At 71.9% G+C, this 453,103-nt stretch carries 424 protein-coding genes, 5 tRNA genes, 5 pseudogenes and 2 riboswitches (1 of these 436 only partly in view); of the genes and pseudogenes, 257 read left to right on the top strand and 177 right to left on the bottom strand.

The features are described from left to right. Positions 1-220 carry the 3' portion of a winged helix-turn-helix domain-containing protein gene (locus S1361_RS18690; protein ID WP_208032972.1) on the top strand. It extends 689 nt beyond the left edge of the window, so the window shows 220 of its 909 coding nt (coding positions 690-909); its start codon lies beyond the left edge, outside the window; the stop codon is at positions 218-220. On the opposite strand, the gene S1361_RS18685 is transcribed toward S1361_RS18690, so the two are convergent. Then, positions 215-403, bottom strand: coding sequence for a hypothetical protein (locus S1361_RS18685; protein WP_208032971.1), 189 nt, complete (start codon positions 401-403; stop codon positions 215-217). The two genes, S1361_RS18690 and S1361_RS18685, sit on opposite strands and share 6 nt — an antisense overlap. Before the next feature lie 151 nt (positions 404-554). Between S1361_RS18685 and S1361_RS18680 the strand changes: the two genes are divergently transcribed. From S1361_RS18680 to S1361_RS18660, 5 genes are all read left to right on the top strand, one after another. Next, positions 555-1,424, top strand: coding sequence for a GntR family transcriptional regulator (locus S1361_RS18680; protein ID WP_425088034.1), 870 nt, complete (start codon positions 555-557; stop codon positions 1,422-1,424). Beyond that, the gene (locus tag S1361_RS18675) at positions 1,424-2,161 is read left to right on the top strand and encodes an HAD family hydrolase (protein ID WP_243769218.1); all 738 of its coding nucleotides are present in this window, start codon (positions 1,424-1,426) and stop codon (positions 2,159-2,161) included. The genes S1361_RS18680 and S1361_RS18675 overlap by 1 nt, the downstream gene beginning before the upstream one ends. Before the next feature lie 192 nt (positions 2,162-2,353). Beyond that, complete coding sequence (locus S1361_RS18670; protein WP_208032969.1) at positions 2,354-4,591, top strand: aminoglycoside phosphotransferase family protein; 2,238 nt, start codon at positions 2,354-2,356, stop codon at positions 4,589-4,591. 9 nt (positions 4,592-4,600) lie between these two features. Further along, on the top strand, positions 4,601-5,221 hold the full coding sequence (locus tag S1361_RS18665; protein ID WP_208032968.1) for a TetR family transcriptional regulator: 621 nt from the start codon (positions 4,601-4,603) through the stop codon (positions 5,219-5,221). 51 nt (positions 5,222-5,272) lie between these two features. Next, positions 5,273-7,303, top strand: a complete 2,031-nt coding sequence (locus S1361_RS18660; RefSeq protein ID WP_208032967.1) for a HelD family protein — start codon at positions 5,273-5,275, stop codon at positions 7,301-7,303. 78 nt (positions 7,304-7,381) lie between these two features. On the opposite strand, the gene S1361_RS18655 is transcribed toward S1361_RS18660, so the two are convergent. Further along, positions 7,382-9,748 (bottom strand): ATP-binding cassette domain-containing protein, encoded by a 2,367-nt coding sequence (locus S1361_RS18655; RefSeq protein WP_208032966.1) that lies wholly within the window; start codon positions 9,746-9,748, stop codon positions 7,382-7,384. A gap of 148 nt (positions 9,749-9,896) precedes the next feature. On the opposite strand from S1361_RS18655, the gene S1361_RS18650 reads away from it, so the two are divergent. From S1361_RS18650 to S1361_RS18640, 3 genes are all read left to right on the top strand, one after another. Then, positions 9,897-10,367 carry a helix-turn-helix domain-containing protein gene (locus S1361_RS18650; protein ID WP_208032965.1) on the top strand — a complete coding sequence of 157 codons (471 nt, stop codon included), beginning with the start codon at positions 9,897-9,899 and terminating at the stop codon, positions 10,365-10,367. Positions 10,368-10,447: 80 nt separating this feature from the next. Beyond that, complete coding sequence (locus S1361_RS18645; protein WP_208032964.1) at positions 10,448-11,047, top strand: hypothetical protein; 600 nt, start codon at positions 10,448-10,450, stop codon at positions 11,045-11,047. Between the two features lie 108 nt (positions 11,048-11,155). Beyond that, positions 11,156-11,500 carry a DUF2516 family protein gene (locus tag S1361_RS18640; RefSeq protein WP_208036667.1) on the top strand — a complete coding sequence of 115 codons (345 nt, stop codon included), beginning with the start codon at positions 11,156-11,158 and terminating at the stop codon, positions 11,498-11,500. 225 nt (positions 11,501-11,725) lie between these two features. Here the strand turns inward: S1361_RS18640 and S1361_RS18635 are convergent, their stop codons facing one another. The 3 genes from S1361_RS18635 to S1361_RS18625 form a co-directional block, all read right to left on the bottom strand. Next, positions 11,726-13,027 (bottom strand): PP2C family protein-serine/threonine phosphatase, encoded by a 1,302-nt coding sequence (locus S1361_RS18635; RefSeq protein ID WP_208032963.1) that lies wholly within the window; start codon positions 13,025-13,027, stop codon positions 11,726-11,728. 303 nt (positions 13,028-13,330) lie between these two features. Next, positions 13,331-14,434 carry a C40 family peptidase gene (locus S1361_RS18630; RefSeq protein WP_208032962.1) on the bottom strand — a complete coding sequence of 368 codons (1,104 nt, stop codon included), beginning with the start codon at positions 14,432-14,434 and terminating at the stop codon, positions 13,331-13,333. Between the two features lie 233 nt (positions 14,435-14,667). Beyond that, a complete protein-coding gene (locus S1361_RS18625; RefSeq protein WP_425086835.1) occupies positions 14,668-15,513 on the bottom strand; it encodes a class I SAM-dependent methyltransferase in 846 nt (281 codons plus the stop codon). Positions 15,514-15,704: 191 nt separating this feature from the next. Between S1361_RS18625 and mshA the strand changes: the two genes are divergently transcribed. Together mshA and S1361_RS18615 are read left to right on the top strand one after the other, a co-directional pair. Continuing rightward, on the top strand, positions 15,705-17,042 hold the full coding sequence (gene mshA, locus S1361_RS18620; RefSeq protein WP_208032961.1) for a D-inositol-3-phosphate glycosyltransferase: 1,338 nt from the start codon (positions 15,705-15,707) through the stop codon (positions 17,040-17,042). Next, complete coding sequence (locus S1361_RS18615) at positions 17,035-17,535, top strand: type III secretion system chaperone family protein (RefSeq protein ID WP_208032960.1); 501 nt, start codon at positions 17,035-17,037, stop codon at positions 17,533-17,535. The genes mshA and S1361_RS18615 overlap by 8 nt, the downstream gene beginning before the upstream one ends. Positions 17,536-17,554: 19 nt before the next feature. Here S1361_RS18615 and S1361_RS18610 read toward each other — a convergent pair whose 3' ends face one another. Next, entirely contained in the window at positions 17,555-18,097 is a 543-nt protein-coding gene (locus tag S1361_RS18610) for a hypothetical protein (RefSeq protein WP_243769217.1), read from the bottom strand. A 58-nt stretch (positions 18,098-18,155) separates the two neighbouring features. Further along, positions 18,156-18,959, bottom strand: a complete 804-nt coding sequence (locus S1361_RS18605) for a helix-turn-helix transcriptional regulator (RefSeq protein ID WP_208032959.1) — start codon at positions 18,957-18,959, stop codon at positions 18,156-18,158. A gap of 49 nt (positions 18,960-19,008) precedes the next feature. Here S1361_RS18605 and S1361_RS18600 point away from each other — a divergent pair, with 49 nt between their 5' ends. Continuing rightward, entirely contained in the window at positions 19,009-19,476 is a 468-nt protein-coding gene (locus S1361_RS18600; protein ID WP_243769216.1) for a DUF2000 domain-containing protein, read from the top strand. A gap of 38 nt (positions 19,477-19,514) precedes the next feature. Here the strand turns inward: S1361_RS18600 and S1361_RS18595 are convergent, their stop codons facing one another. Further along, a complete protein-coding gene (locus S1361_RS18595) occupies positions 19,515-19,988 on the bottom strand; it encodes a carboxymuconolactone decarboxylase family protein (protein ID WP_208032957.1) in 474 nt (157 codons plus the stop codon). Between the two features lie 234 nt (positions 19,989-20,222). On the opposite strand from S1361_RS18595, the gene S1361_RS18590 reads away from it, so the two are divergent. From S1361_RS18590 to S1361_RS18560, 7 genes are all read left to right on the top strand, one after another. Further along, positions 20,223-20,597, top strand: coding sequence for a hypothetical protein (locus S1361_RS18590; protein ID WP_208032956.1), 375 nt, complete (start codon positions 20,223-20,225; stop codon positions 20,595-20,597). 134 nt (positions 20,598-20,731) lie between these two features. Further along, positions 20,732-21,514 (top strand): maleylpyruvate isomerase family mycothiol-dependent enzyme, encoded by a 783-nt coding sequence (locus S1361_RS18585; protein ID WP_208032955.1) that lies wholly within the window; start codon positions 20,732-20,734, stop codon positions 21,512-21,514. A 318-nt stretch (positions 21,515-21,832) separates the two neighbouring features. Further along, on the top strand, positions 21,833-22,702 hold the full coding sequence (locus S1361_RS18580; protein WP_208032954.1) for an alpha/beta hydrolase: 870 nt from the start codon (positions 21,833-21,835) through the stop codon (positions 22,700-22,702). Positions 22,703-23,025: 323 nt separating this feature from the next. Next, positions 23,026-23,412, top strand: coding sequence for a hypothetical protein (locus S1361_RS18575; RefSeq protein ID WP_243769215.1), 387 nt, complete (start codon positions 23,026-23,028; stop codon positions 23,410-23,412). 351 nt (positions 23,413-23,763) lie between these two features. Further along, complete coding sequence (locus tag S1361_RS18570) at positions 23,764-24,090, top strand: hypothetical protein (protein ID WP_243769214.1); 327 nt, start codon at positions 23,764-23,766, stop codon at positions 24,088-24,090. 160 nt (positions 24,091-24,250) lie between these two features. Continuing rightward, positions 24,251-25,144 carry a hypothetical protein gene (locus S1361_RS18565; protein ID WP_208032951.1) on the top strand — a complete coding sequence of 298 codons (894 nt, stop codon included), beginning with the start codon at positions 24,251-24,253 and terminating at the stop codon, positions 25,142-25,144. A gap of 165 nt (positions 25,145-25,309) precedes the next feature. Then, positions 25,310-25,606: a ribosomal protein L7/L12 gene (locus S1361_RS18560; protein WP_208032950.1), complete on the top strand. Its 297-nt coding sequence runs from the start codon at positions 25,310-25,312 to the stop codon at positions 25,604-25,606. Positions 25,607-26,212: 606 nt separating this feature from the next. Here the strand turns inward: S1361_RS18560 and S1361_RS18555 are convergent. Then, a complete protein-coding gene (locus S1361_RS18555; RefSeq protein ID WP_208032949.1) occupies positions 26,213-26,866 on the bottom strand; it encodes a hypothetical protein in 654 nt (217 codons plus the stop codon). Positions 26,867-27,525: 659 nt separating this feature from the next. Between S1361_RS18555 and S1361_RS18550 the strand changes: the two genes are divergently transcribed. Both S1361_RS18550 and S1361_RS18545 read left to right on the top strand, forming a co-directional pair. Next, positions 27,526-29,940 (top strand): hypothetical protein, encoded by a 2,415-nt coding sequence (locus S1361_RS18550; protein WP_208032948.1) that lies wholly within the window; start codon positions 27,526-27,528, stop codon positions 29,938-29,940. Positions 29,941-30,433: 493 nt separating this feature from the next. Beyond that, positions 30,434-32,248 (top strand): IS481 family transposase, encoded by a 1,815-nt coding sequence (locus tag S1361_RS18545; RefSeq protein WP_425088032.1) that lies wholly within the window; start codon positions 30,434-30,436, stop codon positions 32,246-32,248. Positions 32,249-32,288: 40 nt separating this feature from the next. Here the strand turns inward: S1361_RS18545 and S1361_RS18540 are convergent, their stop codons facing one another. The 3 genes from S1361_RS18540 to S1361_RS18530 form a co-directional block, all read right to left on the bottom strand. Beyond that, on the bottom strand, positions 32,289-32,681 hold the full coding sequence (locus tag S1361_RS18540) for a hypothetical protein (RefSeq protein ID WP_208036664.1): 393 nt from the start codon (positions 32,679-32,681) through the stop codon (positions 32,289-32,291). Between the two features lie 59 nt (positions 32,682-32,740). Beyond that, positions 32,741-32,947 (bottom strand): hypothetical protein, encoded by a 207-nt coding sequence (locus S1361_RS18535; protein WP_208032946.1) that lies wholly within the window; start codon positions 32,945-32,947, stop codon positions 32,741-32,743. A gap of 163 nt (positions 32,948-33,110) precedes the next feature. Then, positions 33,111-34,295 (bottom strand): helix-turn-helix domain-containing protein, encoded by a 1,185-nt coding sequence (locus S1361_RS18530; protein ID WP_208032945.1) that lies wholly within the window; start codon positions 34,293-34,295, stop codon positions 33,111-33,113. Between the two features lie 115 nt (positions 34,296-34,410). On the opposite strand from S1361_RS18530, the gene S1361_RS18525 reads away from it, so the two are divergent. Beyond that, positions 34,411-34,962, top strand: coding sequence for a flavoprotein (locus S1361_RS18525; protein WP_208032944.1), 552 nt, complete (start codon positions 34,411-34,413; stop codon positions 34,960-34,962). Positions 34,963-35,097: 135 nt separating this feature from the next. Here S1361_RS18525 and S1361_RS18520 read toward each other — a convergent pair whose 3' ends face one another. Further along, a complete protein-coding gene (locus S1361_RS18520; protein WP_208032943.1) occupies positions 35,098-35,859 on the bottom strand; it encodes a phosphoglyceromutase in 762 nt (253 codons plus the stop codon). A 190-nt stretch (positions 35,860-36,049) separates the two neighbouring features. Between S1361_RS18520 and S1361_RS18515 the strand changes: the two genes are divergently transcribed. From S1361_RS18515 to S1361_RS18505, 3 genes are all read left to right on the top strand, one after another. Continuing rightward, positions 36,050-37,744 (top strand): stealth family protein, encoded by a 1,695-nt coding sequence (locus tag S1361_RS18515; RefSeq protein WP_208032942.1) that lies wholly within the window; start codon positions 36,050-36,052, stop codon positions 37,742-37,744. Between the two features lie 12 nt (positions 37,745-37,756). Continuing rightward, positions 37,757-39,823: a stealth family protein gene (locus S1361_RS39245; RefSeq protein WP_243769213.1), complete on the top strand. Its 2,067-nt coding sequence runs from the start codon at positions 37,757-37,759 to the stop codon at positions 39,821-39,823. Positions 39,824-39,900: 77 nt separating this feature from the next. Further along, positions 39,901-41,163 carry an MDR family MFS transporter gene (locus tag S1361_RS18505; protein ID WP_208032941.1) on the top strand — a complete coding sequence of 421 codons (1,263 nt, stop codon included), beginning with the start codon at positions 39,901-39,903 and terminating at the stop codon, positions 41,161-41,163. A 22-nt stretch (positions 41,164-41,185) separates the two neighbouring features. On the opposite strand, the gene S1361_RS18500 is transcribed toward S1361_RS18505, so the two are convergent. After that, a complete protein-coding gene (locus S1361_RS18500) occupies positions 41,186-41,395 on the bottom strand; it encodes a hypothetical protein (RefSeq protein WP_208032940.1) in 210 nt (69 codons plus the stop codon). Positions 41,396-41,537: 142 nt separating this feature from the next. On the opposite strand from S1361_RS18500, the gene S1361_RS18495 reads away from it, so the two are divergent. Further along, positions 41,538-42,347, top strand: coding sequence for a GAF and ANTAR domain-containing protein (locus S1361_RS18495; protein WP_208032939.1), 810 nt, complete (start codon positions 41,538-41,540; stop codon positions 42,345-42,347). A 163-nt stretch (positions 42,348-42,510) separates the two neighbouring features. On the opposite strand, the gene S1361_RS18490 is transcribed toward S1361_RS18495, so the two are convergent. The 3 genes from S1361_RS18490 to phoU form a co-directional block, all read right to left on the bottom strand. Next, the gene (locus S1361_RS18490) at positions 42,511-42,759 is read right to left on the bottom strand and encodes an SCO4226 family nickel-binding protein (RefSeq protein ID WP_208032938.1); all 249 of its coding nucleotides are present in this window, start codon (positions 42,757-42,759) and stop codon (positions 42,511-42,513) included. Positions 42,760-42,891: 132 nt separating this feature from the next. Then, entirely contained in the window at positions 42,892-43,047 is a 156-nt protein-coding gene (locus S1361_RS18485) for a hypothetical protein (protein ID WP_208032937.1), read from the bottom strand. Between the two features lie 131 nt (positions 43,048-43,178). Then, positions 43,179-43,868: a phosphate signaling complex protein PhoU gene (gene phoU, locus S1361_RS18480; protein ID WP_208032936.1), complete on the bottom strand. Its 690-nt coding sequence runs from the start codon at positions 43,866-43,868 to the stop codon at positions 43,179-43,181. 180 nt (positions 43,869-44,048) lie between these two features. Between phoU and phoR the strand changes: the two genes are divergently transcribed. The 4 genes and pseudogenes from phoR to S1361_RS18460 all read left to right on the top strand — a co-directional run. Further along, complete coding sequence (phoR, locus tag S1361_RS18475; protein ID WP_208032935.1) at positions 44,049-45,296, top strand: two-component system sensor histidine kinase PhoR; 1,248 nt, start codon at positions 44,049-44,051, stop codon at positions 45,294-45,296. Between the two features lie 5 nt (positions 45,297-45,301). Next, the gene (gene phoP / locus S1361_RS18470) at positions 45,302-45,973 is read left to right on the top strand and encodes a two-component system response regulator PhoP (protein ID WP_466437636.1); all 672 of its coding nucleotides are present in this window, start codon (positions 45,302-45,304) and stop codon (positions 45,971-45,973) included. 86 nt (positions 45,974-46,059) lie between these two features. Next, positions 46,060-46,167, top strand: a pseudogene (locus S1361_RS18465) (winged helix-turn-helix domain-containing protein); the annotation flags it as partial. An 86-nt stretch (positions 46,168-46,253) separates the two neighbouring features. Then, a pseudogene (locus S1361_RS18460) lies at positions 46,254-46,361 on the top strand (winged helix-turn-helix domain-containing protein); the annotation flags it as partial. Positions 46,362-46,632: 271 nt separating this feature from the next. On the opposite strand, the gene S1361_RS18450 reads toward S1361_RS18460, so the two are convergent. Then, complete coding sequence (locus S1361_RS18450) at positions 46,633-47,310, bottom strand: copper chaperone PCu(A)C domain-containing protein (protein ID WP_208032933.1); 678 nt, start codon at positions 47,308-47,310, stop codon at positions 46,633-46,635. 624 nt (positions 47,311-47,934) lie between these two features. On the opposite strand from S1361_RS18450, the gene S1361_RS18445 reads away from it, so the two are divergent. From S1361_RS18445 to S1361_RS18415, 7 genes are all read left to right on the top strand, one after another. Beyond that, positions 47,935-48,417 carry a CarD family transcriptional regulator gene (locus tag S1361_RS18445; protein ID WP_003953493.1) on the top strand — a complete coding sequence of 161 codons (483 nt, stop codon included), beginning with the start codon at positions 47,935-47,937 and terminating at the stop codon, positions 48,415-48,417. A gap of 278 nt (positions 48,418-48,695) precedes the next feature. Beyond that, entirely contained in the window at positions 48,696-49,448 is a 753-nt protein-coding gene (gene ispD / locus S1361_RS18440; protein WP_208032932.1) for a 2-C-methyl-D-erythritol 4-phosphate cytidylyltransferase, read from the top strand. Beyond that, the gene (gene ispF, locus S1361_RS18435; RefSeq protein WP_208032931.1) at positions 49,438-49,935 is read left to right on the top strand and encodes a 2-C-methyl-D-erythritol 2,4-cyclodiphosphate synthase; all 498 of its coding nucleotides are present in this window, start codon (positions 49,438-49,440) and stop codon (positions 49,933-49,935) included. The genes ispD and ispF overlap by 11 nt, the downstream gene beginning before the upstream one ends. A gap of 57 nt (positions 49,936-49,992) precedes the next feature. Then, a complete protein-coding gene (locus S1361_RS18430) occupies positions 49,993-50,397 on the top strand; it encodes a PPOX class F420-dependent oxidoreductase (protein WP_208032930.1) in 405 nt (134 codons plus the stop codon). A 206-nt stretch (positions 50,398-50,603) separates the two neighbouring features. Further along, a complete protein-coding gene (gene cysS, locus S1361_RS18425; protein WP_208032929.1) occupies positions 50,604-52,007 on the top strand; it encodes a cysteine--tRNA ligase in 1,404 nt (467 codons plus the stop codon). Between the two features lie 98 nt (positions 52,008-52,105). Further along, on the top strand, positions 52,106-53,047 hold the full coding sequence (gene rlmB, locus S1361_RS18420) for a 23S rRNA (guanosine(2251)-2'-O)-methyltransferase RlmB (protein WP_208032928.1): 942 nt from the start codon (positions 52,106-52,108) through the stop codon (positions 53,045-53,047). A 148-nt stretch (positions 53,048-53,195) separates the two neighbouring features. Continuing rightward, the gene (locus S1361_RS18415) at positions 53,196-54,860 is read left to right on the top strand and encodes a DoxX family protein (protein ID WP_208032927.1); all 1,665 of its coding nucleotides are present in this window, start codon (positions 53,196-53,198) and stop codon (positions 54,858-54,860) included. A 119-nt stretch (positions 54,861-54,979) separates the two neighbouring features. On the opposite strand, the gene S1361_RS18410 is transcribed toward S1361_RS18415, so the two are convergent. From S1361_RS18410 to S1361_RS18400, 3 genes are all read right to left on the bottom strand, one after another. Continuing rightward, positions 54,980-55,711, bottom strand: a complete 732-nt coding sequence (locus tag S1361_RS18410) for a nucleotidyltransferase family protein (protein WP_208032926.1) — start codon at positions 55,709-55,711, stop codon at positions 54,980-54,982. 84 nt (positions 55,712-55,795) lie between these two features. Beyond that, complete coding sequence (locus tag S1361_RS18405) at positions 55,796-56,257, bottom strand: hypothetical protein (RefSeq protein WP_208032925.1); 462 nt, start codon at positions 56,255-56,257, stop codon at positions 55,796-55,798. Between the two features lie 181 nt (positions 56,258-56,438). Further along, complete coding sequence (locus S1361_RS18400) at positions 56,439-57,575, bottom strand: ABC transporter ATP-binding protein (RefSeq protein ID WP_208032924.1); 1,137 nt, start codon at positions 57,573-57,575, stop codon at positions 56,439-56,441. Positions 57,576-57,781: 206 nt separating this feature from the next. Here S1361_RS18400 and S1361_RS18395 point away from each other — a divergent pair. From S1361_RS18395 to S1361_RS18380, 4 genes are all read left to right on the top strand, one after another. After that, positions 57,782-57,855: transfer RNA gene (locus S1361_RS18395), tRNA-Thr, on the top strand. A gap of 436 nt (positions 57,856-58,291) precedes the next feature. Next, on the top strand, positions 58,292-58,945 hold the full coding sequence (locus tag S1361_RS18390) for a rhomboid-like protein (protein WP_208032923.1): 654 nt from the start codon (positions 58,292-58,294) through the stop codon (positions 58,943-58,945). 10 nt (positions 58,946-58,955) lie between these two features. Beyond that, the gene (locus S1361_RS18385) at positions 58,956-60,362 is read left to right on the top strand and encodes an NAD(P)/FAD-dependent oxidoreductase (protein WP_208032922.1); all 1,407 of its coding nucleotides are present in this window, start codon (positions 58,956-58,958) and stop codon (positions 60,360-60,362) included. Positions 60,363-60,394: 32 nt separating this feature from the next. Continuing rightward, positions 60,395-60,874: a GNAT family N-acetyltransferase gene (locus S1361_RS18380; protein ID WP_208032921.1), complete on the top strand. Its 480-nt coding sequence runs from the start codon at positions 60,395-60,397 to the stop codon at positions 60,872-60,874. A 253-nt stretch (positions 60,875-61,127) separates the two neighbouring features. Here S1361_RS18380 and S1361_RS18375 read toward each other — a convergent pair whose 3' ends face one another. Both S1361_RS18375 and S1361_RS18370 read right to left on the bottom strand, forming a co-directional pair. Continuing rightward, on the bottom strand, positions 61,128-62,099 hold the full coding sequence (locus S1361_RS18375) for a zinc-binding dehydrogenase (protein ID WP_208032920.1): 972 nt from the start codon (positions 62,097-62,099) through the stop codon (positions 61,128-61,130). 44 nt (positions 62,100-62,143) lie between these two features. Beyond that, positions 62,144-63,316, bottom strand: a complete 1,173-nt coding sequence (locus S1361_RS18370) for an FAD-dependent oxidoreductase (protein ID WP_208032919.1) — start codon at positions 63,314-63,316, stop codon at positions 62,144-62,146. Positions 63,317-63,439: 123 nt separating this feature from the next. On the opposite strand from S1361_RS18370, the gene S1361_RS18365 reads away from it, so the two are divergent. Next, positions 63,440-64,120, top strand: coding sequence for a pentapeptide repeat-containing protein (locus tag S1361_RS18365; protein ID WP_243769212.1), 681 nt, complete (start codon positions 63,440-63,442; stop codon positions 64,118-64,120). A gap of 359 nt (positions 64,121-64,479) precedes the next feature. Beyond that, on the top strand, positions 64,480-66,036 hold the full coding sequence (locus S1361_RS18360) for a M4 family metallopeptidase (RefSeq protein WP_208036661.1): 1,557 nt from the start codon (positions 64,480-64,482) through the stop codon (positions 66,034-66,036). A 40-nt stretch (positions 66,037-66,076) separates the two neighbouring features. On the opposite strand, the gene S1361_RS18355 is transcribed toward S1361_RS18360, so the two are convergent. Next, complete coding sequence (locus S1361_RS18355) at positions 66,077-67,471, bottom strand: M1 family metallopeptidase (RefSeq protein ID WP_208032918.1); 1,395 nt, start codon at positions 67,469-67,471, stop codon at positions 66,077-66,079. Between the two features lie 71 nt (positions 67,472-67,542). On the opposite strand from S1361_RS18355, the gene S1361_RS18350 reads away from it, so the two are divergent. Next, a complete protein-coding gene (locus S1361_RS18350) occupies positions 67,543-68,043 on the top strand; it encodes a hypothetical protein (RefSeq protein WP_208032917.1) in 501 nt (166 codons plus the stop codon). A gap of 49 nt (positions 68,044-68,092) precedes the next feature. Here the strand turns inward: S1361_RS18350 and S1361_RS18345 are convergent, their stop codons facing one another. Then, entirely contained in the window at positions 68,093-68,668 is a 576-nt protein-coding gene (locus tag S1361_RS18345) for a TerD family protein (protein WP_208032916.1), read from the bottom strand. Between the two features lie 166 nt (positions 68,669-68,834). On the opposite strand from S1361_RS18345, the gene arfB reads away from it, so the two are divergent. Next, positions 68,835-69,272, top strand: coding sequence for an alternative ribosome rescue aminoacyl-tRNA hydrolase ArfB (arfB, locus tag S1361_RS18340; protein WP_208032915.1), 438 nt, complete (start codon positions 68,835-68,837; stop codon positions 69,270-69,272). Positions 69,273-69,361: 89 nt separating this feature from the next. Beyond that, a complete protein-coding gene (locus S1361_RS18335) occupies positions 69,362-70,312 on the top strand; it encodes a sigma-70 family RNA polymerase sigma factor (protein ID WP_208032914.1) in 951 nt (316 codons plus the stop codon). On the opposite strand, the gene S1361_RS18330 is transcribed toward S1361_RS18335, so the two are convergent. Further along, entirely contained in the window at positions 70,239-70,811 is a 573-nt protein-coding gene (locus S1361_RS18330; protein ID WP_208032913.1) for a flavin reductase family protein, read from the bottom strand. The two genes, S1361_RS18335 and S1361_RS18330, sit on opposite strands and share 74 nt — an antisense overlap. A 301-nt stretch (positions 70,812-71,112) precedes the next feature. Between S1361_RS18330 and cdgB the strand changes: the two genes are divergently transcribed. Both cdgB and S1361_RS18320 read left to right on the top strand, forming a co-directional pair. Beyond that, positions 71,113-72,768 (top strand): diguanylate cyclase CdgB, encoded by a 1,656-nt coding sequence (gene cdgB / locus S1361_RS18325; protein ID WP_208032912.1) that lies wholly within the window; start codon positions 71,113-71,115, stop codon positions 72,766-72,768. Between the two features lie 117 nt (positions 72,769-72,885). Beyond that, entirely contained in the window at positions 72,886-73,839 is a 954-nt protein-coding gene (locus S1361_RS18320) for a CBM35 domain-containing protein (RefSeq protein WP_208032911.1), read from the top strand. Positions 73,840-73,852: 13 nt separating this feature from the next. Here S1361_RS18320 and S1361_RS18315 read toward each other — a convergent pair whose 3' ends face one another. The 3 genes from S1361_RS18315 to S1361_RS18305 form a co-directional block, all read right to left on the bottom strand. Then, complete coding sequence (locus S1361_RS18315; protein ID WP_208032910.1) at positions 73,853-74,770, bottom strand: 1-phosphofructokinase family hexose kinase; 918 nt, start codon at positions 74,768-74,770, stop codon at positions 73,853-73,855. 122 nt (positions 74,771-74,892) lie between these two features. Next, a complete protein-coding gene (gene nagA, locus S1361_RS18310; RefSeq protein ID WP_208036660.1) occupies positions 74,893-76,020 on the bottom strand; it encodes an N-acetylglucosamine-6-phosphate deacetylase in 1,128 nt (375 codons plus the stop codon). 110 nt (positions 76,021-76,130) lie between these two features. Beyond that, positions 76,131-77,075, bottom strand: coding sequence for an ROK family protein (locus S1361_RS18305; protein WP_208036659.1), 945 nt, complete (start codon positions 77,073-77,075; stop codon positions 76,131-76,133). A gap of 160 nt (positions 77,076-77,235) precedes the next feature. Here S1361_RS18305 and S1361_RS18300 point away from each other — a divergent pair, with 160 nt between their 5' ends. The 3 genes from S1361_RS18300 to otsB are packed head-to-tail and all read left to right on the top strand — an operon-like array spanning position 77,236 to position 79,610. Next, positions 77,236-78,462, top strand: a complete 1,227-nt coding sequence (locus S1361_RS18300; RefSeq protein ID WP_481906723.1) for an extracellular solute-binding protein — start codon at positions 77,236-77,238, stop codon at positions 78,460-78,462. Positions 78,463-78,497: 35 nt separating this feature from the next. Then, positions 78,498-78,722 carry a DUF3263 domain-containing protein gene (locus S1361_RS18295; protein WP_208032908.1) on the top strand — a complete coding sequence of 75 codons (225 nt, stop codon included), beginning with the start codon at positions 78,498-78,500 and terminating at the stop codon, positions 78,720-78,722. A gap of 54 nt (positions 78,723-78,776) precedes the next feature. Continuing rightward, positions 78,777-79,610 carry a trehalose-phosphatase gene (gene otsB, locus S1361_RS18290; protein WP_208032907.1) on the top strand — a complete coding sequence of 278 codons (834 nt, stop codon included), beginning with the start codon at positions 78,777-78,779 and terminating at the stop codon, positions 79,608-79,610. Here otsB and S1361_RS18285 read toward each other — a convergent pair. Then, on the bottom strand, positions 79,598-81,037 hold the full coding sequence (locus tag S1361_RS18285; protein ID WP_208032906.1) for an alpha,alpha-trehalose-phosphate synthase (UDP-forming): 1,440 nt from the start codon (positions 81,035-81,037) through the stop codon (positions 79,598-79,600). The two genes, otsB and S1361_RS18285, sit on opposite strands and share 13 nt — an antisense overlap. A gap of 83 nt (positions 81,038-81,120) precedes the next feature. Next, a complete protein-coding gene (locus S1361_RS18280) occupies positions 81,121-82,065 on the bottom strand; it encodes a glucosyl-3-phosphoglycerate synthase (protein WP_208032905.1) in 945 nt (314 codons plus the stop codon). Positions 82,066-82,220: 155 nt separating this feature from the next. Then, positions 82,221-82,363: riboswitch (SAM riboswitch) on the top strand. A gap of 17 nt (positions 82,364-82,380) precedes the next feature. Between S1361_RS18280 and thrC the strand changes: the two genes are divergently transcribed. The 4 genes from thrC (at position 82,381) to groL (ending at position 86,504) form a co-directional block, all read left to right on the top strand. Further along, the gene (gene thrC, locus S1361_RS18275; protein WP_208032904.1) at positions 82,381-83,664 is read left to right on the top strand and encodes a threonine synthase; all 1,284 of its coding nucleotides are present in this window, start codon (positions 82,381-82,383) and stop codon (positions 83,662-83,664) included. Then, on the top strand, positions 83,661-83,936 hold the full coding sequence (locus S1361_RS18270) for a ubiquitin-like small modifier protein 1 (protein ID WP_208032903.1): 276 nt from the start codon (positions 83,661-83,663) through the stop codon (positions 83,934-83,936). The genes thrC and S1361_RS18270 overlap by 4 nt, the downstream gene beginning before the upstream one ends. A gap of 442 nt (positions 83,937-84,378) precedes the next feature. Continuing rightward, positions 84,379-84,582 (top strand): cold-shock protein, encoded by a 204-nt coding sequence (locus S1361_RS18265; RefSeq protein WP_004986573.1) that lies wholly within the window; start codon positions 84,379-84,381, stop codon positions 84,580-84,582. A gap of 299 nt (positions 84,583-84,881) precedes the next feature. Next, positions 84,882-86,504, top strand: coding sequence for a chaperonin GroEL (gene groL / locus S1361_RS18260; protein ID WP_014673417.1), 1,623 nt, complete (start codon positions 84,882-84,884; stop codon positions 86,502-86,504). Positions 86,505-86,595: 91 nt separating this feature from the next. On the opposite strand, the gene S1361_RS18255 is transcribed toward groL, so the two are convergent. Both S1361_RS18255 and S1361_RS18250 read right to left on the bottom strand, forming a co-directional pair. Beyond that, a complete protein-coding gene (locus S1361_RS18255) occupies positions 86,596-87,246 on the bottom strand; it encodes a hypothetical protein (protein WP_208032902.1) in 651 nt (216 codons plus the stop codon). Beyond that, on the bottom strand, positions 87,236-87,751 hold the full coding sequence (locus S1361_RS18250) for a SigE family RNA polymerase sigma factor (RefSeq protein WP_208032901.1): 516 nt from the start codon (positions 87,749-87,751) through the stop codon (positions 87,236-87,238). The genes S1361_RS18255 and S1361_RS18250 overlap by 11 nt, the downstream gene beginning before the upstream one ends. Positions 87,752-87,919: 168 nt before the next feature. Between S1361_RS18250 and S1361_RS18245 the strand changes: the two genes are divergently transcribed. The 3 genes from S1361_RS18245 to S1361_RS18235 all read left to right on the top strand — a co-directional run bounded on the left by S1361_RS18245 (position 87,920) and on the right by S1361_RS18235 (position 91,942). Continuing rightward, positions 87,920-88,984: a sigma factor-like helix-turn-helix DNA-binding protein gene (locus tag S1361_RS18245; protein WP_208032900.1), complete on the top strand. Its 1,065-nt coding sequence runs from the start codon at positions 87,920-87,922 to the stop codon at positions 88,982-88,984. After that, on the top strand, positions 88,981-90,678 hold the full coding sequence (locus S1361_RS18240; RefSeq protein WP_208032899.1) for a transglycosylase domain-containing protein: 1,698 nt from the start codon (positions 88,981-88,983) through the stop codon (positions 90,676-90,678). The genes S1361_RS18245 and S1361_RS18240 overlap by 4 nt, the downstream gene beginning before the upstream one ends. Before the next feature lie 139 nt (positions 90,679-90,817). Beyond that, positions 90,818-91,942 (top strand): NADH:flavin oxidoreductase, encoded by a 1,125-nt coding sequence (locus S1361_RS18235; RefSeq protein ID WP_208032898.1) that lies wholly within the window; start codon positions 90,818-90,820, stop codon positions 91,940-91,942. A 13-nt stretch (positions 91,943-91,955) separates the two neighbouring features. Here S1361_RS18235 and S1361_RS18230 read toward each other — a convergent pair whose 3' ends face one another. After that, on the bottom strand, positions 91,956-92,528 hold the full coding sequence (locus tag S1361_RS18230) for a hypothetical protein (RefSeq protein ID WP_208032897.1): 573 nt from the start codon (positions 92,526-92,528) through the stop codon (positions 91,956-91,958). Positions 92,529-92,612: 84 nt separating this feature from the next. Here S1361_RS18230 and S1361_RS18225 point away from each other — a divergent pair, with 84 nt between their 5' ends. Then, positions 92,613-93,281, top strand: coding sequence for a class I SAM-dependent methyltransferase (locus tag S1361_RS18225; protein WP_208032896.1), 669 nt, complete (start codon positions 92,613-92,615; stop codon positions 93,279-93,281). A 13-nt stretch (positions 93,282-93,294) separates the two neighbouring features. Here S1361_RS18225 and murQ read toward each other — a convergent pair whose 3' ends face one another. Together murQ and S1361_RS18215 are read right to left on the bottom strand one after the other, a co-directional pair. Beyond that, positions 93,295-94,218, bottom strand: coding sequence for an N-acetylmuramic acid 6-phosphate etherase (gene murQ, locus S1361_RS18220; protein WP_208032895.1), 924 nt, complete (start codon positions 94,216-94,218; stop codon positions 93,295-93,297). Between the two features lie 44 nt (positions 94,219-94,262). Next, positions 94,263-95,168 (bottom strand): MurR/RpiR family transcriptional regulator, encoded by a 906-nt coding sequence (locus S1361_RS18215; protein ID WP_208032894.1) that lies wholly within the window; start codon positions 95,166-95,168, stop codon positions 94,263-94,265. A 56-nt stretch (positions 95,169-95,224) separates the two neighbouring features. Between S1361_RS18215 and S1361_RS18210 the strand changes: the two genes are divergently transcribed. Together S1361_RS18210 and S1361_RS18205 are read left to right on the top strand one after the other, a co-directional pair. Further along, entirely contained in the window at positions 95,225-95,608 is a 384-nt protein-coding gene (locus S1361_RS18210; RefSeq protein WP_208032893.1) for a hypothetical protein, read from the top strand. 7 nt (positions 95,609-95,615) lie between these two features. Beyond that, the gene (locus tag S1361_RS18205) at positions 95,616-95,891 is read left to right on the top strand and encodes a DUF4031 domain-containing protein (RefSeq protein ID WP_208032892.1); all 276 of its coding nucleotides are present in this window, start codon (positions 95,616-95,618) and stop codon (positions 95,889-95,891) included. Here the strand turns inward: S1361_RS18205 and S1361_RS18200 are convergent. Together S1361_RS18200 and S1361_RS18195 are read right to left on the bottom strand one after the other, a co-directional pair. After that, on the bottom strand, positions 95,876-96,973 hold the full coding sequence (locus S1361_RS18200) for a GNAT family N-acetyltransferase (protein ID WP_208032891.1): 1,098 nt from the start codon (positions 96,971-96,973) through the stop codon (positions 95,876-95,878). The two genes, S1361_RS18205 and S1361_RS18200, sit on opposite strands and share 16 nt — an antisense overlap. A 26-nt stretch (positions 96,974-96,999) precedes the next feature. Then, positions 97,000-97,644 (bottom strand): HD domain-containing protein, encoded by a 645-nt coding sequence (locus S1361_RS18195; RefSeq protein ID WP_208032890.1) that lies wholly within the window; start codon positions 97,642-97,644, stop codon positions 97,000-97,002. A 52-nt stretch (positions 97,645-97,696) separates the two neighbouring features. On the opposite strand from S1361_RS18195, the gene S1361_RS18190 reads away from it, so the two are divergent. Continuing rightward, the gene (locus tag S1361_RS18190; protein WP_208032889.1) at positions 97,697-98,365 is read left to right on the top strand and encodes a maleylpyruvate isomerase family mycothiol-dependent enzyme; all 669 of its coding nucleotides are present in this window, start codon (positions 97,697-97,699) and stop codon (positions 98,363-98,365) included. Between the two features lie 108 nt (positions 98,366-98,473). Beyond that, entirely contained in the window at positions 98,474-99,172 is a 699-nt protein-coding gene (locus S1361_RS18185) for a copper homeostasis protein CutC (RefSeq protein ID WP_208032888.1), read from the top strand. 4 nt (positions 99,173-99,176) lie between these two features. On the opposite strand, the gene S1361_RS18180 is transcribed toward S1361_RS18185, so the two are convergent. After that, positions 99,177-101,231, bottom strand: coding sequence for a HelD family protein (locus S1361_RS18180; RefSeq protein ID WP_208032887.1), 2,055 nt, complete (start codon positions 101,229-101,231; stop codon positions 99,177-99,179). A 165-nt stretch (positions 101,232-101,396) separates the two neighbouring features. Between S1361_RS18180 and S1361_RS18175 the strand changes: the two genes are divergently transcribed. From S1361_RS18175 to S1361_RS18165, 3 genes are read left to right on the top strand one after another with little or no spacing between them, the layout of a single operon-like run. Further along, positions 101,397-101,579, top strand: a complete 183-nt coding sequence (locus S1361_RS18175) for a hypothetical protein (protein ID WP_208032886.1) — start codon at positions 101,397-101,399, stop codon at positions 101,577-101,579. Positions 101,580-101,597: 18 nt separating this feature from the next. Then, positions 101,598-102,785 (top strand): glycosyltransferase 87 family protein, encoded by a 1,188-nt coding sequence (locus tag S1361_RS18170; protein ID WP_425086777.1) that lies wholly within the window; start codon positions 101,598-101,600, stop codon positions 102,783-102,785. Next, positions 102,749-103,078, top strand: a complete 330-nt coding sequence (locus S1361_RS18165) for an SH3 domain-containing protein (RefSeq protein ID WP_208032885.1) — start codon at positions 102,749-102,751, stop codon at positions 103,076-103,078. The genes S1361_RS18170 and S1361_RS18165 overlap by 37 nt, the downstream gene beginning before the upstream one ends. Here S1361_RS18165 and S1361_RS18160 read toward each other — a convergent pair. Beyond that, positions 103,075-105,084, bottom strand: a complete 2,010-nt coding sequence (locus S1361_RS18160) for a CASTOR/POLLUX-related putative ion channel (protein ID WP_208032884.1) — start codon at positions 105,082-105,084, stop codon at positions 103,075-103,077. The two genes, S1361_RS18165 and S1361_RS18160, sit on opposite strands and share 4 nt — an antisense overlap. Positions 105,085-105,314: 230 nt before the next feature. Between S1361_RS18160 and S1361_RS18155 the strand changes: the two genes are divergently transcribed. Beyond that, the gene (locus S1361_RS18155) at positions 105,315-107,342 is read left to right on the top strand and encodes a flavin monoamine oxidase family protein (RefSeq protein ID WP_208032883.1); all 2,028 of its coding nucleotides are present in this window, start codon (positions 105,315-105,317) and stop codon (positions 107,340-107,342) included. Between the two features lie 87 nt (positions 107,343-107,429). Here S1361_RS18155 and S1361_RS18150 read toward each other — a convergent pair whose 3' ends face one another. After that, on the bottom strand, positions 107,430-109,073 hold the full coding sequence (locus S1361_RS18150; protein ID WP_208032882.1) for a DNA repair helicase XPB: 1,644 nt from the start codon (positions 109,071-109,073) through the stop codon (positions 107,430-107,432). 175 nt (positions 109,074-109,248) lie between these two features. Here S1361_RS18150 and S1361_RS18145 point away from each other — a divergent pair, with 175 nt between their 5' ends. Beyond that, positions 109,249-109,788 (top strand): hypothetical protein, encoded by a 540-nt coding sequence (locus S1361_RS18145; RefSeq protein ID WP_208032881.1) that lies wholly within the window; start codon positions 109,249-109,251, stop codon positions 109,786-109,788. Positions 109,789-109,809: 21 nt separating this feature from the next. Here S1361_RS18145 and S1361_RS18140 read toward each other — a convergent pair whose 3' ends face one another. Beyond that, positions 109,810-112,407, bottom strand: a complete 2,598-nt coding sequence (locus tag S1361_RS18140; protein ID WP_208032880.1) for a helicase-associated domain-containing protein — start codon at positions 112,405-112,407, stop codon at positions 109,810-109,812. 98 nt (positions 112,408-112,505) lie between these two features. Between S1361_RS18140 and S1361_RS18135 the strand changes: the two genes are divergently transcribed. Together S1361_RS18135 and S1361_RS18130 are read left to right on the top strand one after the other, a co-directional pair. Beyond that, entirely contained in the window at positions 112,506-113,489 is a 984-nt protein-coding gene (locus tag S1361_RS18135; protein ID WP_208032879.1) for a hypothetical protein, read from the top strand. 278 nt (positions 113,490-113,767) lie between these two features. Next, on the top strand, positions 113,768-114,412 hold the full coding sequence (locus tag S1361_RS18130) for an HAD family hydrolase (protein ID WP_208032878.1): 645 nt from the start codon (positions 113,768-113,770) through the stop codon (positions 114,410-114,412). On the opposite strand, the gene S1361_RS18125 is transcribed toward S1361_RS18130, so the two are convergent. Then, positions 114,376-114,639, bottom strand: coding sequence for a hypothetical protein (locus tag S1361_RS18125; protein ID WP_208032877.1), 264 nt, complete (start codon positions 114,637-114,639; stop codon positions 114,376-114,378). The genes S1361_RS18130 and S1361_RS18125 overlap by 37 nt on opposite strands. A 174-nt stretch (positions 114,640-114,813) precedes the next feature. On the opposite strand from S1361_RS18125, the gene S1361_RS39875 reads away from it, so the two are divergent. Further along, complete coding sequence (locus S1361_RS39875; protein ID WP_189985524.1) at positions 114,814-115,197, top strand: cold-shock protein; 384 nt, start codon at positions 114,814-114,816, stop codon at positions 115,195-115,197. 33 nt (positions 115,198-115,230) lie between these two features. On the opposite strand, the gene S1361_RS18115 is transcribed toward S1361_RS39875, so the two are convergent. From S1361_RS18115 to S1361_RS18100, 4 genes are all read right to left on the bottom strand, one after another. After that, positions 115,231-116,088, bottom strand: coding sequence for a 1,4-dihydroxy-6-naphtoate synthase (locus S1361_RS18115; protein WP_208032876.1), 858 nt, complete (start codon positions 116,086-116,088; stop codon positions 115,231-115,233). Next, a complete protein-coding gene (locus S1361_RS18110; RefSeq protein ID WP_208032875.1) occupies positions 116,078-116,839 on the bottom strand; it encodes a futalosine hydrolase in 762 nt (253 codons plus the stop codon). Before S1361_RS18110 ends, S1361_RS18115 begins: the two co-directional genes overlap by 11 nt. Then, complete coding sequence (locus S1361_RS18105; protein ID WP_208032874.1) at positions 116,812-117,288, bottom strand: DUF2771 domain-containing protein; 477 nt, start codon at positions 117,286-117,288, stop codon at positions 116,812-116,814. Before S1361_RS18105 ends, S1361_RS18110 begins: the two co-directional genes overlap by 28 nt. Before the next feature lie 89 nt (positions 117,289-117,377). Continuing rightward, a complete protein-coding gene (locus tag S1361_RS18100; RefSeq protein ID WP_243769211.1) occupies positions 117,378-118,778 on the bottom strand; it encodes an MFS transporter in 1,401 nt (466 codons plus the stop codon). A 266-nt stretch (positions 118,779-119,044) separates the two neighbouring features. Between S1361_RS18100 and S1361_RS18095 the strand changes: the two genes are divergently transcribed. Next, complete coding sequence (locus S1361_RS18095) at positions 119,045-119,971, top strand: DUF3027 domain-containing protein (protein ID WP_208032873.1); 927 nt, start codon at positions 119,045-119,047, stop codon at positions 119,969-119,971. Positions 119,972-120,093: 122 nt separating this feature from the next. Here S1361_RS18095 and S1361_RS18090 read toward each other — a convergent pair. Beyond that, positions 120,094-120,387 (bottom strand): annotated as a pseudogene (locus S1361_RS18090) (ATP-binding protein); the annotation flags it as partial. A 113-nt stretch (positions 120,388-120,500) separates the two neighbouring features. Between S1361_RS18090 and S1361_RS18085 the strand changes: the two are divergent. Next, positions 120,501-121,346, top strand: coding sequence for a helix-turn-helix domain-containing protein (locus S1361_RS18085; RefSeq protein WP_208032872.1), 846 nt, complete (start codon positions 120,501-120,503; stop codon positions 121,344-121,346). Continuing rightward, positions 121,343-121,537, top strand: coding sequence for a DUF397 domain-containing protein (locus S1361_RS18080; protein WP_208032871.1), 195 nt, complete (start codon positions 121,343-121,345; stop codon positions 121,535-121,537). Before S1361_RS18085 ends, S1361_RS18080 begins: the two co-directional genes overlap by 4 nt. A 1-nt stretch (position 121,538) precedes the next feature. On the opposite strand, the gene S1361_RS18075 is transcribed toward S1361_RS18080, so the two are convergent. Further along, positions 121,539-123,164: an alkaline phosphatase D family protein gene (locus S1361_RS18075; RefSeq protein ID WP_208032870.1), complete on the bottom strand. Its 1,626-nt coding sequence runs from the start codon at positions 123,162-123,164 to the stop codon at positions 121,539-121,541. Positions 123,165-123,355: 191 nt separating this feature from the next. Here S1361_RS18075 and ppk2 point away from each other — a divergent pair, with 191 nt between their 5' ends. Beyond that, positions 123,356-124,321 carry a polyphosphate kinase 2 gene (ppk2, locus tag S1361_RS18070; protein ID WP_208036656.1) on the top strand — a complete coding sequence of 322 codons (966 nt, stop codon included), beginning with the start codon at positions 123,356-123,358 and terminating at the stop codon, positions 124,319-124,321. A gap of 15 nt (positions 124,322-124,336) precedes the next feature. Continuing rightward, positions 124,337-125,299 carry a YihY/virulence factor BrkB family protein gene (locus S1361_RS18065; RefSeq protein ID WP_208032869.1) on the top strand — a complete coding sequence of 321 codons (963 nt, stop codon included), beginning with the start codon at positions 124,337-124,339 and terminating at the stop codon, positions 125,297-125,299. A gap of 22 nt (positions 125,300-125,321) precedes the next feature. On the opposite strand, the gene S1361_RS18060 is transcribed toward S1361_RS18065, so the two are convergent. After that, positions 125,322-125,813 (bottom strand): hemerythrin domain-containing protein, encoded by a 492-nt coding sequence (locus tag S1361_RS18060; protein WP_208032868.1) that lies wholly within the window; start codon positions 125,811-125,813, stop codon positions 125,322-125,324. 149 nt (positions 125,814-125,962) lie between these two features. Between S1361_RS18060 and S1361_RS18055 the strand changes: the two genes are divergently transcribed. The 3 genes from S1361_RS18055 to S1361_RS18045 all read left to right on the top strand — a co-directional run bounded on the left by S1361_RS18055 (position 125,963) and on the right by S1361_RS18045 (position 131,044). Then, complete coding sequence (locus tag S1361_RS18055) at positions 125,963-129,121, top strand: sacsin N-terminal ATP-binding-like domain-containing protein (RefSeq protein WP_208032867.1); 3,159 nt, start codon at positions 125,963-125,965, stop codon at positions 129,119-129,121. A 112-nt stretch (positions 129,122-129,233) separates the two neighbouring features. Then, the gene (locus S1361_RS18050; protein ID WP_208032866.1) at positions 129,234-130,016 is read left to right on the top strand and encodes a calcium-binding protein; all 783 of its coding nucleotides are present in this window, start codon (positions 129,234-129,236) and stop codon (positions 130,014-130,016) included. Positions 130,017-130,213: 197 nt separating this feature from the next. Further along, positions 130,214-131,044, top strand: coding sequence for a hypothetical protein (locus S1361_RS18045; protein WP_208032865.1), 831 nt, complete (start codon positions 130,214-130,216; stop codon positions 131,042-131,044). A gap of 3 nt (positions 131,045-131,047) precedes the next feature. Here the strand turns inward: S1361_RS18045 and S1361_RS18040 are convergent, their stop codons facing one another. Both S1361_RS18040 and S1361_RS18035 read right to left on the bottom strand, forming a co-directional pair. Next, the gene (locus S1361_RS18040; protein ID WP_208032864.1) at positions 131,048-133,444 is read right to left on the bottom strand and encodes an HAD-IC family P-type ATPase; all 2,397 of its coding nucleotides are present in this window, start codon (positions 133,442-133,444) and stop codon (positions 131,048-131,050) included. A gap of 138 nt (positions 133,445-133,582) precedes the next feature. Beyond that, complete coding sequence (locus tag S1361_RS18035) at positions 133,583-133,849, bottom strand: DUF2530 domain-containing protein (RefSeq protein WP_208032863.1); 267 nt, start codon at positions 133,847-133,849, stop codon at positions 133,583-133,585. 150 nt (positions 133,850-133,999) lie between these two features. On the opposite strand from S1361_RS18035, the gene S1361_RS18030 reads away from it, so the two are divergent. Further along, the gene (locus S1361_RS18030) at positions 134,000-135,451 is read left to right on the top strand and encodes an NCS2 family permease (RefSeq protein ID WP_208032862.1); all 1,452 of its coding nucleotides are present in this window, start codon (positions 134,000-134,002) and stop codon (positions 135,449-135,451) included. Between the two features lie 16 nt (positions 135,452-135,467). Here S1361_RS18030 and S1361_RS18025 read toward each other — a convergent pair whose 3' ends face one another. After that, positions 135,468-135,650 carry a ribbon-helix-helix protein, CopG family gene (locus S1361_RS18025; RefSeq protein WP_189985510.1) on the bottom strand — a complete coding sequence of 61 codons (183 nt, stop codon included), beginning with the start codon at positions 135,648-135,650 and terminating at the stop codon, positions 135,468-135,470. Positions 135,651-135,805: 155 nt separating this feature from the next. On the opposite strand from S1361_RS18025, the gene S1361_RS18020 reads away from it, so the two are divergent. Together S1361_RS18020 and S1361_RS18015 are read left to right on the top strand one after the other, a co-directional pair. Further along, positions 135,806-136,243: a MarR family winged helix-turn-helix transcriptional regulator gene (locus S1361_RS18020; protein ID WP_201833268.1), complete on the top strand. Its 438-nt coding sequence runs from the start codon at positions 135,806-135,808 to the stop codon at positions 136,241-136,243. A 27-nt stretch (positions 136,244-136,270) separates the two neighbouring features. Continuing rightward, the gene (locus tag S1361_RS18015) at positions 136,271-137,617 is read left to right on the top strand and encodes an MFS transporter (protein WP_425086769.1); all 1,347 of its coding nucleotides are present in this window, start codon (positions 136,271-136,273) and stop codon (positions 137,615-137,617) included. Positions 137,618-137,647: 30 nt separating this feature from the next. On the opposite strand, the gene S1361_RS18010 is transcribed toward S1361_RS18015, so the two are convergent. Then, a complete protein-coding gene (locus S1361_RS18010; RefSeq protein WP_208032860.1) occupies positions 137,648-138,172 on the bottom strand; it encodes a GNAT family N-acetyltransferase in 525 nt (174 codons plus the stop codon). Positions 138,173-138,211: 39 nt separating this feature from the next. Between S1361_RS18010 and thpR the strand changes: the two genes are divergently transcribed. Next, the gene (gene thpR, locus S1361_RS18005; RefSeq protein ID WP_208032859.1) at positions 138,212-138,784 is read left to right on the top strand and encodes an RNA 2',3'-cyclic phosphodiesterase; all 573 of its coding nucleotides are present in this window, start codon (positions 138,212-138,214) and stop codon (positions 138,782-138,784) included. A 239-nt stretch (positions 138,785-139,023) separates the two neighbouring features. Here the strand turns inward: thpR and S1361_RS18000 are convergent, their stop codons facing one another. The 3 genes from S1361_RS18000 to S1361_RS17990 all read right to left on the bottom strand — a co-directional run bounded on the left by S1361_RS18000 (position 139,024) and on the right by S1361_RS17990 (position 141,435). Continuing rightward, entirely contained in the window at positions 139,024-140,019 is a 996-nt protein-coding gene (locus S1361_RS18000) for an aldo/keto reductase (RefSeq protein ID WP_208032858.1), read from the bottom strand. A gap of 60 nt (positions 140,020-140,079) precedes the next feature. Beyond that, positions 140,080-140,664 carry a Uma2 family endonuclease gene (locus S1361_RS17995; RefSeq protein WP_208032857.1) on the bottom strand — a complete coding sequence of 195 codons (585 nt, stop codon included), beginning with the start codon at positions 140,662-140,664 and terminating at the stop codon, positions 140,080-140,082. 87 nt (positions 140,665-140,751) lie between these two features. Then, positions 140,752-141,435, bottom strand: a complete 684-nt coding sequence (locus tag S1361_RS17990; RefSeq protein WP_208032856.1) for a GDSL-type esterase/lipase family protein — start codon at positions 141,433-141,435, stop codon at positions 140,752-140,754. Positions 141,436-141,614: 179 nt separating this feature from the next. On the opposite strand from S1361_RS17990, the gene S1361_RS17985 reads away from it, so the two are divergent. Beyond that, positions 141,615-142,595 (top strand): WD40 repeat domain-containing protein, encoded by a 981-nt coding sequence (locus S1361_RS17985; RefSeq protein WP_208032855.1) that lies wholly within the window; start codon positions 141,615-141,617, stop codon positions 142,593-142,595. Positions 142,596-142,784: 189 nt separating this feature from the next. Further along, positions 142,785-144,353, top strand: coding sequence for an alpha/beta fold hydrolase (locus S1361_RS17980; protein WP_208032854.1), 1,569 nt, complete (start codon positions 142,785-142,787; stop codon positions 144,351-144,353). A 52-nt stretch (positions 144,354-144,405) separates the two neighbouring features. Here S1361_RS17980 and S1361_RS17975 read toward each other — a convergent pair whose 3' ends face one another. Together S1361_RS17975 and S1361_RS17970 are read right to left on the bottom strand one after the other, a co-directional pair. Then, a complete protein-coding gene (locus tag S1361_RS17975) occupies positions 144,406-144,876 on the bottom strand; it encodes a hypothetical protein (RefSeq protein WP_208032853.1) in 471 nt (156 codons plus the stop codon). 80 nt (positions 144,877-144,956) lie between these two features. Continuing rightward, complete coding sequence (locus S1361_RS17970) at positions 144,957-145,190, bottom strand: DUF397 domain-containing protein (RefSeq protein WP_208032852.1); 234 nt, start codon at positions 145,188-145,190, stop codon at positions 144,957-144,959. Positions 145,191-145,385: 195 nt separating this feature from the next. Here S1361_RS17970 and S1361_RS17965 point away from each other — a divergent pair, with 195 nt between their 5' ends. Together S1361_RS17965 and S1361_RS17960 are read left to right on the top strand one after the other, a co-directional pair. Further along, complete coding sequence (locus S1361_RS17965; RefSeq protein WP_208032851.1) at positions 145,386-146,138, top strand: DUF6879 family protein; 753 nt, start codon at positions 145,386-145,388, stop codon at positions 146,136-146,138. A gap of 18 nt (positions 146,139-146,156) precedes the next feature. Next, positions 146,157-147,005: a helix-turn-helix domain-containing protein gene (locus tag S1361_RS17960; protein ID WP_208032850.1), complete on the top strand. Its 849-nt coding sequence runs from the start codon at positions 146,157-146,159 to the stop codon at positions 147,003-147,005. Here S1361_RS17960 and S1361_RS17955 read toward each other — a convergent pair. Both S1361_RS17955 and S1361_RS17950 read right to left on the bottom strand, forming a co-directional pair. Beyond that, complete coding sequence (locus tag S1361_RS17955) at positions 146,995-147,186, bottom strand: hypothetical protein (protein WP_208032849.1); 192 nt, start codon at positions 147,184-147,186, stop codon at positions 146,995-146,997. The two genes, S1361_RS17960 and S1361_RS17955, sit on opposite strands and share 11 nt — an antisense overlap. After that, positions 147,167-147,589 carry an ATP-binding protein gene (locus tag S1361_RS17950; protein ID WP_208032848.1) on the bottom strand — a complete coding sequence of 141 codons (423 nt, stop codon included), beginning with the start codon at positions 147,587-147,589 and terminating at the stop codon, positions 147,167-147,169. Before S1361_RS17950 ends, S1361_RS17955 begins: the two co-directional genes overlap by 20 nt. 139 nt (positions 147,590-147,728) lie before the next feature. Here S1361_RS17950 and S1361_RS17945 point away from each other — a divergent pair, with 139 nt between their 5' ends. Next, entirely contained in the window at positions 147,729-148,598 is an 870-nt protein-coding gene (locus S1361_RS17945; RefSeq protein WP_208032847.1) for a helix-turn-helix domain-containing protein, read from the top strand. Continuing rightward, positions 148,595-148,774: a DUF397 domain-containing protein gene (locus tag S1361_RS17940; protein WP_208032846.1), complete on the top strand. Its 180-nt coding sequence runs from the start codon at positions 148,595-148,597 to the stop codon at positions 148,772-148,774. The genes S1361_RS17945 and S1361_RS17940 overlap by 4 nt, the downstream gene beginning before the upstream one ends. Positions 148,775-149,170: 396 nt before the next feature. On the opposite strand, the gene serC is transcribed toward S1361_RS17940, so the two are convergent. Further along, entirely contained in the window at positions 149,171-150,289 is a 1,119-nt protein-coding gene (serC, locus tag S1361_RS17935; protein WP_208032845.1) for a phosphoserine transaminase, read from the bottom strand. Between the two features lie 156 nt (positions 150,290-150,445). On the opposite strand from serC, the gene S1361_RS17930 reads away from it, so the two are divergent. From S1361_RS17930 to S1361_RS17875, 12 genes and pseudogenes are all read left to right on the top strand, one after another. Continuing rightward, positions 150,446-153,697 carry an FAD-binding and (Fe-S)-binding domain-containing protein gene (locus S1361_RS17930; RefSeq protein ID WP_208032844.1) on the top strand — a complete coding sequence of 1,084 codons (3,252 nt, stop codon included), beginning with the start codon at positions 150,446-150,448 and terminating at the stop codon, positions 153,695-153,697. Beyond that, a pseudogene (locus S1361_RS17925) lies at positions 153,687-154,334 on the top strand (ATP-binding cassette domain-containing protein); the annotation flags it as partial. The gene S1361_RS17930 and the pseudogene S1361_RS17925, both read left to right, overlap by 11 nt. Before the next feature lie 113 nt (positions 154,335-154,447). After that, complete coding sequence (locus S1361_RS17920) at positions 154,448-155,389, top strand: EamA family transporter (RefSeq protein WP_208032843.1); 942 nt, start codon at positions 154,448-154,450, stop codon at positions 155,387-155,389. Positions 155,390-155,558: 169 nt separating this feature from the next. Continuing rightward, positions 155,559-156,353: a TIGR03084 family metal-binding protein gene (locus S1361_RS17915; protein WP_208032842.1), complete on the top strand. Its 795-nt coding sequence runs from the start codon at positions 155,559-155,561 to the stop codon at positions 156,351-156,353. After that, complete coding sequence (locus S1361_RS17910) at positions 156,350-158,026, top strand: acyclic terpene utilization AtuA family protein (RefSeq protein WP_208032841.1); 1,677 nt, start codon at positions 156,350-156,352, stop codon at positions 158,024-158,026. Before S1361_RS17915 ends, S1361_RS17910 begins: the two co-directional genes overlap by 4 nt. Next, positions 158,023-159,621, top strand: coding sequence for an acyl-CoA carboxylase subunit beta (locus S1361_RS17905; RefSeq protein WP_208032840.1), 1,599 nt, complete (start codon positions 158,023-158,025; stop codon positions 159,619-159,621). Before S1361_RS17910 ends, S1361_RS17905 begins: the two co-directional genes overlap by 4 nt. A gap of 8 nt (positions 159,622-159,629) precedes the next feature. Then, positions 159,630-161,471, top strand: coding sequence for an acetyl/propionyl/methylcrotonyl-CoA carboxylase subunit alpha (locus S1361_RS17900; protein WP_208032839.1), 1,842 nt, complete (start codon positions 159,630-159,632; stop codon positions 161,469-161,471). Positions 161,472-161,527: 56 nt separating this feature from the next. Further along, positions 161,528-162,718, top strand: coding sequence for an acyl-CoA dehydrogenase family protein (locus S1361_RS17895; RefSeq protein ID WP_208032838.1), 1,191 nt, complete (start codon positions 161,528-161,530; stop codon positions 162,716-162,718). A gap of 22 nt (positions 162,719-162,740) precedes the next feature. After that, positions 162,741-164,309, top strand: a complete 1,569-nt coding sequence (locus S1361_RS17890) for a 4-coumarate--CoA ligase family protein (RefSeq protein ID WP_208032837.1) — start codon at positions 162,741-162,743, stop codon at positions 164,307-164,309. Beyond that, positions 164,306-165,052, top strand: a complete 747-nt coding sequence (locus S1361_RS17885; protein ID WP_208032836.1) for an enoyl-CoA hydratase family protein — start codon at positions 164,306-164,308, stop codon at positions 165,050-165,052. Before S1361_RS17890 ends, S1361_RS17885 begins: the two co-directional genes overlap by 4 nt. Beyond that, positions 165,040-165,645, top strand: a complete 606-nt coding sequence (locus tag S1361_RS17880; protein ID WP_208032835.1) for a TetR/AcrR family transcriptional regulator — start codon at positions 165,040-165,042, stop codon at positions 165,643-165,645. Before S1361_RS17885 ends, S1361_RS17880 begins: the two co-directional genes overlap by 13 nt. A gap of 217 nt (positions 165,646-165,862) precedes the next feature. After that, positions 165,863-166,888: an isopenicillin N synthase family dioxygenase gene (locus S1361_RS17875; protein ID WP_208032834.1), complete on the top strand. Its 1,026-nt coding sequence runs from the start codon at positions 165,863-165,865 to the stop codon at positions 166,886-166,888. Positions 166,889-166,951: 63 nt separating this feature from the next. Here the strand turns inward: S1361_RS17875 and S1361_RS17870 are convergent, their stop codons facing one another. Then, positions 166,952-168,052: a citrate synthase 2 gene (locus S1361_RS17870; RefSeq protein WP_208032833.1), complete on the bottom strand. Its 1,101-nt coding sequence runs from the start codon at positions 168,050-168,052 to the stop codon at positions 166,952-166,954. Between the two features lie 176 nt (positions 168,053-168,228). Here S1361_RS17870 and pdxH point away from each other — a divergent pair, with 176 nt between their 5' ends. Both pdxH and S1361_RS17860 read left to right on the top strand, forming a co-directional pair. After that, positions 168,229-168,915, top strand: a complete 687-nt coding sequence (pdxH, locus tag S1361_RS17865; protein ID WP_208032832.1) for a pyridoxamine 5'-phosphate oxidase — start codon at positions 168,229-168,231, stop codon at positions 168,913-168,915. Between the two features lie 380 nt (positions 168,916-169,295). Continuing rightward, the gene (locus tag S1361_RS17860) at positions 169,296-170,708 is read left to right on the top strand and encodes a PAS domain-containing protein (RefSeq protein WP_208032831.1); all 1,413 of its coding nucleotides are present in this window, start codon (positions 169,296-169,298) and stop codon (positions 170,706-170,708) included. Between the two features lie 21 nt (positions 170,709-170,729). On the opposite strand, the gene S1361_RS17855 is transcribed toward S1361_RS17860, so the two are convergent. Then, entirely contained in the window at positions 170,730-171,485 is a 756-nt protein-coding gene (locus S1361_RS17855; RefSeq protein WP_208032830.1) for an SIS domain-containing protein, read from the bottom strand. 483 nt (positions 171,486-171,968) lie between these two features. On the opposite strand from S1361_RS17855, the gene S1361_RS17850 reads away from it, so the two are divergent. Beyond that, a complete protein-coding gene (locus S1361_RS17850) occupies positions 171,969-172,661 on the top strand; it encodes an iron-dependent transcriptional repressor DtxR (RefSeq protein ID WP_208032829.1) in 693 nt (230 codons plus the stop codon). Positions 172,662-172,935: 274 nt separating this feature from the next. Beyond that, on the top strand, positions 172,936-173,820 hold the full coding sequence (locus tag S1361_RS17845; RefSeq protein ID WP_208032828.1) for an alpha/beta fold hydrolase: 885 nt from the start codon (positions 172,936-172,938) through the stop codon (positions 173,818-173,820). Positions 173,821-173,986: 166 nt separating this feature from the next. On the opposite strand, the gene S1361_RS17840 is transcribed toward S1361_RS17845, so the two are convergent. After that, on the bottom strand, positions 173,987-174,652 hold the full coding sequence (locus tag S1361_RS17840) for a bifunctional DNA primase/polymerase (RefSeq protein WP_208032827.1): 666 nt from the start codon (positions 174,650-174,652) through the stop codon (positions 173,987-173,989). A gap of 295 nt (positions 174,653-174,947) precedes the next feature. On the opposite strand from S1361_RS17840, the gene S1361_RS17835 reads away from it, so the two are divergent. Then, positions 174,948-176,333 (top strand): NsdA family TPR-like regulatory protein, encoded by a 1,386-nt coding sequence (locus S1361_RS17835; protein WP_208032826.1) that lies wholly within the window; start codon positions 174,948-174,950, stop codon positions 176,331-176,333. Between the two features lie 200 nt (positions 176,334-176,533). After that, on the top strand, positions 176,534-178,186 hold the full coding sequence (locus tag S1361_RS17830; protein ID WP_208032825.1) for a hypothetical protein: 1,653 nt from the start codon (positions 176,534-176,536) through the stop codon (positions 178,184-178,186). A gap of 36 nt (positions 178,187-178,222) precedes the next feature. Here S1361_RS17830 and S1361_RS17825 read toward each other — a convergent pair whose 3' ends face one another. Further along, positions 178,223-179,548, bottom strand: a complete 1,326-nt coding sequence (locus S1361_RS17825) for an ABC transporter substrate-binding protein (RefSeq protein WP_208032824.1) — start codon at positions 179,546-179,548, stop codon at positions 178,223-178,225. A gap of 117 nt (positions 179,549-179,665) precedes the next feature. Between S1361_RS17825 and S1361_RS17820 the strand changes: the two genes are divergently transcribed. Then, entirely contained in the window at positions 179,666-180,166 is a 501-nt protein-coding gene (locus S1361_RS17820; protein ID WP_208032823.1) for an SCO4402 family protein, read from the top strand. A gap of 46 nt (positions 180,167-180,212) precedes the next feature. Beyond that, positions 180,213-181,094, top strand: a complete 882-nt coding sequence (gene purU, locus S1361_RS17815; RefSeq protein ID WP_208032822.1) for a formyltetrahydrofolate deformylase — start codon at positions 180,213-180,215, stop codon at positions 181,092-181,094. A gap of 98 nt (positions 181,095-181,192) precedes the next feature. Here purU and S1361_RS17810 read toward each other — a convergent pair whose 3' ends face one another. Beyond that, a complete protein-coding gene (locus S1361_RS17810; protein WP_243769210.1) occupies positions 181,193-182,674 on the bottom strand; it encodes a zf-HC2 domain-containing protein in 1,482 nt (493 codons plus the stop codon). After that, positions 182,671-183,228: a sigma-70 family RNA polymerase sigma factor gene (locus S1361_RS17805; protein WP_208032821.1), complete on the bottom strand. Its 558-nt coding sequence runs from the start codon at positions 183,226-183,228 to the stop codon at positions 182,671-182,673. The genes S1361_RS17810 and S1361_RS17805 overlap by 4 nt, the downstream gene beginning before the upstream one ends. A 341-nt stretch (positions 183,229-183,569) precedes the next feature. Here S1361_RS17805 and S1361_RS17800 point away from each other — a divergent pair, with 341 nt between their 5' ends. From S1361_RS17800 to S1361_RS17790, 3 genes are all read left to right on the top strand, one after another. Next, positions 183,570-183,944 (top strand): STAS domain-containing protein, encoded by a 375-nt coding sequence (locus tag S1361_RS17800; RefSeq protein ID WP_208032820.1) that lies wholly within the window; start codon positions 183,570-183,572, stop codon positions 183,942-183,944. A 148-nt stretch (positions 183,945-184,092) separates the two neighbouring features. Continuing rightward, a complete protein-coding gene (locus S1361_RS17795; protein ID WP_208032819.1) occupies positions 184,093-184,605 on the top strand; it encodes an EF-hand domain-containing protein in 513 nt (170 codons plus the stop codon). Positions 184,606-184,689: 84 nt separating this feature from the next. Further along, positions 184,690-185,019 carry an effector-associated constant component EACC1 gene (locus tag S1361_RS17790; RefSeq protein WP_208032818.1) on the top strand — a complete coding sequence of 110 codons (330 nt, stop codon included), beginning with the start codon at positions 184,690-184,692 and terminating at the stop codon, positions 185,017-185,019. Between the two features lie 168 nt (positions 185,020-185,187). Here the strand turns inward: S1361_RS17790 and S1361_RS17785 are convergent, their stop codons facing one another. Continuing rightward, the gene (locus tag S1361_RS17785) at positions 185,188-186,777 is read right to left on the bottom strand and encodes a class I adenylate-forming enzyme family protein (protein WP_425086756.1); all 1,590 of its coding nucleotides are present in this window, start codon (positions 186,775-186,777) and stop codon (positions 185,188-185,190) included. A gap of 46 nt (positions 186,778-186,823) precedes the next feature. Here S1361_RS17785 and S1361_RS17780 point away from each other — a divergent pair, with 46 nt between their 5' ends. From S1361_RS17780 to S1361_RS17765, 4 genes are all read left to right on the top strand, one after another. Beyond that, a complete protein-coding gene (locus S1361_RS17780; RefSeq protein WP_208032817.1) occupies positions 186,824-188,020 on the top strand; it encodes an amidohydrolase family protein in 1,197 nt (398 codons plus the stop codon). After that, positions 188,020-189,153, top strand: coding sequence for an acyl-CoA dehydrogenase family protein (locus S1361_RS17775; RefSeq protein WP_208032816.1), 1,134 nt, complete (start codon positions 188,020-188,022; stop codon positions 189,151-189,153). The genes S1361_RS17780 and S1361_RS17775 overlap by 1 nt, the downstream gene beginning before the upstream one ends. A gap of 3 nt (positions 189,154-189,156) precedes the next feature. After that, positions 189,157-190,023, top strand: a complete 867-nt coding sequence (locus tag S1361_RS17770) for an acyl-CoA dehydrogenase family protein (RefSeq protein WP_208032815.1) — start codon at positions 189,157-189,159, stop codon at positions 190,021-190,023. Between the two features lie 556 nt (positions 190,024-190,579). Further along, entirely contained in the window at positions 190,580-191,053 is a 474-nt protein-coding gene (locus S1361_RS17765) for an ATP-binding protein (protein ID WP_208036653.1), read from the top strand. Positions 191,054-191,326: 273 nt separating this feature from the next. On the opposite strand, the gene S1361_RS17760 is transcribed toward S1361_RS17765, so the two are convergent. Next, positions 191,327-192,253, bottom strand: a complete 927-nt coding sequence (locus S1361_RS17760) for a cyclase family protein (RefSeq protein WP_208032814.1) — start codon at positions 192,251-192,253, stop codon at positions 191,327-191,329. Between the two features lie 102 nt (positions 192,254-192,355). On the opposite strand from S1361_RS17760, the gene S1361_RS17755 reads away from it, so the two are divergent. From S1361_RS17755 to S1361_RS17745, 3 genes are all read left to right on the top strand, one after another. Beyond that, positions 192,356-193,267 (top strand): SDR family NAD(P)-dependent oxidoreductase, encoded by a 912-nt coding sequence (locus S1361_RS17755; RefSeq protein ID WP_208032813.1) that lies wholly within the window; start codon positions 192,356-192,358, stop codon positions 193,265-193,267. A gap of 115 nt (positions 193,268-193,382) precedes the next feature. Beyond that, the gene (locus tag S1361_RS17750; RefSeq protein ID WP_208032812.1) at positions 193,383-194,531 is read left to right on the top strand and encodes an acyl-CoA dehydrogenase family protein; all 1,149 of its coding nucleotides are present in this window, start codon (positions 193,383-193,385) and stop codon (positions 194,529-194,531) included. Next, the gene (locus S1361_RS17745; protein ID WP_208032811.1) at positions 194,531-195,580 is read left to right on the top strand and encodes a Zn-dependent alcohol dehydrogenase; all 1,050 of its coding nucleotides are present in this window, start codon (positions 194,531-194,533) and stop codon (positions 195,578-195,580) included. The genes S1361_RS17750 and S1361_RS17745 overlap by 1 nt, the downstream gene beginning before the upstream one ends. A gap of 146 nt (positions 195,581-195,726) precedes the next feature. On the opposite strand, the gene S1361_RS17740 is transcribed toward S1361_RS17745, so the two are convergent. Next, positions 195,727-196,749 carry a GlxA family transcriptional regulator gene (locus S1361_RS17740; protein WP_208032810.1) on the bottom strand — a complete coding sequence of 341 codons (1,023 nt, stop codon included), beginning with the start codon at positions 196,747-196,749 and terminating at the stop codon, positions 195,727-195,729. Positions 196,750-196,820: 71 nt separating this feature from the next. Here S1361_RS17740 and S1361_RS17735 point away from each other — a divergent pair, with 71 nt between their 5' ends. Further along, positions 196,821-198,128, top strand: coding sequence for an MFS transporter (locus tag S1361_RS17735; protein ID WP_208032809.1), 1,308 nt, complete (start codon positions 196,821-196,823; stop codon positions 198,126-198,128). Between the two features lie 41 nt (positions 198,129-198,169). Here the strand turns inward: S1361_RS17735 and S1361_RS17730 are convergent, their stop codons facing one another. The 4 genes from S1361_RS17730 to S1361_RS17715 all read right to left on the bottom strand — a co-directional run bounded on the left by S1361_RS17730 (position 198,170) and on the right by S1361_RS17715 (position 203,111). Next, positions 198,170-198,763, bottom strand: coding sequence for a flavin reductase family protein (locus S1361_RS17730; RefSeq protein ID WP_208036652.1), 594 nt, complete (start codon positions 198,761-198,763; stop codon positions 198,170-198,172). Positions 198,764-198,813: 50 nt separating this feature from the next. Continuing rightward, positions 198,814-199,602 carry an enoyl-CoA hydratase/isomerase family protein gene (locus tag S1361_RS17725; RefSeq protein ID WP_208032808.1) on the bottom strand — a complete coding sequence of 263 codons (789 nt, stop codon included), beginning with the start codon at positions 199,600-199,602 and terminating at the stop codon, positions 198,814-198,816. After that, positions 199,599-201,818 carry an acetate--CoA ligase family protein gene (locus S1361_RS17720; RefSeq protein ID WP_208036651.1) on the bottom strand — a complete coding sequence of 740 codons (2,220 nt, stop codon included), beginning with the start codon at positions 201,816-201,818 and terminating at the stop codon, positions 199,599-199,601. The genes S1361_RS17725 and S1361_RS17720 overlap by 4 nt, the downstream gene beginning before the upstream one ends. 105 nt (positions 201,819-201,923) lie before the next feature. Then, positions 201,924-203,111, bottom strand: a complete 1,188-nt coding sequence (locus tag S1361_RS17715; protein WP_208032807.1) for a flavin-containing monooxygenase — start codon at positions 203,109-203,111, stop codon at positions 201,924-201,926. 186 nt (positions 203,112-203,297) lie between these two features. Here S1361_RS17715 and S1361_RS17710 point away from each other — a divergent pair, with 186 nt between their 5' ends. Next, positions 203,298-203,747, top strand: a complete 450-nt coding sequence (locus tag S1361_RS17710; RefSeq protein ID WP_208032806.1) for a DoxX family membrane protein — start codon at positions 203,298-203,300, stop codon at positions 203,745-203,747. Then, a complete protein-coding gene (locus S1361_RS17705) occupies positions 203,747-204,187 on the top strand; it encodes a Zn-ribbon domain-containing OB-fold protein (RefSeq protein ID WP_208032805.1) in 441 nt (146 codons plus the stop codon). The genes S1361_RS17710 and S1361_RS17705 overlap by 1 nt, the downstream gene beginning before the upstream one ends. Before the next feature lie 477 nt (positions 204,188-204,664). Here the strand turns inward: S1361_RS17705 and S1361_RS17700 are convergent, their stop codons facing one another. Together S1361_RS17700 and S1361_RS17695 are read right to left on the bottom strand one after the other, a co-directional pair. Continuing rightward, positions 204,665-205,333 carry a pyridoxine/pyridoxamine 5'-phosphate oxidase gene (locus S1361_RS17700; protein ID WP_208032804.1) on the bottom strand — a complete coding sequence of 223 codons (669 nt, stop codon included), beginning with the start codon at positions 205,331-205,333 and terminating at the stop codon, positions 204,665-204,667. 28 nt (positions 205,334-205,361) lie between these two features. Further along, positions 205,362-206,534, bottom strand: coding sequence for a thiolase C-terminal domain-containing protein (locus S1361_RS17695; RefSeq protein WP_208032803.1), 1,173 nt, complete (start codon positions 206,532-206,534; stop codon positions 205,362-205,364). Positions 206,535-206,608: 74 nt separating this feature from the next. Between S1361_RS17695 and S1361_RS17690 the strand changes: the two genes are divergently transcribed. The 3 genes from S1361_RS17690 to S1361_RS17680 all read left to right on the top strand — a co-directional run bounded on the left by S1361_RS17690 (position 206,609) and on the right by S1361_RS17680 (position 209,957). Further along, entirely contained in the window at positions 206,609-207,793 is a 1,185-nt protein-coding gene (locus S1361_RS17690; protein ID WP_208032802.1) for an acyl-CoA dehydrogenase family protein, read from the top strand. 41 nt (positions 207,794-207,834) lie between these two features. After that, on the top strand, positions 207,835-208,311 hold the full coding sequence (locus tag S1361_RS17685; protein WP_208036650.1) for a nitroreductase/quinone reductase family protein: 477 nt from the start codon (positions 207,835-207,837) through the stop codon (positions 208,309-208,311). 353 nt (positions 208,312-208,664) lie between these two features. After that, positions 208,665-209,957, top strand: a complete 1,293-nt coding sequence (locus tag S1361_RS17680) for a hypothetical protein (RefSeq protein ID WP_208032801.1) — start codon at positions 208,665-208,667, stop codon at positions 209,955-209,957. 342 nt (positions 209,958-210,299) lie between these two features. Here the strand turns inward: S1361_RS17680 and S1361_RS17675 are convergent. The 3 genes and pseudogenes from S1361_RS17675 to S1361_RS17665 all read right to left on the bottom strand — a co-directional run. Beyond that, positions 210,300-210,581, bottom strand: a pseudogene (locus S1361_RS17675) (MMPL family transporter); the annotation flags it as partial. A 48-nt stretch (positions 210,582-210,629) separates the two neighbouring features. Then, positions 210,630-211,013 carry a VOC family protein gene (locus tag S1361_RS17670; protein ID WP_208032800.1) on the bottom strand — a complete coding sequence of 128 codons (384 nt, stop codon included), beginning with the start codon at positions 211,011-211,013 and terminating at the stop codon, positions 210,630-210,632. A 104-nt stretch (positions 211,014-211,117) separates the two neighbouring features. Then, positions 211,118-211,735: a LysE family translocator gene (locus tag S1361_RS17665; RefSeq protein WP_208032799.1), complete on the bottom strand. Its 618-nt coding sequence runs from the start codon at positions 211,733-211,735 to the stop codon at positions 211,118-211,120. An 82-nt stretch (positions 211,736-211,817) separates the two neighbouring features. On the opposite strand from S1361_RS17665, the gene S1361_RS17660 reads away from it, so the two are divergent. Further along, a complete protein-coding gene (locus tag S1361_RS17660; RefSeq protein ID WP_030341781.1) occupies positions 211,818-212,270 on the top strand; it encodes an Lrp/AsnC family transcriptional regulator in 453 nt (150 codons plus the stop codon). Between the two features lie 86 nt (positions 212,271-212,356). On the opposite strand, the gene S1361_RS17655 is transcribed toward S1361_RS17660, so the two are convergent. Beyond that, entirely contained in the window at positions 212,357-212,992 is a 636-nt protein-coding gene (locus S1361_RS17655) for a TetR family transcriptional regulator (protein WP_208036649.1), read from the bottom strand. Positions 212,993-213,126: 134 nt separating this feature from the next. Here S1361_RS17655 and kbpA point away from each other — a divergent pair, with 134 nt between their 5' ends. The 3 genes from kbpA (at position 213,127) to S1361_RS17640 (ending at position 217,138) form a co-directional block, all read left to right on the top strand. Further along, positions 213,127-213,861 carry an AfsK-binding protein KbpA gene (kbpA, locus tag S1361_RS17650; RefSeq protein WP_208032798.1) on the top strand — a complete coding sequence of 245 codons (735 nt, stop codon included), beginning with the start codon at positions 213,127-213,129 and terminating at the stop codon, positions 213,859-213,861. Positions 213,862-214,040: 179 nt separating this feature from the next. Beyond that, on the top strand, positions 214,041-216,401 hold the full coding sequence (afsK, locus tag S1361_RS17645; protein WP_208032797.1) for a protein serine/threonine kinase AfsK: 2,361 nt from the start codon (positions 214,041-214,043) through the stop codon (positions 216,399-216,401). A 131-nt stretch (positions 216,402-216,532) separates the two neighbouring features. Further along, complete coding sequence (locus tag S1361_RS17640) at positions 216,533-217,138, top strand: hypothetical protein (protein ID WP_208032796.1); 606 nt, start codon at positions 216,533-216,535, stop codon at positions 217,136-217,138. Here the strand turns inward: S1361_RS17640 and S1361_RS17635 are convergent. From S1361_RS17635 to S1361_RS17625, 3 genes are read right to left on the bottom strand one after another with little or no spacing between them, the layout of a single operon-like run. After that, complete coding sequence (locus S1361_RS17635) at positions 217,135-217,920, bottom strand: enoyl-CoA hydratase/isomerase family protein (RefSeq protein ID WP_208032795.1); 786 nt, start codon at positions 217,918-217,920, stop codon at positions 217,135-217,137. The genes S1361_RS17640 and S1361_RS17635 overlap by 4 nt on opposite strands. Next, positions 217,905-218,312 carry a Zn-ribbon domain-containing OB-fold protein gene (locus S1361_RS17630; protein WP_208032794.1) on the bottom strand — a complete coding sequence of 136 codons (408 nt, stop codon included), beginning with the start codon at positions 218,310-218,312 and terminating at the stop codon, positions 217,905-217,907. Before S1361_RS17630 ends, S1361_RS17635 begins: the two co-directional genes overlap by 16 nt. Positions 218,313-218,317: 5 nt before the next feature. Continuing rightward, positions 218,318-219,472, bottom strand: coding sequence for a lipid-transfer protein (locus S1361_RS17625; protein ID WP_208032793.1), 1,155 nt, complete (start codon positions 219,470-219,472; stop codon positions 218,318-218,320). 83 nt (positions 219,473-219,555) lie between these two features. Here S1361_RS17625 and S1361_RS17620 point away from each other — a divergent pair, with 83 nt between their 5' ends. Next, entirely contained in the window at positions 219,556-221,178 is a 1,623-nt protein-coding gene (locus S1361_RS17620) for a FadD3 family acyl-CoA ligase (protein ID WP_208032792.1), read from the top strand. A gap of 119 nt (positions 221,179-221,297) precedes the next feature. On the opposite strand, the gene S1361_RS17615 is transcribed toward S1361_RS17620, so the two are convergent. Together S1361_RS17615 and afsR are read right to left on the bottom strand one after the other, a co-directional pair. After that, positions 221,298-221,483: a sigma-like protein gene (locus S1361_RS17615; protein ID WP_208032791.1), complete on the bottom strand. Its 186-nt coding sequence runs from the start codon at positions 221,481-221,483 to the stop codon at positions 221,298-221,300. 202 nt (positions 221,484-221,685) lie between these two features. Further along, entirely contained in the window at positions 221,686-224,643 is a 2,958-nt protein-coding gene (afsR, locus tag S1361_RS17610) for an SARP-family global regulator AfsR (protein ID WP_208032790.1), read from the bottom strand. A 190-nt stretch (positions 224,644-224,833) separates the two neighbouring features. On the opposite strand from afsR, the gene S1361_RS17605 reads away from it, so the two are divergent. From S1361_RS17605 to S1361_RS17580, 6 genes are all read left to right on the top strand, one after another. Continuing rightward, positions 224,834-226,060 carry an amidohydrolase family protein gene (locus S1361_RS17605; RefSeq protein ID WP_208032789.1) on the top strand — a complete coding sequence of 409 codons (1,227 nt, stop codon included), beginning with the start codon at positions 224,834-224,836 and terminating at the stop codon, positions 226,058-226,060. Between the two features lie 5 nt (positions 226,061-226,065). Then, entirely contained in the window at positions 226,066-226,983 is a 918-nt protein-coding gene (locus S1361_RS17600; RefSeq protein WP_425088028.1) for a TIGR03619 family F420-dependent LLM class oxidoreductase, read from the top strand. 9 nt (positions 226,984-226,992) lie between these two features. After that, entirely contained in the window at positions 226,993-227,763 is a 771-nt protein-coding gene (locus tag S1361_RS17595) for an SDR family NAD(P)-dependent oxidoreductase (RefSeq protein WP_208032787.1), read from the top strand. A gap of 101 nt (positions 227,764-227,864) precedes the next feature. Further along, the gene (locus S1361_RS17590; protein ID WP_208032786.1) at positions 227,865-228,983 is read left to right on the top strand and encodes an LLM class flavin-dependent oxidoreductase; all 1,119 of its coding nucleotides are present in this window, start codon (positions 227,865-227,867) and stop codon (positions 228,981-228,983) included. Positions 228,984-228,996: 13 nt separating this feature from the next. After that, positions 228,997-230,727, top strand: a complete 1,731-nt coding sequence (locus S1361_RS17585) for an N-acyl-D-amino-acid deacylase family protein (RefSeq protein WP_208032785.1) — start codon at positions 228,997-228,999, stop codon at positions 230,725-230,727. Continuing rightward, positions 230,724-232,175 (top strand): aldehyde dehydrogenase family protein, encoded by a 1,452-nt coding sequence (locus tag S1361_RS17580; RefSeq protein ID WP_208032784.1) that lies wholly within the window; start codon positions 230,724-230,726, stop codon positions 232,173-232,175. The genes S1361_RS17585 and S1361_RS17580 overlap by 4 nt, the downstream gene beginning before the upstream one ends. Positions 232,176-232,179: 4 nt before the next feature. On the opposite strand, the gene S1361_RS17575 is transcribed toward S1361_RS17580, so the two are convergent. The 3 genes from S1361_RS17575 to S1361_RS17565 all read right to left on the bottom strand — a co-directional run bounded on the left by S1361_RS17575 (position 232,180) and on the right by S1361_RS17565 (position 234,592). Beyond that, on the bottom strand, positions 232,180-232,575 hold the full coding sequence (locus S1361_RS17575; RefSeq protein WP_208032783.1) for a nitroreductase/quinone reductase family protein: 396 nt from the start codon (positions 232,573-232,575) through the stop codon (positions 232,180-232,182). A gap of 95 nt (positions 232,576-232,670) precedes the next feature. Continuing rightward, positions 232,671-233,978, bottom strand: coding sequence for a carotenoid oxygenase family protein (locus tag S1361_RS17570; protein ID WP_208032782.1), 1,308 nt, complete (start codon positions 233,976-233,978; stop codon positions 232,671-232,673). Beyond that, positions 233,975-234,592: a hypothetical protein gene (locus tag S1361_RS17565; protein WP_243769208.1), complete on the bottom strand. Its 618-nt coding sequence runs from the start codon at positions 234,590-234,592 to the stop codon at positions 233,975-233,977. Before S1361_RS17565 ends, S1361_RS17570 begins: the two co-directional genes overlap by 4 nt. 57 nt (positions 234,593-234,649) lie before the next feature. On the opposite strand from S1361_RS17565, the gene S1361_RS17560 reads away from it, so the two are divergent. Continuing rightward, entirely contained in the window at positions 234,650-235,162 is a 513-nt protein-coding gene (locus tag S1361_RS17560; protein ID WP_208032781.1) for a PadR family transcriptional regulator, read from the top strand. Here the strand turns inward: S1361_RS17560 and S1361_RS17555 are convergent. Further along, entirely contained in the window at positions 235,155-236,546 is a 1,392-nt protein-coding gene (locus S1361_RS17555) for a CehA/McbA family metallohydrolase (RefSeq protein WP_243769207.1), read from the bottom strand. The two genes, S1361_RS17560 and S1361_RS17555, sit on opposite strands and share 8 nt — an antisense overlap. 106 nt (positions 236,547-236,652) lie before the next feature. On the opposite strand from S1361_RS17555, the gene S1361_RS17550 reads away from it, so the two are divergent. The 3 genes from S1361_RS17550 (at position 236,653) to S1361_RS17540 (ending at position 240,787) form a co-directional block, all read left to right on the top strand. Next, entirely contained in the window at positions 236,653-237,546 is an 894-nt protein-coding gene (locus S1361_RS17550; protein ID WP_208032779.1) for an LLM class F420-dependent oxidoreductase, read from the top strand. Continuing rightward, the gene (locus S1361_RS17545) at positions 237,543-240,128 is read left to right on the top strand and encodes a bifunctional FO biosynthesis protein CofGH (protein WP_208032778.1); all 2,586 of its coding nucleotides are present in this window, start codon (positions 237,543-237,545) and stop codon (positions 240,126-240,128) included. The genes S1361_RS17550 and S1361_RS17545 overlap by 4 nt, the downstream gene beginning before the upstream one ends. Positions 240,129-240,223: 95 nt before the next feature. Next, complete coding sequence (locus tag S1361_RS17540) at positions 240,224-240,787, top strand: hypothetical protein (protein WP_425086743.1); 564 nt, start codon at positions 240,224-240,226, stop codon at positions 240,785-240,787. 154 nt (positions 240,788-240,941) lie between these two features. Here the strand turns inward: S1361_RS17540 and S1361_RS17535 are convergent, their stop codons facing one another. Further along, complete coding sequence (locus S1361_RS17535) at positions 240,942-241,457, bottom strand: DUF2165 domain-containing protein (protein WP_208032776.1); 516 nt, start codon at positions 241,455-241,457, stop codon at positions 240,942-240,944. Between the two features lie 139 nt (positions 241,458-241,596). Here S1361_RS17535 and S1361_RS17530 point away from each other — a divergent pair, with 139 nt between their 5' ends. Next, positions 241,597-242,712, top strand: coding sequence for an ADP-ribosylglycohydrolase family protein (locus tag S1361_RS17530; RefSeq protein ID WP_208032775.1), 1,116 nt, complete (start codon positions 241,597-241,599; stop codon positions 242,710-242,712). A gap of 2 nt (positions 242,713-242,714) precedes the next feature. Here S1361_RS17530 and S1361_RS17525 read toward each other — a convergent pair whose 3' ends face one another. From S1361_RS17525 to S1361_RS17515, 3 genes are all read right to left on the bottom strand, one after another. Then, entirely contained in the window at positions 242,715-243,323 is a 609-nt protein-coding gene (locus tag S1361_RS17525) for a hypothetical protein (protein ID WP_208032774.1), read from the bottom strand. Positions 243,324-243,344: 21 nt separating this feature from the next. Then, positions 243,345-244,916 carry a sodium:solute symporter family protein gene (locus S1361_RS17520; protein ID WP_208032773.1) on the bottom strand — a complete coding sequence of 524 codons (1,572 nt, stop codon included), beginning with the start codon at positions 244,914-244,916 and terminating at the stop codon, positions 243,345-243,347. 128 nt (positions 244,917-245,044) lie between these two features. Next, positions 245,045-245,833, bottom strand: a complete 789-nt coding sequence (locus tag S1361_RS17515) for an SDR family oxidoreductase (RefSeq protein WP_208032772.1) — start codon at positions 245,831-245,833, stop codon at positions 245,045-245,047. A 73-nt stretch (positions 245,834-245,906) separates the two neighbouring features. Between S1361_RS17515 and S1361_RS17510 the strand changes: the two genes are divergently transcribed. After that, the gene (locus S1361_RS17510) at positions 245,907-246,746 is read left to right on the top strand and encodes a hypothetical protein (RefSeq protein ID WP_208032771.1); all 840 of its coding nucleotides are present in this window, start codon (positions 245,907-245,909) and stop codon (positions 246,744-246,746) included. 10 nt (positions 246,747-246,756) lie between these two features. On the opposite strand, the gene S1361_RS17505 is transcribed toward S1361_RS17510, so the two are convergent. After that, a complete protein-coding gene (locus tag S1361_RS17505) occupies positions 246,757-248,592 on the bottom strand; it encodes an MFS transporter (RefSeq protein ID WP_208032770.1) in 1,836 nt (611 codons plus the stop codon). Positions 248,593-248,792: 200 nt separating this feature from the next. After that, positions 248,793-251,180, bottom strand: coding sequence for a D-alanyl-D-alanine carboxypeptidase family protein (locus S1361_RS17500; protein ID WP_425086741.1), 2,388 nt, complete (start codon positions 251,178-251,180; stop codon positions 248,793-248,795). Positions 251,181-251,696: 516 nt separating this feature from the next. On the opposite strand from S1361_RS17500, the gene S1361_RS17495 reads away from it, so the two are divergent. The 3 genes from S1361_RS17495 (at position 251,697) to S1361_RS17485 (ending at position 253,914) form a co-directional block, all read left to right on the top strand. Beyond that, positions 251,697-252,452, top strand: a complete 756-nt coding sequence (locus S1361_RS17495) for a GOLPH3/VPS74 family protein (RefSeq protein WP_208032768.1) — start codon at positions 251,697-251,699, stop codon at positions 252,450-252,452. A 223-nt stretch (positions 252,453-252,675) separates the two neighbouring features. After that, the gene (locus tag S1361_RS17490) at positions 252,676-253,533 is read left to right on the top strand and encodes a helix-turn-helix domain-containing protein (protein WP_208032767.1); all 858 of its coding nucleotides are present in this window, start codon (positions 252,676-252,678) and stop codon (positions 253,531-253,533) included. 189 nt (positions 253,534-253,722) lie between these two features. Then, a complete protein-coding gene (locus S1361_RS17485) occupies positions 253,723-253,914 on the top strand; it encodes a DUF397 domain-containing protein (RefSeq protein ID WP_208032766.1) in 192 nt (63 codons plus the stop codon). A gap of 132 nt (positions 253,915-254,046) precedes the next feature. Here the strand turns inward: S1361_RS17485 and S1361_RS17480 are convergent, their stop codons facing one another. Both S1361_RS17480 and S1361_RS17475 read right to left on the bottom strand, forming a co-directional pair. Beyond that, positions 254,047-254,547 carry a glutathione peroxidase gene (locus S1361_RS17480; protein WP_208032765.1) on the bottom strand — a complete coding sequence of 167 codons (501 nt, stop codon included), beginning with the start codon at positions 254,545-254,547 and terminating at the stop codon, positions 254,047-254,049. Further along, the gene (locus S1361_RS17475; protein ID WP_208032764.1) at positions 254,534-255,544 is read right to left on the bottom strand and encodes a helix-turn-helix domain-containing protein; all 1,011 of its coding nucleotides are present in this window, start codon (positions 255,542-255,544) and stop codon (positions 254,534-254,536) included. Before S1361_RS17475 ends, S1361_RS17480 begins: the two co-directional genes overlap by 14 nt. Before the next feature lie 488 nt (positions 255,545-256,032). On the opposite strand from S1361_RS17475, the gene S1361_RS17470 reads away from it, so the two are divergent. Beyond that, entirely contained in the window at positions 256,033-257,235 is a 1,203-nt protein-coding gene (locus tag S1361_RS17470) for an MFS transporter (RefSeq protein ID WP_208032763.1), read from the top strand. On the opposite strand, the gene S1361_RS17465 is transcribed toward S1361_RS17470, so the two are convergent. Beyond that, positions 257,168-258,007 carry a slipin family protein gene (locus tag S1361_RS17465; RefSeq protein WP_243769205.1) on the bottom strand — a complete coding sequence of 280 codons (840 nt, stop codon included), beginning with the start codon at positions 258,005-258,007 and terminating at the stop codon, positions 257,168-257,170. The two genes, S1361_RS17470 and S1361_RS17465, sit on opposite strands and share 68 nt — an antisense overlap. Positions 258,008-258,283: 276 nt before the next feature. On the opposite strand from S1361_RS17465, the gene S1361_RS17460 reads away from it, so the two are divergent. The 5 genes from S1361_RS17460 to S1361_RS17440 all read left to right on the top strand — a co-directional run bounded on the left by S1361_RS17460 (position 258,284) and on the right by S1361_RS17440 (position 261,930). After that, the gene (locus tag S1361_RS17460; protein WP_243769204.1) at positions 258,284-258,883 is read left to right on the top strand and encodes a DUF4352 domain-containing protein; all 600 of its coding nucleotides are present in this window, start codon (positions 258,284-258,286) and stop codon (positions 258,881-258,883) included. Positions 258,884-259,152: 269 nt separating this feature from the next. Then, complete coding sequence (locus S1361_RS17455) at positions 259,153-259,767, top strand: DUF1326 domain-containing protein (protein ID WP_208032761.1); 615 nt, start codon at positions 259,153-259,155, stop codon at positions 259,765-259,767. Continuing rightward, complete coding sequence (locus S1361_RS17450) at positions 259,764-260,522, top strand: DUF2182 domain-containing protein (RefSeq protein ID WP_208032760.1); 759 nt, start codon at positions 259,764-259,766, stop codon at positions 260,520-260,522. Before S1361_RS17455 ends, S1361_RS17450 begins: the two co-directional genes overlap by 4 nt. Before the next feature lie 155 nt (positions 260,523-260,677). Beyond that, positions 260,678-261,226: a SigE family RNA polymerase sigma factor gene (locus S1361_RS17445; RefSeq protein WP_208032759.1), complete on the top strand. Its 549-nt coding sequence runs from the start codon at positions 260,678-260,680 to the stop codon at positions 261,224-261,226. Beyond that, positions 261,223-261,930, top strand: a complete 708-nt coding sequence (locus S1361_RS17440) for a SecDF P1 head subdomain-containing protein (RefSeq protein ID WP_208032758.1) — start codon at positions 261,223-261,225, stop codon at positions 261,928-261,930. Before S1361_RS17445 ends, S1361_RS17440 begins: the two co-directional genes overlap by 4 nt. A 19-nt stretch (positions 261,931-261,949) precedes the next feature. Here the strand turns inward: S1361_RS17440 and S1361_RS17435 are convergent, their stop codons facing one another. Continuing rightward, positions 261,950-262,450 (bottom strand): hypothetical protein, encoded by a 501-nt coding sequence (locus S1361_RS17435; protein WP_208032757.1) that lies wholly within the window; start codon positions 262,448-262,450, stop codon positions 261,950-261,952. Between the two features lie 156 nt (positions 262,451-262,606). Between S1361_RS17435 and S1361_RS17430 the strand changes: the two genes are divergently transcribed. The 7 genes from S1361_RS17430 (at position 262,607) to S1361_RS17400 (ending at position 267,000) form a co-directional block, all read left to right on the top strand. After that, positions 262,607-263,095 carry an ATP-binding protein gene (locus S1361_RS17430; protein ID WP_208032756.1) on the top strand — a complete coding sequence of 163 codons (489 nt, stop codon included), beginning with the start codon at positions 262,607-262,609 and terminating at the stop codon, positions 263,093-263,095. A gap of 3 nt (positions 263,096-263,098) precedes the next feature. After that, the gene (locus S1361_RS17425; RefSeq protein WP_208032755.1) at positions 263,099-263,272 is read left to right on the top strand and encodes a CsbD family protein; all 174 of its coding nucleotides are present in this window, start codon (positions 263,099-263,101) and stop codon (positions 263,270-263,272) included. Between the two features lie 635 nt (positions 263,273-263,907). Further along, positions 263,908-264,234, top strand: a complete 327-nt coding sequence (locus S1361_RS17420; RefSeq protein WP_208032754.1) for a hypothetical protein — start codon at positions 263,908-263,910, stop codon at positions 264,232-264,234. A 106-nt stretch (positions 264,235-264,340) separates the two neighbouring features. Next, positions 264,341-265,327 carry a hypothetical protein gene (locus S1361_RS17415; protein ID WP_243769203.1) on the top strand — a complete coding sequence of 329 codons (987 nt, stop codon included), beginning with the start codon at positions 264,341-264,343 and terminating at the stop codon, positions 265,325-265,327. Next, positions 265,320-265,751 (top strand): hypothetical protein, encoded by a 432-nt coding sequence (locus S1361_RS17410; RefSeq protein WP_243769202.1) that lies wholly within the window; start codon positions 265,320-265,322, stop codon positions 265,749-265,751. The genes S1361_RS17415 and S1361_RS17410 overlap by 8 nt, the downstream gene beginning before the upstream one ends. Before the next feature lie 320 nt (positions 265,752-266,071). Further along, positions 266,072-266,386, top strand: coding sequence for a hypothetical protein (locus tag S1361_RS17405; RefSeq protein WP_243769201.1), 315 nt, complete (start codon positions 266,072-266,074; stop codon positions 266,384-266,386). 167 nt (positions 266,387-266,553) lie between these two features. After that, on the top strand, positions 266,554-267,000 hold the full coding sequence (locus tag S1361_RS17400) for a hypothetical protein (RefSeq protein ID WP_208032753.1): 447 nt from the start codon (positions 266,554-266,556) through the stop codon (positions 266,998-267,000). A gap of 677 nt (positions 267,001-267,677) precedes the next feature. Here S1361_RS17400 and S1361_RS17395 read toward each other — a convergent pair. The 5 genes from S1361_RS17395 to S1361_RS17375 all read right to left on the bottom strand — a co-directional run bounded on the left by S1361_RS17395 (position 267,678) and on the right by S1361_RS17375 (position 271,823). Beyond that, a complete protein-coding gene (locus tag S1361_RS17395; protein WP_208032752.1) occupies positions 267,678-269,282 on the bottom strand; it encodes a hypothetical protein in 1,605 nt (534 codons plus the stop codon). A 294-nt stretch (positions 269,283-269,576) separates the two neighbouring features. After that, positions 269,577-270,101 (bottom strand): hypothetical protein, encoded by a 525-nt coding sequence (locus tag S1361_RS17390; protein WP_208032751.1) that lies wholly within the window; start codon positions 270,099-270,101, stop codon positions 269,577-269,579. Between the two features lie 506 nt (positions 270,102-270,607). After that, positions 270,608-270,994, bottom strand: coding sequence for a hypothetical protein (locus tag S1361_RS17385; RefSeq protein WP_208032750.1), 387 nt, complete (start codon positions 270,992-270,994; stop codon positions 270,608-270,610). Continuing rightward, a complete protein-coding gene (locus tag S1361_RS17380; RefSeq protein WP_208032749.1) occupies positions 270,991-271,407 on the bottom strand; it encodes a hypothetical protein in 417 nt (138 codons plus the stop codon). Before S1361_RS17380 ends, S1361_RS17385 begins: the two co-directional genes overlap by 4 nt. After that, positions 271,407-271,823 (bottom strand): hypothetical protein, encoded by a 417-nt coding sequence (locus S1361_RS17375; RefSeq protein ID WP_243769200.1) that lies wholly within the window; start codon positions 271,821-271,823, stop codon positions 271,407-271,409. Before S1361_RS17375 ends, S1361_RS17380 begins: the two co-directional genes overlap by 1 nt. A gap of 116 nt (positions 271,824-271,939) precedes the next feature. On the opposite strand from S1361_RS17375, the gene S1361_RS17370 reads away from it, so the two are divergent. After that, entirely contained in the window at positions 271,940-272,983 is a 1,044-nt protein-coding gene (locus S1361_RS17370) for a helix-turn-helix domain-containing protein (RefSeq protein ID WP_208032748.1), read from the top strand. A gap of 14 nt (positions 272,984-272,997) precedes the next feature. After that, positions 272,998-273,669, top strand: coding sequence for a YdcF family protein (locus S1361_RS17365; RefSeq protein WP_208032747.1), 672 nt, complete (start codon positions 272,998-273,000; stop codon positions 273,667-273,669). A 510-nt stretch (positions 273,670-274,179) separates the two neighbouring features. Here the strand turns inward: S1361_RS17365 and S1361_RS17360 are convergent. The 6 genes from S1361_RS17360 to S1361_RS17335 all read right to left on the bottom strand — a co-directional run bounded on the left by S1361_RS17360 (position 274,180) and on the right by S1361_RS17335 (position 278,449). After that, positions 274,180-275,358, bottom strand: a complete 1,179-nt coding sequence (locus S1361_RS17360) for a tetratricopeptide repeat protein (protein ID WP_208032746.1) — start codon at positions 275,356-275,358, stop codon at positions 274,180-274,182. A 186-nt stretch (positions 275,359-275,544) separates the two neighbouring features. Then, entirely contained in the window at positions 275,545-276,465 is a 921-nt protein-coding gene (locus tag S1361_RS40325) for an AAA family ATPase (RefSeq protein ID WP_208032745.1), read from the bottom strand. Between the two features lie 37 nt (positions 276,466-276,502). Further along, positions 276,503-276,892, bottom strand: a complete 390-nt coding sequence (locus tag S1361_RS17350) for a hypothetical protein (protein WP_208032744.1) — start codon at positions 276,890-276,892, stop codon at positions 276,503-276,505. 300 nt (positions 276,893-277,192) lie between these two features. Continuing rightward, a complete protein-coding gene (locus tag S1361_RS17345; protein ID WP_208032743.1) occupies positions 277,193-277,573 on the bottom strand; it encodes a hypothetical protein in 381 nt (126 codons plus the stop codon). Further along, positions 277,567-277,995 (bottom strand): ATP-binding protein, encoded by a 429-nt coding sequence (locus S1361_RS17340; protein ID WP_208032742.1) that lies wholly within the window; start codon positions 277,993-277,995, stop codon positions 277,567-277,569. Before S1361_RS17340 ends, S1361_RS17345 begins: the two co-directional genes overlap by 7 nt. 46 nt (positions 277,996-278,041) lie before the next feature. Further along, entirely contained in the window at positions 278,042-278,449 is a 408-nt protein-coding gene (locus S1361_RS17335) for an NUDIX hydrolase (protein WP_208036644.1), read from the bottom strand. 109 nt (positions 278,450-278,558) lie between these two features. Here S1361_RS17335 and S1361_RS17330 point away from each other — a divergent pair, with 109 nt between their 5' ends. After that, positions 278,559-279,347, top strand: coding sequence for a GntR family transcriptional regulator (locus tag S1361_RS17330; protein ID WP_208032741.1), 789 nt, complete (start codon positions 278,559-278,561; stop codon positions 279,345-279,347). A gap of 22 nt (positions 279,348-279,369) precedes the next feature. Here the strand turns inward: S1361_RS17330 and S1361_RS17325 are convergent, their stop codons facing one another. Further along, positions 279,370-279,735, bottom strand: coding sequence for a hypothetical protein (locus S1361_RS17325; protein WP_243769199.1), 366 nt, complete (start codon positions 279,733-279,735; stop codon positions 279,370-279,372). 178 nt (positions 279,736-279,913) lie between these two features. Between S1361_RS17325 and S1361_RS17320 the strand changes: the two genes are divergently transcribed. The 9 genes from S1361_RS17320 (at position 279,914) to S1361_RS17280 (ending at position 285,790) form a co-directional block, all read left to right on the top strand. Continuing rightward, positions 279,914-280,270, top strand: coding sequence for an SCO3933 family regulatory protein (locus tag S1361_RS17320; RefSeq protein WP_030790247.1), 357 nt, complete (start codon positions 279,914-279,916; stop codon positions 280,268-280,270). Then, a complete protein-coding gene (locus tag S1361_RS17315; protein ID WP_208032740.1) occupies positions 280,270-281,646 on the top strand; it encodes an FtsK/SpoIIIE domain-containing protein in 1,377 nt (458 codons plus the stop codon). The genes S1361_RS17320 and S1361_RS17315 overlap by 1 nt, the downstream gene beginning before the upstream one ends. Before the next feature lie 34 nt (positions 281,647-281,680). Then, positions 281,681-282,301, top strand: coding sequence for a DUF2637 domain-containing protein (locus tag S1361_RS17310; RefSeq protein WP_208032739.1), 621 nt, complete (start codon positions 281,681-281,683; stop codon positions 282,299-282,301). Positions 282,302-282,312: 11 nt separating this feature from the next. After that, positions 282,313-282,504, top strand: a complete 192-nt coding sequence (locus S1361_RS17305) for a mobile element transfer protein (protein ID WP_103809705.1) — start codon at positions 282,313-282,315, stop codon at positions 282,502-282,504. Between the two features lie 16 nt (positions 282,505-282,520). Further along, complete coding sequence (locus tag S1361_RS17300; RefSeq protein ID WP_184965503.1) at positions 282,521-282,715, top strand: hypothetical protein; 195 nt, start codon at positions 282,521-282,523, stop codon at positions 282,713-282,715. 25 nt (positions 282,716-282,740) lie between these two features. Beyond that, positions 282,741-282,986: a SpdD protein gene (locus S1361_RS17295; RefSeq protein WP_189294835.1), complete on the top strand. Its 246-nt coding sequence runs from the start codon at positions 282,741-282,743 to the stop codon at positions 282,984-282,986. 140 nt (positions 282,987-283,126) lie between these two features. Continuing rightward, positions 283,127-284,428, top strand: a complete 1,302-nt coding sequence (locus tag S1361_RS17290) for a replication initiator (protein ID WP_208036642.1) — start codon at positions 283,127-283,129, stop codon at positions 284,426-284,428. After that, a complete protein-coding gene (locus tag S1361_RS17285; RefSeq protein WP_208032738.1) occupies positions 284,421-284,633 on the top strand; it encodes an excisionase family DNA-binding protein in 213 nt (70 codons plus the stop codon). Before S1361_RS17290 ends, S1361_RS17285 begins: the two co-directional genes overlap by 8 nt. Beyond that, positions 284,633-285,790 (top strand): tyrosine-type recombinase/integrase, encoded by a 1,158-nt coding sequence (locus tag S1361_RS17280; protein ID WP_208032737.1) that lies wholly within the window; start codon positions 284,633-284,635, stop codon positions 285,788-285,790. The genes S1361_RS17285 and S1361_RS17280 overlap by 1 nt, the downstream gene beginning before the upstream one ends. A gap of 81 nt (positions 285,791-285,871) precedes the next feature. On the opposite strand, the gene S1361_RS17275 is transcribed toward S1361_RS17280, so the two are convergent. Continuing rightward, positions 285,872-285,944 (bottom strand) — tRNA-Arg (locus S1361_RS17275). A 172-nt stretch (positions 285,945-286,116) separates the two neighbouring features. Then, a complete protein-coding gene (locus S1361_RS17270; RefSeq protein WP_208032736.1) occupies positions 286,117-287,397 on the bottom strand; it encodes a M6 family metalloprotease domain-containing protein in 1,281 nt (426 codons plus the stop codon). A gap of 354 nt (positions 287,398-287,751) precedes the next feature. On the opposite strand from S1361_RS17270, the gene S1361_RS17265 reads away from it, so the two are divergent. Both S1361_RS17265 and S1361_RS17260 read left to right on the top strand, forming a co-directional pair. Next, positions 287,752-288,390 (top strand): TetR/AcrR family transcriptional regulator, encoded by a 639-nt coding sequence (locus S1361_RS17265; protein ID WP_208036641.1) that lies wholly within the window; start codon positions 287,752-287,754, stop codon positions 288,388-288,390. Positions 288,391-288,571: 181 nt separating this feature from the next. Beyond that, positions 288,572-290,110: an MFS transporter gene (locus tag S1361_RS17260; protein ID WP_208032735.1), complete on the top strand. Its 1,539-nt coding sequence runs from the start codon at positions 288,572-288,574 to the stop codon at positions 290,108-290,110. Positions 290,111-290,141: 31 nt separating this feature from the next. Here S1361_RS17260 and S1361_RS17255 read toward each other — a convergent pair whose 3' ends face one another. After that, positions 290,142-290,654, bottom strand: a complete 513-nt coding sequence (locus S1361_RS17255) for a MarR family winged helix-turn-helix transcriptional regulator (RefSeq protein WP_208032734.1) — start codon at positions 290,652-290,654, stop codon at positions 290,142-290,144. Between the two features lie 129 nt (positions 290,655-290,783). Between S1361_RS17255 and S1361_RS17250 the strand changes: the two genes are divergently transcribed. Then, positions 290,784-291,575: a dioxygenase family protein gene (locus S1361_RS17250; RefSeq protein ID WP_208032733.1), complete on the top strand. Its 792-nt coding sequence runs from the start codon at positions 290,784-290,786 to the stop codon at positions 291,573-291,575. A gap of 73 nt (positions 291,576-291,648) precedes the next feature. Here S1361_RS17250 and S1361_RS17245 read toward each other — a convergent pair whose 3' ends face one another. Next, a complete protein-coding gene (locus S1361_RS17245; protein ID WP_208032732.1) occupies positions 291,649-292,182 on the bottom strand; it encodes a GNAT family N-acetyltransferase in 534 nt (177 codons plus the stop codon). A gap of 214 nt (positions 292,183-292,396) precedes the next feature. On the opposite strand from S1361_RS17245, the gene S1361_RS17240 reads away from it, so the two are divergent. Next, the gene (locus tag S1361_RS17240; RefSeq protein ID WP_208032731.1) at positions 292,397-293,395 is read left to right on the top strand and encodes a sigma-70 family RNA polymerase sigma factor; all 999 of its coding nucleotides are present in this window, start codon (positions 292,397-292,399) and stop codon (positions 293,393-293,395) included. A gap of 551 nt (positions 293,396-293,946) precedes the next feature. Continuing rightward, entirely contained in the window at positions 293,947-294,573 is a 627-nt protein-coding gene (locus S1361_RS17235) for a TetR/AcrR family transcriptional regulator (protein WP_208036640.1), read from the top strand. 83 nt (positions 294,574-294,656) lie between these two features. On the opposite strand, the gene S1361_RS17230 is transcribed toward S1361_RS17235, so the two are convergent. Continuing rightward, positions 294,657-295,757 (bottom strand): helix-turn-helix transcriptional regulator, encoded by a 1,101-nt coding sequence (locus S1361_RS17230; RefSeq protein ID WP_243769198.1) that lies wholly within the window; start codon positions 295,755-295,757, stop codon positions 294,657-294,659. A 62-nt stretch (positions 295,758-295,819) separates the two neighbouring features. Between S1361_RS17230 and S1361_RS17225 the strand changes: the two genes are divergently transcribed. From S1361_RS17225 to S1361_RS17205, 5 genes are all read left to right on the top strand, one after another. Then, the gene (locus S1361_RS17225) at positions 295,820-297,325 is read left to right on the top strand and encodes an MFS transporter (protein ID WP_208032730.1); all 1,506 of its coding nucleotides are present in this window, start codon (positions 295,820-295,822) and stop codon (positions 297,323-297,325) included. 209 nt (positions 297,326-297,534) lie between these two features. Further along, on the top strand, positions 297,535-298,296 hold the full coding sequence (locus S1361_RS17220) for a DeoR/GlpR family DNA-binding transcription regulator (protein ID WP_208032729.1): 762 nt from the start codon (positions 297,535-297,537) through the stop codon (positions 298,294-298,296). Further along, on the top strand, positions 298,293-299,240 hold the full coding sequence (gene pfkB, locus S1361_RS17215) for a 1-phosphofructokinase (RefSeq protein ID WP_208032728.1): 948 nt from the start codon (positions 298,293-298,295) through the stop codon (positions 299,238-299,240). The genes S1361_RS17220 and pfkB overlap by 4 nt, the downstream gene beginning before the upstream one ends. Then, complete coding sequence (locus S1361_RS17210; RefSeq protein ID WP_208032727.1) at positions 299,237-299,527, top strand: hypothetical protein; 291 nt, start codon at positions 299,237-299,239, stop codon at positions 299,525-299,527. Before pfkB ends, S1361_RS17210 begins: the two co-directional genes overlap by 4 nt. Further along, on the top strand, positions 299,524-301,701 hold the full coding sequence (locus S1361_RS17205; protein ID WP_208032726.1) for a PTS fructose transporter subunit IIABC: 2,178 nt from the start codon (positions 299,524-299,526) through the stop codon (positions 301,699-301,701). The genes S1361_RS17210 and S1361_RS17205 overlap by 4 nt, the downstream gene beginning before the upstream one ends. Before the next feature lie 226 nt (positions 301,702-301,927). Here S1361_RS17205 and S1361_RS17200 read toward each other — a convergent pair whose 3' ends face one another. The 4 genes from S1361_RS17200 to S1361_RS17185 form a co-directional block, all read right to left on the bottom strand. Beyond that, complete coding sequence (locus S1361_RS17200; protein ID WP_208032725.1) at positions 301,928-302,674, bottom strand: DUF6227 family protein; 747 nt, start codon at positions 302,672-302,674, stop codon at positions 301,928-301,930. 157 nt (positions 302,675-302,831) lie between these two features. Beyond that, positions 302,832-304,049 (bottom strand): L,D-transpeptidase, encoded by a 1,218-nt coding sequence (locus tag S1361_RS17195; RefSeq protein ID WP_208032724.1) that lies wholly within the window; start codon positions 304,047-304,049, stop codon positions 302,832-302,834. A 142-nt stretch (positions 304,050-304,191) separates the two neighbouring features. Continuing rightward, positions 304,192-305,214 (bottom strand): P1 family peptidase, encoded by a 1,023-nt coding sequence (locus S1361_RS17190; protein WP_208032723.1) that lies wholly within the window; start codon positions 305,212-305,214, stop codon positions 304,192-304,194. Between the two features lie 41 nt (positions 305,215-305,255). Continuing rightward, a complete protein-coding gene (locus S1361_RS17185) occupies positions 305,256-306,494 on the bottom strand; it encodes a low temperature requirement protein A (protein WP_208032722.1) in 1,239 nt (412 codons plus the stop codon). Positions 306,495-306,616: 122 nt separating this feature from the next. On the opposite strand from S1361_RS17185, the gene S1361_RS17180 reads away from it, so the two are divergent. Beyond that, positions 306,617-306,793 carry a hypothetical protein gene (locus S1361_RS17180; RefSeq protein ID WP_208032721.1) on the top strand — a complete coding sequence of 59 codons (177 nt, stop codon included), beginning with the start codon at positions 306,617-306,619 and terminating at the stop codon, positions 306,791-306,793. A gap of 103 nt (positions 306,794-306,896) precedes the next feature. Here the strand turns inward: S1361_RS17180 and mscL are convergent, their stop codons facing one another. The 7 genes from mscL to S1361_RS17150 all read right to left on the bottom strand — a co-directional run bounded on the left by mscL (position 306,897) and on the right by S1361_RS17150 (position 312,862). Continuing rightward, complete coding sequence (gene mscL / locus S1361_RS17175) at positions 306,897-307,373, bottom strand: large conductance mechanosensitive channel protein MscL (protein ID WP_208032720.1); 477 nt, start codon at positions 307,371-307,373, stop codon at positions 306,897-306,899. A gap of 138 nt (positions 307,374-307,511) precedes the next feature. Continuing rightward, positions 307,512-307,994 carry a hypothetical protein gene (locus S1361_RS17170; protein ID WP_243769197.1) on the bottom strand — a complete coding sequence of 161 codons (483 nt, stop codon included), beginning with the start codon at positions 307,992-307,994 and terminating at the stop codon, positions 307,512-307,514. A 1-nt stretch (position 307,995) separates the two neighbouring features. Next, on the bottom strand, positions 307,996-308,178 hold the full coding sequence (locus S1361_RS39225) for a hypothetical protein (RefSeq protein WP_243769196.1): 183 nt from the start codon (positions 308,176-308,178) through the stop codon (positions 307,996-307,998). A gap of 274 nt (positions 308,179-308,452) precedes the next feature. Continuing rightward, positions 308,453-309,286: an S-methyl-5'-thioadenosine phosphorylase gene (locus tag S1361_RS17165; protein ID WP_208032718.1), complete on the bottom strand. Its 834-nt coding sequence runs from the start codon at positions 309,284-309,286 to the stop codon at positions 308,453-308,455. A gap of 99 nt (positions 309,287-309,385) precedes the next feature. Beyond that, complete coding sequence (locus S1361_RS17160) at positions 309,386-309,691, bottom strand: FmdB family zinc ribbon protein (RefSeq protein ID WP_208032717.1); 306 nt, start codon at positions 309,689-309,691, stop codon at positions 309,386-309,388. Positions 309,692-309,758: 67 nt separating this feature from the next. Then, on the bottom strand, positions 309,759-311,057 hold the full coding sequence (locus S1361_RS17155) for an MFS transporter (RefSeq protein WP_208032716.1): 1,299 nt from the start codon (positions 311,055-311,057) through the stop codon (positions 309,759-309,761). A 278-nt stretch (positions 311,058-311,335) separates the two neighbouring features. Beyond that, entirely contained in the window at positions 311,336-312,862 is a 1,527-nt protein-coding gene (locus tag S1361_RS17150) for a potassium/proton antiporter (RefSeq protein WP_208036639.1), read from the bottom strand. 205 nt (positions 312,863-313,067) lie between these two features. Here S1361_RS17150 and S1361_RS17145 point away from each other — a divergent pair, with 205 nt between their 5' ends. Continuing rightward, entirely contained in the window at positions 313,068-315,926 is a 2,859-nt protein-coding gene (locus S1361_RS17145) for a penicillin acylase family protein (RefSeq protein WP_208032715.1), read from the top strand. 79 nt (positions 315,927-316,005) lie between these two features. On the opposite strand, the gene S1361_RS17140 is transcribed toward S1361_RS17145, so the two are convergent. Further along, a complete protein-coding gene (locus tag S1361_RS17140; RefSeq protein ID WP_208032714.1) occupies positions 316,006-316,587 on the bottom strand; it encodes a 5-formyltetrahydrofolate cyclo-ligase in 582 nt (193 codons plus the stop codon). Positions 316,588-316,721: 134 nt separating this feature from the next. Between S1361_RS17140 and galU the strand changes: the two genes are divergently transcribed. From galU to S1361_RS17100, 8 genes are all read left to right on the top strand, one after another. Next, entirely contained in the window at positions 316,722-317,633 is a 912-nt protein-coding gene (gene galU / locus S1361_RS17135; RefSeq protein ID WP_208032713.1) for a UTP--glucose-1-phosphate uridylyltransferase GalU, read from the top strand. After that, positions 317,630-318,952: a molybdotransferase-like divisome protein Glp gene (gene glp, locus S1361_RS17130; protein ID WP_208032712.1), complete on the top strand. Its 1,323-nt coding sequence runs from the start codon at positions 317,630-317,632 to the stop codon at positions 318,950-318,952. Before galU ends, glp begins: the two co-directional genes overlap by 4 nt. Before the next feature lie 84 nt (positions 318,953-319,036). Next, entirely contained in the window at positions 319,037-319,549 is a 513-nt protein-coding gene (moaC, locus tag S1361_RS17125) for a cyclic pyranopterin monophosphate synthase MoaC (protein ID WP_208032711.1), read from the top strand. Next, on the top strand, positions 319,546-320,085 hold the full coding sequence (locus S1361_RS17120) for a MogA/MoaB family molybdenum cofactor biosynthesis protein (RefSeq protein WP_208032710.1): 540 nt from the start codon (positions 319,546-319,548) through the stop codon (positions 320,083-320,085). Before moaC ends, S1361_RS17120 begins: the two co-directional genes overlap by 4 nt. 20 nt (positions 320,086-320,105) lie before the next feature. Then, a complete protein-coding gene (locus tag S1361_RS17115; protein WP_208032709.1) occupies positions 320,106-320,720 on the top strand; it encodes a GNAT family N-acetyltransferase in 615 nt (204 codons plus the stop codon). Between the two features lie 177 nt (positions 320,721-320,897). Further along, on the top strand, positions 320,898-322,079 hold the full coding sequence (sepX, locus tag S1361_RS17110) for a divisome protein SepX/GlpR (protein WP_208032708.1): 1,182 nt from the start codon (positions 320,898-320,900) through the stop codon (positions 322,077-322,079). A 93-nt stretch (positions 322,080-322,172) separates the two neighbouring features. Next, positions 322,173-322,246 (top strand) — tRNA-Ala (locus S1361_RS17105). Positions 322,247-322,327: 81 nt separating this feature from the next. After that, positions 322,328-323,233, top strand: coding sequence for a LysR family transcriptional regulator (locus S1361_RS17100; RefSeq protein ID WP_208032707.1), 906 nt, complete (start codon positions 322,328-322,330; stop codon positions 323,231-323,233). Here S1361_RS17100 and S1361_RS17095 read toward each other — a convergent pair. Both S1361_RS17095 and S1361_RS17090 read right to left on the bottom strand, forming a co-directional pair. Then, positions 323,119-324,171, bottom strand: a complete 1,053-nt coding sequence (locus tag S1361_RS17095) for a DMT family transporter (RefSeq protein WP_243769195.1) — start codon at positions 324,169-324,171, stop codon at positions 323,119-323,121. The two genes, S1361_RS17100 and S1361_RS17095, sit on opposite strands and share 115 nt — an antisense overlap. A gap of 147 nt (positions 324,172-324,318) precedes the next feature. Next, on the bottom strand, positions 324,319-324,795 hold the full coding sequence (locus S1361_RS17090) for a GNAT family N-acetyltransferase (protein ID WP_208032706.1): 477 nt from the start codon (positions 324,793-324,795) through the stop codon (positions 324,319-324,321). Positions 324,796-324,874: 79 nt separating this feature from the next. On the opposite strand from S1361_RS17090, the gene S1361_RS17085 reads away from it, so the two are divergent. After that, complete coding sequence (locus tag S1361_RS17085) at positions 324,875-325,678, top strand: exodeoxyribonuclease III (RefSeq protein WP_208032705.1); 804 nt, start codon at positions 324,875-324,877, stop codon at positions 325,676-325,678. Between the two features lie 16 nt (positions 325,679-325,694). On the opposite strand, the gene S1361_RS17080 is transcribed toward S1361_RS17085, so the two are convergent. Beyond that, a complete protein-coding gene (locus S1361_RS17080; RefSeq protein WP_208036637.1) occupies positions 325,695-326,315 on the bottom strand; it encodes a MerR family transcriptional regulator in 621 nt (206 codons plus the stop codon). A 177-nt stretch (positions 326,316-326,492) separates the two neighbouring features. On the opposite strand from S1361_RS17080, the gene S1361_RS17075 reads away from it, so the two are divergent. From S1361_RS17075 to S1361_RS17060, 4 genes are all read left to right on the top strand, one after another. Then, positions 326,493-328,001, top strand: coding sequence for a flavin-containing monooxygenase (locus tag S1361_RS17075; protein WP_208032704.1), 1,509 nt, complete (start codon positions 326,493-326,495; stop codon positions 327,999-328,001). Continuing rightward, positions 327,998-329,023: an alpha/beta fold hydrolase gene (locus S1361_RS17070; protein WP_208032703.1), complete on the top strand. Its 1,026-nt coding sequence runs from the start codon at positions 327,998-328,000 to the stop codon at positions 329,021-329,023. The genes S1361_RS17075 and S1361_RS17070 overlap by 4 nt, the downstream gene beginning before the upstream one ends. Then, positions 329,020-329,904 carry an SDR family oxidoreductase gene (locus S1361_RS17065; protein WP_208032702.1) on the top strand — a complete coding sequence of 295 codons (885 nt, stop codon included), beginning with the start codon at positions 329,020-329,022 and terminating at the stop codon, positions 329,902-329,904. Before S1361_RS17070 ends, S1361_RS17065 begins: the two co-directional genes overlap by 4 nt. 88 nt (positions 329,905-329,992) lie before the next feature. Further along, the gene (locus S1361_RS17060) at positions 329,993-330,211 is read left to right on the top strand and encodes a hypothetical protein (RefSeq protein ID WP_208032701.1); all 219 of its coding nucleotides are present in this window, start codon (positions 329,993-329,995) and stop codon (positions 330,209-330,211) included. Between the two features lie 155 nt (positions 330,212-330,366). On the opposite strand, the gene S1361_RS17055 is transcribed toward S1361_RS17060, so the two are convergent. Continuing rightward, a complete protein-coding gene (locus tag S1361_RS17055; protein WP_208032700.1) occupies positions 330,367-333,663 on the bottom strand; it encodes a S41 family peptidase in 3,297 nt (1,098 codons plus the stop codon). Positions 333,664-333,829: 166 nt separating this feature from the next. Here S1361_RS17055 and S1361_RS17050 point away from each other — a divergent pair, with 166 nt between their 5' ends. The 5 genes from S1361_RS17050 to S1361_RS17030 all read left to right on the top strand — a co-directional run bounded on the left by S1361_RS17050 (position 333,830) and on the right by S1361_RS17030 (position 338,582). Further along, entirely contained in the window at positions 333,830-334,432 is a 603-nt protein-coding gene (locus S1361_RS17050) for a TetR/AcrR family transcriptional regulator (RefSeq protein ID WP_208032699.1), read from the top strand. Between the two features lie 105 nt (positions 334,433-334,537). After that, the gene (locus S1361_RS17045) at positions 334,538-336,757 is read left to right on the top strand and encodes an MMPL family transporter (RefSeq protein ID WP_208032698.1); all 2,220 of its coding nucleotides are present in this window, start codon (positions 334,538-334,540) and stop codon (positions 336,755-336,757) included. A 147-nt stretch (positions 336,758-336,904) separates the two neighbouring features. Continuing rightward, positions 336,905-337,390, top strand: a complete 486-nt coding sequence (locus tag S1361_RS17040) for a YbaK/EbsC family protein (RefSeq protein WP_208032697.1) — start codon at positions 336,905-336,907, stop codon at positions 337,388-337,390. Then, a complete protein-coding gene (locus tag S1361_RS17035) occupies positions 337,387-338,232 on the top strand; it encodes a DMT family transporter (protein ID WP_208032696.1) in 846 nt (281 codons plus the stop codon). Before S1361_RS17040 ends, S1361_RS17035 begins: the two co-directional genes overlap by 4 nt. 74 nt (positions 338,233-338,306) lie before the next feature. After that, the gene (locus S1361_RS17030) at positions 338,307-338,582 is read left to right on the top strand and encodes a DUF1876 domain-containing protein (RefSeq protein WP_208032695.1); all 276 of its coding nucleotides are present in this window, start codon (positions 338,307-338,309) and stop codon (positions 338,580-338,582) included. Positions 338,583-338,612: 30 nt separating this feature from the next. On the opposite strand, the gene S1361_RS17025 is transcribed toward S1361_RS17030, so the two are convergent. From S1361_RS17025 to S1361_RS17000, 6 genes are all read right to left on the bottom strand, one after another. Further along, a complete protein-coding gene (locus S1361_RS17025; protein ID WP_208032694.1) occupies positions 338,613-339,773 on the bottom strand; it encodes a serine hydrolase domain-containing protein in 1,161 nt (386 codons plus the stop codon). Positions 339,774-339,845: 72 nt separating this feature from the next. Beyond that, on the bottom strand, positions 339,846-340,292 hold the full coding sequence (locus S1361_RS17020; protein ID WP_208032693.1) for an organic hydroperoxide resistance protein: 447 nt from the start codon (positions 340,290-340,292) through the stop codon (positions 339,846-339,848). A 106-nt stretch (positions 340,293-340,398) separates the two neighbouring features. Beyond that, entirely contained in the window at positions 340,399-340,863 is a 465-nt protein-coding gene (locus S1361_RS17015; RefSeq protein WP_208032692.1) for a MarR family winged helix-turn-helix transcriptional regulator, read from the bottom strand. Beyond that, complete coding sequence (locus S1361_RS17010; protein ID WP_208032691.1) at positions 340,860-341,618, bottom strand: energy-coupling factor ABC transporter ATP-binding protein; 759 nt, start codon at positions 341,616-341,618, stop codon at positions 340,860-340,862. The genes S1361_RS17015 and S1361_RS17010 overlap by 4 nt, the downstream gene beginning before the upstream one ends. Continuing rightward, on the bottom strand, positions 341,606-342,367 hold the full coding sequence (cbiQ, locus tag S1361_RS17005; RefSeq protein ID WP_208032690.1) for a cobalt ECF transporter T component CbiQ: 762 nt from the start codon (positions 342,365-342,367) through the stop codon (positions 341,606-341,608). Before cbiQ ends, S1361_RS17010 begins: the two co-directional genes overlap by 13 nt. A 1-nt stretch (position 342,368) precedes the next feature. After that, positions 342,369-343,412, bottom strand: a complete 1,044-nt coding sequence (locus tag S1361_RS17000; protein ID WP_208032689.1) for an energy-coupling factor ABC transporter permease — start codon at positions 343,410-343,412, stop codon at positions 342,369-342,371. Between the two features lie 149 nt (positions 343,413-343,561). On the opposite strand from S1361_RS17000, the gene S1361_RS16995 reads away from it, so the two are divergent. Further along, the gene (locus S1361_RS16995; protein WP_208032688.1) at positions 343,562-343,900 is read left to right on the top strand and encodes an SsgA family sporulation/cell division regulator; all 339 of its coding nucleotides are present in this window, start codon (positions 343,562-343,564) and stop codon (positions 343,898-343,900) included. On the opposite strand, the gene S1361_RS16990 is transcribed toward S1361_RS16995, so the two are convergent. The 3 genes from S1361_RS16990 to S1361_RS16980 all read right to left on the bottom strand — a co-directional run bounded on the left by S1361_RS16990 (position 343,901) and on the right by S1361_RS16980 (position 349,227). Beyond that, a complete protein-coding gene (locus tag S1361_RS16990) occupies positions 343,901-345,565 on the bottom strand; it encodes a penicillin-binding transpeptidase domain-containing protein (protein WP_208032687.1) in 1,665 nt (554 codons plus the stop codon). Between the two features lie 99 nt (positions 345,566-345,664). Continuing rightward, positions 345,665-347,299: a penicillin-binding transpeptidase domain-containing protein gene (locus S1361_RS16985; RefSeq protein ID WP_208032686.1), complete on the bottom strand. Its 1,635-nt coding sequence runs from the start codon at positions 347,297-347,299 to the stop codon at positions 345,665-345,667. 170 nt (positions 347,300-347,469) lie between these two features. Beyond that, the gene (locus S1361_RS16980) at positions 347,470-349,227 is read right to left on the bottom strand and encodes a dolichyl-phosphate-mannose--protein mannosyltransferase (RefSeq protein WP_208032685.1); all 1,758 of its coding nucleotides are present in this window, start codon (positions 349,225-349,227) and stop codon (positions 347,470-347,472) included. A 126-nt stretch (positions 349,228-349,353) separates the two neighbouring features. On the opposite strand from S1361_RS16980, the gene rsmI reads away from it, so the two are divergent. The 6 genes from rsmI (at position 349,354) to S1361_RS16950 (ending at position 355,334) form a co-directional block, all read left to right on the top strand. Further along, positions 349,354-350,205, top strand: coding sequence for a 16S rRNA (cytidine(1402)-2'-O)-methyltransferase (rsmI, locus tag S1361_RS16975; protein WP_208032684.1), 852 nt, complete (start codon positions 349,354-349,356; stop codon positions 350,203-350,205). Between the two features lie 257 nt (positions 350,206-350,462). Beyond that, complete coding sequence (locus tag S1361_RS16970) at positions 350,463-350,867, top strand: hypothetical protein (protein WP_208032683.1); 405 nt, start codon at positions 350,463-350,465, stop codon at positions 350,865-350,867. A gap of 47 nt (positions 350,868-350,914) precedes the next feature. Then, positions 350,915-351,814 (top strand): TatD family hydrolase, encoded by a 900-nt coding sequence (locus S1361_RS16965; protein WP_208032682.1) that lies wholly within the window; start codon positions 350,915-350,917, stop codon positions 351,812-351,814. Between the two features lie 128 nt (positions 351,815-351,942). Beyond that, on the top strand, positions 351,943-353,349 hold the full coding sequence (locus S1361_RS16960) for a resuscitation-promoting factor (protein ID WP_208032681.1): 1,407 nt from the start codon (positions 351,943-351,945) through the stop codon (positions 353,347-353,349). 204 nt (positions 353,350-353,553) lie between these two features. Further along, entirely contained in the window at positions 353,554-354,444 is an 891-nt protein-coding gene (rsmA, locus tag S1361_RS16955; RefSeq protein WP_208032680.1) for a 16S rRNA (adenine(1518)-N(6)/adenine(1519)-N(6))-dimethyltransferase RsmA, read from the top strand. Next, complete coding sequence (locus S1361_RS16950) at positions 354,441-355,334, top strand: 4-(cytidine 5'-diphospho)-2-C-methyl-D-erythritol kinase (RefSeq protein WP_208032679.1); 894 nt, start codon at positions 354,441-354,443, stop codon at positions 355,332-355,334. Before rsmA ends, S1361_RS16950 begins: the two co-directional genes overlap by 4 nt. A 6-nt stretch (positions 355,335-355,340) precedes the next feature. On the opposite strand, the gene S1361_RS16945 is transcribed toward S1361_RS16950, so the two are convergent. After that, positions 355,341-355,958 carry a Uma2 family endonuclease gene (locus tag S1361_RS16945; protein WP_243769194.1) on the bottom strand — a complete coding sequence of 206 codons (618 nt, stop codon included), beginning with the start codon at positions 355,956-355,958 and terminating at the stop codon, positions 355,341-355,343. Between the two features lie 183 nt (positions 355,959-356,141). Here S1361_RS16945 and S1361_RS16940 point away from each other — a divergent pair, with 183 nt between their 5' ends. The 4 genes from S1361_RS16940 to S1361_RS16925 all read left to right on the top strand — a co-directional run bounded on the left by S1361_RS16940 (position 356,142) and on the right by S1361_RS16925 (position 362,786). After that, the gene (locus S1361_RS16940; protein ID WP_208032677.1) at positions 356,142-357,947 is read left to right on the top strand and encodes an ABC-F family ATP-binding cassette domain-containing protein; all 1,806 of its coding nucleotides are present in this window, start codon (positions 356,142-356,144) and stop codon (positions 357,945-357,947) included. A 245-nt stretch (positions 357,948-358,192) separates the two neighbouring features. Further along, positions 358,193-360,094, top strand: a complete 1,902-nt coding sequence (locus tag S1361_RS16935; RefSeq protein ID WP_208032676.1) for an outer membrane protein assembly factor BamB family protein — start codon at positions 358,193-358,195, stop codon at positions 360,092-360,094. Between the two features lie 73 nt (positions 360,095-360,167). Continuing rightward, positions 360,168-361,943 carry an outer membrane protein assembly factor BamB family protein gene (locus S1361_RS16930; protein WP_208032675.1) on the top strand — a complete coding sequence of 592 codons (1,776 nt, stop codon included), beginning with the start codon at positions 360,168-360,170 and terminating at the stop codon, positions 361,941-361,943. Positions 361,944-362,102: 159 nt separating this feature from the next. Continuing rightward, complete coding sequence (locus S1361_RS16925; protein ID WP_208032674.1) at positions 362,103-362,786, top strand: helix-turn-helix transcriptional regulator; 684 nt, start codon at positions 362,103-362,105, stop codon at positions 362,784-362,786. A gap of 155 nt (positions 362,787-362,941) precedes the next feature. Here the strand turns inward: S1361_RS16925 and S1361_RS16920 are convergent, their stop codons facing one another. Then, a complete protein-coding gene (locus tag S1361_RS16920; protein WP_208032673.1) occupies positions 362,942-363,283 on the bottom strand; it encodes a hypothetical protein in 342 nt (113 codons plus the stop codon). Between the two features lie 21 nt (positions 363,284-363,304). Next, on the bottom strand, positions 363,305-364,996 hold the full coding sequence (locus tag S1361_RS16915; RefSeq protein WP_208032672.1) for a sodium:solute symporter family protein: 1,692 nt from the start codon (positions 364,994-364,996) through the stop codon (positions 363,305-363,307). A gap of 194 nt (positions 364,997-365,190) precedes the next feature. Between S1361_RS16915 and galT the strand changes: the two genes are divergently transcribed. The 4 genes from galT (at position 365,191) to S1361_RS16895 (ending at position 369,125) form a co-directional block, all read left to right on the top strand. Then, positions 365,191-366,276, top strand: coding sequence for a galactose-1-phosphate uridylyltransferase (galT, locus tag S1361_RS16910; protein ID WP_208032671.1), 1,086 nt, complete (start codon positions 365,191-365,193; stop codon positions 366,274-366,276). Further along, complete coding sequence (galE, locus tag S1361_RS16905; RefSeq protein WP_208032670.1) at positions 366,273-367,235, top strand: UDP-glucose 4-epimerase GalE; 963 nt, start codon at positions 366,273-366,275, stop codon at positions 367,233-367,235. Before galT ends, galE begins: the two co-directional genes overlap by 4 nt. Further along, positions 367,235-368,398 (top strand): galactokinase, encoded by a 1,164-nt coding sequence (gene galK / locus S1361_RS16900; protein WP_208032669.1) that lies wholly within the window; start codon positions 367,235-367,237, stop codon positions 368,396-368,398. The genes galE and galK overlap by 1 nt, the downstream gene beginning before the upstream one ends. A gap of 220 nt (positions 368,399-368,618) precedes the next feature. After that, positions 368,619-369,125 carry a hypothetical protein gene (locus S1361_RS16895; RefSeq protein WP_208032668.1) on the top strand — a complete coding sequence of 169 codons (507 nt, stop codon included), beginning with the start codon at positions 368,619-368,621 and terminating at the stop codon, positions 369,123-369,125. Here S1361_RS16895 and S1361_RS16890 read toward each other — a convergent pair. Beyond that, complete coding sequence (locus tag S1361_RS16890; RefSeq protein WP_208036636.1) at positions 369,091-369,546, bottom strand: GNAT family N-acetyltransferase; 456 nt, start codon at positions 369,544-369,546, stop codon at positions 369,091-369,093. The two genes, S1361_RS16895 and S1361_RS16890, sit on opposite strands and share 35 nt — an antisense overlap. Before the next feature lie 310 nt (positions 369,547-369,856). On the opposite strand from S1361_RS16890, the gene S1361_RS16885 reads away from it, so the two are divergent. Continuing rightward, a complete protein-coding gene (locus tag S1361_RS16885; RefSeq protein ID WP_208032667.1) occupies positions 369,857-370,624 on the top strand; it encodes a LuxR C-terminal-related transcriptional regulator in 768 nt (255 codons plus the stop codon). Here S1361_RS16885 and tamR read toward each other — a convergent pair. Next, positions 370,583-371,080: a MarR family transcriptional regulator TamR gene (tamR, locus tag S1361_RS16880; RefSeq protein ID WP_208032666.1), complete on the bottom strand. Its 498-nt coding sequence runs from the start codon at positions 371,078-371,080 to the stop codon at positions 370,583-370,585. The genes S1361_RS16885 and tamR overlap by 42 nt on opposite strands. A gap of 88 nt (positions 371,081-371,168) precedes the next feature. Here tamR and S1361_RS16875 point away from each other — a divergent pair, with 88 nt between their 5' ends. Both S1361_RS16875 and S1361_RS16870 read left to right on the top strand, forming a co-directional pair. Further along, on the top strand, positions 371,169-371,981 hold the full coding sequence (locus tag S1361_RS16875; RefSeq protein WP_208032665.1) for a trans-aconitate 2-methyltransferase: 813 nt from the start codon (positions 371,169-371,171) through the stop codon (positions 371,979-371,981). Between the two features lie 2 nt (positions 371,982-371,983). Further along, positions 371,984-372,346: a VOC family protein gene (locus tag S1361_RS16870; protein ID WP_208032664.1), complete on the top strand. Its 363-nt coding sequence runs from the start codon at positions 371,984-371,986 to the stop codon at positions 372,344-372,346. Positions 372,347-372,351: 5 nt separating this feature from the next. On the opposite strand, the gene S1361_RS16865 is transcribed toward S1361_RS16870, so the two are convergent. Both S1361_RS16865 and S1361_RS16860 read right to left on the bottom strand, forming a co-directional pair. Further along, positions 372,352-373,029 (bottom strand): TetR/AcrR family transcriptional regulator, encoded by a 678-nt coding sequence (locus S1361_RS16865; protein ID WP_208032663.1) that lies wholly within the window; start codon positions 373,027-373,029, stop codon positions 372,352-372,354. Next, positions 373,026-374,033: an acyl-CoA desaturase gene (locus S1361_RS16860; RefSeq protein ID WP_208032662.1), complete on the bottom strand. Its 1,008-nt coding sequence runs from the start codon at positions 374,031-374,033 to the stop codon at positions 373,026-373,028. The genes S1361_RS16865 and S1361_RS16860 overlap by 4 nt, the downstream gene beginning before the upstream one ends. Positions 374,034-374,336: 303 nt before the next feature. On the opposite strand from S1361_RS16860, the gene ppc reads away from it, so the two are divergent. Next, positions 374,337-377,069 (top strand): phosphoenolpyruvate carboxylase, encoded by a 2,733-nt coding sequence (gene ppc, locus S1361_RS16855; protein ID WP_208032661.1) that lies wholly within the window; start codon positions 374,337-374,339, stop codon positions 377,067-377,069. A gap of 60 nt (positions 377,070-377,129) precedes the next feature. Here ppc and S1361_RS16850 read toward each other — a convergent pair whose 3' ends face one another. The 7 genes from S1361_RS16850 to S1361_RS16820 all read right to left on the bottom strand — a co-directional run bounded on the left by S1361_RS16850 (position 377,130) and on the right by S1361_RS16820 (position 382,850). Next, entirely contained in the window at positions 377,130-377,636 is a 507-nt protein-coding gene (locus S1361_RS16850) for a hypothetical protein (RefSeq protein WP_208032660.1), read from the bottom strand. Positions 377,637-377,724: 88 nt separating this feature from the next. After that, entirely contained in the window at positions 377,725-378,327 is a 603-nt protein-coding gene (gene pth / locus S1361_RS16845) for an aminoacyl-tRNA hydrolase (protein WP_208032659.1), read from the bottom strand. 75 nt (positions 378,328-378,402) lie between these two features. Continuing rightward, positions 378,403-378,996 carry a 50S ribosomal protein L25/general stress protein Ctc gene (locus S1361_RS16840; RefSeq protein WP_208032658.1) on the bottom strand — a complete coding sequence of 198 codons (594 nt, stop codon included), beginning with the start codon at positions 378,994-378,996 and terminating at the stop codon, positions 378,403-378,405. Between the two features lie 197 nt (positions 378,997-379,193). Continuing rightward, positions 379,194-380,174, bottom strand: coding sequence for a ribose-phosphate diphosphokinase (locus S1361_RS16835; protein WP_208032657.1), 981 nt, complete (start codon positions 380,172-380,174; stop codon positions 379,194-379,196). 153 nt (positions 380,175-380,327) lie between these two features. Beyond that, positions 380,328-381,776: a bifunctional UDP-N-acetylglucosamine diphosphorylase/glucosamine-1-phosphate N-acetyltransferase GlmU gene (gene glmU, locus S1361_RS16830; RefSeq protein ID WP_208032656.1), complete on the bottom strand. Its 1,449-nt coding sequence runs from the start codon at positions 381,774-381,776 to the stop codon at positions 380,328-380,330. Between the two features lie 115 nt (positions 381,777-381,891). Beyond that, positions 381,892-381,963, bottom strand: a tRNA-Gln gene (locus tag S1361_RS16825). Positions 381,964-381,992: 29 nt separating this feature from the next. Next, the gene (locus S1361_RS16820) at positions 381,993-382,850 is read right to left on the bottom strand and encodes a helix-turn-helix domain-containing protein (protein ID WP_208032655.1); all 858 of its coding nucleotides are present in this window, start codon (positions 382,848-382,850) and stop codon (positions 381,993-381,995) included. A gap of 166 nt (positions 382,851-383,016) precedes the next feature. On the opposite strand from S1361_RS16820, the gene S1361_RS16815 reads away from it, so the two are divergent. Together S1361_RS16815 and S1361_RS16810 are read left to right on the top strand one after the other, a co-directional pair. Then, entirely contained in the window at positions 383,017-384,330 is a 1,314-nt protein-coding gene (locus tag S1361_RS16815; RefSeq protein WP_208032654.1) for a sensor histidine kinase, read from the top strand. Between the two features lie 77 nt (positions 384,331-384,407). Continuing rightward, a complete protein-coding gene (locus S1361_RS16810; protein ID WP_208032653.1) occupies positions 384,408-385,241 on the top strand; it encodes a TIGR04222 domain-containing membrane protein in 834 nt (277 codons plus the stop codon). A 9-nt stretch (positions 385,242-385,250) separates the two neighbouring features. On the opposite strand, the gene S1361_RS16805 is transcribed toward S1361_RS16810, so the two are convergent. Together S1361_RS16805 and S1361_RS16800 are read right to left on the bottom strand one after the other, a co-directional pair. After that, entirely contained in the window at positions 385,251-385,745 is a 495-nt protein-coding gene (locus S1361_RS16805) for an SUKH-3 domain-containing protein (RefSeq protein ID WP_208032652.1), read from the bottom strand. A 46-nt stretch (positions 385,746-385,791) separates the two neighbouring features. Next, a complete protein-coding gene (locus S1361_RS16800; protein ID WP_208032651.1) occupies positions 385,792-386,307 on the bottom strand; it encodes a YwqJ-related putative deaminase in 516 nt (171 codons plus the stop codon). Between the two features lie 264 nt (positions 386,308-386,571). Between S1361_RS16800 and S1361_RS16795 the strand changes: the two genes are divergently transcribed. The 3 genes from S1361_RS16795 (at position 386,572) to S1361_RS16785 (ending at position 391,691) form a co-directional block, all read left to right on the top strand. Further along, positions 386,572-387,612, top strand: coding sequence for an SMI1/KNR4 family protein (locus S1361_RS16795; RefSeq protein WP_208032650.1), 1,041 nt, complete (start codon positions 386,572-386,574; stop codon positions 387,610-387,612). 10 nt (positions 387,613-387,622) lie between these two features. Next, entirely contained in the window at positions 387,623-390,610 is a 2,988-nt protein-coding gene (locus tag S1361_RS16790) for an SUKH-4 family immunity protein (protein WP_208032649.1), read from the top strand. Positions 390,611-390,803: 193 nt separating this feature from the next. Then, positions 390,804-391,691: a coiled-coil domain-containing protein gene (locus S1361_RS16785; protein WP_243769193.1), complete on the top strand. Its 888-nt coding sequence runs from the start codon at positions 390,804-390,806 to the stop codon at positions 391,689-391,691. Between the two features lie 27 nt (positions 391,692-391,718). On the opposite strand, the gene S1361_RS16780 is transcribed toward S1361_RS16785, so the two are convergent. The 3 genes from S1361_RS16780 to S1361_RS16770 all read right to left on the bottom strand — a co-directional run bounded on the left by S1361_RS16780 (position 391,719) and on the right by S1361_RS16770 (position 395,478). After that, entirely contained in the window at positions 391,719-393,353 is a 1,635-nt protein-coding gene (locus S1361_RS16780) for a sodium/solute symporter (protein WP_208032648.1), read from the bottom strand. Further along, on the bottom strand, positions 393,350-393,793 hold the full coding sequence (locus tag S1361_RS16775; protein WP_208032647.1) for a DUF485 domain-containing protein: 444 nt from the start codon (positions 393,791-393,793) through the stop codon (positions 393,350-393,352). The genes S1361_RS16780 and S1361_RS16775 overlap by 4 nt, the downstream gene beginning before the upstream one ends. Before the next feature lie 188 nt (positions 393,794-393,981). Further along, entirely contained in the window at positions 393,982-395,478 is a 1,497-nt protein-coding gene (locus tag S1361_RS16770) for an MFS transporter (protein WP_208032646.1), read from the bottom strand. Between the two features lie 445 nt (positions 395,479-395,923). On the opposite strand from S1361_RS16770, the gene S1361_RS16765 reads away from it, so the two are divergent. The 5 genes from S1361_RS16765 (at position 395,924) to S1361_RS16745 (ending at position 405,342) form a co-directional block, all read left to right on the top strand. Then, positions 395,924-396,742 (top strand): ABC transporter ATP-binding protein, encoded by an 819-nt coding sequence (locus S1361_RS16765; protein ID WP_208032645.1) that lies wholly within the window; start codon positions 395,924-395,926, stop codon positions 396,740-396,742. Next, positions 396,739-399,324: an ABC transporter permease gene (locus tag S1361_RS16760; protein WP_208032644.1), complete on the top strand. Its 2,586-nt coding sequence runs from the start codon at positions 396,739-396,741 to the stop codon at positions 399,322-399,324. The genes S1361_RS16765 and S1361_RS16760 overlap by 4 nt, the downstream gene beginning before the upstream one ends. Before the next feature lie 713 nt (positions 399,325-400,037). Beyond that, positions 400,038-403,568: a transcription-repair coupling factor gene (mfd, locus tag S1361_RS16755; RefSeq protein WP_208032643.1), complete on the top strand. Its 3,531-nt coding sequence runs from the start codon at positions 400,038-400,040 to the stop codon at positions 403,566-403,568. Between the two features lie 251 nt (positions 403,569-403,819). Continuing rightward, positions 403,820-404,536: an HNH endonuclease family protein gene (locus tag S1361_RS16750; RefSeq protein ID WP_208032642.1), complete on the top strand. Its 717-nt coding sequence runs from the start codon at positions 403,820-403,822 to the stop codon at positions 404,534-404,536. Between the two features lie 62 nt (positions 404,537-404,598). Continuing rightward, positions 404,599-405,342, top strand: a complete 744-nt coding sequence (locus S1361_RS16745) for a GNAT family N-acetyltransferase (protein ID WP_208032641.1) — start codon at positions 404,599-404,601, stop codon at positions 405,340-405,342. A 67-nt stretch (positions 405,343-405,409) separates the two neighbouring features. Here S1361_RS16745 and S1361_RS16740 read toward each other — a convergent pair whose 3' ends face one another. Beyond that, complete coding sequence (locus S1361_RS16740) at positions 405,410-406,126, bottom strand: hypothetical protein (RefSeq protein ID WP_208032640.1); 717 nt, start codon at positions 406,124-406,126, stop codon at positions 405,410-405,412. A gap of 432 nt (positions 406,127-406,558) precedes the next feature. Between S1361_RS16740 and S1361_RS16735 the strand changes: the two genes are divergently transcribed. The 7 genes from S1361_RS16735 to S1361_RS16705 all read left to right on the top strand — a co-directional run bounded on the left by S1361_RS16735 (position 406,559) and on the right by S1361_RS16705 (position 414,733). Beyond that, the gene (locus S1361_RS16735; protein WP_208032639.1) at positions 406,559-408,880 is read left to right on the top strand and encodes an N-6 DNA methylase; all 2,322 of its coding nucleotides are present in this window, start codon (positions 406,559-406,561) and stop codon (positions 408,878-408,880) included. Positions 408,881-409,080: 200 nt separating this feature from the next. Next, on the top strand, positions 409,081-409,725 hold the full coding sequence (locus tag S1361_RS16730) for a hypothetical protein (protein ID WP_208032638.1): 645 nt from the start codon (positions 409,081-409,083) through the stop codon (positions 409,723-409,725). A gap of 17 nt (positions 409,726-409,742) precedes the next feature. After that, positions 409,743-411,257 carry a serine/threonine-protein kinase gene (locus tag S1361_RS16725; RefSeq protein ID WP_208036634.1) on the top strand — a complete coding sequence of 505 codons (1,515 nt, stop codon included), beginning with the start codon at positions 409,743-409,745 and terminating at the stop codon, positions 411,255-411,257. 170 nt (positions 411,258-411,427) lie between these two features. Continuing rightward, complete coding sequence (locus tag S1361_RS16720) at positions 411,428-412,078, top strand: SurA N-terminal domain-containing protein (protein ID WP_208032637.1); 651 nt, start codon at positions 411,428-411,430, stop codon at positions 412,076-412,078. A gap of 148 nt (positions 412,079-412,226) precedes the next feature. Beyond that, positions 412,227-413,255 carry a nucleoside triphosphate pyrophosphohydrolase gene (locus S1361_RS16715; protein ID WP_208036633.1) on the top strand — a complete coding sequence of 343 codons (1,029 nt, stop codon included), beginning with the start codon at positions 412,227-412,229 and terminating at the stop codon, positions 413,253-413,255. Between the two features lie 33 nt (positions 413,256-413,288). After that, the gene (locus tag S1361_RS16710; protein WP_208032636.1) at positions 413,289-413,450 is read left to right on the top strand and encodes a hypothetical protein; all 162 of its coding nucleotides are present in this window, start codon (positions 413,289-413,291) and stop codon (positions 413,448-413,450) included. Then, the gene (locus S1361_RS16705; RefSeq protein ID WP_208032635.1) at positions 413,447-414,733 is read left to right on the top strand and encodes a cytochrome P450 family protein; all 1,287 of its coding nucleotides are present in this window, start codon (positions 413,447-413,449) and stop codon (positions 414,731-414,733) included. The genes S1361_RS16710 and S1361_RS16705 overlap by 4 nt, the downstream gene beginning before the upstream one ends. Here S1361_RS16705 and S1361_RS16700 read toward each other — a convergent pair. Then, complete coding sequence (locus tag S1361_RS16700; protein WP_208032634.1) at positions 414,727-415,410, bottom strand: DUF899 family protein; 684 nt, start codon at positions 415,408-415,410, stop codon at positions 414,727-414,729. The genes S1361_RS16705 and S1361_RS16700 overlap by 7 nt on opposite strands. 288 nt (positions 415,411-415,698) lie before the next feature. Here S1361_RS16700 and S1361_RS16695 point away from each other — a divergent pair, with 288 nt between their 5' ends. The 8 genes from S1361_RS16695 to S1361_RS16660 all read left to right on the top strand — a co-directional run bounded on the left by S1361_RS16695 (position 415,699) and on the right by S1361_RS16660 (position 425,210). After that, entirely contained in the window at positions 415,699-416,781 is a 1,083-nt protein-coding gene (locus tag S1361_RS16695) for a LysM peptidoglycan-binding domain-containing protein (protein WP_208032633.1), read from the top strand. Between the two features lie 183 nt (positions 416,782-416,964). Beyond that, positions 416,965-417,140, top strand: a riboswitch (cyclic di-AMP (ydaO/yuaA leader). Between the two features lie 4 nt (positions 417,141-417,144). Further along, a complete protein-coding gene (locus S1361_RS16690; protein WP_208032632.1) occupies positions 417,145-417,843 on the top strand; it encodes a LysM peptidoglycan-binding domain-containing protein in 699 nt (232 codons plus the stop codon). A gap of 328 nt (positions 417,844-418,171) precedes the next feature. Further along, positions 418,172-419,458, top strand: a complete 1,287-nt coding sequence (gene eno / locus S1361_RS16685) for a phosphopyruvate hydratase (RefSeq protein WP_208032631.1) — start codon at positions 418,172-418,174, stop codon at positions 419,456-419,458. Positions 419,459-419,563: 105 nt separating this feature from the next. Further along, positions 419,564-420,040, top strand: a complete 477-nt coding sequence (locus S1361_RS16680) for an FtsB family cell division protein (protein WP_208032630.1) — start codon at positions 419,564-419,566, stop codon at positions 420,038-420,040. Positions 420,041-420,086: 46 nt separating this feature from the next. Continuing rightward, positions 420,087-420,680 (top strand): DUF501 domain-containing protein, encoded by a 594-nt coding sequence (locus S1361_RS16675; protein WP_243769192.1) that lies wholly within the window; start codon positions 420,087-420,089, stop codon positions 420,678-420,680. Then, on the top strand, positions 420,677-421,618 hold the full coding sequence (locus S1361_RS16670) for a Ppx/GppA phosphatase family protein (RefSeq protein ID WP_208032629.1): 942 nt from the start codon (positions 420,677-420,679) through the stop codon (positions 421,616-421,618). Before S1361_RS16675 ends, S1361_RS16670 begins: the two co-directional genes overlap by 4 nt. Positions 421,619-422,064: 446 nt before the next feature. Beyond that, positions 422,065-423,447 (top strand): NAD(P)/FAD-dependent oxidoreductase, encoded by a 1,383-nt coding sequence (locus S1361_RS16665; RefSeq protein WP_208032628.1) that lies wholly within the window; start codon positions 422,065-422,067, stop codon positions 423,445-423,447. 461 nt (positions 423,448-423,908) lie between these two features. Then, positions 423,909-425,210 (top strand): SAM-dependent methyltransferase, encoded by a 1,302-nt coding sequence (locus S1361_RS16660; protein ID WP_208032627.1) that lies wholly within the window; start codon positions 423,909-423,911, stop codon positions 425,208-425,210. A 64-nt stretch (positions 425,211-425,274) separates the two neighbouring features. Here the strand turns inward: S1361_RS16660 and S1361_RS16655 are convergent, their stop codons facing one another. Together S1361_RS16655 and S1361_RS16650 are read right to left on the bottom strand one after the other, a co-directional pair. After that, entirely contained in the window at positions 425,275-427,803 is a 2,529-nt protein-coding gene (locus tag S1361_RS16655; RefSeq protein ID WP_208032626.1) for an ABC transporter permease, read from the bottom strand. Continuing rightward, the gene (locus tag S1361_RS16650) at positions 427,803-428,573 is read right to left on the bottom strand and encodes an ABC transporter ATP-binding protein (RefSeq protein WP_208032625.1); all 771 of its coding nucleotides are present in this window, start codon (positions 428,571-428,573) and stop codon (positions 427,803-427,805) included. The genes S1361_RS16655 and S1361_RS16650 overlap by 1 nt, the downstream gene beginning before the upstream one ends. Positions 428,574-428,976: 403 nt before the next feature. On the opposite strand from S1361_RS16650, the gene S1361_RS16645 reads away from it, so the two are divergent. The 3 genes from S1361_RS16645 (at position 428,977) to S1361_RS16635 (ending at position 430,512) form a co-directional block, all read left to right on the top strand. Beyond that, positions 428,977-429,060, top strand: a tRNA-Leu gene (locus S1361_RS16645). A gap of 84 nt (positions 429,061-429,144) precedes the next feature. After that, the gene (locus tag S1361_RS40060) at positions 429,145-429,615 is read left to right on the top strand and encodes a MazG-like family protein (RefSeq protein WP_341829325.1); all 471 of its coding nucleotides are present in this window, start codon (positions 429,145-429,147) and stop codon (positions 429,613-429,615) included. Between the two features lie 36 nt (positions 429,616-429,651). Further along, positions 429,652-430,512 (top strand): Bax inhibitor-1/YccA family protein, encoded by an 861-nt coding sequence (locus S1361_RS16635; protein WP_208032624.1) that lies wholly within the window; start codon positions 429,652-429,654, stop codon positions 430,510-430,512. 56 nt (positions 430,513-430,568) lie between these two features. Here the strand turns inward: S1361_RS16635 and S1361_RS16630 are convergent, their stop codons facing one another. Continuing rightward, complete coding sequence (locus S1361_RS16630; RefSeq protein ID WP_208032623.1) at positions 430,569-430,799, bottom strand: DUF4287 domain-containing protein; 231 nt, start codon at positions 430,797-430,799, stop codon at positions 430,569-430,571. 99 nt (positions 430,800-430,898) lie between these two features. On the opposite strand from S1361_RS16630, the gene S1361_RS16625 reads away from it, so the two are divergent. Further along, entirely contained in the window at positions 430,899-431,210 is a 312-nt protein-coding gene (locus S1361_RS16625; protein ID WP_208032622.1) for a hypothetical protein, read from the top strand. Positions 431,211-431,274: 64 nt separating this feature from the next. On the opposite strand, the gene S1361_RS16620 is transcribed toward S1361_RS16625, so the two are convergent. From S1361_RS16620 to S1361_RS16610, 3 genes are all read right to left on the bottom strand, one after another. Continuing rightward, a complete protein-coding gene (locus tag S1361_RS16620; protein WP_208032621.1) occupies positions 431,275-432,066 on the bottom strand; it encodes a hypothetical protein in 792 nt (263 codons plus the stop codon). Positions 432,067-432,349: 283 nt separating this feature from the next. Further along, positions 432,350-433,567, bottom strand: coding sequence for an acetyl-CoA C-acetyltransferase (locus S1361_RS16615; protein WP_208032620.1), 1,218 nt, complete (start codon positions 433,565-433,567; stop codon positions 432,350-432,352). 132 nt (positions 433,568-433,699) lie between these two features. Continuing rightward, positions 433,700-434,719, bottom strand: a complete 1,020-nt coding sequence (locus S1361_RS16610) for an SGNH/GDSL hydrolase family protein (protein WP_208032619.1) — start codon at positions 434,717-434,719, stop codon at positions 433,700-433,702. Positions 434,720-434,878: 159 nt separating this feature from the next. Here S1361_RS16610 and S1361_RS16605 point away from each other — a divergent pair, with 159 nt between their 5' ends. Next, positions 434,879-436,270, top strand: a complete 1,392-nt coding sequence (locus S1361_RS16605; protein ID WP_208032618.1) for a cystathionine beta-synthase — start codon at positions 434,879-434,881, stop codon at positions 436,268-436,270. 372 nt (positions 436,271-436,642) lie between these two features. On the opposite strand, the gene S1361_RS16600 is transcribed toward S1361_RS16605, so the two are convergent. Continuing rightward, complete coding sequence (locus S1361_RS16600) at positions 436,643-437,491, bottom strand: helix-turn-helix domain-containing protein (RefSeq protein WP_208032617.1); 849 nt, start codon at positions 437,489-437,491, stop codon at positions 436,643-436,645. Between the two features lie 149 nt (positions 437,492-437,640). Here S1361_RS16600 and S1361_RS16595 point away from each other — a divergent pair, with 149 nt between their 5' ends. From S1361_RS16595 to S1361_RS16585, 3 genes are all read left to right on the top strand, one after another. Then, positions 437,641-438,402, top strand: coding sequence for an SDR family oxidoreductase (locus tag S1361_RS16595; RefSeq protein WP_208032616.1), 762 nt, complete (start codon positions 437,641-437,643; stop codon positions 438,400-438,402). A 177-nt stretch (positions 438,403-438,579) separates the two neighbouring features. Continuing rightward, complete coding sequence (locus S1361_RS16590) at positions 438,580-439,422, top strand: MurR/RpiR family transcriptional regulator (protein ID WP_208032615.1); 843 nt, start codon at positions 438,580-438,582, stop codon at positions 439,420-439,422. Positions 439,423-439,516: 94 nt separating this feature from the next. Further along, positions 439,517-440,101 carry a hypothetical protein gene (locus tag S1361_RS16585; protein ID WP_208032614.1) on the top strand — a complete coding sequence of 195 codons (585 nt, stop codon included), beginning with the start codon at positions 439,517-439,519 and terminating at the stop codon, positions 440,099-440,101. Positions 440,102-440,108: 7 nt separating this feature from the next. Here the strand turns inward: S1361_RS16585 and S1361_RS16580 are convergent, their stop codons facing one another. From S1361_RS16580 to S1361_RS16560, 5 genes are all read right to left on the bottom strand, one after another. After that, positions 440,109-440,483: a roadblock/LC7 domain-containing protein gene (locus S1361_RS16580; protein ID WP_208032613.1), complete on the bottom strand. Its 375-nt coding sequence runs from the start codon at positions 440,481-440,483 to the stop codon at positions 440,109-440,111. 11 nt (positions 440,484-440,494) lie between these two features. Continuing rightward, on the bottom strand, positions 440,495-440,998 hold the full coding sequence (locus tag S1361_RS16575) for a roadblock/LC7 domain-containing protein (RefSeq protein WP_208032612.1): 504 nt from the start codon (positions 440,996-440,998) through the stop codon (positions 440,495-440,497). A gap of 31 nt (positions 440,999-441,029) precedes the next feature. Further along, positions 441,030-441,839 carry a transcriptional regulator gene (locus S1361_RS16570; RefSeq protein ID WP_208032611.1) on the bottom strand — a complete coding sequence of 270 codons (810 nt, stop codon included), beginning with the start codon at positions 441,837-441,839 and terminating at the stop codon, positions 441,030-441,032. Then, complete coding sequence (locus tag S1361_RS16565) at positions 441,836-442,219, bottom strand: hypothetical protein (RefSeq protein ID WP_208032610.1); 384 nt, start codon at positions 442,217-442,219, stop codon at positions 441,836-441,838. The genes S1361_RS16570 and S1361_RS16565 overlap by 4 nt, the downstream gene beginning before the upstream one ends. A gap of 178 nt (positions 442,220-442,397) precedes the next feature. Continuing rightward, a complete protein-coding gene (locus S1361_RS16560) occupies positions 442,398-443,768 on the bottom strand; it encodes a type III PLP-dependent enzyme domain-containing protein (RefSeq protein WP_208032609.1) in 1,371 nt (456 codons plus the stop codon). A gap of 139 nt (positions 443,769-443,907) precedes the next feature. On the opposite strand from S1361_RS16560, the gene hutU reads away from it, so the two are divergent. The 4 genes from hutU (at position 443,908) to hutI (ending at position 449,529) form a co-directional block, all read left to right on the top strand. After that, positions 443,908-445,572: a urocanate hydratase gene (hutU, locus tag S1361_RS16555; protein WP_208032608.1), complete on the top strand. Its 1,665-nt coding sequence runs from the start codon at positions 443,908-443,910 to the stop codon at positions 445,570-445,572. Positions 445,573-445,796: 224 nt separating this feature from the next. After that, the gene (locus tag S1361_RS16550; protein ID WP_208036631.1) at positions 445,797-446,999 is read left to right on the top strand and encodes an allantoate amidohydrolase; all 1,203 of its coding nucleotides are present in this window, start codon (positions 445,797-445,799) and stop codon (positions 446,997-446,999) included. Beyond that, positions 446,996-448,333: a formimidoylglutamate deiminase gene (locus S1361_RS16545; RefSeq protein ID WP_208032607.1), complete on the top strand. Its 1,338-nt coding sequence runs from the start codon at positions 446,996-446,998 to the stop codon at positions 448,331-448,333. Before S1361_RS16550 ends, S1361_RS16545 begins: the two co-directional genes overlap by 4 nt. A gap of 20 nt (positions 448,334-448,353) precedes the next feature. Beyond that, on the top strand, positions 448,354-449,529 hold the full coding sequence (gene hutI, locus S1361_RS16540; RefSeq protein WP_208032606.1) for an imidazolonepropionase: 1,176 nt from the start codon (positions 448,354-448,356) through the stop codon (positions 449,527-449,529). A gap of 84 nt (positions 449,530-449,613) precedes the next feature. On the opposite strand, the gene S1361_RS16535 is transcribed toward hutI, so the two are convergent. Next, a complete protein-coding gene (locus tag S1361_RS16535; protein WP_208032605.1) occupies positions 449,614-451,167 on the bottom strand; it encodes an RICIN domain-containing protein in 1,554 nt (517 codons plus the stop codon). A gap of 215 nt (positions 451,168-451,382) precedes the next feature. Then, positions 451,383-452,279: an RNA polymerase sigma factor SigF gene (locus tag S1361_RS16530; protein WP_208032604.1), complete on the bottom strand. Its 897-nt coding sequence runs from the start codon at positions 452,277-452,279 to the stop codon at positions 451,383-451,385. A 248-nt stretch (positions 452,280-452,527) separates the two neighbouring features. On the opposite strand from S1361_RS16530, the gene S1361_RS16525 reads away from it, so the two are divergent. Beyond that, positions 452,528-452,905: an STAS domain-containing protein gene (locus S1361_RS16525; RefSeq protein WP_030341416.1), complete on the top strand. Its 378-nt coding sequence runs from the start codon at positions 452,528-452,530 to the stop codon at positions 452,903-452,905. The last annotated feature ends 198 nt before the right edge of the window (positions 452,906-453,103 follow it).

Below are 453,103 nucleotides of genomic sequence, written 5' to 3'. Positions count from 1 at the left end.
CGGCTCCGAGGCGCTGTTCGCGTACTACACGCTGGGCCGCCGGGAGCGGGAGATCGGACACGAGCACGTGGAGCTGTACGACGCCGACGGCACCCGGTCGATGCTGTTCGCCTTCGAGGGGCGGGCCGGGCAGCGGGACGCGGCGTTCGTGGAACAGTCGCGCCTGTGGTTCGACGCGCTGTGGGAGACGATCAGTTCGGACCTGGTGCTGACGCTATAGCGCGGGGCCGGCCAGGAGCAGCGCCAGCAGGACCGCGCCGGCGGAGCTGACGGCCGGGCTCTTGGCCTTGATGCCCACGGTCAGCAGGAGCAGCCCGAGGATGCCGGCTGCTCCGAACCTCCACTCGACCAACTGCTCGAAGCCGACGACGAGGAGGGCGGAGAGGAGCGCGAGGACAGGCATGGACGTTCCCCCTTTCGGTCTGCCAACTTGACCAAGTTGGCAACCAACTCTGCTTAAGTTGTCCCCACTTGGCCAACATCGACAAACAACTTCTCGACAACTCCCCGTAGATGGATCACGGTTGTAGCGTTTGGTCGTGACCCAGGAGAACATGGCAGAGCCCATGGCAGTGAACGGCAGCAGAAGGCTCACGCCCCAGCAGATCGCCGACACCCTGCGCCAACGCATCCGCAGCGGTGTCCTCCGTGTCGGTGACCGGCTGCCCACCCAGGCGGAGCTGGCCGAGGAGTTCGGTGTGGAGCGGGGCACCGTACGCCAGGCCCTGCGGATGTTGCAGGAGGACGGTCTGCTCAGCAACGTCAGCAAGGGCAGCCCGCCCCGGGTCGCCGAGCCCGCCCCCGCGCGCGAGGAGCCGCAGCCGACCATGGTCGCCCTCGCCCCCCGGCTGACCCAGGCCTTCTCCGAACCGCACGTGCGCATCGACGCCGTCTGCCTGACCGCGCAGAGCCTGATCCCGGCCCTCGGTGAGCCGCTGCGCCTGATCCACGACGGCCGGCTGCGGCCCGAGCGGATCGACGTCCGCATACTGCTGCCGTCCCGGGACATCAATCTCGCCTTCCCGGTCTCGGTCGACGCCGGCAGCGACGACGACGCCGTCCACCAGCGCTGGCTGGCGATGCGCAACGCCCAGGGGCAGGTGCTCCAGTACAACCTCCAGGCGCTGCGCGGCACCCACGACATCGACGTCCATGTCACCTTCCGGGCCCTGCCGTTCACCCCGCCGGCGAAGCTGTACCTGCTCAACGGCGCGGAGGCGCTGTACGCGTACTACATGATCACCCGCCGCGCGGAGCCCACCGAGAGCGGAACCCTGGAGATGTACGACACCCTCGGCTCGGAATCCCTGCTCTTCTCCTTCGAGAAGCGGGCCGGACAGCGGGACGCGGCGTTCGTGGAGCAGTCGCAGATGTGGTTCGACGCCCTCTGGGAAACCATCACGACGGACCTGACACTCTCCTAGTGACTTCTGATGCGACTTCTGATGCGGGCGAGAACGACAAGCTTCGGGAACTGATCACATCGGCCCGGTTCGTGCTGTGGGACTTCGACGGACCGATCTGCCGGCTGTTCGCCCGCCACCGGGCCGAACGGGTGGCCGCCGACCTGGTGGACTGGCTGGAGCGGCAGGGCCTGCGCGGGCTGCTGACCGAGTCCGAACGCAAGACGCTGGACCCGCAGGTCGTCCTGCGCGCCGTGGGCCGCCGCCGGCCGGGCAGCGACCTCGTCGCCGGCCTGGAGGAACGGCTCACCCAGGCGGAGCTGCGGGCCGCCGCCTCCGCGCTGCCCACCGCCTATGCCGACCCGCTCATCCGCACCTGGACCGCCGTCGGCGCCCGGCTGGCCGTCACCACCAACAACTCGCCCCGAGCCGCCCGCAGCTACCTCGAATCCCGCGGCATCGCCGGCTGTTTCGCCCCTCACCTGTACGGCCGTACCGAGCAGCTGCACCACCTCAAGCCCGACCCGCACTGCCTCAACCGGGCCCTGAACGCGATGGGCGCCGCGCCCGGCGCCGCCCTGATGATCGGCGACTCCCTCACGGACCTGGCGGCCGCCCGCGAGGCCGGGGTGCCGTTCCTGGGCTTCGCGCGGGGCGAGGACAGGGAGAAACACCTGCGCGCGGCGGGCGCCGTACACGTCGTACGGTCCCTGGAGCCGTTGCTGCGGCTGCTCCGGAGGCGGCCTCCGGTCGGCTAGCATTCCGCTCGTCCGAGTCATCGCTCGGACGCACGCGCATCCCTGTGACGCGTGCATATCCCCGTGCGCAGGGAGCGGCGACGAGCCGTCCCCGGGCGCCCGCCCGGCACAGACGAGTGGCGGACCACCCGCGCGGCTGCTCGACTGGCCTCCCGTCCCGTTCTTCCCGCGCGATCGACCCCGGAGCGGCCAGTGGGCGCACCGCCTGTTCCCCGTGCCGCCCGGACGGACGCCGTCGTCCGGGAGTTCGTGGCCCGTGCCGTCGTCGCGGGCCGGGCGAGCGGCGGTTTCCACCACCGCAACCACGTCGTGCCGCTCACCGAACCGCTGGCCGGGCTGCTGGGCCGGGAGCCGGGCACCCTGGTGACCGTGCGGGTGCCGCGCCCGGACGCGGTGCCGGTGGTGATCCGGACCTGGTCCAGCGAGCCGGAGATCCTGCGGTCGGTGCGCAGGGTGCTCCCGCAGGTCCCGGAGTGCCTGGCCGAGGGCCCGGGGTACGCCGTCCACAGCTATGTGGACGGCGCCGTCCTGGCCGACGTCTGCGGCCCCGGCAAACCGGTCGACGGGCCCCTGCTGAAGGACCTGGCGGAGCTGCTCGCCGCCATCGCCCAGGTGCGCGGCGGCGCCCTGCCGCCCCTGCCCGCCCACCGGCCCCGCAACCACACCGACTCCCAGGGCTTCCTGCGCACCCTGGCCCACCTCGCCGACCAGCAGATCCGGCGGCCCAACCGGCACCGCTACGGCGGCCTGTTCACCGCCCTCGGCGTGCCCGAGGACGCCCTCGCGCGGTTCGCCGACCGGGTCCCGGCGATGACCCGGCGGCCGTACGGGCTGCTCCACGGCGACCTGCACCGCGGCAACCTGGTCCTGCCGGCCGCCGGTACCGCGCCGCTGCACTGCGTGGACTGGGAACTCGCCGGGTACGGCGACCCCTTGCACGACCTGGCCGTCCACCTGGTGCGCATGCGCTACCCCGAGCACCAGCGGCGGGAGGTCGTGGACGCCTGGGCCGAGGCCGTCCAGCGGGTGCGCCCCGCCGCCACCGCCGGCCTGCACCGGGACCTGCGGCACTACGTCGCCTTCGAGCACGCCCAGTCCCTGTACGCCGACGTGGTCCGGGCCGCGCGCTCGCTGGAGGAGTCCTTCGGCCGGGAGCGCCTGGAGCAGGCCACGGCCGCCGTCCGGGACGCCCTGCGCGCCGCCGCCGGGCCGCTGCGGCTGGGCCGGGTGCCCGAGCCGGACGAGATCGAGCGGATCCTGTTCCGGCGCGGGGCGTCGGGCAGCCCGCGCAAGCGGGTCGTCTGCTGGAGACCGGACCAACGCGTCCCCGAGCACCCCGACTTCCCCCGCTCCGCGGTCGCCGACGCGCTGTTCCTGGAGGGCGCCGCACCGGCCGGCCGGGTGTTCAAGGGCGCCGCGCACCTGAACACGGTGATCCGGGTGCCCGGCACCCCGTTTCCGGTCGTCGTCCGCCGCGAGGCGACCGTCGTCCTGCGGCGCGAGACCGGCTTCCTGAGCGAGCACGCCGTCCTGCGGGCGATCGAGCGGTCGGGGGCGCCGGTGGCCGCGCCCCGGGTGCTCGCGCTGGGGGAGAGCCATGCGACCGACCCCGGCCTGGGCTACCGCGGGGACCGCTTCGCCGTCCACACCTACGAGGGCGCCGCCGACCTCGGCCGCCGTCCCGAGCACCCGGTCGACGGGCTGCGGCCGCACGAGGCCGACTGCCTGGTCGACCAGCTGGCCGCGCTGACCCTGGTCGACCACGCCCCGCTCGACCCGATCGCCCCGCCCGGCTTCCACGACCGGCTGAGCGACCAGCTGGTGGCGCTGGTCGCCGGCCTGCCGAAGGAGTCCCAGCGGCTGGCCCGCTTCTTCGGCCTGCCCGACGCGCCCCGGTTGCGCGAGATCCTCGCCCGGCACCGGGTCGCCCCCCGCGACCCCGCCCTGCTGCACGGCGACCTCAACCCGTGGAACCTGGTGCGCCGCGACGACGGCCCGCCGCTCACCCTGATCGACTGGGAGATGGCGCTGGTCGGCGACCCGCTGTACGACCTGGTCCGGCACATGCACCTCACCCCGACCCGCCCGGAGATCCGGGACCGCATGTTCCGCCGCTGGGAGGCCCGGCTGGAGCCGCGCTTCACCCAGGGCTGGCAGCGGGACTGGCGGGTGTACCGCTGGATGGAGCTGGTCCGCTCGGCCTACGTCGACCTCGACCGCCTGGTCACCGGGGCCGCCCTGGACGCGCCCAACGTGCGGCGCGCGGTGGAGTCGTACGCCATGACCCTGGCCGCCGCCACCGCCTCGCTGGGCCTGTCCGCGCGGTGGTACGGCGGCCCGCACCCGGGCCGCGCCCCGGTGGCGTGGCCGTCCGCGCCGGGCAGCCGCCCGGCGCGGGGGACGGCGGGGGGAACGGGCGGGGCTGCGTAGGCTCGCCCCATGGGTGAGATGGGTCTGCGCGAGCGCAAGAAGCAGCGGATGTACCAGGACGTGTCGGACATCGCCGTACGGCTGTTCCTGGAGCGGGGCTTCGACGCGGTCTCCGTGGCGGAGGTCGCCGCGGCGGCCGGGATCTCCAAGCCGACCCTCTTCCGGTACTTCCCGGCCAAGGAGGACCTGGTCCTGCACCGGATCGCGGACCACGAGACGGAGGCCGCGCGGGTGGTGGCCGGAGCGGCCGACCCGGTGGACGCGCTGCGCCGGAACTTCCTCGCCGGCCTGGACCGGCGCGACCCGGTCACCGGCCTGAACGACCACCCCGAGGTGCTGGCCTTCCACCGGCTGCTCTACGGCACCCCGGCCCTGGTGGCGCGGGCGTACGCCCATGTCGAGCGGTCCGAGGCGGCGCTCGCCGAGGCGCTCGGCGGGGGGCTGGACGCGCGGCTGGCCGCCGGGCAGATCATCGCCGTGCAGCGCATCCTCGCCCAGGAGAACTGGCGGCGGATCGCGGCGGGCGAGTCCGTGGAGGCCGTGGCGCCGGACGCGGTACGGGCGGCCGAGCGGGCGTTCCGGCAGCTGGCGGAGGCGCTGCCGCACGCGAGGAGCCGGACCATCGGTTGAGACTTGGTTAAAAATGTAACTCGGTAACGATTTCGCGGGTACGCTGGCGTCATGACGCCTCTCGATTCCGCACTCCAGGCCACCCTGCACACCGAGCGCGCCTACCACGACACCTGCCGTACGGCCCTCACCGCCATGGTCGAGGGCGCCGCCGAACAGGTCGTCATCGGCGAGGACGTCTCCGCATCCGGAGCCGACGCCGAAGTCCTCGGCCACAGGCTGCGCAGCCAGGCCAAGGCCATGCGCGAACTCCCGCCGGGGCCGCTGTTCTTCGGCAGGCTCGACTTCGCCGACGGCGACCCCGGGCACGGTGGCCAGAGCTACCACGTCGGCCGGGTGCGGATCACCGAGGACCCGGCCGCCCCGCCGCTCGTCGTCGACTGGCGGGCCCCCGTCTCCCGCGCCTTCTACCAGGCGAGCGCCCGCGACCCGCAGGGCGTGGCGGTCCGGCGCCGGTTCGGCTGGGCGCCCGGCAGCCGGGGCGACTCCGCCGACCTCACCGGCCTGGAGGACGAGCACCTGGCCCGCGGCGAGTCCCGGACCAGCGACATCGTGGCCCGCGAGATCGAGCGGCCCCGCGTCGGCCCCATGCGGGACATCGCCGCCACCATCCAGCCCGAGCAGGACGACCTCGTCCGGGCCGGCCTCGCCGACTCCGTGTGCGTGCAGGGCGCCCCCGGCACCGGCAAGACCGCCGTGGGCCTGCACCGGGCCGCCTACCTGCTCTACACCCACCCCAAGCGGCTCCAGCGCTCCGGCCTGCTGATCCTCGGCCCGAACCGCACCTTCCTCTCCTACATCGCCGAGGTGCTGCCCTCCCTCGGCGAGACCGGCGTCCGGCAGTCGACCCTGCTGGACGAGATCGCCCGCCACCGGCCCACCGGGACCGATCCGGTGCGGACCGCGGTGGTCAAGCACGACCCGCGCATGGCCGAGGTGCTGCGCCGGGCGCTGTACGCGCGCGTGACCGCCGACGGCGTGACCGACCTCGCCGTACCCGACGGCTCCTACCGCTGGCGGGTGCCCGCCGACGAACTCGCCGAGATCGTCGCGGAGGTACGCGCCGAGGAGCCGCCGTACGCCGTCGGACGGGAGCGCGTGCGCACCCGGGTGGTACGGCGGCTGCGGGACCGCGCCGAGCGGCGCTCCGGGGTGCTGCCCGCCTCCTGGGTGCGCCGCATCGAGCGCTGCCGGCCGTTGACCGAGCAGCTCGACGCGGTGTGGCCGAAGGTCCGGCCCGAGGAGGTCCTCGCCGAACTCCTCACCGACGGCGAGGCGCTGGCCCGCTCCGCCGACGGCCTGCTGGACCCCGACGAGCAGGCGGCGCTGCTGTGGCCGCGCCCGCCGCGCTCGTACAAGTCGGCCCGCTGGTCGCCCGCCGACCTGGTCCTGCTGGACGAACTCGCCGGACTCGTCGAACACCCCGAGGGCTACGGCCACCTCGTCGTGGACGAGGCGCAGGACCTCTCCCCGATGGAGTGCCGGGCCATCGCCCGCCGGGCCGCGTTCGGCTCGCTGACCGTCCTCGGCGACCTCGCCCAGGGCACCACCCCGTGGGCCGCCCGCGACTGGTCCGTGCAACTGCGCCACCTCGGCCGGCCGGACGCGGCCGTGGTGCCGCTGACCACCGGGTTCCGGGTGCCGGCGGCCGTCCTGGAGCTCGCCAACCGGCTGCTCGCCCGCCTCGACGTCGCCGTCCCCGCCGCCACCTCCCTGCGCACCGACGGCGAGCTGACCCTGCGGCCCACCGACGACCTGCTCGGCACCACCGTGACCGCCGTCCGCGACGCCCTCGCCCGGGAAGGCTCCGTCGGCGTGGTCACGGCCGACGCGGACACCGACCGGGTACGGGCGGCGCTCGGCGACGCCGGCCTCGACCCGGCCGGCCCCGACGCGCTCGGCGCCCGGCTGACCCTGGTCCCCGCGAGCGTGGTCAAGGGCCTGGAGTACGACCACGTCATCGCCGTGGAACCGGCCGCCGTGGCCGAGGCGGAGCCGCGCGGCGCGCACCGCCTGTACGTGGTGCTGACCCGCGCGGTCTCCCGCCTCGACGTGGTGCACGAACGACCGCTGCCGTTCTGACGGACCCGAGGGGAGGCGCCCCCGAAGGGCGCGGGGAACTGCGCGCCCGGCCGCAACGCACCCGCACCCGGGAGGGGCTCAGCCCCCGACGTACTCCGCGAGGTGTTCACCGGTGATCGTCGACCGCCCCGCGACCAGCTCGGCCGGTGTGCCCTCGAAGACCACGCGGCCGCCGTCGTGGCCGGCGCCGGGGCCGAGGTCGATGATCCAGTCGGCGTGCGCCATGACCGCCTGGTGGTGCTCGACGACGATCACCGACTTGCCGGCGTCGACCAGCCGGTCGAGCAGGCCCAGCAGCTGCTCGACGTCGGCGAGGTGGAGACCGGTGGTCGGCTCGTCCAGGACGTAGACCCCGCCCTTGTCGGCCATGTGCGTGGCCAGCTTCAGCCGCTGCCGCTCACCGCCGGACAGCGTGGTGAGCGGCTGGCCCAGGGTGAGGTACCCGAGCCCCACGTCGGCCATGTTCCGCAGGATCCGGTGGGCGGCCGGCGTACGGGCCTCCCCGTCGCCGAAGAACTCCTCGGCCTCCGTCACCGGCATCGCCAGCACCTCGCTGATGTCCCGGCCGCCCAGCCGGTACTCCAGCACCGAGGAGTCGAACCGCTTGCCCTCGCAGTCCTCACAGGTGGTGGCGACGCCGGCCATCATCGCCAGGTCCGTGTAGATGACCCCGGCGCCGTTGCAGGTGGGGCAGGCGCCCTCGGAGTTGGCGCTGAACAGCGCCGGCTTCACGCCGTTGGCCTTGGCGAACGCCTTGCGGATCGGGTCGAGCAGCCCGGTGTACGTCGCCGGGTTGCTGCGCCGCGAGCCGCGGATCGGCGCCTGGTCGACGGAGACCACGCCCTCGCCGGCCGGGATCGACCCGTGCACCAGCGAGCTCTTGCCGGAGCCGGCGACCCCGGTGACGACCACCAGCACACCGAGCGGGATGTCGACGTCGACGCCCTGGAGGTTGTGCGCCCGCGCGTCGCGGATCTTCAGCGCCCCGGTGGGCCTGCGGACCGTCGCCTTCAGCGCCGCCCGGTCGTCCAGGTGCCGCCCGGTGAGCGTGCCGCCGGCCCGCAGCCCCTCGACGGTGCCCTCGAAGCACACCGTGCCGCCCGCCGTACCGGCGCCCGGGCCGAGGTCCACCACGTGGTCGGCGATCGCGATGACCTCCGGCTTGTGCTCCACGACGAGCACCGTGTTGCCCTTGTCCCGCAGCCGCAGCAGCAGGCCGTTCATCCGCTGGATGTCGTGCGGGTGCAGGCCCGCGGTCGGCTCGTCGAAGACGTACGTGACGTCGGTGAGCGACGAACCGAGGTGGCGGATCATCTTGACGCGCTGCGCCTCACCGCCCGACAGCGTGCCCGCGGGCCGGTCCAGCGACAGATAGCCGAGACCGATCTCCACGAACGAGTCGAGGCTCTGCTGCAGCGAGGCGAGCAGCGGCGCCACCGACGGCTCGTCCAGGGTGCGCACCCATGCGGCCAGGTCCCTGATCTCCATCCGGCAGGCGTCCGCGATGGAGACGTCCCTGATCTTCGAGGTGCGGGCGTGCTCGGCGAGCCGGGTGCCGTCGCAGTCGGGGCAGGTGGCGAAGGTGACCGCACGCTCCACGAACGCCCGGACGTGCGGCTGCATCGCCTCCTTGTCCTTGGACAGGATCGACTTCTGGATGCGCGGGATCAGACCCTCGTAGGTCATGTTGATGCCCGCGATCTTCATCCGGGTCGGTTCGCGGTGCAGGAGGTCGTGCAGTTCCCTCTTCGTGAACTCGCGGATCGGCTTGTCCGGGTCGAAGAAGCCGGACTCCGCGTACAGCCGGGAGTTCCAGCCGCCGCCGGTGTAGCCGGGGACGGTGAAGGCGCCCTCGTTGATCGACTTGCTGTCGTCGTAGAGCTGGGTCAGGTCGAGGTCGGAGACCGAGCCGCGGCCCTCGCAGCGCGGGCACATGCCGCCGACCTTGTTGAAGGTGACCTTCTCCGCCTTCTTGGCGCCGCGCTCCACCTTGATCGCGCCGGACGCCGAGACCGAGGGCACGTTGAAGGCGAACGCCCCGGGCGGGCCGACGTAGGGCGTGCCGAGCCGGCTGAACAGGATGCGCAGCATCGCGTTGGCGTCGGTGGCGGTGCCGACCGTGGAGCGCGGGTCGGCGCCCATCCGCTGCTGGTCGACGCTGATCACGGTGGTCAGACCGTCGAGGACGTCCACCTCGGGCCGCGACAGGTTCGGCATGAAGCCCTGGACGAACGCGCTGTACGTCTCGTTGATCAGCCGCTGCGACTCGGCGGCGATGGTGTCGAACACCAGCGAGCTCTTGCCCGAGCCGGAGACCCCGGTGAACACCGTGAGCCGGCGCTTGGGTATCTCGACGCTGACGTCCTTGAGGTTGTTCTCACGTGCGCCGTGCACACGGATCAGGTCGTGACTGTCGGCGGCGTGCTGTGCGGTGGCGTCGTCCATGCCGGTCACCGTAGCGGCGCTCCCGGCGTGGGCGCTTCTCCATTCCTGACACTTCCTGCACGCTCTTCGCGACGCTTCCCGAACCGGCGACACACTCTTGCAAGCAGGATGCTTGCAATTGTTAGCGCGAGTGGGGCATGGTGGAGGCATGGCATCGCTGAACGTCGGCAATCTCGGTGACTACCTGCGCGAACAGCGGCGGAACGCCCAGCTGTCGCTGCGGCAGCTCGCCGACGCCGCCGGGGTGTCCAACCCGTACCTGAGCCAGATCGAGCGCGGGCTGCGCAAGCCCAGCGCGGAGGTGCTCCAGCAGGTCGCCAAGGCCCTGCGCATCTCCGCCGAGACGCTGTACGTCCGCGCAGGCATCCTCGACGCCGAGCGGGACCGGGACGACGTGGAGACCCGGGCGGTCATCCTCGCCGACCCGTCCCTCAACGAGCGGCAGAAGCAGGTGCTGCTCCAGATCTACGACTCCTTCCGCAAGGAGAACGGATTCCGGGGCACTGAGGACGGGGACGGGACCGCGCACCAGGGGCCCGGCTACGGCGGCCCTACGGCCGGCGCCGGCGATGCCGCAGGAAGTGACACGGACGACGGTCCGCGGCGGACGGCCGGATAAGCCGGACCAGGGCTCCGGACGCCCGCCGCGGACCACACCAACCCAGCCGAACGCGAATCCGATCCGGGAGGACCCTCACCATGGCCATCACCGACGACCTGCGCAAGACCTTCAGCGACCCGACTCCGCTCTACTTCGCCGCGGGCACCGCCAACCTGGCGCTTCAGCAGGCCAAGAAGGTGCCGGCCCTGGTCGAGCAGCTGCGCGCCGAGGCGCCGGCCCGTATCGAAGCCGTACGCCAGACCGACCCGAAGGCCGTGCAGGAGAAGGCCACCGCCCGCGCCAAGGAGGCGCAGGAGACCCTCCAGGCCAAGGTCAACGAGTTCATCGGCACCCTCGACGTCGACCTGAAGAAGCTCGGTGAGACCGCCCAGGACCTCGCCCTGCGCGGTGTCGGCGTCGCCGCCGAGTACGCCGTCAAGGCCCGCGAGACCTACGAGCGGGTCGCCGAGCACGGCGAGCAGGCCGTGAAGACCTGGCGCGGCGAGGCCGCCGAGGAGATCGAGGAACTGGCGATCGTCGTCGAGGGCAAGCCGGAGGCGGTCCAGGTCAAGGACGACGAGCCGAAGCCGGCCGCGGCCGCGGACGAGTCCGCCGCGGACAGGAAGCCCGCGGCGAAGAAGGCGCCGGCCCCGCGCAAGACCACCACTGCCAAGAAGACGGTCCCGCCGGCCAAGTGACCAGGGCGGGCGATACGGGTCCGGGCCGGGCACCTTTGGGGTGTCCGGCCCGTTCTATGGGTACGGTGGCGGCGTAGCAGGACGGGCTATCAACGGGCGGTGGACGGCATGCTGATGTTGGGCTTCGCGGGATTCATGGGCATCCTGAAGATCATTCTGATGGCCCTGGCCGCGTTCGGGCTGTTCGACGCCGCGTTCCGGCGCGAGGACGCCTTCCGCGCGGCCGACAAGCAGAACAAGGTCTTCTGGCTGATCATCCTCGGCATCGCGCTCGTGGTCAGCTACCTGTTCTCGATCCTGTCGATCCTCCCCATCGCCGGCGCGGTCGCGAGCATCGTCTACATCGTCGACGTCCGCCCCGCCCTCCAGCAGGTGGGCGGCGGCCGCGGCTGGGGCCGCCGCCGGGGAAGCAGCAGCGACGGTCCCTACGGCCCGTACAACGGGGGCCGCTAGCGGCATCCCGCCGTGGGGCCGCCTGGCGGTCGCCGGGTGCGTGCGCGGGGGCTCGTTCGCGCAGTTCCCCGTGCCCCTCAGGCCGGCGCACCGCAGCCGGCCCCAAGGGGCGCGGGGCCGTGCTCGGCATGCGGCTCCGCCGCGTGGGCGCGACCAGCCAGGACCTGCCCGCACCCGGCGACGGCGCGTAGACCTCACGGCGGGATCCCGCCCACCGCGGTCCCGCTACCGCGTGCGATCCAGCAGCACCACCGCGACGTCGTCGGTCAGCTCACCCCCGTTGAGGTCCCGCACCTCGCTCACCGCGGCCCGCAGCAGCTCCTCCCCGCGCAGGCCTTCCGAGAGCTGCCGGCGGATCATCTCCAGCATGCCGTCCTGACCGAGCCGCTCCCCGCCCTCACCGACGCGGCCCTCGATCAGGCCGTCGGTGTAGAGCATCAGGCTCCACTCGCGACCCAGCTCCACCTGCATCCGCGGCCAGCGGGCGCCGGGCAGCAGACCGAGCGCGGGGCCGTTGTTGTCGTAGGGCAGCAGCCGCGCCGGGCGGCCCGGGCGGGCGAGCAGCGGGGCCGGGTGGCCGGCCAGGCACAGGCCCGCCCGGCGGCCGTCGGGGGCGATGTCCACCGTGCACAGCGTCGCGAAGATCTCCTCGTCGGCGCGCTCGTGCTCCAGCACCTGCTGCAGGGTGTTCAGCAGCTCGTCCCCGCACAGCCCGGCCAGGGTCAGCGCCCGCCAGGCGATGCGCAGCTCCACGCCGAGCGCGGCCTCGTCCGGGCCGTGCCCGCAGACGTCACCGATCATGGCGTGCACGGTGCCGTCCGGGGTGCGCACGGCGTCGTAGAAGTCGCCGCCGAGCAGCGCCCGGGAGCGGCCCGGGCGGTAGCGGGCGGCGAAGCGCAGCGAGGAGCCCTCCAGCAGCGGGGTCGGCAGCAGGCCGCGCTCCAGGCGGCGGTTCTCCTGCGCGCGCAGCCTGCCCTCGGCGAGCCGCCGCTCGGCCGTGTCGGACCGCTTGCGCTCCACCGCGTACCGGATGGCGCGGCTGAGCAGCCGGCCGTCCAGCTCGTCCCGGAAGAGGTAGTCCTGGGCGCCCACGCGCACGGCCTCGGCGCCGCGCTCGGCGTCGCCGGAGGCGGTCAGCGCGAGCACGGCGTGCCGGGGCGCGAGCTGGAGGACGTGCTTGAGCACGGCCAGCTCGTCGTCGGTGTCGCTGCCGCCCGGCGCCGGGAGTGCCAGGTCGAGCAGGATGCAGTGGACGTCGTCGGTGAGCAGCCGCTCGGCCTCGGTGAGGTTGCGGGCGGTGCGCACGCGGATCGGCTTGCCGGCCGGGTCCAGCAGGTCGGGCACGATCGGCGAGCCGGCCGGATCGTCCTCGATCAGCAGCAGGGTGAGAGTGGCGCCGGCGCCGTTCACGGGCGTGGCGTCGCGGTGGGCCTCTTCCTTGAGGGGGCCGCCGACTGCGCGGGCGGCCTGCGCCTGACCACTCTCCACGGCCGGGATCGCTCTCTGCCGCGGTACGGGTACGGGCATTGTCCTGGGTTCCTTCCCTCCCCCCGAGGGCACGGCGGTGTCGAGGGGTCTCGACCCACCGACCGGGACCATAGCGGCTGGGACCGCCCCGATGGAATGGTGTGAGCCGCGTCGCTCCGGCTCCCGCCGCTGTCATATGCCGCGTTTTGTACCGCAGTTGGACACGGCGGCGGGCCGGAGGGGATGACGAAGCTCACGTCCTGCGGGAGTTTGGGCGGGCGTTGGCCGTGCGGTGGGTCACATGACGCACGTCACCGGGTCCACGGTGCGTATCCCATCAGGCACGCGGCACGGTCGTCACCCTCAGGCGTCCGGTCGTACGACGCCCAGGATCGGCATCGAACCGGCGCCCGTGATCGTCACCGTCCGCCCGGGGCGCGGGGCGTGGATGATCGCGCCGTCGCCGATGTACATCCCGACATGGCTGGCGTCGGAGAAGTAGATGACGAGGTCGCCGGGGCGCATGTCCTTCACGTCGACGCGCTTCAGCTGCCTCCACTGCTCCTGCGAGGTGCGCGGCACCGGGTGCCCGGCCGTCGCCCAGGCCTGGGAGGTCAGGCCCGAGCAGTCGAAGGAGTCCGGACCCTCGGCGCCCCACACGTACGGCTTGCCGAGCTGTTCGGTGGCGTACCGGACGGCCTTCTCGCCCTGCGCGGAGGCCTTGCCGTGGACGTCCTTGAGGACGCCGGTGTCCAGCCAGGCGGTCTGCGCCTTGTCCGCGGCCTCCTGCTCCAGCTGGGCGAGCCGCTCCTTCTCCTTCTTCTCCAGCCGGGACTGGAGTTCCTCGGCCGCGTCGATCTGCTTCTCGACCCTCTTCTTGGCGGCGGCCTTGGCCTTGCGGTTGGCTTCCAGCTTCTGCCACCGGTCGGAGGCGTCGTCGGCGTACTGCTGCAACTCCCGCTGGGTGCGGGCCTTCTCCTCCATCAGCTTCTTCGCCGCCTGCTGGCCCTGGAGCACCCGGCCCGCGTCGTCGAGGAACCGGCCCGGGTCGTCGCTCAGCAGGAACTGGGCGGTGGAGGACAGGCCGCCGGTGCGGTACTGGTCGCGGGCCGCGGCACCCGCCTGGTCCTTGAGCTTCTCCAGCTTCTGCCGGCCCTCGACGATCTTCTTCGCCAGCGCCACGATCTCGGCGGACTGCTTCTTCGCCTTCTCCTCGGCCGCGTTGTAGGCGTCGGTGGCCACGGCCGCGTCGTGGTAGAGCCGGTCCAGCTTCTGCCGGACCTCCTCAAGGCCCTTGTCCGGCGCCGGAGTCGGCGTCGGTGCGGGAGTCGCCGGCGGTGTGGGGGCCGCCTTCTGCGTGGGGGCGGGCGCGACGGAGGCGAACGCCGTGCCGGGCGCCGCGAGGACGGTCACCGCGCAGACCACGGTCAGGGCGGCCGTGAGCAGGCCGCGCTTGCCCGAACGCATACTTCCCCCAAACTGATTTACCGTCAGTAACTTACGGTCGCCTGAGGGATCGTGCCACGGCCGCGCGCAAAGCGACAGAGGCCGTCGGAAACCGGATTTCCCCCGCTCACCGCCGGATACGACGATCTCCTCGCCGGTGTGACGAACGACGCACGGGGATCGTTCCGTCTCCGGCGGCACGAACGGGTGATGTCCCGATGGGTGATGTCCCGATGGGTGATGCCCGGGCGGGGTCAGTTCGGGCTCTGTCCGCCTCGGGGTGCCAACGCGCCCCAGTCCACCGTCACTTCGCCCTGCCGCCAGCGGGCCGGGGAATCCGCCACCGGCCAGTCGGCCGTCAGGTCCCGTACCGCGCGCATCCAGCGCTGCCGGGCGCCGTAGGCCGCGTACGGCGCGGCGGCGGCCCAGGCGCGGTCGAAGTCGCGGAGGAAGGCGTGTACCGGCTCACCCGGGACGTTGCGGTGGATCAGCGCCTTCGGCAGGCGTTCGGCGAGGTCGGAGGGGCGGTCCAGGGAGCCGAGACGGGTGGCGAAGGTGACCGTGCGCGGGCCCTCGGGGCCGAGCGCCACCCACACGTGCCGCCGCCCGATCTCGTCGCAGGTCCCCTCCACCAGCAGCCCGCCCGGCGCGAGCCGCCCGCACAGCTGCCGCCACACCGCGGCGACCTCGTCCTCGTCGTACTGGCGCAGGACGTTCGCCGCGCGGATCAGCAGCGGCCGCTCGGGGATGGGCACCTCGAAGCCGCCGTGCCGGAAGACCAGGCCCTCGCGGGCGTACGGCCGGGCCGCGGCGACCCGGGCGGGTTCGATCTCGATGCCCACCACACGCGCGCGGGGCGCTGCCGCGCGGAGCCGGGTCAGCAGTTCCACGGCGGTCCAGGGCGCGGCGCCGTAGCCCAGGTCGACGGCCACCGGATCGCTCGCGCGCCGCAGCGCCGCGCCGTGCACGGCCGCGATCCAGCGGTCCATGCGGCGCAGCCGGTTGGGGTTGGTCGTCCCGCGCGTCACCGTCCCCACGACGGCGGTCCCCTTGCTCGAACGAAGCCGAGAGTGGGGGAGGGAGGTGGTGCGGGCTGCCATGCGTACGAGGGTAAGCGCCCCGCGGGCCACCCCGCCGACGCCCTCGGTATTCGAACCGTTGATCGATCAAGGGTAATGATTGGGCAAAGCCGGTTCCACGGGAAATGCCCGGGCACCCGGTCGCTGTTGGACCCCCTTGGAGGGCGAGGTGGGCCCTCGGCAGGCATGCCCGCAGCAAGGAGGAACGCCACGTGAGCCAGTACGTCAGCAGGCTCGGGCGACGCTCCCCGTCGGCCGGCGCGCGGCTCAGGCTGCACCGCAGGCCCCGCCGGGTGGCCATGCTCTCCGTGCACACCTCCCCGCTCCACCAGCCCGGCACCGGCGACGCCGGCGGCATGAACGTCTACATCGTGGAGCTGGCCCAGCGGCTGGCCGCGATCAACATCGAGGTCGAGATCTTCACCCGGGCCACGGCCGGCGGCCTTCCCCCCTCGGTCGAGCTGGCCCCCGGCGTCCTCGTCCGGCACGTCGACGCGGGCCCCTACGAGGGCCTGGCCAAGGAGGACCTCCCCGCCCAGCTGTGCGCCTTCACGCACGGCGTCATGCAGGCGTGGGCCGGCCACCGCCCCGGCCACTACGACCTCGTCCACTCGCACTACTGGCTCTCCGGCCACGTCGGCTGGCTCGCCGCCCAGCGCTGGGGCGTGCCCCTGGTGCACGCCATGCACACCATGGCCAAGGTCAAGAACGCCAACCTGGCCGACGGCGACACCCCCGAGCCCGCCGCCCGCGTCATCGGCGAGACCCAGATAGTGGCCGCCGCCGACCGGCTCATCGCCAACACCGCCGAGGAGGCCGACGAGCTGGTACGGCACTACGCGGCCGACCCCGCCAAGGTCGCCGTGGTCCACCCCGGCGTCAACCTCGACCGCTTCCGCACCGCCGACGGCCGGGCCGCCGCCCGGGCCCGCCTCGGCCTCCCGCAGGACGCCCTGATCCCGCTCTTCGCGGGCCGCATACAGCCCCTGAAGGCGCCGGACGTCCTGCTGCGCGCCGTGGCGGTCCTGCTGGACGAGCGCCCCGACCTGCGCTCCCGCATCCTCGTCCCGGTCGTCGGCGGCCCCAGCGGCAGCGGGCTCACCAAGCCGGAGGGCCTGCAGAAGCTCGCGGCCCGGCTGGGCATCGCCGACGTCGTACGGTTCCGCCCGCCGGTCGGCCAGGAGCAGCTGGCGGACTGGTTCCGGGCCGCGTCCGTGCTGGTCATGCCGTCGTACAGCGAGTCCTTCGGCCTGGTCGCGGTCGAGGCGCAGGCGGCCGGCACCCCGGTCCTCGCGGCCTCCGTCGGCGGTCTGCCGGTGGCCGTGCGCGACGGTGAGACCGGCTTCCTCGTCGAGGGCCACGATCCGGCCGACTACGCGCGCGTGCTGCGCCGTTTCGCCGACCAGCCGGACCTCGCCCCGCGCATGGGCGAGGCCGCGGCCCGGCACGCCCGGTCGTTCGGCTGGGACACGGCCGCCGCCGCCACCGCCGACGTCTACACGGCCGCGACCCAGTCCCACCGCCGTCGCGTACGCTCCCACCATGGGTGACGTGGAGAAGGCCGGGCAGGTCCTGGAGGGCGTCTTCAAGGACGCGGAACTGGAGTGGGAGAACCCCGAGCCCGGGAACTACGTGGTCAGGCTCCCCGGCAGCAAGAAGCTGTCCACCACGGTGTCCTTCCTCGTCGGCCGCCACTCGCTGTCGCTGAACGCCTTCGTCATCCGCCACCCCGACGAGAACGAGACCGGCGTCCACCGCTGGCTGCTGGAGCGCAACCTCAAGCTGTACGGCGTGAGTTACGCCGTCGACCGCCACGGCGACGTCTACGTCACCTCCCGGCTGCCCCTCGCCTCCGTCACCCCGGAGGAGGTCGACCGCCTCCTGGGCCAGGTCCTGGAAGCGGCCGACGGCGCTTTCAACACTCTGCTGGAGCTGGGCTTCGCCTCCTCCATCCGCAAGGAGTACGCCTGGCGGGTCTCGCGCGGCGAGTCCACGCGGAACCTGGAGGCGTTCAGGCACCTGATCGACCGCCCGGCGGACTGACGCCCGGCCGAGCGGTGGTTCAGGACGGGTCCGGCTCCGGCCTTCCGCTGCCGCGGTGGTCCAGTTGGTCGGCGAACGCCCGCAGTGCGTCGGCCAGTTCCTTCTTGGTCGGCAGCTTGTCGACCTTCTTGTCGAGTTCCGAGATGCGCCGGTTGAGCTCCTGCAGGTCCACCGGTGGGGAGGACGGGGGCGTGGTCGGGCTCGGCTGGCCGTCGTCGCCGCCGGCCGTGCTGCCGCCGTCCGCGGCACCGGCGACGCTGCCGTCGGAGGTGCTGCCGGCGGTGCTGCCGCCGTCGGTGGTGCCACCGTCGGAGAGCCCGCCGGTGCTGCCCGAGCCGGCGACGTCGCCGCCGGACGAGTCCCCGGTTGGCTCGGTGCTGGTCACGCCCCGCCCGGGGCGGGAGCCGTCCGAGGGAGCCGCCAGGGCCACGCCGACGCCGAGGGCGACGACGACCGCCGCACCCACGACCGCGACCGACAGGCGCCGGAGCGGCAGGGAAGAGGTCTTGCTGGATGCATCGCGCGGAGTCTGGGGTTCCTGTGCCTTCTCTGTGTCATCCATGGGGTGAGGTTAACCAGGTGTGATCACCGGACGGGGGTCTTCCGCAGAGAGACCTGCCCTACGAGGCCCGGCGCGTACCGCCCCGATAGCGCCCCGGCGTCACCCCGACCAACTTCTTGAAGTGCCGGGTGAGATGAGCCTGGTCGTAGAACCCGGCCGCCGGGGCCGCTTCGCCCGGCGGGAGCCCGTCGAGCAGCAGCCGCCGGGCCCGCCCGACCCGCCGGGACATCAGGTACTGGTGCGGGGCGATGCCGTACGCGCCGCTGAACGCCCGGACGAGATGCGCCGGGTGGGCGTGCAGCAGCCGGCCCGCCTCCTCCAGCGAGATCCCCTCGACGACCCGCGCGTCCAGCAACTCCCGTAGCTCACCGGCGAGTACGGGATCCACGAGCCGTCGCTGCCGGGGCCGCCGGCGCAGGTGGTCCCGCAGCCGCTCCGCGACGAGGGTCAGCCTGCTCTCCGCCTCCAGTTCGTCGCCGGGCCGGGCGAGGGCGGAGTGCAACTGCCCGACGCGCCGCCGGAGTACGGGGTCCCGCAGATCGGGGGAGTCCACGGCCGGCCCGATGAACTCCTCCCCGAGCCGGCTGCCGTCCAGGTAGACCACCCGCTTCCGGAAGCCCCCCGGCGTGGCCGGCGACCCGTTGTGCGGCACGTGCGGCGGCAGCAGCGACACGGTGTCGTGCGGGGTGCCGTGCTCGTGCCGGTCGAGGTCGTACCGTACGGCCCCATCGTCCACGATCAGCAGCGTCCAGGCGTCGTGGACGTGCATCGGATAGGCGTACTCGGTGAAGCGGGCGTGGAAGACCTCGGTGACGCCCGGGACCCGGGGACGCCACGCGGTGACTTCCTGCCCGGCGGCCATGCAAGGAACGTACAAGACGCGGCCGTGCTCCAGCGGAGAGTCTCACTCCATGAACACGAACGCCGAACCGACCACCGAGCCGAGCGCCGGCCCGGGTGCCGCCCCCGCCCGCTTCGACACGAAGATCGCCGTCCTGCTGCGCGAGGACCTGGAGCCCTGGCAGCGGCTGAACGTGACCGCGTTCCTGGTCAGCGGCCTGGGCACCACGGCCCCCGAGGTGATCGGCGCCCCGTACGAGGACGCGGACGGAGTGCCGTACCTGCCCATGTTCCGCCAGCCGGTACTGGTCTTCGAGGGCACGAAGGAGACCCTGAGGGCGGCCCACGGCAGGGCACTGGCCCGCGTCCTGCCGCGCGCGGTGTTCACGGCGGACCTGTTCGCCACGGGTCACGACCGCGACAACCGCGCGGCCGTCCGCGCCGTCCCGACGGCCGGCCTGGACCTGGTGGGCCTGGCGGTGTACGGCCCCCGGAACGGCGTGGACAAGGTGCTGAAGGGGGCGCGGATGCACCCGTGACGGTGGACCGGTGACCCGGTGGGTTGGACCGGTGAGCCTCAGCCGAACATGCCGGGCACGTAGTCGCCGGCGGGCTGCTGGACGATGACGTTCGCGCGGTTGTACGCGTTGATCAGCGCGATGAGGGCGACCAGGGCGGCGAGCTGGTCCTCGTCGTAGTGCTTGGCGGCGTTCGCCCAGACCTCGTCCGGCACCCCGCCGGCCGCGTCGGCGATCCGGGTCCCCTGCTCCGTCAGCTCCAGCGCGGCCCGCTCGGCGTCACTGAACACGGTGGCCTCCCGCCAGGCGGCGACCAGGTTCAGCCGGGTCTGCGTCTCCCCGTGGTGCAGGGCGTCCTTGGTGTGCATGTCGGTGCAGAACCCGCACCCGTTGATCTGACTGGCCCGGAGCTTCACCAGCTCCTGCGTGGCCGCGGGCAGCGTGGACTCCGCGAGCACCTTCCCGGCCGCGTTGAAGTGCTTGAACAGCTTGCCGGCGAAGGGGTTGGTGTGAAGGTTGAGCCGAGCGTCCATGGTGGGCTCCTGGGTGGTTGTGGCTGCTTACACCTCACTGACGGACGGGCCGCCGAGGATGTGACACGGACAGATGTGACCTGGCTCACCCCTCTTCCTGCATTGGCACCACCCCCGTCACCGGGTCGTGGGACAGCCCCACCGCCCGCCAGGACGGACCGCGGCCCCCGTGTGACGATCACATCAGGCAACAGGACGACTCCCGTTCGTCACCCGCGCCGCCAGGAGGATCCTTTGACGCACCGCACCTCGTACCGCCTGCTCGGCGCTGCCGCGGCGCTGGCCGCAGGCGCCACCGCCCTGCTCGGCACCGGCGCCGGCACCGCCGCAGCGTCCGAAAGAGCCCACTGCGAACGCGCCGAACGCCCGATATGGAGCGAGGGACCCAGCCGCAACGTCACCGCGCGCGGCTGCGACATCCCGGACCAGGACCACCGCTGGTACGTCATCGACATCGACACCCTCGTACAGCCACGCCACAAGAACGACTACCTGGGCGAGGACCTCGACGGCACCAGCACCCTGCACGACAAGACCATCAGATGCCTGGGCTACACGCGGGACGACCACACGGTGAACTGGTTCGGCTGCGTACCCGACCTGACCTGACGGCTCCGGGACCGGCACCCTTCCGTCCCGGTGCCGGCCGGTCCGCAGCCGTGGGCGGACCGCCGAGGGCGCTTGGTGCCGCCGCCCGGGAAAACCGCTGTCCGGGCGGCGGCGCCCGCTGATAGACATCCGGCGTGGAAAAGACTCCGGAGCTCCCCGTTCTCCTGCGGCTGATCGACGAACGGTCGACCGCCTTCCGTGCCGCGGTCGCCTCCGCGTCCAGCCTCGACGAGCAGGTGCCGACCTGCCCCGAGTGGACGCTGTTCGATCTGGTGCGGCACCTGGGCGGGGGACAGCGCTACTGGGCCGCCACCGTCGCCGCGGGGCCCGCCGGCACTCGCCTGCCGAAAACGCCTCCGGAAACGCCCCGGGAGCGCGAGGCCCTGCTGGCCTGGTCGGCCGAGTCGGCCAAGCGCCTGCTGAGCGCGCTGCGGGAGGCCGGCCCGGACCGCGGTTGCTGGACGTGGTGGGGGCCGTCGGAGTCCCCGCAGACCTCCGGCGCCGTCGCCCGGCACCAGGTCCATGAGGCCGCGGTGCACACCTACGACGCCCAGACCACCCTGGGCGCCCCGCAGCCGCTGCCGGACGAGGTGGCACTCGACGGTGTCGAGGAGTTCCTGTCCACCAGCTGCGCGTGGAAGGGCTTCTGGCCGCACAAGCCCGCCGCCGTCGACTTCCACGCCACCGAGGGCCGCTCGTGGCGCCTCACGCTCACCGCCGACGGCGCCCGCAGCACCCGTCTCACCCCGTCCGCCCCCGCTGCCGTGGACGACCCGGACGCGGCCACCGCCTCCGCGCGCGCCACGGCCCGCGACCTGGTCCTCGCCCTGCACGGCCGCATCCCGCTGGACTCCCTCACCCTCACCGGCGACCGAGCCCTCTTCGACCGGCTCCAGGCCTGGGATCCGGAGGGCTAGCACGGCCGGAGGGCCCATGTCGGGTCGGACGGCCGAGCCGAGGCGGCGGTGACGTGCACAAGCGGAACGGCTCGTACGAGTAGTGCGATGATCTCTCACTGACTACTGTGAACCCTCCGACGGCGGACGGCTGTTCACTGATTCGCCCTCGCCGACCGGCGTTTGACCGCCGCCGCTCGTCCCGCACGAGGACGCCTCCATGGCGGGACGGCGCGTCGCGGGACGACAACTCGTGCCCCGGCCGTGAGGTGTTCGCGGTGCCGGAACGAGCGGTGCGCGTGCCGCCAAGGCCGCAGAGGCCAGAAAGTGAGCAGACAGATGCAACCGACGTTCGTACTGGTTCACGGAGCTTTCGCGAACTCCTTCTGCTTCGCGCCGCTCCAGGCCGAACTCGGCCTCCTCGGACACCGCTCCGTCGCCGTCGACCTTCCGGGGCACGGATTCGCCGCGACGTACCCGCGGGCCTACCAGGCGCCGCAGGACCTCGAGGCGCTCGCCACCACGCCCGGGGCGATCAAGGGAGTAACCCTCGCCGACAACGCCGCGCACCTCATCGGGATACTGGAACGGGCCAAGCGGAACGGGCCCGTCATCCTCGTCTCGCACAGCCGCGGCGGCGTGACGGCCACCGCCGCGGCCAACCGGCGGCCCGACCTGATCGACCGCATCGTCTACGTCTCCGCCTGGTGCCCCGTCGACCTCGACGTCAGCGCCTACTACGCCGAACCCGAGATGGCCACGGTCGACACCACGGGGCTGGCCTCGGCCATGGTCGGTAACCCGGCCGAACTCGGGCTGCTGCGCGCCAACTTCCGCACCGCCGCGCCCGCCGTCCTCGCGGCTTTCAAGGCGGCCTTCCTCGCCGACGGTACGGACGAGGAGTTCATGGTCTTCCTCAACACGCTCCAGCCCGACGAGAACCTCGACGCCGGCACGTCCGAAGACCGGGCGCAGGCCGGCACCTGGGGGCGGATCCCCAAGACGTACGTCCGGCTGACCGAGGACACCAGCGTGCCGCTCGCCATGCAGGACCGGATGATCCGCGAGGGAAACGCGCTGACACCGCAGAACCCCTACGACGTCCGCACCCTCACCAGCAGCCACCTGAAGTGGCTGGTCGCCCCGGCCCCGGCGGCCCGACTCCTGAGCGAACTCGCCACCCTCCCCCTCCCACCCGCCGGATCCTGACCGGAGCCACACGCTCCCGCTTCCTGCCGGCGCGCGCCCAGTTCCCCGTGGACCAACCTGCCGGCCTCGCCGTATGGCTTCCTCAGGGGGACGTGCCACCTACCCCGAAGCCGCTCAGTACGGCACTGTGTCTCCGACCGTCTGCGTCACTCATAGGGGGATCGGCCTTGTGGGAGCAGTTGCCTGCCTTGGTCGGCGTTGTCGTAGGAGCCGTCGGCTCCTACGTGGCGGCCAGCCTCACGGAACGGAACCGGTGGCGACGGGCCAGAACCGAACGCTGGGATCAGAAGAGGCTGGACACCTACACATCCTATGCAAACGCCTTGAAGCATCAGATCAACATTGCGCAGCGCTTAGGGGCAGCAAGGGGATTCCAGCACGCTGTGGACCCGCTGGATCCGGAACAGGGCCTCACCCAGCTCGCCGAGGCCGAGGCGCGGCGTGCAGCCGAGTGGGAATCCGTCCTGCTCGTCGGGGATGCCGAGACCATAGGGGCGGCTCGCAAGTGGCACGAGGCCGTGTGGAACGTCGAACTCTATGCTCGAGGCCTGAAGGACGACCTTGCCGGTTGGGAGAGAGCGGTTCGGCAGATGAGCCGAGCACGTGACGACTTCTACGCTCTCGCACGCCGTGACCTGGGCATCTCGGGGCCTCCCCCACCGTCCGGCAACTGGCCCCGCGTCTGGCAGCAGCAGGACGAGACGGGCTGAGAGTGATCTGCGGTGACGTCGACCAGGTGGTTGGGTTTTGTCCCGAACCAGCCGGGACGGGGTAACCAACCCGGACGAATATCCGTGGCACCTGGTCCTCGGTGCGGTCGAGGGGATCGTCGCCGGACGGTAGCCAATGGAGCTCCCTGACTGCGAGAAACCCATAGGCAAGGAGCCTGATCGAAGCGAGTCGGCCCTGGGTCTTGCCGGGATCTTGGTGACCTGCGTTTTCGCTGCTCAGAAATGGTGGGCTCGTGCGCGGTGGTCGTCATCGGTCGTCTTTGGTTGCCGAGCGACCGCCTCTGCAGATCAGCGACGCCCAAGCCGGGCCCCTGCAGGAAGATGAGCCGTGTGAGCAGAACGAGTGAGCATGGAGCCACCATCGCGTGTCTGTGGCAGGAACATCTGGACGCGCCCTTCCCCGCCAGACTGCGTGGAGCGGAGCCGGGCGGCATCGACATCGTGCTGCTCGACGCGACCGTCGCCGGATGCGTGTCCGCCCGGCAGAACAAGGGTGGGTGCCTCGACGCGGAGCGAAACCGGATCCTGCGCGATTGCGTCGCAGACCTGGACCAGGTCCTGGCCTCGACGACCGAAGCGGAAGAACTTCGGTACTTCCGACGCCTGCGGCGGCTGGCCGCCCTCGCATCGGACTCCGGTCCTCGATCTACCAACTGAAACGACGTCTTGGAGGGGCCTGAGCGGGAGATCGCGTGGCTCCATTCCAGGCGATCAAGGATGGAACACCCCAAACAGCTGCTAACTTCTGGGTGTCGACTGGCCACAGTCAGGCACGGCAACGCGGCTGGGCGACGGGCGAGTCCGATAGGGGGATCCGATGCCTGCGGCGGCGACGTTGTACGCGGATGCATTAGAACTGCTCGGGCAATTGGGGCTCGTGCTGCTTGGCCTCGTCGGGGCTTTCGTGCTGTTCCTCCTTCTCCTCCACTTCCTGTCGGGCGAGCGGACCAGCCGTAGGGTGCGTGCCCAACAGAGAGCGCGCGACGAGGCCTGGAAGAGGCGGGACGAGGAGGCGCAGCGTAAGCGGGTCGAACGCGAGCTGCAGTGTGCCCGCGAGTTGCGCGCCGACCCCAAGTGGCCAGATGCAGTCCTGGACCACTACCTGAGGTGGCTCCACGGTTCACCGACGGACGAGTGGACTGTCCGGGCGTTCCAGGGGCTGCAGCTCAGAGAGGCGGAGGTAGGGGAAGCGCGCGAGAGGGCGCGCCGCGAAGGCCTGGCGGTGCACGATGGACGCCGTTGGCGGCTCACCAGCCGCGGACGCCGCATCTTCGAAGAGTACGCGGGAGACAGGAAGCGCATGAACGAGGCAGAGAAGAAGCGGAACCAGCCGAGCATCAGGATCGACGCGCGTGGAGCCGGCACGGTCGCGCACACGATCGAGGGTGGGGTTCACGGAACCACCGTGAACAATGCGGCGCCGAGCAGTCCGACGGCGAAAGAATTGGACTTGCCTGCTGTGCTGCAACTGATGGAACAGTTGCGCGCGGCTCTCTCCGAAGCCGACGGCCTGTCGGATCTGACTCGACGGCGGGCCGCAGGCGATCTCGGTGAAGTGGACCGTGAATTGAGGGCTCCCGAGGACGAGCGGGATCCGAGCCGCGTCCGCGGAGCCCTTGAGCGTCTTCGTACCTCGTTTGTCGGCGTAGACGGGCTCGTGCAGGTGGTGAATCAGCTCTCGGATCATCTCCGTGTCTGGTTCCATTCCTGAGAGCGCCCCTCTTGAACAGATGCGCAGGCGTGGGCCGTCCGACCCCGGCCTGACTCCGCGGGTGTACGCACACCTCATGCCGTCCAGCCAGGAGCGCACCCGAAAAGCCGTGGCTGCCGTCTTCCAGGGCGCATACGCTCCCGTTCGCTGAGGCGGGAGGGCGAGATGTCCGACGAGGAGTCCACCGGGTACGACACGCTGCTCTGCGACGACCCGTCCCACGAGGTGGTGCTCCTCGACTGCGGGCCCCGCGAGACGGATGTGATCCTGGCAGTGCGCAAGGTGACCGGGCAGAGCTTGTGGCACAGCCGGGTCCTGGCGCGCCGAGCGCCCGTCACCCTCGTCGGGGGTCTGTCTGCGTACAGGGCCCAGTCCGCTGTCGCCGTGCTCCTGAGCGCCGGCGCCAGAGCGGAGTGGAGACAGGAGCCGGAGCCCGGAGAGCGCACGGCGCCATCGCCCTGACGGCCCAGAGGCAGCGAAAAGCCCCCTGCCCATGGAGAAACCGCAGGCAAGGGGCTTGATCAAACAGGGCTACTTCTTCTTGCCCTGGGTCTTGTCGGGGATCTTGGTGAGCTGGGTTTTCCCTGCTCAGGAGCGGTGGGCTCGTGCGCCTGGTGGTCGTCGTTGGTCGTCATTGGCTGCTGTTGAGCGCCCTCGGACGGCCCAGAGACGGCCCAGCTTCAGCGCGCTCGGCTGACGGCCAGCACCCTCGATGCGCTCAGTCTGAACCTCAGCCGACGACAGCCAGCCACGACGATGGGTCAGCCGCCCGTGCAGGCACGCGTGTGCCTCGCTGTGCCCCCGCCGGCCTTAGCCACGCTGTCGACCGTCGAACAGCACAAGCCGCTACTACGGAAGCGGATACGTGACACCTTGCGTGATGACCTCTTCGTCCCGAAGCAACTTGGATAAGCGGTTGACCTTGGGTCGGTGTGCCTCTCACCTGCCGTGACGGTCCACGGACGTCCGCGGTTGTCCGCCGCTGTGCGTCGGCGTTGTCACGCAGTTAGACACGCAGACGAGTCCGGTGCTAGCGGGCGTTGGGCCTACGTTGGCCGCTCGCTGACCTCACACTTTTTGGCGCTTGAGAACACTTGCGGCTAGGTCGTCGACAGACCGACGGAGCTCTCGATCCGACAGTGAATCCTTGGGGCCGAACCGCTCAACGTAGAGCGTTGCTCCATCACCTACATCAACGGTGAGCTGAGCTTTCCAGGCATCGCCGTACAGGACTTGGCGGGCAGCGGCACGCCCCTCGATCAGCAACGGCTCTGCCTTCTCTGGGAGTACGTCTGTACCATCCACCGTCTGCTGCAAGGACTCTGTGGTGGGGTAGAAGGCGACCACGAACCCGGCTGGTTCAGCCGCGTCGTCCTGTGTCATCAGCAGATAGCAGGAGGCGCCACCCTTCTCCTCAGCCATCGGAGATGCCTCTCTAATACTGAGCTGCTGTTGCATCGCACCGCTCACGAGTTTGCAGACGGTCTTCTTGCTGACCCCGGCCATGATCGGAGCGTCTCCAGGCGCCGAGGCGCTTGTAGACCCAGATGAGTGCGCAATGGCGTAGCCGAGGCCGGCGCCGACAGCAAGAGAGAGCACTGCGGTGAGGACCAGCATGCTCTTTGCAGGGTCACGACGGCGCTTCGTGAGAGCCGAAGCCGCTTCCTTGGGGGAGCCCACGACTGAGCCACTGTCGGGAGTTGAGGTGTCCTCGCTGGCCATGGCGAGATCATCACACCGGCGCCTTGGCCGCTGTGGTGATGATGCTTGATCGTTACGAGACGAGCGGCGAGCCATCAGCTTGGGAAGCTGAGAGCATTTGGAAGGCTTCGGGGTGCTGAGCTGGGCTGATGCCCACGACGAGGTCTCATCGGCCGCAGCCACTTCCACCGTGGTTCCCCGCTGTTCCCCGCTCTATCTGGTGCGCTTTTGGTGCGTCGGTCCTGTCCTGGCCTGGTGCCGTCGACTCGCCGACTCCGCCGTACAGATCGGCACGGAGACGCTCCTTGGCCGCTCAAGGCGCGGGCCGTAACCGGGCATGTGGGCGAGTGGAAGCCATACGGTCGCTGATGAAGGACCCGTCTGAACGGCACGTACCTGAATGAGACGGTAACTGAGACGACCCGGAGCGGGACTTTCTGCACGTCGGGGTTCAGTGATCGACATGGTCGTGCCCCGCCGGTCCCTCGATAGTGGTGCCAGCTCATCGCACGCTGGCCCCGATCCGTGTCTCCAGGCCTAGCTGTGCACGATCTTGTCCTCCTTGCTCAGGCCACAGCACCGGCGAAGAAGAGCTGATCATTTTTCGTGCGAAGAGGGTGCGAAGCACTCATGACTGGCTACCATGACGCATCTAGGCTTTGAGCACAGGGGGACGAGGCATGTCTGCGTCAAAGTATGAAATCGGATTCGACGTAATCTCAGACTTGGCGGCCTCTGATGACGGCTCTAGGGGGCGTAACGAGGCGACCACGCGCATGCATCTTATTGATCGCATTGTTTTTGACGCTTTGCAATGGCCCAAGGATCAATGTACGCCCGAAGAAAGCCATGGCGGCTTGTATGCCGACTATGTTCTCGGCCTGCCTAAGCGACAGGTGATTTGGGAGGCTAAGAAGGAAGGCGTCTATTTCGAACTGCCAGTAGAAGCCAAAACGAGAGAAGTATCACTCCCTTCTCTAGCGCGGAATAATGGAAACCTCGACGCCGCCCTCAAGCAAGTGGGCGGGTACTGCACTAGTCGAGGAATTCCGGTAGCCGTAGCCAGTAATGGGCACCAACTAGTTGCTTTTATCGGAAGTCGCATCGACGGCGTTCCGCCGACTCAAGGGCGCGCAATCATTTTTCGCAGCCTCGCCGAAATGAGGGACGACTTCCAGACGCTCTGGAACTGCCTATCTTATCCCGCGATCGAGCGTAGGCATCTTGAGAGTCGTGTCACTAAGGAGGCATTGGCACCACCTCCGGAGAAACTATCCAGCCGACTTTTGCGTTATCCGGGAGTCAAAAGGAGGAATGAACTCGAACACGAACTCAGGACTCTTGGTGAGATTTTTCTGCAGGATCTTGTAAAAGACGAAGATTTCAAAGATGAGTTCATCGAAAAATGCTACTGCAGCAGTGGCGCTCTCTCTCAGTACGCACTAATCAGCAAGGAGATTCTTAAAAACCGCTACGCCGCGTCCGGCCAGGGAATGAAAAAGACTGTCACCTCGGCGAGTGACAAAAAGGGGGTTTCGAAGGATCTTCTCAATGCGGTGCTGGCAAAGAGTGTAACGAAGAGACCCGTAATTCTCCTCGGGGATGTCGGTGTCGGCAAAACCAGCTTTATTAAGAATCTGGTATCGGTCGAGGCGAGTGAAGAGCTAAAGCGGGGAATCGTTCTCTACGTGGACTTCGGCAGAGAGCCAGCCTTGCGCACCGACCTGCAAAACTACGTACTGGATTCTTTCGAGCGTCAGCTTCGCGAAGATCATCAGGTAAATCTCGCAAGCGATACTTTTGTTCGCGGTATTTACCATGGAGACTTGCTCGCTCTGCGAGACGGCATTTACGGGTTCCTGCGCGAGGAGGACCCAGTGGCCTATCGTCTCAAGGAGGTGGAACTCCTCGCAGCGAAGATCGAAAATAAGAGCGGACATCTCAAAAAGGCTATCGAGCACCTTACTTCTGGCGAGCGTAGAACCGTCGTCATCTTCTTGGATAATATTGATCAGAGGCAAGATGACTTCCAGGAAGAAGTGTTCCTAATCGCTCAGAGCATGGCCGAGACTTGGCCAGTCACTTGCTTCGTTACTTTGCGGCCTTCCACCTACAACAAGAGCCGGAGACAGGGCTCTCTTAGCGCGTATCAGAACCGCGTTTTCACCATCTCGCCCCCACGCATCGACTTGGTGGTGCAAAAGCGACTTGAGTTCGCGCTAGAGCAGTTGCGCGACGGAGGGCTAACTCTGTCAGGGGAGGGCGTATCCGTCGAAAGTCACATGCTGCGCGAATACATTGAGGTAATCGTCGACTCGATCGATCGCAATTCCTCTCTTGCGGAGTGCATCGATAACGTTAGTGCGGGCAACGTCCGAGATGCTCTCGACTTGCTGACGATTTTTGTTGGTAGTGGCCATGTGGATACTGGAAAAATCCTCGAAATCAAGATCAGAACTGGTAAGTACTATATTCCACTGCATGAGTTCCTTCGTGCGGTGATCTATGGCGACAATGAGCACTATTCTCCGGATAATTCTTTCGTTGCGAACATGTTCGACGTAATCTCGTTGAATAGCTCAGAACATTTCCTCATGCCTCACATGATTGATTACTGCTTGAGGTCATCTCAAAGCCCTAAATCTGAGGCGGGCTATGTTTTGCAGAATGATGTTTTCTCTTATCTGCAGTCGCTGGGATACCGGGACTTGCAGATCAGTTCTGCCTTTGCTCGCGCAGAAAGATCGAAACTCTGTGACTTCGCGATGACGGACGAGGAGGCGCCAACTCGGCTCCGAATTACGCAGAGGGGCGCCTATATTCTGAGGAAGCTGGTCACGGAATTCGTCTATGTTGATGCCGTAGTGGTTGATACACCTATCCTCGATGAGGGATTCAGGGAGATCATCACTGATGTCTGGTACATCGAAGATAGACTAGACAGGGCGGCTCACTTTGTAGGCTATTTGGATACCAGTTGGGAAGAGGCACCTCGCCCTGAAGGCGGTTTCGATTGGCCTTCTGTCTCCTCTGCGTTGAGTCGCAGTATTGAGGAAGTACGCAGAAGAATCGATGCCAGGAGGCGGGAAGACTAGAACGGCAAGGTCGGCGTAGCGGCTTTGGGGTGGCGCTGCTTTGGCGCGAGTGATCATGGCCCCGTAAGCTTCCGGCGCGTCGGGCAGTCTGTGGACCTGCCCGGTAAAGCACGACGTTGGGGCCATGATCTGCGAGGCTCGCGCCAAAGTGGCTCCGTAAAGCCGTGGAGCCGACCGCCCCAGCCACGACGTACCTCTTCTCTGGCATCAGGCTGCTGATTGCCATGAGCGCGGCACGGGCGCCGGCCGGGCTGGAGCGCGGCGGAGACAGGAGCGCAGGCCCGGCCGGGGGCCGGGCCGCGCGCGGTGAGCGGAGCGAGCCGCCTTGAACCGGTAGAGAAAGTTGTAACTCAGTTTGTCCGGCGGGGCTTGTCCGGTCCCGGTAGATGCTTGACACTTCGATCCCAGCTGATGCTTGACGGTGGCCGTGATCGGTCTTTCTGTGCACGTCGTTGCGGCGTGTGTGGGGAGGCCGGGATTGGCGCTGGTGGAGTTGTCGGTTGTCGAACAGAGATACCGGGCTGTCCTGGCGGTGCTGGCGGGCGCGACGGTGACCGAGGTCGCCGCGTCGCTGGGGGTGTCCCGGCAGACGGTCAGCGGCTGGAAGTCGAGGTATGAGGCTTCGGGTCTGGCGGGTCTGGCTGACCGGTCGCATAGGCCGGCGTCGTGTCCGCATCAGGCTTCTGCCGAGGTCGAGGCGGCGGTGTGTGAGCTGCGGCGCAAGCACCCGAAGTGGGGTCCGCGGCGGATCGCTCATGTGCTGGAGCGGTCCGGGACAGTCACGCCGGTGCCGTCGCGGATGACCGTGTATCGGATCCTGGTCCGTCACGGGCTGGTGGAGCCGGGGGTGCGGCGCCGGAAGCGGTCGGATTACAAGCGCTGGCAGCGGGACCGGCCGATGCAGCTGTGGCAGATGGACATCGTCGGCGGCGTGATGCTGGTCAACCCGGTCACCGGCGAGCTGACCGAGGCGAAGGTCGTGACCGGGGTGGACGACCATTCCCGGTACTGCGTGATCGCGTCGGTGGTCGAGAGGGCGACCGGACGGGCGGTCTGCTCAGCGTTCGTCCGGGCCTTGCAGGCGTTCGGGGTGCCGGAGGAGGTGCTGACCGACAACGGCAAGCAGTTCACCGACCGGTTCGGGCAGGGCGGTGAGGTGCTGTTCGACCGGATCTGCCGGGAGAACGGGATCGCGCACCGCCTCACTCAGCCGGCATCCCCGACCACGACGGGCAAGGTCGAGCGGTTCCATCAGACACTGCGGCGTGAGCTCCTCGACGACTGCGGCGCTTTCGAGAACATCGAGCAGGCTCAGGCGGCACTGGATGCGTGGGTGGAGGAATACAACTCCGACCGGCCGCATCAGGCGCTGGACATGCAGTCCCCGGGAGACCGGTTCACCCCGGTTGCGGAACAGGAACGGGAGGTCCTGGGCCTGAAGATCCCCGGAGTGCTCGCGCTGGTGCCGCAGCAGCGGACATCCCCAGCAGACCCGGATCTGGAGCTGGCTGGGGCTGAAGCCTCCGAGGTTCCTGCCGCCCTGCCTGAGGTGCCGGCAGCGGTGCAGGTGAACGAGGGTGGACCGGTGGAGTTCGAGCGGGTGGTGCCTGCGAGCGGGAATCTGCAGGTCGCGGGCAAGCAGTTCTGGCTGGGTCCGACCCGCTCAGGGCTGACGGTGACCTTCTGGGCCGACACCTCGGTGATCCATCTGCTGATCGCGGGGGCGCGGATCAAGACCGTGCGGTCGCATCTGTCGGTGGCGGATCTGGGACGGCTGGCGGCCCGGGGCGGGCGTCCGGCGGGGCCGGTCCCGCTGCCGGGCGGTGACGGGGCGGCGTTCGAGGTGGACCGGGTGGTGAACAACAGCGGTCTGGTCGCTCTGGGCGGGCACCAGGTGCTGGCGGCGGAGATCCTCGGCGGCCGCCAGGTGGGCATCCGCGTCGACGGCGAGACGCTGTCGTTCTTCGACCTGTCCTCGCGACAGCTGCTGCGGGTGCGGCCCAACCCGCTGACCAGCGAGGAAGTCCGCAGGCTGCGGGGCCTGCGTCCGGCCGGACCGCCGCCACGGCCCGGCGTCGAGCCGGTGCGGGTGCAGCGGCGGGTCAGCGCGGTCGGCACGGTCATGGTCTGCCGGCAGGTCGTCTCCCTCGGCCGCCCCTATGCAGGGCAGACCGTGACCGTCCACGTGTCCGACGCGACGATCAGCGTTGAGCTGGATGGCCAGGTCCGGGTGATCCGCCGCACGACCGACGTCCCGATCCGTAACGTGAAAGCGAACAAGCCCCACGGGGCTCCCTACGTTGTCTAGGCCCACCGTCAAGCATCACCCGGGACAGAAACGTCAGGCATCAGCTGGGATCCGACACTGTCCGGCGGAGCTTGAAGTCGTACGCGCACGTCGGAAGTTCAAGCACCTGACGGTGGGCGAGTGGCAGGAAGAGCACTGGTCGGATCGTCCAGGTGATGCGGGTCTTGGCGTGTGTCACGGACACCGTGCACGGCTCGGAGCGCAACAGGGCTCGTCGGGTCTCGATGCGGCCCTCGTACAGCCACTCCCACGCCTCGTCCGAGGCGTCCGCGTCCAGCGCCGGGGAGACCGTGCGGAGCGCGACCGCTACCCAACGGTCCGCCTGGGGTGCCGAGTAGGCGTCGAACGATGCCAGCAGTGCCGGCCCCCGCTGCTCGGTCAGGTGCTCGGTCCAGCACTCGCACCAGTAGCCGTACCGCGCCGTGTTCGTCAGCGTTGGCGGTCGTTGCGTGTCGTCAGGAAGAGCCAGGGCGTCGTTCTGCACAGTCCGAGTCACCGGGCAGCCGTCCTTCCGGCCCGGCAGTTCGGGCACTCGCAGGACGGGAAGGCGCTTGTGAACGGTGGTGGCCCTTCGAGGGGTGGGACGCTCACCGTGCCGCACTCCTGGGTCACGGCGCCGTAGCGGTTCACCCGGTACACCCTGATGGTCATCTTGGCGGTCGGCGGGTCGTCCTGGGGCGGGCATGTAGCGTTCGTCATGTCGACGCTCCTTCGCAGCGTTGGCCGGCCCCGGGGTCGTTCGCGCGGCCGCCGGGGCGCATCTCGCCTCGTCGCCATCGCGTGGCGGTGACGATGCGTGAGTACAGGGTGACAAGCTGCTGAAGGAGGAACGCTCGCAGTTTTGTGAGCGTTGTGAGCGGGGCTAGAGGCCGACCCAGGCTGCCATGTGGTTGAGCGTCTCCGGTGTGCGGCGGGACTGGCGCACCAGACCGGTGACCGTTTCCCGGGCGGCCGGGTGGTAGCGGGTCTGTTCGGGGGCCAGGTGGCGAGCTTCTACGAGGGACTTCAGCGCGGCGTCGGTGTGCCCGGTCTCTATCTCGGCACGGGCCCGTTCGATCAGGAAGTGGGCGCGGCGTGAAGTAGGGAGCCGGGGAGGCAGTTTGAGGTGCCGAGCCTGCTTCAAGGCATCGTCGTACTGGCACATCTCCACGGCGGCGGACATCTTGTGCAGGGCGACGTTGGCCGGGCCGAAGCTGAGCCAGTGCACATCGGAGGCGTCACCGATGCGCTGTGCGATCCGGTGGGCCTCGCCTATGTGCTGTGCGACGGACGACTGTTGCTCGGCGCGGGCGGCGATGACAGCACCGCCGAGGTGCAATTGTCCGGCGACGGCAAGCGCTTCTCGTGAAGGATCGTTCTGTGCGATTACCTGATGCCCGGTGGCGATGAGGCGCTGTCCGATCCGATACTCGCCCTCGCGGAAGTAGACCAGGGCCCGCATGTACTGCCGTACGGCGGCCAGACACGGGTCGGATGCACGGTGTGCCGCCCAGTCCATGCGGTCCAGAGCGACTGTGGACAGATCGTAGTAGCCGAGCTTCACGCTGATGTCGTGCGCCGTGCGGTAAGCGGAGGACAGCGCCTGCCACAGTTCCGTGGAGGGGGTCGACCATGCCGTGTGGGTCAGCTCGGCGATGAGCCCGGGAAGGGCACGGGCCGCACCACGCAAGTGAGTCGCCCGAACCTCGGCGCAGAGGCGGTCAGCGCCGGCGATGAGCTGTGGCGCCGGCCGGGGGATCAGATCAGGGTTGGGGCCAAGGTCGTACAAGTCCAGGGATTCGCGGATGGGCCGGACCAGTTCAGCGAGGCGGTCGCGCTGCAGTTCGGTCACGTACGGCTGCCCGGTCAGGACCGTCACATCGATGCTGAGGGCTTTCGCGCAGGCGGCGACGAAGGCGGCGGTGGCGGGGCGGGCTCCGCACTCGACCTGGTTCAGATAGCTGTAGGAGTAGGGGAGCCGTTCGGCGAACTGTCGTTGGGTGAGTCTGGCCAGCCTGCGTTGTTCCTTGATGCGTGCGCCCGTGTGGTCATCGTCCCGAGTCGGCATGCCGGTCTCCGTTCTGAGCACCCGCTGGAAATGTACCGGGGGAGGCGTACGCGTACAGGGTTTCCGTTTCTCATCGCCCGTGGGTGCCGGTGCTTGCGTGTGATCGGATAGATGCATGACGACAACGCGTCCCGTCCTCTACCTGTTCGGCTCCGCTGCCCCGCCGGTGTTCGATATGGCGGAGGTCGTCGCGGAGGCCCAGGGCCGGGGGTTCGAGGTGTGTCTCGGGCTGACTCCGACCGCGGCACGCTGGCTGGAACCGCAGAAGACCAAGTTGGAGCGGCTCACCGGGCACCCCGTGCGCAGCGCGTACAAGCTGCCGGGGGAGCCGGACGTGTGGCCGACGGCGGACGTGATCGCGGTGGCTCCCGCGACCTTCAACACCGTCAACGCGTGGGCCCTCGGCATCACGCGTGACTTCGTGGTCGGTGTCGTCGCCGAAGGCATCGGCAAGGGCATCCCCATGGTGGCGATGCCGTGCGTGAACGCCGCCTACGTGCGGCATCGGCAGTTCGAGCGGAGCGTCGCGGAACTGCGCGAGATGGGCGTGCGCGTTCTGTACGGCGATGGTGGTTTTGTCCCGAACCAGCCAGGGCAGGGCAAGCCGAGCGAGTATCCGTGGCACCTGGTTCTCGGTGCAGTGGAAGAGATCGTCCCGGGACGGTAGCCAAGGTGAGCCGGAACCGTCACGCGTGGCGGCCCGGTCGAGCGGTTGCTGATCCAGACCCGGAGACGGCCCACAGGCAGCGAAAAGCCCCCTGCCCACGGAGAAACCGCAGGCAAGGGGCTTGATCAAACAGGCTTACTTCTTCTTGCCCTGGTTCTTGACCGCCTCGATCGCGGCCGCCGCCGCCTCCGGGTCGAGGTACTTGCCGCCGGGGGTGAGCGGCTTGAAGTCGGCGTCCAGCTCGTAGTAGAGGGGGATGCCGGTCGGGATGTTCAGGCCCGCGATGTCGGCGTCGGAGATGCCGTCCAGGTGCTTGACCAAGGCGCGCAGGCTGTTGCCGTGGGCGGCGATCAGGACCGTGCGGCCGGTCAGCAGGTCCGGGACGATCGCGTCGTACCAGTACGGGAGCATGCGGATGACGACGTCCTTCAGGCACTCCGTGCGCGGGCGCAGCTCCGGCGGGATGGAGGCGTAGCGGGCGTCGTTCGCCTGGGAGAACTCGGAGTCGTCCGACAGCGGCGGGGGCGGGGTGTCGTACGAGCGGCGCCAGAGCATGAACTGCTCCTCGCCGAACTCGGCCAGCGTCGCCGCCTTGTCCTTGCCCTGGAGGGCGCCGTAGTGCCGCTCGTTCAGGCGCCACGAGCGGTGGACGGGGATCCAGTGGCGGTCCGCGGCCTCCAGGGCCAGCTGGGCCGTGCGGATCGCGCGCTTTTGGAGGGACGTGTGGACCACGTCGGGCAGGAGATCGGCGTCCTTCAGGAGCTCGCCACCGCGGACTGCCTCCTTCTCGCCCTTCTCGTTGAGGTTGACGTCCACCCAGCCGGTGAACAGGTTCTTCGCGTTCCACTCGCTCTCGCCGTGGCGGAGGAGGATCAGCTTGTACGGTGCGTCGGCCATGGCCTTGAGCCTACCTAAGGGATTCCGGGGCGGGACGCGCGCGGGCGTCACAGCACGGCCGCCCACGGGCCGGCTTCAGGGGCACCCCGCGCTCGCTACGTTTGGGTTAATTCTCGTACAACCATTCGCCACGATCGTGTGTCTGTTTATCGCCAGGAAGGTTGAGGGGTCAGGAAGAGGAGCACAGAACGTGACCGTGCGTTCCTTTGCGCGGCGGATGCGACCGCGAGTCGAGCGGAAGGCCGCCGAGCGGGTGTGGCAGCTCCGTACCATGCGACGGCGCCGCAAGGCCGCGGTGACGGACCCGGTGCTGCGCCCGGTCGCGGTGCGCGGCCAGCAGTTCTACGGCCGGGTCGTGGACCGGTTCACCGCCGCCGAGGCGGCCGCCTCGAACCTGGACCTGGTGGTCGGCGCGCTGGAGCAGGAGGGGATCTCCTACTTCCTGGTGTCGTCCCGGAGCCGTTACACGGTCGGCGTGAACGCCGTGGACCGGGAGCGGCTGCTCACCGCGCTGGAGGCGCGGCACGCGGGCACGGCCGTGTTCATCGGCCGGCCGCTGCCCGGCGGCCAGCTCAAGCACCCCGCCCTGTTCCTGGACGGCGTCCTGCCCGCCGCCCTGCGCACCGCCCCCGTGCTGCGCGTCGGCGAGAACCACCTCGGCCCCGCCGGCCAGCTGCTCGCCGGGCCGGAGCTGGCCTGTGACGTGGAGTTCTGGGAGGACGGCGGGGCGCTGCTCGCCTCCGCCGACGGGCCCCGGCGGCTGGCCAAGGTGCAGCCGCAGGCGTCCGAGGACATCTTCGCCGAGTCGCTCGTCACGCCCCGTAACAACGGGGTCACGGACGTGCTGCCGGTGAGCGAGCAGAAGCCGGTCACCGTGCGGGTCGGCGAGCGCGAGCTGCCCAGCTTCGCCCCCCTGACGCTGCCCACCGTGAACCACGTGACCTTCCCGGTCGACGTCGTCTACACCTGGGTGGACGGCGAGGAGCCGGCCATGCGGGCCAAGCGGGCCCGGTACCAGGAGCACGGCATGGCCGAGATCCTGGACAAGGAGACCAACGCCTCCCGCTACACCAGCCACGACGAGCTGAAGTACTCGCTGCGCTCGCTCGCGATGTACGCCGACTTCGTCCGGCACATCTACATCGTGACCGACGGCCAGAAGCCGCACTGGCTCGACGACACCGCCCCGGGGATCACGGTCGTCGACCACCGGGACATCTTCCCGGCGGACGCGCTGCCCGTCTTCAACTCGCACGCGATCGAGACCCGGCTGCACCACATCCCGGGCCTGTCCGAGCACTACCTGTACTTCAACGACGACGTCTTCGTCGGCCGCCGGGTCACCCCGGAGCACTTCTTCTTCGGCAGCGGTCTGATGAAGATCCCGGTGTCGCCGCTGAAGATCGGCGTCGGCAAGCCGCACGCCGAGGAGACCGCCACCAACTCCGCCAGCAAGAACGTACGGCGGCTGCTGCTGGAGAAGTTCGGGCGGATGACCACGAACAACTTCATGCACACCCCGCTGCCGCAGCAGCGCGGCACCCTGCTGGCGCTGGAGGAGCTGTTCCCGGAGGACATCCGGCGCACCACCGCGTCCCGGTTCCGCTCGCCGCAGGACATCGCCATGACCGCGCCGCTGCTCTACCAGTACGCGCTGATGACCGGCCAGGGCGTGCCCGGCAAGTTCAGCTTCCGGTACGTGAACATCAGCCGGCCGGACGCCGAGCGCCGCCTGACCGACCTGCGCCGCAACCGCCGCTTCGACTTCTTCTGCCTGAACGACGTCGACGTGCCGCCGGAGGAGCGCGAGCAGGTCAGCGTGCGGATGCACGAGTTCCTGGAGAACTACTTCCCCTTCCCGAGCCCCTTCGAGAAGCAGAGCTGACGGGCCGCGGCCATGGCCATCGACATCCGTCACCGTCTCGCGGCGCCGGCGCCGGGACTGCGGGCCGTCCGGGACCTCCTGGTGCGCCTGCGGCTGTGGCTGGCGGCCCGCCTCTGGGCGCTGCGCGCCGCCCCGGCCCGCCGCCGGCTGCGCGCCGCCGTCCCGGGGCTGCGCCGGGTCGCCTGCGGACCGGCGCGGCTGTACGGGCGTACGGTCGCCGGGTACACCGCGGCGGAGGCCGCCGCCGCGGACCTGGAGCAGGTGTGCGCCCTGCTGGAGTCGGCGGGCGTGCCGTACTTCCTCGTCCCGGCCGAGCAGGGGCCCGGGGTGCCGCGGCCGGTGGTCGGGGTGGCGGAGTCGTACCGTGCCGCGGTCCTCGCCCGGGCCGGGGAGCACTTCGCGCGCAGCGCCGCGTACGTCGGTGCGGTGGGGCCGGACGGTGCGGTGACGAGCGCGGTGCTGTGGGCCGACGGCCGGCTGCCGCGGGCGCTGCGCGCGGCCCCGGTGCTGCGGGCCGGGGTGGTGCGGCTGGGGCCCGGCGGGCAGGTGCTCGGCGGGCTGGAGGCGGGCTGCGACATCGAGTTCTGGCGGTACGGGCGGGAGCTGGGCGCGGACCCGGCGCACCTGACGGTGCCGGGGACCCGGTTGCAGGACGACTTCGGCCCGGCGCTGGTCGCTCCGCGCCGCAACGCCGTGTCCGAGGTACTGCCGGCGGAGGCCTGGCAGCCGGCCGCGGTCGCGGGGCAGCCGGCCGCCATCGTGGGGCAGCACCCGGGTACGGCGCCGGGCCCGTCCTCGGTCGCGATGCCGGGCCCGTCTCCGGTCGCGATGCCGGAGCAGCGTACGGCGACGGGGGCGGGGCGGCTGCCGGCCGTGGCCGGAGGACAGGGATCCGCGCCGGCCGGAGGACAGGGATCCGCGCCGGTCGGGGGGCAGGGACCGGCGCCGGCCGGGGCTGGTGGGGCACGGCGGGTCGTGCCGACGTTCGCGGCCTTCGCCGAGCCGGGGATCGACCAGGTCTGCTTCCCCGTCGACGCCGTGTACACCTGGGTCGACGGTGACGACCCGGTGATGGCCGTGAAGCGCCGGGCCCACCAGGCGCTCTCGGACAACGTCATCGCCCCGCGCGAGACCGGCGCCTCCCGCTACACCAGCCACGACGAGCTGAAGTACGCGCTGCGGTCGCTGGAGATGTACGCCGGTTTCATCCGGAACGTCTATCTCGTGACCGACTCGCAGACACCGTCCTGGCTGGACCCGGACGCGGCGGGCCTGACCGTGGTCGACCACCGGGACATCCTCCCGGCGGACGCGCTGCCCGTCTTCAACTCGCACGCGATCGAGAGCCGGCTGCACCACATCCCGGGCCTGTCCGAGCACTACCTCTACTTCAACGACGACGTCTTCATCAACCGCCCGGTGCGGGCCGAGCACTTCTTCCACGGCAACGGCATCGCCCGCATCCCGCTGTCCCCGCTCAAGCTCGGGGTCGGCGCCCCGCACCCGCTGGAGCCGGCGCCGAACTCGGCCGGGAAGAACGCCCGCGAGGTGATCCGGCGCTTCCACGGCAGGTACGTCACGCACAAGTCGCTGCACACCCCGCACCCGCAGCTGATGTCGGTCATGCGGGAGATGGAGGGCCTCGGCATCGAGGAGCTGGAGCGGACGTCGTACTCGCGTTTCCGGTCCACCACCGACGTGGCCCCGGCGTCCACGCTGCACCACCACTGGGCGATCGCGACGGGCCGGGGGGTGCCGGCCGACTACAGCTTCCGGTACGTCCAGCTGGGCACGCCCGACATGCGGCGCCGTCTGGCGCGCCTCGCGGCCGGTGAGGACGTGGACTTCTTCTGCCTCAACGACGTGGACACCGCCCCGGCGGACCGGGCGGCGGCGCAGGCGGCCATCCGTGCCTTCCTCGAACGGAAGTATCCGTTCCCGAGCCGCTTCGAGCGGGCGGCCCGGACCCCGTCGTACCCGGCCGCGGGACGGGGGGCGCCCGCGCGGCGCCGCCCGTCGCGCCGCGCGTCCGCCCGTGGCCCGATGGACGCACGCGGCCCGATGGACGCCGTCCGCTAATTGGGTGGCGCCGCCGAGACCCCCGTTTGTAACTTGTGCTCTTGGCCTGAGCCGCTTACAGACGTGGGGGATCCTCGATGTCACCAGCCCGTGTGAGACGTGCCGTCCACGAATCCGTCTCCGGATTGCCCCGCGCGTTCTGGTGGCTGTGGACCAGCACCCTCGTCAACCGGCTGGGCGCGTTCGTGGCCACGTTCATGGCCCTCTACCTGACCCTCGACCGCGGGTACTCGGCCTCGTACGCCGGCCTCGTCGCCTCCCTGCACGGGCTCGGCGGGGTCGTCTCCTCGCTGGGCGGAGGGGTGATGGCCGACCGGCTCGGCAGGCGGCCCACGCTCCTCATCGCGCAGACCGCCACGGCCGCCTCCGTCGCGCTGCTCGGCTTCACGACCGACCCGGTCGCCATCGCCGGCGTCGCCTTCCTCGTCGGCATGGCCTCCAACGCCTCCCGGCCGGCCGTGCAGGCGATGATGGCCGACATCGTCCGCCCCGAGGACCGGGTACGGGCCTTCTCCCTCAACTACTGGGCGATCAACCTCGGCTTCGCGGTCTCCTCGATGGCCGCCGGGTTCATCGCCGAGGTCAGCTACCGCGCCGGCTTCCTGATCGAGGCCGGGATGACCCTGGCCTGCGCGGTCGTCGTCTTCGCCAAGCTGCCCGAGTCGCGGCCCGCGCCCGCGGCCAGGCAGTCGCAGGCACAGGTCGGCCTCGGCACGGTGCTGCGGGACGGGCGGTACATGGCCGTCGTCGGGCTGTCCTTCCTCGTCGCCCTGGTCTTCCAGCAGGGCTCGGTCGGGCTCCCGGTCGCCATGGGGCGGGCCGGGTTCTCGCCCGCCGACTACGGCCTGGCCATCGCCGTCAACGGCGTCCTGATCGTCGCCCTGCAGATCCCCGTCACCCGGTTCGTCGAGCACCGCGACCCGCGCACCCTGCTGGTCGCCTCCTCGCTCCTCGCGGGATACGGCTTCGGGCTCACCGCCTTCGCCGGCTCGGTCGGCGTCTTCATGCTCACCGTGTGCGTGTGGACGCTCGCCGAGATCGTCAGCGCCCCGACCCAGACCGGCCTGGTCGTCCGCCTCTCCCCGCTCCACGGCCGCGGCCGCTACCAGGGCATGTACACCCTCTCCTGGTCCGTCGCCGCCCTGGTCGCCCCGCTGATGTCGGGCGCGGTCATCGACCGCCTCGGCGCGGGCTGGCTGTGGGGCATGTGCGCGGGCGTCGGGACGGCGGCTGCGCTCGGCTACGGCGTCCTCATGCGCCGCCTGCCCCCGGAGCAGGCGGCGCCGGGCAGGGCGGAGACGGAGCCGGAGCAGGGCAGCACGGCGGTCCGGACGGCGTAGGCGGCCGGCGTCCGCGCGGTCGTCAGGAGTGGAAGCCCGCCCAGTACTCGGCACGGCCGCACACGAAGTCGTCCGGCCGTTCCTCCCGCAGCACCTCGTACCTGGCGCCGTAGGCCCTCAGGGCGTCGTGGACCGAGCAGCCGAGGTGCTCACGGAGGGCGATGATGCCGAGGACGATCTTCCGGTTCAGGATCTGGTCGTCGGCGACGTCGACTGCGGAGCCATCGGTCATGGTGGTGAGGAAAGGCGATCAGGGAGGTCTTCCGCAAGGCGTTTTCGCCGCCCACCGGTTACTTCCCGTGTCCTGGGAACCCGACATCAGGACATAAGTGGATTATTCGGTGGATAACTGTGCTGCGGCGGGGGTGATGAGCATGCCGCCCGAGAAGTACGGACCGTCGGCCGGCGGCGGCGGGCCGCCCGAGGCCGAGGTACGGCTGAGGGTCCGCGAGACGCTGGACGCCGCCGCCCGGCGTGCCGACGACCCGCAGGCGGTGCCCGGCGCGCTGTGCGCGGCGTGCGTGCGGCTGCTGCCGGTCACCGGTTCCTCGGTGTCGATCTCCGGCGGCACCGGCATCCGCGTGACCTGGTGTGCCAGCGACCGGGTCGCCGCGCGGCTGGCGGAGTTGCAGTACACCCTGGGCGACGGCCCCTGCCAGGACGCCCTCGACCGGGGCGCCCCGATCCTCGCGGCCGACCTCACCCGGGGCCCCGACGCCCGCCGCTGGCCGATCTTCGCGCACGAGGCGGTGGCGCTCGGCGCCCGCGCGGTGTTCTCCCTGCCGCTCGGCGTCACCGGCGCGGCCATCGGCACGCTCGACCTCTACAGCGAGCAGGTGGGCGGGCTCGCGGCGCCCGATCTGAGGGTCGCGCTGTGGGTGCGGGACGCGGTCACCTTCGCGCTGACGAACCTCCGGATCAGCGGTTGCGGCGGCCGCGACGAGGACACGGAGGAGGTGGTGGCGACCTGGGTGGCGGCCTCCGAGGCCGGCCACACCGAGGTCTACCAGGCGGTGGGCATGGTCATGGTGCAGCTGGACGTCGACCCCGCCCAGGCCCTGGACCGGCTGCGCGCCCGCGCGTACGCCGACGGCCGCACGGTCAGCCAGGTGGCCCGGGAGGTACTGGCCCGCCGGCTGAGCTTCCGCCCGGAGGCGTACGGCGGCGACCCCGCGTGGCCCTAGGACCCCCGCCGTCCGGCCCGTACGAAATGGCCGTAGGGACGCGAGAGCCTGCCGGCGCGCCCCCGCCCGCAGACGGCGCCCGCGGATCACGCCGCAGACCCGTCGGCGGACCTCCCCGCAGACCCCGTCGGCGGACCTCGCCTTCAGCCCCCGCCCCTCGCCCTCAGGCCTCCAGCGGTACCGCATGCACCTCGTCCGCGCGGTGGCCGGCGCGTTCGTGGACGCGCTGGACCGCGTCGGCCGAGGGGGCCTCGGAGAGGCAGTAGACGGTGCCGGACTCCGGGTCCGCCCAGGCGTGCTCGAAGTGCACGGACTCGTCCTTCTCGATGGCGAGGTCGGCCTGGTGCGCCTCCAGCAGCTGGTCGGCCGTGATGCCCTGCATGCCGCGGTGTATGTCCATGAACTTGGCCATGGTCCGACACCTCCTGTTCTCGCCGGTTCTTGCCCCCCACCCGCTCACGTCCATGCTGCGCCCGGCGGGCCGCAGGGGCATCCGGTACGGCGAAGGGCCGGTGTGAACGCGTTCACACCGGCCCGGTGTCGTTCAGCCGCACTGGCACGGGTTGCCCGACTGGCACCCGCAGCCGCATCCGGAGCCGCAGCCGCACGCGCCGAACAACGGAAGGCTCCTGATCTCGGCGGGCTGCTCGGTCTCGCGCTCCTGCGTGGGGTCGGGCGTGGTGCTGGGGGATTCGGCCATGGGTCCCTCCTAGACCTTGGGCAGGTATGCCCTCATCCATTCCATGCCCGTTCCGCCGGGCGCATCAACGGCGCACGGAGGCGTTCGCGCACCGCACCCGGCGACGCCCCGGCCCTCCCCTCCAGGAGGGGTTACGCGCCCTCGACGCCCGTCACCGGCTGGATGTCCTGCTGGAGATCGTCCGCGTGCTCGCCGGTGACCAGGTAGACGACGCGCTTGGCGACGGCCACGGCGTGGTCGGCGTACCGCTCGTAGTAGCGGCCCAGCAGGGTGACGTCCACGGCCGTCTCGATGCCGTGCTTCCAGCGGTCGTCGATCAGGTGCTGGAAGAGGGTGCGGTGCAGCAGGTCCATCTCGTCGTCGTCCTGCTCCAGCTGGAGCGCGAGGTCGACGTCCTTGGTGATGATGACCTCGGCGGCCTTCGCCATCAGGCGCTGCGCGAGCTGGCCCATCTCGAGGATCGTGGCGTGCAGGTCGTTCGGAACGGCCCGCTCCGGGAAGCGCAGCCGCGCCAGCTTCGCCACGTGCTGGGCGAGGTCGCCGGAGCGCTCCAGGTCGGCGGACATGCGCAGCGACGTCACGACGATCCGCAGATCCGTCGCCACCGGCTGCTGCCGGGCCAGCAGCGCTATCGCCCGGGCCTCCAGGTCGTGCTGGAGCTGGTCCACCTTCTGGTCGGCCTCGATGACGCTCTCGGCCAGCTTCAGGTCGGCGTCCAGCATGGCGGTCGTGGCGCGCCCGATCGCCGAGCCGACCAGCCGGGCCATCTCCACCAGACCGTCGCCGATCGAGTCCAGTTCCTCGTGGTACGCGTCCCGCATCAGGGTTCCCTCTCATTGGCGTGCTTGGTCCCCACGCTCCCACGTTCTGCCCCGCACGCGTCTGTTTCCGCCACCCCAAATGAACCAATACTGGCTCCAAGGTGAACTCTGGGCGACGAGTGTCCGAGGTCGGTCCTCCGCGGCTGTGGTCATGTCGTGGCCCATGCCTAACCTGGAGACATGGACGTGAACGCGGCGGTCGCCGCAGCGGCAGCGATCGCCGGGGCGCTCACCGGTGTCATCGCCGTCCTGGCGTTCCGCTGGAGCGAACGCGACCAGAAGCGACCGACCAGGACTTCCTTGCACACTGATCCCGTACTCCCGCCCGGCGTGGACACCGTGCTGTCGGTGCTGCGCTCCTCCGCCGTCGTCCTCGACGAGGCCGACGCCGTGGTCAAGGCCAGCTCCGCCGCCTACGCCCTCGGGCTGGTCCGCGGCGGCAAGCTGGCCGTCGAGCCCATGCTCCAGATGGCTCGGGACACCAGACGGGACGGGGAGATACGGCAGGTCGAGCTGGATCTGCCCCGGCGCGGCACCGGGCGCGGCGAGGCGCTCGCCGTCTCCGCGCGCGTGGCCCCGCTCGGCTCCCGCCTGGTCCTGCTGCTGGTCGAGGACCTGACGGAGGCCCGCCGTATCGAGGCGGTACGACGCGACTTCGTGGCGAACGTCAGCCATGAGCTGAAGACGCCCGTCGGCGCGCTCTCCCTCCTGTCCGAGGCCGTCATGGACGCCTCCGACGACCCCGAGGCCGTACAGCGCTTCGCGGGCCGCATGCAGATCGAGGCGACCCGGCTGACCAACCTGGTGCAGGAGCTGATCGACCTCTCGCGGGTGCAGAACGACGACCCGCTGGAGGACGCCGAGCCGGTCCGGGTGGACGAGCTGGTCGCCGAGGCCGTCGACCGCTGCCGGCACCAGGCGGGCACCAAGCAGATCACCATCGCCGCCGGAGGCACGGCCGACCTGCACGTCTGGGGCAACCGGGGGCAGCTGGCCGCCGCCCTCGGCAACCTGGTCGAGAACGCCGTGAACTACTCCCCGGCCCGCACCCGCGTCGGCGTGGCCGCCCGCCGGGTGTCCGCGCCGGGCGGTGACATGATCGAGCTGGCCGTGACCGACCAGGGCATCGGCATCTCGGACAAGGACAAGGAGCGCATCTTCGAGCGCTTCTACCGCGTCGACCCGGCCCGGTCGCGGGCCACCGGCGGCACCGGTCTGGGTCTCGCCATCGTCAAGCACGTGGTCGCCTCGCACGGCGGGGAGGTCACGGTCTGGAGCGCCGAAGGCCAGGGCTCCACCTTCACCCTCAGGCTGCCGGAGGCGGGCGCGGCCCGCGACCGCGCACAGCAGCACCCGGACCTCGAAGACGAGGCCGGCACCGACTCATCCCCGTACGAACCGCTTCCCGCCCCGGAGGTCCTTCCGTGACCCGAGTGCTCGTCGTCGAGGACGAGGAGTCCTTCTCCGACGCCCTGTCGTACATGCTCCGCAAGGAGGGCTTCGAGGTCGCCGTCGCGGCCACCGGCCCCGACGGCCTGGACGAGTTCGAGCGCAACGGCGCCGACCTGGTCCTGCTCGACCTGATGCTGCCGGGTCTGCCCGGCACCGAGGTCTGCCGCCAGCTGCGCGGCCGCTCCAACGTCCCCGTGATCATGGTGACCGCCAAGGACAGCGAGATCGACAAGGTCGTCGGCCTGGAGATAGGAGCCGACGACTACGTCACCAAGCCGTTCTCCTCCCGTGAGCTGGTCGCCCGCATCCGCGCGGTGCTGCGCCGGCGCGGCGAGCCGGAGGAGGTCACCCCGGCCGCGCTGGAGGCGGGCCCGGTCCGCATGGACGTCGACCGGCACGTGGTCACCGTCGCCGGCTCCAAGGTCGACCTCCCGCTGAAGGAGTTCGACCTGCTGGAGATGCTGCTGCGCAACGCGGGCCGGGTGCTCACCCGCATGCAGCTCATCGACCGCGTCTGGGGCGCCGACTACGTGGGCGACACCAAGACCCTCGACGTCCACGTCAAGCGCCTGCGCGCCAAGATCGAGCCGGACCCGGGCGCGCCGCGCTACCTGGTGACGGTCCGGGGGCTGGGCTACAAGTTCGAGCCGTAGACCGGGTACGCCTCGGCTGCCGGGCGGAGTCCGGCGCTGCATCCCGAAGCCAGCGGACCGGTGCGAGGGGTTGCGTGGGGGAGGGCTCCGTCGACGTCCACGTCGAGCGCCTGCGCGCCGAGATCGAGCCGGACCCGGGCGCGCCGCGCTACCTGGTGACGGTCCGGGGGCTGGGCTACAAGTTCGAGCCGTAGACCGGGTACGCCTCGGCTGCCGGGCGGAGTCCGGCGCTGCATCCCGAAGCCCGCGGACCGGTGCGAGGGGTTGCGTGGGGGAGGGCTCCGTCGACGTCCACGTCGAGCGCCTGCGCGCCGAGATCGAGCCGGACCCGGGCGCGCCGCGCTACCTGGTGACGGTCCGGGGACTGGGCTACAAGTTCGAGCCGTAGACCGGGTACGCCTCGGCTGCCGGGCGGAGTCCGGCGCTGCATCCCGAAGCCCGCGGACCGGTGCGAGGGGTTGCGTGGGGGAGAGCTCCGTCGACGTCCACGTCGAGCGCCTGCGCGCCAAGATCGAGCCGGACCCGGGCGCGCCGCGCTCCCTGGTGACGGTCCGGGGCTGGGCTACGAGTTCGAGCCGTGGGCCGTACCGCCCCGACACGACCGAGGGCGGCACCCCGTGCGGGGTGCCGCCCTCCAGGCGTACGGCTCGCGTCGCCGGTCAGTGGCCGGCGGCCGACTGGGAGGCCGAGTCGCTCGGGGTGACGGCCGACTCGGAGGCGGTGGCCGAGGGGCTCGCCCCGTGGCCCTTGTGCGGCTTGCCGCTGCCGGAGGCGCTGCCCGAGGGGGTGGCGCCCGGGGCGCCGCTGCCGGCGGAGGCCGAGGGGATCTCGGTCGGGCCCCACTTGTCGAAGTAGCTCGTGGCCGGGACCACGAAGGCGCTCAGGCTCACCTTGCCGGTCTTGCTGAAGGTGAAGGTGATCTTCTGCGCGTTGCCGTCCTGGACGGCCTCGCGGCCGCTGGGCAGGGTCGCGGAGGCGTTGTCCTTGCCGCCCAGGATGAGCGAGCCGCCCGCCGGAACGGTCAGGCTCTGGCCCTTGGCCGGCTTCAGCTCGGCGGACGTCCCGTTGCCCTCCACGGTGACCGACTGGAGCGTCTGGTCGCTGCGGCCGGAGTTGAACAGGGTCGCGGAGATCACCGCCGGACCGGTCGCGTGCAGGTCGGGCTGGGTGATGACCAGGGCGTTCTGGATCTTGATGTCGCCCACGCTGGTCGCCGCGTTGTCCGGCTTGATCTGCAGGGTCTGCGAGTCGTTTCCGGCGCCGCAGGCGGCGAGCGAGGCGATCGAGAAGACGATGGCGGAGGCGGCGAGGGCGCCGCGTCGAAGGCTGCTGCTCACGGCGGCGGCAACTCCTTGAACGCGCGGGCGGCTCCCCTAATAAAGCCGCCCTAAGTGTCTGTCAGCGGCCTTAGGCTACCGAGCCGTTCCCGGGCGCTCGCACCCGACCCTCCCCGAGCCCCGGGCTTCCCTCCAGGTGGGGGTACCCGGCGGGGCCCGAGTGACTCCGCGGTGACATTGCGGAACCGCTCGTCCGTCATTCACATAACGCGACCGTGACGCCTCTCAACACGCCTCCGGCGCGCCTCGCGAAATTTCTGTGGAGGAATGCGCGACCTTCCCGATATTGATCACGGAGCACCCGTCCGGGGACGGTTGATCAATTTTGGAATCGGCTCACATCCGCCTGCGGCCACCGAACGGAGTAGCGGAAGTCGTACGCTTGAGATCGGACATATCGGGATGTTCCGCCCCTTGGAACCACCTCCCGGGGTGTGTAACGTACGCGTTTCACCCTGCCCGGAGAGCCCCTCCGACCTGCGAATACCCGCTTCCGAGGACTCCCCGCAGCACGTTCCGGTTGCTGTTGTCAAGCCCCGAGATATGCCCTGACCTGCGAAAACGCCATTCAGAAGACGCCGTATCCGTGTTACCCTGGATAGCCACGGAAGGGGTACCTGTCACATGACGTTCAAGGTTGGCGACACCGTGGTCTATCCCCATCACGGGGCCGCGCTGATCGAGGCCATCGAAACTCGTCAGATCAAAGGCGTGGACAAGACCTACTTGGTGCTGAAGGTCGCCCAGGGTGACCTCACGGTGCGTGTGCCAGCGGACAATGCGGAGTTCGTCGGCGTGCGTGATGTGGTCGGGCAGGACGGGCTCGACCGGGTCTTCGAGGTGCTGCGCGCGCCGTACGCCGAGGAGCCCACGAACTGGTCCCGTCGCTACAAGGCAAACCTGGAGAAGCTCGCCTCCGGCGATGTCATCAAGGTCGCGGAGGTCGTGCGTGACCTGTGGCGTCGCGAGCGCGAGCGCGGACTGTCCGCCGGTGAGAAGCGCATGCTCGCCAAGGCCCGCCAGATCCTGGTGAGCGAGCTGGCTCTCGCGGAGAACACGAACGAGGACAAGGCCGAGGCCCTGCTCGACGAGGTGCTCGCCTCCTGACGCGCAGCGGCAGCGAACCTTCGCTTCCGGCACGCTCAGCACAGTGAAATGCCGCGGTGCCCGATGACACTGATCCTGTCGCCGGGCGCTGCGGCATGTTCGTCCCCGCAGCGGGTGCTCTTCGGGGAAGCCTGCGGAAAGCCCCCCGATACTTGAGATGCCGGGCCCGGGCGGCTGGCTCGACCAGAGTCACGGAAAGGGTCCGGTCAGGGCGTCGCGCCCGGCACTCCTCCAGGCCATACCCACGTAGGTCGAGCACACAAACCTGACAGGATCCGATGTCTGACGAATCACGTCCTACGCCCGCGCAGACCCCCGTCGCCGCCGTGATTCCCGCCGCCGGCCGGGGCGTGCGGCTCGGTCCGGGCGCCCCCAAGGCGCTCCGCGCGCTGAACGGCACCCCCATGCTGATCCATGCGATCCGGGCCCTCGCCGCGTCCCGCCATGTCTCGCTGGTGATCGTCGTGGCACCGCCGGAGGGCGCCGCGGAGGTCAAGTCCCTCCTCGACGCGCACGCGCTGCCCGAGCGGACCGACTTCCTGGTCGTCCCCGGCGGGGAGTCCCGCCAGGAGTCGGTCCGGCTCGGCCTGGAGGCGCTGCCGCCGCGGTACGGGATCGTGCTGGTGCACGACGCGGCCCGGCCGCTCGTCCCGGTCGACACGGTCGACGCGGTCATCGAGGCCGTACGCGACGGCGCCCCCGCCGTGGTGCCCGCGCTGCCGCTGGCCGACACGGTCAAGGAGGTCGAGCCCGCGGCCGTGGCCGGCGACCCCGAGCCGGTCGTCGCCACCCCGGAGCGCTCCCGGCTGCGTGCGGTGCAGACCCCGCAGGGCTTCGACCGGGAGACCCTGGTCCGCGCCCACGAGAGCGTCACCGAGAACGTCACCGACGACGCGGGCATGGTGGAGCAGCTGGGGGTGCCGGTCGTGGCCGTCCCCGGTCACGAGGAGGCCTTCAAGGTCACCCGCCCCCTGGACCTGGTCCTCGCCGAGGCGGTGCTGGCGCGCAGGAGGCTCAACGATGGCTTCTGAGGCGGGCTTCGTGCTGCCGCAGGTCGGGATCGGCACCGACATCCACGCCTTCGAGGAGGGCCGCGAGCTGTGGTGCGCGGGCCTGAGGTGGGAGGGCGAGGGGCCCGGCCTGGCCGGCCACTCGGACGCCGACGTGGTCGCGCACGCCGCCTGCAACGCCCTCTTCTCCGCCGCCGGGCTCGGTGACCTCGGGCAGCACTTCGGCACCGGCCGGCCCGAGTGGTCCGGCGCGTCCGGGGTCACCCTGCTGACGGAGGCCGCGCGGATCGTCCGCGCGGCGGGCTTCACCATCGGCAACGTCGCCGTCCAGGTGATCGGCCCCCGCCCGAAGATCGGCAAGCGGCGGGACGAGGCCCAGAAGATCCTCTCCGAGGCGGCCGGCGCCCCCGTCTCCGTCTCCGGCGCCACGACGGACGGCCTCGGCTTCCCGGGCCGCGAGGAGGGGCTGATGGCGGTGGCGACGGCACTCGTGGTGCGGGTGAGCTGAGGGCGTGCGAGGGTACCCACACGACCAGCAGTGATCCCTGGACTCCGGAGGGTGCCCATGTCCGCCGTTCTGTCCGACCGCCTGAAGTCCGTGCTCGACGGCAAGGTGTTCATCGTCGTCGGCACCGTCCAGCCCGACGGCAGCCCGCAGCTGTCCCCGGTCTGGGTGATGCGCGACGGCGACGACCTCCTCTTCTCCACCACGGTCGACCGCCGCAAGTACCTCAACCTGGACCGCGACCCCCGGGTGACGGTCGCCGTCCTCAACCCCGACGAGCCGTACGAGTACGCCGAGATCCGCGGCACCGCCGAACTGACGACGGACGGCGGCCCGGAACTCATCGACCGACTCAGCCGCAAGTACACCGGCAAGGACTACGCGGACTTCAACCCCGCCGCGGCCCAGGACGCCCAGCGGGTGGTGGTCCGGATCCGGCCGCGGAAGGTCGTCGGGAGGTTGTGAGGGCCGGCGCGCGTCCCTGAGGGGCGTTTCCGGTGGTGGGGTTGGTCGGCGGTGCCGTTGCCTGTGCGGGTGTGGAGGCGGGCCGCGCCGGCAGGGACTGCGCTGCCCGCGGGCGGAGCCCGCTGGCGGGGCCGCGCTCGTCGGTGCGTGGCGGCTTCCCGGTGGGAAGGGGCATGGCACTGCCCGGCGCCCACTACTCTGGAGTCGTGACGATTCGCCTGTACGACACCAGCGCCCGGCAGATCCGTGACTTCACCCCGCTCGAGCCGGGCTGCGTCTCGATCTACCTGTGTGGCGCCACCGTGCAGGCGGCACCCCACATCGGGCACATCCGGTCGGGCCTGAACTTCGACATCATGCGCCGCTGGTTCGAGTACCGCGGCTACCGGGTGACGTTCATCCGCAACGTCACCGACATCGACGACAAGATCATCGCCAAGAGCCGCGAGCAGAACCGCCCGTGGTGGTCGATCGGGTACGACAACGAGCGCGCGTTCAACGAGGGCTACACCGCCCTCGGCTGCCTCCCGCCGACCTACGAGCCCCGCGCCACCGGCCACATCACCGAGATGGTCGAGATGATGCAGGCCCTCATCGAGCGCGGGCACGCCTACGAGGCCGACGGGAACGTCTACTTCGACGTACGGTCCTTCCCGCGCTACCTCGAACTGTCCCGGCAGGAGCTGGACAACCTGCTCCAGCCGTCCGGCGAGGGCGAGACCGGCAAGCGGGACCCGCGCGACTTCGCCATGTGGAAGGCCGCCAAGCCGGGCGAGCCGACCTGGCCGACCCCGTGGGGACCGGGTCGCCCCGGCTGGCACCTGGAGTGCTCGGCCATGGCGCACAAGTACCTGGGCAGCGCCTTCGACATCCACGGCGGCGGACTCGACCTGATCTTCCCGCACCACGAGAACGAGATCGCCCAGGCCAAGGCCTACGGCGACGACTTCGCCCGCTACTGGGTGCACAACGCGTGGGTCACCATGGCCGGCGACAAGATGTCCAAGTCGCTCGGCAACAGCGTGCTGGTCAGCGAGATGGTCAAGCAGTGGCGCCCGGTCGTCCTGCGCTACTACCTGGGCACCCCGCACTACCGCTCGATGATCGAGTACAGCGAGGAGTCCCTGCGCGAGGCCGAGTCCGCGTTCGCGCGGATCGAGGGCTTCGTCCAGCGGGTCACCGAGCTGGCCGGGAAGACCGTCGAGCCGGCCGCCGAGGTCCCGCCCGCCTTCGCCGAGGCGATGGACGACGACCTGGGCGTCCCGCAGGCCCTCGCCGTCGTGCACACCACCGTCCGGCAGGGCAACAGCGCGCTGGCCGCCGACGACAAGGACGCCGCCGTCGCCCGGCTCGCCGAGGTACGGGCCATGCTCGGCGTCCTCGGCCTCGACCCGCTCGACCCGCACTGGGCCGGCGAGTCCGGCGACCGGGGCGAGGACCTGAACGGCGTGGTCGACAGCCTCGTACGCCTCGTCCTCGACCAGCGCGAGTCCGCCCGCGCCCGCAAGGACTGGGCCACCGCCGACGCCATCCGCGACCAGCTCAACCAGTCCGGGCTCGTCATCGAGGACGGCCCGCAGGGCCCGCGCTGGACGCTCGGCGCCCGCTGACCGCTTTTCGATCCGGTGATCGATTGTGCCGCCCGGCCTCCCGGGCGGCACACTGCATAGACGTACGTATCCGCACGCTTCACGAAGACAGGTAGGTCATGGCCGCGAACAACCGTCGCATGTCCGGCAAGAAGGGCGCGCAGGTCGGCAGTGGCGGCCAGCGGCGCAGGGGGCTGGAGGGCCGGGGGCCGACCCCGCCGGCCGAGATGCGCAAGGGCCACAAGAAGAACCGCATCGCCAACGCGAAGGCGAAGCAGGCCGTGCGCCGCCCCGTGGCCCGGGGCCGCGGCGGCAAGTCCGCCTCCGAGCTGGTCGTCGGCCGCAACCCGGTCGTCGAGGCGCTCCGCGAGGGTGTGCCCGCCTCGACGCTCTACGTCCAGCAGTTCATCGACAACGACGAGCGTGTCCGCGAGGCCCTCCAGCTCGCCGCCGAGCGCGGTGGGATCAACCTCATGGAGGCCCCGCGCCCCGAGCTGGACCGCATGACCAACGGCCTGAACCACCAGGGCCTGGTCCTCCAGGTCCCGCCGTACGAGTACGCGCACCCGGAGGACCTCCTCGACGCCGCCGCCGACGAGGGTGCGGACCCGCTGCTCGTCGCCCTGGACGGGGTCACCGACCCGCGCAACCTCGGCGCCGTCGTCCGCTCCGTCTCCGCGTTCGGCGGCCACGGCGTGGTCGTGCCCGAGCGCCGCTCGGCGGGCATGACCGCCGGCGCCTGGAAGACCTCCGCCGGTACGGCCGCGCGTACGCCGGTCGCCCGCGCCACCAACCTCACCCGCGCCCTGGAGGCCTACAAGAAGGCCGGCCTCACGGTGGTCGGCCTGGCGGCGGACGGCGAGGTCGAGCTGGGTGACCTGGAGGCGCTGGAGGGGCCGGTCGCCATCGTCGTCGGCAGCGAGGGCAAGGGCCTGTCCCGCCTGGTCGGCGAGACCTGCGACTACCGGGTGCGCATCCCGATGCCGGGCGGCGCGGAGTCGCTCAACGCCGGTGTGGCCGCGGGCATCGTGCTGTACGAGGCCGCGCGCCGGCGCGGCTGACCGAGGCCCCGGACGGGCTGAACAACCGTCCGGAACTTCACCCGTGCGGGGTAATTCGCGCGTCCATATGGCGTTGAAGGCGGCTTTGACGGGGTCCGGACACATCCGCCCGGTCAAAGCAGTGTCCTAACGCCACGTCATCGGTTAGATGAGTGTGGACACCAGAACACCCCGCACACCCACGGGGGACCGCTCGTCGGGATACGACGACGCTCCCGCGCTGAGCATGGTGAAGGTGCCGAGCGATCCGGCGCAGGTCATCGTCAATCACGCCAGCTTCCGCGTGCAGCTGGGCGCGGCGGCCAAGCGCACCCAATCCCCGCGGATCGCCCGGCACCTGAACGCCGGCCAGGACACCGCCCGGATGCCCGCCGTGGGCACGGAGGGCCGGCCCGGCGCCACCGCCCGCCGCCGCCCCGTCGTGTGGAGCGGCAGGTCCGCCCCCGACGACACCGGCGCCCACCGGCTCCTCCAGGCCGTGAGGGGCAGCAGCGTCCGCCACGCCGACGAGCCCGAGGCCGGCGCCACCCAGGTCATCCCACGCGCCCAGACCGGGTACGCCGACACCTACGACGCGCTCGACCAGACCGTCGAGACCCCCGTCGTCGGCCACCAGCGCACCGCCCCCGACGCCGACGGCACCCGGCTCCTGCCCCACATGCGCACGGTCACCGGCGCCTACGACGACGGGCCCTACTCCTACCCCGACGCCGACCACGAGCCGTACGACAGCTACGCCGAACCGGCCGGCCCCGGCCCCGACGGCCCGCGCACCGCCCGGCGCCAGGGCGACGACCCGGCCCGGCACGCGTACTACCCCGGCCGCCGGCTCAACCGCGGTGTCGTCCTCCTCCCGCTGCGCATCTTCCTCGGCTTCATCTCGGTCTACGCCGGCATGGGCAAGCTGTGCGACCCCGTCTACTTCGACGGCGGCAAGCGCGGCTCCATGGTCAAGTGGCTCAACACCCTGCACCCCTGGGACGTGGCCGAGCCGCTGCGCCAGTTCGCGCTGCACCACCCGGTCGGCTCCGGCCTGGTCATCGCCTTCCTCCAGGTCGTCGTCGGCGTCCTGACCATCCTGGGCTGCTGGCAGCGCGTCACCGCGGTCGTCGGCGCCCTGCTCTCCGCCGCACTGATCGTCACCGTCAGCTGGAAGACCGTCCCGGTCTACGACGCCCCGGACATCATCTACCTCGCCGCCTGGTCCCCGCTGATCATCGCCGGCGCCCCGGTCTACTCCGTGGACGGCCGCCTCGCGGCAAGCGCCTGGCGCCGGCTCGGCCCCCGTGCCGACATCTGGGAGCTGCGCGCCTTCGTCCTGCGCCGTGGCGCGCTGGTCACGGCCGTCACGGTCGGTGTGACCCTGCTGATCGGCGCCCTGCTGGGCGGCGCGGTCCGCGACTCCAGCCGCGTGGTCGTCCCCGGCCCCGGCGAGGCACCCCGCAACCAACTCCCCGGTTCCCCGCTGCCGCAGGAGCCCGGCGAGCGGCACAGGGAGACCCCGGCGGCCTCCAGTTCCCCGACGGGCAGCGCCACGGCCGGCGCGAGCCCCTCCGGGGCGGCGACGACCCCGGGCGCCGACCCCAGCACGGCCGGCTCCACCACCACGACGCCCACCCAGACCCAGGGCACCACGGGTCAGGTCCCGCCCCGCCGGACCTCCCCGACGGGCGGCGCCCCGAGCACGACGGCCGGCCCGACGAGCACCGGCGGCAGCAGCACCGGCGGCTCGGCCACCGGCGGCGGCACGTCCTCGGGCGGCGGGAGCACGGCCACCGGCCAGCCGGGCCTGGTGGGCGGCCTGCTGGGCTGAGCGAGCGCGACGACGGCAGAGGGCCCCGTACCGAGCAAGGTACGGGGCCCTTTCCATGTGGTGACCAACGTGGTGACCAACGCCCCAGGGCGCGGTGACCAGCGCCCGGAGAGCGGTGACTAACGCCCCAGAGCCGCCAGTTCCCTGGCCGCCTCCGTCAAGTCCTTCGCGGTGTCGATGGCCCGCCAGTAAGCGCCCTGCGGAATGGGAAAGCCGGCCAGCTTCTTCTCCCGGGCCAGCCGGGGAAACGTGGTCCGCTCGTGGTCCCCCCGCTCCGGCAGCAGAGAAGCGAACTCCGGGGAGAACACGTACACACCGGCATTGATCTCGAACGTCGACGGCGGCGCCTCGATGAAGTCGGTGATGTGCCCGAACCCGTCGGTCTTCACGGCGCCCCACGGGATGCGGGGCCGGGCCAGCGCCAGCGTGGCCACCGCGTCCCGCTCGGTGTGGAAGTCGGCCATGTCCCGCAGCGAGAAACGCGTCCAGATGTCCCCGTTGGTGGCGTACCAGGGCCGGTCGGGGTGCGGCAGGCGCGCCGCGGCGTACCGCAGACCGCCGCCGCGGCCGAGGGGCTCGGTCTCCACGACGGTGGTGACGGAGACGGGCAGGTCGGCCGAGTCCAGCCACTTCTGCAGGACGTCGGCGAGGTGGCCGCAGGAGACCACCACGTCCGTCACGCCTTCCTCGGCGAGCCAGGTGAGCTGGTGGCCGATGATCGGAGTGCCCGTACCGGGGATCTCGACCATCGGCTTGGGCCGGTCGTCGGTGTACGGACGCAGCCGTGAGCCCTGGCCACCGGCCAGGACCACGGCTTGAGTGGGACGCGACGCGGCGTTCGGATGGGTCATGACCGCACTGTACGTGGCGCCCCACGGCGGTGCGGAGACGGCAACGCGCTCCTTGGGGAGCCGTTACCGGGTTCTCACCGAGGCTCAGCTGTGTGCGGTCAGGACGCCCGAGGCGAAGGCCGTGTCGCACACCGGGCGGGCGTACGACTGGGCGCGCGAGGCGCCGTAGATGCGCACCGCGGCCTGGCCGAGGGCGCGGGCGATGGAGGAGCAGTGCCGGGCCAGTGAGGGGTGGCCGTTGACGGCCTGCTGGAGGTGGGTGAGGACCACCCCCGGGTTCTCGTTCTGCAGCTCGGCCATCAGCTGGTCGCGGAGCACGTCCTGCGGGGCGCGGGTGACCTGCTTGGCGGAGATCTCCGCGGCCGAGACGTCGGAGGCGGCCAGCACCGAGCTGGAGGGGCTGCCCGTCCAGTTGACCCGGGTGACCGCGAGGGTCCCGGAGAGCACCAGGACGACGGGCAGGACGAGGGCGAGAGTGCGGCCGATCCGGCGGGCAGGGCCGCCCCGGTGGCCGCTTCGCGTCTGTGGGGTGGTGGAGTGCTTCACACCTGTGAGGGTAGCGCCCTGTAATGACGCGAAGACATTCAGTCACCCTTATGGGGGATGAGAACGCGCCGCTTTCTGGGTAAGGGGTTGACGTCCGCGGCCCGGAATGATCGCTGTACGGGCCTCATGGGAAGGGCCCCGCACGCCGAGCGCGCGGGGCCCTTCCCGATGCCGTGGGCCGTCAGTCGGACAGCCGCTCGCCCGTGGAGGTCGAGAAGACGTGGGTCTCGCCCGGCCGCGGAACGACGTGCAGGGTGGAGCCCTTCTCGGGCACCTGACGGCCGTTGACCCGGACCACCAGGTCCTTCACCTCGCCGCCGACCTCGGCGGTGCCGTAGACGTAGCCGTCGGCACCCAGCTCCTCGACGACGTTCACGGAGACGGCGAGACCGGCCGGCGCGTCCGCGGCGTCCTTCGACAGGGAGGCGGCGACGGAGCCGCCCAGCTCGACGATGTCGAAGTGCTCGGGGCGGACACCGACGGTCACCGTACGGTCACCCTTGTCGGCGGCGGTCTTCAGAGCCTCCCGGTTGACGGGGACGACGCTGTTGCCGAACTTCACGCCGCCGTCGGTGATCGGCACCTCGACCAGGTTCATGGCGGGGGAGCCGATGAAGCCGGCGACGAAGAGGTTCGCGGGCTTGTCGTACATGTTCCGCGGCGAGTCGACCTGCTGGAGGATGCCGTCCTTGAGCACGGCCACCCGGTCGCCCATCGTCATGGCCTCGACCTGGTCGTGGGTGACGTAGACGGTGGTGATGCCGAGCCGGCGCTGCAGCGACGCGATCTGCGTACGGGTCGAGACGCGGAGCTTGGCGTCCAGGTTGGACAGCGGCTCGTCCATGAGGAAGACCTGCGGCTCGCGCACGATCGCGCGGCCCATGGCGACACGCTGGCGCTGACCGCCGGAGAGCGCCTTCGGCTTGCGGTCCAGGTACTCGGTGAGGTCGAGGATCTTCGCGGCCTCCTCGACCTTCTGCCGGATCTCCGCCTTGTTGACGCCGGCGATCTTGAGCGCGAAGCCCATGTTGTCGGCGACCGTCATGTGCGGGTAGAGGGCGTAGTTCTGGAACACCATGGCGATGTCCCGGTCCTTGGGCGGCAGGTGTGTGACGTCGCGGTCACCGATGCGGATGGCGCCGCCGTTGACGTCCTCCAGGCCCGCGAGCATCCGCAGCGAGGTGGACTTTCCGCAACCCGACGGTCCGACCAGGACGAGGAACTCGCCGTCCTCGATCGCGATGTCGAGCGCGTCGACGGCGGGCTTGGTGGAACCCGGGTAGATCCGGGTCGCCTTGTCGAACGTGACTGTGGCCATGGTGATGGGCCCCCTTCTACCGGCAGGAACGTGCCGGACGATCCGTTGTAGGAAGGTGGTTGGTGTAGTCCACCAGGGTGAACTGGGTCAGGACGGTACCTGGCCTCCACCGGCTCTGTCAGCACTTCGACCCCGGTGAACTTCGCGGAAATTTTCGACGGGGCGCCCCCCAGACCTGGGTACACTGCACGGGCACCCAGGTGCACGCCTCCTTAGCTCAGCTGGTCAGAGCGCCGCTCTTGTAAAGCGAAGGTCGTCGGTTCGAATCCGACAGGGGGCTCTGGTTCTGAGCAGTACGAACGCCCCGGACGGATGATCCGTCCGGGGCGTTCGGCATCCACGGGTGACAGCAACCGGGGCGGTCACGCACGGTCGACACGTCGCCCGAGCAGGCGGTCCCTGTGGCCGATGCCCTCGCGCTGTGTGTCCGACGTCACGTACGGGACACGGGGTGCGACAGCCGCGTGACGACAGCGCGGCCGGCCGAGCCGGAACCCGGCGGAGCCGGCCGACAGGTTGCGCGTGCGGCCGGCTCGACCAGGACCACGTGGGGCGGCATGACGACACCTCCTGATCGCTCCAGGAGCATGGTGCCGGTGGCCGCTCGTGGCCCAGGGGCCGCCCCGCCGGTGCCGCTGTACGTCTCCCGTGCCTCGGCCGGCGTACCGGGGATGTCGATCACGTGTCGGGCGATACCGGCGTGCGTGAATCGGCTCATGCGAATCATCCGGGGCCCGAGTGGCGTGTGGGCGTATGTCCGCAGTGCTCCCGGCACGTACGTGTGGCTGGGGATCCTGTTCGTGACGACCGTCGCGCTGCACCACATGTCGCCGGAGTTCGAGGAGCACTTCCTGCGGCGGCGGTCCACGAACATCCACGAGCTGTCCCGCAACCCGGTGCGGGTGCTGGTGGCCAGCGCGATGTGGATCGAGAGCGGGAACTGGGTGCCGTACGCCTTCCTGTACACGGTGTTCCACGCGCCGGCCGAGCGCTGGCTGGGTACGGCCCGCTGGCTGGCGGTGTGCGCGCTGGCGCACGTGCTGGCCTCGCTGATCAGCGAGGGGGTGCTGCTGGAAGCGATCCGCCGGGGCATGGCCCCGCACGCGGCCGTGAACACCCTGGACATCGGGGTGAGTTACGCGCTGGCCGGGGTGATGGCGGTGCTCGTCCACCGGATCGCGGCGCCCTGGCGGTACGCGTACCTGCTCGCGGTGCTGGCCGTGTTCGGGCTGCCGCTGGCCGCCGGGCCGGCCTTCACCGACTTCGGTCACGCCGTCGCGGTGCTGATCGGTCTCGCCTGTTATCCGCTGGTCAGGGGCCGGGGAAAAGCATGGGATCCGAAGGAGACACCGGCCGGGCTCAGGGGTTAACGTCCCGGCCATGAGCAGCTCGGCGAGCAGTGTCGTGAACGGTGGCATCTCCTTCTGGTACGCGGACGACGGTCTTCCGGCGGTGCGGGAGCCGCTGCCCGGGGACGCGTCCGCCGACGTCGTGATCGTGGGCGGCGGCTACACCGGCCTGTGGACGGCGTACTACCTGAAGAAGGCCGTCCCCTTCCTGCGCATCACCGTCCTGGAGCAGAAGTTCTGCGGGTACGGCGCCTCGGGCCGCAACGGCGGCTGGCTGTACAACGGGATCGCGGGCCGGGACCGTTACGCGAAGCTGCACGGTCACGAGGCCGCCGTACGCCTCCAGCGGGCGATGAACGACACCGTGGCGGAGGTGGTCCAGGTCGCCGAGGCGGAGGGCATCGACGCCGACGTGCACCGGGGCGGCGTCCTGGAGGTGGCCACCACGCCGGCGCAGCTGGCCCGGCTGAAGGCGTTCCACGCGCACGAGTTGTCGTACGGCGAGAAGGACCGGGAGCTGTACGGCGCCCGGGAGACCGCCGGGCGGATCCGGATCGCGGACGCGGTCGGCTCCACCTGGACCCCGCACGGGGCCCGGTTGCACCCGGTGAAGCTGGTCAAGGGGCTCGCGGCGGCCGTGGAGGCGCTCGGGGTCACGATCCACGAGTCGACGCCGGTGACGGAGATCCGCCCCAAGCACGCGGTCACCCCCTACGGCACCGTGCGCGCGCCCTACGTGCTGCGCTGCACCGAGGGCTTCACCGCCTCCCTCAAGGGGCAGAAGCGGATCTGGCTGCCGATGAACTCCTCGATGATCGCGACCGAGCCGCTGACCGAGGAGCAGTGGGCGGCGATCGGCTGGTCGGGCCGGGAGACCCTCGGTGACATGGCGCACGCCTACATGTACGCGCAGCGCACGGCGGACGGCCGGATCGCGCTGGGCGGGCGCGGGGTGCCGTACCGCTTCGGTTCGCGCACCGACAACGACGGCCGGACGCAGGCGGCGACCGTCGAGGCCCTGCGGGAGATCCTGACCCGCTTCTTCCCGTCCCTGGCCGGGGTACGGATCGAGCACGCCTGGTCGGGGGTGCTCGGTGTGCCCCGGGACTGGTGTGCCACGGTGACGCTCGACCGCTCCACGGGCCTCGGCTGGGCCGGCGGCTACGTCGGCTCCGGGGTGGCCACCGCCAACCTGGCCGCACGCACCCTGCGGGACCTGGTCCAGCGGGACTCCGGCCAGGGCGGCCGGACGGAGCTGACGGACCTGCCGTGGGTGAACCACAAGGTCCGCAAGTGGGAGCCGGAACCTTTCCGCTGGCTGGGCGTCCAGGGCATGTACGCCACCTACCGCGCCGCCGACCAGCGCGAACGCCTCCGCCCGGGCACGGAGTCCTCGCGGCTGGCGAAGGTGGCGGACCGGGTGGCGGGACGGCACTGAGACCCGGGCCGCACGGCGGTTACCGTCGCGGCATGATTCGTACCGCGACTCCTGCCGACGTCCCTGTCATCCACACCCTGATCCGTGAGCTGGCCGAGTACGAGAAGGCAGCCGAGGAGGCCCGGGCGAGCGAGGAGCAGCTGCGGGAGGCGCTGTTCGGGGAACGGCCGGCCGCGTTCGCGCACCTGGCGGTGGACGAGGAGAGCGGGGAGCCGGTCGGGTTCGCGCTGTGGTTCCTCAACTTCTCCACCTGGCGCGGGGTGCACGGCATCTACCTGGAGGACCTGTACGTCCGGCCCGGGGCGCGCGGCGGCGGACACGGGCGGGCGCTGGTGGCCGAGCTGGCACGGATCTGTGCGGAGCGCGGGTACGGGCGGCTGGAGTGGTCGGTGCTGAACTGGAACGAGCCGGCGATCGGCTTCTACGAGGCGCTGGGCGCCCGGCCGCAGGACGAGTGGACGGTGTACCGGCTCACGGACGAGGCGCTGACCGCGCTGGGCTCGGCCGGCTGATCCGACGGCCGACTCCGACGACCGACTCCGACGACCGACCCCGACGGCCGGGGGCCGCTGGCGGTGGTCCGGCCGCCGCAGGCCGTCCGTGGCCGGTCGCGCGGTTCCCCGCGCCCCTCGGGTGGACGAGCCGCAGGGTGCCCGGGCGCGGGGCGGTATCCGTGCGCGGTCCGGCCGCTTGGGCGTGAGCACCACCACGGGCCCGCACACGACGGACAGCCGCGCCGCCCCGGCACGCGCCGGCCGCCGTCCGTCAGGGTTCCAGCACGACCTTGCCGATCGTGTCCCGCCCCTCCAGAGCCCGGTGCGCGGCGGCGGCCTCCGCGAGCGGGAAGCGGGTGACGGCCGGGCGCAGGCGGCCCTGGGCGGCCTCGGCGAGCGAGCGCAGTTCCAGTGCGCGCAGGCCGCCGGCCCGTTCCAGCATCGCCGGGCCGAGAACGGACTCCGAGACGCCCTCGACGTGGTAGCCCTCGCCCTGCCCGGTGCCCTCCGCCGACCAGCCGAACACCAGGTGCCGGCCGCCGGGTCCGAGCAGGGCGACGGCCTCCCGGGCGACCCGGCCGCCCACGCCGTCGTAGACGAGGGAGGCGGGACGGCCGCCCAGGTGGGCGCGGACCTCGGCGGGCCAGTCGGGGTCGGTGTAGTCGACGGCGAGGCCGGCGCCGTTCGCGCGTACCCGGGCGGTCTTCTCCGGGCCGCCCGCGAGCCCGATCACGGTCGCCCCGGCGTTCCCGGCGTGCTGCACGAGCAGGGTGCCGATGCCGCCGGCCGCGGCCGGTACGACCACCACGTCGTCCGGTCCCGGCTCGGCGAACTGCGCGATGCCGAGCGCCGTACGGCCCGTGCCGATCATGGCGACGGCGGCGGCGAAGTCAAGGTTCTCCGGGATGTCGTGCACGCGCTCGACCGCGGTGACGGCGCGTTCGGCGTACCCGCCGGGCGCGAAGCCCAGGTGGGCCACCACGCGCCGGCCGAGCCACAGCTCGTCCACGCCGTCGCCGAGCGCGTCGACGACCCCCGCGACCTCCCGGCCGGGCACGGTCGGCAGACGGGGCGGCTCGGGCAACGGGCCCTGGTGGCCCTCCCGCAGGGCCGCGTCGAGCAGGTGCACGCCGGCCGCGGCGACGGCGATCCGCACCTGGCCGGGGCCCGGCACGGGGTCGGGGACCTCCTCGTAGGTCAGGTTCTCGGCCGGACCGAAGGCGTACAGGCGGACGGCGTGCATGGGATCCCCCAGGGTGAGGCTCGGTGTGAGTCCACCCTCGGACCTCAAGCGCGCTTGAGGTCAAGGGCGGGCCGGCCGAGGATCAGGGACACCGCCGTCACCGCGCTGTTGAAGGACACCTCCGCGAGCACGCCCGGGGCCGCCACCTGGTCGCCCGCGAGGTACACCCCGTCGCCGCGGTCCACGGCGGGCCGGTCCCGCCAGCTGCGGCCCGGCAGGTCCACGGCCCCCGTACGGCCGTCCGCCACGGCCTCGCGCCGCCAGGTCACCCGCTCCCGCCATCCCCGCAGCCCCAGGTCGAGCAGTTGCTCGGCGCGGGCCACGCCGTCGGCCCGGGTCTGGCCGGGGCCGATCGGGAACTGCCCCTGGAGCAGCTGCTCCCCGGCCGGCGCGAGGGACGGGTCCTGTGCGGTGAAGCGCTCGATCCAGCCCGGCGCGTCCAGGTCGGAGACGGCGAACACGTCCCCGCGCCGGGTGCGTACGGCGAGGTCTAGGAGGACGGTACGGCCGCTCGGCCACTCCAGCGAGTCGTCGCGGAGCAGCCGCCGGGCGGCGGGCAGGCCGGTGGCGACCACCACCGGGGTGTCCTGCGGCAGCTCGTCCACCCGGGCCCCGGTCTCGATCCGCACACCCATGTTCCAGGCCCGCGCGGCCATCCGGTCGACGACCCCTCCCCAGCCGCCGCGCGGATAGTGGGCCTCCGGCGGCAGCTTGGCGGCCCGGCGCAGCCGCTCCTGCACGAAGGCGGCGGACAGGCCGCCCGGATCGTGGTGGAACAGCGCCACCGCGGCGTAGTGGGCCGCCGCGCGGGCGCCCTCCTCGCCGGCGATCCCGGTGGCCCAGCCGAGGAAGTCGGTGTCGACGGGGGCCGGGCCGATGCGGCGCCGCAGCAGCTTGAGCATGGCGAAGGGCGGGGTGCGGTGCAGCACCCCGTGGTGGCGCAGCCGCAGCCGGGCGGCCTCCAGGGGCGGCAGCGGAGCGAGCGGGCCGATCAGGTACCGCTGCCGGAGCCAGGTCCAGTGCGGGCCGCCGGCGTAGAGCGCGTGCGGGCCCTCGTTGGTCCGGTACGGCCCCTGCGCCGTCCGGGCCCGGCCGCCCAGGGTGCCGTGGGCCTCGTACACGGTGACCCGGGCGCCGGCCTCGGCGGCGGTGATCGCGGCGGTGAGTCCGGCGAAGCCGCCGCCGATGACGGTGATGTGGTGCGCGGGCTTGTGCATGGTTCTCCCTGAGGTCGGTGCCCCTGCTCGGGAGTACGACGGCCGGCGCCCCGCCGGATGTGACATCCCGGGTGTTTCCCCAGCTCGGACCGGGTTGTCAGTGGCGGGGTGCAGCATGGGGGCATGGTGAGGCGAGCGGCGGGTGCGGGTGCGGCAGGGGTGAGGGGAGCGCGGCGGCCGGAGGTGCGGCTGCCGGCCCTGGAGCCCTGGACCGAGGGGGAGTTGGAGCCGGACGGCGACTACGACGGGCTGGAGTTCCGGGAGTGCGACCTGGCCGGGCAGGACGGCGCGGGTGCCCGGTTCATGGACTGCGCGCTGACAGGCTGCGCGGTGGACGAGACGGCGCTGGGCCGGGCCCGGGTGCTGGACTCGGTGCTGACCGGGCTGCGCGGGGTCGGGACGCGGTGGGCCGAGGCCACGTTCCGGGACGTCGAGCTGGTGGACGCGCGCCTGGGCGGCACGCAGTTGCACGGCTCCGTGCTGGAGAGAGTCGTGATCCGCGGCGGCAAGATCGACTACCTGAACCTGCGCGAGGCCCGCCTCAAGGACGTCGTCTTCGAGTCCTGCGTCCTGGTCGAGCCGGACTTCGCGGGCGCGCGCCTGGAGCGGGTGGAGTTCATCGACTGTGCCCTGAAGGGGGCCGACTTCGGCGGCGCCACCCTGAAGGACGTGGACCTGCGAGGCGCGGTCCCGCTGGAGATCACCCGCGGCCTGGACCGCCTGTCCGGCGCGGTGATCAGCCCGGGCCAACTGCTGGACCTGGCCCCGGTGCTGGCGGCGGCGATGGGGATCCGGGTGGTGTGACGCACCCGCGGCCGCCGGGTTGGCGGGAGGTGAGCCGGGTGTGACGTTCCACGCCCCAAGTGCGCTGTGACAGAAGGAGGTTGGGTCCGGATCCCGCGTCCGTATAACGGATTCCGCGGCACGGCATTCGGATACGAACACGTAAAGTCTTGACGGCGCCCTGTCAAACAGACGGGTTCCGGTGTCACTCTCTCCTCGCCCGCCGCAAGTCTGTGCATCCCCTGTGGCCCCTCTGTGTCTCCACCCCACGAGACCAGACAGAAGGAGATCGAGTGAGACAGCAGCCCCACGTCACCGGCGCCTCCCGTACTCCCCGTAAGACCGCCGTGCGCGCCGCCGCCCTGGTCGGCTCCGCGGCGATGGTCGTCCTCGCGCTGCAGAACGGCGCCGCCACCGCCGCGCCCGCGCCGCACCCCTCCGGCGCCAAGGCCGTCGCGCTCAGCGCCCCGGCCCGCGCCGCCGCGCTGAAGTCGGCCCAGCGGAACGCCGGCGCGGCGGCCCGTGAACTCGGGCTCGGCGCCAGGGAGAAGCTGGTCGTCCGGGACGTGATCAAGGACGCGGACGGCACCGTCCACACCCGCTACGAGCGCACCTACGCCGGTCTGCCGGTGCTCGGCGGCGACCTGGTCGTGCACGCGGCGAAGAACGGATCGCTGAAGGGCGTCAGCAAGGCGACCACGGCCCGGATATCCGTGCCGAGCACGACGGCCACCGTCTCCCCGGCCGGCGCCGAGAAGGCCGCGCTCAGGGCCGCGGGCACCGCCAAGGCCACCGCGACCACCGCCCGCAAGGTCGTGTGGGCCGCGGCCGGCAAGCCGGTCCTCGCCTACGAGTCCGTCGTCAAGGGCAGCCGGCACGACGGCACCCCGAGCGAACTGCACGTCATCACCGACGCGCGCACCGGCAAGCGGCTCCACTCCTTCGAGGCCGTCGACACCGGCACGGGCACCAGCCGGTACAGCGGCACCGTCCCGCTCGGCACCACCGCCGCCTCCGGGGGCTACGACCTGACCGACGGCGGCCGCGGCGGCCACAAGACCTACGACCTGAACGGCGGGACCACCGGCACCGGCACCCTGTTCCACGACGCCGACGACCTCTGGGGCGACGGCACCGTGACCAACCGCCAGACAGCCGCCGTCGACGCCGCCTACGGCGCCGCCGTCACCTGGGACTTCTACAAGGCCGCGTTCAACCGCAACGGCATCGCGGGAGACGGCAAGGCCGCCTACTCCCGCGTCCACTACGGCAACGCCTACGTCAACGCCTTCTGGAACGACAGCTGCTTCTGCATGACGTACGGCGACGGCGCGAACAACGCCGACCCGCTGACCTCCCTCGACGTCGCCGGCCACGAGATGAGCCACGGGCTGACCGCGGCCACCGCCGGCCTGAAGTACAGCCGCGAGTCGGGCGGCCTGAACGAGGCCACCTCCGACATCTTCGGCACCTCGGTGGAGTTCTTCGCGAACAACTCCGCCGACGCCGGCGACTACCTCATCGGCGAGAAGATCGACATCAACGGCGACGGCACGCCGCTGCGCTACATGGACAAGCCCAGCAGGGACGGCGGCTCCGCCGACTACTGGTCGCGCACCGTCGGCCGCCTGGACGTGCACTACTCGTCCGGTGTCGCCAACCACTTCTTCTACCTGCTGTCCGAGGGCAGCGGCGCGAAGACCGTCAACGGGGTCTCCTACAACTCCCCGACCTACGACGGCTCCACGGTCACCGGCATCGGCCGGGACAAGGCGGCCCAGATCTGGTACAAGGCGCTGACCACGTACTTCACCTCGTCCACCGACTACGCGGGCGCCCGCACCGGCACCCTCCAGGCGGCGGCCGACCTGTACGGCTCGGGCAGCGCGGAGTACAGGGCGGTGGCGGCGGCCTGGACGGCCGTGAACGTCAAGTAGCCGCGCGCCCACGGCGCTACGCCGGCCGGGCCGCCCGTCCTCACGGGTGGTCCGGCCGGCCGTCCCCGTACAGCCAGTCCTTCCAGATCCGGCCGAAGTCCTGGTCGGGGGCCTTCTTCTCGACGTACGCGGTGAAGTCGGCGGTGCTCACGGTGCCGTGGCGGTGGGCGGCGGCCCAGCCCTGGATGATGTCGTAGAAGGTGTCGTCGCCGGCCTTCTGCCGGATCTTGTGCAGGAGCATCGCCCCCCGCTCGTAGACGGGGCTGTCGGAGATGTGCGCGGCGCCGGAGGGCTTCGCGGGCGGGAAGGCCCAGACGGCCTCGCCGCCCTCCTCGTACAGCTCGGTGAACCTCTCCTCGGCGCTCTTGCCGCCGTGGTCCTCCTGGTACAGCCACTCCGCGTAGGTCGCGAATCCCTCGTTGAGCCACATGTCACGCCAGCTCGCGGGGGTGACCGAGTCGCCATACCACTGGTGGGCCAGCTCGTGCACGAGGATCGGGACGGTCAGCTGGTCGGCGGGGAAGACGGGCCGGGTCTGGGTCTCCAGCGCGTAGCCGGCGTCGCCCGACCGGTCGACGATCGCGCCGGCCGAGGAGAAGGGGTACGGCCCGAAGTTGTACTCCTCCCAGTCGAGGATGTCCGGGATCTTCGCGAGGACCTTCCGGCTCGCCGCGGCCCGGCTCGGGTCGACGGCGGTGACGACGGGCAGGCCGTGCGGACCGGTGGTGCGCGCGATGTCGTAGTGCCCGATGGCGACGGTGGCCACATAGCTCGCCATGGGCTGGGCGGTGTGCCAGTGGTAGGCGGTACGGCCGCCCTTCGCGCGCTGGTCCGTCAACTCGCCGTTGGAGACGGCCTGGAGGCCCTTCGGGACGGTGACCGTGATGTCGTAGGACGCCTTGTCGGAGGGGTGGTGGTTGCCGGGGAACCAGGCCATGGAGCCGACCGGCTCGCCGAGCGCGAGGGCACCGTCGGCGGTGCGCAGCCAGCCCTCCTCGGAGCCGTCGGGGTCGGTGAGGGTGCGGGGGGTGCCCGAGTAGCGGACGGTCGTGCGGAACGTCTCGCCCTGGCCGAGGTCGTCGTGCGGGCGGACGGTGAGTTCCTGGCCGGTGCGGCTCCAGCGGGCGTCCTTGCCCTCGACGGTGACCGAGTCGACGTGCAGCCCGGCGAGGTCCAGGTCGAAGGCGGACAGGTCCCGGGTGGCCCGGGCGGTGACGACCGCCGTTCCGGTGAGGCGGCGGGTGGCCGGGGTGTAGTCCAGGGTCAGGTCGTAGTGCCCGACGTCGTAGCCGCCGTTGCCGGCCTTCGGGAAGTACGGGTCGCGCAGGCCGGAGCCGCCCGGGTTACCCCGCACCCCGCCGTCGCACGCGGTGCCCGTCAGCGCGAGGGCGAGCAGGGCGGCGAGGGCCGGGACAAGGCGTACGGATCTGGACATGTCAGTGATCTTAGGCGGGCGGGACGCACCGCAGACAGGGGTCGCCGGACCGGCGTGACACCATCTCCCCCGTGCTCGACATCGGCTACGCCCTCTCCAACCGGTTCCCGGACCCCCCGCAGACCGACTACCGCCGCGCGGACGTCCACGCGCTGCGCCACGACCTGTTCTGCGGTGACGTCTATCTCGCGGACACCGAGGCCGACCGGGAGCTGTCCACAGCCTGGGGATGGGTGCCGGTGCTCGACTTCGCGTGGGCGCTGTGCGACATCGTGGAACGGCTGGACCGGGATCCGATGGGCTCCCGCGCCGCCCGGCCGCAGCGCGCCGAGCTGGACTTCACCGAGTCCACCGACCGGATGCTCTTCGAGCGCCGCTTCGGCTGGGTCGACATCACCGCCGACTGGGTGCCGGCCGAGGAGTCCCCGCTGTCCTTCCCCCACACCGAGCTGCGCCGCGAGGCCCGGGACTTCCTGCACGACCTGCTCGCGGACCTCACCGACCTGCACGAGGACCTGGCGGAGAACCCGGCGGTCTGGACCCTCCAGGCCCGCTTCCCGCGGGTGCCGTGAAGAGGACCCCCGGGTTGGAACCGGGGGTCCTCGCGCACGACTTCGCTCGTCAGACGTTCACGCCGAAGTCCTGGGCGATACCGACCAGGCCCGAGGCGTAGCCCTGGCCCACCGCGCGGAACTTCCACTCCGCGCCGTTGCGGTACAGCTCGCCGAAGATCATGGCCGTCTCGGTGGCCGCGTCCTCGGACAGGTCGTAGCGCGCGATCTCGGCGCCGCCGGCCTGGTTGACGATGCGGATGTAGGCGTTGCGGACCTGGCCGAAGTTCTGGCCGCGGTTCTCGGCGTCGTAGATGGACACCGGGAAGACGACCTTGTCGATGTCGGCCGGCAGGGCGGCCAGGTTGACGTTGATCGCCTCGTCGTCGCCGGCGCCCTCGCCCGTGCGGTTGTCGCCCGTGTGGACGATCGTGTTGTCCGGGGTCTGCTTGTTGTTGAAGAAGACGAAGTGGGCGTCCGAGTAGACCCTGCCCTGGCCGTTCACCGCGATGGCGGAGGCGTCGAGGTCGAAGTCCGTGCCGGTGGTGGTGCGGACGTCCCAGCCGAGGCCCACGGTGACGGCGGTCAGGCCCGGAGCCTCCTTGGTGAGCGAGACGTTGCCACCCTTGGACAGGCTTACAGCCATGTTGGGAGTCCCTTCCTTAGATACCCGTGCATATCCGTGCACTCTGTGCCGACGAAGCTACCGTCACCCGGGACAACGTCGACGGGGGTCCCCGCGGTTCCGGATCCCTTTACCTTTTTTACCGAACCGGAAATCCAGGTGACGTGCGCCCGGCCGGGCCGGGAACATGGAGGGCATGTCCGGGCCCTACTTCATCCGTGGCTCCGTCTCGCTTCCCGAGGCCGAGCTGATGTGGCGTTTCTCCAGGTCGTCCGGGCCCGGCGGACAGCACGTCAACACCAGCGACTCGCAGGTCGAGCTGCGCTTCGACCTCGCCCGCACCGAGGCACTGCCCCCGGTGTGGAAGGAGCGGGCGCTGCTGCGGCTGGCCGGCCGCCTCGTCGACGGGGTGGTGTCCGTACGGGCCTCGGAGCACCGCTCCCAGTGGCGCAACCGCGAGGCCGCCGCCGTACGCCTCGCCGCGCTCCTCGCGGAGGCCACCGCGCCGCCGCCGAAGCCCCGCAAGCCGACCCGCATACCGCGCGGCATCAACGAACGCCGGCTGCGGGAGAAGAAGCAGCGCGCGGAGACGAAGCGCGGCCGCTCGGGGCGCGACTGGGGTTAGGGGGCCGGCGCCCTGTCACATCCGCCTCTGCCCGGTCGTCAAAGGGGTGCAGGAGCATCGCGGACGACGACCGGGAGGCCGGGACCACCATGACCGACAACGACTTTCTCGCCGAGCGGTTCGAGACCTGCCGGGGGCATCTGCGGGCCGTCGCCTACCGGATGCTCGGTTCCGCCGCCGAGGCCGAGGACGCCGTCCAGGAGGCGTGGTTCCGGCTGAGCCGGTCCGACACGCGGGAGGTGGGGAACCTCGGCGGCTGGCTGACCACCGTCGTCGGCCGGGTCTGCCTCGACATGCTGCGCTCCCGCCGCACCCGTGGCGAGGAGCCCCTGGACGGCTGGCGGCCCGCGCCGTCCGCGGAACCGGATCCCGCCCAGGACGCCCTGCTCGCCGACTCGGTCGGGCTGGCCCTCCTCGTCGTCCTGGACACGCTCTCGCCGGCCGAGCGGCCGGCCTTCGTGCTGCACGACCTGTTCGGGGTGCCCTTCGAGGAGGTCGGCGGCATCCTCGGGCGCAACGCGGCCGCGGCGCGGCAGCTCGCCGGCCGGGCCCGGCGCCGGGTGCGGGGCGTGGAGGCGCCGGAGGCCGATCTGGCCCGGCAGCGGGAGGTGGTCGACGCCTTCCTGGCGGCCGCGCGGAACGGCGACTTCGACGGGCTGCTCGCGGTGCTGGACCCGGACGTGGTGGCCCGCACGGAGGCCGGTGTGAACAGCGGTGCGGCCCGGGTGGCCGCCGGGGCGGCGAGCTTCGCCCACCTGGCCCGGGTGGCGCGTGCGGTCCTGGTCGACGGCGCGACCGGCCTCGCGGTCTTCGCCGGCGGCCGCCCGGAGCGGGTCCTGGCCTTCACCTTCGTCGCCGACCGCATCACCGGGATCGACATCGTCGCCGACCCGGCCCGCCTGGCGGAGCTGACGGTCGAGGAGGTCCAGGACCGCCCTGCCGGCGTGGTGGGGGGGGGGGTACAGCTCAGCCCAGCTGCCGGTACCGGCCGCGGAAGTACAGCAGTGGGCCCCCCTCGGCGCTGGGCACGTGCGCGGTGAGGACGCGGCCGATGACCAGGGTGTGGTCGCCTGCGGTCACCCGCTGCTCGGTCCGGCACTCCAGGGTGGCCAGCGCACCGCCGACGAGCGGGGCGCCGGTGACCTCGCCGCGGACGTAGGGGATGTCCTCGAAGAGCAGCCGGTCGCTGATGCGGCCCTTCATGGCGAAGCGGCCCGCGATGTGCCGCTGGCTCTCGGCGAGGACCGACACCGCCCACAGCGGCTGCTCGTCGAGCAGGTCGTCCATGCGGGCGCCCGTGCGCAGGCTGACCAGGACCAGCGGCGGGTCCAGGGAGACCGACATGAAGGCGGTGGCGGTCATGCCGACGTCCTCCACGCCCGGCGCCTCGGGGTCGTCCGGGTCCAGCGGCGGCTCCTGCGCGGTGACCAGGACCACGCCCGCGGCCAGCCGGGACATCGCGGCCCGGAACTCGTCGTTGCTCACCCCCTCAGCATGCCCGGAAGGCAGGGGGGTGGTGGGGGAGGGAGTCTTCAGCACGCCGGAAACGCTAGTCTTCGCCGCGCGCGGGCCGCATCGGCCCTTCGCCCGAGCCGGGTCCTAGGACCAGCGGCGCACGCGTGCCGCCGCGGGGGCGCGGTATGTGTGCACGTCCGCACGCCTTGTGTTCAATAAGCGCATAGGCAAAACGCAGAAACTCTACTCAATTGTTCACGTTCTCCTGTGACTTGAGTCACAAGGGGCAGGAATTGTTGACCCTGTGTACCGAGTGGGCAGCGCGCTGTGATTCAGTGGCGGGACAACCCTTCATTCGCTGCGAGGTCTCGGGGGGAGGGCGAGCATGGAGACCGAGTCGGAGCCGTACGTCCGCCTTGCGTCCTTGCGACAGCTGCACCAGGTCATGGCCGACATGAACACGGCGCGCAGCCTGGCGGACACACTGCAGACGGTCGCCGACGGCGCCGTGGACGCCCTCGGTTACGAGATGGCGGCCGTCAACCTGGTCCGCCAGGACGGCGATCTCGTGGTCGCCGCCTTCTCCGGGAACGCCGCCGCGGAGGCACTGATCACCGGCCGGGTCGGCTCCCGCGAGTCCTGGGACCGCCGGCTGGCCATGGGCGAACGCTGGGGCGACCTCGTCTTCATACCGCACACCGAGGGCTGGGTCCTCGACGACGACGACGTACCCCAGTGGTACACCGACGGGCCGGCCCCCCGCTTCGAGGACGAGTGGCACCCCTCCGACCGGCTCTTCGCGCCCATGTACACGCCCGGCGTGCAGGGCGGCAACTGCGGGGAACTGCTCGGCGTCATATCCGTCGACCGGCCGCGCAACGGCCGCCGCCCCGGCGCCTGGGGCCGCGAGGCCCTCCAGATGTACGCCTTCCAGGCCGCCATCGCGATCAGCAACGCCCGCCTGCGCGCCAACATGCAGCGCGCCCTCGTCCGGCTGGAACGCGAGCAGCAGGCGCTGCGCGCCAGCGAGGAATCCTTCCGGCAGGCCTTCGAGTACGCCCCCTCCGGCATGGCCATCGCCGAGATGGGCGGCGACCAGCACGGCCGCATCCTGCGCACCAACGACGCCCTGTGCCGGCTGCTCGGCCGCCCGGCCTCCGCGATGCGCCGCTACTCCTTCGCCGACCTCGTCCACCCCGAGGACGTCGGCACCCTGCTGCGCACCTCCGCGGAGGGCGGACGCGCGGAGCTGCGGCTCGGCCGCCGCGACGGCACGTACGTCTGGGTGTCGCTGCGCAACAGCGTCGTCGCGGACGCCGCCGACGGCCCCCGCTTCCTGCTCACCCACGTCGAGGACATAGAGGAGCGCAAGCGGCGCGAGCTCCAGCTCGCCCACCGCGCCTCCCACGACTCGCTGACCGGGCTGCCCAACTCCGCCGAGCTGCGCTCGCGCCTGTCGGCCCGGCTCTGTCAGCGCCCCGCGCACGCCGACGCCCTCGACTCCCTGGACGCGGCCTACGGCCACCCCGCCTTCGGCGTCCCCGCCGGCCACGGCTTCGACTTCGCGCCAGGCACGGACGGCTTCGAGGGGTACGACCACCATGTGCACACCGTCGCCCCCGAGGAGGGCCGCGACGACGGCACCAAGGGCCTCGCGGTGCTCTTCTGCGACCTCGACGGCTTCAAGTCGATCAACGACCGGTTCGGGCACAACGCGGGCGACGCGGTCCTCATCGAGGTCGCCCGGCGGCTGAGCAACGGCGTCCGGGACGGCGACACGGTCGCCCGGCTCGGCGGCGACGAGTTCGTGATCCTCGCCGACGGCCTCGGCCGGGCCGACGCCCAGGACCTCGCCGTACGGCTGCGCAACGAGATCATCCAGCCGATCCGCGCCGAGGGCCGGGCGGTCCGGGTGGGCGCGAGCTTCGGCATCGGCTGGGCACACTGCGGCATGACGGCGGACGAGGTGCTGAAATCCGCTGACGAGCGGATGTACGTAGAGAAACGATCTCGTCCCAAACAGCATCGCCGTGCCGGATGAACCGCAGGTCAGCGAGGTGAAGCGGTCCGGGCCCCCCGTTTGGGCCAGGGAGAGCGGGTAGGCTCGCCATTCCAACCCGTACCGCATCCGCCCGCACCTGTTGAGGAGTACCAAGGGATGACGCCCGGCGACAACGGCGCGAGCACGCCCGAGGACGACGACCCGTTCGGCTACCTGTACGCAGACGGCCAGGCCCGGGGAGCCCAGCCGCCGTCCGGCGGTTACGGCTACCCGAACTCGGTCAGCAGAGTGCGTACGGTCGGTGAGCGCTCCTACGGCGCACAGCAGGCGCCGTACGGCCAGCCGCCGCAGGCCACCTACGGGCAGGGCGTCCCCCAGCAGGGTGCCCCCGGCCAGCCGAACGCCCACTACCAGGCCCCCGAGACGCTGCCCGGCGGCGCCCCGGCCGGCCGCCGGACCGCGGCCCCCGCGCCCGGCCGCCGCGGCCCCAACACCAAGGGCCTGCTGATCGGCGCGATCGCGGTGGTCGCCGCGGTCGTCATCGGCATCGGCATCGCGATGATCAACGGCAACACGGACGACGACAAGTCCGGCAACCAGGCCGGCCCCGCCCCGACCCGGTCCCACAGCAGCAGCCCGAGCCCGTCGGGCAGCGGCTCGCCGACGCCGGGGGAGCTGCCGAAGACGGACGCGAACGCCCTCCAGCTGACCGGCGGAGCGACCAAGGCGACGGACGTACCGGGCGCGCAGGCGGCCGGCGGTGTCTACGTGACGGGCTTCAACCAGACCGGATCCTCGATCACCTGGACCGTCAACGGCATCCCCGAGGCCGGTAAATACAGCGTCTACATCGGGTACAGCGTTCCCGGCAAGGACGCCACCGCCACCCTCACGGTCAACGGCACGGCTTCCGACAGGCCCGTCGGACTGAAGAACTGGGCGAAGGGCCCGGAGGGCGACTACGAGAAGGGCTGGACGAAGACGTACAACTGGATCCAGCTCGACAAGGGAACGAACACCATCAAGCTCTCGTGCGAGCAGGGCAATCAGTGCGACGCTCTCATCGACCAGCTGTGGCTGGTCAAGGGCTGGGTCAACTCCAGCGGCTGAGCCGCCGCGGCTCTCATGCCGCTGCCACCGACACCCGCGTCAGGAGTTTCTCGTAGGCCGCGAGGTCGAAGTCGCCCGCTGTCGGGGACCGTACGGTGGCCGCCGACAGGGCGACCGCGCGGGCGAGGCGGTCCGGCCAGGGCAGTTGGTCCAGCAGGCCGGACAGCAGGCCGGCCACGGCCGAGTCACCGGCGCCGGTGGGGTTGCCGAGTTCGGGGGCCGGCGGGGCCGCGTGCCAGCGGCCCTCGGGGGTGACGGCGAGCAGGCCGTTCGCGCCGAGTGAGGCGACGACCGCGTGGGCGCCGCGCCGGCGGGCGTCCTGGGTGGCGCGCAACGGCTCGTGCGAGCCGGTGAGTTCGGCCAGTTCGTCGGCGTTCGGCTTGATGAGGTCCGGGCGGGCGGCGACCCCGCGGCGCAGCGGCTCACCGCTCGTGTCCAGCAGTACCGGGACACCGGCGGACCGGGCCGTGCGGACCAGGTTGGCGTACGCCCCCACCGGCACCCCCGGCGGCAGGCTGCCGCACAGTGCCACCGCCGAGGCACCGCCGAGCAGTTCCTCGTACCGGTCGAGGAAGGCGCCCCACTCGCCGGGCGTGATGTGCGGGCCCGGCTCGTTCAGCTGGGTGGTGTCACCGGTCAGCTCGTCCACGACCGCGATGGTGCGCCGGGTCGCCGCGGATATCGGCACCAGCGCGTCCACCGGCCCGGGCACGCCCGCGAGCGCCTTACGCAGCACCGCACCGGTCGGTCCGCCCGCGAACCCGGTGACCGTCACCTCGTGCCCGAGGGCGGCCAGCACCCGGGCCACGTTCACGCCCTTGCCGCCGGGCCGCTCGGCGACCTCGGAGACGCGGTGCGAGGTGTGCGGGCGCAGTGACCGTACGCGATAGGTGATGTCGAGAGCGGTGTTCAGCGTGACCGTGAGGATCACCCGGGCCGACCTCCCTCGAAGTCAATGCGCCTGTCTCGGTTTCCGGGGTCCCGATCATGCCAAAGAGACGGCGGCCGGCCCAGTGCGCGGGTCGGCCACCGTCCTGTCGACAGCGGTACGGATCAGGGCAGTTGGGGCACTACCACCCATTCACCCTGTCGCATCACGCCCTTCAGCTCGAAGTCCGCGTCCAGCAGGACCAGGTCGGCGTCCTTGCCGGGCTCCAGGGAGCCGATGCGGTCGGAGAGGCCGAGCAGGCGGGCCGGGTTGGCCGACAGGGCGGTCACGGTGTCCTCCACCGACAGCTTGTCGACGGTCACCGCCCGCCGGAACGCGCGGTCCAGGGTGAGCGTGGAGCCCGCGATCGAACCGCCCTCGACCAGCCGGGCCACGCCCTCGCTGACCTCGACCTCCAGCGGGCCGAGCATGTAGCGGCCGTCGCCGGTGCCGGCCGCGTCCATCGCGTCGGTGATGAACGCCACCCGGTCCGCGCCGGCGTGACGGAACGCCAGTTCCAGCGCGGCGGGGTGCAGGTGGACACCGTCGTTGATCAGCTCGACGGTGACCCGCTCGTCCTCCAGCAGGGCGGCGACCGGGCCGGGTGCGCGGTGGTTCAGGGCGGGCATGGCGTTGAAGAGGTGTGTGGCGACCGTGGCGCCCGCGTCGATCGCCTCGATCGTCTGCTCGTAGCCGGCGTCCGTGTGCCCGATCGCCGCGATGACGCCGTGCTCGGCGAGCAGCCGTACGGAGTCGATGCCGCCCGGCAGCTCGGTCGCGAGGGTGACCATCTTCGCCCTGCCGCGCGCCGCGTCGATCAGCTTGCGGACCTCGGCCGGGTCCGGGTCGCGCAACAGCCCCTCGGAGTGCGCGCCCTTGCGGCACGGGGAGATGAATGGCCCCTCGAAGTGGATGCCGGCGATCTCCCCCTGCTCGGCCAGCTCGCTCAGCAGGCCGGCCTGACGGACCAGCAGGTCCATCTCGTCGGTGACGGTGGAGGCGACGAGGGTGGTGGTGCCGTGGGCGCGGTGCGTGCGGACGGCGGTGAGGACGTCCTCGGCGCTGCCGGAGAAGGAGGCCCCGCCTCCGCCGTGGTTGTGGAGGTCGACGAAGCCGGGGACCAGCCAGTGGCCGGTGACGTCGATCACCTGGGCGCCGGCCGGAGGGGTGCCGGTGATGCGCGTGCCCTCGATCGCGAGCCGGCCGTTCTTCACCGTTCCGGTGGGGAGCACCACGTTCGCGCCGGTGAGCAGGTGCGGGCCGGTGGGGGTTGGCCGCGACCCGCGGCCGAGCCGCGTCTCGCCACCGCCCCGCGCCCCTGACGGCGCGCTGCCCGGGGCCGGAGTTTCCCGCTCGGTTGCCATCAGGTGCTTACCTCCGGAGTCGTTGAAGTGGCTGTCAGCAGGTCTTGGGCGAGCAGCCCCGCACCCAGGCAACCGGCCGTGTCGCCCAGCGCCGCCGGGACGATCGTGGGCAGTTTCTGGAAGGTGACCCGCCGCCGGACGGCGTCCCGCAGGGGTCGGAACAACACTTCCCCCGCCTCGGCCAGCCCGCCACCGATGATCAGCGTGCGGGGGTCCAGCAGGGTGAGGGCGGTGACCAGTCCGTCGGCGAGCGCGTCCACCGCCTCGTGCCAGACCCGGACGGCGTTCGGGTCGCCGGACACGACGGCCTCGGCGCAGTCCGCCGCGTCCGCCCCGGGGTCGCCGCAGGCCGCGGCCCAGGCCTCGCTGACGGCGGACGCGGAGGCGTACCGCTCCAGGCAACCGCGCTGCCCGCAGGGACAGGGTGTCCCGCCGGGCCGTACGACGACGTGGCCGATCTCGCCCGCGAAGCCGTGCGCGCCGGCCTCCACCCGCCCGTCGATGCCGATGGCGCCGGCGATCCCGGTGCCCAGCGGCACGAACAGGAACCGGTCCGCGCCCCGGCCCGCGCCGCGCCGGCCCTCGGCGAGGCCACCGGTGCGGACGTCGTGGCCGAGGGCGACGGGCACCCCGAGCCGCTCGGCGAGCAGGGCGCGCAGGGGGACGTCCCGCCAGCCCAGGTTGGCCGCGTAGACGGCGGTGCCGGCCTGCTCGTCGACGATGCCGGGGACCGCGATGCCGGCCGCCCCGGCCGCCTCGCCGAGGTGCGCGACGCCGTGGGCGTGCAGCTCGGCGGCGAAGTCGAGGATGCCCGCGAGCACGGCTTCGGGACCGCGCTCGCGGCCGGTGGCGCGGCGGGCGCGGTGCAGCAGTGCGCCGTCGTCGCCGACGAGGGCGGCCTTCATCCCGGTACCGCCCACGTCGAGGGCGATGACATGTCTCACCACGTGGCCTAGTGTGACTCCCCCACCCGGGAGAGGTCTAGTCCACTCACGTGGTGTAGACCTTATGTGTCCATATGTTGAACGGTGAGACAGCAGGGTTGGGGCTTTGAGGGTGCGTCGGCTTACGGCAGGAACGATCGCGGTGGTGTCCGCACTGGGCATGACGGCGGTTCTCGGCGGCTGCGGGAGTACGGGCTCCTCCGACGTCACCCTCAGACTCGTCGCCGCCGACTACGGCGACTCCGCCGCCAACAGCTCCAAGAAGTACTGGGACGCCCTGGCCGAGGAGTACGAGAAGCAGCACTCCGGGGTGAAGATCGAGGTCAGCGTCTACTCCTGGAACGACGTCGACCGCAAGGTCAAGGAGATGGTCGACGCCGGCCACGCCCCCGACCTGGCCCAGATCGGCGCCTACGCCGACTACGCCGCAGCGGACAAGCTCTACCCGGCCTCGGACCTGCTCTCCATCCGCACCCAGGCCGACTTCCTCTCCCCGCTCGCCGACGCCGGCGAGTGGAAGCACACGCAGTACGGCATCCCGTTCGCCGCGTCCACGCGCGTGCTCTTCTACAACAAGACCCTGTTCGCCAAGGCCAACCTCACGCCGCCCACCACCTGGGCCGAGCTGGCCGCCGACGCCAAGGCGCTCAAGGCGCAGGGCGTGAAGTACCCGTACGCGCTGCCGCTCGGGCCCGAGGAGGCCCAGGCCGAGACCATGCAGTGGCTGCTGAGCGGCGGCAACGGCTACACCGACGACGTCGGTACCTACACCATCGACTCCTCCGCGAACGTCGAGACGTTCACCTGGCTCAAGGACGAGCTGGTCGGCAAGGACCTGACCGGCCCGGTCGCGCCCGGCAAGCTCAACCGCGCGGACGCGTTCGCCGCGTTCGCCGACGGCCAGGTCGGCATGCTCAACGGCCACCCCACGCTGATCCAGCAGGCCGGGAAGAAGGGCGTGAAGTTCGGCATGGTGCCGATGCCGGGCCGCACCGGCAAGGCCAGGGCGTCCATGGGCGTCGCCGACTGGATGATGGCCTTCAAGCAGAACGGGCAAGCCGACCGGATCGGCGACTTCCTCGACTTCGTCTACAGCGAGAAGAACGTCCTGGACTTCTCCCGGAGGTACGGGCTGCTGCCGGTCACCGGGTCCGCCTCCAACGCCATGGCGGCGTCGGCCGCGCCCACCGACAAGGCCCTGCAGCCCTTCCTGGAGCAGCTGCCCACCTCCGAGCTGTACCCCGTCGGCAAGACCTCCTGGGCGGCGGTCAGCGCGGCCGTGAAGCAGAACATCGGCCAGGCCGTCGCCCCCGGCGGCAGCCCCGCCGCCGTCCTGACCCGCCTGCAGTCCACGGCCACCGCGGCCGACAGCAGCACCGCGAACTGAGCCCGGTGTCGGTGCCCGCCGCTACGGTGGCGGGCATGGAACTGGGCACCCGAGAGAAAGCCATCCTCGCCCTGGAGCGCCGCGCCTTCCCCGGCCCCGGCGCCAAGGAGCGAGCGATACGCGAGGAACTCGACCTCTCCCCGGTCCGCTACTACCAGCTCCTCAACGCCCTGCTGGACGACGAGCGGGCCCTGGCCCACGACCCGGTGACGGTCAACCGCCTGCGCCGGGTACGGGAGGCGCGCCGAGCGGAGCGCTGAACCGGTGGGGGTCACCCAGGCGTGAGGGCGGCCGGGGCCGGATACTGTCCCGGTATGGACCCTCTGCCCACCCCGCAGACCCAGCCCGGCCGGGACGGTCTCGCCGCCCTGCTGGCGCAGCCCCGCACCGCGCTGATCGGCCTGGACTTCGACGGCACGCTGGCCCCGATCGTCGCCGACCCCGAGCAGGCCCGCGCCCACCCCGACGCCGTACCCGCACTGGCCGCGCTCGCCCCGAAGGTGGCCTCCGTCGCCGTGGTCACCGGCCGCCCGCCCGAGGTCGCGGTCCGCTACGGCGGCTTCGCCGGCGTCCCCGGCCTGGAGCACCTCACCGTCCTCGGCCACTACGGCGCCGAACGCTGGGACGCGGCCACCGGCACGGTCACCGCCCCGCCCCCGCACCCCGGCGTGGCCGCCGTCCGCACCGAGCTGCCCCGCCTGCTGGAGCGCGCCGGCGCCGGCGAGGGCACGTGGATCGAGGAGAAGGGCCGGGCCCTCGCGGTGCACACCCGGCGCGCCGCCGACCCGCAGGCCACGTTCGAGTCCCTGCGCGGCCCCCTCGCCGACCTCGCCGGCCGGCACGGCCTGATCGTCGAACCCGGCCGTCTGGTCCTGGAACTGCGTCCCCCGGGCATGGACAAGGGCGTGGCCCTGCTGGACCACGCCCGCGCCATCGGCGCCGGATGCGTCGTCTACGCCGGCGACGACCTCGGCGACCTCCCCGCCTTCGCCGCCGTCGAGAAACTCCGCACCGACGGCACCCCCGGCCTGCTGGTCTGCAGCGGCAGCACCGAGGTCACCGAGCTGGCGGAACGCGCCGACCTGGTGGTGAACGGCCCGGAGGGGGTCGTCGGCCTCCTCCGGGCGCTCGCCGCTCAGCTCGGCTGATCGGTCAGCGCGTCCAGCTGGTCCAGGAACCACCGGGCCGGCGGCAGCGCGGTCGCGGCGGCGGCCAGCCGCTTCGAGCGTTCCGCCCGCTCCGCCTCCGGCAGGCTCAGCGCCTCGTGCAGGGCCCGGGCCGTGCCCGCGATGTCGTACGGGTTCACCACGAACGCGTCCTCGCCCAGCTCCTCGTACGCCCCGGCCTCCCGCGACAGCACCAGCGCGCAGCCCTGGTCGGAGACGACCGGGACCTCCTTGGCGACGAGGTTCATGCCGTCCCGGATGGGGTTCACGAGGGCCACGTCGGCCAGCCGGTACGCCGCCAGGGAGCGCGCGAAGTCGTCCTTCACGTGCAGCACGACCGGGGTCCACTGCGCCGTGCCGTACCGCTCGTTGATCTCCTCCGCGGCCTGCTGCACCTCGGCGGTGTACTCGCGGTACACCGCGAGGTCCTGCCGGGACGGGTAGGCGAACGCGAGGTGGACGACCTTCTCCCGCCACTCGGGGTGGTCCGCCAGCAGCTGCTCGTACGCCAGCAGCCCGCGCACGATGTTCTTGGACAGCTCGGTCCGGTCCACCCGGACGATCGTCTTCCGGCCCTCTCCGATCTCCGCCCGCAGCGCCGCCATCCGCTCGTCCACGTCCGGCTCGTGCGCCCGCTTGCGCAGGAAGTCCGCGTCCGCGCCCAGCCCGTGCACCCCGATCCGGGTGCCGGACGGGATACCGGGCCCGAGCACCGCGTGACAGCAGTCGGTGAACGCGTCCGCCCACCGCCGGGTGAGGAACGCCGCCCGGTCCGCGCCCAGGATGCCGCCGAGCAGCTCGGCGGCGATGTCGTCGGGCAGCAGCCGGAAGTAGTCCGGCGGCGCCCAGGGGGTGTGCGAGAAGTGACCGATGCGCAGGTCGGGACGGAGCTGGCGGAGCATGCGGGGGGCGAGGGCCAGGTGGTAGTCCTGGATCAGCACCGCCGCGCCCTCGGCCGCCTCCTCGGCCAGCGCCTCGGCGAACGCCCGGTTGTAGGCCTCGTACGACCCCCACTGCCGCCGGAACTCGGCGTCGAAGACCGGCTCCAGCGGGGTCTGGTACAGCATGTGGTGGACGAACCACAGCACCGAGTTGGCGATGCCGTTGTACGCCTCGGCGTGCACGCTCGCGTCGATGTCGAGCATCCGCACCCGCTGCCCGCCGGTCTCCTCGGCCGGCAGCAGGCCGCCGTCCGCGCGTCGCACCGCCGCCCGGTCGCCGTCGCCGAGCGCGGCGCACACCCAGACCGAGCCCGCGTCCGAGCCGATGGCGGACAGTCCCGACACCAGCCCGCCGCCGCCCCGTCTGGCGTGCAGCGAGCCGTCCTCGCCCACCTGGTAGGAGACCGGGCCGCGGTTCGACGCGACCAGCACCCGGGCCTTTTCAGCAGCAGCACGCGTGGAAGCCATACGCCTCAACCTAGCCCGGCCCGGAAACACTCAAACGTACGTTCCGCCCGGCGAGGGCGGGGCAGGCGGCCGTATACGGCGCTTCACGCCACCTTCCGTTCGGCGTACTCCGCGATCTCCACCATGGGCGGCCGTTCCTCGGTGTCCACCGAGTAGGTACGCGGCTCGAACCCGTCCTCGCCCCGCTCGAACTGGGTGAGCGCGGGCCGGACGAGATGCCCGCGCGCGAGCCGCAGCTGAGCCGTGCGGTAGATCGCCGCCGCCATCCGGCCCAGGGCCTGCCCGTCCTGGTGCCGGTGCTTGCGCACGCCCAGGTCGACCTGGGCCAGCGCGTCCAGGCCGACCAGGTGCAGCGCGTCGACCAGCATGCCCAGCTCCACGCCGTAGCCCACGGGGAACGGCAGCTGTTCCAGCAGGGAGCGGCGGGCCGCGTACTCGCCGCCCAGCGGCTGCACGAACCCGGCCAGCTGCGGCCAGTGCATGTTCAGCAGCGGGCGGGCCATGAGTTCGGTGACCCGGCCGCCCTGCCCGGCCGTGCCGCCGAGCGGACGGTCGTACATGCCCTTGACCAGGTCGACGTCCGGTTCGGTGAGCAGCGGGCCGACGGTCCCGGTGACGAAGTCGGAGGAGAACTCCTTCAGATCCGCGTCGACGAAGCAGACGATGTCGCCGCTGGTCACCAGCAGCGAGCGCCACAGCACCTCGCCCTTGCCGGGGACGGCGGGTATGCGCGGCAGGATGTCGTCGCGGTGGACGACCCGGGCGCCCGCGCGCGCGGCGACCTCGGAGGTGCGGTCGGTGGAGCCGGAGTCGACGACCACGATCTCGTCGACGAGCGGGACCTGGTCCACGAGGTCGTGCCGGATCACCGCGACGATCTCGCCGACCGTCTCCTCCTCGTTGAGAGCGGGCAGGACGACGCTGATCGTCCGGCCCGTGCGCTGTTTGGCGGCCAGGACCTGGTGCAGCGGTCGGTCGGCCACGGACCAGGAGCGGGTGCTCAGCCAGCGCTCGACTTCTTCCAGCACGGTCGGCGGCTCCTCACTGTCACGACCACACGTCACCGTGTGATCCATCTCGCGGTTCGGACGACTATCTCAACTGTCCTGGCCTTCGGTTACAGTCTTGAACAACGCCGATGACCATCGCATGTCGGGGGTCACGAGCGTCCACAACCGAATACCGCTCATCCAGAGGGGCAGAGGGACACGGCCCGATGAAGCCCCGGCAACCCTCCAGCCGGCTCTCGTCTTCGCAGCGAGGCTCCCGGCTAGGGAAGGTGCCAAATCCGTCTCACGGCGAGATGCGTCGTGAGGAAGATGAGGAGAAAGGGCCTCGCCTCCATGGCTGTGCAGACAGTTGCAACCTCCAGCGAAACCACCGTCGACCTCGGCCCCGCCGCCGCCCTGAGCTGTCGCGAGTGCGGTCACCGCGTCCCGCTCGGTCCGGTCTTCGCCTGTGAGGAGTGCTTCGGCCCGCTCGAGATCGCCTACGACTTCTCCGCCTACGACACCGAGGAACTGCGCCGGCGCATCGAGGCCGGCCCCGCGAACATCTGGCGGTACGCGCCGCTGCTGCCCGTCCCGGCGGACGTCGCCGGCAAGCCCAACCTCAACCCCGGCTGGACCGAGCTCGTCAAGGCCGACAACCTGGCGCGCGAACTGGGCGTGACCGGCGGTCTGTACGTGAAGGACGACTCCGGGAACCCGACCCACTCCTTCAAGGACCGGGTCGTCGCCCAGGCCCTGGAGGCCGCCCGCGCCTTCGGCTTCACCACGCTCTCCTGCTCCTCCACCGGCAACCTGGCCGGCGCCGTCGGCGCAGCCGCCGCCCGGGCCGGCTTCCGCTCCTGCGTGTTCATCCCGCACGACCTGGAGCAGGGCAAGGTCGTCATGGCCGCGGTCTACGGCGGCGAGCTCGTCGGCATCGAGGGCAACTACGACGACGTGAACCGCTTCTGCTCGGAGCTGATCGGCGACCCGGCCGGCGAGGGCTGGGGCTTCGTCAACGTCAACCTGCGGCCCTACTACGCGGAGGGCTCCAAGACCCTGGCGTACGAGATCTGCGAGCAGCTCGGCTGGCGGCTGCCCGACCAGATCGTGGTCCCGATCGCCTCCGGCTCCCAGCTCACGAAGATCGACAAGGGCCTGCAGGAGCTGATCAGGCTGGGGCTGGTCGAGGACCGGCCCTACAAGATCTTCGGCGCCCAGGCCGAGGGCTGCTCCCCGGTCTCCACCGCCTTCAAGGCCGGCCACGACGTGGTCCGTCCGCAGAAGCCGGACACCATCGCCAAGTCCCTGGCCATCGGCAACCCGGCCGACGGGCCGTACGTCCTGGACGTCGCGCGCCGCACCGGCGGTGCCGTGGAGGACGTGACGGACGAGCAGATCGTGGACGCGATCAAGCTGCTGGCGCGGACCGAGGGCATCTTCGCGGAGACGGCGGGCGGCGTGACCGTCGGCGTCACCCGCAAGCTGCTGGAGGCGGGGGTGCTGGACCCGGCGAAGACCACGGTCGTCCTCAACACCGGCGACGGCCTGAAGACCCTGGACGCGGTGGCCGGGACCGGCGTCACCGCCACCATCCGCCCGACCCTGGACTCCTTCCGAGAGGCTGGCCTCGCATGAGCGTGACCGTTCGCATCCCCACCATCCTGCGCACCTACACCGGTGGGCAGGCCGAGGTCGCCGCCGAGGGGGCGACGCTCGGCGAGGTCATCGCCGACCTGGAGAAGAACCACACCGGGATCGCGGCCCGGGTGCTGGACGACCAGGGGAAGCTGCGCCGGTTCGTCAACGTGTACGTCAACGACGACGACGTCCGGTTCGAGCAGGGCCTGGACACGGCGACCCCCGACGGTGCCGGTGTGTCCATCATCCCGGCGGTGGCCGGAGGCTGACCGGCCCGCCGGCCGGCTCTCCATTACCTTCGGTAACATCGGTTACCGATTGTTCATCGGATTGCCCCCTCCGTAAGAGAAACGGAGGGGGCAATTCTGCGTGATTGAGCGCGGTAGAGTTGGGGAACACGGTCTCGGCCCCCAGGTCGGCGGCCCTGTAATCATGCCGAGTGGCCCGACAAGAAGTAGCCAAAGTGTGCGGGTTCTCTGCGGCTTTTGTGGGGCCCGACTTGCCCTGAATCCAGGTGAATTCTCACCACTTTCCGGACCTCCCGCGTCCAGAATTCTCGTCCGATTGACCTGTTGCAGACGGCAGTTGGACAGATACATTCAGCCGCGGTCGACGCGTTCCGGCGCACGCCCCCGGCCAATGGGGGGTGAGGTCTGACCCGGGTCCGCGAAGTGTGGATCTGTGCAAGGGCCAGTAATAGGGGAGTTAGGCATGGCTCAGGGCACCGTCAAGTGGTTCAACGCGGAGAAGGGGTACGGCTTCATCGCGGTCGACGGTGGTGCGGACGTCTTCGTCCACTACAGCGCGATTCAGATGGACGGCTACCGCACCCTGGAAGAGGGCCAGCGGGTCGAGTTCGAGATCTCGCAGGGCCAGAAGGGCCCGCAGGCCGACATGGTTCGCGTCACCGCCTGAACGTTTCTTGTCCGAAGGGCCCGCACCTCGCAGAGGGTGCGGGCCCTTCGCCGTCCCCGGGTTCCACTGTTCGCGGGCGGCTGACGCGGGGCCCGTACCCGTGCAGGCGCTTGCACTCGACCATGCCGAGTGCTAATCATTGGCGTTAGCACTCTGAAGGTGAGAGTGACAGTGAAGGACCGGGTCGGTGAGGCCCGCGGGCCGGGTGGGGCAAGGAACCACGAGGCCGGCGAGCCGTCCGTCGCGGGCGCGGGCGCGGTCCGAAGGAATCACCCCCAGTCCTGGAGGGACCACTTCACATGGCCAAGATCATCGCGTTCGACGAGGAGGCGCGGCGCGGCCTCGAGCGCGGCATGAACCAGCTCGCGGACGCCGTGAAGGTGACGCTCGGCCCCAAGGGCCGCAACGTCGTCCTCGAGAAGAAGTGGGGCGCCCCCACGATCACCAACGATGGTGTCTCCATCGCCAAGGAGATCGAGCTCGAGGACCCGTACGAGAAGATCGGCGCCGAGCTGGTCAAGGAAGTCGCCAAGAAGACGGACGACGTCGCCGGTGACGGTACGACCACCGCGACCGTGCTCGCCCAGGCCCTGGTCAAGGAAGGCCTGCGCAACGTCGCCGCCGGTGCCAACCCGATGGCCCTGAAGCGCGGTATCGAGAAGGCCGTCGAGGCCGTCTCCGCCGCCCTGCTGGAGCAGGCGAAGGACGTCGAGACCAAGGAGCAGATCGCCTCCACCGCGTCCATCTCCGCCGCCGACACCCAGATCGGCGAGCTGATCGCCGAGGCGATGGACAAGGTCGGCAAGGAAGGCGTCATCACCGTCGAGGAGAGCAACACCTTCGGCCTGGAGCTCGAGCTCACCGAGGGCATGCGCTTCGACAAGGGCTACATCTCCGCCTACTTCGCGACCGACATGGAGCGCATGGAGGCGGTGCTGGAGGACCCGTACATCCTCATCGCCAACTCCAAGATCTCCTCGGTCAAGGACCTGCTCCCGCTCCTGGAGAAGGTCATGCAGTCGGGCAAGCCGCTGCTGATCATCGCCGAGGACGTCGAGGGCGAGGCCCTGTCGACCCTGGTCGTCAACAAGATCCGCGGCACCTTCAAGTCCGTCGCCGTCAAGGCCCCGGGCTTCGGCGACCGCCGCAAGGCCATGCTCGGCGACATCGCCATCCTCACCGGCGGCGAGGTCATCTCCGAGGAGGTCGGCCTCAAGCTGGAGAACGCGACCCTGGACCTCCTGGGCCGCGCCCGCAAGGTCGTCATCACCAAGGACGAGACCACCATCGTCGACGGTGCCGGCTCCTCCGAGCAGGTCAACGGCCGCGTCAACCAGATCCGCGCCGAGATCGAGAACAGCGACTCCGACTACGACCGCGAGAAGCTCCAGGAGCGCCTGGCGAAGCTCGCGGGCGGCGTGGCCGTCATCAAGGCCGGTGCCGCCACCGAGGTGGAGCTCAAGGAGCGCAAGCACCGCATCGAGGACGCCGTCCGCAACGCGAAGGCGGCCGTCGAGGAGGGCATCGTCGCCGGTGGTGGCGTGGCCCTGCTGCAGGCCTCCCAGGTCTTCGAGAAGCTGGAGCTGGAGGGTGACGAGGCGACCGGCGCCAACGCCGTGCGCATCGCGCTCGAGGCCCCGCTGAAGCAGATCGCCGTCAACGCCGGCCTCGAGGGCGGTGTCGTGGTGGAGAAGGTGCGCAACCTGACCCCGGGCCACGGCCTGAACGCCGCGACCGGCGAGTACGTCGACCTGGTCGCCGAGGGCATCATCGACCCGGCGAAGGTGACCCGTTCTGCCCTGCAGAACGCCGCCTCCATCGCCGCGCTGTTCCTCACCACCGAGGCCGTCATCGCCGACAAGCCGGAGAAGGCCGCCGCGCCGGCCGGCGGCGGCATGCCGGGCGGTGACATGGACTTCTGATCGACCTGACGGTTGATCGCCTGTCCTTCGGACCGAGGGCGGCACTCCCAGCTGGTGGCTGGGGGTGCCGCCCTCGGGCGTTTGCCGAAGGCTAGGTCCTCGGCGTGACCGCCACCGACAGCGTGTCGCCCGGCCTCAGCCTGTTGTAGAGCCATACGGCGTTCTTCGTGTCGAGGCCGATCCAGGCGCCGCGGGGGCCGCAGGCGAGTGAGCCGACGTAGAGGCTGGACCTGTCGGTGCCACGCAGCTCGACCACGTACGGTTCGGCCACCTTGCAGGCGGACTTGGTGAGTCCGTAGGCCGTGTCCCGTGTGAGGTCGAGTTTCGCGGCGACGGTCAGCAGGCCGGCGGAGGGGCGGGTCGGGTAGCCCGAGGTGATGCGCATGACCCGGCCGTCGACGGTCAGGACCCGCCTCTCGACGTCCACCGTGCCGGTGACCGGGGACGTGAGAGGGGTGGGGGTGGGCGTGGGCGTGGGGGACGCCGGGAGCCGGGGAGCGGTGGCCGCCGGGGCCTGGCGGTGGGCCGGAGTGCCGTCGCCCGGATTCAGCGCCAGTGCGAAGGCCGCCAGGGCGAGGGCCGCGGCGCCCGCGCCGAGGACGAGGGCCGTGCGACGGCGGCGGTTCCGGCGGACGGCGCGGCGGCGGATCCCGGGAGCGCCGAGGGCCGGCGGTCTCTCGTTCGCCGTCGCCAACTCGCGGAGTGCGGTGGTCAGGTCGTCCGGGACGAGGTCATCCGACACGGCCGCCCTCCTTCCGTACCGGCTCATCGGCCTCGTCCGTGCCCAGCTGCCTCGCCAGTGCCGCCCGGCCCCGGGACAGCCGGGCCTTGACCGTACCCACGGGCGCGCCGGTCTCGGAGGCTACCTGCTCGACACTCAAGTCGCACAGATGGTGCAGGACGATCGCCAACCGCTGCGCCTGGGGCAATTGGCGCAACGCTGCCACCAGGGCGGTGTGTTCGGGGCCGGGGCCGGGAGTCGACTCGGGCGGCGTGTGCCGTCGCATCAGTTCCAGCCAGCGCCTGGCGCGCCGCCAGCGGCTGACCGCCAGCCGTACGGCGACCGTGCGGATCCAGGCCTCGGGGGCGCTGTCGGCCAGGAAGGACTTCCGCCGGTCCCAGGCGCGCACGAACGCCTCCTGCACCACGTCCTGGGCCTCGCCGTGGTCTCCGGTGAAGGCGTAGAGCTGCCCGGTCAGGCGGGGGAAGGCCGCCGCGTAGAAAGCGTCGAACTCGTCCTCGGTCATGCCCTCCGCCGGAGTCTTGCCGCGTCTTGCTGAGTCTTACCGGGTCTCTCTGCTTTCTTTCTGTGTCTTGCGTTTCCCGTGCAACCCGCCTGTCCCGCCCGTGCGTACAGGTCCCGTGGGCCGCAGGCGCGGCGTACATCGAAACACACGTGACCGAAGGAGAAGACGATGCGGACGGGTGCCCGGATCCATGACGACTTCGCTGCCTGCGCGCGCGCCTGCTGGCCCCGGCTCCTCGTCACCGCGCGGTTGCTCACCGAGGACCTGCCCGAGGCGGAGGAACTGGCACGGAGGACGCTGGTACGGGTGTACGCGCGCTGGCGCCGCGTTCCGCGCAACGACGTCGACTTCCACGTACGGCGTCACCTCGTGCGGAGCCGGCTGCGGCGGCCGTGGCCGCTCGTGGGCCGTGCCGCCCGGCAGCGGGCCGTGCTGGTGCTGCGGTACGGCGAGGGGCTGCCGGACGCGCAGATCGGTCAGCTGCTCGGCATCTCCAAGGGCGCGGTGCGCCACGTCGCCAGGCGTGGGACGAAGGCGGCCGGGGGTGACGAACAGCGGTTGCGCGAGGCCTACGCCGCCGTGGCCGGTGACGTGGTTCCCGGCCCGCTCCCGCTGGACGCGGTGATCGCACGGGGGCGGGCGAGGCGGCGGCGCCGGGCCGCGGTGACCGCCGGTGCCTGCGCGGTGGTGCTGGTGGCCGGGGGCTCCCTCGCCGTCGGCCGGGTCGCCGGGAGCGGCCACGGTGAGTCGTCCGGTACGGCGGGCAGTCGGGTGGTGGGTTCCGTGCGGATCGTGGCGCCCGGGGAGCGGGTGCAGGCGGCGCCCGGCGTGGAGATGTGGCTGACCGCGGACGGCAGTCACTGGTCAACGCCGCAACAGGCCGATCGGTTCCGCGGGTTGGACGCCTACTCGCGCCACGAGCCGGGGGTGTCCCTGCAGGCGGAGCCGGTCGAGGGCAGGTACTTCCTGTCCGGCCTGTACTACGGCGTCACCGGGGACCCGGGACGCGTCGAGCTGAGCACCGGTCACCGTCAGGTCGCCGCCAAGGTACTCACCCTGGCGGGCAGCCCCGGCTGGGGGGTCTGGTACGCGACCACGTCGCTGTCCGCACAGGACACCAAGGCGCTCATCGTCGAGGGCATGGAGAAGACCCGGGGCGGTGAGGGCGTCAGGGTGTACGACGCCGCCGGCGCCGTCGTGGCACGGCTGCGGAGCGGGGGGTGGTCGGCATGACCCCGGAGCTCAAGGAGGAACCCAGGGAGAGGCCCGAGGAGAAGCCCAGGGAGGAACCGCGGAAGGCGCCCGAGAAGGCGCGCGCACGCGCGAGGTCGCGGCGCGTCCCGTTCCGCGTCCGTCTGCGCCGCAACCGGGGCCGTATCGCGCGTCACCTGCTGGGCGCCTTCCTTCTCCTGCTCGCCCTGCTGTGCGGGGCGGTCGTCGTCGCGTACAAGCTCACCGTCATTCCCGAGCCGCATCCGGACACGGTCGTCCAGAGCACCGTCTTCCTCGACGAGAAGGGCGCCTACCTGGGCCGCCGCGGTCCGGTCGACCGTCAGGAAGTGCCGCTGTCGCAGGTCCCGCGGTATGTGCAGAACGCGGTGATCGCCGCAGAGAACCGTTCCTTCCGGACCGACTCCGGCGTCTCCCCGAAGGCCCTCGTCCGTGCCGTCGCGGCGGCGCTGACCGGCGGCGAACGGCAGGGCGGCTCCACCATCACCCAGCAGTACGTCAAGAACGCGCTGCTCAGCCCCGAGCAGACCCTGTCACGCAAGGCGCGCGAGGCGCTGATCGCGGTCAAGCTGGACCGCACGCGCTCCAAGGACGAGATCCTGGAGGGCTACCTCAACACCGTGTACTTCGGCCGGGGCGCCGCCGGCATCCAGTCGGCCGCGCGCAACTACTTCGACGTCGACACCAGGAACCTCACGGTCTCCCAGGGTGCGGCCCTGGCCGCCATCATCAACCTCCCCTCCTACTACGAGAAGGCCGGCTCGGACCCGAAGGTCACGGCGACACTCCAGAAGCGCTGGGAGTGGGTGCTGGACGCCATGGCGTCGAGCGGGGACATCACGGCGAAGCAGCGCTCCGGGGCCCGCTTCCCGGCGTTCCGGTTCTATCCGCCGGGGGCGACCGACGGGCAGCGGCAGTACCTGATCGACGTCGCGGCGAAAGAGGCCGCCGACCGGCTCGGCATCAGCGAGGACCAACTGGCGCGCGGCGGCTACACCGTGCGCACCACCTTCGACCTCCCCCTGCAGGTCTCCACGGCGGAACTGGTCAAGGGGCGGACGGCAGGCAAGGGGGTACGGCTGCACACCGCCGTCGTGGGCATGGAGCCCGGCGACGGTGCGGTGCGGGTGCTGTACGGGGGGTCGGACTACGCCCGGCAACCCTTCAACGACGCGGTGAGCGGGGCGGTGGAGGCGGGTACGGTGATGACGCCGCTGGAGAGGATGCCGTTCGGGGCGCCGCTGACCGGGTTTGCGAAGACGGCCGCGCCCACTCCGCTGAGGCTCACGTCGGCGTACGCGGCGGTCGCGGCCGACGGCATGTACGCCGCGCCGTACACCGTCGCCCGCATCACCCGCGACGGCCGCACCGTCTACTCCGCGCATCCCGACCGCCACCGGGTCCTGCCCGGGCAGGCGGCCCGCGCGGCGGCCACGCCGGTACAGGCCGGTGCCGGGGCCACCCCGGTCGCAGGCCCTCCGGCGAGCCTGTTCACGGCGGGAGCGGGCGGCGGCATCACCCGTCGCACGGTGTGGACCGTCGCCTACGACGCCCGGCTCACCCTGACCGTCACCCTCTTCGCCGACAAGCCGGGCAGGAAGAAGGACACGACGGTGCCTGCGCAGCTGCCGACGGATCCCTCACCGACAGGGTTCACGGAACAGACGGCGACCCAGCTCTGGGGCCGCTTGAGGTGATCGGAGTGTGAGCGGCGCCACGCAATGGATTCCCGTGGGGCGGAATGTGGGGCAGCGCATAGGTGATTACTTAAGAAGCTGCAACAATGCGTGCTCACATACCGACCGGTTTAATCCGCCATCCACGAGGAGCCCCCACGTGACCGCCACGACGCCCGCCTCCCGAGCGGCCCAGATCCTGTCCCGCCCGATCGCGCTCAACGGTCTCACCGTTCCCAACCGGATCGTGATGGCGCCGATGACCCGCATGTTCTCCCCGGGCGGCGTCCCCGGCGAGGACGTCCGCTCGTACTACGCCCGCCGCGCCGCCGCCGGCGTCGGCCTCATCGTCACCGAGGGCACCTACGTCGGCCACGCGTCGGCCGGTCAGAGCGACCGCGTCCCGCGGTTCCACGGCGAGGAGCAGCTGGCGGGCTGGGCGAAGGTCGCCGAGGACGTGCACGCGGCCGGCGGCCGGATCGTCCCGCAGCTGTGGCACATCGGCATGGTCCGCAAGCAGGGTGACGCCCCCTACCCGGACGCTCCCGCCGTCGGCCCCTCCGGCCTGGAGACCGCCGGTGCCGAGCCCACCGGCAAGGCCATGACCCAGCAGGACGTGGACGACGTCATCGCCGCGTTCGCCGAGGCCGCTGCCGCCGCCGAGCGCATCGGCTTCGACGGCGTGGAGATCCACGGCGCGCACGGCTACCTGCTCGACCAGTTCCTGTGGTCCGGCACCAACCGTCGTACGGACGCCTACGGCGGCGACCTGGTGGCCCGCACCCAGTTCTCCGCCGAGATCGTGGCCGCCGTGCGCGCGGCGGTCTCGCCCGAGTTCCCGGTCATCTTCCGCTACTCGCAGTGGAAGCAGCAGGACTACACCGCCCGGCTCGCCGAGACCCCCGAGGAGCTGGAGGCCCTGCTCACCCCGCTCGCCGCGGCCGGTGTCGACGTCTTCCACGCCTCCACGCGCCGCTACTGGCTGCCCGAGTTCGACGGCTCCGACCTGAACCTGGCCGGCTGGACGAAGAAGCTCACCGGCAAGCCGGTCATCACCGTCGGTTCGGTCGGCCTCGACGGCGACTTCGTCAACGCGTTCAAGGGCGAGGGCTCCCCGGTCAAGAACATCGACAACCTCCTGGACCGCCTGGAGTCCGACGAGTTCGACCTGGTGGCCGTCGGCCGCGCGCTGCTCCAGGACCCGGAGTGGGCGGCCAAGGTGCTCGGCGACCGCTTCGACGAGCTGAAGCCGTACGACGCGGCGGCCGTGAAGACCCTGAGCTGACCGGCGCTCGGGCTCAGAGGTTGCCCAGGGGCTCGATGTCGACCCGTACCGGCGTCCCCCACACCCGCAGCACCTCGTAGTCGGTGAACTCGTGCACGAGCCGGTAGGCCATCGCGGGCCGCGACCCGCGCCGCTGGGCCGCGAGATAGGCCTCCGCCTCGTGCCGGTCCCGCCTCGGTGTGCCGCAGAGCTGCCACTCCTGCCCGTTCCACAGCTCGGGCAGCCACCGCTGCTGCGGCTGCGGCCGGTCGTCGCGCACGCCGTACCGGGACGGGGCGGTGCGGACCGGCTCGCCCGGCCGGGGCCTGCTGCCCTGGAACTCCGACCGGCGCGCGGCCCGGCGCCGGGTCTCGCACAGCAGGCACAGGTCGGGCGCGCTCTCGTCCACCGGGCCCTGCGGGTGCTCGGGGCACCGGGTGGCGGGCGCGCCCGTGGTGACGGTGTCGTCCAGCAGGTCGAGGGCGCGCCGCAGATCGTCCTTGATCTCGTGCAGCCGGGCGTCCGGCGTGTCGGCGGTCAGGGCCTCCCCGTGCTCCCCGAGCAGCCGAAGAGCCCGTCCTAGGGCGGTGAGCTGGGCGTGATTCATATCGGTGGGTGCCTCCTCGCCTCCATGGTGCCCCGGTCCGGAGACCGATGACGGCTCGGGGAGGACCGTGGTGGAGTGGGGGCCATGACGACGACCCCTGCGGCGCGCCTCGCCGACGCCCTGGGCCGCTTCAACGCCGCCCACCCCTGGGACCACAACGCCCACTACCATCCGTGGCTGGCACGGCAGTTGCCCCGCCGCTTCGGTGCCGCGCTGGACGTGGGGTGCGGCAGCGGTGACCTGGTACGGCTGCTCGCCCGGCGGGCCCGGGAGGTGCACGGGGTGGACGCCGACGCCGGAATCCTCGCCCGGGCACGGGGGCTGACGCCCGCCTCCGCTCCCGTCACCTACACCGTCGCCGACGCCTCCCGCGCGCTCCCCGCCGGTCCCTACGACGTCATCACCTGCGTCGCCGTGCTCCACCACCTCCCTCTCGCCGAGACCCTCACGCGGCTCCGGGACCGGCTCGCGCCCGGCGGGGCGCTGGTCGTCGTCGGCTGCGCGCGGGCGTCGGGCCTGCCGGACCACGCGCTCGGGCTGGTGTCCGTCCCGCTCAACCTGCTGGTGGGGTGGGTGAAGAACCGAGGCCGCCCGGCCTCGCGGCGGCCCACGTCCATGACGGCCCTCACCCGGGAACCACGGGAGACCTACGCCGAGATCTCCCGCACGGCCCGCCGGCTCCTGCCCGGCGCCCGGCTGCGGCGCCGGCTGTTCTGGCGGTACACGCTGGTGTGGCGGGCGCCCGCGGCCTGAGGCCGGTGCGGGGTCAGCCGGGCGCGTGAGTCAGGGCGGCCCGCAGGTGGCCGCCCGACTCCTCCAGGAGGCGGGCGGCCGTCGGGCCGTCGACGCCGGCGAGCAGGACGAGGATCGCGGGTTTCACCTCGCCGCCGGTCTCGGTGAGGGCCTTCTCGATCTCGGCGTCGTCCGCGCCCGTGGCCAGGGAGACGATCCGGTGCGAGCGGGCGCGCAGCTTGTCGTTGGAGGCGCGCACGTCGACCATCAGGTTCCCGTACGTCTTGCCGAGCCGGATCATCGTGATCGTCGACAGCATGTTCAGCACCAGCTTCTGGGCCGTGCCCGCCTTCAGCCGGGTGGAGCCGGCGATCAGCTCGGGGCCCACGACGACCTCGATGCCGTGCTCGGCGGCGGCGGCCAGCGGGCTGTGCTCGTTGCAGGCCAGGCCGACGGTCAGCGCGCCGAGCGACCGGGCGTGCTCGACGGCCCCGACCGCGTAGGGCGTGCGACCGGACGCGGAGACGCCGACCACGCTGTCGTCCGGGGTGAGCTTGAGCGCGTCCAGGTCCCGGCGGGCCAGCTCCGCGGAGTCCTCGGCGCCTTCCACGGAGGTGACCATGGCCGCGGGACCGCCCGCGATCAGCCCGACGACCTGGTCGGGGTCGGTGTTGAAGGTGGGCGGGCACTCGGAGGCGTCCAGGACGCCCAGCCGGCCGGCGGTGCCCGCGCCGGCGTAGACGAGCCGTCCGCCGCGGCTCATGCGCTGGGCCACGGCGTCGACGGCGGCGGCGATCCGCGGCAACTGCCGTGCCACGGCGCCGGGCACGCCCGCGTCCTCGCCGTTCATCAGCCGGGCGATGTCGAGGGTGGGCAACCGGTCGATCTCGGCCAGCTCGGGCCGGAAGGCCTCGGTGGTCAGGGAGGCCAGCTGACTGCGCAGGTCATGAGAGGTCATGGGGGGTGGCTCTCTCCAGTACGGGGACGTGCTTTCCCTACGGTCTATCGCGAAGCGCTCCGGTGCCGGTGGGCCAACGCCTCGTACGACGCGGCGAGCGCCGGAGCCGCGGTCTCGTACGTCCGCTGCGCCACCCCCACGAACAGACAGTCCACCACCAGCAGTTGGCTGGTCCGGGAGGACATCGCGGCGGGCCGCAGCTCGCTCTCGCGCGAGGTGGACGTGGTCAGCACCAGGTCGGCGTACTGGGTGACCGCGGAGTCGGGCCGTCCGGTGACGGCCACCGTCGTCGCCCCGTGCTCGAAGGCGACCCGGAGCGGCTCGATGACGTCCCCCGTGGACCCGGAGTGCGTGATCGCGATCGCCACGTCACCCGAACGGAGCTGCACCGCGTTGGTCACCGCGAGGTGCGGGTCGCTGTGCGCGTGGGCTATGAGTCCTATGCGCAGGAGTTTCTGGGTGAGGTCCTGGGCGACGAGCCCGGAGGCTCCTATGCCGTACACATCGGTGCGGCGGGCGCTCGCGAGCGCGGTGACGGCCGCGTCGAGCTGGGCGGTGTCGAGTCCGGCGGCGGTGTCGGCGAGGGTCTGCTGTTCCTCGTAGGCCAGCTTGGCGACGACGTCGGCGATGGGGTCGTCCACCGCGATGTCCGTGGTGATCGCGGGCGCGCGGCCGGACTGCTGCTGGGCGGCCAGTCCGGCGAGGGCGAGCCGCAGGTCGCGGTAGCCCGGGTAGCCGAGCAGCCGGGCGGTGCGCACGACCGTCGCCTCGCTGGTGCCGGTGAGTTCGGCGAGGCCGGTGACCGTGAGGGCGGCGCAGCCGGCCGGGTCGCCGGCGACGGCCTCGGCGACGCGCTGCATGGACCGGGTCATGGTCGGGGCGAGCGTGCGCACCTTGGCGGCGAGGGAGCCGACCGGGCTGCCGAAACTTTCCTTCACGTCCTGGGTCACGCATGAAAGATATTTTCGGTTCGGTGTCGCGGTCAAGAGTGCGCACAATGGGGTGCATGGACCCCATCAGCCCCCTGGAGCAGGCGTTGCACGCGGCCCGCGCCCTGGTACTCGCGGATCTGGTCGCCGGCCAGGTCGCGGAGGCGGACGTCGTCTCCCTGGTGGAGGAGTCCGTCGCCCAGCGGCGCTGGTGGGTCGAGCAGTGGCCGGACGGCCTGGCCTTCGTCGCCGGGCTGGTCGCCCAGGACGTGCAGGACGCGCTCCTGGAGCGGTACGGCCGCTGGCCGCTGTGCCCGGTGTGCGGCTCCGGCGACCCGCACGCGCTGGACGTGGAACCGGAACTGGGTCCCGACCCGCACTGGGTGTGCCACAAGGCCGGCGTGAAGGTCGCCTCGGTGGGCTCACTGGGCTCGGCCACCGGCGGGATGACGTCCTCGTGAGGCGCCGGTGACCGTCTACATCGACCCGCCCACCTGGCCCGGCCACGGGCGCCTGTGGTCGCACCTGGTGAGCGATGTGTCGTACGACGAACTCCACCTGTTCGCCGCCGGGTTGGGCGTCCCCCGGCGGGCCTTCGACGGTGACCACTACGACATCCCGTCCCACCGCTACGCGGACGCCGTGGCGGCGGGCGCGGTGGAGGTCGGCAGCCGCGAGGTGGTGCGGCTGCTGAGGTCCGCCGGTCTGCGCCGGCCCAAGGGTCTGGTTCAGCGGCGCAGGTAGAGCAGGAGCCCGGCGTCCATGTCGTGGTCGGTCCGGGCGGTGCGTTCCTCCTCGACCGTCGCCCGGGTGAAGCCGGCCCGTTCCACCACGCGCTGGGAGGGCACGTTGTCCGGTTCGATCGTGGCGATGACCGTGTCGACGTCGTCGCGGGCCAGGGCCCACCCGGACAGGGTGCGCAGCGCCTCGGTCGCGTAGCCGTGACCGCGGGCGCCGGCGACGAGGTCGTAGCCGATCTCCACCCGGCGCTCCTCGTCCGGGGCGCCGTGGAAGCCGATGCCGCCGACCGCCCGGCCGTCCTCGGGCCGTACGAGGGCGAAGACGCCGAACTCGGGGCGGTGCACGCCGGCTTCGTACGCCTTCACCAGGAGCGTGCAGGCCTCCCTGGTGCCCTCGTACGGGCCGCCGTCGAGCCAGTCGAAGCCGCCCGTGCCGCCCAGGCGCAGATCGTCGGCCTGGGCCGGCCGGATTCCGGTGAGGGTGACGGGTCCGGCGGGGATGACGAGGTTGTTGTACCAGTTCCAGTCGGTGACCGGGGCGCGGCCGGGCAGCTCGCCGCGGCCGGTCGCCCACAGCAGGGTCGGCCAGGGTGCGGGGCCGGGCTGGACGTGGGGGAAGAGCCAGGCCAGGGCGGATTCGGCGAGGTCGGCAGGGGGTTCGTAGGGCAGGCCGAGGCCGCGGGTGATGTCGTGGGTGTGCAGCATCGCCTCGGTGACGCACATCGCGGCGAAGCCCTCGCGGTCGGCGCTGCCGAACGGGTAGGGGTGGAAGGCGCGCACGCCCGGGGGTGCGGTGCGGACCGCGGCGGCCAGCAGGGCGCCGGCCGCCTCGATCACCTGCAGCAGTCCGGCGTTGTCGGTGTCCTCGGGGAGGGTGAGGTTCAGCGGGATGCGGTGCCGGGCGCCGGTGGCGAGCTGGCCGGCGTACTTGGTGAGGGCTTGTGCGATGTGCAACGCGGTCGTGCGGCAGCTCCAGTCCAGGCCGGCCGCGTCGACTGCCTCCCAGTCCCGGTCCAGCGCCGCGCGCAGTGCCGCTGTGCAGCTGGTGACAGCCGCCTCCACCTGGTCCCCGCTCATGGTCCGCATGCGCGCACAGTACGGGGGCGAGGATCTCAGGTCGACAGCATTTCCAGCTCGGCCGCGAGGTTGTAGCGCGCGGTGGCCTCCCAGTGCTCCCGGCCGTACGGGGTGCGGAACAGGCGGGGCAGGTCCAGCAGTTGGCGCAGGACCGCCGAACGGCCCTGGCGGAACGCCTCGTTCGGCACGAAGTGGTACTCCTCGCGGACCTCGGCGGTGTAGGCGGCGTACGCCGACGGCGGCGCGGCCAGGATCGCGAGGTCGGCGTCGCACAGCACCTGGCCGTCGCGGTCGTCGTCGGCCGGGTCGTGGGTGACCGTGAGTCGGACCAGCCGGGCCACCTCGGCCGTCTTCGCGTCCGGCACACCGGCCTCCGGCAGGGCGCGCTCGGCCAGCCGCGCGGACCGCTCCTCGTTCTCGGACCGCTCCGGGTGGTAGACGGCGTCGTGGAACCAGGCGGCCAGCCGGACCACGTCCGCGTCGGCCGCGTACTCCGCCAGGGCGTCGACGTGGTCGAGTACGGCGGTGAGGTGCGTCGGCGTGTGGTACCGGCGCTGCGGCTCCTGCCAGCGGGCGAGCAGGTTGTCGGCGTAGGGGCCGGGGTCGGGGCCGCCGCCCGGGGCGCGGGCTGCTTCCAGGGCGCGGGCGAAGCGGAGGCGCAGGGCGTCGAGGTCGGCCATGCCCCCCATTCTCCCGTGACGCCGGCCCGGCGGCGCACCTAGCGTGGCCCCCATGACTGACACTGTGGATGTGCGTGACCCCGAACTGCCCGGGCGGCTGCTGGTCATGGAGCGGGACGTCCTCGTGCCGCTGCTGCGGTCCCGGCCGGACGCCGACTTCGCGCTGCCGACGGCCGCGTGTCCGGGGTGGACGGTGCGCGACGTGCTGGCGCACTGTTCCGCCGCGCTGATGCGGGTGGTGGAGAACCGGTTCGAGAAGGGGGTGTTCTCGCCGGAGTCCAACGAGCGGGACATCGCCGAGCGGGCCGACTGGACGAACGCGCGGGTGGTGGACGAGCTGGAGCGCGGGATGACCGAGGCCGGCCCGGTGATCGCCCGCTGGGACGGGCGGCTGGACATGCTCGCCCTGGGGGAGTGGGTGCACGCCGGGGACGTGCGCGAGGTCCTCGGTGAGCCGGGGGCGTACGCGGGCGCCGGGCTGCCGGCCGCGCTGACGCTGCTGGCGCGGGTCACCCGGGAGAACGAACACGTGCCGCTGCACGCCGACCTCGACGACGTGGACGAGCCGCTGCGGTTCGGCGCACGGGGCGCGGACGGTCCGCCGGCCCGCTACATCGGCGACGCCGCCACGCTGGTCCGGCTGTACGCGGGGCGGCCGGTGGCGGGGTCGGCCTACGAGCTGGTGGGGGTGCGGGAGGCGGAGCTGAACATCTTCGGCTGAGGGGGGCGCCGTGGCGCTCCGGTACCGGCGTACTCTTGAATTGGACTAGACCTGTCGGGTCGTAGTCCTGTCCTGTGTTCGCCTGTAGACGCCGATGAATGGGGTGCCATGAGCAAGCGTGCAGTCCTGGAGGTGATCGCCCTCGACGTCGAGGACGCGGTCGCCGCCCAGGCCGGAGGCGCGGACCGGCTGGAGCTGGTCACCGAGATGGCGGCCGACGGGCTCACCCCCGCGCCCGCCACCGTCGCCGCGATCCGCGCCGCCGTCGACATCGACCTGCGCGTGATGCTCCGCCTCGCGAACGGCTTCGCGGCCGGTGACGTGGACCGGCTGGTCGGGGTGGCCGGCGAGCTGCGGCAGGCCGGCGCCGACCAGTTCGTGCTCGGGTTCCTGGGCGCGGACGGCGGTGCCGACCTGGCCGCGGTGGAGCGGGTCGTCGACGCGCTCGCCGGCTGCCGGTGGACCTTCCACCGGGCGATCGACCGGTCCGCCGACCGTGACGCCCTGCGCCGACAGCTGGCCGACCTGCCCGGCCTGGACACCTACCTCACCGCCGGCTCCGCCGCGGGCGTGGACGACGGCCTGCCCACCCTGCTCGCCGAGGCGGCCCACGACGGCGAGCCCGGGTACGAGCAGCAGATCATGGTCGGCGGCGGACTCCGCCTCGACCACGTGCCCCGGCTCCGGGCCGCCGGCATCGAGGCCTTCCACATCGGCGGCGCGGCCCGCCCCGCCGGCTGGCAGGGCCCGGTCTCCCCGGCGCGGGTCGCCGAGTGGCGCTCGGTGCTGGACGGCGCCGCCTGCTGAGGGGCTACCCGGCGAGCTGCGGCGGCAGTGGCGCGCTGTGGGTCACGATCAGGCCCGACACCGCTCGGGTCAGGGCCACGTACAGGCGGCGCAGGCCCGTGCGTTCGTCGGGTTCGCCGTCCACCACCGCCTGCGGCTCGTCGAGGACCACGTAGTCGTACTCCAGGCCCTTGGCGAGGGAGGCCGGGACCAGGGTCAGCCGGGTCTCCCGGGTCGTCTCCTCGCCGGGGGCCAGGCAGGGGATCCCGGCCGCCGTGAGGGCCTCGGCGAGGGCGGGCACGCGGGCGTCGGCGGCGATCAGGCCGGTCGAGCCCTCGTTGCGCAGCAGCTCCGCGCACGCGGCGACGACGTCGGCCGCCTCCGTGGCCGTACGGACCTCGAAGAAGCCGGGGTTCTCCCGGACCGAGGCGACCGGGGTGAGGCCGGGGGCGATGTGCGGCAGCAGCCGGGAGGCGTACGCGATGACGTCGGTGGGGACGCGGAATCCGGCCGTCAGCTCCTCGACGACCCCCTCCCGCTTGCCGAGGTGGGCCAGCGCCTCCTCCCAGCTCCGGGTCGCCCACGGGGTCGTGCCCTGCGCCAGGTCGCCCAGGACGGTCGCGCTGCCGGTGGTGCAGCGGCGGCCGACGGCCCGGTACTGCATGGGGGAGAGGTCCTGTGCCTCGTCCAGCACGACGTGGCCGAGCGAGTGCGTGCGCTGGATCAGGTCGGCCGCCTCGTCGATCAGCACGGCGTCCGCCGCGGACCACTTGGCCGACTTCACACTGCGCACCGGCTTGGCCCACAGGACCGTCTTCTGCTCGTCCTCGTCCAGGAGCCCGTCCGCGTGCGCGGCGAGGAACTCCGCGTCGGTCAGCAGCCGCAGCACCAGCTTCGCCGGGTCCACGGCCGGCCACACCGCCTTCACCGCCGCCTTCACCGCGCCGTTGCGGGCCACCGCGTCCTGCACCCGGTCGTCCGGCGCCTCCCCGGCCCGCTCCATCTGCACCAGCACCGCGTGCGCGATGCGCTGCGGCAGGGCCTCGCGGGCGGCGCCGTAGCGGATGTCCCGGGCCAGCAACTCCCGGACGATCTCCTCCAGTTCGTACGCCGGCACCCGCCAGCGCCGGGAGCCGCGCACGACCACGACCGGCTCGCCGGGCATGGTCACGTGGGAGTACAGGGCCCGCCTGAGGACCTCGGCCATCCGGGCGTCGCCCTTGACGATCGCGGCGGCGGCCTCGTCCGTACCGCGCACCTCGACCCGCGCGACGAGGTCGTCCACGGTGGCCTGCTGCACGCTCAGCTCGCCGAGCGCGGGCAGCACCTGCTCGATGTAGTGCAGGAAGGACCGGTTCGGCCCGATGACGAGGGTGCCGGTGCGGGCCAGCCGCTCCCGGTGGGCGTAGAGGAGGTAGGCGACCCGGTGCAGGCCGACGGCGGTCTTCCCGGTGCCCGGGCCGCCCTGCACGCAGACCGTGCCGCCGAGCCCGCTGCGGACGATCTCGTCCTGCTCGGGCTGGATGGTGGCGACGATGTCCCGCATCGGGCCGACGCGCGGCCGCTCGATCTCCTGCTGGAGCAGCCTGCTCGTGGTGGCCGCCTCCGCCGGGTCGGACAGGCGCTCGTCCTCGTACGCCGTGAGGTCGCCGCCGGTGTAGCCGAAGCGGCGGCGCAGCGCGACGTCCATCGGGTCCTTCCTGGACGCCCGGTAGAACGGCTGCGACACCGGCGCACGCCAGTCGATGACCATGGGGTCGCCGTCCGCGTCGTGCACGTGCCGCCGCCCGATGTAGAACCGCTCCCCTTCGGCGCCCTCGGCCTGCTGCGCGCCCGGCGCGTGCAGGTAGTCGAGCCGGCCGAAGAACAGCGGGGTGTCGCTCAGGTCGGCCAGCGCCTTGATGCGCTCGTCGATCTGGCGGGCGAGCACCGCGGCGTTGACCCAGTTCGCGGTGACGTCCCCGATGTCCAGGGCTTCCACGTCCTCGCGCATGGCGCGCAGGGCGGCCCGGGAGGCGGCGAGGTGGGAGCGCTCTCGGCCGAGTGGATCGTCGAGCGGGGCGTGGGCGGGCGTGGACAAGGGGGTGCCTCCGGTGGGCCTGCTGCGTGGGCGACGACGATGCCGTCCGGTTTCCGGCCGGGCGGCGGCACTCCTGGAGGAGGCGGGCAAGGGCGGAGATTTTAGGCGGGGCCCGCGGCACCGGTCCAATGGATTTCCACCCCCGCGCGGTTCCACCATGGAGACATGAGCGCAGCAGCCATCACCCCGGCGCCGATGCGGCCACCCTGCGGCGCCACCGCCGTCGAGGGCACCCATCACCACCGCCTGGGCAGTGCCCTGCGGGCCGTGAAGGTGTTCGCGGAGGCGGCCTTCCGCGTCCTCATCCTCGGCGAGTACGGCGAGGAAGCGGGCATACGCCGTAAGTAGCGACATAGGGTCATACGTGTGTGCAAACGGACGGTGACGCCCTGCCTGCCTGCCCTGCTCCTGCTCGCCCTCTCCCTCGCCTCGTTCGCCGCGTTGTGCGCCCTGCGCGGCGCACCCATGGCCGACCTCCTCGTCTACCGGGCCGAGGGCGCGGCCGTCGTCCGCGGCACCGACCTGTACGGCTTCACCGTCACCGAGTGGCGGCTCCCGGCGACCTACCCGCCCTTCGCGGCGGTCCTGTTCGTCCCGGCCGCCTGGCTCCCGGTCCCGGCCCTGAAGGCGGCCGTGCTGGCGGGCAACGTCCTCCTGCTCGCCACCCTCGTCGCCCTCTCCGCCCGCCTGGCGTCCCGCCCGCTGCCGCCGGCCCCGCTCTGCACGGCCACCGCCCTCGCCCTCTGGCTCGAACCGGTCTTCCAGACGCTGCTGTACGGCCAGATCAACCTGGCCGTCACCTGCCTGACCCTATGGGACCTGACCCGGCCCCCGGGCGCCCGCGCCAAGGGCCTCGCCCTCGGGATCGCGGCCGGCATCAAGCTCACCCCGGCCGTGTTCGTGGTCTACCTGCTGCTGCGGGGCCGCAACCGGGAGGCGGTGACGGCCGTGGCGGCCGGTGCGGGGACGGCCGTGCTCGGTGCCGTCCTGCTCCCGTCCGCGAGCGCCGACTTCTGGACCCGGCGGCTGTGGGAGACCGGCCGGGTGGGCAAGGCGTGGATCGTGGACAACCAGTCCCTGCGGGGGCTGGTCTCCCGGCTCCTGGGCGACCCCGCACCGGGCCCGGCCTGGGCGCTGCCGGCGGCGGCGGTCGCGGTGGCGGGCCTGGCACTGGCGGCCCGCGCCCGGCGGGACAGCCACGGCGTCCTGCTGACCGCGTTCACCGCCCTGCTGGTCTGCCCGATCAGCTGGACCCACCACTGGGTGTGGTGCGTGCCGCTGCTCGCCGTGCTGCTGGCGGAGGGGTGCACCCGTACGGCCGCGCTGGTGGCCCTGGTCTTCACCGCCCGCACGATGTGGCTGGTGCCCCACGAGGGCGCCCTGGACCTGGAACTGCCCTGGTGGCAACAGCCGTTGGCGGGCGCCTACCCCCTCCTGGTGCTCGGGCTGCTCAGCTCGTATGACAGCATGATCATCCGTTGTCCAGCACTTCCGAACGAGCAAACGGGGACCTTGACATGGCTTTCTCGAAGCTTCCGCTCCGCAAGGCGGTGAGCGGTCTGACCGCCGCCACCGCCCTCGCCCTCGGCGCCACCCTCATGGCCGCTCCCGGCGCCTCGGCCGTCGGCTCCTCCGCCTGCACCAAGAACATCAAGGACCGGACCCTGCAGGTGGTCCAGTGGGACCACGCCGACATGTACACCAGCCCCAGCTTCAGGTCCAAGGTGAAGAAGTCCGTCTTCGCGGGCAGCAGCGTGCGCGTCTACTGCACCGCGAAGGGCGGCGACTGGTACTACGGCAAGTCCGGCAGGACCACCGGCTGGATGGAGTACCACGCGTTCTTCTAGGCCGGACCCCGGCCGCCGGGCCGGCCCCGTTCGCCGGGCCGGCCCCCGCGGTCACCGGCGCGCGGCTCGTCCCGCGCACCGCGGCTCCGCGGGACGCTGCCGCCCACCCGGCCGTCGCCGTCGCCGGCGATGACGACGACCTCGTCACCGGCGGCCCAGCGCCTGCGGTCGGTCTTGGGCGGGTTGACGCGCAGCCCGTAGCCGGGGGCACGGCCGGCCTCGGCGTGGCTGCGGTACCCGATGGCGCACTCGCCCCGGTCGCGTGCCGCGGCGACGACCGTGGCGAAGGACGCCTCGTGGCCGGTCCGTACGTAGTCGGCGGCCGACCGCAGATGGATCTGGGTGCCGCCGGCCGAGAACAGCTCGTCGAACACCGCCGCCAAGTGCCGGTTCTGGGAGATCTGCGCCATCAGCAGCCCGACGAGCTTGCCGCTGATGATCACGTCGGCTCCGGGGCCGAGCGGTGCGAGGGGCCGGTTGCCGTCGTCGGTCAGTTCGGTGACCACCGGCAGTTCCCGGCCGATCCGGCGTTCGAGGTGGCGCAGCACGAGCAGGGTGACGAGCGTGCGGGTGTCCGGTTCCTCCGGGGCCTCGCCGGGCCGTGGTTCCCGGCCGAGCACGATGACGCTGTCGTAGCGGGCGAGGTCCAGGTCGGCCAGGGTCTCCGGCCGGGTGGTGTCCCCCCTGCGGGGCACACAGGTCCAGTCGGCGCCGCCCGCATCGTACGCGGCCCGCACCGTGGCCTCGTCCTCGTCCGCCACCACGTCGGCGACGGAACCAGGGGGTGCGTTGCGCCCCCATTCCCGCAGCACGAGCGGCGCCCGGCGATTCCAGCCCAGCAACAGCACGCGCTCCGGCCGGGTATCCGGCGGCCGGGGACTCGTGATGAGCCGCTCCTCGACGAACCGCGTGCAGTCGGCGAGTTCGGCGGTGTCGTCGTCGGCGGTGATCACGATGATCCGGTCGTCCGGCTCGATCACCGTCCGCGGGGAAGGGTTCAGCCACGGCACACCGTGACGGACCAGCCCGACCGCGCTGGCGTTGCCGTAGGCGAGCAGCACGTCACCGAAGTCCCGGCCGACCAGCGAGGGGTGTGAGGCCGGGTAGAACTCGTCCCCGGCGAAGTCGAGGAGCTCGCGGTGGACGAGGGACAGCCCCGGGCGGCGCGCGGCCTGGGCGATGAGCCGGGCGGTGACCGTGTCGCTCTCCACGACGACTCCGCGCTCTCCCGCGGCCAGACGGGCCGCGAGCAGGTAGCGGCTGTCGCGGACCGCGGCCACGACGGGCGGGGTCACGGCGTCCCCGGGCGCCGTCGCCCGCAGCGCCAGCAGGGTCCTGACCACGTCCGCGTCGCTGCGCGACTCGTCGGGCGGCAGCACGATCACCGAGTCGGCCGTGGCCGGACTGGCCAGGGCCAGCACGGCCGGATCGGCCGACGGACCGCTGCGGCAGATCAGCCGGGTCCGGCCGGTGGGGCCCACCTTGCCGTACAGGGCCTCCTCCATGGCCGTCTTGTCCCGGTCGGCCAGGACCGCGACGGCCGAACCCCGCTGGTTGGCGCCCGCCGCGACCAGTTCGCCCACCACCGTGAACACCTGCTCCGACCAGCCCAGGACCACCACATGGCCGCGTTCCACCAGCGTGGAGCGTCCGCGCCGCAGGGCGATCAGCCGCTCGGTCAGCCCGGTCGTGACGAGACCGACGAGGGTCGAGACGTACACCAGGGCGACCAGGGCCAGCAGCACCGACAGCACGACCCGCAAGGGGGTACCGGTGGTGCCGCCCAGCCGCAGCGTCTCCCCGGTCAGGCGCCAGACCGCCGCCAGCTTCCCGGGAAGGGTGGCGGGGGTGTGCCCGCTCGTCCACACCAGCACCGCGCTCGCGGGCACGACGACCGCCAGGCAGACCACCACCAGCCAGCCGACCAGGGCCGAGCTCCCGCGCGCCAGGGTCGTGTCGAACCAGTACCGCGCTCGGGCACCCACCCCGGGACGCCGCTGCTCCACCTTGTTCCCCCTCCGCCACCGGCCTGTAGGGGGCAGTGTCCTGACCCGGCACCCCGCGACGCGCGGCACGGCGCGCGATTCACCCCTTCGCCCCAACCGGATGCAGGGGACCGCCTCCGCGTGCCTCCGCGCACCCCGGCGCCACCGGTTTGAACTGCGGCTTTCCCTCGTCCGTGGCAATCCGCCGCGACCCGGGGCGCACCGGCCCGGCGGACCAGTAGAAGTTCGTCATGACCCAAGATCACCAGGCGGCCGCCGACAGCGGCTGCCTGACCAGGCGTACGCTCACGACCGCCGCCGGCACGACGGCCGCGGTCACCTTCCTCGGAGCCGGGGCCGGCAGCGCGGCGGCCCGGCCCGCCCAGGCGCCTTCCCGGGGCCCCGCCCCTGCGGCCCGCGCGAGGGCGGGCGGCGCGGACTTCGACCGCTGCCTCGCCGCCGCACGGGCCCTGCTCGTCGTGGACTCCGGCGACCGGCCCCTCGTCCCCGGCTACCGGCGGGTGCTCAAGGACGGTCTCCCCCGACGGCGGGCGGGCGGGCCCAAGACCGTCCTCGTCATCGGAGCGGGCCCGGCCGGCCTGGTCACGGCCTGGCTGCTGAAGCGGGCCGGACACCGCGTGACCGTCCTGGAGGCCAACGGCAACCGGGCGGGCGGACGCATCAAGACCTTCCGCCACGGCGGCCACGAGAAGGCGGCGCAGCCCTTCGCCGACCCCCGCCAGTACGCCGAGGCCGGCGCGATGCGGCTGCCCGGCAGCCACCCGCTGGTGATGGACCTCGTCGACCGACTGGGCCTGAAGAAGCGGCCCTTCCACTACGTCGACGTCGACGCGGACGGACGTCCCGCCTCCCACACCTGGATCCGCGTCAACGGCATCCGCATGCGACGCGCCGACTACGCCCGTGCGCCCCGGCGCATCAACCGCTCCTTCGGTGTCCCGCGCGCCCACTGGGACACGCCGGCCGCGGCCATCCTGCGCTCGGTGCTCGATCCGGTGCGCGACGAGTTCAGCACGGTCGGAGCCGACGGCAGGCGGATCGACAAGCCGCTGCCCGAGCGGGTCCGCGGCTGGGCCAGGGTGATCCAGCGCTTCGGCGACTGGTCGATGTACCGCTTCCTGACCGAGCACGCGGGCCTGGACGAGCGGACGGTCGACCTCGTCGGCACCGTCGAGAACCTCACCTCACGGCTGCCCCTGTCCTTCGTCCACAGCTTCATCGGCTCCTCCCTGATCAGCCCGGACACCGCGTTCTGGGAGCTGGAGGGCGGCACGGCCGTCCTGCCGGACGCCCTGCTGGCCAAGGTCCGCGAGGACGTGCGGTTCGACCGGCGGGTCACGCGGATCGAGTACTACGACCCCGACCGCGCCGGCGGCGACACACGGCACGTCCACGCCGCGGGGCCCCACGTCTGGGTGGACACCGTCTCCGAGGGCCGGGGAGGCGGCCCGGTCGTGCGGGAGCAGTTCACCGCCGACGCGGCCGTCGTGACCGTGCCCTTCTCCGGCCTGCGGCACGTGCAGGTCAGCCCGCTGATGTCGTACACCAAGCGCCGGGCGATCACCGAACTGCACTACGACTGCGCGACCAAGGTGCTGCTGGAGTTCAGCCGCCGCTGGTGGGAGTTCGACGAGTCCGACTGGAAGCGGGAGCTGAACCGCATCGACGCCGGCCTCTACGACGCCTACCGCACCGGCCGGACCCCCGGCGACGGCAGCCTCCTCGGCGCCCACCCCTCCGTCCCGTCCGGCCACATCACCGCCGGCCAGCGCGTGCACTACGCCGCCAACCGCGCCGTCACCCGCGACCAGCCGGAGGCGGCCGGTGTCATCGGCGGCGGCTCGGTGTCGGACAACGCCAACCGCTTCATGTACCACCCGTCCCACCCGGTCCCCGGCAGCGCGGGCGGGGTGGTCCTGGCCTCCTACAGCTGGGCGGACGACGCCCTGCGCTGGGACTCCCTCGGCGAGGACGCCCGCTATCCGCACGCCCTGTGCGGCCTGCAGGAGGTCTACGGCCAGCGGATCGAGGTCTTCTACACCGGCGCGGGCCGCACCCAGAGCTGGCTGCGCGACCCCTACGCCTACGGCGAGGCCTCCGTGCTGCTGCCCGGCCAGCACACGGAACTGCTCCCGTCGATTCCGGTTCCCGAGGGGCCCCTGCACTTCGCGGGCGACCACACCTCCGTCAAACCGGCGTGGATCGAGGGAGCGCTGGAGTCCGCCGTGCGCGCCGCCCTGGAGGTCCACACGGCGTGAGCCGCGCCGGGCGCCGCTGCCCCTGCGGGGCGGTGCCCGGCGTCCGGTGCGGACCTGCGGGGTTTCGTCCGATCCAGACGAAACCCGCTAGCTCTCGGCCAGGATCTCGTCCGCGTCCACGATCCGGTAGGCGTACCCCTGCTCGGCCAGGAAGCGCTGCCGGTGGGCGGCGAAGTCCTGGTCGAGGGTGTCGCGGGCGACGACCGAGTAGAAGTGGGCCTGGTGGCCGTCGGCCTTGGGGCGCAGCACCCGGCCGAGCCGCTGGGCCTCCTCCTGCCGGGAGCCGAAGGTGCCGGACACCTGGATGGCGACGGTGGCCTCGGGCAGGTCGATGGAGAAGTTGGCGACCTTCGACACCACCAGCACGCTGATCTCGCCCTGGCGGAACGCGTCGAAGAGCTTCTCGCGCTGCGCGTTGGAGGTCTCGCCCTTGATCACCGGGGCGTTCAGGTGCTCGCCCAGCTCGTCCAGCTGGTCGATGTACTGCCCGATGACGAGGATCTGCTGCCCGGCGAACCGGCGGACGATCGCCTCGGTGACCTTCCGCTTGGTCTCGGTGGTCGCGCAGAAGCGGTACTTCTCCTCCGTCTCGGCGGTGGCGTACGCCAGCCGCTCGGAGTCGGTGAGGTTCACCCGGACCTCGACGCAGTCGGCTGGCGCGATGTAGCCCTGCGCCTCGATCTCCTTCCAGGGCGCGTCGAACCGCTTGGGCCCGATGAGGGAGAACACGTCCGACTCGCGGCCGTCCTCGCGCACGAGGGTGGCCGTGAGCCCGAGCCGGCGCCGCGCCTGGAGGTCGGCGGTGAACTTGAACACCGGCGCGGGCAGCAGGTGCACCTCGTCGTAGACGATCAGGCCCCAGTCCCGGGAGTCGAACAGCTCCAGGTGCGGGTAGACGCCCTTCCGCCTGGTCGTCAGCACCTGGTAGGTGGCGATGGTGACCGGCCGGATCTCCTTCTTCGTGCCGCTGTACTCGCCGATCTCGTCCTCGGTCAGCGAGGTCCGCTTCACCAGCTCGTGCTTCCACTGCCGGGCGGAGACGGTGTTGGTGACCAGGATCAGCGTGGTCGACTTCGCCTGGGCCATGGACCCGGCACCGACCAGCGTCTTCCCGGCACCGCAGGGCAGCACGACGACCCCGCTGCCGCCGTGCCAGAAGTTCTCCACGGCCTGCTTCTGGTACGGCCTGAGCGCCCAGCCGTCCTCCAGCAGCTCGATCGGGTGCGCCTCACCGTCGACGTACCCGGCGAGGTCCTCGGCCGGCCAGCCCAGCTTCAGCAGCGTCTGCTTGATCTGCCCCCGCTCGGAGGGGTGCACGGCCACGGTGTCCGGGTCGATCCGGGCGCCGACCAGCGGCGCGATCCGCTTGGACTTCAGCACCTCCTCCAGCACCGGCCGGTCGGTGGTGGTGAGGACCAGGCCGTGCGCGGGGTGCTTGGACAGGGTGAGGCGGCCGTAGCGGTCCATCGTCTCGGCGATGTCCACGAGCAGCGCGTGCGGCACCGGGTAGCGGCTGTACTGCACCAGGGCGTCCACGACCTGCTCGGCGTCGTGCCCGGCGGCGCGCGCGTTCCACAGGCCGAGCGGGGTGACCCGGTAGGTGTGGATGTGCTCGGGTGCCCGCTCCAGCTCGGCGAAGGGCGCGATGGCACGCCGGCAGTCGTCGGCCCGCTCGTGGTCGACTTCGAGGAGCAGGGTCTTGTCGGACTGGACGATCAGCGGACCATTCACGCGCGGCACACCCTTCCATGACGGCCAAACGTCCAGTGTGCCTCATGCGGCCGGGGCGCTCCACGGTCGCAAGATCGACGGCGGAACCGAGCGCCGCGTGCAACCCCCTCGCCCCGCCGCGAGTCCTGACACCCGGAAGGCGGCGCGGGCGCGCGGCCGGGTGAGGAGTTCAGGGATGTCGGCACGCAGATGGGCCGTCGGCACCGGAGCCGTGGTGGTACTGGTGGGCACCGGCACCTGGGTGATGCGGCCGGGGAGCGTCGACACGCGGCTGTGGGACGAGGTGCGGCCCGTCATCGAGGCCCGGCTCGCGGCGGAGAGCCACGGCACCGGCTACGGCGAGGACGTGCCCGCGCTGCACGCGCGCTGGTTCTGCCGGGCCGAGGCGCTGGACCTGGCGGAGCGCGGCGACGAGGTGCGGGCGGGCGTGGACACGCTGTGCGTGGAGTACGGGATGCGCGACGGCGGCCTGGTGGAGTGCGGCGGCGGACGGGTCCCGCAGGTGGTGCGGCTGGAACGGGACCCGCACGGCGGCTACCGGGTGGTCGCGCGCGAGGCGCCGCCGGACGGCGCCGGTAACGGGGAGTGGACGAAGGCCCACTTCGGCTTCTTCGCCCGGGCCGCCCTGGACGACACGATGCCGTCCGACACGCTGCAGAGCACCGCCCGAGCCCACTTCGGCCTGACCGCGGACGCGCCGGTCAGGGACTGCTGAGGCCTGTCGCCCCGGGCCTCCTCAGTCGTCCGCCAGCTCCGCGACCCCGGTGATCCGGTGCAGCGGGTACGTGCGCACCTCGTCCGCCGTGTGGTCGTACGCCGTCACGAAGCCGCCCTCCACGCGGATCGGGGCGATGACCCGCTGGCTGGCGGCGCCGTCGGCGTTGACGTAGCCGATCCACACCGAGTCGCCGGTCAGGACGGCGGCCTGCATGGTGGCCAGGGTGTCGGCGGCGGAGGTGCGGGGCAGCTGACCGCCCGTCAGGGGCTCGCCGACGGGCTTGCGCGGGGCGGTGGCGGCCAGGTCACCGGCCCGGATCGCGCGGATCGCCGCCGCGAGCAGCGTGGCGTCGGGCGGCGGCGGGCCGTCCGGCACCGGCTCGGGCGCGGTGCGCGGCGGGGTCCGGTGGGCGTGCGCCCGGGCGATCAGGACATCACCCTCGGCGGACTCGGCGGCGGGTGCGTACCCCATCGCGCGCAGCCCCTCCAGCAGCGTCGCCGGGTCGGTCTGCGTCGCCAGCACCGTCGGCGCGAGGCGGCGCAGGCGCAGGGCGGCGGCCCGCTTGTCGGCGAGGATCTCGTTCAGCAGCGCGTCGTCGTCGCACCGGACGTACGCCGAGGCCGCGCCGACCCGCAGATGGCCGTGCCGCCGGGCCACGTCGTCGATCAGGTAGGCGAGCGGCTGCGGCACCGGGGTGCGGGAGTGCTCGGCGAGGAAGGCGTGCAGGTCGGCGGCGGTCCGGCCGGCGTCCAGGGCCCGGCGGACGGACGCCGGCGTGAACCGGTACACGGTCGCGCCGCCCTTGGACTCCACGTCCGCGAGCACCCCCAGCATGTCCGCGAGCGGCCGCCGCAGCGGGCCGGGCGCGACCGCCGTCAGGTCCGCCTGGAGCAGGACGTGGTCCAGCGGCTGCGGCAGCAGCGGGGCGAGCAGCCGGGCCGCGGCGGCGGTCGCGACCGCCTGCTCGGCGGAGGAGAGGGGGGCGAGGCGGTCGGGCGCCCGGTGGTGGTGCACCGGGAGCTTGTCCCCGGGACCGGCGGGCTCGGACGGGCCGGCCGCCGGGGCACCGGGTGGCGCGGCGGGTTCGCCGGTACGGGCAGCGGGGCCACCGGCCGTCCCCGCGGCGGGCGGTGCGCCCAGCAGCGCGCGGCCGTGCGCCGACAGCGCGCCCCGCCCGGTCACGCCCAGCAGTTCCGCCTCCGACAGCGCCCAGCGGGCGAGCCGGGAGCGCAGATCGTCGTCGTCGCCGTCGCGCTGGGCGCCGCGCAGCGGACGCTCCCAGCGCAGCCGGGCCAGCACCGACTCGGCGTCCGGGGCCGCGCCCCGGGGCAGACCGGCCAGCAGGGACAGCACCCGGTGCCGTACCTCCGGCGCGGCGGACCGGTCGAGGCCCGGGCCGAGCGCCGACAGGGCGCGGTCCTTCGCGTCCCGGCCGCCGACCAGCCCCGGCGTCCGGGTGGCCGTCAGCCACGCCTGGGCGAGCCGGGCCCAGCGCTCGGCGGGCGGCAGCTCCAGCCACTCGTCGTAGGCGGGGGTGGCCGCGTACCGCTCGTCGGCCTCGCCGTCGGAGGCGATGAGACCGGCCGCGTAGGCCAGCTCGGTCCAGAAGGCGGCGACCGGCTCCGACACGTCCAGCGCCACGGCGGTCCGCTTCAGGTCACGGACGCTCATCCCGCCGGCCCGCAGCACCGCGGGGCCGCCCTCGTCCCAGTCCTTCAGCAGCTCTTCCACGGTGGCCAGCGCGGTGTACGCCTGCCCGGCCGCGGTGGCGTCCACCACCTGGGGGCTGTGCGTCGCGGCCGTCGCCACGGCGGGCGGCAGCGGCTCGGGCACCCGGTGGGCGCGGCCCTCCCGCAGGTGCAGGGCGACCTCGCGGGGCAGTACGACCGTGCCGGGCGTGGTCGGCAGCAGCAGACCGCGGTCCAGCAGCCAGCGCAGATGCGCCGCCGGTTCCGCGGTGACCTGCCCGTACGGCGGCCCCCACACCAGCCGGGAAAGCACCTCGCGGGCCGCCTCCGGGGCCCCGGCGAGCAGCTTCGCCATCTTCTTGCGGTGGGTGAACAGCGCGGTCAGCGCGGCCACCGCGGACACCGAGTCGTGCGTCGACGGCAGCCCGGCCGCCGTCACGATCTCCTGGATCCGCCCGGGCGACATGCCCGAGGTGGCCTCCTGCACGGTCGGCCCGAGCCCGGTCGGCGACGGGTGCTGGGGCGACGGCGCGAGCAGCTCGCGGGCGGTCCGCACCAGCCGCAGCCGGTCGTCCCCGCCCCACACCAGCGCCTGCGCGCGCAGGGTCCCGAGGGCCCGCGGCAGCGCGCCGGCCACCGTCTCGTCCCCGGCGTCCCCGGCCATCAGACCGAGCAGCGTGTCGTACGACGCCGGGTCCGGGGCCACGGCCAGCGCCTCCGCCGTCTGCAACGCGAACCGGTCCAGCCGCTCCAGCGCGCGCAGCACCGAGGCTCGGGTGCCGGCGCGGGTGGCGAGCTGGGTCAGATCGGTGGGGACGGGGGTGATGAGGTCGGGGCGGCTGCGCAGGAGCACGGCCAGGGACGCGTCGTCCCGCGCGCGGAGCGCCTCCGCGAGGGACCGAGGGGCTGAGTGGGCCTCGGGGCTCATCCGGCCAACGTTAGCGGAATTCGCCGTACCGAGGGCGTCCGCGAGACGCGGTACCGTCCTCACCGGGGAATCAGTCGGCGCACCCCGGAGGGGTTTCCGTGGGGATCGAGAGCGACCAGGTCGTCTACGAGTATCTGAGCCGCGTCGGAGACATCGCTCAGCAGCGGCAGCTGCCGTCCGCGACACGGATGCGGCTGGTGTCGGAACTGCGCAACGAGATCGACCGGTACCGGGCGCAGACGACGGTGGACTCGCCCGCCGCCGTCCGCCGCATCCTGGACCGCCTCGGCACCCCGGACGACGTGGTCGCGGCGGCCGGCGGCACCGGGGGCGGCCCGCAGCCGCCTCCCACCGGCGTACCGGCCCAGCCCTCCGGGGAGCGTGCGCCGGAGGCGGCGGAGCAGCAGCGGCCCAAGGGGCTGCGCCGGGTCGTACCCCGCCCGCGCTCCGCCGAGCCGGCACCGCCCGCCCCGCGCGACACGCCGGCCCCGCCGCATCTCGCTCCCGCGCACGAGCTGGGGGACGGCACGGCTCCGCCCGACTGGTGGCGCGTCGGCACCGCGGGTCCCCTGGGGGACGTCGACCCGGTGCCGGGGTTCGTCGGCGGCGTGGAGATCCCGGAGCTGCTCAGACGGCCCCCGCAGGCGGCCGCAGCCGAGAAGGCCGAGCCCGTGGCCGAGCCCGCCGAGGCCGCACCGGAGGCCGTGCCCGCCCGGCGCCGCCGCCTGCTCCCCCTCCCCTCCGCCGGCTGGTCCAACCCCCTCCTGCTACTGGCCGCCGCCGCGCTGGTCGCCGGTGCCGTGCTCGGCAACTGGTTCGCGCTGCTCCTGGGCTGGGCCATCGCCTACGGCTCCCGGCGGCTGACGGCCGCGGAGACCAAGTGGGCGGTGATGGTGCTGCCGGGCACCGCGGTCGCGGCCGGCGTGGTGTGGCTGTGGGGACGCAACGAGGGCCGCTGGGGCGATCCGATCGCCCGAGGCCACATGAACGACGCGGTCGGCGACACCTGGCCGTGGGTGGTCAGAGGAGCGGCGGTCGCCTCGGCTCTGTTCCTCCTCTGGCGCTCACAGCGCAAGCGCTAGCGCCGGCGCGGCTGCGGCCGGTGTCCGGCTGCGGCCACCCCGCCCCAGGGGCGCGGGGAACTGCGCGACCGGCCGACCAGGCACCCGCACCCGGCACACGACAGCCACTCCCACGGCGCGACCCCGCAAGGCCCCCACTGCGGTCGGTACCCGGCAGACAACGCCGGCCCCAGGGCGCACCGCGCCCTCGTCGGCACCGCGCACCCGCGCCCGGCGCGCAACACGCACCCCCACGCCGCAAATCCCACTCGGCCGGACCGCCGGAGGTACCCGGCACAATGTCCCGCATGGCCTCCTCACTGACCGTCGGGTTCGACCTCGACATGACCCTCATCGACTCCCGCCCGGGCATCCGTGCCTGCTACCTGGCCCTGGCGGAGCGGACGGGGACGTTCATCGACGCCGACCTGGCGGTGACCCGGCTGGGCCCGCCGCTCGTGGAGGAGCTGATCCACTGGTTCCCGGCCGAGGAGGTGCCGGCGATGGCCGATCTGTACCGGGAGATGTACCCCTCCATAGCCATCGCCGCGACGCCCGCGATGGCCGGTGCCCGGGAGGCGGTCGAGGCGGTGCGGGCAGCCGGCGGCCGGACGATGGTGGTCACGGCGAAGTACGAGCCGAACGCCAGGCTGCACCTGGCCCACCTCGGCATCGAACCGGACGTGATCGTCGGTGACCTGTGGGCCGAGCAGAAGGCGGCGGCGCTGCGCGAGCACGGCGCCGGCGTGTACGTCGGCGATCACGTCGGGGACGTCCGGGGAGCCCGGGCGGCGGGTGCGTTTTCGGTCGCCGTGGCGACCGGCCCGTGCCCGGCCGGGGAGCTGCGGGAGGCCGGCGCGGACGTCGTGCTGACCGCCCTGTCCGACTTCCCGGCGTGGCTCAGCGGCTACCGGGAGGCACCCGGCGCCGTCTTCCTCGCCTGACGCCGTCCGGCGGCGACGGACCGCAGGACACCGGCGCCGGCCACCAGGAATCCGACGGCCATGAGCATGCTCAGACCGAACATGTAGGTCGGAAAAGGTGTGGCTCCGAGGAACAGCGGGGCCACCGTGACGAGGGTGGCCACGGCACCGATGAAGAACACGACCGCACCGGCGCGGATCAGCCGGTCACCGGGCGCGGCGGAATTCGTTTGGGTTTTGTCACGCACCGGACCAGGGTAGTTCCCTGCGCGAGAGAACAACCGGGGGACGTCTTGTCACCCGCCCGAAGACCATTAGCCTTGTAGCGCTTGGTAGCGGCGGGTCATGGTCGACCCGCCCCAGTGCTATCAAGAGCCGTTTCCGAAGTAGTTTTCCCGACGAGTACGAGGACGAGGACAGACGTGCCTACCGGCAAGGTCAAGTGGTTCAACAGCGAGAAGGGCTTCGGCTTTCTCTCCCGCGACGACGGCGGTGACGTCTTCGTCCATTCCTCGGTTCTCCCCGCCGGAGTCGATGCGCTCAAGCCGGGACAGCGCGTGGAGTTCGGTGTCGTCGCCGGTCAGCGCGGTGACCAGGCACTTTCGGTGACCGTGCTCGATCCGACCCCGTCGGTAGCCGCCGCCCAGCGCAAGAAGCCGGACGAGCTGGCCTCGATCGTGCAGGATTTGACGACCCTTCTCGAGAACATCACTCCGATGCTGGAGAAGGGCCGTTACCCGGAGAAGGCGTCCGGCAAGAAGATCGCCGGCCTGCTCCGCGCGGTCGCCGACCAGCTGGACGTCTAGAACCGGCCGGACCCGTCAGGGAAACCGGACCCGTCAGGGAAAAGCGAGCGCATCCGGGCCGAGGGGAGGTACGAGCCCCTCGGCCGCCGCGCGCGTGAGCAGCCCGCGCACGGCCGCGTAGCCGTCCTCGCCGAGGCCGGCGGTGAACTCGTTGACGTACAGCCCGATGTGCTGGTCGGCGACGGCCGGGTCCATCTCCTGGGCGTGCGCCATGACGTAGGGCCGGGAGGCCTCCGGGTCGTCCCAGGCGGCCCGTACGGAGGCCCGGACGGACTCGGCGAGCCGGCCGAGCGTCTCGGCACCCAGCGACCGCTTGGCGATGATCGCGCCCAGCGGGATCGGCAGCCCGGTGGTCCGCTCCCAGTGCTCGCCCATGTCGGCGAGCTTGTGCAGCCCGTAGTTCCGGTAGGTGAACCGGGCCTCGTGGATGACCAGGCCCGCGTCCACCTTGCCGTCCCGCACGGCCGGCATGATCTCGTGGAACGGCATGACCACGATCTCGCCCACCCCGCCGGGCAGGGTGTCCGCGGCCCACAGGCGGAACAGCAGGTACGCGGTCGACTTCTCGCTCGGCACCGCGACCGTACGGCCCGTCAGCTCGACATCGGCCTCCCGGGTGAGCACCAGCGGCCCGCAGCCCCGGCCCAGCGCGCCGCCGCACGGCAGCAGCGCGTACTCGTCGAGGACGTACGGCAGGACGGCGTACGACACCTTCAGTACGTCCGACTCGCCGCGCTCGGCCATGCCGTTGGTGATGTCGATGTCGGCGAAGGTGACGTCCAGCGCGGGGGCGCCGGGCACGCGGCCGTGCGCGAGGGCGTCGAAGACGAAGGTGTCGTTCGGGCAGGGGGAGTAGGCGATCCGCAGGGACTGCTGCTGCTCACTGGTCATGCGTGTTCCAACTCTCCAATGCGGGCGCGAGCTTCCCGAAGCCCTCGGTGAGGGCGGCGAGGGCGTCCCCGATGCGCCAGGCGGCGCGGTCCCGGGGACCCACCGGGTTGGAGACCGCGCGGATCTCCAGCACGGGCACACCGTGCGCGGCGGCCGCCTCCGCCACCCCGAAGCCCTCCATGCCCTCGGCGAGCGCGCCGGGGTGCCGGGCGCGCAGGGCGGCGGCGCGGGCGGCGGTGCCGGTCACCGTGGAGACGGTCAGGATGGTGCCGGTACGGGCGCCGGTGGCCTCGGACACGACTCGTACGAGTGATTCGGGCGGGCGGTGGGTGACGGTCCCGAAGCCCAGTTCGGTGACCGGGAGAAAGCCGTCGGCGGTCTCCGCGCCCAGATCGGCCACGGTGATCGCGTCGGCGACGACGAGGGAGCCGACGGGCGCCTCCGGCAGGAAGCCGCCGCCGATCCCGGCGGAGACGACCAGGCCGTAGGGGCGGCCGGCCAGCGCGGCGGCGGTGAGGGCGCCGGCGGTGGTGGCGGCGGCGAGCGCCGGGCCGACACCGGCGGCGAGCAGGTCGAAGCCCGCGGCCGTACGGCACAGGGACCCGCCCGGCAGCGGTGTCTCCCGGGCCGCCGGGTCCTGGGGCGCCGCGGTCAGCGCCCCCGCCACCGCGTCCCGTTCGACGGGGACCGCGGTGGCGACGAGGACCGGGAAGGAGGTCGTGCTCAGGCCTTCTTCAGCTTGAAGGTCCACAGACCCTTCTTCGACTTGTCCTCGCCCATCTGGACCGCGAGCGTGTTGGTCTCACCCTGCGTGCCGTACTGCAGGTTGAAGAACACGCTGCTCGGGATCGTGCGGTACGTCTCCTTGCTGAAGTCGCCGGCCGGGCGGCCGTTGACCAGCAGGACCCATCCCGCGTCCGCGATCTTCGGATCGACGCCGATGCGGACGGTCTGGTCCTGGCCGACCTTGATCGACTTGGCCTCGCCGGCCTTCTTGACGCACTTCTTGAGCGACTCGGCGTCCAGGGGCTTGCCGTCGTTGTAGCAGAGGGCCTCGGAGTTGACCGAGTCCCGGCCGACGGTGATCGTCGCGACGGGCGTCGGCTTGTCACAGGCCGACAGGACGAGCAGTCCGGCGGAAACGGCGCCGGCAACGGCGACGGCGCGGCGGCGTCGCACAACGGATTGCAGCGTGGTCATGGCCGAAGGCTATCGGGCCGCCGCAGCAGTCCGCCCACGTGGGGTGCGGCGTGCCCGGTTCGTTACGCCGGCCGACGTCACACCCGGCCTCATGCCACCTGCGGCCGGGCCCGGCCGCCGTGCCGGGCCGAGGCGAGCAGGCCCTTCAGCGTGCCGAGCCAGCCGACGGCCACGAACGCGGCGCCGACCAGCAGTCCGACCGTGCCGTTGAGCGGCATCACGATGCCGACCGCGCCGCCGAACACCCACGCCATCTGCAGCAGCGTCTCCGAGCGGGCGAACGCCGAGGTGCGCACCAGCTCCGGCACATCCCGCTGGATCAGCGCGTCCAGCGCCAGCTTGGCCAGCGCCTGCGCGAACCCGGCGACCGCGGCCAGACAGGCCACCAGGAACGCCCCGAAGAACAGGGCGGCGACGACCGCGGCACCCAGCACGACCGCGACGACGGTCACGATGATGATCTCCGGGGCACGTGACCGCAGCCAGGCCCCCACCGCCGTCCCCAGCGCGTTGCCCGCGCCCGCCGCGACCCCCACTATCCCCAGCGACACCGCCGCGCTCTCCCCGGTCAGCGGGTGCTCGCGCAGCAGGAAGGCGAGGAAGAAGATCAGGAAGCCGGACAGGCAGCGCAGAGCGGCGTTGGCGCCGAGCGCGTGCGTGACGGCCGGCCCGACCGTCCGCAGCCCCGGCCGCTTCACCTCCTTGCGGTGCGGCCCGCGCAGATGCTGTTCGTCCGCCGCGAGCAGGGCGACGTCCTCGCCCTTGGCCGAGTCCACCTTCGGCGGCAGGGAGAACGACAGAAACGTCCCGGCAGCGAAGATCACGAAGGCTCCGTAGAGCGGCCAGGGGTCGCCGAGGGCGTGCAGGCCCGCCCCGACCGGCGCGGCGGCACCGGTGGCCAGCAGCCCGGCGAGCGTGACCCGGGAGTTGGCCTTCACGAGCGAGAACCCCGGTGGCAGCAACCGCGGTACGACGGCACTGCGCACCACGCCGTACGCCTTCGACGCCACCAGCACGCCCAGCGCGGCGGGATACAGCTCCAGGCCGCCGCTCGCCACCGCGCCCGAGATGACCAGCGCCAGCAGTGCCCGCGCCAGCATCGCCCCGGCCATCGCGGCCCGCCGCCCGTGCGGCAGCCGGTCCAGCAGGGGGCCGATGACGGGGGCGAGGACGGTGAACGGGGCCATGGTGATGGCGAGGTAGAGGGCGACCCGCCCGCGGGCCTCGTCCGTCGGCACCGAGAAGAACACCGTGGACGCCAGCGCCACGGTGACCATGACGTCCCCGGCGCCGTTCACCGCGTGCAGCTCGATCAGTTTGCCCAGACCGGACTCGCCCGCTCCGTGCGCGTGCGTCACCCTGCGGATGCCCCGGGCCGCACCCGTGACCGGACGGTGCAGGGCACGGCCGACCGCGCGGACGGCACCGCCCACCCGGCCCGAACCGCCGCCCCGACCACTCGCCCTGTCCGCGGCTGCCACGACGTTCATAGTGCCCCGAGATGCCGCCGTATAGTGCGGACGCGGCCCGCGTGGCGGCGTACGGCCCCGGTCGGCCCAGGCAGGGGGCGGGTGGGAAAATCCACGAATCCTGTCCGGTGTAGCGTGCCTATCTCAGCCATAACGCAGAATGGATGGCAGAGGTGCGCCCAGGCGCGCGGATGCAGACGTCGATGCGGTCCCCAGGTCCGCTCCGTCGGCGAAACCGCCGGAGGCAGCCGCACTCGACGAGACGGCGTAGGAGAGAAGCGATACCTGTGAGCGCAGCGACCACGCGAAGCCGCACCCCCGACCGCCTGTGCGCCGAGGCCGTCGACCTCGCCCGCGCCGCCGCCGAGGAGGCCGCCGCGCCCGGCGTGGTCGGCGAGCACGCCGGCCTGGTGTCCGAGGGCGACCGCGTGGTCACGCACTTCTTCGAGTGCAAGGAACTGGGCTACCGGGGCTGGCGCTGGGCGGTGACGGTGGCCCGCGCCTCCCGCGCCAAGATCGTCACCCTGGACGAGGTCGTGCTGCTGCCCGGCCCCGACGCCCTGCTCGCCCCCGAGTGGGTCCCGTGGAGCGAGCGCCTGCGCCCCGGCGACCTCGGCCCCGGCGACCTGCTCCCCACCGACCAGGACGACCTGCGCCTGGAGCCCGGCTACACGGGCGAGGAGGAGCCGCCGCCGAACTCGGTGGTCTCCGAGGAGATGCGCGAACTGGCGGAGGCCGAGGACGCCGACGTCGCCCCGGGCGCGCCCGCCGTCCAGCCGACGCTCCCCTTGCGCGGCTCCGTCGCGTCCGTGGCCGAGGAACTGGGCATGCGCCGCGCGCGCGTCCTGTCCCGCTACGGCCTGCACACGGCGGCGGACCGCTGGGAGGAGGCCTTCGGCCCGAAGACCGCGATGGCCCAGGCGGCTCCCGCCTCCTGCGTGAGCTGCGGCTTCCTCGTCCCCATCGGCGGCTCCCTCGGCCAGGCCTTCGGCGTCTGCGCCAACGAGTTCTCGCCGGCGGACGGCCGCGTGGTCTCGCTGGCCTACGGCTGCGGCGGCCACTCGGAGGCGGCGGTCATGCCCAAGCCCCCGCAGCCCGCCGCGCCGGTCATCGACGAGACCCGGGTCGACCCCTTCCCGCTCCGCCCGGCCCGCGACTCGGGCTCGGTCCCGGAGACCGGCGACGACGAGACGGCGGAACTCGGCCACTCCTGAGGTTTCACGCGCACCTCGGCCCACACCGTCTTGCGCGGTGAGGGCCCGGGCGCCGTACCCCAGCGCTCCGCCAGCGTGTCCACGAGGAGCAGCCCCCGCCCGCCGTCGGCGTCCGGCGTGGGCCGGAGGGCCTGCGGGACGCGGTCACCGCGCGTGTCGGTCACCTCGATACGGAGCGTGTCCCCGACGGCGTACATCATCAGCCTGAAGTCCCGCCCGGCCACGCGGCCGTGGGTGGCCGCGTTCGCCGCCAGCTCGGCCACGATCAGCTCCGCCGGTTCCAGCGGCAGCCCCCAGGTGCGGAGTTGCTCCCTGGCGAGCAGCCGGGCCAGCCGGGCGCCTCGGGGTGTGGGGGAGAGGCGGACCGTGAAGTGCGGGACGGGGGTGGAGATGTGGGTGGAGATTTCCTGGTTCACATCACTCAGAGTGGCGGAGACTGCTACCTGTGAACAGTGACGGAAGGGTTGCGTAGGGTCACTGTCCGTCGCTTGTCCTGTGGTGTCCGGACCTGTCGACCAGGGGGTGCGGTGTGAGTGAGGAAGAGGAGCCGGGGTGGGAGGTCGAACCGGATGACGAGTGGGGTGTCGCCGTCATCGCCACGGTGGGCCGCCAGCTGAGGCTGCGGCGCGAGGCGTTGGGCATGCGCGCGGCCGAGTTCGCCAGGGCGGTCGGGTACAGCGAGGACATGGTCTACAAGATCGAGTCCGGCAAGCGGATCCCGAGACCGGAGTACCTCGACAAGGCGGACAAGGTCTTGGACGCGGGTGGGTTGCTCTCCGCGATGAAGGAGGACGTGGAGAAGGTCCGGTATCCGAAGAAGGTTCGGGCGTTGGCGGAGAGGGAGGCCAAGGCGGTCGAGATCAAGCTGTACGACCCGCTGAACATCCACGGTCTGCTCCAAACGCCCGAGTATGCACGAGCGCTGCTCCTCATGCGGCGTCCCGCGTACAGCAGCGAAGAGGTGGAGCGGTTCCTGTCGGCACGGATGGCTCGCAAGTCCATCTTCGAACGGGATCCGGCGCCCGAAATCAGCTTTGTCCTGGAGGAGTGGACGCTGCGACGACCGCTCGGAGGCAGGGAAGTGTTGCGGCGCCAACTGGAACACCTCGCCATGGCAGGGCAATTGCGCGGCGTCGAGCTTCAGGTGATGCCGATGGACTGCGAGGAACACGCTGGACTGGCCGGTGGCATCGAGGTGCTGAAGTTTGCGGACGGCTCGGCAGTGGGCCGCTCGCCAGCAGTGGTCAACGGCCGACCGGTCGAGGAGCCGAGGCATCTCCGTATCCTGGAGCTGCGCTATGGAAGCATCCGGGCGCAGGCGCTCACCCCCCGTGAGTCCACGACCTTCATCGAGCATCTGCTGGGGGCAACATGATCCGCTGGTTCAAGAGCAGCTACAGCAGCAGCAGTGAAGGCGACTCCTGCGTCGAAGTCGGTCTGGACTGGGCCGTCGCCCCCACCCCCGCCACCATCCACATCCGCGACTCCAAGCAGGACAACGGCCCCCTCCTCACCGTCGCCCCCGCCACCTGGACGGAGTTCGTCTCGTACGCCGCCCGGCACTGAGCTAACCGGTGAGGCTCCTCTCGTGGACCGTGTCGAGCCTCGCCTCCCTGCCGGTGCGTTCCAGGCGCAGGTGGGCCGAACGGCCGTTCAGCGTCAGGGTCATGAGCTGGTTGCCGAACCACGGGCCGCCCCGCTTGCGCCACCGCACCGGCAGCCGCGCGCAGCGACCGTGCCGGGCCAGCAGGCGGCCCAGGGAGCGGGCCGGCGCGCTCCAGCCGATGCGGAAGCCGATCCGCATGGCGAGCGGCACGGAATTGTGCACCGGTGAGCAGGTGAGCTGGACGACGGGGATGCCGAGGTCGCCGGAGCGCCAGGTCGCCTCGGCGACGTAGCCGTGGTGCACGTCCCCGGACAGCACGCACACGCTCGCCGGGGCGCCCGGCGCCGCCGCGGCCTCGGCGATCAGGCCGGCGAGGTCGGCGAAGGAGCGGGGGAAGGCCGCCCAGTGCTCCAGGTCGGCCCCGCGGCGCAGCCACTCGCCGAAGCGGGCCCAGCGGTCGCCGCGTTCCCCGGCGCACAGGGCCGCGTCCCAGCTCTCGGCGTCGTGCACCAGGTGCGGCAGCAGCCAGGGCAGGGACGTGCCGATCAGCAGGTGGTCGTAGGCCCCCTCGTCGGCCAGGGCCTGCTCGCGCAGCCAGGCGGCCTCGCCCGCGTCGAGCATGGCGCGGCGGTTCTCCTCCAGGACCCGCGCGGCCCGGGAGTCGACCATCACCACCCGGACCCGGCCGAAGTCGCGCCGGTAGCTGAAGCGGACCGTGGAGGAGTCGGCGTCGGCCTGTTCGGCCAGGGCGCGCAGCGCCTTCGTGCCGTCCGGGGTGGCGCGGACGGCGGCCCAGGTCGGGTCGTCGGCCAGCTCGGCGGGGGAGAGGTTGCCCAGGTGCTGGTGGACCCAGTACGACATCAGGCCGCTCAGCAGCCGTTCCTGCCACCAGCCGGTGGTGCGCATGTCGGCGAGCCAGGCGGCGGAGGTGTTCCAGTCGTCCACGATGTCGTGGTCGTCGAAGATCATGAAGCTGGGTACGGTGGACAGCAGCCAGCGCACCTCCGGGTCGAGCCAGGACTCGTGGTAGAGGTGGCAGTACTCCTCGTAGTCGGTGACCTGGGCGCCGGGCGGCTCGTCGAGGTCGCGGCGGGCGGCCAGCCGGCGCCGGGTCTCCTCGGAGGTCTCGTCGGCGTAGACCTGGTCGCCCAGGAGCAGCAGGACGTCGGGGCGCTCCGCGCCGGGGTCGGCCGCCAGGCGGGTGGCCAGGGTGTCGAGGGCGTCGGGGCCGACCGGGTCCTTGCCGTCCGCCGGGGGCGCGGCCCAGCGGCACGACCCGAAGGTGACGCGGACGGCGTCGCCGGCGCCCGGGGTGCGGATGACGGAGGGCGGAAAGCGGGAGCCGGGCAGGGGCCACACCCGGGTGCCGTCCAGGAACACCTCGTACGAGGGGGAGGTGCCCGGTTCCAGTCCGGTCACCGTGACGAGCGCGTAGTGGTGCCCGGCCACCTGGAAGGTGGGGGCCGTGCCGGCCGCGCCGTCGGAGCAGCGCACCTCGGCCGTGCAGGGCCGGCTCGCCTCGACCCACACGGTCGCGCAGGAGCCGTCGGTGTACCTCAGCAGCGGACCCAGGCGCAGTTCGGCCATGTGATCGCCTTCCTGTCTCGGACGGTACGGAAAGGAACGACCCCAGCGACGGTACAGGCGTCTGGGACCCGGCTGTGCGGGCACGTGTGAGGAGACCGGGGTGGGGCCCCGGTGAGCGGTGACGGAGAGGCGGTGGCGTGGCCGAGCACGAGCACGAGCAGGCGGCGGAGGCGGGGGAGACCCGCGGCCCGGTGCGCGAGGAGGACCTGCTGCGGGGGTTCGCGGTGGACGACCGGCAGCCGGAGCGGCCGGTGCTGCTGGACGCCGGCGGCCGGCCGGTCGAGACCTGGCGGGAGAACCACCCCTACGACCACCGGATCGGCCGGCGCGAGTACGAGCGGACCAAGCGGATCCTGCAGATCGAACTGCTCAAGCTCCAGCGCTGGGTGAAGGACACCGGGCAGCGGATCGTCGTGGTGTGCGAGGGGCGGGACGCGGCCGGCAAGGGCGGCACCATCAAGCGGTTCACCGAGCGGCTGAACCCCCGCGGGGCCCGCGTGGTGGCGCTGGACAAGCCGACCGAGCGGGAGTCGGGGCAGTGGTACTTCCAGCGGTACGTGACGCACCTGCCGGCCCGCGGGGAGATGGTCTTCTTCGACCGGTCCTGGTACAACCGGGCCGGGGTCGAGCGGGTCATGGGGTTCTGCTCGGAAGCCGAGCACCGGCAGTTCCTGCGGCAGGCGCCGCTGTTCGAGCGGCTGCTCACCGACGACGGCGTCCTGCTGGTGAAGTTCTGGTTCTCGGTGTCCCGCGCCGAGCAGCGGACCCGGTTCGCGATCCGGCAGGTCGACCCGGTGCGCCGCTGGAAGCTCTCCCCCACCGACCTGGCCTCCCTCGACCGCTGGGACGACTACACCGCGGCCAAGGTCGACATGTTCCGGGCGACCGACACCGCGCACGCGCCCTGGACGGTCGTGAAGAACAACGACAAGCGGCGGGGCCGGCTGGAGGCGATGCGCAGCCTCCTGGACCGTTTCGACTACCCGGCCAAGGACCACGAGGCGGTCGGCACCCCCGACCCGCTGATCGTCGGTGCGGCGGACACCCTGCTCGAACCGGGTGAGGAACCCACGGCCCTGTCGCCGACCCCGCTGGCCGGACCGGGCGGCGGACCCGGGAACCACCCGGACCCCGCGGTGCCGGCCGGCCGCGGCTGAGGAGGCGCAGGGGCCATGGGAACGGTGGTGCACGTCCCGCAGACGCGGGACATGATCGGGGACGAGCTCTCCGGCGACGAGGCCTTCACCGCGCTGCGGCGCTACGGGGGCACGCGGCTGCTGGTCGACGCCTTCTCCCGGTTCCGCTACGCCGACGGCTTCACCAACGCCCGCGCCCTCGGCTTCCAGATCGTGCTGGGCATGGTGCCGTTCACCATCGCCCTCGTCGGCCTGGCCACGGCCGCGCACACGGAGAGCGTGGGGCGGATCATCGAGCTGACCCTGGGCCGGATCGTGCCGGGCGCCAGCGCCGACGTGATCCGGGAGGCGCTGCGCGGCACCCGCCGCACCGCCGGCTCCGACGCCTGGAGCACCCTCGCGTTCTGCCTGGGGCTGGCCCTCTCCGTCCTCAACCTGGCCTCGGCCATGGGCCAGGTGGAACGGGGCGCCAACCGGATCTACGGCATCGAACGGGACCGGCCCTTCCCCCGGAAGTACGGCAGGGCCGTGCTGCTCGCCTTCGCCGCCGGCGTGCCCATGGTCCTGGGGTTCCTGGTCCTGGTCGCCGGCCAGGCCGTGACCGCCGCGACGACCGAGGCGCTGGGCACCCCGCGGCCCCCCTCCTGGTGGGGTGCCCTGGAGGTGCCGGTGGGGACGGCCCTCGCCTGGATCGCCTCCGCCGTCGTCTTCCGCTGGTCCCCGCGCCGGGACCAGCCCGGGTACACCTGGCTGGCCTTCGGTTCCGCCGTCCACCTGGTGCTGTGGGTCACCGCGACCTGGCTGCTGACGCTCTACGTCTCCCGCAGCGGCTCCTTCGGCGCCGTGTACGGGCCGCTCACGGCCTTCGTGGCCCTGCTGCTGTGGGCCAACCTGACCGGGGTCGCCCTGTTCCTGGGCATCGCGTTCGCCGCGCAGCTGGAGGCGGCCCGCGCCGGACTGGGCCGGGCCGTGCGGCCGGACCCCGGGCCGGGCCCGTGAGAGCCCGGCGGCGGTGCGCGGGTCAGGACTCCACGATGCGGCGCACGTTGTCGACGGAGCCGCAGCCGGACTTCAGCTGACGCTCACGCTCCTCCCGGAACGCCACGCCCAGCTCCGCGCGCCGCTTGGCCGCCACGTTCTCGCGGGCACCGTTGAGGATGGTGCGCTCCTCCTCGTCGGCGTGGTGGGTGACGGCCTGCACCAGCGCCTCCAGCTTCTCGTCCCACTCCTCGGAGCCGACCTCCTCGACCTGGAGGAGTTCCAGGAGGGCCTTGTTGCCCTCGTCGTGCTCGTGCTCGCCGTGTTCGACCTCTTCGTCCTCGATGTTCTTGTACCGCTTGAGGGCGGGGTACACCTCGGCCTCCTCGGCCAGCGCGTGGGCGATCAGCAGGTCGGCGAACTCGCGCAGGGCGGCCGCCCGGTCGTCCTCGACGCTTCGCATCCGGCGGAAGAGGTCCTCCATGCGCCGGTGGTCCTCCAGGATCAGCTCGACGACGTCCTGTGTCGGGGTCATGGACGTGCTCCACTCTCGTGCGAAGGGATGCGTGCCACCTCCGCTTACCCCCTTCGTGCGCACCGATGGCTCCCGCTGCCACCACGTCCCCTCGGTCTCCGGTCCGTCCGCGCTGTAGGTTCGGTCTCACGTCGTAGAGGAGAGTCAACGTGAGCAAGTTCGTGCGGCCGGCGGCCGAGGGCGCCGACCCCTTCGGCACCGCCCGTCTGCGTCGCGGGGTGCTCGACGCCTGGGCGACCAGTCCCGCCCGTTTCCGGGAGGACGCCAACGCCGAGGAGGACCTGGTGCTCGGCGGGTACCGGGACCGGCTCGTCGTGGAGCTGGCGCAGAACGCCGCCGACGCCGCCGCCCGCGCGGGTGTGCCGGGCCGCCTGCGGCTCACCCTCCGCGACGGTGTCCTGGTGGCCGCGAACACCGGCGCCCCGCTCGACGCGGCCGGTGTCGAGTCGCTGTCCACGCTGCGGGCCTCCGCCAAGCGGGACGCCGAGGCGGCCCACAGCGCCGTCGGCCGGTTCGGTGTCGGCTTCGCCGCCGTCCTCGCCGTGACCGACGAGCCGGCGATCGTGGGGCGGCACGGGGGCGTGCGCTGGTCGCTGGCCGAGGCCCGGGAACTGGCCTCCGACGTGGCCCGGCACAGCCCGGGGCTGGGCGACGAGGTGCGGCGCCGGGACGGGCACGTGCCCCTGCTCCGGCTGCCGTTCGCCGCCGAGGGCACCGCCCCGGAGCCGTACGACACCGCCGTCATCCTGCCCCTGCGGGACGCCGCCGCCGCCGATCTCGCCGAGCGGCTGCTCGCCGGCATCGACGACGCCCTGCTCCTCGCCCTGCCGGGGCTGGCGGAGGTCGTCGTGGAGATCAACGGCGAGGCCCCCCGCACGCTCGGCCGGCGTACCGACGGCGCCTTCACGGTCGTGGAGGACTCCCGCGACGGGATCACCAACTGGCGTACCGCGTCCGCCCACGGGCCGCTCACCCCCGACCTCCTCGCCGACCGGCCGGTCGAGGAGCGGCTGCGCCCGCACTGGTCGGTGACCTGGGCCGTACCGGTGGACGCCTACGGCGCCCCGACCCGCCCCCGCACCACCCCGGTGCTGCACGCCCCCACCCCGAGCGACGAACCCCTCGGCGTGCCCGCGCTGCTCATCGCCTCGTTCCCGCTGGACACCACCCGCCGGCACGCGGCACCCGGCCCGCTCACCGACTTCCTGGTGCAGCGCGCGGCCGACGCCTACACCGAACTGCTCGCCGCCTGGCGACCGGTGGGTGAGGGCATCATCGATCTCGTGCCCGGGCCGCTGGGCAGGGCGGAGCTGGACGGAGCGCTGCGGCAGGCCGTGCTGGAGCGGTTGCCGCGCACCGCCTTCCTGCCCCCGGCCGTCGAGGGCAAGGGCGACGACGAGCTGCCTCAGGCCCTGCGGCCCCGCGACGCCGAGATCGTCGAGGGTGCCGGCGCCGGCACCGTGCGGGTGCTCGCCGAGGTGCTGCCCACCCTGCTCCCGGCCGGCCTGGAGCGGCGCGCGGAGCTGCGCACCCTCGGGGTCGCCCGGCTGCCCCTGGCGGACGCCGTCGACCGGCTCGCCGGGCTGGAGAAGGAGCCGGAGTGGTGGTGGCGGCTGTACGACAGCCTCGCCGGGGTCGATCCGGAGCGGCTGTCGGGGCTGCCGGTGCCGCTGGCTGGGGGCACCTCCCAGGCTTTCGGCTCTGGGGGAGGACGGACCACCATCGGGCCGCGTCAGGTGCTGCTGCCCACCCCGGACGCCGCCCGCATCGACCCGGACGTGCTGGGCCGGCTCGGGCTGAAGGTGGCCCACGCGGACGCCGCGCACCCCCTGCTGGAGAAGCTCGGCGCGCTGCCCGCGACGCCGCGTGCGGTGCTGACCACCCCGCAGGTGCGGGTCGCCGTGGCGGGCTCCCTGGAGGACGACGGCGGCCTCGCCTGGGAGGAGGACGCGCCGGACGCCGAGGAGCTGGCCGACACGGTGCTCGGGCTGGTGCGGGACGCCGGTCTGGAGCCGGGGGAGGAGCCCTGGCTGGGCGCGCTCGCGCTGCCCGACGAGGACGGGGAGCTCGCCCCCGCCGGTGAGCTGGTGTTCCCCGGCAGCCCCTTCGCCCGGGTCATCCGGGAGGGTGAACTCGCCGCCGTCGATGCCGAGCTGGCGGAGAAGTGGGGGGAGCAGCCGCTCGCCGCGTGCGGGGTGCTCGCCGACTTCGCGCTGGTCCGCGCCACCGACGTCGTCCTCGACCCGGACGAGCTGGAGCCCCGGGACGGCGACTATGCCGAACCCGACGACGCCGGCCTGCTCGACGCCGTCGACGTGTGGTGCGAGGACATCCTCGACCGGTTCCCGGACAGCCCGGTGCCACCGGTCGCCACCGAACTCGTCGCCGTCCGCGACCTGGACCTGGTGGACGACGACCACTGGCCCGAGGCGCTCGCCCTGCTGGCCCGGCCGCCGCTGCGGGACGCCCTCACCCAGCCCGTGCGGATCCTGCTCCCCGACGGCACCCACGAGGTCGTACGGCCGTACACCGCGTGGTGGCTGCGCGGGCACCCCGTGCTCGACGGGCGGCGCCCGACCGGACTGCTGGCCGCCGGCGGAGACCCGCTGCTGCGCGGCCTGTACGACGAGGCCGACGCGACCGGGTTCGAGGACGAGCAGGTGCTGCGGGCCCTCGGCGTGCGCACCTCGGTCGGCGCGCTGCTGGACGAGCCCGGCGGGGCCGCCGAGCTGCTGGACCGGCTCGCCGACCCGGACCGCCCGGTCACGCCCGCCCAACTGCACGGCCTGTACAGCGCCTTGGCGGAACTGGACCCCGAGCAGGTGACCCTGCCGGACGAGCTGCGGGCCGTGGTCGACGGGCGCGTGGAGGTCGTGGACGCCGGGGCGGCGGTCGTGGTCGACTCGCCGGATCTGCTGCCGTTCACCTCCGGTGTGCCGCTGCTGCCGGTCCGGCCCGCGCGGGCCGCCGAGCTGGCCGAGCTGTTCCAGGTCCGGCGGCTGAGCGAGTCCGTCACCGGCGAGGTGCACTCGGAGGGGACCGAGCACGACGTACCGGACGCCGTGCGGGTGCTGCTCGGACCGCGGACGCCCGGGACCTACGTCGAGCACGAGGAACTGGTCGTGGACGGCGTGGAGATCGACTGGCGGCTGACCGACGACGGGGTGCTGCACGCGGCCACCCTGGAGGGGGTCGCCGCCGGGCTGGCGTGGGCGGCGGGACAGTGGCCGCGCCGGTTCGAGGTGGCCGCGCTGCTGGAAGACCCCTCGCGGACGGAGGAGTTGGCCCGGGACCGCTGGTTCGACTGAGGTGACGTCCCACACAGTCGAAGGAAAAGTGAAGATCTCGTACAACCTCCGGTGGGTGCAGTCGATCTGATGGTGAGTAACCATCGTCATGATCACGGGGAGACACACACCCATGCGTATGCGAGTCGCTGGTACGGCCGTCCTCGGCGCCCTGGCGCTGTCCGTTCTGGCCGTTCCGGCCGCGCAGGCGGCGGACGCCCACCGCGGCGACACGAAGATCTCGGACGTCGTGGTCAACGGCGGCAAGCCCGTCGTGGTCGGCGCGACCGGGAGCAAGACCATCACGGTCTCCTTCACCGCCACCGACAACTCCGGCATCGCCTGGGCCCAGGCGATCCTGTACCACGGCAAGGACATCGAGCACGCCGACAGCGGTGCCGTCGCCAACACCGCCGACAAGCGGTCCGTCTGCACCAAGGTCAGCGCCACCAAGGCGAACTGCAAGGCGACCTACACGCTGACGGCCCGGAAGAACCTCATCAACGAGGTGGCCGGGAACTGGAAGGTCTGGGCGATCGCCCAGGGCAAGGACACCGACTACGTCAAGAAGGAGAACGCCAAGACGTTCCAGGCGCAGCGGCTGGCCAAGCTGACGACCGACGCCTCCCCCGAGCCGGTGGCGAAGGGCAGCACCCTCACCGTCACGGGCGCGCTGACCCGCGCCAACTGGAACGGCGGCTCGTACGCCGGCTTCTCCGGCCAGTCCGTGAAGCTCCAGTTCCGCAAGAACGGCTCGAACACGTACACCACGGTCAAGACCGTCAAGACGGACTCCAAGGGCCGCCTCAAGACCACGGTCAAGGCCACCGCCGACGGCTCCTACCGCTTCTCCTTCGCGGGCACGTCGACCACCTCCGCGGTCAGCGCCGCCGGTGACTTCGTCGACGTGAAGTAGGCGGCAGCCGACCGGCCCCGGGAGCGCGTGCCGCTCCCGGGGCCGGAACGCTCCCTCTCACTTGTGCCATGCACAGGTAACGGCCAGACCAAATCTGGCCGAGAAGGCGTCTTGCGGTACAACCCTTCGTGTGTCTCGCGGATCTGATCGCGTGAGTCGACCGACTCCACGATCACTTCTCCCTCCAGGGGAACGCAATGCGCATACGTGCCACCGTGGCCGCCGTCTCCGGCGCCCTGGCCCTCTCCGCCCTCGCAGTCCCGGCCGCACACGCCACCGGAGACTCGGGCACGCCGTACACGCTGAACGTCAGCTTCTCGAACGTCACGATCGCCAAGGCGATCAAGGTCGGCACCACCAACATGGTCAGCGCCAGCTACTCGTACACGCTGACGCACGGCGCCGACGTGGACATCACCGCGAAGGACTTCTACAGCGACGCCTTCCTCTACAAGGGCTCGTACGACACCGCGACCGCCGAGCTGTACGGCGACAACCCGGCGACCTGCACCGCCACCTCGGCGACGACGGCCACCTGCAAGGGCACCGTCGACATCTACCCGGCCGACGGAGACCTGAAGAACGCCTGGGCCGGTTCCTGGGGCGTGGCCGCCGAGGCCGTCGCCTTCAACGGCCAGGACCAGAACAACCCCGACCTCAGCAAGGTCGGCTACAAGGACCAGAGCGGCCTCGGCAGCACCCTGGTGCAGCGCTACTCCAAGCTCACGGTCAACGCCGGCCCCGAGCCGGTCGGCAAGGGCAAGACCCTCACGGTGACCGGCAAGCTGACCCGCGCCAACTGGGAGGACCACCAGTACCACGGCTACTCCGGCCAGCCGGTCGCGCTCCAGTTCAAGAAGGCGGGCACGACCACGTACACCACGGTCAAGACCGTGAACACGGACTCGTACGGCAACCTGAAGACCACCACCACCGCCAACTACGACGGCTACTGGCGCTTCAGCTTCGCGGGCACCTCGACCACCCCGGCGGTCAGCGCCGCGGGTGACTACGTCGACGTGCAGTAGCACCTAGTCCGGGAAGCGGCGGTCGACCCACCTCCACAGGTACTCCAGGGCGGCCGCCGCCACCACCGCCACGCCGACCGCCGTCCACGGCAGCGCGACCCCGACCAGTCTCAGGGCGAAGAAGTCCTGCAGGGCGGGGACCACGAGGACGAACAGGAAGGCCACGGCCATCGCGGCCACCAGGGCCACCCGCCACCAGGTGTAGGGGCGGGCGATGATCGCCAGGATCCACATGGAGACCAGGAACAGGGTCAGGGTGGCCGCGCTCGTCTCCGCCTCCAGGGCGCCCGGACCGCTGTAGTGGTGGCGGGCGAGCAGGTACGTGACGAAGGTCGCGAGGCCCGCCAGCACCCCGCCCGGCACCGCGTACCGCATCACCCGGCGGACGAAGTGCGGTCTGGCCCGCTCCGTGTTCGGCGCGAGGGCCAGGAAGAAGGCCGGGACGCCGATGGTCAGGGTGGAGAGCATGGTCAGGTGCCGGGGCAGGAACGGGTACTCGACCTGCCAGCACACCACCAGCAGCGCCAGCAGCACCGAGTACACCGTCTTCACCAGGAACAGTGTCGCCACGCGCGTGATGTTGCCGATCACCCGGCGGCCCTCGGCGACCACCGAGGGCAGGGTCGCGAAGCTGTTGTCCAGCAGGACGACCTGCGCCACCGCCCGGGTGGCCTCCGAACCGGAGCCCATGGCGACCCCGATGTCCGCGTCCTTCAGGGCGAGGACGTCGTTCACCCCGTCCCCGGTCATCGCGACCGTGTGCCCGCGCGACTGGAGCGCGCCGACCATGTCCCGCTTCTGCTGCGGGGTGACCCGCCCGAAGACGGTGCCCGCGTCGAGGGCCCGCGCCAGCGCCGGCCGGTCGGCGGGCAGCCGCCGCGCGTCCACCGCCGTACCGTCCAGCCCCAGCTTCCCGGCGACCGCGCCGACCGACACCGCGTTGTCACCGGAGATGACCTTGGCGTGGACGTTCTGCTCGGCGAAGTAGCGCAGGGTGGCGGAGGCGTCGGGCCGCAACCGCTGTTCCAGGACGACCAGGGCGGTGGGGCTGGCGCCCCGGGCCGGCTCGGAGTCGTCCAGGTCGCGGCGGGCGCGGGCCAGCAGCAGCACGCGCATCCCCTGCTCGTTGAGGTTCTCCGTCTCGGCCAGGGCCGGGTCGTCGGCGGCGAGGAGGACGTCGGGAGCGCCCAGCAGCCAGGTGCTGGTCTCGCCGTCGCCCTCGCTGAACGTGGCCGCGCTGTACTTGCGGGCGGAGGAGAAGGGGAGCGACTCGACGCAGCGCCAGTCCTCGCTGTCCGGACAGGCGTCGATGATCGCCTGGAGGGAGGCGTTGGGGCGCGGGTCGGACTCGCCGAGCGCGCCGAGCACCTTGCGGACGTACGACTCGTCGGCCCCGTCCAGCGGCCGCAGCTCGCTGACGTCCATGCCGCCCTCGGTGAGCGTGCCGGTCTTGTCCAGGCAGACGGTGTCGACGCGGGCCAGGCCCTCGATGGCCGGCAGCTCCTGCACCAGGCACTGTTTGCGGCCGAGCCGGATGACGCCGATCGCGAAGGCCACGGAGGTGAGCAGCACCAGCCCCTCGGGGACCATCGGCACGATCCCGCCGACCGTGCGGGCCACGGCGTCCTTCAGGTCGTCGTTCTTGACGACGAGCTGGGTGACGACGAGTCCGAGGGCTGCCGGGACCATCATCCAGGTGACGTACTTGAGGATGGTGGAGATGCCGGTGCGCAGCTCGGAGTGGACGAGCGTGAAGCGGGAGGCCTCCTCGGCGAGCCGGGCGGCGTAGGCCTCGCGGCCGACCTTGGCGACCGTGAAGGCGCCGCCGCCCGCGACCACGAAACTGCCGGACATCACCCGGTCGCCGGGGCGCTTGACGACGGGGTCGGCCTCGCCGGTGAGCAGCGACTCGTCGATCTCCAGCCCGTCCGCCTCCGCGCACACCCCGTCGACGACGATCTTGTCCCCGGGCCCGATCTCCATGAGGTCGTCCAGGACGATCTCATGGGTGGCCACCTCGGTCGCCACCCCGTCCCGGCGGACCGTCGGCCGGGCCTCCCCGATCACCGCGAGCGCGTCCAGGGTCTGTTTGGCCCGCCACTCCTGGACGATGCCGATGCCGGTGTTGGCGAGGATCACGAAGCCGAAGAGGCTGTCCTGGATCGGCGCGACGAACAGCATGACAAGCCAGAGCACGCCGATGATGGCGTTGAACCGGGTGAGGACGTTCGCCCGGACGATCTGTCCCAGCGACCGGCTGCTGCGCACGGGCACGTCGTTGACCTGGCCACGCGAGCGCCGCTCCGCCACTTCCGCACCGGTCAGCCCCGACGGCCGGGTCCCCGGCAGGGCCACGGGGTGGACGGGGTCGAGTTCGGCGCCCGCGTCTATATGGCTCATGCAGTCGACGTTACGTGCGATGCCGTCCACCCGCCCAGCCGACCGAGCTGTTCAGCCGACGGGACCGCGCCATTCGGCCGACGAACCGGATCCAGCCGCGGCGGACGGATCAGGCCCGGCCGGCCGACGGGACCGGACTCATCCGGCCGACGCCGCCTTCAAAGCCGCCGCCCGCTTCAGCGCGGCGTCCCGCCTGCGCACGTACCAGACGCCGATCAGCCCCAGCCCGCCCCCGGCCAGGCACGTCCACAGCCACCACAGGTGTCCGTGGTCCTGGAGCCAGCCGTAGAAGGGGAGCTGGACCAGGAAGAGGACGAACCACACGATCGTGCCGCCGGTGATCGTGGCGACCACGGGCCCCTCCAGGGGCTCCGGCGCCTCGTGCTTGGGGGTCCACTTAGCCATGGGCACAGCTTATGTGCCGCCCGTGTCTACGCGCGGAGATAGCGAACTTCCCCTCATACCTTCATACTGAAACCGTTTGTCTTTGACCGCTTCTGATCGTATGAAACTCCAACAGGGCTCGGGGGAACCCTGCTGGGGATGAGGTCCTCCATGTCCACCTCGGCTCCCGCCAAGGCCCCCACCCCCGAAAGGCCGGGGGGTTCGCCCGCTTACGGCGCCCTCGACCGCTTCTTCAAGATCTCCGAGCGCGGCAGCAGCATCGCCCGTGAGGTGCGCGGCGGTTTCGCCACCTTCTTCGCGATGGCGTACATCATCGTGCTGAACCCGATCATCCTCGGCAGCGCGAAGGACATGTACGGGCACCACCTGGACAACGGCCAGCTGGTGACGGCCACCGCGCTGACGGCCGCGTTCACCACGCTGCTGATGGGTGTCATCGGCAACGTGCCGATCGCGCTCGCCGCCGGCCTCGGTGTGAACTCGGTCGTGGCGCTCCAGCTCGCGCCGCGCATGTCCTGGCCGGACGCCATGGGCATGGTCGTCCTCGCCGGTTTCGTGGTCATGCTGCTGGTCGCCACCGGCCTGCGCGAGCGCGTGATGAACGCGGTGCCGTTCGGCCTGCGCAAGGCGATCGCGATCGGTATCGGCCTGTTCATCATGCTGATCGGCCTGGTCGACTCCGGCTTCGTCACCCGGATGCCGGACGCCGCCCAGACCACCGTCCCGGTCCAGCTGGGCACCGGCGGTCACCTCACCGGCTGGCCGGTGCTGATCTTCATCCTCGGTACGCTGCTCACCTTCGCGCTGATGGTCCGCAAGGTGCCGGGCGCGATCCTCATCTCCATCGTCGGCATGACCGTCCTCGCCGTGATCATCAACGCGGTCGCCACGATCCCCTCCTGGGGCCTGACGGTCCCGAAGTGGCCGGGCAACCCGGTCGGCAGCCCCGACTTCGGCCTGATCGGCCAGGTCAGCCTGTTCGGCGGCTTCTCCAAGGTCGGCGTGCTGACCGGCATCCTGTTCGTCTTCACGGTCCTGCTGTCGTGCTTCTTCGACGCGATGGGCACGATCATGGGCATCGGCGACGAGGCCAAGCTGACCGACGCCGAGGGCTACATGCCCGGCATCAACAAGGTCCTCTTCGTCGACGGCCTCGCGGTCGCGGCGGGCGGTGCCAGCTCCTCCTCGGCCACCACCGCCTTCGTGGAGTCCACGGCCGGTGTCGGCGAGGGCGCCCGCACCGGCCTCGCGAACGTCGTCACGGGCGGCCTCTTCGCCGTGGCGCTGTTCCTCACCCCGGTCGCCACGATGGTCCCGTCCCAGGCGGCCACCCCGGCGCTGGTCGCGGTCGGTTTCCTGATCCTGTCGAACTCCGTCAAGGAGATCGACTGGGCGGACTACACCATCGCCGTCCCGGCCTTCGTGACGATGCTGATGATGCCGTTCACCTACTCGATCACGAACGGCATCGGCATGGGCTTCATCACCTTCACCCTGCTGCGCCTGGCCGCCGGCCGGGGCCGGGAGGTCCCGGTGCCGATGTACGTCGTCTCGGCCGTCTTCACCTTCTACTACCTGATGCCGGCCCTGGGCCTCACCTGAGCCCGCGCGGGAGCCGTCAGGTGACCCCGTAGAACCTCTCCGTCTCCTCGACGGCGGTCTGGAACCGCTCGTCGAAGTCATCCCGAATGAGCGTCCGGACGACATAGTCCTGGACGCTCATTCCTCTTTTCGCCGCGTGGTGCCGGAGCCGCTCCAGCAGCTCCCCGTCTATCCGCAGGCTCAGCACAGTGGTCCCCATGCCTACGAGGGTCGCCACACCGGGCCGTCCGATGCGTCACTTTCCGGAACCGGCTCACTCGTACGGGTGATCGTCGGGCGCAGTGGCGGGGGTCACGGGCGGCACGGGCGCGCCCGACTGCTCTTTAGCGAGAGTAATGAGTTACGCTAAGGAACATGCCGGATCTTTCCCATGGCGACGACGCTGCCGCCGTGAACGCCCTCCGCTCCGCCGTGATGCGGCTGTCCCGTCGGCTCAAGCACCAGCGGGTCGACGAGTCGCTGAGCCCCACCGAGATGTCGGTGCTCGGCACCCTCGCCCGCTGCGGCAGCGCCACCCCGGGCGAACTCGCCCGCAAGGAACACGTCCAGCCGCCGTCGATGACCCGCATCGTGGCGCTGCTGGAGGCCAAGGGCCTGGTCCGGCTGGAGCCGCACCCCGAGGACCGGCGCCAGAAGGTCGTCACCCAGACCGAGCAGGCCGAGGCCATGCTGGAGGAGAGCCGCCGCAAGCGGAACGCCTTCCTGGCCGGCCTGGTCGAGGGCCTCGACGAGGACGAGTGGGCCGCCCTGCGTGCCGCCGCCCCCGTACTGGAGAAGCTCGCACACCTGTAAGCGCACCACCGAAGGAGGCGAACCCTTTTGAGTACGGGATCCGGAACACCTTCCGCCCCCGCACCAACCACCCCCACCCCCCGTACCTCTCGTACGTCCTCGATGTTCAGCTCGCTGAAGATCCGGAACTACCGCCTCTTCTTCCTCGGCCAGGTCGTCAGCAATACGGGGACCTGGATGCAGCGCATCGCCCAGGACTGGCTCGTCCTCGGCCTGACCGGTTCCTCCGCGGCCGTCGGTATCACGACGGCCCTGCAGTTCCTGCCGATGCTGCTGTTCGGCCTGTACGGCGGCGTCCTCGTGGACCGCCTGCCCAAGCGGCCCACCCTGCTGGTCACCCAGACCGCGATGGCCGTCACCGGTCTCGCGCTCGCCGCGCTGACCCTCTCCGGCCAGGTCCAGGTCTGGCACGTCTACGTCGCCGCGTTCGCCGTCGGCCTCGCCACGGTGGTCGACAACCCGGCCCGGCAGTCCTTCGTCTCCGAGATGGTCGGCCCCGGGCAGCTGCAGAACGCGGTCAGCCTGAACTCGGCGAACTTCCAGTCCGCCCGGCTGGTCGGCCCCGCCGTCGCCGGCCTCATGATCACCGGGGTGGGCACCGGCTGGGCGTTCCTCGCCAACGGCCTGTCCTTCGCCGCGCCGATCGCCGGCCTGCTGCTGATGCGCGCCCGCGAGCTGCACGTGGTCGAGCGCGCGCCGCGCGGCAAGGGCCAGCTGCGGGAGGGCCTCGGCTATGTCGCGAAGCGGCCGGAGCTGATCTGGCCGATTGTCCTGGTCGGCTTCATCGGCACCTTCGGCTTCAACTTCCCGGTGTGGCTGTCCGCCTACGCCGACGACGTCTTCGACGCCGGTGCCGGCGCCTACAGCCTCTTCAACACCCTGATGGCCGTCGGCTCCCTGGTCGGCGCCCTGCTGGCCGCCCGGCGCGGCACGGCCCGGCTGCGCGTCCTGATCGCCGCCGCGCTGGCCTTCGGCACGCTGGAGACCGTGGCCGCGGTGGCCCCGTCGTACTGGCTGTTCGCGCTGCTCATGGTGCCGATCGGGGTGTTCGGCCTGACGGTGAACGTCACCGCGAACACGGCCGTGCAGATGGCCACCGACCCGGCCATGCGCGGCCGGGTCATGGCCCTGTTCATGATGGTGTTCATGGGCGGTACGCCGCTGGGCGCGCCGGTGGTCGGCTGGGTCACCGACACCTACGGCGCCCGGATCGGCTTCGCGGCCGGCGGTGTGGTGTCGGCCGTGGCCGCCGCCGCGGTCGGCCTGGTCCTGGCCCGCGTCGGCGGCCTGCGCCTGTCGGTGGGCTGGCACCACGGCCACCCGCGGGTCCGCTTCGTCCCGCGCGAACAGGAGCAGCTGGCGACGGCCGCGTGACCGTCGCCGGCCGGCCGGAGGTCCCGGGGCCTAGTCGACCCTCCGGGCCAGTACCTGCCCCGGCCAGTCGTTCGGGCCGTGGGTGTAGGGGTGCGTCGGGGTGAAGCCGTTGGCCTCGTAGTAGGCGACGAGCCTGCGGTTGCCGCCCGCGTAGCAGTCCACGCGCAGCAGCCCCACGCCGGCCCGCCGGGTCACCTCGGCCGCGTGCTCGAGCAGGGCGCTGCCCGCGCCCTGCCCCTTGAAGCGGCGGTCGGAGGCGAGCCAGTGGATGTACCGCTCGGGCTCGCCGGGCGGCGGCAGGTGGGACAGGTAGGACCCGGGCCCGTCGGTGAGGGTGAGGGTGGCGGCCGGGACGCCGTCCACCTCGGCGATGTACGTGGTGCCCTCGTCCATGGCCCGCGCGACCGCCTGCACCGCCTTCTCGTGTCCCGACAGGGGCTCGGTGCCCCACTGCACGGTGCGTCCCTGTGAGACCAGCCACTCCACACTGCTGTCGAGCATGCCGAGTATCACGGGCAGGTCGTCCGGGCCGCCTTCTCGAATGGTGATCGCCATGGCCCCATCATGCAGCCCGGGGTCTGGGATCGTGAGGCCATGAGACTCTTCGCCGCCGTACTGCCCCCCGAGGACATCGTCGACGAACTCGCCGCCGAGGTGGCCCGGTTGCGGCAGCTGCCGGACGCCGGCCGGCTGCGCTGGACCGACCGCCCCGGCTGGCACTTCACCCTCGCCTTCTACGGCGAGGTGCCCGACGACGTCGTACCCGCCCTGTCGGACCGGCTGGCCCGCGCGGCCCACCGGTCGGCGCCCTTCTCCCTCGCCCTCGCCGGCGGCGGCCAGTTCGGCCGGGGCCGCGCGCTGTGGACGGGCGCCCAGGGCGACGTGGAGGCGCTGCGGCTGCTGGCCGACCGGGCGGAGGCGGCGGCGCGCAAGGCGGGGGTGCCGATGGAGGAGCACCGGCGGTACAAGGCCCATCTGACGCTGGCCCGCAGCCGGGAGGCGGTCGATGTACGGCCGTACGTGCGGCTGCTCGCCGAGTTCGCCGGGCGGAGCTGGACCGTGGCCGACGCGGCGCTGGTGCGCAGCCGGCTGCCGACGTCCGGGGTGCCGGGGGAGCAGCCGCGGTACGAGGTGGTCGAGCGCTGGGCACTGGGCGGGGCCGGTTAGTCTCGACTACGTGGACCCGAAAACCCGGAACCGGATCATGGCCGGTGCGCTTGTTCTTCTGTTCGTCGTGGTGGCCCTGGCCTCGGCGGTGCGGTAGCGGTCGGTCTGCGCGCCCAGAGGGCGGGGGCTGCGGCTGCTTCGGCGGCCGCGGGCCGTCCGTGGCTGGTCGCGCCGACGCGGCGGAGCCGCATGTCGCATGCAGCCCCGCCGCCCCTTCGGGCGCCGACCCTTCCCGGCGCCTACCAGGCGAAGGCCTCCGGGGACGGGCCCGGGCCCGGGAAGATCTCGTCCAGGCTCTTCAGCAGTTCCTCGCCGAGTTCCAGCTCCACCGCCCTGAGCGCCGACTCCAGCTGCTCGGCGGTGCGCGGGCCGACGATCGGGCCGGTCACGCCGGGCCGGGTGAGCAGCCAGGCCAGGGCCACCTCGCCGGGCTCCAGGCCATGCTTGTCGAGCAGGTCCTCGTAGGCCTGGATCTGCGCGCGGGCCGACGGGTCGTTGAGCGTGTCGGCGGCCCGGCCGGAGGCGCGGCGGCCGCCCTGGACCTCCTTCTTGATGATCCCGCCCAGCAGCCCGCCGTGCAGCGGCGACCACGGGATGACACCGAGGCCGTAGTCCTGTGCGGCGGGGATGACCTCCATCTCGGCGCGGCGCTCGGCGAGGTTGTACAGGCACTGCTCGCTGACCAGGCCCATGGTGCCGCCGCGGCGGGCGGCGATCTCGTTGGCCTGGGCGATCTTGTAGCCGGGGAAGTTGCTGGAGCCGACGTAGAGGATCTTGCCCTGCTGGACGAGGACGTCCATCGCCTGCCAGATCTCCTCGAACGGGGTGTTCCGGTCGATGTGGTGGAACTGGTAGAGGTCGATGTAGTCGGTCTGCAGCCGCTTCAGGCTGGCGTCCACCGCGCGCCGGATGTTCAGCGCGGAGAGCTTGTCGTGGTTGGGCCAGACGGTCGTGCCGTCCGGATCCATGGTGCCGTACACCTTGGTGGCGATGACGGTCTTCTCGCGCCGTCCGCCGCCCTTGGCGAACCAGTTGCCGATGATCGACTCGGTCCGGCCCTTGTTCTCGCCCCAGCCGTAGACGTTGGCGGTGTCGAAGAAGTTGATGCCCGCGTCCAGCGCCGCGTCCATGATGGCGTGGCTGTCGGTTTCGTCGGTCTGCGGGCCGAAGTTCATCGTCCCGAGGACGAGCCGGCCGACCTTGAGTCCCGTGCGTCCGAGCTGCGTGTACTCCATGGTCCACCAGCCAACGGCTTGGAGTGCGCTCTATGCAAGGGCCTTCGGGGGTGGGGGTGGCTAGTCGCGGGGGAAGTCGTCGGTTGTGAGGACGAGGTCGACCACGGTGCCGGTCAGGTCGACGTCGGTGCCGAAGTCCACCCGTGTGCTCACGGCGTAGTCGCCGTCCTTGGGGTCGGTGTGGACGAGGCACCGCCGCTGGTAGGGGTCGGCGATGAGATACACCGGGACCTCGGCGGCAGCGTAGGCCGTCCGCTTGGGGCCGTAGTCGTTGTGTGCCGTGCCCTTCGAGATGACCTCTGCCACGAACTCGACGTCACCGCAGCGCCAGAGCCCCCCGGGCGTCTTCTCGGCGCCCTCGGCGATGAGCGTGACGTCGGAGCAGAATCCGTTGAGATGACCCGGGTAGTCGATGCGGACGTCCGACTTGACGCGCTTGCGCGGGAACTTGGTGCGCAGCTGCTCGTAGATGTCGGCGATGATCTCCCAGTGGGTGTCCCGCTGCGGCGTCATGAAGATGGCCCCCTCGACGATCTCGACCTTGTATCCCTCGGGGGTGGTCCGCTCAAGCGACTCGAACAGGGCGTCCAGAGTCAGCTCCTCGCTCTCCTCGGCCATCTCGATCCTGTCTTCGAGGACGGTCATCGTGGCGCTCCTCCCCGGCTGCCCGCACACAGGTGCAGCCGCGCAGTACAACGATAGGCAGCACGACGAGGAGACGCCGGGTTTCGGTCAGCTCGTTCCCGCCGCGTACGCCTGTCCGACCCCCCACGCCTCCCACATCGCCCCCGCGAACGCCTCGGCGATCCGGTGCTCCCCGCGCGCGTTGGGATGCGTGCCGTCGTAGGTGTCGGCGTGGATGTCGTACCCCTCCGGCGGCGAGGCGAGCAGGAGGGGCGAGCGCGGCTCGTCCAGGTCGGCGACCGCCTTGGCGAGCAGGACGTTGAACCGGTCCACCTGCTCGGCGAAGAGCGGGTCGGCTGCCGCCCGGATGTTCGGGATGACCGGCAGCAGCACCATCCGGATGCGCGGGTCCGCCTCACGCGCGCCCGCCACGAAGGCCCGTACGTTCTCCGCCGTCTGCTCGGCGTTCGTGTAGAAGCCCAGGTCGATCAGGCCGAGCGAGACCAGCAGGACGCCGGGGCGGTGGGCGCGGACCGCCTCGCCGATCAGCGGGGCCATGTGCAGCCAGCCCTCGCCCCAGCCCGCGAGGTGGGCGCGCGGGAAGCCGGGGTCGGCGTAGGCGAGGGACGTCGGGGCGTCGGCCTGCTGGTCGTACAGCGTCTCGCGCGGGCCGACGAAGGTGAACGGCCCGCCGTACGTCACGCACAGGTGCTGCCACAGCCGGTAACGCCATGTGTGTTCGCCCGCGCTCCCGATCGTCATGGAGTCGCCCACGGGCATGAACCTAAGCATTCGCTCATCATGGACGATCGCTGTGACGCATGGGATCCGTGGTGCTTGTGAGGAGGACCACGTCCACCCGGCCCGGGGCGGCCCGGTGCCCGCCGCCCGCCCTCGCTCCACCGGCCCGCGCCCGCGGATGCGGCGGCCGTGCCCCCTGAACCCCGGGCGGTGATGGCAGGCTTGGGGGCATGCGTCGATCGTTCGCCGTCCTCGCCGGGGTGCTGCTCACCGGCGCCTGCGCGCTGCCCGCCTCCGCCGCCGACGGAACCGCCGAGGGGAGGGGGGACCAGGGGTTCACCCTCAAGGACCCCCGGATCACCGAGTCCAGCGGGCTCGCCGCCTCCCGGCTGCACCCGGGCGTCTACTGGACGCACAACGACAGCGACGACGGGCCGTACCTCTACGCCGTGGACAGCGCCACGGGGAAGACCGTCGCCCGGATCACCCTGCGCGGCATCGGCTCCCCGCGGGACGTCGAGGCCATCTCCATCGGGCCGCACAACGAGATCTACGTCGGCGACATCGGCGACAACTTCGGCGGCAGGTGGCCCTACGTGTGGATCTACCGGCTGCCGGAGCCGAAGAAGCTGACCGACCAGACCGTCACGGCCACGCAGTACGTCGTGAAGTACTCCGACGGGCCGCGCGACGCCGAGTCGCTGCTCGTCCACCCCAGGACCGGGCGCGTCTACATCATCGACAAGAAGGAGGACGGCGGGCACCTGTACGAGGGCCCGGCCACCCTCTCCACCTCGGGCGCGAACGTCTTCAGGCCCCTCGCGGCCGTCGACCTGTGGGCCACCGACGCCGCCTTCTCCCCGGACGGCCGGCACCTCGCCGTGCGCGGCTACTTCGGCGGCATCCACTACGACTGGAACGGCGGCCGCATCGAGCGCAAGGGCCGTCTGGACGTCCCGTTGCAGGGGCAGGGGGAGTCCGTGTCGTACTCCGCCGACGGCAGCAAGCTGATGTACGGCAGCGAGGGCGCGGACAGCGCCGTACAGGCCGTCGACGCCCCCGACCGGCCCGCCGCCGCCAAGTCACCATCCCGGGGCGGCGGTTCGGGCGCCACGGCGGACGGGTCCGGCACCGGTCTCAAGGTCGGCGCCGTGATCGTCGCGGTCGGCGTGGCGGCCCTGTTCGGTCTGCGCCGGCTGCGGCGCGGCTGAGCAGGACGCAGGCCCCTGCCGCCTCGTCCGGGCGCGGACGGAAATCAGCCCGTTCCGGTTCTCCTCCGCAAGTCCCTTTCCCTGTCCACCGGAAGGTGGAGCAAGACCGCCCCGCAGATGGATTCGTACGCCCCCCTGGACACGAAATCGTCGTTCCGTCCCGTAAGTTGACGGAAAGGAACGTCCATCGTGCGGATAGGACGCTTGGCGCCCTTGCTCGCCGCGGGGGTCACGGCGACCCTCGTCCCCGCCCTCGCCCCGGCGCAGGCCTCCGCGGCGGAACCGCTGGGGAGGTTCGCAAGCCAGAAGCCCGCGTGGCACAGATGCGACGCGTCACAGCCCGCCGCGTTCCAGTGCGCCACGATCAAGGTGCCGCTCGACTACAGCCGCCCCGACGGCAAGACGATCAAGCTGGCCGTCTCCCGGCTGAAGACCAGCGTCCCCGGCAAGCGGCACGGCGTGCTCCTCTTCAACCCCGGCGGTCCGGGCGGCGAGGGCCTGGACATGCCCGCCATGATGAAGGAGATGCTGCCCAAGAAGGTCCGCGAGCAGTACGACCTCGTCGGGTTCGACCCGCGCGGCGTGGGCCGCAGCACCCCGGTCACCTGCGGCCTCACGGGGACCGAGCAGAACAGCGAGCACCCCTACAAGGCGGAGACGTTCAACCGCGACGTCAAGTGGGCCCGGACCGTCGCCGACAAGTGCCGTACGAAGAGCGGCGACAAGCTCCCGTACATCACCACCCGCAACACCGCCCGTGACATGGACGTCATCCGCGCGGTCCTGGGCGAGAAGAAGCTCTCCTACCTGGGGTACTCCTACGGCACGTACCTCGGCGCCGTCTACGCGCAGTTGTTCCCCCAGCGCACCGACCGCTTCGTGCTGGACAGCTCCGTCGACCCGGCCCGGATCTGGCGCGGCATGCTCCAGATCTGGGCGGAGGGCAGCGAGCCGGCGTTCACCCGCTGGACGAAGTGGACCGCGCAGCACCACCGCACCTACAAGCTCGGCACCACCCCGGCCCAGGTGCGCAAGACGTTCTGGAACCTGGTCGCCCGCGCCGACCGCACCCCCATCGACGACGGCGGCCAGAAGTTCACCGGCGACGACATCCGGTCCGGCCTGCGCGCCGCGTTCTTCAGCCCCAAGTACGCGGCCGAGGCGGTGGCCGAACTCAAGAAGGCCGCGGCCGGCCACGGCTCCTCCCGCCACGCCCTCCTGCCGCCCGCGGCCCGGCAGGCACCCCGCTGGGCTTCCGCGTCTGCGGGGTCCGGGGTCGCGCAGCCCCCGGCGGACAACGGCAGCGTCGCCTTCTGGTCGGTGCTCTGCGGTGACACCGCGGCCTGGTCGCACGACCCGGAGCAGTACCGGCGGGACGCGATCCGGGACAAGGCCAGGTATCCGCTCTACGGCGACTTCGGCTCCAACATCACGCCCTGCGCGTTCTGGGACAAGCCGGTCGAGCCCGTCGTCACGGTCGACAACAAGGTCCCCCTGATGACCGTCCAGAACCAGTGGGACTCCCAGACCCCCCTGGCCAGCGGCCTCGGCATGCACCGCGCCCTGAAGGGCTCCCGCATGGTGTACGTCAAGGGCGGCGAGGGCCACGGCGTCTACGGCGGCGACCCGCGCTCCTGCGCCGACGGCAACGTCAACGCCTACCTGGCCACCGGGAAGCTCCCGTCCCGGGACGTCACCTGCAAGCCGTCCGGCAGGCAGGGCCTGGGCGTGAAGCCGTCGCTGGTCCCGAGTTTCTGACCCGCTGACCCACGAGGGGCGCCCGGTGCCGGTTCACCGGGCGCCCTTTCGTTCAGGCGCCGAGCGGGCAGGGAAGCGCCGGCATCCCGCGGTTGGGGGAGCAGGTGACCAGGGCCAGCGAGAGGTACGAGGGACGTTCGAGGTAGAACCCGAGCGAGACGTCACCCCCCGAGCCCAGCCGTTCGGAGGCGGAGACGACGAGGGCCTTCAGACGCGTGCCGCTGCGCTCCGTCCCGGACGCGAACCGGGGCGCGTACTCGGCCAGACGGTCACTCAGCCACGCCGCGGCCGCGTCCGGGTCCGGCCACGTGCCACGCACCAGCGAACGCGGCTTGACGAGCCAGTACGCCGTTTCGATCGGCGGCAGGTCCGACTTGGGGAACTCCGTGGCCACCTCCCGGTACCGCAGGATCACTTCCGGCTTGCTCTCCGCCGGGGGCGGGTCGGGGTGGGGCGGCCGGCGCAGGGCTTCCTGGTCGAAACGGTCCTTTGGGCCGGCCCAGAGATAGGCATGGTGGTGCACGGGCGTGTCCAGTTCGCCGAGGCGGACCGGTCCCGGCCAGGACCGTGCCCGACCGGGACCAGTGGGAGGAGGGGGCCGGCTCAGACGGGCAGCCCGAACCGCGCCGGGTCGATCCCGGCCACGGCCAACTCCTCGGTGCTGAACCGCAACGGCTCCTTGTCGGGCCGCTTGCCGTCACCGAGGGCCCAGGCGTCCTGCCCGATCCGGGCGAGGATCAGGCACGACTCGCCGTCCGGGTGGGTGTTGCCCCCGCACGCCGTCACGAACGAGACCCCGCTGAGGTCTAGGGCGTACAGGTCGTTTCCGTTCACCATGGGTGGCACCTTCCTGCTCCGCTGCGGGAGCCGAGTGGGTGTGGATTCGAGAGGTGACCGTAGGGCGGCGGGACGGAGCAAGTAGGCGAATATTCGCGGTTATTCTCGCGTCGTCACTCTAGATGCATGGACTTTCACTCAGAGACACCGACATGCTGAGGGCCGACATCGTCAACACCCAGGGGGTGGTTGGGCATGGGGCGTCGGTTGCGGTTCAACGGGACGGGGAGCAGCGGTGGCGGGTGTCCGTCCGTGCACGAGGACTTGGACAGCGGTGAGGTGATTGTGCACGGCCCCCGGCTCACCGACCCGGAGGACATCGCGCAGCTCCAGCACCTTTCGGCGGAAGAGGTCGCGGTCGTGGTTCCGCGTGAGTTACTGGTCGACTGGACGCCGAAGGAGAAGACGCGGCAGGTACGGACGATCGATCTGGATGAATTCAGCGATCTGTTCGGCAAGTTCGAGCACACCGCTTGGCGACTGGAGACACGTCGGCGGTACGCGAGCGACGAGGCCAACGACAACTGGCGGCAGTTCGTGGAGACGGGGCAAGCGGACTGGACGTTCGACAATCCGTACTGCAAGACGATCCGCGAGCAGACCGACCACGGCAAGCGCGTCGAACGCGTACGCATCGTGGACCAACCGCCGACCACAGGTCAGCTGTACCTCCTCGACAACGCCAAGCGGAACAGTGCCATGGGTGAGGACATCCGCAATCTGTGGCGCGCCGACGCGGACCGGCTCCGGCTGCCCGCCGAGGACTTCTGGCTGTTCGACAGCCGCCTCATCGCCCTCCTGCGGTTCGATGACGACGATCAGCTCACGCACGTGGACCTGATCACCGAGCCCGCAGAGGTGGTGCGCTGCTGCATGGTGAGGGATGCTGCTTGGCACCACGCCGTACCGTGGAAGCAGTTCACGGCGGAGATGCACAGCGACGCGTAGGGACCAGAGCGGGTACCGGTGAGCACGGACTATCAGAGGGCACGTGAGGAACTGGGCCGCAGGCTCAGGGAGTTGCGTTGGGAGAGCCCCGAAGGCCGGCTCACCGGTGTCCAGCTCGCGCAGCGGCTGGGTTGGCGGCAGTCAAAGGTCAGCAAGCTGGAGAACGGCAGGCAGACTCCCACGGACGACGACCTGCGGGCATGGGCCGAGGCCGTCGGGCAGCCAGCCGTGTTCCCGGAACTGCGTTCACGCCTGCGGGGCTTCGAAAGTCACATTCGTTCGTGGCGACGTCAGCTCGCGGCAGGGCACGCTCCCGTCCAGGAAACCTGGAACACCCTCGTATCCAGCAGCACGACCCAGCACGCACTGAGCACCGCCGCCGTCAGCGGCATGCTCCAGACGGCCGACTACGCCCGGCACGTTTTCGAGCAGCACGCAAAACTCCAGCAGTCACCGAGGGACACGGATGCCGCAGTGCGGGCCCGTCTGAAACGGCAGGAATGGCTGTACCGGCCGGGCAAGCGGTTGAACGTGCTCATGGCTGAAGCCGTGTTGTGGGGTCGGATATGCCCACCGGACGTACTGGCGGCCCAACTCGATCGTCTCCTGGGCGTGGTGGGCATGGATACCGTCCACCTCGGCATCCTGCCACTGGATGGCGCGCTGCCGCTGACGGTGGGCAACTCCTTCAACGTGCTGGACGAGCGCCTGGTCGTGGTCGAGGACTGGCACGCCGAACTCTGGCTGGACGATGCCGAAACGATCGCTCTCTACCGCCGCGTCTGGGACACCTTCGCCGAGTCGGCCGTCTACGGCGCCGAGGCCCAGCAGGTGATCGCCCGCGTCCGCCGGAGCATCAAGGTCTGAGGACGTACAGCCGTACGACGTCGTCGGAGGATTCCCACAGGGGTGCCGTCGGCCGGGGCGGCACCTGCCGGCACTCCTCGTCGCGGGGAAACGGCAGCCAGCGGCCGGCGGCACGGCAGCGTTTGAACCAGCGGCGCCACCGGGCGTCGTAGGGGCTCGGCTTACGAACGGTCCGGAACACCGGCCACCGCCCCGGGGGTGAGCGTGAACCGGGCCCACACGGTCTTGGTGTACGGCCCCTGCCGGTGCCCCCACGTGTCGGCCAAGGCTTCCACGAGCGCGAGCCCCCGCCCGCCCTCCTCGTCCGGGCCGGGGTCGCGGAGGCGGGGGAGCCGGTCCCGGTCCGGGTCGGAGACCTCCAGCACCAGCTCCGTGCCGTACAGCACGAGCGTCACCCGGACGCGGGCGTGGGAAACGAGGCAGTGGGTCACGGCGTTGGTGACGAGTTCGTTCGCCGACAGGATCGCCCGGTCGGCCATGTCGTCGGTGATGCCCCAGTCCGCGAGGGCCTTGCGGACGTAGTGCCGGGCGGTGGGGACGTGCTGGCTGCGGGTGGGGATGCGGAAGGTTTCGGTTGCGAGCATGCGGCTGAACCTAGGAATACATGCAGAGCCGCTGCAATGAGAACCGAGAAATATATGCACTGGTTTCACTCGATCGTGTTATGCACGCTTCTCACGGCCAACTGGTGTGGCACGGTTGCCGACGGAGAAAGGAGGCCCCATGCCCGCAGGTGGACGACCGACCGTGCGCAGCCGGCGACTTGGCACGGCGCTCAGGCAGTACCGACAGGCTGCCAGGCTGGACCAGCCGCAGGCCGCCGAGGTCATCGCCACAAGCCAGGCCAGGATCAGCCGCATCGAGAGCGGACACGCCACACCGCGCGTGATCGAAGTGCGGCTGCTGCTGGATGCTTATGGCGTCACCGATCCGGAAGTGCGGGCAAAGCTGGAGGAGTTGGCCAAACACTCCAAGAACCGGGGATGGTGGCTCGAACACGCGGAGCACCTCCGGCCGGACTACCTCGACCACATCGCGCTTGAGGACGACGCGACGTACATCCGTGAATGGCAGCCGGTCATGGTGCCGGGGCTCCTGCAAACCCCGGCCTATGCCGAAGCGGTTATCGCAGACGGCCCCCACTACATCGAGCCGGAGCGTGCCGCGCAGTTGGTGAAGGTGCGGATGGGCCGGCAGGCGAAGATCCTGGAGGGAGGGGCGTCCTACACGGCCATCATCTGGGAAGCGGTCGTCGCGCATCCGCTGATGAACGCCGAGATCCACCGCGAACAGTTGGCCGCACTCCTTGAGGCCGGTAAACGCAAGAACGTCACTGTGCAAGTGCTGCCGTTCAGCGCGGGTGCCCTGGCCGGATACTCCTCCGCCTTCTACTCCTTCAGTTTTGACGAGGAGCCGACGGTCGAAGCGGTGGCCATGGACAATCTGCGCGGCACCTCGGTCCTCGAAGGGGCGGAGGACCTTGCCGCTTACGCCAATGCATTCGACCTACTACGATCGGCAGCGCTGGCACCGGACGCGAGTGCGAAGCTCATCCGGGGGATACTGCGGAGCCTGAAGGAAGACACATCGTGACCGAGGTCGTAAGCCCCTTCTGGAAGTCGTCGTACTCGGGGCAGGAGAACGCCTGCGTAGAGGTCGCCGACACGGCCCCCGGCGGCCGAGCCGTCCGCGACAGCAAGCAGGACAACGGCCCCCTCCTCACCGTCTCCCGCGACAGCTGGCAGGCCTTCCTCCAGCAGTTCGCGTAGACATCGCACGCGACAACGCAGGGCGCCCGGCGATACGTACGCCGCCGGGCGCCCTTTCCGTTGACCGGATCGGGGCGTTGGAGCGGCGGGGTGGCCCGACGCGGACTGGGCGGAATTCATGGTGGCCGGTCTGGGCGAAGGTCCGGCCCGCGATCACTGGAGGAAACTGACGGCCGTGTACACCCCGAACTTCCCCGGCTTCGGCAGCGTGCGGGTTCTTGACCTGCGCCGACCTGGAGGTGTCGGCGCCCTGGTTCGACCGTTCCCTGACCGTGGAGACCGCCGAGGAACTGTTCGCCGGAGAGTGAGCCGTCGGGGTGCAGAGCGAAGGGCGCCCGGTGATTGCTCACCGGGCGCCCTTCACCGTCGTACTCGAAAACCGTCGTACGCGAGAAGTCAGAGCTTCTCGATCACGTAGTCCACGCACTTCGTCAGCGCCTCGACGTCCGCCGGGTCGATCGCCGGGAACATCGCGACGCGCAGCTGGTTGCGGCCGAGCTTGCGGTACGGCTCGGTGTCCACGATGCCGTTGGCGCGCAGCACCTTGGCGACGGCGGCCGCGTCGATCTCGTCGGAGAAGTCGATCGTGCCGATGACCTGGGAGCGCTTGGCCGGTTCGGAGACGAACGGCGTGGCGTACTTCGACTCCTCCGCCCAGCTGTACAGCCGGGTCGAGGAGTCCTTCGTGCGGGCCGTGGACCAGGCGAGGCCGCCCTGGCCGTTGAGCCACTCCAGCTGCTGGTTGAGCAGGAAGAGGGTGGCGAGGGCCGGGGTGTTGTACGTCTGGTTCTTGCGGGAGTTGTCGATCGCCGTGGGGAGCGAGAAGAACTCCGGGACGTGCCGGCCGGAGGCGTGGATCCGCTCGGCGCGCTCGATCGCGGCCGGGGAGAAGACGCCGATCCACAGGCCGCCGTCGGAGGCGAAGGACTTCTGCGGGGCGAAGTAGTAGACGTCGGTCTCGGCGATGTCGACCGGGAGGCCGCCCGCGCCGGAGGTGGCGTCCACGAGGACGAGCGCGCCCTCGTCGGCGCCGGCCACGCGCTTGATCGGCATGGCTACACCGGTGGAGGTCTCGTTGTGGGTGAAGGCGTAGACGTCGACGCCGGCCTCGGCCCGCGCCTCCGGATGGGTGCCGGGGTCGGAGGCGATGACGGTGGGCTCGGCCAGCCAGGGGGCGAGCTTTGCGGCCTTGGCGAACTTCGAGGAGAACTCACCGAAGTTCAGGTGCAGCGACTTGTTCTCGATCAGCCCGTGCGTGGCGATGTCCCAGAAGGCGGTGGAGCCGCCGTTGCCGAGGACGACCTCGTAGCCCTCGGGGAGGGAGAACAGCTCGGAGATGCCCTCGCGGACCTTGCCGACCAGGTTCTTCACCGGCGCCTGGCGGTGGGAGGTGCCCAGCAGGGACGTACCGGTGGCGGCGAGGGCGTCCAGCGCCTCGGTGCGCACCTTGGAGGGGCCAGCGCCGAAACGTCCGTCGGCGGGCTTGATGTCAGCGGGAATCTGGATGTCGGCCACGGGACGAGGTTAGCCGGTGGCGTAAAGCGAGGTGGAGACGTGTCCGTTCGATGAGACGAGATCACCAGGACGTGGACTTGTGAGGTTGTACGACGATACGCACGAGGCTGTGGAAAAGTCTCGGTGACTGTGGGTGATCGGATGCATCCTGGTCGCATGACGGATCGAGCCGAAGCTGCTGAGGGTGCGGGCGGCGCCGGGGCCGCCGAGGTCGCGGAGCTTGCGGGCGCCCTGCGCCGGGCCGTGCGGGGCGAGGTCGGCTTCGACGCCACCGCCCGGGCGCTGGTCACCATGGACGCCTCCAACTACCGGCGCGTCCCGCTGGGCGTCGTGGCCCCCCGGGACGCCGACGACGTGGCCGCCGTACTGGAGGTGTGCAGGACGCGCGGGGTGCCGGTGGTGGCACGCGGCGGCGGCACCTCGATCGCCGGACAGGCGACCGGCACCGGCGTGGTGCTGGACTTCACCCGGCACATGACCGGCCTGCTGGAGCTGGACCCGGACGGCAGGACGGCCGTCGTCCAGCCGGGCCTCGTCCTCGACCGCCTCCAGGAGGCCGCCGCCCCGCACGGGCTCCGCTTCGGCCCCGACCCCTCCACGCACAGCAGGTGCACGCTCGGCGGCATGATCGGCAACAACTCCTGCGGCTCCCACTCGGTCGCCTGGGGCACCACCGCGGACAGCGTGCGCGAGCTGTCGGTCATCACCGCGCGCGGGCAGCGGCTGCGGCTCGGGCCGGGTTGGGCGGGCGCCCCGGACGGACTGCGCGAGCTGACCGAGGGCGCACTGGCCCGGCTGCGCACGGGCTTCCCGGACCTGCCCCGCCGCATCTCCGGATACGCGCTGGATGCGCTGCTGCCCGAGAAGGGCGCGGACGTCGCCCGCTCCTTCTGCGGCTCCGAGGGCACCCTCGGCATCCTGACCGAGGCCGTGGTCCGCCTGGTGGAGACACCCCGGGCGCGCGCCCTGGCCGTGCTGGCGTACGCCGACGAGAGCGCCGCCGCCGAGGCCGCCGCCGGCCTGCTGCCGCTGCGGCCGCTCACGGTCGAGGGCATGGCCGCCGACCTGGTGCCGCCCGGGTCCGGGCTGCCCGCGGGCGGCGCCTGGCTGTTCGTGGAGACCGGCGGGGAGACGGCGGCGCAGGCCCGCGCGCGGGCGGAGGAGGTCGTGCGCGCCGCCGACGTCGTGGCCGCACTGGTCGTCACCGAACCGGCGGCCCAGCGGGCCCTGTGGCGGATCCGCGAGGACGCGGCCGGCACGGCCACCCGGATGCCGGACGGCACGGAGGCCTGGCCCGGCTGGGAGGACTGCGCGGTACCGCCCGTCCGGCTCGGCGCCTACCTGCGCGACTTCCGCACCCTGCTGTCGGCCCACGGCCTGCGCGGCGCGCCGTACGGCCACTTCGGCGACGGCTGCATCCACGTCCGCATCGACTTCGACCTGCTCACCGAGGCCGGCGTCGGCCGCTTCCGCCGCTTCTCCGAGGAACTGGCCGACCTGGTCGTGGCGCACGGTGGCTCCCTGTCCGGGGAGCACGGCGACGGCCAGGCCCGCGCGGAACTGCTGCCGCGGATGTACGGCGCGGAGACGGTCCGGCTCTTCGAACGCGCCAAGGCCGTCTGGGACCCGGACGACCTGCTCAACCCCGGCATGCTGGTCCGCCCGGCGCGGCTGGACGAGAACCTCCGCTTCTCCGTCCTGCCGAGCCGCCCGGTCGACGTGGCCTTCGGCTACCCGGCCGACGGTGGCGACTTCACCGCGGCCGTCCGCCGCTGCGTCGGCGTCGCCAAGTGCCGTACGGCCACGGCGGCCGGCCCCGCTGTGATGTGCCCCTCCTTCCGGGCCACCGGCGACGAGCAGCACTCCACGCGCGGCCGGGCCCGGCTGCTGCACGAGATGCTCGCGGGCGAAGTGATCACCGACGGCTGGCGGTCCACGGAGGTCCGCGACGCCCTGGACCTGTGTCTGTCCTGCAAGGGCTGCCGTTCGGACTGCCCGGTCGGCGTCGACATGGCCACGTACAAGGCGGAGTTCCTGCACCACCACTACGCCGGTCGCCGCCGCCCCGCCGCCCACCACAGCATGGGCCGGCTCCCGCAGTGGCTGCGCTGGACCGCCCGCACGCGCACGGCCGCGCTGATCAACGCCCTGGCAGCGGTGGGGCCGTTGGCACACCTCGGAAAACGGCTGGGCGGGATCACCCCGGAACGACAGCTCCCGAGACTGGCGACACAGACGTTCACCGGGTGGTGGCGGGGACGGAAGCCCACCGGGGGAGCGGAAGGCCGGCCGATTCCGGGTGGACGCGGGCTGCCGGGTGGCCTGCCGGCCGGGGGTGCGGGTGGTCCGTCGGGTGTGGATGCGGGGGAGGTGGCTCCTCAGGGTGTCGGCGGCACCGGCCGCGTCGGTGTCGGCGGCCCGTCGGCTCCGGGCGGGGGTGGCCTGCCGGCCGGGGGTGCGGGTGGTCCGTCGGCTGTGGATGCGGGGCAGGTTGCTGCCCAGGGTGTCGGCGGTCCGTCGGTTCCGGGCGGGGGTGGCCTGCCGGCCGGGGGTGCGGGTGGTCCGTCGGCCGCAGGTGTGGGGGAGTCGCCCGTCCAGGGCGGCGGGAACCTGGTCGTCCTCTGGCCGGACACCTTCACCGAGCACCTGGCACCGTCCGTCGGCAGGGCGGCCGTTCGGGTGCTGGAGGCGGCCGGGCTGCGGGTGGCCCTTCCGCCCGCGCGGCTGCCGGGCCGCGGGGCGATCGGGGACGGCAGGACGAGGGCGGTGACCGCACTGCTCACCGCCCGCCGCGCCCGGGTCTGCTGCGGGCTGACCTACATCTCGACCGGCCAGCTGGACCGCGCCCGCACGGTCCTGCGCCGCACCCTGGACCTGATGGAACCGGTGCTGCGGGCCCGCGTCCCGGTCGTCGTCCTGGAACCGAGCTGCGCCGCGGCCCTCCGCAGCGACCTCCCGGAACTCCTGCCTGACGACCCGAGAGCCGCCCGGCTGTCCGCCGCTGTCCTCACCTTCGCCGAAACGCTGGAACGGCACGCCCCGCACTGGACCCCGCCCGCCGTCGACCGCCCGGTGGCCGGCCAGACCCACTGCCACCAGCACGCGGTGCTCGGCGACACCCCGGACCGCCGGCTGCGCGCCGCCGCAGGCCTCACCGGTGAGCTGAGCGGAGGCTGCTGCGGCCTGGCGGGAAACTTCGGCTTCGAGAAAGGCCACTTCGAGGTCTCCCGGGCCTGCGCCGAGGAACAGCTCCTGCCCTCGGTCCGGCAGGCACCCGCCGGCACGGTGATCCTGGCGGACGGCTTCTCCTGCCGCACCCAGCTGGACCAGCTCGCCGGGGTCCGGGGCCGCCATCTGGCAGAGGTACTGGCGCAGGCACTGGACGCGTCCCCGGGCGGCGACACATGACCGACTGGAGGCGTGCGGACCGGATGCCCACGACTTCATCGGCAGGCTCCCCGACGGCTACGACACCCGGGTCGACCCCCACTCGGCCCGGCTCTCCGGCGGCCAGCTCCAGCGCCTGGCCATCGCCCGCGCCCTCCTGCGCGACGCGCCCGTCCTGGTCCTGGACGAGCCGACGACGGGCCTGGACGCGATGGCCGCACGCCGCGTCGTCAAACCGCTGCGCCGGCTGATGGCCGGCCGTACGACCATCATGATCACGCACGATCTCAACCTCGCCCCCGACGCCGACCGCATCGTCGTCGTGGACCGGGGCCGCATCGTGGAGACCGGCCGCCACGAGGAGCTGCTGGCCCGGAACGGGGCCTACGCCCGGCTGCACCGCTCGCAGAACAACACGATTCTGGACACCGGCGAGCTGCGCATGCCGCTGTGGGAGGAGCGGCAGCCACCGGCACCGGCACCGGCGTACGAGTACGGGCAGGGGCACGCGTACAGCGACGGACACGCCGGGCACGACGGACGCGGATACGGCTCCGAGGCGTACGCCCCCGCGTACAAAACCGCAGGACACGTGCCCTCGGTGCGGCCGGACGGCCGTCCTCTGTTCCGGAACGAGGAAGCCTGGCCGGGCAGTTGAGCGCGGCATCCGAGACAGTCCCATGAAGGGTTCACGCACCTGTCGAAGTCCATTACCCTGGACCTGGTAGTACATCGCGATGCACGCACTCGATCAAGCCACCAGGACCGCCCGTGACCACCGCACCCAGCACCACATCGCCGTCCCGAGCCACCCCCGCCCCCGCCGGCGGCAAAGGCGGCCCCGGTCCCCTCGGCTCCCTCGGGCCGGTCGGGCTGGTGCTGGCCGGCGGCATCTCGGTGCAGTTCGGCGGCGCCCTGGCGGTCACCCTGATGCCCCGGGCCGGTGCACCGGGCGTGGTGACCCTGCGCCTCCTCGCGGCCGCGATCGTCCTGCTCCTGTTCTGCCGGCCCCGGCTGCGCGGCCACTCGCGCGCCGACTGGGGCACGGTGATCGTCTTCGGTATCGCCATGGGCGCGATGAACGGCCTGTTCTACGAGGCGGTGGCCCGCATCCCGCTGGGCCCGGCGGTCACCCTGGAGGTCCTGGGCCCGCTGGCTCTCTCGGTCCTGGCCTCCCGCCGTGCGATCAACGCGCTCTGGGCCTGCCTGGCCCTCGCGGGGGTGTTCCTGCTCGGCGGCGGAGGCTTCAGCAACCTGGACCCCACAGGTGTCGCCTTCGCCCTGGGGGCCGGCGCCATGTGGGCGGCCTACATCATCTTCAGCGCCCGTACGGGTCGCCGCTTCCCGCAGGCTGACGGCCTGGCGCTGGCCATGGCCGTCGCGGCCCTCCTGTTCCTGCCCATCGGCATCGCCGACGCGGGCACCCGCCTGCTGAACCCCACCACCGTCGCCCTCGGCTCGGCGGTGGCCCTGCTCTCCTCGGTCCTGCCGTACACCCTCGAACTCCTGGCCCTGCGCCGCCTGCCGGCCTCCACCTTCGCGATCCTCATGAGCCTGGAACCCGCCATCGCGGCCACGGCCGGCTTCCTCATCCTCGACCAGTCCCTCTCCGCGACCGAGGCCGCCGCGATCGCCCTGGTCATCGCGGCGAGCATCGGCGCGGTACGGACCCAGGTGGGCCGGCGCGAGGCCGCGCCCCCCGTCAGTCCCTGACCTCCCCGCGGACGAGGGCGCGCAGGCTGCGTGCCCTTCGTTCTCCGTCACCGGCACCGCCCCCAGCCGCTCCGGCGGCGCCGCGCCGGGGTCCCGTTGCGGGGTGTGATGCCAGGAAATTCATGCAAGCACGCTTGATTGTTTCTGGGGCCACTGCCATGCTCCCCCCATGGCCGACCTGACGCCCGTCATCGACGACCTGCGTGCCGAGAGCGAGGAACTCGACCTGCTCGTGGCCGAGTTGACCCCGGACCAGTGGGCCCTGCCCACCCCGGCCCCCGGCTGGACCGTCGCTCACCAGATCGCGCACCTCGCCTGGACCGACCGCTCGGCACTGCTCGCCGTCACCGACGCCGGTGCCTTCCAGGCGCTGGTGGAGAAGGCGCTCGCCGCCCCCGCCTCGTTCGTGGACGAGGGTGCGGAGGAGGGCGCCGCGCTCCCGCCCGCCGACCTGCTGGCGGCCTGGCGCACCGGGCGCACCACCCTGGACGAGGCCCTGCGCGGCGCACCGCCCGGCGCCCGCTTCCCCTGGTACGGCCCGCCCATGTCCGCCGCCTCTATGGCCACGGCCAGACTTATGGAGACCTGGGCCCACGCGCTGGACGTCGCCGACGCCCTGGGCGTGGTGCGCCCACCCACCGACCGTCTCCGACATGTGGCCCGGCTCGGGGTGCGGACCCGTGACTTCGCCTTCGGGGTGCACGGACTCACTCCGCCGGCGGAGGAGTTCCGGGTGGAACTCGCCGCGCCGTCCGGCGAGGTGTGGGCGTACGGCCCGCAGGACGCCCCGCAGCGCGTCACCGGCCCCGCCCTCGACTTCTGCCTCCTGGTCACCCGGCGCGCCCACCGCGGCGACCTCGCCCTGACGGCCGTGGGCCCGGACGCCGACCGCTGGCTCGGCATCGCCCAGGCCTTCGCGGGCCCGCCCGGCGCCGGCCGCCCGCCGAAGGGGGCCGGCCGGTGAGGCCGCTGCGCATCGGGAACTTCTCCGGCTTCTACGGCGACCGCTCCGACGCCCTGCGCGAGATGCTCACCGGCGGCGAGGTGGACGTCCTCACCGGTGACTACCTCGCCGAACTCACCATGCTCATCCTCGGCCGGGACCGGCTGAAGGACCCCTCCGCCGGGTACGCCCGCACCTTCCTGCGCCAGTTGGAGGACTGCCTCGGCCTCGCCCGGGAGCGCGGGGTGCGGATCGTCGCCAACGCGGGCGGTCTCAACCCGGCCGGACTCGCCGAGCGGACACGGGAGCTGGCGGACCGGCTCGGCGTCCCGGTGCGGGTCGCGCACGTCGAGGGCGACGACCTGGCCGCCGCGTATCCCGGCACCCTCGCCGCCCACGCCTACCTCGGCGGGTTCGGCATCGCCGCGTGCCTGCGGGCCGGCGCCGACGTGGTGATCACCGGCCGGGTGACCGACGCGGCCCTGGTCACCGGGCCCGCGGCGGCGCACTTCGGCTGGACGCCCACGGAGTACGACCGGCTCGCCGGTGCCGTCGTCGCCGGGCACGTGCTGGAGTGCGGGACCCAGGCGACCGGCGGGAACTACGCGTTCTTCGGCGAGGGCGACGTACGCCGTCCCGGCTTCCCGCTCGCCGAACTCCACGCCGACGGCAGCAGCGTGATCACCAAGCACCCCGGCACCGGCGGCTTCGTGGACACGGGCACGGTCACCGCCCAGCTGCTCTACGAGACCGGCGGCGCCCGGTACGCCGGACCCGACGTCACGGCCCGGCTGGACACGGTACGGCTGCGCCGGGAGGGGCCGGACCGGGTGCGGATCGAGGGGGTGCGCGGGGAGGCGCCGCCGCCCACGCTCAAGGTCGGGCTCAACCGGCTCGGCGGCTTCCGCAACGAGGTCGTCTTCGTCCTCACCGGACTCGACATCGAGGCCAAGGCGGCCCTGGTGCGGGAACAGCTCGGCGAGGCCCTCGCCAAGTCGCCGCCCCGGGACGTGCGGTGGGAGCTGGTGCGGACCGACCGGGCCGACGCGGACACCGAGGAGACGGCCAGTGCCCTGCTGCGGCTCGTCGTCCGCGACCCGGACCAGCAGGCCGTGGGGCGCGCGCTGAGCGGGGCCGCCGTGGAACTGGCACTCGCCAGCTACCCGGGCTTCCATGTGCTGTCCCCACCGGGAAAGGGCGCCCCTTATGGGGTGTTCGAGGATGTGTACGTGCCCCATGGGGACGTAGCCCATATGGCCGTCCTCCACGACGGACGCCGTATCCCCGTGTCGGCGCCCCTGGAGACGCGGCCCCTGGAGGCCGTGCCGTCCCCGCCCCTCCCGGAGCCCCTGCCGCCCGGGCCGACCCGGCGGGCGCCCCTCGGGCTGGTCGCCGGGGCGCGCAGCGGCGACAAGGGCGGGAACGCCAACGTCGGGGTGTGGGCGCGGACCGACGAGGCCTGGCGGTGGCTCGCACACACGCTGACCACCGAGAGGTTCCGGCAGCTGCTGCCCGAGACCCGTGAGCTGCCCGTCACCCGGCACCCGCTGCCGAACCTGCGCGCCCTCAACTTCGCCGTCGAGAACATCCTCGGCGCCGGCGTCGCCGGGCAGGCCCGTTTCGACCCGCAGGCCAAGGCCCTCGGCGAATGGCTGCGCTCCCGCCACCTGGACATCCCGGAGACCCTGCTGTGACGGTTCTGCAGACCGCTGTCGACCCCGCCGGCCCCGACTACCGGGCCCACCGCGAGGCCATGCTCGCCAAACTCGCCGAGCTGGACGCCGAACACGCCAAGGCGCTCGCGGGCGGCGGCGAGAAGTACGTCCAGCGGCACCGGGGGCGCGGCAAGCTGCTCGCCCGCGAGCGCATCGAACTGCTGCTGGACCCCGACACCCCGTTCCTGGAGCTGTCCCCGCTGGCCGCCTGGGGCAGCGACCACCCCGTCGGCGCCTCGCTCGTCACCGGCATCGGCGTGGTCGAGGGCGTGGAGTGCCTGATCACCGCCAACGACCCGACCGTACGCGGCGGCGCCAGCAACCCCTGGAGCCTGAAGAAGGCCCTGCGCGCCAACGACATCGCGCTCGCCAACCGGCTGCCCTGCATCAGTCTGGTGGAGTCGGGAGGCGCCGACCTGCCGTCCCAGAAGGAGATCTTCATCCCCGGCGGCGCGATCTTCCGCGACCTCACCCGGCTCTCCGCCGCCGGCATACCGACCATCGCCGTCGTCTTCGGCAACTCCACCGCCGGCGGCGCCTACATCCCCGGCATGTCCGACCACGTGATCATGGTCAAGGAGCGGGCGAAGGTGTTCCTCGGCGGACCGCCGCTGGTCAAGATGGCCACCGGCGAGGAGAGCGACGACGAGTCCCTCGGCGGCGCCGAGATGCACGCGCGCGTGTCCGGTCTCGCCGACTACTTCGCCGTGGACGAGCCCGACGCGCTGCGCCAGGCCCGCCGCGTGGTGGCCCGCCTCAACCACCGCAAGGCCCACCCGGACCCCGGCCCGGCCGAGCCGCCCGCGTACGACCCCGAGGAACTGCTCGGCATCGTCCCCGGCGACCTGAAGATCCCGTTCGACCCCCGCGAGGTCATCGCCCGGATCGTGGACGGCTCCGACTTCGACGAGTTCAAACCGCTGTACGGCACGAGCCTGGTGACCGGCTGGGCCGCCCTGCACGGCTACCCGGTCGGAGTGCTGGCCAATGCCCAGGGCGTCCTCTTCAGCGCGGAGTCCCAGAAGGCCGCCCAGTTCATCCAGCTCGCCAACCAGCGCGACATCCCGCTGCTCTTCCTGCACAACACCACCGGCTACATGGTCGGCAAGGAGTACGAGCAGGGCGGCATCATCAAGCACGGCGCGATGATGATCAACGCGGTCAGCAACAGCAGGGTCCCGCACCTGTCGGTCCTCATGGGCGCGTCGTACGGCGCCGGTCACTACGGCATGTGCGGCCGGGCCTACGACCCCCGCTTCCTGTTCGCCTGGCCCAGCGCCAAGTCCGCCGTGATGGGCCCGCAGCAGCTCGCCGGCGTGCTGTCGATCGTCGCCCGGCAGTCGGCGGCGGCGAAGGGGCAGCCGTACGACGAGGACGCGGACGCGGCCCTGCGCGCCATGGTGGAGCAGCAGATCGAGTCCGAGTCGCTGCCCATGTTCCTGTCCGGGCGGCTGTACGACGACGGCGTCATCGACCCGCGCGACACCCGCACCGTCCTCGGCCTGTGCCTGTCCGCCCTGCACACCGCGCCCTACGAGGGCGCGCGCGGCGGCTTCGGCGTCTTCCGGATGTGAGGGACCACATGATTTCCAGCGTGCTCGTCGCCAACCGGGGCGAGATCGCCTGCCGCGTCTTCCGCACCTGCGCCGACCTCGGCATCCGCACGGTCGCCGTGCACTCCGACGCCGACGCGGACGCGCTCCACGCGCGCGTGGCCGACACGGCGGTACGGCTGCCGGGCGCGGCACCCGCCGAGACCTACCTGCGCGGCGACCTGATCGTGAAGGCGGCCCTGGCGTCCGGCGCCGGCGCCGTGCACCCCGGGTACGGCTTCCTCTCTGAGAACCCCGGCTTCGCCCGCGCCGTCCTCGACGCCGGCCTGGTCTGGATCGGCCCGCCCCCGCAGGCCATCGAGGCCATGGCGTCCAAGACCCGCGCCAAGCAGCTGCTGGGCATCGAGCCCCTGCACGAGGTGACCGAGGCCGACCTGCCCGTGCTGGTGAAGGCGGCGGCGGGCGGCGGCGGACGCGGGATGCGGATCGTGCGCCGCCTGGAGGAGCTGCCGGCCGCGCTGGAGGGCGCGCGCGCCGAGGCCGCGAGCGCCTTCGGCGACGGCGAGGTCTTCGTGGAGCCGTACCTCGAACACGGCCGCCATGTCGAGGTGCAGATCCTCGCCGACACCCACGGCACCGTCTGGCCGCTCGGCACCCGCGACTGCTCCCTCCAGCGCCGCCACCAGAAGGTGATCGAGGAGGCACCGGCGCCCGGACTCACCCCGGCGCTCGCGGACGAGCTGCGCACGCTGGCCGTACGCGCCGCCCGCGCCGTCTCCTACACCGGCGCCGGCACGGTCGAGTTCCTGGTCGCCGACGGCCGCGCCCACTTCCTGGAGATGAACACCCGCCTCCAGGTCGAACACCCCGTCACCGAGGCCGTGTTCGGCATCGACCTGGTCGCGGAACAGATCCGGATCGCCGAGGGCCACGCCCTGGGGACCGAGCCCCCGCGCGCGCGGGGCCACGCGATCGAGGCCCGCCTCTACGCCGAGGACCCCGCCCACGGCTGGGCCCCCCAGACCGGCACCCTGCACCGCCTCGCCGTACCGGACGGCGTCCGCCTGGACACCGGCTACACCGACGGCGACACCATCGGCGTCCACTACGACCCGATGCTCGCCAAGGTCGTCGCCCACGCCCCCACGCGCGCGGAGGCGGTCCGCAGGCTCGCCGGCGCGCTGGAGTCCGCCGCGATCCACGGCCCGGTCACCAACCGGGACCTCCTGGTGCGCTCCCTGCGGCACCCGGAGTTCACGGCCGCCCGCATGGACACCGGCTTCTACGACCGTCACCTCGGCGACCTGGCCGAGCCCGCCACGGATCCCCACGCGCCGCTGGCCGCCGCCCTCGCCGACGCCCACGGCCGCTCCCGCTTCGGCGGCTGGCGCAACGTTCCCTCGCAGCCGCAGGTGAAGCGGTACGAGATGGCGGGGGAGGAGCACGAGGTCCGCTACCGGCACACCCGGGACGGCCTCGCGGCGGACGGGGTCCGGGTCGTCCACGCCGACGCGCGTCTCGTCGTACTCGAAGTGGACGGCGTACGGCGCAAGTTCGAGGTGGCCCGGTACGGCGACCAGGTCCACGTGGGCGCCACCCGCCTCACCGCCCTGCCCCGCTTCCCCGACCCCGCCGCCCAGCTCGCCCCGGGCTCCCTGATCGCGCCGATGCCCGGCACGGTCGTACGCGTCGCCGACGGGCTGACCGAAGGGGCAACGGTTCAGGCCGGTCAGGGCCTCATCTGGGTGGAGGCGATGAAGATGCAGCACATGATCCCGGCACCGACCGCAGGAACGCTCAGCGCCCTCCACGCCAGGCCCGGGCAGCAGGTCGAGCCGGGCATGTTGCTGGCGGTGGTGCAGCCGACCTGAGGGGGCGCGGGGAACCGCGCGACCAGCCGTCCACAACCCGCACGCGGAGGAACCGCATGACCGCCGTCATCGAATCCGAAGAGCACAAGGCCCTACGATCCGCGGTAGCCGCCCTCGGCAAGCGCTACGGCCGCGAGTACCTCACCCGCACCGTCGCCGAGGGCAAGCCGCCCACCGAACTCTGGTCCGAGGCGGGGAAACTCGGCTACCTCGGCGTCAGCCTCCCCGAGGAGCACGGAGGCGGCGGCGGAGGCATAGCGGACCTCGCCATCGTGCTCGAAGAGCTGGGCGCCGCCGGCTCACCCCTGCTCATGCTGGTCGTCTCCCCGGCCATCTGCGGCACCGTGATCTCCCGCTTCGGCACCGAGGACCAGAAGCGCACCTGGCTCCCCGGAATCGCCGACGGCACCCGCCTCATGGCCTTCGGCATCACCGAGCCCGACGCCGGCTCCAACAGCCACCGCATCACCACCACGGCCCGCCGGGACGGCACCGACTGGCTGCTCACCGGCCGCAAGGTGTTCATCTCCGGGGTCGACATGGCCGACGCCGTCCTGATCGTCGGCCGTACCGAGGACGCACGCACCGGCAGCCTCAAGCCCTGCCTGTTCATCGTGCCGACGGACGCCGAGGGCTTCCAGAAGCGGCCCATCGACATGGAACTGAGCGCGGCGGAGAAGCAGTTCGAGCTGGTCCTGGACGACGTACGACTGCCCGCCGACGCGCTCGTGGGCGGGGGCCCCTCCCACGCTTCCGGCAGCGGGGGAGAGGACGCCGGCCTGCTCCAGCTGTTCGCCGGGCTCAACCCCGAGCGGATCATGACGGCCGCGTTCGCGATCGGCATGGGCCGGTACGCCCTGTCCAAGGCCGTCGAGTACGCCCGCGACCGCACCGTGTGGAAGGCACCCATCGGCGCCCACCAGGCCATCGCGCACCCCCTCGCGCAGGCCCACATCGACCTGGAGCTGGCCCGGCTGATGACGCAGAAGGCGGCACACCTCTACGACTCCGGCGACGACATCGGCGCGGGCGAGGCCGCCAACATGGCCAAGTACGCGGCCGCGGAGGCCTGCGTGAAGGCCGTCGACCAGGCCGTGCACACCCTCGGCGGCAACGGGCTCACCCGGGAATTCGGACTCGCCTCGTTGATAACGGCCGCGCGCGTGGCTCGTATTGCCCCGGTGAGCCGGGAGATGATTCTCAACTACGTCTCCCACCAGACCCTGGGCCTGCCCAAGTCCTACTGAGCGGCCCCTGCGAGGAGGAACCGTGTTCCGCAGCGAGTACGCAGACGTTCCGCCCGTAGAACTCCCCATCCACGAGGCCGTCCTGGGCCACGCCGCCGCCTTCGGCGACCGGCCCGCCCTCGTCGACGGCACGGACGGCACCACCCTCACGTACGAGCAGGTGGACCGGTTCCACCGGCGCCTGGCCGCCGCCCTCGCCGACACCGGCGTCCGCAAGGGCGAGGTCCTCGCCCTGCACAGCCCCAACACGATCGTCTTCCCGACCGCCTTCTACGCGGCCACGCGCGCGGGTGCCACCGTCACCACCGTGCACCCGCTCGCCACCGCCGAGGAGTTCGCCAAGCAGCTCGGCGACAGCGGCGCGCGCTGGATCGTCACCGTCTCCCCCCTGCTGGAGACCGCCCGCCGGGCCGCCGAGATCGCGGGCGGCGTACGGGAGATCCTCGTGTGCGACAGCGCACCCGGCCACCGCTCGCTGATCGACCTGCTCGCCACCACCGCCCCCGAACCGGATCCCGGCATCGACCCGGCGCAGGACATCGCCGCGCTGCCGTACTCCTCCGGCACCACCGGCACCCCCAAGGGCGTCATGCTCACGCACCGGCAGATCGCCACCAACCTCGCCCAGCTGGAACCCGCCGTCCCCGCCGGCCCCGGCGACCGCATCCTCGCCGTCCTGCCGTTCTTCCACATCTACGGCCACACCGCCCTGATGAACGCGCCCCTGCGCAACGGCGCCACCGTCGTCGTCCTGCCACGCTTCGACCTGGAGACCTTCCTCGCCGCCATCGAGAAGCACCGCATCACCGGGCTGTACGTCGCCCCGCCGATCGTCCTCGCCCTCGCCAAGCACCCGGCGGTCAGCCGCTACGACCTCTCCTCGGTGCAGTACGTCATCAGCGCCGCCGCCCCGCTGGACTCCCGGCTCGCCCTCGCCTGCGCCGAACGCCTCGGCCTGCCCCCGATCGGCCAGGCCTACGGCATGACGGAACTGTCCCCAGGCACCCACGTCGTCCCCCTGGACCGGCTGCGCGAGGCCCCCGCCGGCACGGTCGGCCGGCTCATCGCCGGCACCGAGATGCGGATCGTCTCCCCGGACGACCCCGGCAAGGACCTCGGCCCCGGCGAGCCCGGCGAGATCCTCATCCGCGGCCCCCAGGTGATGAAGGGCTACCTCGGCCGCCCCGACGCCACCGCCGCCATGATCGACGCCGACGGCTGGCTGCACACCGGGGACGTCGGACACGTGGACGCGGACGGCTGGCTGTTCGTCGTCGACCGGGTGAAGGAACTGATCAAGTACAAGGGCTTCCAGGTGGCCCCCGCCGAACTGGAGGCCCTCCTGCTCACCCACCCCGGCATCGCCGACGCCGCCGTCATCGGCGCCTACAACGACGACGGCAACGAGATCCCGCACGCCTTCGTCGTCCGCCAGCCCACCGCCGGCGACCTCACCGAGAACGACGTCCTCCTGTACGTCGCCGAACGCGTCGCCCCGTACAAACGCATCCGCCGGATCACCTTCATCGACACCGTCCCGCGCGCCGACTCCGGCAAGATCCTGCGCCGGCAGCTCAGGGAGCACACGTGACCGACCCGACCCGACCGATCGGCCGCACGCGCGCGCGTGCCGTCGAAACCCTCAGCCTCGACGCCACCGGAACCCGCAACGCCCTGTCCGCCGCACTCGTCACCGAACTCGCCGAAGCCCTCACCGACTGCGGCAAGGACCCGGACGTACGGGCCGTGGTCCTCACCCACACCGGTACGACGTTCTGTGCCGGCGCCGACCTGAGAGACCCCCCCGACCCCGACGCCCTGGTGGCCCTGCTCCGGCAGATCGTCGAGCTGCCCAAACCGGTGCTCGCCCGGGTCACCGGCCACGTCCGCGCCGGCGGCCTCGGCCTGCTCGCCGCCTGCGACATCGCCGCCGCCTCCACCGACGCCACCTTCGCCTTCACCGAGGTACGCATCGCAGTCGCCCCCGCCGTGATCTCCCTGCCGGTGATCCCGCGCGCCGACCCCCGCGCCCTGGCCCGCTACTACCTCACCGGCGAACGCTTCGGCCCCGCCGAGGCCGTACGCCTGGGCCTGCTGACGGCCACCGCGGACGACGTCGACACCGCCCTCGCCCCCGTCCTCGACGGCCTGCGCCGCTCCGCCCCCCAGGCCCTGGCCGAGACGAAAAGGCTGCTCACGACTAGGGTGCTGGAGACATTCGACCGGGACGCGGCCGAGCTGACCGCGCTCTCGGCCCGGCTGTTCGCCTCCCCCCAGGCCCGGGAGGGGATGACGGCCTTCCTGGAAAGACGTGATGCGGCATGGGTGGTGTGAGTACGACCGAACGCGAGCGCGTTCCCAAGCAGGACCGCAGCCGGGCCACCCGGCAGCGGCTCCTGGAGGCCGCCGTGGCCTGCCTCGCCGAACACGGCTGGGCGGGCTCCACGGTCGCCGTCGTCGCCGAACGCGCCGGCGTCTCCCGGGGCGCCGCCCAGCACCACTTCCCGACCCGGGAGGACCTCTTCACCGCCGCCGTCGAGTACGTCTCCGAGGAACGCTCCCTCGCCCTGCGCGCCCTCTTCCCGGACGGCCCCGCCGACCGCCGGGCCGTCGTCGCGGCCCTGGTCGACCTCTACACCGGCCCCCTCTTCCGCGCCGCCCTCCACCTGTGGGTCGCCGCCTCCGACGAGGACCAGCTGCGCCCGCGGGTCACCGAGCTGGAGGCCCGCGTCGGCCGCGAGACCCACCGCATCGCCGTCGAACTCCTCGGCGCCGACGAATCCCGCCCCGGCGTCCGCGAAACCGTCCAGGGCCTCCTCGACATGGCCCGCGGCCTGGGCCTCGCCAACCTCCTCACCGACGACACCGCCCGCCGCGAACGGGTCGTCGCCCAGTGGGCGGCCCTGCTGGACGAAACCCTGGGCTGAGGGAGCGATCGCGGGGGCGCGTTACCCTTGGCCCATGCTTCCGATGCTCGTCCGCCGCCGCCACGTGGACTACGTGCGCGTCACGAGCATGGGCTGTCGTCACTTCTCCGCCTGACCAGCCCCCCGCAGCACCCTTCTTCTTCACCTTTTCCGGCACCCGGGGGCCCGCCCCACCCTCGGCGGCCACCCGTGCCCCGTACACCCAGCGGACGCACCCATGACCACGTACACAGCGACGTCGTACGACCAGCTCCCGATCATCGACCTGTCGGCCGCCGACCGCGGCCCCCAGGCCCGGTCCCTGCTCCACGCCCAGCTGCACAGCGCCGCCCACGACGTGGGCTTCTTCCAGCTCGTCGGACACGGCGTCACCCGGGCCGAGACCGACGCGCTGCTCACCGCCATGCGCGCCTTCTTCGCCCTCCCCGAGGCCGACCGGCTCGCCCTCGACAACGTCGGCTCCCCGCACTTCCGCGGCTACACCCGCACCGGCGACGAGCGCACCGGCGGCGCCCGCGACTGGCGCGACCAGCTCGACATCGGCGCCGAACGCCCCGCCCGGACCCCCGGCCCCGGCGAGCCCCCGTACTGGTGGCTGCAGGGCCCCAACCAGTGGCCGGCCGCCCTCCCCGAACTGCGCACGGCCGCCCTCGCCTGGATCGACCGGCTGAGCGAGGTCGCCCACCGCCTCCTGCACGAACTGCTGACCGCCATCGGCGCCCCGGCCGACTTCTACGACCCGGTCTTCGGCCCGCACGCCCACCCGCACCTCAAACTCGTCCGCTACCCCGGCAGCGCGGACGACGGCACCGGCCAGGGCGTCGGCGCCCACAAGGACTACGGCTTCCTGACCCTGCTCCTCCAGGACACCGTCGGCGGCCTCCAGGTCCAGCGCGAGGACGGCCGCTTCCACGACGTACCGCCGCTCGAAGGCGCGTTCGTCGTCAACCTCGGCGAACTCCTGGAGGTGGCGACCAACGGCTACCTGCTCGCCACCAACCACCGCGTGGTCAGCCCGCCCGGCGCCACGGAGCGCTTCTCGGTCCCGTTCTTCTACAACCCGCGCCTGGACGCGAAGATCGCCCCGCTCCCGTTCCCGCACGCGGCGACGGCCCCCGGCATGACGACGGACCCGACGAACCCCCTCTACGCCGAGTACGGCTACAACGAACTCAAGGGCAAACTCAGGGCGCACCCGCTGGTGGCGCAGCGACACCACGGCAACCTGCTGACGCCGGCGTGATCACTCCCCGGGGCGCGGGAACGGCACGCATCCGCAGCCGCCCACGCGCCCCGGGCACCCCTCTCAGTGGGCGATGTCCGCATACCCGGCGATGTCCTGAGGCCGCCGCGGCCCCGGCCCCACATACCGGGCAGAAGGCCGCACCAGCCGCCCCGTCCGCTTCTGCTCGAGAATGTGCGCCGACCACCCGGCGGTACGCGCACACGTGAACATCGACGTGAACATGTGCGCCGGCACCTCGGCGAAGTCGAGCATGATCGCGGCCCAGAACTCCACGTTCGTGGCCAGCACCCGGTCCGGCCGCCGGTTGTGCAACTCCTCCAGCGCGGCCTTCTCCAGCGCCTCGGCGATCTCGAACCGCGGAGCACCGAGCTCCCGCGCCGTACGCCGCAGCACCCGCGCCCGCGGATCCTCCGCCCGGTACACCCGGTGCCCGAAGCCCATCAGCCGCTCACCGCGGTCCAGGGCCTGCTTGACGTACGCCTCCGCGTCCCCCGTGCGCTCGATCTCCTCGATCATGCCCAGCACCCGCGACGGCGCCCCGCCGTGCAGCGGCCCGGACATCGCACCCACCGCACCGGACAGCGCGGCGGCGACGTCCGCACCCGTGGAGGCGATGACCCGCGCGGTGAACGTCGAGGCGTTCATGCCGTGCTCGGCGGCGGAGGTCCAGTAGGCGTCCACGGCCGCGACGTGCTTGGGGTCCGGCTCCCCGCGCCAGCGGATCATGAACCGCTCCACCACCGAGTTCGCCTTGTCGATCTCCCGCTGCGGCACCATCGGCAGCCCCTGCCCGCGCGCGGACTGGGCGACGTACGACAGGGCCATGACGGCGGCGCGCGCCAGGTCCTCGCGGGCCTGCCGCTCGTCGATGTCGAGCAGCGGACGCAGCCCCCAGACGGGCGCGAGCATGGCCAGCGCCGACTGCACGTCCACCCGGATGTCACCGGAGTGCACGGGGATCGGGAACGGCTCGGCGGGCGGCAGTCCGGGGTTGAAGGCGCCGTCGACCAGCAGCCCCCACACGTTCCCGAACGAGACGTGCCCGACCAGGTCCTCGATGTCGACGCCCCGGTAGCGCAGGGCGCCGCCCTCCTTGTCCGGCTCGGCGATCTCCGTCTCGAACGCGACGACTCCTTCGAGCCCGGGTACGAAATCGGACATCAGGCGGCTCCTCGTGATGTGTGGGCGGCGGTCACCCCGGTGATGCCCCGATCCGTCGGTGGTCACCCGTGGTCAAGCCAACCGCAAAGGGAGCAGAACGATAACCCCCGGTGCCATGGTTGGGGAGACCACGCGACACCCAGTGCCATACCCGTTCGATACGGCAGGATGACCGCGTGACCGACCGCGACCCGCTTCTGGATCCCGTCCTCGACCCCGCCGCCATGCGCAAGCAGTACCGGGCCGACGGCCTTGCCGAAGAGGACCTCGCCACCCATCCCATGGACCAGTTCGCCCGCTGGTTCGAGGATGCCGCCCGGGCGGCCCTGCACGGCACGCTCTACGAACCCAACGCGATGGTCGTCTCCACGGCGGACGCGACGGGCCGCCCCAGCTCCCGCACGGTGCTGATGAAGCAGTTCGACACCGAGGGCTTCGTCTTCTTCACCAACTACGCATCCCGCAAGGGCCGCGACCTCGCGGAGAACCCGCACGTCTCGCTGCTCTTCCCGTGGCACCCGCTGGCCCGCCAGGTCATCGTCACCGGCACCGCCCGGCGCACCGGCCGCGACGAGACCGCCGCCTACTTCCGCACCCGCCCGCACGGCTCACAGCTGGGCGCCTGGGCCAGCGCACAGTCCGCGGTGATCGCCTCCCGCAGCGAACTCGACGCGGCCTACGCCGAACTCGCCGCCCGCTATCCCGAGGACGAACAGGTCCCCGTCCCCCCGCACTGGGGCGGCTTCCGCGTCACCCCGGAGACGATGGAGTTCTGGCAGGGCCGCGTGAACCGCCTCCACGACCGCCTGCGCTACGTCGCCCGGCCCGACGGCACCTGGCACGTCGAACGCCTCAGCCCCTGACCGCGAACCGGCCCGGAAACGCAGACGACCCGCGGGCTGGGTTCCTCAAGGAGGAGCCGGCCGGACGTACCGGCAGCCCGCGGGTCGGGTGACTGCTTGGGATTGGGCCGGCTGCACGCCTCTGTCGCGTGCGGGTCCGGCACCGCACATGGTGTGGTGACGGGCCGCTAGCCCGCAGTCACCTCACGCGTCCGGTATTCATACATCTGCCGAACCACCTCCCTTCTCGTGTACCCGACACACTAAGAAGCCGACGAGGAGGGCTCAACTGTTTTTCTTGCGGGAACAGTATGTGGGGTGGGTCACGTTCCAGTTGAATAAGGGCCAGTGAGCGAACCGAGCGCCGTGCGTGCGCTGACGTGGCTTTCCAGGGGGTCCAGGTGAGTGCTTCGCGGCGGAGTGGGACCACTGACGAACTGGGGCCGGACGAGCCCGGTGAGTCCGGCGGATCCGATCTGCTCGCCGCGCTGCTGGACGGCATGGACGCGGCCCTGTGCGCCTTCGACGCCGAAGGGGTCGTGACCCACTGGAACCGGGAGGCGGAGCGGATCCTCGGCTGGACGGCCGCCGAGGCCGTGGGGCGGCACGGGTTCGCCGGCTGGGCGGTGCGCAGCGCCGACGCCGAGGAGGTGCAGGCCCGCCTGATGTCGGCGATGCACGCGCCGGGCCGGCAGGTCCACGAGTTCGCGCTGGTCACCAAGGGTGGCGGCCGGGTGCTTGTACGGACCCAGTCGGCCGCCGTACGCGGACCCGACGGGAAGCCCGCCGGGGTGTACTGCGCCTTCAGCGAGGTGCACGCGCAGATAGACCTGGAGCGGTCGATCGCGCTGAGCGAGGCGCTGTTCGACAACGCCTCCTGGGGAGTCGTCCTGGTCGACGCCGATCTGCGGCCCGCCGTCGTCAACGCACACGCCGCCCGGGCGCTGGGCACGGGCCGTACGTCCGTGCTGGGGCGACCGCTGGGCGAGCTGCTCACCCAGGGCGTGGAGGAGCTGGAGGCCGCGCTGACCCACGTCCTCGCCGAGGGCGCGCCGCCCGCGGCCGCCGAGATGTGGGTGACCGTCCGCAGCCCGGAGGGCGAGCGGCGGCGCTGCTGGCGCAGCGGGTTCCTGCGGCTGGCCTCGCCGCTCGCCGAAGAGCCGGTGCCGCTCGGGGTGGGCTGGCTGTTCGAGGACGTCACCGAGGCCAAACAGAGCGAGCAGGAGGCGGCCCTGCTGCGGTTCCGGACCAACCAGCTGCACCGCGCGGCCCGGGCCGCGGCCGAGTGCGAGGACCCGGCGGAGGCGGCCACCGTCCACCTGGACTTCGCCCTCGCCGGCTTCGCCGATCACGCCCTCGTCGACCGGGTGGCGGGCGGCCCGCGCGCGGAGGGCGAGGGCGCTCCGGGCCCGGTCCGGCTGGTCCGGCTCGCCGCCACGCCCGCCGGGGCACCGGGGCCGAGTCTGCTCACGGGCGCCGCCGGCCTGCCCGTGCGCTACCCGGAGGGGCATCCGGCGCTGCGGAGCGCGGAGCGGGCCGGGACGGTGCGCGCGGACGCCGGTCCGGTGCCGGCCGAGCGGGCGCGGGAGTGGGCGCTGGAGCGGCAGTGGCCCGAGGACGCGGTGCACGCGCTGTGCGCGGTGCTGCGCAGCCGGGGGCGGACGCTGGGCGTGGTGACCTTCCTGCGCGGCGCCGGCCGCAGCCGCTTCGAGCGCTCCGACACCGCCTACGCCGAGGACGTGGCCCTGCGGATCGCGACGACCCTGGACCTGGCGGAGGCGGTGCGGGGACGGCCGGGGGAGCGGGAGCGGTAGCGCCCGGGTGCCGGTGGCCCGTCAGTGGCGGTAGAAGATCCGGTCGCCGTACTCCGTCATCACCCGGCGGTTCCACTCGTGGCCGCCGTCGACGTTGCCGGAGCGCAGCAGCGGGGGTTCGATGCCGCGGTCGGCGAGGGTGGCGGCGGTGGTCGCCATGACGGCCTGCATCAGGGCGGATGTGACGACCGTGGAGGCGGGGGCGAACGGCGCCGGGATGGTGTCGAGGGTGAGTTCCGCGTCGCCGACGGCGATCTTCGAGTCGAGGACGACGTCGCAGTGGTCCTTGAGGAAGGTGCCGGAGCTGTGCCGGGACGTCGTCTCCGAGGCGTACGCCACCGAGGTCACGCCGATGACCTTCACGCCGAGGGCGCGGGCGCTCCGGGCCATCTCCACGGGCAGTGCGTTGCGGCCGGAGAGCGAGATGATCACCAGGGCGTCGCCGGCGCGGACCGGGGAGGTGTCCAGGACGGCGCTCGCGAGGCCGTCGACGCGTTCGAGGGCGGAGCCGAGGGTGGCCGGGGTGACGTCGACGCCGACGACGCCGGGTACGGCGAGCAGGTTCATCAGGGCCAGGCCGCCCGCGCGGTAGACGACGTCCTGGGCGGCGAGCGAGGAGTGTCCGGCGCCGAAGGCGAACAGCCGGCCGCCGGCCGCGACGGTGTCGGCGAGCAGGGTGCCGGCCGCGGTGATCGCTTCGGCCTCCTCGTCGCGGACCCGTTGCAGCAGGCCGATGGCGGCGTCGAAGAACAGGTCGGCAGGCGTGCCGTCGCTCATGCGGTGCCCCTTCGCAGCGTCTGTGTCGCGGATCACCGTGCGGTCTGGACCATACCGGTGTCAATACGGCCGGGCACCCACGCCGCCCCCCGCACCGCACCCGCGCCGCCCCCCGCATCGCATCCGCGCCGCGTCGGCCCGGCACTCGCCTTGCGCCGGCCCCTGCACCGCGTCCGCGCCGCGTCGGCCCGGCACTCGCCTTGCGCCGGCCCCTGCACCGCGTCCGCGCCGCGTCGGCCCGGCACTCGCCTTGCGCCGGCCCCCGCATCGCATCCGCGCCGCGTCGGCCCGGCACTCGCCTTGCGCCGGCCCCTGCACCGCATCCGCACCCGCCCCGCACCCGCGCCCGCACACGGGAACGGTCCGGCCGCCGCGTCGGCCCCGTTTCCCCGGTACCGCCCGCTTGTCAGTGGGATCCGGCAGAATTGGTGCCAGGGCCGGCGCACGCGGCCGGCGGCCGGCAGAGGTAATCGAGGGGCACGTATGTCCGGACTGATCGACACCACGGAGATGTATCTCCGCACCATCCTCGAACTCGAAGAGGAAGGCGTCGTCCCCATGCGCGCCCGCATCGCGGAGCGGCTGGACCAGAGCGGCCCGACGGTGAGCCAGACGGTGGCGCGGATGGAGCGTGACGGCCTGGTCTCCGTGGCCAGCGACCGGCACCTGGAGCTGACCGACGAGGGCCGTCGGCTGGCGACGCGCGTGATGCGCAAGCACCGCCTGGCCGAGTGTCTCCTCGTGGACGTGATCGGTCTGGAGTGGGAGCAGGTGCACGCGGAGGCGTGCCGCTGGGAGCACGTGATGAGCGAGGCCGTCGAGCGCCGCGTGCTGGAGCTGCTGCGGCACCCCACCGAGTCGCCGTACGGCAATCCGATCCCGGGCCTGGAGGAGCTGGGCGAGAAGGACGGGGCGGACCCGTTCCTGGACGAGAGCATGGTGTCGCTGGCCGACCTGGACCCGGGCACGGACGGCAAGACGGTCGTCGTCCGCCGTATCGGCGAGCCGATCCAGACGGACGCGCAGCTGATGTACACGCTGCGGCGGGCGGGCGTGCAGCCCGGTTCCGTGGTGAGCGTGACGGAGTCGCCCGGCGGTGTGCTGGTGGGCAGCGGCGGCGAGGCGGCCGAGCTGGAGGCGGACACCGCCTCCCACGTGTTCGTGGCCAAGCGCTGACAAGGAGAGGGCCCCGGCGCTGAGCGGCGCCGGGGCCTGTCCTCCCCTGTGCTGACCCGGAGCCCCGAGCTCTCAGGGTCATCCCCTCGGACCGGCTTTTCCCCGAGCGGTCCGCCTCCTGCCAGAAAGATCCCCTCGGCTGCGGCGATCATTCCTGGAGAGGTGTCACTCGAATGAGGGGTGTTGTCCGCGGAGACAGAATCTTCGAATGGGTATTCGATAGCCTGAGCAGCTGGACGACGAGGCAGGCGGAGCACTGGGGGGTGCCAGGCCGATGGCACGGCGTATCGATGTGACGGGAGCGGGCGGGGTGCGCCTGGCCGCCTGGGAGTTCGCCGACCCTCCGAAACCGGAGGCGGGGCCGGACGGCGCGGTGGAACCGGAGTCCGGCGCTCCGGGGGTGCTGTTACTGCACGGTCTGATGGGCCGCGCCTCCCACTGGGCGTCCACCGCCCGCTGGCTCGCCGGCCGCCACCGGGCCGTGGCGCTCGACCAGCGCGGCCACGGCCGCAGCGAGAAGCCCCCCGAGGCCGCCTACACCCGGGAGGCCTACGTCGAGGACGCCGAGGCCGCCGTGGAACAGCTCGGCCTCGCCCCCGTCGTCCTCATCGGCCACGCCATGGGCGCGCTGACCGCCTGGCAGCTCGCCGCCAAGCGTCCCGAGCTGGTCCGCGGCCTGGTCATCTGCGACATGCGGGCCTCCGCGCTCGGAGCGGCCTCGCAGCGCGAGTGGGCCGACTGGTTCCGGTCCTGGCCCGTCCCGTTCGCCAGCCTCGCCGACGTCCGCAAGTGGTTCGGCGAGGACGACCCCTGGGTGGAGCGGCCGAGCCCCGCGCGCGGCGCGTTCTACGCCGAGGTGATGCACGAGCGCGAGGACGGCTGGCGGCCCGTCTTCGAGCCCCGGCACATGCTCAGCTCCCGCGAGACGTGGGTCTACGACGCCCACTGGGAGGAACTGGCACAGGTGCGGTGCCCGACGCTGGTGGTGCGCGGCGTGGACGGCGAGCTGGGCCGGGCGGAGGCCCAGGAGATGGTGCGGGTGCTGCCGCGCGGGCAGTACGCGGAGGTGCCGGACGCGGGGCACCTCGCCCACTACGACCTGCCGGAGGCTTGGCGGGGTGCTGTGTCGCCGTTCCTCGACGGGTTGCTCGGGGACTGAGTGCGTGCTCGTCTGCCGGGTGCTCTTCGCCGGTGGCTGCGGGCGTGTGGTGGGTCTCTCGCGCGGTTCCCCGCGCCCCCGCAGGGGCGCGGGGAACCGCGCGATCAGCCACGACGAAGCCGCAGCCGCCGACGAGACGACAGCCCGGCAGACCAGTGGGCGACGGCTACCGATCCCTCCCGCACGCGTAGGCAAGCGGCGAGATCAGTTCCTCCGCGTCCGGCAGCCACCGGTTCGCGGGCGTGGGCCGGCAGGCCCACTGCACAGCCCCCCGCGACCCGAACCGGGTGGGCGGCGCAGCCACGTACGCGCCTTCGCCCTGGGCCACCAGATCCAGTGACGACAGCGACCACCCGATCTTGTGCACCAGGTCCGGCACCTTCGCGGAGGCGCCGGGCAGGACGAAGAAGTGCATCCGCCGGTCCGGGGTCAGCGTGACCGGCCCGAGCGTCAGCTCCATCCGCTCCATCCGGGCGAGCGCGAGGAACCCCGCGCTCTCCGGGACGGACAGCGCGTCGAAGGTCCGCCCGGTCGGCAGCAGGATCGACGCCGTCGGCTGCTTCTGCCACATCCGGCGCACGACGGTCGCACTGCCGGTCGCCTGGCTCGCCCAGTCGGGGCGCGTGGGGTGCGCACCCGGCGCAGGGCACGAGGTGTCACCGCACGAACAGCGCTGCATCCCGTCGACGGCTTCCAGCCAGGTGCCCGGGAACACGTCCCAGTGCCTTTCCTCGGCGTACCGTACGGCGGTCTCCAGCAGCGATTCCCCGCGCTGCTGCGGAATGTGACCAGCCATCTGACTGTTCTGGGCGCCCGCGATCGTCTCTTCCACGCTCCACTCAACTCCCGCGCCCACCTGGAGTTACGGCTGTACCGCGCGCGGGGGAGGAGCATCGATTCGCCAGTCGGGGCGCATGGGTGCATGGCCGGGGGCGCATGGGAGGGAGCGGGGCATGAGACGGGTAGCCAGGGGTGGGATGGCATCCGCTGTTACCCCGGCAAACCGCACATGTCGTGCATTGACGGTATGTCAGCGGGGCAGTGATCTTCCCGAACGGATCGTCCCGGCCGGATCCTCCCGTCCGGAATTTCGCGCTCCAGGGGATCGCAACGCAGGGGGTAAGCACATGGCCGCAAGGCCTCTCGTGGCGAGGCAGCCGAACGAACGGCTGCAGGCACTCATCCAGGAAGCGGGGTGCTCGAACGCCGGGCTGGCCCGGCGGGTCAACATGTGCGGCGCCGAGCACGGTCTCGACCTGCGCTACGACAAGACGTCCGTGGCCCGCTGGCTCCGCGGCCAGCAACCACGGGGCCGGGCCCCGGCGATCATCGCCGAGGCGCTCGGGCGCAAGCTCGGCCGTACGGTCACGATCGACGAGATCGGCATGGCCAACGGCAAGAACCTCGCCTCGGGCGTGGGTCTCCAGTTCTCGCCGACGGTACTGGGGGCCATCGAGCAGGTCTGCGAGCTGTGGCGCAGCGACGTGGGGCGCCGGGACTTCCTGTCCGGCTCCTCCGTCGCCGCCTCCGCCCTGGTCGAGCCCAGCCGCGACTGGCTGATCTCGGCTCCGGACGCCCAGGTGGCCCGGCAGGCGGGTCCGCGCGTGGGCCAGTCCGACGTGGCCGCCGTACGGTCCATGACCCAGGCGCTGGTGGACCTCGACCACCAGTACGGCAGCGGGCATGTGCGCCCGGTCGTCGTGCACTACCTCAACAGCGTCGTCTCCGGGCTGCTCGCGGGGTCGTACCGGGAGGCGGTCGGCCGCGAACTCTTCGCCGCGGTCGCGCGGTTGACCGAGCTGGCCGGGTACATGGCCGTCGACACCGGCCAACCGGGCCTCGCCCAGCGGTACTACATCCAGTCGCTGCGGCTCGCGCAGGCCGCCGGGGACCGCGGGTACGGCGGCTATGTCCTCGCCGCGTCCATGAGCCATCTCGCCGCGCAGCTCGGGAACCCGCGCGAGATCGCCCAGTTGGCGCGGGCGGCGCAGGAAGGGGCGCGCGGGCATGTGACCCCGCGCGTGGAGGCGATGTTCCACGCCGCCGAGGCGCGCGGGCACGCCCTGCTCGCCGATGTGCGCGCCGCGCAGGCGGCCTGCGGGCGGGCGGCCGACGCGATGGAACGGGCGGACGGCGCCGCCGGGGACGACCCGGTGTGGATCAGGCACTTCGACGAGGCCTACCTGGCCGACGAGCTGGCGCACTGCCACCGCGACCTCGGCCAGGCCGAGCAGGCGGCGCGGTACGCCGAGCAGGCCCTGGCCGGACACCCCGAGTCCCGGGCCCGCCGGCGCGCCATCGGCTATGTGCTGCTCGCCACGGCCCAGGTGCAGCAGCGGGAGGTCGAGCAGGCCTGCAACACCGGTATGCAGGCGGTGGAGTTGCTGGAGACGCTCCGCTCCAACCGGGGCGCCGAGTACCTGGACGACCTCCAGCAGCGCCTGGAGCCCTTCCGGGACGAGGCGGTGGTACGGGAGTTCGGCGCACGCCTCGATCTCCAGCAGGCCGCGTGAACACCGGCTCCCCGGGAGCGTGAACGGGAAGGTAACGGCACCCGGCGCGCGCCGGGTGCCGTGATCAGCGCGTCGCGGGGCGGGTTTGTTACCGCTGTCACAGGGAGGGAGGTCGCGTTCCCGGCTGCGTGGCACGCGGCTCGGGGGACCCGGTAGCGTGAGCCGACGATTCACAAGGTCCCCCATTAGTAGGAGTCCCGGTGACGCAGAGTGGACAGGGCGAGGAGCCCTCGGCGCGGCCCGCGCGCGAAGGCATCGTGCTGCCCTCCGACGGAGGCGAGCCGCTGTTGCCGGGCATGACCGGCACGCCCGCCCCCGCCACCCCGGCCGGCGGGCAGGCCTGGGGCGGTTCCTGGGGCCCGGGGCAGCAGACGCCCCCGCAGGACCAGGGCCAGGGCTGGGCCCCGGCCCCGCAGTGGGGCGGCCAGGAGCAGCCCCCGCCCGCCGCGAACCCGGGCCCGCTGCCCCCCGAGGGCGCCCCGGCCCCGACGTACGGCGGCCAGGCAGCCCACGGCGGCCAGGAGGGCTCGTACGGGGGTTACGGCGCCGCCCGGCAGCCGGGCTTCGGCGCGCCCGACGCCTACGCGCAGGAGCCGCAGCACCCGCAGCCGTACCCGGGCGCGCAGCCCGCGCCCGCCGGGCCGCTGCCGCCCGCCCACCCGGGCGCGGGGGCCCCGCTGCCCCCGACGGCGGACGGCGCGACCCAGTACCTCCCGCCGGTCCCCGCCGGCCCCGCGGCGCCCGCGGACGAGGGCGCCACCCAGTACCTGCCGCCCGTCCAGGCCGCCCCTGCCGACGGCGCCACCCAGTACCTCCCGCCGGTCCCCGCGGGGCCCGGCGGCGAGGCGGCCACCCAGTACATACCGCCCGTCGCGGCCGGGGCGCTGCCGCCGGAGTCGGGCGGCGAGGAGACCCGCTACCTCGGCCAGGTGCCCCGGCAGGCCGCGCCCGCGCCCTCCGACGCGGAGGCCACGCAGTACATCCCGCCCTACGCCGCCCCGACCCAGACCCAGCCCCAGGTGCCGGGCGCCGACCGGCAGCCGCCCGCCGAGTTCGACAACCTCTTCCGCGGCGGCCCGGGGGGCGACGGCCCGGCCGGGGCCACCCAGCAGCTCCCGCGCGTGCAGCAGCCGGACGCCTACCCGGGCCCGGCGCAGGCGTCGTACCGCCCGGCGCAGCCGTCGTACGACGCCGGGCCGGACGACGACGGCGGGCGGCGCGGGGGCCGGTCGCGGGTGCCGCTGATCGCGGCGATCGGCGTGGGCATCGTCGTGCTCGGCGTGGGCGCCGGCGCGCTGCTGAGCGGCGGGGGCGACAAGGGCGGGGACGGTGCCGAGAAGACGGTCGCCGCCGCGTCCCCCGCCACCACGGAGGGCTCCGCCTCGCCCGCTGTCGACCCGGCCCGGCAGCAGGCGGTCGAGCTGGACAAGCTGCTCGCGGACAGCGGCAGCAGCCGTTCCTCGGTGATCCAGGCCGTCGCCGACGTCAGGCGGTGCGACAACCTCGACCAGGCCGCCGCCAACCTGCGGGACGCGGCCGGACAGCGCGGCGAGCTGGTCACCCGGCTCGGCAAGCTGTCCGTGGACAAGCTGCCGGGCAACGCCGGTCTGACCGACGCGCTGACCAAGGCATGGCAGGCGTCCGCCGCGGCCGACAACCACTACGCGGCCTGGGCCGACCAGGCCAAGAACCGCAAGGTCTGCCACAAGGGCCACGCCCGCACCACCGGGGAGACCCAGGCCGGCAACCGGGAGAGCGGCACCGCCAGCGCGCAGAAGGCGAAGGCGGCGGCGCTGTGGAACACGATCGCCCAGAAGTACGGCCTGACCCGGCGCCAGCCCACCCAGCTCTGACCGGCCGGCCCCGGCGGACACCGCCGCCGGGGTCCGTCACGGCACGTCCGCGTTCTCCAGGGTCGAGGTCATGTCGGCGATCCCGTTGGCGCCGCCGATGCGCTTGCGGGCCGCGACCAGCTTGCCGTCCCGCACCACCTGGAGGGTGACGTCGGCGTTGACCAGCCGCGGGAATCCGACCGCGGCGAGCTTGCCCTCGTAGGGCCAGCGCAGGGTCGGGGTGAGCCCGCCGGTGGAGACCCGCAGGCCGTCGTCGAGGGTGTGGCGCACGGTGTCGGCGCTCACCTCCCCGTCGCCGATCTTCTCCAGGACGGCCCTGAGCACGGTGTAGGCGATCCACGTGGTCTGCACACCGGCGTCCGCGGGGTCGATGCGGTTGTCGCCGAAGGCCTCCTCGTTGATCACCTTCTTCATCGGGTCCCAGCGCGGGTCGGAGGCGACGGGGTACCAGCCGGAGATGTACGCCCCCTCGTACGGCCCCGTAGCCCCGCCCGTGGCGTTGATCACGGTCTGGTCGACGCTGCCGAGCACGGTCGCCGTGCGCACGGCCGGGAAGTTGGCGCGGGCCCGCCGGAAGGAGTCCATGAAGGTGTCCGTGCGGTCCCCGAGCGCGGGCACCACGCAGCCCTTCCTGGTCACGTCCTTGGTGGCGTACCGCAGCGCCTGCTCGGCCTGGCCGCCGTACTCGGTGGCGTCCTCCGCGGCGAGCTGGTCGCCGGCGTCCGGGTGCCCGCCCGCCTTCAGCCCCGAGTCGAGCATCGCGGGCAGCTCGTCGCCGGCGATGCTGTCGGGGCGGACCAGGGCGACGTGGCCGCAGTCGGACGCGAGGGCCTTGCCGAGGCCGGCCAGCAGGGCGGGCTGGCCGCCGTTGACCGGGTAGGACATGGCACCGGTGAACTCGTCGTTCGTGACGCCGTAGCCGCCGATGTAGGGGATGCCGGCGCCCTCCAGCGGGGCGAGGTAGGAGTCGCCGAACTGGCTGTAGGAGCCGACGACCGCGACCACGTTCTCGGCCGCCGCGCGCCGGGCGCACTTGGCGGCGCCCACGCTGTCGTTGTGGTCGTTGCAGGTCAGCACCTGGAGGCTGCGGCCGTTGATGCCGCCGTGGGAGTTGACCCACCTCGCGTAGGCGCGGGCCATCGCGGGCATGCCCGGCTTGTTGGTGGCGTCGGTGTCCTGCGGGGCCCAGGTCATCACCTTGATCGGGTCGTCCCCGGAGCCCCCCGTGGCACCGGGGACGACCCCGCATGCGGCGGTGAGCGACGCGCAGAGGGCCACGGCGCCCGCGCCGAGGGCGGTGGCTCTGACGGGGCGGGGAAGGGCGGGGAGTGGGGTACTGCGCGTGCGTCGCCTGCCGGTCATGCACACGCACGATTCCCTCACAGGACTAACCCGGGAGTGACCGTAAGTCAACGAAAGGTGACGCGCAGGTGAATTACGGGGGCCTGCGAGGCTCCTGGGACGGGGAACGTACGATCGATGACCGTGCAAGGTTCGGAGAACACTTCCCGTCGCGGCCGTCGCTCCTCCACCATGGGCGGCATGCCCTTGAACGACATGCCGTGGTGGCGGTGGCGCAGCAACGTGCGCTCGGCGCTGCACATGCTCTCCGACCCGGTGTTCCAGCGGGACGTCTGGCTGGCCGGCGTGGACGGGTACGGCGACGTCACGGACGCCGTGTACCGGCTGGTGGAGGACACCTGGCTGGACAACTGGTCGGCCGAGAAGTACGTCGGCACCATATTCCGGGACTCGCAGGAGGCGGCGCTCGTCGACACCGCCGTGCTGCGGGTGCTGCGGATCATGCACCAGGTCGGCCCGGACGCGCCGGTCGCCGTGTACATGGAGAACCCTGGCTGGCCGGACGCGGTGCGGGCGGCGCGGGACGCGCACGTGCGCATGTCGGTGAGCGACGGGGAGGACCCGGACGCGCCGCCGAAGAGCCTGGAGGTGCTGCGGATCCTGACGAGGTCCGCGTAGCGGACGGCCGCCCGTGGAGGGGAGCCGGTGTGGGACCCTGTAGGGCATGACCGATCAGCCCGCCTCCGCCGCCGCGCCGGCCGACCAGTACGTCCTCACGCTCTCCTGCCCGGACAAACAGGGCATCGTGCACGCCGTCTCCAGCTATCTGTTCATGACCGGCTGCAACATCGAGGACAGCCAGCAGTTCGGCGACCACGACACGGGACTGTTCTTCATGCGCGTCCACTTCTCGGCCGAGGCGCCGGTGACGGTGGAGAAGCTGCGGGCGAGCTTCGCCGCGATCGGCGACACCTTCCACATGGACTGGCAGATCCACCGGGCCGACGAGAAGATGCGCATCGTGCTCATGGTCAGCAAGTTCGGGCACTGCCTGAACGACCTGCTGTTCCGGGCGCGGATCGGCGCGCTGCCGGTGGAGATCGTGGCCGTGGTCTCGAACCACACCGACTTCGAGGAGCTGGTGGGCTCCTACAACGTCCCCTTCCACCACATTCCGGTGACGAAGGACACCAAGGCGGAGGCCGAGGCCAAGCTGCTGGAGATCGTGCGCGAGCAGCGGGTCGAGCTGGTCGTCCTCGCCCGCTACATGCAGGTGCTCTCGGACGACCTGTGCAAGCAGCTGAGCGGCCGGATCATCAACATCCACCACTCGTTCCTGCCGAGCTTCAAGGGCGCGAAGCCGTACCACCAGGCGCACGCGCGGGGGGTGAAGCTGATCGGCGCGACGGCGCACTACGTCACCGCGGACCTCGACGAGGGCCCGATCATCGAGCAGGAGGTCGAGCGGGTCGGGCACGGCGTGACGCCGGACCAGCTGGTGGCCGTCGGGCGCGACGTCGAGTGCCAGGCGCTGGCGCGGGCGGTGAAGTGGCACGCGGAGCGCCGCATCCTGCTCAACGGGCGCCGCACGGTGGTGTTCGCCTGAGGGTCCGGGGGGCTCGGGTCGTTCGGCGGCCGCGGGCGTGTGGGGGGCCGTTCACGCGGTTCCCCGCGTCCCTCCGCGCGCCTGCCCCCGCCCCTCGCTCACATCCGGCTGAGCGAAGCCACCGCGAGCAGGACGTCCCTGATCGCCTCCCGGTCGCCCACCTGACCGGCCGCCGCTTCCGCCGGAGGCACGTGCCCTGCCGCCAGCTTGCAGAACTCCGCCCGGTCCAGGGCCACGTGGGCCACCTCGAAGTCGGCGGAGCCCACCGCCGCCGGTGAGTCCAGCGGGATCAGCCACTCGCCGCCGCCCGAGCCCTCGATCTCCAGGCGCAGGCTGCGGCCGGGCGCTCCGGCCGCGACCAGGTGCGGGGTCCGCCGGCCCGGCGCGGACAGGCCCGCGCGGCGGCGCACGGCCAGGATCGTCGGCAACACCCGGACCGCAAGGTCGATCATCCGGTTCAGGTGCCGCGGCGCCGGCGGCTCGTACGGGTAGTCCACCGCCTCCGCGATGTCCTCGGCGTGCACCCAGCACTCGAAGGCGCGGTCCAGCATCGCGTCGTGCAGCGGCAGCGCGAAGTCGCCGTACGACACCTCCATTCCGCCCGCGTGCCCGCCGGTGAAGGACACCGTCCGCACCAGACGGTGACTCTGCTCCCGCCACGGCCCCCGCACCGAGCGCGTCGGCGGGAAGTGCGAGGCCCGCCAGTACGCCTCGGTCCGCCCGGCCGGTCCTGTGGCGCCCTGTTCCGCCGCGCCGGCGACCTCGGCCAGCGGGTCCTCCAGGCCGAGCACCGTGGCGATCATCCCGTCCACCGACAGCAGGTGCGCGATCACCCCGGCGACGGTCGTACGACGGCTCGCCGGCGCGTCCGCCTCGAACCACCGCAGCCGCACCGGCGCATGCCACTCCGCGTCCCCGAAGTCCTGGAGCAGCGCGTCCAGCCGCGCGGTCTCCGCGTCGTAGGGCGCCGCCCAGTCGGGCACCGGGATGCGCGGCGGCCGGCGGGTCAGGCAGCTGTCCAGGACGCGGGTGCGCAGCTCCGGGTCCAGGTCCAGGCTCTCCGGCTGGTGCAGCAGGCCGACCGCCTCGCGCAGCCGGCGGGCCTCGTCGGCGCAGCTGCCGCAGCCGCCCAGGTGGTGCTCGACGGCCGCCGTCTCCGCCGCCGAGCAGGCGGCCAGCGCCCAGGCGCCGAGCAGCGACTTCAGGACGTCGTGCGACAGGTCGAGCGGCACGGGTGCGAGGTCCCCCAGGTCGGCGAGGTCGGGGAGCGGAAGCCCGCTGTCCTCCACGGAGGCGCGGGGCGTGGGTATGCGCGGCACCGGTGCCGGGTCGGGCCCGCCGGCACCGCGCGGGACGTCCCCCGAACCACCACCGTGACCGCCTGCCCCGCGGCCGCCGTCATCGCGCCCCGGCTGCTCCGAACCGCCGTCCGGGCCGGGCCGTTCGCGGTACGGCCGTTTCCCGGGCGGCCGGCCCGCGCGGCCCTCTTCCCCGTCGGGACCGCCGTGTTCGCCGTGCTGCTTCCGTCCGCCGTGTTCGCCGTGTCCGTCGTGTTCCTCGAACCGGTCAGCCTCGTTCACACCGCACCCCGGTATCCCGGCGGTGTGCCGGTGTCGTGGGCGGTGGACAGGAGCTGGAGGCCGAGGCGGAGCCGGCGGCGGGCCTCGTCCTCGGTGACGCCGAGGTCGGCCGCGGTCTGGCGGTAGTCGCGGCGCTGGAAGTAGGCCAGGTCCAGGGCGGCGCGCAGCGGGGCCGGCATGGAGTGGACGATGTAGTCGGCGCGGGCGGCCACGGAGGCGCGGCGGACCGTGCTCTCCCGTTCCTCGCGCCGCGGCTGTTCCCGCTCCTCCCGGTCCCGCAGTCGCTGTACGGCCACCCGGTGGGTGACGGCGGCGACCCAGGAGCGCAGCGTGCCCTGCTTGGGGTCGTAGATCTCGGGGTGCTCCCAGACGTGGGTGAAGACCTCGCGGGTGACGGCGTCGGCGGCCTGCTCGTCGCCGAGGACGCGGTGGGCGAGGCTGTGCACCAGGGAGGCGAAGCGGTCGTACAGCTCGCCGAGGGCGGCTGCCTCGCCGCGGGCGAGCCGCTGCTGCATCCTGCGGTCCCAGCGGGGCGGTACGTCCTTCCCGGCCATGCGGTCCCCTCCCCTCACCGTGTCCGACCCGTCCAGCCTGTCGTTCCTGCCCTCTCGAATGTAGTCGGCACGTCCGACAGTGCACGCCCCTTCGTGTCAATGTGCGCCCCTGGAAGCGCCGCAGGTGATAGTGCCCTCTTCACGCAACCTTCACACGGGACGCGTACATCCCTGATCGAACAGGATCGATAGTGACCGAAACAAGCCCCTTGTCGATCGGCTGCCGTTTGCCGTGTCACGTTTCAGGGAACGGCCGGTGGGCAGCCGCGCGGAAAGAAACGTAGGAACTGCTTCCGTTTCCGGGCGGTTCCGCGAGATCCGGCGAGCGGAGGGGCAAGGCCGTGGCATTCAACGTGACCGGCGTCGAACAAGGCGAGTGGGCCGTGCTCCGGGTGTCCGGGGAACTCGACCTGATGACCTCGCCGGTGCTGCGCCAACGGGTGCACGACGTCGTCGCTGAGGGGCACCACAGCCTCGTCGTGGACCTCTCCGACGTGTTCTTCTGCGACTCGTCCGGGGTCGGCGTCCTCATCGCCGCCCGCCGGCTGATCCGCTCCTGCCAGGGCCGGCTGCGGCTGATCCTGCCGGACCGGGGCGCCGAGGACGGCTCGCACGTCAACCGCGTCCTCGGCGCGCTCGGCGTCCGCCGCCTCTTCGACGTCCGCCCCGACGTGGAGTCCGCCACCGCCGAGGACGCGGACCCGCTGTCGGCCTGAGCACAGTCTCCGGTCCGCTGCCACAGGGTTGTCCCGGAATTCCCCCGGTTTTGGCACAATCACCGCTTCCCCGACACTTCACCGCCGCCCGCGACGTACGCTCCCACCCGGATCAACCCCCACGTCAACGTAAGGCGGTCCGAAAGACATGGTCAGCACCGAGTACGAGCGCAGGATCGCCGCCCGGTTCGCCACCTTCGACCAGGACGGCAACGGTTACATCGACCGCGAGGACTTCAGCGCGGCGGCCAAGGCCCTGCTCGCCGAGTTCGCCGTGACCGCGCGCTCCGACAAGGGGCAGGCGCTCTACGCCGGCGCGGAGGCGTTCTGGCAGGGCATGGCCGGCATCGCCGACCGGGACGGCGACCAGCGCATCACCCGCGAGGAGTTCGTCACCGGCGCGGTCAAGCGGCTGCGTGACAACCCCGGCCGCTTCGCCGAGATCGCCCGTCCCTTCCTGCACGCGGCCCTCGCCGTGGCCGACACGGACGCCGACGGCCGCGTCACGGTCGCCGACACCGCCCGTGTCCTGCGGGTGCTGCACGTACCGGCCGACACCGCACAGGCGGTGGCCGCCGCCCTCGACACCGACGCCGACGGACAGATCACCGAGACCGACCTCGTACCGGCGTTCGCCCGCTACTTCACCGTCCCCGAATAGCGTCAACGCCCGGGCGCTCGCGGCCCTATGATGTCCGTCCTCCCACTCACCTGATCACGCTTCGGGGGCGGCATGGACTTCCGGATGAGTCTGGACGGGGACGGCGCGGGCGACGAACTGCGCTCCCTCTACGCCTGGTTACTGGAGGAACCCGCCGTCCGGCGGCTGGCCCGGCCACAGCTCCGGTCTGCCCCGCCGCGCCCCGGACAGATGGGCGCGGACGCCGACTTCATCTACTTCACCGTCCAGACGGGCCTCACGCTGACCCAGGTGATCGGCCAGTACGTCGGCTGGCGCCGGACCCGCAGCCGTCCCGGCACGGTGACGATCGAACACGACGGCACGAAGATCACTCTCACCGGTACGGACGAGGCGTCCATCAGGGACGCGGTCCGCGCCCTGCGCGGGGGCTGAAGAACGTTCCGCGCGACCTGGTCCACCTGGAGGACGTCCTGTGCGACCCCGCACGGGGCGGCTTCCACCGCGAACACTGCGAGGTGCTCCCCGACCCGTCGTCCCCTGACCAGATCCACGAGGCATCCTGCGGGCCGTCGACGGGGCCGCGGACACCCTGCTGATCTACTACGCCGGCCACGCCGAGCGGGACGAGGATGCCCGAGCGGTCTGGGGAGACGGTTTCGAGAACCGCTCCCGCAGCCGGTACTTCAGGACCTTCCGCAGGGTGTCGTTGCGCGGCAGTGCCTCCAGTACCTCCAGTCGTTCCGGCAGCTTGTGGACGGCCAGGCCCCGGGTGCGCAGGAAGGACACGATGTCCGGCAGGGTCGGCGCGGGGGTGCCCGGGGGCTGTTCGATCACCGCACAGACCAGTTCGCCGCGGTCGGCGTCCGGGAGTCCGATGACCGCGGCGTCGGCGATCGCCGGGTGCGCGGCGAGCAGGTCCTCGATCTCCTTGGCGGAGATGTTCTCGCCCTTGCGGATGATCACGTCCTTGAGCCGGCCGGTGAGCACCAGGTGTCCGGACGGGGTGAGGCGGCCCAGGTCGCCGGTGCGCAGGAAGCCGTCGGCGTCGAAGGCCGCGGCCGTCTGGGCGGGGTCCAGATAGCCCTGGCAGACGGCCTCCCCGCGCAGCCGTACCTCGCCGTCGGTGATGCGGATCTCCATGCCCTCGGGGGGCCGCCCCTCGGTCGTCGCCAGGTTCTCGGGGGTGTCCCCGGGGTCGCCCATGGTGATCATCGGGACCTCGGTCATGCCGTAGCCGTGGGTGAGCTGGACGCCCATCTCGCGGACCACGGCGTGGTACAGCTCGGGCGGCTTGGGGGCGCCGCCGCCCGCGAGGAGCCGCAGCGAGGGGATCACCTTCTCGCCCGGCCGTCTGCGCTGCTCGGCCAGGAACATGGAGTAGAACGCCGTGGAGCCGCCGGCCACCGTGACCCCGTGCCGCCGGTACTCCGCCAGCGCGTCCGGCAGCGCGAAGTGCTCGAACATCACCGCCGGGAAGCCGTACAGCAGGAGCATCACCGTGTAGTCGGGGCCGGCTATGTGGGCGTACGGGAAGGCCATGGAGCCGACGTCGTCCGCCGACAGGCGCAGGGCGTGGGCCAGGCAGGAGCCGCCCGCGATCAGGGAACGGTCCGTGTGCAGCACGCCCTTGGGGTCGGAGGTGGTGCCCGAGGTCCAGTAGATCCAGCGGACGGAGGTGCCCTCCGCGGGCGGCGGGGGCAGGACGGACGGATCGCCGTCGGGCAGGGTGTCGTACGCCTCGAAGACGCCCTTGGCGCCGAGGCGGTGCGCCATCTCCGTGTGGTCGTGGCCGCGCCAGACGCCCGGTACGGCGAAGAACTCCGCCTTCGACTCGCGCAGCGCGAAGCCGACCTCCCGGTCCCGGTAGAAGGGGATCACCGGGGACTGCACGGCGCCCAGGCGGGCCAGCGCGAAGGACAGCAGGGCGGTCTCGATACGGGTGGGCAGCTGCCAGGCGACCACCGTGCCGGGGCGTACCCCCATGCCGTACAGGCCCGCCGCGACCCGCTCGGCGCCCTCCCGCAGCTCCCCGAAGGTGAGCGTCCGGCCGCCCTGGAGCAGCACCGGGCGGTCGGGGGTGAGCCGGGCGCGCCGGTCGGCCAGCTCCCACAGCGTGCGGGCGGAACTCAGGGTGTGCGGGGTCTCGTCCACGGGTGCCCCCTGCTTGGCTGACGGCTCGTCAGCTGCCATGCTATCTGACGGACCATCAGATAAGTACCGTCCGGCGGAGGGGACCATGGCGACCGAACTGCCCCGCATCATCAGCGTCGACGACCACGTGATCGAGCCCGCCCACCTCTTCGAGACGTGGCTGCCCGCCAGGTACCGGGAGCGGGGCCCGCGGCCGCTGACCGCCGGGATCGGGGAACTGGCCTACGTCGGCGGGAAGTACCAGATCACCATGGATCCGCAGGGCCAGCCCACCGACTGGTGGATCTACGAGGACCTGAAGTTCCCGTACAAACGGAACATCGCCGCCGTCGGCTTCGACCGGGACGAGATGACCCTGGAGGGGATCACCAGGGAGCAGATGCGCCCGGGGTGCTGGGACCCGGTCGAGCGCCTGAAGGACATGGACCTCAACCACGTCGAGGCCTCCCTGTGCTTCCCGACCTTCCCGCGCTTCTGCGGGCAGACCTTCGCCGAGGCCCACGACAAGGAGGTCGCCCTCGCCTGCGTGCGCGCCTACAACGACTGGATGGTGGAGGAGTGGTGCGGGGACAGCGGCGGCCGGCTGATCCCGCTGTGCCTGATCCCGCTGTGGGACGTGGAGCTGGCCGTCGCCGAGATCCGGCGCAACGCCGCGCGCGGGGTGCGGGCCGTCACCTTCTCCGAGATCCCCGCCCACCTCGGGCTGCCCTCCGTCCACTCCGGCTACTGGGACCCGTTCTTCGCCGCCTGCCAGGAGACCGGCACGGTCGTCAACATGCACATCGGCAGCAGCTCCCAGATGCCCGCCGCCTCCCCCGACGCACCACCCGCCGTCCAGGCGTCCCTGAGCTTCAACAACGCCATGGCCTCGATGATGGACTACCTCTTCAGCGGGGTCCTGGTGCGCTTTCCGCGACTCAGACTCGCCTACTCCGAGGGGCAGATGGGCTGGATCCCGTACGCCCTGGAACGCGCCGACGACGTGTGGGAGGAGCACCGCGCCTGGGGCGGGGTCCGGGACCTGATCCCGGAGCCGCCGTCGACGTACTACTACCGGCAGATCTACTGCTGCTTCTTCCGCGACAAGCACGGCGTCGCCTCGCTGGACGTGGTCGGCCGCGACAACGCCACCTTCGAGACCGACTACCCGCACGTCGACTCGACCTTCCCGCACACCAAGGAGGTCGCCCTCGACCACGTGAAGGGCCTCGACGACGAGACCGTGTACAAGCTGATGCGGGGCAACGCCATCCGCATGCTCGGTCTGGACCTGGACCGCTAGTGGACCTCTCCTGCACTCCCGAGGAGGAGGAGTTCCGGGCCCGGCTGCGCGACTGGCTCGGCAAGGTGCTGCCCACCCTGCCGGCCCAACCGTCCCCGGACGACTGGCCCGGCCGCCGCGCCTACGACCTCGGCTGGCAGCGGATGCTGTACGACGCCGGGTACGCCGACGTGCACTGGGACGCCTCCCCGACCCGTCGGCTGATCTACCTGGAGGAGACCGAGAAGGCGGGCGCGCCCTACGTGGGCGCCAACTTCGTCGGACTGCTGCACGCCGGGCCGACCATCGCCGCGGAGGGCAGCGCCGAGCAGCGGGCCCGCTGGCTGCCGCCGATCCTGCGCGGCGAGCAGGTCTGGTGCCAGGGGTTCAGCGAACCGGACGCCGGCTCCGACCTCGCGTCCCTGCGCACGCGCGCACGCAGGGACGGCGACGTCTACGTGGTGACCGGGTCCAAGATCTGGACCTCGCACGCCGAAGTCGCCGACTGGTGCGAACTGTTGGTCCGCACCGACCCGGACGCGCCCCGGCACCGGGGCATCACCTGGCTGGCCCTGCCGATGGACGCCGAGGGCGTGACCGTACGGCCGCTGCGCACGCTCGCCGGGTCGGCGGAGTTCGCCGAGGTGTTCCTGGACGAGGTGCGGGTGCCGGTCGCCAACCGGGTGGGGGAGGAGAACGACGGCTGGCGCGTCACGATGGTCACCCTCTCCTTCGAACGCGGCACCGCCTTCGTCGGCGAGGTCGTCGCCTGCCGCCGCGTCCTCACCGGACTCGCCCGCACGGCACGGGACAACGGGCGCTGGGACGATCCCGCACTGCGCCGGCGGCTGGGCCGGCTCGACGCGGAGTTCCGGGCGCTGTGGCGGCTGACCCAGTGGAACGTGAGCGCGGCGGAGGAGAGCGGCGGGGTGCCGGGCGTGGGCGGCTCGGTGTTCAAGCTCCGCTACTCCCACGCCCGGCAGGAGCTGTACGACACCGCCGCCGAGGTCCTCGGCCCGGACTGCCTGGACCTGGACCGCCCCTGGGTGCTCGACCGGCTGTCCTCGCTGTCGTACACGATCGCCGCCGGCACCTCGCAGATCCAGCGCACCATCGTGGCCGAGCGGATCCTCGGCCTGCCCCGGGGGAGGTGAAGCGTGCGCTTCCGACTCACCGACGACCAGAAGGCCTTGCGGGCGGGCATGCGGGAGCTGCTGGGCCGGTGCTTCGGGCGGGAGGCGCTGCGCGCCGCCGTCGACGCGCCGGGCCGGCTCGACCGGGCCCTGTGGCGGACCCTCGGCGAGGCCGGCTTCTTCGCCCTGCGGCTGCCCGAGGCGGACGGCGGGGTCGGGCTGGGACTGCCCGAGGCGGTGCTGGTCTTCGAGGAGGCGGGCCGGGCGCTGCTGCCCGGTCCGCTGGTGGCCACGCATCTCGCGGCCGCGAGCGTGCCCGGCGCGGCGCGCGGGGAGACGGTCGTGGCCGCCGTCGACGGGGAACTGGTGGAGTGGCTGGACGCGGCCGGCGCCGTACGCGGGGACGCCTCCGGTGCCGTACCGCTGCGGTCGGTGGATCCGCTCACCCCGCTGCACCGGGTGCCCGCCGCCGGACCGCCGGACCCCGTCGCCGTCCTCCTCACCGCCGCCGAACAGCTGGGCACGGCCGGACGGGTGTGCGAGCTGGCCGTGCAACACGCCCGGCGGCGGGAGCAGTTCGGCCGGCCGATCGGATCCTTCCAGGCCGTCCAGCACCTGTGCGCCGACCTGCTGGTGCGGGCCGAGACGGCCCGGGTCGCCGTCTACGCCGCCGCCGTCACCGCCGATCCCGCCGACATCGCCGCCGCCCGGCTGCTCGCCGACGAGGCCGCCGTGCAGGGGGCCCGCGACTGCCTCCAGGTGCACGGCGGCATGGGCTTCACCTGGGAGGCGGACGTGCATCTGCACCTGAAACGGGCCTGGGTGCGGGCCCGGCGCGCCGGGGGGAGCACTCAGGGTGCGGAGCTGCTCGCCGCCGCGCTGGCGGACTGAACCGGCTGCGGGGGTCCAGGGGGTCGCGGCGCCCGGGAAGTCATGGCCCACGATGTTGCGGATCGTGGCTCCCTGGCGTCACGGAGCGTTGATACCGGGTTGTGTCCTGCTTGAGACTCGTCACGGACTGGAGTCGGGTGGGTGCTCCGGTACCTTGTGTGGGATGCGAGTGGCTGCGCGTACGAGCCGTGCCGGCGGTCCCCCTGGGACGGTGCCGGACCGCGCGGTGCGCGCCGCTGCTTGCGGGGTGGTCGCGGTGGTGGCCGCCCCTTGTTCGACTCCCCGGCACGAGCGTCGCACAGTATGCCTCACGCGTACTCCTTCGCGCGGGAATATGCCCGAAGCGCTTGTTCGGGTGACTCAACGTCAACCATGCTGTCTCGTAAGGGAGTCACAGTCCGTGACCCCTGCTCTGGCCGTTGTTCTGGCCATGCAGAAAATGGCTACGATCGTGGCCCTCGTCGTGATCGTCGCCACGGCTGACGCCGTGGCACGCGGTCGGCGTGGGGTCATGTGTCCGCCGGTTCGGATGGTGTGAGCGGTGCAGGTGCTTCAAGTGCAGCTGGAGATCCGGCCCGACCCCGCGGAGGTGGGGCGCGCGAGGAGGTGGGCCCGCTCTCGGCTCGCCGGATCCGGAATAGCGGCCGACGAGCCGCTGGCCGAGACCCTGATCCTGCTCGTCTCCGAGCTGGTGACCAACGCCGTGGTGCACACCGGCCGGCCGGCCGTGCTGCGGCTGAGTCTGCCGGCCCCGGCCGCCGAGGAGCGCGCGTCCGCCACGGTCCGGGTCGAGGTCGCGGACGGCAGCTCACGCGCCCCCGTGCCCCGTTGCGCCGGCAGTGACGCCACCGGCGGGCGGGGCCTGGCCCTCGTGGACTGTCTGGCCGACCGCTGGGGCTGGCGCTCCGAGGGTGCCGGCAAGAGCATCTGGTGCGAGCTGGACCGCTGTTCGGGGCCGCGGGAGAGCGCGGCGACGGCGTGCGGCGGCGCGCTGTCCGCGTACGAGGATCTCGCTTTCGAAGCGGTGTAGCCGCCGGGACCGGCGATGCGCCGGGGAGTGCAACCGTGCGCGGGTTCCACGAGCATGGTGTCGCAACGCGTCCCCGTACCGGCGTTGACGTCTCCCGGACGGCTGATCAGGCTGGGGGGCGACGATTCGCCGCGAGGGGACGGCGAGGGCAGCCGTTCGGGGGTTCGGTGGTCCTCGTCGAGGGTGGGTCGCAGCGGGTGGCGGCGCGCACGTGTGACGGTGGGGGGAGGCGCGCCGCCGGCCGCAACCTGTCCGCGCGGTCGCCGCCGCCCTTCAGAGGATCGCCACCGGGGCCACCGGTGTGCCCGTCGCGCCCACGAACGGCTCGGGCATCGCCGACAGCAGGAACGTGTACCGTCCCGTTTCTCCACAGGTTGTGGACAACTCTTCGAGATTCCAGTTCTGGCCCTGCAGCATCCCCATCTCGACCAGATGCAGGGCGTGCACGGGCAGCCACAGGTTCTCGATCTCGGGCGGAAACGTCTCAAAAGTGAGCGTGTCGTTCGCGACCGCCGCCACGTCGCGGGCATGGAACCACTCCGGGCAGCGCACCGACAGCCCCGGCGACGGATAGCCGTACCCGTGCCTGTCCCCGGCCAGGTAGACCTGCACCTGCCCGGTCCGTACGAGCACGATGTCGCCGGCGCGCACGCGGGCACCGGCGAACTCCTCGGCCGCCTCCAGGTCCTCCGGTGTCACCGCGTGGCCGCCCGCCAGCCGGTCCGTCCCGCGCGCGCGTGCCACGTCCAGCAGCACCCCGCGCGAGACAAGGTGGCGCACCTTGTCGATGCCGCTGAACTCCGCGCCGCCGTGCGCGGTGACCGTGTGCGCCGGGCGGCCGTTGTAGAGCTTCCCGGAGTGCGAGACATGGGTCAGCGCGTCCCAGTGGGTGCCGGCCTGCAGGCCCATGGTGACCGCGTCGTCGCTGCACGCCACCGTGCCCGGCCCGAACAGCTCCTGGTTGAGCTGCACCATCGCGTGCAGCGGATTGACCCGGCCCGGGATCAGCCCGGTCTGCACACCGTCCTGCCGGAGGGGGAGGGCGAGCGGGACACGGCGGCCGGTGCGCACCTCGGCGGCGGCCTCGCGCACCACCTCGTCCGTGACCAGGTTCAGGGTGCCGATCTCGTCGTCGGCGCCCCAGCGCCCCCAGTTGTTCACGCGCCCCGCGATCTCGTGGAACTCCTCCGCCAGTGCCATCCGGTGCCTCCCCGGGGCTTGTGCCCGTGTGTGCGGCGGGCCATAGAATCTAACGGACCGTCAATCTAACGATCCGTCAGAAACTGCGGGAAGGGGCCGGGCATGGGGAACTTCTTGGCAGGCAAGGTCATCGCCGTGACGGGTGCCGGACGCGGCATCGGACGGGCGGTGGCCCTGGCGGCGGCGGCCGAGGGGGCGAAGGTCGTCGTCAACGACTACGGCGTGGCGGTGGACGGCGCCTCACCCACCAGCGAGGTCGCCGAGGCCGTCGTCAAGGAGATCGAGGCGGCGGGCGGCGAGGCCGTCGCGGTCGCCGACGACATCTCCACCATGGCGGGCGGGCAGCGGGTCGTGGACACGGCGGTGCGGTCCTACGGCCGGATCGACGGGGCCGTGTGCGTGGCGGGCATCCTGCGCGAGCGGATGCTGTTCAACATGACCGAGGAGGAGTGGGACCCGGTCGTCGCCACCCACCTGAAGGGCACCTTCACCGTGTTCCGGGCCGCCTCGGCCGTCATGCGCAGGCAACGGTCCGGCACCCTCGTCGGCTTCACCAGCGGCAACCACCAGGGGTCCGTCTCGCAGGCCAACTACAGCGCGGCCAAGGGCGGGATCGTCTCGCTGGTCCGCAGCGCGGCGCTGGGGCTGCACAAGTACGGGGTGACCGCGAACGCGGTGGCGCCGGTGGCCCGTACCCGGATGTCGGCGAACGTGCCGAGGGAGCTGGCGGAGATCGGCGAGCCGGAGGACGTGGCCGCGCTGGTGGTGTACCTGCTGTCCGAGCGTGCCGCTGCCCAGGGCGTCACCGGGCAGGTGTACACGGTCGCCGGGCCGAAGATCGCGGTGTGGGCACAGCCGAGGGAACTGCGTGCCGCGTACGCCGTCGACGGGTGGACGCCGGAGACGATCGCGGAGTTCCTGCCGGGCTCGGTGGGGGTGGATCCGATGCCGATGCTCTCCGAGCTCGCGGCGATGGAAGAGGCCGCGCGGCGTGGGGGCCGGCCGAACGCCTGAGAGCCCGGGGCGTGGTGTGGTCGTGCGGCTGCGGCTGCGGCCGCGTCGTGGCCGGCCGCGCAGTTCCCCGCGCCCCCGGGGTGGTGGGCCGGGACGGCACCGAGAGGAGAACGACGTGGACTTCGGATTCACCGCCGAGGACGAGGACTTCCGTGCCGAGGCCCGGGCGTGGCTGGGTGAGCACGTCGGCACCGCGACGGACCGGCGCGCGTGGGAGCGGACTCTCGGTGCCGCCGGGTGGATAGGGCTCGGCTGGCCGGAGCCGGGGTACGGCAACCGCACCGCCGGCCTCACCCAGCAGGTGGTGTGGGCCGAGGAGTACGCCCGGTCGGGGGCACCCCCTCGCTCCGGGCACATCGGGGAGAACCTGCTCGCGCCCACCCTCATCGGCCACGGCGGCGAGGAGCAGAAGAACCGGTTCCTCCCCCCGATCGCCGCCGGCGAGGAGCTGTGGTGCCAGGGGTACAGCGAACCCGGGGCCGGATCCGACCTGGCCGGGGTGCGGACGCTGGCGGTGCGGGAGGGGACGTACTACTGGATCAGTGGGCAGAAGATCTGGACCTCGCTCGCCCACGAGGCCGACTGGTGCTTCCTGCTGGCCCGGACCGATCCGGAGGCGCGGCGGCACCACGGGCTGAGCTTCCTGCTCGTGCCGATGGACCAGCCCGGCCGGATCGAGGTCCGGCCCATCCGGCAGCTGACCGGCACGAGCGACTTCAACGAGGTCTTCTTCGACGGGGCACGCGCGCGCGTGGAGCACGTCGTCGGCGGGGAGGGGAACGGCTGGCGGGTCGCCATGAGCCTGCTGGGCTTCGAGCGCGGGGTGTCGACGCTGGCCCAGCAGATCGGCTTCGCCCGGGAACTGGCGGGGGTCCTCGACGCCGCCGTGGAGACCGGGGCCGTACACGACCCGGTGCTGCGCGCCCGGCTGGTGCGGCAGTGGGCCGAGCTGCGGGTCATGCGCTGGAACGCCCTGCGCACCCTCGGCGGTCCGGCCGGCCCGGGCGCGCCCAGCGTGGCCAAGCTGCTGTGGGCGAACTGGCACCAGCGGCTGGGCGAGCTGGCGGTGGAGGTCCGGGGCGCGGCGGCCGCCGCGGGGCCCACGGACTGGTCACCCGGGTCGCCGTACCCGCTCGACGCGGCCCAGCACCTGTTCCTGTTCTCCCGGGCCGACACCGTGTACGGCGGCTCGGACCAGATCCAGCGCACGATCATCGCCGAGCGGGTGCTCGGTCTGCCGGCCGAGCCGAAGGGGGCCGTGTGATGCGTGGTGTGGTGTTCGACGGCAGACAGGTCCGGGTGGTCGACGACCTGGCGGTACGGGAGCCCGGGCCGGGCGAGGTGCTGGTCGCGATCGCGGCGGCCGGACTGTGCCACAGCGATCTGTCGGTGGTGGACGGCACCATTCCGTTCCCGGTGCCAGTGGTGCTCGGCCATGAGGGTGCCGGGATCGTGGAGGCCGTGGGCGTGGGCGTCACCCATGTCGCACCGGGTGACCATGTGGCCCTGTCCACGCTCGCCCACTGCGGTACCTGCGCGGAGTGCGACCGGGGGCGGCCGACCATGTGCCGGCAGGCGATCGGGCGCCCGGGAAGGCCGTTCACGTGGGGCGCGGACCCGGTGTACCAGTTCGCCGCGAACTCGGCCTTCGCGGAACGGACGGTCGTCCGGGCCGTGCAGGCGGTACGGATCCCCGAGGACATCCCGCTGCCGTCCGCCGCGCTGATCGGGTGCGGGGTGCTCACCGGGGTCGGCGCGGTGCTGAACCGGGCGCGGGTGGACCGCGGGGACAGCGTGGTCGTCATCGGCACGGGCGGGATCGGGCTGAACGTCCTCCAGGGCGCGCGGCTCGCGGGCGCCCTCCGCATCGTGGCCGTGGACGCCAACCCGGCCAAGGAGGAGGTGGCCCGGCAGTTCGGCGCCACGGACTTCCTGACGTCGGCGGAGGGGGTGCGGGACCTGCTGCCGACGGGGGCCGACCATGTCTTCGAGTGCGTGGGCCGGGTGGAGCTGATCCGTCAGGCCGTCGACCTGCTCGACCGGCGCGGCCAGGCGATCCTGCTCGGGGTGCCCCCGGCCACGGCCGAGGCGTCCTTCCTGGTCTCCTCCCTCTACCTGGACAAGTCGATCCTCGGCTGCCGCTACGGCTCCTCGCGCCCCCAGCGGGACATCGCCCTGTACGCCGAGCTGTACCGCCAGGGGCGCCTCCTGCTGGACGAACTGGTGACCGCCGTCCACCCGGTGGAGGACTTCGAGAAGGCCCGGGCGGAGGCGGAGGCGGGACGGGTGGCGCGTGCGGTGCTCACGTTCTGAGCCGCCGCTGCAGCCGCGGCGCTCCCGGGCCGTCCCGGACGGCACGACATGGACCTGGCGGACGACGGAACGCGGGACGCCACGGGCCGCTCCGGCGATCCCCTCATGCCGGAACCGTTGCGGCGTCCGGGAGGCGGCAGGCCAGGTCAGTGCGGGCTCCCGCCGTCGCCGTGCCGCTCGGCGCCGCCGGTCCGGAAGGTGCGCCGGTACGCGGTCGGGGTGACGCCGAGGGACGTCTGCAGGTGCAGGCGCAGCGACTGGGCCGTGCCGAAGCCGGACTCCCGGGCCACCTGGTCCATCGGCAGGTCGGTGGTCTCCAGCAGGTGCCGGGCGCGCTCCACGCGCTGCTGGGTGAGCCACTGGCCGGGGCTGACGCCGACCTCCTCGCGGAAGCGGCGGGTGAAGGTGCGTACCGACATGTTCTCCCGGCCGGCCAGGTCGCGCAGCTGGATCGGCTCGTGCAGCCGGTCCAGTGCCCAGGCCCGGGCGGCGGTCGTCGTGGCCAGCTGGGGGTCGGGGACCGGGCGTTGGATGTACTGGGCCTGGCCGCCGTCGCGGTGGGGCGGTACGACCGTGTGGCGGGCCACGTCGTTGGCGACGGCCGTGCCGAAGTCGCGCCGGACCATGTGCAGGCACAGGTCGATCCCGGCGGCCACACCGGCCGAGGTCAGCACGTCACCGTCGTCGATGAACAGCACGTCCGGGTCCACCCTGACCTTCGGGAACATCCGCTGGAAGCGCTCGGCGTCCGCCCAGTGCGTGGTCGCCGGGCGGCCGTCGAGGCGGCCGGCGGCGGCGAGGACGTAGACGCCGGTGCAGATGGAGGCGAGGCGGGTGCCGGGGCGGATGCGGGCGAGGGCGGCGGCCAGGTCGTCGGTGAGCCGGCCCTCGTCGTAGAGCGGGCCGTGCTCGTACGACGCCGGGACGATCACCGTGTCGGCGGTGGCCAGCGTCTCGGGGCCGTGGGTGACGTGCACGGCGAAGTCGGCGTCCGTGCGGACGGGGCCGGGCGCCCGTACCGAGCAGGTCAGGACCTCGTACAGATGCCGGCCCCACGCGTCCCGGGGGCGGCCGAAGATCCGGTGCGGGATGCCCAGCTCGAAGGGCAGCAGGCCGTCCAGGGCGAGGACGGCGATCCGGTGCGGCCGGAGTTCCCCGGGGGTCGTCATGGCCCGATCGTAGCGAAGGCTGTCCTCCCGGCCACTCGATGCGCGTACACGGACAGCGGAGGCTGGATGACGTGACTCAGACAAGACCCGCCGCCGTCCCCGCCCAGGCCCCGCCCGGCCGGCGCCACGGCGTGCACCGCGCCTGGTTCGTCGCCGCCGTCACGTTCGTGACGATCACCGGCGCGGCGGCCTTCCGCTCACTGCCGTCCCTGCTCATCGACCCGCTGCACCAGGAGTTCGGCTGGTCGCGCGGCACGATCGGCGCGGCCGTCTCCGTCAACCTTGCGCTGTACGGCCTCACCGCGCCGTTCGCCGCCGCGCTGATGGACCGCTTCGGCATCCGCCGCGTGGTCGCCGCCGCGCTCACCGTGATCGCGGTCGGCTCGGGCCTGACCGTGTGGATGACGGCGGCCTGGCAACTGCTGCTCTGCTGGGGCCTGCTGGTGGGGCTCGGCACCGGGTCCATGGCGCTGGCCTTCGCCGCGACGGTCACCAACCGCTGGTTCACCGAGCGGCGCGGCCTGGTCAGCGGCATCCTCACCGCGGCCTCCGCCTCCGGCCAGCTGGTCTTCCTGCCGCTGCTGTCCTGGATCGTCGAGCGCCACGACTGGCGGCCCGCCGCGGTCACGGTGGCCCTGGCCGCGTTCGCCGTGGTCCCCTTCGTCTGGCTGCTGCTGCGCGACCACCCGGCCGACGTGGGCGTCGCGCCGTACGGCGCACGGGAGTTCGTCCCCAGGCCGGCGCCCGTCACCGGCGCCGCCCGCCGCACGCTCGCGGTGCTGTCCTCCTCCGTCCGCACGGGCACCTTCTGGCTGCTCGCCGGCACCTTCGCGATCTGCGGTGCGTCCACCAACGGCCTGGTCCAGACGCACTTCGTGCCCGCCGAGCACGACCACGGGATGCCCGTGACGACCGCGGCCTCGCTGCTGGCGGTGATCGGCGTGTTCGACGTCGTCGGCACGATCGCCTCCGGCTGGTTCACCGACCGGTTCGAACCGCGCCGCCTGCTCGCCGTCTACTACGCCCTGCGCGGGCTGTCCCTGCTCTTCCTGCCGATGCTGCTGGGCCCCGCCGTCCACCCGCCGATGCTCTTCTTCATCGTCTTCTACGGCCTGGACTGGGTGGCCACCGTCCCGCCCACCCTGGCCCTGTGCCGGGAGCAGTTCGGCGAGGACAGCGCCATCGTCTTCGGCTGGGTGCTCGCCTCCCACCAGATCGGCGCGGCCCTCGTCGCCTACCTCGGCGGAGCCGCCCGGGACGTCTTCGGCTCCTACGACGTCGTCTGGTACGCCTCCGGCACGCTGTGCGCGGCGGCGGCCCTGATGTCCCTGGTCATCCGGCGCGGCACACCGGCCGTCGGCACCCTCGCCGTGTCCTGAGGACACCCTCGACCACAGGGCCCCGGCGCCGACCGGCGGTCTCAGTGGTCCCCGAGCCGCGCGAACCGCCCCCGGTGGAAGAGCAGCGGCTCCGCGGTGTCGTCCGCACCGAGGGCGGCCACCCGTCCTACGACGATGAGGTGGTCGCCCCCGGTGTGCACGGCGTGGACGGCACAGTCGATCCAGGCGGCGGCACCGGCGAGCCGCGGCGACGCGGAGACGGGCGCGGGGTCGTACGCCACCTGCGCGAACTTGTCCGCGCCGCTCACCGCGAAGGCCCGGCACAGCCGGTCCTGGCCCGCGCTCAGCACGTTGACGCAGAAGACACCGGCACGGGCGATGCGCGGCCAGGTCGTGGAGGTACGGCCCACCATGAAGCAGACGAGGGGCGGTTCCAGGGAGAGGGAGGAGAAGGACTGGCAGGCGAACCCGGCGGGCCCGTCGCCGTCGGTACCGGGCGCGGTGATCACGGTGACCCCGCTGGCGAAGCTCCCCAGCACCCGCCGGAACTCCCCCTGTCCCACCGGCGCCGGTTCGTCCGCCCGGACGCACCGCAACTCCGGCCGCGGCAACGCCTCGACGGGCCTGGCCCCCAGATACCGGACGGCGGCAGCCGCCGCCCCTGCGTGTCCCATCACGAGCCCATTGAAGCTGACGGGTGGTCAGATAGGAACCCCCGTGGAGGTCAGCGCCCCCGGAACTCCGCGTCGCGGCGCTCCGCGAACGCTCGCAGGCCCTCCCCGGCGTCCGCCGTCGTCATGTTGATCTCCTGGGCCCAGGCCTCCGCGGCGAGGGCGGAGGCGCGGTCGGTGTCCAGGGAGGTGTTCAGGAGGTGTTTGGCCAGGGCCAGGGCCCGCGTCGGTCCGGACGACAGGCGGGTCGCCCAGGCGTGGGCCGCCTTCGGCAGGTCGGGGTCGGGGACGACCCGGTTGACCAGGCCCAGGCGGTGCGCCTCCGGTGCCGGTACCGCGTCGCCGAAGAACATCAGTTCCTTCGCCCGCTGCGGGCCGATCAGCCGGGGGAGGAGATAGGCGCCGGCCGCGTCGGGGACCAGCCCGCGGCGGACGAACACCTCGATGAAGCGGGCCGATTCGGCGGCCAGCACCAGGTCGCAGGCGAAGGCCAGGTGCGCGCCGAGGCCGGCCGCCGTGCCGTTCACCGCGGCCAGGACCGGTTTCTCGCAGTCCAGCACGGCGCAGACCAGCCGCTGCGCCCCCAGCCGCAGCATCCGCGCCACGTCACCCGGGACCCGGTCGCCCGAACCGGCCCCGCCCCGCAGGTCCGCGCCCGCGCAGAAGCCCCGGCCGCTGCCCGTGAGGACCACCGCCCGGACGTCCGGGGCCGCGGAGGCCTGGGCCAGCAGGTCGACGAGGCGGTCGCGCATGGCCGGGGTCAGGGCGTTCAGGGACTCCGGCCGGTTCAGGGTGAGGTACGAGACGTGGTCGCGGATCTCGTGGCGTACGGCCTCGCTCATCGGCACACCGCCAGCGCGTCCAGCGCCACCGCGCCCTGCCCCCGGGGCAGCACCATCAGCGGGTTGATGTCCAGCTCCGCGATCGACCCGCCGAGTTCCAGCGCCATGCGCTGGACCCGCAGGATCACCTCCACCAGCGCGTCCGCGTCGGCGGGCGGGCGGCCGCGGACGCCGGACAGCAGGGCCCGGCCGCGGAGTTCGCCGAGCATGGCACGGGCCTGGTCCTCGCCGAAGGGCGGGACGCGGACCGCCGCGTCGTGCAGCACCTCCACCAGGATCCCGCCGAGCCCGACCGTCACCGTCGGTCCGAAGAGGTCGTCATGGGTGACGCCGACCATCATCTCCACGCCCTGCTCGACCATCTGGCACACCAGGACCCCGTCAAGACCGACGCCCTCGTAGCGGGCGATGTCGGTCAGTTCGCGGTACGCGTCGCGGACCTGGCTCGCCGAGGTCAGGCCGATCTTCACCAGGCCCAGCTCGGTCTTGTGGGCGATCTGTGCGCCGGACGCCTTCATCACCACCGGGTAGCCCACCTGCCCGGCCGCCCGTACGGCCGCCGCCGCGCTGGTCACCAGCTGCTCGCGCGGCACCCGGATGCCGTACGCCCGCAGCAGCTGCTTGGCCGCGTGCTCGCTCAGCTGCCGGCCGGGCTGCATCAGCGCCTCGGCCTTGCGGAAGGAGGGGGAGGGGATGCGCGGGGCCTCGTCGAAGGGGGAGCGGTAGCCGCTCACGAAGCGGTGGTGGTCCAGCCAGGCGCGGACCGCGGTGAGGCAGTTGCCCACCGTGCGGAAGGTGGCCACGCGCGACGAGCCGAGCAGCACCTCCCGGTACGCCGCCTCCGTGCCCACCGGAGAGCCCCACACCACGCACACCAGCTTGTCCGTCTCCTCGGCGGCCGCCACCAGGTCCCTCACGAGCCTGTCGCTCAGCGGCGGGAAGGGGCCCGTCACCGGGCAGATCAGGACGCCGACCGCGGGATCGGCGAGGATCGCGTCGATGATCTTCCGGCCGCGCCGGTCGCCGACCGGATGACCCCCGTTGTCCACCGGGTTGGCCACGTTCAGGTACTCCGGTATCCACTGGTGCAGCTCGGCCTGCTTCTCCGGTGACAGCCTCGGCAGCCGCAGCCCCGCCCCGGCGGCCAGGTCGGCGACGTGCGCGCCGGTGCCGCCGGAGATGGAGTAGACGGCCACGCCGTCGGCCAGGGGCGCCCGCGCCCGCGCCAGCAGGGCGGCGGTGTCCTGGAGTTCGTCCAGGGCGTCGACGCGGATCACGCCGTACTGCCGCATGGCCGCGTCCACCACGTCGTCCGCGCCGGTGAGCTTGCCCGTGTGCGAGGCGGCGGTCCGGGCGCCGGTCTCGGTGCGGCCCACCTTGACGGCGACCACCGGAACCCCGCGGCGGGCGGCCCGGTCGGCGGCCAGCAGGAAGGAGCGGCCGTCCTTGAGCCCTTCCACGTAGCAGGCGATCGCGCCGACCTCGGGCTGCTCGGCGAACCAGGAGAGGAAGTCGGCGGTCTCCAGGTCGGCCTCGTTGCCGGTGGGCGCCCAGTGCGAGAGCCGGATGCCGAGTTCCTGCAGGGCGAAGACGGGCCGGCCCTGGTGCCCGGACTGGGTGATCAGCGCGATGGCCGGCCCGGACAGGTCCTCCCGGAACCGTTCGAAGGCGTTGAGGTTGGTGTTCGGACCGAGCAGCCGCAGCCCCGAGTGCCGTACGGCCTCGGCCAGCCGCTCCTGGGCCTCGGCGCCCGCCTCCCCGGTCTCCGCGAACCCCGAGGCGAAGGCGACCGCGAACCGCACCTTCGCCTCGGCGAGTTGCCCGATCAGCGGGAGCGGGTCGGCCACCAGCAGGACGGCCAGATCGACCCCTTCGGGCAGCTCGGCGACCGAGGACACGCAGGGCAGGCCGAAGACCGACGACCGGGCCGGGTGCACCGGGTGCACCCGCGCCCCGACCCGCCCGGCCCAGTCCAGCAGTTGCCGGGTGATACCGGTGTTCGGCCGGCCCTCGGCGTCCGAGGCGCCGATCACGGCGACCGACTCCGGCCGGAAGAACCGGGTCAGGTCCGGTACGTCCGCGTGGAGCGGGCGCCCGCTGACATCGACGTCCGCCACCCGGTCGTGGACGGCGGGGCCGGGCCGCTGCTCGCCGCAGGCGATGACCCGGGCCCGGCGGGAGTCGGTGGTGAGGGTGCCGTGGGTCGATCCGAGCATGGTTCCGCCCGCCTCCCGTGAGACAGCCATGACGGTCAGCTGTAACTGACGCTTTGTCAGATTACTGAACTGACTGAATGTCAGGAATGGGTCGGAACGGCAAAGTTACCGATGGGTGGGAAGTTGCTTGGTGACGGCCCGGGCGATCTTCCCCGCGTCGATCGCCAGCTCCCGCAGCATCCCGCTGATGGGATTGGTGAACCCGGTGAAGTACAGGCCGGGCGCCTGCGCGGGCGCACGGCCGCCGTGCACCACCGGCCGGCCGCGCCCGTCCAGCACCCCGAGATGCCCGACGAGCCCCTCCAGCGCCCGCACGTACCCGGTCGCCGCGATCACTGCGTCGGGCGCGATCCGGCTGCCGTCGGCGAGGACCACCTTGCCGTCCTCGAACGCCTCCACGGCGGCCACGATCTCCACCTTCCCCTTGCGTACGGCGTCGATCAGTCCGACGTCCTGGACCGGGATCGCGCCCTGCCGGACCCTGCTGTACAGGCCGGTGTCCGGCCGCGGCAGCCCGTGCGCGGACAGGTCCGGGGTGCTGAGCCGCCCCACCGGCCCGGCGAGCCGGTCCACGAGCCGCACCGGCAGCCGCCGGACCAGCACGCCCGTGTACTGGGCGGCCCAGCCGAGGGTCGACCGGCGCAGGATGTGCGGCGCGGTGCGCACCGCCAGCCGTACCCGGGCGGCCCCGCCCTCCACCAGGTCCACGGCGATCTCGGCGCCCGTGTTGCCGATCCCGACGACGAGCACGTCACGGTCCCGGTACGGCTCGGCGTTGCGGTAGCCGCCGGCGTGCAGCAGCTCGCCGCCGTACCCCTCCCGGCCCGGCCAGTCGGGCACCCGGGGGGTGTGGTTGAAGCCGGTGGCGACGACCACCGCGCTGCCGGTCAGCTCCCGGCCGCCGGAGGCGTGCAGCAGCCAGCCGGTGCCGTCCACGGTCCGCTCGACCCGGTGGACCTCCACGCCGGTGACGATCTCCAGCGCATGGTGCTCGGCGTACTTCTCCAGGTAGCGCACGACGTCGTCCCGGGACACCCAGCGCCCGAACCTCCGGGGCATGCGCAGGCCGGGCAGTGCGGACAGCCGCCGCGTGGTGTGCAGGTGCAGCCGGTCGTAGTGCCGCCGCCAGGAGGCGCCGACCTGGTCGGACTTCTCCAGGACCACCGCCCGTACGCCCCGTGCCCGCAGCGCGTACGCCGCGGCGAGGCCGCCCGGGCCGGCGCCGATGACGTAGACCGGGCGGTCGGCCGGGGTCGGTGAGAGGTGGACGGGCGAAGGACGGGAGACGGCCATGAGCGGGAGCGTAATCACCCACCCGGTTGATGGGTCTCGGTCAAGACCGGAATTGGTTGCGGATTGATCACGGGTGCACGGAAAGTGTGCTCCGGCCGTGGAGGACGCGTCCCTCGCCGCCTGCTCCACGGACACCGGCGGACCCACCGGTGGGCATCCGCGCTTATCTGACGTACCGTCAGTTCCATGGACTCGATATGGCTCGACGGCGCGCAGTGGCTGGCGGTGCTGCGGATCGGTCTTGGCCTGTGGTGGCTGGAGAGCTGGCGGCACAAGGACAAGAAGGCCTGGTTCGAACGGGGCAGCGGCATCGCCTGGGCGGCGGACGTGGCGGCGAAACACCGGTGGACACCGGTCCGGGCGGGCTTCGACACGGTGGTCGCACCCCGCCCGCGGCTGATGGCGTACGTGGTCGCCTACGCCGAACTGTCCCTGGGCCTCGGCCTGATCGCCGGCTTCCTGACCCCGGTCGCGCTGGCCGGCGGCCTGCTCCTCAACGCGGTCTACTTCGTCCTCATGATCCACGACTGGGCGGAGCAGGGCCAGAACTCGATGATGGCCCTGATCTCCCTGACCGGCCTGTTCGGCATGTCCTGGCAGACGTGGTCGCTGGACGCGGCCCTGGGGTGGTTCTGATGGACGGCCCGCCTCACGACGTCCCCGAGGCCGACGCCCTCACCCGCCCCTACTGGGAGGCGGCGGCCCGGGGCCGGCTGCTGGTCCGCCGCTGCGGGGCCTGCGGCCGGGCCCACCACTATCCCCGGGAGTTCTGCCCGCACTGCTGGGGCGAGGAGGTGACCTGGGAGGAGGCGAGCGGCAGGGCCACGCTCTACACGTGGTCCGCGGTCCACCACAACGACCTCCCCCCGTTCACCGGCCGCGTCCCCTACCTGGCCGCGGTGGTCGACCTGGCCGAGGGCCCCCGGATGATGACGGAACTGGTGGACTGCCCGGCGGGCACCGCGCGGGCCGGGATGCCGCTGGAGGTGGCGTTCCGGGACGGGATCCCGGTGTTCCGGTCGGGGCCGGGGGGCGGCGAGCCGGGCCCGGGCGCCCTCGGTTCCACGGCTCGCTGAACGACCGGCCCGGCACCGGCTTGGCGATGAGCGCGACCGGGGCGAAGAAGTCGACCTGGCCGATCGCGGACATCAGCGTGGCCGGCGCCTTGCCCTCGTAGTGCTCGGCCGCCCGCGCGTACGGCTCGCCGGACGCCCGCTCACCGCCCGCGGACGGCTGGAGCACGGCCTCCACCAGGGCCGGCGCGGCCCGCTCGGCGGCGGTGAAGTACAGCGAGTTGCACCAGGACGCCACCGAGGTGATCGCTCCTCCGACTCCCCGGCCCGGCGCAGGAAGCCGGTGTGCAGGACGGTCAGGCAGGTGCTGCCGACGATCTGCCCGGCCCGCAGCCGGACCAGGCTGATCGTGGCGCGCGGCACCGAAACGCTTCTCCGCCGCCGGCTCCTCGGGGCTCGTGACGTGCTGTCACTGCCCTGACGGACGGCGCGGGGGAAGTGCGACCGGCGGAGGGAAGAACTTGTGCCGGACAAGTCCTGCTACGGCCACAGCAGCGTCCTGCTCCAGCCGAACCCGGTGCTGCGGTACTCCAGGCGTACGTGCCGCCGCTGGGGGTCCCCCTGGAAGAACTCCACGGTCTGCGGGCGCAGCCGGTAGAGCGTCCAGGTCGGCGACGGCTCCTCGGGATGGGCCCGGGCCCGCTCCCAGGCCGCCTCCGAGGCCCGCCGCAGCTCCGCCACGGAGGACAGCTCCTCGCTCTGCCGGCCGGTCAGCGCGGCGGCCAGCGCGCCCGTGGACCGCGCGTGCAGATCGGCCTGGCTCTCCTCGGCCGGCGCCGAGGTGACCGGCCCCCGGACCCGCACCTGGCGGCCCAGCACCGGCCAGTAGAAGGCGAGGGCCGCGTGCGGCCGGGCGCTCAGCGCGCGGCCCTTGCGGCTCGTGGCGTGCGTGGCGAAGGACCAGCCGTCCGGATCGGCGCCGTGCAGCATCACGATCCGCACGTCCGGCCTGCCCTCCTCGTCCACGGTCGCCAGTGACATGGTGTGCGGCTCCGGCTGCCCCGCCGCAACCGCCTCCGCGAACCAGCTCGTGAACAGGGCCAGCGGAGTGGGAGGGGCCGTATCGGGGTCGAAGGGCGGCAGCCGGGTCACCCCGGGGTCCCAGACCCGCAGCGAGCGGAGCAGTTCGTGAAGATCGTGCTGTTCCATGGGGCGAGTATCACCGCTGTTCCACGGCTCAGTCCCGTCCCAGCACCACCGTCCCCGAGGAGCAGAACCAGCCCCCGGTCCCGGACGCCACCGCCAGCCGGGGCAATCCGCCGTCGCGGCGCCGGACCTGGCGTTCCCCGGCCTCCCCCCGCAGTTGCCGGACGGCCTCCACCAGCAGGAACAGTCCCCGCATCCCCGGGTGCTGCGCCGACAGCCCGCCCCCGTCCGTGTTCACCGGCAGCTCCCCGCCCCGCACCAGCAGCCGGCCCTTCTCCACGAAGGCCCCGCCCTCCCCCTTGGCGCAGAAGCCCAGGTCCTCCAGGGTCACCAGGGTCATGTACGTGAAGGCGTCGTAGATCTCCGCGAAGTCGACGTCCGCCGGGGCCACCCCCGCCCGGGCGAAGGCCAGCCGGCCGCTCACCGCCGCCGGGGAGACCGTGAAGTCCGGCCACTCGGACATCGCGGCGTGGGAGACGTGCTCGCCGGTGCCGAGGATCCGGACGGGGGCCGTACGGCAGTCCGCCACGTACTCCTCGGCCGCCAGCAGGACCGCCGCGCCGCCGTCCGAGCGCAGACAGCAGTGCAGCCGGGTGAAGGGGTCCGCGATCACCGGGCCGGACAGCACGTCGTCGACGGTGACCGGCTCGTGGAACATCGCCTCCGGGTTCAGGGCCGCGTTCGCCCGCGCCTGGACCGCCACCTGCGCCAGCTGCTCGATCGTCGTGCCGTACTCGATCATGTGCCGGCGGGCCGCCATCGCGTACTTCGCGATCAGCGTGTGGCCGTACGGCGCCTCGAACTGGAGCGGGCCGCGGGCGCCGAAGGACAGGGTGCCCGTCCGGCGGCCCGCCCTGATGTCCGCCCGGGCCGTGGAGCCGTACACCAGCAGCACGGCGTTGGCGTGGCCCGCCGCGATCGCGTCCGCCGCGTGCGCCGCCATGACCTCCCAGGTCGCGCCGCCCACCGAGGTGGAGTCCACCCAGGTGGGGCGCAGGCCCAGGTACTCGGCGACCTCCACCGGCGCCAGCGTGCCGAGACCCGCCGAGGCGAACCCGTCGACCACCGTGCGGTCCAGGCCCGCGTCGGCGAGTGCCCTCCGGGCGGCCTGGGCGTGCAGGGCGTACGCCGTCGCGTCGGCCACCCGTCCGCAGTCGGACAGCGCCACCCCGACCACGGCGACTTTCCTGGTCCCGCGCTTCATGAGAGGGCTCCTCCCTCTGGGCATCTCGTTCCGGCCTCCCTAATATGACGCTCCGTCAGATATGGAGGAAGGCCATGGACACGCGCCTCACCGCCGAGCAGGACGAGATCCGCCGGACCCTGCGCGAGGTGCTGCGCAAACGCTGCGGCCCGGCCCGGTTGCGGGCCGCCGTCGACACCCCCGCCGGACACGACCCCCTCCTGTGGTCGGCCCTCGCCGACCGGCTCGGCCTGCCCGGCCTCGCCCTCCCCGAGCGGTACGGCGGCGTCGGCTGCTCGGCCACCGAGCTGGCCCTCGCCTGCGAGGAGACCGGACGCGCCCTGGCCCCCTCCCCGCTGCTCGCCACCTCCGTGCTCACCGCCCCGCTGGTCCTCGCCCTCGGCACCGGGACCCAGCGCGCCGGGCTGCTGCCGCGCATCGCCGCCGGATCGCTCACCGCCGCCCTCGCCGTCTCCGGACCCGCGCTCACCACCGCCCTCGCGCTGACCGGCCGGAACACCGGGTACAGCGCCGGCGGCGGGCGGGCGGGCGGGGTACAGGCACGGCGGGCGGAGGGCGGCTGGCGGCTGTACGGAGAGGTCGCGCAGGTGCTGGACGGGCACAGCGCCGGCATGCTGCTCGTCGCCGCGCACACCGGGGGGTACGCCCGGTCGCGGACCCTGCTGTTCCTGGTGGCGGGGGACGAACCGGGGCTGGCACGGGCCCGGCAGTCCACGCTGGACGCCACCCGGCCCCAGGGCCGTGTGCACCTGCGGGACGTGCGCGCCGAGTTGCTGGGCACGGAGGACGCGGACGTGCTGCCCGCCCTCGCCGCGGCCGGGGACGCCGTCGCCGCGGTGCTCGCCGCCGAGGCCGTGGGAGCGGCCGGCCGGGTGCTGGAGCGGACCGTGGAGTACGCCGGGCAGCGGATGCAGTTCGGCCGGCCCATCGGCTCCTTCCAGGCCGTGAAGCACCGGCTGGCGGACGTGTACGTGGCGGTGCAGGCGGCACGGTCGGCCGCGTACTACGCCGCCTGGGCGGCAGGGCGCGGGCAGGGAGCCGGCGCGCTGGCGCTCGCCCAGGCGCTGGAGGCGCTGCGGTGCGCCGCCGCCGAGGGCATCCAGCTGCACGGCGGGATCGGTTTCACCTGGGAGCACGACGCCCACCTGTACTTCAAGCGGGCGGCCGGCGACGAGCTGCTGTTCGGCCCGGCGCACCGGCTGCGCGACCGGGCCGCCGAGGCGGCGGGACTGTTCACGGGAGGGGAGGTGGCCGTCTGATGGGCGGTACCGGAGCGGTGCGCACGAGAGGCGGTGCCGGGATGCTGCGGTGCGTGCAGAGGGTCTCCTCGACCCGGGCGTTCGCCAAGGTCGCCCCGCATGTGATCCCGGCCCTCGACCGGGCCGTGCACCGGCTCACCCGGGGCAGGGTGCTGCCGAGCGCCCGGCTGTTGCCCGGCGTGGTCCTCACCTCCACCGGCGCCCGCAGCGGCCGCCCCCGCCGGACCCCGCTGGCCTGCATGCCGGAGCGGGACGGCAGCGGCTGGATCCTGGTGGGCTCCAACTTCGGGCGCCCCGGCCATCCCGCCTGGACCCACAACCTCCTCGCCCGTCCGCAGGCCTCCATCAGCTGGCAGGGCCGGGAGATCCCCGTCACCGCCCGCCTCCTCACCGGCGAGGAACGGGCCGCCGTCTGGCAGGCACTGCTGGCGTTCTGGCCGCCGTACGCCGTGTACCAGGGGCGGGTGGAGCGGGAGATCAGGGTCTTCCGGCTGACCCGCGGGCCCGAGGGCCCCTAGGGGCAATGCCGTTGCAGGGCCTGCGGGGCGGCTGGCATGTGCTGGGTTGTGAGCCCCTGCGGGTGCCGGCTGTCGGCGGTGGACGGGACCTGTGCGCCGGGAATGACGTAGACATCACAGTTGGGCTGTTCGGGGGTACTTCGCGATCCGGCCGTGCGAAATCGGCGAACTCTCGTTGGAGGTGTCGGAACAGGCACCTCTGAGAGGAGAGCTCGATGCGCACCCGGACTTTGGGGCTGGCCGTCATGGCGGCGTTGGCGGCGAGCGGCTTGGCGGCCACGGGCTCGGGGGTCGCCTTCTCACAAGGGATGGACGGACACGGAGCGGGTGCGACCGCCGACGGGGGATCGGCTGTGGCGGTCGGCGCGGAACAGAACACCGCGCAGGCCCACCGCCAGAACAACAACTGCGACCACCAAAACGGCGCGGCCGTCACCGACACGCTGACGGGCAGCCGACGGGAGACTCGCTGCGCATCCGCTGACGAGTCTTTCAATCACCATTCCAAGACGGTGGGTGGTGGCGCAGACGCCCGCGGAGGATCCAGCGGTGGCGTCCTGTCCCAGCAGAACATCGCTCAGGAGGGCCGGCAGAACAACAGCTGCGCCAACGAAAACGACACGAACGCCACCCTGAGCGGAAGTTCCCTGGAGGCCGACTGCACCAACGCCGATGCGTCCCTCAACAAGCGCACCCACATCCAGGGAGGCGGCGCAAGCGCCCACGGCGGATCGGGCGCGGGAATCGGCGACAATCTGAACACGGCTCAGGAGGGCCGGCAGAACAACAACTGCGCGGACTCCACCGCCGCCTTCCGCCTGACCGGCGCGCGGGTGGCCGGGCGCTGTCACAACGCGGACGCCTCGGTCAACAAGCACACGCACGTGTCAGGAAAGGGAGCCAGGGCCAACGGCGGCAACGCCAACGAGCTGCTGCAGCACAACACGGCCCAGGAGGGCCGGCAGAACAACAACTGCGCTGACCCCAACAACAGCGATCTGACGGTGCGGGGCGGGAAGCTCGTGGGTGAGTGCGAGAGCGTGGACGCCTCGGTCAACAAGAAGACCGTGACCAAGGGCGGCGGCGCCACGGCGAACGGCGGCAACGGCGCAGGGTTCGTGGCACAGCAGAACGTGGCGCAGGAAGGCCGGCAGAACAACAACTGCGCCAACCCCAACGCCACTGCCGCGGTGGTGAGTGGCGGGCGACTCGCGGGTCAGTGCGAGAGCGTGGACGCCTCGGTCAACAAGAAGACCGTGACCAAGGGCGGCGGCGCCACGGCGAGCGGCGGCGACAGCGGTGGCGACCTGGCACAGCAGAACGTGGCGCAGGAAGGCCGGCAGAACAACAACTGCGCCAACCCCAACGACTCCACCCTCACGCTCGATGGGTCCCGGGACGAGGTCACCTGCGGATTGGCCGACGACTCGGTGAACGTGAAAACGGTCGAGGCCGGTGGCGGCGCCGAGGCCAGGGGCGGTTCGAGCGCGACCGCCCTGTTCCAGCAGAACACCGCTCAGGAAGGCCGGCAGAACAACAACTGCGGCAACCCCAACAACGCGGTGATGACTCTCGACGGAAGCCACAACCAGACCGAGTGCCTGGCGATCGACCACTCCAGGAACATCGGCACCGTCACCCGGTGAACACCAGGGCGCGGCCGGCAGCGTGCGGGCTGTGCCCGGTGGTGACGTTCGGGAGCAGAACCTGGCCCGCGGCGACTCCGCCCGGCTGACAGGCACCGGACCGGCCGTGCCGTCCAGCGCGGCGCCAAGCAGTCACCACCGCCGATGCGTAGTGCGCGGGAAGCCGGTGAGGGCGCGCCGTCCCCACGGAGCCCTCACCGGCTGGTCTGCTGTCGGGAGCTGGGTCACAGGCGCGTACCGGCTCCCGGTCCCCGCCGGGATCGGCGTCGGCGCGGTCCAGCCACGTCGGCAGGCACCAGGCCCGCCTGCCGAGCAGGGCGAGCACCGCCGGGACGGTGGCCATGCGGACGAGGAACGCGTCGAAGCGACGGAGACGACCTCGGAGCCGCTCCGCGGCTCCTTCACCGTCCTGCGGACGGTCGCCTTGTGGTCCTTGTCCGTCATCTTCTCGCCGCCCGGCGCCTTGAAGACGACCCGCGCGGTCGCGCCGTCGGCGCCCATCCCGGGGAAGCGCTGTTCTGGCAGGTCGAAGGCCTTCTGTGCCTCGGTGCCGGGGACCGAGAAGGAGGTGTTGCCGGCGGCCGGCGCGGAGGCGGCGCCCACCCCGGCGAGGGCGAGCAGCGCGCCCCCAGGGCCTGTCACCCGGATCGGGCCCGGTCGGGGAACCGGAGGTCACAGGGGCTTCAGCCGGCTGCGCAGGAGGCAGAACTCGTTGCCCTCCGGGTCGGCCAGGACGTGCCAGCTCTCGGTGCCGGTCTGGCCGACGTCGGCGGGCCTGGCGCCGAGAGCGAGCAGCCGCTCCAGCTCGGCGTCCTGGTCCCGGTCGGTGGCGTTGACGTCGATGTGCAGGGGGAGCTTCCCCGCCCGCGGGCCGCTGCTCGGGCTGAGGACGAGCGTGGGCTGCGGGCCGCCGAAACCGGCGTCGGGCGGACCGATCGCGATGCTTCCGTCGGCTTCCCGTTCGAGTTCGACGTAGCCGAGGACCTCGCTCCAGAACGCGGCGAGCCGTTCGGGATCGGCGCAGTCGAGGACCAGCTCACTGATGCGGCATGCCATGCCGGCCAGTCTACGGAGCCGGACGGTGCGCCGCGCGGTGTCAACCGGGCGGCCCCGACGGGCTGTTGGCGTGCCCCCGGTGCGACGGTCCGGCCCCGGCCGCCTCAGAGCGTCGACAGCCGTTCCACCAGCAGCAGCGCGCCGATCCCGAGCATCGCCGCGCCCGAGGTGCGGGTGACCGCGCGGGCCGCCGCCGGGCGGGCGGTGAGCAGGACGCGGGCGAGGGCGCCGACGGTGAAGTAGACGGCGGCGCAGCACGCCATGTGGAGCAGGCCGAGGGCCGCCGTCTGGGCGGGGACGGGGAGGTGGGCGCCGGTGAGGGTGAGGAACTGGGGGAGCACGGAGAGGTAGAGCAGCAGGCCCTTGGGATTCAGGCCGCTGATCGTGGCGCCGCGCAGGAAGAGCCGGCCGCCGGGCGCCGCCGCGCCGTCCGCGTCCGGGACGGCCGGGCGGCGCAGGACGCCCCAGCCCAGCCACAGCAGGTAGCCCGCGCCCGCCACCGTCAGGGCCGTCAGCAGCCGGGGCGAGCCCGCCACCAGCACCGCCAGGCCCGCCGTCGCCAAGGCCGTGTGCAGCGCATAGCCGCAGACCAGGCCCGCCACCGCGCGCGCCACCGAGCCGCCGCGCAGGGCGGCCGCGATGACGTACGCCCAGTCGGCACCCGGCACGCACACCAGCAGCAGGTCCACGACGAGGAAGGAGAAGAGCAGTCCCGAGTCCATGCCGGCGACATTAGGCGCGAATGGCCCGAAAGTGTTTCCGAAGTTTGCCCATGATCGCCGGATCTGAGCAAATATCTTCTTCATGGACGACGTGGACCGGAAAATCCTTGCCGAGCTGCAGCAGGACGGGCGGCTGACCGTGACCGAGCTGGCCGCCCGGGTACGGCTGAGCGTCTCGCCCTGCCACCGGCGGCTGCGCGAGCTGGAGCGCTCCGGTGCCGTCCAGGGCTACCGCGCGGTGGTGGACCCGGCCGCGCTCGGCCTGAACTTCGAGGCGCTGGTCTTCGTGTCCATGCGCCAGGAGGACCGGGACACGGTCGCGGAGTTCGAGCGGGCCGTCGGCGAGCTGGAGCACGTGCTGGACGCCCAGCGGCTGTTCGGCGAACCGGACTACTTGCTCCGGGTGGCCACCGCCGACCTGGCCGCCTTCCAGCGGCTCTACGACGAACGGCTGGCGACCCTGCCGGGGGTGCAGCGGCTGACGTCGACGCTGGTGATGAAGCACGTGGTGCGGGACCGTCCGCTGCCCGCGTAGCACGGCAGGCGGCAGCTCACCTCGGTGAACCGCCGCCTGCCAGACAGGACTTCGGGTGCGGGGGAAAGGGCGCGGAAGGGTGTGGCCTACTTGCTCGGCTTCCTGCCGGTCACGCCCAGGTGCACCAACAGTGCCAGGTTCGGCTTGAGTTCGGCCTGCTTCACGCCCCAGGAGGTGAAGCCCTTCTGGTGGGCCGCCACCGCCGCGAGCATCGCGACCAGCGAACCGGCCACCGCCGCCGGGTTCACGTCCTTGTCGACGCGGCCCTTGGACTGGAGTTCCGCGATGGAGTCCGCGAGGGAGTTGTTGACCGAGTTCAGGATCTTCATGCGGATCTTGTAGAACCGTTTGTCCCCTTCGGCCGCACCGAGGTCCACCACCCGCAGGATCGCATCGTTCCTGCGCCAGAACTCCAGGAACCCGTCCACGAGTTCCTGCGCGGTGGCCCAGCCCGACTTGCCGGCCCAACTGCGTCCTTCGAGCAGTTCGGTCAACCCGGCACCCTCGGCCGCCATGTGCTCGGCGATCTCCAGGACGGCACCCTCGACGTCGGGGAAGTACTGGTAGAAGGTCGCGGGCGAAGTGCCCGCCTTCCGGGCGACATCGATGACCTTGACGTCCCGGTACGGGGAGGAGCTGAGCATCTCGCTGAGGCAGTCGAGCAGCTTCTGCCGGGTCGCCTGCCCACGCCGGCCGGCCACGCGGCCGTCGACGGTACGCACTTGTCCTGTCATGCCGTCAGCTTACCGAGGGGTGATCGGAGCGCGATTCGGCCGACTGCAAATGGGGTGCACGGGGCTCTCGGGGATGGTGTGCCTGGTCTGCGGCGTGCGCGCGGCCCGGTTACTTTGACGACATGGCCGAAAACAGGGCATCCGCGAACGAAGAGACATACGGGGAGGGCGTCCCCTGCTGGGTGGACGCCCAGCTGCCCGACGTCGAGGCGGGCAAACGGTTCTACGGTGAGCTCTTCGAGTGGACCTTCGAGGCGGCGTACGGCTCCTCCGTGTGGGCCCGGAAGGACGGCGCGCTCGTCGCCTCCCTGGCCCCCAAGACGGACGGCCGTATGCCCACCGTCTGGACGGTGTCCTTCGCGACCTCCGACGCCGAGGCCCTCGGCCGGCGGATCACGGCGGCCGGCGGGCAGGTGGTCATGGCCCCGTTCCCGGTCGGCGACCTCGGCACCGCCGCCCTGGCCGCCGACCCCGAGGGCGCGGTCTTCGGGCTGTGGCAGCCCGGCACCCACACCGGCTTCGGACGGCGGCGGGAGCCGGGCACCTTCGTCTGGGCCGAGCTGTACACCCGGGACACCGCCGCCGCCAACGCCTTCTACGGCGGCCTCTTCCACGACGCCCTGTTCGGTACCGGCGCCGAGCCCGACTTCGGCCGCGCGGACGTCACCGACGTCTTCCCGGCCGAGATGCCCCCGCACTTCCTCGTCCACTTCCGGGTCGCGGACCTGACGGACGCACTGGGGGCCGTACAGCGGCTCGGCGGGCGCGTCCAGGCGCCGCCATTCGAGACGTCGTACGGACGAGTGGCCGTCGTCACCGACAATCAGGGGGCATCGTTCGCACTGCTCCAGCGCTGACCGGTCCGCTTTGGTCCGATACAGCATGAGACACCCTGATTGTCACCGGGTTCGCAACCAGCCGCCCGGCCAGGAAGAATCGGGGTGCGTGCCGCCATGGCGGTGCGGTGGTGAGACGCTGCACTCCGGTCGCGTACATATGGAGAGTGGCGCGGCTCGTACGGGGAGGTGGCAGGCAAGTGGTGGATCAGCTGACGCAGCACGATCCGCGGCGGATCGGGCCGTTCGAGGTGCTCGGCCGGCTGGGGGCCGGCGGCATGGGGCTGGTCTATCTCGCGCGCTCGGCGTCCGGCCGGCGTGTGGCGATCAAGACGGTGCGCACCGAGCTGGCCGAGGACCAGCTCTTCCGCGTCCGCTTCACCCGCGAGGTGGAGGCGGCCCGCGCGGTCTCCGGCTTCTACACCGCGGCCGTGGTCGACGCCGACCCGCGCGCCGCCGTGCCCTGGCTGGCCACCGCCTACGTGCCCGCTCCCTCGCTGGAAGAGATAGTGAACGAGTGCGGGCCGCTGCCGGCCCAGGCCGTGCGCTGGCTCGCGGCGGGCGTCGCGGAGGCCCTCCAGTCCATCCACGGCGCCGGGCTGGTCCACCGCGACCTCAAGCCCTCCAACGTGCTCGTGGTCGAGGACGGCCCCCGGGTGATCGACTTCGGTATCGCCTCCGGCGTCTCCAACACACGTCTGACGATGACGAACGTCGCCGTCGGCACCCCCGCCTACATGTCCCCCGAGCAGGCCAAGGACTCCCGCAGCGTCACCGGCGCCAGCGACGTCTTCTCCCTCGGCTCCACCCTGGTCTTCGCGGCCACCGGCCACCCGCCCTTCCACGGCGCCAACCCGGTCGAGACCGTCTTCATGCTGCTGCGCGAGGGCCCGGACCTCACCGGCCTGCCCGACGAGCTGCGTCCGCTGATCGAGGCGTGCATGCAGATGGAGGCGACCGGCCGCCCCACCCCGGCCGACCTCCAGGCCCAGCTCGCCCCGCACCTGTTCGGCTCCGGCTCCGACGACAGCGGCACCGCCTCCGCCTGGCTGCCCGAGAAGGCGGTCGCCCTCATCGAGGCCCGCCGCGGCGGACGCCCCGCCGCCAAGCCCGCCCCGGCCCCGACCGGCGGCCCGCGCAGCGGCGACCGGCAGGCCGTCGTACCCCCGCCGCCGCCGTACGACCCCCCGGCCCCGGCCTCCGCGCCCGTGCCCGTCCCGGTCGGCGCCCCCGACACCGGCCCGGTCCGGCTGGCCGGCGCCCAGGTGCCCATCGGCCCCGGCCCGCGGGTCGCCGACGCCCGCGCGGCCGCAGTGAAGGCACCCCCGCCCGAGGCCGGCCTGGTGGCCGGCTGGTCCCGGCCCCGCCCCGGCGTGGCCGGTGCCGACCCCGCCGTACCGCCCGTGCCGCCGTCGCCCCCGGAGACGGCGAACGGCTGGCGCCCCTGGCGGTTCCGCATGTCCAACGACGTGTGGGGCACCCCGTCCGTCGACGGCGACCTGGTCTACGTCACCTCCTTCGAGGTGCACGCGCTGGACGTGGCCACCGGCCGCCGCCGCTTCAAGACCCGGGACGTCGCCTGGTCCATGGCGGTGGCGGACGGCCGTATCCACGCCTCCGACGGTCCCACCCTGTTCGCCCTGGACGCCCGCGAGGGCACCGACCTGTGGCGGCTGTCCACGGACGCCTGGGTGTACTCCCTCCAGGCCGACCGCGGCACGGTCGTCACCGGCACCCGCGGCGGCGGCGTCCAGGCCTGGGAGGCCACGGGCGGGCAGAAGCTGTGGGAGATCACCGGCTGCCAGACCGACTTCGAGTCCCCGGAGGCCGGCCCGGTCGTGCACGACGGCACGGTGTACGTCTGGCAGGACGCCCGGCTGCGCGCCCTGGAGGCCCGCACCGGCGAGGAGCGCTGGTCCTACCCCATCGGCGACGCGGCCTCCTGCGGCGGCGTCCCGGTGCGGCTCGCCCCGGCGCCCGACGGGTACGTCTACATCTCCGCCGGCACCCGCGTGCTCGCCGTCGAGGCGGTCAGCGGCAGGGTCCGCTGGCACTTCGAGGCCCCGGCGGTCTTCCTGAGCCCGCCCGCCTTCGCCCCGGGCCCGGCCGTCACCGGCGGCGGTGTCTACCTCGCCGACTACCTCGGCACGGTCTACGCCCTCGACGCCGCCGACGGCCGCGACCGCTGGCGCATCGCCACCGAGGCCCGTGCCTCCGTCGAGCCGGTCCTGGTGGCCGCCGGGCACGTGCACGTCGGCAGCGGCAAGGGCCTCTACACCCTGGACGCGGTCACCGGCACCCCCAAGTGGCGGTTCCAGGCGGGCGGCGACGTCGTCGGCGCGCCCGCGGTGGCGGAGGGCCGTATCCACTTCGGCTCCACCGACCACCTCCTCTACACCCTGAAGGCCGACGACGGCCGGCTGCGCTGGAAGCTCGCCACCGGCGGCGAGATCACCGGCTCCCCGGTGGTCAGGGACGGCGTGGTGTACGCGTGCAGCAAGGACCGGTGCGTGTACGCGCTGGACGCGGAGAAGGGCACGGGGACCGCGCGGACCGCGTGAGCGGCGCGACGGCCGTCGTACCGGGTCTGCACGGAAGGGGCTCCAGACGGCGGCCGTCCACGGCTGACGCTACCCCCGGCGCCCGGCGGCCGCCATGCGATGCGCCCGGCGGCTAGGGTGCTGGCATGCACATGCCTACACGGACGCGCGCGCTCAGGTTCACGGCCGTACTGACCCTGGTGGTGCTCGGCCTGACCGGCTTCTCCGGCCGGCACCACGGCAGCCGGGGGAGCGGAGGCGGCGGGGGCGGGTGCAGCAGTTCGCACCAGGACCACGACAGTTCGTCGTCGTCCACGTCGGGGGGCGGATCGTACGACTCGTCGGGCGGGTCCTCGTACGGCTCCTCGTACGGTTCCTCGGGCGGCTCCTCGGGCGGGTCCTCGTACCGCTCCTCCGGCGGCGGCTCCTACCGGCGCGCCCACCGCCCCACCTCCACCCCCACCGGCAGCGGCAAGGGCAAGGCGCTGCAGGAGGGCACGGTGAAGCTGATCGGCTGTGCCACCGACAAACGGCCGTACGCCACGGTCGAGATCGCGAACCCGAACAACAGCGAGGCCGAGTTCCAGGCCCGGGTCACCTTCTACGACGACGAAGGCACCCAGATCCTCGACAACTCCTCCTACACGGTCACGGTGCCCGCGAAGGGCAGGGCGACCACCCGGGTGCCCGTCGGCGACCGCCTTCGGCTGAAGGTCGACCACTGCGAGGCGCGTCCGAAGGCCGAGGTCGAGTCCTAACGCACCCGGTACTCCCGCGACCTCCCCGCGAACAACTCCGCCTGCCGCCCGGCCGGCAGACTGCCCAGCGCGATCAGATGCGGCGCCTGCGCGAACGCCTGCGCCCGCGCCGCCTCCTTCGCCGCCCACAGCGCCCGCACCGTCCCCTGCACCGCCTCCGGCGGATACCCGGCGACGATCCCGGCACAGCGCACCGCGGCCTCCACCGCCCGCCCCTCCTCGGCGATCTCGGACACCAGCCCCACCTCGTGCGCCCGCCGCGCCGACATCCGCTCGGCCGTCCCCATGAGCGCCGTCCGCGCGGCCTCCCCGTACGGCATCCGCTGGGCCATCAGCACGGACTCGTAGGCGCTGACCATGCCGTACGTCGTGTGCGGGTCGAAGAACACGGCCGTCGGGTCCGCCACCACGAACTCGCTCTCGCCCAGCAGGTAGAAGGCCCCGCCGCAGGCCATCCCGCGCACCGCGGCGATCACCGGCTTCCACAGGTCGTTCGCCTTCGGCCCGACACCCAGCAGCGGATCGTCCTGCATGTACGGCGACGAGGGCTGCGGTACGACGGCGTCCCGGTCGATGCCCGTACAGAACGCCCGCTCCCCGCTGCCGGTGAGCACGACGGCCCGGACGGCGTCGTCGAACCGCAACTCGCGCCAGACCTCGGCCAGTTCCCGGACCATGGTGAGGTCGACGGCGTTGAGCCGCCCCGGCCGGTCCAGGGTGACGACGGCGACGCCGGTGTCCTCGCCGACGTCGAGGCGGACGGTGTTCACGCCGGCACCCACTGCGGCAGCCCGCCGGAGAAGACCGCGCGCACCCGGGCGCCGATCCTCAGCCGCGCCGGGTCGAAGGAGTTCAGCGGCGCCCCGGCGTGCGCGACCACGTTCCCCACGAGCCGTATCCGCGGGGCCTCCTCCAGCTCCACGACGACCACGTTGTACGGCGCCTGTTCCGCGTAGCCGGGCAGCAGCGGCGGATGCGGCACGACGTACGACCACACCCGCCCGCGCCCCGACACCGGCCGCCACTCGCTCGCGAAGGACTGGCAGTGCGGGCAGCAGGGCCGGGGCGGGAAGCGGAGTTCACCGCAGTCGGCGCACGCCTGGACGCGCAGCTCGCCGCGGGCCGCGTACTCCCAGAAGGGTGCGCCGTCGGTGTCGGTGACGGGACTCAGCATGGCGGTCAGCTCCTGAGGAGGAGAGCGGAGGTGGGGACGCCTTCACCCGCCGTGACCAGGCAGGTCGCGGCGCCCGGGACCTGCGCGGTACTGGTCCCGCGCAGCTGCTTGACGCCCTCGTTGACGAGGTTGAAGCCGTGCACGTAGGCCTCGCTCAGCCCGCCCCCGCCGGTGTTGACGGGCAGCCGTCCGCCGATCTCCAGGGCGCCCTGCTCGGTGAAGGCGCCGCCCTCGCCGCGAGCGCAGAAGCCGTAGCCCTCCAGGGACAGCGGGACCAGCGCGGTGAACGCGTCGTAGATCTGCGCCACGTCGACGTCCTCCGGCGTGAGGTCGGCGTGCTTCCACAGGTGCCGGGCGGCGGTCCAGGCGGGCCCGGTGAGCGGGTCGTCGTTCCAGTAGTTGACCATGCCGTGGTGCTGGGCGGGCAGCCCCTGCGCGGCGGCGTGGACGTAGACGGGTTGCCTGGCGCAGTCCCGGGCCCGCTCCCTGCCGACGACCACGCAGGCCAGGGCCCCGTCCGTCTCCAGACAGTTGTCGTAGAGGCACAGCGGCTCGCTGATCCACCGGGAGGTCATGTACATCTCGCGGGTCAGCGGCCGTTCGTACATCACGGCGGCCGGGTTCTGGTTGGCCCGGTTGCGGCAGGCCAGCGCGACGTTGAAAAGGTGGTCCCGCGTCACGCCGTACTCGTGCATGTACCGCCGGGCCAGCATGGCGATCTCGTCGACGGGCCGGAGCAGCCCGAACGGCCGGGTCCACTGGCCCGGGGTGGGCAGCTGGACGGCCGTGTCGGTCCACGGCCGGGGCCCGCTGCCCCTCTTCCTCGACCGCCACGCGACCCCCACCGTGGCCTGCCCGGAGGCGATGGCGGCAGCGAGGTGCGCGACGGTCGCACAGGAGCCGCCGCCCCCGTACCCCACCTTGCCGAAGAAGGTCAGGTCCCCGAAGCCGACGGCCTTGGCCAGCTCGACCTCGTCGGTCTGCTCCATGGTGTACGAGGCGAGCGCGTCCACCTCGCCGGGCGCGATCCCCGCGTCGTCCAGCGCGGCGAGCACGGCCCGGCAGGCGAGCGTCCTCTCGTCCTCGGCCAGCTGCCGGGCGAACGCGGTCTGCCCGATCCCGACGATGGCGGCGGCGTCCTTGAGCCCTGCTCCTGCCATGTACGGCCCCCTCTCCTGACAGGCCGTCAGATTAGCGCTAATCTGACGGTCAGTCAGCTACCTGTGCGGGGGGAGGCCGGTCCGTGACGGCGTCGTGGGAGACCATCCCGGAACTGGTGCGGTGGGCGGCCGGACGGTACGCGGACACCGAGGCCGTGGCCGACGGCCGGACGAGGATCACCTACGCCGAACTGGGCGCCCGGATCGAGCGGGCGGCCGCGGCCTGCCTGGCCTGCGGGGTGGAGGTGGGCGACCGGGTCGCCGTCTGGGCCCCCAACACCGTGGACTGGATCGTCGCGTCCCTCGGCGCGGTGTCGGCGGGCGCGGTCCTGGTACCGCTGAACACCCGCTTCAAGGGCGCGGAGGCAGCGGACGTACTGCGCCGCAGCGGGGCGAGGCTGCTCTTCGTGACGGGAACGTTCCTGGGCACGTCGTACGTGGCGTCGTTGCGCAGGGCGGCCGGTGCGGGACCGTCCGGCGCAGAACGCCCCCTCACCGCCCTGCCGGACCTGGAGCGCGTGGTGGTCCTCTCGGACGACGCACCGCCCGACTTCGAGACGTGGAAGAACTTCCTGGCCACCGGAGAGGGCGTGGCGGGACCGGAGGTGCGGGCCCGCGAAGGTGCGCTGACCGGCTCCACCCTCTCGGACATCGTCTTCACATCCGGTACGACGGGCCGCCCCAAGGGTGCGATGATCACGCACGGCCAGACCCTGCGCGCGTACGAATCCTGGGCGGACCTGGCCGGCCTCCGCCGGTCCGACCGCTACCTGATCATCAACCCCTTCTTCCACACCTTCGGCTACAAGGCCGGGGTGCTCGCCTGTCTGATGCGTGGGGCGACGATGATCCCGCAGCCGGTGTTCAACGTGGACACGGCCCTGGCGAACATCGCGGCGGAACGGATCTCGGTCCTGCCCGGCCCGCCGACCCTGCACCAGCAGCTCCTGGACCACCCCACCCGGGACGCCCACGACCTCTCGACGCTCCGTCTGGTGGTGACCGGTGCGGCGGTGGTCCCCCTGCGCCTGGTGGAACGCCTGCGCGAGGAACTCGGCGTCGGGACGGTCCTGACGGCCTACGGCCTCTCGGAGGCCACCGGAATCGTCACGATGTGCCGCCGCGGCGACGCCCCGGCACTGATCGCCTCCACCTCCGGCCGTCCGGTCCCCGGCACGGAGGTCAGGGTGACGGCCCCTTCCGGCGCCCCGCTCCCGCCCGGCACACCCGGGGAGGTACAGGTCCGCGGCTTCAACGTCATGCGGGGCTACTACGAGGACCCCCTGGCCACCGCGGAGGCGATCTCCGAGGACGGCTGGCTGCGCACCGGCGACGTGGGCGTCCTGGACGCGGCGGGCAACCTGCGCATCACGGACCGCCTGAAGGACATGTTCATCGTCGGCGGCTTCAACGCGTACCCCGCGGAGATAGAGCAACTCCTCTGCACCCACCCCGACGTCCTGGACGCGGCGGTCATCGGCGTCCCCGACGCCCGCCTGGGCGAGGTCGCCAAGGCCTACGTCGTCCGCCGCCCCGGCTCACTCCTGACCTCCGCCGACCTGATCGCCTGGTCCCGCCGCGAGATGGCGAACTACAAGGTGCCGAGGTCGGTGGAGTTCGTGAGGTCACTTCCACGCAACGCGAGCGGCAAGGTGGTCAAGGGCGAGCTGAGGGGGAGGGAGGTGTCCCGTGCCTGGTGTGGCTGACCTGCGTCGACGCCATGGGCTGGTGGAGGAGATCCGCCGATCGCCCGCGCCCGCACACACCTCGGCCGCGGCGGCTCCCCCTCCGCGCCGCCGCGGCCGATCCCCGTCGGGGTGGTGGCTTACTTGCTGCCCAGGTCCAGCGCCGGCGGCACTGGCGCGTGGCTGTCCAGCGTGGTGACGGGCTCCTCGCCGGGTGCGGGCGCGTGGCTGTCGTTCGTGGTGGCCACCGGGTCCTTGCCGGGCGGCGCCGGCGCGTGGCTGTCCAGCGTCGTGATGTCCTCGTTGGTGGTGTTGGCTTCGCTCATGGCTGGGTCCTCCCCGGTCTGCATGCGGTGCGATGGGAACGCCCACCCGGCAACTCCCCCGTGGGCCGCCGAGTGAGCGTTCCAGGGCCGTTCACCTTATCCGTGAGGCCCGTTCCGATCCGTCTGCCCCCCGACGCGACGGGTCGATGCCATGAGAGTGACAGGGCGTCATAAACGTTCGATGAACGCCGGGGCGGCCGGATCAGGCCGCCGCGATGGGATGGAGCAGGCGCCGTACCTCCACAGCCTCGGCCGCCTCCGACGATCCGTGAATGCTGAGCGCCTCTCGCCAGCACGCGCGGGCACGGTCCACCTGTCCAAGGGCATCGAGGGACTTGCCCAGCAGAGTCAGCACATTGGCGCGCATCCAGTCCCCGCCGATACACCCGATCCCGAGTGCCTGCTCCGCGTGCTGGGCCGCCTGGGCTGCCCTGTGCGCTGCGAGGTGTACTTGCGCGATGCGAAAGTGGGTGGTGCCCTCCCACAGTCGCTGCCGGTTCTCCACGAAAATGCGCAGCGCCTCGGTGAATTGCTCCAGTGCCTCGCCGAGTCGGTCCGTGTGACTGAGGGCGATGCCCAGGGCGTACCTTGCGTTGGCGAGCCTTACGGTCAGCCCCAGCTCGTCGTATATGGCGACGCCCTGCTGAACGAGCTCGATGCCTGCCGCTGCCCTGTCCATGGAAACGAGTACGCGCGAGAGGTTGCAGAGTGCGCTGGCCTCTCCAGGCCGATTGTCGTCCGCACGGAAAGCGGCGATGGCCCTGAGCAGGTGCGCTTCGCCCGCTGCGTGATCATTCCGGCAGATGGCGATGATGCCCAGCTCGTTCGGCGCGTTCCCACTCGTCCAAGGGTCGCCGGCCGCTGCCCCCAGGGCAACGGCCTCCCTGGCCTCAACGGCCGCCTCGTCGAACTGTCCCGCCTTGATGAGAACTTGGGTGAGCGTCACGCGGGCGCGCCCCGCCGCCAGGGAATCGCCCAGGGCATCGGCGGCGTCGCGGGCCGCCCGGGTGGCCGTTTCGTAGACGAGCGAACTGGCACCCGACTCCACCAAGTCCTTCGAAGCCAGGAGGAGGTCGACTCCTCGGCGGAGATTCTCCTGCCCCAGGGACTGCTGGACGCAGGCGAGGATGCAGGCGGCCTCGGTGTGCAGCCAGTCCAGTGCCTTTCCTTCGTCACTGAAGGTCTGACCCGCCTGCTCCGTCACCTCGAGATGGTCCACGGTCCGGTCACCCGGACGCTCAATGGCGTACACCCGCGCCGCCGTAGCCAGATAGAAGTCCAGCAACCGCGACATCGCCGCCGCCCGCTCGCTCGGCGGCCACTCGTCCCTCTCCGCGCATGCCCGCGCGTACAGGCGGACCAGGTCGTGGAACCGGTACCGCCCCGGCGCCGCCGATTCCAGCAACGACGTGTCGACCAGGGACTCCAGGAGGTCCTCGGTGTCCTCCGGGGGGAGGTCCAGGACCGCTGCCGCCGCTGCCAGGGAGATGTCCGGGCCGTCGGCCAGGCCCAGCAGGCGGAACGCCCTTGCCTGGGCCGGTTCGAGTTGGCCGTAGCCCAGTTCGAAGGTGGCCTTGACCGCCAGGTCGCCGGCCTGCAGCTCGTCCAGGCGGCGGCGTTCGTCCGCCAGCTTGGCTGCCAGGACCGAGACCGTCCAGGTGCGGCGGGCCGCCAGGCGGGACGCCGCGATGCGGATCGCCAGGGGGAGGAAGCCGCAGGCGGCGACGACGTCCAGGGCGGCCTCGCGCTCCGCGGCCACCCGTTCCTCGCCCACGATCCTGGTGAACAGCGCCAGGGCCTCTTCCGGGGACATGACGTCGAGGTCGACCAGGTGGGCGCCGGCGAGGTCGAGCATGCGGACGCGGGAGGTGACCAGGGCGGCGCAGCCCTCCGTGCCGGGCAGGAGCGGCCGTACCTGGGCCGCGTCCTTCGCGTTGTCCAGCAGGACCAGGACCCGGCGGCCGTCCAGGACCGAGCGGTACAGGGCCGAGCGTTCCTCCAGGGAGTCGGGGATCGCCGAGTCCGGCGTGCCCAGGGCCCGCAGGAAGGAGCCCAGCACCGTTTCCGGTTCCGCCGGGCGGGGGCCCGTGCCCTGGAGGTCCACGTACAGCTGCCCGTCCGGGAAGGCCGGGCGGGCCCGGTGGGCCACGTGGACGGCGAGGGTCGTCTTGCCCACCCCGCCGATGCCGGCCAGGGCCGACACCGCCATGACCCTGCCCTCCGCCTCGGACGCCGAGGACAGGACCTCGGTCAGTTCCGACACGAAGGAGGAGCGGCCGGTGAAGTCGGGGACCGACGCGGGGAGCTGCGCGGGGCGGACCGGGGCCGCCGTCGGCTCCGTCACGGGCGCCGAGGGTTCCGCCAGGGCCGGGTCGGCCCGGAGGATGCGCTGCTGGAGTTCGCTCAGGCCCGGGCGGGGGTCGACCCCCAGCTCCTCGGCGAGCAGGCGGCGGGTGTCCGCGTACACCGCCAGGGCCTCCGCCTGGCGGCCGCTGCGGTACAGGGCGAGCATCAGGAGTTCGCGCAGGCGTTCCCGCAAGGGATGCGCCGCCGTCAGGGCCGTCAGTTCCGAGACGGCATCGGCGTGGCAGCCCTGTTCCAGGTCCAGGTCCAGGCGGGTCTCCAGCAGGCCGAGCCGCCACTCCTCCAGGCGGGCCCGCTGGGCCTCGGCGTAGGGGCCGGGGACGCCCGCCAGGGGTTCGCCGTCCCAGAGCGACAGGGCCTGGTTCAGCAGTGACCGGGCCCGGCCCAGGTCGCCCGTCCCGCGTGCCTTCTCCGCCTCCGCCGTCAGGTCCTGCGCGACGGCGAGGTCCAGGGCGCCCTCGCCCAGGCCGCGCACGGCGTAGCCGCCGGACTCGCTGACCAGGACGCCGGGGTCCAGGGCCTTGCGGAGCCGGGAGGCGTAGGTGCGGACCGCCGCCAGGGCCTGGGACGGCGGCTCGGAGCCCCACAGGGCGTCGATCAGCTCGGCCGCCGTGGCCGTACGGCCCTCCCGGAGCAGCAGTGCGGCCAGCAGGGCGCGCTGCTGGGGGGAGCCCGTGGGGAGCGCCTCCTCGCCGCGCCAGGCCCGCACCGGACCGAGCACGCCGAAGCGCAGCGGGCCGGGCTCCGCGACGGGCCCGGCACGCCGCTGCTCGGGTACTCGCGGCCCACCGTCCATGCGTTCGTCCCCCTCGGCATCACGAACAACCCCGTCAGTTTGCCTTGTTCCGGGCGGTTGCGTCAGCCGTGGGAGACGCCGATCACAGAGGGCCGCACGTGGGTGCACGAAGCCCTCACAACCTCTCCGCATGCCGCCCGTCCCGCACCGGGAGCTGACGGACCGTCAGATCGGCGCTACCGTGCACGGTATGGAGACCACACAGTTCCCGCTGATCATCTCCGTCGACGACCACACCGTTGAGCCCGCCGGCGTGTGGCAGGACCGCCTGCCGCGGAAGTACCGGGACGTCGGGCCCCGGATCGTGCGCGCGCCGCTGAAGGAGATGACCTTCCTGGGCGGGCGGTTCAAGCCCGTCATGGGCAGACCGGGCAGCGACGAGGGGCCGCTCGGCGACTGGTGGGTGTACGAGGACCTGCACCGGCCGCTCACCCGCCTCGACACCGCCGTCGGGTACGCCAGGGACGAGGTCAGGCTCGAGGTCATCACGTACGAGCAGATGCGGCCGGGGTCGTACGACGTGTCCGCGCGGCTCGCCGACATGGACGTCAACCACGTCCAGTCCGCCGTCTGCTTCCCCACCTTTCCCCGCTTCTGCGGTCAGACCTTCACCGAGGCCGCCGACAAGGAGCTGGCCCTGCTCTGCGTGCGCGCCTACAACGACTGGATGGTGGAGGAGTGGTGCGGGGCGCAGGCGCGGGGGCGGCTGATACCGCTCACGCTCATCCCCCTGTGGGACGCCCGGCTGGCCGCGCAGGAGGTGCGGCGCAACGCCGAACGCGGCGTCCGGGCCGTCGCCTTCTCCGAGATACCCCCGCACCTGGGCCTGCCGTCGGTGCACACCGACGACTGGGACCCCTTCCTCGCCGCCTGCGACGAGACCGGCACCGTGGTCGCCATGCACATCGGGTCGTCGAGCCGGATGCCGTCCACCTCCGCCGACGCGCCGCCCGCCGTCGGCTCCACGATCACCTTCGCCAACTGCTGCTTCTCGATGGTCGACTGGCTGATGAGCGGCAAGTTCGAGCGCTTCCCGAACCTCAAGGTCATGTACGCGGAGGGGCAGATCGGGTGGATCCCGTACATCCTTGAGCGCGCGGACGTGGTGTGGGAGGAGAACCGCGGCTGGGGCGGGGTCGCGGACAAGGTGCACCGGCCGCCGTCCGAGCTGTTCGCCGAGCACGTCCACGGCTGCTTCTTCGACGACGCCTTCGGGCTCGGGAACCTCGACGCCATCGGGGTCGGCAACGTCCTGTACGAGACGGACTACCCGCACTCCGACTCCACGTGGCCCAAGTCCCGGGAGGTCGGCGAGGCCCAGATGGGGCACCTGCCGGCCGACGTGGTCGAGCGGATCGTCCGGGGCAACGCCATCGAGCTGCTGGGGCTCACCGCGCAGGGGCTGTGGCGGGCGTGAGCCCCCTGGCGTACGGCATCCAGCTGCCCGTCCAGTCGCAGAGCACCCTGTACGCCGAGCCCTGGGAGACGTCCGCCGGGCCCGCGGACCTGGTCGCCGTGGCCCGGGCGGCCGACCGGGCGGGGTTCGCGTACGTCGCCTGCTGCGACCACGTGGGCATACCGCGCCGCCTCGCCCCGGCCATGGGCACCGTCTGGTACGACCCCGTGGCCACCCTCGCCCACGTCGCCGCCGTCACCGAGCGGGTACGGCTGCTCAGCCACGTGGCCGTCGTCGGGCTCCGCCACCCGCTGCTGACCGCCAAGCAGTACGCCACCCTCGACCACCTCTCCGGCGGGCGGCTGGTCCTCGGGGTCGGGGCCGGGCACGTGCGGGAGGAGTTCGAGGTGCTCGGCGTGGACTTCGAGCGGCGCGGAGCGGTGCTGGACGAGGTGATGGACGCGCTGCGCGCCGCCCTGGGGCCCGAGGAGTTCCCCGAGCACCACGGGAAGCACTACGACTTCGCCGGCCTGGGACAGCGGCCGCGGCCCGGCCGGCCGCACGTCCCGCTCTGGGTCGGCGGCTCCTCGCCGGCCGCCGTCCGCCGGGCCGCGCTGAAGGGCGACGGCTGGCTGCCGCAGGGGGACCCCAGGGAGCGGCTGCCCGGGCAGATCGCCCGGATCCGGCGGCTGCGCGAGGAGGCGGGGCTCGCCGGGGCGTACACCGTCGGCGCCCTCACCGAGCCGCTGTACGTCGGCCGGCCCGGCTGGGACGTCGGGCGGCGCACGCTCGCCGGGGCGCCGGAGGAGATCGCCGCGTCGCTGCGGGCCTACCGCGCGATGGGCGTGGACCAGGTCCAGGTGCGGTTCCGCAGCCGGAGCCGGGCCGAACTCATCGAGCAGATCAGCTCGTTCGGGGCGGAGGTCGCGCCCCGGCTGGACTGAGGAGACGGTATGGGCAAGCTGGACGGGCGGGTCGTCCTGGTCACCGGGGCGGCGCGCGGGCAGGGCGAGCAGGAGGCGCGGCTGTTCCGGGCGGAGGGCGCGCGGGTGGCCGTCGCCGATGTGCTGGACGACCGGGGGGAGGCGCTCGCCAAGGAGATAGGGGCGCTGTACGTCCACCTGGACGTGGGCACGGAGGAGAGCTGGCGGGAGGCCGTCGGGGCCGTCAGGGAGGCGTACGGGCGGATCGACGGGCTGGTCAACAACGCGGGCATCCTGCGCTTCAACGCCCTGGTGGACACGCCGCTGGACGAGTTCATGCAGGTGGTGCAGGTCAACCAGGTGGGCTGCTTCCTGGGGATGAAGGCGGTGGCGCCGGAGATGGCCGACGGGGGCACGATCGTGAACACCGCCTCGTACACGGCCCTGACCGGTATGGCGGCGGTGGGCACCTACACCGCCACCAAGCACGCGGTGTTGGGGCTGACCCGGGTGGCCGCGCTGGAGCTGGCGGGCCGGCGGATCCGGGTCAACGCGATCTGCCCGGGTGCCATCGACACCGCGATGTCGAACCCGGCCCGGCTGGATCCGGACGCCGACCCCGAGGAGACGAGCCGGGCCCTGGACGAGCTGTACCGCAGGCTCGTGCCGCTCGGCCGGGTCGGGCAGCCGGAGGAGGTGGCCCGGCTCGCCCTCTTCCTCACCTCGGACGACTCCTCGTACATCACCGGGCAGCCGTTCGTGATCGACGGCGGCTGGCTGGCGGGCGTCAGCGTCATCTGACTGACCGTCAGCTATTGACGGTCGTCGTGGCCGGTGCGACAGTCGGCCGACAGACACCAACTGACGAAGCGTCAGATACGCGTTGAGGACGGTGAACCGCCGTGGAATTCGGGCTCTTCGTACAGGGATACGTGGGCAAGCGCGCCGAGACCGACCCGCTGGCCGAGCACAAGGCGCTGATGGAGGAGACCGAGTACGTCATCCAGGCGGACAAGTCAGGCTTCAAGTACGCCTGGGCCTCCGAGCACCACTTCCTGGAGGAGTACTCGCACCTGTCGGCGAACGACGTGTTCCTGGGGTATCTGGCGCACGCCACCGAGCGCATCCACCTCGGCTCCGGGATCTTCAACCCGCTCGCCCCGGTCAACCATCCGGTGAAGGTCGCCGAGAAGGTCGCCATGCTGGACCACCTCAGCGAGGGCCGCTTCGAGTTCGGCAGCGGGCGCGGGGCCGGATCGCACGAGATCCTCGGGTTCATGCCGGGTGTGACCGACATGAACCACACCAAGGAGATCTGGGAGGAGACCATCGCCGAGTTCCCCAGGATGTGGCTCCAGGACGAGTACGCCGGCTTCCAGGGCAAGCACTGGCAGCTGCCGCCGCGGAAGGTCCTGCCGAAGCCGTACGGCAGGTCGCACCCGGCGATGTGGTACGCGGCCGGGTCCCCGCCGTCGTACGCCATGGCCGCGAAGAAGGGGCTCGGGGTGCTCGGCTTCAGCATCCAGAAGGTGTCCGACATGGAGTGGGTGCTGGAGCAGTACAAGACGGCGATCGTGGACGCGGAGCCGGTGGGGGACTTCGTCAACGACAACGTGATGGTCACGACGACCGCCGTCTGCGCGCCCACGCACGCGGAGGCGATCGAGATCGCCGTGAACGGCGGCCTGCACTACCTCCCCTCACTCGTCTTCCGGTACCACGACACCTTCCCGCGCCCCGAGGGCTTCCCGGTGTGGCCCGAGACGCTGCCCCCCTACACCCCGGAGTTCGTGGAGCTGCTGATCGAGGAGGAGCTGCTGATCTGCGGGGACCCGGACGAGGTGCTGCGCCAGTGCAAGCGGTGGGAGCAGGCCGGGGCCGATCAGCTGAGCTTCGGGTTGCCGGTGGGGGTGCCGAAGGAGGAGACGCTGCAGACGATCCGGCTCATCGGTGAGCACGTGATTCCGAGGATCGACACGGATCCGGTGCACCGGACGTCCCGGTTCCGGCAGGCTGCGTAAGGGGGTTCCCGGCATGTTGGACCACCTCATCAAGGGCGTCACCGTCGTGGACGGCACCGGGGCGCCCGGATACACCGCGGACGTCGGCATACGCGCAGGCCGGATCGCCGCCATCGGAAGGATCACCGGGGAGGCCCGTACCACCGAGGACGCCACCGGACTCGTCCTCACCCCCGGCTTCGTCGACCCCCACACCCACTACGACGCCCAGCTCTTCTGGGACCCGTACGCCACGCCCTCCCTCAACCACGGGGTGACCACCGTGGCCGCCGGGAACTGCGGGTTCACCCTGGCCCCGCTGCATCCCGACCGCCCCGAGGACGCCGACTACACCCGGCGGATGATGTCCAAGGTGGAGGGGATGTCCCTGGTGGCGCTGGAGGAGGGGGCGCCCTGGAACTGGCATTCGTTCGGGGAGTACCTGGACGCCCTGGAGGGCCGGATCGCCGTGAACGCCGGGTTCATGGTGGGGCACTGCGCGCTGCGGCGGTACGTGATGGGGCCGGAGGCGGTCGGCGGGCAGCCGACGGCCGGCCGGCTCGACGCGATGGTGCGGCTGTTGCGCGAGGCGATGGACGCCGGCGCCTGGGGGCTGTCGACCACGCAGTCCGGTACGCACTCCGACGGGGACGGGCGGCCGGTGGCCTCCCGGCATGCGGAGCCGGCGGAGCTGCTGGCCCTCTGCCGTGCCGTCGGCGAGCACGAGGGCACGCAGATCGAGGCGATCGTCGCGGGGTGCCTGGACCAGTTCGGCGACGACGAGATCGATCTGCTGGTGGAGATGAGCGCGGTGGCCGGGCGGCCGCTGAACTGGAACGTGCTCACCATCGACGCGGCCGTCCCGGAACGGGTGCCGCGGCAGCTGAGCGCGAGCGAGCGGGCGCGGAAGGCCGGCGGGCGGGTGGTGGCGCTCACCATGCCGATCCTGACGCCGATGAACATGTCGCTGGGGACCTTCTGCGCGCTCAACCTCATACCGGGCTGGGGCCCGGTCCTGGGGCTGCCCGTGCCCGAGCGCATCGCCCGGCTGCGGGACCCGGCCGTCCGGGCGGAGATGCTGCGCCGGGCCCGGTCCAGGGAGGCCGGCGTCTTCCGGCGGCTCACCGACTTCGGCCGGTACGTCATCGGGGACACCTACAGCGAGGCCAACCGGGGCCTGACCGGACGGGTCGTGCGGGACATCGCCGAGGAGCGCGGACAGGACCCGTTCGCCTGCCTGGTGGAGATCTGCGCCCAGGACGGGCTGCGGACCGTGCTGTGGCCCATGCCGAGCGACAACGACCCGGCCTCCTGGGCGCTGCGCGCCGAGACCTGGCGGCACGAGGACGTCCTGCTCGGCGGCTCGGACGCGGGCGCCCACCTGGACCGGATGTGCGGGGCGCCGTACACCACACGGTTCCTCGGGGACTGCCTGCGCGGCCGGAAGCTGGTCGGCCTGGAGCAGGCGGTGAAGATGCTGACCGACGATCCGGCGCGGCTCTTCGGGCTGCGCGAGCGGGGACGGGTGGCGCAGGGCTGGCACGCCGACCTGGTGCTGTTCGACCCGGAGCGGATCGACGCCGGCCGGGCCCGGCTGGTGCACGACCTGCCGGGGGACAGTCCCCGGCTGGACTCCCGGGCGCTCGGGGTGCGGGCCGTGTGGGTCAACGGGGTCGAGGCGATCCGGGACGACGTGGTGACCGGGGCCGTACCGGGGAAGGTGCTGCGGTCCGGGCGGGACACGCGGACGGTGAGCACGCGGTGAGCGAGGGCCAGCCGCTGTTCGTCGGCGGCCAGTGGGTGGCGCCGGACGGCGGCCACTACCCGGTGACCGACCCGGCCACCGAGGAGACCGTCGGCTGGGCGCCGGAGGCCTCGCCGGAGCAGGCCCGGGCGGCCTGTGCGGCGGCCCGGGAGGCGTTCGGGGCGTGGTCGCGGACCCGGCCGGAGGAGCGGGCGGCGGTGCTCGGGCGGGCCGCGGAGATCATCCGGGAGCGGCTGGTGCCGTACGCCGACCTGGCGCGGGCCGAGACCGGCGCGACCACCGGGACGGCCCGCGCGATGCAGGTCGGGGTGGCCGCGGCCCGCTTCCGCCGGTACGCGAGCGTGGAGCCCGCCGAGTGGGCGATCGCCCCGCAGATCAACGAGGCCGGCCCGATGGGCAGGGCGGTCGTGACGGGGGCGTTGGCGGTACGGCAGCCCGTCGGGGTCGTCACCTGCGTGACCTCGTACAACAACCCGTGGGCCAACCCGGCCGGCAAGATCGCCCCGGCGCTGGCCATGGGCAACACGGTGGTGGTCAAGCCCGCCCCGCAGGATCCGCTGTCCGTGTACCGGATGGCCCGGGCGCTGGAGGCGGCCGGGGTGCCGCCCGGTGTGGTGAACGTCGTCTCCGGGCGGGACGTGTCGGTGGGCGAGGCCGTCGTGGCCTCGGGCGACGTCGACATGGTGAGCTTCACCGGGTCCACGGCGGTCGGGCGGCGCATCGCCGAGGTGTGCGGGCGGGACATGAAGCGCCAGCTGATGGAGCTGGGCGGCAAGGGGGCCGCGCTCGTCTTCGACGACGCCGACCTCGCCTCGGCCGTCGCCGGCATCGGCACCACCTTCTCCTTCTACAGCGGGCAGATCTGCACGGCACCGACCCGGGTGCTGGCCCAGCGCGGGGTGTACGAGCGGCTGGTCGAGCAACTCGCCGGTTACGCGGGCCGGTTGAAGGTGGGGGACCCGCGGGAGCCGGACACGGTGGTGGGGCCGGTGATCTCCGCCGAGCACCGGGCGCGGGTGGAGTCGTACGTCGAACTCGGGCGGAAGGAAGGTGCCGTGGTGGTGGCCGGCGGTGAACGGCCACCGCGGGACCGTGGGTTCTTCGTCGCGCCCACCCTGCTCGCCGACGGTACGAACGACATGCGGGTGGCCCGGGAGGAGATCTTCGGGCCCGTGGTGACGGTGATCCCGTTCGAGGACGAGGACGAGGGGGTGGCCCTCGCCAACGACTCCGACTACGGGCTCATCGACTACGTCTGGTCCGGTGACGTGGCCCGCGCCTTCCGGGTGGCGCGCCGGCTGCGGGCCGGGGGCGTCGGCATCAACACGGTCGGCCGCAACATGGAGGCCCCGTTCGGCGGGTTCAAGAAGAGCGGGGTCGGCCGGGACGTGGGCTCGTACGCCCTGCACGCCTACAGCGAGGTGCAGGCGATCGTGTGGCCGGGGTGAACCGTCACCCCTCCAGATCGACGCGCACCGTCAGCAGACCGGTGCCGAACGCCCGTACCGCCATGCTGTTGAACCGGGGCAGGCTGCGCAGGCGCGCCACCGGGTCGTCGTCGGGCAGGAGGTGGGCGGTGCCGCGGTGCCAGCGCCCCGCGATGCGGACGCGCACCCGTGGGTCGGCCTGGATGTTGCGGACGTACTGCGACCGGTAGCCGAACTCCGACACGAGCCAGAAGGAGTCGCCGACCCGGCGTCCGCCCACCGGGGTGGTCCGGGGCAGGCCGGAGGTGCGGCCGGTCGTCTCCAGGAGGGTCTGGAACGGCAGGCGCCGGTTGACCGGGTTGGCGAGGTGGCGCTGGAAGCGGGATATGACGCGCTGCTTGCGGTCGGTGCTGCCTGACATGCCTGTGATTCTCCTGCTCTCCTCGACGGACCGCGCCCGGACGTACACCTGGCGGGGGTCGTGACACTGCGCCGGGACACCCGGGTCAGGACCGCCTAGCCTTCCACGTCCCCCAGCCAGTTGCCGTGGAAGCCGAAGGGCACCCGGGCCGGCAGGTGGACGGTGGCGACCGGGGGCGCGGTGAGGTCGGCGGTGTCGAGGACGACGAGGTCGCTGCGGTCGGTGGTGGCGTCGTGGACGTACGTCAGGAGCCAGCCGGGGCCGCCCGGTGTGGTGTCGGCGGGGGCGAAGGCGGCCTCGCCCGGGGTACGGGCCGGGCCGAAGTCGTGGGCGGTGGCGGCGCCGGTGGTCAGGTCGTAGCGGACCAGCGAGGTGCCGCAGGTGATGTGCCCGTGCCCGGAGTCGAGGCCGCTGAGCCGGTCGTCGACGCGCGGGAACTCGCCGGGCCGGTCGTCCAGTTGCTCCTCGCGCACCCTGCCGGAGGCCGGATCGACCGTCCACTTCCACAGCACCGCCCGCTGCCGCACCGTACTGCCGTCCGCGGCCCGCCGCCACAGCTCCGGGTAGCGCATCACGTGCAGCACGATCGTCCCGTCCGGCGCGTCGTGGGCGTTGAGCACGTGGAAGACGTAGCAGGGGTCGATCGTGAACCACCGCACCGCCCCGTGCGGGTCGTCGCGGCGCAGCACGCCGAGGCGGGCGCCGTACCCGTCGTCCCAGCGGTAGGGCATCGAGCCGGACAGCGCGAGTTCGGCGTCGAAGACCACGGGCAGGTCCATGAAGACGACGTGCCCCGCGGTGAGGGCGAAGTCGTGCTGCATGGTCGGGCCGGGCACGTCCACGGGCCGGCTGAGCACCAACTCCCCGGTGGCGTCGGCCCGGTGGTAGGTGAGGTACTCGCTCTCCAGCAGGCCGTAGCCGAAGAAGTGCAGCTCCCCGGTGAGCGGGCAGGTCTTCGGGTGGGCGGTCATGGCGGTGCGCAGCCGGCCGCCGAAGTCGTAGGGGCCCTTGGTGCCGAGGTCGCAGGTGAGTTCGTAGGGCAGCGCGGTCTCGACCAGGGCGAGGGTGCGGCCCGCGTGCCGGACGACGTGGGTGTTGGCCGGGCCGGCCGTCAGGTCCCGCCGGCCCTGCTCGTCGTACATGAGGGCACCCTCGGTGAGGCGGCTGGTGCGGACCCAGCGGTTGCGGTACGACACCGCCCGCCCGCCCTCCAGCCGCACCCCGTGCACCATGCCGTCGCCGAAGAACCAGTGCCCGGAGGCGGCGTCGGCCGGGTTCGGGCCGTTGCGCAGGTACCAGCCGGCCAGTTCGGGCGGAATCGTGCCGGTGACCGGCAGGTCGTACGCGGTGAGTTCGTCGAGGACCGGCGCGTAGTTGCCGGAGAGGTGCCGGGGGGTGGTCATCGGGCCACCTGCCCGGCCTTGGCCTGGACGTGGGCGACGTAGCGCACGGTGAAGACCATCGGGACGACGAAGCCCGCGATCTGGACGAGCGTGGCCGGCGTCGAGTGGGCGTGTCCGGCGTGCTCGACCAGGGCCAGGACGACGGCGGTCAGCGCGAAGGCGGCGGTCCACACGCCGGTGATGACCACGTTGGTCCGGATGAACGGCTTCAGCCCCCACAGCTCACGCGGCGTCGTCCGCTTGGCGATGCCGAGCGTGAACGGCCGCCCGACGGCCAGCGAGACCCCGGCGATGACGGCCAGGGTGCCGGAGGACAGCGCCGCCGAGTAGGCGTGCACCCCCGAGTGCGGGTCGGCGAAGGCGACGGCGGCGAGGACGGCGAAGAAGACGGCCGAGCCGGTCTCGATGATCAGGGCGTCGAATCCGGTGCCCTTCTGCTTCTCCTGGACGACGAGGGCCGTCGCCACGGCGAAGGCGGCCAGCGCCCCCCACTGCCAGTCCCCGGAGGGGATGACGGCGAAGACGATCCACGGCAGGAAGGTGCGCAGGTACGACATGAGGTCCCCGTTTCTCAGTCGGAGCCCGGCCGGTCCGCCGAACTCCTCTGTTGACATGTCAAAACTAGAAGGTCCGGCCTCGACATGTCAATAGTGGAATGTAGAGTGAGGGCCATGAGCCTCAAACACGCCCTGCTCGGCCTGCTCTCGGAACGTCCCGCCAGCGGGTACGACCTGCTGAAGCTGTTCGAGACCTCGCTGTCGAGCGTCTGGCCCGCCACCCAGAGCCAGATCTACACGGAGCTGACCAAGCTCGCCGGCTCCGGCCTGATCACCGTGGCCGCCGAGGGTCCGCGCGGCCGCAAGGAGTACGCCCTCACCGACGACGGACTCGCCGAGCTGCGCCACTGGCTGACCGAGACCACGCCCCAGCGCAACACCCGCAGCGACATCCTGCTGCGCGTCTTCTTCCTCGGTGTCCTGCGCCCCGACCAGGCACGCGCCTACCTGACCGAACTCACCGAGATGTCCGAGGAGAGCTACGAGCAGCTGCGCCGGCTGTCCGACTCCATCGACTGGGACGACGGCAACCTCTCGGTCTACGGCCGGATCGCCCTGGAGTACGGCCTGCGCTTCAACGCCATGCGGCGCGAGTGGGCCGAGTGGGCCGCGCAGCAGATCACGTAGCCCCGAGGAACACCGGGTTGGTGAACGCGGCCATCGCCCCCGGCGCCGGTCCCAGCGCCGTCTCGTGCCGCACCTCGGCCCGGACGTAGGCCGCGCGGGCCGGGGACGTGCGCCACTGCACGGTCCCCGTACCGGACACCGGCAGCGGTCCGCCGGTGAACAGCACGCCCTGGTCGGTGACGAACCGGACCGAGCAGCGCGGCACGCCGGACGCCTCCAGCCGGACCGTCACCGGAGTGTCCGGCCCGACGGCCAACCGCTCCCCGATCCCCGCCTGTCGACCCCCCTCGGCCGTCACGGTGAACGCCAGCGACACCTGCCGCGACTCGGCCACGTACGACCGTCCGGCCCGCAGCCCCGCCAGGATCGCCTCCCTGGTCAGCGCGTCGGCGAGGACGACCGTCTGGGGCAGCCCGACCACGTCCGGATCCCGGTGGGCGTCGCTGTTGCCCATCGCCGGCAGCCATCCCCGGTCACCCCGCCCCGCCGTCGCCAGCCGCGCGTCCCACGTCGCCAGGGTCATCTCGTCGTCCGGCGTCCAGGCCCCGTTCCACACCTCCACGGCGTCCGCCTCCGCGAACCCGAACCGCCAGCCGCAGCCCACGCAGTCGGCGTGCGGATGGGCCGGTACCACCAGCCCGCCGGCCCGGCGGATCTCCCGCGCGAAGCGCGCCCAGCGGCCGTCCCGGGCCCGGTGGCGCCAGTCGACGAAGGTGCCGGGCTCGGTGCCGAGCGCCAGGACGTGCCCGTTGCGGGTGGTGATCTCCTCGCCGAGCAGTACCAGCAGGTCGTCACCGGCCGCGTCGGCCCAGTGGGCGTGCGAGGCGTTGGTGTTGTGGTCGGAACTGTTGACGAAGTCCAGCCCGGCCGCACGGGCCAGCGCCGCGATCTCCCCCGGGGTGCGGCGCCCGTCGGAGTGCCAGGAGTGCAGATGGCAGTCGCCCCGGTACCAGTCCCGGCCGCGCCCCAGGGCCCGGTCCGGCGGATACACCGCCTCGGGCGTCTGCCCGGCCGCCCCTTGCGTCAGCGTGACGGTCACCTCGTACGACAGCCCCTGCGGCGCCACGGTGTAGGGACCGAGGGCGATGTACCAGGTGCCGGGCGTCAGCGGCCCCGGAAGATACCCAGGCGTGGCCTCGTCGGCCCGCACGAAGAACTCGCTCCGGGCACCCCCCGACCACCCCCGGAACCCCCGCCCGCCCAGCCCGGTCCCACGCGGGTCGAAGAGCCCGATGTCGAGGGCGTTGCCGGGGGTGCCGGGCGGGACGGGAGGTCTGTCGTAGGTGTAGGAGACCTTCAACTCGCTTGTTCCCGGCGGTACTTCGAAGGGGAGGTACACATAGTCCGGGGACCCCGGGGCGAGAGTGCCGCGCAAGCTCGTCACAAGGGCCACGGTAGGCGCCCGGAGGGGCGCGCGGAACCACGCGACCGGCCACACCGGACCCGCACACGCCTCCTGACGGGCAACCAACCAGTCGGTACGATGCCCCATGCGTATCTCCGTCACGATCTTCCTGACCGACGAGACGATCACCCCCACACGCCTGGCCCGCGAACTGGAACAACGCGGTTTCTCCGGCCTCTACCTGCCGGAGCACACCCACATCCCGGTGGAGCGCACCACCCCCTACCCGGTCGGCGGCGACCTGCCGCGCGAGTACGGCCGCACCCTGGACCCCTTCGTCGCCCTGGCCCAGGCGGCCGCCGTGACCCGGCGGCTGGCGCTCGGCACCGGAATCACCCTGGTCGCCCAGCACGACCCCATCGACCTCGCCAAGCAGATCGCCACGCTGGACCACCTGTCCGGCGGCCGTTTCACCCTCGGCGTCGGCTACGGCTGGAACGTGGAGGAGGCCGCCGACCACGGCGTGACCTGGCGGACCCGCCGGGAACTGGTCAGGGACCGGATGGCGCTGATGCGCGCGCTGTGGAGCGAGGAGCCGACCCGGTACTCGGGGGAGTTCGGCAGCGTGCGGGCCAGCCTCGCCCACCCCAAGCCGGTGCAGAAACCGCGCGGCCCGGTCGTCGGTCCCCGCACGCTCGTCGGCGGGGCCGCGGGGCCCGGGCTGTTCGCGCACATCGCCGAGTTCGCCGACGGCTGGCTGCCGATCGGCGGCCGCGGGCTCACCGAGGCACTGCCCGTGCTGCGCTCGGCGTGGGCGGACGCGGGCCGCGACCCGGCCGCCCTCCAGGTCGTCCCGTACGCCGTCCAGCCCACCCCCGGAAAGCTCGCCCACTACGCCGAACTGGGCGTCGAGGAGGTCGTGGTGCAGCTGCCGCCGGCCGGTGAGACGGAGGTGCTCGGCGCGCTCGACGGCTACGGCGCCCTGCTGCCGGGCGGCACGAGCAGCGTTGATCAACGCGAACGTATGCTCAAAGAATGACGACTTCCGCGACCTCCGGAACCGGCCCGACCGAGAACTCCATGCGTCGCGCCCTCAAACGCGCGCGGGACGGCGTCGCCCTCGATGTCGCCGAGGCGGCGGTGCTCCTCCAGGCGCGCGGTGAGGATCTGACCGCCCTCGCCGCCTCCGCCGCCCGGGTGCGGGACGCGGGCCTGGAGGCGGCGGGCAGGCCCGGCGTCATCACGTACTCGAAGAGCGTCTTCATCCCCCTGACCCGGCTGTGCCGGGACAAGTGCCACTACTGCACCTTCGCCACCGTCCCCGGCAAGCTGCGGCGCGCCGGGCACGGGATGTTCATGTCCCCCGACGAGGTGCTGGACATCGCCCGCAAGGGCGCCGCCCTCGGCTGCAAGGAAGCCCTGATCACCCTCGGCGACAAGCCGGAGGACCGCTGGCCGGAGGCGCGCGAGTGGCTCGACGCGCACGGCTACGACGACACCATCGCCTACGTCCGCGCCGTCTCCATCCGCATCCTGGAGGAGACGGGCCTGCTGCCCCACCTCAACCCGGGCGTCATGACGTGGACGGACTTCCAGCGGCTGAAGCCGGTCGCGCCGAGCATGGGCATGATGCTGGAGACGACCGCCGAGCGGCTGTGGTCGGAGCCGGGCGGCCCGCACCACGGCTCCCCGGACAAGGAGCCGGCCGTACGGCTGCGCGTCCTGGAGGACGCCGGCCGCTCCTCCGTGCCGTTCACCTCCGGCCTGCTCATCGGCATCGGCGAGACGTACGAGGAGCGCGCTGATTCGCTGTTCGCGCTCCGGAAGATCTCCCGGGCCTACCACGGCGTGCAGGAGCTGATCATCCAGAACTTCCGCGCCAAGCCGGACACGGCGATGCGCGGCATGCCGGACGCAGAACTGGACGAGCTGGTCGCCACGGTGGCCGTAGCCCGGCACATCATGGGCCCGTCCGCCTGCCTCCAGGCCCCGCCGAACCTGGTGGACGCCGAGTACGAGCGGCTGATCGGCGCCGGCATCGACGACTGGGGCGGGGTCTCCCCGCTGACCATCGACCACGTCAACCCCGAGCGTCCCTGGCCGCAGATCGAGGAACTCACCGAGCGGTCCCGCGCGGCCGGCTTCGAACTGCGGGAACGCCTGTGCGTCTACCCGGAGTTCGTCCGCCGGGGCGAGCCCTGGCTGGACCCGCGGCTGCGCCCGCACGTGTCGGCCCTGGCCGACCCGGAGACGGGTCTCGCCCGTGCGGACGCGGTCGTGACGGGCCTGCCCTGGCAGGAGCCGGAGGAGGTGTTCACCGCCACCGGCCGCACGGACCTGCACACGTCCATCGACACCGAGGGCCGGACGGGCGACCGGCGCGCCGACTTCGACGAGGTGTACGGCGACTGGGAGGCGCTGCGCGAGGCGGCGGCCCCCGGGATGGTCCCGGAGCGCATCGACGCCGACGTCCGCGAGGCACTGCGCACGGCGGCAGACGACCCGACCCGGCTGACCGACGCCGAGGCCCTCGCCCTGCTGCACGCGGACGGACCGGCGCTGGACGCGCTGTGCCGGGTCGCGGACGACGTGCGCAGGTCGGCGGTCGGTGACGACGTGACGTACATCGTCACCCGGAACATCAACTTCACCAACGTCTGCTACACCGGCTGCCGGTTCTGCGCCTTCGCCCAGCGCCGCACGGACGCCGACGCGTACACGCTCTCGCTGGAGCAGGTGGCGGACCGCGCGCAGCAGGCGTGGGACGTGGGCGCGGTCGAGGTGTGCATGCAGGGCGGCATCCACCCGGACCTGCCGGGGACGGCGTACTTCGACATCGCGAAGGCGGTCAAGGAGCGCGTCCCGGGCATGCACGTGCACGCCTTCTCCCCGATGGAGGTGGTGAACGGCGCGACCCGGACCGGCATGTCGATCCGCGAGTGGCTGTCCGCCGCCAGAGAGGCGGGTCTGGACTCCATCCCCGGTACGGCGGCGGAGATCCTGGACGACGAGGTGCGCTGGGTGCTGACCAAGGGCAAGCTGCCCACGGCCACCTGGATCGAGGTGGTCACGACCGCGCACGAGCTGGGCATCCGCTCGTCGTCCACGATGATGTACGGACATGTGGACCAGCCCCGGCACTGGCTCGGCCACCTGCGCACGCTGGCCCGGATCCAGCGGGAGACGGGCGGCTTCACCGAGTTCGTGACGCTGCCGTTCATCCACACGAACGCGCCGGTGTACCTGGCCGGGATCGCCCGCCCGGGACCGTCCCTGCGGGACAACCGGGCGGTGACGGCGATGGCCCGCCTGCTCCTGCACCCCTGGATCCCCAACATCCAGACAAGCTGGGTCAAACTGGGCGCCGAGGGGGCGGCGGAGATGCTCCGCTCCGGCGCGAACGACCTGGGCGGGACGCTCATGGAGGAGACGATCTCCCGCATGGCGGGCTCCTCCTACGGCTCGTACAAGTCGGTCCGCGACCTGGTCGCGGTGGCGGAGGCGGCCGGCCGCCCCGCGAAACCGCGCACCACGCTGTACGGCGAGGTCCCCGAGGAGCGGCAGCGGGCGGCCGAGGCGTCCGACGGCCACCTGCCGGATCTGCTGCCGGTCCTGGACTGAGCCGTCTCCCCGGACCGAGCCGTCTCCGCGAACTGAGTACGATGATCCGACCCCTGTGCCGAGAAGGGGGACCCGTACCGGAGGAGATGCGTCCCGTGGCTGCCCGACTGCCCTCGTGGGCCTGGGTCACCGGTCTGACGGCGGGGGCGACCGCGGTCGTCGTCGCCCTCGCCGTCCAGGCGGACCACGGGCCGCGACCCACGGCCGCCGTGGCCAGGCCCGGCGCGTCGGCGTCCGCGAGCCCGCACGCGACCCTGAGCCCGAAAGCGCCGTCCGTGCCCGCCCTGCCGGACCGGTCCGGCGAGGGCCGGCGGATCGTGTACTCGCTCGCCGCGAAGCGGGTCTGGCTGGTCGACGCGACCGGCAAGGCGACCCGCACGTTCACGGTGTGGCCGGGGACGGTGAGCCCGCAGCCCGGCCGCTACTCGATCACCCTGCGCACCCAGTCCCTCAAGGGCTCGGACGGCGTGGAGATCGAGCACGTCATGTACTTCACCAAGGTGGACGGGGTGAACGTGGCCTTCTCCAACGCGCTGGACGGAGCCTCGCCCCCGCCCGCGAACGGCCAGAAGCTCGGCGGCATCCGCCTCCACAAGGAGGACGGGGCCGCCCTGTGGTCCTTCGGCGACCAGGGCACCCGGGTCGCCGTCGTCGACTAGCCGATTCCGCCGGCTGGGTCGTCGCGACGAGCCCGGCCCGCTGCCCCCGGCTCCCCGCGTCGGCCGGCGGGCCGTACCGCGCCCTGGCCGGACCGCCGCTTCGCGATCCGCCGCAGCTGCCCGCTGCGCGCCCCGGCCCGCGGGACGCGCCCGGTCACGAGCCCTCGGTGCGTCCGTACCGGCCGGACGGCAGCAGGTTGACGATCAGCGCGACCCCGCTCAGCGTGAACACCCGGGTCGCCGCGTCCAGACCGTTCCAGGTCTTCGACTGCCACATCGCGAACCACTCGCCGCCGATCCCGATGAACCCGGCACCGAAGAGCAGCAGCATCATCAGCAGCCCGTACGTCGACCAGCGCCGGGCCAGGTCGTCCCGGCGCCGCGCCCAGAGAAAGGTCCCCCGGACCAGCACCGCGGCCGCCACGGTCTCCCACACGATGATGAGGACGTACGCCGTGTCCTCCAGTGCCGTGCTGGTCACGGCCCGCCACATCAGATCGTCGTCCCTGAACGTCGTGTCCATCGCCAGTACGTGCCGTACGAACTGCTGATTGGTGCCGAAGTCGGTTATGTTCCCGAGCGCGACCAGGGCGATGTAGAGCGCGAGTATGCCGGTGAGCACTCCGGCGGCGAGCCGGAGGCCGGTGGGGCCTGTGGGGGTGGTGGTCATGGCTGGATTCTCCCCGACCAACACCGGCTGCTCCCACGGGCATTGAGCCAGAATCCAGCCGGGCACCACTGAACGGACCGTTCCCGGTCGATTACAGTGCTGGGCGTCGTACAGGTGGACGGTCCCGTCGGGAGGTGTGGTGGGCATGACTTCCGGTGCCGTCTGGGGCCGTGCCGAGCAGCAGGACTTCCGCAGCCGGGTACGCGGCACGCTGCTCGGGGCCGCCGTGGGCGACGCCCTCGGCGGTCCGGCCGACCCGCTGTCCCTGGAGGAGATCCAGGCCGCGTACGGCGGTGAGGGGCTGCTCGACCTGGCCTTCGGGTACGGGCGGCGCGGCTCGGTCACCCATCACACCCAGCTGACCCTGTTCACCGTGGACGGGCTGATACGCGCCCAGGTGCGCCGCGACACCGGCGCCTGGCATCCGCCGACCGACCTGCACCGGGCCTACCTGCGCTGGGCGGCCACCCAGCGGGACTGGGGGCCCGACGAGCGCCGCAAGGACGACGGCTGGCTGGCCCGCGAGGAGTGGCTCTACGCCCGCCGGGACCCGACCCGCGCCCTGCTCATCGGGTTCGGCGACGAGACCATGGGCACGCTGGACTCCCCGAAGAACCCCGGGGAGCTGGGACCGGAGGCGGTCGCCCGCTCGGCGCCGTTCGGGCTGCTCGTCGGCTGGGAGCCGCAACTCGTGGTCCAGCTGGCCGTGGAGTGCGCGGCCCAGACCCACGGCCACCCCATCGCCTACCTGTCGGCGGGCGCGTACGCCGTCATCGTGCACGCGCTGGCCCGCGGCGACAGCCTGGACGGCGCCGTGCAGCGGGCTCTCGCCCTGCTCACCGCCCGCCCCGGCCACCAGCCGGTCTCCGACGCCCTCCAGCACGCCCTCGGCGCCGTACGGCAGGGCATGCCCACCCCGGCACGGGTGGAGGAGCTGGCCGGCGACGGTACGGCGGACGGGCTGCTGGCCGCGTCCGTGTACTGCGCGCTGGTGGGGGAGGACGTACGGCACGGGCTGTGCCTGGCGGTGAACCAGAGCGGCCCCTCCGCCGCCGCGGGCGCCCTCACCGGCGGTCTCCTCGGCGCCCTGCACGGCGAGACGGCCCTCCCGCCGGCCTGGCTGGCCGAACTGGAGGGCCGCCCCACGATCCTGGAACTCGCCGACGACTTCGCCATGGAGATGACCCAGGGCCCGGCACTGCACGGCCCGGCGGGTTCGTCCCCGGGCTGGCTGGCGAGGTACCCGCGGGCCTGACCTCAGACCCGGACGCAGTGGTGGACGGTCATGCTGCCGCTCTGCTCCGTGTGGCGGATCCGCATGCCGGCCTTCTTGTCGTACTCCACCTCCAGACGCTCGCCGGCGCCGGTGCCCGACGCGCCGGGCGGCTGCCACGGCAGGCCGAGCGACACGGAGTCACCGACCGACGCCGGGACGTTCTCGGCGCCGGCGTTCTGCAGGTCGGCGCCGGTGTCGCCCAGCCTCTCGGGCACCTGCAACGCCAGCCGGCCGTTGCCGAGCGCCCAGGTGCCCTTCGCCGACTTCCCCTCGCCCAGGTCCATGGTCCAGACGCCGTCGGTGACGGTCACGGAGTAGGTGTAGGTGTCGCCGCCGGGCATTTCCGAGGTGACCTTCCACGAGCCGCGCACGAAGGCCGCGAACGCCTTGCCGGTCACACCGGGCGCCGGCGACGTGCCGCCGGAACCGCCCTCGCCCTCCGTCGTGCCGCCCTTGCCGTCGTCGTTCCCCTTGCACGCGGCCAGCAGAGACGCTCCGACCCCGACGGCGAGGTAGCGCAGAGTCGTTCGGCGGCCCACCACCTGGGAGACCGCGCGCACCGAGTCGAGTCCCATCGTTCCCCCGATCATGTCCAGTTGTTGATCGGCAGCCTACCGGGCCCGGTCGGGCGTACCCACGACGTCGTCCCCCGCGGCGGCCGGCACCGGAACCGCCGCCGCGGCGTCTCCGTCGGTGTTGACCTTCTCGATGATCGCCAGCCGTTCCGGTGTGTCCTCCGGCTTGAGGAAGCCGATGACGGTGTACAGCACCAGGGAGACCGCGAGCGGGACCGAGACCTGGTACTGGAGCGGGACCCCGCCGTCGATCCGCCGGCTGATCGGGTAGTTGACCAGCCAGAAGGCGAGCAGCCCCATCGCCCAGCTGACGAGCGCGGCCGTCGGGCCGGAGCGGCGGAACGGGCGGAGCAGGCCGAGCATCATCGGGATGGCCATCGGACCCATCAGACCGGCGACCCACTTGATGACGACCGTGATGATGTCCTTGAACGCGGGGGAGTTGACCTGGGTCGCGGCCGCCATCGACAGGCCGAGGAAGACGACCGTCGTGACGCGCGCCGCGATCAGCCCCGAACGCGTGCTCCACTCCCGCGCCCGCGCCGAGAGCACCGGCGCGCAGTCCCGGGTGAAGACGGCCGCGATGGCGTTCGCGTCGGAGGAGCACATGGCCATCGTGTGCGAGAAGAAGCCGACGACGACCAGACCCAACAGGCCGTGCGGCAGCAGCTGTTCGGTCATCAGCGCGTAGGAGTCGGAGCCGTCCGGCTTCTGCGCCTTCACCAGCAGCGGGGACATCCACATCGGGAAGAACAGGACCACCGGCCAGACCAGCCAGAGGATCGCGGACAGCCGGGCCGAGCGCTCGGCCTGGTGGGCGCTGCCGGTGGCCATGTAGCGCTGGGCCTGGTTGAGCATGCCGCCGTTGTACTCGAAGAGCTTGATGAACAGGAACGCCAGCAGGAACACCGTGCTGTACGGGCCGACGAGCGGCTTGCCGTGGCCGTGCAGGGCGGGCTCGTCCCAGGCGCCGAGGAAGCCGATGTCCTGGTCGTTCAGCTTCACCACGACCGCGACGAACATCGAGATGCCGGCCAGCAACTGGATGACGAACTGGCCGAGTTCGGTCAGCGCGTCCGCCCACAGGCCGCCGATCGTGCAGTACACGGCCGTGATCGCGCCGGTGATGAGGATGCCCTGGTTCAGCGAGATCCCGGTGAACACCGACAGCAGGGTGGCGATCGCCGCCCACTTGGCGCCCACGTCCACGATCTTCAGCAGCATGCCCGACCAGGCGAGCGCCTGCTGGGTGGGCAGGTTGTAACGGTTCTTCAGGTATTCAAGCGGGGAGGCCACGTGGAGCCGGGAGCGCAGCCGGTTGATGCGTGGCGCGAACAGCTTCGACCCGATGGCGATGCCGAGCGCGATGGGGAAGGACCAGGTGATGAAGGAGGTGACGCCGTAGGTGTAGGCGATGCCCGCGTACCCGGTGAACATCACGGCGCTGTAGCCCGACATGTGGTGCGAGATGCCGGAGAGCCACCAGGGCATCTTGCCGCCGGCCGTGAAGAAGTCGGAGACGTTGTCCACGCGCTTGTGCGACCAGACGCCGATCGCGACCATCACGCCGAAGTAGCCGATGAGCACGGCCCAGTCGAGACTGTTCATGTGCCCGATCGTGGGTGCGAGCACATGAACACGACAAGCAAGAGTCAGGTCAAGTCGGAGTAAAATTGTTCTGCTGATTGACCTCTATTCACCTACCTGAACACGATCCCGTCCGTGTCCGCTCCTCGTCAACGCATCAGCTCACCCGCGTTGACCAGCAGCGACTGCCCGGTGATCGCCCGCGCCCGGTCCGAGGCGAGGAACACCGCCGCGTCCGCCACATCGCCGTCGGTGGCCGGCTCCGGCAACGCCATCCGCTCGGTCAGCCGCGCCAGCACCTCTCCTTCCGGCACACCCTCCGTGTGCGCGGTGAACCGGACGTACGCCTGCACCGGCGGCCCCCACATCCAGCCCGGCAGCACGGAGTTGACCCGGATCCGGTCCGGGCCCAGCTCCCGCGCCAGCGAGTACATCACACTGGTCAGCGCCCCCTTCGAGGCGGCGTAGGCGGCCTGCTTCACCTGCGAGGGCGCGGCCACGGCCGACTGCGTCCCGATGAACACCACCGAGCCGCCCCCGCCCGCCCGCAGCGCCGGCAGGCAGGCCCGGGTCATCCGCAGCGTCCCCAGCAGGTTCACGTCGATGACCGACTGCCAGGTCGTGAAGTCCGCGTCCGCCAGCCCGCCGAAGTACGAGTCCCAGGCGGCCACGTGGACCACCGCGTCGATCCCGCCGAACCGCTCCCGCGCCAGCCCCGCCAGCGCCTCGCACTGCCCCTCGTCGGTGATGTCGGTCGCCCGGTACGCCGTGTGCGCGCCGTCCGGATCGATCCCGGCCGCGCTCTTGGCCAGGTTCGCCTCGGTGCGCGCCCCGAGCACCGCGTTCCCGCCGTCCCGTACGACGGCCGCCGCCACCTGATGGCCGAGCCCGGCCCCGACACCCGAGACGACGACGGTCTTGCCCGCGAGCAGGGACATGGCCCCTCCTTCGGTATGGCGCTTCATCTGACGGGGCGTCAGAGTATGGGCGACCGCAGGAAAGGGGAACCGCATGAGCGACGACACCCGCAGCGAGCGGTACGCGGAACTGGCCGCCGTCGGCCCGTACGGCGTCTGCCCCGGCCACGCGCTGATCACCATGGTCGAGCCGCACCCCGGGCACGAGTACGCCTACAACCGCTGGTACGAGGACGACCACTACTACGCCGGCGCGATGGCCATGCCCTGGATGTACGCGGGCCGCCGCTGGGTGGCGACCCGGGAGCTGCAACTCCTGCGCTACCCGGAGAAGTCGGCGATCGCCCGGCCGGTCACCGCCGGCTGCTACCTCTCCACCTACTGGATCACCGCCGGCCGCTACGACGACCACATGAAGTGGACGGTCGCCATCAACAAGCGCCTCAACCGGGACGCCCGCGTCCACCACGAGCGCACCCACGTCTTCACCGCCTTCCAGGACCACGAGGCGACGGTGTACCGGGACGGCGCCGCCGGGCCCCGCGACGTCCACGCCCTCGACCACCCCTACGCCGGCCTGGTGCTGGAGGTGATCGACGCCGACTCGACCGAGCGGCGCACCGCACTGCTCCAGTGGCTGCGCGACCGCCACCTCCCGCGCCGCCTCGCCGGCTCCCCGTCCGCCCTCGTCACCGTGTTCCGGCCGACCCCGCTGCCGGGCGACCGCATGACCTACGTCAAGCAGGTCGAGGGCGTGGAGACCCGGCTGACCCTGCTGTGGTTCCTGGAGCGGGATCCGCGGGAGTGCTGGGCGGAGCACTTCAGCGGGCTGGACGAGCAGGTGGCCGAGACCGGCCTGGGCAGGGTGGAACTGGCGGCACCGTTCATCCCGACGGTGCCGGGCACGGACAGGTACGTGGCCGAACTGCGGTGAGCGGGCCCGCTCAGCCCAGCCCCTCGGGGCAGGGAGTGCCGCGCGGCAACTGGTACGGGGCAGCCAACCGGTAGGTTCCGGCCTTCGGCGCCAGCAGCACCGTCCACCGGTCCCCGTTCGAGTCCTCCGGCGTCTGCGTCAGACACCCGTGGACGTTCCGGTACGTCTTCGGCGTACCGGACGACGGCTGCGGCGGCTGCACGCTCTTGCCGTGCTCGTCGACCACGCTCAGCCAGGGCGAGTACGGAATCCGGATCAGGATCCGCCCCGCCCGGCGCACCCGCAGGATCATCTCGCCCTGCTCGGCCCGGTCCACCACCGCGTTCGGCTCGGCCAGCGGCGTCGGATCGGTCACCTTGAACAGCTGCCAGTTGGCGTCGCCCCAGACCTGCTTCAGATACGGCATCCCGCGCTGCAGCAGCGCCCGCTCCCGCTGACCGCCGTCCCCGTCCGGGTTGTCCTTGGGCAGCACCACGTAGTGCACGGCCCACCGCTGGAGCCACTCGTGGTAGTTCGCCGAGTTGAGCGTGTCGTCGTAGAAGAGCGGATTGCGCTCCATGTCGGCCTGCCGGTTCCAGCCGCGGGCCAGGTTGAAGTCCGGCGCCAGCGCGGAGGCCTCCCGGTGGGAGCGGGCCGGGACCACCTCGACCCTGCCCTTCTCGGCGCCGAGCTTCTGGAGCTGGTTGATCAGCGGCGCCAGCTCACGGGCCCAGGACGCGGCGGGGGTGGTGTGGATGATGTCGTCCACCGACTTGAAGCCGATCCAGCCGGCGAAGCCGAGCAGGGCCAGCACGGTCACGTACCACTTGCGGGTCTTCGGCACGGTGTACGGCAGGGCCGCGACCAGCGTCGCACCCGCGAACAGCATCGGCAGCCGCGAGATGTTGGACCCGATCTGCGAGCTGATCAGCCACACCAGGACGACGGAGAGGCTGTAGACGGCAGCCGTCAGCCGGACCGTCACCCACTCCTTCGGCACCAGGAACAGGCAGAACAGCCCGTACAGCAGCGGCATGACCACCGAGCCGATCCCCATCGGCTGGGTGCCGGAGAACGGGAACAGCCAGGCCGACACGGCGACCACCGCCGACGGCGCGAGCCCCAGCGCCCAGGCGCCCGGCCGCCGCTTCTGCAGGAACAGCGCGGCTGCGACGAAGCCCACGAACAGGCCCGCGACCGGCGAGGCCATCGTGGCGAGCGCGGCCAGCGGGGCGGCGACCAGGGCCTTCGCCCAGCGCTTGTACCGCCACCGGTACGGCCAGCAGAACACCGCCGCGACCGCGCCGAGCGCGAACATCGTGCCGAGCCCGAAGGTCACCCGGCCGGAGATCGCGTTGGCCAGGAGCGCGGCGACCCCGCCGAGCGAGGCCCACAGCGGGTTCTTCACCGCCCGGCTGCGGATCAGGACCAGCGTCAGCAGGCCCGCCGACACCGTCCCGGCGATCATCATCGTCGTACGGACGCCGAGGACCGACATCAGGTACGGCGACACCACGCTGTAAGAGACCGGGTGCATGCCCCCGTACCAGGCGAGGTTGTACGCCGAGTCCGGGTGCCGGCCGACGAACTCCGCCCACGCGTCCTGCGCCGCGAGATCGCCGCCGCTGTTCGCGAACGTGAAGAACCAGATGATGTGCAGCACGCCGGCGAGCACCGTGACCGACAGCACGGGATGCCGGAGCATCCGCTGCCGGAGGGGCTCCAGCGCGGCGAGCAGACGCGCGCGCCCGCCGGGGCGTACCCCCGCGGTACGGCTGTCCTCGTCAGTCGTGGACAGTCGTATTCGCGGGCCCACTCCCGGGCCCGGATCTGCGTCGTCGGCGCGTGTCGGCTCCGCTGTGGCCACCTGAAGGCACTCCCCGTATCCCGTCTTCTGTTCTCGGCCGCGTCCCTCGGTGGTCCGGGCCGGTTCCCGTTCGGTCCGCGGCCCTGTCCCGGGACCGGCGACCCGCCCCGATTCGTGACGCTAGCACGCACCCCGCCACGGGGCTCCCGGGTGGGGGCGCCCCGGGGCGGGGTGCGCGGCCGGCGGGGGGGGCCGGGTGGTCAGCCCAGCCGGGTGAGCTTGGCGCCGAAACCGGGCTCGGCCAGATCCTTCTGCAGGGCCACCGGAACCTTCACCGCACCGGAGGTGCCGTCACCCACGGTGAGCGTGCCGACCCGGGTGCCGGCCTTCGCGGTGTGTGGCACGGTCCCCGGGGCGAAGGACAGCCGCACCTTCATACCGGCCCAGCCGGCCGCCGTGACGTCCTGCGTGACCGCGACCGGGGTGTGGCCGCCGAGCCCGTCGTCCACGTAGCCCACCACGTCGCCCTTCTTCAGGATCTTCGACGAGGTCAGCGCGTCCTGGGCGGCGGTCAGCGCGGTCTTGCTGACGGCGTTGACCGTCTCCAGGATCTTCGGCTTGTGCTGGCCGAGGATCGCGCCGACCAGGGTGACCGTCCGGCCGCCGACCTGCTTGCGCGAGGCGAAGAGCAGGTTGCCGCCGGCCGCGGTGGTGCTGCCGGTCTTGATGCCGATCGCGCCCATGCGGTACGGCAGCTCGTTGTAGTTGGGCCAGAAGTGGCCGGAGGGGTCCGTCCAGCTGGCCGCGCTGCTGATGGCGACCAGGGCCGGCACCTTCACGAACGCGCGGCCGAGCTTCACCTGGTCCTCGGCCGTGGAGACGGTGGTCTCCTTCAGACCCGAGGGGTCGGTGTACGTCGTGTTCTTCATCCCCAGTTCCCTGGCGGTGGCGTTCATCTGCTTCACGAACGCCGCCTCCGAGCCCGCGTCCCAGCGGGCGAGCAGCCGGGCGATGTTGTTGGCGGAGGGGATCATGACGGCGGACAGGGCCTGCTTCTCGGTGAGGTAGCTGCCGGCCTTGACGGTGTTGAGGGTGGACTCGCCGGCCTTGTCGTAGCCGCCCTCCTTCTCCGCCTTCGCGTCCACCTTGATCTTCGGGCCCTCCTCCCCCGGCTTCAGCGGGTGGTGCTTGAGGATGATGTACGCGGTCATGGTCTTGGCGACCGAGCCGATCGCCACCGGCGTCTGCTTGCCGAAGTGGCCCATCGTGCCGACGCCGTCCGCGTCGATCCAGCCCTGGCCCTCGCCGGGCCACGGCAGGGTCGTCCGGCCGCCGTCGAACGTGTAGGTCTCCTCGCCGGTGAGCGCGAGGGTGGGGGACGGCAGCGGGCGCACGGCCTGGACGACCGCGAGGATGACCGCCAGGAGCAGGACCAGGGGGCTCCAGATCTTGACCCTCCGCACGAGCGTGCGGACCGGGGTCTCCGGGGGCGGCGGCGTGTTCGTCAGCTCCGCCAGCAGGTCCAGCGGGGGCTTGGGCGGGAGCGGCTGCTGCGTGGTGCGCTCGGGGCCGACCTGGGGGACGGGGGTGGTGGCGTCGGGGGCCGGCCGGGCCGCCGGCTGCTGTGCGGCGGGCTGCGGGGCGGGCTGGGGAGCGGGCTTGCGCAGGTCGTCCTTCAGCGCGACGAACTTGCTGGTGCGCTCGGCGTCGGACTCGGGCTGCTTCGGCTTGCCGCCGAGCTTCAGCATGGTCGTCGGCTGATCGACTTCAGCCTTCTTGGGCCGCGGCGCCTTGAACACGGCGGTCGGCTGGTCCACGGGGGGCTTGTCGGCGGGCGCCGCGGGGGTGGGGGCGGGATTCGCCTCGGCTGCGCCTTCGGCGTCCGTGTTCCCATCCGCACCACCCGTGCGGCTCTCGTCGTCGTCCGCGGGTGGCCCCTGTGGGGCGTCCCCGCCATCGGCGGCCTCCGGCCCGTCCCCGCCGTCCACCGCCTCGGCTACGCCTTCGCCCTCACCGGCAACACCCTTGCCGCCCGCGAGGTGCTTGCCGGCGGTGCTGGTCTTGTCGTCCGCGACGTCCCTGTCGCCGGAGCTGGTCTTGCCACCGGCGGCAGCCGCGCTGCCTTCGTCGGCCTTGCCGCCCGCGACGTCCTCGGCGTCCGTACCGGCCTTGTCGTCCGCGACAGCCGTGGCGTCCGCGTCCGCGTCGGCCTCGGCCTCGGCTTCGGTGCCGGCTTTGCCCTCCGCACCCTCGGCGTCCGCCTCGGTCGTCGCGGTCTTGGTGGTCTTCGTGCCCTTGGTGGCCCTGCTGTCCGCGTCCGGCTTCGAGTTCCCGGCAGGCTTCGCGTCCGCGTCGGTTTCGCTCTTTGCGGTGGCGTCGGCCTTCGGCTTGCCCTCGGCGTCCTCGTCGACGGCCGGCTCCACGTCAGCGTCGGCCTCGCCCTTGGCGGCCTCGGTCTTCGAGGCGGGCGAGCCGTCGGCCTCCGGCTTCGCGTCAGACGGCTTCTCCACCTCGGGCTTCGCGTCGGACGAGCCCTCGGACCCCGCCTTCGCCGCAGACGGGATCTCGGCCTCGCCCTTCGCGGCAGCCGAAGCGTCGGCGTCGGCGTCGGCGTCGGTGTCGGACGAAGTCTTCGGCTCCGTCTTCACGTTGGACGGAATCCTCGTTCCACGCCCTGCCTCGGACGACCCCTCAGACTCGGCCTCCGCGTCGGAAGGCTTTGCAGCCGTGTCGGGGTGGGGGGCACGCACCCAGGAGGACACCGCCGCCTGCATGGCGGTGTCGTCGCCGGCGCCGGACCGTACCGTCAGGATCTTCGTCGCGGTGTCCGCGCCGCCCCCCGAGGAATCCTTTTCGCGGGACACGGCCAGACGCGGATCCCGCGCCTCGGGAACCGAACCCGCGCTCCCCGACGTCGGTTCCGCCGACGACTCGCGCTGCTTCGACCTGTCGGGGGACTCGCCCGCCACCGATGCCTCCTCATGCGCCGCGCGTTCATCCGCGCGCCCTGTCCGAACCATGTACCAGTGTCCTGTGTGAGGGCTTGGCCCCTGCGGTAGACGAGAACGACATACCTGCCGGTTCCCTTACGAACCGGTCACGCACCCTCGACAGACCAATGTGAGAGGGGTCACCCTGTCATTCATCCACGCGGGGAGGCATGGATGGGCAGGAGCCGCAGAACACTTCCGGAGGAGCTTCTGTTGCTGGCACTGGACCCGGCCACGGGTACCACTGCACAGCCGCAGTCGCTCGACCTCGGTCTGGCCGGTGCACAGCTAGTGGAGCTGGCGCTGGCCGGACGGATAGCCCCAGACGGGGATCGTATCGCCGTGGTGGTGCCACGGCCGACAGGAGATCCGACTCTGGACTGCGCGTTGGAGTTGCTGCGAAGGCGTGGCGCTCCCGTACGGGCCGTCCACTGGATCGGCGGACCCCGACTGGGGCTCCGCCAGACCTACCTCTCGCATCTGGAGCGGTGCGGCATGGTCGCCGCCGTGCCGGGTCAGATGTGCGGGGTGTTGCCGACGACGCGCTACCAGGCGACGGACAACGACATCAGCCGGGAGATCCGTGCCCGGCTGGACTCCGCGATCCGCACCGGCGTACCGCCGGACCCGCGGACCGCGGCGCTCGCCGCGCTGGCGCACGCCGTCGGACTCGGCAAGCACCTGTATCCGGGGAACGAGGGACGGTCGTCCCGGTCCCGGCTGCGGGACCTGATCCGGCACGACCCCATGGGCGGGCTCGTCGCCCACGCCGTGATGGACGTGCAGAACGGTGCGGCCGCCCAGCCGCGCCGGGGCCCGGCCTCGGGCGGCCGGCAGGCCGCGCCCGGCGCCAGGCCCGCGGCGGAACCCGCACGCGGGGTTCCGATGCAGCCGCGCCACGGGTCCATGGCACGCGCCGTGGCCCACTGAGTCGTCGTACCAGTCCCCACAGTCCCGGTTCGGGAGCCGCTGGTCCGAGCGGGGCGGCGAGACCCTCGTGGTCTCGCCGCCCCGCTCGGCTGCGTCCAGGAGTTCGAGGCGGCGCCGCATATCCCTCGTTTCCCAGCGGTAGAAAGCACCTTGGTGGCAGTCTGCTCAACAGCAGATACGCAAAGTGTTAAGTAACAGGCAGGCAGCCGGAGGTGCACGTCCCGTGGCGTCCAATGTCAATCCCACCGTCAGGCGGCGCCGACTGGGCCAGGAGCTGCGCAGGCTCCGTGAGCTCAAGGGCATGACGGCCGAAGAGGTGGCGGAGCGGCTGCTGGTGTCGCAGTCGAAGATCAGCAGGCTGGAGAACGGCCGCAGAAGCATCAGCCAGCGCGACGTGCGCGACCTGTGCGGGGTGTACGAGGTCGAGGACCAGCGGATCGTCGACTCGCTGATGGAGATGGCCCGGGACTCCAGACAGCAGGGGTGGTGGCACACCTTCGGGGACATCCCGTACAGCGTCTACATCGGGCTGGAGACCGACGCGGAGTCGCTGCGGGTGTACGAACCCCAGCTGGTGACCGGCCTTTTGCAGACCCGTGCCTATGCCGAGGCCCTGGTGCAGGGCGCGTTGCCGGAGACGTCGACGGCCGAGATCGAGAAGCGGGTCCAGGTCCGGATGCGCCGACAGGAACGTATCACCGCCGAGAACAACCCGCTCCGGCTGTGGGTCGTACTGGACGAGGCGGCCCTGCGCCGGCTCGTGGGCAGCAAGCTGGTGATGCGGGAACAGCTGGAGCACCTGATCGAGATGTCCCAGCTGCCGCACGTCACCGTGCAGGTGCTGCCGTTCGAGGTGGGCGCCCACCCGGGGCTCAACGGTCAGTACGCGATCCTGGAGTTCGCCGACGCGGCCGACTCCAGCGTGGTGTACCTGGAGGGCGTCACCAGCGACCTGTACCTGGAGAAGGCGCAGGACGTGCAGAAGTACGCCGTGATGTACGAGCATCTGCGGGCGCAGTCCCTCAATGTGGAAGCGTCCCGGCAATTCATCGCGAACGTGGCGAAAGAGTACGCCGACTGAGCCGGGATTATGTAGGGCGCGAGATCGTACACCGTCGATCGGCTCCAGTGGAAGGCTCGCCCGGAATATGCCATCCGGTTGAGTGAACGACTACTCCCGCAGGGGCAGTTGCCCGGTAGCGTCGATCACGCCAATCAGACGACACGGTTGGCGTGAACCGCACTACCGCAACTCGCAACAGGAGTGGACATGGCACTGATTCAGGGCGCTTCGGAGACGTGGATGAAGTCCTCCTATTCCGCGGGCAACGGCGCCTGCGTCGAGGTCAAGTCGCCCACCGCCGCCGAACTCGCCGTCCGCGACTCCAAGATCCCCGAGGGTCCGATCCTGGCCTTCCCCGCCGGCGCGTGGAACGCCTTCGTGTCCTCGGTCAAGGCGTGAAGGTTTCTCCCTGACCCTGGCCAGGACAACAACTGCACACGCACCACCAGGAGAGCCCTCTCGACCAGTCGCCGTCCTTGCCGAGAGGGCTCACCGCCTGGTCCGGTCCCAGGAGCGAGCGGTACGCGGGGCTCAGCCCAGCTGGGCCTCGATCGCGGAGACCACCTCGGCCGACTCCGGCTCGGTCTGCGGCGAGAACCGCGCGACGACCCGGCCGTCCCGCCCGATCAGGAACTTCTCGAAGTTCCAGCGGATGTCCCCGCTGTGCCCCTCGGCGTCCGGGAACCCGACGAGCCGCTCGTACAGCGGATGCCGGCCCTCCCCGTTCACCTCCACCTTCTCGGTCAGCGGGAAGGTCACGCCGTACGTCGCCGAGCAGAACTCGGCGATCTCCTCGGCGGAGCCGGGCTCCTGCCCGAGGAACTGGTTGCAGGGCACGCCCAGCACGGTGAAGCCCTGCGCGGCGTAGCGCTCCTGGAGCTTCTCCAGCCCGGTGTACTGCGGGGTCAGGCCGCACTTGGAGGCCACGTTCACGATGAGCACGGCCTTGCCCGCATACTGCGGCAGGTTCGCGGAGCCGCCGGTGAGGGCTCCGATCTCGACATCCAGCACGTTGTGGTCAGTAGTCGTCATGCCCGGATGCTAGCCCCGCCGGGTCAGGGCCCCCGCGCCCGGCCTCGACCAGCACGTCACCGGCCGCCGTCCGCACGTACAGCACCGAACGCCCGGCCCGCCGCCGCTCCACCAGCCCCGCCTCCCGCAGCACCCTCAGATGCCGCCCGACCGAGCCGAGGCCCTGCCCGGTGACGGCGGTCAGCTGGCTGGTGCTCATGGGGGAGCCGAGCAGGACGAGCACGGCGGCCCGGGCCGCCCCGAGCAGCGCGCCCAGCCCGGCGGGCACCGCGCGGCCGCCGTCCCCCGCCAGGACGCCCGTGCAGGGATAGACCACGGCGTACCGCTCCCGCTCCTCCCAGGCCACCCAGCCCGTGCGCTGCGCGGTCACCGGCACGAACACCAGCTCGGCGCCGGAGATCTCGCGCGGCGGGTACTCGTGCAGGTTGACCTGGAACCGGTTGTCCCCGAGCCACCGGGTGCCGCCCGGCCGCAGCGAGTCCAGCACGCTCGCCCAGCCGCCCTGGCTCACCCGCGCGGTCCGCGCGACCACGTCCGCCTCCAGCACCCGCCGGCGCCGCTCCCAGGACGGCCGTACGGTCTCCTGCCACACCCACTCCAGCAGCCCGGCCGCCCGCTCCGGCAGGTCGTCCCGGTCCAGCTCGGCCGGGAGCGGCCCGGCGAGGGAGAGCCGCAGATGGGCGCGGGCGGCACCGGGACCGGCCGCGCGCACCCGGGCCACCTCCTCGGCGAAGCTCTCCCCGGCGCGGGGCGCGGGGGTGAGGAAGTCGGCGATCCACTCCCGGCCCAGCCCCGCCCGCACCAGCCGGGCCGTCACGGGGTCGGCCGCGAGCCGGGCCCGGTAGCCGGGCAGGTGGGTGCCCAGCCACGCCTGCTCACCGGGGTGCGAACCCCGCCCCGCGTGCAGCAGCTTCAGACAGGCGAACGTCTCGGCGAGCGGCGAGATGACGAACCGGCTCCGCGCGAGGGTGTCCGCGTTGAGCTGCCACCACCCCATCCGGCCCTCCCCGTACGACGCACGACCTTCCCCGACCGCGACCTTTCACGGCGGCTGCGTTCCGCGGCCACGGGTTTCCGTGACGGCGGCTTTCCGTGTCACGGGTTTCCGTGACGGCGGCTTTCCGCACCACCGGCTTCCATGACGGCGGCTTTCCGTGCCAAGGATTCCGTGACGGCGGCCTCTCGAGGCCACGGCGTTCCACGAACGCGGCCTTTCATGACGGCGGCCCATCACGGCCACGACGTTCCGCAACCGCGACCTTCCGCAACCGCGACCTTCCGCAACCGCGACCTTCCGCAACCGCGACCTTCCGTGGCCACGACGTCGCGTGGCCACGCGTTCCGCGGCCACGCGTTCCGCGGGCGATCCGCGACCGCGACCTCCGCGGCGACGGCGTTCCGCCCCCGCCGCCCCCGCCACCACCACCTTTCGCGTGACGGCGAAACAATAACCAGCCGTCCGCGGCCCCGCCGAGACTCCGGGGCATGCCCAGCTACCGATCCCTGTTGCGTGTCCCGGAGTTCACCCCGCTCCTGCTCGGCGCGGCGGCGAAGACCGCCGCCCAGACCGTCGGCGGCCTCGCCCTCGGCACCCTCGTGTTCCGGGCGACCGGCTCCCCGCTGCTGTCGGCGCTGAGCATGTTCGGCTCGTCGCTCGCCCAGGTGCTGGGCGCCACCTTCCTGCTGTCCGGCGCCGACCGGCTGCCCCCGCGTACGGCCCTGACCGCGATCGCGCTCGTCTCCGCGGCCGGTACGGCGGTGCAGGCGCTGCCCGGCCTGCCGGCCGGCGCGCTGCTCACCGTCGTACTCCTGCTGGGTCTGGCCGCCTCGCTCGGCGGCGGGGTCCGCTGGGGGCTGCTCAACGAGATCCTCCCCAAGGACGGCTACCTGCCGGGGCGTTCGCTGTTCAACATGATGAGCGGGCTGATGCAGATCGCCGGTTTCGCCACCGGCGGCGCCCTGCTCGCCGCGCTCTCCCCGCGCGCCTGCCTGCTGCTGGCGGCGGCCCTGTACCTGACGGCCGCGCTGGCCCTGCGGCTCGGCCTGACCGCCCGGCCGCCCCGCGCCGCCGGCCGCCCCTCGCCGTCGGAGACCTGGCGGACCAACGCCGAGCTGTGGTCGTCCCGGCCGCGCCGCCTGACCTACCTGGGCCTGTGGCTGCCCAACGGCATGGTCGTCGGCTGCGAGTCGCTGTACGTGTCGTACGCCCCGCACGCGGCCGGCGCCCTGTTCGCCTGCGGGGCGCTCGGCATGTTCGCCGGAGACGTGACGGTGGGCCGTCTGCTGCCCGCCGCCGTCCGCGCCCGCCTGGCCACCCCGCTGCTGCTCCTGCTGGCGACGCCGTACCTGCTGTTCGCCGCGCACCCGCCCGTACCGGTGGCCGCGGTCTGTGTGACCGTGGCCTCCGCCGGCTTCGGGGCGAGCCTGGTCCAGCAGGAGCAGCTGATGCGCCTGACCCCCGACACCATGGCCGGCCAGGCCCTCGGCCTGCACTCGGCCGGCATGCTGACCCTCCAGGGCGTCAGCGCTACGGCGGCGGGGGCGCTGGCCCAGCTCACCTCGCCCGCGGCGGCGACGACCGCGATGGCGGCGGGCTCGGTCTGCGTGACCCTGGCGCTGGCTACGGCTGCCCGACGGACTCCGGTCCCGCCTGCGGCCGAGCCGGCGCCGGAACGGTCTCCGTCGTGACCTCGGCGTCGATCTTCTTCACCGCCCGGTCGAAGTACCGCAGCAACTCCACCGGGAACGGCATGACGAGCGTGGAGTTCTTCTCGGCGGCCACCTCGACGACGGTCTGCAGCAGGCGCAGCTGCATGGCCTCCGGCGTGTCCGACATGATCCGGGAGGCGTTGGCGAGCTGCTGCGCGGCCTGGAACTCACCGTCCGCGGTGATGACCCTGGCCCGCCGCTCCCGCTCGGCCTCGGCCTGCCGCGACATGGACCGCTTCAGCGACTCGGGCAGCTGGACGTCCTTGATCTCCACCCGGTCGATGTGCACGCCCCACCCGGCGGCCGGGCTGTCGATCATCAGCGCCAGCCCCTCGTGCAGCCGCTCCCGGTCGCTCAGCAGGTCGTCCAGGTCGCTCTTGCCGATGATGGACCGCAGGGAGGACTGGGCGACCTGGCCGACGGCGAAGACGTAGTCCTGCACCTCGATGGCCGCCCGCACCGGGTCGGTGACCCGGAAGTACACGACGGCGTCGACCTTCACGGACACGTTGTCCCGGGTGATGCCCTCCTGGGTGGGCACCGGCATCGTCACGATCTGCACGTTCACCTTGCGCATCCGGTCGGCGAACGGGATCAGGAAGGTGATGCCCGGCTGCCGGTAGCTGGGCAGCGCCTTGCCCCACCGGAACACCACTCCGCGCTCCACCTGGTTGACGACCCGCATCCCGCTCTTCAGCACGAGCAGCAGGAGGACGGCGACGACCACCACTGCGACGACGGTGCCTTCCATGGCACTCCCCTTCTCCGACAGGATCCGACAACGGGGAGGACATGGGGAGCAGGGACCGCGGATCCTGCCCCGGCGTCAGGGAAACGTAAAGAAACGGCGGGCTGCCGGGCGGCAACACGTCCGAGACGGACAGCAGGAGGATGCTCCGATGCGCCCCTGACGGCGAACACGGCTTCCAGGTTGCTCAGTCACACCACCTTTTTTGGATGTGGCGTGCAACCATACGGATCCTTCATGGGTCCTTCACGTGCAAGCCACAGAACCCTTGGGGGGATCGTGAACAACCGCACCCGCATCAGACTCGTCGCGACCGTCGTCGCTGCCGGCATCGGCACGTTCGGCCTCACCGCCTGCAACAGCGGCGACACCGTCACCGACAAGCCCAAAGCCAAGGCCAAGGCATCGGCCGGCACCACCACCGCCAAGAAGCCGGTTGCCAAGAAGACCGCCACGCCCGACGTCGCCAAGGCCGGCGACACCATCGCGCTGAAGGGCATGGAAGACGGCAGCAAGCTCGACGTCACCGTCGTCAAGGTCGCCGACCCGGCGAAGTCCAGCGACGAGTTCACCACGCCCGAGTCCGGCAACCGGTTCGTCGGCGTCCAGTTCAAGCTGGTCAACACGGGCACCGCGGCCTACAGCGACAGCCCCGGAAACGGCGCCCAGATCACCGACGCCGACGGCCAGCAGTTCGAAAGCACCTTCGCCGACATCACGGCGGGCCCCTCGATGTCCAGCGACGTGCGGCTGAAGCCCGGCGGCAAGGCGCTGGGTTGGATCGTGTTCGAAGTCCCCAAGGCCTCCAAGACGGCCACCGTCCAGTTCACCATGGACTCCGGGATGGCCAACCAGACCGGTGAATGGAAGCTGTCCTAGCCCCCCACCGTGTCCTGCAGGCGCCGCTGCCGAGCCGTCACCGCTCCCCGCAGGGGTCCGGTACGGCCGGCGGGGTCGCGAGGGCGTCGGCGATGACGAATCCGGCGTCGTCGGCGTCCCGGTGCCGGGTCGGTGAGCCGCGCCGCGGCCCTGCGACGCCGGGCCGTCGGGAATAGCCTGGAGAAGAGCGGCACCGGGACGGAGCGGAGCGGACACTCCCGATGCACTCCCTTCACCGAGGGGGACGTGGAAGAGGGAGGCGCAGAGCCATGCCCTGGAATCTCGACGGCACGTATCTGGAGAGCTGCAACTGCGACGTGGTGTGCCCCTGCACCACCTCGGGCCTCACCGCACCGGCCGACCACGAGCGCTGCCAGGTGACCTTCGCGTTCCACGTGGACAGCGGGAACGTGGACGGCATGGACGTCTCCGGCCGCAACGTCGCCGTCTTCATCGATGCGCCCCGGGTGATGGCCGAGGGCGGCTGGCAGGTGGCGCTGTACCTCGACGCTTCGGCCGACGACGGACAGGCGGAGGCGCTGGGCAGGGTCTTCTCCGGGCAGGCCGGCGGGCCGATGGCGGCGCTCACTCCGCTCATCGGCGAGGTCCTCGGCGTGGAGCGCGTTCCCATCGACTACCGCGACGACGGCCGCCGCCACTCCGCGCGGGTGGGTGGCGCCATCGACATCGAGATCGAGGACCAGGTGGCCCCGCAGTTCGGCGAGGACGGTCCGGTCATGGGACTGACCGGCATCTTCCACCCGGTGAACAGCACCCTGACCATCGCCCGGTCGACCCGGGCGAAGGGCGACGGCGTGTACGGCCGGTCCTGGGACTTCTCCGGCGGCAACGGACACTCGGCGCCCTTCACGTGGTCCGCGTGACCGGTTGGCTGGTCACCGCCCGCCGCAGGGCGGGCCCCGCCGGGCTGCTGCTGGTCGCGGCGTCTGCCGCCTGGGTCTGGTCGGTGACACGCTGGGGTGGCATGCAGGCGATGCCGGGCACCATGGGCCTGCGCCTGCCGGCTTTCCTGACCATGTGGACGCTGATGACGGCTGCGATGATGCTGCCCGCCACGGCACCCGTCGCCGCGCTGTACGCGCGCACCATCACCGTGCACCGGACACCGCGCATGGTCGTCTTCACGATCGCCTACCTGCTTGTCTGGGGTGCGGCCGGGCTGCCGGCGTACGGGCTGGCCGCCGGCCTGGGCAGGGCGGCGAACCTTCCCGCGGCCGCGGGGACCGCGGTGGCCGCCGCCGTGTTCGCGATCACCGGCGTCTACCAGCTCACGCCCCTCAAGGACCGCTGCCTGGCGAGGTGCCGCTCGCCGATCGGGCTGATGCTGCGCTACGCCTCGTACCCGAGGCCCACGCGTGACCTGCGTGCCGGAGCCCACCACGGGGCCTTCTGCCTGGGCTGCTGCTGGTCACTGATGGTGCTGCTGGCGGTGTTCGGGCTGATGAACCTGTGGGCCATGGTGCTCCTGACCGCCGTGATCACCGCCGAGAAGCTCCTTCCGGCCGGCCGCCTGGTGGCCCGCACCGTGGGAATCACCTCGATCGCCCTGGCCGTCGCCGTCGTCTGGCTCCCGGAGCTGGCGTCGGGCCTCACCGGCGGCGGTACGGCCGGGATGTGAGGGCCGCGGGCCATCCACCCGGCTCTTCCCGAGTACGCAGCCGACTGACGTCGTCGCGGTCGCCGACGGCGGCGCCGTGGTCGAGAAAGTCCGACCGGCAGGGCAGTCGAATCCCTTCCCGAACCCGTCTTTACCGGGGAACGAGGGAGGGCACATTGAATGCCGACGAGGAACGTCAGTTCCGCGAGTTCGTGGCGGCGCGGTCGAGATCGCTGCTGCACACGGCCTACCTGCTGACCGGAGACTGGGAGCAGGGCAGGGACCTGCTCCAGACCGCGCTCGCCTCCACCGCTCGGCGTTGGTCGAAGCTGCGCGACCGGGAGCAACCGGAGATCTACGTGCGCCGGGCCCTCTACCACGCCCAGGTGGATCGGTTCCGGCTCCTCAGCTGGGGGCGGGAGACGGTCACGGACACCCTGCCGGACCAGCCCTCCGGGCACGTCACCGACTGGGCCGACACCGTGGTCCAGCGGCAGGACATCATGTCCGCGCTGCGGCGGCTGCCCAAGCGCCAGCGCGCGGTGATCGTGCTGCGCTACTTCGAGGACCGGCCGGACCACGAGATCGCCGCGATCCTGGGCGTCGCCCAGGGAACGGTCCGCAGCCAGACCCACAAGGCCCTCGCCTCTCTCCGCACCACCCTGGCCGAGGCAGGGCCGTCGGCTTCCTCCTCCACTGCCTCCCGAAGGGGCGTCACCGCATGAACGACTCGACCGAACACCCGCGGCACGGAACATCGCTGCACGACGCCTTGCACGCCCACGTCCGAGAGAGCGGCGGTGACACCGGTGCCCATCTGGTCGGCCTGGCGGACGGCGCGCTGCGGGTCGCCCGGCGGCGGCAGCGGCTGGCCCGCGCCGGGGTCGGCGTCGTAGCAGCCGCCGTCGTCGCCACCGCCTGGGTGGCCGTCGCGGCCGGCATGCCCCCCCGCGCGCACGAGGGCCAACCCGCCGCAGGGGGCGGCAGCGGGAAGGCGGCCCCCGTGTCCCTCCTGCCGGTCACCTCGGCCGTGGAACACGCCTGCACCCAGGGCAGCGGCGGCTACATCGTGCACGCGACCGCGACCCAGCCGGCGCTCTGCGTCCACGCCGACCGGGCCAGGGGCCTGACCGACGTCCGCGTCACCTCCGCGCAGGCCGAGAAGAGCACCCTCGACGGCACCTGGCAGGTGCGGGTGACCCTCAGCCCCGCCGACCGGACCCGTTTCGCCGCCCTCACCGGCTCCCTCGCGAAAGCCCCGGCCCCGCGCAACGAGTTCGCCATCGTCATCGACGGCAAGCTCTGGGGCAGACCCTTCGTGACCTCCTCGATCACCGGCGGCCGCTTCGAGATCGTCGGAGCCTACGCGGGGGACCTCACCGGCACCACCGCCCACGACCTGGCCCACCGGCTGGACCCCACCGGGTGAGGAGGAGCGAGGGCAGGCTTCACACCAGAGCCGTCCTGCGCCGGTAGTACGCGAGCGTCGTGGCCGCGAGGAGGGGAGCCCAGACCAGCAGCGGGGCGTAGCACACCACGAGGAGTACGTGCTGGGCCGGCGTCTGCGCGACGCGCCCGATCAGCCCCGCCGCCTGGGTACAGGTGAACCAGCCCGCCATCGCGGCCAGCACCACCGCCCCGAGCAGTGCCGGCACCACCGCCGCGAGGGTATGCACACGTCGTCCGCCGATGAGCGGAAGCCGGCGGGGCGCGACCTCGCCCCACGGCCGCACCAATCCGAGTGTGAGCAGGGCGAGGGCCTCCGTCACCAAGGTCAGCGAGAGGGCTACGACCGCCTCACGACCGTCCCGGCCCGACTGCGCGGCCACCGGGAGCCCGGCGACCTGGGCGATGCGCCACAGGCCGGACGGCAGGGTGACAAGTGGCACCGTGTGCGCGGCGAGGACGGCCCACCGTGGAACCCCGGGCAACGCGTCGATCTTCACCATGGGCCCCATCGTGCTCGCGCCGGCCTGCCCGCACATCCGCACGCAGGAGGACGAGCCCTCCTCTACGGGCGGTACGGCGCTCCGGCCCCGGGAATCGGGTCCGCCATCCGGGGCATACGGGACAAGGCAGCCGGCTGTTCGGTGAAGGAGGAAGCAGTGGGAGACGACTCGTCGCTGAAAGCCGTGGGTTGGGCGCGCTCGCTGCCGGTGAGCCACGGGGTGAAGGAGGCCCGGGACTGGACTCGTGACCACCTGGCCTCGCTCGGGTGGCTCCGCACGGCCCCGGACCTGGTGGACTCGGTGCTGCTGACCGTGTCCGAGCTGGTCACCAACGCCCACAAGCATGCCCGCAGCACCGCCCAGTTGATCCTCCTGTGGGATGAGGCCTGCCTGCACGTGACCGTTCACGACGCCTCCCCCGAGCTGCCCGAGCAGCGCCGTCCCGATGCCGGTGCCCTCGGAGGCCGCGGTCTGATGCTGGTCGACGCCCTCGCCGACACCTGGCAGGCCCACCGCTGTCCTCACGGCAAGGACGTCATCGCCTGCTTCCAGCCCCCTCGCCGTCGGCCACCCCATGACCCCGTTTGTGCGGAGGAAGCGGGGGCACCAGGGCTTCACCGTGACAGAGGCTACGAGGAGGCGTGATCCATGACCGCCGGTGAGAAGGCCAAGGCGAAGACCGAGCAGGCGGAGGGCAAGGCCAAGGAGGCCTTGGGCAACGCCGTCGGGAACGACCGCATGGCCGCAGAGGGACAGGCCGAGAAGAGCACGGGTGACGCGCGCCAGGCCAAGGAGAAGGCCAAGGACGCCTTCAAGCACTGACACCGCTGCCCTGGGCTGAGAAAGGGGCCGTACCGGATGAAACCGGGACGGCCCCTTCTTCCCGTGTTCACGGCAACTGACGGCGACCGCCATGGCGTCACTCAGCCGGCTTCCGCGGGGCCGGCGGCCCCGCGCCGGCGCAGATGATCCGCAGACGTTCGTGCGCGTCCGCCGTTACGCGTCTGCGTCGCCACGCAGTGGGACACTCATCGCTCAACGGTCCATCGCCGGCGGGTCCGTTGTCAGTGCCCGTGCCTGTGCTCCCAAGTGCGCGGTCGGCTTCCGGGGGTTCCAGCTCCGAAGGACGAGGTTTCATCCCCGGCCTGTCCGGGGGCGGCTCGGAGACTCGTCCGGGACCTCACCGACGGTCGGGCTTTGCCGATGGCCATGAGATGACCTGCCAGCGCCGGCCGCGCACCCCCGCCCGCATGGGCGTGGGCGGACGCACGCCCTCCCAACGGGGCGCATGACCGTCCGGGTTCGGCGGTGTTCACCTGGGTTCATGGGCGGTTGGCTCATGAGCGAGCTCGGAGCGCGGTCCCCGACGAACGGCCGTGAACGAGGCTGAGCGAGACGGAAACCCAGACGCCCGGGCGGGCTGGACTGGCTAGCATCCTCCGTGTCGAGGAGGAGCCATGGCGCTGGGCCACAAGGGATCGCGACGCATCGTTGTCGACGGTACGGCCTACCGCTGGCGGTTGCGGCGCAGGCCGAGCTACTTGCAGGCTCTTGCCTGGGCACCGTGCACGTTCGCGGTCGAGCACGCAGACGCCCCTGGGACAACGCTCGCGGTCACGACCGACCAGCCGCATCCGAGCAACTGGTTCGGACGCGAAGCCAAGCCCGTACTGCCGTCCGATGTCGCCAGGACCATCCAGCTTGCTCTTCGTGAGGGCTGGACCCCAACGGCTCCGGGCTCCCCGTTCCACCTGGACCTTTCCGCCGGAACGATCGATCGGTAGAAAGACGTCCCGGATCGGGGTGCCTTTCTGCCATCGTTGACCAAGGGCGCAATGCGAAGGCTGAACCTGTTGGTTCGGACAGGGTCATGAGGCACTCGGGGGAATCGTGCCGTTCTTCATACCGATCGTTCTTATCGGTGTCGGTGTGGCGACCGGCGGTAGCGGCGTCGCTCTCGGCGGCAAAGGCGCCTACGACCTCAAGCGTTCGAAGGACCGGCTCAAGGAGGCGGGCCAGAGCTACGAGCGCCGGCTGGCCCAGATCGAGGACGCACTGGCAGCGACGAACACTGTCCTCAAGGGCCTGGGCGAGCAGCAGAGGCAGGCGTTCGTCGATGTCGTCGTACGCATGGGCGACTTCTTGCGTCGCCACGAGCGACAGGTGCGCGAGAGCGAGCGGCTGCTGGTGGAGGGCATAGACGCCACCATGACCCAGATCCCCGGACTCCGCGGCCTTGATGCCGACGCGGTGGCATGGATCGGCGGGGCTCTTGGATCCGCGGCGGCGGGTGCGGGTGCGGGCGCTGGGATCACGGCAGTGGCGAGCAGCTTCGGAGTCGCGAGCACCGGGGCGGCGATCTCGGGCTTGACGGGCGCTGCGGCTGAGAGTGCCACCCTCGCCTTCCTGGGCGGTGGGTCGCTCGCATCGGGCGGCGGCGGGATGGCCCTGGGAGCTACGGCGCTCAACTTCGTCACCATCGGTCCCGCGCTCCTCGTGGGCGGAATGGTCGTCAAGGGCCGAGGCACGAAGGCGATGACCCGGGCGAGGGAGTACGAGGCGGAGATCGCCGTGGCGATCGCTGAGCTTGACGAGACGGACGCTCGCCTGAAGGGCGTCGACGCCCGGGCCGCAGAGCTGCGCGAGCTTCTCACGGACCTCACCTTCCGAGCACTTGAGGCGCTGGAACTCCTGGAGTCCGAACCGTTCGATCTACCCAGACACGCCGCGCGCTTCCAACGGGCCATGACACTGGTCATGGGCGTCCGAGACGTGGCGGCGACTCCGATTGTCGACAGCGAAGGCAAGTTGGACGAGCGGAGCGCGAACCTCACTATCAGATACGGACCGTTGATCGAGGAGACTCCAGATGCCTGACCAGCCCAAGGTGCATGTAGGCAAGGTCGTCAACGCGGCCAAGGGTTCCGTTCGGGCGATGGACGGCTTCGCTGCGCTGAACCAGATCGTCGAAGCCGCCCGCGAGTGCATCCACATCCACGAGGTCGAGAGCACCAAGAGAGCCCGGACAGAGGCTTACGAAGCCACGGAGGTCGCTCGGATCCGAGCCGCTGAGGCTGTCCTCAAGAACTACTTCGCACAGGCATTCGCGGAACGACGCAACCTCTACGAGGAGATGTTCGCCCGGCTGGACAGGGCACTCGACGAGGGCAACGGCGAAGTACTGCACACCGTCGTGCGGGGGATCGTCGACATCGCCAAGACCTCACCGCTCGCGGACATCGGCGACCTCTCACAGGTCCGGGCGGCACTGGACGACCCGGATCAAGTATGGGACCTCTGACCACGACGCGTCCGGAGACGAACCACCGCCGGGACACGAACTGGTCCGACGACGGCGCAGACGGGAGAGGCAGCCGGCCCAGGTGACACGCCCAAGGCCCCGGACCAAGATCGGTCCGGGGCCTTGACCCTGGTGCCCGGCAGGATTCGAACCTGCGACACCCGCTTTATGAGTTCGATCGCTGCGCGGCACCGCCGTGGAGCCGCCTGGCCACGCTGGCCGTGCCAGACCATCCAGGAGCGCTGGCGTCCGGCGTCGTTGATGTCACGCGTGGATGTCAGAACGGCGTATCCGTATGCGCTCGCTGGCACGATGGTCGCGTGGCTGACCTGGAGCGCATCGCGGCAGAGATCATGGCGTACTACCGAGCACTCGACGAGGGTGCCACCCTGCGGAGCCACTTCCGCCACGCTGACGAGGAAGGCGGCCTCTGGTACATCGAAGCCGTACCCGACCGCAGTGAGTTGATCGTCATCAAACAGGCCGAGTTGACTTCGGCCGGCGAGCTCCACCGGTACAGCTGGGAGCACCTGGAGGACAAGCACGGCTTCCTGACAGACCAAGCGATCGACCCTGACGAAGACCCGCTGGAGAGCATCTCAGCCGAAGAGTTCCAGCGGGTGTGGGATCGGTAAGCGCGCTGGATACCACTTTAAGAGCGAGGTGAGGTGAGTGCCGCCCTGACCTGCGAACTGTCCACATGGGCGGACCGCGGGTCAGTCACCCGCGGGCCACTGCCTCTCGCGCCCCGACCAGACCTGACATGCATGCGCCCGTGTGAGACAGGGGAACAATGCCTTACATGGGCGCATGGGGGACGTTGTTAGCGACCATCGCTGGTGCCGCGATCGCGCTCGTGGGCCAGCACCTGGTGAAGCGGTCTGAGGAACGGGCTCGCATCTCGGAGCTTCTACTTGAGCAGTGCGCCGTCGTGGCGGCGTCCTCCACGGAGTTCCGGGATCGCATCTGGGAAGAACGTCACCTGGGCTTGGAGGGGCGGGTCGCTGGCTGGGACCTTTCGGCCCTGCGGCTGGCAACAGCCCGCGTACACATCCTCTCCAAGGACGAAGCTTTGCTGTCGTCGCTGGATCAGCTGAACAGGGCTGGCCGGCGGCTGGGAAGCTGCTGGCGACGTGGGGACGTGAATGATGCAGATTATGACGACCTTTGGGACCGTCACGGCGCTGCTATGAAGCAGTTTTTAGCGGCGAGCGGCAAGGTGGTGCGCCGCCGTCTGTCTCACTTCTGAGCGTCGACGCACGGCCCAGAGACGGTCCAAACAGGGACTCTGCCAGCGCCAAACGCGCAGGTGAGTGACCCGTTCTCATCTGACGGCTGCCAGTTCTCCGGGCTTAGGCATGGCGCTACCAGTGTCGCAGATCCATTTGGGTGACCTGCGGGTGTCGTCCGCTACAACTGTCGGTAGTGGTCGTCAGCGGTCGCCATTGAGCGGCCTCCGGCGGCCCAGAGACGGCCCAGCGGAGATCACTCGTCGGCTGCCAGCCACTCGACGAGCCGGACCTTGACTTGGTGGTTGCGGCTGGCGTGCCAGAGCACCTCGCCACTGATGAAGTCCCGGAGGGTGGGAGATCCATTCCCTGCGGCATGGCTGTGATCTCCGCCAGCCCCAGCGCGTCCGGCACCCCATCTATACGCAGCAAGACTCCAAAGGACTGGCGACCGATGACCTCGCAGGCGATCCGGGAACCGACGGGCAGGGCCGCCACGGTTGCCGCCCAGCTCCGCCGCACCTCGTCTACGGTCGGCACCTCCTGGCCGTCAGCCGCGTGTACTCATCCATCTCTAGATCATGCGGCCCTTAGGACCGGCGCTTATGAGACTGGGGCACACTTTGGTTGGCCGGTCAGATTGCCGTCATGCCGACGGCGACATCATGTGAGCACTGCATTAGGAGAGTCCACACACTCAAGGCTTTGCATAAATTTCGTGAAAGACGTACAGGAAAAGGGCCGTACCCAATAGAATGAATAGCTCAATCAGGAGAACCGATTGGCGGAGCTTTCGCAGGCGCATGGTCAATGTTGAGCTTTCCTTAGCAATCAAGAGAGATGCAACGAACGCTACTGGAATCAGGACAACCGCAGCATCTTTTGCGGTGAGCCCATGAAGGGAGTCACTGTCTGAAGCCTTCCCTTCGACAGCTCGCCAAATCAGCAAAGAAATGCCGAATGCAGTGACAGTCATAGCGAGATAGAGAAATAGCGAGACTGTTCGATTTAGCCGCAGATCACACTTAATCCAGATCCGCTTTCGCCGGCCTGGCGTTGAGTCGTGCCGCAAATAACGCTCAGAGGTTTTAGACTCCTCATCTAGCTCACCATCGATCTTCTCTCCTCTTTGGATGGGCTTCTCAAGCGGAATTCCCAACTCGTCTAGAGCTTGACAGTCATGCAGACGGACAGAGGTGTCCGTAGTCTGAATGCTGATGTGATTTGTCTCCGCATCGGCGAATGTGACTGACTTCCACGCGGTCTTGCCAAGGTGTTCAGCGGTGGGAAAAAACCGTGAACTCTTGAACCGCTTGTGCCAAGCGTGTTGAAAGTAAATCGACCTCTTCTCCTTTACCGTGATGATGAACGGCCTATCCACAGGTATCCTGCAGCGCGCGAAAGCGGTCCACCTATTGCCAAAAGCCGCGTAGGTCGAGAGCAGCGTGGAGGCAGCCTTCGCACTCAATCGTGCTTCTTCTGTCTCGGTGTGAGATTTCTGCGCGTGGGCGTCGCGCAGAAGGCTGTATAGAGCTTCAAGTCGACGAGTACACTGCGTTTCGTCTAGCACTCCCCGCCCCAGTCGCTCCATTTCTCGCGACATCTGAGGCAGCGCGATTAGCGGATTTTCGGCACCGTTACGATAGTCCTCCATGGTCTCTTGAAGGACGTATCCTCTAATCTTTGAGCTAACCTCGCGCCACTCATTCAAAATGTGCTCTTTGATGTCAAATTTCAAGAATGCGTCAAGAAAAATCTGAAGGGGATCCCTTCTCCTGAGGAGCTTCATCATCGGATGGCGCCATTGCCTAGGATCCATGGAGAGCTGATTGTATTTCTTCCAAATGTACCCATATTGACTTGTCGGCAGGAAGAAGATTGCGGCTAGTAATTCCTCGAGGTCGGCTTCGAAGTCGGCCACAGTGATCCCTGCCTTGATGGCAAGGTATTTGATGTATGCCGCTTCCAGTCGTGCCCCCTCGTCGAGTGGAATCCTGTATACAGGCTCTTGATCTACCGTAATATGTAGATCAAGAAGGGGAACCTTCGGAAGCTCGGCAATGGGGAGTAGCAGTTCAACCTTTCCGTCATTCTCCCTGGGGAGGTGGGAGAGTTGGTCATAAAATCCAGGAATGTGGCCAGGTAGGTCAGATTGGACCGCTGCTACGCGAGTAAGCGGTTTAACATGGATCTCTCGCTCCCGCACAGACCACAGTGCGCTCGAAAGTTCAATGCGTTCAATAGCGCGCATACGCCAAGCCTGAAGATGATGGAGCAGTGTCACGGCGATTTCTTCCTGCACCAGCTATTCTCCTTCTACGATCAGGCGTGCTACTACCTACAGGCCATGGTCAGACACTTCCAGGTTCCGCGCAGGCGAGGTTGGCCCAATGGGGTGCCGGCTGTAGATCCTGATCGCCTCGGATAGCGATGACGACGACTCGAGGGACTGCGGCTGCGACGGCGAGTGAGTAGTTAGCAATCTTGAAACCGTCGTGGCGTGAGCCACCGTGGGTTCGAGTCCCACAGCCACCGCCCATGTGAACGGCCCCTGACCCGGGGGAAACGGTTAGGGGCCGTCGTGCTGTACGTCGCGCTAGAAGGGCGTCTCTAGAACACGCCGTGCGGTCACGGAGAAGGCGCTTCTGGCATCCTCAAGGGAGTCAAGGATCAAGTCCACACCTGCTGGACGAGAGCCGTCATGGCTCGGTGTTGGCTCACGTTCCACGGCACTGCGCAGATCGGCGATGCGTCCCCAAACTTCGACAGCTGCACGTTCGACTTCGGTCGGCCCAACCAGATCGATCTGGGCTTGCAACCTGCAAAGATCGCGCACCAACGATCGCAAAGTAGAGATCTGCTCGGCCCGGCTCAGTGGGCTTTCCGCGGCAGTGATCTCGCCATGCCAACCAAGCGCGACCAGAACTGGATGCAGGCCTTCCACTGCCTGCATGAAGGCCAAGTAGGCCTCACGCCTCTCGGACCTGAGTGACTTTCTGAAGTCCACTACCCCCTGGTCAACGGCCTGCTTGCGAGTGGCTATGTATGTCAACGTGGCCGCGCCGAGTGCCCCGACGACACCAACACTGGCACCCAAAACAGCGGCGACTCCCTGATCCATGGCCCCATTCTGCCGCCGTTGCCGGTCCTGCAGGAGGCCAGCACAGTGCGGTCGTTGCCCACTGCCTCAAGCCACCACTCTCCCCAGCTCCCATCCCGTCCGCCGTCGACCCACACACCGTGGAGCAGGCGTGGTCCCTGGCGTCCAGGTGGAGCGCGCTACTGTACGAACGACCTGGACGCCAGGGACCACGCCTGCTCGGCTTCGCCTGGGTCGGCGGTGGACGGGATGGGAGCTCCCCACGCACACCACAACGGACCCGCAGTCGGCGACGTCGCCCCCTCCATCCCGGTGCCGGCCGATCCCCCGCCGGAGGCATGGTTCTGACCGGGCCGCAATATGCGGTGCTCGGCTCATGGCCACCGGCCCTATCCACACATGGGCGCGCGTCGGCGCAGCGCGGGCGGAGCGGGCCGAAGGCAGGAGCGTCGCCCGCAGCGGAGCCGGGAGCGCGCCCGGCGGAGCGGAGCGCAGCTGGGGCTTGAACCAGTAGAGAAAGTTGTAACTCAGTCTGTCTCGCGGGGCTTGAAGTCGTGTGTGCCCGCCGGGAGTTCGGTCGCCTGGCGGTGGGCGAGTGGCAGGAAGAGCACCGGTCGGATCGTCCACGTGATGCGGGTCTTGGCGTGGGTCACCGACACCGTGCATGGCTCGGCGCGCAGCAACGCTCGGCGGGTCTCGATGCGGCCCTCGTACAGCCACTCCCATGCTTCGTCGGAGGCATCGGCGTCCAGGGCCGGGGAGATCGTTCGGAGTGCGACCGCTACCCAACGGTCGGCCTGAGGCGCCGAGCACGCGTCGAACGAGGCGAGGAGTTCCGGTTGCCGCTGGTCGGTCAGGTCCTGGGTCCAGCATTCGCACCAGTAGCCCCGCTCGGGTTGCTTCCGGCGACTCATCGGCTCGTCGCTTTCAGAGATGCAGTGGCATACGGGTGCTGGAGTGCGGCGCGCAGGGTGTCGGCGTCGGTGAGCGTGTCGTCGTCGGGCAGCTCGTACCAGCCGCCGAACCAGTCGTCCAGTTGCCCGGGGCCGGGTGCGACCAGCCATGAGTTGTTGGAGAGGTGGCGTACGGGCAGGCCGGCCCAGGTGCCGGCGGTGCCCGTGCCGATGACGTAGTAGAGGCGTTCGTGGGGGCCGTCGTACAGCACCGGACCGATCGTCGCCCCGGTGGCCCGCAGGTGAGCGAGGGCCAGGACGCCGATTGCCGCGGGGGTTCGTACGAGGTCCCAGCCGTCGCCCACTCGGAGCAGGCGCAGTCCGGGTACGTCGGTGATCACGGGCGCGTTTCGCAGCGCTTCACGGACAGACATCAGCTATTCCGTTGGGGCCGAGGGTGGGGGTTCGGGCTGAGGGTGCGCGCCGAGGCTGCTGCCAGCGTGGTGGGGCGGATCGTCATCAGACGGGTGCCTGTCGCCTCCATCTGCCGCATACGTTCGTCGGCGAGGCGTTTCGGGCCCAGATGGCTGAGGGCAGGCACCACGGCGCCGTAGGTCCCGGGCAACTGCAGGGCGTCCAAGAGGCCGACGAACGCAGGGGACCGGACGGCCACTGTCGTCTCGCGATCCGTGAACACCCCGCACAGCATGAGCTCGTGCTGCCGGCAGAACTCGGTGAGGGAGTAGACGAGCGCGGAATGGCGGGCCGGGCCGCCGGTGAGCCGGCGCAGGTAACCGAAGACCCGTGGGAAGGCAACGGGGCGCCGTTCCGTGATGAGTTCGTCGTCCATGCCCACAGCCTCAGCCGCCGCGGAGCGCCTGGAAATGTCCCTCTGTTGTACTTCCGTTGCACTTTCCGTCCCGGGCCGTCACTGAGAGTGGTTCCATACACGGAGGGAGGTCGTCCGTGGTCAGCGTGCAGCAATGGACCGGCCGGGAAGCGAGCGCTCTGCGCGCCGCCTTACGCATGAGCATGCGCGCGTTCGCCGAGCATCTCGGTGTCGCGCTGCGTACGGTTGCCAAGTGGGAGAGCCTGGGGACGGAAACCCAGCCTCGTCCGGACACGCAGGCCATCCTCGACACCGCGCTGGCTCGTGCGGATTCCTCCGCTCGAAGCCGCTTCGAAGCATTGCTCTTTCCCGAGCGGAAGTGCACGCAGCCGACGGACCACGAAACCTGGACCGAGGACATCGAGCGAGCGGTGGTCAGCATCAGCCGCCAGAATTTTCCCTTCGCCACCACCCTGCTGAACCGCTGGGTGGGACGCCTCGACCCGCGGCAACTGGACGACAAGGGCCTCTACCTCTACGGCCGTTCCCTTGTGCTTGTCGGTGACCTTCAGCGGGACCAAGGCGCTGTCCTCGGCCCGCTCTCGGCCCGGCATTCCTACACGACGGCCCGCGACATGTTCACCGAACTCGACGTTCCGCGCCGAGTGGCCCAGATCGAACTCTCGCTCGCCGTCGTCCAGGAGATGTCGGGCCAGCTGGACGCCTCCGCGCGCCGGTATGAAGCCCTGGCCACCGACGGGCGCCTGAGTCCGCGCGACCGGGCCAGGGCACAGCTGTGGGTGGGTACGGCGTTGAGCAAGCAGGGCGACAACGAGTACGCCACCCAGGTCATGACGACCGCCACCCGCGCCTTCGAGGATCTCGGTGAGCCGGAGGACTGGTCGGTCGCCCACCAGAAACTGGCCCTGGCCCACCGGGGTGCCGGTGAACTGTCGCAGGCCCTGCACTGCATCGACATCGCGCGTACGACCGGTGCGGTCGACTCCCCGATGCAGCGGGTGCGGCTGGACACCGCCTACGGGCACATCCTTCTGTCGGATGCGGCGACCCGGGATGATGGGTTGTCCGTTCTCGATCAGGCGGCGCAGGTGGCCCGGCAGTACGGGCTGAGCCACCAGTTGCGCAGTATCGAGAACATCCGCAAGGGCCAGCAGGGTTGAGGCAAGGAGCGCCGGTGCCGGAGCACGAGCAGCGTCAGATCAGCGATGAGCAGTTGCGTGACGCGCTGCTGATCTGGAACTACCACCAGATGGGTCATGCTCCACGGCCCTGCTCGGTGGCGATCGGGCTCGGCAGTCATGACCTGGGCGTGGCCACCACGGCTGCCGAGCTGTATCACGCCGGTCTGTTTCCGGTGCTGGTGTTCAGCGGCGGCAACAGCCCCACCACTCGGGTCCGCTTTCCACGCGGCGAGGCCGTCCACTACCGGGAGCACGCCCTGGGTCTGGGAGTGCCGGACGAGGCGATCATGGTCGAGACGGAGGCGGCGAACACCGGGCAGAACATCACCTTCTCCCGTGAGCTGCTGGCCGAAGCAGGCATCGCGGTCGAGTCGCTGCTGCTGATTTCCAAGCCCTACATGGAGCGCCGTTCGTACGCGACCTGTCGCAAGCTGTGGCCCCAGGTCGACGTCGTGTGTGCCTCCGAAGCGCTGGAGCTGGAGGACTACCTCAAGTCCATTGGCGACGAGAAGCTCGTGGTCGACATGCTCGTCGGCGACCTTCAGCGGGTGATCGAGTACCCGAAGCTCGGCTTCGCCGTCGAGCAGGACGTACCGGGGGACGTCCACGAGGCCTACGAGCGCCTGCTGCGGGCCGGCTTCGACAGCCGCCTCATCAACACCTGATCTCCCGAGCGCCTGCGCACGATGATGCTCGTCCCCCGCTCGTCAGTGATCGCTGGCGACCGCCCGCCTTGATGTCAGACAGAGCTGCCAGAGGGGTCTCACCTACAAACGTTTGTAGGTGAGACCCCTCTGAACTGGTGCCCCCGGCAGGATTCGAACCTGCGACACCCGCTTTAGGAGCGAGGCTGGGGAGCAATGCCGGTGACCTGGAGCTTCGGTACCACGTGAGGCGGCCGGAAACCCAACCGCAGGACACCCCAGTTGACCGCAGCTGACCTATGTATGTGGCACGACAGTGGCACGAACCCAAGCCCACGAAAGCCAGCCACGACGGCGAGTGCGCCAGCAAACTAGGCGCGCGTATGTCTCGCTGTACCCCCACCGGCCTCAGCCACGTTGCCGGTGTTCGACTAGAGCAATCCGCCGGCCGGCCGGACTGTGCTGTGCCAGCCTCGACTGCCTCCTGACCCCCAACTGACCGCAGTCAGCTACGACGGCGTGGGCCGGCGCTCAGGCACGCATGCGCTTCGTTGCGGCATCCCTATCAGCTTGAGCCCTGTTAGGACCTGTGTCGGAATGAAGAGCTGGACGGGAAAGTTGCTTCTGACGCGAGGCCAGACTTTGCGCTAGGACCCTCTTATCCTCTGCCGATTTTGTGCGTCCATCTTTGTCTTCCAGAGATGCCCATTGTCGCAAAGTCCATATAAGACAGCCGTCATCGTGCACCGTTTTGAAGTGATCGCACGCCTTAGCGAGCATTGCCCTAGCCCGATCTGGCTCATTCTGAGCTATGTAAATATCCGCCAAATCCGTATAAGTCATAGCCAGGCAATGAAGGTCATGCACCGCCCGGAATTGTTGGGCGGCCTTACCCGCCGAGGAAGCTGCTTCGTCAAATTCCTTCTGCTTTAGGTAGATCTTGGCGATCCGTCGAAGTGCCGTACCTTGGCAATGGCGATCATTCCCTGCAAGGAATCGCTGCCTCGCCATTTCGTAGTAGCGCTTGGCTTCGCGCGGGGCCTTCAGACGCAGGTGGATCTCTCCTAGTTCGAGATAGCCGTGTCCCAATTGATGAGAATCATTGCTAACCTTCAGCAATTGAAGAGACCGCTGGAGCAGTTTCTCGGCCTCAACGTGCTTCCCTCGGTCCGAAGCCACCTTTGCCAGCTGGGTCAAAACTCTGGATTCCGTGCGAGGGCTTCCTAGTTCCCTGGACAACTGTCGTGCTTCGTCAAGCATGCTTATAGAGTCCTCATGGATATGAGTTCTCTCGCCTGCCTTGATACGCTCAATCAGTGCATTTATGATGCAATGATTGCATCCGAGACGGCGCGCAGATTGGACAGCAAAGGAGGTCACGGTACGCCATACGTTAGGGTGAAATCTCCTCTGGAAGAAAGTCGTAAGGTTCGACGAGATTCTAAGCAAGAGGTCATCAGAGCCATTCTTGTAAGCAGCCTCGACTACTTCCGCAATCGCAGCGACCTCGCTCTCTAGCCAATCCGTGGCGGCTTGCGGGTTTGCTTGGAAGTTCTTTCCCGCCTCCCTGCTGCCGAAGATGGCATCGCTGGCTTCGTCGACCATATGGGCATACCAGTTAGTCATACCCGTGACGAGGGAGCTGGCGTGATCAATGCCTTCTTCGCCCTCAAGGCATTCGTGAGCGAATGCTCTGATCAGGTCGTGCATCTTATACCGGCCGGGTAGCGGACTCAGCTGCACCAAGTTGGCATCTAGAAGATCTTCAAGAATGTCTTCGCATTCGAACTCTCCGAGATCCGCGAGATTTGCAACCAGCTCGGACGAAAAACTGGATGCCGGGACTACGCCTAGAATCTTGAATACATGCTTGAGGGTCGCGGGTAGACTCTCATACTAGAGAATGAAGCTCGCCCGCACGGCCAAATCGCCAGCTTGCAAGAGTTGGAGTCTACGCCGCTCATCCTGAAGGCGAGAGGCATAGTATGCCAGTGGCCAAGTCACTCTATCGCGCAATTTGTTGGCTGAGATCCTTAGAGCCAATGGCAGGCCGCCGCATAGGTCGACAATGAGGTGTGCTGCCGTGATATCTGCGTCCACCCTATCGTGGCCAATTGTTCTGTGCAGGAGGTCCAGGCCATCGTTGCGGCTGAGTGTTGCAAGGGATGATCGCCTGACGCCGACGAGTCCTGACAGGTTATTTCGACTAGTAATAACGGTCGCGCAACCCGAATTGCCTGGGAGGAGTGGCCTCACCTGAGATTCACTAGCGGCATTATCCAGGATCAACAAAACTCGCCTCGTGGCCAGTGCCGAGCGAAACTGATTGATTTTCGCGTCGAAGGCCTCGGGGAGATCTGGGCCGGAAAGCCCGAGCGCGTGTAGAATGTTATCGATAATCTGCTCTAGATCGACTCCTTTGCCGTCTGCCCCGTTTAGGTTCACGTATATCTGAGCGTCAGGATAGGAGGGCGCCAGGGCGTGCCCGAGCCTCGTGGCAAGGGCGGTTTTTCCGACTCCTGGCGGGCCAGAGATTGATACGGTCCCTCCTTGGGGGGTCCTTTCTTTGAAAAACTCCAAAAGATCGGAGAGCTCCTGGGATCGCCCTACGAATTCGGGATCGTCAGCGGGCAGCTGGGCGGGACGTATAGATGTCGTTACGGCGTTTTCTGCGCTTATTGGCGCGACGTGTCCACTTTCTCCATGCCGATCGACATTGATACCGCCGGCAACGTGGGAGACATGTACAACGGTGCGAGGAGAGGAGGGAGGCTTCTTTTTGTTGCGTGCAGCCTTCTTTTTATCTCTTTTGCCCATGATTGCAGCCTCACGCATTCCGCTGATCAGCTGATGGCTAGAAATTCAAGTCGCCATGCACCGTCTCTACGTTGACGATCTTACCGATCTTGGCGTTCTGGTAATTGTTGTAAACCTTGGCAATCACCTCTGAGTTCACAGAGGGGCTAGGTGCTTGTTCTACAAAGTTTCGCACGGTACCAAAGAATTGGGCATCTTCGAGCATGGCGGTTGTGAGCCAGTGAGTCATCCTCGCCATGACTGCTTCGTTTCGCGGGTCTTGCTCCAACTTTTCCAAGGTGGACTCAGCGTTGTTATTGCCCTGAAAACGTCTGCGAATGGTTTCCAGCAGTGCAGTCGTTCCCTGCCATGCGCTTTTTCCGGCTTCCGCCAAGAACCCTTGTGCCAGCAAAACTGAGCTGGTGGCTGCAACGAGTTCGATGTCCATTCTGCCCCCACAATGAACTGGAAGCTGGCGCTTCCTGGCGTTGGTCACGCTTTCATCACCTGGACAGCGATGATCCCACACAGACTTGCCCCCCACCACAGGAACTTCTGAACGGCAAGCTCGGCTTCCTCCCTGCGGACGACACGTCACGGGTGCGGCGGTAGGCGGATGATGCTGTGCGCGGCACGGACGCCGACCGGGCTGGAGCGGGACGAAGGCAGGAGCGCAGGCCCGGCCGGGGGCCGGGCCGCGCGCGGGGAGCGGAGCGAGCCGCCTTGAACCGGTAGAGAAAGTTGTAACTCAGTCTGTCTGGCGAGGCTTGAAGTCGTGAGCACATGCTGGGAGTTCAGCCGCCTGACGGAGCGCGAGGGGCAGGAAGAGCACCGGTCGGATCGTCCAGGTGATGCGGGTCTGGGCGTGGGTCACTGACATTGTGCACGGCTCGGCGCGCAGCAAGGCTCGACGGGTTTCGATGCGGCCCTCGTACAGCCACTCCCATGCCTCATCGGAGGCGTCCGCGTCCAGGGCCGGTGAGATCGTGCGGAGTGCGACCGCTACCCAACGGTCGGCCTGGGGTGCCGAGTAGGCGTCGAACGATGCCAGCAGTGCCGGCCCCCGCTGCTCGGTCAGGTCCTCGGTCCAGCACTCGCACCAGTAGCCCCACTGCGGCGGCTTCAGCATGGGTGGCCTCCCAGGCGGGTGTCCGCGTACAACTCCGCGGTGACCGTGTGGCCCTGGTCGCTGTCGTGGACGACGACCCGGTGAGCGATGGCGGTGACCATGCCCAGTCCCCGGCCGTGTTCGGCGTCCTGGTCCTGGTGCTCGACCTTCGGGGCCGTGGCCGTACCACCGTCGTCCGTGACGGACACCGCGACCACCTGAGCCGAGACGGCGACCGCCAGGTGGAAGCTGCCGTACTCCTGGCCGCTGGCGGTGTGGAGGATCGCGTTCGCGCTCAGCTCGCTCACGATCAGCTCGGCGTCTTCGGCTAAGGGGGAGCCGCGCAGGATGTCGCGGGTCCAGCGGCGGGCCCGACTCACTTCTTCCGGGAATCCTGGGCAACTCAGTCCCCAGACCCGGGCTGCACTCGTATACTCGTGCATACAAGTTCCTTCGTGCTGGTAGGCCGCCATGTGCAGCGGGTTCGGGCTAGACGAGTTTCACGCCGTCGTGGGCGCGGATGGCCGGCGGGGTCGTCGCGTCGAGTGCGTCCAGGACTCGGATCGCGTACGCCTCGTCGGCAAGCTCGGTGACCTCTTCGCGGGGGGCCCAGCGCAGTGCGCGGGTCTCGTCACCGGTGGTGGGCACACCGTCGGCGGCTTCACAGCGGAAGACCAGCGAGACGATCAGGCCCTTCATGTTCTTGTAGACGCCGGTCAGGGTCGCCGGAACGGCGATCTTGATTCCGGTCTCTTCGAGGACCTCGCGCTGGAGGGCTTCCGGGATGGTCTCCTCGCGTTCGAGGACACCGCCCGGCGGCTCCCACTTGCCGTTGTCCCGGCGCTGGATCAGGAGGGCCCGGCCTTGGTCGTCCACGACGACCCCGGCGACGCTCACGGAGTGCGGGCGTTCAGTGCTCACGTTCCTCGGCCCTCTCGGCTGGCTAGGCTCTCCACCGTAGCAACAACACTCGCCCACTCGTCTAGATACCTAAAGGAGTACTCACGTGAGCCCTCTTTCTTCGGGCCTCCTCGGTGATCTCGACCCCACGAGCGATCGTGCGGTCTTCCGGCAGATCGCCGACCAGCTGCGCGAGGCCATCGACCGTGGGCGATTCCGCGAGGGCGAGAAGCTGCCCTCGGAAGCCGACCTTGTCGATCACTTCGGGGTGTCCCGGATGACGGTCCGCAACGCCTTCTCCATCCTCCAGGGTGAGGGCCTGGTGCACGCCGAGCACGGTAGGGGAGTCTTCGTGCGACCACGACCGCCCGTGCGGCGGCTCGCCTCGGACCGTTTCGCCCGGCGGCACAGGGAGCAGGGCAAGTCCGCGTTCATCGTGGAGGCCGACGCGGCCGGCAGTCACCCCCAGGTCGACAGCCTGGAGGTCAAGGAGGAGAAGGCCAGCCAGGACGTCTCCGCCCGGCTGGGCTCGGTGCGGCGCGTGCTGGCTCGTCGGCGCCGGTACCTGCTCGACGGGCGGCCGGTGGAGTTCGCCACCTCCTACCTCCCGCTCGACGTCGCCCGCGGGACCCCGATCGCGGAACCCAACCCCGGGCCCGGCGGCATCTATGCCCGCCTGGAAGAGCTGGGCCACCGCCTCGACCACTTCGAGGAAGAGATCCGCGCCCGGATGCCCTCGCCCGCAGAGGTGAAGACGCTCCGGCTGGCCGCTGGCGTGCCGGTCATCCACCTCATCCGGACGGCCTTCGACACCGAGGGTCGGGCCGTCGAGGTCTGCGACACGGTGATGGCGGCGGACGCGTACGTTCTGGCGTACCAGCTTCCGGCCACGTGACCAGGTGGGCGACGGCACAGCTCTAAGCGGTCGGCTCGTCCTCTCCGTCGGCGGCCGACGCGAACATGTGGCCGAGGTTGGTCCACATGAAGCTCTCTCGCCAGTCGGGCTTGTCGAGCATCCAGCCGAGGAGAGCCTGCAAGACCTTCTCCTGGGACACCGTTCGGGTCTGGTAGTGCTCTGCGGGGACACCGTCGCGGTACTCCAGCTGGTAGGTGTTGTTGTCGCGGAACCAGACCTGGATGTACCAGTCGCCCTCCCGTTCCTCGTCCCGGCGCTCAAGGATCAAGTACTCGTTTCCGCGTCTCAGGTTGGCGAGCATGGTTCCTACTGCCGGCTTCGTGGGGCGCTTCAGCTCGTAGCCACGGCCGTTGGTCGCTATCAGCATGGGGGGATTCTGACGGGTGGGTCTGACATGGGGCGCAGGGCGCTTCTCCGAACTCGTACGCCCCAACACGCTTACTCGTATAGACGAGTGGGCAAGTTGTGTGGCAGGGTGAGTGCGTGATCCCGATCAAGGGGCTCGCAGAACCCACCTTGTATAGACAAGTAGATAGGAGTGTGCCTTGCGCACCATCCGCGTGGAGACCTCCGGAGCGACGATCCTCCTCACCGAGGCCCCCGAGCCGAAGGTCCGCGACCGGCAGACCGGCGAGATCGCCAAGGACGCAAACAGCGGCGAGGCGCTGATGACCATCGGCGTCGTCTACATCGAGGACGGCGAGTCGTCGCTCATCAAGGTCACCGTTCCGGAGGGCGGCATCTCCGAGGGGCTGACTCTCGGCGCGCCGGTCTCGCTGCCGGGCCTCGTCGCCCGGCCGTGGGAGTCCGTCTTCAACGGCCAGCAGCGCCACGGCATCGCCTACCGCGCTGCTGCCGTCACTCCGGCCGCCTTCCCGGCCGCGACCGGGGCCGCCGCCTGATGTCCGACCTGACGACGCTTCTGGAAGTGGGTGGTCCTGTCGCCGCACTCGGCGGCGGGGCCGCCTACGCCCGGGCCAAGCACCCGGCGGCGTACTGGTCCACGGTCGGTCTGCCGGTGTCCACGGTCCGGCTGCTCAGCTCGTACGGCTCGGTCATGGAAGCGTGCGGCCTGACCGTGGCACCCTCCCGGCTGCGGGTGCTCGCCGTGAAGGCCATGACGCAGCGCGTGGTACGGCCCGTACCGCCGCGTCGGGGCCTCATCCGGCCCACCACGACCGGGCTGCGGATACGCCTCCGCCTGGCGCCGGGCCAGGAACCCGCCGACGTCGCCGCCTCCGCCGAACGCCTGCGGCACGCGTGGGGCGTTCACGCCGTGTACGTCACGACCGTCAAGCCGGGGGTCGTCGAGCTGCGGCTCGTGGGTTACGACGTCTTACGGCGGGTGCGCATGCCGCGCAAGATCGCGGGCGGCTTCCTGAAGGTGCCGGTCGCACTGCGAGAGGACGCCACGCCGTTCGTCCGCGACTACCGCACCATCCCCCACCAACTCACCCTTGGCGCCACGCTGTCCGGCAAGTCCATGTACCTGCGGCACCTCATCGCCGGACTCGCTCCTCAGCCGGTCGCCCTCGTCGGCATCGACTGCAAGCGGGGTGTCGAGCTGGCGCCCTTCGCGCCCCGGCTCTCCGCACTCGCGACCGACCCGGAACAGGCGGCTGAACTGCTGCCGGTGCTGGTCAAGGAAATGGAGGACCGCTACGACCTGATCAAGGCCCGCCAGGGCATCGCCCCCGGCACCCCGGACGAGGAAATCACCTCCGACATCTGGGGCCTGCCCGAGCACGAACGCCCGGTACCGGTAGTGCTGTTCGTGGACGAGGTGGCCGAACTCTTTATGATCGCCACAAAGAAGGACGAGGAACGGCGCGACGAGATGGTCACCCAGCTCATCCGCCTCGCCCAGCTCGGCCGCGCCGCCGGCATCTACCTGGAAGTGTGCGGACAGCGCTTCGGCGCCGAACTCGGCAAGGGCGCCACCATGCTCCGCGCCCAGCTCACCGGCCGCGTTTGCCACCGAGTCAACGACGAAGCGTCCGCCAAGATGGCCCTGGGCGACATCGCCCCCGAAGCGGTCTCCGCCGCCTGCTCCATCGCCCCGGAACGGCCCGGTCTGGCCGTGGCGGGCGACACCTCCGGCGGCTGGTCCCGCATCCGCACGCCGTACCTCTCCCTCGGCGACGCTGCCGAGACCTGCCGCGAGTCGGCCCACCTGGTCCCCGACGTCCCCGCCCTGAAGCCCTTCCGGCCCGACGTGCCCGAGCAGCCGGTCGAGAGCACGCCGCCGGTCGTCCTGCCGCACCCGGTCACCGACTGACCTTCCCCTGCCCGACTCCGGAAGGAGCCGCATCATGCGTGCCCACCTGGCCCGCGTCGACGCGGTGCTCGTCCAGGCGTTCATTGCCGCCGCGCTGTCCTTCGCCCACCTCCACGACGTCGCTGTGGCCGCCGGACAGGACGGATGGAAGGCGTGGGCCTACCCCGTCTCCGTCGACCTGCTGCTGGTCGCCGCCTGGCGTCGACTGCGCTCCGGGCACGGCAAAGCGGCGGCCTGGTGCTGGTTCGTCATCGCGCTCGCCGCCTCCCTCGGTGCCAACGTCGCCACCGCCGGCCTCCTCGACCTCGGCAACGTCCCAGCCTGGCTGCGCATCCTCGTCGCGGGCTGGCCCGCAATCGCCTTCCTCGGCGGGACCCTCCTCGCTCACACCGCGCCCAAGATGGACTCCGAAGCCGAGGTCATCGAGGACCAGGAGGACGAGCCCGAAACCGCGTCCGAGCCACCTGCCCAACCGGCCATCGAGGCACCACCGCAACCCTCGCCCGTACCCGTCCCGTACGCCCTGGTCGACCACGCCCGCAAGGTCGCCGCCGAGCACCACGCCCGTACCGGCGTCCCGATCGACACCCCCACTCTCCGCGCCCGCCTCGGCGTCCCGGCCCCGATGGCCGAAGCCATCGCCGCCCACCTCTGAGAGGAGACCCCGTGTCCGCCAATCGCAGCTTCCGCAACGTCACCCGCATCGGCCCCGTCCAGGTCGGCACCGCTTACGACAGCCGGGGCCGTGAGAAGCACACCGCGGCCTGCACCGCCCCGCGCTGCGGCTTCTCCGCCGACTACGACAGCCGCGCCGCCGCCGAACTGGCCGCCCGCACCCACCGCTGCCCCGTCCGCTGAAAGGACCCGGACAACCGTGACCGTCAGCCTGCCGCTCGTCGTCGTCCTCGGCTTCTTCGCCTGGGGAGCGATCAAGTTCCTCGGCGTACGCACCTGGATCGTCGTCCTGATCGCCCTGTTCGGCTTCTGGCTCTCGCACACCTTCCTGGCTCCCGCCATCGAGTCCGGCACGCGCTCCGGCGTGAGCGTCGTAAACGGCTCACATGCCTAGACGAGTAGATAAGGAGACGCCCACTGTGTTCCTGCCCAAGTACCCGGACAGCCCCACCCCGCCGCCCGCCCACACCCACGCACCGACCGACCCGGCTCCCGTCCGACGCGGCCTCCCGTCGCTCCCCGTGGATCAGAAGACGGTCGCGACGGTGCTCGTCGCCGGCGTGGTCCTCACCGCGCTCCTGGCCGCCGTCGCTGTCACGGCCATATCCGTGGCCGTCGCCGCTGTCGTCGTGCGCTCCCTGCTCCGCGACCAGTACCGGCGCTGACAAGCCGAACTGCACCCGGGGCGGCCACGACACGGCCAAGCATCCGGCCGCCCCGGGCCATCACTCCTGACCGATCCAGCCAGAAGGAGACCGCTATTTTCACCCGCACCACCCCGCCCCCGCTCCCGGAACTCGCAAGGCTGGCCGAAGGCGGCACCCTGCCCGGTATCCTCCGGCAGCTCTCCGGGCTCGGCGGCTGCACCAACCCGATCCGCCTGGATGGCCACCGCACCGAGTACGACATCGACACCACCACCGGTGAGATCGGCCGCGTCCTCCACCACCTCGACTCGACCACCCTCCCCGCCGGCCAACTCCTCGTCCGGTGCAACAACCGCCGCACCACCCGCTGCCCGGCCTGCGCCGAGGTCTACCGCCGCGACACCTTCCACCTGATCACTGCGGGGCTGCGCGGTGGCAAGGGCACCCCGGAACACGTTGCTGCGCACCCCCGCGTCTTCGCCACCTTCACCGCCCCCGGCTTCGGCCCGGTCCACAACCGCCGCACTGATGGCCGCCCCTGCCGCTGCGGCACCCACCACGACCAGGACGACGATGGCCTTGGTGCTCCGCTCGATCCAGACACCTACGACTACGAGGCGGCCGTCCTCTGGAACGCGCATGCCGGGCAGCTCTGGCGGCGCTTCTCCGTCTACCTGCGCCGTGAGGTGGCCAAGCGCGCGGGCCTGTCACAGCGGCGGTTCCGGGAGCACGCGCGCGTGTCCTTCGCGAAGGTCGCCGAGTACCAGAAGCGCGGAGCCGTCCACTTCCACGCGGTCATCCGCCTCGACGGCCCCGGCGGAGGAGACACCCCGCCTCCGGCCTGGGCAACGGCCGAACTCCTCACCGACGCCATCGAGGCCGCTGCCGCCAAGGTCCGCGTCGACGGCCCGGTCATCGACGGCCGTGCTCACACCTTCGCCTTCGGCCGCCAGCTCGACGTCCGTACCATCCGCTCCGCCGACTTCAACGACGGCCAGGAACTGACCGAGCGGGCCGTAGCGGCGTACATCGCCAAGTACGCCACCAAGGGCGCGGAGACCGCGACGGGTGCCCTCGACCGCCCGCTGAAGTTCGCCGCCGAACTCGCCCAGCTCGACATCAGCGACCACGCCCGCCGCCTCATCCGAACTGCCTGGACCCTCGGCGCACGCAAGGACCTGGAACACCTCCGCCTGCGCGCCTGGGCCCACATGCTCGGCTTCCGCGGCCACTTCTCCACCAAGTCCCGCCGTTACTCCACCACCCTCGGCGCCCTCCGCGACGCACGCGCCGAATGGCGCCGAGCACAAGCCGCAGCAGCCAACGGCCCAGAGACCGAGACGACGTACGTCCTCGCCCACTGGGTCTTCGCCGGCACCGGCCTGTCTGACGCCGAAGCCTGGCTTGCCGCATCCCTCGAACCCGCTCCCGGAACGGAAGGAGAACCCACTCATGGCTGACCGCTACCTGACCGTGGCGCAGGTGGCCGAACTCCTTGGCACTACGGAACGCTTCCCGCGTCGCCTGATTGCCGAGCGACGCATCGTGTTCGTCAAGGTTGGCCGTCACGTCCGCATTCCGGAGAGCGCGCTGAACGCCTTCATCGACGCCAACACGGTGCAGGCGATCGGTCATCGGCGCAGCTCCCTGCGGAGGGCTGCCTGATGGCCAACAAGAAAGGGAGGCGTCGGGACTTCGGTTCGGTCCGACAGCTTCCGTCTGGCCGTTGGCAGGTCCGGTATCGAGACCCGGAGACGGGACAACTGCGTCCCGCTGAGAAGACGTATGCCACCAAGACCGACGCTCACGTCGCCCTGACGCACATCGAGTCGGACATCGCGCGCGGGCAGTGGTCGGATCCGGACGCCGGGCAGGTGAACTTCGCCGAGTACGCCACCGCATGGCTGCGGGACCGCAAGCTGGCCGACCGCACCCGCGAGCGGAACGAGTCGGTGATGCGGCTGCATATCCTGCCCACCTTCGGGGCCGGAACGGTGGCCGACGTGACGACCGCTCGCGTACGGAGTTGGCGCGGCAAGCTCCTGGCGGCCGGCGTCGGTGAGCCGTCGGTCGTCAAGGCGTACCAGTTGCTGCGTGCCCTGATGAACACGGCCGTCGACGACGAGCTGATCCGGCGCAACCCGTGCCGCATCAAGGGCGCCGACCGTTACGACGTGCCTGAACGGCCAGTCCTCACGGTGGCGGAGGTCTTCGCCGTGGCCGACTCCATCGCGCCGCGCTACCGGCTGCTCGTCCTCCTGGCGGCCTTCACCACGCTACGGTTCGGGGAGCTGGCGGCCTTGCGGCGCCGGGACATCGACCTGGAGGCGCTGACTGTCACTGTGCGCCGAGCTCAGGCCGAACTGCAGGACGGCCGGCTCTTCGATAAGGCGCCGAAGTCCGCGGCGGGGGTGCGGTCCGTCTCCTTCCCGGCCGAACTCCTCGATGCGGTCACGCACCACCTGGAGCACTTCGCCGCCCCCGGCCGTGACGGACACGTCTTCGTCGGCCCCCAGGGCGGACAGCTGCGACGGAGTAACTTCCGGGACGACTGGGTCAAGGCGCGGAAGGCTGCGGGCGTCACGGCCGAACTGCACTTCCACGATCTTCGGCACACGGGCAACACGCTGGCGTCGACCGCAGGGGCCAGCACCCGTGAGCTGATGACCCGCATGGGCCACAGCAGCTCCCGTGCCGCGCTGATCTATCAGCACATGACCAGCGACCGGGACCGCGCCCTGGCAGACCGGCTCGGTGCCATGATCCGGGGCGGTGGGGGAGTGACCTCCGAGCCCTCCGATAAGGACCCTGCGGGCCCGTAGTGGCACGTCTGTGGCACGACCCCTGAAACGCCGAAGGGCCAGCCTGGGAGGGGATCCCTCCTGAGCTGGCCCTTCTCTCTGTGCCCCCGGCAGGATTCGAACCTGCGACACCCGCTTTAGGAGAGCGGTGCTCTATCCCCTGAGCTACGAAGGCGTGGGTGGGCGTCCTGGTGGGCGCTCGGTCCACAGGGTACCGGATCAGGGTGGGGCGGGGTGGAGGGAATGGGGCGAGGTCGGGGGGTGGGGGTGTGGAGGTCCTGCTTGATGGGGTCGGCCGTCGAGCGCAGGGCGGGGAGGAGGGCCTGGCCGCGCCTACGAATCCCTCCTCACCCCCGGCTCACCCGCACCCGGCAATTCCCCTCCTCGTCCATGCTGAGCACCTGTATCGCGATGCCGTGCCGCGGATCCCTGAAGCTCTCGCCGGGCGTGAACGGGGCGTCGGAGAGTTCGGTGTGGACGTTGGGGCTGCGGGTGCAGCCGCCGCTGTTGCGGTGGCTGTCGTAGACGGTGACCGGGCCGCGGCCGGTGTCGACGGTGGCGTCGATCTTGTAGATGAGGAGGCCGGGGCGGCACACCGCCTCGTCGTTGCCGCCCTGCGCGCGTACCTCCAGCGCGTAGGTGGTGCGCGGGTTGACCGGCACCAGGACCAGTTTGCCGCCGCCGGCCTTGTACAGAGGGGACAGGCTGTACTCGACGCTGCCCGGTGCCGCCGCGCAGCCGACCTGGCTGCCGTCCAGCCAGCCCAGCTTCCACTTGTGCCAGCCGAGCAGGTCGTTGTCGGCGCCCCAGTCCTCGCTCATGATGTCCCAGTGCCCGACCGCGCCCCCGCCGTCCTGGGTGTACAGGTCGGGCAGGCCGAAGGTGTGGCCGTTCTCGTGCGGCAGCACCCGGTAGCCGGTGCGGGTGTAGGAGCCGGAGCCGTCGTCCTGGCGGGAGTAGACGAAGGAGGCGTTCGCTATGCGGACGCCGTCGGCGACCGGGGCGTCGTCGTTGCCGGCGAAGGTCACGGACAGCACGGTGTCCAGGGCCGAGGGGCCGGCGTTCGGGGTGACGAGGACGTTCAGCAGGTCGTAGTCGCGGAAGTTCACCTTCGGGTCGGCGGTGGCCACGATGTCCTGGACCAGGGTCCGGTAGCCGGGGTCGAAGGGGGCGCCGCGCTCTATGCCGTAGGACCGGAAACGTTTCGGCATGCGCAGCCAGGTGGTCACCGGGGTTTCGGGGCGGTAGTCGAGCCGGCCGTACGACGCGGTGTGGAACCACTCCTGGGTCTGCGGGAAGAACTCGTGGAAGCGGTCCATCGCGCTGCCCGGCCCGGGCGCGTCGGGGAAGTCGACCATCAGGGTCAGGGCGCGGACGGTACCTGTGGAGCGGGAGTAGCCGGGCGGGGTGGGCAGGCCCTCGGTCATCTGCACGTCCGGGCCGCCACGGATCATGCAGGGTACGAGCGCGGAGGTGCCGGTCAGGTTGACCGGCCCGGCGGTGGTGAGCGCCGTCGGGTTCCCGGTCCCGGCCGAGGTGCTGACCGCGAGGGTCAGTGCGGTCACCGCGGACAGGCCGGCGAACCGGCGCGGGCGTATGCGGCGGCGGGGCGGCGACTGCGACTGCATGCAGGGACCTTTCGCCACGGCAGCCGCCGGTCTCCGGCTGCACCCTTGCGCTCACCCTGTGCCGGGGCCGCGGCGGGCGCGCGCTGGAGGAGCCGATCGTGCGAAAGCAGAGCCGCACCGGGGTGAATCCCGGCGGCTGTTGATTGTGTCTCAGGTCACAGGAATTCTTCCGGGGGCCGGGAAATAACCGGGGACGGTTTCCCCGTTTAGCCCTGTGTCCGAGCGAAACGGGGACCGGCTCCCCGGATCGTCCCGGACGCCGGCCGAGTGACCGCGTGAGACGGGGAACGACCCCGTGGCGCGCTGTCGAACCCGTAGCACCCCACCGACTCGAAGGAGTACGCCGTGTCCGCCATGACCGCCCCCGCTCCGCGCAAGGCGCCCCGGCCTCGCGCCGACGCCCTGCGCAACCGGGAGCGGATCGTCACCGCCGCCCGGGAGATGTTCGTCGAGCACGGCCCCGACGTGCCGCTGGACGAGATCGCCCGCCGGGCCGGTGTCGGCAACGCCACGGTGTACCGCAACTTCCCCGACCGCGACGCGCTCGTCCGCGAGGTCGTCTGCTCCGTGATGGACCGCACGGCCGAGGCGGCCGAGCTGGCCCTCGCGGAGACCGGGGACGCGTTCGCCGCCCTTGAGCGCTTCGTGCACACCGCCGCCGACGAGCGGATCAGTGCGCTGTGCCCCATGATCTCCAGCACCTTCGACAAGAACCACCCCGATCTGGAAGCCGCCAGCAAGCGCGTCGAGCAGCTCGTCGAGGAGGTCATGGGCCGGGCGAAGGCTGCCGGGCAGCTCCGGCCGGACGTCGGCGTCGGCGACCTGCTGATCGTGGTGGCGCAGCTGAGCCGGCCCCCGGCCGGCACGGACTGCATGCGCGGCGACCGCTTCGTCCACCGCCATCTCCAGCTGCTCCTCGACGGTCTGCGGGCCCCGGCCCGCTCCGCCCTGCCCGGCCGGGCCGTCGGCCTCGGGGAGCTGCGCGCATCCTGACCGATTAGCCCCGCCGACCGATTAGCCCCGCTGACCGATTAGTTCCGCTCCCGCTCCGAGTCCACCCTCCCGGCACGGCAGCCGCCCGGCCGCCGTGTCCTCTTCACCTTTCCGCCTTACTCCGTTTTCTCATCGTTTTTCGTCGCACCTTCCGTCACGAAGTCCCGAAGTGGGTATCCCCATGTCCGAATCAGCCCTCAAGGCTCCCGGCGTCACCGCCCCGAGCGGTGACGCAAACCGCTGGAAGGCGCTCGTCTTCATCGCGCTCGCCCAGCTGATGGTCGTCCTCGACGCCACCATCGTGAACATCGCCCTGCCCGCCGCCCAGCAGGACCTCGGCATATCCGACGGCAACAAGCAGTGGGTCATCACGGCCTACGCCCTCGCCTTCGGCGGTCTGCTCCTGTTCGGCGGCCGGATCGCCGACCTGTGGGGCCGCAAGCGCACCTTCGTGCTCGGTCTGGGCGGCTTCGCCGCCGCCTCCGCGCTCGGCGGTGCCGCCACCACCGGCGCGATGATGTTCGGCGCCCGCGCCCTCCAGGGCGTCTTCGGCGCGCTGCTCGCGCCGGCCGCGCTGTCCCTGCTCGCGGTGATGTTCACCGACGCCAAGGAGCGCGCCAAGGCGTTCGGCATCTACGGCGCGATCGCGGGCGGCGGCGGTGCCGTCGGCCTGATCCTCGGCGGCTTCCTGACCGAGTACCTGGACTGGCGCTGGACCTTCTTCGTGAACGTCCCGTTCGCCGTGGTCGCCGCGGCCGGCGCCTACTTCGTCATCCGTGAGCCGGAGGGCGGCCGCAACCGCAACCCGCTCGACATCCCGGGCGTCCTGCTCTCCACCCTCGGCCTGGTCGCGCTCGTGTACGGCTTCACCCGCGCCGAGTCCGACGGCTGGAGCGACGCGGTGACCGTGTCGATGTTCGTCGCCTCCGTGGTGCTGCTGGTCGCGTTCGCACTCGTGGAGTCCAAGGTCAAGGCCCCGCTGCTGCCGCTGCGCGTGGTGACCGACCGCAACCGCGGCGGTATCTACCTCTCGCTGGGTCTCGCGATCATCGGCATGTTCGGCCTGTTCCTCTTCCTGACCTACTACCTGCAGATCGTCAAGGGCTACTCGCCGGTCAAGACCGGCTTCGCCTTCCTGCCGATGGTGGTCGGAATGATCACCGGCTCCACCCAGATCGGCACCCGGCTGATGACCCGCGTCCCGGCCCGCCTGCTGATGGGCCCGGGCTTCCTGGTCGCCGCGGCCGGCATGCTGCTGCTGACCCAGCTGGAGATCGACTCCTCGTACGGCGCGCTGCTGCTGCCCGCGATGGTGCTGCTCGGCCTCGGCATGGGTACGGCGTTCATGCCGGCGATGTCCCTGGCCACCCAGGGCGTGGAGCCCCGCGACGCCGGTGTCGCCTCCGCGATGGTCAACACCTCGCAGCAGGTCGGCGGCGCGATCGGCACCGCCCTGCTGAACACCATCGCCTCCTCGGCGACCACCTCGTACGTCAAGGACCACATCGCCGGTGCCACCGCCCGGCCGCAGCAGGAGCTGGTGAAGCTCCAGGGCATGGTGCACGGCTACACCGCCGCGATCTGGTTCGCCGTCGGCATCCTGGCGGCCGCCGCCCTGATCGCCTTCACCTTCGTCAACGCCGGCCGTCCCGGTTCCACCCCGGTGGCCTCGGGCGAGGGCGTCGAGGACGAGGTCCCGGTGCCGGTGGTGGCCCACTGACGGGCCGTGCGGCGAGCGGCCGGACGGTGATCTAGCGGAGCCAGGGAAGGTCCGCACCCGCTTCGTTGGGCTGGAGGCCCTCGGCGACGATCTCCATGATCTCGCCGAGGGCCTTCTGCTGTTCCGGGCTGAGCCGGTCGAACAGCGCCTGCCGTACGGCGGTCACATGGCCGGGCGCGGTGCGCCGCAGTACCTCGTGGCCCTCGTCGGTGAGCACGGCGAACTGGCCGCGCTTGTCCGAGGGGCAGTCCTCGCGCCGTACCCAGCCGTTCTTCTCCAGCCGGGCGATCGCGTGCGAGAGCCGGGAGCGGGTGATCTTGGCCTTCCTCGCCAGGTCGGTCATCCGCAGCCGGCGCCGGGGTGCCTCGGCGAGGCCGACGAGGAGGCCGTAGTAGATGTGCGGCATGCCCGCGTCGCGCTGCAGCTGCCGGTCGAGGTGGTCCTCCAGGAGGGTGGTGGCGTGCAGGTAGGCGCGCCAGATGCGCTGTTCCTCGTCGGTGAGCCAGCGGTGCCGTGCGGCGGCGGGGTCCGGTGCCGTGTTCATGGTTCCACTGTACGAGCCGTCTTCTTGAAACTTGAACAAGTCGGGCGTAGAGTTCCAGGTGAGAGCTTGAGAGTTAAAGCAACTTGCTCGACAGCAGTCCCAGCGTCTGGATCACCGGGAGCCGCCGCCATGTCCGCCGCCACCCAGGAGCGCATGCCCGCCCTGTACCTCAGCCACGGCGCCCCGCCGCTCGCCGACGACCCCGTTTGGCCCGGCCAGCTCGCCGCCTGGTCCGCCGGCCTGCCCCGGCCCAAGGCGATCCTCATGGTCTCCGCCCACTGGGAGGAGGCCCCGCTCGCCCTCGGCGCGGTCGAGACCGTCCCGCTCGTCTACGACTTCTGGGGCTTCCCGGAGCACTACTACCAGGTCCGGTACCCCGCCCCCGGCGCACCGGCGCTCGCCGAGGCCGTCCGCAAGCTGCTGCGCGCCCCCGGCACCCCCGTCCAGGACATCCCCGACCGGGGTCTCGACCACGGCGCCTACGTCCCCCTCGTCGAGATGTTCCCGGCCGCCGACATCCCCGTCCTGCAGATCTCCATGCCCACCCTCGACCCGGTGCGCCTGATGGACATCGGCCGCAAGCTCGCCCCCCTGCGCGACGAGGGCGTGCTGATCGTCGGCTCCGGCTTCTTCACGCACAACCTCGCCGCCCTGCGCCACGCCGGCCGGGGTGTGCCGAGCTGGTCCTCCGAGTTCGACGACTGGGGCCGGCGCGCCCTGGAGGCCCGCGACTGGGACGCCCTGCTCGACTTTCTGGACAAGGCCCCGGCCGGCCGGTACGCCCACCCGCGCACCGAACACTTCGCCCCCCTCTTCGTCACCATGGGCGCGGCGGAGGCCGGCGGCGAGCCGGCCGCGCAGAAGTCGGTGATCGACGGGTTCTGGATGGGAATGGCGAAGCGGTCCGTGCAGTTCGGATGAGCCGCGGCGGGCTCTCCCGCGGATGCTTCTCTCGCGGCGTTCCCCTGCGGAGGCTTCCTCGTGGAGGCTTCCCCTACAGAGGCCTCTCCGGCAGCGGTTTCTCGTACCAGGCCACGTCCCAGTAGCGGCCGAACTTGCGGCCCACCTCGTGGTACGTGCCGACGTACCGGAAGCCGAAGCCGGCGTGCAGCCGCTCGGACGCCTCGTTCGGCTGCGCGATGCCCGCGTAGGCGCGGTGTACGTCCTCCCCGGCCAGGGCGTCGAACAGGGCGCCGTAGAGCAGCGTGCCGATGCCGCGCCGGCCGGCGTCCGGGGCGACGTAGACCGAGGTCTCCACGGAGGGCGCGTACGCCGGCTTCGGCCGGTAAGGGCTGGACGTGGCGTAGCCCAGAATCTCCTGTGAGTCCGCGTCCGTGGCAACCATCAGCCGGTGCGGGCCGTCTTCCGGGTGGGAGAGCAGCCAAGGGCGGCGCTCTTCCGGGGAGAAGATCGCGGTATCGAATGTGATGGCCGTCTCACGTACGTAGTGGTTGTAGATCGCCGTGAGGGCGTCGAGGTCCCCCTCGATTCCCGGCCTGACCTGCACCTCGGCATGTTCCGACGACATCTCGCCTCCCTGCGCGGCGGAACAGGGTACTGCATGATCAGAAAAATTGAGGGGTGGGTTGGGAATTCTGTCCGGATTCCAGTCGTTGTTTCCCACGGATGCAGGGCACCCGGAGACAGTCTCGGAGCGAGTGAGTGAGTCCCGTAGACGGTCCTCCGCCGTGCCGGGCGTTCACCAGGACCACCCGCCAGCCCACCATCGCAAGGGAGCACGCATGGCAACCCGTGCCGTCGCCCGTCGTCAGTCCGCCACCGGCGAGACGGCCGACTCGGCAAGCAGTGTTCGCGCTCATGGCGGCGAGATCGCAGACCGCGACCTGGTCGGCATGTACCTCGACGAGATCGCGCGTACGCCGCTGCTCGACGCCGCAAAAGAGGTCGAGCTGTCCCAGACCATCGAGGCGGGTGTGTTCGCGCAACAGGTCCTCGACGGCGAGGAGCAGAGCAGGTCGGACGCCACCCGCGAGGAGCTCCAGGCCCTGGTCGACGCCGGTGAGCGCGCCAAGGACGTCTTCATCCGCTCCAACCTCCGCCTGGTCGTCGCGGTCGCCCGGCGCTACCCGCGCAGCGGGCTGCCCCTGCTCGACCTGATCCAGGAGGGCAACGCCGGTCTGGTGCGCGCCGTCGAGAAGTTCGACTACCGCAAGGGCTTCAAGTTCTCGACGTACGCCACCTGGTGGATCCGGCAGGCCATCACCCGCTCCATCGCCGACCAGTCCCGCACGATCCGGCTCCCCGTCCACCTGGTGGAGGAGCTGGGCCGCATCCGCCGTGTGCAGCGCGAGTTCAACCGCGAGAACGGCCGCGACCCGGAGCCCGCGGAGATCGCCGCGGAGCTGGGCTCGACGCCGGAGCGTGTCATCGACGTCCTCGACTGGGCCCGCGACCCGGTCTCGCTGAACATGTCGGTGGACGACGAGGGCGAGACCCAGTTCGGCGACCTGCTGGAGGACACCTCCGCGGTGAGCCCCGAGCAGTCGGTCCTGACCCTGCTGCGCAGCGAGGAACTGGACGACCTGATCGGCCGCCTGGACCAGCGCACGGCCTCCATCATCAAGATGCGGTACGGCATCGAGGACGGCCGCGAGCGCACCCTGACCGAGGTCGGCAAGGAGCACGGACTCACCCGTGAGCGGATCCGGCAGATCGAGAAGCACGCCCTGCTGGAGCTGAAGAAGCTGGCCCGGAGCACCGGTTTCGACGCGGCCGCGTGACGCAGGGGACCCCGGCTGCGGCCGTGAGGGTCCCTGGCGTACCCGGCGTACGGCGCACCGCGCGGCGCGCACCGGGGCGAAAGACGGCGCAAAGATGGCGTAGTACCACCGCTTCAACGCCTGGGCCCGGGGGAACAACCCTTCCGGGCCCAGTGGACCCCGGGCACCGCACTCCCCACGCACATCGCACCCCCGGCCACGACCTGGCCGGCCCCACGTGAACCACGTCCCGACGCACATCCCCCCCGGCGCCGGGACCTTCCCGAGCCGGGCTTCGGCGCCCATCCCCCCCCGGGCGCCGGAGTCCGGCTTCTTCTTGTGGTGAGGGGGTCTCCGGTCCTGCCGGGTGCGGGCACGGGGCGGTGCAGGTGCCCCGAATGCTGGAATGGCGGCCCACCCCGTACCTGAACCCCGGGGTGGACCACCGGATGGCAGATTCTGCCACACGGGCATAGCCTGCCGAGATGAGCACCACCCCCAGCGCCGCCCACCAGCCGGTTTCCGCCTCCGCGCCGATGTCCCTCACCGAACGCCGGAAGGCCGAGACCCGGATGGAGATCGCCCGGGCGGCGGCCGCCCTCTTCGTGCAGCAGGGCCTGCGGGCGACCCGCGCCGAGGACATCGCCCACGCCGCGGGCATCGCACCGCGCACCTTCTACCGCTACTTCGCCGGCAAGGAGGAGGCGGTGGCCCCGCTCTACGCGGCCGGCGCCCAGCGCTGGACCGAGGCGGTCCGTACGGCCCCGGCCCACCTGTCCCTCCCGCAGGCCCTGGAACACGCCGTCCAGCACACCCTCACGCCCGGCGTCGGCGTCTCGGCCGCGTCCTGGGAATGGGTGCGCACCCTCATCCGCCTGGCCGGCAGCAGCCCGGCCCTGGGCAAGGTGTGGGCGGAGGTGTGCCAGACGTCGGAGGGGGCGCTGACGGAGATCCTGGCGGCGCGGGTGCCGGGCGGGAAGGCCGGCGATGTGGACCTCCGCTTCGCCGCGGCCGTGGCCGGCGCCGCCGTCCGCGTGGCCGTGGAGTCCTGGGCCGTCACCACGAACCCACCCACCGGCCCCGGCGGCCCGGCAGCCCTGGCCCTGCGCAACTTGCATGCCCTACGGGACTTCGAGTGGGGCGGCTGTGGGGGCGGCAGTGAGGCGCGCGGAGGGTGCATGGGCGCGGGGGCCGAGTGAGCGGCGGCGGTGAGCGGGGAGTGGTGAGGCCGGCGCGTGGTGGAGGGGGCGGTCGAGGCCGCGCGGTGAGAGCAGCGGCCTGGTCAGCCGCGCCCCGGCGTCTCCGGCGCTCCCGGTGCCCCTGGCATCCGTAACGCTCCCGGTGTCTCCGGCGCTCCCGGCGCCCCCAACGCTCCCGGCGTCTCCGATGCCCCCGGGTCCTCCGTCCCCGGCCCCGGCCGCGCACCCGCGGCCCTGGTCAATCGGGCCCCCAACTCCCGTACTGAATCCGCCAGTTCCGCCGGGCCCCGGACCGAGAACTCGTGCCCCGTCATCGCCAGTCTCACCGCCAGCCACTCCACGGGGTCGCCGGTGGTGCCGTGGAGGAGGCAGCCGCCCTTGCCGTCGTCCTCGGGGGTTCCGAGCCACTTCGGTGTCCGCGCGGAGACCTGTTCGGCCGGGGCGGCGAACCGTACCTCGAACGCGTACGTCTCCTGCCGGCGGTGGATCGACTGCCGCAGATACTCGGCGGCGCTCCCCGTCGGCAACTCCCGCGGGGCGAACCGGACGCCGGTCACGAACGGCTCGCTCACCCGGTCGACCCGGAAGGTGCGCCAGTCGGCGCGGTCGAGGTCGTAGGCGACCAGGTACCAGCGCCGTCCCGTCGACACGAGCCGGTGCGGCTCGGTCAGCCGCCGGGACGCGCTGCCGTCCTTGTCGCGGTAGGCGAAGCGCAGCCGCTCGTTCCCCGCCACCGCCGAGGCCATCACGGTCAGCGTCTCCGGCGCGATGCTCGGCCCGTCCCCGCTGGTCAGCGGTGTCGTCGCGGCCTGCAGCGTGGACACGCGGTGGCGCAGCCGGGAGGGCAGCACCTGCTCCAGCTTGGCCAGCGCCCGTACGGAGGCCTCCTCGACCCCTTCCACGGCGTGCCCGGCACCGGCCCGCAGTCCCACCGCGATCGCGACCGCCTCCTCGTCGTCCAGCACCAGCGGCGGCATCGCCTTGCCCGCCACCAGCCGGTACCCGCCGTCCGCGCCCTTCGTCGCCTGCACCGGATAGCCCAGCTCGCGCAGCCGGTCGACATCCCGCCGCACGGTACGCCGTGACACCCCCAGCCGGTCGGCGAGTTCACCGCCGGGCCACTCGCGGGGCGTCTGCAGAAGGGAGAGGAGCTGGAGCAGCCGGGCTGGAGTGTCCGTCGTCATGGAGACGAGGATGCCGCAGATATAGGACACGATCTGACCTAATGGGGCTCTACGTTTCTCCCATGACCCCGAACGACAGCACCCTTGCTCCCACGGCGCCCGACCGCGCCCGCTGGCTGGCCCTGGCGATCGTCATGACCGCGGCCTTCATGGACCTGGTGGACGTCACGATCGTCAACATCGCGATCCCGTCCATTGAGCGGAGCGCCCACGCCTCGGTCGGCCAGATCCAGTGGATAACCGCCGGCTACGCCCTCGCGTTCGCCGCCGGCCTGATCACCGGTGGCCGGCTCGGCGACATCCACGGCCGCAAGCGGCTGTTCCTCCTCGGCATCGGCGGCTTCACGCTCGCCTCCGCCCTGTGCGGCTTCGCCGCGAACCCGGAGATGCTGGTCGCCTCCCGCATCCTGCAGGGCGGCATGGCCGCGCTGATGGTTCCTCAGGTGCTGTCCATCGTGCACGCCACCTTCCCGGCCGACGAACGCGGCAAGGTCTTCGGTCTGTTCGGCGCCATCGTCGGTCTCGGCGCGGTCTCCGGGCCGCTGCTGGGCGCCCTGCTGACGGAGTGGAACCTGTTCGGCCTCGAATGGCGGCCCATCTTCCTCATCAACCTCCCCGTAGGTGTCCTCGCCTGGCTGCTGGGCCGTCGCTTCATCACCGAGTCGAAGGCCCCCAGGGCGCTGAAGCTGGACCTCGTCGGCGTCGCCCTGGTGACGCTGGGCCTGGTGATGCTGCTCTACCCGCTCACCCGCGGCCGCGAGCTGGACTGGCCGCTGTGGGGGTACGGCTGCATGGCCGGCTCGCTCGTCGTCTTCGCGGCGCTGGTGTCGTACGAAAAACGGAAGGCGGCCCGGGACGGTTCCCCGCTCGTCGAGCTGTCCCTCTTCCGGGTGAAGAGCTTCGCCGCGGGCATCGCCGTACAGACCGTCTTCGGTGTCGCACTCGGCATCTTCTTCCTGGTCTGGACGCTGTACATGCAGATCGGCCTGGGCTGGAGCCCGCTGCGGGCCGGGCTGACCGGGGTGCCGTTCTCGCTCGCGGTGTCCACGGCCGCCGGGCTGTCGGTGCAGCAGCTGGTCCCGCGGTTCGGCCGGAAGGTGCTGCAGGCGGGCGCGCTGGTGATGGGCGCGGGCGTGCTGCTCTACCTGGCGGAGGCCCGCCACTACGGCCTCGCCATCGCCTCCTGGCAGATGGCCCTGCCGCTGGTCGTGATGGGGGCCGGCATGGGTCTGATCGTCGCGCCGCTGACCGACGCGGTGCTCTCGGAGGTGCCGCGCGAGCACGCGGGGTCCGCGTCCGGACTGATCAACACCGTGCAGCAGATGGGCAACGCGCTGGGGCTGGGGCTGGTGTCGGTGGTCTTCTTCGGGGAGATCGGTGACCGGCTGACCGCGGCGCAGGTCGGCCCGGCGTTCGTGCACGCCTTCCAGCACGCGCTGTGGTGGGTGGCCGGGATCATGGGCGCGATCTTCCTGCTGATGTCCGCCCTGCCGAAGCGTCCGGCCCAGCATGTGGAGGGCGCGGCGCAGGGGGCGTCAGCGGCGAAGGAGCCCGCACTGGCGCCCTGACCAGGGACGACGAGGGGCCCGGTACCGGTGCGGTACCGGGCCCTTCTGCTGCCCGGACGCACCGGAAGCCCGTTCCTGCCCGCAGTAGGCCCGAATCTGTTTACTTTCCGGGACATCCGGGCGTAACCTGCCGGTGAAACCACACGTTCGGGCATGAGCCCGGAAGTGATCGGACACCGGGTCGACCATCGAGGCGGAGGCGAAGGGACATGTACGCACCGGAGCGGCAGCAGGAGATCCTCCGGCTCGCCCGTGACGGCGGCCGGGTGGACGTGCTGTCGCTGGCCGAGGAGTTCCAGGTCACCGCGGAGACGATCCGCCGCGATCTGAAGGCCCTCGACCGCGCCGGTCTCGTCCGCCGGGTGCCCGGCGGTGCCATCCCGGTCGGCCGCCTCGACTTCGAGCCGGACCTCACCGAGCGCGAGGCCACCGCCGCCGACGAGAAGGACCGCATCGCCAAGGCCGCCCTCACCGAGCTGCCGGCCGAGGGCACGATGATCCTCGACGCCGGCACGACGGTCGCCCGGGTGGCCGGGGCCGTCCCGCTGGAGGCGCGGCTCACCGTCGTCACGCACTCCCTGCCGATCGCCGCCCGCCTCGCCGACCACCCGGGCATCCAGCTCCACCTGGTCGGGGGCCGCGTACGGCACCGGACGCGCGCCGCCGTGGACGCCTGGGCGCTGCGCGCGTACGGCGAGATCCGCGCCGACGTACTGTTCGTCGCCGCCAACGGGTTCTCCGCCGAGCACGGTCTGACCACTCCCGACCTCGCCGAGGCCGCGGTCAAGCGGGCCGCCGTCGCCGCCGCCCGCCGCGTGGTGCTGCTGGCCGACTCCTCCAAGCACGGCCAGGAGCACTTCGCCCGCTTCGGCGACCTGAGCGATGTGGACCTGCTGATCACCGACAGCGGGCTGAGCCCGGAAGACGCCGCCGCCATCGAGCGCGGCGGCACGGAGGTAGTGCGCGCATGATCCTCACCGTCACCCCCAACCCCTCCCTCGACCGCACCTACGAGGTCCCCGTCCTGGAACGCGGCGAGGTCATCCGCGCCGACGGCGAGCGCATGGACCCCGGCGGCAAGGGCGTGAACGTCTCGCGGGCCGTCGCCGCGGCCGGCCGGCGCACGGTCGCCGTCCTGCCCCTGGGGGGTGCGCCGGGCGCACTCGTCGCCGATCTGCTCGACGCGCAGGGCATCGAGGTCGCGCCGGTCCCGGTGGCCGGTGCCACCCGCTCCAACATCGCGCTCGCGGAAGCCGACGGGGTGCTCACCAAGATCAACGCGCCGGGCCCGGAGCTGTCGGCGGCCGAACAGGAACTCCTCCTGGACGCCGTCCGCGCGCACTCCGCCGACGCCGACTGGATCGCGTGCTGCGGCAGCCTGCCCCGGGGGCTCGCGCCCTCCTGGTACGCCGACGTCGTCATGCGGGCCCACGCCGGGGGTGCACGCATCGCGCTGGACACCTCCGGGCGCGCGCTCCTGGAGGCGCTGCGCGCGCGGCCCGACGTGGTGAAGCCGAACGCCGAGGAGCTCGCGGAAGCCGTCGCACGCCCCTTGGCGACCGTGGGCGACGCGCTGAAGGCGGCCGAGGAGGTGCGGGCGATGGGCGCGGGCGCCGTGCTCGCGAGCCTGGGCGCCGACGGTCAGCTCCTGGTGTCGGACACCGGCGCCTGGTTCGGCAGCGCGCGGGTGTCCACCGTCCGCAGCAACGTCGGCGCCGGTGACGCCTCACTGGCCGGCTTCCTCATCGCCGGCGGCACCGGACCCGAGGCGCTCGCCTCCGCCGTCGCCCACGGCGCCGCCGCCGTGCAGCTCCCCGGCAGCGTGATGCCGACCCCGGCCGACCTGGATCCGGCGGCGGTGACGGTCACGGCCGACATCCCCCTGGACCGCGAACTGACGGAGCCGGTGTCATGATCCCGATCGCGTACGGCGGCATCCGCCCCGGTTTCCGCCGCCTGGGCGGACGCGGCGGATCCGGCCGGCCGGAGACGCCCACCCCACCGGCCGACGAGCGGCGAGGCTCCCCGTTACTCGCCGAGGCCCCCAGACGGTACGGCCACCCCAGCCCCCGTCCCGTCCCGCTCGGGCAGGGCTTCCCCGGCCCCGCCTCCCGCACCGCCCCCTCCCCCCACCGCATCCCCGTCCCCACTCCCGCCCACCCCACTCCCCGGGCGATACGCGTGCATAGGAGCCCGCGATGAGCGAAATGATCACCGCGGACCTGGTCGACCTCGACCTGTCCGCCGACAGCAAGGAAGCGGCGGCCCGTGCCCTCGCCGAGCGCATGGTGGCCCAGGGCAGGGTGACCGACCTGGACGGCTTCCTCGCCGACGTCGCTGCCCGCGAGGCCCAGATGCCGACCGGACTCGACGGCGGCATCGGCATCCCGCACTGCCGCAGCGCCCATGTCACCGAGCCGAGCCTCGCCTTCGGCCGCAGCTCCGCCGGCATCGACTTCGGCGCCGCGGACGGTCCGGCCGACCTGATCTTCCTGATCGCGGCCCCCGCCGGCGCCGACGACGCCCACCTCACGATCCTCTCCAACCTCGCCCGCCAGCTGATGAACACCGAGTTCACGGACGCGCTGCGGTCGGTGCGGGACGCGGCGACGGCGGCGGCGCTGATCCGCGGGGACGAGGTGCCCTCCCAGGGCGGCGCGCAGGACACCGGGGACGCTCAGGGCGCCGCGAGCGCCGCTCAGGGCGCCGCAGGTGCTGCTGAGGGCACCGCGGGCGCCCCCGAAGACACCGCTGCGGCTCCGGTGGCGGCCTCCGCCGGCGCCGCGGCGGGCAGCACGGCCCCGGCACCGGGTGCGGCCGTCACGGACGGATCCGCCCCGGCGCCGGGCGCCACGGCCGCCTCCGCCGGGACTCCCTTCCGTATCGTCGCCGTCACGTCCTGCCCGACCGGCATCGCCCACACCTACATGGCGGCCGAGTCGCTGGAGAACGCCGGCCGTGAGGCGGGCGTCGAGCTGGTCGTGGAGACGCAGGGCTCGGCCGGTTTCACGCGGCTGGACCCGGCGGTCGTCGCGGCGGCGGACGCCGTGATCTTCGCCCACGACGTGCCCGTACGCGACAAGGACCGCTTCGCGGGCAAGCCGACCGTCGACGTGGGCGTGAAGGCGGGCATCAACCGTCCTGCCGAACTCATCGCCGAGGTCCGCGAGAAGGCGGCGCGCGGCGAGGTGAGCGCCCCGGCGCACAGGCCGGCCACGCCGGTCGAGCGCGCCGGCGACTCCACCGAGGGCTACGGCACCAAGCTCCGCAAGTGGCTGATGTCCGGCGTCAGCTACATGGTCCCGTTCGTCGCCGCGGGCGGCCTGCTCATCGCGCTGGGCTTCGCGATCGGCGGCTGGCAGGTCAACAAGGCTCCCTCGGTCATGGACCACTTCGTGTGGACGCAGACCGCCAGCTGGGGCGCCCTGCTCTTCCAGATCGGCGGCGTGGCCTTCGGCTTCCTGGTCCCGGTCCTCGCCGGCTACATCGCCTACGGCATGGCCGACCGGCCGGGCCTGGTCCCCGGCTTCGTGGGCGGCGCGATCTCCCTCACCATCAACGCCGGCTTCCTCGGCGGTCTGGCGGCCGGTCTGATCGCCGGTGGTGTGGTGATGGCGATCCAGCGGGTGAACATCCCGGCGACGTTGCGCGGCATCATGCCCGTGGTGGTGATCCCGCTGATCTCCTCGGCGATCGTCGGATTCCTGATGTTCGTCGTGATCGGCAAGCCCATCGCCGGCGCACAGAAGGGCCTGACCGACTGGCTGAACGGCCTCACCGGCACCAACGCCATCCTGCTCGGCGCCCTGCTCGGCCTGATGATGTGCTTCGACCTGGGCGGCCCGGTCAACAAGGTCGCCTACACCTTCGCCACCGCCGGCATCGCGGTCTCCAACCCCAGCGACTCCGCGATGAAGATCATGGCCGCGGTGATGGCGGCCGGCATGGTCCCGCCGCTGGCGATGGCCCTGGCCACCACCGTGCGCGGCAGGCTGTTCACCCCGACCGAGCGTGAGAACGGCAAGGCCGCCTGGGTCCTGGGCGCGTCCTTCATCTCCGAGGGCGCGATCCCGTTCGCGGCGGCCGACCCGCTGCGGGTCATCCCGTCCGCGATGGTGGGCGGCGCGCTCACCGGTGCCCTGTCGATGGGCTTCGGCGCCACCCTGCGCGCCCCGCACGGCGGCATCTTCGTGGTCCCGCTGATCGGCAACCCGTTCCTGTACCTGGTGGCCATCGCGGTCGGCGTCTGCGTCACCACCGCTCTGGTGGTCCTCCTCAAGGGCATGCGCAAGCCGGCCCCGGAGTCCGGGGCCACCGACCCGGCCGCACAGCAGGCCACCACGCCGAAGGAGACCAAGCAGCCGGTGGCGGCCTGACCGCCACGGCACCACCCACGGCACCTGCGCGGCACGGCCCGGGGCTTCGGTCCCGGACCGTGCCGCGTCTCACGTACGACCGGATTTCCAGCCGGGGTGCGGTGCGGGCGGCTCTGCTGCCGGGGCGCAGGTACAGCCGGTTTTCCTGCCCAGGTCGCACGGACGGCCGGCGCTCTACACGGATCGCGGGCAGGCCGCTACGGCTGTCGGGGCGGGGGTGCGCCCGCTACCCCTGCCGGGCCGCGCGTCGTTCCATCGCGTCGCGGGCCGCGTCCTCCGACATGTACACCTCGCACATGTGCCGCCCGTCCGGCGTCGCCGTGTGCTCGACCTCCCACAGGGAGATTTCGGTGCCGTCCGGCAGCAGGAAGGCGTGCTCGTACAGCGCGTAGCTCAGCCCCGTCCGGCCGGCCCGCCCGGGGCGGCCGAACGCCTGGGTGATCTCGTGCGCGGTCGCCGTCGCCAGCAGTGCCGCCGTCTCCGGGCCGGGCCGGTCGGGGTTCTCCGCGCGGCGCAGCAGCCGACGCGCGTGGTCCGCCGAGTCGTCGGCGGCGTACATCTGCCGGGGCTCGGGGATCGCCCACAGCCGCATCAGCGCCGGCAGCTCGAAGTGCTGCGCCTCCGGCGGCATCCCGAGCCGGGCCGTGGCGGTCTGCAGCTCCTCCTCGTCGACGTACACCTCGTGCTCGGGGGCGCTGCCGGGCGTCGGGTTGTGCACCAGCTCCCACAGCGTGACCGCCGAGCCGTCGGCGAGCAGCCAGGTGTGCCGGTAGGTCTCCCGGTGCAGCCCCGCGCTGTGGTACGCGGAGTGCAGCGAACTGTCGTGCGCCAGCGCGCAGTCGAGGCGCCTTATCACCTCGTCGGGCAGTTCGAACGAGTTCAGGGCACGGCCGAGGAGCCGCGCGAGATGCTCCTCAGGAGACTCGGGCGACTCGGCTGATTCGTACGCTGCCGTCTCGTACGGAACGCTCAAGGCATCTCCCGGCGTTGCTGCATGTCACCTTGTGGGTGCATACCGTAGCCCCTCGGTCGGACATCATGTCCGGGAACCGAGAAAACGTGCGTCGGGAAAACGCGCGGGCCGCGCGAAAAATTCCCGCGCGGCCCGCCGTGGTGTCAAAACCCGCCGCTCAGGCGGCACTTCCCGCGGTCCAGGCGCTCCACGACATGTTCCAGCCGTTGAGCCCGTTGTCGGGCGAGACCGTGGTGTCGGGGGAGTTCTTCACGACCACGACGTCCCCGACGAGCGAGTTGTCGAAGAACCACTTGGCCTGGGTGGCGCCCTGCGCCCCCTGCACGTCCGCGAGACCGACGCAGCCGTGGCTGGTGCCCTCGCGCCCGAACGGGGGATTGCCCTTGTTGTACCAGTAGTTCCCGTGGATGAACGTCCCCGACGTGGTCAGCCGCATCGCGTGCGGCACGTCCGGGATGTCGTACTCCCCGCCGAAGCCGACCGTCGAGCCGTTCATACGGGTCTGCACGAACTTCTCGGCGATCACCATCTGCCCGTTGTACGTCGTGTGCTGCGGGCTGCCCGCCGAGATCGGCACCGTCTTGAAGGTCTTGCCGTCCCGCACGACCGTCATGGTCTGCGTGCGGACGTCGACCGTGGAGACCTGCGACCGCCCGATCGTGAAGGAGACGGTCTTCTTCTGGACCCCGTAGACGCCCTTCGCGCCCTGCACCCCGTCCAGGTCGATGGCGAGCGTGACCTTGGACCCGGCCTTCCAGTACTCCTGCGGACGGAAGTCGAGCCGGCGGTCCCCGAACCAGTGGCCGACCACCTGCTGGCCGCTGGTGGAGTTGACCGTGATGTGGGACTGCACGGCCTTCTTGTCGGTGATGGACTTGTCGAAGGTGAACGACACCGGCATGCCGACCCCGACCGTCGAGCCGTTGTCGGGCGTGTAGGTGCCGATGAAGCTGTTCGCCGAGCTGACGGTGGTGAAGATGGAGTTGGCCGCCGCGGTACGGCCGTCGGCGTCCTTCGCGGTCGCGGCTATCTGGTACTTCGTCCCGCGCTCCAGCTGCGCCTGGGGCTTCCAGCTGTGGCCGTCCGCCGATATCGCCCCCGGCACGGTCTGCCCCGAGCCCGCCACGGTCATCTTCACGTCCGTCAGCTTGCCGTCGCTGACCTTCACCCCGGTGGCGTTGATGGACGCCCCGGTCGAACCGTCCTTGGCCGAGATCGCGATCTTCGCCGTCGACGTCTTGGGGGAGTCCTTGCCGCCCTTGCCGTCGTCGGTCGCGTTGGCGCTGCCGCCGCAGGCGGTCAGGGTGAGGGCGCCGACCACCAGGGCGGCACAGGCCCCCAGTGCGCGCCGCGCTGCAATGTCCGGCCTTGTCACGGGCTGCTCCAGGTTCGTGTGATGTGCGTGATCCGTTCCAGTGCGTGGAGAAAGAGGGCACCGGAGCCGGGGTAGGTTCCCACCGGTGCCCGGGAACGCCATCACGTGACAGAACCGCGACAATCCAGGGCTCAACCCGGCCCTAGCGGCCGTACAACTCCCCGTACGACGGCCACGCTCCGCCCGGTCCGTCGACCGACTCGGCAGCGCGTACGGCGCGTACGATCGCACGCGTCACGAGGTCCGCGCCGGCGGCCAGGATGTCGTTGAGCGCCAACGGGTGCGCGCCGAGCGGCTGGGCGCCGGTCGCGAGGGCGAACACCGTGTCGCCGTCGTGCAGAAGGTGCACCGGCCGGACGGCGCGCGCGATGCCGTCGTGCGCCGTGCCCGCGAGCTTCTGCGCCTGCGCCTTGGTGAGGTCCGCGTCCGTCGCTACCACCGCCAGCGTCGTGTTGAGCGGTGCCGGCGCGTTCCCGGCGGCGGCCTCGTCCAGGCGCCGGCGCGCGGCTTCGTGCACGCGCCCCTCCGGATACTCCACCCGCCCCTGGAACAACTCCCCGTACAGCACCCCCGTCTCCGGATCCAGCACCGACCCCGCCGCGTTCGCCACCACCAGCGCCGCCACGGTGATCCCCGAGTCGAGCACCGTACTCGCGGTGCCCACCCCGCCCTTGAGCGGTCCGGCGACGGCGCCCGTGCCGGCACCGACGCACCCCTCCGGCACCCGCGCGCCCGGCGCGGTCGCCGCCGCGGCCTCCACCGCCGCGCGTCCCGTCGCCGCGTCCGGACGGGCCCGGAAGTCGCCGCCGCGCCCCAGGTCGAAGACGCACGCGGCCGGTACCACGGGCACGACATGCGCCGGGTCCGCGCCCACCGGCACCCCGCGCCCCTGCTCCTCCAGCCAGGCCATCACCCCCGACGCCGCGTCCAGTCCGTACGCGCTGCCTCCGGTCAGCACGACCGCGTCGACCTTCTGCACCACGTTGCGCGGGTCGAGCGCGTCGGTCTCCTTGGTGCCGGGGCCGCCGCCGCGCACGTCCACGGCGGCGACGGCGCCGCCCTCGGGCGCGAGGACGACCGTGGTGCCGGTGAGCCGGCCGTCGCCGCTGCGGGTGGCGTGTCCCACCCGCAGCCCGGCGACATCCGTCAATGCGTCAGCTGTCATGGACGCCAGTCTGGCCCAGCCGGCACGCCGTTCCGAAGGACTCAGCCGGCCGGGGCGGTGGCGCCCGTCCCGCGGTCCCGGGCGGCCGTGCGCACGGTCAGGGCCGCGCCGACGGCCACCGCGGCGGAGGAGACGAGCCCCGCCGCGAGCACCGCCCACTCGCGCAGGAAGGTGCAGCAGATCACCAGCAGCGCCGTGACCGGCAGCACCAGCTGCTGGGCGAGGCCCACCTTGAAGTGGCGGGAGTGCAGCGCCCACACGGTCAGCAGATACAGCGCCGTCGGCAGGGTGACCGCCGCGGAGGCGGACAGGGCGGAGATGTGCGCCTTGCCGACCGCCTGTTCCACGGCCACCTCCAGACCCGCGCCGATCGCCGCCGCCGAGGCGAAGACGAAATAGTGCCCGTAGCCCCAGACGAACGCCCGCCGGCTGGAGCGCAGGTGACCGTGGATGGGCACCACGAAGTAGATCCACCACGCGGAGAACACGATCAGCAGGCCGCCCGCCGCGATGGGCAGCAGCTCGCCCAGCGCGTCGTGCTCGTCCGCGCCCGACTTCACGGCCACGGTGGCCGCGGCGATCGTCTCGCCGAGCACGATGATCGTGAACAGTCCGTACCGTTCGGCGATGTGACGCGGATGCCAGGAGGTCTCCTGGGCCTTCTCCGCGTACAGCGGCACGCTCAGTTCCGCGACCGCCATCACCAGGAACACCCACGGCCGGGCCGGCTCCGGCAGCAGCACCAGACCCAGCCAGCCGACCTGGCACAGCAGCACCCCGTACGCGTACCGCAATGCCGCGGTCCGCTCCCCGCCGGTGGCCGATCGCGCGGCTCTCAGCCACTGCCAGGCCATCGCCAGCCGCATGATCAGGTAGCCGAGCCAGACCAGCAGGAAGTCGTGGTGCGTGGCGGCCCGGGAGATCCCGGCGGCCAGGACCAGGACACCGGCGATCTGGACGAGGGTGACGACCCGGTACAGCGCGTCGTCGTTGTCGTACGCCGAGGCGAACCAGCTGAAGTTCATCCACGCCCACCAGATGGCGAAGAACGCCATCGCGTAGTTGAGGATCCCCTCGCCCGCGTGCCCTGCCGCGACGGAATGCACCAGCTGCACACCCGCCTGCGCGATCGCCACGACGAAGCACAGGTCGAAGAACAGCTCCAGCGGAGAGGCGACGCGGTGCGCCTCGTCGCGCCCCCGCGCGGTGAGCCGTCGCAGGGGGCCGGAAGGCTGCGGTGCGCCCGAGGGAGCGGGTGCCGGGGCGGAACTCGACGTCATGGTCCCAGCAGATCAGAAAATCCCGGTGAAATCCTGTGCAGGCGTTCCCGAGCGGGCCGGGGACCCCCGGCCCGGCGGAAAGCCCAGGCGGGGCGGCCCGGCGGGCACCGTACCCTTGAGGCATGAGCACCGCTCCCGAGCCCGAGCCGCGCGATCCGAAGCCCGCGCTGGTCTTCGACGACCCGCTGGACCAGCAGTCCTCGGACGACACCGACCGCGGGTGGGGCGAACGCCCGGCCGGCGACAGCGCCGCCGACCTCAGGCGCTTCCTCGACGAGAAGCCGCCCCACCACCTCTGAGCCGCCTGCGGGAGCCGCCGAGCCGCCTGCGGGAGCCAGTCGGCCGTCCGCCCGAGCCGGTGGCCCGCCTGCGGGAGTCGCTGGGCCGCCCGCGGGAGCGCCGTCAGCGTTCGTCGTGGCCGGACCCGCGCTGTGCGACCAGCGCGTCGCGGATCTCCTTGAGCACCTCCAGCTCGGACACCTCGATGACCTCCTTCGTGCCCTCCCGCGCCGCCTTCCGCGCGGCCTGCCGGGCCAGGTACTTCGACATCGGCAGGACCATCAGGAAGTACACGACCGCCGCGGTGATCACGAAGGTGAGCGTGGCGCCCAGGACGGAGCCCCACAGGATCGGCACCCCGCTCTTGACCGTGCCGTCCGCGCCGACCTGGCACGGGTCCTTCAGGCACGAGCTGTAGTTGTCGAGGTTCTGCGTTCCGATCGCGCCGACCAGCGGGTTGATGATCCCCTTCACCACCGCGTTGACGATGTTCGTGAAGGCCGCGCCGATGACCACCGCGACTGCCAGGTCGACGACGTTGCCGCGCATCAGGAAGGCCTTGAAGCCGTTCCAGACGCTCGGTTCCTTCTTCGCGCTCACCTAGGGGACCCTCCTCGTATGCACAGGTTGTGGAACGAAACGCTCCGCAACCTACGGCACGGCGCGGCGGGCGTGTCCAGTCCCGTAGCACGTTCGTGAGGCTCGACAGCAGGCCGCCGACAGCGCGTACGAGCCGGTTCAGCACAGCGTCACCGCCAGGCGTGCGGTGGCGCTCGCGCCGACCAGCCGCGCCGCCGTGGCACGCGGCACCGCCAGCACGACCAGCGCGCCGCTCTCGGCGGCGCCGTCCAGCGGCTCGGGCACCTTCGTCACCCGTACCCCGCGCGCGAGCACCCGGACTCCGCCTCCGGCCGACGGGTCCGCCGCGGCGATCACGTCGACGCGGTCTCCGGGCCGCAGCAGCCGTACCGTGGCGGCGTCGGCGATCCGCACCGGCGCCGCCACCGCCTCGACCACCGGGTGCCGGTGTCCGGGGTCCGCGGTCCGGTGGGACCGGGGCCGCTCCGCGCCGTGCGGTTCCGTCCCGCTCCGGGGACCCGCGGCCACGAGTGCCGCCGCGGTCACCGCGAGGCCGGCCGCGAGGGACCGTCGGCGGTGCCGTACCAGCCGCTGCAGCAGGTACCGCCCGCCGCGCACCCGCACCGGATCGAACGGGGGCACCTCACAGGTCGGCGGGGCGTCCGTACCCAGCGGGTGCGGTGGCCGGAGGGGAGGGGCAGAGGAAGGGGTCGGGGGCGGGGGTGAGGAGGACGAAGGCATGGGGATCACCGCCTGCGGCGAGGAGTTCGGCTTGCGGTCCCACGATGAGGCCCCGCGCCGGATCCCGCCGGAGCCGGTGGACCACCGGCCGATTGTGGATAACTCGCCCACCCGAACGAGAAGTTCCGCCCGCCTTGCCGGGCCCTGCCCTGCCGGGCCCTGCCCTGCCGGGCCCCGCCCGGCCCGCGCCCGCCCGGCCCGCGCCCGCCCGGCCCGCGCTCACCTGCTCCCGCCCGTCCGGCTGAAGCTCCCCGCCCGGCCCGCGCCCGCCTGGCTCGCGCTCACCTGCTCCCGCCCGCCTGGCTGAAGCTCCCCGTCCGGCTGAAGCTCCCCGTCCGGCTGGAGCTCCGCCCTTCGCCCTACGGCAGCTCGAACCCCGGATCCATCCCCCCGAGCGCGTTCACGCACAGGCAGTCCCGTTCGTCGGTCTCCGGCAGTGCCGCCACCGCGTCGAACAGGACGCCGCGCAGCCGGTCCACGTTGGCCGCGAACACCCGGAGCACCTCCTCGTGGGAGACGCCCTCCCCGGTCTCGGCGCCCGCGTCGAGGTCGGTGACCAGGGTCAGCGAGGCGTAGCACAGCTCAAGCTCCCGGGCGAGCGCGGCCTCGGGGTGGCCGGTCATGCCCACCACCGACCAGCCCTGTGCCTGGTGCCACAACGATTCGGCGCGGGTGGAGAACCGCGGTCCCTCGACCACGACCAGCGTGCCGCCGTCCACCGGTTCCCAGTCCCGGCCGCGGGCCGCCTTCAGCGCGGCGGCCCGCCCGGTGGGGCAGTAGGGGTCGGCCATGGACACGTGCACGACGTTGGGCACGGTGCCGTCGGGCAGCGGCAGCCCGTCGAAGTAGGTCTGCGCCCTGGACTTCGTACGGTCCACCATCTGGTCCGGCACGAGCAGGGTGCCCGGGCCGTACTCGGGGCGCAGCCCGCCCACCGCGCACGGGCCGAGGACCTGCCGGACGCCGACGGAGCGCAGGGCCCACAGGTTGGCGCGGTAGTTGATGCGGTGCGGCGGCAGGTGATGGCCACGGCCGTGCCGGGGCAGGAAGGCGACCCGCCGGCCGGCGATCTCGCCGAGGAAGAGGGAGTCGCTGGGCGCTCCGTACGGGGTGTCCACCTGGATCTCGGTCACGTCGTCCAGGAAGGAGTAGAAACCCGAGCCGCCGATTACGCCGATCTCTGCGTTCGCCATGACCAGCACACTAGCGGGCCGCGAAAGCGCGGGGGAGCCGGTGCCGGGGAACGCCGAAGACCCTGCCGTCGCGGGACGGCAGGGCCGGGGTGAGAGGTCTCAGGCGGCGGAGCTGCTGGTGGAGCTCGACGAGGTCGAGGACGAGGACGTCGAGGACGTCGAGGCCGACGTCTTCGAGTCGGACGACGAGCCGGTCGACTTCGACGCCGGGGTGCTGCTCGACGTGGAGCCGCGCGAGTCGTTGCGGTAGAAACCGGAGCCCTTGAAGACGATGCCGACCGCGGAGAACACCTTCTTCAGGCGGCCCTTGCAGCTGGGGCACTCCGTCAGGGCGTCGTCGGTGAACTTCTGCACCGCCTCAAGGCCCTCGCCGCACTCGGTGCACTGGTACTGGTAGGTCGGCACTGTCTTCCTCCTGGCACTCTCACTCGATGAGTGCTAACGACGATCCATAGTGACGTATTCCCGGGAATCAGTCCACCGTGACGGGCACGCGGTGACCGACGCCACGCGCGACCGTGCGGTTCGGCTGCCGCGGGACCAGCCGGGAGCGCAGCGTCACCAGGGTGGCCAGCGCCAGCACGGTGCCGGCCATCGGCACCAGGAATCCGGCGCCGTCCCACAGCCGGTCCTCCAGCTGCCCGGCGACCGTGACGGCGGCGGCCTGGCCGAGCGCGACGGCACCGGTCAGCCAGGTGAAGGCCTCGGTGCGGGCGCCGGCCGGGACGAGGCTCTCGACCAGCGTGTAACCCGTGATCAGCGACGGCGCGATGCACATGCCGACCAGCAGGCCGAGCGCGGCGAGCAGCAGCACCGAGTGCGCAGTCCACAGGGCGGACGCCGCCAGCGCGAGCGCCGTGTAGCCGACCATCAGGCGCTTCTGCGGAGCCGCCTTCCAGGCGATCGCCCCGCAGGCGATGCCGGAGAGCATGTTGCCGGCGGCGAAGACGCCGTACAGGACGCCGTTCAGGCCGGGCTCGCCGATCGACTCGGTGAAGGCCGCGAGCGACACCTGCATGCCGCCGAAGACCGAGCCGATGCCGAGGAAGGTCACGACCAGCACGCGCACGCCCGGGACGCGCAGGGCGGAGGCGTGCCGCACGCGCGCGTGCCCGCCCTCCGCGGACACCGGCGGCTGCGTGCTCTTCTGCGCGGCGAAGAGCAGACCGCCGACGAGGGTCAGCGTGGCCTCGGTGACCAGGCCCGCCGCCGGCGTCACGGCGGTGCACAGCGCGGTCGCCAGCAGCGGGCCGAAGACGAAGGTCAGCTCGTCGGTGACGGACTCGAAGGCCGCCGCGGTGGTCATCAGGGGCGAGCCCTGGAGCTTCACGCCCCAGCGGGCCCGCACCATGGGGCCGACCTGCGGCACCGAGGCGCCGGTCGGGACGGCCGCCAGGAACAGCGCCCACAGGGGTGCGTGGGCCAGCGCGAGCGCCGTCAGGGACAGGCCGGAGACGGCGTGCACCAGGACGCCGGGGAGCAGGACGGCACGCTGGCCGTAGCGGTCGGCGAGGCGGCCGCTGTAGGGCGCGAACAGCGCCATGGAGACACCGGTGGCGGCCGCGGCGGCGCCCGCGGCGCCGTACGAGCCGGTGGTGTGCTGGACGAGCAGCACGATGGAGAGGGTGAGCATCGCGAACGGCTGGCGTGCCGCGAAGCCGGGCAGCAGGAACGTCCAGGCGCCGCGGGTGCGCAGCAGTTGTCCGTATCCGGGGCGGGAGGACGCCGGCGAGGTCTTCTCCGGTTCGGTGGTGGTGACCGTGGATCCCACGGCCCGTGCCTTTCTGCCGCCTGGTAGCGCGGGCCCCGTGCGGGCCGGGCGCCGAGAGCTGTCCTCTTGCGCGGACTGCGGTAGATACCGGCGCCCACTGAGGTGTGGGGGGCGACACGGCCGCCATGCGGTCGCGCCAGCTCTGCGTCAGGCAGAGTTGGTTCGATCAGGGTGCGCCTTCATCGTACAGGGATCACTGCTTGCCCGGCTGTGAAAACGAGCACGATGAGCGTGGTCACCTGGGATTTCATGGGGTGTGAACGGTACGAAACGTACCCTTAACGCGCGTTGCCGCCCCCGTCGGTGCCCAGCCAGCCGGCCAGCTTGCCGCCGTGGGCGACCGCGCGCAGGCGTCGTTCCGCCGCGTCGCGGACCGGGTCGGTGGCGACGACCAGCAGCTCGTCGCCGTGCCGCAGCACCGTCGTGGGCATCGGTACGAACGATCTCCCCTCCCGTACGACGAGGGTCACGCCCGCGCCGGGCGGCAGCCGCAGTTCGCTGACCTCCACGCCGTGCATGCGGGAGCCCGCGGGGACGGAGACGGACAGCAGGTGCCCCCGCAGCCGCTCCAGGGGCGCCGACTCGATGCCGAGGTCGGAGGCCTCGCCCTGCTCGCCCAGGCGCAGGGTGCGCGCCAGCCAGGGCAGGGTGGGCCCCTGGACGAGGGTGTAGACGACGACCAGGACGAAGACGATGTTGAAGATGCGGCGGCTGCCGGCGACCCCGTTCACCATCGGGATGGTCGCCAGGATGATGGGGACGGCGCCGCGCAGGCCCGCCCACGACATCAGGGCCTGCTCCCGCCACGGCACCCGGAACGGCGCCAGGCTGGCCACCACGCTCAGCGGGCGGGCCACCATGGTCAGCGCCAGCCCGATGACCAGGGCGGGCCACACGTCGTCGCCCAGCTCGTGCGGGGTGACCAGCAGGCCGAGGACGACGAACATGCCGATCTGCGCGATCCAGCCGAGGCCCTCGGCGAAGCCGCGGGTGGCGGGCCAGTGGGGCAGCCGCGCGTTGCCCAGCACCATCGAGGCCAGGTAGACGGCGAGGAACCCGCTGCCGTGCCCCAGGGCGCCGGCGGCGTAGGCGGTGACGGCGATGGCCATCACGGCGATCGGGTAGAGGCCGGAGGCGGGCAGGGCCACGTGCCGCAGCCCCCAGGCGCCGATCCAGCCCACCGCGATCCCTATGGCCGCGCCGATGGCCAGCTCCAGGGTTATCTCGCCGAGCAGGACGTACCAGTGCTCGACCGGGCCCGCCGTGGAGAAGGCGACGACCAGGATGACCACCGGGGCGTCGTTGAAGCCGGACTCGGCCTCCAGCGTGCCCGTCACGCGCGCGGGGAGGGGAATGCGCCGGAGCACCGAGAAGACCGCCGCCGCGTCCGTCGACGACACCACCGCACCGATGATCAGCGCCTGCCGCCACTCCAGCCCGACCAGGTAGTGCGCGCCCGCCGCGGTGACCCCCACGCTGATCGCGACGCCCGCCGTCGCCAGCACGGAGGCGGACGACAGAACCGGCCGGATCTCCTTCCACTTCGTGCCCAGGCCGCCCTCGGCGAGGATCACGACCAGGGCCGCGTATCCCATGACCTGGGTCACTTCGGCGCTGTTGAAGTGGATGTCGCCGATGCCGTCCTGGCCCATGAGGACGCCGATGCCCAGGTAGACGAGCAGGCTGGGGAGCCCGCTGCGCGAGGAGATCCGGACGGCCGCGACGGCGACGAGCAGGACGACGGAGCAGACGAGCAGGAGCTGGTTGAGGTGGTGAACAGTCAGCGGGCGTTCCTCCTCCGGGATCGGCCGGGGCGGTCTCCGGTTACTTCGTTACCTTACCTAACTCTTGACGCTTTCTTGACGTTCGCCGAGGCAAGATCGAACGCTCGTGCGCGCTGGTTCCCGACTCCGCGTCAAGCGGGACAGGGCCCTGCGCCTATGGTTGCTCCAGCGCTCATTCAAAGTCACAGCCCGACCTGCCGCTCGCGTTAGGACAGCAAGGACAGCGATGCCCCCCAACACCACCGCCACAACGGGTGACACCGCCACAACGGGTGCCACGTCCGTCAAGTCCGGCAGGAAGAAGGGGCGCAGAGCCCGTCTGATCGTGCTCGTGCTGGTCCTGGCCATCATCGGAGGCGTCGCCTACGGCGCGTACTGGTCGATCAGCACGGTCCGCGCCTCCTTCCCGCAGACCACGGGTTCGATCAAGCTCGACGGCCTGTCCGGGCCGGTCGACGTCAAGCGGGACGGCTACGGCATTCCGCAGATCTACGCCTCCTCCGACGAGGACCTGTTCATGGCGCAGGGCTACGTCCAGGCGCAGGACCGGTTCTACGAGATGGACGTGCGCCGGCACATGACCTCCGGGCGCCTGTCGGAGATGTTCGGCAAGGGCCAGGTCGAGAACGACGAGTTCCTGCGCACCCTCGGCTGGGACCGGATCGCCCAGCGGGAGTACGACACCAAGCTGTCGGCCGCCACGAAGAAGTACCTCCAGGCCTACGCCAAGGGGGTCAACGCCTACCTCCAGGGCAAGGACGGCGAGGACATCTCCCTGGAGTACGCGGCCCTTGGCTTCTCCAACGACTACAAGCCGGGGAAGTGGACCCCGGTCGACTCCGTCTCCTGGCTGAAGGCGATGGCCTGGGACCTGCGCGGCAACATGCAGGACGAGATCGACCGCGCCCTGATGACCAGCCGCCTCGGCCCGCAGCAGATCCAGGACCTCTACCCGGCGTACCCCTACAGCCGCAACAAGCCGATCGTCCAGGAAGGCCGGTACGACGATCTGACCAAGGCCTTCCAGCAGAGCGGCGCCGCGAACACCGCCCAGGGGACGGCGAGCGGCACCCAGGGGGCGACCGGCACTCCGGGCACCCAGGGCACGGCCGGCGGCGCCACGGGCTCCTCTCAGGGCGCCACGGGCACGGCCGGCTCCTCCGCCTCGGCCGGGACGGGTTCGGGGCTCACGAGCCAGTTGGGCGGCCTCTACAACGTCCTGGACGACCTGCCCACGGCCGTCGGTGTGAACGGGCAGGGGATCGGCTCCAACTCGTGGGTGGTCGCCGGGAAGTACACCGTCAAGGGCAAGCCGCTGCTGGCCAACGACCCGCACCTGTCGGCGTCCCTGCCGTCCGTCTGGTACCAGATGGGCCTGCACTGCCGGACCGTCTCCGCCAAGTGCCAGTACGACGTCAGCGGCTACACGTTCGCCGGTATGCCCGGTGTGATCATCGGCCATAACGCGAAGATCGCCTGGGGCATGACCAACTCCGGCGTCGACGTCACCGACCTCTATCTGGAGAAGGTCAGCGCCAACGGCTACCTGTACGACGGCAAGATCCGGCCGTTCCAGACCCGCGAGGAGACCATCGAGGTCGCCGGCGGCAAGGCCAAGACGATCGTCGTCCGCCAGACCCAGGACGGGATGCCGCTGCTGTCCGACCGTGACGACGAACTCGTCCAGGTCGGCAAGAGGGCGAACGTGAACACCGCCGCGCCCGACCGGGGCGACGGCTACGGCATCGCCCTGCGCTGGACCGCGCTCGACCCGGGCACCTCCATGGACGCCGTGTTCGCGCTCGACAAGGCCGCGGACTGGAAGGACTTCCGCGCGGCGGCCGCCCTGTTCGACGTGCCGTCGCAGAACCTGATCTACGCCGACACGGACAACCACATCGGCTACACGCTGCCCGGCCGGATCCCCACGCGCTCCGCCAAGGACGACGGCTCCGTCCCGGCGCCGGGCTGGGAGTCCAAGTACCGCTGGAAGGGCTTCGTCAAGCAGGACGAGCTGCCCTACGAGTTCGACCCCAAGCGCGGCTACATCGTCACCGCCAACCAGGCCGTGGTCGATCCCCGGAAGTACCCGTACACGCTCACCACCGACTGGGGCTACGGCACCCGCAGCCAGCGCATCGCCGACCTGATCGAGTCCAAGATCAGGGGCGGCGGGAAGATCTCCACCGACGACATGCGGCAGATGCAGCTGGACAACAGCAGCGAGATCGCCAAGCTCCTGGTCCCCAAGCTGCTGAAGATCAACCTCGACGACCCGGACGTCCGGGAGGCGCAGAAGCTGCTGGAGGGCTGGGACTACACCCAGGACGCCGACTCCGCGGCCGCCGCGTACTTCAACGCCGTCTGGCGCAACCTCCTCAAGCTCGCCTTCGGCAACAAGCTGTCCAAGGAGGTGCGCGTCAAGGGTCAGTGCCTGTGGGTCGACAAGATCGACAGCACCGGCCCGGTGGACGACGACGCCAAGGTGCGCGAGTGCGGCCAGCGCGATGCCGACCAGGCCCAGCCGGACGGCGGGGACCGCTGGTTCGAGGTCGTGCGCACCCTGATGGACAAGCCGGACAGCGACTGGTGGAAGACGCCCAAGTCGGGCACCCGGCCCGGCGCCGAGAACCGCGACCAGCTCTTCGCGCGGGCCATGATCGACGCCCGCTGGGAGCTGACCGCCAAGCTCGGCAAGGACATCGACACCTGGAGCTGGGGCCGCCTGCACCGGCTGTTCCTGAAGAACCAGACGCTCGGCACCGAGGGCCCCAAGCTCCTGCAGTACATCCTGAACCGCGGCCCCTGGAAGCTGAGCGGCGGCGAGGCGACGGTGAACGCGAGCGGCTGGAACGCCGCCGGCGGCTACAACGTCGTCTGGGTGCCGTCCATGCGGATGGTCGTCAACCTCGCCGACCTCGACAAGTCCAAGTGGATCAACCTGACGGGCGCCTCCGGGCACGCCTTCAGCGCGCACTACACGGACCAGACGGGCAAGTGGGCCAAGGGCGAGCTGCTGCCCTGGTCGTTCTCGGCCAAGGCGGTGGACCGGAGCACGAGCGACACGCTCGTCCTCAAGCCGTGACCCCGTGACGGCACAGCGCTGAAGAACGGCCCTCCACGCGCGCGTGGAGGGCCGTTTGCCGTCCGGCGGCCGATCCGGGTCAGCCGCCCCCGAAGCGGCGCACCCCCGACGGGGTCACCACCGCGTGCACCGGCTTGTCGTGCGCCTCCGCCGGGACCCGGGCGACGACCTCCGTGTCGTACAGCAGCACCACGAGCCGGGGGCGCGCGCCCGCGCGTTCCAGCCGGGCCAGCACCCGGTCGTACGACCCTCCGCCGCGCCCCAGGCGCATCCCGCGCGCGTCCACCGCGAGCCCGGGCAGCAGGACGACGTCCGCGGCCGTCACGGCGTCCGGGCCGAGCCGTGCGCCGGAGGGCTCGAACAGCGCCATCCTCCCGCCGTGCTGCACCCGCGCGAGGGAGTCCGGGCCGGCGTACTCGCCCCAGTCCAGATCGTTGTCGGGCAGGAGCGCGGGGAGCAGGACGCGCACCTCCCGGGCGCGCAGCGTGTCCAGCAGAGGGAGCGTGCCGGGCTCGCTCCCCACGGAGACGTACGCCGCCACCGTGCGCCCGTGCGTCAGCTCGGGCAGTTCCAGGGCGTGCTCGGCCAGCGCGCGGCCGGCCTCCCGGACGTCATCCGCCGTCAACCTGTTCCTCACCGCGAGGAGCTCTCGCCGCAACATCCGCTTGTCAGGCTCGCCCGTAGGTCCGACGTGTTCCACTGGTCGTTCGCGCACCCTTCTTAATGCAGGTCATACGAGGGTCAAGCAACCGGAGCCCCAGAATCCCTACAAAGGCACCGGATAAGGTTGCGGGCATGACTCAGTCCCACCCCAGGATCAGCAAGGCTGTCATCCCCGCAGCCGGCCTCGGTACCCGGTTCCTGCCGGCGACCAAAGCCACTCCCAAGGAGATGCTGCCGGTTGTCGACAAGCCGGCGATCCAGTACGTGGTCGAGGAGGCCGTGTCGGCGGGGCTCGACGACGTCCTCATGATCACCGGGCGCAACAAGCGCCCCCTCGAGGACCACTTCGACCGCAACTACGAGCTGGAATCGGCGCTGGAGAAGAAGGGCGACGCCGAACGGCTCGCGAAGGTGCAGGAGTCCAGCGACCTGGCCACCATGCACTACGTGCGCCAGGGCGACCCCAGGGGCCTCGGCCACGCCGTCCTGTGCGCCGCTCCGCACGTCGGCCAGGAGCCCTTCGCCGTCCTCCTCGGCGACGACCTGATCGACCCGCGCGACCCCCTGCTGCGGCGCATGATCGACGTCCAGGAGCAGCACGGCGGCAGTGTGATCGCCCTCATGGAGGTCGCGCCCGAGCAGATCCACCTCTACGGCTGCGCGGCCGTGGAGGCCACCGCCGCCGGCGACGTCGTGAAGGTCACCGGACTGGTCGAGAAGCCCGACCCGTCGGACGCCCCGTCGCGCTACGCGATCATCGGCCGGTACGTCCTCGACCCGCACATCTTCGACATACTGCGCAAGACCGAGCCGGGCCGCGGCGGCGAGATCCAGCTCACCGACGCCCTCCAGCAGCTCGCGCAGGACGAGAAGGTCGGCGGCCCGGTGCACGGCGTCGTCTTCAAGGGCCGCCGCTACGACACCGGGGACCGCGGCGACTACCTGCGTGCCATTGTCAGACTCGCGTGCGAACGTGAAGACCTGGGACCGGAGTTCCGGACCTGGCTTCGCAGTTACGTAGCCGAGGAGATGCAGCAGTCTTGAGCAGCGCCGCGACCCGCCCCGCCGGCCCGGACGACCTGTGGTCGGTGGACGAGCACCTGGAGGACATCCTCTCCACCGTCCGTCCCCTCGAACCCATCGAGCTGCAACTGCTCGACGCCCAGGGCTGCGTCCTGGTCGACGACGTCACGGTGCCGGTGTCCCTGCCGCCGTTCGACAACAGCTCCATGGACGGGTACGCGGTGCGGGTCGCGGACGTCGCCGGCGCCGGCGAGGAGTTCCCGGCCGCCCTGGAGGTCGTCGGGGACGTCGCGGCCGGCGCGGCCGACCCGGTCCGGGTGGGTCCCGGACAGGCCGCGCGCATCATGACCGGCGCCCCGCTGCCGCCCGGTGCCGAGGCCGTCGTCCCCGTGGAGTGGACCGACGGCGGACTGGGCGAGGGCCCGGTCAGCGGCATGCGGGCGCGCAGCCTGGCCCCCGAGGGCGCCGAGGGGCACGTGCACGTGTACCGGCCCGCCGAGGCACGCGCGCACGTGCGGGCCAAGGGCAGCGACGTGAAGGCCGGCGACCTGGCCCTGGCGGCCGGGGCGATCCTCGGCCCGCCGCAGATCGCCCTGCTCGCCGCGATCGGCCGCGGCACGGTACGCGTGCGCCCGCGCCCGCGCGTGGTCGTGCTCTCCACCGGCAGCGAGCTCGTCCAGCCCGGCGAGCAGCTGGCCACCGGCCAGATCTACGACTCCAACAGCTTCGCCCTGACCGCCGCCGCGCGGGACGCGGGCGCCATCGCCTACCGGGTGGGCGCCGTCGCCGACGACGCCGAGACCCTCCGCTCCACCATCGAGGACCAGCTCATCCGCGCTGACCTGCTGGTGACCACGGGCGGGGTGAGCGTCGGGGCGTACGACGTCGTCAAGGAGGCGCTGTCGTACGCCGGTGACGCGGACGAGGCCGGCAGCGGCGTCGAGTTCCGCAAGCTCGCCATGCAGCCCGGCAAGCCGCAGGGCTTCGGCACCATCGGTCCCGACCACACCCCGCTGCTGGCCCTGCCCGGCAACCCGGTGTCCTCGTACGTCTCCTTCGAGCTGTTCGTCCGCCCCGCCATCCGCGCCCTGATGGGCCTCACCGATCTGCACCGGCCCCGCGCGCGGGCCGTCCTGAAGGCGGACGCGGCGCTGCGCTCGCCCAAGGGGCGCCGCCAGTTCCTGCGCGGGACGTACGCCGACGGGGAGGTGGTCCCCGTGGGCGGTGCCGGTTCCCACCTGATCGCCGCGCTGGCGCAGGCCGACGCGCTGATCGTCGTACCGGAGGACGTGGAGTCCGTCGAGCCCGGCAGCGAGGTGGAGGTGGTCCTGCTCGGCTGACCTCTGCCGGTTGGCGGTACCGTGTCGCGCACAGCAGGCCCGCGCTCCGCACCGCGCCGGGCCGGGACCGGGAGCGCCACAGCCATGACAGTGCCTTCCCGGGGGGAGACCCCCGGACCCCCTGCGCAGGACCGACTGACGCACCTCGACGACGCGGGTGCGGCCCGCATGGTCGACGTATCCGGGAAGGACGTGACCGCGCGCACCGCCCGTGCCGCCGGCCGGGTCCTCGTCTCGCCGCGCGTGGTCGAGCTGCTGCGCGGCGAGGGGGTGCCCAAGGGCGACGCCCTGGCCACCGCGCGCATCGCCGGGATCATGGGGGCCAAGCGCACCCCGGACCTGATCCCGCTGTGCCACCCGTTGTCGGTGTCCGGTGTGACACTGGATCTGTCGGTCGCGGACGACGCCGTGGAGATCCGGGCCACCGTGAAGACCACGGACCGCACGGGCGTCGAGATGGAGGCCCTCACCGCGGTGACGGTCGCCGCGCTCACCGTGATCGACATGGTCAAGGCGGTCGACAAGGGGGCGGTCATCACGGACGTACGGGTGGAGGAGAAGACGGGCGGCAAGTCGGGCGACTGGAGTCGGGCATGACATTCGACGACGGCATCGGGGGCGCTCCGCCGGCGCCGTACACCGCGCTGGTCGTCACCGCCTCCAACCGGGCCGCCGCCGGCGTCTACGAGGACAAGGGCGGCCCGCTGATCGTGAAGGGCCTGCAGGACCTCGGGTTCGCCGTGGACGGGCCGCAGGTGGTGCCTGACGGGGATCCGGTGGAAGCGGCGCTGCGGGCGGCCGTGGCGGCCGCGTACGACGTCGTCGTCACCACCGGCGGCACCGGCCTTTCGCCCACCGACCGCACACCCGAGGCGACCCGCGCGGTGATGGAGTACGAGGTGCCGGGCATCGCGGAGGCCATCCGCGCGTACGGCCGGGAGAAGGTGCCGACCGCGGTGCTGTCCCGGGGCCTGGCCGGGGTGGCGGCAGGGACGCTGATCGTCAATCTGCCCGGGTCGACCGGCGGGGTGCGCGACGGGCTCGCCGTACTGGAGCCCCTGCTGGTCCACGCGGTCGACCAGATCCGTGGCGGTGACCACCCCAGACCCGGCAGCAGCGGGGGTGCGAGCTGAACAGCCCTTCCTGGCCCGTCGTGCTGGCGGACGGCGATGTCGTCCTCCGGCCGATAAAGCTGCGCGACCAGCGGGCCTGGCGCGAGGTGAACCGGCGCAACCGCGACTGGCTGCGTCCCTGGGAGGCGACCATCCCGCCGCCCACGCCGAGCGGACCGATCGCGCACCGGCCGACCTACCGCCAGATGGTCCGGCACCTGCGTGCCGAGGCGAACGCGGGCCGGATGCTGCCGTTCGTCATCGAGTACCAGGGGCGGCTGGTCGGGCAGTTGACGGTCGCCGGGATCACCTGGGGCTCGATGTGTTCCGGGCACGTCGGCTACTGGGTGGACGAGGCGGTGGCCGGGCGCGGGGTGATGCCGACGGCCGTCGCGCTCGCGGTGGACCACTGTTTCCGTACCGTCGGTCTGCACCGCGTCGAGGTGTGCATTCGCCCCGAGAACCGGCCGAGCCGGCGGGTGGTGGAGAAACTCGGATTCCGCGAGGAGGGGCTCCGGCCGCGTTATCTGCACATCGACGGCGCCTGGCGGGACCATCTCGTCTTCGCGCTCACCGCGGAAGAGGTGCCCGACGGGTTGCTCGCGCGATGGAAGCGGGCGCGCTCCCAAGGGGCCCAGCGCACCGAGCGCCAGTAAATTGAAAATGTGTTCGAAATTGATCGGCCGTTGACCGACTTCGGGCGCTGAATTCGCGGCCAGAGTGGTCCTCTGATCGCATCCGTCGCAAAAAATGCTGGAAATATCAGCCAGATCGTGCGACACACCGGCCCAATTGGCGGATGGCCTCACGCAAACCCCTCTACCGTGTGAGGCGTGAGCAGCAGCGGCCTCATCTACGCAGTCATTGTCGGGGCCTGGGCCGCCTACTTGGTGCCGATGTGGCTCCGTAGGCAGGACGAGCTGAACGAGGCCCGTCCGACGGAACGCTTCAGCACCGCCATCCGGCTGCTGTCCGGACGGGCGGGTATGGAGCGCCGGTACGCCAGGGACCTGCGGGCGCGCTCCACCCAGGAGGGGGAGCCGGACACCGGCGATCCGGACGCGGTCACCGACTCGGTGGACGTCCGGGCCTTCGCCGTGCCTCCGACCCGCCGTCAGGTCACCGCGGACGCCGGGCCCGAGGCACCCGGCAGCGCGGACCCGGCGCCCGGCCAGGCCGTCGAACCGGCGCCCAGGCCCGCCCCCGCGCACGCCTCGGGGGCCGTACCCGCACAGAAGTCCACGGCGTCGGCGCAGGCAGCCGCGGCCCGTGCCCAGCGCTCGAAGGTGCTCGCGCGCCGTCGGCGTACCACTGTCGTGCTCTTCCTCGCCTTCACGCTGGGCGCGATCGTGGCCGCCGTCGGCGGGCTCGCCTTCCTGTGGGCGCCCGGCGTGCCCGCCGTCATGCTGAGCGCGTACATCGCCTACCTGCGGGCGCAGGAGCGCCGCCGCTTCACCTACCAGATGGACCGCCGCCAGGCCGAGGCCGCCGCCCAGCGGCTGCGCGAGCGCCAGCCGCACCGGCGCGCGTCCCTCGACACGGACGCCGGGGCGGACGAGACGGAACCGGGCGCGGACACCGGCACGGACACCGGCCTCTCCACGCTCGCCGCCGACCGGCGGGCCCTCGTGGAGCAGACCGACCACGCCGAGTGGGTCGACCAGCAGCGGGAGCGGCAGCGGCGTCCCGGGCACGGCGACAGCTGGGACCCGGTACCGGTGCCCCTGCCGACGTACGTCACCGCGCCGGTCGCCCCGCGCGCCACCTCCGACGTGGATCTGGGGGCGCCCGGCACCTGGAGTTCGGCGCGGTCCAGCGCGGTGATCCCCGAGCAGGACGCCGGTACCCACGAGAGCGAGGCCGGGGAACCGGCACCCGCAGCCGGGGACCGGCCGGCGGGCGGCCACGGCGACACCCGCCGCGCGGCCTCCGCACGGCGGGCACGGGAACGCGGACGCACGCCCCTCTTCGACCAGTACGAGGACGGCGACCGGCCCCGCGCGGCCAACGAGTGACACCCGTCACACCCCGGAAACCCCCGCCCTGACCAGTCAGGGAGCGGATTTCCAAGCACCCCGATCGGGATGCTAAAGTTTCACTCGTTGCAAGGGCCTGTGGCGCAGTCCGGTAGCGCACCTCGTTCGCATCGAGGGGGCCAGGGGTTCAAATCCCCTCAGGTCCACTGCACGACGTGAGATCCCGTCGGTCATCATGACCGGTCGGGATCTTCGTCGTATCCGGGGCCGCGCACGGGGGGTTGTCGATGGAGCTGCGTCACCTGGTGACGTTCCAGAAGGTCGCGTCGCTGCTGAGCTTCACGCGCGCCGCGCAGGAACTCGGCTACGCGCAGTCGAGTGTGACGACCCAGATCCGCGGGTTGGAGTCCTCGCTCGGCGTCGAGCTCTTCGACCGGCTCGGCGGGCGGATCCGGCTCACGCCCGCCGGGGAGAGGCTGCTGGAGTACGCCGAGCAGATCCTGACGCTCGTCGAGGCGGCACGCGCCGATGTGGCGGGCGGGGACGGCCCGTCGGGGACGCTGGTGATCGGCACCATGGAGAGCATCACCTCCTACCGCATGCCGCCGCTGCTGGAGTTCTTCCACCACCGCTATCCGAAGGTGCAGCTCGCCCTCAGGCCGAGCCTGTGCGCCGAGACCCGGCACGCGCTTCGCCAGGGCGGCTTCGACATCGGCTTCCTCCTGGAGCAGGAGACGCGGCACCCGGGCCTGGAGACGGTGGTGCTGGCCGAGGAACCCCTGGTCCTCGTCGCGGCCCCCGGCCATCCGCTGGCAGGGCGCCGGGAACTGTCGCCGGTCGACCTCGCGGCGGTGTCCGTGCTGGCGGCCGAGGCCGGGTGCGCCTACCGCGACCTGTTCGAGGCGGAGCTGCGGACCGTGCGCGGCGGCGCGCCCTTCCTGGAGTTCGGCACCATCGAGGCGATCAAGAAGGGCGTGGCCTCCGGGCTGGGGATCTCGCTGCTGCCGGTGGTCACCGTCGCCGCCGAGCTGGAGAAGGGCGAGATGACGGCGCTGCCGTGGGACGCCCCGTTCTCCGTCTACACGCAACTGGCGTGGCGCGGCGGCCGGCGGCTCTCCCGCGAGCTGCGGCTGTTCATCGACCAGGCGAAGCGGCTGATGCGGGAGGACGCACCGCTGCACGCGCCGGCCTGATCCGAACTCCGCTCGGGCCCGCCCCGGCCCTTCCGGCCGCCTTCGCGGCGCACCGGGCGCCAGCCCAGGTTGGTGCCCAGGGACGCGGCCACGATCAGGGGGATGCCCAGGGCCTGGGCCCAGGTGATGTGGTGGCCGTAGACGGCCCAGTCGGTCAGCAGTGCGGCGGCCGGGTAGACGAAGGCCAGTACGGCGATCTTCGGGGTGGGGAGCTTCTGGTACGCGGAGTACATCAGGGCGTACATGACGCCGGTGTGCAGGAAGCCGAGGCCGGCCAGCCAGGCCCAGCCGGTGCCGAGGTGGGTGCTCTGGCCGAGCCGGGTGAAGGGGAGCAGCAGCGGGATGCCCACCAGGACCTGCACCAGGGCGACGAGATGGGGCCGTACGCCGGTCACGCGCTTGGTGATGATCGTGGACAGGCCGTAGAAGAGGGCGGCCAGCAGCGCGTAGCCGAGGCCCACGAGGTAGGCGCCGTCGCCGGAGAGGTCGGAGACGGAGACGCCGGCGACGAGGACGAGCCCGAGGAAGGCGACCAGCAGCCAGGCGCCCTTCTGCTTCGTGACGCGGTCCTTGAAGAACAGGGCGCCGAGCAGCACCACGAAGAACGGCTGGGTGTGGTAGACCACGGTGGCCACCGAGATGGACGTCCTGCCGTAGGCCTCGAAGAGAAACGCCCAGTTGAACACGATGAAGACGCCGCCGAGCGCGGCGAGGGCGAGCTTCCGCGGGGTGAGGCCGTGGTTCTTGAGGAAGCCGCGGACCAGGCAGTACAGGCCGAGGAACAGGGCGCCGAACACGCACCGGTAGAAGACCACGGTGAACGGCGAGGCGCCGGACTCGACGACGAAGACGCCGATGGTGCCGGACAGCAGCATCGCCGCCGTCAGTTCGACCGCGCCGCGCGTCTCCGTGCGCGCGGGCATGCCTGTTGTGCCCATGCCATCCTCCTGGGGAGCCCCGTCCGCGCCGGCCCCCGCGTGCGGCCGGCGCGAGACGAAGCTACGGGCCCGGACGACACCGGGTCCACGGCCTGCCGGCGAACGAAACCGATGCCCCCATCGGCGCTGTCGATGGCCGGGGGAGGGTCAGAGCCGCTTGGCGTAGCAGAGGCTTTCCTCGTGGTGGCGGTAGTAGCCGAACTTGGCGCACGGCTCGTAGCCGCTGGAGGTGTACAGGGCTATGGCCTCCGGCTGCTTGGTGCCCGTCTCCAGGACCATGCGGACCCGGCCGGCCGCGCGCGCGTCCTCCTCCAGGGCCGCGAGGATGCGGCGGGCCAGGCCCCGGCCGCGCATCTGCTCGACGACGAACATCCGCTTCAGCTCCGCGTCGCCGTCCTCGTTGCCCTCCTCGTTGCGGTCCTGGCTGCGCCAGCCACCGGTGGCCACCGGGCGGTCGTACTCGTCGTACGCGATGAGGTACACACCCCGGGGCGGATTGAAGTCGGTGGCGTCGAGAGTCGTGGCGTCGCCCCCGTCGCCGTAGCGCAGGTGGTATTCGGCCTGGACCTCGTCGTTGAGCTTCACGGCGTCGGGGTGATCGAAGCGAACGCGGCGAATAATCATGCTGGGCATCGTACTTCTATGCAGTGGGTGGGGCCCTGGATTTTGCGGACCGCGACCAGTGTGCCGGTATCGTGCCCGGGTGCTGACTGTGACCTCGGTGAACGTGAACGGACTGCGGGCGGCCGCGAAGAAGGGCTTCGTGGAGTGGCTCGCCGGGACCGAGGCGGACGTCGTCTGCCTGCAGGAGGTGCGCGCCGAGCCGCACCAGCTGCCCGAGGAGGTCCGGCAGCCCGACGGCTGGCACGTCGTGCACGCCCCGGCCGCCGCCAAGGGCCGCGCGGGCGTCTCCCTCTACACCCGCCGGGAGCCCGACCGCGTCCGCGTCGGCTTCGGCTCGGCGGAGTTCGACGGCAGCGGCCGCTACGTGGAGGCCGATCTGCCCGGAGTCACCGTCGCCTCCCTCTACCTGCCCTCCGGCGAGGTCGGCACCGAGCGGCAGGACGAGAAGATCCGCTTCATGGGCGAGTTCCTCGCCCACCTGAAGGAACTGCGCGAGCGGGCCGCCGCCGACGGGCGCGAGGTCCTCGTCTGCGGCGACTGGAACATCGCCCACCGGCAGGCCGACCTCAGGAACTGGCGCGGCAACACCAGGAACTCCGGGTTCCTGCCCGAGGAGCGGGCCTGGCTCGACCGCGTCTTCGACGCGCAGGACGGTGGTTACGTCGACGTCGTCCGCGCCCTCCACCCGGACGCCGAGGGGCCGTACACCTGGTGGTCGTACCGGGGCCGGGCCTTCGACAACGATTCGGGCTGGCGCATCGACTACCACGGGGCCACGGCCGGTCTGGCCGGCAAGGCGGTCAAGGCGTACGTCGAGCGCGCGGCCACGCATGCCGAGCGGTGGTCGGACCACGCGCCGGTGACCGTCGTCTACGACCTCTGATCCCGCTCGGTCCCGTTCAGTCCCGCTTGTTCAGGCGGCGGTCCAGGGCCAGGGAGAGTTCCGCCTCCACGACGCTGCGGGCCAGGGGGCGCAGGCGGCGTAGGTCCTCCTCGGGGGCGTGCCGCAGGATCAGGGTGGTGAAGAGGTCGGCCAGGGCGTCGGCGTGTTCGCGGACGCGGGCGCCGGCCGCCAGTACCTCGGCGAGCGGGATGCCCTCGCGGACCAGTGCGGAGGAGACGTCCAGCAGGCGCCGGCTGATGTGGACGATCTCGTCGCCGTCGGTGCCGAGGTAGCCCAGCTCCATGGCGGCGGCGAGGTTCTCGGGAGTGACCTCGCCCTCGAAGCGGGCGGCGAGTTCCTCCGGGGTGAGGCGGACCGGCTCCTCCTCGGTGGGGGTGCCGACGCCGAGCAGGTCGGCGACGTCCCGGCCCTGGTCGAGGGCCTCGGCGAGTTCCGCTATGCCGTTCAGGGTGTGGCCGCGCTCCAGCAGGGCGGCGATGGTGCGCAGCCGGGCCAGGTGGTGGTCGTCGTACCAGGCGATGCGGCCCTCGCGGCGGGGTGGTGGGAGCAGCTTGCGCTCGCGGTAGAAGCGCAGGGTGCGCACGGTGACGCCGGCCAGCCGGGCCAGTTCCTCCATGCGGTACTCGCGGGGACCTTCCTGGGTTTCTGCGTCCTCTGCCACGCCCGCAGCCTATGGCGTACCGGAGGTAACTTCCTTCTCCCGCCCCCTACCGCTCGGTACGGAGCTGCTCTACAGTCCCATTGCGCCAGTAATCACTGGCAGGTTTCCTAGGTGATGCGTGGAGGCTTCGGGATGGCCGAGCACGAGCATGTACGGGTGGCGGTGATCGGGTCCGGGTTCGGCGGTCTGGGGGCCGCCGTGCGGCTGCGCCGTGAGGGAATCACCGATTTCGTCGTCCTGGAGCGGGCCGACGGCGTCGGCGGCACCTGGCGGGACAACAGCTACCCCGGGTGCGCCTGCGACGTGCCCTCGCACCTGTACTCCTTCTCCTTCGCGCCCAACCCCGACTGGCCGCGCACCTTCTCCGGGCAGCGCCACATCCGCGCCTACCTGGAGCACGTCACCGACCTCTTCGGCCTGCGCCCGCACCTCCGCCTCGGTTCCGAGGTCAAGCTGATGACCTGGGACGGCGAGAACCTGCGGTGGAACATCGAGACCACCCGCGGGGCGCTGTCGGCCGATGTCGTGGTCTCCGCCACCGGGCCGCTGTCCGACCCGAAGATCCCCGAGATCCCGGGGCTCGCGTCGTTCCCGGGCAAGGTGTTCCACTCCGCCCGCTGGGACCACGACCACGACCTGCGCGGCAAGCGGGTCGCCATGGTCGGCACCGGCGCCTCCGCGATCCAGATCGTGCCGGCCATCCAGCCGCAGGTCGGCCGGCTCACCCTCTTCCAGCGCACCCCGCCCTGGGTGATGCCCCGCGTCGACCGCGCGATCAGTGGTGCCGAACGCTGGCTGCACCGGCGGTTGCCCGTCACCGCCCAGGCCCGGCGTGGCCTGCTGTGGGGCATCCGGGAACTCCAGGTGCAGGCGTTCACCAAGCACCCGGACGAACTCGGCCTGATCGAGCAGCTCGCCAGGCGGAACATGGCCCGCGCCGTCAAGGACCCCGCCCTGCGCGCCAAGCTCACCCCGGACTACCGCATCGGCTGCAAGCGCATCCTGCTGTCCAGCACGTACTACCCGGCGCTGACCAGGCCGAACGTGGACGTCGTGGCCAGCGGACTGAGCGAGATCCGCGGGTCCACGGTCGTGGCGGCCGACGGCACGGAGGCCGAGGCCGACGTGATCATCTTCGGTACGGGCTTCCACGTCACGGACATGCCCATCGCCGAGCGGGTGGTGGGCGCGGAGGGCATCACGCTGGCCGAGTCCTGGAAGAACGGCATGCGGGCGCTGCGCGGCGCCTCGGCGGCCGGGTTCCCGAACTGGATGACGATCATCGGGCCCAACACCGGCCTCGGGAACTCCTCGATGATCCTCATGATCGAGTCCCAGCTGAACTACATGGCCGACTATCTGCGGCAGCTGGACGTCCTCGGCGGGGGTACCGCCCTCGTCGCCCGGCCCGCCGCCGTCGACGCCTGGAACCACAGGGTGCAGGAGCGCATGAAGCGCACCGTCTGGAACACCGGTGGCTGCACCAGCTGGTACCTGGACGCGAGCGGTCGCAACACCACCATCTGGCCGGGCACGACGACCGAGTTCCGGCGCGCGACCCGGCGGGTCGACCTCGCGGAGTACGAGGTGATCCGCAAGCCCGCGGTGGTCTCCGGGCGGAAGAGCGAGGCCGCCGCGTGAGCCCCGTCGCCTCGGCCGCGGACGGCCCCTACGCCCCGCCCGTCCCGGCCCGCACCCTCACCGCCGTCTCCGCCGACGGCGCGCGGCTGCACGTCGAGGTGCACGGCCCCGAGGGGGCGCCCCCGGTGGTCCTCGCCCACGGCTGGACCTGCTCGACGGCCTTCTGGGCAGCGCAGATCCGGGACCTGGCCACCGACCACCGGGTGATCGCCTACGACCAGAGGGGGCACGGGCGCAGTCCCGCGAGCCCGGCGTGCACGCCCCGGGCGCTGGCGGACGATCTCGAAGCGGTGCTCGCGGAGACGCTCGCGCCCGGGGAGAAGGCGCTCGTCGTCGGCCACTCCATGGGCGGCATGACGGTCATGGCGGCGGCCGGGCGGCCCCGCTTCCGAGAGCACGCCGCCGCCGTCCTGCTGTGCAGCACGGGCAGTTCGCGGCTGGTCGCGGAGGCGCGCGTGGTGCCGTTGCGCGCCGGGCGGGTGCGCACCTGGATCACCGGGCGGGTCCTCGGTTCGCGCGCTCCCCTGGGGCCGGTCACGCCGGTGGGCAAGCGCATCCTCAAGTACGCCACCATGGGCGCCGGTTCCGCCCCGCACATGGTGGAGGCGTGCGCGCGGATCGTGCACGCCTGCCCGCGCGCCGTGCGCCACGCCTGGTCGGCCGTCCTCTCGGCGCTCGATCTCGACCACGGGGTGCGGGAGTTGGACCTGCCCACCGCGGTGGTGCAGGGTACGGACGACCGGCTCACGCCCCCGGTGCACGCCCGGGCGCTGGTCGCCGCGCTGCCGAACTGCGTCGGGCTGACCGAGCTGCCCGGCGTCGGCCACATGACCCCGATCGAGGCGCCGGAGCCGGTGACCGGCCGGATCCGGGAACTCGTCGGGGCGTACGTCACGGGGACCGCTCCCGCGCGTGGTTCCATCCCCGCGCAGGCCGAGCGGTCCGAGCAGGCCGAGCGGACCGAGCACACCGAGCAGACCAAGCACACCGAGCAGATCGGTCGGATCAAGGAGGGCGCATGAGCAGGGTCAGCCTCGAAGGGCAGGTCGCGGTCGTCACCGGGGCGGCGCGCGGCGTCGGCGAGCTGCTGGCGCGCAAGCTCTCCGCGCGCGGCGCGAAGGTCGCGCTGGTCGGACTGGAGGAGGAGGCGCTCAAGGAGGTCTCCGGGCGGCTGCACAGCGACAGCGCCCACTGGTACGCCGACGTCACCGACCACGAGACGATGAGCAGGGTCGCGCAGGAGGTGAAGGAGCGCTTCGGGAAGGTCGACATCGTGGTGGCCAACGCCGGTGTGGCGACCGGCGGTCCGTTCGCCGAGTCCGATCCGCAGGCCTGGCGGCGGGTGATCGAGGTGAACCTGATCGGCTCGGCGGTGACCGCGCGCGCGTTCCTGCCGGTGCTGGTGGAGAGCCGCGGCTACCTTCTCCAGGTCGCCTCGCTCGCCGCGATCACGCCGGCGCCGATGATGACGGCGTACTGCGCGTCCAAGTCGGGCGTGGAGGCGTACGCGCACAGCCTGCGTGCCGAGGTCGGCTACCAGGGCGTGCGCGTGGGCGTCGCGTACCTGTCCTGGACCGACACCGACATGGTGCGCGGCGCCGACCAGGACGACGTCATGCGGGAGCTGCGGCAGCGGCTGACGTGGCCGGCGAACAAGACGTACCCGCTGGGCCCGACGGTGGACCGGCTGGTCGCCGGGATCGAGCGGCGCTCGGCACACGTGTACGGGCAGTGGTGGCTGCGCGGCATGCAGGGGGTGCGCGGATATCTGCCGGCGCTCATCGGGGCGGTCGGGCAGCGTGAGATGAAGCGGTTCGCGCCGCGCCTGAAGGGGGTGCGCTCCGGGCTCGTCGGCGCAGGTGGGGCGGCCGACGAGGCCGCGCGTACTACGCTCCGTAACTGATCGACATGCAGCGCGTGTTCGCCCGTGTGAACCTGGTCGAGGCCCCACAGAGGGGCCGAACCCCCACTCATCACGGGAGTGAACCCACATGGGTATGAAGGACCAGTTCCAGGACAAGTCGCGCCAGGCCAAGGAGAAGATGGACCAGGGCCGCGAGAAGATCGGCCAGCGCGGTCAGCAGGGCCGCCAGGGGCAGCAGGGCCGTCAGGGCCAGCAGCCGCCTGAGCGGGGCGGTCAGAACTACCGTGACATCGAGGACACGGAGCAGCAGGTGGAGGACCGGTTCGACCGGGACTACGACGCCTAGCCGCTGCGCTCGGCTTTGGCCGGTTGACGTGGGGTGCCCCCTGTCTCGGGGGGTGCCCTGCGTTCCTTTTCGGGGGCTCGGTCGTCTGTCGGGTGCGGGTGCGTCGGGGCTGGTCACGCAGTTCCCCGCGCCCCTTCTTGCGCTGCCCCTCGTTTTCAGGTCGCCCTCGGGGGGAGTTTCGGCCGGGAGCGGTTCGGGACGTCGCTGTAGTCGGGGGGAACCGCCGCCGGGTTGGACTCCAGGAGTTCCAGGGCGAGTTCCACCGCGTCGGCGAGCTGGGCGTGGCGGCCCTCCGCCCAGTCGAGGGGGGTGCGCAGGATCTCCAGGTCGGGGGCGACGCCGTGGTTCTCCACGGACCAGCCGTAGGCGTCGAACCAGGCCGCGTTCATCGGGACGGTGATGACCGTGCCGTCGCCGAGGCGGTGCCGGCCGGTCATGCCGACGACTCCGCCCCAGGTGCGCTGGCCGACGACCGGGCCGAGTTCGAGCAGCTTGAAGGCCGCCGTGATCATGTCGCCGTCGGACGAGGTCGCCTCGTCGGCCAGCGCGACCACCGGGCCGCGCGGGGCGTTCGAGGTGTACGACACCGGTTGCGCCTCCCGGGTCAGGTCCCAGCCCAGGATGGTCCGGGTCAGCTTCTCGATGACGAGTTCGCTGATGTGCCCGCCCGCGTTGCCGCGCACGTCCACGATCAGCGCGGGCCGGGACACCTCCATGCGCAGGTCGCGGTTGAACTGGGCCCAGCCGGAGCCGCCCATGTCGGGGATGTGCAGGTAGCCGCACTTGCCGTCGCTCAACTCGCGTACGACCTCGCGGCGTTTGGCCACCCAGTCCTGGTAGCGCAGCGGCCGTTCGTCGATGAGCGGGACGACGGCGACCCGCCGGGCGTGCCCGGTCTCGCCCTCGGCGGGCAGGAAGGTCAGCTCCACGGTCGTACCGCCCGAGCCGGCGAGCAGGGGATAGGGGCCGGTGACCGGGTCGACCGGGCGGCCGTCGACGTGGGTGAGGACGGCGCCCTCGCGGATGCCCGTGCCGGCCAGCGGGGAGCGGGCCTTGGAGTCGGAGGAGTCGCCGGGCAGGATCCGCTTGACCACCCAGTGGCCGTCGCGGCGGACGAAGTTGGCGCCGAGGAGGCCCTGCCAGCGCTGGTAGTGGGACGGGCCCTCGTTGCGGCGGGCGGCGGTAACGTAGGCGTGGGAGGTGCCCAGTTCACCGAGGACCTCGCGGAGCAGGTCGGCGAACTCGTCGGGGGACGCGACCCGTTCGACCAGGGGGCGGTACTGGTCGAGCACCGCGTCCCAGTCGATGCCGCACATGCCCGGGTCCCAGAAGTAGGCGCGGATCAGCCGCCCCGCCTCGTCGTACGCCTGGCGCCACTCGGCGGGCGGGTCGGCCACGTGCAGGATGCGGCGTACGTCGATCCAGACGGTCGAGTCGGCGTCGCCGATCTCGGTGGACGGCACCGCCCGCAGGTCGCCCTCGTCCACGACGACCAGCCGGGTGCCGTCGCCGCTCACCGCGAACCAGTCCAGGTGGTCGACCAGTTCCGCCTTCTTCGCCTTGGTGAGGTTGAAGTACTCCAGGGTCGGGCGGCCGCTGATGTCGGCGGGATTGGCGAAGGTCTCGCCGAGCGCCCCGGAGATCGGCCAGCGCAGCCAGACCAGGCCGCCGCCCGCGACCGGGTACAGCGCCGAGTACTTGGAGGCGATGACCGGGAACGGCGTGACCCGGTTCGCCAGGCCCTCCACCTCGACCGTCACCGCGCCGGCTTCACCGGTCTCCTCGTCCTCCAGCGGGTCGAGCCCGCCGGCGGCCGGGCGGCCCTCGGGGTTGAGGGCGAAGGGGGACGGGGTCGCGGAGGAGAGCGGGACCAGGTAGGGGCGGCAGCCGAGCGGGAAGGACAGGTCGCCGGTGTGCACGTCGTAGACCGGGTCGAAGCCGCGCCAGGAGAGGAAGGCGAGGTAGCGGCCGTCGCGGGTGAAGACCGGGTTCTCGTCCTCGAAGCGGCCGTTCGTCACGTCCACGATCAGCCGGTCCTTGATGCGGGCCAGCTTGATCTGGCGCAGGGTGCGGCCGATGCCGGGGTGGGACCAGGTGAGCCAGGAGCCGTCGGGGGAGAAGGCGAGGTCGCGGACCGGGCCGTTGGCGGACCGGATCAGCTCGGTGACCTCCCCGCGCGGGCCGGCGGCACCGGGCTCTCCCTCCCCTTCCTCCCTTTCCTCCGCATCCTCTGCACCCTCCTCCTCCGTGACGTCGATCAGCAGCAGGCGGCCGTCGTGGGAGGCGACGGCCAGGCGTTCGCCCTGGGGGTCGCAGGCCAGCTCCAGGACCCGGCCCAGGTCTCCGGAGGCCGGGCGGCGGGGGGCGCGCGCGCCGGTGGCGCGGGGGAGGTGGGCGATCTCGACGGCGTCCTCGCCCTCGGCGTCGGTGACGTAGGCGACCTGCCCGGTGGAGCCCAGCATCTCCGGCAGCCGCACCCGGACGCCGGGCGTCTCGGTGATCGTACGGGCCGGGCCGTCGCGGTGGGTGAGCCAGTACAGGCTGCCGCGGACGACGACCGCGCTGGCCCGGCCGGTCTCGTCCACGGAGACGCCGTCGATGTTCTGTGCGGCGGGCACCTGGTAGGGGCGGCGGCCGGTGCGCGGGCCGGCGAGCCGGACGTCGAGCCTGCGCGGTGCGCCGGCCGGGGAGAAGTCGTCCACCAGCCACAGGTCGCCCGCGCACTGGTAGACCACCCGTTCCCCGTCGCTGGAGGCGTGCCGGGCGTAGAAGGCGTCGTGGTCGGTGTGGCGGCGCAGGTCGGTGCCGTCGTAGGCGCAGGAGTAGAGGTTGCCGACGCCCTCGTGGTCGGAGAGGAAGGCGATCCGGCCGGCGACGAACAGGGGGGAGGCCAGATGGCCGTCGAGGTCCGGCAACAGGCGCTGCCCGTGCAGCCACAGCCGGCCCATGGCGCCGCCGCGGTACCGCTTCCAGGAGGCCGGTTCGTGCGGCGGGGTGCCGGTGAGCAGCAGGGTCTTGCGCTCGCCGGCGAGGTCGGCGACCTGGATGTCGGCGACCGGGCCCCAGGGCAGCCGCCCGCCCGGGTCGCCGTCGGCGGGGACCTTGTAGGCCCAGGTGAAGTGGGAGAAGGGCTGGCCGTGGGAGGCGACGGCCAGGATGTCGCCGTCCGGGGTCCAGCCGCAGACCTGGGTGTCGGCGCTGCCCCAGTACGTCAGCTGCCGTGCGGGGCCGCCGTCGACGTCGACGAGGTGGATCTCGGGGACGAGGCTGCGCCAGGTCGTGTAGGCGATCCGGCGGCCGTCGGGGGCGAAGCGCGGGTGGCCGGCCTTGGTGCGGTCCACGGTGAGCCGCCAGGCGCGGCCGGGGGTGTCGAGCGGAGCCAGCCAGAGGTCGTCCTCGGCGACGAAGCACAGCAGGTCGCCGCTGAGGTGGGGAAGGCGCAGATAGCTCACCTCCCCATGCTTTTCCGGTCAAAGGGCACCAGCAACTCGTGGCGTCTTCTTATGGGGTCTTCACCTTCGTGACCCACCACACGTACGAAACGGTTTCGTTTCGAAGACTGGCGGGGTATCGTCGGTGAGGTACGAAGACGGAAAGCCGGAGCGGGAAGGTGACGGCATGACAGAAGCCACTGCCCCGGCACGGCGCAGCCGGATCACGCCCGAGCGCGAGGCCGAGCTGTACGACGCGGTGCTCGACCTGCTCCGCGAGGTCGGCTACGACGCCCTGACGATGGACGCCGTGGCCGCCCGCACCCGGTCCAGCAAGGCCACGCTCTACCGCCAGTGGGGCGGCAAGGCCGAACTGGTCGCCAAGGCCGTGCGGCACAACAAGCCGGGCCGGGTCGCCGACGTCGACACCGGCTCGCTCAAGGGCGATCTGCACGCGCTCACCCTGCGTGCGGACGACTGCGAGATGGAGCAGAGCTCCGCGCTGATGCGGGGCCTGGCCATGGCGGTGCACGGCAACCCGGATCTGCTCAAGGCGTTCCGGGAGCACCTCGTCGAGCCGGAGATGGCGGAGTTCCGCCGCGTGCTGCAACGCGCGGTCGACCGGGGCGAGGTCCGTGCGGACAACCCCGCGCTCGGCTTCGTGATGCACATGATGATCGGCGCGTTCGCCGCCCGCACCATGATCGACGAGCAGCCGCCGACGCAGGACTTCCTCCTTTCGTACATCGACGCCGTGGTCCTCCCCGCCCTCGGCGCGCGCACCTCCTGATCCACGCTCTCCCCAGCGAGCCCACCACCTGACGTCACCGCTCACGTCGTCGGGCTGATCGCCCCTGCCCAGCCGAACCCACGACCTGACCGGGAGTACGCCTCCGTGGCCACGTTCCTCTACAGACTCGGCCGTCTCGCCTTCAGGCGACGGCACTTCGTCGCCCTCATATGGGTCGCGCTGCTCACCCTCGCCGGGGTGGGCGCCGCCTCCGCGCCGGCCGCCGGCAACACGTCCTTCTCCATCCCCGGCACCGAGGCCCAGAAGGCCTTCGACCTGCTGGAACAGCGCTTCCCCGGGATGAGCGCCGACGGCGCCACCGCCCGGGTCGTCTTCAAGGCCCCGAAGGGCGAGAAGATGACGGACGCCGTCAACAAGGCGACCGTCATGAAGACCGTCAGGGAACTGCGGAGCGGCTCCGAGGTCGCCTCGGTCGCCGACCCCTACACCGGGCACGCCGTCAGCAAGGACGGCACCATCGCCTACGCCTCGGTGAAGTACAAGGTCTCCGGCATGGAGCTGGAGGACTCCGCCAAGGACTCCCTGAAGGAGACCGCGCAGGACGCGCGGGACGCGGGCCTGACCGTCGAGGTCGGCGGTGACGCGCTGACCGCGACCCCCGAGACCGGATCCAGCGAGATCATCGGCATCGCGGTCGCCGCGGTCGTCCTGGTCATCACCTTCGGCTCGCTGCTCGCGGCCGGGTTCCCGCTGCTCACCGCCATCATCGGGGTCGGCATCGGGGTCTCGACCATCGCCGCGCTGGCCCATGCCCTGGACCTGGGCTCCACCACCTCCACCCTCGCATCGATGATCGGCCTCGCCGTCGGCATCGACTACGCCCTGTTCATCGTCTCCCGCTACCGCGCCGAACTCGCCGAGGGCCGCGAACGCGAGGAGGCCGCCGGCCGTGCGGTCGGCACGGCGGGCTCGGCGGTGGTCTTCGCCGGCCTGACCGTCGTCATCGCCCTGGTCGGCCTGTCCGTCGTCAACATCCCGATGCTGACGAAGATGGGCATCGCGGCCGCGGGCACCGTCGCCATCGCCGTCCTCATCGCCCTGACCATGATCCCGGCGCTGCTCGGCTACGCCGGCCGCAAGGTCAAGCCGGCCGGCCAGAAGAGCAGGCTGCTCGGGGGCGGCCGTACGCCGAAGAACCCCGGCCGCCCCAACATGGGCACCCGCTGGGCCGGCTTCGTCGTCCGCCGCCCGGTCGCCGTCCTCCTGCTCGGCGTGATCGGCCTCGGCGCGGCGGCGGTCCCGGCCGCCTCCCTGGAACTCGGCCTGCCCGACGACGGCTCCCAGCCCGTGTCCACCACCCAGCGCCGCGCCTACGACCTGCTGTCCGAGGGCTTCGGACCCGGCTTCAACGGCCCCCTGATGATCGTCGTCGACGCCAAGGGCAGCGCCGATCCCAAGGCCGCGTTCACCGAGGTCGGCGACGAGATCAAGGGCCTGAAGGACGTCGTCACCGTCACCCCGGCCACGCCCAACAAGGCCGGCGACACCGCGACGATCACCGTCGTGCCCCGGTCCAAGCCGTCCTCGGCGACCACTGAGGACCTGGTGCACGCCATCCGCGACAAGGGCGCGGACATCGCCCGGGACACCGGCTCCACGGTCCTGGTCACCGGTTCGACGGCGATGAACATCGACGTCTCGCAGAAGCTGAACGACGCGCTCCTGCCGTACCTCGCCCTGGTGGTCGGACTGGCCTTCCTGCTGCTGATCGTGGTCTTCCGCTCGGTGCTGGTCCCGCTGAAGGCGGCCCTCGGCTTCCTGCTGTCGGTGATGGCCGCGCTCGGCGCCGTCGTCGCGGTCTTCCAGTGGGGCTGGCTGTCCGGCCTGATGAACGTCGAGCAGACCGGCCCGGTCATGTCGATGATGCCGATCTTCATGGTGGGTGTCGTCTTCGGCCTCGCGATGGACTACGAGGTGTTCCTCGTGACCCGGATGCGCGAGGCGTACGTCCACGGCGAGAAGCCCGCCCAGGCGGTGGTGACCGGCTTCCGGCACGGCGCCCGGGTCGTCACCGCCGCCGCCGTCATCATGATCGCCGTCTTCTCCGGCTTCATCGGCTCCAGCGAGTCGATGGTCAAGATGATCGGCTTCGGCCTCGCGATCGCCGTCTTCTTCGACGCCTTCATCGTCCGCATGGCCATCGTCCCGGCGGTGCTCGCCCTGCTCGGCAAGCGTGCCTGGTGGCTGCCGGGGTGGCTGGACCGCGCACTGCCCAACGTCGACGTCGAGGGCGAGGGGCTGCGCACCGCGGCCGGCCGCAGGGACGCCGACCCCGACGGGGAGAAGGAGCTGGTACGCGCCTGACGTACCGCTTCTGACGGCAGAGCCGCCGGTGAGGGTGCCCGTGGGGACGGGGCTGCACCCTCACCGGCTTTCTCCGTCCCGGGGTCTGCTGCGCGCCCGCCAGGAATTCGTTTCGTACACCACGCAGTGACCCGCTAGCGTGCGCCCATGACGACCGCGCATCCTCGTTTCGCCGCCGCACTGGAGGAATCGGGACTGGGGGAGGTGCTCGTCCGGGTCCGGAGCTTCCCGGAGGCGACCCGGACCGCGGCCGAGGCCGCCGCCGCGATCGGGTGCGAGCTGAGCCGGATCTGCAAGTCGCTGGTCTTCGCCGCGGACGGGGCCCCGGTGCTGGTCCTCATGGACGGGGCCTCCCGGGTGGACGTGGAACGGGTGCGGTGGGAACTGGGCGCCCGGAAGGTCACCCGGGCCGACGCCGGCGTGGTCCGCGACACCACCGGGTACGCCATCGGCGGCGTACCGCCCTTCGGGCACCGCACGCGCACGCGGGTCCTCGCGGACCGCTCGCTGCTCGCGCACGACGTGGTGTGGGCGGCGGCCGGCACGCCGTACAGCGTCTTCCCGATCGAGCCGGAGGCACTCGTCGCCCACGCGGGCGCGACGCTGGTGGACGTGCGCGAGCGGACCGCGTGACGCCCCTGGTCGCGGCGGCCGTGCTGCTCGCCGCCGTCACCCACGCCAGCTGGAACGCCATCGCGCACCGCATCACCGACAAGCTCGTCGGCTTCGCCCTGATCTCCGGCGGCGGGCTGCTGATCGGGCTCGCGATCACACCGTTCACGGCGTTCCCGGCCGGGCCCGCCTGGCCGTACCTGCTCGCCTCGGCGGCCGTGCACATCGCCTACTACGCCCTGCTCATGACCTCGTTCCGGCTGGGCGACTTCGGGCAGGCGTACCCCATCGCGCGCGGCAGCGCGCCCCTCGTCGTCACCCTGCTCGCCGCCGTCTTCGCGCACGAGGTGCCCGGCGCCTGGGCGAGCGCCGGCATCGCCGTGTCCTGTCTCGGCCTGACCGGCGTCAGCCTCTGGGGACTGCGCGGGAAGCGGCCGGACTGGGCGGCGATCGGCGCGGCCCTGGCGACCGGTCTGACGATCGCCGTGTACACCGTCATCGACGGCATGGGCGTACGGGCCTCGGGCACGTCCCTCGGGTACATCGCCTGGCTCATGGCCGTCCAGGGCTCGGTCCTGCCCGTGTTCCTGTACGCACGCGCGCGTGCCGACACGGTACGGCTGCTGCGGCCGTACGCCGCCCTCGGCCTCCTCGGCGCCGCCCTGTCCGTCACCGCCTACGCCCTGGTGCTGTGGGCCCAGACGAGGGCCGCGCTCGCCCCGATCGCCGCCCTGCGCGAGTCGTCCATCATCGTCGGCGCGGCCATCGGCGCCCTGTTCTTCAAGGAGCGCTTCGGCGCCCCGCGGATCGCGGCGGCGGCCCTGGTGGTGCTGGGCATCGGGCTGATGCTGCGCGCCGGTTGACCCCCGGCGCCGACATGACGGGCCGGGGTCGCGAGGCGCACCCTGGAGACAGCGAGTTCTCGGAGGTGGCCGTCATGATGCACACCACTGTCGGATGGCATGTCGAGCTGGAGTTCATGGAGGACGATCAGCACACGCGCGCGGTGGCGCTGGTGCGCTTGCCCGACGGCTCCGAGGTGCGGGCCCACGGCCGCGCCAGCCGGCACCGCGTCGACGCGAACCAGCCCCGGGTCGGCGAGGAGATCGCGGGCGCCCGCGCCCTGAACGAACTGGCCATGCAGCTGCTGACCAAGGCCCACGAGGAGATCGACGCGGCGTCCGGGCGGACCTCGCACCCGATCCACGTCTGACACCCGGCGTGCGCCCAGGTCGCCCGCGGATCAGGCGAGCGCCGCGCGGACCGCTCGTACCAGGGCCTGGGCCCTCGGGTCCGCCGTGACGCTCTGCCGGAAGCCGTTGGTCACGTAGCCGAAGGCGATGCCCGAGTCGGAGTCGGCGAAGGCGAGGGCGCCGCCGCGGCCGGGATGGCCGAAGGAGCCGGGGGAGAGCAGCGGGGAGGCGGCGCCGTGCAGCATGTAGCCGAGGCCGAACCGGGTGCCCACCACCAGCACCCGGTCCGGCCCGGCGGACTGCTCGGCACGGGCCAGCTCCACGGTTTCCGGGGTGAACAGGCGGGTGCCGCCGTCCACCTCGCCGATGAGCGAGGCGTAGAAGCGCGCGAGTCCGTCGGCCGTGGCGATGCCGTTGGAGGCGGGCAGGGCGGCGGCCCGGTAGGCGGCATCGTTCTCGTCGGGCAGCGGGGTGATCGCGGCGAAGGCGCGCCGGGTCAGGGACGCGGGGTCGGCGTAGGCCTCGGCGACGGCGCGCTTGGGGCGGGTCCTCAGGCCGCCCGCGCTCTCCGGTGCGTCCACCGGCCCGACGCGGCCCACGCGCGCGTGCTCCGCCTGCGGCAGGCCGAGCCACAGGTCCGCGCCGGCCGGCCCGGCGATCTCGTCCGCGATCCACTCGCCGACCGGGCGGCCGGTGACCCGGCGGAGCAGTTCGCCGGTGAGCCAGCTGTAGGTCTGGGCGTGGTAGCCGTGGTCCGAGCCCGGGTCCCACACCGGGGCCTGCGCGGCGACGGCCGCGGCGCCGAGGTCGGGGTCGGCGGCCTCGGCCGGGGTCAGCGGGCGGTCCAGCACGGGCACGCCCGCGCGGTGTGCGAGCAGGTGCCGTACGCGCGTGTGCTCCTTGCCTGCGGCCTTGTACTCCGGCCAGTACGTGCCGACCGGGGCGTCCAGGTCCAGCTCGCCGCGCTGGTGCAGGAGCAGCAGCGCGGCGGCGGCGACGCCCTTGGTGGCGGAGCGCACGACCTGCGCGGTGCCGGGCTGCCAGGGGGCCGTACCGTCCACGTCCGCCGTGCCGGCCCACAGGTCGACGACCTTGTGCCCGTCGCGGTAGACGGCGACGGCCGCGCCGCGCTCGCCGAGCAGCGCGAAGTTCGCGGCGAACGCCTCCCTGACCGGCTCGAAGCCCTCGGCCACAGTGCCGTTCACGTCCACGCCCGCCGTCCCTTCCATTGCCTGCGACAGCGGGTGCAACGCGGGCCGTGCGCCTGTGATTCCTCGGTGGGATCAGCCCAGCACAATCGTTACGTCGATGTTGCCGCGAGTTGCGTTCGAGTACGGGCACACCTCGTGCGCCGCGTCCACCAGCCGGGCCGCCACCTCGGGGTCCAGGACCGGCAGGGAGACGCTCAGGGCGACCGCGAGGCCGTAGCCGCGGTGCCTGTTGGGGCCGATGCCGACCTTCGCGGCCACCGTGGAGCCGGTCAGGTCGTAGCCCTCGCGGTTGCCGACCATGATCAGCGCGTTGTGGAAGCAGGAGCTGTAGCCGGCCGCGAAGAGCTGTTCCGGGTTGGTGCCGTCGCCGTGGCCACCCAGCTCCGGGGGCATCGCGACCTTCAGCTCGATCCGGCCGTCCTGGCTGGTGACATAGCCGTCCCGGCCGCCGTGGGCGGTGGCCTCGGCGACGTACATGATCTTCGTCGGGCGCGTGTCGACAGCGGTTGCCTCGGTCATGGCCGGCCTCCCCCGGAAAAAGTGGCGCACAAGTACATCGTGCACAAGGTACTTGCCGGTAGGCCGGCGTGGGACGTAGGGGGTGGCAACCGGGGGTAACCCGGACTCAGTACCGGTCGGCCGCCGCGACGGCGCGCTCGGTCAGCTTCCACAGCTCCTCGCGCAGCCGCGCGATCTCCTGCGCGCCGAGCCCCGTCGTCGTGAGCAGCGCGCCGGGCACGCGCGCCGCGCGCTCCCTCAGTTCCTCGCCGCGCCCGGTGCACGCCACGAGCACCGAGCGCTCGTCCTCCGGCGCGCGCTCCCTGCGCACCAGGCCCGCCCCCTCCAGCCGCTTCAGCAACGGCGAGACGGTGCCGTAGTCCAGCCGCAGGGCCCCCGCCAGCTCCTTCACGGTGCTCTCCCCGCGCTCCCACAGCACCAGCAGCACCAGGTACTGCGGGTAGGTGAGCCCGAGGTCGTCCAGCAGCGGGCGGTACGCGGCGGTCACGGCGCGCTGCGCCGCGTACAGCGCGAAGCACAGCTGGTCGTCCAGCAGCAGCGAGCCCTCGGCGGCGGCGTCCTCGTTCGTCACGCGCCCATTGTCACGGACTTCGGGTCGAAGCCGAACGGCAGCTCCAGCCGGTGTGCCCGCATCAGCTCCTCGTCGGACAGCAGCGCGGCCGTCGGGCCGTCCGCCGCGATCACCCCGTCGCTCAGGACGAGCGAGCGCGGGCACAGCTCCAGGGCGTACGGCAGGTCGTGCGTGACCATGAGGACCGTGACGTCCAGGGAGCGCAGGATGTCGGCGAGTTCCCGGCGGGAGGCCGGGTCCAGGTTGGAGGACGGCTCGTCCAGGACCAGGATCTCCGGCTCCATGGCGAGCACGGTGGCCACCGCCACCCGGCGGCGCTGCCCGAAGGACAGGTGGTGCGGCGGCCGGTCGGCGAAGTCCTGCATCCCGACCCGCTCCAGCGCGGTGCGCACCCGCTCCTCCAGCTCGGCCCCACGGATCCCGGCGGCGGCCGGCCCGAACGCCACGTCCTCCCGCACGGTCGGCATGAACAGCTGGTCGTCCGGGTCCTGGAAGACGATGCCGACCTTCTGCCGGATCGCGGCCATGTGCTGCCTGCCGACCGGCAGCCCGGCCACGGTCACCGTGCCGGTGCCGCCGCCCAGGATGCCGTTGAGGTGCAGCACCAGGGTCGTCTTGCCGGCGCCGTTCGGGCCGAGCAGGGCGACCCGTTCGCCGCGCGCGAGGGAGAAGTCCACGCCGAACAGGGCCTGGTGGCCGTCGGGGTAGGCGAAGGCGAGGCCGGAGACCTCCAGAGAAGCTGTCACAGCATCCATCCCAGCAGACAGACGACGAGGGCGGCACAGGGGAGGGCGAGGGCGTACGACCACTGGGCGCGGGACGCGGTCACCTCGTCGATGACCGGCATCGCTCCTGCGTAGCCCCGGCTCACCATGGCCAGGTGCACGCGCTCCCCGCGCTCGTAGGAGCGGATGAACAGCGCGCCGGCGGACTTGGCGAGCACGCCCCAGTGCCGCACGCCCTTCGCCTCGAAGCCGCGCGACTCGCGGGCGATCCGCATCCGGCGCATCTCGTCGGTGATGACGTCGCCGTAGCGGATCATGAAGGACGCGATCTGCACGAGCAACGGCGGCAGCTTCAGCCGCTGGAGTCCCAGCAGCAGTTCGCGCAGCTCGGTGGTGGCGGCCAGCAGCACGGAGGCGGCGACGCCGAGCGTGCCCTTGGCGAGCACGTTCCAGGCGCCCCACAGCCCGTTCACGCTCAGCGAGAGCCCCAGTACGTGCACCCGCTCGCCCTCGGCCACGAACGGCATGAGCACCGCGAACGCGACGAACGGCACCTCGATCAGCAGCCGCCTGAGCAGGAAACCGGCGGGCACGCGCGCGAGGTACGCGACGGACGCGAGCAGCCCGGCGTACACCGCGAACGCCCACACGGCCTCGCGCGGGGTCGACACGACGACCACCACGAACAGGAAGACGGCGGCGAGCTTGGTGTGCGGCGGCAGGCCGTGCACGGGCGAGTGCCCGTGCCGGTAGAGCCGGTGCGCGTGTCCCGCTCCCACGTCAGACGCCCGTGCTCGCGGGCGAGACGTCCTCGCTGCGCCGCCGGCGCAGCGCCCAGAACACCGCGCTGCCCGCGACGATCGTGACCCCGACGCCGATCACACCGGCGAGGCCGCCGGACAGCCGGGAGTCGGCGATGTCCTTCACGCCGTAGTCGGCCAGCGGCGAGCCGGCCGTGGCGTGCTTCTCCGCCTTCTTGTCGATGCCCTGGTCGTGCGCGACCTTCTCCAGGCCGTCGGGGGCGGCGGAGGCGTAGAAGCTGACGAATCCGGCGAGGACGAGGGAGGTGACGAGCCCGGTGATCCACAGCGTGCGCCGCGAGGTGCGCGCCGCCACGGGCGCCGTGGGCGCGGGCGCGTCCACCAGTTCGCCGTTCACACGCAGCCGGAGCCGCTGCTGCAGCCCGCGCGCGCCGTGCACAAGGTCCGGGCGTACGGCGATGACGGCGCCGACGGTGAGCGCGGTGATGACCGCCTCGCCGATGCCGATCAGCACGTGCACGCCGATCATCGCGGTGGCGACCTTGCCGGGGGAGACGTCGGTGGTGCCGCCGACCGCGTAGACCAGCGTGAAGGCGACCGCGGCGGCCGGTACGGACACCAGCGCGGCGACGAAGGAGGCGACGGTCACCGAGCGCCGCTTGCGGGGCAGCACGGCGAGCAGGCCGCGGAAGACGGCGTAGGAGACGACCGTCGTGACGATCGCCATGTCGGTGATGTTCACACCGAGCGCGGTCAGCCCGCCGTCGGCGAACAGGACGCCCTGCATGAGCAGGACGACCGACACGCACAGCACGGCGGTACAGGGGCCGACGAGTATCGCGGCGAGGGCCCCGCCGAGGAGGTGGCCGCTGGTCCCGGCCGCGACCGGGAAGTTCAGCATCTGTACGGCGAAGATGAACGCCGCCACCAGGCCGGCCAGCGGTGCCGTGCGCTCGTCGAGTTCGCGGCGGGCGCCGCGCAGGCTCACCGCCAGGGCGCCGGCGGCGACCACCCCGGTGACCGCGGAGGTGGGGGCGTCGATGAATCCGTCAGGTACGTGCACCTGACGATTTTAGGGCCTTGTTGCGAACGATTTGCAAGAGAGACGAAGTCTCGCCGCTCACCGGGGCGGGAACCGGAAAATGTGCGACTCTTGATGGAAAGCGGATGCACAGCTTTCGCATAGGTCACGGTGCGTGAGAGGGCGGTCCGATGTCTGTAGTCGAACAGTACGCGCGCGCTCATATCGTCACGGACGAGGAGGACCCGGGGGCCGTGCCCGTCGTGCTGCGGTACGACCCGGACGCCGACCCACGGTCGGTCCGCGTGGGCCTGCCCGGACCCCACGAGTGGACCTTCTCCCGCACACTCCTGGAACGGGGACTGATGGCGCCGGCCGAGAGCGGCGACGTCCGGGTGTGGCCCTGCGGGCGGGTCCAGGCCGTGGTCGAGTTCCACTCCGACCACGGCGTCGAAGTGGTGCAGTTCGAGTCGAAGGCGCTGCTCCGGTTCCTCCGCCGGACGTACACCGCCGAACCCGTACGGAGCTGATCAGCCCCCGAGCTTCAGCAGCTTCGCCACGATCGGTCCGGCCGTGTCACCGCCGTGCCCGCCCGCCTGCACCACGCCGGCCGCGGCGAGGTCGCCCCGGTAGGCGGTGAACCAGCCGTTCGGCTTCTTCTGGCCGTCGACCTCCGCCGAGCCGGTCTTCGCGCCGTAGTCCGGGCCGAGCCCCGACATCGCCTCGGCGGCCGTGCCGTACGCGGCCGTGTACCGCATCAGCTCACGCAGCTGGGACAGCGTCTTCGGCGACAGGGTGCGGGAGGCGGTGGCCGTCGTGCGGTGGTCCACCGACGGCGAGACCAGGTACGGCTGGTGGAAGCCGCCCGACTTCACGGTCGCCGCCACGGAGGCCATGTTCAGCGGGTTCATGCGCACCCCGCCCTGCCCGATCAGCGAGGCCGCCATCTGCGCCGCCGACTGCACCGGCACCGAGCCGTCGAAGGTGGGCACACCGATCGCCCAGTTGTTCATCGACAGCCCGAAGACCTGCTGGGCCTGCTTGGTCAGGTCGTCGTTCTTCAGCTTCTTCGCCTGGCTGATGAAGGCCGTGTTGCAGGACCGGGCGAAGCTCGCCTTGAAGGTGCCGCCCTTGATCTCGAAGTCGTCGTCGTTGTGGAACTTCCAGCCGCCGTAGGTCACCGTCTTCGGGCAGGGGTGCCGCTTGTCCGCCGACGCCAGGCCCTTGTCGATCAGCAGCGACGAGGTGATGATCTTCATGGTGGAGCCGGGCGCGAGTGAGCCCTGGAAGGCGGTGTTGAAGCCGTGCCCGCTGTTGGCGACCGCGAGGATCTCCCCGGTCGAGGGCCGCAGCGCGACCACCGAGGCCCGCGCGCGCTTCGCCACCTGCTGCTCGGCGGCGGCCTGGAGGGTGGGGCTGAGCGTCGTCTTCACGGTGCCCGGGGTGCCCTTGCTCAGTTCCACCAGCGTCTTGTCGGAGAGCTTGGCGGCCTTGGCCGCCTTGCCGCGCACCACGCGCAGCTCGACGCCCGCCGTGCCGCCCGCCTTCTTGCCGTACTTCTCCCGCAGTCCGTCCAGCACCGTGCCGAGCGACGGGTACCGGGCGGTCGTGATCTCGGCGCCGTCGCGGTCCAGCGCCTTGACCGGCGGGGTGCCGGACGCGCCGGTCACGAGCGTGTCGCCGTCCCGCAGGTCGGGGTGGACCACGGCGGAGTGCCAGTCGACCAGCGGCCTTCCGTCGCTCGCGCGGCGCACCACGGTGAGCGCACTGCCGTAGGACAGCGGCTTGCTGAGCTTGCGGTAGGCCACCGTCGCCTTCACCGTGAAGGGCACCTCGGTGCCCTTCGCCGCCCCCGGGGTGAGCGTGACGTCCTTCAGGTGGGCGTCCTTGGTGTAGCCGGTGAGCAGCTTGCCGGCGGCGGACGGGTCGTCGGTGGCGGCCGCGGCCTCGGTGACCCTGCCGTGCTGCCAGGCGGTGAGGAAGCGGGTGGAGGCCGTGCGGATCTCGGCAGCGGTGAGCGGGCCGGAGGGGACGGCCTTGTGGTCGGCCGTGGCGCCGGTCCGCTCGTCGGCCGCGGCCCCGCCGTACAGGGCGTAGACGCCGAGCCCGGCACCGCCGACCACCACGGCGATCATTCCGCCGAGTACGGCGGGCCGGGTCTTGCGCCGCTCGGTGACGCGCCTTCTCTTGCCCACAGCCTCAGTTCCTCCGCACCTTTCCCCAGGGTCCCCGTAAGCCCCTCACACTCCCCAACGACGGCATTCACCTTAAAGTCCCCGCCTTCGCGGGTGATCTCAGCCGGCGTTCCGCAGCACGCTTGCGACAATCGGCCCGGCCGCGTCGACGCCGTGTCCGCCGTCCTGCACCATGGCCGCCGCCGCCACATCGCCCCGGTATCCGGTGAACCAGCTGTCCGACCTGGCCTCTCCGTCCACCTCGGCCGACCCGGTCTTCGCGCCGACGTCGCCGCCCAGCCCGGCCATCACCCCCGCCGCGGTGCCGCTGCGGGCGGTGCGGTTCATCAGGGCGCGCAGCTGCCCGACCGTGCCCGAGGACAGCCCGCGCGCGCGTGCCGGTTCGCGGCCGTCCAGCTTCAGCGGCACGATCACCGGCTGGCGGAAGGCGCCGGTCGTCGCGGTCGCCGTGACGGACGCCATGTTCAGCGGGCTCATCTGCACCTGGCCCTGGCCGATCAGGTTGGCCGCGGTGTCCGGGCCGCCGGAGGCGGGCACCCGGCCGTCGAACGTGGGCACCCCGACCTGCCAGTTGTTCCGCCCGAGCCCGAACCGCTCCTCGGCCTCCCGGGTGAGGGAGTCGACCTTCACCTCGTCCGCGAACTTCACGAACGCCGTGTTGCAGGAGCGGGCGAAGCTGTCGGCGAGGGTGGCGTGCTCGTCCGGCGCCAGGCCCTTGAGGTTCTGGAAGGTCTGGCTCTGCCAGACGGCCGACGGCGGGCAGGGTGCCGGTCCGTTCGCCGTGGTCAGGCCGTTGTCGATGAGGGTCGCGGCGCTGATGATCTTCATGGTGGAGCCGGGGGCGCGTTCGCCGAGGAGGGCCGCGTCGAAGCCGTCGTTGCGGTTGTTGGCGACGGCCAGGATCTCGCCGGTGCTCGGCTTGACGGCCACGACGGAGGACTCGGGGTACTTCTCCACTGCCTTCTCGGCCGCCGCCTGGACGCTCGCGCTGAGCGTCGTGCGGAGCTTGCCGGGCCTGCCCTTGGCGAGGGTCAGCAGCGGGGTGTCCGCGGCCTGGCTGCCGTCCGCCGCCGCCTGATGGCGGATCACGAGTTCCACCCCGGGCCGGCCGCCGGTCTTGTCGCCGTACCGCTTGCGCAGCTCGTCCAGGATCGGGCCGAGCGACGGGTACGTCACCCGGGTGAGCACCTTGCCCCGGCGGTCCACGGCCTCGATCTCCGGGGCGGCCGACTCGCCGGTGCTGAGCGTGTCCCCCTTGCGCAGGCGCGGGTGGACGACGGAGGGCTGCCAGTCGACCAGCGCGCGGTGCGAGGTCTCACCGCGGACGACGGTCAGGGTGCCGCGGTACGACAGCGGGCGGGACACGCCGTTGTACGACACCGTCGCCCGCACCGTGAACGGCACCGTGTCGCCGGTGGCCCGGCCGGGCGTGATCCGCACCTTCCCGATGTGCGCGTCACCGGAGTAGGCCGTCAGCAACTGCTGGGCCGCCTCGGGGAAGTTGGTGTACGAGGCCGCGGTCGCCGCGTCGCCCTTCTGCCAGGCCGCGAAGAAGGCACCGGTGGCCTGCTCCACCTCGGAACCGCTGGGCGGACCGGTGCGCACGGGCGCCGCGCCTGCCGTACCGCCGTCGCCGTTCAGCGCGGACGCGACGTTGTAGAGCCCGTAACCGGCCCCGCCCAGCAGCGTGACGCACACACCGCCTATGACGCCCGCTTTGACGCCCTTGCGCATGCGCGGATCCCCCTCCGTCTCCGACCTGTTGAACACGTTCAAACAGGTAGTCCTGGAGCACTGTAAGCGGTTGTGGCGCCCGCTTGTGGCCGGAGTTGCCGATTGTTGTCCGAACGGAGATGCGCTCCACCGGCCGGCCGGGACCCCTCAGACACCGGAGGCCGCGCGCCCTACACCCACGTGTCCAGCCACATCCGCGACCGCCACGAGTCGATCGGGATCGCCTGGCCCGTGTACAGCGGCCAGAAGTAGATGAAGTTCCAGCTGATCAGCAGGACCAGGACGCCCGCCGCCGACGCGCCGATCACGCGGCGGGTGTCGCCGGCGCCCGGTGGGCCCACGATCGCGCCGATCATCATCGCCACCGCCAGGCACAGGAACGGCAGGAAGACGACCGCGTAGAAGAGGAAGATCGTCCGTTCCTGGTACAGGAACCACGGAAGATAGCCCGCCGCGATGCCGCAGGCGATGGCACCGGCCCGCCAGTCACGGCGGAAGGCCCAGCGCCACAGGACGTACAGGATCGCGAAGCAGGCCGCCCACCACAGCAGCGGGGTGCCGATCGCCAGGACCTCCCGGGCGCACTTCTGGCCCGCGTCTGCCGGGCAGCCGTCGGCGCCGGGGGAGGGGGACTCGTAGAAGTACGACACCGGGCGGCCCAGCACGATCCAGCTCCACGGGTTGGACTGGTACGTGTGCGGCTGGTCGAGGTGGACGTGGAACTTGTACACCTCGTGCTCGTAGTGCCACAGGCTCCGCAGCCAGTCCGGCAGGAACGCCCAGGTGCCGCCCTTGCCGTCGGTGGCCGCCCAGTTGCGGTAGTAGCCCCCCTTGCCGTCGGCCGGGGAGAGGATCCAGCCGGTCCAGGAGGCCACGTAGACCACCAGCGCCACCGGGACCGTCGCCACGAAGGCAAGCCCGGTGTCGTACTTGAGAGCCGCGGCGTACGGGTGGTGGGCGCCGGCCACCTTGCGTGTGCCGACGTCCCACAGGACCGTCATCACACAGAACGCGGCCAGGACGTACAGGCCGTTCCACTTCGTGCCCGCGGCCAGGCCCAGCATCACCCCGGCCGTCCAGCGCCACGGGCGCCACCCGAACCGGAAGGCGTCCGTGACCTGCGCGTCCGGCCGTACCCGCCCGTCCGCCGCGACCGGCAGCGCGGCGGCCAGTCTCTCCCGCGCCCGGTCCCGGTCCACGACCAGGCAGCCGAACGCGGCCACCACGAAGAACATCAGCACGCCGTCGAGCAGCGAGGTCCGGCTCATCACGAAGTGCAGGCCGTCCACCGCCATCAGCGCGCCCGCGAGGCAGCCCAGGAACGTCGAGCGGAACATCCGGCGGCCGATCCGGCACAGCAGCAGCACGCTCAGCGTGCCGAGCAGCGCCGTCATGAACCGCCAGCCGAACGGGTCGAACCCGAAGACCAGTTCGCCGAGCCCGATGACGTACTTGCCGACCGGCGGGTGCACCACGTACGCCGGATCCGTCGGGACCGCCAGCCGGTCGCCCTGCTGCAGCACCAGGTCGTTGGCGTTCTTGCCGTACTGGTCCCAGCTGACCTCGAACCCGCGGTGGACGAGCGCCCACGCGTCCTTGGCGTAGTACGTCTCGTCGAATATCACCGCGTGCGGGCTGCCCAGGTTCCAGAACCGCATGACGCCCGCCATCAGCGTCACCAGCAGCGGCCCGCCCCAGCCCGACCAGCGGGTGAGCCGCTCGGCGAGGACCGGCGACACGCCGAGCGCCCGCCACAGCCGGGGGCTCGGCTCGGCGTACGGCGGCACCAGCCGGTCGCGTACGTCGCCCGAGGGCGCGTCCGCGGCCGGCGCGTACCCGAATCGGCGCAGCCGCTGCTGCCACGACGGCCGCTGGTCGTGCGGTGCCTGCCCCTGCCGGAGGTCCATGGAGGACGCGGTACTGGTCACCGCGCCATCGTAGGGAACCGGCCTGTGGGAGTCCCGTGCATGTGCGGTACCGGTCGGGACACGGTCCGTTTCCCCCCGAATGCGAGCCCCCGGAACCGGCCCGGGAACTCCTGGGAGGATGGGGGCGTGACTGGAACCCTTGTCCTGGCAGGTACCCCCATCGGCGACATCGCGGACGCGCCGCCCCGGCTCGCCGAGGAACTGGCCGGCGCCGACGTCGTCGCCGCCGAGGACACCCGGCGGCTGCGCCGGCTCACCCAGGCGCTCGGCGTCACCCCGAAGGGCCGCGTGCTGTCGTACTTCGAGGGCAACGAGTCCGCCCGTACGCCGGAACTGGTCCAGGAGCTGCTCGGCGGCGCGCGCGTGCTGCTGGTGACCGACGCCGGGATGCCGTCGGTCTCCGACCCGGGCTACCGGCTGGTCGCGGCCGCCGTCGAGCAGGACATCCGGGTCACCGCCGTCCCCGGGCCGTCCGCCGTGCTCACCGCGCTCGCCCTGTCCGGGCTGCCCGTGGACCGGTTCTGCTTCGAGGGCTTCCTGCCCCGCAAGGCCGGCGAACGGCTGTCCCGGCTGCGCGAGGTCGAGGGCGAGCGGCGCACCCTCGTCTACTTCGAGGCCCCGCACCGGCTCGACGACACCCTCGCCGCGATGGCCGAGGTCTTCGGCGCGGACCGGCGGGCCGCCGTCTGCCGCGAGCTGACCAAGACGTACGAGGAGGTACGGCGCGGTCCGCTCGCCGAACTGGCGCGGTGGGCCGCCGAGGGCGTGCGCGGGGAGATCACCGTCGTGGTGGAGGGCGCGCCCGAGCCCGGACCCGAGGAGCTGGACGCCGCGGAACTGGTCCGCCGGGTACGGGTGCGCGAGGAGGCCGGCGAGCGCCGCAAGGAGGCCATCGCGGCGGTGGCGACCGAGGCCGGGTTGCCGAAAAGGGTCGTGTTCGACGCCGTGGTCGCCGCCAAGAAGGCAGACCCGAGCTAGCCGGCCAGGCCCTGCGGCCCGGGGGTGCGCCAGGCCTCTGAGCAGGTCTCTTCTCGGGTGAGCGTGCGCCCCATGGGCGGGCAAAGGGCTGGCGTCGATGGCAAAGCTCAGCCGTCTCGTTCGCGTCTCTTCGGCAAGCGATGTCCAAATCGCCTCCAACACTCGACAGGCCTGATGCGCTCGTCCCGGCCGAGGCGTCCACTGGTCGGAGGACGCACCCGTCCATCAGGGACGCACCTGTGCAACAGGGAGCTGGCATGAGTGACATAGCAGGGCAGACCGGTCTCCGCGGTACGGCCACGGCCGTCGTTCACGAGTCCTATTCGTTCGCCTGCATGCGCTGCGGGCACGGCTGGGAGCAGTCGTACGAGATAGAGCACCACACGGACGCCGAGGGCCGGGAGTTCGTGCTGTACGTGGCCGACGGCCGGGTCGTGCCGTCGCCGCTCAGCCGGCCGTGCTGCCACAACTGCGACGGCCACGTCGTGCGGATCATGCGCGCGGGCCAGGTCTCCTCCGTGCGCGGCGCGGCCGGCCGGCAGCAGCACCGGGTGCCGCCGGCGGGCCCGGCCGAGGCGCCGCAGGTGCCGGCGGCGGCCAGGGAGCCGCACCACTGGCACCTGTCCGACCTGCTGCACCCCTTCCAGCGCAGGGCGAGCTGAGCGGATCACCGGCCGCCCGGGGCATGCCCCTTTCGTAGGATCGGGGCATGCCCTCGAACGCCGACCACAGCCGCGGAGACGACGACAAGAAGGCGGCCCCGCCGCTGCCGGCACCGCTGCAGGTGCCCGTCGCCGACTCCCACACCCACCTCGACATGCAGTCCGGCACGGTCGAGGAGGGCCTGGCGAAGGCCGCCTCGGTGGGCGTCACGACCGTCGTCCAGGTGGGATGCGACATCAAGGGCTCGCAGTGGGCCGCCGAGATCGCCGCCGCCCACGCGACCGTGCACGCCGCCGTCGCCCTCCATCCCAACGAGGCGCCGCGCATCGTGCACGGCGACCCCGACGGATGGTCCCGGCAGGGCGCCCGCCCGGCGGGCGGCGACGCGGCCCTGGACGAGGCGCTCGCCGAGATCGACCGGCTCGCCGCGCTGCCCCAGGTCAAGGGCGTCGGCGAGACCGGCCTGGACTACTTCCGCACCGGTCCCGAGGGCAAGGCCGCCCAGGAGCGCTCCTTCCGCGCCCACATCGAGATCGCCAAGCGGCACGGCAAGGCGCTCGTCATCCACGACCGCGACGCCCACGCCGACGTGCTGCGGATCCTGAAGGAGGAGGGCGCCCCCGAGCGCACCGTCTTCCACTGCTACTCCGGCGACGCCGAGATGGCCGGGATCTGCGCCCGCGAGGGCTACTTCATGTCCTTCGCCGGGAACGTCACCTTCAAGAACGCCCAGAACCTGCGCGACGCGCTCGCCGTGGCTCCGCTGGAACTGGTCCTCGTGGAGACCGACGCGCCCTTCCTGACCCCCGCGCCCTACCGCGGACGGCCCAACGCCCCGTATCTCGTGCCGGTCACCGTCCGCGCGATGGCCGCCGTGCGCGGGGCCGACGAGGACGCGCTGGCGACGGCCCTGGGCGCCAACACCGCCCGCGCCTTCGATTACTGAGCACCCGTCTACAGAGCACCCGTTCGAGGCGCAACACTACGTAGTCGAGTCGCTTTGGAGAGTGACCGACGCTCCGCTAGGTTCTGGGGGCCCGATCCGGACCCCTCTGGCCCCTGGAGCGTGTCGGCGTGAGCACGTCGCAGTACGAGACGTACGGCCCCTACGGCCCCTACGGCCATGACCCCTACGGCCATGACGCTTCCGTCCACACCGCGGAGACCCTGCCGTACGGCCTGTGGGAGGACACCTACCGGCCCGCCTACGAGGCGGAGGCGTACTTCGTCACGGAGTCGCTGCCGCCCGTGCCACCGCGGCCGCCCGTGCCGCCGCTGCCCCGGCAGACGGCCGGGGTGCCCAGGAGGGTGATTCCCGAGCCGGGGCCGCCGACGAAGCCCGGCGGGCGGGCCGTGCGCCGCCGCAGGGCGCGCTCCGCCGAGCGCCCGGAGTCCACGATGCGCCGCCTGCTGCCGCAGGCCCTGGTCGTGGCCTTCCTGGCCGGCGGCACCACCGCCTTCGTCGCCGAGGACAAGGCGGTCGAGCTGAGCGTCGACGGCCGGCAGCGCACCCTGCACACCTTCGCCGACGACGTGAGCGAGCTGCTCGCCGAGGAGGGCGTACGCGTAGGGGCGCACGACGTGATCGCGCCCGCTCCGGGTGCGGCGCTCGCCAGCGGCGACGAGGTCGCGGTGCAGTACGGCCGGCCCGTGCGGCTCACCCTGGACGGCCGGCGGCGCGAGGTGTGGACGACGGCGCACACGGTGGAGGGCGCGCTGGACCAGCTCGGGGTGCGCGCCGAGGGCGCGTACCTCTCGACCTCGCGCTCCCGGCCCATCGGACGCGCCGGGCTCGCGCTCGACGTGCGCACCGAGCGCGCGGTCACGGTCCTGGCCGACGGCCGCACCCGCACCGTCCGCACCAACGCGGCCACCGTCCGCGAGGCGGTCGAGGAGGCCGGGATCACCCTGCGCGGCCAGGACACCACCTCCGTCCCGCTCGACAGCTTCCCGCGCGACGGGCAGACGGTGACCGTGCTCCGGGTGACCGGTTCCCGGGAGGTCCGCGAGGAGCAGATCCCGTTCCAGGTCCGGCGGACCGAGGACCCTTCGCTCCTCAAGGGCACGGAGGTCGTCGCACAGGCCGGGCAGCCCGGACTCCGGCGCACCACCTACCTCCTGCGCACGGTCAACGGCGTCCGGCAGAAGCCGCGCCGGGAGGGCACCGAGCTGGTGCGCATGCCACGCACGCAGGTGGTGCGGGTCGGCACCAGACCGCGGCCCACCGCCGTGGACGGCGCCGACGACCTGAACTGGCACGCGCTCGCCGCCTGCGAGTCCGGCGGCCGTCCCGACGCGGTCGACCCCTCCGGCACGTACGGCGGCCTCTACCAGTTCGACAACCGCACCTGGCACTCCCTCGGCGGCAAGGGCCGCCCGCAGGACGCCTCCGCGGAGGAACAGACCTACCGCGCGAAGAAGCTCTACATCCGCCGGGGGGCGGCCCCCTGGCCGCACTGCGGGGGACGCCTGCACAGCTGAGCGGGCGTGCCGCCCCGGCCTGCGGGCAGTCGTGCCGCCGAGGCGGCACGGGCGGGCGCAAGGGCGGCACGGTGGGCGCCGGGGGTGCCCCTTCAGGAAGGAGGCGCCCCGGCGGCGCGGGCGCGAGTGTCCCCGACCCCCGCCCAGCGCCGGCCGACGGCCACCTGGCAAGCCGGCCCCCTCGGCCCCCGTACCCTTGTCCCCGTGAGCAGCCCCACCCCCGACGCCCTCCTCGGTCCGGCCGACATCCGCGAGCTCGCGGCAGCGCTCGGTGTCCGGCCCACGAAGCAGCGCGGCCAGAACTTCGTGATCGACGCCAACACCGTCCGCCGTATCGTCCGCACCGCAGACGTCCGCCCCGACGACGTGGTCGTGGAGGTCGGCCCGGGACTCGGCTCGCTCACCCTCGCGCTGCTGGAGGTCGCCGACCGCGTCACCGCCGTCGAGATCGACGACGTGCTGGCCGCCGCGCTGCCCGCCACCATCGCCGCCCGCATGCCCGGGCGCGCCGACCGGTTCGCGCTGGTCCACTCCGACGCGATGCACGTCACCGAGCTGCCCGGCCCCGCCCCGACGGCCCTGGTGGCGAACCTGCCGTACAACGTCGCCGTCCCCGTGCTGCTGCACATGCTCGACACCTTCCCGAGCATCGAGCGCACCCTCGTCATGGTGCAGTCGGAGGTCGCCGACCGGCTCGCCGCAGCGCCCGGCAACAAGGTGTACGGCGTGCCGTCGGTGAAGGCCAACTGGTACGCCGAGGTCAAGCGGGCCGGGGCCATCGGCCGCAACGTCTTCTGGCCCGCGCCGAACGTGGACAGCGGACTGGTGTCCCTGGTGCGGCGGACCGAGCCGATCAAGACCACCGCGTCCAGGGCCGAGGTCTTCGCCGTCGTCGACGCGGCCTTCGCGCAGCGCCGCAAGACCCTGCGGGCCGCCCTTGCCGGCTGGGCGGGATCCGCCGCCGCCGCCGAGGCCGCCCTGGTCGCCGCCGGGGTCTCGCCGCAGGCGCGCGGGGAGTCGCTGACGGTGGAGGAGTTCGCGCGGATCGCCGAGCACAGGAACGCCGTCACCGAGCACGAGGAGAGCGGCACGTGAGCGTCACGGTCCGGGTCCCGGCCAAGGTCAACGTCCAGCTCGCGGTCGGCGCCGCCCGCCCCGACGGGTTCCACGACCTCGCCAACGTCTTCCTCGCCGTCGGCCTGTACGACGAGGTGACCGTCACCCCCGCCGACGAACTCCGGATCACCTGCGAGGGGCCGGACGCCGGCCAGGTCCCCCTGGACCGCACCAACCTCGCCGCGCGCGCCGCGATCGCCCTCGCCGGGCGCCGGGGCATCGAACCGGACGTCCACATCCACATCGCCAAGGACATCCCGGTCGCCGGTGGCATGGCGGGCGGCAGCGCGGACGGCGCGGGCGCGCTGCTCGCGTGCGACCGGCTGTGGGGTACGGGCGCCTCCCGCGCGGAGCTGCTCGCGATCTGCGCCGAGCTGGGCAGTGACGTCCCGTTCAGCCTGGTCGGCGGGGCGGCCCTCGGTGTCGGGCGCGGTGAGCAGCTGACCGCGCTGGAGGTCGGCGGCACCTTCCACTGGGTGTTCGCGATGGCCGGGCGGGGGCTGTCGACGCCGGCGGTGTTCCGGGAGTTCGACCGGCTGGCGCAGGGGCGGGAGATCCCGGAGCCGGTGGCTTCGGCGGAGCTGGTGGAGGCGCTGGCGAAGGGGGACGCGGAGGCGCTGGCCGCCGCTGTCTCCAACGATCTCCAGCCGGCCGCCCTGTCCCTCTTCCCGGAGCTGGCCGACACGCTGGAGTCGGGACGCGGGGCGGGTGCGCTCGCCGCGCTGGTCTCCGGGTCCGGGCCTACGACGGCCTTCCTCGCGCGGGATGCCGAGGCGGCCCAGAAGGTGGCAGCGGCCCTGCGGGGGTCGGGGACGTGCAGGGCGGTGCGGACCGCGGGGGGGCCGGTGGTGGGGGCGACGGTGCTCTGAGGGGGCTCAGTACTCGTCGATGGCGGTCAGCTCGATGTCGATCGGGTAGGGCTTGGCGACCTCGATGCGGTCGCGATGCATCCCCGCGTGCACATACGCTCGGGTGACCGGGTCGAGCTCGTAGACGTGGATGACGGGCCTGCCTGTGTGTGCGTTCTCCTCGACCCGCCAGAAGTTCTCGATGCCGGCGCGGGCGTACTTGTGCGGCTTGGTCGTGCGGTCACGGGACTCGGAGTCGGGGGATACAACCTCGATGGCCAAGAGCAGGTCCTTGGCCTCGAAGCTCGTCTGGCTGGGCCCGGTGACCGCGTCTGCCCAGATCACGCTGATGTCAGGCTCGGGGCCGTTGCGTTTGTCGAGCACCACGGTCATCTCTCGGCTGACCTTGAACTCAGGCGGCAGGTTCTGACGCAGTCCGTTGACCAGCAGGTCGATGACGTTGGCGTGGAAACGACGCTGCGGGCTCACGAAGACAAGGCTCCCGTCGATCAACTCGGTGTGCGGCGGGAGGCCGGGCAGGGTGAACAGGTCGTCCACGGTCCAGCCGTCCGCCGGAGGCACCGGCCAGCGCGAGGTCGGCTCGTCGTCGGGCGCGGCGGCCTCGGAGATCGGCTCGGCAGTCATGGTTCCTCCCATGGACGGGATCCTGCGGCCTGTCTTCCCACCGTAGCGGCCCTTTCCCGATCACGTCATCACAAAGAGTGACAACCCCCTCGCGCCCCGCCCTCACCCCCGCAGGCCCTACGCTAGAAGGCTGACCCCCGCGGCGGAGCCGCGCGTCGATCCAGCCCCGCGCACAGGAGTGAAATGGCCGTCAACCTGGTCAATGTCGAGAACGTCAGCAAGGTGTACGGCACCCGTGCCCTGCTGGACGGCGTCTCGCTCGGTGTGCAGGAAGGGGACCGGATCGGGGTCGTCGGGCGCAACGGCGACGGCAAGACCACCCTGATCCGGATGCTCGCCAAGCTGGAGTCGGCCGACACCGGCCGGGTCACGCACTCCGGCGGGCTGCGGATCGGCGTGCTCACCCAGCACGACTCCCTCGACCCCGCCGCCACCGTCCGCCACGAGGTCATCGGCGACATGGCCGACCACGAGTGGGCCGGCAACGCCAAGGTCAGGGACGTACTGACCGGGCTGTTCGGCGGGCTCGACCTGCCGGGCTTCCCGAAGGGGCTGGACACCGTCCTCGGACCGCTGTCCGGTGGCGAGCGGCGCCGGATCGCGCTGGCCAAGCTGCTCATCGAGGAGCAGGACCTGATCGTCCTGGACGAGCCCACCAACCACCTCGACGTCGAGGGCATCGCCTGGCTCGCGAAGCACCTGCAGAACCGGCGCTCGGCGCTGGTGTGCGTGACGCACGACCGGTGGTTCCTGGACCAGGTCTGCACCCGCATGTGGGACGTGCAGCGCGGCGACGTGTACGAGTACGAGGGCGGCTACTCCGACTACGTCTTCGCCCGTGCCGAGCGCGAGCGGATCGCCGCCACCGAGGAGGCCAAGCGGCAGAACCTCATCCGCAAGGAGCTGGCGTGGCTGCGGCGGGGTGCCCCCGCCCGTACCTCCAAGCCGCGCTTCCGCGTCGAGGCCGCCAACGAGCTGATCGCGGACGTGCCGCCGCCCCGGGACAGCAGCGAGCTGATGAAGTTCGCCTCCTCCCGGCTGGGCAGGACCGTCTTCGACCTGGAGGACGTCACCGTGCAGGCCGGGCCGAAGGTGCTGCTCAAGCACGTCACCTGGCAGCTCGGTCCCGGTGACCGGATCGGTCTCGTCGGCGTGAACGGCGCCGGCAAGACCTCGCTGCTGCGGGCCATGGCCGACGCGGCGCGTACGGAGGGTGAGGAGCAGCCGGCCGGCGGGCGCATCGCCGTCGGCCGGACGGTCAAGCTCGCCTACCTCTCCCAGGAGGTCGCCGAACTCGACCCGGCCTGGCGGGTGCTGGAGGCCGTGCAGAAGGTCCGCGAGCGCGTCGACCTCGGCAAGGGGCGCGAGATGACCGCCGGTCAGCTGTGCGAGACGTTCGGCTTCGGCAAGGAGAAGCAGTGGACGCCGGTCGGGGACCTCTCCGGCGGTGAGCGGCGGCGGCTGCAGCTGCTGCGCCTGCTCATGGACGAACCGAACGTCCTCTTCCTGGACGAGCCCACCAACGACCTCGACATCGAGACGCTCACCCAGCTCGAGGACGTCCTCGACGGCTGGCCCGGCTCGATGATCGTGATCTCCCACGACCGGTTCTTCGTGGAGCGCACCACGGACCGGGTGTTCGCCCTGCTCGGCGACGGCACCCTGCGGATGCTGCCGCGCGGTATCGACGAGTACCTGGAGCGGCGGCAGCGGATGGAGGAGGCGGTCGCCGCGCAGGCCGCCGTGGCGCCCAAGCCGGTCACCGCGGAGCGGAGCGCCGCCGACCAGCGGGCCGCCAAGAAGGAACTCCAGAAGATCGAGCGCCAGTTGGACCGGATCTCCGAGAAGGAGACCAGGCTGCACGCGCAGATCGCCGAGAACGCCACCGACTTCGCGAAGGTGGCCGAGCTGGACGCCCAGTTGAGGGACCTCGCCGGGGAGCGCGAGGAACTGGAGCTGCGCTGGCTGGAACTGGCGGAGGACGCCTGATACCGCGCTCCTGCGAACGCCGCGCACGAAGGGGGGCGCGTGCGCCGCGTGAAGGGGGCGTGAAGGCGCATAACAACGGCATCACGGGCCGGTCCGACCTTGGGAACAGGGGAGGGCGCGGCCCCGTGTGCTGTCTGTGCCGGGTGATAGAAAGAGCCGTCTGAAAACTGTCTGTAAGCGACCTTGGGGCCGTCACGAACCTCGGGGCGTGGCTAAAAATCAGTGAACGAGGGGGAAGAGCGCTGATGACTCAGCCGCCCAACCAGCCGCCGCAGGGCGGGTTCGGACCGCCGCAGGACCAGCCGCCGCAGGGCGGGTTCGGCCCCGCACCGCAGACACCGCCGGCCCAGGACGGTTCCGGCGCCGCACCGCAGACTCCGCCGGCCCACGGCGGGTTCGGACCACCGCAGGACCAGCCGGCGCAGGGCGGTTTCGGTGCCGCACCGCAGACTCCGCCGGCGCAGGGCGGTTCCGGTGCGCCCCCGCCGCCGGCCGCGCCTCCGCAGCCGCCCGCGGGCCCCCCGCAGCAGCCCCAGCCGGGCTACGGCTATCCCCAACAGGCCCCGCAGCCCGGCCCGTACGCCGGCACCCCGGGTCCCTACGGCTACCCGCAGCAGGCCCCGCAGCAGCCGGGCCCGTACGGCACCCCGCAGCCCGGTTACGGCCACCCGCAGCAGCCGCCGTACCCGGGCATGCCCGGTGCCGCGCCCGGCGGCCCCGTCGCCGGCAGGCCGGCCTCCCGCAGGAGGACGGCGCTGGTCGTCGGCGGCGCGGTGGCCGCGCTGCTGGTCGTCGGCGGTACGGTCTTCGCGGTCACCCGCGGAGGCGACGGCGGCGGCGGGAAGAAGCCGGTCGCCCAGCACAGCGACGACCCCAAGCACTCCGCGACCGCCTCGCCGACCGCGTCCGGCGGCGACGACCCGGACCACCTCAACGAGGGCCGCCGGGCCGGAGACGCGAAGGTGCTCTGGTACAAGCCGGCGCCCGACGCCCCGGCCTCCGGCGCCGACGCGCCCGGCATGTGGATCAGCGGCGACACGGCGGTGAAGGCGGCGTACAAGCAGGTCTTCGCCTTCGGCACCGCCGACGGCAGCACCGCCTGGGGGCCGGTCGACTTCCCGCAGAAGATCTGCGCGGCCACCCAGCAGAAGTCCGCCGACGACAAGATCGTGGTGGCGTACCTGAACGGCGGCGGCGACCGCGCCAAGTGCAACCAACTGCAGCAGCTGGACCTGCGCACCGGCGAGAAGGGCTGGAGCGCCGAGGTCGCCGACGGCGGACTGTTCGACAGCGCGCTCAACGTCGAACTCACGGTGAGCGGCAAGACGTTGATGGTGGGCCGGTCCCAGTCCGGCACCGCGTACGACATCGACAGCGGCAAGAAGCTGTACGACAAGAAGAAGTACGGCGCGGCCTGCTTCCCCGCCGCCTACGCGGGCGGCACCGGCCGGCTGATCCAGGTGGCCTCCTGCGGCGCCGGCACCGGCACGGAGCACGAGGAGATCCAGGAACTCGACCCGGCCACCGGCAAGGTGCGCTGGACCCAGCCGGTCAAGAAGGGCTGGGAGGTGACCCGGACGTACTCGGTCGACCCGCTCGTGGTCTACCTGACCAACCGGGACAAGAAGGCCTGGAACATCTCCACCTTCACCAAGGCCGGCAAGTTCCGCTCGGAGGTCACGGTGAACGAGAAGTTCGCCCCCCGCTGCGGCTGGGCGGTCCTCGAACGCGAGTTGCAGGGCTGCCAGGGCGTCGCGGTCGACGCGAACATGCTCTACCTGCCGACCGACGCGACCGGCAGTGCCAACGAGATCGTCGCCATCAGCCTCGCCGACGGCAAGGCCAAGTGGCGGGTCAAGTCCCCGGCCGACGAGCCGATGTCACCCCTGAAGGTCGAGGACGGCAAGCTCGTCGCGTACGTGCAGCCGTCGTACGACAGCGGCGGCCAGGTCGTGTCGGTCCCGGTCACCGGCTCCACCCACACGACGACCAGGCTGCTGCAGAACCCGCAGGGCGCGGCCGAGGTCGAGAACACCTTCTACGACGGCGTCGTCGACTGGACCGGCGGGCGGCTCTTCGTCTCCGCGGGCCGGCTGTCCGGCGACGACGACGCGAAGGAGAAGCTCATGATGGCCTTCGGCAACTGAGCCGGCCGCAGCCCGCCCCTGCCCGATCGCCCTTCGCCGTACGGCCTTCCCGCGTCACCGAGGTACCCGCGACATGACCCAGCCGCCCCCGCCCCCGCCGAACCAGCCGCCGCAGCCGCTGCAACCGGGCTACGGCTATCCGCCGGCCCAGCCCCCACAGCCGCCCGCCCAGCCCCCGCAGCCGCCGGCCCAGCCGCCGCAGCCCGGGTACGGCCACCCCGGCGCGCAGCAGAACCCCTACGCCCAGCCGCCGGCCCACCCCGCCCCGCAGCCCCCCGGCTACGGCACCCCGCCGCACAACCCCTACGCCCAGCCCACGCAGCCGATCCACGGCGCCCAGCCCGGCTACGGCTATCCGGGCCAGGGCCAGCCGCCGACCGTGCCGATGCAGCCCCAGCCGGGGGCGGGCGGCGGGCGGAACAACGCCGCGCTGCTCATCGTCGTCGCGGCGGTCGTCGCCATCGCGCTGATCGTCGGCGGCGGCATCTGGTACGCCAAGTCCTCCGGGAACGACGACCCGCAGCACACGACCGCCTCCTCCGGCGGCTCGAACGGCAAGGGCTCCGGCGGCACGACCGGCGGGGGCGGCAAGGAGAAGGTGCCGTCCGACCCGGCCGCCAAGGTGCTCTTCGAGGTGCCGCTGCCCAAGGCGGACGACACGGTCAGCACCATGGGCTCCTGGCTGACGGACACGGTGTACGCCAAGAGCGGCATCGCGGAGATCGTCGGCTACGACCCGGCCAAGGGCACCGAGCTGTGGACGCTCAAGCTGCCCGGCCCGGTCTGCGCGACCAGCAGCCACGTCGACGACAAGGGCCGGACGGCGGTCGCCTTCCAGCCGAAGATGCCGGCGAAGGGCCGCTCCGCGGGCTGCAGCCAGGTCTCCGCGGTCGACCTCACCTCCGGGAAGCAGCTGTGGACGAAGTCGATCAAGACCGGTGACTACCCGGTCACCTTCTCGAACGTGACCGTCGCCCAGCACACCGTCGCGGTGGGCGGCGGTGAGGGCGGCGCCGCGTTCGACATCGAGTCCGGCAAGACGCTGTGGCAGCCCAAGCCGGACGACACCTGCCACGACGAGGGGTACGGCGGCGGCACCCGGCTGGTCGCGGTGCGCAAGTGCGGCACCTACGACGAGCCGCAGCTGCACATCCAGACCATCGACCCGGCCGGCGGGAAGGTGAACTCCGAGTACAAGATGCCGGACGGCATCGACTACGCCTCCATCGTCTCCACCGACCCGCTGGTGGTCGCGGCCGACGTCGGCCAGAGCGCGGGCGACGGCAGCGGCGTCTCGGACTACTTCTCCATCGACAGCGGGACCGGCGCGCTGCTCGCCCGCATCCCCGCGCCCGGCGACACCTACGCGGGCCGCTGCGACGGCATCACCCGGGTCGAGGACTGCAAGCAGGTCGTGGCGGGCAACGGCAGGCTGTACCTGGCGACCGAGGAGCACGACGGCAAGGCCGACTTCAGCAAGACCAACGAGATCGTCGCCTTCGACCTGAAGACCGGCAAGCCGACCGGCCAGCGCGCCGAGGCCGGGGACGGCTACACGTTCTCCCCGCTGCGCATGGACGGCGGCAACCTCCTCGCCTACAAGGCGCCGCCGTACGACAAGGGCGGCCAGGTCGTCAGCATCGACGGCGGTTCGTTCAAGGCGGTCAAGCTGCTGGAGAACCCCGCCACGAAGAGCGTGCGGGACTCGGAGGCCAACCTGCTGCCGGAGTACGCGGAGCTGCGCTTCGGCCGGGGCCGGCTGTACATGTCCGCCGTGTGGGCCAAGGAGCGGGGCATGTCCTCGTCCAGCAAGGAGTACCTCGTGATGGCGTTCGGCACGGACGGCTGACGCAGCGGTCTCACCCGAATGGGTGACTTGCCGAGAAGTGCCCCGGATTTCATCGGTCCGGGGCACTTCTCATGAAGAGGGGCAGCGCGGCGTCGAACAAGCGTGTAGCTTCCGGGGGCATGAAGGGCGGGGGTGCCGGGGGGACTGGGGGGTTGGTCTATGGGAGTGCGGCTCATGGTCGTCGACGACCATCGGCTGCTCGCGGAGGCGCTGGCGTCGGCGCTCAAGCTGCGCGGGCACCGGGTGGTCGCGGCGGCGGCGCCGGCCGCGGGCGCGGCGGATCTGGTGATCGCGCGGGCGCCCGAGGTGTGCCTGCTGGGCACGGCCGCGCCGGCCGAGCCGGGGGTCTTCGACCCGGTGGTCAAGATCAAGCGGGAGCGCCCGCAGGTGGCGGTGGTGGTGCTGGGCCCGGTGCCGTCACCGCGCGGGATCGCGGCGGCCTTCGCCGCGGGGGCGTCGGGGTACGTGCGGCACGACGAGCGGATCGAGGGGGTCGAGCGGGCCATCATGAAGGCCCGGGCCGGGGAGGCCGCCGTGGCGCCGCTGCTGCTCCAGGGCGCGTTCGGCGAGCTGCTGAACCCGACGGCGCAGCCCGACGACGAGGCGCAGCGGCTGCTGGAGATGCTGACGCCGCGTGAGGTGGAGGTGCTGGTCCGGGTCGCCGACGGCGAGGACACCCGGCGGATCGCGGCGGGCATGGGCATCGCCCCGAGCACCGCGCGCACCCATGTCCAACGGGTGCTGATGAAGCTGGGGGTGGGGTCCCGGCTGGAGGCGGCGGCGCTGGCGGCGAGAACGGGACTGCTGGACCGCGCGGGGCCTTTGCACTCCGGCCCGGAGTAGGCGCCCCCGGGGGCGCGGGGAGCTGCGCCACCAGCCCCCGCGCACCCGCGGACGAGTACGGCGCCCTGAAGGGGCGCGGGGAACTGCGCGACCGGCCACGACGCGCCCGCGGCCGGGGGACGGCCCGCACCCCTACGGCGCTCTGCGCCCCGGCGCTACTCGCCCGCCCGCTCCTCCGGCAGCCCCTCCGGAGGAAGCGGCGGGGGCGTGGGCCGCAGCTTCAGCCAGGCCAGGAAGAAGATGCCCAGGAGCAGCATGCCGATCCCGGTCCACAGGTTGATGTTGACGCCCTCGGCCTTGTCGATCGCGGCCTGGGAGTCGGTGATCCCGGTGATCGTGACGATGACGCCGTAGACCACGAACAGTCCGCCGATGATGCGGCGCAGGTCGAAGATCCGGGCCGCCGTCGCGGACTTGGTCTCCAGCTCGGCGACCTCCCGCGCCACCTCCTCCTCGGTGTAGTGGTGACGCTCAGGGTGCTCAGGGTGCTCGGTCATGGTTTCCTCGGTCCTCCCGCGTCAGAACGAGAACGGGATGTAGCAGGCGGCGGCGAGAACGACCGCGCCCCAGCCCAGCAGGGCCGGCTTGCGGTACCAGGCGTCGTCGCCTGCGGCGGGCGGTTCGGACATGCCGGGGGAGCGGGTGCCGTAGACCAGGCCCTGCAGCTCCTTGGCCGGCTTCGGCCGGGTGAACAGGGACACCGCGAACATCACCACCGCGCCGGCGACGAAGCCCGCGATCGCGGAGACGAAGTTGGCGCCCTGGTCGGAGGGGATCGAGATGATGCCCTTCTTGTAGAACACGAAGTAGTTGACCATCGCGGCCGTGGTGCCGGCCAGCAGGCCCCAGAACCCGGACTTCGCGGACGCGCGCTTCCAGAACATGCCGACGATGAAGACGACGAACATCGGCACGTTGAAGAAGGAGAACAGCGTCTGGAGGTAGCTCATGATGTTCGAGAACGAGGACGCCAGGAACGCCGTGCCGACGGAGGCGCAGACGCCGATCGCGGTGATCAGGCGGCCGAACCGCACGTAGTAGGTGTCCTCGCGGCCGCGCACCACGTACTTCGCCCAGATGTCGTTGGTGAACACGGTGTTGAACGACGACACGTTCGCCGCCATGCCCGCCATGAAGGCCGCCAGCAGACCGGTGACGGCGATGCCGAGCACCCCGTTGGGCAGCAGCTCCTGCATCAGGAAGGGGATGGCGTCGTTGTACTGGTAGCCGGAGCCGGCGGTGCCGAACTTCGGGATCAGCGCGGCGGCGACCAGGCCCGGGATCATCACCAGGAACACGATGAAGATCTTCGGGTAGGCGGCGATCAGCGGGGTCCGCTGGCCGGCGGAGAGGTTCTTCGCGGACAGGGCGCGCTGCACCTCGGCGAAGTTCGTGGTCCAGTAGCCGAAGGAGAGCACGAAGCCGAGGCCGAGGACGATGGTGAGCCAGTTGGCGCCGAGCGGGTTGGCCTGGCCGATGCCGGTGCCGCCCCAGGCCGTGGTGAAGTCGGCGCCGTGGGTCGCGGTGAGCTTGTCGGTCAGCCCGCCCCAGCCGCCGACCTTCTTCAGGCCGAGGATCGTGATCGGGATGAGCGCGGCCAGGATCACGAAGAACTGGAGCACCTCGTTGTAGATCGCCGAGGACAGGCCGCCCAGGGTGATGTACGCGAGGACGAAGGCGCCGGCGACGACGATGGCGACCCACTGCGGCCAGCCGAGCAGGGCCTCGACGACGATCGCGAGCGCGTAGAGGTTGACGCCCGCGATCAGGATGGCCGCGAACGCGAACAGGATCGAACTGAGCAGGTGGGCGGCCCGGTCGAAGCGCAGCAGCAGGAACTCGGGGACCGAGCGGACCTTGCTGCCGTAGTAGAAGGGCATCATCACCAGGCCGAGGAAGACCATGGCGGGGATGGCGCCGATCCAGTACCAGTGGACGGTGTAGGCGCCGTACTGGGCGCTGTTGGCGGCCATGCCGAGGATCTCGGTGGCCGCCAGGTTCGCCGAGATGAAGGCGAGGCCGGTGATCCACGCGGGCAGCGAGCGTCCCGACAGGAAGAAGTCGAGGCTGGTCTTCACGGAGCGGCGGGCGGCGAAGCCGATGCCGAGCACGACGACGAAGTAGATCGCCAGGATCGTGTAGTCCAGCCAGTTGGTGGGGAGCTGTAGCTCCGCCGCCAGATGGGTGGGGGCGTATGTGGGGGTTTGCATGAGAACTCGCTTCGTTGCGCGAACTGATCCAGAGCGGAACCTACGCCGCCGTGTTAGTTATTTGAACACTTCCACTGGTGTTCTTTGTTTGATTGTGATCGACCAAGGAGTTGTCGAGTTGTGGTCTGTTATGTTTGATTGTGTTGAGTGATGGGGTGCGGACACACCCCTCGGGGCTGAACAAGGAGTCCGGCGTGAAGAAGACCTCGACCCGGCTGGCCGACGGTCGCGAGCTGATCTACTACGACCTTCGGGACGACGCGGTCCGCGACGCGGTCGACCGGCGCCCGCTGGACCGTACGGTCACCACGTCCGAGATCCGCCGCGACCCGCTGCTCGGCGACTCCGTCGCCGTCGCCTCGCACCGCCAGGGCCGCACCTACCATCCGCCGGCCGACGAGTGCCCCCTGTGCCCGACGCGCGGCGAGCGACTGAGCGAGATCCCGGACTCCTCCTACGACGTCGTCGTCTTCGAGAACCGGTTCCCCTCCCTCGCCGGCGACTCCGGCCGCTGCGAGGTGGTCTGCTTCACCTCCGATCACGATGCCTCCTTCGCCGACCTCACCGGGGAACAGGCGCGCCTGGTGCTGGACGCGTGGACGGACCGCACGTCGGAGCTGTCGCATCTGCCCTCCGTCGAGCAGGTGTTCTGTTTCGAGAACCGCGGTGCCGAGATCGGTGTGACCCTCGGCCACCCGCACGGACAGATCTACGCCTACCCCTTCACCACCCCACGCACCGCCCTGATGCTCCGCTCGCTCGCCGCCCACAAGGAGGCCACCGGCGGGGAGAACCTGTTCGACGCCGTCCTGGAGCGGGAACTCGCCGGTGAGCGGGTCGTCCTTGAGGGTGAACACTGGGCGGCCTTCGTGCCGTACGCGGCGCACTGGCCGTACGAGGTCCACCTGTACCCGAAGCGCCGCGTGCCCGACCTGCTCGCGCTCGACGAGGCGGCCCGCACAGAATTCCCCCAGGTCTATCTGGAACTCTTGAGGCGCTTCGACCGGATCTTCGACGGGCGGGACGGAGGGGGGAACGCCGTGGCCGAGCCTCCGACCCCGTACATCGCGGGCTGGCACCAGGCCCCGTTCGGCGCGCTGGCGGAGTTCGGCGGTGTGACGCGCGACGACTTCGCGCTCCACCTCGAGCTTTTCACCATCCGCCGCACTTCCGGCAAGCTGAAGTTTCTCGCGGGTTCCGAGTCCGGCATGAACGTGTTCATCAACGACGTGCCGCCGGAGCGCGCGGCCGAGCGACTGCGAGAGGTAGCGAGTTCATGAAGTACCTGGTGACGGGTGGCGCGGGATACGTCGGCAGTGTCGTGGCGCAGCACCTGCTGGAGGCGGGCCACGAGGTCACCGTCCTCGACAACCTCTCCACCGGCTTCCGCGCGGGCGTCCCGGCCGGCGCGGCCTTCATCGAGGGCGACATCCGCGACGCCGCCAAATGGCTCGACCCCTCCTTCGATGGAGTGCTGCACTTCGCCGCGTTCTCGCAGGTCGGCGAGTCGGTGGTAAAGCCGGAGAAGTACTGGGAGAACAACGTCGGCGGCAGCATGGCGCTGCTCGCCGCGATGCGCGAGGCCGGCGTCCGCACGCTGGTGTTCTCCTCCACCGCCGCCACCTACGGCGAGCCGGAGCAGACCCCGATCCGGGAGACCGCCCCGACCCGGCCCACCAGCCCCTACGGCGCCTCCAAGCTCGCCGTCGACCACATGATCACCAGCGAGGCGGTCGCCCACGGCCTGGCCGCGGTGTCCCTGCGCTACTTCAACGTGGCGGGCGCGTACGGCGCGTACGGCGAGCGGCACGACCCCGAGTCGCACCTGATCCCGCTGGTCCTCCAGGTCGCCCAGGGCCGTCGCGAGGCGATCTCGGTCTACGGCGACGACTACCCGACCCCCGACGGCACCTGCGTCCGCGACTACATCCACGTCGCCGACCTGGCCGACGCCCACCTGCTGGCCCTCACGGCCGCCCGGCCGGGCGAGCACCTGATCTGCAACCTCGGCAACGGCAACGGCTTCTCCGTCCGCCAGGTCGTCGAGACCGTCCGCGAGGTCACCGGCCACCCGATCCCCGAGGTGGTCGCCCCGCGCCGGGGCGGCGACCCCGCCGTCCTGGTCGCCTCCGCGGACACCGCCCGCGAGAAACTGGGCTGGAACCCGACCCGCGCGGATCTCGCGGGCATCGTCGCGGACGCGTGGGAGTTCACGCAGAGCATCACAAGGGAGCACTAGTGGGGGCACAGCAGGTCGCCGAACGCTTCGCCGAGCTGTACGGGGCGGAGCCGGAGGGCGTGTGGGCGGCGCCGGGCCGGGTCAACCTGATCGGCGAGCACACCGACTACAACGACGGCTTCGTCATGCCGTTCGCGCTGCCGCACCAGGCCATCGCGGCGGTCTCCCGCCGCACCGACGGGATCCTGCGGCTGCACTCGGCGGACATCGACGGCGGGGGCGCACAGGTCACGGAGCTGCGGCTGGACGCCCTCGCCCCGGAGACCGACCGGGAGTGGACGGCGTACCCGGCGGGTGTGGTCTGGGCCCTGCGCGAGGCGGGCCACGCCGTCACCGGCGCCGACATCCACCTCGCCTCCACGGTCCCGACGGGCGCGGGCCTGTCCTCGTCCGCGGCGCTGGAGGTCGTGGTCGCCCTGGCCCTGAACGACCTGTACGAGCTCGGCCTGCAGCGCTGGAGGCTGGCCCGCCTGTGCCAGCGCGCCGAGAACGTCTACGTCGGCGCCCCGACCGGCATCATGGACCAGACGGCGTCGGCCTGCTGCGAGCCCGGACACGCGCTCTTCCTCGACACCCGCGACCTGTCCCAGCAGCAGATCCCCTTCGACCTCGCGGCCGAGGGCCTGCGCCTGCTGGTCGTGGACACCCAGGTCAAGCACGCCCACAGCGGCGGCGAGTACGGCAAGCGCCGGGCCGGCTGCGAGAAGGGCGCGGCCCTGCTCGGCGTCGACGCCCTGCGGGACATCCCGTACGACGGCCTGGACGCGGCCCTCGCCCGCCTCGGCGACGAGGAGGAGGTCGTCCGCCTGGTCCGCCACGTGGTCACGGAGGACGAACGGGTCGAACGCATCGTCGCCCTCCTGCGCGCCGGCGACACCCGCGCGATCGGTCCGGTCCTCACCGCGGGTCACGCCTCCCTCCGCGACGACTTCCGCATCTCCTGCCCGGAGCTCGACCTGGTCGTCGACACCGCCCTCGCACACGGTGCCCTGGGCGCCCGCATGACCGGCGGCGGCTTCGGCGGCTCGGCCATCGTCCTGACCGAGGCCACCGAGGTCGACACCCTCACCAAGACCATCGAGGAGGCCTTCGCGGCAGCGGCCTTCAAGGCACCGCGGCTCTTCGAAGCGGTCCCGTCGGCGGGCGCCCACCGACTGAACTGACACCCACCGGCCCCGTACGCGATGACCGAGTACGGGGCCGGTGCGCTCGCCGAGGAGAAGTCCCCCGTATGCCACCGGACTCGGCGTGCCAGTAAGGTGCATGCCTGCCACGGCCGTGTCCGGCGGTGCACCAGGAGAGGCGGGGGAGGCCACACATGGCGTGGGAGGAATGGGACCAGCTGAAGGCCCCGGCGGCCGACCGGCATTCCCGGGACCGCTGATGGAGGACGACGAGATCCGTTCGCGCTTCGACGGCCGGGGGCACGTCGAGATCCGGGGGACGGTGGCCGTGAAGGCCCGGGCCGAGGAGATTGCGCACGCGCTCGGGTACCGGCTGGTCGCCACGGAGGAGTCGCGCGGCGCCGGCCTCGCGCTCGGGTACCGCTCCCCGCTCAGCGTGCGGCTGCTCTTCCGGCGCGACGACGACCCCCGGGCCCGCCGCCGGGCCGAGCGGACCGTCGAGCGGCTGCGAGCGGGCGGCCCCGTGCTCGCGGACGACGAACTCCCGCCACCGCCCCCGCCGGCCCCGGCCCCACCCCTGACTCCGCGGCCCGCGGCGCCCCGGCCCCGGCGCTCGGCGGAGCCCCAGCCGCCGCCCGCACCCTCGGGCCCGCCCGGCCCCCGGGTCCCGCCCCGGCCGCCGTATCCGCCCCTGCCGCCGCCCCCGCCCGCCCCGGGGGACCGAGCCCCCGTCAGCCCAGGCGCTTCGTCAGCGTGTACTCCGTGATCCCCGGCGGGTAGTCGGGGATCACGCACACCACCTCGTAGCCCTGTTTCCGGTAGAACTCCGGCGCCTGGAAGTCCCAGGTCTCCAGGCGGGACGCGGTGCAGCCGCGGTCGGCCGCGGCGATGCGTTCCGCCTCCGCCAGCAGGCGGGAGCCGAGGCCCGCGCCGCGGTGGCGGGGGTCGGTCCACAGGTAGGTGACGTGCATCCAGGTCGTCCAGGTGTGGCCGACCAGCCCGCCCGCCAGGTCGCCGGCCGGGTCCAGCGCCCAGACGTGGAGGGGGACCTCGCGCTCGCCGGGCGTCCCGCGCAGCGCGGCGAGGACCGGGGACGCCGCCGTGTTGGTGTCCCGCAGCCGCGAGCGGAGCAGATCACGTCGGGCTTTGTCGACTTCCGCCTCAATACGAAACATGCGGCACACCATAAACGCGCCGTACGGCCAGTTCTGCAAATCTCCTTCCGCTGCGTGCTCCCATCCGTACTCTGAGGAACAGCACCGGTGGGGGCCGGTGCCGCTCAGGGGGCGAGACAGGCGGGTACGACACCCGCGGTGGGGGTAACAGTGTCCGCAACGGCGGCGGCCGTGCGGCGCGCGTCCCTGTCCGCGGGTGCCGTACCCGCGCGGGTCGTCGTTCTCCGGATCCGTTTCCGGGCGTTTTCCGGACCAGCCTATTCCGGAGCTTTCCGGACCTTGGTCTCCCCTGCTCCATGCGGAGCCTGGGGAAGGGGGTTTCGTGGTTCGTATCCGAGTCCTGGTCGTGGACGACCACCGCATCTTCGCCGAGTCGCTCGCCGCTGCCCTGGCCGCCGAGCCCGACGTCGACGTCTCCGCCGCCGGCAGCGGCCCGGCCGCGCTGCGCTGCCTGGAGCGCGCCGCCGGCGAGGGCCGTCGCTACGACGTGCTCCTGGTCGACGCCGACCTGGGCGGCAACCTGCCCGGCGTCCGCCCGGCCGTACCTGTGCAGGACGGCGACGAGGAGGGGCTGGTCGACGGCATCTCCCTCGTCACCGGGGTCCGCGCCGCCCAGCCCGCCGTACGGATCGTCGTCCTCGCCGAGAAGGACGACCCGCGCCGCGCGGCCCTCGCGCTGCAGGCCGGGGCCTCCGGCTGGGTCGCCAAGGACTGCTCGCTGTCCCGGCTGCTGACGGTGATCCGGGGAGTGCTGCGCGACGAGACCCACCTGCCGCCCGCGCTGCTCACCGGGGTGCTCAAGGAGCTGACCGCGGCGCGCAGGCACCGCACCGAGAGCGAACGGCTGGTGGAGTCCCTCACCCCGAGGGAGCGGGAGGTGCTGCGCTGCATGGTGGCCGGGCTCGGCCGCAAGGCCGTCGCCGAGCGGCTGTTCCTGTCCCCGCACACCGTCCGCACCCATATGCAGAACGTCCTCGGCAAACTGGGCGTCCACTCCACGCTGGCCGCCGTCGCGCTGGCCCGGCGGGCCGGGGTGGGCCCGGTGGACCTAGCCGGGGATGTTGTCGAACGGGGCGGTCAGCTGGCGTAGCAGGCCGGCCAGTTCGGCGCGCTGGGCGCGGGACAGCTCGCCGAGGATGGCCCGCTCCTGCTCCAGCAGGCCGGCCAGCGCCTGGTCCGCGCGGTCGCGGCCCTCGTGGGTCAGCCGGACCAGCACACCGCGCCGGTCGCTCGGGTCGGGCAGCCGCTCCACCAGGCCCTTCTTCGCCAGCCGGTCGATGCGGTTGGTCATCGTGCCCGAGGTGACCAGGGTCTGGGTCAGCAGCTGACCGGGGGAGAGCTGGTACGGCGTGCCCGCGCGCCGCAGCGCGGTCAGCACGTCGAACTCCCAGGGCTCCAGCTGGTGCTCGGCGAAGGCGAGCCGGCGGGCGCGGTCCAGGTGCCGGGCGAGTCGGCTCACCCGGCTGAGCACTTCCAGCGGCTCCACGTCGAGGTCCGGACGCTCCCGGCGCCACGCTGCGACCAGCCGATCGACCTCGTCCTCCATGGAGATCAGTGTAGTGGTTGTGTCGACGTGAAGTCTCTTGATGTGGAGTCTCTTGACGTCGAGAGATACCTTGGGGAAAGTGGCAGGCATGACGACGCCCACCTGGGACCCCGCCCAGTACCTCCGCCACGCCGGGCACCGGGCCCGGCCCTTCGCCGACCTCCTCGCCCGCGTCCCCGGGCTGCCCGGCGACCGGCCCCGCATCGCCGACCTCGGCTGCGGCCCCGGCAACGTCACCGCCCTGCTCGCCGACCGCTGGCCCACCGCCCGCATCACCGGCTACGACAACTCGCCCGAGATGCTCGACAAGGCCCACGTCGACCACGAGGGACCGACGGCCGGCGGCGGCCGCCTCGACTTCGCCCACGCCGACATCCGCACCTGGACGCCCGCCGAGCCGTACGACCTGATCGTCTCCAACGCCACCCTGCAGTGGGTGCCGGGCCACGCCGACCGCTTCCCCGACTGGACCGCGGGCCTGCGCCCGGGCGGCACCCTCGCCTTCCAGGTACCGGACAACATCGACGCCCCGCTGCACGCCCTCATGCGCGACCTCGCCGGCACCCCCCGCTGGCGCGACCGCCTCGGCGGCGTCCTGCGCCGCACGGACTCCGTGCACACCCCCGGCACCTACCTGGACCGCCTCACCCGCCTCGGCTGCACGGCCGACGTCTGGCAGACGACGTACTTCCACGTCCTGACCGGCCAGGACCCGGTGCTCGACTGGGTCAAGGGCACCGGCCTGCGGCCCGCCCTGACCGCCCTCGCCGACGACCCCGAGGCCCGCGACGCGTTCCTCGACGAGTACCGCGACCTGCTGCGCAGGGCCTATCCGAGCGCCCCCTACGGCACGGTCCTGCCGTTCCGCCGGCTGTTCGCCGTGGCCGTGAAGGAGTCCTGAGCGTGCTCGTCGCCCTCGACCACGTCCAGCTCGCCGCCCCCGTCGGATCCGAGGACCGGCTGCGCGCCTACTACACCGGTGTCCTCGGCATGACCGAGATCCCCAAGCCGCCGGCGCTCGCCGCACGCGGCGGCTGCTGGTTCGAGGCCGGCTTCGTCCAGCTCCACCTGGGGATCCAGCGCGACTTCCGGCCCGCGAAGAAGGCCCACCCCTGGCTGCGGGTGCGGGACATCGAGGCCTACGCGGCCCGGCTCACCGCGCTCGGCGCGCCCGTCACCTGGGACGACGCCCTCCCCGGCCACCGGCGCTTCTACTCCGAGGACCCCGTCGGCAACCGGCTGGAGTTCCTGGAACCGGCCCCCTAGGACGCTCAGCTCTTGCGGTGCCCTATCAGCCGCGGCTTCTGCTCCAGCCCGTCCAGGCCGTGCCACGCCAGATTCACCAGGTGCGCCGCGACCTCCGCCTTCTTCGGGCGGCGCACGTCCAGCCACCACTGGCCGGTCAGGGCGACCATGCCGACCAGGGCCTGGGCGTAGAGGGGGGCCAGCTTCGGGTCGAAGCCGCGGCTCTTGAACTCGCGGCCCAGAATGTCCTCGACCTGCGTGGCGATGTCCGAGATCAGCGAGGCGAAGGACCCCGTGGACTGCGGGATGGGGGAGTCACGGACCAGGATGCGGAAGCCGTCCGTGTACTCCTCGATGTAGTCCAGCAGCGCGAACGCCGCCTGTTCGCACAGTTCACGGGGATGGCCTGCGGTCAGCGAACCCGTCACCATGTCCAGCAGGCGCCGCATCTCGCGGTCCACCACCACCGCGTACAGCCCCTCCTTGCCGCCGAAGTGCTCGTACACCACCGGCTTGGACACCCCGGCCTTCGCCGCGATCTCCTCCACCGACGTGCCCTCGAAACCCTTCGCCGCGAAGAGGGTGCGACCGATCTCCAGCAACTGCTGGCGGCGCTCGGCACCGGTCATACGGGTCCGGCGGGTCCGCCGCTGCTTGTCGTTGCCTTGATTGCTGCTGGGATCGGTCGCCACGGCGTCAATCATGCCGCCTCGGCGGGCTCCTTCCGGCGCCGGGAACCGCCTTCCGCGGTGTTGCGGCGCGAATCGATACGCGAGCGTGACGGCCAGCGCACGTCGTACGCCCAGCCGAGCAGCTCGAACCAGCGGATGAACCGCGCGGAGGAGTCGAGCTGCCCGCGCATCACACCGTGCCGCGCCGAGGTCGGGTCGGCGTGGTGCAGGTTGTGCCAGGACTCCCCGCAGGACAGGACCGCCAGCCACCACACGTTGCCCGAGCGGTCCCGCGACTTGAACGGCCGCTTGCCCACCGCGTGACAGATCGAGTTGATCGACCACGTCACATGGTGCAGCAGCGCCACCCGCACGAGGGAACCCCAGAAGAACGCGGTGAACGCACCCCACCAGGACATCGTCACCAGACCGCCGATCAGCGGCGGCAGCCCCAGCGACAGGGCCGTCCACAGGACGAACTGGCGGGAGATCGCCCGGATCGCCCTGTCCTTGATCAGGTCCGGCGCGTACTTGTCCTGCGGGGTCTGCTCCTCGTCGAACATCCAGCCGATGTGGGCCCACCACAGGCCCTTCATCAGCGCCGGAAGCGTCTCCCCGAACCGCCAGGGTGAATGCGGGTCACCCTCGGCGTCGGAGAACTTGTGGTGCTTGCGGTGGTCGGCCACCCAGCGCACCAGCGGCCCCTCGACCGCCATCGAGCCCATGATCGCCAGCGCGATCCTGAGCGGCCGCTTGGCCTTGAACGAGCCGTGGGTGAAATAGCGGTGGAAACCGATGGTGATGCCGTGGCACCCGAGGAAGTAGAAGAAGACCAGCAGGCCCAGATCGAGCCAGCTCACCCCCCAGCCCCAGGCCAGCGGCACGGCCGCCACGAGTGCCACGAAGGGCACGACGATGAACAGGAGCAGCGTGATCTGCTCGATCGAACGCTTCTGCTCGCCGCCCAGGGTGGCGGTGGGAGGGGGTGTGTCGGTGGCCTTACGGGCTTCTTCGATCACATCGGAACTTGAGGTCATGCGCGTCCCCTGTGGGGTCGAGGGTCGAGACAGATGCCAGGCCACCGGGACCGAGCGGGACTCGACGGTTGTTCCCTACGGTTCCGTAACCTACGGCGTCGTAAGTATGGCAGTGAGCCGTGCGGCGGCAAGAGCCCCAGAGCCTGCGCGTCCACATGGCCACCTATCCTTGGACTCGGTCGGACAGCGCGGTCCGCTGAAGTTTCCTTCCCGGACGCACCGGCCCGTATGCGGCGCCCCGCCGCGTGGCAGCCGGCCGGGTTCCCTTCCAGACGAGCTTCAACACTGCAAGGAGCCGCACCTGTGAGCAGTGCCGACGACCAGACCACCACGACCAGCACCGAGCTGCGCGCCGACATCCGCCGCCTGGGCGATCTCCTGGGCGAGACGCTCGTCAGGCAGGAGGGGCCCGAGCTCCTCGAACTGGTCGAGAAGGTTCGCCGCCTCACGCGCGAGGACGGCGAGGCCGCCGCCGAGCTGCTGCGCGGCACAGAACTGGAGACCGCGGCCAAGCTGGTCCGCGCCTTCTCCACCTACTTCCACCTTGCCAACATCACCGAACAGGTGCACCGCGGACGCGAGCTGCGCGCCCGGCGCGCCGCCGAGGGCGGCCTGCTCTCCCGCACCGCCGACCGGCTCAAGGACGCCGACCCCGAACACCTCCGGCAGACCGTCCGGAATCTGAACGTCCGCCCGGTTTTCACCGCACACCCCACCGAGGCCGCCCGCCGGTCCGTCCTGAACAAGCTCCGGCGCATCGCCGCGCTCCTGGACACCCCCGTCCTCGACTCCGACCGCCGCCGCCACGACGTCCGCCTGGCCGAGAACATCGACCTCGTCTGGCAGACCGACGAGCTGCGCGTCGTACGGCCCGAGCCCGCCGACGAGGCCCGCAACGCCATCTACTACCTCGACGAACTGCACGCCGAGGCGGTCGGCGACGTCCTGGAGGACCTGACGGCGGAACTGGAGCGCGTCGGCGTCAAGCTGCCCGACGACACCCGCCCCCTCACCTTCGGCACCTGGATCGGCGGCGACCGCGACGGCAACCCCAACGTCACCCCCCAGGTCACCTGGGACATCCTCATCCTCCAGCACGAGCACGGCATCAACGACGCGCTGGAGACGATCGACGAGCTGCGCGGACTGCTCTCCAACTCCATCCGCTACGCCGGAGCCACCGAAGAGCTGCTCGACTCCCTCAAGACCGACCTGGAGCTGCTCCCCGAGATCAGCCCCCGGTACAAGCGGCTCAACGCCGAGGAGCCCTACCGGCTCAAGGCCACCTGCATCCGGCAGAAGCTGGAGAACACCAAGCAGCGCCTCGCCAAGGGCACCCCCCACGAGGCGGGCCGCGACTACCTCGGCACCGGCGAACTGCTCGCGGACCTCAGGATCATCCAGACCTCCCTGCGCGAGCACCGCGGCGGCCTGTTCGCCGACGGCCGCCTCGCCCGCACCATCCGCACCCTGGCCGCCTTCGGCCTCCAGCTCGCCACCATGGACGTCCGCGAACACGCCGACGCCCACCACCACGCCCTCGGCCAGCTCTTCGACCGCCTCGGTGAGGAGTCCTGGCGCTACGCCGACATGCCCCGCGAGTACCGGGCCAAGCTCCTCGCCAAGGAACTCAGGTCCAGAAGGCCGCTCGCCCCCACCCCGGCCCCCGTCGACGCCGCCGGACAGAAGACCCTCGGCGTCTTCCAGACCGTCAAGAAGGCCCTGGAGGTCTTCGGCCCCGAGGTCATCGAGTCCTACATCATCTCCATGTGCCAGGGCGCCGACGACGTCTTCGCCGCCGCCGTCCTCGCCCGCGAGGCCGGCCTCCTCGACCTGCACGCCGGCTGGGCCAAGATCGGCATCGTCCCCCTCCTGGAGACCACCGACGAACTCAAGGCCGCCGACACCATCCTGGAGGACATGCTCTCCGACCCGTCCTACCGGCGCCTCGTCGCGCTGCGCGGCGACGTCCAGGAGGTCATGCTCGGCTACTCCGACTCCTCCAAGTTCGGCGGCATCACCACCAGCCAGTGGGAGATCCACCGCGCCCAGCGCCGGCTGCGCGACGTCGCCCACCGCTACGGCGTACGCCTCCGCCTCTTCCACGGCCGCGGCGGCACCGTCGGCCGCGGCGGCGGCCCCTCCCACGACGCCATCCTCGCCCAGCCCTGGGGCACCCTGGAGGGCGAGATCAAGGTCACCGAGCAGGGCGAGGTCATCTCCGACAAGTACCTCATCCCCTCGCTGGCCCGGGAGAACCTGGAACTGACCGTCGCGGCCACCCTCCAGGCCTCCGCCCTGCACACCGCGCCCCGCCAGTCCGACGAGGCCCTCGCCCGCTGGGACGCGGCCATGGACGTCGTCTCCGACGCCGCCCACGCCGCCTACCGCCGCCTCGTCGAGGACCCCGACCTGCCGACGTACTTCCTGGCGTCGACACCGGTGGACCAGCTCGCCGACCTGCACCTGGGCTCCCGGCCCTCCCGCCGCCCCGGCTCCGGCGTCTCGCTCGACGGCCTGCGCGCCATCCCGTGGGTGTTCGGCTGGACCCAGTCCCGGCAGATCGTGCCCGGCTGGTTCGGCGTCGGCTCCGGCCTCAAGGCGCTGCGCGAGGCCGGCCTGGACACCGTGCTCGACGAGATGCACCAGCAGTGGCACTTCTTCCGCAACTTCATCTCCAACGTCGAGATGACCCTCGCCAAGACGGACCTGCGGATCGCCCAGCACTACGTCGACACCCTCGTCCCCGACCAGCTCAAGCACGTCTTCGACACCATCAAGGCCGAACACGAGCTGACCGTCCGCGAGGTCCTGCGCGTCACCGGCGAGAACGAACTCCTCGACGCCCAGCCGGTCCTCAAGCAGACCTTCGCCATCCGCGACGCCTACCTGGACCCGATCTCCTACCTCCAGGTCGCCCTGCTCAAGCGGCAGCGCGACGCCGCCGCGGCCGGCGTCAGCCCCGACCCGCTGCTCTCCCGCGCCCTGCTCCTCACGGTCAACGGCGTGGCAGCAGGCCTGCGCAACACCGGCTGACCCGCCGGAACGAACGGTGCCCCCGAGGTCGTACGACCTCGGGGGCACCGTTCGTTCCAGTCACTGCAACGCCACGAACACCGCCGTCAGCAGCCCCGCGCCGACCAGCCCCAGCACCCACGCCGGCCGCACCAGCCGCATCCCGCCGGCGACCACCACCGCGGCCAGCAGCAGCGCCCCGCCCAGCGGCACCCACGCATACAGGATCCCCGCCGGACCGGACCGCACCGCCTCCCCGGTGCCGGGCTTGAGCACGACGTCGTACGTCGTCCCCGAACGCACCGCGACGGACTGCTCGATCTCCACCCGCGCACGGGCACCCGCCCCCGCCGACGCCGGCGTGAACGGACCGCTGCACACACCCTCCGCGCACCGCGTCACCCGGACCGTGCCGCGCTCGCGCCCCTTGGTCAGCATCACGTGCTGCGCGGTCCCCCAGGAACCCCACACACCGGCGAACAGGATCAGCGCGGCGAGCGCACCCATCGTCGCGACCCGCCCGAACCGCAACGCGGACACGGACGCCTGACGAGCAGTACGGGCTGTGGCAGGCATGGCCGGGATCATTGGCCATACCCCTACGACCGGTCAACTCCGGCGAGCGACCCGGGCGGACAAGTCAGCAGTTGTACGACATCCCCCACACCCAGCACGCTCAGGAGTTGTACGCGCTCTGCGCCCGCTCCAGCCCCTCCGTCACCAGACACTCCACCGCGTCCGCCGCACGGTCCACGAAGTAGTCCAGCTCCTTGCGCTCCGCCGACGAGAAGTCCTTCAGCACGAAATCGGCCACCTGCATCCGCCCCGGCGGCCGGCCGATCCCGAACCGCACCCGGTGGTAGTCCGCCCCCATCGCCTTCGTCATCGACTTCAGACCGTTGTGCCCGTTGTCACCGCCGCCCAGCTTCAGCCGCAGCGTGCCGTAGTCGATGTCCAGCTCGTCATGGACCGCCACGATGTTCCCCACCGGAACCTTGTAGAAGTCCCGGAGCGCGTTCACCGGACCACCGGACAGGTTCATGTACGACATCGGCTTCGCCAGCACCACCCGGCGGCTGCCCGGCCCCGCCGGACCGATCCGCCCCTCCAGCACCTGCGCCTGCGCCTTGCCCGCCCGCTTGAACTTCCCCCCGATCCGCTCCGCGAGCAGGTCGGCCACCATGAAACCGACGTTGTGCCGGTTCATGGCGTACTCCGGCCCGGGATTGCCGAGCCCGACGATCAGCCAGGGATCACTGGCGGGGGTGGTCACGTCCATGTCTCCTTGATACGCGCCAGCCGCCGCCCCCGGCGAGGGGAGCGGCGGCTGAACAGATGATGACGACGGCGGGGATCAGGCCTCCGCCGCCTCCTCGCCCTCGGCGGCCTCGCCCTCGGTCTCCTCGGCCTGCGCGGCCAGGACCTGCAGGACGACCGTGTCCTCCTCGACGGCCAGCGTGGTGCCGGACGGGAGGGTGATGTCCTTGGCGAGGATGGAGGCGCCGGCCGCCAGGCCCTCGACGGAGACGGTGACCGACTCGGGGATGTGCGTGGCCTCGGTCTCCACCGGCAGCGCGTCCAGGACGTGCTCCAGCAGGTTGCCGCCCGGGGCCAGCTCGCCCTCGGTGTGCACGGGGATGTCGACGTTGACCTTCTCGCCGCGCTTGACCAGCAGCAGGTCGACGTGCTCCAGGAAGCCCTTCAGCGGGTCGCGCTGCACGGCCTTCGGGATCGCCAGCTCGTTGGCCTTGCCGTCGATGTCCAGGGAGATCAGGACGTTCGGCGTACGCAGCGCCAGCAGCAGGTCGTGGCCCGGCAGGGTCAGGTGCAGCGGGTCGGCGCCGTGGCCGTACAGAACGACCGGCACCTTGTTGTCACGGCGGATACGGCGCGCGGCACCCTTGCCGAACTCGGTGCGCGTCTCGGCGCTGAGCTTCACCTCGGACATGTGGATCACTCCTCGTAGGAAATCGGAACGGACGTGGTCACCCGGCCACGAACGGCCTGCTACGAAGAGCGCGTCGATAACGGACCGCCGTACACGAGTACGGCCTCCCTCGCCGAGCAACTGCAGCAGTCTACTCGGAGGGGGAGGCCGTACCCAAAACGATCACCTCAGGGGTGCGGCAGGGAGGTGCAGAAACCTCACTGCTCGTCGAAGAGGCTGGTCACCGAACCATCCTCGAACACCTCACGTACCGCACTCGCGATCGTCGGAGCGATCGACAGCACCGTGATCTTGTCCAGATCCCGGCCCAGCTCCGCCGGCGTCGGCAGCGTGTTCGTGAACACGAACTCACTCACCCGCGAGTTCTTCAGCCGATCGGCGGCCGGCCCCGACAGCACACCGTGCGTCGCCGTCACGATGACGTCCTCCGCACCGTGCGCGAACAGCGCGTCGGCAGCCGCACAGATCGTGCCACCCGTGTCGATCATGTCGTCGACCAGGACACACACACGACCCTTGACCTCACCCACGACCTCGTGGACCGTCACCTGGTTCGCCACGTCCTTGTCACGCCGCTTGTGCACGATCGCCAGCGGCGCACCGAGCCGGTCGCACCACCGGTCCGCCACCCGCACCCGGCCCGCGTCCGGCGACACCACCGTCAGCTTCTCCCGGTCCACCTTCCGGCCCACGTAGTCCGCCAGCAGCGGCAGCGCGAACAGGTGGTCCACCGGCCCGTCGAAGAAACCCTGGATCTGATCCGTGTGCAGATCCACGGTCAGGATCCGGTCCGCACCCGCCGTCTTCATCAGATCCGCGATCAGACGCGCCGAAATCGGTTCACGACCCCGGTGCTTCTTGTCCTGCCGCGCGTAACCGTAGAACGGCACGATCACCGTGATGGAACGAGCCGACGCACGCTTCAGCGCGTCGATCATGATCAGCTGCTCCATGATCCACTTGTTGATCGGAGCCGTGTGGCTCTGGATCAGGAAGCAGTCCGCACCACGAGCCGACTCCTGGTAACGCACATAGATCTCACCGTTCGCGAAGTCGAAGGCCTTCGTCGGGACGACCCCGACACCCAGCTGCTGGGCGACCTCCTCGGCAAGCTCGGGGTGGGCGCGGCCGGAGAAGAACATCAACTTCTTCTCGCCGGTCGTCTTGATCCCGGTCACAGCACAGTCTCCTCAGAGGTTGTCTCAGCCAGCCGGCTGCTCGGCGACCTCTCGGCTGGGCATGAGAGGCCGTATCAGCTGGTAAGGGTGCGGGTGCACACGTGCGGATGTGCACTTATCACGGTACGCCGTGTTTGGCGCACCCGTTTCCGGTCAGCCCTCGCTCTCACCCTGCCGGGACGCCGCCTCGGCAGCCTTCGCCGCCGCGCTCCCCGGACGCTTCCGAGCCACCCAACCCTCGATATTCCGCTGCTGACCACGGGCCACGGCCAGCGAACCGGGCGGCACATCCTTCGTGATCACCGACCCGGCGGCGGTGTAGGCACCGTCCCCGACCGTGACAGGAGCCACAAACATGTTGTCCGAACCGGTCCGGCAATGCGAACCGACCGTCGTGTGGTGCTTGTCCTGACCGTCGTAGTTCACGAACACACTCGCCGCGCCGATGTTCGAGTACTCACCGATCGTCGCGTCCCCGACATACGACAGATGCGGCACCTTCGTGCCCTCCCCGATGGACGCGTTCTTCGTCTCGACGTACGTGCCGATCTTCCCCTTGGCACCGAGACGGGTCCCGGGCCGCAGATACGCGTACGGTCCCACGCTCGCCCGCTCGCCCACCACAGCCCCGTCGGCCACCGTGTTGTCCACCCGCGCGCCCGGACCCACCTTCGTGTCCTTCAGCCGGCAGTTCGGCCCCACCTCGGCGCCCTCGCCCAGGTGCGTGGACCCCGTCAGCTGCGTCCCCGGATGCACCACCGCGTCCCGCTCGAAGGTCACGGTCACATCGACCCACGTGGTCGCCGGGTCGACGACCGTGACCCCGTCCAGCATGGCCCGCTCCAGCAGCCGGTCGTTCAGGATCCGCCGCGCCTCGGCGAGCTGCACCCGGTTGTTGATCCCGGCGATCTCACGGTGGTCGGCGGCCACCGAGGCGCCCACCCGGTGCCCGGCCTCCCGCAGGATCCCCAGCACGTCGGTGAGGTACTCCTCGCCCTGGCTGTTGTCCGTCCGCACCTTCCTCAGCGCGTCCGCCAGCAGCTGCCCGTCGAACGCGAACACACCGCTGTTGATCTCCCGGATCTCCCGCTGGACCTCGGTCGCGTCCTTGTGCTCCACGATCGCGGTGACGGCACCCGTCGCCTCGTCCCGCACGATCCGGCCGTAACCGGTCGCGTCCGGCACCTCGGCGGTGAGCACGGTCACGGCGTTACCGTCCGCGCTGTGCGTCTCGGCGAGCCGCTTGAGCGTGTCGGCGGTGAGCAGCGGGGTGTCCCCGCACACCACCACGACGGTCCCCTGGACCGCCCCGCCCAGCTCCTCCAGACCCATCCGTACGGCGTGCCCGGTCCCGTTCTGCTCCGCCTGCACGGCGGTCCTGGTGGCCGGGTCGATCTCGGCGAGGTGGGCGCCGACCTGCTCACGGGCGTGGCCGACCACGACGACCAGGTGCTGCGGGTCCAGTTCACGGGCGGCGGCCAGTACATGGCCGACCAGGGAACGACCGCAGATCTGATGCAGGACCTTCGGTGTGGCCGACTTCATACGGGTGCCCTCACCCGCTGCGAGAACGACGACGGCGGCCGGGCGGATGGCGCTCACGGGGTTGCCCTTCGGCTCTGGATGGGTGGGGGTGACAGCCGCAGGATACCGGGGGGACATGCGGGGGAAATGAGTGCGGGCCCTGACGGTGGTGTCAGGGCCCGAAGGCGTGCGGCTCCCCTGCCAGGACTCGAACCTGGAACAAATCATCCAAAGTGACCCGTGTTGCCAATTACACCACAGGGGAGTGTATAAGCTACCTAAACGGACATTTTGCTAGTCCGTTGAGGCCGCGGCACCTACTATGCCGCACCACCAGCCTTCGATGCGACGGTACAAGTCGGCGCCCTTCAGGACTTTGATCACGAGGCAGCCCCGGTAGTCGTCGCCGGTGTTCTTGCGTACCGTCTTCGGATTGTGCTTCTTCAGCGTCGTCTTGTTGAACGTGGAGGCGTCGGCGCCCACCAGGTCGGCCCAGTAGCGCTCGGCCCCGTCCACGTCGGCGTTCTCGTGGATCATCACGGTGAACCGCAGGCGCTCCCGCTCCACTTGAAGCAGGTCGAGCCACGCAAGGAACACCTTGATCATTCCAGAGTCGCTGTTCACGAAGGTGACGTTCTCCCGGCGGTCGTAAGGCTTGTCCTTGCCGCCCTCGGCCCAGTAGAGGCCCACGCCCACCAGGAACAGCTCACGCGTCGACAGTTCACCGATCGACCGCTTGGCCTCCTCCTTCGTTCGTCGCCGCTCCTCGTCCCGGATGCGCAGCTTCTCCTCCCACCCCTTGCGGGCGACGGCTGCCGCTTCCTCGGGGGTTCGTCGGCGCTCCGGCCTCGGCAGGTCCCGCACCCACAGCGACACGGAACTGCGCGAGCAGCCCAGCTCCGCCTCGATCTGGTCGTACGTCCAGCCCTGGAGCCGTAACTCTCGTGCTCGCGCCCGCAGGTCGTCCTTGGCCCTCGGGCGCTTCGTCCACTGCGGTGGCGGCTCCCCCTTCACCAGCCGGTTGAGGATGTCGTTGTTGTAGATCTTCAGCTCGTCCCGGATCTGCCGGAGGCTGTGGCCGGCCCGGCGGAGGGCGATCGCCTGTTCTCGCAGGCCCTCGAAGTCGGCGTACTTGCCGAGTGAATGTGCCATACGCATACCGTCCGGACGGAATGCCGGGTTCCGGGGGTGAACGGGAAGGGTTCACCAGTTCGAGGGATACCGGTGGGTTTCGGGGCCGTTCGGTTACGGAGCGTGGTCTGTGGGGGTAGGCGAAAGTCACCGGAAAAGCCGCACCCCTCGCCCGTAGGCTGGAGGCATGACCACGACGGGGGAAGACCACGAGAGGGCGTTGACCGGCCCTTGGTGGTGGGCAAGGCGGCGCAGTGCGGTGTTGGACGGGAGCCTCGCGCTGGTGTCGGCCGTGGAGTGCGCGGCGGAGGGTGTTCCGTTCGCCCGGGAGGCGGGGATCCCGGCGTCGGTCGGGATCGTGTTCGGTTTGATCGCCGGTGCGGTGCTGCTGGTGCGCCGGAAGTGGCCGATCGCCGTGGTGCTGGTGGCGATCGCGATCACGCCCGCGGAGATGGGTTTCCTGATGGGCGTGGTCGGTCTGTACACGCTGGCGGCGTGTGAGCTGCCGCGCCGGGTCATCGGGTCGTTGGCGGGGATGTCGCTGCTGGGCACGGCGGTGGTGACGTTCGTGCGGGTGCGGCAGGACATGGCACGTGGTGATCTGACGCTGGGTGACTGGTTCGTGCCGTTCGCGGCGGTGACGACGGCGTTGGGGCTGACGGCTCCGCCGGTGCTGCTGGGTCTGTACGTGGGGGCGCGGCGGCGGTTGATGGAGAGCTTGCGGGAGCGGGCGGACAGTCTGGAGCGGGAGCTGCAGTTGCTCGCGGAGCGGGCGGAGGAGCGGGCCGAGTGGGCGCGTAACGAGGAGCGGACGCGGATCGCTCGGGAGATGCACGACGTGGTCGCGCATCGGGTGAGTCTGATGGTGGTGCACGCGGCGGCGTTGCAGGCGGTGGCGCGGAAGGATCCCGAGAAGGCGGTGCGGAACGCGGCCCTGGTGGGGGACATGGGGCGGCAGGCGTTGACCGAGTTGCGGGAGATGCTCGGGGTGTTGCGGGCGGGGGAGGGCGTGGGCCGGCGGGCCGCGGCGGTGCCGTTGGCGGCGGTCGGGGAGGCGGCTGTGGCGGCGGCTTCGCGGGTGGCCGAGGCGGAGGGGGCGGCGGAGGGTCCCTGTCTGTCGGAGCTGGAGGAGTTGGTCGGGCAGTCGGCCGCGGCGGGGATGGTGGTGGATCTGTCGGTCGAGGGGGAGGTGCGGTCGTATGCGGCGGAGGTGGAGCAGACGGCGTACCGGGTGGTGCAGGAGGCGTTGACGAACGTTCACAAGCATGCGGCGGGGGCGAAGACGCATGTGCGGTTGGCGCACCGGGTGTCGGAGATCGCGATGCAGGTGGAGAACGAGCCGCCGCCGGAGCCGGCGTCGGCGTCGGCGGCGGGGCTGCCGTCGGGTGGGAACGGCCTGGTGGGGATGCGGGAGCGGGTTCTGGCGCTGGGCGGTGTGTTCGTGTCGGGTCCGACGGACGCGGGGGGTTTCCGGGTGTCGGCGGTGATCCCGGCGGCGTAGCGGGGTGACCTTGGGGCGGCGGGGGCATGTAGGGGGCGGGTTGCGGGGGTTTCGTGGCCGCGTCGGAGGGGGCTGCCGTGGCGTGGGGGATTCTGCTCGGTGTCTGTTGTGCGGTGACGGTGGTCGCCGCCTGGTTGTTCCGCCGGGCGTACCGGCGTTGTGTCGGGGCGCCGGTGGGTGCGCGCCCGGCGGGTGCGGAGCTGGGGCTGTACGAGGTGGCGTTCCTCTCGGGCCGGGGCAGGTACGTCGCGTTGACGGCGATGGCGTCGATGGTGCTGGGTGGGCGGCTGTCGGTGCGGGATGCGGTGGTCACGGTCACTGATCCGGTGCCGCGGGACGCGGTGGAGGTGGCTGTGATCGGTGTGATCGGGCTGCGGCCCCGGGGTCGGGTGTGGCGGCGGATGGACCGGTTGGTGAGGCGTCCGGGGATCGAGGCGGTCGGTGACCGCCTGGCGGAGTGGGGGCTGGTCGACGGCGGTCCGTCGCGGGTGCGGGCGTTCGACGCGGCCGACTGGTGGTTGTGGGGGGCTCACTGGGTGTCAGGGGCGCTGGGCGTGGCGGCGGTCGCCGTGGCCGCGGCGCAGGGCGGGCCGGTGTGGGTGGTGCTCGGGGTCGTGGTGGTGGTGATGGTGGCCGGTGGATTCGCTCATCGGCACGAGAGCGTGGGGGGCGGGTGGGTCACGGAGGCGGGGCGTGCGGCGCTCGCCGAGCACGCGGTCCGGTTTCCCGAGGGGGTGTGGGCGCCGGCGGGGAACGACGGGCTACGCGGCACGGACGCCGTGGATCTGGGGAAGGCCGCTCGTGGCTCGATGTACCCGAGGCTGGACGCTTTGCGGGAGGCCACCAAGTGGCCCGACTCCGGGTCCTTCGACCCGGGCTACGACGATCCTCCGGGGCTGGGCGGGTTGTAGGGGCCGGGGTCAGCCGGCGGTGAGGCGTACCGGTGGGATGCCGGTGATCAGGGTGGCCAGGGCGTGGTCGATGTCGGGGCCGAGGTACCAGTCGCCGGTGTGGTCGATGGTGTAGACGCGGCCTTCGGCGTCGATGGCGAGGAGGGCGGCGGTGTCGGTCTCCTCGCCGAGGGGGCACAGTTCGGTGCCGAGGGCGCGGCCGAGGTCGCCGAGGGTGCGGGCGAGGTGGAGGCCGTGCAGGGGGTCGAGGTGGAGGGTGGCGGGGGCGATCTGGCGGCCGGGGCCGGTGGGGGTGATGGTGAGGCCGCCGAACTCGGCCCAGGCTTCGACGGCGGCGGGGAACACGGTGTGCCGGTGTCCGGCGGGTGAGGTGTGTTCGCGCAGGGCGTCGGCCCAGATCTCGGCCTGTTTTATGTCCCAGCGTCCGGGTTGCCAGCCGGCGGCGCGCAGGGCGGCGTCGACGGGCACGGCGAAGCGGGTGGTCGAGGTGCGGTCGGGGTGCATCTGCTCTTCGTTCGTCGAGCTCGGTGGGCGGTTCGGGGGTGCGGGGTCAGTCGTCGGGTGTGGTGGGGTCGACGATGCGGACGCCGAAGTGGGCGCTGAGGGCGGTGCAGGCGCGGCAGGGGGTGGCGAAGCTGCCGTGGAGGGGGTCGCCGTCCTCGCGTATGCGGCGGGCGGTGAGTTTGGCCTGTTTGAGGGCTTTGCGGGCTTCGGCGTTGGTCATGGGTCTGCGGGCGGCGCGTTTGCTGCGGGCGGCGTCGGCGGTGGCGAGGTGCCGGGAGATGAGGATGGTTTCGGCGCAGCGGCCGGTGAAGCGGTCGCGTTGGGCGCTGGTGAGGGTGTCGAGGAAGTCCTGGACGAGGGGGTGCAGGGCGGGGGGCTGGTCGCTGCGGGCGGCGGTGCCGGTGAGGGTGGAGCCGCGGACGGAGAGGGCGGCGCCGACGGTGGGCAGGATGCCGTCGCGGCGGTGACGGAGGGCGGGGGCGGGGGGTGTGTCGGTGCCGCTCCAGCCGATGCGGGGGTCGCCGGCCAGCACGTCGGTACCTCCGGTCTGCGAGGCGTTCATGGTCGTTCTTCCCTCCCCGGGCATCCCCCCGAAGGACACAGGGTGCCAAATGCCGTGGCGGGTGCGGAAGCTGGGGCGGTGTGAGACGCCTGTGCGTGGGCGTGCCGTGACGGTGGGGTGACGGCTGGTCACGGGGGTGGGGGTGGGGTGGCCGGTGGGGACGTGGCGGGCCGGTGACCGGGGTTCGGGTACCGCATAGGCTGTCGCCATCCGCGATCGACACCGCCGTTCAGGCCAGAGACAACGCCGCAGGGGGCAACCGCCATGACGACAGGTCGGCTCGGGCTGGGGGCACCGCCCAGCGGCCACGCTGGGGGACAGGCCGCGCCGCCGAACGCGGCCTATGCCGGGCAGGTCGTGCACTTTCCGGATCCGGTCCGGGCGGCACGTCACCCGAGAGGGGTACGGGTCGATGAGCGCGGTTATCCGGATTTCTCGCCGTACGCGCGCGTGGCGGTGGAGATCGCCGAGCCGCCGGAGGGTTTCGGCGTCGACGAGTTGCGGCTGACGGACTATGTGTCGGCGAACGCGGCGCTGGCGGCGGCGGGGCACGAGTTGTGGGACACGGTGCCGGCTGTGGCGACGCCGCACGGCTGGACGTGGCATCACGTGGCGGGTACGCGGCGGCTGGAGTTGATTCCGGTCGAGGTGAAGGCGTTGCTGCGGCACCACGGTGGGGTGGCGACGGCGCCGGTGGATCACGGCAAGCGGGGGACGCGGCCGTTGCAGGAGTCGCGGCCGGCGCACTTCGGGCTGCCGAAGTCGGGTGTGGCGGTGACGGAGGCGCAGGTGCAGGGGGTCGAGGAGGACCTCGGTTACCGGCTGCCGGGCGCCTACCGCTCGTTCCTGAAGGCGGCGGGTGGCTGTGCGCCGGTGGGTACGGCGCTGGACGCCGAGTTGGGGCTGCTGCTGGACCAGCCGTTCTTCACGGTGCGGGACGAGGCCGCGGTCAATGACCTGGTGTATGTGAACAAGTGTCTGCGGGACCATCTGACGAAGGATTACCTCGGGGTGGCCTTCGTGCAGGGCGGGTTGCTCGCGGTGAAGGTGCGGGGCGAGCGGCTCGGTTCGGTGTGGTTCTGCGCGTACGACGATGTGCGGGACGTGGATCCGTCGTGGTCGCCGGCGGAGCGGGTGGAGCGGCTGCTGCTGCCGTGCGGTGACGATTTCGACGTGTTCCTTTCCCGGCTGGCCGGTAGTCCGCCGGAGTTGGAGACGGTGGCCCATCTGATGGTGGACGGCGGTTTCGCCCGTGTCGTCCCGGTGACTTCCGGCTCGGCGTCTTCCGGCCCGGTGGGAGAGTGAGCTGCGAGCGATGGTGACGTACGCGCAGGCGCAGGAGCGCGCCGAGGAGTGGATCAACGGCGATGTGCCCGCCTACCAGCACCGTGAGGTGCGGGTGCGGGAGTTCGAGCTGGGGTTCGTGGTGTGGGGCGAGGACCGGGCGGAGGGCCCGCGTTCGGACGCGGGGGGCCAGCGGCTGGTCATCGCCCGGGACAGCGGGGAGGCGACGCTGTGGCCGGCGTTGCCGGTGGGTGAGGTGATCCGCCGGTACGAGGAGGAGTACGGCCGTGCGGAGGGGCCGCAGGACGCGGTGCCGGCGCCGGCTGCCGCGCGACTGGACCTGAACCAGACGTCGTTCCTGCTGACTCCTCCGGAGTGGCTGCAGGAGGCGGCGGACAAGCTGGGGGCGGGGGAACGGCGGCCCGAGGGCACGGGCGCCGGTTCGCCTGCGCCGGCTTCGGCTGCCGGTGCGGCTTCTGACGGGGGGTCGGCTTCCTCCGCCGGGAGCGGGCCGGCCGAGACGCAGGCGGGGGTGCCGGCGGGGGCGCCCGCTGTGGCGGACGTGCCTGCGGGGGCCACGCCGTGGGCCGGTACGGACACGAACGCGGACGCCGGTGACGAGGACCGTTCCGTACCGCTGCCGGCGACGGTGTTCGCGCCGCCGCTGAGCGACTCGGACGACGCGGCGCCGCGTCCGCCGGCGGTGGCGCCGGACGCGCCGACGGCGCTGATGTCGGGCGGCAGCCAGTTGCCGCCGACGGCGGTCGCGCCGGCGATCGATGTGCCGGGTGCCGGGCAGGGCGGCACGATGCCGCCGCCACCGGGTGCGGGCCAGGGTGGCACGACCCCGCCGCCACCGGGTGCGCCGGCGTACGGTCATCCGCAGCCGCCGGCCGCCCCGGGCACCCCGCCGCAGGGCGTGCCGCCGTACCCGCCGGCCGGCGCCCCGGCCTACGGCTACCCGCAGGGTGCTCCCGGGTACGGCTATCCGCAGGCGCCGGGCGGTGCGCAGCAGCCGCCGGCGGGACCGGGCGCGCCCGGGCGGCGGCTCGCGCCGAACGCCGGGGACATCGCGGACGCGGCGACGAGCAAGGCCGCACCGCCGCCGAAGAAGGCGCGCGGTGGGGTGGGTGCCCCGCCTCCGCCACCGGGCGCCCCGGGCGCGCCGGGCGCCCGCCCGGGCACCGCGACACCGCCGCCCGCGGGCGGGTACGTGCCGACGCAACTCGTCTCGGCACTCGGCCCCGAGGGTCCTGAGGGGCAGGGCGGCACGGACGCCACGCCTCCGGGCGCCCCGGGCGGTACGCCCCCGGGCGACGTGTCCCACGCGGCCACGGTGCTGGCCGACCCGAGCCAACTGGCCGGAGCCACGCCCCAGGGCCCGAACACGCCGCCCCCGCCGCCGGGTACGCCGAGCATGCCGGGTGCGCCGGGCGGCATGCAGCCGCAGGGTGCGGCGGGTGCTCCGGGTGCGCCGAACTCTCCGGGTGCCCCCGCGGCTCCGGGCGGTCCGGGCATGCCTCCGGCGCCTGGTGCGCCGCAGCCTCCGGGTGCGCCGGGCATGCCGGGTGCTCCGGGCATGCCGAACTCTTCCGGCGCCTTCGCGGCCCCGGGTGGTCCGGGTGCGCCGCAGCCTCCGGGTGCCCCGGGTGCGCCGGGCGGCATGCAGCCGCAGGGTGCGGCGGGTGCTCCGGGTGCGCCGAACTCTCCGGGTGCCCCCGCGGCTCCGGGCGGTCCGGGCATGCCTCCGGCGCCTGGTGCGCCGCAGCCCCCGGGTGCGCAGGGTCCGCCCGGTGTGCCGCAGCCTCCGCACGGGCCGGGTGCACCGCAGCCGCCGGGTGCCCCCGGTGCTGCCGACCCTTCCCGCGGTGCCGTGCACCACGCCGAGACCGTGCTGGCCGCCCCGCCGGTCGGTGGGCCGGGTGCGCCTCCGCCTCCGCCGCCCGCGCCCGGGGCGCTCGGTGTGCCCCCGGGTGGTCCCGCGCCGATGCCGCCGGGTGCGATGCCGCCGCCGGCGGGGTCGTACGGGTATCCCCAGCAGGGGCAGCCGACGGTCGGACCGGGGTACCAGGCCGTGCTGCGCTATCGCGCGCAGGACGGGTCCGAGCAGCAGGTGATCCGGCGTTCCGCGCCGGGCACCCCGCACCCGGAGTGGCAGATCTTCCACGAGCTGCGGGCCATGAACGTGCCGCCGGACCAGGTGCTGGAGCTGCACACGGAGCTGGAGTCGTGCGCGCTGCCGGGTGCCTACTGCGCGCGGATGATCCGCGAGCAGTGGCCGCAGGCGCGGATCACGTCCATCGCGCCGTACGGCACGGACCACGCGAGCCGGCAGCAGGGCATGCAGCAGTTGCTGGCGCACCAGGGCGAGCTGCACCAGGTGGCGGACGGTCCCGCGCGGCCGGCGCCGGTGCGGGCGCCGCTGCCGCCGGTGCAGGCCGCGCCGCCGGTGCCGCCGGAGGGCGTCGCGCAGGAGCTGGCCGCGGTGTTCGGGCCGGGGATCTTCCGGTTCGAGCAGCAGGCGGTGTCCCGGCAGGGCGTGCCGCCGATCGTGGCGCACACCCTGGTCGTGGCGGGGCTGCCGCTGGACATGGGCCCGTTCTTCTGGGCGCAGGCGCAGCCGGGCCGCCCGGTGCCGACGCTCGCGGAGCTGGCGGCCGAGCGCGGGGTGCAGCCGGCGGCGGACGCGGGGTCGTACCTGGTGATGGGCAGCGACTTCGGCAAGGCGATCTGTGTGCAGTACGGGACGGCGAACATCGTGGCCGTGCCGGTGGAGGCCGGGCCGGGCGGCGCGCCGGTGCCGCCGCAGTTCGTGAACACCGGCCTGCCGGAGTTCGCGCGGTGCCTGGCGCTGCTGGGCCGGATGTGGCGCCTGCGGTACGGGCTGAACCAGGAGCAGGCGGGCCGCTGGACCGTCGACTTCCAGGCGCAGCTGGCCGCGCTGGACCCGGCGGCGCTCGGTTCGCCGGAGAGCTGGTGGTCGGTGCTGCTGGAGCAGATGTGGGACGGGCTGTTGTAGCCCGCTCGGTGCCCGCCGACCGGGTGTGACCCCTTCGGGCCCTTCACGCGCACGCGTGAAGGGCCCGACGCGTTGCGGGGGCAGGGCCGTGACGTGACTGCGGAGTGTCGCGTTATGAACGCTTACGTCCGATCCATCAAGATATGCGCGAAATCATCCTGTCGTGCAGGTCCGGTGGAGAGGGGTTCCCAGGGTGAGCAGCGCATCGATGCCGCCGCACGGCTTCACGACCGCCCGGGGGCGTGGCTACCGCCCCGAGCAGGTCCACGCGTACCTGGAGGCGCTGTCCGACGACCGGGACGCCGCGTGGGAGCGGGCCGCCCGGCTGACCGTGCTCGCCAAGGACATGGAGGCGGAGGTCGTACGGTTGCGCGAGGCCGTCGCCCAGCTCGTGCCGCAGACGTACGAGGCGCTCGGGGACCGTGCGCGGCGCGTGTACCGGCTCGTGCTGGAGGAGGCGGCGGACCTGCGGGAACGCACGCGGCGCGCGGCCGAGGAGCAGGTCGCGCAGGCCGAGGCGCAGGCCGGGCGGGTACGCCGGGAGGCGCAGGAAGCGGCGGACGCGCTCCGTGCCGAGGCCGACGAACAGGCCCGTCAGCGGGTCCAGGCCGCGCAGGCCGAGGCCGACGCGATCCGCGTCCGGGCCCGGCGCGAGCTGAAGGCGGGGCGGGCCGAGACGCTCGCGGCCCTGCGCGAGACGCGCCGGCGCACCGTCGGCCTGCTCGCCGAACACTCCCGGGAGCAGGCCGAGCGCTGGACCGAGGCCGAACGCGCGGAGGCCGAGCAGCAGGCCGCGCTGGACGCCCGGTACGCCGAACGGATCGGCCGGGCCGAGGCCGCGCTGGCCGAGGCGGGGCAGGCCATCGGCGAGGCCGAGGAGTACGCGCGCCGCTTGCAGGAGGAGGCACGCGCGCGTGCCGCCGGCATCCTCGCCGAGGCCCGCGTGCGCGAGGAGCACATTGCCCAGGAGACGGAGCGGGTGCTGCGCGAGCACGGCGAGGTCTGGGACGACATGCAGGCCCACATGGACTCCGTGCGCGACCGGCTGATCTCCCTGACCGGCAGAGTGGCCAGGGAGTGACACCGGCCCGGCCGCGCTGACGCCGGGTCAGTTCCCTTTCCGTACCGCGCCCGCCAGGATCCGTCCCTCCACCGCCTCGTACTGGTGCCGCTGCCGCTCCGCCTTCGCGCGGCCCGACAGCACCGTGCCCAGCCAGCCGAAGAAGAAGCCGGCCGGGATGGAGACGATGCCGGTGGTGGTGAACGGGAACCAGTTGAAGTCGGCGTGCGGGAACGCCGACACGGGCGACCCGGAGACGAGCTTGGTGCCGGGCATCAGCAGCAGCACGGTCAGCGAGCCGCCGATCAGCGTGCCCATCAGGCCGCTGCGGGTGTAGCGGCGCCAGAACAGGCCGTAGACCAGGGCGGGGGCGAGGGCGGAGGCGCCCAGGCAGAAGGAGAGCGTGACCAGGGGCTGCAGGCTGTGGTGCTGCACCAGGGTGGCCAGCAGGATCGTCGGGACCCCTATGGCGAGTGCGGAGACGCGGGCCAGGGTCATCTCGCGGCGGGCCGGCATCTCCTGCACCCGGGCCGCGAACACGTCGTGCGCGAGGGAGTTGGCGCACGCGAGGATCATCCCGGCCACCGAGGCGAGCAGGGTCAGGAAGATCGCGGTGGTGACCAGGGTGAACAGGAAGGTCTCCGCCGTCGTCACGTGGGTGCCGAACACCGCGCGCGAGCCCAGCAGGTACGCCGTGTTGCCCTGCGGGTCGGCCGCCGAGACCGTCGTGCGCCCCAGCAGGGCCGTGGCGCCGAACCCGACCACGGTGATGACGAGGACGAACAGGGCGACCAGCGACACCGCCCAGGACATCGAGCGGCGCACCTGGCGGGCGCTGGAGGCGGTGTACATGCGCATGGTGATGTGCGGCAGGCAGGCGCCGCCGAGTACGACGGTCAGCTCCGAGGCGATCATGTCGACGCGGGAGCCGGGAGTGGTGCCGAACTGCAGTCCGGAGCGCAGGAAGGCCGGGCCGGCGCCGCTCTGCCGGGCGGCGGCGGTGAACAGGGCGCCCGGGTCCCAGTCGAAGCGGTGCAGGACCAGGGCGGCGATCACGGCGCCGGAGCCCATCAGCATCACGATCTTGATGATCTGGATGAGCGCGGTGCCCTTCATCCCGCCGATCGCCGCGTAGGCGATCATGAGGGCGCCGAGTCCCACGACGCACCCGGTCTTCAGGGACTCGTTGGTGAAGCCCAGGATGAAGGCGATCAGCTGTCCGGTGCCGGCCAGCTGGACCAGCATCAGCGGCAGCAGCGCGGCGATGGTCACCGCGCACGCCGCGATGCGCACACAGCGGCCCGGCAACCGGCGGGCGAGCGCGTCGCCCATGGTGAACCGGCCTGCGTTGCGCAGCGGTTCGGCCAGCAGGAACATCAGCAGCATCAGCGACAGCGCCGTGCTGAGGGCGAGCACGACACCGTCGTAGCCGCACAGGGCGATGACTCCGCCGGTGCCGAGGACGGTGGCGGCGGAGATGTAGTCGCCCGCTATGGCCAGGCCGTTGCGCAGCGGGGACAGGGAGCCGTAACCGGTGTAGAACTCGTCGAGGTCGTCCCGGTCCGGGCCGGTCATCACGCACAGCAGCAGGATGACCGTGGCGGCGGTGGAGAAGGCCACCAGGGACATGGTCTGGGCGGAGTCGCTGAATCCGGTGAACCCCGGGCCGCCGGTGCCGGTCATCGTGCCGCTCCGCGCCGCGCGTCCAGCTCGGCGTGCCTGCGGATCCGCTCGGCGAGCGGGTCGACGTACCGGCGCGCGGTGTGCTCGTACAGGGCGATCGCCAGCCAGGTGACCGGCAGTTGGACGAGGGCGAGCAGCAGGCCGGCGGGGATGCCGTCGGCGACGGTCCTCGTCATGACGCCCGGCGCGTACGCCGACAGCACGAGGAACAGCGTGAAGTAGCCCAGCGCGGTGAGCGTCGCGGTGCGCCGCTGCCACCGGTAGGCGCTGCGCAGCACCCGCAGGTCGCTGTGGTGGCCGAGCGGTTCACGCTCCGGCCGGGGGGCCGGCGGGGCCGGCTCGGGGGGCTGCCAGGGGTAGGTCGGGGACGACGGGTACGAGGACCGTACGGGGTACGGCGGCTGGGAGGGATACGACGGGTGCGGCGGGTCGTAGGACATCCCGGGGCTCCTTGCGTGGCTCGGGTCCGAGGCGGCGGACCGCAGGGAGGTGGGGGAGCTGAGCCACGCACGCTACTCGCGGAGCCGGGGCCGCGCGGCGTTTTCACCGAACTGGCCGGTCGGTATGCGCTTTCCCCGCAAAAACCGCTCCCACCTGGGGTGTTACCCGCGTTAACCCGCGCGTGCGCTCACTCCTGGAGTACCGGGAACCGCCGCGGGGCCACCAGGAGCAGCACCACGAACGCCAGGGCCGCCGCGCCCGCCGCGCCGAGGTAGACCGCGTGGACCGCGTCGGCGATCGCCCGCCGGTCCGCCTCCGGCACCGTGCCCGCGTCCAGGGCGCGCGTGACGGAGTCCAGGTCGCCGGCCCCGCCCAGCCGTGCGGCCAGCACCCCGTTGGCGACCGCGCCGAACAGCGAGGCGCCGAGGGTCTGGCCGGTCTGCCGGCAGAACAGCACCGACGCGGTCGTGGTGCCCCGCTCGGACCAGCCCACCGTCGACTGCACCCCGACGATCAGCGGCAGCTGGAACAGCCCCAGCGCCCCGCCCAGCAGCAGCATCAGCAGCGTCGGCTGCCACCATGACCCCGGGTACGGCAGGAACGGGAACGCGCACAGGATCAGCGCCGCCAGGCCGATGCCGAGCAGTGCGGTGTCCCGGAAGCCGAGCCGCCGGTAGACGTGCTGGCTGAGCGCGGCCGACACCGGCCAGCTGAGCGTCCACACCGACAGCACGAACCCGGCGGCCACCGGGGCGAGTCCGAGCACCGACTGCGCGTACGTCGGCAGGAACACCGCGGGCGCCACCATCAGCAGTCCCAGCGCGCCCAGGGCGAGATTGACGGCCGCGATCGTCCGGCGCCGCCACACCCACCCGGGGATGACCGGCTCCGCGGCCCGCCGCTCCACCGCCACCACCACCCCGGCCAGCGCCAGGCCCGCGCCGAGGAGCGTCAGTGACGGCGCCGACAGCCACGGCCACGCGACCCCGCCCTGCACCAGCGCGGTCAGCAGCACCCCGCCGCACGCGAACACCGCCAGCGCGCCGGCCCAGTCCACGCGCGCGGGACGCGCCGTCTCCCGCTGCGGCTCGTGCAGATGACGGACGATCAGCCACAGGGCGGCGATGCCGATCGGCAGGTTGATCAGGAAGATCCAGCGCCAGTCGGCGTACGCGGCGAGCACACCGCCGAGCCCGGGACCGGCCACCGCGGACACCGCCCACACCGTGGACAGCTTGGACTGGATCCTCGGGCGCTGCGCCAGCGGGTACAGGTCCGCGGCCAGCGTCTGCACCGTGCCCTGCAACGCCCCGCCGCCCAGGCCCTGCAGGATCCGGAACGCGATCAGCGCCCCCATGTTCCAGGCCGCCGCGCACAGCAGCGACCCCAGCAGGAACACGGCCGCGCCCGCCACCAGCACCGGCTTGCGGCCGAAGGTGTCGGACAGCTTGCCGTAGACGGGGAGCGTGACGGTGACGGCGAGCAGATAGCCGGAGAACAGCCACGAGAAGACGGAGAACCCGCCGAGGTCGCCGACGATCTGCGGTACGGCCGTGGAGACGACGGCGGAGTCGAGCGCCGCCAGTGCCATGGACAGCATGAGCGCGGCCACCACCGCGCCCCGCCGCCCGGTGCTCTGACGCCGGTCGGCTCCGCCGCGTATCGCCGGTGTCGTACTCCCCACCGCACACCCCTCCCGTGCGTCCGCCGACGCCACCCCGGTGGCCCCTGCATCTATGTCCGGGACGACAGCTTCCCACGGGGCGGGCGACTTGACCCTGACGCGACGGAAGGGTGGAGGCTTTCCGCACCGAGGGGTGGAGACGGCGCAGGGGAGCGGCTCCACCCCCCGGTGGAGCCCCCCTAGGGGTTCCTCCGTACAACGGCTCGGGGAGGGTTCCTCCCCCCGGAGGACGAGCCGGGCCGGGCGCGCTCCTTAACCTGATGTCAGGCCGCTGGGGGGCGGCGGACCGTACCGGCGGGGGTGGGGTTTTCCCCCCGGAAAGACGGGGCTCCGCACCAGCGCGCGACGCCCTCGCCGGCCGCGAGACTCATCGACGTAACCCAGGACGACGCCCGGAGCACCGGGACATCGACCATGACCTGTCAACCGACATAGGAGACATACCGTGACATCGGCTGTGACCATTCCCAGGCACGGGGGCACTGGAGGGACTACGGCCGTTGCCGCGCGGGCGCGGCAGGTCGTGAAGGCGTACGGGTCCGGCGAGACCCGTGTCGTCGCCCTGGACCACGTCGACGTGGACATCGCCCGCGGGCAGTTCACCGCGATCATGGGCCCCTCCGGATCCGGCAAGTCCACCCTGATGCACTGCCTCGCCGGCCTCGACACGGTGACGAGCGGTCACATCCACCTGGCCGACACCGAGATCACCGGCCTGAAGGACAAGAAGCTCACCCAGCTGCGCCGGGACCGCATCGGCTTCATCTTCCAGGCGTTCAATCTGCTGCCGACGCTGAACGCGATCGAGAACATCACGCTGCCCATGGACATCGCCGGCCGCAAGCCCGACCGGGCCTGGCTGGACCGCGTGGTGGAGACCGTCGGGCTCGCCGGGCGCCTCAAGCACCGCCCCACCCAGCTCTCCGGCGGCCAGCAGCAGCGCGTCGCCGTGGCCCGTGCGCTCGCCGCCCGCCCGGAGATCATCTTCGGGGACGAGCCGACCGGAAACCTCGACTCGCGCGCCGGTGCCGAAGTCCTCGGCTTCCTGCGCCGCTCGGTGGACGAACTCGGGCAGACCATCGTCATGGTCACCCACGACCCGGTGGCCGCCTCCTACGCCGACCGCGTGCTCTACCTCGCCGACGGCCGGATCGTCGACGAGATGTACCAGCCGACGGCCGACCAGGTCCTCGACCGCATGCTGCGTTTTTCCGGGGGACACCCCCAGACCCCCGACTTCGACTCCCGGGGGCGTACGTCATGACCGTCCTGAAGACCTCGATGCGCAACTTCCTCGCGCACAAGGGCCGTATGGCGCTGTCGGCGGTCGCGGTCCTGCTGTCGGTGGCGTTCGTGTGCGGCACGCTCGTGTTCACCGACACCATGAACACCACCTTCGACAAGCTGTTCCAGGCCACGTCCTCGGACGTGCAGGTCAGCGCCAAGGGCTCGTCCGACACCGGGCAGACCGTCTCCCGCACCGGCAAGCCGCCCGTGCTGCCCGCCTCCGTGGTCGGAAGGATCCGCGAGGCCCGGGGCGTGCGGTCGGCCGAGGGCACGGTGTTCTCCACCTCGGTGACCGTCGTCGACGCCGCCAAGGACAAGCTGTCGCCCAGCAGCGGCGCGCCCACCATCGTCGGCAACTGGAACGGCAACGACGCCCGCACCATGCAGATCACCTCCGGTGCGGCCCCCAAGGGCCCCGACCAGGTGATGGTCGACGCCGACACCGCCGGCAAGCACCACCTGAAGCTCGGCGACGAGATCGGCGTGATCACGGCCGTCGGCACGCACCACGCGCGCGTGTCCGGCATCGCCGCCTTCAAGGTCACCAACCCCGGCGCGGCCATCTTCTACCTGGACACCCCGACCGCCCAGCGGACCCTCGTCGGCCGCACCGGCGTCTACACCGACGTCAACGTCATGGCCGCCGGGGGCGTGACCGACGCGCAGCTGAAGAAGAACGTCACCGCCGTCCTCGGGCACGACTACAAGGTGCAGACCGCCAAGGAGGTCGCCGACGCCAACCAGAAGGACGTCCAGAGCTTCCTGAACGTCATGAAGTACGCGATGCTCGGCTTCGCCGGGATCGCCTTCCTCGTCGGCATCTTCCTGATCATCAACACCTTCTCCATGCTGGTCGCCCAGCGCACCCGCGAGATCGGCCTGATGCGCGCCATCGGCTCCTCCCGCAAGCAGGTCAACCGGTCCGTGCTGGTCGAGGCGCTGCTCCTCGGCGTGCTCGGCTCGGTGCTCGGCGTCGGCGCGGGCGTCGGCATCGCCGTCGGCCTGATGAAGCTCATGGGCCGGATGGGCATGAACCTGTCCACCGACGACCTCACCGTCGCCTGGACCACGCCCGCGATCGGCCTGCTCCTCGGCGTGGTCGTCACCGTCCTCGCCGCCTACCTGCCCGCCCGGCGCGCCGGCAAGGTCTCCCCGATGGCCGCCCTGCGCGACGCCGGCGCCCCGGCCGACGCCAAGGCCGGCGTCGTCCGGGCCGGCCTCGGCCTGCTCCTCACCGCCGCCGGCGGCTGGAGCCTGTACGTCGCCGCCACCGCCGGCCAGGCCAGGACCGGCTCGGGCTGGCTGGGCCTGGGCGTGGTGCTCACCCTGATCGGCTTCGTCGTCATCGGCCCGCTGCTGGCCGGCGGCCTGGTCCGCGTCCTCGGCGCGGTCCTGCTGCGGATGTTCGGGCCGGTCGGGCGGATGGCCGAGCGCAACGCGCTGCGCAACCCGCGCCGCACCGGTGCCACCGGCGCCGCCCTGATGATCGGCCTCGCCCTGGTGGCCTGCCTGTCGGTGGTCGGCTCCTCCATGGTGGCCTCCGCCACCGACCAGCTCGACAAGACCGTCGGCGCGGACTTCATCGTCCGCAGCGACCAGGAGGGCGGGCTCGTCGCGAGGCAGGCGGTGCAGGCCGTCAGGAACACCCCGGGCCTGAAGCGGGTCACCGAGTACAAGTGGACCGAGGCCACCTTCACCACACCGGACGGCAAGCGGCTGCCGAACAGGACGATCATGGCCGTCGATCCGGACTACGCGACCGACGTACGGACCGAGACCGTGGCCGGCGAGGTGAAGGACGCCTACCGGATCGACTCGATGTCGGTGCCCGAGAAGTTCGCCGAGGACCACGGCATCCGGCTCGGTTCCGCGATCACCGTCGCCTACGAGGACGGCCGCACGGCCCGCCTGACGGTCCGGGCGATCACCCGCAGCGACACGCTCATCGACGCGGGGGCGATGTACACCTCCATCGACACGCTCGCGAAGTACGTCCCCGCCGACAGGATGCCGCTCGACGAGATGGTCCTGGCCACCGCCGAGGACGGACAGCAGGCCGCCGCCTACAAGGCGCTCAAGGCCGCGCTGCACGACGACTTCCCGCAGCTGACCGTGCGCGACCAGACCGACTACAAGCAGGACCTGAAGGACCAGATCGGCCAGCTGCTCAACATGATCTACGGCCTGCTGGCACTCGCGATCATCGTCGCGGTCCTCGGTGTGGTGAACACCCTGGCCCTGTCGGTGGTCGAGCGGACCCGGGAGATCGGCCTCATGCGGGCCATCGGCCTCTCCCGCCGCCAGCTGCGCCGCATGATCCGCCTGGAGTCCGTGGTGATCGCCGTCTTCGGTGCCCTGCTGGGCCTCGGCCTCGGCATGGGCTGGGGCGCCACCGCCCAGAAGCTCCTCGCCCTGGAGGGCCTGAAGATCCTGGAGATCCCCTGGCCGACGATCACCGGCGTCTTCGTCGGCTCGGCCTTCGTGGGCCTTTTCGCGGCGCTGGTGCCGGCGTTCCGGGCGGCGCGGATGAACGTGCTGAACGCCATCGCCACCGACTAGGCACCCGGGCCGGGCGGACCGGCCCGGACGCCGGGAGAGCCGAACGGCGGGGCGCGGAGTCGATCTCCGCGCCCCGCCGTCCTGGTGCGTTCCCCGTCCCGGCGGCCGGCCGGCGGTGCCGGTGGGTGCCGGTGGGTGCCGGCGGTGCCGGCGGGTCCCGGAGGAGGGCCTCGTCGCCGGACTGACCCAGGCGGCGATCTCCCGGCTGGAGCACGGGAAATGCATGCTGGCTTTCGCGTTGCTGGAGCGGATCGCCGGGGCCTTCGGCTCGGCCCTGCTCGTGTCGGTCGAACCGGGACGCGGTGTGACGGTCGCCTTCGCCGGCAGCGGCGAAGCGGCCTGACGCCGCGGACCGGCCCTCCCGGCGGCAGGCTCCACCGACGCCTTGCCCGGCGGCCGGTCCCGTCGGGGCCGTGTCGGGTTCTGCTCGTCCGGCGGCGGGTCCCGTCGGGGCCGTCTCGGGCTCCGTTCGTCCGGCGGCGGGCCGGGCTGGGGCTCTCTTCTGCTCCGGCCTCGCGGCGGCAGGTTCCACCGGTGCCCGTGTGCTCGCTCCGGCGGTGGGCAGGCCGTCCGGTGGCGCACAGGGCGGCCGGAGGCGGCGGCCGATGCCGTTCGGGCGCCCGCGCCGCCGCCGTCGGCGTCGTAGGCTGGGCAGCCCCGGCCCGTGAGACGTGTCGGGCTGTCTGCGTTGCCCCTGCTCGGATGGAAGCCTCATGAGCCTGCACGGTCTGCTCGACGCCGTAGTCAAGGACCCCGCCCTCGCGGAAGCGATTCAGGCGGCGGTGGACGGCAACCGCCCGCACGTCGACCTCGTCGGCCCCCCGGCGGCCCGCCCCTTCGCGGTCGCCGCCCTCGCCCGCGAGGCCGGCCGCCCGGTGCTCGCGGTCACGGCGACGGGCCGCGAGGCCGAGGACCTGGCGGCGGCCCTGCGCTCCCTCCTGCCCCCGGAGGGCGTCGTGGAGTACCCCTCCTGGGAGACCCTCCCGCACGAGCGGCTCAGCCCCCGCAGCGACACCGTCGGCCGCCGCCTCGCCGTCCTGCGCCGCCTCGCCCACCCCCGTCCCGACGACCCCGAGACCGGGCCGGTCTCCGTCGTCGTGGCACCCGTGCGCTCCGTGCTCCAGCCGCAGGTCAAGGGCCTGGGCGACCTGGAGCCGGTGTCCCTGCGGACCGGCCAGAGCGCGGACCTGAACGACGTCGTCGAAGCCCTCGCGGCGGCGGCGTACGCGCGCGTGGAGCTGGTCGAGAAGCGCGGCGAGTTCGCCGTACGCGGCGGCATCCTGGACGTCTTCCCGCCCACCGAGGAACACCCCCTGCGCATCGAGTTCTGGGGCGACGACGTCGAGGAGATCCGTTACTTCAAGGTCGCCGACCAGCGCTCCCTCGAAGTCGCCGAACACGGCCTGTGGGCGCCCCCGTGCCGCGAGCTGCTGCTCACCGACGACGTCCGGGCCCGCGCGCGTGCCCTCGCCGAGGAGCACCCGGAGCTGGGCGAACTCCTGAACAAGATCGCCGAGGGCATCGCGGTCGAGGGCATGGAGTCCCTCGCCCCGGTCCTGGTGGACGACATGGAGCTGCTGCTCGACGTGCTGCCCAAGGGCGCCATGGCCGTCGTCTGCGACCCGGAGCGGGTCCGTACCCGCGCCGCCGACCTCGTCGCCACCAGCCAGGAGTTCCTCCAGGCGTCCTGGGCGGCCACCGCCGGCGGCGGCGAGGCCCCGATCGACGTCGGCGCCGCCTCCCTGTGGTCCATCGCCGACGTCCGCGACCGCGCGCGCGAACTCGACATGATGTGGTGGTCGGTGTCGCCCTTCGCCGCCGACGAAGAACTCGACACCGACACCCTCAAGCTCGGCATGCGCGCCCCCGAGACCTACCGCGGCGACACCGCGCGGGCCCTCGCCGACACCAAGGGCTGGCTCGCCGACGGCTGGCGCACCGTGTTCGTCACCGAGGGCCACGGCCCGGCCGCGCGCACGGTGGAGGTGCTCGGCGGCGAGGGCATCGCGGCCCGCCTCGACTCCGACCTCGGCGAGCTGAGCCCCTCCGTGGTGCACGTCTCCTGCGGTTCGATCGAGTACGGCTTCGTGGACCCGGCGCTCGAACTGGCCGTGCTCACCGAGACCGACCTGTCCGGCCAGCGCGCCGCCGGCCGCGACGGCACCCGCATGCCGGCCCGCCGCCGCAAGACCATCGACCCGCTCTCCCTGGAGCCGGGCGACTACATCGTCCACGAACAGCACGGCGTCGGCCGCTACATCGAGATGGTGCAGCGCACCGTCCAGGGCGCCACCCGCGAGTACCTGGTCGTGGAGTACGCGCCCGCCAAGCGCGGCCAGCCCGGCGACCGCCTCTACATCCCGACCGACCAGCTGGAGCAGATCACCAAGTACGTCGGCGGCGAGGCACCCACCCTGCACCGCCTCGGCGGCGCGGACTGGACGAAGACCAAGGCCCGCGCGAAGAAGGCCGTCAAGGAGATCGCCGCCGACCTGATCAAGCTGTACAGCGCGCGCATGGCCGCCCCCGGCCACGCCTTCGGCGCCGACACCCCCTGGCAGCGCGAGCTGGAGGACGCCTTCCCCTACGCGGAGACCCCCGACCAGCTCACCACCATCGCCGAGGTCAAGGAGGACATGGAGAAGTCGGTCCCCATGGACCGCCTGGTCTGCGGCGACGTCGGCTACGGCAAGACCGAGATCGCCGTACGGGCCGCCTTCAAGGCCGTACAGGACGGCAAGCAGGTCGCCGTCCTCGTCCCCACGACCCTGCTGGTGCAGCAGCACTTCGGCACGTTCTCCGAGCGGTACGGACAGTTCCCGGTCAACGTGCGCGCACTGTCCCGCTTCCAGAGCGACACCGAGGCCAAGGCCGTCCTGGAGGGCCTGAAGGAGGGCTCGGTGGACGTCGTCATCGGCACCCACCGCCTGTTCTCCTCCGAGACCAAGTTCAAGGACCTCGGCCTGGTCATCGTCGACGAGGAGCAGCGCTTCGGCGTCGAGCACAAGGAGCAGCTGAAGAAGCTCCGCGCCAACGTCGACGTGCTGACGATGTCCGCCACCCCGATCCCGCGCACCCTGGAGATGGCGGTCACCGGCATCCGCGAGATGTCCACGATCACCACGCCCCCGGAGGAGCGCCACCCGGTGCTCACCTTCGTCGGGCCGTACGAGGAGAAGCAGATCGGCGCCGCCATCCGCCGCGAACTGCTGCGCGAGGGCCAGGTCTTCTACATCCACAACCGGGTGGAGTCCATCGACCGCGCGGCGGCCCGCCTGCGCGAGATCGTCCCCGAGGCGCGCATCGCCACCGCCCACGGCCAGATGTCCGAGGCCGCCCTGGAGCAGGTCGTGGTCGACTTCTGGGAGAAGAAGTTCGACGTGCTGGTGTCCACCACGATCGTGGAGTCCGGCATCGACATCTCCAACGCCAACACCCTGATCGTGGAACGCGGCGACACCTTCGGCCTGTCCCAGCTGCACCAGCTGCGCGGCCGGGTCGGCCGCGGCCGCGAGCGCGGGTACGCCTACTTCCTGTACCCGCCGGAGAAGCCGCTGACGGAGACCGCGCACGAGCGGCTCGCCACCATCGCCCAGCACACCGAGATGGGCGCGGGCATGTACGTGGCGATGAAGGACCTGGAGATCCGCGGCGCCGGCAACCTGCTCGGCGGCGAGCAGTCCGGGCACATCGCGGGCGTCGGCTTCGACCTGTACGTCCGCATGGTCGGCGAGGCCGTCGCCGACTACCGGCGCCAGCTGGAGACCGGCGGGATCGAGGAGGAGCCGCCGCTGGAGGTCAAGATCGAGCTGCCCGTCGACGCGCACGTCCCGCACGACTACGCCCCCGGCGAGCGCCTCCGCCTCCAGGCCTACCGCTCCATCGCCTCCGCCAACTCCGAGGAGGACATCAAGGCCGTCCGCGAGGAACTCACCGACCGCTACGGCAAGCTGCCCGAGCCGGTGGAGAACCTGCTGCTGGTGGCCGGGCTGCGGATGCTCGCGCGCGCGTGCGGCGTCGGCGAGATCGTCCTGCAGGGCACCAACATCCGCTTCGCGCCGGTGGAACTGCGCGAGTCGCAGGAGCTGCGGCTCAAGCGGCTCTACCCGGGCACGGTCATCAAGCCCGCCGTGCACCAGGTGCTGGTCCCGCGCCCGAAGACCGCGAAGGTGGGCGGCAAGCCGCTGGTCGGCCGCGAACTGCTGGCCTGGGTCGGCGAGTTCCTCACCTCGGTCCTGGGGTAGCTGTCACCAGTGACCCGGGAGAAGCGGGCAGGCGGAGGGCGTAACCGACGCTGAATGCGGGGACCGTCGGACCCTGGCGCCGGTGACAAGGCCAGGCCGACGGACAGGAAACACCTCGCACAGTGTCCGACTTGCCCCTTGATCTTCGCCTTGCACCCCATCTTCCGGGCGGCGACGGGAAGTTACCGTGGGAAGCGGAACGATCCGCCCCGCGCCGGGGGGCGGACCAGGGCGAGTGAGGGGGACGTAGCGTGACACGTCTGAGGGTCGGAGCGGCAACCGCCGTGGCCGTGCTGGTCGCCGTGGCCGGCTGCAAGGACGGGAAGAACGACGGCTCGTCCGGGCCCGAGCGGACCGGAGGCGGTGGCCCGGCCCTGGCCGCCGCCGGCTCACTGACCGTCAAGGGGAGGGCGCCGAAGACCGGTTACTCCCGGGCCCGGTTCGGCGCCGCCTGGGCCGACACCGACACCAACTCCTGCGACACCCGCGACGACATCCTCAAACGCGACCTGAAGCAGGTCAGGTTCACCGGCGGCACCTGCAGGGTTTCCTACGGCCTGCTGGAGCCCGACCCCTACTCCGGCAAGGAGATCACCTACCGGCGCGGCCGCAGCCAGGTCGACATCGACCACGTCGTCGCCCTGTCCGACGCCTGGCAGAAGGGCGCCAAGTACTGGGACCCCGGCAAGCGCATAGCGCTGGCCAACGACCCCCTCAACCTCCTCGCCGTCGACGCGAGTGCCAACCGCGGCAAGGGGGACGGCGACGCGGCCACCTGGCTCCCGCCCAACAAGGCCTACCGGTGCACCTACGTCGCCGCCCAGGTCGCGGTCAAGAAGAAGTACGGCCTGTGGGTCACCGCCGCCGAACAGGCGGCCATGAAGAAGGTCCTCGCCGGCTGCCCGGACCAGAAGCTGCCCACCGGCGGCAACCCGACCAGGGCACCCGAGCGCTTCCGGGCCCGGTGACCCGGCCGGCGGCCGGACAAATCGCTGTCCCGCCCGAGGGCGCACCACCTATCGTGATCTCCATGGACATCAAGGTGAGCAGCCTCGCCGAGCGGCCCGACCGGCTGCCCGCGGTGCTCGGCATGGCCGACACCTGGCCCGAGTTCGTCACCCGCGACCTCGTGGGCAGCGCCCACTACGGGCGCATCCCGACCGAACTCCCGGAATACGCCCTGTTCGCCGAGGACGAGAACGGCCAGGTCGTCGCCCACGCCTACAGCGTGCCGTTCGCCCTCGACGTGGACGGCCGGCGCACCCTGCCGGCCCGGGGCTGGGACCAGGTCCTGGCGTGGGCCTTCGCCGACCTGCGCCACGGCACCCGCCCGGACACGGTGAGCGCCGTCTCGGTCACCCTCGCCCCGCACGCCCAGGGCCGCGGACTGTCGGCCGTCATGCTCTCGGCGATGCGGGACGCCGCCCGCGCCCGCGGCTTCCGCGAGGTCGTCGCCCCCGTCCGCCCGAACGCCAAGCACCGCGAACCGCACACCCCGATCGCCGAGTACGCCCACCGGGTCCGCCCCGACGGGCTGCCCGAGGACCCGTGGCTGCGCGTCCACGCCCGGGCCGGCGCCACCATCGACTCCATCGCCCCGGCCTCCATGACCGTGAGCGGCTCGCTGGAGGAGTGGCGCCGCTGGACCGGGCTGCCCTTCGACACCGCGGGGGACGTCGAGGTGCCCGGCGCACTGGCCCCCGTCCGCTGCGAACCGGAACACGGGTACGCCGTCTACGTCGAACCCAACGTCTGGATGCGGCACCCGCTGTGACCTGAGCCCCGGGCGGGGCCCGGAGTTCAGGTCACTCGTGGCCGGGCGGACCCGCCGCCCGTGCGGGTCACGCGGCCGACTTGCCCTTCAGCGAGCCCAGGATCCGGGTCGTCACCTTCTTCGCGGCCGCGGCACCGTTGTCACTGCCCGCGGTGGACAGCACGGTGACCACGGTGTTGCCGGAACGGACCGCGATGAGCGTGGTGCCGGTCTCCCAGGTGCCGCTGGTCAGTGTCATCGTGTACGCCTCGTCGCCGAGCCCGGCCGTGGACTCGCCCTTCACCTTCACCTTGGCGTGCGTGTCCGTGTCCGTGAAGGTGGCGCACTCGGCCGCGACGGACTGCAGCTGCTTCATCACCGTCTTCGCCGTGGTGCCCTGGAACGCGTCGGCCTCCTGGGCCACTTCCTCGGTCTTGTCCGCGTTCACGTAGTCGTCCTGCGCGAACGCCACGCCTCCCTCGAAACCGGTCACCTGGATCCAGGACGTGCCCTCCAGCCGGGTGCAATCCGGCTTCGCGGTCTTCCGGCTGGACGGAGCGAGGAACTTGCCGCCGCTGTCCGAGGCGCCGTCGGCCTCCAGGGTGAACCCGGCCGGGAAGGCCGACGCGGGCGCCAGCGCCTTCTTCAGCTGCGTACCGGTCAGCAGACCGGCGTTGGGGTTCTTCGCCTTGGCCGGCTTGGCGCTCGCACCTGTGCCGGAGGACGAGTCCGAGGAACAGGCGGACAGGGCCAGAGGGAGCACCGCGACGGCGAGCAGCGTGGCGGCACGGGACGACAGACGCATGACATTCCTTCAGAGGTGATGAGCGGGTGTGGAACGGGGGTGAAGGGGAGCGTGGGGGGTGAGCGGGGGTGTGCACGGCGGGACGTACGGCCCGCCTGGTACCCGGGGGGGGGCAGACCTTCTGAGGCCTCCGGCGACACCAGCCGCCGGACCCGTACTCGGCCGTCGCGTTCGCGGACACCGCGCCGGTGACGGCGAGCCCCACGACGGCACCGAGCGCGGCCTTGGCCTTCGTACCCATGGCGAACCCTCCCCGAATGCTGCGGTCGGCCTCCCCCTCCGGTGGCCGCTGTCCGCTGCGTCAATAACAGCAGAGCTTGTGAACCGAGTCAACACGGTCCACAGAGTGGTAGATGTACACGATGGTGAACCCATGGATCTTGTGTACGTCGGTATGCTCGGCGCACACACGGGACGAGGGGAGCAGGGCCGGTGCAGGACAACGCGACAGAGGTGACCGCAGCCGGTATCGCGCGGCTCGCCGGAGTGGGCCGCGCCGCCGTCAGCAACTGGCGCCGCCGGCACGCGGACTTCCCGAAGCCGGTCGGCGGCACCGAGACCAGCCCCTCCTTCGCGCTCGCCGAGGTCGAGGCCTGGCTGCGCAAGCAGGGCAAACTCGCCGAGGTCCCGCTGCGCGAGCGCGTCTGGCAACAGCTCGCCGGGCACCCGGAAGGCCCGTTGACGGCCCTCGTGCACGCCGGTTGCGCGCTGCTGCTGATCCATGAGCGGCCCACCGTCTGGCTCGACGCGAGCGCGGGCTCCGACGCGAGGCTGGCCGCGGTGCTGCCGGGGGCGCTGGAGCAGGTGCTGACCCCGCGCTTCGGGCTGCCGGGCGGACGTGGGGGACAGGGTGTGAACGCCGCTGGGGCGGCTGGGGGTGTGAACTCCGGGGGGAAGGCCGGCGGTGTGAACTCGGCGGGCGGCGCCGGTGGTGTGAACGCCTCGGTCGGACCTGAGGGTGTGAACGCTGCGGCCGCCGGGGCCGGTGTGAACGCCGCGGCCGCCGGGACCGGTGTGAACGCATTGGTCACGACACCCGGTGTGAACGCGGCCGTCACGGATCCCGCTGTGAACTCCTCCCCGCCCACCCCACCCACCGCATCCCCCACCACCACCCCCCGCCCCACCCCCGCCCTCCGCACCCCCACCGGCCCCCAACTCCTCCCCTCTGCTCCCCTCCTGCGTGGTGTCGCCGAGCTGGCCGCCGAGGTCGGGGCGCGGCAGACGTTCGAGTTCCTGCTGGGCCGGCACCTGGACGCCAACCCGCGCCAGTACACGCTGACCCCCGCCGAACTCGCCGGTCTCATGGCCGACCTCGCCGGACCGGCCCGCACCGCGCTGGACCCCGCCTGCGGCACCGGCGCCCTGCTGCGCGCCGTGGACCCCCGCCCCGGCCAGGAGCTGTACGCCCAGGACAGCGCGCCCGAGCTGGCCGCGCTCAGCGCGCTCCGGCTCGCGCTGCACAGCCGGGCCACCGTGCGCGCCGCCGCCGGTGACACCCTGCGCGCCGACGCCCACCCCGGACTGCGCGCCGACGTGGTCCTGTGCCACCCGCCGTTCAACGAGCGCAACTGGGGCCACGACGAACTCGCCTACGACCCCCGCTGGGAGTACGGCTTCCCGGCGCGCACCGAGTCCGAGCTGGCCTGGGTGCAGCACGCGCTGGCCCGGCTGACCGACGGCGGCACCGCCGTACTGCTCATGCCGCCGGCCGTCGCCTCCCGCCGCTCCGGGCGCCGCATCCGTGCCGATCTGCTGCGCCGGGGCGCGCTGCGGGCCGTCGTCGCGCTGCCGGTCGGCGCGGCACCGCCGTACAACATCCCGCTGCACCTGTGGGTGCTGCGCCGGCCCGACCGGACGCCGGCGACGCCCGAGGTGCTGCTCGTGGACACCGGGAGGTACGCCGGGGAGGGACGGGGCGGGCCGGACTGGGACGCGGTGCGGGAGGCGGTGACGGACGCCTGGCGCGCCTTCACGCGCGCGGGGCGGCTGACCGAGCGGCCGGGGCTGGCGCGTTCGGTACCGGTGATCGAACTCCTCGACGACGACGTGGACCTCGCGCCCGCCCGCCATCTGCCGCCGGCCGCGGTCGCCGACGGCGCGGAGCAGCTGACGCGGGTGCGCGAGCGCCTCGGCGCGACCCTGCGCCTGACCGCCGACCTCACCCCGCCCCCCGCCGACCCGGCACCGCCCGCGCGCTGGCCGCTCACCACCGTCGGCGAACTCGCGCGCGGGGGCGCGCTGGTGATGCGCACCGGCGGAAACGGCGGCCACGCGCGCGTGCCGGTCCTCACCGACCACGACGTCCTCGCCGGAACGGAGCCGTCGGGCATGCTTCCGGAGAGCGAGGAGGAGGCCGTACTGACCGAGCCGGGCGACGTCGTCGTACCGGTGCTCGGCGGGGGAGCGGTGGCGCGCGTGATCGACGAGGTGACGGGCGGCGCCGCCCTGGGGCGCAACCTCGTGCTGCTGCGCCCCGATCGCACGGCGCTCGACCCGTGGTTCCTCGCCGGGTTCCTGCGCGGGACCGCCAACAACCGGCAGGCCAGCAGCTACGCCTCCACGGCGACCCGCCTGGACGTGCGCCGGCTGCACCTGCCCCGGCTCCCGCTGGACGAACAGCGGCGCTACGGCGCACGGTTCCGCGCACTGGACGAGTTCGAGCGGGCGCTCAGGCACGCGAGCCGGCTCGGGGAACAGCTCGTACGCGGGATGTACGACGGACTGACGGACGGCACGGTCGCCCCCGACTGAACCCGGTCCGGCCGAACGAGCCGGGTCGAACCAGTCCGGTCGGACCGCGCGGTTCCGGCGCACGCGAAGTGATCAGTGCGACAACGGTTCGGTACAACCCGAGACCGGTTGTCCTTGTCGGCCTATACGCTCGGACTCCGACCCGGACACCGTCCCGTCGGCGTCCGTCCCCATCGGTCCCACTCGGTCCAGGAGCAGTCATGTACGGCCACGGCGCGGTGCCGCCTCCTCGCAGCGCGGGAACGGTCATATTCCTGCGCGTGATGTTCGCGGCGGCCGGGACCCTCACGTGCGGACTCCTGTCCTGCCTCCCGCTGTTCCGGGTCGCCTTCGTGCGGGGCCGCTGGTCCGACTGGCTGACCGCCTGGCTGAGCCTGCCGCTGTCCATCACCGGGCTGGTGATGGTCGGCGCACTGCCGGAGGAGGACTGGCGCAGCGACCTCGCGCTGGCGCTGCTCCTGCTCCTCGGCATGGCGTCCGCGGTCTACTACCTGGTCGTGGACATCCGGGTGCACCAGCAGCGGACGTTCGCCGGGTACGCGCCCGCGCACACCGTGCACGGACCCTACGGCTTCACGCACGCGGCACCGCCGTACACGACGCCCGGCCCGGCACCGCAGCACCCCGCACCGCCCGCGCACCACACGCCGGTACCCCAGCCGCCCGCGCACCAGACGCCGATACCCCGGCCGCCCCACACGGGAGGTGCCGTGCCCCCGGCCCCCGCGCCGCCGCAGCGCCCCGCGCCCGCCCGCATCGACCAGGTGCGCGCCGAACTCGACGAACTGAGCGACTACCTGCGCCGGCACGACGGACACGAGGGCCGCGGCGAGGACGGGCGGTGACCGTGGCGACAGGGCGCATGGTCGCCGGCCGGTACGAACTGTCCACGCTCATCGGGCAGGGCGGCATGGGCCAGGTCTGGACGGCGTACGACCGCAGGCTCGACCGGCGCGTGGCGGTCAAGCTGCTGCGCCCCGACAAGGTGGCGGGCCAGGAGGCGGACGAGCTGCGCCGCCGGTTCATGCGCGAGTGCCGGGTGACCGCGCAGGTGGACCACCCCGGGCTGGTGACGGTGCACGACGCGGGCAGCGAGGGCGAGGAACTGTTCCTCGTCATGCAGTACGTCGACGGCGCCGACCTCTCCGACCACCTCGCCGAGCACGACCCGTACCCGTGGCAGTGGACGGTCGCGGTGGCCGCGCAGCTGTGCGCCGTTCTGAGCGCCGTGCACGCCGTGCCGATCGTGCACCGCGACCTCAAGCCGCGCAACGTGATGGTGAAGCAGGACGGCACGGTCACCGTCCTCGACCTGGGCGTGGCCTCGGTGATGGACACCGACACCACCCGCCTCACCCACACCGGCTCCCCGATCGGCTCACCCGCCTACATGGCGCCGGAGCAGGCGATGGGCGGCGCGGTCGGCCCGTACACCGACCTGTACGCGCTGGGCGTGCTGATGCACGAACTGCTGAGCGGGGAGGTGCCGTTCGCCGGTTCCACGGCGCTCGGCGTGCTGCACCGGCACCTGTACGAGCCCCCGCTGCCCGTGCGCCGGATCCGCCCCGAGGTGCCCGAGGCGCTGGAGGCCCTGGTGCTGCGGCTGCTCGCCAAGGACCCGCAGCACCGCCCGGCGTCCGCGCAGGAGGTGTACGAGGACCTGGCGCAGCTGCTGCCCGCGCGCGGAACACCCACCGGGGCGCCCCTGGACCCCACGCGCCCCTTCCTGCGTCCGCACACCCCCTGGCCGGACCGCGCCAGGACCCCCGCGCCGCAGCCCGCCCCGGTCGCGCCGGCCCCGCCGGTGGCCGAGAAGCCCGATGTCGCCGCCGCCGTGGACGAGGTCAAGCGCCTGCTGGGCGAGGGCCGCATCACGCAGGCCGTCGACATCCTGGGCGCGATCCTGCCGGCCGCCGCCGAGCAGCACGGCGAGCACTCCCCGGTCGTACGCACCCTGCGCAAGCAGTACGCGGCCACGCTCATGGACGACGGCCAGTACCGGCGGGCGCTGCCCGAACTGCGCCGCCTCGCCGACGAACGCGCCGCCGAGGCCGGCCAGGCCGACCCGCAGTCGCTGCGCTACCGCTACGAGGCCGCGCAGTGCCTGGAGCAGCTGGGCGAACCGGCGGCCGCGCTCGCCGAGTACCGCGCGCTGCTGCCGTACTACCAGAACCAGTACGTCTCCGGGGACCCGCAGCTCGCCCACGAGGTCCGCCGCCGCATCGGCCACCTCCTGCTCGCCCTCGGCGACCGGCCGGCCGCGCACGACACCCTCGCCCGGCTGGTCCTGGACGTGGAGCGGCTGCAGGGCCCCGGCCATCCGATGGCCCTGGAGGTCCGCCGGACCCTCCAGTGGCTGGGACAGGTGCGCGGATAGGCGGACGGCGCCGGGACGGACCCCGCCGGGGCCTGCCGCCACGGCGCGGCGGTGCCCGAAGCGGGTGCGAATCGTTGGTCGAATGGGTTGGCCGCGGCCTGCCCACTGCCTACCATCGATCACCGCAAGACCTTGTGCACCGTCGCACAATCTCCCCCCTGGAGGTTTCCTTGCACCGCCGCCGTCGCACCGCGCTCGTCCTCACCGCCGCGATCGCCGCCGCGGCACCCCTGCTGACCGCTTGCGGAAACGATGCGCACCCGGGCGCCGCGGCCGTCGTCGGCGGACAGCGGATCACCGTCGCGCAGCTGGAGAGCCGGGTCGACGAGGTCCGCAGGGCCCAGCGGGCCGCGGTGCCGGACGACACGCAGTACCAGCAGGTCGTCTCCTCCACCAGCGGCCTGACCCGCGACACCCTGCACAACATGGTGCTCGACCGGGTGCTGCACCGCGCCGCGCAGGACCAGGGCATCACGGTCACCCGCAAGGAGATCCAGCAGATGCGCGGGGACCTGGAGCGGCAGGCCGGCGGCAGCAAGGGCCTGGAGACGGCCTGGCTGCAGAAGTACGGCATCGCGCCGGCCCACCTGGACGACAACCTGCGCCTGCAACTGGAGGCGCAGAAACTCGCCACGAAGCTCGGCACCGACACCAGCCAGCCCGCCTTCTGGAAGGCCCTGTCCAGGGCCTCGGAGGAACTCCACGTCGACCTCAACCCGCGCTACGGCTCCTGGGACGTGCAGAAGAGCAGCCGGGTGGACGCCGAGACACCGTGGGTGCGTGAGGTCACGACGGCGGGCGGCCAGCCGGTGACGGCGTAGGCCGGCGAGGGCGGCGTGAGGGTGGCGGCGTGGCCGGCCGGGGCGGAGTGAAGGCGGCTTTGGTCATACGATCACAGGACCCCCTCGGCCCTGTGGACAACGCGATCCGCTCCCTCGGGCCGTGGGTTACGTTCGGTTCGTGAACGGAATCAGCCCCGAACCCAGCCCGGAACCCAGCCCTGGCACCCACCCCCAGGCCGGCCCGGAAGCCGCCCCCGGCCGCATCGTCCTGCTCACCACGAGCCACCGCGTCGCCCCCGGCCTGCTGTCCTGGCCCGCCTGGCAGGCCCTGCGCACCGCCGACGCCGTGCTGTGCGCGGACGGTGCCCATCCGCAGCTGCCGTATCTGCGCGAGGCCGGGATAGCGGTGACGCAGACCTCCCCCACCGCCCGGGAGCTGGTGGACGCCTGCGCCGGCGGGCGCACGGTGGTGGTCGTGGCGACGGGCGAGGGCGAGCCGGCGCTCACCGACGGCCTCGCCCGGCTGGCCGGCTCCGGCCGGGTCGCCATGCCGGAGCTGGAGCTGCTGCCCGCCTCCTACGACCTGCCCGGCGCCCGCCTGCTGGACCTCGTGCAGGTCATGGACCGCATCCGGGCCGAATGCCCCTGGTCCTCCCGGCAGACCCACGAGGGCCTGGCGAAGTACGGCATCGAGGAGGCGTACGAACTGGTCGAGGCGATCGAGGCCGGGGACCGCGAGGAGCTGCGGGAGGAACTGGGCGACGTCCTCCTCCAGGTCGTCTTCCACTCCCGGATCGCCGAGGAGGACCCGGACGCGCCGTTCTCCGTCGACGACGTCGCCGGCGGCATCGTCGCCAAGCTCATCCACCGGCACCCGCACGTCTTCGGCGACGAGCAGGCCGAGACCCCCGAGGACGTCAAGCAGCACTGGCTGCGCACCAAGGCCGAGGAGAAGCAGCGCACCTCCGTCACCGAGGGCGTCCCGCTCGGCCAGCCCGGCCTGGCCCTCGCCGCCAAGCTCGCCTCCCGCACCCGCACGGCCGGCCTGGACGTCCCGCTGCCGCAGGGAGAGGGCATCGGCTACGAGCTGCTGGCGCTGGCGGTGCGCGCCGAGGCGCACGGCATCGACCCGGAGGCGGCACTGCGCGCGGCGGCACGGGCGTACCGGGACGCGATACGGGCGGCGGAGAGCGAAGGCAGGAACACCGCGGGGTGAGCGGCGCGGGGTGAGCGGCGCGGGGTGGGCGCCGTGGGGTGGGCGCCGCCCGCCCACCGCCCGGCCGCCCTGCCGGACACGCAGGGCAGCTCGGGAGCGCGCACCTCGTACCGCCGGGCCGCCGACCTGGGCCACCCCGCTGCCTCGGAGGGGCTCGGCGAGGCGCCCGCCGGGCCGGATACCGTCAAGGAGTGACCAACGAGCCCGGCCCCCCGACCGCCCCCGCCCTCTTCACCTGGGAGTTCGCCACCGATCCGTACCCCGCCTACGCCTGGCTGCGCGAGCACGCGCCGGTGCGCCGGACGCGGTTGCCGAGCGGTGTCGAGGCGTGGCTGGTCACCCGGTACGCCGATGCCCGGCAGGCGCTGGCCGAGCAGCGGCTGAGCAAGAACCCGGCGCATCACGACGAGCCCGCGCACGCCAAGGGCAAGACCGGCATCCCGGGCGAGCGCAAGGCCGAGCTGATGACGCACCTGCTGAACATCGACCCGCCGGACCACACCCGGCTCAGAAAGCTGGTCAGCAAGGCGTTCACCCCCCGCCGGGTCGCCGAGTTCGCCCCCCGGGTGCAGGAGCTGACCGACCACCTCATCGACCGGTTCGCGCAGAGCGGGTCCGCCGACCTCATCCACGAGTTCGCCTTCCCGCTGCCCATCTACGCCATCTGCGACCTGCTCGGCGTCCCGCGCGAGGACCAGGACGACTTCCGGGACTGGGCGGGCATGATGATCCGGCACGGCGGAGGCCCCCGGGGCGGGGTCGCCCGGTCGGTGAAGAAGATGCGCGGCTACCTGGCCGAGCTGATCCACAAGAAGCGGGAGGCGCTGCCCGCCGCGCCCGTGCCCGGCGAGGACCTGATCTCCGGCCTCATCCGCGCCTCCGACCACGGCGAGCACCTCACCGAGAACGAGGCCGCCGCCATGGCCTTCATCCTCCTGTTCGCCGGCTTCGAGACGACCGTGAACCTCATCGGCAACGGCACCTACGCCCTGCTCACCCACCCCGGGCAGCGCCGCCGGCTGCAGGAGTCCCTGGCCCGCGGGGAGACGGACCTGCTGGCGACCGGCGTGGAGGAACTCCTGCGCTACGACGGCCCGGTGGAGCTGGCCACCTGGCGGTTCGCCACCGAGCCGCTCACCATCGGCGGACAGGACATCGCGCCGGGCGATCCGGTGCTCGTGGTCCTCGCCGCCGCCGACCGGGACCCGGAGCGCTTCGCCGACCCGGACGTGCTGGACCTCGCCCGCCGCGACAACCAGCACCTCGGATACGGGCACGGCATCCACTACTGCCTGGGCGCGCCGCTCGCCCGCCTGGAGGGCCAGACCGCGCTCGCCACCCTGCTCACCCGCCTGCCGGACCTGCGGCTCGCCGTGGACCCGGCGGAGCTGCGCTGGCGCGGCGGGCTCATCATGCGCGGCCTGCGCACCCTGCCGGTGGAGTTCACCCCGGTCCGCGGGGGCGCCGGCGGTCAGTAGTCCAGCCCCGCGAACCACTCGCCCCGGCCGCCCGGCGTCAGGTCGAGCAGGTGCCAGACGGGGTTGAGGAGGTCGATGCCGCGCTGGTCGATGTCCTCGGCCATGCGGGGGTGGGCGGAGTAGAAGTGGCGGACCGTGCCGTCGGCGTCCCGGGTGAAGACGGAGACGGTGGAGTCCTGGGTGCCGTCCTCGTCCTCGCTGCCCAGGTCGTACTTGAAGGTGCTGTCCCCACAGCTGAGCAGACGCAGCCGGGACCAGCCGCGGTTGAGGGCGTGCTGCCGCAGCGTGGGCGGGTCGGCGGCTGCCACGACGGCGAGGTCGGCGTTCCGGGCCAGGTGGTGGGCGATGCCGTTGTAGCCGTCGATCCACAGGGTGCACATCGGGCACGGGCTGGTCTGCCGCTTGCCGTACATGAAGTGGTAGACGATCAGTGGCCGGCCGGGGCCGGTGAACAGTTCGCTCAGGGTGACCTCGCGCACGGGGGCGTCGCCCGCGTCGAGGTCGGCGGGGCCTTCGAGGAAGACGTAGTCGTCGACCTCGGGGCCCTGGGGAAGCGCCCTCCGCTGGGCCGCGACCTTCTCGCGGTGGCGCATGAGTTCGATCTCGGCGTGGCGGAGTTCCTCGCGGGCGGCGAGGTAGTCCGCGGACTCGCCGGGCAGTCGGGTGTGCCGGAACATCGTGGTCCTCCTGGCTGGGAAGCCCCCCGGACATGTCGGTTCCATGATTCCGCCGGCGGTCCTCGGCAGCCGCCCGGCGGCGCCGTGTCCGACGGGTGACGGCGTGAGTGGCGGGAAGGGTGACGGCTTCTCAGCCGGAAGGTGACAAGATCTCAACTCTGTGATCTTCACGTGATCTGCGCGGCATGAACTTGTGACAAGTGATCGTCTGCCGATACGTTCACCCATCAGCGCGGCGAGCGGCTTCAGCCGCCGCGCCGGTTCTGCTGTCGCTCGAAAGGCTTCTGCATGCTCTCCGGGAACGGTCGACACCGTCGCCCCCGCCAGGCACCCGCCCTCCTCGTCGCGGCCGGAGTGACCGGCTCCGCCATCGCCATCCCGCTCCTCGGCGCGGCGAGCGCCAACGCGGCCGACGGCACCACGTGGGACAAGGTGGCCGAGTGCGAGAGCGGCGGCACCTGGAGCGCGGACACCGGCAACGGGTACTACGGCGGCCTGCAGATCTCGCAGGAGGACTGGAACGCATACGGCGGCGGCCAGTACGCGGCCGGCCCCGACCAGGCCAGCCGCAACCAGCAGATCGCCGTCGCCGAGAAGATCCTCGCCGACAAGGGCACCGCCCCGTGGGCCACCTGCGCCCTGCTGTCCGGACTGACCTCCGGCTCCGGCTCCGTGGACGTCGACACGGGCGTCGGCGGCTCCGGTGACACCAGCGGTTCGGGTGACTCGTCCGGACCGGCCGAGAAGTCCGACACCTCCGGCAACCCCGGTTCCTCCGGCACCTCCGAAGGTACGGGATCGTCCGGTCTGCCGGGTTCGTCACCTTCCACGGGTGCGGGCTCCGACGCCAACTCCGGCTCCGGCACCGGTTCCTCCTCGGACGAGACCGCCGCACCGAGCGGAAAGCCGGGCGAGGACACCGGTGCGGACGCAGGTGCGGACACCGGTTCCGCGGGGACCAAAAACCCCAAGTCGGACAAGTCCGCCTCGCCTGGTTCCGGAGGTTCGCGGGAGTCCGCCCCCGCGGCGAGCCCGAGCGCCGGCGCCGAGGACAACCCCCAGCGGGCCGCCGGTTCCTGGAGCCTGGTCGACACCGGAGCCCTCAGTGGTGGGCGCCACCGCGGGGCGAGCGCGGACGAAAACGTGACAAACGGTCAGGACGTCACCTCTTCCGGGCGGCACGCGGCGCGCGAAACGGACACGTACACCGTCCGCGAGGGCGACTCCCTCGCCTCCATCGCCGACTCCCTTGAGGTCGACGGCGGGTGGCGCGCGCTCTACGCCGGCAACAAGAAGGCCATCGGGGCCGACCCGAACCACATCAGTGCCGGTCAGACCCTGGAAGTCGAGGGCGAAACGGGCACGAACTAGCCGGAGTTGACGCCCCACTTAACGCCCTAATGTCCGGTTTGGCGAAAGTGTGGGATGAGTCTCAGAAGCCCTGATCGTCTTTGAAATTCCGCGGATCGCGTGTCTACGGTCGAGGCCGCTCGTCACCACGAGCCCCGGCAGTCGCAACGCCGAATCCTGCCAGCGGTTGCCCGGGAACAGTCGTCGCGTCAAGCGCCGTAGGCAGGAGCGGGGGACCCAAGGTAGGTGCCGGGTCCGGCAGTTGATGCCGGAACCGGCTGGGGGTGAAGCCGCGCATCCCGCGACAGCGGGAGTGCGGCCGGGCAACTCAACCGGCCCGAACCCGACAGCTCACCTCGCAGGCGTCGGTGAGGGGATCGATCCATGCTGTTTACCGGCAAGGGCAAGCACCGCCGTCCGTCCAAGGCCGTCCGCGCCATCGCGCTCGCCGGTGTCACCGGCGCCGCCGTCGCCGCCCCGCTGATGGCGGCCGGCAACGCCTCCGCCGCCACCTCCGCCGAGTGGGACAAGGTCGCCCAGTGCGAGTCCGGCGGCAACTGGTCCATCAACACCGGCAACGGCTACTACGGCGGTCTGCAGTTCTCCGCCTCCACCTGGGCCGCGTACGGCGGCACCGCCTACGCCCCGCAGGCCAACCAGGCCAGCAAGGCGCAGCAGATCGCGGTCGCCGAGAAGGTCCTCGCCGCGCAGGGCAAGGGCGCCTGGCCGGTCTGCGGCACGGGCCTGTCCAGCACCCCGTACGGCGGCTCCGCCCCGAGCACCTCCTCGAACTCGGGCAGCGGCACCACCACCCGCTCCACCGAGCAGCAGGCCGCCACCCGCTCCGCCGAGCGTCCGGCCGCGACCGCGGACAAGAGCCAGGGCAAGACCGTCACCACCCCGACCGGCAAGAAGGTCAAGAAGGGCGACGGCGAGTACAAGGTCGTCACCGGTGACACGCTCAGCTCCATCGCCCAGAAGCACCACGTGCAGGGCGGCTGGAAGAAGCTGTTCGAGCTGAACAAGGACATCGTCGAGGACGCCAACCTGATCTACCCGGGTCAGCAGCTCCACCTGAAGTGACATCCGGCCCCCGGCCGGATCACCGGGCCCGCACGGCCCCCTGAGCCACACTGAAGACCCCGTGCGGGCCACCCCCCGTCCCCACGGGCTCCCCGCCCCGGTGCGTGTTCCCCCGTACGCACCGGGGCGGGGCTTTTTCATGTCGTCCGTCTCCCGCCGGCCGTTGCGCCGAACCGTTGTCGCGGCCCCCTTTGTTTCAGTGAGGAACAAAAGGTAGCGTCGCCTTGTCCACGGGACGGTCGGTCGGTGGCCGACGCCCCCGGGACGGTTAGGCTCTAGGCGCAAGGCACACCAGCCCCGCACTTCCAGCGTCACATCCAAGAAGGAGATGCTCGTGCCGTCCATCGACGTCGTCGTAGCCCGGGAAATCCTGGACTCCCGAGGCAACCCCACGGTCGAGGTCGAGGTCGGCCTCGACGACGGCAGCACGGGTCGTGCCGCCGTTCCGTCCGGCGCCTCGACCGGCGCCTTCGAGGCCATCGAGCTCCGCGACGGTGACCCGAACCGCTACCAGGGCAAGGGTGTCGAGAAGGCCGTCCTCGCCGTCATCGAGCAGATCGGCCCGGAGCTGGTCGGCTACGACGCCACCGAGCAGCGCCTGATCGACCAGGCCATGTTCGACCTGGACGCCACCGACAACAAGGGCTCCCTGGGCGCCAACGCCATCCTCGGCGTCTCGCTCGCCGTCGCCCACGCCGCCTCCGAGGCCAGCGACCTGCCCCTCTTCCGCTACCTGGGCGGCCCCAACGCGCACCTGCTGCCGGTGCCGATGATGAACATCCTGAACGGCGGCTCGCACGCCGACTCCAACGTGGACATCCAGGAGTTCATGATCGCCCCGATCGGCGCGGAGTCCTTCTCCGAGGCGCTGCGCTGGGGCACCGAGGTCTACCACACCCTCAAGAAGGTGCTGAAGGCCAAGGGCCTGTCCACCGGCCTCGGCGACGAGGGCGGCTTCGCCCCGAACCTCGGCTCCAACCGCGAGGCCCTCGACCTCATCCTGGAGGCCATCAAGGAGGCCGGCTACGCACCCGGCCAGCAGATCGCCCTCGCGCTCGACGTGGCCGCCTCCGAGTTCTACAAGGACGGCAAGTACCTCTTCGAGGGCAAGGAGCGCTCCGCCGCCGAGATGACGGAGTACTACGAGGAGCTCGTCGCGGCCTACCCGCTCGTCTCCATCGAGGACCCGCTGTTCGAGGACGACTGGGCCGGCTGGAAGGTCATCACCGACAAGCTCGGCGACAAGGTCCAGCTGGTCGGCGACGACCTGTTCGTCACCAACCCCGAGCGCCTCGCCCGCGGCATCGAGGAGGGCGCGGCCAACGCCCTCCTGGTCAAGGTCAACCAGATCGGCTCGCTGACCGAGACCCTGGACGCCGTCGAGCTGGCCCAGCGCAACGGCTTCAAGTGCATGATGTCCCACCGCTCCGGCGAGACCGAGGACGTCACCATCGCCGACCTGGCCGTCGCCACCAACTGCGGCCAGATCAAGACCGGCGCCCCGGCCCGCTCCGAGCGCGTCGCCAAGTACAACCAGCTGCTGCGCATCGAGGAGATCCTCGACGACGCCGCGGTGTACGCCGGCCGCAGCGCCTTCCCGCGCTTCAAGGGCTGAGCCGGCCCGGGCCAAGTCTCAGCCAGTCGTGCGTACGTCCCCGTACCCGGTCCCGTACCGTGTCCGGGGACGTACGCACGTGTGAAAGGGGAGGCGGAGAGCCAGATGGCCGTGAAGGACCGGGACCGTTTCTCCACCGCGACCAGGCTGCGGCTGCTCGGCGAGCAGACGGCGGCCCGGGTCTACCGCTCCCAGACCAAGCGGCAGGCCCGCCGCTCCCGCCTCACCGGCCGCGCGGCGCTGCTCGCGCTGGTGCTGTGCTCCCTGGTCGTCGCCCTCGCCTACCCGATGCGGCAGTACGTCTCCCAGCGCGCGGAGATCGCCGACCTCCAGCGGCAGCGGGAGCAGGCCCGCGAGCGCGTCGAGCAGCTGCGTGACCTGAAGGCGCGCTGGCAGGACGACGCCTACGCCGAGCAGCAGATCCGCCGCCGGCTGCACTATGTGAAGCCCGGCGAGACCGGGTACGTGGTCATCGACCCGGGCGCGGCCACGCCCTCCCGTGTCGACCTCGGGGCCGCCCACCGGCCCTGGTACGCGAACGTCTGGGACGGCGTCGACAAGTCCGACGCCTCCGACCAGTGAGCCGGCGTCACGGCCGGAACGACAGAAAGCCACTCGGAAAGCAGTCATGGAAACTCCCGCCCGCCGCCCGACCACCACCCCTCAAGGGCAGCGCTGCGCGCTGACTCTGTTTGATCTGCCGCCCACTCCGCGCACCGAGCCCACCGACGCGGACGTCGAGGCCTTCAAGCAGCAGCTGGGCCGCCCGCCGCGGGGCCTGCGGGCCATCGCGCACCGCTGCCCGTGCGGTCAGCCGGACGTGGTGGAGACGGCACCCCGCCTGCCCGACGGCACGCCCTTCCCGACGCTGTACTACCTGACGTGCCCGAAGGCGTCCTCCGCCATCGGCACCCTGGAGGCGAACGGCGTCATGAAGGAGATGACCGAGCGGCTGCAGAACGATCCCGAGCTGGCCGCCGCCTACCGCGCCGCGCACGAGGACTACATCCGGCGCCGGGACGAGATCGAGGTGCTGCAGGGCTTCCCGAGCGCCGGCGGCATGCCGGACCGGGTCAAGTGCCTGCACGTGCTCGTCGCCCACTCGCTGGCCGCCGGCCCCGGTGTGAACCCGCTCGGTGACGAGGCCCTGGCGATGCTGCCGGAGTGGTGGCGCAAGGGCGCGTGCGTGACGCTCGGCGACAGTGAGGGGGACGAGAAGTGACCCGCGTCGCCGCCGTCGACTGCGGCACCAACTCCATCCGCCTGCTCGTCGCCGACGCCGACCCGCGGACGGGTGAACTGACCGAGCTGGACCGCCGGATGACGATCGTGCGGCTCGGCCAGGGCGTCGACCGCACCGGCCGGCTCGCGCCCGAGGCACTGGAGCGCACCTTCGCGGCCTGCCGCGAGTACGCGGCCGTCATCAAGGAGTACGGCGCCGAGCGCCTCCGCTTCGTCGCCACCTCCGCCTCCCGCGACGCCGAGAACCGGGACGACTTCGTGCAGGGCGTGCTGGACATCCTCGGTGTCGAGCCGGAGGTCATCTCCGGCGACCAGGAGGCCGAGTTCTCCTTCACCGGCGCCACGAAGGAGCTCACCGGCCGCACCGACCTCACCCGGCCCTACCTGGTCGTGGACATCGGCGGCGGCTCCACCGAGTTCGTCGTCGGCGACGACCACGTGCGCGCCGCCCGCTCGGTGGACGTCGGCTGTGTGCGGATGACCGAGCGGCACCTGGTGCACGAGGGCAAGGTGAGCGACCCGCCCACCGAGGAACAGATCGCCGCCATAAGGGCCGACATCGAGGCCGCCCTGGACCTCGCCGAGCGGACGGTCCCGCTGCGCGAGGCACACACCCTGGTGGGCCTGGCCGGATCCGTCACCACGGTGTCCGCGATCGCCCAGGAGCTGCCCGCGTACGACTCCACCCGCATCCACCACTCACGGATCTCCCGGGACCGCGTCCGCGAGATCACCGAGTGGCTGCTGCGCTCCACGCACGCCGAGCGGGCCGCGATCCCGTCCATGCACCCGGGCCGGGTCGACGTCATCGGCGCGGGCGCCCTCGTCCTGCTCGCGATCATGGAGCGGATCGGGGCCGAGGAGGTCGTGGTGAGCGAGCACGACATCCTCGACGGCATCGCGTGGTCGGTGGCGTAGCTCTCTTTTGTTACCCGCTGGTAGCCATCTGCTGAGCAGGTTGGATAACGTCTGAGCACGCCCGAGGGCCCCCTTGAGGGGCCCTCTGTCGCAGCCGGGCGGAAAAGTTCGTGAAGTTCTTCACAAGGAATTCCCGCCGACCGGTCCCCGGAATGGGGCCCATTGGCCCTTCCGGGGGGTCAATGACCGTTTGAACATGTTCAGATGAGGGGCGCAGGAAGGGCCCGGAAGGGGTTGTTCCGAGGGTGTCACGGCACCCTCACGGCCACCCCGACGACCCGGAGAGGCAGCTCACGCGGCCTTGACAACGGGGGCGAAGCGCCCCGCGGTTCCCTGTCGCCGGCATGGCCTGCGTCACGTGGGTCGCGGAGTTTAACACAGGCCCTGCCGGAGCTTGTGAAGGGGCGCACGAGCGACCCCCCGTTGGCGGGTGGATACTCGATGGCATGAGCACCACGGAGCGTCCCAGGATCCTCGTAGTAGGCGGTGGGTACGTAGGCCTGTACGCAGCTCGGCGCATCCTCAAGAAGATGCGCTACGGCGAGGCGACCGTCACGGTCGTCGACCCCCGGTCGTACATGACCTACCAGCCCTTCCTCCCCGAAGCCGCCGCCGGCAGCATCTCCCCTCGCCACGTCGTCGTCCCGCTGCGACGCGTGCTGCCGAAGGCGGAGGTCCTCACCGGTCGGGTCACCACCATCGACCAGGACCGCAAGGTCGCCACGATCGCCCCGCTGGTGGGCGAGGCGTACGAGCTGCCCTTCGACTACCTGGTCATCGCGATGGGCGCGGTCTCCCGCACCTTCCCGATCCCCGGCCTCGCCGAGCAGGGCATCGGCATGAAGGGCATCGAGGAGTCCATCGGCCTGCGCAACCACGTGCTGGAGCAGCTGGACAAGGCCGACTCCACGACCGACGAGGAGATCCGCCGCAAGGCGCTCACCTTCGTCTTCATCGGCGGTGGCTTCGCGGGCGCGGAGACCATCGGCGAGGTCGAGGACATGGCCCGGGACGCGGCCAAGTACTACAAGAACGTGTCCCGCGAGGACATGCGCTTCATCCTCGTCGACGCCGCCGACAAGATCCTCCCCGAGGTCGGCCCCAAGCTCGGCCAGTACGGCAAGGAGCACCTGGAGAGCCGGGGCGTGGAGATCTACCTCTCCACCTCGATGGACTCCTGCGTCGACGGCCACGTGGTGCTGAAGAACGGCCTGGAGGTCGACTCCAACACCATCGTCTGGACCGCCGGCGTCAAGCCGAACCCGGCCCTGGCCCGCTTCGGCCTGCCCCTCGGCCCGCGCGGCCACGTCGACTGCGAGCCCACGCTCCAGGTCAAGGGCACGGACTACATCTGGGCCGCCGGCGACAACGCCCAGGTCCCGGACGTCGCCGCCCGCAAGGCCGGCGTGGAGAACGCCTGGTGCCCGCCGAACGCCCAGCACGCGCTGCGCCAGGCCAGGGTCCTCGGCGACAACGTCGTCTCCGGCATGCGGGGCTTCCCGCAGAAGGAGTACGAGCACGCCAACAAGGGTGCGGTCGCCGGTCTCGGCCTGCACAAGGGCGTGGCGATGATCGTCATGGGCAAGATGAAGATCAAGCTCAAGGGCCGTCTCGCCTGGTACATGCACCGTGGCTACCACGGTCTGGCGATGCCGACCTGGAACCGCAAGATCCGCGTCTTCGCCGACTGGACGCTCGGTATGTTCCTCAAGCGCGAGGTCGTCTCCCTGGGCGCCATGGAGAACCCGCGCGAGGAGTTCTACGAGGCCGCCAAGCCCGCACCGGTCGCCGCCCCGAGCAAGTCCGAGGAGAAGGCCAAGGCCTCCTGACCTCCGCCCCGCGGTATCTCTGACCGCCGGTCAGCGCATCACCCGAAAGACCTCCTGCCATCCGTGGTGCGGGAGGTCTTTCGGCGTTCCCGGGCCGTCCGCGGGCGCGCCCCGGGCCCGCACGGAGTCCGCCGTCCAGGCCGGCTCCATGCCCGCGTCGAGGCTTGCCGCAAGCCCGCGTCCAGTCCGGCTGCGAGCCCGGCTGCAGGCCCGCTCGGAGCCTGTGTCCAGGCCCACTCCCACGCCGCGTCCAGACCGCCTCCAGGGCCCTTCCGGCCCCCGATGCCGGCTGCGCCCCGGACCCCGCAGAGGCCGCTCCGACGGTCCGTCCGAGGCGGCCATCCGCATGGTTCGTGCAGCCATTTTGCACAGTTGTAACTCCTTTGCGGGACTGTGCATGACGACCGACGGTGTTTACGTGATTACCGGCATCCGGGATCGTCGTCTTGGAGGTGTGCGTCATGGCCGACGCCGCGTCGCGGCTGAGGAGTCTCGCCGAGCAGATGCTGGGAGCCCCGCTCCCGGTGCGCCTGAAAGCCTGGGACGGATCGCAGGCCGGCCCGCCCGACGCGCCGGCGCTCGTCGTGCGCAACCGCCGCGCCCTGCGCCGCATGCTGTTCAAGCCGGGCGAACTGGGCGCGGCCCGCGCCTGGGTCGCCGGCGACCTGGACATCGAGGGCGACCTGTACACCGCGCTCGACGTGATGGCGGGCCTGGTCTGGGAGCGCGGGGAGGACGCCCGCAGCCTCGTCCAGGCCGTGCGCGACCCCGAGGTCCGGGCCGCCGCCCGCGAGCTGCTGAAACTGGCAGGCCCGCCGATCCCGCCCGCGCCGCCGGGCGAGGAGATCCGCAGACCCCGCCGGCGCCTGCACACCCGCCGCACCGACAAGCGGGCCATCAGCCACCACTACGACGTCGGCAACGACTTCTACGAGATCGTCCTCGGCCCCTCCATGGTGTACTCCTGCGCCTACTGGGAGGCCGCCGAGAAGGGCGCGACCCTGGAGACCGCCCAGCGCGACAAGCTCGAACTGATCTGCGCCAAGCTGGGCCTGAAGGAGGGTCAGCGGCTGCTGGACGTCGGCTGCGGCTGGGGTTCCATGGCCATCCACGCGGCCCGCGAGTACGGCGTGGGCGTCGTCGGCGTCACGCTGTCCCAGGAGCAGGCGGCGTACGCCCGTAAGCGCGTCGCCGACGAGGGACTGACCGACCGTGTGGAGATCAGGGTCCAGGACTACCGGGACGTCGTGGACGGCCCCTTCGACGCGATCTCCTCCATCGGCATGGCCGAACACGTCGGCGCCGAGAAGTACCTGGAGTACGCCCGCCAGCTGTACGACCTGCTCAAGCCGGGCGGCCGGCTGCTCAACCACCAGATCGGCCGCCGCCCGCAGCGGGACGAGTCGGCGTACGAGGTCGACGCGTTCATCGACTCCTACGTCTTCCCCGACGGCGAACTCGCCCCCCTCGGCACCACCGTCACCCAGCTGGAGCGGGCCGGATTCGAGGTCCGGGACGTGGAGTCCATCCGCGAGCACTACGCCCTCACCCTGCGCCGCTGGGTCGCCAACCTGGAGGCCGACTGGGACCGCGCGGTCCGGCTCACCAGCCCCGGCCGCGCCCGGGTCTGGCGGCTGTACATGGCCGCCTGCGCGCTCGCCTTCGAACGCAACCGCATCGGCGTCAACCAGGTCCTGGCGATCCGCACCCCCGACTCCGGCACCTCCGGACTCCCGCTGCGGCCCCGCACCTGGCACGGCTGACAGCAGCCCGGCACAACGAAGGGGGCCCCGTCCCGCGGGGCCCCCTTCGCCGTCGTACGACCGCCTACTCGGACTTGATGGCCGCCAGCATGTTCAGCCGGGCCGCGCGGCGCGCCGGCCACAGCGCGGCCAGCACGCCCACCGTGCCCGCCAGCAGCAGGAACACCGCCATCCGGCCCCACGGCAGCACCAGCTCGTAGGTCGGCATCTTCGTGCCCAGCAGCTCGCCGGCCGCCCAGCCGAAGAACACGCCCAGGCCGATGCCCAGCACCCCGCCGAACAGGGAGATCACCAGGGACTCCAGACGGACCATCCGCTTGACCGCCCTGCGGTCCAGGCCGATCGCGCGGAGCATGCCGATCTCCTGGGCGCGTTCGAAGACGGACATGGCCAGCGTGTTGATGACACCGAGCACCGCGACGATCACCGCCATGCCGAGCAGGCCGTAGACCATGTTCAGCATGATCGTGAACATCTTCGCGATCTCGTCGGAGATGTCCTGCCTGTCCTGGACCTTGATCGCCGGGTTGGAGCCGAGGGCCTTCTCCAGCCCGTCCTTCGTGCTGTCGGACGCGCCGGCCGCGGTCTTGACCATGACCTGCATGTCGGCCGGGTCGGTCAGGTGCGGGGTGAGGACCTTGTTGTCGAGGATGATCCCGTTGAGCATGTCGTTGCCCTCGTACACCCCCGCGACCGTCAGCCGCTGCGCCTTGCCGTCCTCGAAGTGCGCGGTGAACCGCGAACCGGCCTTCCAGCCGAACGACTTGGCCCGGTCCTCGTCCACCACGACCCGGGTGCCGCCCACGGTGAAGGAGCCGTCGGTCACCTTCAGGTCGGTCAGCTTGCCGATGGCCGCGCCGTTGACGCCGGTCAGGTACTCCGTCTCGCCGTCGATGCGGGACTCGCCGTTGCGCAGCGGGCTGCTCTCGATGACCCCGTCGGCGCCGGCGAGCTTCCTCTCCACCTCGGGGGAGAGCGGGCCGCGGTTGGCCATCGAGACGACGTAGTCGGCGCGGATCGCCGAGGAGGCCATCTTGTCGATGGACTTCTGCAGGCTGCCCGCCATCACCGTCATGCCGGTGATCAGGGTCAGGCCGATCATCAGCGCGGAGGCGGTGGCCGCGGTACGGCGCGGGTTGCGCACCGAGTTCTGGCGGGCCAGCTTGCCCGCCACCCCGAAGGCGCGCAGCACCGGCGCGGCGGCGGCGATCAGCGGCCGGGACAGCAGCGGGGTCAGCACGAACACACCGATGATCAGCAGCGTCGCGCCGATGCCCATCGCGCCCTGGCCGCTGTCGGCGTCCATCCTCGTGCCCGCCAGGACCACCGCGATGCCGGCCGCCGCGAGCAGCGAGCCCAGCGTGTTGCGCAGCACCAGCGACTTGGTGGTGGCCTTGGCGTGCACGCTGCTCATGGCCGCCACCGGCGGGATCTTCGCGGCGCGCCGGCCAGGCAGCCAGGCGGCCAGCATGGTGACGAGGACGCCGACGGCCAGAGCGGTGACGACCGTGCCGGGGCTGATCACCAGCGGCCCGTCGGGCACGCTCGCGCCGAAGGAGCTCAGCAGGGTCCGCAGGCCCGCGCCGATGCCGACACCGGCGGCCAGACCGGCCACACCGGCGACCGCGCCGACCGCGAACGCCTCGGCGAGCACCGAGCGGGTGACCTGGCGACGGGAGGCGCCGACCGCCCGCATCAGGGCCAGCTCGCGGGTGCGCTGGGCGACCAGCATGGTGAAGGTGTTGGCGATGATGAACGTGCCGACGAACAGGGCGATACCCGCGAACACCAGCAGCATCTGCCTCAGGCCGCTCATGGACGCGGAGATCGCCTGCGCCTGGTCGTCGGCGAGCCGCTTGCCGGTGGTGGTCTCCACCAGCTTGGCCGGCAGGGCCTTGTCCAGCTGGGCCTTGAGCGCCGACTGGCTGGTGCCGGGCGCGGCCTGCACGTCGATCTCGTCGTACGTGCCCTTCTTGCCGAACAGCGCCTGCGCGGTCGGGGTGTCGAACAGGGCGAGGCTGCCGCCCGCGGCCACGTTGCCGTCGTCGGTGGTGAAGATGCCGCTGACGGTCGGGGTGAGGACCGGGCCGTCGACGGACAGGCGCACGGTGTCGCCCACCCGGTAGCCGGCCCGCTTCGCGGTCGCGGAGTCGATCAGCACCTCGTCCCTGCCGCGCGGGGCGTGGCCGCTGACCAGGGGGTAGCGGGGGTCCTTGGTGCCCCAGTAGTTGCCGCCGGCGGACTGCCAGTCGCCGCCGACGAGCTTGCCGTGCTTGTCGGCGACGGCGGTGAAGCCGGTGACGACACCGGTGGCGGAGGCGGCCCCGGGCACCTCGGCGGCCTTCTTCAGCAGGGCCCGGGTCAGCTCGGCGTCCTTGCCGACCTTGTCGCCCTTGGACTCCTGGTACGCGGGCCGTACGGCGACGTCGACCCCGTCGAAGCCCTTGGCGGAACTCTTCTGGTAGGCGTCGGAGATGGTGTTGGTGAAGACGAGGGTCCCGGAGACGAAGGCCACGCCGAGCATGACGGCGAGCACGGTCATCAGCAGCCGGGCCTTGTGCGCGAGGACGTTGCGCAGGGCGGTGCGGAACATCAGCTGGTACGGCCCTTCGCGTCGAACTGCTTCATCGTGTCGAGGACGGAGTCGGCCGTCGGGGCGTACATCTCGTCGACGATCCGCCCGTCGGCCAGGAAGATCACACGGTCGGCGTAGGCGGCGGCCACCGGGTCGTGGGTCACCATGACGACGGTCTGGCCCAGCTCCCGCACGGAGTTGCGCAGGAAGCCGAGGACCTCGGCGCCGGAGCGCGAGTCCAGGTTTCCGGTCGGCTCGTCACCGAAGATGATCTCCGGCCGGGAGGCGAGGGCGCGGGCGACGGCGACGCGCTGCTGCTGGCCGCCGGACAGCTGGGAGGGCCGGTGGCCGAGCCGCCCGGACAGCCCGACCATCTGGATGACCCGGTCCAGCCACGCCTTGTCCGGCTTCCGCCCGGCGATGTCCATCGGGAGGGTGATGTTCTCCAGGGCGGTCAGCGTCGGCAGCAGGTTGAACGCCTGGAAGATGAAGCCGATCTTGTCCCGGCGCAACTTGGTGAGCTGCTTGTCCTTCAGGGAGCCCAGCTCGGTGTCACCGATGCGGACGGAGCCGGAGGAGAAGGTGTCCAGCCCGGCCACGCAGTGCATCAGCGTGGACTTTCCGGAGCCGGACGGACCCATGATCGCGGTGAACTCGGCCGCCCGGAAGTCGACCGAGACCCGGTCCAGGGCGACCACCCGGGTCTCACCCTGCCCGTAGATCTTCGACAGCTCCGTGGCACGTGCGGCCACGGCGGTGGTCCGGCCGGCGGTGGGTGTGGTGGTCACGGGACGGTGCTCCTGTCGGGATGACGTGTGTTCCTGAGGACCGTTCCATCGTCTCGGCGCGTAGTGCGCCTGTAGTCAGTCGCTGTTCCCGTTCCGGAGGGCGACTCCGGTCGGACGGGGCGCCCCGGTGTCATACCTGGGGAGGACGGGCGACCCTGACTCCGGTCGCACCCGCAGGCTCCGCAGAGAACAGGTGGACCGCCCTCGTTCGGACGGTGAAATTCCGTCATTTCGTGTGCGCGCGCACAGCCGTCACGTCACGCTATTGGCAAGTGCGGATGGCGCGTTCCAACGGCTGATGCACCCTCAGACGTCAATAAAATAAGACAACATCGGCCCACCCGTCCGCTGTTCGGGGGAGGGGTCCCGATAGGCTCGAGCCTCCAAGCGGAGCCCATGGCCTGCCCGGATGGTGGAATGCAGACACGGCGAGCTTAAACCTCGCTGCCCCTTCGCGGGCGTGCCGGTTCAAGTCCGGCTCCGGGCACCTTCTCCCCTACCGCAACCGCTCACCATGAGCCGAGCGAGGCCGGTCCGGCGATCCCGTCTCCAGCACGGCAGGAGGAGTCTCGTGGGTGACACCTGGAAGCAGGTGGACCGGATCCGGCAGTGGCTGGACGCGACGGTCGAGGACGCCGGACCGGCAGACGTGCGGCTGCTGCGCGTACTGAAGATCGGGGAGGAGTACGGCGAGGTCGCGGAGGCCCTTCACGGCGTGCTCGGCGCCAACCCGAGGAAGGGCCGCTCTCATGCGTGGCCGGACGTCCAGAGGGAGCTGGTGGACGTCATCGTGGCGTCCATGGTCGCCCTGGCCACGATCGCACCGGACGCAGGGCAGGTGTTCCAGGAGCGGCTGGACGCCCTGCCACCCCGGCCGGGTGCGGCCGGGGCAGCGCGCCGAGACGTGCACGGGGGTTCCGCCCGGTCGGCCGTCCGCCCGTGGCCGGGAATCAGTCGTCCGCGTAGCGTGTTGCGCAGCACGGCAGGGGAAAGATCCTCCTCAAGTATCATCGTCGATCCTTTGCCAATCCATTACTCTTGAGCCCAAGGCTGCACTCGGCAGCCATGGAGGAGTGAAATGAGGAGCAGCAACCCGGTCTTCTCGCGACGGGGGTTCAGCCGCGACAACGGCTACGCCGGCTTCAACACCGCACCGCAGGCCGGGTACGCACAGGGCAACCCCTACGCGCAGAACCCGTACGCGCAGAACCCGTACGCGCAGGCGGACGTCCAGCAGGGCGCCCCGCCGCAGGCCCCCGCCACCACCGACCGGATGACCATGGACGACGTCGTCGTCCGCTCGGCCCTCACGCTCGGCACGGTCGCCGTCGGCGCCGTCCTCGCCTGGGCGCTGCTGCCGGTCTCGGGCACCAGCTACGGCCTGGCCGTCGGCGCCGCGCTGATCGCGTTCGTCCTGGCGATGGTGCAGAGCTTCAAGCGCACCCCGTCGCCGGCGCTGATCCTGGGCTACGCGGCCTTCGAGGGTGTCTTCCTCGGCGTCTTCAGCGAGATGTTCAACAGCCGGTGGAGCGGCGCGCCCTTCCAGGCCGTGCTCGGCACCATGGCGGTCTCCGGCGCCACCCTGCTGGTCTACAAGGCCGGCTGGATCCGCGTCACCGCGCGCTACGCCCGCATCGGCATCGCCATCGCGATCGCCTTCATGGTGGTCATGGCGATCAACCTGCTGCTGGTCGCCTTCGGCGTCGCCGAGGACGGGGGCCTGCGCAGCTTCGGGCCGCTCGGCGCGATCGTCGGCATCATCGCGATCCTGCTCGGCGCGTTCTTCCTGACCCTCGACTTCAAGCAGATCGAGGACGGCATCGCCTACGGCGCCCCGCGCAACGAGTCCTGGCTCGCCGCGTTCGGTCTCACCATGACGCTGGTGTGGATCTACGTCGAGATGCTGCGGCTGGTGGCGATCTTCAGCAGCAACGACTAGCGCGTCCGCCGGTCAACGGCAGGGCCCCGGGCGATCCGCCCGGGGCCCTGTGCCGTTCAGAGCAGCCTGCGCGCCGCCCTCCTCAGGTCGTACTCGTGCACGATCGCCTTGGCGTGGCCGTACGCCAGGTCGTACTCGTGCCGGAGCCAGCTGACCTTCTCCTCGAAGCGGAACAGGGACGGGCCTTCTTCTACGGTGCGCAGCCAGTCGGAGACTTCACGACCGGTGCAGTGCGGGATGCGGGCGAGCAGGTTGCGGTGGGTCTCCTCGGAGAAGACGTGGGACATCGGCGCCTCCGAACACAAAGGGGATGTAAGCCGGTCCTTCAGGTCACCGTGCCTGAGCGTTCGCGTATTGGCAACAGTGCGGCACGTTACGCTCGGCGCGTGGTTGATACGACGCCCTTGACCCAAGCAGTGGATCACTTCGCCGACCGGTTGCGGGCGGCCCCGCAGAGCCGGCTGCAACGAGGCGCCGCCGCGGAGGCGCTGGCGCTGGCCCGGGAGTTGTCCGGGTGGGCGCAGCGGGTGGAGTCGCCGGGGGCCGAGCCCCGGGAGATGCCGGACGCGGGGATGTTCGCCGCCGCCGATCAGATCCTCGTGGCCGCACACGACCTCGCGGTCGTGCTGCAGAGCGACGAGCAGGTCGCCGAGGCGGTGCGCATGGTGGAGGAGGCGCGGAAGAAGGCGGGCGTGTGAGCCGTTCGCCCACGCGGCGGAGCCGCCCATGCCGAGGCGGTCCCGCCCCCGTCGGGGCGCTGCGCTACAGGGACGCTATGACGCGGTCCGCCAGGATGTACACCGTCTCCTCGCCGCACGCGAACGTCAGGGTGTACGCGCCGGAGATGCCCGAGCCGCCCAGGAGGTAGGGGGCCTCGCCCGACTCCAGGGCCCTGGCCAGGCGTTCCGCGGTCTCGCGGTGGCCGGGGGTCATGCACAGGGTGGTGCCGTCGGCGAAGACGTAGACGTCGAGGGTGCCGAGCGGGCCGGGGCGGACGTCGGAGAGCTCGACGCGCTCGGCGGCCAGCTCCTCCAGTGCGGTCACCGTGCGCTCGTGGTCGTTCACGGCCGGCGACTGCACCGGGACGAAGTCCGGGTGCGAGGGGTGCCGGCGGCGGGCCGCGGCCAGTTCGGGGGACTCCCCGGCGAACTCGTCGGCGTCACCGCCCGGCTCGGACACCGGCTCCAGCGGCTCCATGCCCACGAAGTCCGTCTGCCGGGGCAGGAACACGTCGGTCTCGGGCAGACCGAACAGCGAGGGGGTGTCGGAGGCGTCACGGGCCTCCTGCGCCGCCCAGAAGGCACGCGCCTCGGCCAGCTCCCGCTCCCGCTCCTCGGCGAGCGCCTCGGCCACGGCCGCGCGTATCCGGTCGGCGTCGGCGCCGGTGCGGGCGCCCGGCAGCAGGGCGTGCGTGGTCGCGGCCTGGTTCTCCGCGAGCTGCCGCTGCAGCTCCGTCAGCTGCCTGCGCAGCTTCAGGACGGTGCGCAGGACGGCGACGCCCACGGCGCCGGTGGCGGCCGTGGTGAGCAGCAGGGCGATCGGCATGGCGCTCACTGACATACTCCCGGTTCAAGGTCGACCCCCGACTTCCTACATCAGCTTGAAGGGCGGACTAACCAGCTGTCAGTGCGTAACGTCACGAAACGGACAGGACTTTGGGTTCATGGTTTCGTCGTGCGCCGTGCTGACCCGCGCTGACCTGCACCGATGTGCGGGCAGAGCGAGATAGGTCACATCCTGGGGGAGATTGGATCACGGAAAGGCCCAGAACCTTGGCGTTTCCTCGGTTCTGGGCCGTTCTGCCACATAAAGTGGCTGATTCGCTACGGACGGTGGGTCAGCTGAGGCGCTCGATGACCATGGCCATGCCCTGGCCGCCGCCGACGCACATCGTCTCCAGGCCGAACTGCTTGTCGTGCCACTGCAGCGAGTTGATGAGGGTGCCGGTGATGCGGGCGCCCGTCATGCCGAAGGGGTGGCCGACGGCGATGGCGCCGCCGTTGACGTTCAGCTTGTCGAGGTCGATGCCGAGCTCCTGGTAGGAGGGGATCACCTGGGCGGCGAAGGCCTCGTTGATCTCGACCAGGTCGATGTCGCCGATGGTGAGACCGGCGCGCTGGAGGGCCTGCCGGCTCGCCTCGACCGGGCCGAGGCCCATGATCTCCGGGGAGAGGCCGGAGACGCCGGTGGAGACGATCCGGGCGAGCGGGGTCAGGCCCAGCTCGCGCGCCTTGGTGTCGGACATGATGACGAGCGCGGCGGCACCGTCGTTGAGCGGGCAGCAGTTGCCGGCCGTGACCAGTCCGTCCGGGCGGAACACCGGCTTCAGGCCCTCGACGGCCTCCAGGGTGACCCCGGCGCGCGGGCCGTCGTCCTTGCTGACCACCGTGCCGTCGGGCAGCGTCACCGGCGTGATCTCGCGCTCCCAGAAGCCGTTCTTGATGGCCTCCTCGGCGAGGTTCTGCGAGCGGACGCCGAACTCGTCCATCTCCTGGCGGGTGATGCCCTTGGCGCGGGCCAGGTTCTCGGCGGTCTGGCCCATCGCGATGTACGGGTCGGGCAGCAGGCCGTCCTCGCGCGGGTCGTGCCAGGTCGTGCCCTCCTGCTGGGCGACGGCCTCGGTGCGGGCCTGCGCCTCGGCGAACAGCGGGTTGTAGGTGCCCGGCATGTCGGAGGTGCCGTTGCGGTAGCTGGAGACCATCTCGACACCGGCCGAGATGAAGACGTCGCCCTCGCCGGCCTTGATGGCGTGCAGCGCCATGCGGGAGGTCTGCAGGGAGGACGAGCAGTAGCGGGTGACCGTGCAGCCCGGCAGGTGGTCCATGCCCATCTGCACGGCGACGATCCGGCCGAGGTTGTGGCCCTGCTCGCCGCCGGGGAGGCCGCAGCCGAGCATCAGGTCGTCGATGTCCCGGGGGTCCAGCTCGGGGATCTTGGCGAGCGCCGCCTGGACGATCGTGGCGGCCAGGTCGTCGGGGCGCAGGTCCTTCAGGGAGCCCTTGTTCGCGCGGCCGATGGGAGAGCGGGCGGTCGAGACGATGACGGCTTCGGGCATCACGGCTCCAGAGGAAGGGGGTTGGGCAGGGCCGGTTGGGAAGTTACCCGGCCGTACCTGAGAGGTCATCGGTGTCGGGGTGTGACACTGACCGCACTTTCTAAGCGCTTGCTTGGCCAGCGTGGGGACCGGTCACAGCGACGGGGTCGCCGGCTCGGCCTCGGGAACCCGGCGGCGGCGCCTGCGCTTCAGCAGGGCCCAGGGACCCCGCGGACCGGTCGGCATCGCCGCCGTCACCTCGGTACCGGCCTCCGACGCGGCCTCGGCCGCCGCCCGCGCGACCGGCAGGAAACCCTCGCGGCGCGACACGTCCGGCCGCTCCTCCTCCGCCGGCCACAGGCCCAGCGCCGCGCACACCGTCGGCAGCACCGCCATCGCCGCCGTCGCGTACCCCTCCGCCGAGGGGTGGTAGTTGTCCGGCCCGAACAGCTCCCGCGGATTCGCCTCGAACTCGGGGCCGAGCAGGTCGCCCAGCGACACCGTCCGCCCGCCCTGCTCCACCACCCCGATCGTCTGGGCCGCCGCCAGCTGCCGGGACGCCCGCCGGGCCAGCCAGCGCAGCGGCTGCTGCACCGGCTCGATCGTGCCGAGGTCGGGACAGGTGCCGACCACCACCTCGGCGCCGGCCGTGCGCAGCCGTCGTACCGCCGCCGCCAGGTGCCGTACCGAGCGGGTCGGCGGCATCCGGTGGGTCACGTCGTTCGCGCCGATCATGATCACGCAGATGTCGGGGACGGGGGAGGGGGACGACAGCACCAGGGCCACCTGCCGGTCCAGGTCGTCGGACCGGGCCCCGGGCGATGCCACGTTCCGCAGCTCCACCGGCCGCTCCGCCACCGCCGCCAGTCCCGAGGCCAGCAGCGCGCCCGGGGTCTGCCCCGCCCGGTGCACGCCCTGCCCCGCCGCCGTGGAGTCGCCGAGCATGGTCAGGCGGAGGGGCGGTTCGCCGGGGATGTCGTACGCGTGGCCGTACACGCCGTCGGCCACCGGCACCCGGCCGCCGCTGCCGTTGCCCACGTGCCGCCGCGCCAGCCGCAGCTCCGCCAGTACCAGACCGACCACGGCCGCGCCGACCAGCCCCGCCCCGCCGCCGCCGTACGCCGCCCCGGCCGCGATGCGCCGGGCCACCCGCGCCCTCGACATGCTCGTCATGCGTCGCCGCCACCTCCTCGTAGCCGTACACCCACTCCTTGCCCCGTACAGACCGTGCGTCAATCTCAACGCGCTGTGAAGGACCGCGCTCGCCACACCGCTGGCCTTAGGCTGGCGGCACCACTACGAACAGTTCTTTTGCAGCGACCGGAGACAACGGTGCGATACCACGACTCGATGATCAGCCTCGTCGGCAACACCCCGCTGGTGCGGCTCAACAACGTGACCCAGGGCATCCAGGCGACCGTTCTGGCCAAGGTGGAGTACTTCAACCCGGGCGGCTCCGTGAAGGACCGCATCGCCCTGCGCATGATCGAGGCCGCCGAGCAGAGCGGGGAACTGAAGCCGGGCGGCACCATCGTCGAGCCGACCAGTGGCAACACCGGTGTGGGGCTTGCCATCGTGGCCCAGCAGAAGGGCTACAAGTGCATCTTCGTGTGCCCCGACAAGGTGAGCACCGACAAGATCAACGTGCTGCGGGCCTACGGCGCCGAGGTGGTCGTGTGCCCGACCGCCGTGGCGCCGGAGCACCCGGACTCCTACTACAACGTCTCCGACCGGCTGGTGCGCGAGACTCCCGGCGCCTGGAAGCCCGACCAGTACTCCAACCCCAACAACCCGCTCTCGCACTATCACTCGACCGGCCCCGAGCTGTGGGAGCAGACCGAGGGGAAGATCACCCACTTCGTGGCGGGCGTCGGCACCGGCGGCACCATCTCCGGCACCGGCCGGTACCTGAAGGAGGCCAGCCAGGGCAAGGTCAAGGTCATCGGCGCCGATCCCGAGGGCTCGGTGTACTCCGGCGGTTCCGGCCGGCCGTACCTGGTCGAGGGCGTCGGTGAGGACTTCTGGCCGACCGCCTACGACCGCACGGTCGCCGACGAGATCGTCGCCGTCTCCGACAAGGACTCCTTCCAGATGACCCGCCGGCTGGCCAAGGAGGAGGGCCTGCTGGTGGGCGGCTCCTGCGGCATGGCCGTCGTGGCCGCGCTGGAGGTCGCCGAGCGGCTCGGCCCGGACGACGTCGTGGTGGTGCTGCTGCCCGACAGCGGCCGCGGCTACCTCAGCAAGATCTTCAACGACGAGTGGATGGCCGACTACGGCTTCCTGGAGGACGAGGGCCCCAGCGCCCGCGTCGGCGACGTCCTGAACGACAAGGCGGCCGGCTCCATCCCGTCCCTGGTGCACATGCACCCGGAGGAGACCGTCGGCCAGGCCATCGAGGTGCTGCGCGAGTACGGCGTCTCGCAGATGCCCGTCGTCAAGCCGGGCGCCGGTCACCCGGACGTCATGGCCGCCGAGGTCGTCGGCTCGGTCGTGGAACGCGAGCTGCTGGACGCCCTGTTCAGCAAGCGGGCCTCGCTGGACGACCCGCTGGAGAAGCACATGTGCGCCCCGCTGCCCCAGGTCGGCTCCGGCGAGCCGGTCGGCGACCTGATGCAGGTGCTGGGCACGGCGGACGCGGCGATCGTCCTGGTCGAGGGCAAGCCGACCGGCGTGGTCAGCCGGCAGGACCTGCTGGCCTTCCTGGCCAAGGGCGGGAACAAGTAGCCAACGGCCGGTGAACCGCCCGTGACCTCGGGGGACTTGGGGAGCGGGCGGGGTTCGCGGAAGTGGTACGAGCGTGTCACGTGCGCGCAGCACCCGCTTAACACGCGTCCGGCACATTGGTGGGTGTCGGCAGGGAGGTGGCAGCGCCACCCGGGCGTGAAGCCCTGGGGAGTCTCGCCTCCCCGGCCGGCGGCGAACGGCGCCAAGGACCTCCGGAGCGGCTCCCGGACCTCCATGGACGCCACGGACGCGGGCCCGGCCTGACCCGGCCCGCGTCCCTCGCGGGGACCGCCGTCGTCCCGCCCCCCGGCAACGGGGGTGCGGCGGTCCCCGCGCAAACCTCTTCGGCCCGCACCGGAATCAGACGGTGGCTCAACGCCCCAGCAGTGCCAGCCGCTCCGCCGTGTCCGAGCCCGGTTCCGGGACGTACGTCACGATCGTCTGCTCCGGGTCCGTCGGGGTCGTCATGGTCTCGTAGGGCAGGATCAGCAGGCCCGCGACCGGGTGCCGTACCGTCTTCACGCCGTACGCGCACTCCTTGACCTCGTGGTCCGCCCACAGCCGGCGGAAGTCCTCGCTCCGCACGGAGAGTTCGCCGACCAGGGCGAACAGCTCGGCGTCGTCGGCGTACCGGCCCGCGTTCACCCGCAGGTGGGCCACCGTCTGGGCGGCGACCGCGTGCCACTCGGGGTACAGCTCCCGGCCGGCCGGGGACAGGAAGGCCAGCCGGGCCATGTTCCGCTCGGCCGGTTCCAGCCGGCTGAAGCCGTGCACCGCGTCGCCGAGCGCGTTCCAGGCCAGGACGTCCATGCGGCGGCCCAGCACGAACGCCGGGCTGTGCTCCATCGCGTCGAGGAGGCGCTGCACCCCGGGGCGGACGCGGGACGTGCCGGCCGGCCTGCGCTGCCGGTGCGGCCGGGCCACCGTACGCAGGTACGCGTGCTCGGTCTCGTCCAGCCGCAGCACCCGCGCGACGGCGTCCAGGACGGCGTCGCTGACTCCCCCGGACTTCGCCCGGGAGGCGCCCCCGGTGCCCCGGCCCTGCTCCAGCCGGATGTAGTAGTCGACGCTCACGCCCGCGAGCTGGGCCACCTCCTCGCGGCGCAGGCCCGGCACCCGGCGCCGCCCGTGCACGGGCAGCCCGACCTCGTCCGGCCGGATGCGGGCGCGGCGCGAGCGCAGGAAGTCGCCCACCTCTGCTTCGGTCCAGTCCCCGTTCATGGGCCGATCGTAGGCGAGGGGTGCCGCCCTCATCCTGGTACTGGCAGACCCAGGAAAAACGCATCCCTGGGTACGGCCGCCGGACGCGGCGAGAGTGGTGTCAGCCGCCGGGGAGCCGCCCCGGTGCGAACCTTCCGGGGGGAACACCCATGTCGTACGCGAACCTGTCCGGCCGTACCGCCGTCGTCACCGGAGCCGCCAGCGGGATCGGCGAGGCCGTCGCCCTGCACCTGGCCGCCGAGGGGGCCCGGGTGGCGCTGCTCGCCCGGCGCGCGGACCGGCTCGACGCGCTCGTGGAGAAGATCCGGGCCGGGGGCGGCGAGGCGCTCGCCGTGGCCGCCGACGTCACCGACGACACGTCCGTCGAGGCGGCCCGGGACCGGATCCACGAGGCGTTCGGCGGCGTCGACCTCGTCGTCAACAACGCCGGTGTCATGCTGCCGAACCCGATCGAGGAGGGCCGCCTCGACGAGTGGCAGCGGATGCTCGACACCAACGTCACCGGCGTGCTGCGGGTCATCCGCGCCTTCGGCGCCGGTCTGGTGGCCGCCGCCGGCGAGGGCCGCACCGCCGACCTGGTGAACATCTCCTCCATCGGCGCCCACGTCCCGTTCCCGAACTACGCGGTCTACGGCGCCACGAAGGCCGCCGTCACCTACCTCTCGCAGTCGCTGCGCACCGAGTTCGGGCCGCGCGACGTCCGGGTCACCAACATCGAGCCGGGACTGACGGAGACCGAGCTGAAGACGCACGTCGACAGCGCGGAGCTGTCCGGGCAGCTGGACGGCATGTTCGAGGTGATCGGCGGCCTGGCGGCGGCGGACGTCGCGGACGTCGTCGCCTACGTCGCGAGCCGTCCCCGGCACGTCAACCTGCGCCAGATCATGGTGCTGCCGACCCGGCAGGCCTGACGGCCCGGGGCGCCCGTCACCCGGCCCGGATGAGCGGTCGCGGGCCATGCGTTCTCCCCACGCTGCGCTGTATAACGGTATGCAGTGGCACACTGCCTGAATAGGCGGCCCGTGCCCGTCCGTGCCCCGGCGCTGTACTCTCCCGGGGCGTCGAGGAATCCGGAGGGGGAGTACGTGATGAGCGGGACCGACAGCCCTGGCAACCGATTGCAGGCGCTCTTCGAGGGCCACCGGCTCACGCCGACCCAGCGTCGCATCGCGCACAGCATGGTGCGCCGGGCCGCCGACGTGCCCTTCCTGTCCAGCGTCGAGCTGGCGGAGCTGGCCGGGGTCAGCCAGCCCTCGGTGACCCGGTTCGCGGTCGCCCTCGGCTTCGACGGCTATCCCGCCCTGCGCAAGCACCTGCGCGAGGTCGTCCCGGCCGAGCCGGCCGCCGAGGTCTCCGCCTACAACGAGTACCAGCAGGCCGTCGAGGCCGAGATCGAGAACCTGAAGCACCTCGCCGAGCTGCTCGCCGACCCGCGCCCGGTGCAGCAGGCCGGCCGGATCCTCGCCGCCTCCCGCCCGCTGCCGGTGCTCGGACTGCGCGCCGCAGCCTCCCAGGCGTACGGGTTCGCCTACTTCGCCGCCAAGGTCCACCCGGACGTCCGGCTGCTCAACGAGGGCGGCACGATGATCCACGACCGCGTCGACGCCGCCGTCCGCGCGGGCGCCACCGCCCTGCTGTGCTTCGCGCTGCCCCGGCATCCCCGCGAGGTCGTGGACACCCTCGCCTACGCCAAGGACGCCGGACTGACCGTGGTCACGGTCGCCGACTCGGCGTTCGCGCCGGTCGCCAAGCACTCCGACCTGCTGCTGCCCGCCGCGGTCGGCACCGGGCTCGCCTTCGACACCGCCTGCGCGCCGATGCTGCTGGGCCGGGTGCTGCTGGAGGCGCTCTGCGACGACCTGCCGGACGCCCAGGCCCGGCTGGAGGAGTTCGACACGAAGGCGGCGGCCCGCGGTCTGTTCGTGGAATGACCGGGCCCCGCCGCTCTCAGATTCGTCTCAGGTTCTGCTGTTAGCTTCCTACGAGACACATGCGCTGAGGGGTCACGTGACACGGGAGGCTGACGTGGCGCGCGGAGGACAGGGTCTGGCTCGGGTGGCCGTCGTCGTACGGGCGGGGGCCGCCCCGCTGTGGTGGCTCGGCGTGGTCGCCGCGGGGATCGGGAGCGTGCCGGAGGGCGTGACCGGGCGCCGGATCGGCGTACTGGCCGGGGCCGTGCTCTTCCTGGCCGGCGCGGCCGCCGTGGCGCTGGTCCGGCGGGGCCGGTACCGGGCCCTCGCCGACGGGGCGGCCCGCGCGGGCAAGTACGACGTCCTGCAGGACCGGGCGGTGACCGTGCGCGCCTGGCGCCGGGGCCACCGCTGGTGGCTGCTGCTGGGCTGGGTGCTCGCGCTCGGCTCCGCCTTCGCGGTGCCCGCGGCCGGCGGCATGCTGCTGGCCGGGCTCGGTACCGGGCTGCGGCTGAAGGCCGCCTGGCTCGGGCGGCTGGAGCGGGCCCGGGAGACGCTCCTGTGGGTCCGCGTCGACTGGCTCGACCGGCGCGGCGGGCGTCCGGCGGGCGCGGCCGTGAAGGGCCTGCGCGGTACCGGTATCGCGGCCGGCGACGCGGCCCCCGGCGGGGCCCGCCGCCGTACCGCGGCACTGGTCTGAGCCGCTGTCAGACCTCCAGGTCCTCCTCGATCCGCTTCAGCTGGTGCCGCGCCATCGCCAGGTTGGCCCGGCTGGAGTCGAGGACCAGGTAGAGGAAGAGGCCGTTGCCGCCGCGGCTGCTGAGCAGGCGGATCAGGTGGTACTGGTCGGACAGCGTGATCAGGATGTCCTCGATGCCGGCCTTGAGGCCCAGCATTTCCATCGTGCGCATCTTGGCGCGGATCACGTCCGTGTTGCCGGCGGCGGCCACGTTCAGGTCGAAGCTCTTGCTGCCGCCCATCGTGCCCAGCGCCATCCCGCTGGTGTAGTCGACGAGCGCGACACCGGTGGCGCCCTCGATGGAGGTGAGGGCTTCCTTGAGCGCGGTCTCGGTGTTGGCCATGGTGGTCCCTTTCAGCTGTCGGTTGCGGTACGCGCCTCGGCACTCGTCGTGCGAGGCGCTCGGGTACGGATCGGGGGCGCCGCGCTGACGGCTCCCAGGGGTCTCGGGGTCGGCCGGGCTGCCCGGGCGGCGGCTTCGGCCGCGTCCAGCAGCTCTCCGATGCGGGAGCCGGCCCGGCGGCCCTCCAGGTGCAGCCGGCCGACGTTGACCCGGTCCTGGGCGAGCAGGGTCAGGACGGCGGTGCGGCCGGCCGCGTAGGTGGCGATGTAGCCGCGCTCGCCGCGCACCAGCAGCTCCCGGAAGCCGCCGTGCCCGGTGGCGTCCGTGACCCGCACGGCGACACCGAGCGCGGCCGCGGTGAGCGCGGCCAGGCCCTCCGGGTCGACCCCGGGGGTGTCGTGGGCGACGACGAGGCCGTCGACGCCGGCCGCGAGGGCGCCGGTGAGCTGCGGCACCCGGGTGCGCAGCCGGCGCAGCTCGTCCACGACGGTGCGCAGGTCCTCTTCGGCCACCATCAGGTCTCTCCTCTCGGCGGGGCGGTGCCGTTCAAAGCGCCTCCAGCGCATCCCTGAGCCTCTTCAGCAGCGCGATGTCGGGGTCGGTGGTGACCTGGTGGGGCGGTGGCGGCGGGGCGGGTGCCCGGGGCGCGGGTGCGATCTTCCCGGCCGCCGTGAGCCGGCGTACGTCGACCAGCGTGTGGAACGCCTGCCGGCCCAGGTTCCGGGCGATGTCGGCGGCCGTGCGGACGCCGTCCACCCGGTCCAGGACGGCCCGCTGCCGGGGTGTGACCGGCGCGCCCGGGGTACGGCCGGCGGCTGGGTCCGCGCGGATCAGCGGGGCGCTGTCGGCGGCGGGGTCGGGCCACAGCCGGTGCAGCAGCAGCCGGCGGCGCAGCGTCTCGCGTTCCAGCGCGACGACCGGGACCGAGGGCAGCGGGCCGAGGCGGGGCGCGTGGTCGTACCGGAAGCGCCCGGGGGTGCTGCTCGGGGCCAGCACGAAGTACCCGGCGTCGTACAGCGCGTCCAGGTGGCACAGCTCCAGTGCGCCCGTGGGCAGCACCCCGGAGTGCAGCAGGAGCTCGGCCGCGTGCAGCGGGCCCGGGGTCCGGGCCGCGGCTTGCTGCCAGGCGGCGCCCGCGAGCGTGCCGTGGGCCGTGAGCAGCACGTCGAGGCCGGGGGCGAGGTGGCTCTCGGCGTGCACCACCCGGCCCTCGGCGAGGTGCAGGACGCCGTGTTCGCGGACCAGCACGCCGGTGGCCCGCTCCTCGGCGAGCCGGGTCAGCATCGGGGACAGGGCGCGGGTGGCCGCCTTGTCCCGCACGGGCAGGGCCGGGTGAGGGGTGCTGACCACGGTCATCCCAGCACCAGCCGGGCTGCCATCTCACCGAGCCGGATCCGGGCGAGCGCGAGGTTGCCCTCCTCGCGGCCGAGCCACAGGTGCAGGAACACGCTGCTGTCGAAGGACGTGTCCACGAAGCGCAGCAGGTGGTAGCTGTCCCCGTTGCTGATGATCACGTCCTCCACGGGTGGCGACCCGTCGCCGGCCGCCGCGAAGGTGCCGTGCTCGGCGGCCATCCGGGCCAGTTCGGCGGCCTCGGCGGCGGTCGTCTCGTGGTCGCCGCCGGGTGCCTCCCCGACCGTGCCGAGGGCGAGTCCGCTCGTCCAGTCCACCAGCGCGGCTCCCCTGGCACCGGGCAGCCGCATCGCTTCCAGTAAGCACTCGTCGATTCCGGGCACCGTGGCTCCCCTCCCGCCTGGGACTCCGGCTGAGTGACGCCGACACTACGCAACGTAGGTGGGGGAGGTGAGGCCTTTGGCATTTTCCGTTGGAACATGCGTCCGGCGTACTAGTGTGGGTCAACTGACGTGTGTGTCATGACCGTTGAACCATTTGTTCGAGGGCGGGCGGGGCCCGTCAACGGCTCTCGGATGCATTGAGGGTGGTGAGTGCGGAAGCGTGCGCCCCTCCGGATTCGGCCACCACCTCCGCGAGCGTCTGCGGCTCCCGTACGACCGCGAAGGCCATGCCACCGGCACGGTCCGGCGCGTAGCCGTAGATACCCGGCCGGGCCAGGGAGTTGTAGGCGTAGTGGTGGGCGAAGCCGTACGCGCCCGTGTCCAGCGCCGCCACGTAGTCGCCCGGCTCCAGCAGCGGCAGCGCGCGCCCCTCGGCGAGCAGGTCGCCCGAGAAGCAGGCCGGCCCGGCCACGTCCTGCACCACCTCCGGTCCCGTCTTCGGCCGCCCCTCGGCGTCGTACGCGGCGATCCGCAGCGGCCATGTCCCCGGCACGTACACCGTCCGCGCCGCCACCTGCACGCCCGCGTGCGTCACCGCGATCCGCCGCCCGCCCGCGCTCTTGGCGTACTCCACCCGGGCCACCACCGTCCCGTGCCTGGCCAGCAGCGACCGCCCGAACTCCGTCACCAGCCCGTACCGCCCGTCGAACAGCCCCGGCACCCGGTCGGCCAGCATGCCCGCGTACGCGGCGTACGTCGGCGCCGTCGCCTCCGACGCGACGTCCACCGGCAGCCCGCCGCCGATGTCGATCGTGTCCACCTGCCGCCGGCCCACGGCCGCGTTGATCTCCTGCGCGAGCGCGTACACCTCCGCCACGCCCTGGGCCAGCAGCGGCAGCGGGATGCCCTGCGAGCCGGTGTGCGCGTGCAGCCGGGTCAGCCACGGCCGCTCCGCGTACGCCCGTACGACCCAGTCGCGCGCCCCCTCGTCCCGCAGTGCCACCCCGAACTTCGAGGTCGGCGTCGCCGTGGAGGTCGCCCCGATGGTGCCGGCGCCGATCTGCGGGTTGACCCGGAGGCCGAGCGGGGACCGGGCGGGGACGGAGCGCACGAGGGCGTCGAGCCGGTCCAGCTCCTGCGGGTTGTCGGCGTTCACCGCGATGCCCAGGGCCAGGGCCTCGCGCAGCTCCGCCGGGGTCTTCGCCGGCGAGTCCAGCACCGTCCGGTCCGGTGGCACCCCGGCGGCCCGGGCCAGCGCCAGCTCGCCGGGGCTGGCCACCTCGGCGCCGAGGCCCGCCTCGTGCAGCAGCCGCACCACGGGTACCAGCGGGGTCGCCTTCACCGCGAAGGCGTGCAGCACCGGGGTGCCGGGCGCCGTCACCGCGTCGAACGCCGCCCGCAGCCCCGCCGCCGACTCCCGGATCCCGGTGACGTCCAGCAGGCCCGCCACGGCCGCGTCCGGGCCCAGCAGCCCCTGCTCGACGGCCGCCCGCACGGCCTGGTCCCGCCGGCCGGTCCGCTCGCGCGCCTCGCTGTCGATGTCCGCCATGGGTTTCCCCGTCCTGTCTCGGCTACCGGTGGTTCCAGCCAAACATCCGCCGGGCGCGGACGTGGCCCCCCGGCGTATTGACTAGCTCTATTCAGCGAGACAGGATGTGAATAGACGTAGGCACAGGAGGAGGCAGACGATGTCGGGACCCCGCCCCGTACGAGCACCGCGCGGCACGGAACTGAGTGCTCTGGGATGGCAGCAGGAAGCGGCCCTGCGCATGCTGCAGAACAACCTCGACCCCGAGGTGGCCGAGCACCCCGACAAGCTCGTCGTCTACGGCGGCACCGGCAAGGCCGCCCGCGACTGGCGCTCCTTCGACGCCATGGTCCGCACGCTGAAGACCCTCAAGCAGGACGAGACCATGCTGGTCCAGTCCGGCCGCCCGGTCGGCGTCATGCAGACCCACGAGTGGGCCCCGCGCGTCCTCATCGCCAACTCCAACCTGGTCGGCGACTGGGCCAACTGGGAGGAGTTCCGCCGCCTGGAGGCCCTCGGCCTGACCATGTACGGCCAGATGACCGCCGGCTCCTGGATCTACATCGGCACCCAGGGCATCCTCCAGGGCACCTACGAGACCTTCTCCGCCGTCGCCGCGAAGAAGTTCGACGGCACCCTCGCCGGGACGATCACCCTCACCGCCGGCCTCGGCGGCATGGGCGGCGCCCAGCCGCTCGCCGTGACCATGAACGACGGCGTCGCGATCTGCATCGACTGCGACCCGCGCGCCATCGAGCGCCGCATCGAGCACCGCTACCTCGACGTCAGGGCCGACTCCCTCGACCACGCGCTCCAGCTGGCCGTCGAGGCCCGGGACGCCCGGCGCCCGCTGTCCATCGGCGTCCTCGGCAACGCGGCCGAGCTGGTCCCGCAGCTGCTCGCGATGAACGCCCCCATCGACATCGTCACCGACCAGACCTCCGCCCACGACCCGCTGTCCTACCTTCCCGTGGGCGTGGCCTTCGAGGACATGGCCGCCGAGGCGGCGAAGGACCCGGCGGGCTTCACCACGCGCGCGCGTGAGTCCATGGCGAAGCACGTGGAGGCCATGGTCGGCTTCATGGACGCCGGCGCCGAGGTCTTCGACTACGGCAACTCCATCCGCGGCGAGGCCCAGCTGGCCGGCTACGGACGCGCGTTCGCCTTCCCCGGCTTCGTCCCCGCCTACATCCGCCCCCTCTTCTGCGAGGGCAAGGGCCCCTTCCGCTGGGCCGCCCTGTCCGGCGACCCGGCCGACATCGCCAAGACCGACAAGGCGATCCTGGAGCTGTTCCCCGAGAACGAGTCCCTGGCCCGCTGGATCAAGATGGCCGGCGAGCGTGTCCACTTCCAGGGCCTGCCCGCGCGCATCTGCTGGCTCGGCTACGGCGAGCGCGACAAGGCCGGTGAGCGCTTCAACGACATGGTCGCCTCCGGCGAGCTGGCGGCTCCGCTGGCCATCGGCCGCGACCACCTGGACTGCGGCTCCGTCGCCTCCCCGTACCGCGAGACCGAAGCCATGCTCGACGGGTCCGACGCCATCGCGGACTGGCCGCTGCTGAACGCGATGGTCAACGTGGCGTCCGGCGCCTCCTGGGTGTCCATCCACCACGGTGGCGGCGTGGGCATGGGGCGGTCCATCCACGCCGGACAGGTGACGGTGGCCGACGGCACCAAGCTGGGTGGCGAGAAGATCCGGCGGGTCCTCACCAACGACCCGGGCATGGGCGTCATCCGCCATGTGGACGCGGGATACGACATCGCGGAGTCCGTCGCCGGGGAGCGGGGGGTCCGGGTGCCGATGCGTGAGGGTGACGAGGCGTGACCGTCGGCGAGACCGGGCACGGCGGCGACTCTCCGGTGGGGGCCGGTCTCCCGTCCCCGTCCGCGGGTTCGGCTGTGCCCACCCTCCCCCACCCGCAGCCTCGTTCGAGCGGGGGGACACCCACCGCCCCGCGGAACGACTGCCCACAGCCGGTACGGCCTGCGGGCACGGGCAGCGGCACACAGCCGGTGCGGCCTGTCGCCGCCGGCACCTCCTTCCATGAGATGTGGCGCGAGCTGCTCCCCATCGGCCGGCACCCCGGCTCCGGCGGTTACCGGCGCTACGCCTGGACCGGGGCGGACGCCGACTGCCGGGCCTGGTTCAAGGAGCAGGCCGAGGCGCGGGGACTGGCGTACGAGGTCGACCGGAACGGTAACCAGTGGGCCTGGCTCGGCGACCCCGGCGCCGGGGACGCCGTCGTCACCGGGTCGCACCTGGACTCCGTGCCGGACGGCGGCGCCTTCGACGGCCCCCTCGGAGTGGTGTCCTCCTTCGCCGCGCTGGACGAACTGCGCGGCCGGGGAGCGGAGTTCACCAAGCCCCTCGCCATCGTCAACTTCGGGGACGAGGAGGGGGCCCGGTTCGGGCTCGCCTGTGTCGGGTCCCGGCTCACCGCCGGGCAGCTGACCGTCGAGCAGGCCCACCGGCTCACCGACGGGGACGGGGTGGGCCTGCCGCGCGCCATGGAGGCCGCCGGGTACGACCCCGAGGCCATCGGGCCCGATCCCGAGCGGCTGGCCCGGATCGGCGCCTTCGTGGAGCTGCACGTCGAACAGGGCCGCGCGCTGGACCTGTCCGGCGACCGGGTCGGCATCGCCAGTGCCATCTGGCCGCACGGGCGGTGGCGGTTCGACTTCCGGGGCGAGGCCAACCACGCCGGCACCACCCGGCTGGTGGACCGCCGCGACCCGATGCTGTCCTACGCCGAGACCGTGCTCGCCGCCCGCCGTGAGGCCGAACTCGCCGGCGCCGTCGCCACCTTCGGGAAGATCGCGGTGGAACCGAACGGGGTCAACGCGATCCCCTCGCTGGTGCGCGGCTGGCTCGACTCCCGCGCCGCCGACCAGGAGACCCTGGACACGGTCGTCGGGGGAGTGGAGAAGGCCGCGCGGGAGTACGCCGCCGCGCACGGCATCGATCTCGACGTCGTCCGGGAGTCCTTCACCCCGGTCGTCGAGTTCGACCACGCCCTGCGGGACGAACTCGGCCGCATCCTCGGCAGGGACACCGGCCTGACGGTGCCCGTCCTCGGCACCGGCGCGGGACACGACGCCGGGATCCTGTCCGGGAGCATTCCGACCGCCATGCTGTTCGTGCGCAACCCCACCGGTGTCTCGCACTCCCCGGCCGAGTTCGCGGCCGAGGACGACTGTGTGGCCGGGGTGCGCGCACTCGCCGACGTACTGGAAGGACTGGCCTGCCGGTGACCAAGGGGACCTACTGGTTGGAGCACGCCTGGCTCGGCACCCACGTCGAGCCGGGGGTGACCGTCGAGGTCGCGGACGGGCGGATCAGTGCCGTCCGCACCGGGACGCCCGCCCCGCCGCCCGGCGCCGAGGTGCTGCGCGGACTGACCCTGCCGGGGCTCGCCAACGCCCACAGCCACGCCTTCCACCGGGCGCTGCGCGGCACCGTCCAGGTCGGCTCCGGAACCTTCTGGACCTGGCGCGAGGTGATGTACTCCGTCGCCGACCACCTGACCCCGGAGACCTATCACGCCCTGGCCCGCGCGGTGTACGCCGAGATGGCCCTCGCCGGCATCACCTGTGTCGGCGAGTTCCACTACGTCCACCACGCCCCCGGCGGCACCCCCTACGCCGACCCCAACGCCATGGGCGAGGCGCTGATCGCGGCCGCCGCCGAGGCCGGCATCCGCATCACCCTCCTCGACACCTGCTACCTCTCCTCCGGCTTCGGCGAGGCCCCGAACACCCACCAGCTGCGGTTCTCCGACGGCAGCGCGGAGGCCTGGGCCGAACGCTGTGCAGTTCTCAAGGAACGGGATCACGCACGGATCGGGGCGGCGATCCACTCGGTACGGGCCGTGCCCGCCGCCCAGTTGGCGACCGTGGCGGGCTGGGCGCAGGAGCGGCGGGCCCCGCTGCACGTGCACCTGTCGGAGCAGACCGCCGAGAACGACGCCTGCCTCGCCGCCCACGGACGTACCCCGGCCCGGCTGCTCGCCGACCACGGCGTCCTCGGGCCGCGCACCACCGGGGTGCACAACACCCACCTCACCGACGAGGACATCGCCCTGCTCGGCGGCTCGGGCACCGGCACCTGCATGTGCCCCACCACCGAACGGGACCTGGCCGACGGCATCGGCCCGGCCGTCGCCCTCCAGCGGGCCGGCTCCCCGCTCTCCCTCGGCTCCGACAGCCACGCCGTCATCGACCTGCTCGAAGAGGCCCGCGCGATGGAGCTGAACGAGCGGCTGCGCACCCGCACCCGGGGCCACTGGACGGCCGCCGCCCTGCTGCGGGCCGCCACCACCGACGGCCACGCCGCCCTCGGCTGGGACGAGGCCGGCACGATCGAGCCCGGCGCCCTCGCGGACCTGACGACGATCGCGCTGGACTCGGTCAGGACGGCAGGGCCGCTGCCCAGACTGGGCGCCGAGACGGCCGTATTCGCGGCGGGCGCGGCCGACGTGCGGCATACGGTCGTGGGCGGCCGGCATGTCGTACGCGACGGGGCGCACACCCTCGTACCCGACGTGCCGCAGGCCCTCGCGCGGGCGGTCGAAGCCCTCCGCGCCTGACGATCACCCACGAGGACACCATGAGCAGCAGCACCGTCATCACCAACATCGCCACGCTGGTCACCAACGACCCCTCCCTGGGCGACGGATCCCCCCTCGGTCTGATCCAGGACGCGGCCGTCGTCATCGACGGCGACCGTGTCGCGTGGACCGGTGAGTCAAGCAAAGCACCCGCCACTGACAACCGGGTCGACGCGGGCGGCCGGGCGGTGCTGCCGGGCTTCGTGGACTCCCACTCCCACCTGGTGTTCGCGGGCGACCGGACGCAGGAGTTCAACGCCCGCATGTCCGGCCGCTCCTACACGGCCGGCGGCATCCGCACCACGGTCGCGGCCACCCGGGCCGCGAGCGACGCGGAACTGGAGGCCAACCTCACCCGTTACCTCGACGAGGCCCTCCGCCAGGGCACGACGACCTTCGAGACGAAGTCGGGCTACGGCCTCACCGTCGCGGACGAGTCCCGCGCCCTGCGCCTCGCGGCGAAGCACACCGACGAGGTGACGTACCTCGGCGCGCACATCGTCAGCCCCGACTACGCCGACGACCCGGCGGCCTATGTCGCCCTGGTCACCGGCGAGATGCTGGACGCCTGCGCGCCGCACGCCCGCTGGATCGACGTCTTCTGCGAGAAGGGCGCCTTCGACGGCGACCAGGCCCGCGCGATCCTCACCGCCGGCAAGGCGAGGGGGCTGCACCCGCGCATCCACGCCAACCAGCTCTCCTACGGCCCCGGTGTGCAGCTCGCCGTCGAACTGGACGCGGCCAGCGCCGACCACTGCACCCACCTCACGGACGCGGACGTGGACGCCCTGGCCAACAGCGCGACGGTCGCCACGCTGCTCCCCGGTGCCGAGTTCTCCACCCGAGCCGAGTGGCCGGACGCCCGCCGCCTCCTGGACGCCGGTGCGACGGTCGCCCTCTCCACGGACTGCAACCCCGGCTCGTCGTTCACCTCCTCCGTCCCCTTCTGCATCGCGCTGGCCGTCCGCGACATGCGGATGACCCCGGACGAGGCGGTCTGGTCGGCCACGGCCGGCGGCGCCGCCGCCCTCCGCCGCACCGACATCGGCCGCCTCACCCCCGGCGCCTACGCCGATCTGACCCTCCTGGACGCCCCCAGCCACGTCCACCTGGCCTACCGGCCGGGCGTACCGCTGGTCAGCGGGGTGTGGCGGCGCGGAGCCCGGGTGGTCTGAACGCCACGGGCGGTACGGCGCGACGGTCGGCAGGACGCGGTCGGCAGGACACGGCCTGCCGGACGGTAAGGACGCCGGGCGTCCTTACCGTGCGCCCGCCCGCCACCGCTGCTCCGGGCTGCCGTCCAGGCCGCTGAGGCCCACGCCGCACCGGCCCTCCGGGGTGACCGCCGTCTCGATGGCGATGTTCGGGCGGATCGTGCCGTCGGGGTCGACGGTGAAGCGGAGGTTCTCGCCGTTGCGGCTGTAGACGGCGTCGCACTCCCAGATGCCCACACCCCGGTCGACCGAGCCCCGGCTGTCCAGGCAGAAGTCGTCGTCGGCCGCCGAGCGGAGCAGGCCGAGGTAGGGGTCGACGCGCCAGCGCTGGGTGGGGGAGGAGGAGCAGGGGGCGGTGATGACGTCGTTGCCCTGGGACAGGTCGCCGTAGCGGATGTCCAGGCAGCGGTCCGTGGCGACGTCGACCACCTGCGCGGCCGAGGTGCCCGGCGGCCGGGGCGTCGGCGTCGGCCGCGGTGTCGTCCGGTGCGGTGACGGGGTCGGGCGGGGCGAGGTCCGCCTCGGCGTGGGCGACGGGGACGAGCGCGTGGGGGAGGGGCTCGGCGACGGGGACAGGGAGGGCGACGGCGACGGGGACGGAGTGACGGAGACCGTGGCCGTCACCGTCACCGGAGGGGGCGCGGGGGTGGCGACCGCGGGCTGCTGGTCGGCGGGGTGCGCCGGGACAAGCGCGAACACCAGGAGCGGGGTCAGCGCCACCCCCAGCCCCGCCGAGGCCAGCAGGACGCGCCGCCGGGGCGGCCAACTCGGCTTCTCCACCACGGCCGAGACGGCAGCGGGAGGCTCCTCCTGACGCAGGTACGCCGTTCCGCGCCACGGCAGCAGGCCCTCGGCCAGGGTCTGCCGCGGTGCCTCCCGCAGCGCCTGCAGGTCCTCGAACGCGGCCGTGCAGTGCGGACAGCGCGCCATGTGGGCGTCCAGGTCGGCGCTGTGGCGCGGAACGTCCGGCCGGACCGCCTCCTCGATCAGCCGGCGGAAGTCCGCGCAGCGCGGGTCGTCCGAGGCGGCCAGGCGGTGCCGGAGGCAGGCCTGCGCCAGGGCGTTGAGGGCCTGCTGGGTGCCGTAGGCGACGTCCGCGCGGCTCAGGCCCAGGAAGGCGGCGGTGCGCTCCACGGGTTCCGCGTCGAGGACGCCGTACCAGAGCAGGCCCTGGGTGCGCGACGGCAGGGACTGGAAGGGCGGCAGCAGGGGCGGGGTCGGGCCCTCGGGGCGGCCGGTCGCGTTCAGCACCAGCAGCAGGCCCGGGTCGAGGCCCGCGGAGCGTTCGTCGCGGGCCCAGTCGGCCGCCAGCCGGGCGGTGAGCAGCAGGAGCCGGTGGCGCAGCGGGACGGCCGGTTCGACGCCCCGGGCCGTCTCGCGGGCCGCCGTGGCGAAGGTCTCCGCCGCCAGCCGACTGGCCACGGGCTCGCTCACCGCGCACAGCCGGGCGTAGCCGAGGACCGCCGGGTGGTGTCGGCGGCGCAGCTCCTGGAGCGCCGGGTACGCCGTGTGCGTGGGGGAGCGCAGCAGTTCGGTCAGCCGTGTGTCCGGTGCACCCTCGTGGCCCCCGGCCGTGGCGTGGTCGTCCCCCTCGGACATGCGACACCCTCCGTTCCGCGAACACGGCTGACGTACCAGCGGGTTCGGGGGGCCATAGTGGTGGAGGGGACGGACGCTGCAAAGAGGTTTCCGCGGGTAACCGCATAACGGTTGGGGTGCGGGGCACCCGCTACCCGGGGTGGCAGGTCCCGGGGACGGCGAAGCGGCCCGGTATGTCGGCCGGGCCGCCTTCCGCATCCGGAGCGCCGCCGGTGTCACTCCTCCACGGTCAGTCCCTTGCGCAGCCGGACCAGGGTGCGCGAGAGCAGCCGGGACACGTGCATCTGGGAGATGCCGAGTTCCTCGCCGATCTCCGACTGGGTCATGTTCGCCACGAAACGCAGGGAGAGGATCTTCCGGTCCCGGGGCGCGAGTTCGGCGATCAGCGGCTTGAGCGACTCGATGTACTCGATGCCCTCCAGGCCGTGGTCCTCGTACCCGATGCGGTCCGCGAGCGCGCCCTCGGACTCGTCCTCCTCGGGCTGGGCGTCCAGCGAGGAGGCGGTGTACGCGTTCGAGGCGGCCATGCCCTCGACGACCTCGTCCTTGGAGATGCCGAGGCGCTCGGCGAGTTCCGCGACCGTGGGGGCGCGGTCCAGCTGCTGCGCCAGCTCGTCGCCGGCCTTGGCGAGGTCGAGCCGCAGCTCCTGCAGCCGGCGCGGGACGCGCACGGACCACGAGGTGTCACGGAAGAAGCGCTTGATCTCGCCGATGATGGTCGGCATCGCGAAGGTGGGGAACTCGACGCCGCGGGAGAGTTCGAAGCGGTCGATCGCCTTGATCAGGCCGATGGTGCCGACCTGGATGATGTCCTCCATGGGCTCGCTGCGGGAGCGGAAGCGGGAGGCGGCGAACTTGACGAGCGCGAGGTTGAGCTCGACGAGGGTGTTGCGGACGTACGCGTGGTCGTACGTCCCTTCCTCCAGCGACTCCAGTCGCTCGAAGAGGCTCTTGGACAGGGCCCGTGCGTCGACCGGGCCGATCTCGTCGTACGGGGGGATCTCCGGGAGGCCCTCGAAGAGGTCGAGGGTGTCGATGGGATGATCCAGTTGTTCCGGTGGGGGTGTCGACGTCGCGAGCGGGGTAAGCGATGCGTCGAGCCGGGGTGACATGGGTGTCCTCCATCGTTGTCGGCATAAGGCTGCCGAAGCCAGTACCTGCACTGCGGTGTGCGGCGCCTCCGAAGCCGGCGTGTAGGGGTGTGTGTCTTTACTAGCCCTACCCGGTGGACCGAGCGAGTCGCAAGTGCGTTCTGTGGCGATATGTCCGATTGTGTGCGGATGTTCGGGTGTCGGAGTGCGCAAGGAAGGCGTAATGTTCGAGGGCATCAGCAGCCACGACCTCGGGAGAGAGAGACGGCATGGACCACGGGACGGTCGGCAGCGCACAGTCGGGCCGGCTTCTGGTGGAGGTGCGGGAAGAGGGCTCCAGCGCCGTTGTGACACCGGCCGGTGAGCTGGATCACCACACCGCCGATCTTTTGCGCGAGCCCCTCGACGACCTTCTGGACAAGGGCTTCGCGCGGCTCGTCGTGGACTGCTCACGCCTGGAGTTCTGCGACTCCACGGGGCTGAACGTCCTGCTCGGCGCCCGGCTGAAGGCGGAGGCCGCCGGAGGCGGGGTCCATCTGGCAGGGATGCTGCCGGTGGTCGCCCGCGTCTTCGAGATCACCGGTGCCGAGGCGGTCTTCACCGTCCACGATTCCGTGGAGGCGGCCCTGGCCGACGGTGCCGACTGAGCCTTCGCCCCCGTCCGGGCCGGTCCGCGTACCGGTCCCCGAGGGCGTTGTCCGCGTCACGCCCAAAACGGGGGTGTTCCGCCGGATCGGCCGGGCAGGAGAGGGCAGAAGAAGGCAGAGGGAGGCAGGAGGCGTCCTGCCGACCGCCGGATCCTCCGGGACCGGCGAACGACCTGACGGAACACGCGTCCGACCCCG

Origin of the sequence: Streptomyces cyanogenus (assembly GCF_017526105.1) — a bacterium.
GTDB lineage: Bacteria > Actinomycetota > Actinomycetes > Streptomycetales > Streptomycetaceae > Streptomyces > Streptomyces cyanogenus.
This window is presented reverse-complemented; position numbering and strand designations above follow the sequence as displayed.

What these genes read in the sequence shown, in the direction of transcription:
- S1361_RS17605 (WP_208032789.1), top strand. Translation starts at nt 224,834, where the DNA reads ATGGAGACCACACAGTTCCCGCTGATCATCTCCGTCGACGACCACACC.
- S1361_RS17080 (WP_208036637.1), bottom strand. Translation starts at nt 326,315, where the DNA reads ATGGAGGAACTGGCCCGGCTGGCCGGCGTCACCGTGCGCACCCTGCGC.
- S1361_RS17950 (WP_208032848.1), bottom strand. Translation starts at nt 147,589, where the DNA reads ATGCTCGCAACCGAAACCTTCCGCATCCCCACCCGCAGCCAGCACGTC.
- S1361_RS18535 (WP_208032946.1), bottom strand. Translation starts at nt 32,947, where the DNA reads ATGACGAACGCTACATGCCCGCCCCAGGACGACCCGCCGACCGCCAAG.
- cdgB (WP_208032912.1), top strand. Translation starts at nt 71,113, where the DNA reads ATGGAGACCGAGTCGGAGCCGTACGTCCGCCTTGCGTCCTTGCGACAG.
- S1361_RS18155 (WP_208032883.1), top strand. Translation starts at nt 105,315, where the DNA reads ATGACCCAAGATCACCAGGCGGCCGCCGACAGCGGCTGCCTGACCAGG.
- S1361_RS17665 (WP_208032799.1), bottom strand. Translation starts at nt 211,735, where the DNA reads ATGGACTCGGGACTGCTCTTCTCCTTCCTCGTCGTGGACCTGCTGCTG.
- S1361_RS18345 (WP_208032916.1), bottom strand. Translation starts at nt 68,668, where the DNA reads ATGGCTGTAAGCCTGTCCAAGGGTGGCAACGTCTCGCTCACCAAGGAG.
- S1361_RS17705 (WP_208032805.1), top strand. Translation starts at nt 203,747, where the DNA reads ATGGACGGCCCGCCTCACGACGTCCCCGAGGCCGACGCCCTCACCCGC.
- S1361_RS18100 (WP_243769211.1), bottom strand. Translation starts at nt 118,778, where the DNA reads ATGAACGTCGTGGCAGCCGCGGACAGGGCGAGTGGTCGGGGCGGCGGT.
- S1361_RS18390 (WP_208032923.1), top strand. Translation starts at nt 58,292, where the DNA reads ATGCGAATCATCCGGGGCCCGAGTGGCGTGTGGGCGTATGTCCGCAGT.
- S1361_RS17390 (WP_208032751.1), bottom strand. Translation starts at nt 270,101, where the DNA reads ATGGATCAGGGAGTCGCCGCTGTTTTGGGTGCCAGTGTTGGTGTCGTC.
- S1361_RS18270 (WP_208032903.1), top strand. Translation starts at nt 83,661, where the DNA reads ATGAGCGTGACCGTTCGCATCCCCACCATCCTGCGCACCTACACCGGT.
- S1361_RS17455 (WP_208032761.1), top strand. Translation starts at nt 259,153, where the DNA reads ATGCCCTGGAATCTCGACGGCACGTATCTGGAGAGCTGCAACTGCGAC.
- S1361_RS17625 (WP_208032793.1), bottom strand. Translation starts at nt 219,472, where the DNA reads ATGGCAGGAGCAGGGCTCAAGGACGCCGCCGCCATCGTCGGGATCGGG.
- S1361_RS17850 (WP_208032829.1), top strand. Translation starts at nt 171,969, where the DNA reads ATGTCCGGACTGATCGACACCACGGAGATGTATCTCCGCACCATCCTC.
- S1361_RS16940 (WP_208032677.1), top strand. Translation starts at nt 356,142, where the DNA reads ATGGCCGTCAACCTGGTCAATGTCGAGAACGTCAGCAAGGTGTACGGC.
- S1361_RS17340 (WP_208032742.1), bottom strand. Translation starts at nt 277,995, where the DNA reads ATGCACGAGTATACGAGTGCAGCCCGGGTCTGGGGACTGAGTTGCCCA.
- S1361_RS18355 (WP_208032918.1), bottom strand. Translation starts at nt 67,471, where the DNA reads ATGTCCAGATCCGTACGCCTTGTCCCGGCCCTCGCCGCCCTGCTCGCC.
- groL (WP_014673417.1), top strand. Translation starts at nt 84,882, where the DNA reads ATGGCCAAGATCATCGCGTTCGACGAGGAGGCGCGGCGCGGCCTCGAG.
- S1361_RS17190 (WP_208032723.1), bottom strand. Translation starts at nt 305,214, where the DNA reads ATGACAGCTGACGCATTGACGGATGTCGCCGGGCTGCGGGTGGGACAC.
- S1361_RS17970 (WP_208032852.1), bottom strand. Translation starts at nt 145,190, where the DNA reads ATGGTGAACGGAAACGACCTGTACGCCCTAGACCTCAGCGGGGTCTCG.
- S1361_RS18245 (WP_208032900.1), top strand. Translation starts at nt 87,920, where the DNA reads ATGCGGACGGGTGCCCGGATCCATGACGACTTCGCTGCCTGCGCGCGC.
- S1361_RS17820 (WP_208032823.1), top strand. Translation starts at nt 179,666, where the DNA reads ATGACCGTGCAAGGTTCGGAGAACACTTCCCGTCGCGGCCGTCGCTCC.
- S1361_RS18565 (WP_208032951.1), top strand. Translation starts at nt 24,251, where the DNA reads ATGCCTGCGGCGGCGACGTTGTACGCGGATGCATTAGAACTGCTCGGG.
- afsR (WP_208032790.1), bottom strand. Translation starts at nt 224,643, where the DNA reads ATGGACGGTGGGCCGCGAGTACCCGAGCAGCGGCGTGCCGGGCCCGTC.
- ispF (WP_208032931.1), top strand. Translation starts at nt 49,438, where the DNA reads ATGGCTTCTGAGGCGGGCTTCGTGCTGCCGCAGGTCGGGATCGGCACC.
- S1361_RS17380 (WP_208032749.1), bottom strand. Translation starts at nt 271,407, where the DNA reads ATGTCTGTCCGTGAAGCGCTGCGAAACGCGCCCGTGATCACCGACGTA.
- S1361_RS17710 (WP_208032806.1), top strand. Translation starts at nt 203,298, where the DNA reads ATGGACTCGATATGGCTCGACGGCGCGCAGTGGCTGGCGGTGCTGCGG.
- S1361_RS17640 (WP_208032796.1), top strand. Translation starts at nt 216,533, where the DNA reads ATGCCTACACGGACGCGCGCGCTCAGGTTCACGGCCGTACTGACCCTG.
- S1361_RS17375 (WP_243769200.1), bottom strand. Translation starts at nt 271,823, where the DNA reads ATGGACGACGAACTCATCACGGAACGGCGCCCCGTTGCCTTCCCACGG.
- S1361_RS18375 (WP_208032920.1), bottom strand. Translation starts at nt 62,099, where the DNA reads ATGCACGCCGTCCGCCTGTACGCCTTCGGTCCGGCCGAGAACCTGACC.
- S1361_RS16780 (WP_208032648.1), bottom strand. Translation starts at nt 393,353, where the DNA reads ATGACCGGCACCGGCGGCCCGGGGTTCACCGGATTCAGCGACTCCGCC.
- galE (WP_208032670.1), top strand. Translation starts at nt 366,273, where the DNA reads ATGAAGTACCTGGTGACGGGTGGCGCGGGATACGTCGGCAGTGTCGTG.
- S1361_RS16805 (WP_208032652.1), bottom strand. Translation starts at nt 385,745, where the DNA reads ATGCACCCCGACCGCACCTCGACCACCCGCTTCGCCGTGCCCGTCGAC.
- moaC (WP_208032711.1), top strand. Translation starts at nt 319,037, where the DNA reads ATGACAGTGCCTTCCCGGGGGGAGACCCCCGGACCCCCTGCGCAGGAC.
- S1361_RS18525 (WP_208032944.1), top strand. Translation starts at nt 34,411, where the DNA reads ATGACGACAACGCGTCCCGTCCTCTACCTGTTCGGCTCCGCTGCCCCG.
- S1361_RS16580 (WP_208032613.1), bottom strand. Translation starts at nt 440,483, where the DNA reads ATGGCCAACACCGAGACCGCGCTCAAGGAAGCCCTCACCTCCATCGAG.
- S1361_RS18300 (WP_481906723.1), top strand. Translation starts at nt 77,236, where the DNA reads ATGACGGCGGTTCTCGGCGGCTGCGGGAGTACGGGCTCCTCCGACGTC.
- S1361_RS18210 (WP_208032893.1), top strand. Translation starts at nt 95,225, where the DNA reads ATGGACCCCATCAGCCCCCTGGAGCAGGCGTTGCACGCGGCCCGCGCC.
- S1361_RS18200 (WP_208032891.1), bottom strand. Translation starts at nt 96,973, where the DNA reads ATGCGGACCATGAGCGGGGACCAGGTGGAGGCGGCTGTCACCAGCTGC.
- S1361_RS17880 (WP_208032835.1), top strand. Translation starts at nt 165,040, where the DNA reads ATGGGTGGTGTGAGTACGACCGAACGCGAGCGCGTTCCCAAGCAGGAC.
- S1361_RS16895 (WP_208032668.1), top strand. Translation starts at nt 368,619, where the DNA reads ATGGAGGACGACGAGATCCGTTCGCGCTTCGACGGCCGGGGGCACGTC.
- S1361_RS17915 (WP_208032842.1), top strand. Translation starts at nt 155,559, where the DNA reads ATGGCCGACCTGACGCCCGTCATCGACGACCTGCGTGCCGAGAGCGAG.
- S1361_RS17060 (WP_208032701.1), top strand. Translation starts at nt 329,993, where the DNA reads ATGGGTATGAAGGACCAGTTCCAGGACAAGTCGCGCCAGGCCAAGGAG.
- S1361_RS16635 (WP_208032624.1), top strand. Translation starts at nt 429,652, where the DNA reads ATGAGGAGCAGCAACCCGGTCTTCTCGCGACGGGGGTTCAGCCGCGAC.
- S1361_RS16850 (WP_208032660.1), bottom strand. Translation starts at nt 377,636, where the DNA reads ATGATCCCGGCCATGCCTGCCACAGCCCGTACTGCTCGTCAGGCGTCC.
- S1361_RS16970 (WP_208032683.1), top strand. Translation starts at nt 350,463, where the DNA reads ATGAGTGACATAGCAGGGCAGACCGGTCTCCGCGGTACGGCCACGGCC.
- S1361_RS17515 (WP_208032772.1), bottom strand. Translation starts at nt 245,833, where the DNA reads ATGTCCCTGCTCGCGGGCAAGACCGTCGTCGTCTCGGGTGTCGGGGCC.
- S1361_RS16570 (WP_208032611.1), bottom strand. Translation starts at nt 441,839, where the DNA reads ATGACCGTGGTCAGCACCCCTCACCCGGCCCTGCCCGTGCGGGACAAG.
- S1361_RS16730 (WP_208032638.1), top strand. Translation starts at nt 409,081, where the DNA reads ATGTACGGCCACGGCGCGGTGCCGCCTCCTCGCAGCGCGGGAACGGTC.
- S1361_RS16700 (WP_208032634.1), bottom strand. Translation starts at nt 415,410, where the DNA reads ATGTTCCGGCACACCCGACTGCCCGGCGAGTCCGCGGACTACCTCGCC.
- S1361_RS18035 (WP_208032863.1), bottom strand. Translation starts at nt 133,849, where the DNA reads ATGGCTAAGTGGACCCCCAAGCACGAGGCGCCGGAGCCCCTGGAGGGG.
- S1361_RS17410 (WP_243769202.1), top strand. Translation starts at nt 265,320, where the DNA reads ATGCCTGACCAGCCCAAGGTGCATGTAGGCAAGGTCGTCAACGCGGCC.
- S1361_RS18555 (WP_208032949.1), bottom strand. Translation starts at nt 26,866, where the DNA reads ATGGCCAGCGAGGACACCTCAACTCCCGACAGTGGCTCAGTCGTGGGC.
- S1361_RS16525 (WP_030341416.1), top strand. Translation starts at nt 452,528, where the DNA reads ATGGACCACGGGACGGTCGGCAGCGCACAGTCGGGCCGGCTTCTGGTG.
- otsB (WP_208032907.1), top strand. Translation starts at nt 78,777, where the DNA reads ATGGACCCTCTGCCCACCCCGCAGACCCAGCCCGGCCGGGACGGTCTC.
- S1361_RS18505 (WP_208032941.1), top strand. Translation starts at nt 39,901, where the DNA reads ATGTCACCAGCCCGTGTGAGACGTGCCGTCCACGAATCCGTCTCCGGA.
- S1361_RS17945 (WP_208032847.1), top strand. Translation starts at nt 147,729, where the DNA reads ATGCCCGCAGGTGGACGACCGACCGTGCGCAGCCGGCGACTTGGCACG.
- S1361_RS16675 (WP_243769192.1), top strand. Translation starts at nt 420,087, where the DNA reads ATGGAAACTCCCGCCCGCCGCCCGACCACCACCCCTCAAGGGCAGCGC.
- S1361_RS18075 (WP_208032870.1), bottom strand. Translation starts at nt 123,164, where the DNA reads ATGGCCGAACTGCGCCTGGGTCCGCTGCTGAGGTACACCGACGGCTCC.
- S1361_RS18685 (WP_208032971.1), bottom strand. Translation starts at nt 403, where the DNA reads ATGCCTGTCCTCGCGCTCCTCTCCGCCCTCCTCGTCGTCGGCTTCGAG.
- S1361_RS18335 (WP_208032914.1), top strand. Translation starts at nt 69,362, where the DNA reads ATGACCGACAACGACTTTCTCGCCGAGCGGTTCGAGACCTGCCGGGGG.
- S1361_RS16610 (WP_208032619.1), bottom strand. Translation starts at nt 434,719, where the DNA reads ATGACGAGCATGTCGAGGGCGCGGGTGGCCCGGCGCATCGCGGCCGGG.
- S1361_RS17425 (WP_208032755.1), top strand. Translation starts at nt 263,099, where the DNA reads ATGACCGCCGGTGAGAAGGCCAAGGCGAAGACCGAGCAGGCGGAGGGC.
- S1361_RS17870 (WP_208032833.1), bottom strand. Translation starts at nt 168,052, where the DNA reads ATGTCCGATTTCGTACCCGGGCTCGAAGGAGTCGTCGCGTTCGAGACG.
- pth (WP_208032659.1), bottom strand. Translation starts at nt 378,327, where the DNA reads ATGGACGTGACCACCCCCGCCAGTGATCCCTGGCTGATCGTCGGGCTC.
- S1361_RS17560 (WP_208032781.1), top strand. Translation starts at nt 234,650, where the DNA reads ATGAGCCTCAAACACGCCCTGCTCGGCCTGCTCTCGGAACGTCCCGCC.
- S1361_RS17280 (WP_208032737.1), top strand. Translation starts at nt 284,633, where the DNA reads ATGGCCAACAAGAAAGGGAGGCGTCGGGACTTCGGTTCGGTCCGACAG.
- S1361_RS16890 (WP_208036636.1), bottom strand. Translation starts at nt 369,546, where the DNA reads ATGGTGTGCCGCATGTTTCGTATTGAGGCGGAAGTCGACAAAGCCCGA.
- S1361_RS18230 (WP_208032897.1), bottom strand. Translation starts at nt 92,528, where the DNA reads ATGAATCACGCCCAGCTCACCGCCCTAGGACGGGCTCTTCGGCTGCTC.
- S1361_RS18060 (WP_208032868.1), bottom strand. Translation starts at nt 125,813, where the DNA reads ATGACCCCGACACAGGACGTCGTCGAGCTGATCCTGGAGGACCACCGG.
- S1361_RS17740 (WP_208032810.1), bottom strand. Translation starts at nt 196,749, where the DNA reads ATGACGACCCCCGGGGAACTCCGGCCGCACCGGATCGCCGTCCTCGCC.
- S1361_RS17065 (WP_208032702.1), top strand. Translation starts at nt 329,020, where the DNA reads ATGAGCAGGGTCAGCCTCGAAGGGCAGGTCGCGGTCGTCACCGGGGCG.
- S1361_RS17565 (WP_243769208.1), bottom strand. Translation starts at nt 234,592, where the DNA reads ATGTCAACAGAGGAGTTCGGCGGACCGGCCGGGCTCCGACTGAGAAAC.
- S1361_RS17485 (WP_208032766.1), top strand. Translation starts at nt 253,723, where the DNA reads ATGGCACTGATTCAGGGCGCTTCGGAGACGTGGATGAAGTCCTCCTAT.
- S1361_RS16595 (WP_208032616.1), top strand. Translation starts at nt 437,641, where the DNA reads ATGTCGTACGCGAACCTGTCCGGCCGTACCGCCGTCGTCACCGGAGCC.
- S1361_RS17095 (WP_243769195.1), bottom strand. Translation starts at nt 324,171, where the DNA reads ATGGGCACAACAGGCATGCCCGCGCGCACGGAGACGCGCGGCGCGGTC.
- S1361_RS17965 (WP_208032851.1), top strand. Translation starts at nt 145,386, where the DNA reads ATGGGGCGTCGGTTGCGGTTCAACGGGACGGGGAGCAGCGGTGGCGGG.
- S1361_RS17120 (WP_208032710.1), top strand. Translation starts at nt 319,546, where the DNA reads ATGACATTCGACGACGGCATCGGGGGCGCTCCGCCGGCGCCGTACACC.
- S1361_RS17720 (WP_208036651.1), bottom strand. Translation starts at nt 201,818, where the DNA reads ATGCTCGGATCGACCCACGGCACCCTCACCACCGACTCCCGCCGGGCC.
- S1361_RS17435 (WP_208032757.1), bottom strand. Translation starts at nt 262,450, where the DNA reads ATGGTGAAGATCGACGCGTTGCCCGGGGTTCCACGGTGGGCCGTCCTC.
- S1361_RS17520 (WP_208032773.1), bottom strand. Translation starts at nt 244,916, where the DNA reads ATGAACAGTCTCGACTGGGCCGTGCTCATCGGCTACTTCGGCGTGATG.
- S1361_RS16560 (WP_208032609.1), bottom strand. Translation starts at nt 443,768, where the DNA reads ATGGCGGACATCGACAGCGAGGCGCGCGAGCGGACCGGCCGGCGGGAC.
- S1361_RS17900 (WP_208032839.1), top strand. Translation starts at nt 159,630, where the DNA reads ATGATTTCCAGCGTGCTCGTCGCCAACCGGGGCGAGATCGCCTGCCGC.
- S1361_RS16760 (WP_208032644.1), top strand. Translation starts at nt 396,739, where the DNA reads ATGACCGTCCTGAAGACCTCGATGCGCAACTTCCTCGCGCACAAGGGC.
- S1361_RS17100 (WP_208032707.1), top strand. Translation starts at nt 322,328, where the DNA reads ATGGAGCTGCGTCACCTGGTGACGTTCCAGAAGGTCGCGTCGCTGCTG.
- S1361_RS17780 (WP_208032817.1), top strand. Translation starts at nt 186,824, where the DNA reads ATGGCGACCGAACTGCCCCGCATCATCAGCGTCGACGACCACGTGATC.
- S1361_RS16875 (WP_208032665.1), top strand. Translation starts at nt 371,169, where the DNA reads ATGACGACGCCCACCTGGGACCCCGCCCAGTACCTCCGCCACGCCGGG.
- S1361_RS17690 (WP_208032802.1), top strand. Translation starts at nt 206,609, where the DNA reads ATGGACACGCGCCTCACCGCCGAGCAGGACGAGATCCGCCGGACCCTG.
- S1361_RS17310 (WP_208032739.1), top strand. Translation starts at nt 281,681, where the DNA reads ATGCGTGCCCACCTGGCCCGCGTCGACGCGGTGCTCGTCCAGGCGTTC.
- phoR (WP_208032935.1), top strand. Translation starts at nt 44,049, where the DNA reads ATGGACGTGAACGCGGCGGTCGCCGCAGCGGCAGCGATCGCCGGGGCG.
- S1361_RS18580 (WP_208032954.1), top strand. Translation starts at nt 21,833, where the DNA reads ATGCAACCGACGTTCGTACTGGTTCACGGAGCTTTCGCGAACTCCTTC.
- S1361_RS18630 (WP_208032962.1), bottom strand. Translation starts at nt 14,434, where the DNA reads ATGCGTTCGGGCAAGCGCGGCCTGCTCACGGCCGCCCTGACCGTGGTC.
- S1361_RS17480 (WP_208032765.1), bottom strand. Translation starts at nt 254,547, where the DNA reads ATGACGACTACTGACCACAACGTGCTGGATGTCGAGATCGGAGCCCTC.
- S1361_RS17180 (WP_208032721.1), top strand. Translation starts at nt 306,617, where the DNA reads ATGAGCACCGCTCCCGAGCCCGAGCCGCGCGATCCGAAGCCCGCGCTG.
- S1361_RS17855 (WP_208032830.1), bottom strand. Translation starts at nt 171,485, where the DNA reads ATGAGCGACGGCACGCCTGCCGACCTGTTCTTCGACGCCGCCATCGGC.
- S1361_RS18680 (WP_425088034.1), top strand. Translation starts at nt 555, where the DNA reads ATGGCAGAGCCCATGGCAGTGAACGGCAGCAGAAGGCTCACGCCCCAG.
- S1361_RS16985 (WP_208032686.1), bottom strand. Translation starts at nt 347,299, where the DNA reads ATGCGCAAGGGCGTCAAAGCGGGCGTCATAGGCGGTGTGTGCGTCACG.
- S1361_RS40325 (WP_208032745.1), bottom strand. Translation starts at nt 276,465, where the DNA reads ATGGGCAAAAGAGATAAAAAGAAGGCTGCACGCAACAAAAAGAAGCCT.
- S1361_RS16575 (WP_208032612.1), bottom strand. Translation starts at nt 440,998, where the DNA reads ATGGTGGCCGAAGAGGACCTGCGCACCGTCGTGGACGAGCTGCGCCGG.
- galU (WP_208032713.1), top strand. Translation starts at nt 316,722, where the DNA reads ATGACTCAGTCCCACCCCAGGATCAGCAAGGCTGTCATCCCCGCAGCC.
- S1361_RS17185 (WP_208032722.1), bottom strand. Translation starts at nt 306,494, where the DNA reads ATGACGTCGAGTTCCGCCCCGGCACCCGCTCCCTCGGGCGCACCGCAG.
- S1361_RS17525 (WP_208032774.1), bottom strand. Translation starts at nt 243,323, where the DNA reads ATGATCGGGGGAACGATGGGACTCGACTCGGTGCGCGCGGTCTCCCAG.
- S1361_RS17545 (WP_208032778.1), top strand. Translation starts at nt 237,543, where the DNA reads ATGACGACTTCCGCGACCTCCGGAACCGGCCCGACCGAGAACTCCATG.
- S1361_RS17660 (WP_030341781.1), top strand. Translation starts at nt 211,818, where the DNA reads ATGGACGACGTGGACCGGAAAATCCTTGCCGAGCTGCAGCAGGACGGG.
- hutI (WP_208032606.1), top strand. Translation starts at nt 448,354, where the DNA reads ATGAGCAGCAGCACCGTCATCACCAACATCGCCACGCTGGTCACCAAC.
- murQ (WP_208032895.1), bottom strand. Translation starts at nt 94,218, where the DNA reads ATGACCTCTCATGACCTGCGCAGTCAGCTGGCCTCCCTGACCACCGAG.
- S1361_RS18485 (WP_208032937.1), bottom strand. Translation starts at nt 43,047, where the DNA reads ATGGCCGAATCCCCCAGCACCACGCCCGACCCCACGCAGGAGCGCGAG.
- S1361_RS18615 (WP_208032960.1), top strand. Translation starts at nt 17,035, where the DNA reads ATGGGTGACGTGGAGAAGGCCGGGCAGGTCCTGGAGGGCGTCTTCAAG.
- S1361_RS18495 (WP_208032939.1), top strand. Translation starts at nt 41,538, where the DNA reads ATGCCGCCCGAGAAGTACGGACCGTCGGCCGGCGGCGGCGGGCCGCCC.
- S1361_RS16550 (WP_208036631.1), top strand. Translation starts at nt 445,797, where the DNA reads ATGTGGCGCGAGCTGCTCCCCATCGGCCGGCACCCCGGCTCCGGCGGT.
- S1361_RS17470 (WP_208032763.1), top strand. Translation starts at nt 256,033, where the DNA reads ATGCCCAGCTACCGATCCCTGTTGCGTGTCCCGGAGTTCACCCCGCTC.
- S1361_RS16615 (WP_208032620.1), bottom strand. Translation starts at nt 433,567, where the DNA reads ATGCCCGAAGCCGTCATCGTCTCGACCGCCCGCTCTCCCATCGGCCGC.
- S1361_RS16925 (WP_208032674.1), top strand. Translation starts at nt 362,103, where the DNA reads ATGGGAGTGCGGCTCATGGTCGTCGACGACCATCGGCTGCTCGCGGAG.
- thpR (WP_208032859.1), top strand. Translation starts at nt 138,212, where the DNA reads ATGAGACTCTTCGCCGCCGTACTGCCCCCCGAGGACATCGTCGACGAA.
- S1361_RS17575 (WP_208032783.1), bottom strand. Translation starts at nt 232,575, where the DNA reads ATGTCAGGCAGCACCGACCGCAAGCAGCGCGTCATATCCCGCTTCCAG.
- S1361_RS16965 (WP_208032682.1), top strand. Translation starts at nt 350,915, where the DNA reads ATGCCCTCGAACGCCGACCACAGCCGCGGAGACGACGACAAGAAGGCG.
- S1361_RS17010 (WP_208032691.1), bottom strand. Translation starts at nt 341,618, where the DNA reads ATGGATGCTGTGACAGCTTCTCTGGAGGTCTCCGGCCTCGCCTTCGCC.
- S1361_RS16660 (WP_208032627.1), top strand. Translation starts at nt 423,909, where the DNA reads ATGGCCGACGCCGCGTCGCGGCTGAGGAGTCTCGCCGAGCAGATGCTG.
- S1361_RS17700 (WP_208032804.1), bottom strand. Translation starts at nt 205,333, where the DNA reads ATGGAACAGCACGATCTTCACGAACTGCTCCGCTCGCTGCGGGTCTGG.
- S1361_RS16535 (WP_208032605.1), bottom strand. Translation starts at nt 451,167, where the DNA reads ATGTCCGAGGGGGACGACCACGCCACGGCCGGGGGCCACGAGGGTGCA.
- S1361_RS17260 (WP_208032735.1), top strand. Translation starts at nt 288,572, where the DNA reads ATGTCCGAATCAGCCCTCAAGGCTCCCGGCGTCACCGCCCCGAGCGGT.
- S1361_RS18365 (WP_243769212.1), top strand. Translation starts at nt 63,440, where the DNA reads ATGGTGAGGCGAGCGGCGGGTGCGGGTGCGGCAGGGGTGAGGGGAGCG.
- S1361_RS17360 (WP_208032746.1), bottom strand. Translation starts at nt 275,358, where the DNA reads ATGCACGACCTGATCAGAGCATTCGCTCACGAATGCCTTGAGGGCGAA.
- S1361_RS16860 (WP_208032662.1), bottom strand. Translation starts at nt 374,033, where the DNA reads ATGACCTCAAGTTCCGATGTGATCGAAGAAGCCCGTAAGGCCACCGAC.
- S1361_RS18655 (WP_208032966.1), bottom strand. Translation starts at nt 9,748, where the DNA reads ATGGACGACGCCACCGCACAGCACGCCGCCGACAGTCACGACCTGATC.
- S1361_RS17270 (WP_208032736.1), bottom strand. Translation starts at nt 287,397, where the DNA reads ATGCAGTCGCAGTCGCCGCCCCGCCGCCGCATACGCCCGCGCCGGTTC.
- S1361_RS17140 (WP_208032714.1), bottom strand. Translation starts at nt 316,587, where the DNA reads ATGTTGCGGCGAGAGCTCCTCGCGGTGAGGAACAGGTTGACGGCGGAT.
- S1361_RS17755 (WP_208032813.1), top strand. Translation starts at nt 192,356, where the DNA reads ATGGGGAACTTCTTGGCAGGCAAGGTCATCGCCGTGACGGGTGCCGGA.
- S1361_RS18605 (WP_208032959.1), bottom strand. Translation starts at nt 18,959, where the DNA reads ATGGCCGCCGGGCAGGAAGTCACCGCGTGGCGTCCCCGGGTCCCGGGC.
- S1361_RS17245 (WP_208032732.1), bottom strand. Translation starts at nt 292,182, where the DNA reads ATGTCGTCGGAACATGCCGAGGTGCAGGTCAGGCCGGGAATCGAGGGG.
- S1361_RS17745 (WP_208032811.1), top strand. Translation starts at nt 194,531, where the DNA reads ATGCGTGGTGTGGTGTTCGACGGCAGACAGGTCCGGGTGGTCGACGAC.
- S1361_RS18130 (WP_208032878.1), top strand. Translation starts at nt 113,768, where the DNA reads ATGTCCCGCATGGCCTCCTCACTGACCGTCGGGTTCGACCTCGACATG.
- S1361_RS18320 (WP_208032911.1), top strand. Translation starts at nt 72,886, where the DNA reads ATGACGCCCGGCGACAACGGCGCGAGCACGCCCGAGGACGACGACCCG.
- S1361_RS16920 (WP_208032673.1), bottom strand. Translation starts at nt 363,283, where the DNA reads ATGACCGAGCACCCTGAGCACCCTGAGCGTCACCACTACACCGAGGAG.
- S1361_RS18115 (WP_208032876.1), bottom strand. Translation starts at nt 116,088, where the DNA reads ATGACCAGTGAGCAGCAGCAGTCCCTGCGGATCGCCTACTCCCCCTGC.
- S1361_RS16725 (WP_208036634.1), top strand. Translation starts at nt 409,743, where the DNA reads ATGGTCGCCGGCCGGTACGAACTGTCCACGCTCATCGGGCAGGGCGGC.
- S1361_RS17325 (WP_243769199.1), bottom strand. Translation starts at nt 279,735, where the DNA reads ATGCTGATAGCGACCAACGGCCGTGGCTACGAGCTGAAGCGCCCCACG.
- S1361_RS16865 (WP_208032663.1), bottom strand. Translation starts at nt 373,029, where the DNA reads ATGATTGACGCCGTGGCGACCGATCCCAGCAGCAATCAAGGCAACGAC.
- S1361_RS17385 (WP_208032750.1), bottom strand. Translation starts at nt 270,994, where the DNA reads ATGAGTCGCCGGAAGCAACCCGAGCGGGGCTACTGGTGCGAATGCTGG.
- S1361_RS18635 (WP_208032963.1), bottom strand. Translation starts at nt 13,027, where the DNA reads ATGCCCGTACCCGTACCGCGGCAGAGAGCGATCCCGGCCGTGGAGAGT.
- S1361_RS18190 (WP_208032889.1), top strand. Translation starts at nt 97,697, where the DNA reads ATGACTGACACTGTGGATGTGCGTGACCCCGAACTGCCCGGGCGGCTG.
- S1361_RS17930 (WP_208032844.1), top strand. Translation starts at nt 150,446, where the DNA reads ATGACGGATCGAGCCGAAGCTGCTGAGGGTGCGGGCGGCGCCGGGGCC.
- S1361_RS18665 (WP_208032968.1), top strand. Translation starts at nt 4,601, where the DNA reads ATGGGTGAGATGGGTCTGCGCGAGCGCAAGAAGCAGCGGATGTACCAG.
- S1361_RS17715 (WP_208032807.1), bottom strand. Translation starts at nt 203,111, where the DNA reads ATGGCCGTCTCCCGTCCTTCGCCCGTCCACCTCTCACCGACCCCGGCC.
- S1361_RS17630 (WP_208032794.1), bottom strand. Translation starts at nt 218,312, where the DNA reads ATGCTGAGTCCCGTCACCGACACCGACGGCGCACCCTTCTGGGAGTAC.
- S1361_RS16630 (WP_208032623.1), bottom strand. Translation starts at nt 430,799, where the DNA reads ATGTCCCACGTCTTCTCCGAGGAGACCCACCGCAACCTGCTCGCCCGC.
- S1361_RS16915 (WP_208032672.1), bottom strand. Translation starts at nt 364,996, where the DNA reads ATGCAAACCCCCACATACGCCCCCACCCATCTGGCGGCGGAGCTACAG.
- S1361_RS18430 (WP_208032930.1), top strand. Translation starts at nt 49,993, where the DNA reads ATGTCCGCCGTTCTGTCCGACCGCCTGAAGTCCGTGCTCGACGGCAAG.
- S1361_RS16790 (WP_208032649.1), top strand. Translation starts at nt 387,623, where the DNA reads ATGGTGACGTACGCGCAGGCGCAGGAGCGCGCCGAGGAGTGGATCAAC.
- S1361_RS17440 (WP_208032758.1), top strand. Translation starts at nt 261,223, where the DNA reads ATGAACGACTCGACCGAACACCCGCGGCACGGAACATCGCTGCACGAC.
- thrC (WP_208032904.1), top strand. Translation starts at nt 82,381, where the DNA reads ATGGCTGTGCAGACAGTTGCAACCTCCAGCGAAACCACCGTCGACCTC.
- S1361_RS16935 (WP_208032676.1), top strand. Translation starts at nt 358,193, where the DNA reads ATGACTCAGCCGCCCAACCAGCCGCCGCAGGGCGGGTTCGGACCGCCG.
- S1361_RS16530 (WP_208032604.1), bottom strand. Translation starts at nt 452,279, where the DNA reads ATGTCACCCCGGCTCGACGCATCGCTTACCCCGCTCGCGACGTCGACA.
- S1361_RS17670 (WP_208032800.1), bottom strand. Translation starts at nt 211,013, where the DNA reads ATGGCATGCCGCATCAGTGAGCTGGTCCTCGACTGCGCCGATCCCGAA.
- S1361_RS18625 (WP_425086835.1), bottom strand. Translation starts at nt 15,513, where the DNA reads ATGGCAGCCCGCACCACCTCCCTCCCCCACTCTCGGCTTCGTTCGAGC.
- S1361_RS18240 (WP_208032899.1), top strand. Translation starts at nt 88,981, where the DNA reads ATGACCCCGGAGCTCAAGGAGGAACCCAGGGAGAGGCCCGAGGAGAAG.
- S1361_RS17495 (WP_208032768.1), top strand. Translation starts at nt 251,697, where the DNA reads ATGGGCAGGAGCCGCAGAACACTTCCGGAGGAGCTTCTGTTGCTGGCA.
- S1361_RS18195 (WP_208032890.1), bottom strand. Translation starts at nt 97,644, where the DNA reads ATGGCCGACCTCGACGCCCTGCGCCTCCGCTTCGCCCGCGCCCTGGAA.
- S1361_RS17255 (WP_208032734.1), bottom strand. Translation starts at nt 290,654, where the DNA reads ATGAACACGGCACCGGACCCCGCCGCCGCACGGCACCGCTGGCTCACC.
- S1361_RS18600 (WP_243769216.1), top strand. Translation starts at nt 19,009, where the DNA reads ATGAACACGAACGCCGAACCGACCACCGAGCCGAGCGCCGGCCCGGGT.
- S1361_RS17895 (WP_208032838.1), top strand. Translation starts at nt 161,528, where the DNA reads ATGACCGCCGTCATCGAATCCGAAGAGCACAAGGCCCTACGATCCGCG.
- S1361_RS18560 (WP_208032950.1), top strand. Translation starts at nt 25,310, where the DNA reads ATGTCCGACGAGGAGTCCACCGGGTACGACACGCTGCTCTGCGACGAC.
- S1361_RS39245 (WP_243769213.1), top strand. Translation starts at nt 37,757, where the DNA reads ATGGCCATCGACATCCGTCACCGTCTCGCGGCGCCGGCGCCGGGACTG.
- S1361_RS18385 (WP_208032922.1), top strand. Translation starts at nt 58,956, where the DNA reads ATGAGCAGCTCGGCGAGCAGTGTCGTGAACGGTGGCATCTCCTTCTGG.
- S1361_RS17030 (WP_208032695.1), top strand. Translation starts at nt 338,307, where the DNA reads ATGATGCACACCACTGTCGGATGGCATGTCGAGCTGGAGTTCATGGAG.
- S1361_RS18595 (WP_208032957.1), bottom strand. Translation starts at nt 19,988, where the DNA reads ATGGACGCTCGGCTCAACCTTCACACCAACCCCTTCGCCGGCAAGCTG.
- S1361_RS17475 (WP_208032764.1), bottom strand. Translation starts at nt 255,544, where the DNA reads ATGGGGTGGTGGCAGCTCAACGCGGACACCCTCGCGCGGAGCCGGTTC.
- hutU (WP_208032608.1), top strand. Translation starts at nt 443,908, where the DNA reads ATGTCGGGACCCCGCCCCGTACGAGCACCGCGCGGCACGGAACTGAGT.
- S1361_RS17570 (WP_208032782.1), bottom strand. Translation starts at nt 233,978, where the DNA reads ATGACCACCCCCCGGCACCTCTCCGGCAACTACGCGCCGGTCCTCGAC.
- S1361_RS18360 (WP_208036661.1), top strand. Translation starts at nt 64,480, where the DNA reads ATGGTCGTCCTCGCGCTGCAGAACGGCGCCGCCACCGCCGCGCCCGCG.
- ispD (WP_208032932.1), top strand. Translation starts at nt 48,696, where the DNA reads ATGTCTGACGAATCACGTCCTACGCCCGCGCAGACCCCCGTCGCCGCC.
- S1361_RS16665 (WP_208032628.1), top strand. Translation starts at nt 422,065, where the DNA reads ATGAGCACCACGGAGCGTCCCAGGATCCTCGTAGTAGGCGGTGGGTAC.
- S1361_RS18065 (WP_208032869.1), top strand. Translation starts at nt 124,337, where the DNA reads ATGGGAACGGTGGTGCACGTCCCGCAGACGCGGGACATGATCGGGGAC.
- S1361_RS18080 (WP_208032871.1), top strand. Translation starts at nt 121,343, where the DNA reads ATGATCCGCTGGTTCAAGAGCAGCTACAGCAGCAGCAGTGAAGGCGAC.
- S1361_RS17350 (WP_208032744.1), bottom strand. Translation starts at nt 276,892, where the DNA reads ATGGACATCGAACTCGTTGCAGCCACCAGCTCAGTTTTGCTGGCACAA.
- S1361_RS18645 (WP_208032964.1), top strand. Translation starts at nt 10,448, where the DNA reads ATGGCCATCACCGACGACCTGCGCAAGACCTTCAGCGACCCGACTCCG.
- S1361_RS18040 (WP_208032864.1), bottom strand. Translation starts at nt 133,444, where the DNA reads ATGAGCCATATAGACGCGGGCGCCGAACTCGACCCCGTCCACCCCGTG.
- S1361_RS18445 (WP_003953493.1), top strand. Translation starts at nt 47,935, where the DNA reads ATGACGTTCAAGGTTGGCGACACCGTGGTCTATCCCCATCACGGGGCC.
- S1361_RS16945 (WP_243769194.1), bottom strand. Translation starts at nt 355,958, where the DNA reads ATGACTGCCGAGCCGATCTCCGAGGCCGCCGCGCCCGACGACGAGCCG.
- S1361_RS17875 (WP_208032834.1), top strand. Translation starts at nt 165,863, where the DNA reads ATGACCACGTACACAGCGACGTCGTACGACCAGCTCCCGATCATCGAC.
- S1361_RS17220 (WP_208032729.1), top strand. Translation starts at nt 297,535, where the DNA reads ATGTACGCACCGGAGCGGCAGCAGGAGATCCTCCGGCTCGCCCGTGAC.
- kbpA (WP_208032798.1), top strand. Translation starts at nt 213,127, where the DNA reads ATGGCCGAAAACAGGGCATCCGCGAACGAAGAGACATACGGGGAGGGC.
- S1361_RS18165 (WP_208032885.1), top strand. Translation starts at nt 102,749, where the DNA reads ATGGCTTTCTCGAAGCTTCCGCTCCGCAAGGCGGTGAGCGGTCTGACC.
- S1361_RS17795 (WP_208032819.1), top strand. Translation starts at nt 184,093, where the DNA reads ATGGTCAGCACCGAGTACGAGCGCAGGATCGCCGCCCGGTTCGCCACC.
- S1361_RS17210 (WP_208032727.1), top strand. Translation starts at nt 299,237, where the DNA reads ATGATCCCGATCGCGTACGGCGGCATCCGCCCCGGTTTCCGCCGCCTG.
- S1361_RS16795 (WP_208032650.1), top strand. Translation starts at nt 386,572, where the DNA reads ATGACGACAGGTCGGCTCGGGCTGGGGGCACCGCCCAGCGGCCACGCT.
- S1361_RS17695 (WP_208032803.1), bottom strand. Translation starts at nt 206,534, where the DNA reads ATGAAGCGCGGGACCAGGAAAGTCGCCGTGGTCGGGGTGGCGCTGTCC.
- S1361_RS18175 (WP_208032886.1), top strand. Translation starts at nt 101,397, where the DNA reads ATGAGCGCAGCAGCCATCACCCCGGCGCCGATGCGGCCACCCTGCGGC.
- S1361_RS16590 (WP_208032615.1), top strand. Translation starts at nt 438,580, where the DNA reads ATGAGCGGGACCGACAGCCCTGGCAACCGATTGCAGGCGCTCTTCGAG.
- pfkB (WP_208032728.1), top strand. Translation starts at nt 298,293, where the DNA reads ATGATCCTCACCGTCACCCCCAACCCCTCCCTCGACCGCACCTACGAG.
- S1361_RS17995 (WP_208032857.1), bottom strand. Translation starts at nt 140,664, where the DNA reads ATGACCGTCCTCGAAGACAGGATCGAGATGGCCGAGGAGAGCGAGGAG.
- S1361_RS17725 (WP_208032808.1), bottom strand. Translation starts at nt 199,602, where the DNA reads ATGAGCGAGGCCGTACGCCACGAGATCCGCGACCACGTCTCGTACCTC.
- S1361_RS17240 (WP_208032731.1), top strand. Translation starts at nt 292,397, where the DNA reads ATGGCAACCCGTGCCGTCGCCCGTCGTCAGTCCGCCACCGGCGAGACG.
- S1361_RS17090 (WP_208032706.1), bottom strand. Translation starts at nt 324,795, where the DNA reads ATGATTATTCGCCGCGTTCGCTTCGATCACCCCGACGCCGTGAAGCTC.
- S1361_RS18285 (WP_208032906.1), bottom strand. Translation starts at nt 81,037, where the DNA reads ATGGCTTCCACGCGTGCTGCTGCTGAAAAGGCCCGGGTGCTGGTCGCG.
- S1361_RS17510 (WP_208032771.1), top strand. Translation starts at nt 245,907, where the DNA reads ATGAGCGACGACACCCGCAGCGAGCGGTACGCGGAACTGGCCGCCGTC.
- S1361_RS17420 (WP_208032754.1), top strand. Translation starts at nt 263,908, where the DNA reads ATGGCGCTGGGCCACAAGGGATCGCGACGCATCGTTGTCGACGGTACG.
- S1361_RS17050 (WP_208032699.1), top strand. Translation starts at nt 333,830, where the DNA reads ATGACAGAAGCCACTGCCCCGGCACGGCGCAGCCGGATCACGCCCGAG.
- S1361_RS17835 (WP_208032826.1), top strand. Translation starts at nt 174,948, where the DNA reads ATGGCCGCAAGGCCTCTCGTGGCGAGGCAGCCGAACGAACGGCTGCAG.
- S1361_RS18265 (WP_004986573.1), top strand. Translation starts at nt 84,379, where the DNA reads ATGGCTCAGGGCACCGTCAAGTGGTTCAACGCGGAGAAGGGGTACGGC.
- S1361_RS17535 (WP_208032776.1), bottom strand. Translation starts at nt 241,457, where the DNA reads ATGACCACCACCCCCACAGGCCCCACCGGCCTCCGGCTCGCCGCCGGA.
- S1361_RS18530 (WP_208032945.1), bottom strand. Translation starts at nt 34,295, where the DNA reads ATGCCGACTCGGGACGATGACCACACGGGCGCACGCATCAAGGAACAA.
- S1361_RS17315 (WP_208032740.1), top strand. Translation starts at nt 280,270, where the DNA reads ATGTCCGACCTGACGACGCTTCTGGAAGTGGGTGGTCCTGTCGCCGCA.
- S1361_RS17790 (WP_208032818.1), top strand. Translation starts at nt 184,690, where the DNA reads ATGAGTCTGGACGGGGACGGCGCGGGCGACGAACTGCGCTCCCTCTAC.
- S1361_RS17585 (WP_208032785.1), top strand. Translation starts at nt 228,997, where the DNA reads ATGTTGGACCACCTCATCAAGGGCGTCACCGTCGTGGACGGCACCGGG.
- S1361_RS17595 (WP_208032787.1), top strand. Translation starts at nt 226,993, where the DNA reads ATGGGCAAGCTGGACGGGCGGGTCGTCCTGGTCACCGGGGCGGCGCGC.
- S1361_RS17145 (WP_208032715.1), top strand. Translation starts at nt 313,068, where the DNA reads ATGCCCCCCAACACCACCGCCACAACGGGTGACACCGCCACAACGGGT.
- S1361_RS18105 (WP_208032874.1), bottom strand. Translation starts at nt 117,288, where the DNA reads ATGACCACGCTGCAATCCGTTGTGCGACGCCGCCGCGCCGTCGCCGTT.
- S1361_RS16820 (WP_208032655.1), bottom strand. Translation starts at nt 382,850, where the DNA reads ATGGCACATTCACTCGGCAAGTACGCCGACTTCGAGGGCCTGCGAGAA.
- S1361_RS17225 (WP_208032730.1), top strand. Translation starts at nt 295,820, where the DNA reads ATGACCCCGAACGACAGCACCCTTGCTCCCACGGCGCCCGACCGCGCC.
- S1361_RS17805 (WP_208032821.1), bottom strand. Translation starts at nt 183,228, where the DNA reads ATGGCCGGGAAGGACGTACCGCCCCGCTGGGACCGCAGGATGCAGCAG.
- S1361_RS18025 (WP_189985510.1), bottom strand. Translation starts at nt 135,650, where the DNA reads ATGGGGACCACTGTGCTGAGCCTGCGGATAGACGGGGAGCTGCTGGAG.
- S1361_RS18410 (WP_208032926.1), bottom strand. Translation starts at nt 55,711, where the DNA reads ATGACCCATCCGAACGCCGCGTCGCGTCCCACTCAAGCCGTGGTCCTG.
- S1361_RS16815 (WP_208032654.1), top strand. Translation starts at nt 383,017, where the DNA reads ATGACCACGACGGGGGAAGACCACGAGAGGGCGTTGACCGGCCCTTGG.
- purU (WP_208032822.1), top strand. Translation starts at nt 180,213, where the DNA reads ATGACCGATCAGCCCGCCTCCGCCGCCGCGCCGGCCGACCAGTACGTC.
- S1361_RS17265 (WP_208036641.1), top strand. Translation starts at nt 287,752, where the DNA reads ATGACCGCCCCCGCTCCGCGCAAGGCGCCCCGGCCTCGCGCCGACGCC.
- S1361_RS18520 (WP_208032943.1), bottom strand. Translation starts at nt 35,859, where the DNA reads ATGGCCGACGCACCGTACAAGCTGATCCTCCTCCGCCACGGCGAGAGC.
- S1361_RS18185 (WP_208032888.1), top strand. Translation starts at nt 98,474, where the DNA reads ATGAGCAAGCGTGCAGTCCTGGAGGTGATCGCCCTCGACGTCGAGGAC.
- S1361_RS18650 (WP_208032965.1), top strand. Translation starts at nt 9,897, where the DNA reads ATGGCATCGCTGAACGTCGGCAATCTCGGTGACTACCTGCGCGAACAG.
- mfd (WP_208032643.1), top strand. Translation starts at nt 400,038, where the DNA reads ATGAGCCTGCACGGTCTGCTCGACGCCGTAGTCAAGGACCCCGCCCTC.
- S1361_RS17345 (WP_208032743.1), bottom strand. Translation starts at nt 277,573, where the DNA reads ATGCTGAAGCCGCCGCAGTGGGGCTACTGGTGCGAGTGCTGGACCGAG.
- rlmB (WP_208032928.1), top strand. Translation starts at nt 52,106, where the DNA reads ATGGCCGCGAACAACCGTCGCATGTCCGGCAAGAAGGGCGCGCAGGTC.
- S1361_RS17400 (WP_208032753.1), top strand. Translation starts at nt 266,554, where the DNA reads ATGGGCGCATGGGGGACGTTGTTAGCGACCATCGCTGGTGCCGCGATC.
- S1361_RS18145 (WP_208032881.1), top strand. Translation starts at nt 109,249, where the DNA reads ATGTCGGCACGCAGATGGGCCGTCGGCACCGGAGCCGTGGTGGTACTG.
- S1361_RS17040 (WP_208032697.1), top strand. Translation starts at nt 336,905, where the DNA reads ATGACGACCGCGCATCCTCGTTTCGCCGCCGCACTGGAGGAATCGGGA.
- S1361_RS17825 (WP_208032824.1), bottom strand. Translation starts at nt 179,548, where the DNA reads ATGACCGGCAGGCGACGCACGCGCAGTACCCCACTCCCCGCCCTTCCC.
- S1361_RS17250 (WP_208032733.1), top strand. Translation starts at nt 290,784, where the DNA reads ATGTCCGCCGCCACCCAGGAGCGCATGCCCGCCCTGTACCTCAGCCAC.
- S1361_RS18370 (WP_208032919.1), bottom strand. Translation starts at nt 63,316, where the DNA reads ATGCACAAGCCCGCGCACCACATCACCGTCATCGGCGGCGGCTTCGCC.
- S1361_RS17020 (WP_208032693.1), bottom strand. Translation starts at nt 340,292, where the DNA reads ATGACCGAGGCAACCGCTGTCGACACGCGCCCGACGAAGATCATGTAC.
- S1361_RS17075 (WP_208032704.1), top strand. Translation starts at nt 326,493, where the DNA reads ATGGCCGAGCACGAGCATGTACGGGTGGCGGTGATCGGGTCCGGGTTC.
- S1361_RS18010 (WP_208032860.1), bottom strand. Translation starts at nt 138,172, where the DNA reads ATGGCGATCACCATTCGAGAAGGCGGCCCGGACGACCTGCCCGTGATA.
- S1361_RS17730 (WP_208036652.1), bottom strand. Translation starts at nt 198,763, where the DNA reads ATGGGACACGCAGGGGCGGCGGCTGCCGCCGTCCGGTATCTGGGGGCC.
- S1361_RS16930 (WP_208032675.1), top strand. Translation starts at nt 360,168, where the DNA reads ATGACCCAGCCGCCCCCGCCCCCGCCGAACCAGCCGCCGCAGCCGCTG.
- S1361_RS16745 (WP_208032641.1), top strand. Translation starts at nt 404,599, where the DNA reads ATGGACATCAAGGTGAGCAGCCTCGCCGAGCGGCCCGACCGGCTGCCC.
- S1361_RS17465 (WP_243769205.1), bottom strand. Translation starts at nt 258,007, where the DNA reads ATGGAAGGCACCGTCGTCGCAGTGGTGGTCGTCGCCGTCCTCCTGCTG.
- S1361_RS17165 (WP_208032718.1), bottom strand. Translation starts at nt 309,286, where the DNA reads ATGGCGAACGCAGAGATCGGCGTAATCGGCGGCTCGGGTTTCTACTCC.
- phoU (WP_208032936.1), bottom strand. Translation starts at nt 43,868, where the DNA reads ATGCGGGACGCGTACCACGAGGAACTGGACTCGATCGGCGACGGTCTG.
- S1361_RS18000 (WP_208032858.1), bottom strand. Translation starts at nt 140,019, where the DNA reads ATGGAGTACACGCAGCTCGGACGCACGGGACTCAAGGTCGGCCGGCTC.
- S1361_RS18490 (WP_208032938.1), bottom strand. Translation starts at nt 42,759, where the DNA reads ATGGCCAAGTTCATGGACATACACCGCGGCATGCAGGGCATCACGGCC.
- S1361_RS18140 (WP_208032880.1), bottom strand. Translation starts at nt 112,407, where the DNA reads ATGAGCCCCGAGGCCCACTCAGCCCCTCGGTCCCTCGCGGAGGCGCTC.
- S1361_RS18020 (WP_201833268.1), top strand. Translation starts at nt 135,806, where the DNA reads ATGCCGGATCTTTCCCATGGCGACGACGCTGCCGCCGTGAACGCCCTC.
- S1361_RS16775 (WP_208032647.1), bottom strand. Translation starts at nt 393,793, where the DNA reads ATGTCCTACGACCCGCCGCACCCGTCGTATCCCTCCCAGCCGCCGTAC.
- S1361_RS17845 (WP_208032828.1), top strand. Translation starts at nt 172,936, where the DNA reads ATGGCACGGCGTATCGATGTGACGGGAGCGGGCGGGGTGCGCCTGGCC.
- S1361_RS17685 (WP_208036650.1), top strand. Translation starts at nt 207,835, where the DNA reads ATGCTGCGGTGCGTGCAGAGGGTCTCCTCGACCCGGGCGTTCGCCAAG.
- S1361_RS18295 (WP_208032908.1), top strand. Translation starts at nt 78,498, where the DNA reads ATGGAACTGGGCACCCGAGAGAAAGCCATCCTCGCCCTGGAGCGCCGC.
- S1361_RS16690 (WP_208032632.1), top strand. Translation starts at nt 417,145, where the DNA reads ATGCTGTTTACCGGCAAGGGCAAGCACCGCCGTCCGTCCAAGGCCGTC.
- S1361_RS18415 (WP_208032927.1), top strand. Translation starts at nt 53,196, where the DNA reads ATGAGTGTGGACACCAGAACACCCCGCACACCCACGGGGGACCGCTCG.
- S1361_RS16655 (WP_208032626.1), bottom strand. Translation starts at nt 427,803, where the DNA reads ATGTTCCGCACCGCCCTGCGCAACGTCCTCGCGCACAAGGCCCGGCTG.
- S1361_RS17785 (WP_425086756.1), bottom strand. Translation starts at nt 186,777, where the DNA reads ATGGCAGCTGACGAGCCGTCAGCCAAGCAGGGGGCACCCGTGGACGAG.
- S1361_RS16740 (WP_208032640.1), bottom strand. Translation starts at nt 406,126, where the DNA reads ATGCGTCTGTCGTCCCGTGCCGCCACGCTGCTCGCCGTCGCGGTGCTC.
- S1361_RS18250 (WP_208032901.1), bottom strand. Translation starts at nt 87,751, where the DNA reads ATGACCGAGGACGAGTTCGACGCTTTCTACGCGGCGGCCTTCCCCCGC.
- S1361_RS17230 (WP_243769198.1), bottom strand. Translation starts at nt 295,757, where the DNA reads ATGACGACGGACACTCCAGCCCGGCTGCTCCAGCTCCTCTCCCTTCTG.
- S1361_RS18550 (WP_208032948.1), top strand. Translation starts at nt 27,526, where the DNA reads ATGTCTGCGTCAAAGTATGAAATCGGATTCGACGTAATCTCAGACTTG.
- S1361_RS18660 (WP_208032967.1), top strand. Translation starts at nt 5,273, where the DNA reads ATGACGCCTCTCGATTCCGCACTCCAGGCCACCCTGCACACCGAGCGC.
- S1361_RS18050 (WP_208032866.1), top strand. Translation starts at nt 129,234, where the DNA reads ATGCGTATGCGAGTCGCTGGTACGGCCGTCCTCGGCGCCCTGGCGCTG.
- arfB (WP_208032915.1), top strand. Translation starts at nt 68,835, where the DNA reads ATGGAGGGCATGTCCGGGCCCTACTTCATCCGTGGCTCCGTCTCGCTT.
- tamR (WP_208032666.1), bottom strand. Translation starts at nt 371,080, where the DNA reads ATGGAGGACGAGGTCGATCGGCTGGTCGCAGCGTGGCGCCGGGAGCGT.
- S1361_RS17235 (WP_208036640.1), top strand. Translation starts at nt 293,947, where the DNA reads ATGGAGATCGCCCGGGCGGCGGCCGCCCTCTTCGTGCAGCAGGGCCTG.
- S1361_RS17760 (WP_208032814.1), bottom strand. Translation starts at nt 192,253, where the DNA reads ATGGCACTGGCGGAGGAGTTCCACGAGATCGCGGGGCGCGTGAACAAC.
- S1361_RS18045 (WP_208032865.1), top strand. Translation starts at nt 130,214, where the DNA reads ATGCGCATACGTGCCACCGTGGCCGCCGTCTCCGGCGCCCTGGCCCTC.
- S1361_RS17550 (WP_208032779.1), top strand. Translation starts at nt 236,653, where the DNA reads ATGCGTATCTCCGTCACGATCTTCCTGACCGACGAGACGATCACCCCC.
- S1361_RS18400 (WP_208032924.1), bottom strand. Translation starts at nt 57,575, where the DNA reads ATGGCCACAGTCACGTTCGACAAGGCGACCCGGATCTACCCGGGTTCC.
- S1361_RS17205 (WP_208032726.1), top strand. Translation starts at nt 299,524, where the DNA reads ATGAGCGAAATGATCACCGCGGACCTGGTCGACCTCGACCTGTCCGCC.
- S1361_RS17990 (WP_208032856.1), bottom strand. Translation starts at nt 141,435, where the DNA reads ATGCTTAGGTTCATGCCCGTGGGCGACTCCATGACGATCGGGAGCGCG.
- S1361_RS18640 (WP_208036667.1), top strand. Translation starts at nt 11,156, where the DNA reads ATGCTGATGTTGGGCTTCGCGGGATTCATGGGCATCCTGAAGATCATT.
- S1361_RS16695 (WP_208032633.1), top strand. Translation starts at nt 415,699, where the DNA reads ATGCTCTCCGGGAACGGTCGACACCGTCGCCCCCGCCAGGCACCCGCC.
- S1361_RS18610 (WP_243769217.1), bottom strand. Translation starts at nt 18,097, where the DNA reads ATGGATGACACAGAGAAGGCACAGGAACCCCAGACTCCGCGCGATGCA.
- S1361_RS18500 (WP_208032940.1), bottom strand. Translation starts at nt 41,395, where the DNA reads ATGACCGATGGCTCCGCAGTCGACGTCGCCGACGACCAGATCCTGAAC.
- S1361_RS17985 (WP_208032855.1), top strand. Translation starts at nt 141,615, where the DNA reads ATGCGTCGATCGTTCGCCGTCCTCGCCGGGGTGCTGCTCACCGGCGCC.
- S1361_RS16680 (WP_208032630.1), top strand. Translation starts at nt 419,564, where the DNA reads ATGGCCGTGAAGGACCGGGACCGTTTCTCCACCGCGACCAGGCTGCGG.
- S1361_RS17615 (WP_208032791.1), bottom strand. Translation starts at nt 221,483, where the DNA reads ATGAGCGAAGCCAACACCACCAACGAGGACATCACGACGCTGGACAGC.
- S1361_RS18030 (WP_208032862.1), top strand. Translation starts at nt 134,000, where the DNA reads ATGTCCACCTCGGCTCCCGCCAAGGCCCCCACCCCCGAAAGGCCGGGG.
- S1361_RS16600 (WP_208032617.1), bottom strand. Translation starts at nt 437,491, where the DNA reads ATGAACGGGGACTGGACCGAAGCAGAGGTGGGCGACTTCCTGCGCTCG.
- eno (WP_208032631.1), top strand. Translation starts at nt 418,172, where the DNA reads ATGCTCGTGCCGTCCATCGACGTCGTCGTAGCCCGGGAAATCCTGGAC.
- S1361_RS16995 (WP_208032688.1), top strand. Translation starts at nt 343,562, where the DNA reads ATGTCTGTAGTCGAACAGTACGCGCGCGCTCATATCGTCACGGACGAG.
- S1361_RS16840 (WP_208032658.1), bottom strand. Translation starts at nt 378,996, where the DNA reads ATGTCCGAGGTGAAGCTCAGCGCCGAGACGCGCACCGAGTTCGGCAAG.
- S1361_RS18225 (WP_208032896.1), top strand. Translation starts at nt 92,613, where the DNA reads ATGACGACGACCCCTGCGGCGCGCCTCGCCGACGCCCTGGGCCGCTTC.
- S1361_RS16800 (WP_208032651.1), bottom strand. Translation starts at nt 386,307, where the DNA reads ATGAACGCCTCGCAGACCGGAGGTACCGACGTGCTGGCCGGCGACCCC.
- S1361_RS18380 (WP_208032921.1), top strand. Translation starts at nt 60,395, where the DNA reads ATGATTCGTACCGCGACTCCTGCCGACGTCCCTGTCATCCACACCCTG.
- S1361_RS17285 (WP_208032738.1), top strand. Translation starts at nt 284,421, where the DNA reads ATGGCTGACCGCTACCTGACCGTGGCGCAGGTGGCCGAACTCCTTGGC.